This window comes from Pseudomonas fluorescens, from assembly GCF_900636825.1.
GTDB classification, from domain to species: domain Bacteria; phylum Pseudomonadota; class Gammaproteobacteria; order Pseudomonadales; family Pseudomonadaceae; genus Aquipseudomonas; species Aquipseudomonas fluorescens_BG.
The window spans coordinates 285939-747311 of the sequence record NZ_LR134318.1; the positions used below are offsets into that span (position 1 = coordinate 285939).

Genomic DNA, 461373 nt, shown 5'->3' on the forward strand with positions numbered 1-461373 from the left:
TTCCCAGCTTTTTCAGGCCAAAACCCTTAGGCGTAATAATTCCTACGTGATTGTCAGGCGATTCGCGATAAACCGCTGTATCGTGCGCGCCAGAATCTGTAGGGCGTTTCCAAACGTCTGACACGCGCTTAAAGGGAATTAGGTATGCACTGGCTAAGAATGGCCGCACTTTTACTGCTCGGGCTGAGCACTTGCCGTTTGGCCATGGCCTCTGATGTTGGCAATGCATGGGTGCTGGATCGTGTCGATCGCACTGATTGGCCGGAGGCGCTCATCAGCCAGGCGAATATGAACACCGCAGCGCGCGGTGAGGTGTTGATGTTCGCCAAAGTTCTGTTGGCCAGCGAAGCGCTGGATGAAGAGGGGCTTGAGCAGCGACTCGGTGTACCCCACGTGCAACTGAAGTCGATTCGCCACGTGCGTGACGGCCTCTGGGAGGGGCTGTTGAGCACCTATCGCAACGCCAGTCAGAACTGTGATAAACAAGCGTTCTGCCCGCGCGTGCGCAGCGTCGCTGACCTGCGTCAGTTGGCGGCAGCGTTCACTGGCGACATCAGCCCGGCCCATGCGCTGTGGGCGAGCAAGAGCCAAAATATCCATGAGCAGATGCTGAACGAGCAGTTGCGGGTGGCGGTTTTGCGTCCCTGAACTTCAGGATTTTGCGTTGTTCTGGCCGGCCTCTTCGCGAGCAGGCTCGCTCCCACAGGGACCGTGGCGCTCTAGTAATCGCTGTATCATTCCGAATCGATTTGGCCCCGACCTTTTCTCGACTCGCTGCGATCGCCCGCTAGGCTGTTGGCATGGCAGCAGTCAATGGAGTGACAGCGAATGCACAACACCCTGGAACAGGTTTTTGGTTTTCCACAGTTTCGACCCGGACAAGAAGCTGCGATCAGCGCGGTACTGGCGGGGCGCTCGGCGGCGGCGATTTTCCCCACCGGTTCCGGCAAGTCGATTTGTTATCAATTGCCGGCGCTGATGCTGCCGCACCTGACGTTGGTGGTGTCGCCATTATTGGCGCTGATGCAGGATCAACTGGCCTTTCTGCAGCGTCACGGGATCTCGGCAGGCAGCATCGATTCGGCGCAGAGCCGCGATGACGCCAATGACGTGATGGCCCGCGCCCGTTCCGGCGAGTTGAAGATTTTGATGATCTCGGTGGAGCGTTTGAAGAACGAGCGCTTCCGCAACTTTTTGCAGCAGGTGTCGATTTCGTTGCTGGTGGTGGACGAGGCGCATTGCATCTCGGAGTGGGGCCACAACTTCCGCCCCGATTACCTCAAGCTGCCGGATTACCAACGCCAGTTCAACATCCCGCAGACCTTGCTGCTGACGGCGACGGCAACACCGAAAGTCATCGCTGACATGCAGGCCAAATTCGCCATTGCCCCTGAGGATGTAGTGACTACCGGTTTCTATCGGCCCAACCTCAATCTCCTGGTAGAACCGGTACGTGGGCAGGACAAGCGCAGGCGTCTGGTGGAGTGGATGGCCGAGCGTGCGGGGCAGCCGAGCATCGTCTACGTGACGTTGCAGAAAACAGCTGAACAGGTCGCTGAACACCTTGAGCGCAACGGCATTCAGGCCGAGGCGTATCACGCAGGTTTAGCCCACGACAAACGCGAAGCGATCCAGAAGCGCTTCATGGCCGGGGAATCGAATTGCATCGTTGCGACCATCGCTTTCGGCATGGGCATCGACAAGAGTGACATCCGCAATGTGGTGCACTTCGACCTGCCCAAATCCATCGAAAACTACAGTCAGGAAATCGGCCGCGCCGGACGCGACGGGCAGCCATCGGACTGTCTGGTGTTGGCCAATCGCGACAGCCTCAACGTGCTGGAAAACTTCGTCTACGGCGACACTCCGGAACGTGAAGGCATTCGCTATGTGCTCGATGAGTTAAAAGCGTCGGTACCGGAGGGGCAATGGGAGTTTTTGCTTGGGCCGCTGGCGGATCAAAGCAATATTCGTTCTTTGCCGCTGAAGACGTTACTGGTGCAGCTAGAACTGCGCCGCCTGATCGCACCGCGCTATGCCTATTACGCTGAATACCGTTTCAAGTATCTGCTTGAGCCCGACGCACTGCTTCAGCGATTCGAGGGCGAGCGCAGGGATTTTGTGGCAGCGATCATCCAGACTTCAAGCCGTGCACGCACCTGGGCAACGGTGGATTTCGAATCCATGTACGCGAGCTATTCGGCTGAGCGTAACCGGGTGGTGACGGCGCTGGATTACTTTCAGGAGAAAGGCTGGATCGAGCTGGAAAGCAAGCAGATGACCGATGTCTACAGTGTGTTGCAAAGCGACTTTGACACTGAAGCGTTGACTGCTGAGTTACACGATTACTTCACCCGTCATGAGCAGACCGAAGTCGCGCGAATTCACGCAATGCTTGAGCTGTTCGCCACCGAGCGATGTTTGGGATACCGATTGGCGAAGTATTTCGGTGACCTCGCTGCGCCCGAGCGTTGCGGGCATTGTTCGGTGTGCCATGGGCACATTGCGAGGCTGCCCGCGCCACCGGAATTGCCGGCCCTTGTGGATAAGAATTTTGCGGCGCTCTGCGGTGAGTTTATCCACAGGCATGAGCAGCATACCGGTGGCCTCCCCACGGCAGAACGGGTAACGCGGTTTTTATGCGGGATCAGTGTGCCGCTCTTTACCAAGCTCAAGGCGCGGACGATTTCAGGGTATGCCGCGCTTGAGGAATACCCGTATGCCGAAGTTCGCCATTGGGCACAACAGCACCTTTAGCGTCGTTAGGAGCTGCCGAAGGCGCGGCCGTGGTCGGACGATTCGTTGACTTCAAGAAATCATGAGCCAGCCGTACCTGAATCCATCCGCTGAATGTCGATCATCACGGTAATAAACTTCAAAAAACACGGTTGGCTGACTATGGTTGAGTTCTGTCTTCGGATCGCCAACAAGAGAACAACATGAGCCAGACATCGTTCGATATTCAGCAGGCTGCCGTGATCGGCGCGGGGACCATGGGGCGTGGCATTGTCATGTGCCTGGCCAATGCCGGCGTGAAGGTGCAATGGGTGGATAACAATCCACAGATGCTTGAGCAGGCACTCACTGCGGTCGCTGACACCTACGCACACAACGTGCGACAGGGGCGCATTGATCAGGCCGAGGCCGATGCGCGCGTGGCCCGAGTCACGGCTGCGGCGGATTATCCCGCCATTCGCAATGTCGACTTGGTGATCGAAGCGGTATACGAGAACCTTGAGCTCAAGCAGAAGATCTTTCGCGAACTGGATGGATTGTTGAAGCCCGAAGCTTTGCTGGCAAGCAACACGTCGGCGCTGGACATTGATGCGATTGCTGCCGCGACACGGCGTCCGGAGCAGGTGCTTGGCCTGCATTTCTTCAGTCCGGCGCACATCATGAAACTGCTGGAAATCGTCCGGGGCGCGCAAACATCTCCGGCAGCGCTGCAAGCCGCCCTGGCGTTGGGCAAGCGTATGGGCAAAGTCAGCGTGGTGTCGGGCAACTGCCACGGCTTTATCGGCAACCGCATGCTGCATCCGTATGTGCTGGAGGCCCGCAAGATGTTGCTCGAGGGCGCTTATCCGCAGCAAGTCGATGCGGCGTTGCAGGGCTTCGGTTTTGCCATGGGGCCGTTTCGCATGTACGACGTGGTCGGCATCGATCTCGAATGGCGCGCCCGCGAATTGGCTGGCAAAGGTCAGGATGCGCCTGAAGTCCAAGTGGACAACCGCTTGTGTGAAATGGGTCGTTTCGGACAGAAGTCGGGCAACGGTTATTACCATTACGAGCCTGGCAGTCGCCAGGCGGAGCATGATCCTGAAGTGGATGCGCTGGTGCTGCAGGTCAGCGAAGGGCTGGGCTTCCAGCGCCGCGAAATCGGCCCGGAGGAAATTCTTGAGCGCTGTCTGCTGGCGTTGGTCAACGAAGGCGCGAAGATTCTGCAGGAAGGCATCGCCGAGTCGGCCCATGACATCGATCTGGTTTATCTGAACGGTTATGGCTTCCCGGCGGACAAAGGCGGGCCGATGGCCTGGGCGGATCAGCAGGGGCTTGCGGATATCCATCAGCGCTTGCTGGCGCTGGAAACACGGCAGGGCGATCAGTGGAAACCGGCGCGGTTGATTGGCGAGTTGGCGGCGCAGGGAAGGGGATTTGCGGATAGTTGATACTGGTCGGCCTTGCTGACGTCGTCGCGAGCAGGCTCGCTCCCACAGGTGATCGCATTCCGGTGTGAGAGCGAGCCTGCTCGCGAAGGCCTTGCCACGGTTTTTTTTGAATAAGACTCGCCGAAATATTTCAAGGAATCGCTCATCAATGTCCAACCCGATGCCACAACGCAGCGACTACCCGCACTTCCAGCCCATCACTACGCGCTGGCACGACAACGATGCCTACGGTCACGTCAACAACGTCACCTATTACAGCTTCTTCGACACGGCCGTGAATACGTACCTGATCCAGGTCGGGGGGCTGGATATCCATGACGGTGAGGTCGTGGGGTTCGTGGTCAGTTCGGCGTGCGATTACTTCGCGTCGATTGCATTTCCGGATCTGATCGAAATCGGTCTGCGCGTTGGCAAGTTGGGCAACAGTTCGGTGCAGTACGAACTGGCGGTGTTCAAGGTCGGCGAAAGCGAGGCGTGTGCGGCGGGGCGTTTCGTGCACGTGTTCGTCGATCGTGCAAGCAACCAGCCCGTGCCGATCCCGGCTCTGTTGCGTGACGCTTTGCAGCGGTTGGCGGTGTAATACAAAAAAAATCGCAGCCTGCGGTAGCGCCTACAGGATCGATGTAGGGGCCGTCGCAGGCTGCGATCTTTTGACCACGCAGCCGTCAATCAGCGATTAACGGTGACGATAGTATTTGTGATGCTTGCGATGGCCGTAGGCGTGGCCGCGACCTGGGTGGCCGTCGCGGTAGTAGCGGCGGTCGCGACCGCGATCGTAATCACGATCATCGTCGTCGCTTTTGTTGCCCATGTAGTTACCCAGTGCGCCACCGGCGCCGCCACCTGCTGCGGAGCCGATCAGGCTGCCGGTGGTGCCGCCCAGGCTGCGGCCGACTACGTTACCGCCCGCTGCGCCCAACGCACCACCGATGGCGGCTTCGCCACGGCTGCGTTTGTCTGCGCCAACTGCGCTACCACCCGCGCCGCCCAAGGCTGCGCCGATGGTGGAACCTGTGTTGCCGCCTAACGACTGACCGACGACCGAGCCAAGAACCCCGCCCAATGCGCCGCCCACACCCGCTTCGGTGGTGCCACCGGCAGAAGCAAAGCCACTGACCAGGCCAAGGGACAACAAGAGAATCGAGGAGAACTTCATAGAGGATGAGCCTCAAAGGGATGACGGCGCCGATCCTGAGGCTCTGAATTGGGTGTGACAATCAAAATCCGACGAATAACACGACTTGTATACAATATTGCAAGTTACTGTTTTTTCACCGGAACTTAACCGTTTTTCGCCGGTCTTTAGCTACTTCGGACAGGCCGCTTTTGTGAAAAAGCGGCCTTTTTTGTGGGCGGTCGAAAAGCAGAAGCTAAAAGATCGCAGCCTTCGGCAGCTCCTACAAGGATCGGTGTAGGAGCTGCCGAAGGCTGCGATCTTTTGATCTTTGCTTAAGCGGATTTAGCCATGATCAACCCCGTCTCACTCGCCGCCTCCAGCCGGATCGCGATGAACTTCGACGTCGGCGTATGGCTGCCGTCCCCGGTGCTTTCCAGCGGCACCAGCGGATTCACTTCCGGATAATAGGCCGCCGCCTGCCCCGCAGGAATATCGAACGCCAACAATGTAAAACCTTTCACGCGACGCTCGCGGCCATCGTCCCACAGCGACACGATGTCAGCCTTCTGCCCCGGGCGGAAGCCCAGGCGGATGATGTCAGCTTCATTGACGAACAACACGTCACGTTGCCCCTTCACCCCGCGATAGCGGTCGTCGAGGCCATAAATCGTCGTGTTGTACTGATCGTGAGAGCGCATCGATTGCAGGATCAGATCCGGCAGCTGTCCAGTAGCGCGAGTGCGCTCGTGTACCAAATCTTTCGGTAACTGATTGGCGCGGAAGTTGGCGCGCCCCGACGGCGTGTTCCACTTGCGCGCACCGGCGCTGTTGCCGAGGTAGAAGCCACCCGGGTTTTTGACCTTCTCGTTGAAGTCTCTGAAGTTCGGGATGGTGTCGGCAATCAGGTCGCGGATACGTCCGTAATCCGCCACCAGCCAGTTCCAGTCCACCGGTTGACTGCCCAGCGTGGCGGCGGCGATGCCGGCGATGATCGACGGCTCCGAGCGCATCAGATTCGACAGCGGCTGCAACTGGCCGTTGGAGGCGTGAACCATGCTGAACGAATCTTCAACGGTAACGGCCTGCGGGCCTTCGGTCTGGATATCGATGTCGGTACGACCCAGGCACGGCAGGATCAGCGCATCTTTGCCGTGAGCCAAGTGGCTGCGGTTGAGCTTGGTGCTGATCTGCACGGTCAGGTCGCAATTGCTCAGTGCTTTGAACGTGCGCGGGCTGTCCGGTGTGGCTTGGGCGAAGTTGCCACCCAGACCGATAAAGACTTTGGCCCGGCCTTCGGCCATCGCGTGGATCGCCTCGACCACGTTGTGGCCGTTGTGGCGTGGCACTTTGAACTGGAAGCGACGCTCCAGCGAATCGAGGAACGCTACCGGCGGCCGTTCGTTGATGCCCATCGTGCGGTCGCCCTGCACGTTGCTGTGGCCGCGCACAGGGCACAGACCGGCGCCCGGCTTGCCGATATTGCCGCGCAGCAGCATCAGGTTGGCGATTTCCTGGATGGTCGGCACCGAATGGCGATGCTGGGTGATGCCCATCGCCCAGCACATGATCACGTTCTTGCCTTTGGCGTACATGCGCGCCGCTTGCTCGATCTCGACCAGCGTCAGGCCGGACTGCTCGACGATCTGCTCCCACGAGGTGTCGTCGACCGTGGCGAGATACTCCAGCACGTTGACGCTGTGGGCATTGAGGAAGTCATGGTCGAACACCGCCGGCTCGCCAGCCTTCTGCGCATCGCGTTCCCATTGCAGGAGGAACTTGGCCATGCCGCGCAGCACCGCCATGTCACCGCCGAGTGCCGGGCGGAAATACGCGGTGTTGGTCGGCTTGTCGCCGTTGGTGAGCATTTCGATCGGATGCTGTGGATGCTGGAAGCGCTCCAGACCACGTTCTTTCAGCGGGTTGATGCACACCACCTGAGCGCCGCGTTTTACCGCTTCACGCAGTGGCTCGAGCATGCGCGGGTGGTTGGTGCCGGGGTTCTGGCCCCAAACGAAAATCGCGTCGGCGTGTTCGAAATCATCGAAGGTCACCGTGCCTTTGCCGACACCGACGCTCTGCGCCAGTGCAACGCCACTGGCCTCGTGGCACATGTTCGAGCAGTCAGGGAAATTGTTCGTGCCGTAAGCGCGCACGAACAGCTGATACAGATATGCCGCCTCGTTGCTGGCGCGGCCCGAGGTGTAGAACTCGGCCTGATCAGGGCTCGGCAGATTGCGCAGGTGCTTGCCGATCAGGGCGAAGGCATCTTCCCAACTGATCGGTTTGTAGCGGTCGGACTCGGCGTCGTAGACCATGGGTTCGGTCAGGCGACCCTGATATTCCAGCCAGTAATCGCTCTGCTCCAGCAGCGAAGTGACGCTGTGCTTGGCGAAGAATTTCGCATCGACGCGGCGCTTGGTCGCTTCCCAGTTCACCGCTTTGGCGCCGTTCTCGCAGAATTTGACCATGCCGCTTTCCGGCGAATCGCCCCAGGCGCAACCCGGGCAGTCGAAGCCGCCGTTCTGGTTGGTCTTGAGCATCATGCGCAGGTTTTTCAGCGCGTTGTCGCTGGTCAACCAGGCCTGGGCCACACTGATCAGGGCGCCCCAGCCGCCGGCGGCACCTTTGTAAGGCTTGTAACGCGGGACAGGTTTCTGGTCGGCTTGATGATGTTGGCTCACGCTTGATTCTCCATCGCGGGGCTGTACACCCGCGGCGCACTTTTCTGCGGCAGGTGGATGAGATTGAGGTTGTGGCGCCGCGCCCATTGCACGGCAAGGCCGGTGGGCGCGGACAGGCTGACCAGCGTCTGAATGCCGGCGCGCAGCACTTTCTGGATCAGTTCTAGGCTGCAACGGCTGGTGACAATCGCCAGTCCGCCGTCTGTAGATATCTTCTGGCGGATCAGACCGCCGATCAGTTTGTCGAGGGCGTTGTGCCGGCCGATGTCTTCACGGCCCAGCAACAATTCGCCGCTGGCGTTCATGAACACCGCCGCGTGCACCGCGCCGCAATGCTGGCCCAGTGGCTGAAAGGCACCGATGCGCTGGCGCAAGCCGTCGAGCCATTCGATGGGAGGCAGCGCTGCGCCAGGCAATACCTTGAGATCGGGTAGCGCTTGTTCGACGGCTTCAACGCCGCAAAGTCCACAACCGCTGGTGCCGGCCAACTGCCGACGCTGCTGTTTAAGATTCCAGAACGCGCGGTTGGCGATTGTCACTTGCGCATATTGCGCCGACCCTGCACCGGTCAGTTGCAGGTCATAAATGTCGCTGGCGTCTTCGATGATGCCGCTGCCGAGGCTGAAACCGACAATGAAGTCTTCCAGATCGGTCGGGGTCACCAGCATTACCGCCTGACTGATGCCGTTGTAGGCGATCGCCAACGCAACTTCCTCGGCCAGCGCGGTGCTGGCCGATGCCTCAAAGGGTAAATCGCTGTAGCTGTAGGTCTGGCTGGCGGCAGGCGCAGGCGTTTCAATTGCTGGCGTCGCGCAGGCTGGGCGCTTGGCGTTCATGGCATCACCGACGGTTTGATCTAGGTCAAGACTAGGCGCGGCAAGTTGTCGCGTCTAATCGCTATTACCGATCTACCGATAGATGCCGTCGATCAAGCCTCGGGTCGCGATTTTTGATACAGCGCGAAACAGGCTTCCGCCAACGCCGATCGCGGTGCGCCGCGACGCATGATCAACCCCAGCGGGGCGAGGGTGTGGGCGTTTTCGATCGGTTGCAGACGCAGGTGATCGGCGAGGGTTTCGGCGCCGCCATCGAGCGGCATGATCGCGCAGCAGAAACCGCCGTGTACCGCTTGCAGCAATTGATGCACAGCGTCGGTCTGCAGCAGCGGCTGCGGAGTCAGGCCACGGCTGTGGAAATTGTGATCGATGGACTGACGAAAATGCATGCCGCTGGTGAGCATGCACAGTGGCAATTCGATCAGCGATTCCCAGCTCAACGGTTCTTCGCCGAAGTTGAACGAGCGCTCGTCATAGAGCAGGCCCATGCGCGTCTCGTTGAAGGCCAGCGAATCGAAGCGCTCACTGTCCAGACGCTCAAGATAAGAGACGCCGATATCGATACGGTTGTTGGCCAAGTGTTCGAGCACCTGTTCGGAGCTGAGCGACGACAACTCGAAGCGCAGGTCCGGATGCGCCGCGTGCAACCGTTGCATCAACGGCAACGGATCAAAACTCGACAGCGGCACCACGCCCAAGCGCAGCGTACCGATCAGGTTGCCGCGACACGCCGCCGCTTCCGCCTGCAAGCCGTCATAGGCCGCCAGCACCGTGCGCGCCCAGGCTAGGACTCGCTCGCCCGGCGCGGTAAAGCCTTCGAAGCGCTGCCCACGATTGACCAGCGGCAGGTCGAGTTCTTCTTCAAGGCTGCGCAAACGCATCGACAGGGTTGGCTGGGTGATGTGGCAGCGCGCGGCGGCCTGGCCGAAATGGCGGGTTTCGTCGAGGGCGATGAGGAATTTGAGCTGCTTGATGTCCATCTTCGCTCCGGGCGGTTGGCAGGTGTCGCGATTCTAACGCCTGCGGCGCGGTAGCGTCATTGGTCGGACAGGAGCCGGGGTTGGTTGAGGTGGTCTAGTCTTGGACGACTGATCCTTTATTCCATGGAGTGAATGCAATGAGCCTTTTGAGTTTTGTCAAAGAAGCCGGTGAGAAACTGCTTGATCTGCTGACCCCGGGCAACGCCAATGCCAGCGAGCAGCTGAAGGAACACATCAGCAAAGTCGGGCTCGGCAATCCCAACGTGCAGGCGACAGTGGATGGCGACAAGGTGACGGTCACGGGCGAGGTGGCGAGCCAGGAAGAGAAGGAAAAGATTCTGCTCGCGGTCGGCAATATTGCTGGCGTGGGCAGTGTTGACGATCAGATCACCGTGACCGGACCAGTTGTCACTGCCGCGCAATTTGTTGTGGTCAAGTCGGGTGATACCCTCAGCGCGATTTCTCTGCGTGTGTACGGGGATGCCAACAAGTACCAGAAAATTTTCGATGCCAACAAACCGATGCTCAAGGATGTGAACAAAATCTATCCGGGGCAGACTCTGCGTATTCCTGAGTAATACAAAACCCCTGTAGGAGCTGCCGCAGGCTCGGGCCGCGTTCGGACGATCTTTTGATCTTGTTTGTAAAAAATCAAAAGATCGCAGCCTGCGGCAGCTCCTACAGGGATCACAGTCCGGCGATCAGGTTGCGGTAGTCCTCGACTGCTGCAAATTCGGCTGTGTCCTTGGGCCCTTTGCGGCTGTCCGGTTGTTTCACTGCGAGCAAATGCGCCACGCCAAAATCCCTTGCACTGCGCAGGATCGGCAAGGTGTCGTCGATAAACAGACTGCGCGCCGGATCAAAACCGATATCCGCCTGCAAGGCATCCCAGAACTGCGGGTTTTCCTTGGGAAAACCGTAATCGTGCGAGCTGATCAAGCGCTCGAAATACGGCGCCAGTTCGATCCGTTCCAGCTTCAATGACAGCGAATCACGATGGGCATTGGTGATCATGATCACCCGTTTGCCCGCGCGTTTAATCGCCTCGAGAAACGTATCGGCGTCCGGGCGCAGGGCGATCAAGTGCGCGGTTTCCTGTTTCAGCTCGCGCACCGACAGCTTCAACTCTGCACTCCAGAAATCCAGGCAATACCATTGCAACTGGCCGGCGTGGCGTTCGAACAGCGGCTGCAATTCCATCTCGGCCATTGCCCGGCTCACCCCGTGCAGCTCGGCGTAACGCTGCGGCAAGTGTTCCAGCCAGAAGTGATTGTCGAAGTGTAGGTCCAGCAGCGTGCCGTCCATGTCGAGCAGGACGGTATCGATGTCGGACCATGGTAATGAAGGCATGGCAACGTCTCGAAACGGTAGAAAGATATCCGACATAAACAATCGGGAAAGCCGCGTTATAGTAGCGCGTTCACGCCAAGGAGCTTTGCATGCGCCAGAAACCCACCGTACTCGCCCGCGAAATTGTCGCTACCAGTCGATTGTTCTGCGTCGAAGAACTCAAGTTGCGTTTCTCCAATGGCGTTGAGCGTACCTACGAACGTCTGGTCGGCAAAGGTGCGGGCTACGGCGCGGTGATGATCGTGGCGATGCTGGATGCCGAACACGCCGTGCTGGTCGAAGAGTATTGCGGCGGGACTGACGAGTATGAATTGTCGCTGCCCAAAGGCTTGATCGAGCCGGGCGAAGATGTGCTGGCGGCGGCTGAGCGTGAGCTCAAGGAGGAGGCCGGTTTTGGTGCGCGACAACTGGAACATCTGACCGAGCTGTCGCTGTCGCCCGGTTACATGAGCCAGAAAATCCAGGTAGTGCTGGCCACCGATTTGTACGAAGAGCGGCTGGAGGGTGACGAACCTGAGCCGATGCGGGTAGACAAGGTCAACCTGCGCGATCTGTCGGCGCTGGCGCAGAATCCGCAGTTCACCGAAGGGCGGGCGCTGGCGGCGCTGTATCTGACCCGCGACTTGCTGACGCAGCGGGGTTTCTTCCAGTCATGAGTGAGATGTCGATGAATTTTCCCCATCCGTTGATGGCGCCCGTGGTCGAGTTGGCCTTGCAGGCGGGCGAAGCGATTCTGCCGTTCTGGCGTGCGGGTGTTGAAGTCACGTCCAAGTCCGATGACTCGCCGGTGACGGCAGCGGATCTGGCGGCGCATCATCTGATCGTCGCCGGGCTGACGGCGCTGGATCCGAGTATTCCCGTGCTGTCCGAAGAGGACGCCGATATCCCGCAAGCGGTGCGCGCCGGGTGGCAGCGCTGGTGGCTGGTCGATCCGTTGGATGGCACCAAGGAATTCATCAGCGGCAGTGAAGAATTCACCGTGAATATCGCGCTGATCGAAAATGGTCAGGTTTTGTTCGGTGTGGTGACCATGCCGACCAACGGTCGTTTCTATGTCGGTGGCGCTGGTTTGGGCGCCTGGCGTTGCGATCCAGGCGGCACGCCGGCAGCCATTCGCGTGCGTGACGCTTTGAAGCCCGGCGAAGCGTTCACTGTGGTCGCCAGTCGTCGACATTCCAGTCCTGAGCAGGAGCGCTTGCTGGCGGGCTTAAGCGCGAGTCTCGGTGAGCTGCAACTGGCCAACATCGGCAGCTCGCTGAAGTTTTGTCTGCTGGCCGAGGGCGCCGCGGATTGCTATCCACGTCTGGCGCCGACTTCGCAGTGGGACACGGCGGCGGCGCAGGGCGTGCTGGAAGGGGCGGGCGGTGAGGTGCTGGATTTGCGCGGCGAAGCGTTCAGCTATCCGGCGCGGGAATCGCTGCTCAATGAGTTCTTTTTGGCGTTGCCGGCGAAGGCGGCTTGGCGGGGGAGGTTGTTGGAGTTGGCCCGAGGTTAATGTTCTGATCCGCAATTCCCCTCACCCCAGCCCTCTCCCCTTGGAGAGGGAGCCGACCGAGTGATAATGGAGAGCCACGTCGACCTGGTCCAGTTTTGCGGAGTCCGCAATCGCTGAGGTATTCAAGGTCGCTGTACAACGCAAGACACCTCGGTCAGTCCCCTCTCCCTCCGGGAGAGGGTTAGGGTGAGGGGCTTTTGATCTTCAGCGGTGCAAAACATACTGCCCGGTAAACTTCACCGCACTCTCATCACTGCCCGCATTGACGATCCGCGTATCCAGCGTCAACCGCGCTCGGCCATAGCGCCGATACATCGCCAAAAACTTCTTCCATACCGCCGCATCCGGCGCAGGGCAAATCGCCGTGGCATCCGCCGTCACCGGCAGTGGATAACTGATCTGCCCTTCCTGAATTACGATGTGGCCGTCGGTAATGCCTTCTTCCTTCAAGCGCAAATGCAGCCAGCCCCAACCGGCTAGCACCGCGCCGCAGTAGAGGCTGCCGCCGAACATCGTGCTCTTGTGATTGACGTTGGGCTCCAGTGGCAAGTGCAGGCGTAGCTGCTGATCACGCCAGTCGAGCACTTTCAGGCCCATCTCCCGGGTCAGCGGAATGTCGTGATGCAGCACCGATTCCAGATAGCCGCTGTCGCTGCTCATTCGTTCTCATCTCCATGGCTGCTGTCGGCGAAATTCAGACCGTGCTTGCGCAATTTGTCGTGCAGGGTCTTGCGCGGAATGCCCAGGGCTTCGGCGAGGCTGCGGACCGAGCTATGCGAGCGCGCCAGTTCGGCGGCGATCAGCGACTTTTCGAAGTGCTCCACTTGTTCGCTGAGGCCGCCATTGATCACTTCGACCGTGGCGCCGCCGCTGCCTTCGGCGCCGGTATTGTCCAGCGCCAGCTCAAGGCCGAGGGCGAAGCGCTCGGCGGCATTCTGCAATTCCCGCACATTGCCCGGCCAGGTGTGACGCAGCAACAGGGCGCGCTGGGCCGGTTGCAATTCGTGAGGCGGCAAGCCGTGGCGGGCGCTGGCTTCGTCGGCGTAATGCTGGAACAACATCAGCGCATCCTCGCCGCGTTCGCGCAGCGGTGGAATGCGCAGCGGTGCGACGTTGAGGCGGTAATACAAGTCGGCGCGGAACCGGCCCTGGTCTGCAGCCTGACGCAGGTCTTCCTTGGTGGCGGCAATCACGCGGATATCCAGTGGGATCAACTGATTGCCACCCAACCGCTCGACCACCCGTTCCTGCAGCATGCGCAGCAATTTCACCTGCACATCCATGCTCATGCTTTCGATTTCATCGAGGAACAGTGTGCCGCCGTTGGCGAACTCAAATTTACCGATCCGACGTTTCTGCGCGCCCGTGAAGGCGCCGGGCTCATGACCGAACAGTTCGCTTTCCACTACCGATTCGGCCAGCGCGCCCGCGTTGATCGCCACGAACGGGCCGTTGCGCCGGCTCGACAAGTCGTGCAGCGCGCGGGCGACCACTTCTTTGCCCGCGCCGGTTTCGCCGAGGATCAGGACGTCCGCCTTGGTCGCCGCCAATGCGCCGATCTGTTCACGCAGGCGCAGCATCGGTGCCGAGTGGCCGACCAGTCGTGCGCTCAGTTCGTTGCGGTCGCTCAAGGCCAGACGCAGGCTGCGGTTGTCCAGCACCAGTCGGCGCAGGGCCAGGGCGCGGCGGACGCTGTCGAGCAGTGCGTCACTGGCGAAAGGCTTTTCGAGAAAGTCATACGCCCCGGCGCGCATTGCCTGGACGGCCAGCGGCACGTCACCGTGGCCGGTAATCAGCAGCACCGGCAGTTCGGGATCTTGCGCATGCAACTGGCTCAACAGCTCGAGGCCGTCCATACCTGGCATGCGAATGTCGCTGACCACCACGCCGGGCCAGTCACGCTCCAGTTGCGCGGCCAGACCTTTGGCTTCGGACAGCGGCAGGATTTTCAGACCGGCCAGATCCAGTGTCTGCCCAAGGGCCTGACGCAGGTGCGGATCGTCGTCGATCAACACCACCTGAATGCGATTGTCGATGGTCATGCACTTCGATCCTCGGACGGTTGCAGGCTGACCCCGGGCGCACCGGCGCGCAGCCGCAGGGTGATCAAGGCGCCGCCTTGCTTGTGGTTGGCGAACGACAATTCGCCACCGAAGGCGCGCATCAGGGTTTCACAAATGGCCAGCCCCAGACCCAGACCCTGGGTGCGAGTCTTGGTGGTGTAGAACGGCTCGCTCGCCCGGCCAAGCGCCTCCATGCAGAAGCCCGGGCCGTTGTCGCGAATGTACAGGTTGACGCCATCGTCGGTGGCTTCGGCACTCAGCCACAGTTTGCGCGGCGGACCTTTTTCGGTAAGGGCATCCAGCGCATTGGCGAGCAGATTGCCGAGCACCTGACGCAGCCGGGTTTCCCCGGCTTCGACCCACAGCGTGGCGGCGGGCAGGTCGCGGATCAGCTCGACTTCCATGCTGCGTCGACGTTTGGCCAGCAACGCCAGGGCATCGTCCAGTGCCGGTTGCAGGGCGACGCTTTCCGGGGCGTGGCGATCGCGCCGGGCGAAAGCGCGCAAGTGGGCAATGATCGAAGCCATGCGCCCGGTCAGTTCGCTGATCAGCTTGAGGTTGCCACGCGCATCATCGGTGCGTTGATGATCAAGCAACACTTCGGCGTTTTCGGCATAGCTGCGAATTGCCGCCAGCGGTTGATTGAGTTCGTGGCTGATGCTCGCCGACATGGTGCCCAGCGCCGACAGTTTGCCGGCCTGGACCAGATCGTCCTGTGCGCGCACCAATTCCTGCTGAGCCTGCTCACGCTCGAGTACTTCCTCTCTCAAGCGGCGGTTGAGGCCTTCGAGATCGCTGGTACGTTCCGCGACCCGGCCTTCCAGCTCCCTGCGCGCCTTGGCTTCAAACGCAATGCGCTCCAGATAATGACGGCGACGCTGCATCATCAAACCCACCAGCAACATGACCACCAACAGCGTGGCGCCACCGATCGCCACCACCGTGCGCACTGGACGGTCGATCAGCGTACGCGGGGCGAGGATGCTGACGCTCCAACCGGTCTCGGCGATGTCGTGGGTCTGGATCAACCACGCGGTTTGGCTGAGGTGCAGTGGCCGCGGGTCTCGGGTTGGATAAGGCTGGATGGCAGTGATCGCGGAGCGTTCGCTCTCGCTCAATTCGCGGGTCGAGCGGAAGCGCCATTCCGGGCGGGAGGTGAGGATTACTACACCGTTGTGGTCGGTCACCAGCAGTTGTTCCGGGGTCTTGCCCCAAAGACTTTCGGTGTGGTCGAGGTCAACCTTGATCACCAGCACGCCGATGATCTTTTCGCCGCTGCGCACGGCCGCTGCGAAGAAATATCCGCGTTTGGCCGACGTCGTGCCGAGCCCGAAGAAACGTCCGAGGCGTCCGGCCATGGCTTCGCTGAAGTACGGGCGGAAAGAGAAATTACGGCCGACGAAGCTGTCGTGTTTGTCCCAGTTCGACGCGGCCAGTGTCTGGCCGCTGGTGTCCATCAGGTACATCACTTCGGCGCCGGTCTGCGCGGCGATGTTTTTCAACAGGCGATTGGCATTGCCTTGGGTGACGCCGTCGTCCGGCGCGCCGAGCACCGCACGCAGGGCCGGCAGGTCGCCGAGAATTTGCGGCAGTACTTCATAGCGGTGCAGGGTGCCGAGAAGGTTGGCGACGTAAAGGTCGAGAGTCTGGCGATTCTGCCCGGCCAGTTCGCTGCGGTAATAGCGCTCGGCGAGATGTTCCAGCGGCCACAGCAGCGGTGCCAGGCACAGGGCCAACAGGGCGAGGCTGCGCCAGCGAGGTCTGCGGGGAAGGGTGGGTTTCATAAGCCGGTTGCGCCTGAGGTGACAGGCGCATTATGCCCGGGCTCAAGCGAAGACGTCAGCGTCCTTGAGCAGCGCGGCCGCCTGGTCCTTGGCCGAAAGCTTCGGCGCTTCGTCCAGTTGCCAGTCGATGCCCAGCGCCGGGTCGTCCCAGCGAATGCTGCGCTCGGAAGATGGGTCGTAATAATTGGTGGTTTTGTAGAGGAATTCGGCGAACTCGCTCAACACTACGAAACCATGGGCGAAACCTTCCGGCACCCACAGTTGACGATGGTTTTCCGCCGACAGACGCACTGCCACCGACTTGCCGAAATGCGGCGAGCTGCGGCGGATGTCCACCGCCACGTCGAGTACTTCACCGGCCGTCACGCGCACCAGTTTGCCCTGAGTGTTTTGCAACTGGTAATGCAGGCCGCGCAGCACGCCTTTTTGCGAGCGCGAATGATTGTCCTGCACGAATTGCGTGTCCAGACCGGTCGCTTCCTGAAACGCCTTGGCGTTGAAACTCTCGTAGAAGAATCCGCGCTCGTCACCAAAAACCTTGGGTTCGATGATCAGAACACCGGGCAGCTCGGTGGTGATTACATTCATGAGGATTTCCATAGACAAGTGTGAATGGGCGACATTCTTGCGCAAAGTGCCTGAGGGCGCGAGTGGTCCAACGCAAATAGCCGCAAACCGGCGTGCGACGGTTAGGGGTTGCGCATCCGCTGCAGCAATGGCGATATAGGCGCCTAATAAAATTTCAGGGGTCGTTTCATGCCGCTCGCCACGTTGATTCATCGCGCCAGTTTGCCCAGCCCGCAGGTGTCCGAGGCGCAGGCGCTGCAATGGCTGGCCGAACATTACGGGCTCAGCGGCACGTTACAGGCGCTGGGCAGTCAGCAGGATCTCAACTACCGCGTCGATAGCGCACGCGGGCGATTCGTGCTGAAAATCTGCCGTGGCGATTATGCTCTGGTGGAATTGCAGGCCCAGCACGCCGGGCTCAAGTATCTGGCCGAACACTCCCATGTGGCTGTGCCACGGGTGATTTCCGCGATCAATGGAGAGGATCTGTTGACGCTGGAAACCGCGGGCGAGGCGGTCCACGTGCGCCTGCTGGATTACATCGAAGGCCAGCCCCTGACCGATCTCGATCATCTTGGCCGCGACGTAGTGGCCGGGTTCGGCCGGCTCTGCGGCGAGATGGACCTGGCACTGGCCGGTTTTGACCATCCCGGTCTCGAGCGCACTTTGCAATGGGATGCACGCCACGCCAGCGCGCTGATCACCCATTTGCTGCCGGTCATCAAGGACCCGCAGCAACGTGATCTGATCGCGGTAGTTGCCGCCAATGCCGAGCGTCGACTGCAGCCGCTGCTGGACACGCTGCCGGTGCAGGCCATTCACATGGACATCACCGATGACAACGCGGTGTGGGCGCGTGATGCTCAGCGCCGTTGGCAGTTGCAAGGCGTGATCGATTTCGGTGATCTGGTACGCACGTGGCGTATCACCGATCTTTCGGTTACTTGCGCCGCGTTGTTGCATCACGCCGCTGGCGATCCGTTTGTCATCCTGCCGGCCGTGCAGGCGTACCACGCGGTCAACCCGTTGCAAGCCGAAGAGTTGCAGGCATTGTGGCCATTGATCGTGACGCGGGCGGCCGTGCTGGTGCTGAGTGGCGAGCAACAGGTCAGCATCGATCCGGGCAACACCTACAGCCGCGACAATCTCACCCACGAGTGGGAAATCTTCCGCGTGGCGACGTCGGTGCCATTGGCATTGATGGAGGCGGCGATTCTCAGCGCTGTCGGTCAGACTTTGCCAGCGATCGATAGCCACGGTTTCGCGCCGCTGTTGCCCGGTCTGGTCGGGCGCGAATTTGCGCTTATCGACCTCGGCGTCTTGAGCCCGCATTTCGAGGCCGGGAACTGGGAGCAGGACGGCATTGATCAGCGCCTGTTGACCGAAGCCGCTGCGGCGCACGGCCTGGCCGCAAGCCGTTATGGTCAATACCGATTGTCGCGCACCCGCCCGGACAGCGCGGTTGAACCGGACACCTTCGCGCTGCACGTCGAACTGCGCGTACCCGACGGCACCACGGTGGCCGCACCGTTCGCTGGCGTGCTGCATGCCGCGGCAGACGGCGCGCTGTACCTCGACGGCGCGCAACTCAGTGTGCGTCTGTGGGGCGTAACACCGACGTTGCACGACGGCGCTGCCGTTAACCAGAGTCAGACACTGGGCGCGGTGGACGGCCCGTTGCGCGTGCAGTTATGCCGCGAGCCAGCCGTACAGGCGCCGTTGTTCTGCACGCCGACGCAGGCGCCAGCATGGCAGGCAGTGTGTCCATCACCGGCGGCGCTTCTTGGCCTGGCTTGCGATGCCGAGCCGGAACTGGATGCGCAAACCTTGCTCGAACGCCGGGACGCCAGTTTTGCCCGCACGCAAAAACACTATTACGTCGATCCGCCGCGCATCGAACGCGGCTGGCGCAATCATCTGATCGACATGCAAGGCCGTTCCTATCTCGACATGCTCAACAATGTTGCGGTGCTGGGCCACGGCCACCCGCGCATGGCCGCCGTTGCTGCGCGGCAGTGGTCGCTGCTCAACACCAACTCACGTTTCAACTACGCGGCGGTGGCGGAGTTTTCCGAGCGATTGCTGAAGCTGGCGCCGGAGGGGATGGATCGCGTGTTTCTGGTCAATAGCGGCAGCGAGGCCAATGACTTGGCGATTCGGCTGGCGTGGGCCTACAGCGGCGGGCGCGACATGATCAGCGTGCTCGAGGCCTACCATGGCTGGACGGTCGGCGCTGATGCGGTGTCGACCTCGATCGCCGACAACCCGAAAGCCCTGGAGAGCCGTCCGGACTGGGTGCATCCAGTGACGGCCCCGAATACCTATCGCGGCGAATTCCGTGGCCTCGATTCGGCGCCGGATTACATGCGCAGTGTGCAGCATCATTTGCAACGGCTCGCCGAGCAAAAGCGCCAACTCGCCGGGTTCATCTGCGAGCCGGTGTACGGCAACGCCGGCGGTATTTCATTGCCGCCGGGCTATCTGCAACAGGTTTATTCCCTCATCCGCGCGCAGGGCGGGGTCTGCATCGCAGACGAAGTGCAGGTCGGTTACGGCCGTATGGGGAAATTCTTCTGGGGTTTCGAAGATCAAGGCGTGGTGCCAGACATCATCACCATGGCCAAGGGCATGGGCAACGGCCAGCCGCTGGGCGCGGTGATTACTCGCCGGGAAATTGCCGAGGCGCTGGAAGCCGAGGGCTACTTCTTTTCCTCGGCGGGCGGCAGTCCGGTGAGCTGCCAGATCGGCATGGCGGTGCTGGATGTGATGGAGGAGGAAAAGCTCTGGGAAAACGCGCAAGTGGTCGGCGGCCACTTCAAGGCGCGCCTCGAAGGTTTGATCGATAAACATCCGCTGGTGGGCGCGGTGCATGGTTCAGGTTTCTATCTGGGGCTTGAATTGATCCGTAATCGCCAGACGCTGGAACCGGCGACCGAAGAGACTGCTTTGCTGTGCGATCGCTTGCGCGAACTGGGAATCTTCATGCAGCCGACAGGCGATGATCTCAACATTCTGAAGATCAAACCGCCGATGGTGACGTCGCGCGGCAGCGTGGATTTCTTCGTCGATATTCTTGATCGGGTGCTCGAAGAAGGGCTGTAGTCATCCGCATAGGTAAATGTGCGGCGTTAGTTCGATTTGTATCGGGTTTAATAAACAATATTTAGACAGAATGCATTTTTTCGGATTCTAAATACGATATTTATCGGTTATAAAGTCGCCATCGCTTTAAAAGCCTTCGACGGTTCCCAGGAGTCCTGATTTCATGACCACTTTGAAGAGTACACCGCGCGCTGACGGTTTCTACATGCCAGCCGAATGGGCGCCGCAGACGCAGATCTGGATGATCTGGCCAGAGCGTCCGGACAACTGGCGTCTGGGTGGCAAACCGGCGCAAGCCGCTCACGCCGCTGTGGCCAAAGCCATCGCCCGTTTCGAACCGGTGACCGTTGCGGTCTCCGCCGGCCAATACGAAAACGCCCGTGCACGTCTCGATGTGCCGAATATTCGTGTGGTGGAAATGTCCAGCGACGACGCTTGGGTTCGCGACAGTGGCCCGACGTTTGTCATCAACAACAACGGTGAACTACGCGGTGTGAATTGGGATTTCAATGCCTGGGGCGGCTTCGATGGCGGCTTGTACGCGCCTTGGAATCGCGACTCGCAGGTCGGTGGCAAGATCTTGGAGATCGAGCGCACCCCGCGTTACCGCACCGAAGGTTTTGTGCTCGAAGGTGGCTCGATTCACGTCGATGGCGAAGGCACGCTGATCACCACCGAAGAATGCCTGCTCAACCGCAATCGCAACCCGCATCTGAGCCGCGAGCAGATTGAAGCGGTACTCAGCGCCAATCTGTCTGTGGATAAGATCATCTGGCTGCCGGACGGTTTATTCAACGACGAGACCGACGGCCATGTGGATAACTTCTGCTGCTATGTGCGCCCGGGCGAAGTACTGCTGGCCTGGACTGACGATCCGCAGGATCCGAACTACCCACGCTGCCAGGCCGCGATGAACGTGGTGCAAAGCAGCACCGACGCCAAGGGTCGCCCGTTCACGGTGCATAAAATGCCGATTCCGGGGCCGCTGTACGCGACCGAAGAAGAATGTGCGGGTGTCGATCCGGTCGACGGCTCGCAGGAGCGCAATCCGTCTGTGCGTCTGGCCGGTTCTTACGTGAATTTCCTGATCGTCAACGGCGGCATCATCGCGCCAAGCTTCGACGATCCGATGGATGCTCCGGCCAAGGAAATCCTGCAGAAGCTGTTCCCGCAGCACGAAGTGGTGATGGTGCCGGGGCGCGAACTGTTACTGGGTGGCGGCAATATCCACTGCCTTACCCAACAGCAGCCAGCGCCGCACAAAGAGTGAGTTGAGTCGTAACAGACTGAACGGGTTGATAAATCCGCCAGGCAAATGATTTCTTCGCTCGACATTGCCAGAAGCCCGCAGCCCGTCAGGACTGCGGGCTTCTTTGTATCCACTTGTCGACAAACGCGGTGTATTGGCATAGCTCTTGTATTCATCACCCCGCACTAGGGACGGGAAAGAACCTCAACAGTTCTGTCATAAACCTTGGATAACGTAGCCGCTCACGAATGGGGAGAGAGCGCTGAGATGAACGCCGAAATGAACGTAGTCAGCGAGCGGACTTTGCATCCCATGGCCGTCAACGGCGAATCGCTCCATAGGGTTGCGCACTGGTTGAAATCCAATGGAACGCGTCAGATCAGGGAACCTGATCCGCGCCGGATGATGATCGAGCGCTACCCCGCTGGCCTGTTCAGCGAAGCCGAACTGGAAGCGTTGTGGGATGTGATGGAAGGATAAGAAGAACAACAGGGATTGGTAAAAGCGCTGCCGGGATGGCGGCGCTTTTTTTATGCACGGATAAACACACATCACCAGTCATTGTGGGAGCGAGCCTGCTCCCACAGGTTTTTGCAGATATAGAAGGCGTCTGCTGCCAATCAAGATAAAACTCCCTGCATAAGCGCTGCTTTCTGCAATCGCCCGGCAGAAAATTTAAGTTTCTTAGACGTTTTTTGCCTATTTAAAGACGATTCTTGAAATTGACACATTATTGAAGGCGCGGCTACGATTCGGCCCAACGCCTGTGGCTAACCGCCATGACTCAAAATAAGGAGCAGGCCCGCTGTGACATTAATGTCGGCGGGTCTTTTTGTTTCGGGGTGAAAAGAAGAGTGCAAAAGCGCCGTTTCAGCCGTTCGACACAGCGCGTTTCAACCCGTAATAAGGAAAACAAAATGTTGAACAAGCGTATCAGTCTGATCGCACTGGGGATGTTGAGTGCAACACAGGCCATGGCTAACGACCAGGCCGATTCCAAGGGTTTCGTTGAAGACAGCAGCCTGAAAGTGCTGTTGCGTAACGCCTACATCAATCGTGATTACAAAGACGGCAACGACGACAAGGCCGAGTGGGGCCAAGCGGCCATCGGCACGTTCTCGTCGGGCTTCACTCAAGGCACCGTAGGCGTGGGTGTGGACGCCTTCGGTCTGTACGCACTGCGTCTGGATGGCGGCCAAGGTCGCATCGGCGCTGGTGGCATCGACTTCTTCAAGCGGGAGAATGACGGTAGCGCGGCGCATGACCTGGCCAAGGGCGGCGCGGCGGTAAAATTCCGCGTCTCCAATACCGTGCTGACCTACGGTGATCAGATGCCGGCCCTGCCGGTGCTGAGCTACGACAACGTGCGTCTGCTGCCGGAAAGCTACACCGGCACTTTGATCACTTCCCGTGAGATCAAAGGTCTGGAACTGAACGCCGGTCGTTTCACTGCCGAATCGCGCAAAAGCGATGAAGGTCGTGACAGCGGCGGTCTGAAGTCGATCAACGTGTTGGGCGGCAGCTACCAGTTCACCGAAAACTTCAAAGGTGCGTTGTACGCGTCGGACGTCGAAGACGTGTTGAAGAAGCAATACGTGAACGCCAACTATGTATTGCCGTTCAACAAGGATCAGTCGCTGACCTTGGATTTCAACGGTTATCGCACCAAGCTGGACAATTCCTACGTCCGCGAAAACGGTGTCACTGGCGACGACAACAAGATCTGGAGCCTGGCCGCGACTTTCGCTACCGGCCCACACTCGTTCACCGTGGCGCATCAGCGTTCTACCGGCGACAGCAACCTGGGTTATGCCTACGGCGGCTATCAGAAAGATCAGGGTCGTGTCGGCGACGGTGGCAACTCCATCTACCTGGCTAACTCTTACTGGTCGGACTTCAACGCTGAAGACGAACGCAGCTGGCAGCTGGGCTACGGCCTGGACTTCGGCGCCTTTGGCGTGCCGGGTCTGAGCTACAACTTCGCTTACGTGCGTGGCGATAACATCACCACTTCCACCAGCGAAGGCGGGACCGAGCGCGAAATTTTCAACCAGGTCAAATACGTCGTGCAAAGTGGCCCGGCCAAAGACCTCAGCGTGAAACTGCGTAGCTCGATCCTGCGTGTATCGCAGAAGTCCAGCGAGTACAACGTCAGCGGTAACGAACTGCGCGTGTTCGTGGATTACCCGATCAACATCTTCTGATGCCTGATCGAGTGTAAGAAATGTGAGAAAAGCCCCGACTGGTTCGGGGTTTTTTTTCGACGGTTTTTTGCTCGAAACCAGAAAAAACCTGTGTTTTTGTAATGTAAAAGTTGTTTTCAGGGCGCTTCGAGTGTCGTTTCAAACAGGGCTTCAAATGCCTGAAATTCTTTCTCATGGACGCAAATTCTCCACCTAATAGATTAGGCCGCTCAATGCAGCGGAGAATCTGGTAATGATCGTTTTGAACAGAGAAGTGGGCGAATCGCTACGGCGCGACAAATATGTCAACGTCCAGGGTGGTGACTTCAATCTCTACGGTCATTTTGCCGACTTCGTCAGACTGACCAAGAGTTGGGAAAATATGGAACCTGACAGTTATTACGGTCAGGCCGAAGCTGGCATGCGCTACCGCCGCTACAGCGACTTCGAGTACAACCCGAAGACGCGTGAGTTAAAGCAACTCGAGCACCGCGCGTATGTGCAATCAAAAGAAAACAACGCCTATGTCGGTGGTCTGGTGCGGCACTTCCAGGACTTCTCTGAGGAAGTGATCAGTTCGCCAGTGATGCGCAGCCTGATCGACACCGATTTTGAAGTGTACAAAAGCGTGCTGCCGGAAGAGCTGCACGATGAAATCTGGCAATGCCAGATTCATCAGATCCGAATCGAGATCAAACCGGGCAAGCAACTTGAAATCACCCCTGAAGGCATTCACTGCGACGGCTATCCGTTCAGCGGCGTGCACTTCTGGGGGCGCAACAACGTCGCGGGTGCGGAGAGCCGTTTGTACGATATTCACAAGCACCAGCTGGCGGCGACTACGTACGAAGAAATTCTCGACACCACCTACTTCCTCGACCGCGACATGCGCCACTACGTGACCCCGGCGCGCAACACCCATACCCATGCGATGGCCTATCGGCAGATTCTGGCTATTTCCTTCTCGCGGCCCGGGACCGCTTTCGACATTGTTCGCTAATCAGATCACCCCAATCGATGGCGTCGAATGCTCGACGCCAGTGGTGCTGCGCCGCGCCACGGCCAAGGATGCGCAACGCATGGAGCGCTTCTTCCGCCAGTTCGACGAAGTGTCCTTCTGCGAATGGCAGGACGCCAAGTGCCTGCGCGGCGTGTTGATCCAGAAAACCACGACGGCCTATCTCGCCTTCGACGTCGCCGGCGAAATCGTCGGCGCGGTGCTGGGTGGCATGCTCGGCAGTCGCGGCACGATCAATCATCTGGCCGTCAGCCCGCGCTATCGCAGCCAAGGGGTCGGTCAACGTCTGGTTGAAGCGGCGTCATCCGACATGAAGCGCGTCGGTGTGTTGCGGATGTTTCTGTTCGTCGACGATGCTAACCTCGCGGGCCAGCGTTTTTGGACTGCCCAAGGTTTTTGCGAGCCCCATGGCGAACGGACATTTGAGAGGGATCTATGAATGAAAGGTCCGGCAGTGCGCCGCTGATGGTCACCCATCAGCCGTCGCGCACGTTTGCCGAAGCCAGCCCGGTGGTCGCCGGCTACTTCACGGTGTCATTCGTGTTCGGGCTGATGGCCGTCAACGCCGGGTTGCCGATGTGGCTGCCGGTGGCGATGTGCTTGTTCGTGTATGCCGGCGCATCGCAATTCGCCGCGCTGGCGCTGATCTCCAGCGGTGCCTCGTTGACCACCATTGTGCTGACCACGTTTCTGATCAACGCGCGGCACATGCTGATGTCGGTGTACATGGCCAAGGCCCTGCGCGCGCTGGGTTTGAGCCGCATGGAGCGTTGGGCGTACGCCGGTGGCCTGACCGATGAATCCTTTGCGTTCCACAGCGTCAAGCTCGGCACCGGCGCACCAGTCAACGTGCGCTATCTGATCGGTTTCAACCTGTTCTGCCACACCTCGTGGGTGCTCGGCGGTTTGCTTGGCGCGGTCTGCGCGCAGTACGCGGCGCACCTGATCAAATATCAGCTCGACTACGCACTGACGGCGATGATGCTCTACGTGCTGGTGTCGCTGTGCAACACGCGCAACAAACTCATCGCCGCCGGGGCCGCGGTGATTTGCATGGGCGCACTGAGCCTGGTCGGCAGCTCGCCATTCAACGTATTCATCGCCACGTTTGTGGGCTGCGGAGTGGGTGTATGCCTGACCAAACGTTCCTGATTCTGGTGGTCGCGCTGATGATGGCCGTGACCTTCCTGCCTCGCGCATTGCCGCTGCAGGTCAACACCGAACACTGGCCGCCGTTTATCGCGCGGGCGCTCGAATATCTGCCAGTGGCGATCGTTGCTGCCATCAGCCTGACACCCTTGTTAGTCAAGGACCGGCAGATACAGCTCGATCGCCCGGAATTCTATGCCGCGATTCCGACGCTGTTATGTGCGTATTTCAGCAAAAACCTCTTTCTCAGTGTGGCGGTTGGGACGGCTGCGTACATTGCGCTCGGCTCGTTCATGTAACGGCAGATCGACAACGTCGCTCAACGCCTGGCTCGACAAATCCGGATTGTTCACCGCCAGTCGCACTTCGAGGAAATCCTCGAAACCAGGGAAAATCGTCAGGCCGTTCTTTTGCGCGGCCTCACGGGACACCATGCCAACCGCGTCCATTTGCGTGATCAGCGACAGCGTCAACGTTTCACTGCACGAATAAACCATGCGCTGGCCGTTCTCGTGATTGCCCAGCCCCGCGTCGAGAAAACGCAAAAAGCTGTGGGAATACGGACAATCTTCCGCAGGACGCACCTGAAACTTGTTGCCCAGCAACGTCAGAGGATCGTTCTCCTGCCCGCAATGCGCGCCAACCACCTGCACCTGCACATCCGGCAGGACGATGCTCGGTAACCCCGGACGCTGCGGGCCGATGAGCACGGCGAGGTCGAAATCCTCGTTCTTCAGCTTACTGAGATTCTCCATCGACTCGGCGTAGCTGAATTCCATCTGATAATCGGGAAACACCTCGATCAGGCGTCCGATCATGCGTCGGTTGAAGTCAGGCGACAGCGTGTTGTTCAACGCGACTTTCAACGTCCGCTGACCGGGCACTTTGAGCGCCTCGACCTTGTCTTCCATCTGTCGCGTGGCGATTAGCACTCTATCGATGTAAGGCGTGAGCTCCGTGCCTTGCGGCGTCAGCGTCAGCCCCTTGTTGGAACGACGAAACAAGCGGAAACCGAACTGCTCTTCGACCTTGTTCAACTGCGCGGCCAACGCCTGCACGGTGAGGCACGAATGCTCGGCTGCGGCCGACAGCGAGCCGGTCTGCACGATGCGCATGAGGTTGCGTAAAGTTCTGCTATCCATGGGTAATGCCCTCTGAAGTGGGCTGGGTATTGTTGTTTACGAGACTGCCGGTCCGGCGCCATATGCTGGCTATATTCCTGTACCTGAGCATAGTTGTCGCGGGTTTAGTAGCGAATTGATTCCCCCGCCGATGGTTGGAGGCTGACATAGGATCGGGTTTTTTGGTGACGTGGGGGTGATGGAGGTCAAGAAAGCCGATGTGTCGAGTGCGACTGAACGAGTTTTTACGCGCAGGGATTACAGCATTTCGAGTTTTTTCCCACACTGATACGTCGCTGTTTTGTATCTCTGCCGGAAGCGTCCTATCGAAAAAAGCGAAGGGGCTGATTTACCGCCAAAGCAAAAGTCGCTGGAATATCAGGCAGTTATTTCGGGACTTTTAGTCCGAAGCGATGGATATCCAGGCAATGCCGGCATCCGCGAAGCTAGCGAGTCGATGCCATGGGTTTGGAGGTAAGCAGGGCGTTGCCCGATCAAAAAAACTGGAAAGACCTAGGGTTGCCGGACATTCGAGATATTGACCCAGAGCTACTGATTTCTTCGGTGAGTGAATTACCGAGCGCATCGTGCCTGAAGGCAGCGTGGGAGCAAGTTGCCAGAGGGTTTGGACTCGATCACGGTCGAGACGCTGTTCTGATCGAAACGCCCTATGCGCCGTGAAGATTTGCTTCATGCGGTGGAAAAACGCCCGAATGCGCGTGAGCGGTTCACCTTATTTGCGCGAGATACCCTGACGAAACCCTTTGAGATATGGAAGGTTCGCTACGACGACGCTTCGTTTCGACTTTCCTTCATCGGGGCTTACGAAACTAAATATCAGATGCTGGTAGTGATCCACATTGAGCGCGGTAACGTACTGTGGAATTTCATGAACTGCGACAGGAAAGGCTTGAACAAGCATCGCCGTGGTGAACTGCTATATCAGCGTTATGAATAGCAAAAAACGAAAAGGGCAGCCGCTTGAGGCTGCCCTTTTCATGTATGTCGCTTGATATTGTGCTCCCTCAAGCAGGGGAGAAGAGGTCTCACCCGAGCGTTGATTTTCAGGTCATCAACGGGGTTCCTAACGCCGACTATAGCCACCTGAAGGCAATCGGTTTCGCGCTCTTGGGCCCGATTTTGTGCTGGGACCACTGAGGTGTCAACCCGAGGTTTTTGAATAGTAAATCCGCATGCGAACCATTCAATTGAATCTCTACATATTTGTACTAAGCTGAATTTGCTGTTCAGCCACGAAGGATTAGACATGCCGACCTCTTCCACAGCCCTCACGCCCCATGAACAACTCGAAGCCCCCGAAGCCGGCCGCGTTGCGCTGAAGTTCTTCTTCAGCCTCATGGAGCACTGGGGCTGCAGCGCCGAGCAGCAACGCACCTTACTCGGCGGCGTCGGCAACACCACGTTCTACAAATACAAACACCTGCCGCCAAACATCCGTTTACCTCACGACACCCTTGAGCGCATTTCTTATCTCATGGGTATTCACAAGGCGTTGAGCATCATCTTCAGTAACAGCCGCGAACGCGCCTACACCTGGGTCAGCAGCCCGAACACGGCAGCACCGTTCAATGGCCAAACGGCGTTGGATTACATGCTTGCCGGGCGCGTGGTCGATATTGCTGACGTACGCCGCTATCTCGACGGAGTGCGCGGTTGAAAATCCCGGCGCTGGTCGACGTGCCATGGCCGCGGGCGTATCGCATCGTCAATAGCAGCTTCCCGCCGATTGCGCTGTTCGAAGACGTGCTCGACCCCGAAGACCTCGAAATCGCTTATGCCATCGAAGCGCTGACCAACGATCGCCTGATCGAACAGGCCGGCGTGCTCGCCCGCGTCCGCCCTGAAGATCGCCTGTCCGGCCCCGGCTCCAGCCCGGTAATGGCCGCCTTCACCCATATCGGCAAACGCAGCCGTTTCAGCGACGGTACCTTCGGCGTTTACTACGCCGCGAGCAGCCAGGCAGCGGCGATTGCCGAGACGTGTTTCCATCAAGAGCGTTTTCTTGCTGCGACGCAGCAAGCCGATCTCGAGTTGACCATGCGCACTTACGTCAATCGGGTGGTCAAGCCGCTGCATGACGTTCGCCAAGGCTTTGAAAGTCTGCATCAGCCTGACCCGCAAGCGTACGGCCCATCGCAGGCGTTTGCGCGGCAACTGCGCGAGGCTGATTCGTGGGGCTTGCTATATAACAGCGTGCGATTGGCTGGGCATGAATGTGTCGCGGCGCTTCGGCCTCCGGCGGTTTCGATTCCGAAGCAGGGGAAGCATTTGCGATATGTGTGGAGTGCGAGCGAGCGCAAAATTTCGATAGTGTTCGAGATCAATCAGGTTTGAGCGCAAAAAGCCCTCGCATTGACGAGAGGGCTTAATGTGGCGAGTTAGGTCCCATGAGAGGAAGCGTGATGTTCGAATACGCCTTGGATGTTCACGAAGAGCCGGGCAGCGTCTGGCTGACTTGTGCTGCTATTCCAGAGATGCACGCTGTCGGCGACACTCTGGGGGAGGCATTGGCTACCGCCATCGATGCGATTGAGACGGCATTTTCCATCTATGTGGATGATCGCCGGTTGATCCCAGCTGCTCACACAGGAGAGCAGGAAAACGATGTTGTGTTGCGCCTTCCTGCACTGACTGCCGCAAAAGTTGCGCTTTGGCATTCGCTATCGGAGTCAGGTGTCAGCAAAGCCGAACTGGCGCGTCGTCTTGGTGTGCAACGGCCCCAGGTCGATCGGCTAGTTGATTTCCTGCACCATTCCAAAATCGAGAATGTCGAGCGTGCATTACAGCAGTTAGGGCGGCGGATTTCTTTATCGGTGGAGGCGGCGTAGTTCGCATTGAACGTTAGAGAGATCACCGTATGAGGCGGTTCAGAGCGCAGCGTCCAAATATGACGCCGTCTCTGCATCGTTTTTGAGCGTTCACGACGGACAATCAGATAAAGTTCAGCGGCTCGGCGGCAACCTTCCCAAGCGACTTGTAAGAGGGAGAAGCGATGGACCGTGAGAAGGAACAATTTCAGCGGGATTTGCTGGACTTTGGCTGGCGCATGAAGGCGGGAAAAGCTGTGCTTGCGACAGGACAGTTAGCTTCCACTGAGTGGGCAGAACCTCATTCATAGAACGGGGCGTGCCAAATAATAAACACCCCAGAAACAACAAAGCCCCTGCATTTCTGCAGGGGCTTTGTTTTGTATGGTGCCGGCACCAGGAGTCGAACCCGGGACCTACTGATTACAAGTCAGTTGCTCTACCAACTGAGCTATACCGGCGTGTGGGCGACGATTATAGCGACTGGATAATTTCTGTAAACCCCTGAATTCAGACTATTTTTGCCTCCCTGAAAATTAAGCCCTGCGCAGCACATTTCGCAGCGTTTGTACCGCCCGTACGGTGCGGCTGTTTTGCAGGGCCGACAGTTGCGCTTCGGCCTGTTCGGCGCGTTGCAGAGCGCTGGCCAGCTGCTGGTCGACGTCGTGTATTGGATGAGCGAAGGCGTGGCCTTTGCACAGTTGAAAGTTGTCGAGGTTGCACGGCGGGATGTCGAATGCGGGTTTTAGCTTCATGTATTCGTCGGCGAGGAACCACGTGTTGAGGCCGTCGAAGAGGATCGCTTGATAACCGGCGTCGGTGACCAGCGGTTCCCAGGTGTGGTCGCGTTCCCATGGGGTTTCGATGACGATGATCCAAGGGCGGAAGCGAGTGAAATCCATGCCGCGCAGCACGCTTTCTTCGTGGCCTTCGACGTCGATTTTCAGAAAATGGATAGATCGATCGGCAGCATACTGTTCGCAGATCGAGGTCAGCGTGCGCGACTTGACGGTGAGGCTGCGCACGTCCATCCCTTGGTCTTTATGCTGCTGGGCGACGGCCGCGTCGGCTGTGGAGAGGCCGGTATCGGCGATGGCATAGAAAGTCATTTCACCGGGCTGATCGCTAGCGATGCATTGCACATTGGCATCGCGCGGGCGCTGCCGGGATAGCGCGTCGTAGTAGTCCTGCATGGGCTCGACGTTAACGCCATGCCAGCCATTGTCGTAGAAGGCTTTGGTGACCGAGTCGTGATTGGGGTCGTTGGCACCGACATCGATATAGAAGCCATTTTCGATCTGCTTGAGGGCTCGCCACAAGCGGACGTCTTCGAAATTCTGTGCGTAAGAAATGAACGTCACGGTCGCTTCCTGTCGGTCTGATTGTTCTTGTCGGGGCGTGTCGGTGTCATGCTGTGGCCTTGTATAGCAAGGCTGGCGAGGCGTCGCAATTGTTCGCTTCGAACGGGTGGATTTCGGCGGTTATGTCGTTTTGATTGGCGGCTTATGCACAACGGGATAGCGTGAAACGATGTTTAGAAGAGTATTTGTAGAAATATTCGCATTTTGCTCGCAAAGCCCTGTTTTATTGGTTTTTTATCCATGCGAACAAAAAATGACCAGTCCTGTTAAGGGCCTGAAACAGGCATGGATATTGGATCCACGAATATTTCATCAACAGAGTTATCCACAGGGTGCCGTGGTTTATTCGCGTTCGGCCAATAACAGCAAGTTACGCGGCGTGAGTGGGGTTGCGCAGAAGGTCCCAAGGCGTACGACGTAGCCTTGTTCGACGAGGTAAAGTGCCCGATCGAGATTCAGCCAAAGCTCCAGCGGCCGTCGGAATAGTCCGCGCAGCAGTTCCAGGTTGCGAACTTCGGCTAACCGCTGCCAACCGGCGGTTTCCAGCGACGGCCAATCTGGTGACCCGATTGTGGATAACTGCTTCAGCGCCGCCAGATCGCGGCAGTAATCGGCGAACGGTTTATCCAGCCAGGCGCTGGGCAGAGACGGCGTCGGCAGGTATTCATCGACGCCGCGCGATTGTCGTTGCAGCAAATCAAAGGCGAGTCTGCGAGCCATCGAGGCGTTGCGCTGGCGTCGGACTCGTGCACCGGCGGTGACGGTTTCGCTCATGGGCAAGGCCAGATCTTCCCGCGAGAGCTGTAGGACCGATGCCGATGCGGGCAAGGACAATGGTTGATATTCGCGGCGATCGATCCGGTTGTAGCAGCAAGGAGCGATAGCCATTCGTTGGCAACCGGCAGCACTGGCCAGTTGCATCAGGCGAACATGCAGATCGCCACACGCGTGAAGGGCGATGGGAGTATGGGCTGCGTTCAATACGGCAGAGGCGTCCGCCGCCAGTACATCCTGTTCCACGTGCAAAGCATGCAAATGATGACGCTGACTCAAGGCCTGACCACTGGCGACCAATGCAGGATCGTACTCAACGCAAGTCAGTTGCTGCCCCGAGGCCAATACGCGCCGCCCCAAATGTCCTTTGCCGGAACACCAATCCAGCCAATGCGTCGGCTGCGAGGCGAAGGCCAAGCGACTGGCAAACGCCTCGATCTGCTGCCATTTGCGCCCCGGCACATCGACATTCAACCGATGCCCCGCAGCGCACAGCGCATGCCCTGGCAGCTCGCCAACTGCGCTCAGCTCAGCCGACAACGCCGCCAATGAAGCAAACGGCTCTGGCGCATCAGCAAGATCGGCAGGTTGGTTGTGAGCGTTTTCTGCATCTTCCAGTGAGCGTCCGCGTAGCCACGAGGCCAACTCCGGGTAGGACGCTTCCCAATCAAGCGAAAGATGAGTGAACGGTCGGGGTTTCCACAGCGCCTGATGCTTAACCAAAAAGGCATCCAGCGCGGTGAAGCGGGCGAGTAGGTCCTCGCCCGTCAACACGTAGGAAGCATCAGCGCCCTTGGCAGGCATCGACGCGCAACCAGCGCTCCAGCAGCTTGAAGCCGCGTACCAGTATGTAAGCCATCACCAGATAGAACACACCAGCGGCGAAGAAGATTTCCACCGGCAGGTAGGTGCGGGCAATGATCGTGCGTGCCATACCGGTCAGCTCCAGCAGGGTCACCGTGCTGGCCAGCGCACTGGCCTTGAGCATCAGGATCACTTCGTTGCTATAGGCCGGCAGGCCGATGCGCGCAGCCCGGGGCAAGATGATGTAGAACATCGCCTTGGGCTTTGACATCCCCAGCGCACGCGCCGCTTCGATTTCGCCCGGAGGAATCGCCTGGATCGCCCCGCGCAGAATCTCGGCGATATATGCCGCCGTGTGCAAGGTCATCGTCACCGTGGCGCACCAGAACGGATCGCGCAAATACGGCCACAACGCGCTTTGACGTACTGCGTCGAACTGCGCCAAGCCGTAGTAGACCAGGAACAATTGAACCAGCAACGGCGTGCCACGGAAAAAGAAGATGTATGCGTAGGGCAGCGACCGCACGTACCACAGCTTCGAAGAGCGGGCGATGCCCAGCGGAATCGCCAGCAACAGGCCGGCGATCACGGCGATGGCGACCAGTTCCAGGGTCAGCGTCGCGCCCTGCGCCAGTTTCGGCAGCCATTTGATGATGACTTCCCAGTTCATGAGGCGCTCCTCGCAAAGCCGCGGGCGGCGCGTTTTTCCAGGAAGTGCATGCCGGTCATCGCCAGCACTGTCAGGCCCAGGTACATGACCGCGGCGACCATATAGAAGGTGAACGGCTGTTTCGACACGGTCACGCCGATTTGTGCGTGACGCATGATCTCTTCCAGGCCGATCACCGAGACCAGCGCGGTGTCTTTCATCAGGATCATGAACAGATTGCCCAGACCGGGCAGGGCGATGCGCCACATTTGCGGCATGATCAGCCGGGTGAATATCCGCCATTTCGACAGGCCCAAGGCCTGACCGGCTTCACGGTGGCCTTTGGGAATGGCGAGGATTGCACCACGGAACACTTCTGTGGCGTAGGCGCCGAAACACAAGCCGAGAGCGATTACACCGGCGGCGAAGGCGTTGAGTTGCAGATCGGGATTACCGAAAAACTCACCGAGTGCGCGCATCAGGTTGACCGTACCGAAGTAGATCAACAATACCCAGAGCAACTCCGGGACGCCGCGCACCAATGTCGAATACGTGCCGCCAAGCCACTGCAGCGGCTTGTATGGGGAAGTCTTGGCCAAGGCGCCGAGCAGGCCGAGCACCAGGCCCAGGCACAGGGCGGTGAGGGCCAGTTGAACGGTCATCAGCGCGCCGGCAGCGAGGGCCGGGCCGAATCCGTAGAGGTCGATAATCATGGGGTTCTGTTCAAATTGCGGCAGGCAAAGTCGGGAGCCGGCGCCGTTGCATCACGGCGCCAGTCCCACAGGTCAGGATCAGTAGATGCTGAACGGGAAGTACTTGTCGTTGATCTTCTTGTAAGTGCCGTCAGCGACGATTTCTTTCAGAGCAGCATTCAACTTCTCACGCAGCGGGTCACCTTTGCGTACAGCGATGCCGATCTTGTCACTTTCCACAACCGGGTCGCCTTTGAACTCGTAGTTCTTGCCAGCGTCGGTTTTCAGCCAATCGTAGTTCGCGTACTTGTCGGCGAGGATCGCGTCGACACGACCCGAAGTCAGGTCGAGATAGGCATTTTCCTGGGTGTCATAGAGACTGACCGAGATGTCATCGCCGTAGGTGTCTTCCAGCCAGGTACCGGCCAGGGTCGCACGCTGGGTACCGATCTTTTTGCCTTCGAGCGAGTCCTTGTCGGTTTTGAAGTCGACGTTTTTCGGCGCGATGAACTGCAGTTTGTTCGAGTAGTACGGGTCGGTGAAGTCGACCGCGCCTTTGCGCTCGTCAGTGATCGACAGCGACGAGATCAGGAAGTCGAACTTCTTCGCGTTCAGGGCCGGAATGATGCCGTCCCAGTCGGAGGTGACTACGCTGCATTCGACTTTCATCTTCGCGCAGAGGGCGTCGCCGATGTCTTTGTCGAAGCCGACGACGTTGCCGCTGGCGTCTTTATTGTTGAACGGCGGGTAGGCCGCTTCGATGCCCATCTTCAGAGTTTCAGCCATGGCACCGGCGCTGAACGCCAGGGTGACGGCTGCGGCCAGGAAGACCTTTTTATAGTTCTGCATGCATGTTGCTCCGTTAGCGGTTGCTGGACATGAATTGTTTGCAGCGCGCCGAAAGCGGGTTTTCGAACACCTGCTGTGGCGATCCTTGCTCTTCTATAAGGCCTTGGTGAAGGAACACCACTTCGCTGGAGACCTGACGGGCGAAGCCCATTTCATGAGTTACCAGCAGCATGGTGCGGCCTTCTTCGGCCAATGCGCGGATGACACTAAGTACTTCCTGAACCATTTCCGGGTCAAGCGCGGAGGTGGGTTCGTCGAACAGAATGACCTTTGGCTGCATTGCCAGCGTGCGGGCAATCGCCGCACGTTGTTGCTGACCACCGGACAATTGCGCCGGGTAGGCGTGGCGCTTGTCGGCGATGCCAACCTTGGCCAGCAGCGCTTCGGCGACTTCGATGGCTTCGGCCTTGCTCTGGCCGAGCACGCGACGCGGTGCCTCGATGATGTTGTCGAGGATGCTCATGTGTGGCCACAGATTAAAGTTTTGAAACACAAAACCGATCTCGGAACGCAGACGGTTTATCTGCTTGCCATCGGCGGCAACCAGTTCGCCATTCTTGGCGGCTTTGAGCTTGAGTTCTTCACCAGCCACCAGAATCTGGCCTTGATGCGGGTTTTCCAACAGATTGATGCAACGGAGGAACGTGGATTTGCCGGAACCGGAGGAACCGAGGATCGAGATCACGTCGCCGTCGCGGGCGGTCAGCGAGATGCCTTTGAGCACATCGAGCTGTCCGTAGCGTTTGTGCAGGTTGCGGATTTCAAGCGCGGGCGTGGCCTCAGCCATGTGCGTTCCTCATATATGTTGCGCTCCAGCTTTTGGATGGCCGTCCTGGCGAGGCGGCCAAGCTAGCATAGCGTTTCAATGGCAGCCAACAGCGCTGCGAGCGGTTAACGGGTGGCGTGTGGCAGGTTGTCGCATCGGCGCAGCAGACTGTCGCCCCATCAACAACCGAACGGGTGTTTGATGGTGAAAACCCGCAGGTGTCGCGTAAAAAAAGGCGCGATGTTGCCAGCTTTGGCGGGGTGTTGGAAGCGCTATCCGGCCGAACGTTCACGATTCGCCCTTTTATTGTGCATCGCCGACTTTTTCCGTGTGTTTCGAGTGCGCGGATTCGTCTTGAAAGTGAGTCGCAGGGTAACGATCTGGCGGATTGCCATTAATCTCAATGACTTGCGATGATCGTCCGGTCGCGCGTAAACCCGCGGCCCGGTAGAGTTTGAAACATTTTGGCGCATTTATTGCGTGCAGAATAAGGAACAGTCCGTTGGATTCTTTTTACGAGAAGGAATTTTCAGACGGGCCGGACGCAATCGCTTTTCTTGCAAAGGTAGTTTCGATGAGCAGTATTCCAAGCTCCAATGGTCTCGAACAGGGGCTCAAACCGCGTCATGTGACCATGTTGTCGATCGCCGGTGTGATCGGCGCCGGTCTGTTCGTCGGCTCCGGCCACGCCATCGCTGCCGCCGGCCCTGCCGTGCTGCTGGCCTACGCCGCTGCGGGTACCTTGGTGGTGCTGGTCATGCGCATGCTCGGCGAAATGGCCGTTGCTTCGCCAGACACCGGGTCATTCTCGACTTATGCCGACCGTGCCATCGGACATTGGGCCGGTTTCACCATCGGCTGGCTGTATTGGTGGTTCTGGGTCCTGGTGATTCCACTCGAAGCCAACGCCGCCGCGACCATTCTGCATGCATGGTTTCCGGGTGTGGATATCTGGGCCTTCGCGTTGGTCATCACCATGCTGCTGACCGTGACCAACCTGTTCAGTGTGAAGAACTACGGCGAATTCGAGTTCTGGTTCGCGCTGGTGAAGGTGTTGGCGATCATTGGCTTCATCGGCCTCGGCCTTGCGGCAATTTTTGGCTTCCTGCCAAACAGTCAGGTCAGCGGCGTTTCGCATCTGTTCGACAGCGGCGGTTTCCTGCCAAACGGCATGGGCGCCGTTCTTGGCGCAATCCTGACCACCATGTTCTCGTTCATGGGCACCGAAATCGTCACCATCGCGGCCGCGGAGTCGAAGGATCCGGGCAAGCAAATCTCCAAAGCCACCAACTCGGTGATCTGGCGAATCGGTTTGTTCTACCTCGTTTCGATCTTCATCGTCGTGGCGCTGGTGCCATGGAATGATCCGGTACTGGCCAATCTTGGTTCCTACCAGACCGTGCTGGAGCGCATGGGCATCCCGAACGCGAAAATGATCGTCGACATCGTTGTGCTGGTCGCGGTAACCAGCTGCCTGAACTCGGCGCTGTACACCTCGTCGCGCATGCTCTTCTCCCTCGGCAAGCGCGGGGATGCGCCGGCCATGTCGACCCGCACCAACAAAAGCGGCACGCCTTACTGGGCCGTAATGTTGTCGACCGGTGCAGCGTTCCTCTGCACCTTCGCCAACTACGTTGCCCCGGCCGCGGTGTTCGAATTCCTCCTGGCCAGCTCCGGTGCGATCGCACTGTTGGTGTACCTGGTGATCGCATTCTCGCAACTGCGTATGCGCAAACAGCGCATGGCCCGCGGTGAGGAAATCGCTTTCAGCATGTGGCTGTTCCCGGGCCTGACCTACGCGGTGATCGTCTTCATCGTCGTGGCCCTGACCATCATGGCGTTCCAGGAAGCGCACCGCGTGGAGATCCTCGCGACTGGCCTGCTGAGTCTGATGGTAGTGGCTGCCGGCCTGCTGGTTGCGCGCCGTCGCAAACTGGAAAAACGCGGCGCGGTGGTGTTGAACTGATCCGCAACGCGTAATGCAAAACGGCCGCTGTCAGTGATGACTCGCGGCCGTTTTTGTTTGAGTTGCCGGTGGCGAAATATTCTGCGCTTCAGATCCGAATCAGGTTTAGTCTCGCGAGAGCATGAAGTCTCGTCTGCTTTTCTCCTCGTCGTCGAACCATTCATCCCAAGTTGTCGGCTTGAGAGATTTAACACGGTCGCTCTCGAGGTTCGCTGCTGAGTCTTCTACTTTCGGGATTTGCCCGTCCTCGCGTGAATCTGCTGTCTTCATCTGACACCCTTTTCTTGACCATGCGTGAACCTGAAGCGCAAACATTACTCGGCCTTGGGTTCACCGGCTTCCACCGACTTGCCATAAGCATCCAGCGCCACCCCGAAATCGGTGATGAACTGCGGCTCGCTCAGCCAGGCCTGGGCTTCTTCGATCGTTACGCCTTCGGCCCACATGCGGTAGTCGATCAGCATGTCGGCGGCCAGGTGGGTAGCGGCCATGCCTTCGTCATCGGCGTTTTCCATGTCCAGCAGGTCTGGATGATCGACGATGATGAACGCCAGTTCGCGCAGCAAAGTCAGCAGCATTTCGTCGCGGCTGACGGCTTCGGCGTCACGCATTTTGCTGAACATTGCCAGGATGTATTCAGGGACTGGCTCGGCGAGGTGGTCCAGATCTTCGTCCTGCTCCAGCGGCTTGCGGCCGACCATGCGGATTTGCTTGGCTTTGGCCTTGGCGCGTTTGGCGCGTTTCTGTTGTTTGTTCAGGGATGCCATGGGAACTCAGTTCTTCTGTTGGGTTTGTGCAGCGATCGCGTCGGACGCCGCCACATAGTCAGCCTGGAAGGCCGCGGATTCGATCCATGCCAGCGCGCCGGCCTCGTCGGTTTCCTGCGACCACTGGCGGTACTCGATCAGCGCGGCAAGGATGAAGTCCATCGCGCCTTCCTCGCCTTCCTGTTCGTAAACCAGCTCCAGCAGCGGGTCTTCGAGGAAGGCGGTGCACAGGGCTTGCTGGCTGATCTTCTCGGCGTCGATCATTTTCTTGAACAATTCGGTGAGGTCCACCGATTCAAAGTCGATGCGATCATCGTTCGGGTCGAGTTCGACCGGCGCTTCGGCGCGTTTGCTGCGATTCTGCTTGGCCTTCGCTTTGGCCCGTGTGGCGCGTTTTTGCTGCTTGTTGGCGGAGGCCATGATGTGTTCCATCGTGCGTTGAAAAGGGCTCAGCTGCGCGGGACTTGCCGCCCTGGCGTATCGGGGGCCAGCGCACCGGTTTGCAGCCAGGTCAGAGCGATGGGCCATAGTGTGGCTTGGTATGCGCTACGAAAAAAGGCGAAATGTCCGACTTGTCGTTCGCCGATGTCCTGCGGCTCGATGCGCAGGTGAATTTTTGCCGCGTTGCTGAAGTAGCCGAGCAGGCGTTCGATCGCCGGGATCGTGCCGTAAGGGTCGTCGCTGAGGCTGATGGCCAGGGTCTGCGCGTGGACATTGGCGAAGGGCAGGGCCCCCGCCTTTTTCATCAGTGCGCGACCGCTTGGGCGGTGCTCGTAACGCGCGGTAGGCGTGCTCCAGTCGCGAACTACGCCGGTGGGCGTGTCCTCCAGCCAACCCAGCCGTTTGCCCGGGAAATAGCCGCAGAGCAGGGCCATTAATGGCATCGCCACATGCCACTTGCCGAACATTCGCCAGCGCTGTTCTGGGGCGTAATCGCGCCAGTAAGCGAACTGCGCACCGACGGTTACCAATCGTCGGATCACCTTGCCCGACTCCGCCAGGCCTGCCGCCCAACCGCCAAAACTATGGGCGACCACATCAATTGGCTGACCGGGAAACTCCCGCTGCGCCCGTTTGAGCATCGCTTCGAAATCCAGAGCGCCCCAGTCGGTCCATGAGGCGCGCAGCCCTTTGATGGTTCCGCTGCGTGATTCACCGATGCCACGGTAGTCGTAGGTCATCACGTCGAAGCCATGGTTGAACAGATAGGCCGCGAACCGCGAGTAATGCCGACAGCGCACGGAAGTGGCGGCGTTGATAATGACTATCGGGCGTTGCGGGTCGGGCGAGGTGTGGCGCCAGATGAAGCCGCCGAGGACGACGCCGTCGTCGGCGGTTTCGTTGAAGGTAATACCTTCGCTTGCAGTCAGAACCGGTTGGCTCAATTCGGCGTCTTCCAGTTCGGTTGTGTGCTGACTGCTCATGGCGCTCGACCTCGGCGGAGAGTTGCCAACGATAGTCTCAGCGCTGTCCGAGGACAATCCAGCCGGTTTATTCAGCGGATTGGGTGAGCATGCGTTCTTCAATCAACGCCTGTTCGCGGTTCAGCTCGGCGCGTAACTCTTCTTCGCTCGGCAGTATCGTCTTGTAACTGCTGGCGAACAGTTGCTCGTTGCCTTTGAGCATCGAATAGCGTGCAACCGAATCGTTGCTCTCGGCGCTCAGGATGATGCCGACAGTCGGCTTGTCGCCCTCGCTACGCTTTAGCTCGTCGTACATGCGCACGTACATGTCCATCTGCCCGACGTCGCGGGCGCTGAGCTTGCCGCGTTTGAGGTCGATGATCACGAAGCATTTGAGCAGGTAGTTGTAGAACACCAGATCGATATAGAGGTCAACGCCGTCAGTGCTGATGCGTTGTTGCCGGGCGACAAAGGAAAAGCCTTTGCCCAGCTCAAGCAGAAAGCTCTGCAGGTGATCGATGAGGGCTTGTTCGAGGCCGCTTTCCCTGACTTTGCCCGCCGAGGGCAGGCCGAGGAATTCGAGCATGACCGGATCGCGAATGAATTCCCGTGGATTGCACTTCATCGCGTTGATGTTGGTGGTCGCTTCCTCGACCACTTCGGTTTTGTCCTGACTCATGAGAAGGCGCTCGTAATAGAGCGTCAGGATCTGCCGATCAAGGGCGCGGCTCGACCAGTTGAGGTCGGCACATTCGTTCATGTACCACAGGCGCGCTTTCTCACTTTCGACGCGTAGCAGGCGACGGTAATGGGTCCAGCTCAATTCGGAACGCACTGCGTTCCAAATTGGAAAAGACTGATAAAAGCTGCGCATGTATCGCAGATTGCGTTCATCAAAGCCCTTTCCGAATTGCTCCGTTAGGTCCTTTGCCAGCAGCGCCAGCAGTTGCTGGCCATAACCCGCACGCTGAGCGCCTTTTTGCTCGAACTCGACAATGTGCCGGCCGATCTGCCAACAAGTCTGCACTTGAATCGTATCAACCGCTCGCAGCACTTTTTGCCGCGCCTGACGAATCAACTCGCCAAGCTCCCCCAGCAATGAATCGATTTTCGGGTCTTGCGTATCAGCAGGTTTTAGCTGGCTCATCGGGTCTTCCGCGTCAGGGTGAACAGACGCAAAAGCATGACAATTGTTGCTGCTTGAGTATGTCGGGGGAGACGCTGAAGTCCGCAGGAAGAGGGGATTGCCATTGCAGGACATTGCCGAGGGTCAGCACTTTGCGGGGCAAGCGTCTGTAGTCCGTTTCGTACGCTCGGCGACAACCGTTAGCGCGAACGCGATTTGCGTTTGGTTCTGGCTGCGGGGTAGCGCGGATCAAGGAGCGGGAAACCACCCTGAATAAATCGCAGGCATAAAAAAACCCTGAATCTTGCGATTCAGGGTTTTCGGTATTTGGTGCCCAGAGACGGAATCGAACCGCCGACACGGGGATTTTCAATCCCCTGCTCTACCGACTGAGCTATCTGGGCAACGGGGCGCATTAAAAGGGTTTTTCGGATTTACGTCAACGAATTTTTTAAAATTTCTTAAATTAATTCCGTCGCTTACGATCCGACCCCCGATTTTGCGGGGTTTACTCCGCGGGCGGAACGTAGCCTTCGGCTTGGGCGTATTCCTCGCCGGAGAAGTACTTGTCCATTTCGCCCTGCAGATATTTGCGGTCGTCAGCATTCATCATGTTCAGACGTTTTTCATTGATCAGCAAAGTCTGGTGCTTCTGCCAGTCAGCCCAAGCCTTGGCGGAGACGTGATCGAAAATGTCCTGACCCTTGGCGCCCGGGAAGGGGGCGCGTTCAAGGCCTGGGAGTTGTTCTTTGTACTTGCGGCACATTACGGTGCGGGTCATGGCGACTCTCCTGCATTCAAGACGGCGGCCGCGCGTTCGAGCAAGGTTTTGACCGGGGCGGCGAGGCCCAGGCGCGGCGGGGTGGCGAGGTTATACCAGAGCCAGTCGGCCTCGGCCACGTGATGGGCGGCCTCCTGAACCTGAACCAGCCAGGGTTCAATGGACAGCTGGAAATGGCTGAACGTGTGGACCAGGCTCGGCAACGCCTGTTGCTCGCCCATGGTCAGCGAGTGTTGCGCGGCGAGATGTTGCAGATCTTCAAAGTCGTCGAGTTCCGGCAGGCTCCAGAGACCGCCCCACAACCCGCTGGAAGGGCGACGGTAAAGCAAAATTGCGCCGTCGTCGTTGGCGAGCATCGGCATCAGCGTGCGCTTCTGCGGAATGGCTTTACGTGGTTTGGGAATCGGGTAGCGGGTTTCGAGGCCGAGCATGTGCGCCTCGCAACCGCGCTCCAGCGGGCACAGCAGACAGCTCGGCTTGCTGCGGGTGCACAGCGTTGCACCGAGATCCATCATCGCCTGGGTGTAGGCGTTGACCCGGTCGTGCGGCGTAAAGCGTTCAGCGTTGGCCCACAGCTGTTTGGCCACCTTCGGTTCGCCCGGATAACCCTCTTGCGCGGTAAAACGCGCCAGAACGCGTTTGACGTTGCCATCGAGGATCGGCGCGCGCAGCCCCATGCTGATGCTCGCGATGGCGCCAGCGGTGGACAGGCCGATGCCTGGCAGATCCGTCAGCTTCTCGACGTCACGTGGAAACTCGCCACCGTACTGGCCGACTACAATTTTTGCGGTCTTCTGCAAATTGCGTGCGCGAGTGTAGTAACCCAGCCCCGTCCACAGGTGCAGTACTTCGTCTTCCGGCGCTTCGGCCAGCGCTTCGACCGTCGGCAGCGCGGCCATGAAACGGTCGAAGTAATTGAGCACTGTGCTGACCTGGGTCTGCTGCAGCATGATTTCGGACACCCACACCCGATACGGGTTGATGTTCTGCTGCCATGGCAGGTCGTGGCGGCCGTGGCGGTCGAACCAGTCCAGCACCGCCGTGGAAAACTGCTCCGCTGTCATCGCTTGAACAGCCCCTTCAATGCGTTTTTCAATTCCGGGCTGACCTTGTCACCGAGTTTTTCGTCGATTTTGTCGCTGAGCTTGTTGCCAGCCATTTTGGCGGCAACCTGACCGAGTCGATCGTTGTCGACACGGCAGGCTTTGGCGCCCAACTCAAGCGGGCCGCGGCAGCGCAGCGGCCATTCGATGCCGACGAATTTTTCCCCGACCTGACAGGCCGGGTCCGGCATGGCGCTGGTGTCGCCTTCGACAATGATGCCGACGCGATAATCCATGCCGAGCACCCGCAGGTCGATATCGCCATCACCGTTGACGGTCATGCCCGGGATGCGCACCTTCAGATCGGGGTTGCTCGCCACGCCGTTGTGGAAGGTCAGGTTGCCTTTGAGTTCTTCGAAGGGCGTGTCCTTGCCGCGCGGTTCGCCGCTGAGGGTTTTGCGGTTGAGCGTGGCGATGCCTTTGCACAGCTGCTGTTCAAGGTTGGCGTTGAGCAGCACGCCGTTGTTGATAACGAAACTGGCGTTACCGTTGAGTGTGTCGATCAATGCCTGCTGGCTGTTGCCGCTGCCGGTGACATTGCTGGTCAGCGTCACCAGGCCTTTGACGGGCGGGTTCTTGCCTTGGCTTTCGATGATTTTTTCCGCCGGGACGCGATTGAGCCGGGTCTGCAGATTCAGCACCGGTGCGCTCGGACGCACGTCGAGTGTGCCGTTGGCGACGAAACCGCCGTTGTACAGGTCGCCGCTCAGGTTGGTCAGCGTCAGCAGCCCGCCTTGGCCCGTCGCCTTGAGGGCGGCGTTCTGGATTGGCAGTTTGTCGAGCGTCAGCTGGCCGAAAGTCAGCTCGGCATCGACATCAAGTTTCGCCAGGCGCTCAACCGGCAACAAGCGCTCGGTGCTCCATGCAGTTTTGCTCGGTTTGTCCGGGAGCGGTGTGGTGCCTGCTACAGCACCCGCCTCGGTGTTGGCCACCTCGGCCTGACGCGATTGCGTGGCGCTGTTGGCTGCGGCCGATTTCGGCGGCAGGTAGCGGTCAACATTGAACGTGTCGGCCTTGAGAATCGCCCGCAGCGACTGTTTGGCGAAATCCTCGACGGCGATGCGGCCGCTGAAACTGCTGTCGTCGAGCTTCAGATTGATGTTGTCGAAAGCCAGGCTGGTCGGCGTCGCCGCGACGCGGCTGACCAGTTCGACCTTGCCAAGGCTGCCCTCTGCCATGGCAGGGAGCTGTTGGCCGATGCTGTCGATGAACTTCGCCAAATCGAATTGGGCGATGGAGATGCCACCGGTGATCTGTGGCGTTTTATCGAGGTCGTTGGCCTTCAGTTCACCAAGTGCGCGCAATTGGTTGGCAGAGATTTTGATTCCGGTCCATTCGGCGACGTTCGCAGCTTTGTCCAGCAATAACTGGCCTTGGGCCGCAAAGGTCATGGTCTTGCCTTGCAGCGGATCGCCGGCCAATTCGCCGGTCAGCTTCATGTCTTCGAACTTGTAGCGTTGCAGCGCGCGCTCGAAGCGCAGTTCGCCGTTGAGCTCGGTCCGCACGCGCAGTACCGGCTGATTGGTGCCGAGAAACGCCGTGGCCTTCACCGGAATATTCGTCGAATCGTGCACCGGGCCGGTGCTCAGCTGAATACTTTCGGCGCTGAACTGCTTGCCGGTCAGCTCATCGGTGTATTCAACCCGAGCGTTGTTGACGGTCAGGCTGTCAATGTCGAGGCGGATCGGCTGGGCCGGTTTTTCTACTGCCACGGGCGTTTGGCTGGCGGGTTCGCCCGGCGTGGCTGGCGGAGTGCTTCCCGCAGCGACCGGGACCTTGCCGATGTCTTCCCAGTTGCCGTGACCGTTCTTGTCACGGTTCAGACGAAGGTTCAGGCCTTCGACGCGCACGTCGCTCATCTGCACTTCACGGCGCAGCAGCGGCAAAACACGCACGGACAGGCCGAGCATCTGCAGATCAGCGAAAGGTTCGGCAGGCTTGGCCAGAGTGGCGACGCTGGCTTCGTGCAATTCCAGGCCGAGCCACGGGAACAGGCTCCAGCCGATATCGCCATTGAGCGTCAGCTCGATATGGGCCTTGTCGCGGGCTATCTGGCGGATCTCGTCTTTGTAATCGTTGGGATCGAAGAGGTGGGTCAGGGCAAAGCCTGCCGCCACAATGATCAGCAACAGCCCGAGAAGTACCAGACCCAGGATTTTGCCGAACGCTTTCATGGGCGAGTCCTTTTAATTCAGTCGAATTCGTAATTTAGCCGGGGAGTATAGCGCTGCAAATGCCCGGTTCGGTGCGTAGTCATGTTGCCAGTAACTCCAGCAGCACATGCAAGTCCTGCTGATATTGGTAACCGGCGTCTTCAAGCGCCTCACCCATGACCGGCATGCTGACCCCGCTGGAAATGCCCGCGGTAGGAGCTGCCACAGGCTGCGATCTTTTGACCTTGCCTTTCAAAACCAGGATCAAAAGATCGCAGCGTTCCGCGGCTCCTACGGGGGCCGGGAACAGTTGACAGAAAAAAGGTGATATCAGTTTGGTTTTTCTGTCACCTGAGAATGGTAACCTTCGCCAGTTCGTCCGCCCGTCTGCGACTTAACGTCGCGCCTTCAAGGAGCTTCACCTCAAAAAACGGTCATGCCTGCGTGCATAAGGCCGAGGGTGAGCAGTGGCTGGCGAACCATACTAACAATTGGGGGATACACAATGAGCACGAGCATCACGGCGGACGGCCTCAAAGCCGACCAGCCTGCGTTCCTGTCCAAGGAACGCATCATCGCCAAGCCCGGTTTCAACCGCTGGCTGGTTCCACCGGCCGCTTTGGCCATTCACCTGTGCATCGGCATGGCCTACGGCTTCTCGGTGTTCTGGTTGCCGCTGTCCAAGGCACTCGGCGTTACCGCGCCGGTGGCTTGCGCGCCGGACATGAGCTTCATCGCACAGGTATTTTCGTCGAACTGCGACTGGCCGATCTCCATGCTCGGCTGGATCTACACGCTGTTCTTCATCTTCCTCGGCTGCTCGGCAGCGATCTGGGGTGGCTGGCTGGAACATGCCGGTCCTCGTAAAGCGGGCGTGGTCTCGGCCTTGTGCTGGTGCGGCGGTCTGCTGATTTCCGCGCTGGGTATCTATACCCACCAGATCTGGCTGATGTGGATCGGCTCCGGCGTGATCGGCGGTATCGGTCTGGGCCTGGGCTATATCTCGCCGGTTTCGACACTGATCAAGTGGTTCCCGGACAAGCGCGGCATGGCGACCGGCATGGCGATCATGGGCTTCGGTGGCGGCGCGATGGTCGGTGCACCGTTGGCGACGGCGCTGATGAGCCACTTCGCTTCGCCTGAAGGCGTGGGCGTATGGCAGAGCTTCGTGGCCATGGCGGCCATCTACTTCGTGTTCATGATTGGTGGCGCGCTGTCGTACCGCGTACCGCCAACCGGCTGGAAGCCTGAAGGCTGGACCGCACCGGCGAAGAAAGCCTCGAACGCGATGATCACCAACCGTCACGTCCACGTGAACGTAGCGTGGAAAACTCCGCAATTCCGTCTGGTCTGGCTGGTGCTGTGCCTGAACGTGTCGGCAGGTATCGGCATCCTCGGCATGGCTTCGCCACTGCTGCAGGAAGTGTTCGGCGGCAAACTGCTGGGTGTAGATGTGCCGTTCGGTCAACTCGACGCTGGCCAACTGGCCTCGATCGCGGCGATCGCAGCGGGCTTCACCGGTCTGCTGAGCCTGTTCAACATCGGTGGTCGCTTCTTCTGGGCCTCGTTCTCGGACTATCTGGGCCGCAAAAACACCTACTTCGTGTTCTTCGCACTGGGTTTTGCCTTGTACGCGTTGGTTCCGAACCTGGGTCACCTGGGCAACGTTGCGCTGTTCGTGGCGGCGTTCTGCATCATTCTGTCGATGTACGGCGGTGGTTTTGCCACGGTGCCGGCGTATCTGGCCGATCTGTTCGGTACGCAAATGGTCGGTGCGATCCACGGTCGTCTGTTGACCGCTTGGGCTGCGGCTGGCGTGCTTGGTCCGGTGCTGGTGAACTACTTGCGTGAATATCAGCTGAGCATCGGCGTTGAACGCGCTGCCGCTTACGACATCACCCTGTACATCCTCGCTGGCCTGTTGGTGCTGGGCTTCCTGTGCAACCTGATGGTGCGCCCGGTAGCCGACAAGTACTTCATGACTGACGCTGAACTGGCTGCCGAACAGGCGCTGGGCCACGACAAGGGCGCTGATGCCAACACCGTTCTGGAGTGGAAAGCCGCGCCAGGCACCAAGCCTTTGGCGATTGCTGCCTGGCTGGTGGTGGGTATTCCGTTGGCGTGGGGTGTGTGGGTGACCCTGCAGAAAACGGCGGTACTGTTTCACTAAAGCAGTGTGTGCCTGACACGTGTTGTGTCAGGCATTTTTGAGTCAAAACCAAAAGATCGCAGCCTTCGGCAGCTCCTACAGGTGTACACCGCACAATGTAGGAGCTGCCGAAGGCTGCGATCTTTTGCTTGTATGGACATGTCTACCCGCGACCGCCGGGCATTCTATCTGTCAGCCATCTCACCTCTCGTGTTTCTGTTTGCTTCCTGCGTGCCTATAATGGCTGCCTTTTTCGCCCAATGATTTTGCGGAGCTGGTGATGGCCGAACGTAAGGCGTCTGTCGAGCGCGACACTCTGGAAACCCAGATCAAAGCCTCGATCAACCTTGATGGCACCGGAAAGGCCCGATTCGATATCGGTGTTCCTTTTCTTGAGCACATGCTGGATCAGATCGCCCGTCACGGGTTGATCGACCTGGATATCGAATGCAAGGGCGATCTGCATATCGACGATCACCATACGGTGGAAGACGTCGGTATCACCCTCGGCCAGGCGTTTGCCAAAGCCATCGGCGATAAAAAAGGCATCCGTCGTTACGGTCACGCCTACGTGCCGCTCGATGAAGCGCTGTCGCGTGTCGTCATCGATTTCTCCGGCCGTCCAGGCCTGCAGATGCACGTGCCGTACACCCGCGCTACCGTCGGCGGCTTCGACGTTGACCTGTTCCAGGAATTCTTCCAGGGCTTCGTCAACCACGCGCTGGTCAGCATGCATATCGATAACCTGCGCGGCACCAACACGCACCACCAGATCGAAACCGTGTTCAAGGCTTTCGGCCGCGCGCTGCGCATGGCTGTCGAGCTGGACGAGCGCATGGCCGGGCAAATGCCATCGACCAAAGGCGTGCTGTAATGCAGACGGTTGCAGTTATCGATTACGGCATGGGCAACCTGCACTCGGTGGCCAAGGCGCTGGAACACGTCGGCGCCGGCAAGGTGCTGATCACCAGCGATGCGAATGTCATTCGCGAAGCCGACCGCGTGGTCTTCCCCGGTGTTGGTGCGATCCGCGATTGCATGGCGGAGATCCGTCGTCTCGGCTTCGACTCGCTGGTCCGTGAAGTCAGCCAGGATCGCCCGTTCCTCGGCATCTGCGTCGGCATGCAAGCCTTGCTCGACAGCAGCGAAGAGAATGGCGGGGTTGACTGCATCGGCCTGTTTCCGGGCGCGGTGAAGTTTTTCGGCAAGGATCTGCACGAAGATGGCGAGCACCTGAAAGTCCCGCACATGGGCTGGAACGAGGTGAAGCAGAAGATCAGTCACCCGCTCTGGCACGACATTCCGGACCTGGCGCGTTTCTACTTCGTGCACAGCTACTACATCGCCGCTGCCAACGCGCGGCAGGTGGTGGGCAGCGGTCATTACGGTGTCGATTTCGCTGCAGCGCTGGCCGATGGCTCGCGTTTCGCCGTGCAGTTCCACCCGGAGAAAAGCCATACCCATGGCCTGCAATTGCTGCAGAACTTCGCCGCGTGGGACGGTCGCTGGTAAATGGCTGCCAAGAAGTCCAAACCGCCGATTCTGACCCTCACTCCCGAGCAGGAGAGCGAGGCCAATCGCAAGATTCAGCGGTTCATGGAGGATCGCTTCGAGTTGGACCTCGGTTCGTTCGAAGCGGCGGAAATTCTTGAGCTGTTTACCCGCGAGATTGCTCCGCACTATTACAACAGGGCGATCTTCGATGTGCAGACCCATCTAAAAGAGCGGTTTGAAAGCATCGAAAGCGACCTGTGGGCGCTCGAAAAAAATTAGGAGCAGCGGCAAGCGTCAAGCTACCAGCTGCAAGAAACAGCCATACATGCGTGCTTGCAGCTTATAGCTTGCAGCTTGCAGCTCTTTGACGAAGGAAAAAGCATGCTGATTATTCCCGCTATCGATCTCAAGGACGGTGCCTGCGTACGTCTGCGCCAAGGCCGCATGGAAGATTCCACGGTGTTCTCCGATGACCCGGTGAGCATGGCTGCCAAGTGGGTGGAGGGCGGTTGCCGCCGTCTGCATCTGGTCGATCTGAACGGCGCTTTCGAAGGCCAGCCGGTCAACGGCGAAGTGGTCACCGCGATCGCCAAGCGCTACCCGAACCTGCCGATCCAGATCGGCGGCGGCATCCGTTCGCTGGAAACCATCGAGCATTACGTCAAAGCGGGCGTCAGCTACGTGATCATCGGCACCAAAGCGGTGAAAGATCCGGCCTTCGTCGCCGAAGCCTGCCGCGCCTTTCCGGGCAAGATCATCGTTGGTCTGGACGCCAAGGACGGTTTCGTCGCCACCGATGGCTGGGCTGAAATCAGCACCGTACAGGTGATCGATCTGGCCAAGCAGTTCGAAGCCGACGGCGTCTCGTCGATCGTTTATACCGACATCGCCAAAGACGGCATGATGCAGGGCTGCAACGTGCCGTTCACCGCTGCTCTGGCCGCTGCGACGAAGATTCCGGTGATCGCTTCCGGCGGCATCCACAATCTGGGTGACATCAAGTCGCTGCTCGACGCCAAGGCGCCGGGCATCATCGGCGCGATCACGGGTCGCGCGATTTATGAGGGCACGCTGGATGTGGCAGAAGCCCAGGCTTTCTGCGATAGCTACGCGACCAGCTCCAAGCTGTAAGCTGCGAGCTGCAAGTTAGAAGCGCGACCGCGTCCGCTCTTTCTTGCAGCTTGAAGCTTGAAGCTTGCAACTCTTAATCGGAGATTAAGCCCATGGCGTTAGCCAAGCGCATCATCCCTTGCCTGGACGTGGACAACGGCCGGGTCGTCAAGGGCGTGAAATTCGAGAACATCCGCGATGCCGGTGACCCGGTGGAAATCGCCCGTCGCTACGACGAACAGGGTGCCGACGAGATTACCTTTCTCGACATCACCGCCAGCGTCGATGGCCGCGACACCACGCTGCACACCGTTGAGCGCATGGCCAGCCAGGTGTTTATTCCGCTGACCGTCGGCGGTGGCGTGCGCACCGTGCAGGACATCCGCAATCTGCTGAATGCCGGTGCGGACAAGGTTTCGATCAACACCGCCGCCGTGTTCAACCCGGAATTCGTTGGCGAAGCCGCGCAGCATTTCGGCTCGCAGTGCATTGTCGTTGCCATCGACGCCAAGAAAGTCTCCGGCCCCGGCGAAACCCCGCGCTGGGAAATCTTCACCCACGGCGGGCGCAAGCCGACCGGTCTCGACGCAGTCGAGTGGGCGAAGAAAATGGAAGGTCTTGGCGCCGGTGAAATCCTCCTGACCAGCATGGACCAGGACGGCATGAAAAACGGCTTCGACCTCGGCGTAACCCGCGCGATCAGCGATGCGCTAGGCATTCCGGTGATCGCGTCCGGTGGCGTCGGCAATCTGCAGCACTTGGCCGACGGCATTCTCGAAGGCCATGCCAGCGCGGTGCTGGCGGCGAGTATTTTCCACTTCGGTGAATACACCGTGCAGGAAGCCAAGGCTTACATGTCGCATCGCGGCATCGTGATGCGCTAAAGCGTACAGGCCAGTGGACAGCATGGCGTGCCCAAGGCACTCTTGGGCACGCCATGGATTTCGGTAGCCCAACATGATCAAACGCCTGCTTCTTGTTCTTGCCAGCGCCTCGATGTTGTTCATCAACACGGCCCGCGCCGACACCAGTCCCGACACCGATCTGGTGCTGCTCACGGAAAACTTCCCGCCTTACAACATGGCGAAGAACGGCAAGAATTTCGCCCAGGGCGACAACATCAATGGCATTGCCACTGACATTGTTCGCGAAATGTTCCAGCGCGCCGGCCTCACTTACAGCCTGACCCTGCGTTTTCCTTGGGAGCGCGTCTACAAGCTCGCCCTGGAAAATCCTGGCTACGGTGCTTTCGTCATGGCACGCCTGCCGGATCGGGAAAGACTGTTCAAATGGGTCGGCCCGATCGGCCCGGATGACTGGATCCTCCTCGCCAAAGCTGACAGCAAGATCACTCTCGAAACCCTCAATGACGCGCTCAAATACAAGATTGGCGCCTACAAGGGCGATGCCATTGCCGAGACGTTGACGAAGCAGGGCTTGAAGCCGGTGGTGGTGCTGCGCGACCAGGACAACGCTAAGAAGCTGGTGAACGGCCAGATCGATTTGTGGGCCACGGGTGACCCGGCCGGGCGTTATCTGGCACGGCAAGATGGCGTGACGGGGCTGAAGACGGTGCTGCGTTTCAACAGCGCGGAGTTGTATCTGGCGTTGAACAGAGACGTGCCGGATGAGACAGTGAAGAAGCTACAGGCGGCGCTGGACCAGATGCGTAAGGATGGCGTGGTGGACGAGATCATGGGGCGGTATCTGTAGCGCTTGTTGAAAGATCGCAGCCTTCGGCAGCTCCTACAGTTGCAGGGTGTGCCCATGTAGGAGCTGCCGAAGGCTGCGATCTTTTCAGCGGTAAACGCCATCCTTGCCATGTGCCGCAGTCGCCGTGTTACTGCGCACACTGATCATCTGCCGAATATCAATCCACTCGATCCCCTGCGCTTTAAGCTTCGGCAATTCCTTTTCCAGCACCGCCAGCGTCTGCGGATACGGATGCCCGATCATCACCGCAGAGCCCTGCTTGTGCGCCAGATTGATCGCCGTCTGCAACTGCGTGAAGATCGCCGCCTCTGTGCGCTCGTCATCAAGGAACACATCCCGCGAAACGCTCGCCAGATCGATCTTCTGCGCCTGCTGCGCAGCGACAGTCTGGGCGCTGGTGCGGCTGTCGACGAAGAACTTGTGTCGGCGCTGCAACTCGCCCATCAACCAGGCCATCGCCAGCGGTTGCGCGGTCATGCGGCTGCCCATGTGGTTGTTGATGCCAGCGGTGTAGGGGACCATTTTGAACGCGGCGTCGAGGCGCTTTTCCAGCTCTTCGATCGGCAGTTCCGGGTGCCAGGCGTAGGGCCCGGTGGCCGGATCCATCGGCATATGCAGAATGACGATTTTGCCGGCGCGATGGGCTTCGCGAGCGAATTCGGTGGCGTGCGGGGTGTCGGGCATGATCGCCGTGGTCACCGGGCCGGGCAGGGCCAGCACGCGGCGATCCCGGGGCAGGTTCTGCCCCAGGTCATCGATGATCAGTGTCAGGTAGGCTTTGTGTGGTTTTGAGCTGGCGGGCTCCGCGTGAACAGCACCCGCCAGACAGCACATCAGAACGAAGACGAAACGCAAAGACATCCTCAGCGGCCGGATGTAATGCTCAGGCCTTTGAGCAGGCTCAGGGCCTGGGCCAATTGGTAGTCGTCATCCTGCGGCATTGCTTTGGCCTTGCTGGCAGAGCCGCTCGGTTTGTCCGCGCCACCGTTGCCATTGCCCAAGTGGCCTTGCAGATCGGCTTCCTTGAAGTACTCGCTGTCGGCTTCGTTGGTGATCTTGGCCCTGCGCACTTCGATGTCCGGAACGATGCCTTGGGCCTGAATCGAGCGGCCGTTCGGCGTGAAGTACAGCGCAGTGGTGATCTTCAGCGCGCGGTCGTTGTTCAGCGGCAGCACGGTTTGCACCGAGCCCTTGCCGAAACTGGTGGTGCCCATGACCACTGCGCGTTTCTGATCCTGCAGGGCGCCGGCGACAATTTCCGAAGCCGAGGCGCTGCCACCGTTGATCAGCACGACCATCGGCACGGCTTCGCTTTCGTCCTTGCCGGTCGCGGAGAAGCGCAACTCGGAATTGGCGATGCGGCCTTTGGTGTAGACGATCAGGCCTTTGGTGATGAAATGGTCGACCACTTCCACCGCTGATTGCAGCACGCCACCCGGGTTGTTGCGCAGATCGAGAATAATGCCGTTGAGCTTCTTGCCGTTGTCCTTGCGCAGTTTCGCCAGGGCCTTGGAGACCTCTTCGCCGGTCTTGACCTGGAACTGGGTGATGCGGATGTAGCCGTAACCGGATTCGAGCAATTGCGCCTTGACGCTCTTCACCTGAATCACTGCACGGGCCAAGGTCACGTCGAACGGCGTGCCGCCGTCGCGAACCAGCGTCAGGGTGATTTTCTGGCCGATCTTGCCGCGCATCTTGTCAACGGCTTCGGTCATGGTCTGGCCGCGGGTCGGCTGGCCGTTGATCTTGACGATGAAGTCGCCGGCCTGAATTCCGGCCTTGGATGCGGGGGTATCATCGATCGGCGAAACGACTTTGATGAAGCCGTCTTCGGCGCCGACTTCGATGCCCAAGCCGCCGAACTCACCGCTGGTGCTTTCCTGCAGCTCGGTGAAATCTTCCGGGCCGAGGTAGGCCGAGTGTGGATCGAGGTTGCTGAGCATGCCCTTGATCGCGTTTTCCAACAGGGTCTTGTCGTCCACGGGCTCGACATACGCGGCTTTGATCCGGTCCATGACCTCGGCGAAGGTGCGCAGCTCTTCCAGCGGCAACGGCGCCTTGGCGGTCGCGGCGGTGCCTGCTGGTGCCGGAGCGACAGTCGGGGCCGGTTGCGCGGCGAACGCCAGCGGCGCGCCGATCACCAGAGCGATCGTCAGGGCCAGCGAGGTGAGGCGGGACAAATGCAGCATGTCGAACGAACTCCTAATATTGGTGACTCAACGCCTATCCTTGCGCGCGGCACCATTGCGCTGGATCACTCGGGTGACCCTGCTGACGAATAGCGAAATACAGCGCTGGCGTGTCCTGACCGCCACTGTTACCGACAGTGGAAATCGACTCGCCCGCTTTGACCACATCACCCGCCGACTTCAGCAGCGTCTGGTTGTGGCCATAAAGACTGAGAAAACCGTTGCCGTGATCGAGGATCACCAGCAACCCTGCGCCGCGCAACCAATCGGCAAACACGACGCGACCGCCGTGCACGGCGTGAACCTGGCTGCCGGCGGAGGCGCTGATCATCACGCCGTCCCACTTGGTGCGGGCGTCGTCGCCACGGCTTTCACCGAAGCGTGCGAGTAATCGACCATCAACCGGCCAAGGAAGTTTTCCCCGGGTTGCAGCAAAAGGGCCACCGAAGGTCTCGCCGCTGCTCGATACCAGCGCGCCGGGGCTTGATCTGGCGGGTTTGCGTGGGGCGTCGCTGTTTTCAGCCTGCGCCTCACGCAAGCGCTTTTTTTCCGCTTCCTGCTGGGCGATCAGCGCTTTCTGCCGCGCTTCTTCTGCCTCACGAGCCTGGCGGGCCAAGGTTTCTTCAATGGTTTTAAGGACTTTAGACAGGTCTGCCTGATCCTGCTCGCGAGCGGCGAGTTTCTGATCGCGCGCTTTGACGTCGTCATTGAGCTTGGCGAGTACCTGCTGACGTTCCTTGCGGACTTTCTCGAGCGCTTCGCGCTGGGTATCGAGGTCGCTTTTCTGCACCAGCAACTGCGCCTGCTGCAGGCCGATGTCTTTTTCGACATTGGCCAGTTGGCGCAGGGTTTCGTTGAAGTTTTTCAGCTGCTCCAGGCGCGCCTGGCTCAGGTAATCGTAATAGGTCAGGGTGCGGGCGAATTTCTCGGGATTCTGCTGATTGAGCAGCAGCTTGAGATATTCCTGGCGGCCATTCTGATAGGCCGCACGGGCCTGAATCGCGATCAGTCGCTGCTGTTCAGTGCGCGCGCTCTGGAGTTTTTTTTTCTCTGCATCGAGCCGCTGCAGCTCGGATTCGCTTTTCTGCAGTTCTTTCTGCAGCGCGTCGACCTGCTTCTGCAGCTTGCCCATCTCGGTTTCAGTGCCCTTGAGCTCTTTCTGCACCCCGGATTTTTCTTCTTGCAGCTTGCCGAGGAGCTTTTTCAGCTCGGCAATATCCTGACGCGTGGCGTCCAACTGCTGTTGGGTTTGCGCGCGCTCGTCGGCAAAGGCCGGCTGGAGCAGACAGGTCAGAGCAAGGGCGATCAGGACGCGAAGCATAGGGGCGGGCGGCACCAGGGAAAGGGACGGCCTAGTATGCCCGCCCGAGGCTGCAAAAAAAACGCCCAATTGGGGCTGTGTGATAACCGGCTGGAGATACAGCTGAAAATAATCTTCGAAACCAGCACAAACCACTGTGGGAGCTGCGGTGCGACGATTCGACTTGCCAGCGATGGCGTCTGCACATTCAACATAGATGTTGGCTGTCAGATTGCTATCGCTGGCAAGTCGAATCGTCGCACCGCAGCTCCCACAGGGTTTTGCGGTGTTTTGGCGATTGGGATCAGACCAGAATCGAGGTGCCTGTCATCTCCGCCGGTTTTTCCAGGCCCAGCAGCATCAGCATGGTCGGCGCCACATCCGCCAGCACGCCGCCTTCACGCACTTTCAGGTCGCGCTTGCCGACGTAGATGAACGGCACCGGCTCGGTGGTGTGCGCGGTATGCGCCTGGTGGGTTTCTTCATCGGCCATTTTTTCGACGTTGCCGTGGTCGGCCGTGATCAGTGCTTCGCCGCCGACCTTCTCCAAGGCTTCAACGATGCGGCCCACGCAAGTGTCCAGACATTCAACAGCCTTCACGGCTGCATCGAACACGCCGCTATGGCCGACCATGTCGCCGTTGGCGTAGTTGACCACGATCACGTCGTAGCGCTGGTTTTCGATGGCGTCGACGATGCGGTCGGTCACCTCAGGCGCGCTCATTTCCGGCTGCAGGTCATACGTAGCGACTTTCGGCGACGGGATCAGAATGCGTTCTTCGCCCGGGAACGGTTCTTCGCGGCCGCCGGAAAAGAAGAAGGTCACGTGGGCGTACTTTTCGGTTTCAGCGATGCGCAGCTGGGTTTTGCCGTTTTTCGCCAGATAATCACCGAGAACGTTTTCCAGGCTGCCAGCGGCGAAGGCCGACGGCGCAGGAATACTGGCAGCGTATTGAGTGAGCATGACGAAGCCGGCCAGTTGCGGCTGGCGCGCGCGTTCGAATTCCTTGAAATCATCCTCGACGAATACTCGCGTCAGCTCGCGGGCGCGGTCGGCGCGGAAGTTCATGAACACGACGGCATCCCCGTCCTCGACTTTGACTGGCTCACCGATGGTGGTGGCTTTGACGAATTCGTCGCTTTCGCCACGGGCGTAGGCAGCTTCAAGGCCTTCCTGAGCGGTGGCGGCGTTGAACTCGCCGTGGCCATCGACGATCAGGTTGTAAGCCTGGGCCACGCGGTCCCAACGGTTGTCACGGTCCATGGCGAAGTAGCGGCCGATGATGCTGGCGATGCGGCCCTTGCCGAGCGCCTGGAATGTCGCGTCAAGCAATTCGATCGACGAGGCGGCGCTTTTTGGCGGCGTGTCGCGGCCATCGAGGAAGGCGTGCAGATAGATTTTTTCGGCGCCGCGCTTGAAGGCCAGTTCGGCCATGGCGATCAAGTGATCCTGATGGCTGTGCACGCCGCCATCGGACAGCAGGCCCATGAAGTGCACCGCTTTGCCGGCAGCCACCGCCTTGTCTACGGCAGCGCAAATGGTCGGGTTCTCGAAGAACTCGCCGTCGCGGATCGACTTGGTCACGCGGGTGAAATCCTGATACACGACGCGACCGGCGCCGAGGTTCATGTGACCGACCTCGGAGTTGCCCATCTGGCCGTCCGGCAGGCCGACGTCCATGCCGCTGCCCGAGATCAAGCCGTTCGGCACGGTGGCCCACAAGCGATCAAGAACAGGCTTCTTCGCCGCAAACACGGCGTTGGATTCGGGGCTGTCACTGTGACCGAAGCCGTCGAGAATCATCAGGACCAAAGGTTTAGGCGTCGTCGTCATGGAATCCACTCGTGGCTGATTGAAGAGGAGGGCGATGGAAAAGGGAGTTGGAGTTTAAAGCTAAGTTCCGACCGCGTCACCGCCGGACGGGGTTTGGCCGGCCATAGTGGCTGTGTATACTGGCCGACATTTTAACGCCCTGGAACCTCCTTCGATGGTTGCTCACCTGATTGAATTTGCCACTAACCACTACATTCTTGTCGGTATCTTCGTAGTACTGCTGGCTCTGTTGCTGGCGCATACGATGCAGGGCGGCGGTAAAAGCCTGAGCACTGGCGAGCTGACCGCACTGGTCAATAAAGATGCAGGCGTAGTGGTGGACATCCGCCCGGCCAAGGATTACGCCGCCGGCCACATCGTTGGCGCGGTGAACATCCCGCAAGACAAACTGGCCGCCCGTGTCGGCGAGCTGGAAAAACACAAGGCCAAGACCATCATTCTGGTCGACGCCCTGGGCCAGACTGCCGGCACCCACGCCCGCGAGCTGATGAAATCCGGCTTCACCGCCGCCAAGCTGTCCGGCGGGATTTCCAGCTGGAAAGGCGACAACCTGCCGCTGGTGAAATGATATGAGCCACGTCGTCGTCTACTCCAGCGATTACTGCCCTTACTGCTCGCGCGCCAAGCATCTGCTCGCCAGCAAAGGCGTGGCCTTCGAAGAGATCAAGGTCGATGGCAAGCCGCAGCTGCGTGCCGAAATGACCAAGAAGGCCGGACGCACGTCCGTGCCGCAGATCTGGATCGGCAGCCAGCACATTGGCGGTTGTGATGATTTATACGCCTTGGAGCGCGCGGGCAAACTCGACGCGCTGCTCAAGGCCTGAACGGCTGCACCTAAGTACAGCACTCCCTAAAAGACCCAAGATCGATAAGGATCTGAGATGACTGACCAACAGAACACTGCAGCCAGCGAAGAAGAAACCGCACCGCAATTCTCCTTGCAGCGCATCTACGTACGCGACTTGTCTTTCGAAGCCCCGAAAAGCCCGGCGATTTTCCGCCAGCAGTGGGACCCGGCAGTCGCGCTGGATCTGAACACCCGTCAGAAAGCGCTGGAAGGTGATTTCTACGAAGTCGTGCTGACCCTGTCCGTTACCGTGAAAAACGGCGAGGAAGTCGCCTTCATCGCTGAAGTGCAACAGGCCGGTATCTTCCTGATCAAGAATCTGGACGCGGCTTCGATGAGCCACACCCTGGGCGCGTTCTGCCCGAACATTCTGTTCCCGTACGCACGCGAAACCCTGGACAGCCTGGTAACTCGCGGTTCGTTCCCGGCGCTGATGCTGGCCCCGGTGAACTTCGACGCCTTGTACGCGCAGGAATTGCAGCGCATGCAGGAAAGCGGCGAGACGCCGACCGTTCAATAAACGGTTCAGGCTACAACGAAAAAAGCGCCGTAACAGGCGCTTTTTTCTTGGGCTGGAATACTCGTCTCATGTAGGAGCTGCCGCAGGCTGCGATCTTTTGATCTGGATCTTGAAAAGCAGGATCAACAGATCGCAGCCTTCGGCAGCTCCTGCAGTAGAGTCAGGAAGTGCGGATTTCCGATGTTATTTGAAGTCGTTCTGCCGCCAGGCTTCGTACACGGCGACTGCGACGGTGTTGGACAGGTTCAGGCTGCGGCAGCCTTCACGCATCGGCAGGCGCAGACGTTGTTCGGCGGGCAGGGCGTCGAGTACGTCGGCCGGCAGGCCGCGGCTTTCCGGGCCGAACAAAAACGCGTCGCCGGGCACGAACGCGGCATCGTGAAACGGTCGCGAGCCTTTGGTGGTGAACGCAAACAGCCGCGGGTTACCCAGACTCGCCAGGCAACTGGCCAGATCGGCGTGGCGTTGCAGCGTGGCGTATTCGTGGTAGTCGAGACCGGCACGGCGCAGGCGCTTGTCGTCCATCTCGAACCCCAGCGGCTCGATCAAATGCAGGTGGCAGCCACTGTTGGCGCACAGCCTGATAACGTTGCCGGTATTCGGCGGAATTTCTGGTTGAAAAAGGATGACGTGAAACATGCACGGCTCCGAAGGTAAAGATGACGCGCATTCTACGCCGCAAGCGGACTGGCGTTCGAAACTATTCCCGCGAGTGATCGGTTCCCTGGCGATTTTCGGTTTGATGGTCGGTTTGATGATCGGCCGTCTGACCACGCCTGATCCGAGTGTGCTGGAACAGGTCGAGGTCACTGAAGGCGGCCTGGTGTTGTGGTTCAACAACGAACCGAAATTGCACGGCGAAATTATCGATGGCACCGTCGCGCTGTTGTTCCAGGCCGAGGGCCGCGCGCAGAAAGGCCAGCTCAAGCTCAACGGCAAAGACGTGAACTGGCGTGTGCGCAAGAGTGATGGCGGGTTGTTGCTGACGGTGCTGGCAGCGCGACCGCTGCAAGAGGACTGGGCCGGCAGCGAGGTCGATGATCGCTGGCGGCTGAAGATCCATCTCCGGGAGCAATAAAAGCGGGAATCCCTGACCTGCCTGTATCAGGGTTCCCAAAACGGGCGGACTTCGCGTGTCGCGTCGGTCCGGTGTAAAGAGGGAACCCCCGGCCTGCCTGTACCAAGGATCCCAAAAGGGCGGCTGCATCGCTTGGCGGTGCTGCCCGGTGTAAAGAGGGGAATCCCCGGCCTGCCTGTACCAAGGTCCCCGAAACGGGTGGTGAAACGAATCACCTGTCAGAGATACTGCAGGGGGCGTGCCAGGTTTTAATCGTGACAAAAAAAATCTGATCATAAACGCGAAAGCCCCGGATTCCGGGGCCTTCGTGATTCTGCGATTCACATCTTCAGCCGGTTTTGACTGCGTTTCTGATTTCTTCGCCGTGCGCGATTGCGGGTCAAAGTGCCTTACGTTGGTGCATGAAAAAAGATCGCAGCCTGCGGCAGCTTCTACAGGGATCGGGGTAGGAGCTGCCGCAGGCTGCGATCTTTTAGCGGACAGTCAGGTGTTCAGGTCGAACTCAAGCCTCGTCGACCTCATCATCATCCCCACCATCAACCTTCATCCCCAATTCCTTGATCTTGCGCGTCAGGGTATTACGGCCCCAACCCAGCAGCACCGCCGCATCGCGGCGACGCCCCGCTGTGTGCTTGAGCGCGGTCTCGATCATGATCCGCTCAAATGCCGGCACCGCGCTGTCGAGCAAGCTCGATTGGCCGCGAGCCAGCGCCTGATCGGCCCACTGACGCAATGCCTGCTCCCAATTGGTCACCGGCGCAGAATCCTGCGGCAGGTTGAGCAGTTCCGGTGGCAGATCGCTGATATGCACTTCGCGCCCGGACGCCATCACCGTGATCCAGCGGCAGGTGTTCTCCAGCTGGCGCACGTTGCCGCCCCACGGCAGGTTTTTCAGGTATTCCTCGGTCTCGCTTTTCAGCAGCTTCGGCTCGACCGCCAGTTCCTGCGCGGCGCGGCTGAGGAAGTGCTTGGCCAGCGTCGGGATGTCTTCGCGACGATCCGACAAACGTGGAATGTGAATGCGGATGACGTTGAGGCGATGGAACAGGTCCTCACGGAATTTTCCGGCGTGCACCAGGGTTTCCAGATTCTGGTGAGTCGCGGCAATGATCCGCACATCGACTTTCACCGGCACGTGGCCGCCGACGCGGTAGAACTCGCCATCGGCCAGAACGCGCAGCAAACGGGTTTGCGTGTCTGCTGGCATGTCGCCGATTTCATCGAGGAACAGCGTGCCGCCGTCAGCCTGTTCGAAGCGCCCGCGACGCAGATTCGCTGCACCGGTGAACGCGCCTTTCTCGTGGCCGAACAGCTCGGATTCCATCAGGTCCTTGGGAATCGCCGCCATGTTCAGCGCAATGAACGGCGAGGCCGCGCGCGGGCTGTGGCGGTGCAGGGCGTGGGCGACCAGCTCTTTGCCGGTGCCGGACTCACCGTTGATCAGCACGGTGATGTTCGAATGGCTCAAGCGGCCGATGGCGCGAAACACTTCCTGCATCGCTGGCGCTTCACCGATGATTTCCGGGGTGCGGGTCAGCGCGGGGACGACTTCCAGGCCTTGTTGTTCCTGCGCGTGCTGATTGGCACGCTTGACCAGCGAGACGGCCTCATCGACGTCGAACGGCTTCGGCAGATACTCGAATGCACCGCCCTGATAAGAGGCGACCGCGCTGTCCAGATCGGAGTGAGCGGTCATGATGATGACCGGCAACCGCGGATGCTGTTCGCGAATCCGCGCGAGCAGATCCAGACCACTGGCGCCCGGCATGCGGATATCGGAAATGATCACGTCAGGTTGCTGACGGGCCAGGCGACTCATCACGCCATCGGCGCTGTCGAAGCTCTGGGTGGTCATGCCCTCTTGCTGCAAGGCCTTTTCCAGAACCCAACGGATAGAACGGTCGTCATCGACGATCCACACGGTTTCACTACGGCTCATGTCGATGTGGCTCCTTGTTCCAGTGGCAGAAAGATCGAGAACGTGGTGTGGCCTGGATGGCTGTCACACTCGATCAGGCCCTGGTGCTGGCTGATGATGTTCTGAGTGATGGCCAAGCCCAGCCCGGTACCGTCCGGGCGTCCGCTGACCATTGGGAAGAAAATGGTGTCCTGAAGTTCCGCCGGGATGCCGGGGCCGTTGTCGATGATTTCGATCTTGGTCACCAAGCGATGACGAACATGGCCAATGGTGAATTGGCGCATGGTCCGGGTGCGCAGGCTGATGCGGCCCAAGCGCAGTTCGTTCTGGCTGCTGATCGCTTGCATGGCGTTGCGCACGATATTCAACACCGCCTGAATCATTTGTTCGCGATCGATCAATACGTCGGGAATGCTCGGGTCGTAGTCGCGTACGAGCGTAATGCAGCCCTGGCTTTCAGCCTCAACCAGATGGCAAACGCGTTCGAGCACTTCATGGACGTTGCACATGGCCAGCGACGGCAGTTTGTTCGAGCCCAGCATGCGGTCGACCAGATTTCTCAGGCGGTCGGCCTCTTCAATGATCACGTTGGTGTAGTCGCGCAGACTTTCTTCCGGCAGCTCGCGGGCGAGCAGTTGCGCAGCGCCACGGATGCCACCCAGCGGATTCTTGATCTCGTGGGCGAGGCCGCGCACCAGCATCTTGCTGGTTTCCTGTTTGGACAACTGCGCCTCTTCCTTGGTGATGCGCAGCAAGCGATCTCGGGGGTGGACTTCGAGCAGCAGCAGGGTCGCGCCATTGCTGAGGATTGGCGTCACCGCATAATCCACGGTCAGGGTCTGGCCGGTCAGCGCGGTGAGCATCGCTTCGCGTTTGGTGAACGGGTGCGCCTGCTCCACCGCTTGGCGCAACGAATTGAGCGCCTCAGGGGATTCGGTGAACAGCTCGCTGATGAACTGGCCATGACTGCGCTGACCGCTGACGGCCAGCAGCATCTCCGCCGCCGGGTTCATGTACTCAAGGCGCAATTGGGCGTCGAGCAGGATCGTGGCGGTGGTCAGGTTGTCGAGCAGCAAACGGTGGATTGCGTCGCTTATGGTCATCTGGACCCCTTTTGGAGCAAGGCGTGCGCGAGAACTAAGCGCTGATACCGGGAAAATGCAAAAACCAAACCAAGGCTCCGAAAAGAAGCGTTCGACGCCTGAAACGGGCGTTTGACGCGCGTTTGTATGGCACGGAGCCAGCTCAAACGGGAAGTTTCGAACCAAAATGGGTTGGAATGTGAGTACGGTGCAGCCTGTTGCACCAATATAGTGCGCAAAGCTGAACGGCGTTAGAAGAAACGCAGGAAAGGGTTTTTCGACTCTTCGGGTTTGTCTTTGAGCGGACATTCCGGGCGAACCCCGTAATCGTCGGCAACGCACGGTTTGACCTGGCGTTTCTGCGCCAGCGAAATGCGCAACATGTGAAAGGGCTGATTGGCCGTGCGCTCGACCGTGTGCCCGTCGGCATCAAGGATTTCCACAGAAAGGTTGTGGCTGCCGCGATCAATGTTGTTCAGCGGGAACACCGGACTCAGGCCGGGCTCGCTGGTGGCTTTGCCGTCCAGCAGCAAACGATAGCGATGACCGCTTTGCAGGCCTGGTTCACTGGTGACGCTGACGATCAGCTCGCCGGCGCTGCTGCGAAGGGTCGCGTCGGGTTCAGGCACCAGGATGCGCAGCATGTCGTAACGGAAGGGCGGTGTTGCCGGTGAATCTTTTGCAGGGGTAATTGGCGCGGCGGCGCTGGGGTTGGCGGACATGCGATTGCTGGTTGCGATCGGCACGCGGTTGCCCTGAGCGTCGGTATAGGTGAAAACCTCTGCCGAAACCTGCAGCGACATCAGTGCCAGCAGGGCAATCAGGCCTGCGCGAATCAAGGCTTGTGCACTCGTTGCACGCTGAGGGCAACCGGCGCGCTCTGCTGGATGATTGTCTGACCGTCAATCACCTGCACTGCAAGTCGATGCTCGCCGCGATCAACGTTAACTAACTGCAGAATGGGCACGTTGCTCGGCTGGCCATAGGGCATGTCATCCAGGACCAGTCTCAATTGATGCGGCGGTTGCAGGCGCGGCTTGATCAGCACTTGGACGGTGAACGTGCCGTTATTGGCGCGCAAGGCCTCTTCGCTGGGCAGGCCTGCGAGTTCAAGAATGTCGTAGGCATTGCGCGCGGGTACACGGTTGTCGACTTGGGGCGCGGGTGGTGCGCTGGGCGCCTGAGGCTCGACACGGTTGAGCGGCGGCAGCTCCAATGGCTGTGCTTGCACGCCGTCTGGCGAGTGATCGCTGTACACCGTGTTGCCGTTGGCGTCGGTGTACTTGTAGATCTGCGCGGCGGCAGGCAGGGCGATCATCAGCAGAATGTATAAGAGCGTGCGACCCATGTAATCGACCGGGGTTGGAAGCGATGGATAGCAGCATAGGTCAGGTGCGACGGTTGGCCCAAGCCGTTAACAACTGGAATTACAAGCAAGGTCAAAAATCGCAGCCTTCGGCAGCTTCTGCACCGGTTGCCGCAGGGATCGATGTAGGAGCTGCCGAAGGCTGCGATCTTTTGATCGGCTGCAATAAAAAAGGCCTCCCGAAGGAGGCCTCTTTCTGTCACGCCGCATAACGCGGCGCTACCGGATCAGCAGCTGTAGTACAGCTCATATTCCAGTGGGTGCACGAAGGTGCGAACCTTGATTTCTTCTTCCGATTTCAGCGCGATGTAAGCGTCGATGAAGTCGTCGGAGAATACGCCGCCCTTGGTCAGGAACGCGCGGCCCTTGTCCAGCTCTTCCAGGGCTTCTTTCAGGCTGCCGCAAACTTGTGGGATCTCTTTCGCCTCTTCAGGCGGCAGGTCGTACAGGTTTTTGTCAGCAGCATCGCCTGGGTGGATCTTGTTCTGGATACCGTCCAGACCAGCCATCAGCAGTGCTGCGAAGGCCAGGTACGGGTTGGCAGCCGGATCCGGGAAGCGTGCTTCGATACGGCGGGCTTTCGGGCTCGACACGTATGGAATACGGATCGAAGCGGAGCGGTTGCGAGCCGAGTAGGCCAGCATCACTGGAGCTTCGAAGCCTGGCACCAGACGCTTGTAGGAGTTGGTAGCCGGGTTGGTGAAGCCGTTCAGGGCCTTACCGTGCTTGATGATGCCGCCGATGAAGTACAGGGCGGTATCGGACAGGCCGGCATAGCCTTCACCTGCGAAGGTGTTCTTGCCGTCTTTCCAGATCGACATGTGTACGTGCATGCCCGAACCGTTGTCGCCGTACAGTGGCTTCGGCATGAAGGTCGCGGTGCGGCCGTAAGCGTCAGCAACGTTGTGAACAACGTACTTCAGGGTTTGGGTTTCGTCGGCTTTCTTCACCAGGGTGTTGAACTTGACGCCGATTTCGTTCTGGCCGGCAGTCGCCACTTCGTGGTGGTGAACTTCGACGGTCAGGCCCATTTCTTCCAGTGCGTTGCACATGGAGGTACGGATTTCGTGGTCGTGGTCGAATGGCGGAACCGGGAAGTAGCCACCTTTGACGCCTGGACGGTGACCTTTGTTGCCGCCTTCGATGTCCTGGTCGGACATCCACGAACCTTGCTCGGAGTAGATCTTGAACATCGAGCCGGAGATGTCCGACTTGAATTTCACCGAGTCAAAGATGAAGAACTCTGGCTCTGGACCAGCGAACACGGTGTCACCGATACCGGTGGCTTTCAGGTGCTCTTCGGCGCGCTTGGCGATCGCACGTGGGTCGCGATCGTAGCCTTGCATGCTCGAAGGTTCGATGATGTCGCACACCAGGATCAGGGTGGCGTCTTCGGTGAACGGGTCGAGAACGGCAGTTTCGTCAACCGGCATCAGGATCATGTCGGAGGCTTCGATGCCTTTCCAGCCAGCAATGGAGGAACCGTCGAACATCTTGCCGACTTCGAAGAAGTCGTCGTCCAAAGCATCGCGAGCCGGCATGGTCACGTGGTGCTGAGTACCTTTGGTGTCCGTGAAGCGCAGATCAATCCATTTGACGTCATGATCTTTGATGAGTTGAACCGTCTTCGACATATGTCCTCCGGGTGGCTTCGGGCTTGGTAGTGGATGCCCTAGAATTTGGTTGATGCCGGCGCGAATACTCTGCCAAGGCAACCTGCCTCACAAGGGAGCAAATTGCATGCCAGTGCCCCAGCATGGGTTTTTTGCCCCAATTTCAGGCTTATTAAGCTGCGCAGCGTACTGAATCGACAAATCTCGCCCTGTAATGTTGCGTTCAAATTCAAAAATGACCCGTTTTGGTGCGTGCAAAACCTTCTGCACATTAACTGGTTAAACCTTGAGCAATTTCCGCTATAATCCGCGCCCCCTTTTTCGGCTGGCCGTTCGCGCGCTGTTTTCATGAAACTAATCGTAAAAGTCTTCCCCGAGATCACCATCAAAAGCCGACCTGTCCGGACGAAATTCATCCGCCAGTTGGCCAAGAACATCCGCACCGTGCTCCGAGACCTGGACCCGGCCGTGGTGGTGAACGGTGTGTGGGACAACCTCGAGCTGGAAACCCGCGTTACCGACCCCAAAGCCTTGAAAGAGATGGGCGAGCGCCTGACCTGCATGCCGGGCATCGCGCACTTTCTGCAGATCGACGAGTACCCGCTGGGCGACTTCGACGACATCACCGAAAAGTGCAAACAGCACTACGGCGATGCGCTGGCCGGGAAGATTTTCTCGGTGCGTTGCAAACGTGCCGGCAAGCACGCCTTCAGCTCGATGGACGTCGAGAAATACGTCGGCAGCAAGCTGCGTCGTGAGTGCGGTGCGGCCGGAATCGACCTCAAAGCCCCACAAATCGAAGTTCGTATCGAAGTTCGCGACAAACGGTTGTTTGTGATCCACAGCCAGCACAACGGCATCGGCGGTTACCCGCTCGGCGCCCTGGAGCAGACGCTGGTATTGATGTCCGGCGGCTTTGACTCGACCGTTGCGGCCTACCAGATCATTCGTCGCGGGCTGATGACGCATTTCTGCTTCTTCAATCTGGGCGGTCGCGCCCATGAATTGGGCGTGATGGAAGTCGCGCATTTCATCTGGAAGAAGTACGGCAGCTCGCAACGCGTGCTATTTGTCAGTGTTCCGTTCGAGGAAGTCCTCGGCGAAATTCTCGGCAAAGTCGATAACAGTCATATGGGCGTGGTTTTGAAGCGTATGATGTTGCGCGCAGCTTCCAACATCGCCGATCGCCTGCAGATCGAAGCGCTGGTTACCGGCGAAGCGATCTCCCAGGTATCGAGCCAGACGTTGCCCAACCTGTCGGTGATCGACTGCGTCACCGACAAGCTGGTTCTGCGTCCGCTGATCGTGGCGCACAAGCAGGACATCATCGACACGGCCAACGAGATCGGCACCGCCGATTTCGCCCGGCATATGCCGGAATACTGCGGGGTCATTTCGGTCAATCCGAAAACCGCCGCCAAACGCGGTCGCGTTGAGCACGAAGAGAAAGAATTCGACATGGCGGTCCTCGAGCGTGCCCTCGAAAACGCCAAACTGGTGCCGATCGATCGGGTGATCGACGAATTGGGCCAGGACGTACAGATTGAAGAAGTCAGCGAAGCACTGGCCGGTCAGATCGTGATCGACATCCGTCACCCGGATGCCGCCGAGGATGAGCCGCTGGAACTCGCTGGCGTAGAAGTACAGACGATGCCGTTCTATGCAGTGAACGCACGTTTCAAGGAACTGGACCCTACTCGCCAGTACCTGCTGTATTGCGACAAAGGCGTGATGAGTCGCCTGCATGCCCACCATTTGCTCAGTGAGGGGCATGCCAATGTGCGCGTTTATCGACCGAGCTAAGTGCCCGGGGCTGTTTGCCTGTGGCCTGCGTCACCGGCCCCCCGACACCGCCGTCAAGCTGTAACGGCCATGCCGGACACTACTGCTAATCGCTGCCAAGACTTGTCAGCAAACCGAATCCTCTGATCGAGATACACAAGTGATCGAAAATCTACGCAACATCGCCATCATTGCCCACGTTGACCATGGTAAGACCACCCTGGTAGACAAACTCCTGCGTCAATCCGGCACTCTGGAGCGCAACGAGCTCAACGACGAGCGCGTGATGGACTCCAACGACCAGGAAAAAGAGCGCGGTATTACCATTCTGGCGAAAAACACCGCCATCAACTGGAACGGCTACCACATCAACATCGTGGACACCCCGGGCCACGCCGACTTCGGCGGCGAAGTTGAACGCGTAATGTCGATGGTTGACTCCGTTCTGCTGCTGGTTGACGCTCAAGACGGCCCTATGCCGCAAACCCGTTTCGTGACCAAGAAGGCTTTCGAAGCCGGCCTGCGTCCAATCGTGGTGATCAACAAGGTTGACCGTCCAGGCGCGCGTCCAGACTGGGTTCTGGATCAGATCTTCGACCTGTTCGACAACCTCGGTGCGACCGAAGAACAACTGGACTTCCAGGTTGTTTACGCTTCGGCCCTGAACGGTATTGCCGGTCTGGACCACACCGCCATGGCGGAAGACATGACTCCGCTGTATCAGGCAGTAGTCGACCACGTTCCGCCTCCCGCCGTTGACCGTGACGGCGCGTTCCAGATGCAGATCTCCGCTCTGGACTACAACAGCTTCCTGGGTGTTATCGGCGTTGGCCGTATCGCTCGTGGCCGCGTCAAGCCGAACACCCCGGTTGTGGCAATCGGTGCTGACGGCAAGCGCCGTAACGGCCGTATCCTGAAGCTGATGGGTCACCACGGTCTGCACCGCATCGACGTTGAAGAGGCTGCAGCAGGCGATATCGTTTGCATCAGCGGTATGGACTCGCTGTTCATCTCCGACACCCTGTGCCACCCGGACACCGTCGAGGCGATGAAGCCGCTGACCGTTGACGAGCCAACCGTTTCGATGACCTTCCAGGTAAACGACTCGCCATTCTGCGGTAAAGAAGGCAAGTTCGTGACGTCCCGTAACATCAAGGACCGTCTGGACAAAGAGCTGCTGTACAACGTTGCCCTGCGCGTTGAAGAAGGCGACACCGCTGACAAGTTCAAGGTTTCCGGCCGTGGTGAGCTGCACCTCTCGGTACTGATCGAAACCATGCGTCGCGAAGGCTTCGAAATCGCTCTGGGTCGTCCGGAAGTGATCATTCGTGAAGTTGACGGCGTCAAGCAAGAGCCGTTCGAAAACGTGACTATCGACATCCCTGAAGAAGCTCAGGGCAAGGTCATGGAAGAGATGGGTCTGCGTAAAGGCGACCTGAGCAACATGGTGCCGGATGGCAAGGGCCGTGTTCGTCTGGAATACAACATCCCTGCTCGCGGTCTGATTGGTTTCCGTAACCAGTTCCTGACCCTGACCAACGGTGCTGGCATCCTGACCTCGATCTTCGATCGTTATGACACCGTCAAGTCGGGCCACATGTCCGGCCGTCAGAACGGCGTTCTGGTTTCGGTTGAAACCGGCAAGGCTCTGACCTACTCGCTGGAAACCCTGCAGGCTCGTGGCAAGCTGTTCGTAGAACACGGCCAGGAGATCTACAACGGTCAGATCGTTGGTCAGAACAGCCGCGACAACGACCTGGGTGTAAACCCAACCAAAGGCAAGAAGCTCGACAACATGCGTGCTTCGGGTAAAGACGAAACCATCGCTCTGGTTCCACCTGTTCGCTTCACTCTGGAACAGGCTCTGGAATACATCCAGGAAGACGAGCTGTGCGAAGTTACTCCTAAGTCGATCCGTCTTCGCAAGAAGATCCTCGACGAAAGCGAGCGTACCCGCGCTGCCAAGAAAGCCAAGGCGTAATTTAGCCCTGGAATAGAAAACGCCCCCGGTCGCGAGACCGGGGGCGTTTTTGTTTGTCTGGATTCAAGGCAAAAAAAAAGATCGCAGCCTTCGGCAGCTCCTACAGGGATATGCATTCCACTGTAGGAGCTGCCGAAGGCTGCGATCTTTTGATCTTCAGAATTTTTCGATCGCGCGGAAATTCTGCTCGCGCACCACTTCTTTCGGCTTATAAGCACAATACCCCGGACGCGGACCGATTTTCGGGTGATTGCGACAGGTGTCCGGGCGCTTGTCATAAATGGTGCACAGGCGGCTTTTACGATCGAGGTAATAGCAGTCGTTGTTGCTCATGCGCTGCAGGGTGAAAATCCCCGACTTCTGGTTGAAGCGCTCGACCAGGCCTTCCTTCTGCAGACGCTTGGCGATGTTCTTCGGCGGATCGCCCAGTTCGAACTCATCGACCACACCGATGCGCACCAGATCCTTGATCTTCACCTCAACCGGCAGCGTGCAGCAGCTGGATATGCAGGAACCGCACATCGGGGCTGAGTATTTTGCCCACGTATCGAGACGATCGATCTCGGCGGCGGCAATCAGGTTGGGCTTCATCATCGGAGTTACCAGGCGTGTGTGCATCAGGGCGCGCGATCATACCGGGACGGGTGGATTTTTGAACAACCTTTCGCCGGATATTTTATTCCAGGCCGCATTTTGCCCGGCGATACGGCACGGCCCCTGCATTCATTGGCTCATCCGCCAAGGTTATGTCGGACTGTCGCACAGTCCGCGCAAATACTGCCGAACCACAGCCATAACGGTCGGTCAGACCGTCTAGGCTCAGATAATTCCCGCTCGCTCGAGGTCCTATTGATGACTCAAGAACCACTAGTTCGCGAAGCAGAGGTGGCCGCATTTCGCGACGCCGTCCTGACCAAGCTCACCTATGCGGTCGGCAAAGACCCGGATCACGCCTTCGACCATGACTGGTTCGAAGCTATCGCGCTGGCGGCGCGTGATCACATGGTCGAGCACTGGATGGACCACACCCGGCAGATCTATCGCAAAGGCCAGAAACGCGTTTATTACCTCTCGCTGGAATTTCTCATCGGCCGCCTGCTGTATGACAGCCTGAGCAACCTTGGTCTGCTCGATGTCGCCCGTGAAGCGCTGACCGAGCTGGGGGTCGACCTGGAACGTATTCGTTTGCTCGAGCCGGACGCGGCGCTCGGCAATGGTGGCCTTGGTCGCCTGGCAGCGTGCTTCATGGAAAGCATGTCGACCCTCGGCATCGCCGGCCATGGTTATGGCATTCGGTATGAACACGGCTTGTTCCGTCAGGCGATTGTCGATGGCTGGCAACAGGAGCAGACCGAACACTGGCTGGATTTCGGTAACCCGTGGGAATTCGAGCGGCCGGAAGTGGTGTACCCGATCGGCTTTGGCGGCAGTGTCGAAACCGTCACCGATGCCAATGGCAAGAGCCGTCAGGTCTGGTCGCCGGCAGAAACCGTTCGCGCCATTGCCTACGACACGCCTGTGGTCGGCTGGCGCGGGGCGAGCGTCAACACCTTGCGCCTGTGGCGCGCGCGCGCCATGGAAGATTTGCATCTGGAGCGCTTCAACGCCGGTGACCACTTGGGCGCCGTCGCCGAAGTCGCCCGCGCCGAAAGTATTTCTCGCGTGCTCTATCCGGCTGACAGCACCGAAGCCGGGCAGGAGCTGCGCCTGCGTCAGGAATACTTCTTTGTCGCCGCCTCGCTCCAGGACCTTCTGCGCCGTCATCGCAACATGCACACCTCGGTGCTGACCCTGGGCGATCACGCGGCGATCCAGCTCAACGACACCCACCCTTCGATTGCTGTCGCCGAACTGATGCGCCAACTCGTCGATGTCTATGACGTCGCCTGGGATGCTGCGTGGCAAGTCACCGTCGATACGCTGTCGTACACCAACCACACGCTGCTGCCCGAAGCGCTGGAAACCTGGCCGGTCGGGCTGATGGAACGCATGCTGCCACGGCACATGCAGATCATTTACCTGATCAACGCCCAGCACATCGATTCGCTGCGGGCCAAAGGCATTCACGATTTCGACGTGCTCCGCGCGGTGTCGCTGATCGAAGAAGACAATGGTCGCCGTGTGCGCATGGGCAACCTCGCGTTCCTCGGTTCGCACAGCGTCAACGGCGTATCCGGCCTGCATACGCAACTGATGCGCAAAACCGTGTTCGCCGAACTGCACAAGCTGTACCCCGAGCGGATCAACAACAAAACCAACGGCATCACGTTCCGCCGCTGGCTGTATCAGGCCAACCCGGAATTGACCTCGATGCTGGTCGATGCCCTCGGCCCGGACTTGCTGGATAGCCCGGAAGAGCGCCTGCTCGATCTCGAGCCGTTCGCCGAGAAACCCGCCTTCCGCAGAGCCTTCGCCGAGCAGCGCTTGCACAGTAAGAAAGCCCTGGCTTACCTGATTCATGAACGGCTGGGGATTGCGGTCAATCCGGCGGCGATGTTCGACGTGCAGGTCAAACGGATCCATGAATACAAACGTCAGTTGCTCAATCTGATGCACACCGTGGCGTTGTATCAGGCGATCCGCGCCGAGCCGGAAGTCGACTGGGTGCCGCGCGTGAAGATCTTCGCCGGTAAAGCGGCGGCGAGTTATCACCAGGCCAAACTGATCATCAAACTGACCAATGACATCGCCCGGGTGGTCAACAACGACCCGACGGTGCGTGGTCTGCTGAAAGTAGTGTTTCTGCCCAATTACAACGTCAGTCTGGCCGAGAGCATCATTCCGGCGGCGGACTTGTCCGAGCAGATTTCCACCGCCGGTTTCGAGGCATCGGGCACCAGCAATATGAAATTCGGCCTCAACGGCGCGTTGACCATTGGCACCCTGGACGGCGCCAACGTGGAAATGGCTGAGCGCATCGGTGTTGAACATATGTTCATCTTCGGCCTCAGCGCCCAGCAGGTTGAAGCGCGCAAGCAGAATCACGAGTTCAGCGCCTTGCCGGACATCGCCGCCTCGCATCGCTTGAACGATGTACTGCAAGCGATTCGCGGCGGGGTGTTCTCGCCGGATGATACCTCGCGCTACACCGGGCTCATCGATTCGCTGGTGGATTACGACCGCTTCCTGGTCTGCGCCGACTTCGACTCCTACTGGGAAGCGCAGAAACGCGTCGAAGCGCACTGGCATGACTCGCAGAACTGGTGGCGCTCGGCGGTTCTCAATACTTCGCGGATGGGCTGGTTTTCCTCGGACCGGACGATTCGCGAGTACGCCACGGAAATCTGGAAAGCGCTGGAGTAACTTTCCACTCGGCTCGATATAATCGCGCGCCGGAAAAGATCGCAGCCTTCGGCAGCTCCTACACAGGTGTTCGCATACCCCTGTAGGAGCTGCCGCAGGCTGCGATCTTTTTGGGTCAGGCTGCGCTAATCTTCCCGGATTGGCCTTTGCGCTTAGGGATATCGACCATGCAATGGATGTTCATGTTGATCGGGCTGGTGCTCGGTGGACTGCTCGACGAGTCGTTCAGTGCCGCGCTGTTGGGCGCGCTGCTGGGGCTGGTCATCGGCCAGACCCTGCGCATCGTGCGGCTTGGTTCACAGGTGGCGGAGCAAAAGCACCAACTCGAGCAGGTGAAGGAAGCTTTGCAGGGCGTCGCGCAGCGTTTGTTTGTGCTGGAGGGCTCGCCCTCTCATGCACCGACCGCGGCCAGCGCAGAACCTGCGCCCGAGCCAAGCATTGAGCCGGTCGATGTCGCCGAACAGAGCCCAGGGCCAGAACTGATCTGGGAATTGCCCCCCGAACTCGAGCCGCTTTCCGCTGTGGCCCGGGAAACCAGCCAACCTCTGCCCGCCGATGTCTGGCGCCTCGACGCCGTCACGCCTGAACCGCAACACCCTGTCGAACCCCGTGGCCCGAATCTCATCGAGCGCGGCATCAGTGCTGCGCGCAACTGGCTGTTCGGTGGCAACACCTTGCTGCGCGTTGGCGTGGTGTTGTTGTTCTTCGGTCTGGCGTTCCTGCTGCGTTACGCCACCGAAGGCATGGTCGTGCCGATTGAATTGCGTTATGCCGGCGTAGCGGCGGCCGCGCTGGGCCTGCTCGCGCTGGGTTGGTGGCTGCGGCGACGCAACGCCAGTTATGCGTTGATGTTGCAAGGCACCGGGATCGCGGTGCTGTACCTGACGGTGTTTGCGGCGATGCGTCTGCATCCATTGCTCGATCCGTCCGCCGCACTGGGATTGCTGGTCGCGGTGACGATATTTTCGGCGATTCTGGCGATCACCCAGGATGCGCTGGGGCTGGCCACAGCGGCGGCTTTGGGCGGTTTCGCCGCGCCGATCCTGACTTCTACGGGCGAAGGCAATCACGTTGCGCTGTTCAGTTATTTCGCCCTGCTCAACGCCGGCATTTTCACCATCGCTTGGTTCAAGGCTTGGCGCCTGCTCAACCTGATCGGTTTCGTCGGCACCTTCGGCATCGGTTTCGCCTGGGGGTTGCGTTCCTATACCCCGGAACTGTTGTGGAGCACCGAACCGTTCCTGATTCTGTTCTTCCTGATGTATCTCGCCATCGGTCTGCTTTTCGCCCGGCGCAAGTTGCGCGATATGCCTGATGCGCCTGCGGATAGTGACCGCGAAGCACTGTTGCAGTGGTCAGCGCGCAAGGGCGATTACGTCGACGGGACGATGCTGTTTGGCCCGCCGATCATTGGCTTCGGCTTGCAGTTTGCGTTGGTACAGCATCTCGAATTCGCTGCGGCTTTCAGTGCGCTGGTATTGGGCATGATCTACATGGCGCTGGCCAAGGGGTTGATGAGGGGGCGCGCAGTGTTGCTTGGCGAAACCTGCCTGGCGCTCGGGGTGATTTTCACCAGCCTGGCGATTCCGCTGGGGCTCGATGCGCGCTGGACGTCGGCGGCTTGGGCGGTGGAAGGTGCGGGGATTTTCTGGCTCGGTTTGCGCCAGCAGCGACCGTTCGCCCGGGCCTTTGCCTTGCTGTTGCAACTGGGGTCGGCGCTGGCATTTCTCAGTCAATTGCGCGTCGGCGAGAGCAGTCTGCTCGACGGTGCGCCGCTGGGCGCGCTGATGCTCGGTGTCGCGTTGCTGTTCAGCTTCGATCAATTGCGCAAGGCGTCGCCGGAACAGGCCTCGTCATGGGAACGCCAAGGCCTGCCGGTGCTGGCCGGCCTGGGCCTGACCTTTCTTTACTTGCTGGCGCCGCTGTTCCTGTTTATCCAAGGCACGGCGATCAGCTGGGCGCTGGCCGGGTTGGCAACGTTGTGGCTCGGGCTGCGGATTCAGTCGCGCACGTTCCTGTTCTGCGCATTCGGCGTGCAGTTGCTCGGCGGCGTGTTGTTCCTGCTCCGTCTGCAAGGTGCAAGCGAACATTCGGCGGCGGTGTTCAGCGCCGGCTGGAGCGGTTTGCTCAGTGCTTCGCTGATCGGCCTGGCGCTGATCGCCGGCATGCTCCTGGCGGCTCGCGATGAAATGGTCCGCGCTGACGTGCGCCTGCTGCGCGGTATGTCGGTGGTGCTGCTGGCGGGGTTGGCATTGATCAATCTGGCGGTGCTGTTCGTTCTGCCGTGGCAGACCGCGAGTGCGGTGTGGGCGGCCAGCGGTTTGCTGATCATCTGGTTGAGCTTGTACCTCAAGCAGCGCGTGAGTTTCGTCTTTGGGCTACTGTTGCAGTTGATTGGTGGCGCGGCGTTTTTGCTCGCCGGCACCGAGTGGCTCGGGCCGCTCTCCGGCGAGGGGCTGAAGCCCTTGGCCCACGCTGGCTTCTGGACGCCGCTGGTGTTGGGGCTGGCAGCGATGATCGGGGCATGGCGCCTGCAATGGGGTAACCACGCCTCGGCGTTCGATGCCTTGAGTTTGCAGCGATTGTCCGAAGTGCTGCTGATCTGGGGTGGCGCTTGGTGGACGCTGGCGTGGGTCAGTGAAGTGCTGCGGTTTGCTTCGCCGGACCTGCAAGGCACATTGTTACTGTTGGTCGCGGCGATCAGTGTGGCGCTGTGGACGCTGTTGGCGCTGCGCTTGAAATGGCCGGCGCTGGGCTTGCTCTGCACCTTGCTGATTCCGGCGGCGGCGCTGGTTTTGCTCGGCGCGTGGCATTCGCGTTATCACCCGGCTGCCGATTTCGGCTGGCTGGCCTGGACCGCGTTGTTCGCCGTGCATTTCTTCAGTCTGCGGCGCTTGGCGGCAATGCTGCCGGCGCGCGCCTTGAGCACCGCGCATGTGCTCGGCTGCTGGCTGCTGATCGGCGTGCTGGCGCTGGAATTGCGTTTTGGCCTGCTGCTGTTGTCTGAGCAGTACAACGCCTGGCGCTGGCTGGGCTGGGCGATTCTGCCAAGCCTGTACCTGCTGTTGATGGCCGCGCCGCGAACCTGGCCGTGGCCGGTCGCCGCGTTTGCCCGAGAGTACCGCTTGTATGCCGCTGCGCCGCTGGCGGTGCTGATGCTGGCGTGGTTCTGGCTAGCCAACGGCCTCAGCGACGGCAATGCCGAACCGTTGCCTTACGTGCCGCTGCTCAACCCGCTGGAGTTGGGGCTGTTGTTTGCGCTGTTTGGCATCTATGTCTGGTCGCGCAGCGCGGTTGCACAACTGTCGATTCGTCAGGATTACGCCGACGCGGCTACGCAACTGATTGCCGGCGTTTCGCTGTTCGCCTTCTGCACCGCGCTGGTCACCCGCGCGGCGCATCACTGGGCCGCAATCCCGTTCGAACTTGATCAGCTGCTCGCATCGATGCTGGTGCAGGCTGGCTTGTCGATCGTCTGGACGCTGATGGCGCTGGGTCTGATGATCGGCGGCCATCTGCGCCATCGTCGTGAAGTGTGGCTGATCGGCGCGGCGTTGATCGCGCTGGTGGTGGCCAAACTGATTTTTGTCGAACTGAGCAACCGTGGCGGCCTCGCCCGGATCGTCTCGTTTATCGGTGTCGGCGTATTGCTGCTGGTGGTCGGTTACTTCGCGCCGCTGCCACCCAAACGTGTCGAGGCAGAACCGGTGGCGGACAAGCCCGCGCCGCAATCCGAAGGAGTTGCATCTTGAGTCGCATGCTGAATCTGGGGTGGTTGGCAATGGCCATGGTGGTGACGGCCGGTGCTCAGGAAAAACCGGCGGACTTCGCCACGCAAGTACCGCTGTCGGTGAGCGGCGATGGGCCGTGGTATCGCCTCGAGTTGCCGCTGGATGTGCAATTGCAGGCGCGCCAGACCGATCTCAGCGACTTGCGTGTGTTCAATGCCGCAGGCGAACCCCAGGCGTACGCCTTGGCTCGCGAATCAGCGCAGACCCGCGACGACGGCAAGCTGCACGAGGTCAAATGGTTCCCGCTGTACAACGCCGCCGATGCCAGCGAACGCGCGCCGAACGTGCGCGTGCAATCGACCACTAACGGCACGCTGGTCGAGGTGCAGCCGTCCTCGCAGCTGGAAGCGGGCGAGGAGGTTCTGCGCGGCTGGCTGCTCGATGCCAGCGCGATCAAAGCGCCGCTGCAGCGGTTGATCCTCGACTGGACCAGCGAACGCGACGGTTTTCAGCGTTTCAGCATTGAAGCCAGTGACGACCTGCAGCACTGGCAATCCTGGGGCGAAGGGCAAGTGGCGCGGCTGACCTTTTCCGATGAGCGCATCGAGCAGCGCGAAGTGACCCTGCCGGGGCAGACCGCACGATATGTGCGGCTGCTGTGGGAGTCGCCGGCGGCGGCGCCGATCCTCACATCTGCACAACTGAAAAGCAGCGACCCGCGTAACGTTCCGCTGCCGCTGGTATGGTCGCAAACCGTTGCGGGCAGCAGTGCCAAGGCCGGGGAATACACCTGGCAATTGCCGATGGGGCTGAATGTCGAGCGGGTGCAGGTCGAGCTGAAACAACCCAACAGCCTGGCGCCAGTGACGCTGGCCGGTCGCCGTGAAAACAATTTGCCGTGGCAGACCTTGAGCAGTGGCTTGCTCTATCGCCTCACACAAAATGGTCAGGACGTAGTGCAGAACGAGATTCCACTGTCCGGGCAGATCGTTCAGCAACTCAAGCTGACCGTGGATGAGCGCGGCGGCGGTCTGGGTGAGCAGGCGCCGGATCTGAAATATGCCGTGCGGGCGACGCAGGTGATTTTTCTTGCGCGGGGGGAGGGACCTTTCAGCCTGGCGTTAGGCAATCCCACTGTAAAAACGGCGAACTTGCCGCTGACGACGCTGATTCCGGATTTCAAACCGGAGAAACTGACGTCACTGGGCAAGGCGTCGGTGCAGGGCGCAGCGGTGGCCACCCAGACTTCGACGGCGACGACGGCTGCGGTGGCCGAGACCAATTGGAAGAAAATCGGCTTGTGGGCGGTACTGTTGCTCAGCGTGGTTTTTCTCGGCGCGATGGCGTTCAGCCTGTTGCGCAAGCCTCCCGCCAGTTACTGAGCATGGCGGCGCTGCGCGCCAATCGCTGGCAAGCCAGCTCCCACAGTGCTCTCGGTCGTTCACATTTTTGTGTACACCACACATCCTGTGGGAGCTGGCTTGCCAGCGATGGCGGCCGGTCAAACAACAAAAAAATCATCAAACTGCCGCTATCACTCAACCACCACCCGCCCCATTTCCAACTACGCTAAATCCGCTACCTGAACTCTCCACCGACAATCACGTCTCATACAGGCAAATACACCCAGGCGCACGTTAGCCGGCGTCTTCGCTCGCTACGGTTTCAGACTCCCTGTAAACTGCGCGGGTTTTCCGCCCCCCATTCCACCGGAGCCGTCCATGTCCCGCGTTACCTTGAGTCGCTATTTGATTGAGCAGACCCGCAGCAACAACACTCCTGCCGATCTGCGCTTCCTGATCGAAGTGGTGGCGCGTGCCTGCAAGGAGATCAACCACGCCGTGTCCAAAGGCGCCCTGGGTGGTGTTCTGGGCAGCATGGGCACCGAAAACGTGCAAGGCGAAGTGCAGAAAAAGCTCGACGTGATCTCCAACGAGATTCTGCTCGAAGCCAACGAATGGGGCGGTCACCTGGCCGGCATGGCGTCCGAAGAAATGGACAATGCCTACCAGATCCCGGGCAAGTACCCGAAAGGCGCATACCTACTGGTATTCGACCCGCTGGACGGTTCGTCGAACATCGACATCAACGCCCCGGTCGGCACCATCTTCTCGGTACTGCGTTGCCCGAATGAATACCTGAGCCAGAACGAGCCGCTGAACGAGAAAGCGTTCCTGCAGCCAGGCACCCAGCAAGTGGCCGCCGGTTACGCGATCTACGGCCCACAGACCATGCTGATCCTGACCCTGGGCGACGGCGTCAAAGGCTTCACCCTGGATCGTGAAATGGGCAGCTTCGTGCTGACCCATGAAAACATCACCATTCCGGAAACCACCCAGGAATTCGCCATCAACATGTCCAACCAGCGTCACTGGGAAGCCCCGGTCCAGCGCTATGTTGGCGAGCTGCTGGCCGGTGAAGAAGGTCCGCTGAAAAAGAACTACAACATGCGTTGGGTTGCGGCGATGGTTGCCGACGTCCACCGCATCCTGACTCGTGGCGGTCTGTTCATGTACCCGCGCGACAGCCGCGAGCCATCCAAGCCGGGCAAGCTGCGTCTGATGTACGAAGCCAACCCGATGTCGTTCCTCGTCGAACAAGCGGGCGGCGCGTCCACCGACGGTCATCAGCGCATCCTCGACATTCAGCCGGAAGGCCTGCACCAGCGCGTTGCGGTATTCCTCGGCTCGAAAGAAGAAGTCGCTCGCGCGACGGCCTACCACAAGGAATAAACCATGCACGCGCCCTGGCAGCCGGTGCTCGATTGGTGGTTCGGAAATGCCGAATCCCCGGACGAGATATCCGCTGACAAGGGCAAGTTGTGGTTCGGCAAGCGAGACAGCCAAGACCTCGAAGCGCGTGAGCGTTTCGGGGTCTTTGTCGATCAGGCCCTGGCCGGCGAATTGACCGAGTGGACGCAATGTCCTGAAGGTTGGCTGGCGCTGGTGCTGCTGCTCGATCAGCTGCCGCGGATGATCTCTCGCAACTCTCCCAAAGGTTATTCCGGTGATCTGCGCGCGCAGAAGCTCGTTGCGCAAGGCGTCGCGGCGGATTTCGATCGGCAGCTGAAGCCGATCCAGCGTGTGTTTATCTATCTGGTGTTCGAACACTGCGAAAACCTCGCGGTGCAGAACGAGGCGGTTTCCAGATTTATCGAACTGGTGGCTGAACAGCCGGAAACGGAGCGGGCGGTGTTTGCGGATAATCTGGACTATGCCGAGCGACATCAGAAAGTGATCGCGCGGTTTGGCCGGTTTCCGCATCGCAATGCGGTGTTGGGGCGGGAGTCTACGCCTGAGGAATTGGAGTTTCTTTCGAAGCCTGGGTCGCGGTTCTGACCGCAGAAAAGATCGCAGCCTTCGGCAGCTCCTACAGGGTGAATGCTTTACTCATGTAGGAGCTGCCGAAGGCTGCGATCTTTTGATCTTTATATACGGAAGCTGCCGACCAACTGCTTCAGCCGCGCCGCCTGCTGCTCAAGATCCGAACACGCGCGCAGCGTCGCCTGCAGGTTCTCCACCCCTTCCTGATTCAGCGTGTTGATCTCGTTGATATCCACGTTGATCGACTCGACCACAGCGGTCTGCTCTTCGGTCGCGGTGGCTACCGACTGGTTCATCCCGTCGATTTCGCCGATACGCTGAGTCACGCTGCCCAACCGCTCGCCGGCCTGGTTGGCGATGCCGACGCTGCTTTCGCTCTCGCGCTGGCTCTCGGTCATGATGTTGACCGCTTGGCGCGCGCCGACCTGCAGCTCTTCGATCATCTTCTGCACCTGCTGCGCCGAATCCTGGGTGCGGTGCGCCAGATTGCGTACTTCGTCAGCGACCACGGCGAAACCGCGCCCGGCTTCACCGGCACGCGCCGCTTCGATCGCCGCATTGAGGGCGAGCAGGTTGGTCTGCTGGGAAATGCTGGTGATCACTTCAAGAATCTGCCCGATGTTCACCGTGTTGCTGTTCAGGGTTTCGATGTTGCCGCAGGAATCGCTGATCTTTGCCGACAGTTGTTGCATGGCCTGAATGGTTTTATCCACAACCTGCTGGCCGTCAACCGCGAGGCCGCGCGCATCGCTGGAATGCTGCGAGGCGAGGGCGGCGTTCTGGGCGATTTCCTGCGCTGCGGCGCCGAGCTGATTGATCGCGGCGGCAACGCTGTTGGTGCGGCTGGCCTGCTGATCGGAGTTGTACATCGACGAGTTCGAAGCGGCGACGACGCGCAGGGCGACCTCGTTGACTTGGCCAGTGGCCGAAGACACTTCGCGGATCGAGGTGTGAATGCGTTCGACGAAACGGTTGAACGAAGTGCCCAGCGCGCCGAACTCATCGTTACCGTGAATCACCAAGCGTTTGGTCAGGTCGCCTTCGCCTTCAGCGATGTCGTGCATCGCACGGCCCATGGTCAGCAGCGGTTGCATCAGCACGCGAATCAACATGCCGAGCAGGCCGAGGATGATCAGCACGGCGATGACCATGGCGATCAGCGCCGAGGTGCGGAACTCGCTGAGCATGGCGAACGCGGTGTCTTTGTCGAGCACCAGCGCGACGTACCAGTCGGCCGACGGCACACCGTTGACGCGGGTGAAGGAGATCAACTGGGTCTTGCCGTCGAACTCGACCTCTTTCAGGCCCGGGCTGACTTGCGGTGCGCCGTTCGGATAAGCCTCGGCGAGGCTTTTGAGCACCAGTTTGCTGTCCGGGTGGATGAGGATCTTGCCTTCGGCACTGACGATGAATGCGTGTCCGTGGCCACCGAAATTCAGCGAGTTGATGATCGCGCTGACGCTGGTCAGATCGATGTCGGCACCGGCCACGCCGAGCATTTGACCCTGACGCTGCACTGGCGTGGCAACGGTTATCACCAGTTTGCCCGACGAAGCGGCGATGTACGGTTCGGTGACGATGGTCTGTTGCGCACTGTTCGCCGCTTTGTACCAGCCACGCGCGCGAGGATCATAGTCCGGCGCGCGATTACCGGCCGGCACCGAGAACATCACGCCGTCAGCACCGCCGAAGTAGCTGAGCTGGAAATTTCCTGTGTACGCCGGCAGGTCGATGATGCGCTTGAGGCTGGCCGGTGCATTGCCGTCGACGGCGACCTGTTGGGACAGCGATTGCAGCAACTGAATGCGGCTTTCCAGCCAGGTCTGGATGTTGCTGGTGGTCAGACTCCCCAGCTCCTGCATCGTCGCTTCGGTGCTGCTGGTCAGCGCCTGGCGTTGACGATAATCGTTGAACAAAATGAAACAGGCGAACGCAACGGCCACCACAAGGGCGGCAGCCAGCAGAATCTTGTGGCTGAATTTCATGTTTCTGGTCATCGAGTGAACTACCGCGAAGGGGCTGGTCAAGAAAGGGCGGCAATTTGCCATATTCGGCAGCGTTGCGCTGCTCTTTATTTCGACCGCGCCGCGCCAAAGATTAGGCGCTTGAGCCGAAAGTCGACGAAATGCGCAACAGCTTCCGAAAGTTTTTGATTTGCCGGCAAAAGCCGGACGAGCGGAGTAACAAATATCCGCGCAACCACGGAACCAGATGACACTTTGCTCTTCTAAGGTTCTGGTTGGCACCATGCCATCCCCCCTCGTTCCAGGAGTTACACCATGTCGCTGCGATCTCTCGCCCTTCTGACGTTTTGCGTGCTATTGGCCGCATGCAGCAAGGTCAATCAGGAAAACTACTCGAAGCTCTCGGCCGGCATGGCCAAGACCGAAGTGGAAAGCCTCCTCGGCAAGCCCACCGATTGCTCGGGCGCGCTCGGCATGTCCAGTTGCACCTGGGGCGACAAGAACAGCTTTATCAGCGTGCAGTACGCCGGTGACAAAGTGCTGATGTTTTCTGGCCAAGGCCTGAAGTAAACCGGGGCTTTGCGCCCGCGGAGATAAAAATGAAGCGGTTATTGCTGATCCTTTTCGCTGGCCTGGTACTGGCTGGCTGCGCCACTTCCGGCGTCGACCCGTTGGCGCCGAGAACCGTCAACAGCGTCAATCTCAAGCGTTATCAGGGCACGTGGTATGAACTGGCACGCTTGCCGATGTACTTCCAGCGCCACTGCGCCCAATCCGAAGCGCATTACAGCCTCAAGCCAGACGGCAATGTCGGCGTGCTCAACCGCTGCCTGACCCCCGAGTGGCAATGGGAAGAGGCCAAGGGCACCGCTTATCCCCAGGTGCCGGGCAAGACCGACAAGCTCTGGGTCGAATTCGATAACTGGTTCTCGCGTCTGGTGCCCGGTGTGGCGAAGGGCGAGTACTGGGTGTTGTACGTCAGCGACGATTACAAGACCGCCATCGTTGGCGATCCGAGTCGCAAGTATCTTTGGCTGCTGTCACGCACGCCCACCGTCAACGGCGTAGTGCGCGAAGAGTTGCTGAGCAAAGCGCGTCAGCAGGGTTATGACACTACGCGACTGATCTGGCGCGCGTCGGATCGGCAGATGGCCAAGACCTCTAATTGACAGCTAAAAGATCGCAGCCTTCGGCAGCTCCTACAGAAACGCATTGCGTGTAGGAGCTACCGAAGGCTGCGATCTTTTGCTTTTTTTTACCCTAAAAGGTCTCGCAAAACCAAGGTAAAGGCCCGAGCGCTTTCCTCTTCGCCGGCATGCCGGCCGTCGCGCACTACCCACTGACCATTGACCAGCACATCGCGCACCTGCCGATCCCCGCCAGCAAACAACCAGCGATTCAGAATTCCGTCACCCGATGCGGTCGCCAGATAGGGATCGTTGCCATCGAGCACTGTCCAGTCCGCACGCTTGCCCACTTCCAGCGCGCCAATCGGTTGCCCCAGCGCTTGTGCGCCGCCTTCCAGCGCTGCGTCATACAGTGTGCGGCCGACCATCGGCTGATCCGCGCCATACAGTCGATTGCGTCGCTGATCGCGCAGCCGCTGGCCATATTCCAGCCAACGCAATTCTTCCACGACGCTGAGCGAGACATGGCTGTCAGAGCCGATACCCATGCGCCCGCCCTGCGCGAGGAAATCCACCGCCGGGAAGATCCCGTCGCCCAGATTGGCTTCAGTGGTCAGGCATAAACCGGCAATGGCGCGACTCTTGGCCATCAGCGTGACTTCTTCTGTGTTGGCGTGGGTGGCGTGAACCAGGCACCAGCGCTGATCGACCTCGGCATTTTCGTATAGCCATTGCAGCGGACGACGGCCGCTCCAGCTCAGGCAGTCATCGACTTCTTTTTGCTGCTCGGCAATGTGGATGTGCACCGGGCAGCGCTTGTCGCTGGCGGCCAATACTTCGCTGATCTGTTGCGGCGTCACCGCACGCAGCGAATGGAAACACAGCCCCAGCGATTGCGCTTCTTGCTGCGCCAACAACGGCTGCAACCGCGCTTGCAGATTCAGGTAATTTTCGGTGCTGTTGATAAATCGACGCTGGCCGTCGTTCGGCGTCTGACCGCCAAAACCGGAATGGCTGTAGAGCACCGGCAGCAAGGTCAGACCAATGCCGCTTTCACTTGCCGCCTGGCTGATACGCAGGGCCAATTCGGCCGGATCCGCATAAGGCTGGCCATTACTGTCATGGTGCACGTAGTGAAACTCGGCCACCGACGTGTACCCAGCCTTGAGCATTTCGATGTAGAGCTGGCGGGCGATGATGCCGAGCTGATCCGGACTGATTTTCCCGACGAGCCGATACATCAGATCGCGCCAGGTCCAGAAACTGTCGTTGGGGTTGCCGGCGACTTCCGCCAGTCCGGCCATTGCCCGCTGAAACGCGTGAGAATGCAGATTAGGCATCCCCGGCAGCAGCGGACCGCTCAGCCGTTCGGCGCCGTCTGCGTTGGCATCGGCCTGAATATGAGTCAGCAGACCTTCGGCGCTGACTTCCAGACGTACATTGTTGGCCCATCCGTCAGGCAGCAGTGCGCGTTCGGCAAAGAAGGCGGACATCGTTCGGCACCCCATCGTGTGTTATTTGTATATACATATATAGACGTTTGCCTGCCCGGTAAACTCCGGCAAGCTAGTCACTTTCATCCAATGAACAGGGATCAACCGTGCCGACTCCGCCTCCAGTCTCTCCGTTGGCCGCGAACATGGGCGACAGTCCGGCGCCCTTGTACGCCCGCGTCAAACAGATGATCACCCAGCAGATCGACAGCGGAAACTGGCCGCCGCATTACCGCGTGCCGTCCGAGAGCGAGCTGGTCAATCAGCTCGGTTTCAGCCGCATGACCATCAACCGCGCCCTGCGTGAGATGACCGCCGACGGCCTGTTGGTGCGCATGCAAGGCGTCGGCACCTTTGTCGCCGAACCAAAGAGCCAGTCCGCGCTGTTCGAAGTGCACAACATCGCTGACGAAATTGCCTCGCGCGGCCATCGCCACACCTGCCAGGTCATCACCCTTGAGGAAGAGGCCGCCGGTTCCGAGCGCGCGCTGGCGCTGGACATGCGCGAAGGCCAGAAGGTATTTCACTCGCTGATCGTGCACTACGAAAACGACATTCCTGTGCAAATCGAAGACCGTTTCGTCAACGCGCTCGTCGCCCCCGAATACCTCAAGCAGGATTTCACCCTGCAAACGCCCTACGCCTATCTCAATCAGGTCGCGCCGCTGACCGAAGGCGAGCACGTGGTCGAAGCGATTCTTGCCGAGCCGTCCGAATGCAAACTACTGCAGATCGAAAAGGGCGAACCGTGTTTGCTGATCCGCCGCCGCACGTGGTCGGGGCGTCAGCCGGTGACGGCAGCTCGTTTGATTCACCCGGGTTCGCGTCATCGTCTGGAAGGGCGCTTTCATAAATGAAATATGAGTTGAAGGTTCTACGCGCTGAGGGCTACCCGCGCATGCCGTGGAAAAACGGCGGCGGCAGCACCGAGGAAATCACTCGTGATGCGGGCGCAGGTCTGGACGGTTTCGGCTGGCGCCTGTCGATTGCCGACATCGCTGAATCGGGTGGTTTCTCGACATTCGCCGGTTACCAGCGAGTCATCACTGTATTGCAGGGTGACGGCATGACTCTGTGCGTCGACGGTGACGATACCCGCCCATTGTTACCCTTGGACCCGTTTGCTTTCAGCGGCGAAAGTCAGGTGTCCTGCACCTTGCTCGGCGGTGCGATTCGCGATTTCAATCTGATCTATGCGCCGCAGCGCTACAGTGCGCGATTGCAGTGGCTGGATGGCGAGCAAAGATTTTTCAGCTCGGCGGGGACGCTGCTGGTTTTCAGCATCAGCGATTTGCTGGAAGTGCAGGTCGGTGACAGCGTTGCGCAACTAGGGCGACATGATTGTCTGCAACTGGACGGTAATTCGGGGCTTATCGAAGTCTGCGTTGATGCTGGTTGTTGTGTGATTGAACTGACTGCGCGCTGATTCAAGAACTCTAAAAAGATCGCAGCCTTCGGCAGCTCCTACACGGGACGTACATCAGCCCTGTAGGAGCTGCCGAAGGCTGCGATCTTTTGCTTTTACGATGTTTCCAACCCACGCACCAACTTGTTACCGAACGCCCCAGCGTGGCGCAAAACCACGCTCACTTGGCCCAGCCGGATCTCCTCAGAATCTCCTCCCGGAAAATTTCATCCCCGCCAGAACCCTCGATTCAGGCGCTCTCCAGCCTTGCCCGTGATTTTTCCTGAACGCCACTCCAGCAAGTTGGCCGCTTGATTGCATATGCTTGTATGTACAAGTAAAGACGTATGCGTATGAGTCGTTCGAGACTCTCGGCAGCGTCCACTGATTCGCTTGTCGCGCAGCGAAGCGCGCAGGCTGCTGCCCACTGCCAGGGTTGGTTTGAATTGATCGCTGAGGAGTCTTTTTCGTGACTGACAATACCCAGAACAGCAACAAGTTTCGTGACGTGCAGATTCGCGCCGCACGCGGTAACACGCTGACCGCCAAGAGTTGGCTGACCGAAGCGCCGCTGCGCATGTTGATGAACAACCTCGACCCTGAAGTCGCCGAAAACCCGAAAGAGCTGGTGGTCTACGGTGGTATCGGTCGCGCGGCGCGGAACTGGGAGTGCTACGACAAGATCGTCGAGAGTCTGACCAACTTGAATGACGACGAAACCCTGCTGGTGCAATCGGGCAAGCCGGTCGGCGTGTTCAAAACCCACGCCAACGCACCGCGCGTGCTGATCGCCAACTCCAACCTCGTGCCCCATTGGGCGAGCTGGGAACACTTCAACGAACTCGACGCTAAAGGCCTGGCCATGTACGGCCAGATGACCGCCGGCAGCTGGATCTACATCGGCAGTCAGGGCATCGTTCAAGGCACCTACGAAACCTTTGTCGAAGCCGGTCGCCAGCATTACAACGCTGATCTCAAAGGTCGCTGGGTGTTGACCGCTGGCCTCGGTGGCATGGGCGGCGCGCAACCGCTGGCCGCCACCCTGGCCGGCGCCTGTTCGCTGAACATTGAATGCCAACAAGTCAGCATCGATTTCCGCCTGAAAAGCCGTTACGTCGATGAGCAGGCCAAAGACCTCGACGACGCCTTGGCGCGCATCGACAAATACACCAAGGAAGGCAAGGCAATCTCTATCGCGCTGCTCGGCAACGCAGCCGAAATCCTGCCGGAACTGGTCAAGCGCGGCGTGCGCCCGGACATGGTCACCGACCAGACCAGCGCCCATGACCCGCTCAACGGTTACCTGCCAGCCGGCTGGAGCTGGGACGAATACCGCGCCCGCGCCAAGACCGAACCGGCCGCCGTGATCAAAGCCGCCAAGCAGTCGATGGCCGTGCACGTCAAAGCCATGCTGGAGTTCCAGAAGCAAGGCATCCCGACCTTCGACTATGGCAACAACATCCGTCAGATGGCTCAGGAAGAAGGTGTCGAAAACGCCTTCGATTTCCCAGGCTTCGTACCGGCCTACATCCGTCCGCTGTTCTGTCGTGGCATCGGCCCGTTCCGCTGGGCGGCGCTGTCGGGTGATCCGCAGGACATCTACAAAACCGACGCCAAGGTCAAAGAACTGATCCCCGACGACGCGCACCTGCACAACTGGCTGGACATGGCCCGCGAACGCATCAGCTTTCAGGGGCTGCCGGCGCGGATCTGCTGGGTTGGTCTGGGCCAGCGCGCCAAGCTCGGTCTGGCCTTCAACGAGATGGTGCGAAGCGGTGAGCTGTCGGCGCCAGTGGTAATCGGTCGCGATCACCTCGACTCCGGCTCGGTGGCAAGCCCCAACCGCGAAACCGAATCGATGCAGGATGGTTCCGACGCCGTCTCCGATTGGCCATTGCTCAATGCATTGCTGAACACCGCGAGCGGCGCGACCTGGGTGTCGCTGCACCACGGCGGCGGCGTTGGCATGGGGTTCTCGCAGCATTCGGGGATGGTGATCGTCTGCGACGGCACCGATGAGGCCGCCGAACGCATTGCCCGCGTGCTCCACAACGACCCGGCGACCGGCGTCATGCGCCATGCCGACGCCGGTTACCAAATCGCGATCGATTGCGCGAAAGAGCAGGGGCTGAACCTGCCGATGATCACCGGCAAATAAACGCATGACCCCTGTAGGAGCTGCCGCAGGCTGCGATCTTGTGATTGTAGGTTTTCAAGATCAAAAGATCGCAGCCTGCGGCAGCTCCTACAAAGAATCCAACAATCCACAGAGGTTGAATCATGGCGGTTAACAACGAGCGTGCAGGCAGTACACCGTTGATCGAAAGACGTTCGATCGACTACATCCCGGAAGCGGAAAGACACGGTCGTCTGTTCAGCCAGTTCACCCTGTGGATGGGCGCCAATCTGCAGATCACCGCAATCGTGACCGGGGCCTTGGCCGTGGTGCTCGGGGGCGATGTGTTCTGGTCGTTGATCGGTCTGTTGATCGGCCAATTGCTCGGCGGCGGGGTGATGGCGCTGCATGCCGCGCAAGGGCCGAAGCTGGGCCTGCCACAGATGATTTCCAGTCGCGTGCAATTCGGCGTCTACGGCGCGGCCATTCCGATCGTGCTGGTGTGCCTGATGTACCTCGGCTTCACCGCCACCGGTACGGTGCTGTCCGGGCAGGCGCTGGGTCAGTTGTTCAATGTCAGCGACAGTGTCGGCATCCTGATTTTCGCCAGTGTCATCGTGCTGGTCACAGTGCTGGGTTATCGGGTGATCCACTGGATCGGCCGCGTCGCCAGCATCATCGGCGTGTTCGCTTTTGTGTTCCTGTTCTGGCGCCTGATGAGCCAGACCGACGTCGGCGCACTCATGCAAATCCGTCACTTCAGCTGGAGCAGTTTTCTCCTGGCCGTGTCGTTGGCGGCTTCATGGCAAATCGCTTTCGGCCCGTATGTCGCCGACTATTCCCGTTACCTGCCGAGCAACACCTCGGCGGTAAAGACTTTCTTCGCCGCCGGTGCCGGTTCAGTGATCGGCGCGCAAGTGGCAATGATCCTCGGCGTGTTTGCCGCCGCTTCCGCCAACGGTCAATTCGCCGGGCATGAAGTCGCTTACATCGTCGGGCTGGGCGGCACCGGTGCCACCGCCGCGCTGCTGTACTTCAGCATCGCGTTCGGAAAAGTCACCATCTCGACGCTGAACTCCTACGGCAGCTTCATGTGCATCGCCACCATCATCAGCGGCTTTCGCGGCCATTTGCAGGTCTCGCGTCTGCAGCGCCTGGTGTTCGTACTGTTCATCGTCGGCGCCGCGACGCTGATCGCGCTGCTCGGACAGCACTCATTCCTCGGGGCGTTCAAGTCTTTCATCCTGTTTTTGCTCGCCTTCTTCACCCCGTGGAGCGCGATCAATCTGGTCGACTACTACTGCATCACCCGCGAGCGCTATGACGTGCCAGCACTGGCCGATCCGAACGGTCGCTATGGTCGCTGGAACCTGCTCGGCATCAGCGTCTATGTGTTCGGTGTGTTGGTGCAGCTGCCGTTCATCTCGACCAAGTTCTATACCGGCCCGCTGGTGGCGGCCCTCGGTGATGTGGATATTTCGTGGATCATCGGCCTGGTGCTGCCGGCCGCCGTCTACTTCGTCTGCGCAAAAAAATGGCACAGCGCAGTGCCCGATCGCCTGATTCTGCCGGCCGAGCAGAACAGCGTCGTACAAGCAAAAACGAGCGGGGCCGGTCGCGCTGCGGCGCAGGCCTGATCTGGACGAGGACAAGGCTGGATGCCTGTTGAACTGCCGTAAGCCCATTCATGATTAGGAGCGTCACGACAATGAAATCGAACAAGACCCTGCTGACCACATTGCTGTCCATGGGCCTGTTGGCCAGTGCTGGTGCGACGCAAGCCGCCGGCTGGTGCGAATCGGGCAAACCGGTGAAGTTCGCCGGCCTGAACTGGGAAAGCGGCATGCTCCTGACCGACATGCTGCAAGTGGTGCTGGAGAAAGGTTACGGCTGCAAGACCGACAGCCTGCCGGGCAATTCCATCACCATGGAAAACGCCCTGAGCAGCAACGATATTCAAGTGTTCGCCGAAGAGTGGGTCGGCCGCAGCGAGGTCTGGAACAAGGCCGAGAAGGCCGGCAAAGTCGTCGGCGTCGGCGCACCGGTGGTGGGCGCTGTCGAAGGCTGGTACGTGCCGCGTTACGTGATCGAAGGCGACGCCAAGCGCAAGCTCGAGGCGAAAGCCCCGGACCTGAAAAACATCGCTGACCTGGGCAAATACGCTGCCGTTTTCAAGGACGCCGAAGAGCCGTCCAAGGGCCGCTTCTACAACTGTCCGGCCGGCTGGACCTGCGAACTCGACAACAGCGAAATGCTCAAGAGCTACGGCCTCGAAAACAGCTACACCAACTTCCGCCCGGGCACAGGTCCTGCGCTGGATGCAGCGGTGCTGTCGAGCTACAAGCGTGGCGAGCCGATCCTCTTCTACTACTGGTCGCCGACGCCGCTGATGGGGCAGATCGATGCGGTCAGACTTGAAGACAAGGCGCAGGGCAACAAGAGCATCAGCATCAAGGTCGGCCTGTCGAAAACTTTCCACGACGAAGCTCCGGAGCTAGTCGCCGTGCTGGAAAAGGTTAACCTGCCGATCGACCTGCTGAATCAGAACCTCGGGCGCATGGCCAAGGAGCGTATCGAGTCGGCAAAACTGGCGAAAATCTTTCTCAAGGAACATCCTGAAGTCTGGCACGCATGGGTGAGCGACGACGCTGCCAAGAAAATCGACGCGGCCTTGTAGGTCAGGTCTCCCCGGCTGCCAGCCACGGCAGCCGGGCGCTTGATCGCAACCCCTTGATTGAGAGTCCCTTATGTTTCCCGAAAGCTTTACCTTTTCCATCGCCGACTGGGTCAACGGTTGGGTCGATTCGCTGGTGACCAATTATGGCGACGTGTTCCGGCATATCTCCGACACCCTGCTGTGGGCCATCGTCAGCCTTGAAGGCTTGCTGCGTGCGGCGCCGTGGTGGCTGATGCTGGCGATCGTCGGTGTCATCGCCTGGCACGCCACGCGCAAAGTGGTGACCACGGCAATCATCGTCGGCTTGCTGTTTCTGGTGGGCGCGGTCGGCCTCTGGGACAAACTCATGCAGACCCTGGCGCTGATGATGGTCGCGACGATCATTTCGGTGCTGATCGGCATTCCGCTGGGGATCCTTTCGGCGCGCAGCAATCGTCTGCGTTCGGTGCTGATGCCGCTGCTCGACATCATGCAGACCATGCCGAGTTTCGTGTACCTGATCCCGGTGCTCATGCTCTTCGGTCTGGGCAAAGTCCCGGCGATTTTCGCCACGGTGATCTACGCCGCACCGCCGCTGATTCGCCTGACCGACCTCGGCATTCGTCAGGTCGACGGCGAGGTGATGGAAGCGATCAACGCCTTCGGCGCCAACCGCTGGCAGCAACTGTTCGGCGTGCAACTGCCGCTGGCCCTGCCGAGCATCATGGCCGGGATCAACCAGACAACGATGATGGCGCTGTCGATGGTGGTCATCGCCTCGATGATCGGTGCACGTGGTCTGGGTGAGGATGTGCTGGTGGGCATTCAGACCCTCAACGTCGGTCGCGGCCTCGAGGCCGGTCTGGCGATCGTGATTCTCGCGGTGGTCATCGACCGCATCACTCAAGCGTATGGTCGGCCACGGCACGAGGTGAACAAATGAGCGACGCAACCGTGAGCAAGATCGAAGTGCGCAACGTCTTCAAGATTTTCGGCAGTCGCGCCAAGGATGCTTTGGCCATGGTCGGTCAGGGCAAAAGCAAGGATCAGGTGCTGAGCGAAACCGGTTGCGTGGTCGGCGTGAATGACTTGTCGCTGAGCATCGGCACCGGCGAAATCTTTGTGATCATGGGCCTGTCCGGCTCGGGCAAATCCACCCTGGTGCGCCACTTCAATCGCCTGATCGATCCCACCAGCGGGGCGATTCTGGTTGATGGCGAGGACATCCTGCAGTACGACATGGATGCCCTGCGCGAATTTCGCCGGCACAAGATCAGCATGGTGTTCCAGAGCTTCGGCCTGCTGCCGCACAAAACCGTGCTCGATAACGTCGCCTATGGCTTGAAGGTGCGTGGCGAGAGCAAGCAGATGTGCGCTGAACGCGCGCTGCACTGGATCAACACCGTGGGCCTGAAGGGCTACGAAAACAAATACCCGCACCAGCTCTCCGGCGGGATGCGTCAGCGCGTCGGCCTGGCCCGAGCGTTGGCGGCGGACACCGACATCATTTTGATGGACGAGGCGTTCAGTGCGCTGGATCCGCTGATCCGCGCCGAGATGCAGGACCAGTTGCTGGAGCTGCAAAAGACCTTGCACAAAACCATCGTATTCATCACCCACGACCTCGACGAAGCCGTGCGCATCGGCAATCGCATTGCGATTCTCAAGGATGGCCGGTTGATCCAGGTCGGCACGCCGCGCGAGATCCTGCATTCGCCGGCGGATGAATATGTTCACCGGTTCGTGCAGCGGCGGGCGGCGGTGGTTTGATCTGAATAATGCAGTGCACTGACTGGCCCCATCGCTGGCAAGCCAGCTCCCACAGGGGTTGTGTGAACAATGAGGGCTGGCAGGCCCAGTTCCTACAGAGATTGTGTGAACAATGAGGGCTGGCAGGCCCAGTTCCTCCAGAGATTGTGTGAACAATGAGGGCTGGCAGGCCCAGTTCCTCCAAAGATTGTGTGAACAATGAGGGCTGGCAGGCCCAGTTCCTACAGAGGTTGTGTAAACAATGAGGGCTGGCAGGCCCAGCTCCCACAGGGGTTGTGTGAACAATGAGGGCTGGCAGGCCCAGCTCCCACAGGGGTTGTGTGAACAATGAGGGCTGGCAGGCCCAGTTCCTACAGAGATTGTGTGAACACTGGAGATCCTGTGGGAGCTGGCTTGCCAGCGATAGGGCCGGTGAAGCTGCATCAATTTTACGGTTGAGGTTTTAGATGTCCCAGGCTGAAAAAATCGTTATCACCGGTGATCATCTGCGCTGGCAGGACGTGGTCGCCGTGGCTCGCCATGGCGCGCCGCTGGAGCTGTCCAGCGACACTTGGGCGCGCATTGACAACGCTCAGGCGATCGTCCAGCGCATCGTCGCCAGCGGCGAACGCGCCTATGGCGTCAACACCGGCCTGGGCGGTCTGTCCAACGTCTCGCTGCAAGACGAACAGCTCAGCCAGCTCTCGCGCAACACCTTGCTCAGCCATGCCTGCGGCGTCGGTCCGGTCCTCGCTGACGAACAGACCCGCGCCATCATCTGCGCCGCCATCCACAACTTCAGTCACGGCAGATCCGGTATTCATCGCGGCGTTGTCGAAGCGCTGCTGGCGCTGCTCAATCGCGGCATTACCCCGCAGGTGCCATCGCAAGGTTCGGTGGGTTATCTGACGCACATGGCGCACATCGGCATTACGTTGCTCGGCGTCGGTAATGTCAGCTATCGCGGGCAGATCATGTCGGCGCAACAGGCGTTGGCCGAAGAAGGTTTGCAACCGGTGCAGCTCGGCGCGAAGGATGGCTTGTGCCTGGTCAACGGCACGCCGTGCATGACCGGCCTCAGCTGCCTGGCGATTGCCGATGCCACGCGTCTTCTTCAATGGGCCGATGTCATCGGCGCAATGAGTTTTGAAGCCCAGCGCGGCCAGATCGATGCGTTCGACGCCGAGATCATCTCGCTCAAGCCGCATCCGGGCATGCAGCAGGTCGGCGCCAATCTGCGCGCATTACTTGATGGCAGCGAAGTGATTGCGTCGAGCAAAGGCATTCGCACCCAGGACGCGCTGAGCATCCGTTCGATTCCTCAGGTGCACGGCGCTGCGCGCGATCAACTCGAGCATGCGATCAGACAGGTCGAAGCCGAACTCAATGGCTGCACCGACAACCCGTTGCTGCTCGGTACACCGGACAATTTCCGGGTGATGTCGCAGGCCAATCCGCACGGCCAGTCAGTGGCGATGGCGGCGGATCTGCTGGCGATTGCCATGGCTGAAATCGGCTCGATTGCCGAGCGCCGTCTCGATCGCCTGGTCAACCCGCACGTCAGCGGACTACCGGCGTTTCTGGTGGCCAATCCGGGAGTCAACTCGGGGATGATGATCGTGCAATACGTCGCCGCCTCGCTCTGTGCGGAGAATCGTCAACTGGCGCAACCGGCGGTGCTCGACAACTACATCACCTCGGGCCTGCAGGAAGATCACCTGAGCATGGGCACCAACGCCGCGCTGAAGCTGCACCGCGCGCTGGAAAACTGCACGCAGATCCTCGCCATCGAGTACTTGCTGGCGGCGCAGGCGTTCGAATTTCTCAAGGAACAGCGCTTCGGCGCCGGCACTGACGCCGCTTGGCGCCTGCTGCGCGAAACGGTGCCGGCCTACGATCAGGATCGCTGGCTGGCGCCGGACATCGCCGCCGCCGCGAGCGTGCTGAAAAACCCGAACGTGCAGCACAGCGTTCTAGCCAATTTGCACTGAATAACTACCCTGCCAGCGTGCCAAGGCGCGAATCGTCCAAAAGGCGAGAAGCGACGGATAACGGAATGCTCCGGAGCGACTGGTAACCAATAACAATGTCCCACAAGGAGCATTTTGATGACTGCGCTGAACCTGATTCCCGGCCAATTGAGCCTGGCCCAACTGCGTGACGTCTATCTGAACCCGGTGCAACTGAGCCTCGACAGCAGCGCTTCGGCGCAGATCGAAGCCAGTGTTGCCTGTGTCGAGCAGATCCTCGCCGAGAACCGTACCGCCTACGGCATCAATACCGGGTTTGGCCTGCTGGCCTCGACGCGCATTGCCAGCGAAGATTTGGAAAATCTCCAGCGTTCGCTGGTGCTGTCCCACGCCGCCGGGGTTGGCCAGCCGATCAGCGATGAACTCGTGCGGCTGATCATAGTGCTCAAGGTCAACAGCCTCAGCCGGGGTTTTTCCGGGATTCGTCGGCAAGTGATCGATGCACTGATTGCGTTGATCAACGCCGAGGTCTATCCGCACATTCCGCTGAAAGGTTCGGTTGGTGCCTCGGGCGATCTGGCGCCGCTGGCGCACATGTCGCTGGTGCTGCTGGGCGAGGGCAGGGCGCGTTACAAAGGTGAGTGGCTGGAAGCCACTGAAGCGCTGAAAGTCGCCGGCCTGACGCCGCTGACATTGGCGGCGAAAGAAGGTCTGGCATTGCTTAACGGTACTCAGGTGTCCACGGCGTTTGCGTTGCGCGGTCTGTTCGAAGGCGAGGATCTGTTTGCCGGTGCGCTGGCGCTCGGCAGCCTCACCGTTGAAGCGGTGCTGGGTTCGCGCTCACCGTTCGATGCGCGGATTCACGCGGCCCGTGGCCAGAAAGGCCAGATTGACGCCGCCGCGGCTTATCGTGATCTGCTCGGTGAGCGCAGCGAAGTGTCGGCGTCGCACCAGAATTGCGACAAGGTTCAGGATCCGTATTCGTTGCGCTGCCAGCCGCAAGTCATGGGTGCCTGTCTGACCCAGTTCCGTCAGGCCGCGGAAGTGCTGGCGGTTGAAGCCAACGCCGTTTCCGACAACCCGTTGGTGTTTGCCGCTGAAGGCGACGTGATTTCCGGCGGTAACTTCCACGCCGAACCGGTGGCCATGGCCGCTGACAACATGGCCTTGGCCATCGCCGAAATCGGCTCGCTGAGCGAGCGGCGGATCTCGCTGATGATGGACAAGCACATGTCGCAGCTGCCGCCATTTCTGGTGGCCAATGGCGGGGTGAACTCCGGTTTCATGATCGCCCAAGTCACCGCAGCGGCGCTGGCCAGCGAGAACAAGGCGCTGGCGCATCCGCACTCGGTGGACAGCCTGCCGACTTCAGCCAACCAGGAAGACCACGTTTCGATGGCGCCGGCAGCGGGCAAACGCCTGTGGGAAATGGCCGAGAACACTCGCGGGATTCTCGCGGTGGAATGGCTGGCGGCCGCGCAGGGGCTGGATCTGCGCAACGGCCTGAAGACCTCGCCGAAACTGGAACAGGCTCGGGCGATCTTGCGCAAGGAAGTGCCGTTTTACGAGAAGGACCGCTTTTTTGCCCCGGACATCAATGCGGCGACTGAATTGCTGGCGTCGCGGTGCTTGACCGAGCTTGTTGCTGGGCAGTTGTTGCCTAGTTTGTAAGCGCTTTACGGGGAGATTTGTATTGTTAGTGAAATCGATCCCCTCACCCCAGCCCTCTCCCCCAAGGGGAGAGGGGGAAGGGAGCCGATCTTCATTGTTTTCGCAACGTGAGTTCGGCTGAGAAATTTCAGGTCGATGTAGCTCGACAGAACAACCCGGTCAGTCCCCTCTCCCTCCGGGAGAGGGCTAGGGTGAGGGGCTTTGCAGGCTACCCACCACATCTACCCAAACGGAGGCCAACAGTGAAAACCCTCTGGCAACACTGCCACGTCGCAACCATGGCCCAAGGCGCCTATTCGATCATCGAGGATGCCGCGATCGTGACGGCCGGTGCGCTCATCGAGTGGATCGGACCGCGCAATCAATTGCCGTCCGGCGAATACCCGGCGGTCAATGACCTGCAAGGCGCGTGGGTCACCCCCGGCCTGATCGACTGCCACACTCACACGGTATTCGGCGGCAATCGCAGCGGCGAATTCGAGAAACGACTGCAAGGCGTCAGTTACGCCGAGATCGCCGCGCAGGGCGGCGGCATCGCCAGCACCGTGCGCGCCACCCGCGAAGCCACTGAAGACGAGCTGTTCGCCAGCGCCGCCAAACGCCTGAAAAGCCTGATGCGCGACGGCGTGACCACGGTGGAAATGAAATCCGGCTACGGCCTCGATCTGCTCAACGAGCGGAAGATTTTGCGCGTTATTCGCCGCCTCGCCGACGAATTGCCGATCAGCGTGCGCAGCACCTGTCTGGCCGCACACGCATTGCCGCCGGAGTACAAGGATCGCGCCGACGAATACATTGATCTTGTCTGCGAGCAGATACTCCCGGCACTCGCCGCCGAAGGGCTGGTCGATGCCGTCGATGCGTTCTGCGAATACCTGGCGTTCTCGCCGGAGCAGGTCGAGCGGGTGTTCGTCGCCGCGCAACAACTGGGTCTGCCGGTAAAGCTGCACGCCGAGCAATTGTCGTCGCTGCACGGCTCCAGCCTCGCGGCACGCTATAAAGCCTTGTCCGCCGATCACCTGGAGTTCATGGACGAGGCCGATGCCATCGCCATGGCCGCCGCCGATACCGTCGCGGTTTTGCTGCCGGGGGCGTTCTACTTCCTGCGCGAAACCCAGCTGCCGCCGATGGACGCTCTGCGCAAGCACAAGGTGAAAATCGCTATCGCCAGCGACCTCAACCCCGGCACCTCGCCGGCGCTGTCGCTGCGCCTGATGCTGAACATGGCCTGCACGTGTTTCCGAATGACTCCCGAAGAAGCGCTCGCTGGCGCGACGATCCATGCCGCGCAAGCGCTGGGGATGGCCGATACCCACGGTTCGCTGGAAGTTGGCAAGGTTGCCGATTTCGTCGCCTGGGACATCGAGCGTCCGGCGGATCTGGCCTATTGGCTGGGCGGTGATCTGGACAAGCGCATCGTGCGCCACGGCGTCGAATTACATTGGTAGGAGAGCGGTTGTGGAAGAGGTTCTGAAGTTCAAACAAGGCCGCGTGCCGCTGCTGATCAGCATGCCCCACGCGGGTTTGCGTCTGACGCCGGCAGTCGAGGCTGGGCTGATCCCCGCCGCGAAAAGCCTGCCTGACACTGACTGGCATATCCCGCAGCTGTATGACTTTGCCCAGGAATTGGGCGCCAGTACCCTGGCTGCCGAGTATTCGCGTTTCGTCATCGACCTCAACCGGCCGTCCGACGACAAACCGTTGTATGCCGGAGCGACCACCGGGTTGTACCCGGCGACGCTATTCGATGGCATTCCGTTGTTTCAGGAAGGGCTGGAGCCGTCGCGCGAAGAGCGCGCAAGTTATCTGCAGCAGATCTGGACGCCGTATCACCGCACGCTTGCTGAAGAGCTGGCGCGGCTAAAAGCCGAGTTTGGCTATGCGCTGCTGTTCGATGCGCACTCGATCCGCTCGATCATCCCGCACTTGTTCGACGGCAAATTGCCGGACTTCAACCTTGGCACATTCAACGGCGCCAGTTGTGATCCGCTGCTGGCCAGTCAACTTGAGGCGATCTGCGCGCGTCATGCTCAGTTCAGCCATGTGCTGAACGGTCGCTTCAAGGGCGGGCACATCACCCGGCAATACGGCAACCCGGCAGAAAACATCCACGCCGTGCAGCTGGAACTGTGCCAGTCCACCTACATGGAAGAGTTCGAGCCGTTCCGCTACCGCGCCGATCTGGCCGAACCCACGCAAGTGGTGCTCAAAGAATTGCTGCAAGGCTATCTGGCTTGGGGCGAAAAACACTACAGCAAATAATCACGCACTCCCCTGTGGGAGCGAGCCTGCTCGCGAAGGCGTCTGTTCAGCCGACAACCAGGCCGAATGACACACCGCGTTCGCGAGCAGGCTCGCTCCCACAAGGTTTCGTATGCAGCAGAAAAACGGTGACAGCGGACAGGCATGCTCATTGACGCAAATCGGGTTTATGATGCCCAACGGCAGAATAATACGAGTCCCCCCAGGGATGACCTCGACCCCTTACGGAGCGCGCAATGCAGACTTTGTTTCCGCAGATCAAACCTCACGCCCGGCACGATCTGGCTGTCGATGACACCCATACGCTGTACGTTGATGAAAGCGGCTCGCCGGAAGGTTTGCCGGTGGTGTTCATCCACGGTGGCCCCGGCGCCGGTTGTGACGCGCAGAGCCGGCGTTATTTCGATCCCAATCTGTATCGCATTGTCACCTTCGACCAGCGCGGCTGCGGACGCTCCACGCCGCACGCCAGTCTGGAAAACAACACCACCTGGGATCTGGTCGAAGACCTCGAGCGCATCCGCAAACACCTCGGCATTGAAAAATGGGTGCTGTTCGGCGGCTCGTGGGGCTCGACGCTGGCGCTGGCCTACGCACAAACCCACCCGGAGCGTGTGCACGGTCTGATCCTGCGCGGCATCTTTCTCTGCCGTCCGCAGGAAATCGAATGGTTCTACCAGGCCGGCGCCAGCCGCCTGTTCCCCGACTACTGGCAAGACTACATCGCGCCGATTCCGCTGGACGAGCGCGATGACCTGCTCAGCGCCTTTCACAAGCGCCTGATCGGCAATGATCAGATCGCCCAGATGCACGCGGCCAAAGCCTGGTCGACCTGGGAAGGGCGCACCGCCACGCTGCGGCCTAACCCGCTGGTGGTCGATCGTTTCTCCGAGCCGCAACGCGCGCTGTCGATTGCGCGGATCGAATGCCACTACTTCACCAACAACGCCTTCCTTGAGCCGAACCAGTTGATCCGCGACATGGGCAAGATCGCTCATCTGCCCGGCGTGATCATTCATGGTCGCTACGATGTGATTTGCCCGCTCGACAATGCCTGGGAGTTGCACCAGGCCTGGCCGAACAGCGAACTGCAGGTGATCCGCGACGCCGGTCACGCCGCTTCCGAGCCGGGCATCACCGATGCACTGGTGCGCGCGGCCAGTAAAATGGCCCAGCGTTTGCTCGACTTGCCCCTCGAAGAAGCATGAAAGCGCTTTTACAGCGGGTACGCGGTGCGCGGGTTGAAGTCGCGGGCGAGGTGGTTGGCGCGGTCGATCAGGGTTTGCTCGTGCTGGTCGCGGTCGAACCTGACGACACGCGTATCAGCGCCGACAAACTTCTGCATAAGCTGCTTAACTATCGTGTATTCAGCGATGCGGAGGGCAAGATGAATTTGTCCCTGGCGGATGTCGGCGGTGGGTTGCTGCTGGTCTCTCAGTTCACCTTGGCAGCCGACACCAAAAGCGGGTTGCGACCGAGCTTTTCCACGGCCGCGCCCCCAGCCTTGGGCGAGGAATTGTTCGACTATTTATTGAACAGCGCGAAACAGGTGCATGGCACTGTGGCATCAGGTAGATTCGGCGCCGATATGCAGGTGCACTTGGTCAATGATGGCCCTGTTACCTTTTTGTTACAGACCTGAAAGCGCTTGAAACAGGTTTTTCAGAAAATTCGGCTGTTTTAAGGTGTTTACGCGATAAATACTTTGTTACCCCTGATGCGTTGTCATGCGGGCTACTAGATAATCGCGCGCACTGGGATCAGCGTTCGCTGGTCCATTTTTCACTTAGGTAGAGACTTGTCTGGATCCGATTGGGGAATCATTTTGCCCCGGCGGAGTCGGAACAATGCTCGCCAACTTGGCAAGGGTGCGCTGGAAGGTCGGCTTTTTACCGCCGAAAACCCTACAGGCACTTCATCTGGCCGTTGGTTTATTGATCTGTTTTCGGCGAGGGTTGCTCGTGATTGTTAGTCCCTGTAATGCAGCAAAAATGTCTGCCAAACGCGTGCGAAGTGCTCTGGTAGCGGGTTCGGCGCTCCTGTGCCTGCTCAGCGCCGGTCAGCTTTGGGCGTTCAATCTTGACGATGTGTCGGCCAAGGCTAAAGAGCTGGCCGGGCAGAAGTTCGAAGCCCCGCGCAGCAACCTGCCGAACGAATTCCGCGACATGAAATTCGCGGACTATCAGAAAATCCGCTTCCTCACCGAAAAGGCTGAGTGGGCTGATCAGAAAACGCCGTTCAAGCTCTCGTTCTACCACCAGGGTATGCACTTCGATACACCGGTGAAAATCAACGAAATCACCGCGAACACCGTCTCGGAAATCAAATACGATCCGACGCGTTTCGATTTCGGCGATTTGAAATTCGATCCAAAAGCCACTGAACAACTGGGCTACGCCGGTTTCCGTGTGCTGTATCCGATCAACAAGGCCGACAAGCAAGACGAAATCATGACCATGCTCGGCGCGAGTTACTTCCGCGTTGTTGGCAAGGGCCACACCTATGGCCTGTCGGCTCGTGGTCTGGCGATCGATACCGCGCTGCCGTCGGGTGAAGAATTCCCGCGTTTCCGCGAGTTCTGGATCCAGCAGCCAAAGCCGGGCGACAAGCACCTGGTGATCTTCGCCCTGCTCGATTCGCCGCGCGCCACTGGTGCTTACCGGCTGATCCTGCGTCCGGGCAGCGACACCATTGTCGACGTCAAGGCGCAGATGTTCCTGCGTGACAAGGTCGGCAAACTGGGCATCGCGCCGCTGACCAGCATGTTCCTGTTCGGCGCCAACCAGCCGTCGAAAGTCCTCAACTATCGTCGTGAACTGCACGACTCCAGCGGTCTGTCGATCCATGCCGGCAACGGCGAGTGGATCTGGCGTCCACTGAACAACCCGAAACACCTGGCCGTGAGCAACTTCAGCGTCGAGAACCCGCGCGGTTTCGGTCTGCTGCAGCGTGGCCGCGACTTCAGCCACTACGAAGATCTCGACGACCGCTACGACAAGCGCCCAAGCGCCTGGATCGAGCCGAAGGGCGAGTGGGGCAAGGGCACTGTCGATCTGGTAGAGATTCCGACCGCTGACGAAACCAACGACAACATCGTTGCGTTCTGGAGCCCGGAAAAAATGCCGGAGCCAGGCCAGCCTCTGGACTTCGCCTACCGCATGCACTGGACCATGGACGAAGCGGCGCTGCACGCGCCGGACAGCGCTTGGGTTGCGCAGACGCTGCGCTCCACCGGTGACGTCAAGCAGTCGAACCTGATCCGTCAGCCGGACGGCAGCGTGGCTTATCTGGTCGACTTCGAAGGCCCTTCGCTGGCCGCTCTGGCGCCCGATGCCGATGTGCGCAGTCAAGTCAGCGTTGGCGACAACGCCGAACTGGTCGAGAACAGCGTGCGCTACAACCCGGAAACCAAGGGCTGGCGTTTGACCCTGCGGATGAAGATCAAGGACGCCAGCAAGGCGACCGAAATGCGCGCCGCGCTGGTTCAGCCTGTCGTGACAGCTGATCTGGGCAAATCCGTGCCGGCCTCGAACTCGTCGGTCGCCAAGGCTGACAAGGTTGCCGCCAAGCAGCAGGAAAAAATCGACAAGGAAGCCAAGGCCGCTGAAGCCAAACAGGCCGAAGCCAAGCCTGCGGCCGATGCCAAGGACCAGGCCGACAAAGACGCCAAGCAGCCAGTCGCTGCCGACGCGGCCCCAGCCACACCGGAATCGGCGCCGACTGAAGAAGTCCTGACCGAGACCTGGAGCTATCAGTTGCCTGCCGATGAGTAATTCTCAAGTACAGCCGGAAACTCTGTCCGAGTATCTGGCGCATCTGCCGATGACCGACGAACAGCGCGCGGAGCTCGCGGGCTGCCAGTCGTTCAGCGAGTTGCATGAACGCCTGTCGTCCTCGACATTCGACGCTCCTGCCGAAGCCGCCCAGGCTTCGGTGGGCAAGCGCCTGGTCCTGAGCACTGCCGAACAGCTTGAAGAAGCGGAAATGCTAGTGCTCGACGCCAGCGGCCGCGTCAGCTTGAAGGCCACGCCGCCGATCCGCCGGACCAAAGTTGTGCCGGAGCCATGGCGCACCAATATTCTGGTGCGTGGCTGGCGCCGACTGACCGGCCGGACCAACCCTCCGCAACCGCCGAAGGACGCCAATGTCCTGCCGGCGGCGCGCTGGCGCACCGTCGGTTCGATCCGTCGCTACATTCTGTTGGTGTTGATGCTCGGCCAGACCATCGTTGCTGGCTGGTACATGAAAGGCATCATGCCGTACCAGGGCTGGTCGTTCGTCGATCTGGACGAAGTGCTGCATCAACCGCTGTTGCAGACCGCCACCCAAGTGCTGCCGTATGCGTTGCAAACCAGCATCCTGATTCTGTTCGGGATTCTGTTCTGCTGGGTGTCTGCCGGTTTCTGGACGGCGCTGATGGGCTTCCTCGAGTTGCTCACCGGCCATGACAAATACCGCATCTCCGGCAAAAGCGCCGGCAACGAGCCGATTGCCAAAGACGCGCGTACTGCGTTGGTGATGCCGATCTGCAACGAAGACGTGCCGCGTGTATTCGCTGGTCTGCGTGCGACGTTCGAATCGGTTGCCGCTACCGGTGATCTGGATCGCTTCGACTTCTTCGTCCTCAGCGACAGTAACGACACTGATATCTGCGTCGCCGAGCAACAGGCCTGGCTGGATGTCTGCCGCGAAGCCAAAGGCTTCGGCAAGATCTTCTATCGCCGCCGTCGCCGTCGTGTGAAGCGCAAGAGCGGCAACCTCGACGACTTCTGCCGTCGTTGGGGCGGTGACTACAAGTACATGGTCGTGCTCGACGCTGACTCGGTGATGAGCGGCGAGTGCCTGACCAGTCTGGTGCGCTTGATGGAAGCCACGCCGGACGCCGGGATCATCCAGACCGCGCCGCGTGCGTCGGGCATGGATACCCTGTATGCGCGCATGCAGCAGTTTGCCACCCGCGTGTACGGTCCGCTGTTCACCGCCGGTCTGCACTTCTGGCAGCTGGGTGAATCCCACTATTGGGGTCACAACGCGATCATCCGCATGAAGCCGTTCATCGACCACTGCGCCCTGGCGCCGTTGCCGGGCAAAGGGGCGTTCTCCGGTGCGATTCTGTCTCACGACTTCGTTGAAGCCGCACTGATGCGTCGTGCCGGGTGGGGCGTGTGGATTGCCTATGACTTGCCGGGCAGCTACGAAGAACTGCCACCAAACCTGCTCGATGAACTCAAGCGTGACCGTCGCTGGTGCCACGGCAACCTGATGAACTTCCGTCTGTTCCTCGTCAAGGGCATGCACCCGGTGCACCGTGCGGTGTTCCTGACGGGCGTGATGTCGTACCTGTCGGCGCCGTTGTGGTTCTTCTTCCTGGTGTTGTCGACCGCGCTACTGGCGGTGAATACGCTGATGGAACCGCAGTACTTCCTTGAACCGCGTCAGCTCTATCCGCTATGGCCACAATGGCACCCGGACAAAGCCATCGCGCTGTTCTCGACGACGATCGTGCTGCTGTTCCTGCCGAAGCTGTTGAGCATCATCCTGATCTGGGCCAAAGGCGCGAAAGAGTTCGGCGGCAAGTTCAAGGTGACGCTGTCGATGCTGCTGGAGATGTTGTTCTCCATGCTGCTGGCGCCGGTGCGGATGATCTTCCACACGCGTTTCGTTCTCGCCGCGTTCCTCGGCTGGGCCGCAACCTGGAACTCGCCGCAGCGTGACGACGACTCGACTCCCTGGAGCGAAGCGGTCAAACGCCACGGCCCGCAGACCCTGTTGGGCTTCTGCTGGGCGCTGCTGGTGATCTGGCTGAACCCGAGCTTCCTGTGGTGGCTGGTGCCGATCGTTGGTTCGTTGATGCTGTCGATTCCGGTGTCGGTGATATCCAGCCGTGTTGGCCTGGGCCTGAAGTCCCGTGACGAGAGCCTGTTTCTCATTCCTGAGGAATACAATCCGCCACAGGCGCTGTTGGCGACCGATCAGTACACCCACGAAAATCGTTACCACGCCCTCAACGACGGCTTCGTCCGTGCAGTGGTCGATCCGCAGCAGAACGCCTTGGCGTGCTCGCTGGCGACCTCGCGTCACGGCCAGGCCGAGCCGATTGAATGGCTGCGTCAGGAGCGGGTGCGTCACGCGATCAAGGTCGGCCCGGCCGGGCTGAACAACCATGATCGCCTGCAATTGCTCAGCGATCCTGTAGCCCTGTCACGCCTGCATGAGCAGGTGTGGGCCGAAGGTCACGCCGAGTGGCTGGACGCCTGGCGCGCTTCGGTGAAAGCCGATCCGCATGCGCCGCTGCTGCCGTTACAACCGGTGAGTCTGCAGGCTCAGCCGGCCTGATGAAGAAACCCCGCCTGAATTGGCGGGGTTTTTTATGGTCGCTGAAAAACCCCTCACCCCAGCCCTCTCCCGGAGGGAGAGGGGGCCGACCGAGCCGTCTGGCGCTATACATCGACCTGAAACATCGAGTCGATTGCGGATGCGGCTAATCCTATTCAGGTCGGCGTATCTCTGAAGCATCCCCCGATCGGCCCCCTCTCCCTCCGGGAGAGGGCTGGGGTGAGGGTGTGCTCTTGATGTTCAAACAAATCCCTGATTAAACCTTGTGCAAAAAAACGAGTGCGTTAGCATCCGTCCCCGAATTGGCGCGCCCGGGCTTTTTTGCCTGTCGGTTTCGAAGTCGACATCCTCAAAGCCATGCCCAAGGCCATGGGCGTCAAGCTGGAACTGGTTTCCACCGGTTACGACGGCATCATTCCGGCGCTGATGACCGACAAGTTCGACATGATCGGCAGCGGCATGACCCTGACTCAGGAGCGCAACCTGCTCCTGAATTTCAGCGATCCGTTCATCGTCGTCGGCCAGACTCTGCTGATCCGCAAGGAACTCGTGAACCTGTCCCGCGAGTTCGCCGGGATCGCGCGCTGTCGCTGTTCACTGGCGCCTATGTGGCAGAGATCATCCGCTCCGGCGTGCAGTCGATTGCCCGTGTCGCGATCTGGTAAAAGTCTTCGACACCCGTGGCCAAGTCGTGCGCGCGGTGGATAACGTCAGCACCCGCGTGGCCAAAGGCGAAGTGCTGGTGGTGATCGGCCGTCCGGTTCCGGCAAGTCGACCTTCCTGCGATGTCTCAATGGTCTGGAAGAATTCGACTCCGGCTCGGTGAGCATCGACGGCCTGCAGCTGGCCGACGCGAAAACCGACGTCAACTCCTACCGCCGCGAAGTCGGCATGGTCTTTCAGCACTTCAACCTGTTTCCACACATGACCGTGCTGGAGAACCTCTGCCTGGCGCAGAAAGTCGTGCGCAAGCGCGGCAAGAAAGAGCGCGAGGCCAAAGCCATGGCGTTGCTGGAAAAGGTCGGCATTGCGCAGAAGGCCCACGAGTTTCCGTCACGCCTGCCCGGTGGTCAGCAGCTACGTGTGGCGATTCCCGGGCGCTGGCGATGGAGCCAAAGGTCATGCTGTTCGACGAACCGACATCGGCGCTCGACCCGGAAATGGTCGGCGAAGTGCTGGACGTGATGAAGAACCTGGCGGTGGAAGGCATGACCATGGTTTGCGTGACCCATGAGATGGGCTTCGCCCGGGAAGTGGCGGATCGGGTGTTGTTCTTCGATCACGGCAGACTGTTGGAAGATGCCGCGCCAGCAGAATTTTTCGCGGCGCCGAAAGATCAGCGTGCTCAGGCTTTTCTGCGTCAGGTTCTTTAAACCGCAAAAAGATCGCAGCCTTCGGCAGCTCCTACAGGGTTATGTTTACACCTGTGAGGGCTGCCGAGGGCTGCGATCTTTTGCTTTTGGGCTGTTAAACCTTGAAGCGGCCCACCAGCGTTTGAAGATGCGTGCCCAAGCGCGCCAGTTCAACGCTGGACGCTGCGGTCTCTTCACTCGCCGCCGAGGTCTGATCAGACACGTCGCGCACATTCAGCACGCTGCGGTTGATCTCTTCGGCCACTGCGCTCTGCTGCTCGGCGGCGGCGGCAATCTGCTGGTTCATTGCCTGAATCGCCGACACGGTGCGGGTGATGCTCTCCAGCGAACCGCCGGCGCGACGGGTCAGCTCGACGCTGCTGTCGGTGAGGGTGCGGCTGTTGTCCATGATTGTCGCCACTTGCTGGGTGCCGTTTTGCAGGCCGACGATCAGCTCTTCGATCTCTTCGGTGGACTTCTGCGTGCGCTGGGCGAGGCTGCGCACTTCGTCGGCGACCACGGCGAAACCACGTCCGGCCTCACCTGCACGAGCCGCTTCGATCGCGGCGTTGAGCGCCAAAAGGTTGGTTTGCTGGGCAACCGACTTGATCACGTCGAGGACGCTGCCGATCTTGTCGCTTTCACGCTTGAGCTCGCCCATGGCTTCGGTGGAGTGTCCCACTTCGACCGCCAGGCGCTCGATCTGAGCGATGGCTTCACCGACGACCTTGTCGCCTTCGCGGGCCTGCTGGTCAGCGGCAACGGCAGCCTCGGATGCCTCTTCAGCGTTGCGCGCGACTTCCTGCACGGTGGCGGCCATTTCGTTCATGGCGGTAGCGACCTGGTCGGTCTCGATCTTCTGATTGTTAACACCCGCGCTGGTCTGCTCGGTCACGGCCGAGAGTTCTTCAGCGGCGCTGGCGATCTGCGTGACGCCGTCGCTGATACCACCGATGAGCTCGCGCAGGCCTTGGGTCATGCTCTGCATCGATCGCTGCAGCTGGCCGAGTTCGTCGCGGCGCAAGGAAACGAGGTTGTGGGTCAGGTCGCCCGCCGCCACGCGTTCAGCAACTTTCAGGGTCTGGTTCAGCGGAATGATGATCTGTCGGGTAATGGCCCAGGCAGCGATCAAACCGAAGACCAATGCCAGCGCGGTGGCGATCAACAGCATGTTCTTCGCGTGGGCGGCATCGGTGTCACGCACCACGGTTTGCGATTCGGTGAGCTTCTTGCTGACCGCGATCAGGATGTCGCCCTGCGCGGACATGCTGGCCAGGGCAGCAGCGTTTTTCGCCTGGGAGTCACGGAATTGGGCGACCGCTGCGCGATAGGCTTTGAGCGAATCGGTGGCTTGCTGCAGGTTGGCGATATGCTGCTCCGGCAAGCGGGTTGGCAGGCTTTCAAGATTCTTCAGGGCGTTGTCGATGGCGGTCAGCGCCGGTTGTTCGGCATCGGCCTTGCCGCTGTAGGTGTAGCCGCGCACTTGATAACGCGCCTGCTGCAGCAGTTTGCTCAGCTCGATCACCGCGTTGTACTGCGCAACGCTATCGCCTTGCAGCAGTGCGCTCTCGACTTCACCGACCTTGGCCACGGCATTGTCGGCGTTCGCACCGAGCTTGCTGCGCGCATCTTCACGCTGTGCGGTGGCCTGCGTCATTTCGCCGAACGCGCGTTTGTATTCAGCTACGGCAGCCAGTTGCTGATCGACCATCGCCACATCGGACGGCTGCTCGATCATGCCGCGTGCCGATTGCAGGCCGCTTTCCAGTTTGCCGATGAACTCATTCACCGCGCCCGGGCCTTGTTCGCCACGGCGCATGTCGTAGTCCATGCGGGCCAGGCGCAAGTCTTTGGTCAGCTCGTTGAGGCTGGAAATAAAGCCGAGCTTGTCGCCACGGCTGATGATGCCGCTCATGCCGGTCCAGCCGGTGAAGGTGATCAACAGCGTCAGCAACAGCACCAGACCGAAGCCGATGCCCAGCTTGCGTTTGACGCTGACGTTTCCAAGACTCTCGGCTAACCAACGGTACATGCGACCACTCCCTTCGGACCACTAAATTGGACTTATAGGGGCTGTATCGGCTGGATAAGGGCAATCTGTAACGCCACTTGTCCGGGATGGAAAAATGTGTAGGAGCTGCCGCAGGCTGCGATCTTTTGATCTTGTTTTTTTAGACACAAGATCAAAAGATCGCAGCCTTCGGCAGCTCCTACATTGAAGGGCGTCAGGCCGAGTGTGCGAGCGGGGGCGGTCTGCGTTAGAACAGGCGCGCGAGCAGGGCGGTGACGGCGGTTTCGACGCGCAGGATTCGCTCGCCCAGTTGCACCGGTTGCAGGCCGGACTTGGCCAGCAAATCGATTTCGTAGGGGATCCAGCCACCCTCCGGGCCGATCGCCAAAGTCACCGGTTCGTTCAGCGCGCGCGGGCAGGGCGGGAAATCGCCCGGATGGCCAACCAGGCCGAGGGTGCCTTGGCTGATCGCCGGCAGTCGGTCCTCTACGAAAGGCTTGAAGCGCTTCTCGATGATGATCTCTGGCAATACGGTATCGCGAGCTTGTTCGAGGCCGAGTATCAACTGCTCGCGAATCGCTTCCGGCTCCAGGAACGGCGTCTGCCAGAAGCTCTTCTCGACGCGGTAACTGTTGACCAGAATCACCTTGGAAACGCCCATGGTGGCGACGGTCTGAAATACGCGACGAAGCATTTTCGGCCGCGGCAGCGCGAGGACCAATGTCAGCGGCAACTTGGCCGGCGGCGGCTGATCGAGGCTGACGCGCAACTCGGCTTCGCCCGCTTCCAGACGCAGCAGCTCGGCCGCACCCATCAACCCGTTGATGCGCCCGATGCGCAGACTGTCACCAACTTCCGAACGATGGACTTCCTGCATATGGGTCAAGCGGCGATCGCGCAGCACCACACGGTCGGCCGCAATGAAATCGGCCTCTTCGAGCAGCAGCAGGTTCATGGCTGGGTCGCTGGCGGCTGATCGTTGTGATCGTCTGCCGGCGTTTCTTCCGGGCGTTCGCGCTTGCTGACCAGCGCGCCGAAGAGGATGCCGATCTCGAACAGCATCCACATCGGCACGGCCAGCAGGGTCTGCGAGAAGATGTCCGGCGGGGTGAGGATCATGCCGACCACGAAGCAGCCGATGATCACGTACGGGCGGATTTTCTTCAGGTATTTGACGTCGACCACGCCGATCCACACCAGCAACACCACGGCCACTGGGATTTCGAACGCCACGCCGAAGGCGAAGAACAGCGTCATGACGAAGTCGAGGTAGCTGGCGATGTCGGTCATCATTTCCACGCCGGCCGGGGTGGCGGCGGCGAAGAACTTGAAGATCAGCGGAAATACGAAGTAATAGGCGAACGCCATGCCGGTGTAGAAGAGCAGGATGCTGGAGACCAGCAGCGGTACCGCGACGCGTTTTTCATGTTTATACAGGCCCGGCGCGATAAAGCCCCAGATCTGATGCAGGATCACCGGGATCGCGAGGAACAGCGAGACCATCATGGTCAGCTTCAACGGCGTCAGGAACGGCGACGACACGTCGGTGGCGATCATCGTCGCACCGACCGGCAGGTACTGGCGCAGCGGCGTCGAGACGAAGGTGTAGATCTGCTGGGTAAACGCGAACAGCCCGGCAAAGATAATGAAAATCGCCGCCACGCAACGCAGCAGGCGGGTGCGCAACTCGGTGAGGTGCGAAACCAGCGGCATGTGCTGGTCGTTTTCGGGGAGATCGCTCATGGGGCTCGCGGCGGCAATGTTGGGTCGTGAGGCGCTGGTGCAGTCGGCGCGGCGGAGGGCGCTACGTGTTCAACTGATGTGTTCGCGGTAACCGGCGCCGGTCCTGGCGGTGTTACAGCAGGTGCAGGTGCAGTCGGAGCGGCAGCGCTGTGAATTGTTTGCTCGCCGACATGCTCAGGCGGCGTCGGCGCCTGCTGGCTCGGATTGAAAATCTTCCGCGCCTCCTGCTCCAGCGACAGAATATGTTCGTTGTGCAGTTGCCGACGGATCTCGTCGGCACCGATTTCACGTTCAACTTCCTGTTTGATCGCGTTGAAGCTGCGCTTCAGGCGGCCGACCCACAGACCGGCGGTGCGCGCAGCGCCCGGCAGACGCTCGGGGCCCAGCACCAGCAGGGCAACGAGGCCGACGAGCAGCAGTTCAGAGAAGCTGATACCAAACATTAGTCAGTGCTCACACGTCTTTGCGGATCGGCTCTTCGACTTTCTGCGCCTGCACGTCGATGGTGTGCGGCGGATTGGCCTGAGCGGTGGTTTGCGGCTGCACCGGTGGCACAGGCTGCGCCGGCGGAGTCACGCTCGGCTCGGCCGGTTTCTCGTCATCGTTCATGGCTTTGCGGAAGCCCTTGATCGACTCGCCGACATCGGTGCCGAGGTTTTTCAGTTTCTTGGTGCCGAACACCAGAACCACGACAACGAGGATGACGATCCAGTGTTTCCAGTCAAAAATGCCCATGTTGCTGTTCCTCTCTAAAAGTTGTTCAGGCGGACGGACGCGAGGCTTTCTCGACGTGTCCGGACAGGCCGAAGCGACGATCCAGCTCATCGAGTACAGCCTGCGGATGCTGCCCCAGCTGGGCAAGCATGACCATGCTGTGGAACCACAGGTCGGCGGTCTCGTAAATCACATCGCTGCAGTCGCCGCTGACCGCAGCGTCCTTGGCGGCGATAATGGTTTCGACCGACTCTTCGCCGACTTTCTCCAGAATCTTGTTCAGCCCCTTGTGGTACAGGCTGGCGACATACGAACTGTCGGCGGCTGCGCCTTTGCGCTCTTCGAGCACTTCGGCCAGACGGGTGAGTGTGTCACTCATGTTTGTGTCCTGCGGAGTAAATGGCGTGCGGGTCTTTCAGAACCGGGTCGACCGTTTTCCAGTCGCCGTTTTCGAAGACGCGGTAAAAGCAGCTTTGACGGCCGGTATGGCAAGCGATGTCGCCGATCTGTTCCACCATCAGGATGATCACGTCGGCATCACAGTCCAGACGCATCTCATGCAAGGTCTGCACATGGCCGGACTCTTCGCCCTTGCGCCACAGCTTGCCACGGGAACGTGACCAGTAGATTGCACGGTTCTCCGCAGCGGTCAGTTCGAGCGCTTCGCGGTTCATCCAGGCCATCATCAGCACGCGTCCGGTCTTGTGATCCTGGGCAATCGCCGGCACCAGGCCGTCAGCGTCCCACTTGATCTCGTCCAGCCAGTTTTTCATCTTCAGTTCCTGAAAAGCAGCTTCGAGTTTCAAGCTTCAAGCTGCAAGTAAAAGCAGGTTGCGGTGTTCATGTGTCGTCAAGCTTGCAGCGGGCAGCTTATAACTTGCAGCTCAAACCTGCTATCGGCGAACGACCAGATACAAGCCGACCGCCACCATGATCCCGGCGGGCCAGTGCGCCCAATCGGTCAACGGACCGCCGACGGCGAGGATCGCACCGCCGGCCAGATGCGCGCAGCCGAGCAGGCGCAGGAACCAATCATCCTTGCGCTTGTGCCACGGCGGCGGCGGGTCTTTGGCATGCGGTTGCGACATGCGTTCGAGCAGATCGCGGGCCATGTTCGACAGGTGCGGAATCTGCTCCAGCTGGCTCTGCACGTTGCCCAGCAAGGCTTTCGGGCTGACGCGCTCGCGCATCCAGCGTTCGAGGAACGGCTGCGCGGTATTCCACAGATCCAGATCCGGATAGAGCTGACGGCCGAGGCCTTCGATGTTCAGCAGGGTCTTTTGCAGCAGCACCAACTGCGGCTGCACTTCCATGTTGAAGCGCCGCGCGGTCTGGAACAGGCGCATCAGCACCTGGCCAAATGAAATATCTTTTAACGGTTTTTCGAAGATCGGTTCGCAAACAGTACGGATCGCCGCTTCGAATTCATTGAGCTTGGTCTCCGCCGGGACCCACCCTGAATCAATGTGCAACTGGGCCACGCGGCGATAGTCGCGTTTGAAGAACGCGAACAGGTTGCGCGCCAGATAATCCTGATCTTCCGGGGTCAGGCTGCCGACGATGCCGCAGTCGATCGCAATGTATTGCGGGCTCCACGGGTTGACGGTGCTGACGAAGATGTTGCCGGGGTGCATATCGGCATGGAAGAAACTGTCGCGAAAGACCTGGGTGAAGAAGATCTCCACACCGCGCTCGGCGAGCAATTTCATGTCGGTGCGCTGGTCGGCGAGGGTCACCAGATCGGTCACCTGAATGCCGTAGATGCGCTCCATCACCAGCACTTTAGGCCGGCACCAGTCCCAATAGACCTGCGGCACGTACAGCAGCTGCGAACCTTCGAAGTTGCGGCGCAACTGGCTGGCGTTCGCCGCCTCGCGCAGTAGATCGAGCTCGTCGTAAATGGTCTTTTCGTAGTCCTGCACCACATCGACCGGGTGCAGCAGGCGCGCGTCGGCGGAGAATTTCTCGGCAGCACGGGCGAGGATGAACAGCCACGCCAGATCCTGCGCGATGATCGGCTTGAGGCCCGGACGAATTACCTTGACCACGACTTCTTCGCCGCTCTTCAACTGCGCGGCATGCACCTGCGCCACCGAAGCCGAGGCCAGCGGTTCTACATCGAAACGACTGAACACGTCGCTGATCTTCTTGCCCAGCTGTTCCTCGATCAGCTTGATCGACAGCTGCGAATCGAACGGCGGCACGCGGTCCTGCAAGAGCATCAGTTCATCGGCGATGTCTTCCGGCAGCAGGTCGCGGCGGGTCGAGAGAATCTGCCCGAACTTGATGAAGATCGGCCCGAGATCCTGCAACGCCAGACGCAAGCGTGCGCCGCGGTTCAGCTCGAGCGTCTTGCGCGGGAACCAGCGCCACGGCAAGGCAAAACGCAGCGCCAGGAGAAACCATGGCAGCGGCAGAGCGAACAGCAGGTCATCGAGGCGGTAGCGGATCACGACGCGCTGGATGCGCAACAAACGGCGGACGGCGAGCAGCTTCATGCGTTATCGCTTGGGTCGAGGGATCGGGAAAGGCGCTCGAAACGCGCCTCGAGTCGTTCCAGATCAAGTTTGATCCGGTCCAGTTCGCTGAACCGCGCTTCGGCTTCGCGCTGCCCGACGAGGGTGCGCGATTCTTCGGCCAGGTATTCGGCGAGATTCTGGTTGAGGCTGGCAAATCCTTGTTGGTACCAGCGCGCGCGGCTGCGCAGATGGCCGCCGAGCAGTTGCGTAGCGACCGGGCCGAGCCAGCGCGAGAGTTCGTACTCCCAGTCGAGCTCGAGGTCTTGCAGCACACCGGCCAGCTCCAGCAAAACGCCGCTGTCGCCATCGAGCTCGACTTCCGGAGCGTGCAACACCGCCGTCTTGTCTTTGCTCACAGCCAGTTTGATCAGGCTGGAAGCGGGCGCGCGCAATGTGCAATCGACGTCCGCTGCCCACTGCGAAGCCAGCATCAGACCTTCGTCGCTGGGCAGTATGAACAGTTGCAGCGCCGGGCTGCGGCAATCGACGGCAATCACCTTGCCGGTCAAATGCGCCAGCCGCGGCAGCGCCGTGCTGTCGAGACGCAGCACCCGGTTGAGGCCGAGTTCGACGCTGGCGAGCAGCCCGGTGAGCAACATCAGGGCTTGATGCCGCGGTGCAGGGCGACGATGCCTGCGGTCATGTTGTGATAGGTCACGCGGTCGAAGCCGGCGTCGACCATCATCGACTTCAGGGTTTCCTGATTCGGGTGCATGCGGATCGATTCGGCCAGGTAGCGATAGCTTTCCGAATCGTTGGTGATCAGCTTGCCCATCAGCGGCATGAAGGCGAACGAGTAAGCGTCGTAGGCTTTGGACATCAGCGCGTTGGTCGGCTTGGAGAACTCCAGCACCAGCAAGCGTCCGCCCGGCTTGAGCACGCGCAGCATCGAACGCAGGGCGTCTTCTTTATGCGTCACGTTGCGCAGGCCGAACGCGATGGTCACGCAATCGAAATGGTTATCCGGGAACGGCAGTTTTTCTGCATCGGCCTGGACGAATTCGACGTTGCCGGCAACGCCCAGATCCAGCAGGCGATCACGGCCGACCTTGAGCATGGATTCGTTGATATCGGCGAGCACGACCTGGCCGGTCGGGCCGACGAGGTTCGAGAACTTGCGGGTCAGGTCGCCGGTGCCGCCAGCGATGTCGAGCACGCGGTTACCGCTGCGCACGCCGGAAAGTTCGATCGCGAAGCGCTTCCACAGACGGTGCATGCCGCCCGACAGAAGGTCGTTCATCAGGTCGTATTTAGCGGCTACGGAATGAAAAACCTCAGCGACTTTTTCCGCTTTCTGGCTTTCCGGAACGTTTTTGAAGCCGAAGTGAGTGGTGGGTTCGGCATCGCTGCCTTTGCGCTGATCAGTCATATCGCTGTCACCAAAAGAGAATGCGCGACATTCTAATCCCCAAGCCATGCTTTGTCTTGGAATGGCTAAAGGTAAGATGGGCAACCTTCGGGACGATTTGCCGCATACGCGGTCAAGATTTACCGAGACATCTACATCAATCAGGAGTCCTTCAATGGCCAAGATCACTGTTGAGCGTGCCCACAACCTGGGTAAGGAAGCCGCCCGCGAGAAGGCCGACAAGCTGGCCAAAAAGCTCAATGAGCAATACGGCCTGGAGCCGCAATGGTCGGGCGATACCCTGAACCTCAAGCGTTCCGGCGTGAAAGGGGCGGTGCATGTGGCGGACGATTCGATCAAGGTCGATGTCGAGTTGGGCCTGATGATGTCGGCCATGAGCGGCATGATCAAAGGCGAGATCGAGAAGGCCCTCGATAAAGCCTTGGCCTAAACATCAAAAGATCGCAGCCTTCGGCAGCTCCTACATGGGAATGCGTACCCCTGTAGGAGCTGCCGAAGGCTGCGATCTTTTCATTCAGGCACCACCCATTCATTGTCAGTTGTTAGGGTGCCGTTTCTAATTTTTCTGCCTACTTTGTGCCTGAGCCCGACACTTGTCCGGGCAGTTCCTCAAACCTTCTGCGCGTGAGGTGCACCATGGCCAAAGTTATTTTGAAGAAAAAAATCGACGCTCCGACTTCCACCCTGAGCGACGTCAAATCCTATGCCCGCAAGATCTGGCTGGCAGGCCTGGGTGCCTACGCCAAGGTCGGTCAAGAGGGCAGTGAGTACTTTCAAGAGTTGATCGCCGCAGGTCAAACCGTTGAAAAGAAAGGCAAAAAAGCCGTCACCGAAAAACTCGTCGCAGCCAATGCCGAGATCGATGAAGCCGCCACTCAGGTCAGCTCGTTCAAAGGTCGCGTTGAAGTTCAACTCGACAAGGTCGAGAAGGCGTTCGACTCCCGTGTAGCAAGCGCCTTGAATCGTATCGGCATTCCGTCTAAACATGACGTTGAGACACTCTCTGCTAAGCTCGATGAGCTGACGGCATTGCTCGAACGCGTCGCGCGAAAATCTTAAGGAGAACGGGATGGCTGGCAAAAAGACTACTGATAAAAAAGATAGCAGCTCGTGGGTCGGGAAGGTCGAGTCTTACTCCCGCAAAATCTGGCTGGCTGGTTTAGGCGTGTACTCGAAGATCGACACTGACGGCAGCAAGCTCTTCGATGCGTTGGTCAAAGACGGCGAGAAAGCCGAGAAGCTCACCAAAACCGCCGTCGGCAAAAAAGTCGAAGACTCCACCTCTTCGGCCAAGTCGCGCATCAGCGGCGTGAAAGATCGCGCAATGGGCAAGTGGGACGAACTGGAAGGCGCTTTCGACAAGCGCTTGAACAGCGCGATTTCGCGCCTGGGCGTACCGAGCCGCAATGAAGTCAAAGCGCTCAACGCCAAGGTTGATACGCTGACCAAACAGATCGAAAAACTCACCGGTCTGAAGGCCCAGCCCGCAGCAGCGAAAACCGCGGCGGCGAAACCGGCAGCCAAAACTGCAGCGGCAAAGCCTGCGGCTAAAACTGCTGCCAAGCCATTGGCCAAAGCGGCAGCCAAACCCGCAGCGAAAGCCGCGGCCAAGCCGGCTGCGAAAACCGCCGCCGCCAAGCCAGCCGCCAAAGCTGCAACCAAACCGGTCGCGGCTAAAGCCGCTGCCAAACCGGCCGCAAAACCTGCGGCTAAAACGGCAGCGAAATCCGCCGCCAAGCCTGCCGCGAAAACCGCCGCTGCCAAACCTGCTGCCAAGCCAGCCGCGAAACCGGCGGCAGCGAAAAAACCAGCAGCGAAAAAACCGGCCGCCGCGAAATCCGCAGCACCGAAACCTGCCGCACCCGCTGCAGCCAAACCTGCCACTCCGGCAGCACCGGTAAGCGCGTCGAACTCCGCCGCCGCACCGACTCCGGTGGCAACCCCGACTGCTGCTTCGACCCCGTCGACGCCAACCAGTCAGTCCTGATTTGCGGGACAAAACAAAACGCCCGGCCTGTGAAGGTCGGGCGTTTTTGTTTGTGCTTTTTAAGAGCTTACCCTCACCCGGAGGGAGAGGGGGCCGATTCGGGGATGCTTCAGCCTTACACCGACCTGAAAGTGTCGTATTGAATCCATAATCGACTGGATTTATCAGGTCGCCGTATAGCGCAAGACCATAAGGTCAGTCTCCTCTCCCTTTGGGAGAGGGCTAGGGTGAGGGGCTCTTGAATTCAGTCGTGATCCTCGAGGTATTGCAGGGCCATCCGCTCTGTCGCCACTTTCACCGGCGGCAATAAATGCGGCGCCACGAGCATCATGATCTGATAAACCACCAGTCGCACTTCCCTTTCGCGATCCAGAATCCGCTGATAATCCAGCGAGAACAGCAACGTCATGGTGATCTGTTCCACCAGTTGTCCTAACGCCTGGGTGTCACTGACCAGTTGCCCCGCCGCTTTCAACCGCGCCAGCAGTGACGCCAACGTGCGCTTCAGCGCAATGAGCAGGTTGCGAATCCCTTTCGCCAGTTTCGGCAAGCGCCCGGCGAGGTTCGACAGGTCCTGAAACAGAAACCGATACTGTGCCAGACGCTCGACGATCAAGTGCAGGAACAGCCAGTAATCCTCCGGCGCCAGTTCCACATCCGAGGGTGGATCGAGCAGTGGCGCCAGTTCATTCTGAAAGCGTTCGAACAACCCGAGAATCAAAGGCTCCTTGCCGTGGAAGTGGTAGTAGAGGTTGCCGGGGCTGATCCCCATTTCATTGGCGACCTCCATGGTAGAGACGTTCGGCTCGCCTTTTTCGTTGAACAGTTGCAAAGCACATTCGAGAATCCGGTCGCGGGTTTTCATCCAGTCTTCTTAGAAAAGTTCGGTTGAGCCTCAGCGCACGCGCACGTAAGTGCCGGGCGCGGCCTCCATTGGCGGATAGTTCGAATTGCCGAGGGTCATCGAGGTTTCGTGCAAGGCGCCTGCGCGTTGCTGAATCCATTCCAGCCACTGCGGCCACCAACTGCCGTCGACGTGTTTGGCGTCGTAATACCAGGCGCGTGGATCGCTGCTCATTTTGCCGTTCTCGACGTACGCAGCTTTCGGGTTGCTCGGCGGGTTGAGAATGCTCTGCACGTGACCGCTGTTGGACAGCACGAAACGCCGCTCGCCGCCGAGCAACAGCGTCGAGCGATACACCGCATCCCACGGCGTGATGTGGTCGTTCATGCCGGCGACGCTGAAACTGTCGACGGTGACTTTCTGCAGATCGATCGGCGTGCCGCACACTTCGAGCCCGCCGGCATGGGTCAACGGGTTGTGCTTGAAGAAGTCCAGCAAGTCGCCGTGAAACGCTGCAGGCAGACGGGTGTTGTCGTTGTTCCAATAGAGAATGTCGAAGGCCGGTGGCTCCTTGCCCAGCAGGTAGTTGTTGACGAAGTAGCTCCAGATCAAATCGTTGGGGCGCATCCACGCGAAGACTTTGGCCATGTCGCGACCGTCGAGTACGCCTTTCTGATAGGAGCGACGCTTGGCCGCTTCTAGGGTCTGTTCATCGGCGAACAGCGTCGCCGGTGTTTCGAGCTGACTGTCGAGCAGGCTGACCAGATAAGTCGCACTGGCGACCCGCCGCAATTGCCGCTTGGCCTGCAAATGCCCTTGCAGGGCAGCGATGGTCAGGCCGCCCGCGCAGGCGCCCATCAGGTTGACCTCGCGGGCGCCGGTGATCGCGCGACAGATGTTCATGGCTTCTTCGACCGCTTCGACGTAGGTCGACAGGCCCCACTCGCGATGGCGCACATCGGGGTTGCGCCAACTGATCATGAACGTCTGCAAGCCGTTTTTCAGGGCGTACTGGACGAAGCTGTTGTGCGGGCTGAGGTCGAAAATGTAGTACTTGTTGATCTGCGGCGGCACCACCAGCAGCGGCTTGGCGTACTGTTTTTCGCTCATCGGCCGGTACTGGATCAGCTCCAGCATCTCGTTGCGAAACACCACCGATCCGGTGGTGGTAGCGACAGTCTTGCCGACCTCGAAAGCCTGCCTGGTCACCTGGCGGGGCAGGCCGTCGTTGTGCAGCAGATCATCGAACAAATGGCTGAGGCCGCGCACCAGACTTTGGCCGCCCGAGTTGAACAGCTCTTTGACTGCCAGCGGGTTGAGCAAGGTATTGGACGGCGCGACGGCGTCATTGAGCAGGGTGAAGGCGAAGTGTGCACGAGCGCGGTCTTCGGGATTCATGTCGCTCTCGTCGATCCAGCTCTTGACCTGCTTCTGCCAGGCCAGATAAGCCTGCAGGCTGCGCCGGTAGAACGGATTGAGGCTCCACGCCGGATCGGCGAAGCGGCTGTCGTTCGGGTTGGTCGGGTGAAGGGTGTCACCGAGCAGCACGCGACCCAGTTGGCCACCGAGTTTCAAGGCGTGCCTGGCGCTGTGAATCGGATTGCGCAGGCCATGGGCGGCGACGCTGCGCAAGGTCGAAAGCAGATCCCGCCCACGCAGACCGGTGATCGCACTTTGTGCGTTGATGAACACGGCGGGGCTGGGCACCACGCCCGTCGCTGGTTTGTCGCGCATGACTCAACACTCCTTCGTCTTCAGGCCAAAAACACACTCACCGAACCAGAACACCATAGACGCTGAAACGGGTTACTGCCTGCACGGCGTCCTGCCGCGCAATCGTTGTAATACTCTGCATAAAGCCTGCCGCTGGCTTCAGCCGCCGAGCGGAGTCGGGTGCGGATGCATCACCGCACGCTGACGTTCTTCCTGGAGGAATTTCATGATGATCGGCGCCACCGCTTCGGCGCGGGTGATCAGGAACAAATGGCCGTCATCGATGATGTGCAATTGCGCATTGGGAATGCGCCAGGCGAGCATGCGCATGTTGATCAGCGGGATCAGCGGATCGTCATCGCCGGCCAGCACCAGCGTCGGCTGATGGATCTTGTGCAGCCAGTGGATGCTCGTCCAGCCGAGGCCGGCGAACAGTTGCCAGTAGTAACCAAGCTTGCCCGCCGAGCGCACTTTCGCCGCGTGGCTGGCCGCCAGTGTCGGGTCGCGTCGGAACGAGCCGCCGTAGATCATCGGTGCGATGCGAATCACGTGGGAGGGCTGGATGTAACGCCGTGGGCTGGCCATCATCCACAGCACTTTCGGTTTGCCCGGCACCATCACCGCGCCGGCGGCCGTCGCCGCCAGTACCAGTTTCTTGCAGCGTTCGGGATAGTCATAGGCGAATTGCTGCGCGAGGGCGCCGCCCCATGACACGCCGATCACGTTGACCTGACCGTAGTCGAGGTAATCAAGCATTCGCGAGGTCAGCTTGGCCAGACCGGGAAAGCGGTACGGCCGGTTCGGCGTCGAGGAACCGCCGACACCGGGCACGTCGAAAGCGATGACTTCCAGATCCGGGTCCAGCGCCGCGACAAACGGAAACACCAGCTCGAGGTTGGCGCCGATGCCATTGAAAATCAGCAGCGGCGTCAAATGAGGCTTGCCGGGGCGCACGGCCGTGCGGATGGTTTGACCATCCAGATCGACGGTACGGAATACGAACGGTTGCGGCATGCGTCTGGCCCTGTAAATTTAAATTCACCACAGCCCATGTAGGAGCTGCCGAAGGCTGCGATCTTTTGATCTTGTTTTTTGAAAATCAAAAGTCAAAAGATCGCAGCCTTCGGCAGCTCCTACAGGGGAGGGGTGATGTCAGTTACCGCTCGTGAACGTAAGTGCCCGGCGAGGCCTCGCCTGCCGGATACGCTTTGTTGCCCAGTTTCGCTGGGGCCTTTTTCAGATTGCCCGAGCGCTCGGCTTGCCACGCCTGCCAGTACAACCACCAGGAATCGGTGTGTTTGGTCGAGTTTTCCTGCCACTCGTCAGCGTTGGCGGCCATTTCTTCGCCGGTCATGTAACGGGATTTCGGGTTGCCCGGCGGGTTCAGGATGCTCTGGATATGCCCGCTGCTGGACAATACGAACTCGACTTTGCCACCAAACAGTTGCGCCGACTTGTAGCAGGATTTCCACGGTGTGATGTGGTCGTTGGTTCCGGCCAACGAGAAGATGTCGGCTGTGACCTGCTTGAGATCGATCGGCGTGCCGCACACTTCCAGTGCATTCGGGCGGATCAGTGGGTTGTTTTTGAACATCTCGATCAGATCGCCATGGAACGCCGCCGGCAGGCGCGTGGTGTCGTTGTTCCAGAACAGAATGTCGAACACCGGTGGCTCGTTACCGAGCAGGTAATTGTTGACCCAGTAATTCCAGATCAGGTCATTGGGGCGCATCCACGCGAACACCTTGGCCATGTCTTTGCCTTCGAGCACGCCAGCCTGGTACGAGTGGCGTTTGGCGGTCTCGAGGGTCTGTTCGTCGACGAACAGGGCGACGTCGCTGTCCAGTGTGGTGTCGAGCACGCTGACCAGCAATGTGAGGGCGTTGACCTTGTTCTCGCCGATCGCCGCGTAATGACCGAGCAGGGCGGTGCAGGTAATGCCGCCGGAGCAGGCGCCGAGCATGTTCACGTCCTTGCTGCCGGTGATCGCGGTGACCACATCGACGGCTTCTTTCAGCGCATCGATGTAAGTCGACAGGCCCCACTCGCGCTGCGCCTTGGTCGGATTGCGCCAGCTGATGATGAACGTCTGCACGTTATTGCGCAGGCAGAAGCGCGCCAGACTTTTGTCCGGGCTCAGGTCGAATACGTAGAACTTGTTGATTTGGGGCGGCACTACCAGCAGCGGCCGTTCATGAACTTGCTCGGTGATCGGCTTGTACTGGATCAACTCCAGCACGTCGTTGCGAAACACCACCGCGCCTTCGGTGACACCGAGGCTCTTGCCCACTTCGAAGGCGCCCATGTTGACCTGGCTCGGCATGCCGCCGTTGTGCACCAGATCTTTGGCCAGGTGTGAAAGACCGTCGAGCAGACTCTTGCCGCCGGTTTCGAAGAAGCGTTTGACCGCTGCCGGGTTCGCGGCGCTGTTGGTCGGCGCCATGGCTTCGGTCATCAGATTGATGACAAAGTGGCCGCGCGCAATATCCTTGGGCGACAGGCTGCTGTCGTCAATCCAGGCGTGAAGCTCCTTGCGCCAGGCCAGATACGTTTGCAGATAACGTTTGTAGAGCGGGTTCTGACTCCACGCGGGGTCAGCGAATCGACGGTCATCGCCAGCCGGTTGCAGTTCGGATTTGCCGAACAGGACGTTCTTCAGTTCAAGACCGAAGTGGGTCACGTGCTTGACGCTATGGATCGGTTGTCTGATGGCCTGTTTCAGCACCATGCGAGCAGAGGCCAGCAGATCCTTTCCGCGTAGCCCAACGACGGGATTAAGCCCCAGGGTGTTCTCAGAGGCTTGGTACTTCAGGTCATCGTTATTCTTGTTACTCATCTACGACGCTCCATTGTCCTGAGACGAGTACCCGGTTTCTGCTGTGCAGTTCCACAGCCAATGCCAGGTACTACTGCTCGGGTGACCGTTAATTCTGCATAGCTGCTTTACAGTCGTAGAGCATTGCAGGGAACTTGCCAGCTCCATTGGTTACCCGAGTTTAATTTTTTTCGCAAGCAGGCCGATCCTCGGCCATCCAGCGGAGCATTCAAACAGATGAATTTAGAAAATGCCTTCTAAAGAACCAGACCCACGGGCTAGAGCATCAGCTTGACGAACGACTCGTTCGGGTCGCGGGTTTTTCCGGCGGCGCGCAATTCGGCAAGATAATCGGCCCAGAGTTCGTTCTGGCGTTTGCCGAGTTCGTAAAGGTATTCCCAAGTGAACAGGCCGCTGTCGTGACCATCGTCGAAGGTCAGTTTCAGTGCATAGTTGCCGGCGGGTTCCAGCTTGCTCAAGCCAACGTTGAGCTTGCCGAATTGCAGGACAGGTTTGCCGTGGCCCTGGACCTCGGCGGAGGGGGAATGCACGCGCAGAAATTCTGCGGGCAGAGTGAATTCTTCACCGGACGCGTAGATTAGCGTCATGGTTTTCGAGGCTTTGTGCAGTTTGATGTCGGTGGGAATAGTGGTCATTTTGCAGGTCATCCGACTAGATGGAACACCTTGTAGGAGCTGCCGCAGGCTCGGGCCGCGGCAGCTCCTACAGGGACGGTGACCTACAGGATATAACGAGACAGATCTTCGTTCTGCGCCAATTCGCCCAGATGACTGTTGACGTATTCGGCGTCGATCAGGATCGCCTTGTCATCGTGGGCGCTGGCCAGATCGCCGGCACTGAACGATACCTCCTCGAGCAGGCGCTCAAGCAGCGTATGCAGGCGACGGGCACCGATGTTTTCGGTTTTCTCGTTGACCTGCCAGGCGATCTCCGCCAGACGCTTGATGCCTTCGGGCTGGAACTGGATGTTCAAGCCTTCGGTTTTCAGCAGCGCGCAATACTGCTCGGTGAGCGAGGCGTGCGGTTCGCTGAGGATACGCTCGAAGTCTTCCGGGCTCAGCGCCTTGAGTTCGACGCGAATCGGCAGACGGCCTTGCAGCTCCGGCACCAGATCGCTCGGCTTGCTCAGGTGGAACGCACCGGAAGCAATGAACAGGATGTGGTCGGTCTTGACCATGCCTAGTTTGGTATTGACGGTGCAGCCTTCGATCAGCGGCAGCAGGTCGCGCTGCACGCCTTCACGGGACACATCGGCGCCGCCGACGTTACCGCGCTTGGCCACTTTGTCGATCTCGTCGATGAACACAATGCCGTGCTGTTCGACCGCTTCCAGCGCCTTGGCCTTCAGCTCTTCTTCATTGACCAGACGTCCGGCTTCTTCATCGCGCACCAGTTTCAGCGCTTCCTTGACCTTGAGCTTGCGCGACTTCTTCTTGCCCTTGCCCATGTTGGCGAACAGCGATTGCAGCTGGTTGGTCATCTCTTCCATGCCGGGCGGCGTGGCGATCTCGATGCCGGATACTTCAGCGACTTCGATTTCGATTTCCTTGTCATCCAGCTGACCTTCGCGCAGGCGCTTGCGGAACAACTGACGGGTGTTGGAATCGGAGCCTGGCGCTTCTTCATTGCTGAAGCCCATGCGCGCCGGCGGCAGCAACGCGTCGAGGATGCGATCCTCGGCGGCGTCTTCGGCGCGATGGCGCACGCGGGTCATTTCCTGCTCGCGGAGCATCTTGATCGCAGCGTCGGCCAGGTCACGGATGATCGATTCGACGTCGCGGCCGACATAACCGACTTCGGTGAATTTGGTCGCTTCGACCTTGATGAACGGCGCATTGGCGAGTTTTGCCAGGCGGCGGGCGATTTCGGTTTTACCGACACCGGTCGGGCCGATCATCAGGATGTTTTTCGGGGTCACCTCAACGCGCAGCTCTTCAGGCAGCTGCATGCGGCGCCAGCGGTTGCGCAGGGCAATCGCGACGGCGCGCTTGGCATCGTCCTGGCCGATGATATGGCGGTTGAGTTCGTGGACGATTTCGCGGGGAGTCATGGACATAATAATTGACGGTCCTCAAGCAAAAACAAGCCGTGGCACAGGGCCGCGTCAGGCTTGTTCAGCGAGATCCTGCTCCTCAATGGTCTGGGTGTGGTTGGTGAATACACAAATGTCGCCAGCGATGCCGAGCGCGGTTTCAACGATCTCGCGGGCCGACAGGTCAGTCTTCTTCAGCAGGGCGCTGGCCGCGGCTTGGGCGAAAGCACCGCCGGAACCCATGGCGATCAGGCCATCTTCGGGTTCGACCACGTCACCATTGCCGGTGATGATCAGCGACGCGTCCTTGTTGGCGACTGCGAGCATGGCTTCGAGGCGGCTCAGGGAACGGTCGGTGCGCCATTCTTTGGCGAGTTCGACAGCGGCACGGATCAGGTGGCCCTGATGTTTTTCCAGCTGGCCTTCGAAACGTTCGAAGAGGGTAAAGGCATCGGCGGTGGCACCGGCAAAACCGGCGATGACCTGGCCGTGGTACAGGCGACGAACTTTTTTCGCGTTGCCTTTCATCACGGTATTGCCGAGCGAAACCTGGCCGTCGCCGCCCATGACGACTTTGCCGTGACGGCGGACTGAAACGATGGTGGTCAAGGGAAGAGTCTCCACACAGCGGGGCGAAAGTGCCTTATGCCTTTCATATGGGGGTGCTGGAGAGGATTTCAACCGCAGAGCAGGAGAGGGGACGAGCGGTGATCAACTGTAGGAGCTGCCGCAGGCTGCGATCTTTTGATCCTGCTTCAAGGGCAAGGTCAAAAGATCGCGGCCTGCGGCAGCTCCTACAGGGGTATAGCGTTGCCACGGATGGCTGGGTCAGCGGCTCTGGCGTTGTTGTAACAACAGGTTGCTGAAGCCGGCGCCCGCCAGTTGTTTCTGCGCGGTGGTCAGTTGCTCGCGATTGCTGAACGGGCCGACGAGCACGCGATACCAGGTTTCATCCTTGACCGTGCCGGACTCAACCGCCACCGCCTGGCCGAGCAGAATGATCTGCGCGCGGACTTTGTCGGCGTCGGTTTCCTTGCGGAACGAACCGGCCTGCAGGAAGAACTTGGTCACTGGCGCCGCTTTGCTCACCGGTGGCGCTGGCGGCGGGGTAATCCCCGCCAGTGCGGCCTGAGCCCGTGCCGTGTCGATCTTCGCCGCTTCCGCAGGTGTCACCGGCGTTGTCGGAACAGCCGGCACTTGCGGCGTCGGCAGGGTCTTCTCCGGCACCGCATCCGGCGGCACGATCACCTCCGATTCCGGCAGCAAGGTGTAGAAATCGTATTTCGGCTTCACTGGCTGGGTCGGGCTCGGCGGGGTCTTGTTGGCCTCGGCGATCTTCGACGCTTTCTGCTGTTGCGCCTGTTCGACTTTCTCACGCTTGACCGTGTCGCTGCCCTTGCCCGGCTCCAGCTTCATCAGAAACACAATGAACGCGCCGACCGTCAGGCCGATGGCCATCCACAGCCAGCCCGGGATCGGTTGCTTTGCAGGAGCTTGGTAACGGCTGGCGCCACGCTTGGGTGCAGGTTTTTTCTTGGCAGCCAACTTACATTTGCTCCAGGACTTTCAGGCCCAGCAACTCCAGGCCTTGTTTAAGGGTGCGACGCGTCAACTCGGTCAGGCGCAGGCGGCTGTGCATCTGTTCCGGGGTCTCTGCTTTCAGGATCGGGCAGTTATCGTAGAAGCTGGAAAACAGGCTGGCCAAGTCGTAGAGATACGTGCAGAGAATATGCGGAGTACCTTTTTGCGCCACGCCGTTCAGCACTTCGCCGAATTGCGCCAGTTTGGTGCCCAGTTCCTGCTCGAGTTCGGCTTGCAGCACGATCTGCCCGTCAACCGCGCTGAAATCTTTGCCCAGCTTGCGGAACACCCCGGCAGCACGGGTGTAGGCGTACAGCAGGTACGGCGCCGTGTTGCCTTCGAAATTCAACATCAGATCAAAGTTGAAGCTGTAGTCGCTGGTGCGGTGCTTCGACAGGTCGGCGTATTTCACCGAATCGATGCCCACCACTTTGGCGATTTCATTCAGCGTTTCGACCGGCATGTCCGGGTTCTTTTCGCGGACCAACTCGAAGGCGCGCTTCTCGGCTTCGATCAGCAGATCGACCAGTTTCACGGTGCCGCCATCACGGGTTTTGAACGGGCGGCCATCAGCGCCGTTCATGGTGCCGAAGCCCATGTGCTCCATTTCCATCGGATGGGTGACGAAACCGGCCTTGCGTGCCACGGCGAACACTTGCTGGAAGTGCAGGGCCTGACGCTGATCGACGAAGTACAGCGCGCGATCGGCTTTCAGTTTGCCGCTGCGATAACGCACAGCCGCAAGGTCGGTGGTGGCGTACAGGTAGCCCCCGTCAGCCTTGACGATGATCACCGGCAGCGGGTCGCCATCGGCGTTCTTGAACTCGTCGAGGAACACGCACTGGGCGCCGTTACTCTCGACCAGCATGCCTGCGGCCTTGAGGTCGTTGACCACGTTGATCAGGTCGTCGTTGTAGGCGCTTTCGCCCATCACGTCGGCCATGCTCAGTTTGACGTTGAGCAGTTCGTAGATCTTCTGGCAGTGCGACAGCGAAATGTCTTTGAACCGGGTCCACAGCGCCAGACATTCGGCATCGCCGGCCTGCAGCTTGACCACCAGGCCACGGGCGCGGTCGGCGAACTCTTCGGACTCGTCGAAACGCTGCTTGGCGGCGCGGTAGAAGTTTTCCAGATCGGACAGCTCGTCGCTGGTGATCGGGTTTTCCTGCAGATACGCCATCAGCATGCCGAACTGGGTGCCCCAGTCGCCGACGTGGTTCTGGCGGATCACTTCATCGCCGAGGAACTCCAGCACCCGCGCCACGCCGTCGCCGATGATGGTCGAGCGCAAGTGGCCGACGTGCATCTCTTTGGCCAGGTTCGGCGCCGACAGGTCGACCACGGTGCGTTGCGCCGGGCCGGTTTTGCGTACACCCAGATGCTCGTCGGCCAGGGCGGCTTCGAGGCGGTTGGCCAGCGCCTGAGTGTTCTGGAAGAAATTGATAAAGCCCGGGCCGGCGATTTCAGCCTTGGTGACGTTTTCGTCGGCGGGCAGCGCGGCAATGATTTTTTCCGCCAGATCGCGCGGCTTCATGCCTGCCGGTTTGGCCAGCATCATCGCAATGTTGCTGGCGAAGTCGCCATGGGTCTTGTCGCGTGCGTTCTCCACCTGAATCGCCGGCGACAGGCCTTCAGGCAACACACCTTCGTTGACGAGTTGGGTGATGGCTTGTTGGATCAGCTGGCGAATGGTGTCTTTCATGGTCTTCTCTTTCGACCGCAAGCGCGGCGGGCGCATCGATGCGCGGGTGGAAAAACTGGGCATTATCCGTTGCGAAGACGGGCTTGCCAACCTTAGCAGGCAGGATGTGGATATGTGGTGACATCAAAGTCAAAAGATCGCAGCGTGCCGCAGCTCCTACAGGAAAACCCAGATCCCCGTGTAGGAGCTGCGGCACGCTCGGGCCGCGTTCGGACGATCTTTTGATCTTCAATACAAATCCACAGGATCGACATCCAGCGACCAGCGCACCGCACGCCCGCTCGGCATCTGCTCCAGCACCAGCAACCAGCTGGCGAGTAACCGATGCAGTGGCGCCCGCGCCGTCGCCTGCAACAACAGCTGCGCCCGATAACGCCCGGCCCGGCGTTCCATCGGCGCCGGCACGGGGCCAAGCAATTCGATCCCGCTCAGATTCTGCTCGGCCAACAAACGTTCCGCCGCGCTGCACGCCTCATCCAGAAACGCTTCCGCCTGCCCCGGTTTGTGCGCTTCGGCGCGCAGCAGGGCCAGATGGGCGAACGGCGGCAGGCCGGCAGCGCGGCGCTCGCTCAAGGCCTGTTCGGCAAAGGCGAAGTAACCTTGCTCGGTCAGTTGCACCAATAAAGGATGGTCGGCGAGGTGAGTCTGGATGATCACTCTGCCTGGTTCTTCCGCCCGACCGGCACGTCCCGCCACCTGCACGATCAACTGCGCCATGCGCTCGCTGGCGCGGAAGTCGCCGGAAAACAAGCCGCCGTCGGCATCCAGAATCGATACCAGCGTCACCCGTGGGAAATGGTGCCCCTTGGCCAGCATTTGCGTGCCGACCAGAATGCACGGATGGCCTTTCTGAATCGTTGCAAACAGCTGATTCATCGCGTCCTTGCGTGAAGTGCTGTCGCGATCGACGCGCAGCACCGGGTAATCAGGGAACAGAATCGCCAGGCGTTCTTCCGCGCGCTCGGTCCCAGCGCCGACCGGGCGCAGATCGACTTTGTTGCACTTCGGGCACTGGCGCGGGGTGCGCTCGACATTGCCGCAATGGTGGCAGCGCAGTTCGCCGTAGCGCTGGTGCACGGTCATCCGCGCGTCGCAGCGGCTGCATTCGGACATCCAGCCGCAATCGTGGCACAGCAACGTCGGCGCAAATCCTCGACGGTTGAGGAATACCAGCACCTGCTGGCCGGCCGCGAGGGTCTGGCCGATGGCTTGCTGCATCGGCCCGGAAATCCCGCTGTCGAGTGGGCGACTTTTCACATCCAGGCGCAGGAAGCGTGGCTGCTTGGCACCGCCGGCGCGTTCGTTCAAGCGCAGCAGGCCGTAGCGTCCGGTGTAGGCGTTATGCAGGCTTTCCAGCGACGGCGTAGCGGAACCCAGCACAATCGGGATGTTTTCCTGGCGTGCGCGCACCAGTGCCAGATCGCGGGCGTGGTAGCGCAAGCCTTCCTGCTGCTTATAAGAGCCATCGTGCTCTTCGTCGATGATAATCAGCCCGGGATTTTTCATCGGGGTGAACAGCGCCGAGCGGGTGCCGATAATAATGTCGGCCTCGCCATCGCGGGCGGCTAGCCAGGCGTCGAGGCGTTCGCGATCATTGACCGCTGAATGCACCAGGGCTATGCGCGCGTTGAAGCGCTGTTCGAAACGCGCCAGTGTCTGCGGACCAAGGTTGATCTCGGGGATCAGCACCAGCGCTTGCTTGCCGGCTTCGAGGGTCTCGCGGATCAGCTGTAAATAGACTTCGGTCTTACCGCTGCCCGTGACGCCGGCCAGCAGGAAGGCGTGATAACTGTCGAATCCGGCGCGGATCGCTTCATACGCGGCGCGTTGCTCGCTGTTGAGCGGCAGCTCGGGCTGGGCGAGCCAGTGTTCATGGCGCGCGCCGGGGGCGTGGCGACGGATGTCGACTTGCACCAAACCCTTGGCCAGCAACAGGTCGAGGCTGTCTTTGCTCAGCATCAGTTTGCTCAGCAACTGATGGGCGACGCCGTGAGGATGCTGCGCCAGGGTTGTCAGCGCCTCGCGTTGGCGTGGCGCGCGCGCAACCCGTGGATCGTCGACGCTGGCTCCTGGCGTAATCGACCAGAACCGCTCCTGGCGAGCTTCGGCCAGTTCTCCCTGACGCAACAGCACCGGCAATGCCCAGCTCAACGTGTCGCCGAGGCTGTGCTGATAATACTGCGCGGTCCACAGGCACAGCTTGAACAGGGCTGGCGGCAGCGGCGGCGTGTCATCAAGCAGGGCCAGGGCCGGTTTGAGCTTTTCCGCCGGCACTTCGCTGGTGTCGGTCACCTCGACCAGAATGCCGATCATCTCGCGTCGCCCGAACGGCACCCGCAGGCGCATGCCCGGCTGCAATTGCTCGCGCCGAACCCCGGCCGGCGCTCGATAATCGAACAGGCGGCGCAGAGGCGAAGGCAGGGCGAGGCGCAGAATGGCGTCGGGCACGCGGGAGGATCTCGATACGCAGAATGATCGGATATGCATGACCTGTAGGAGCGAGCCTGCTCGCGAAGGCGGAGGGTCAGACAACACATGTGTCGACTGCCATGGCGCCTTCGCGAGCAGGCTCGCTCCTACAGGGAAGCTCGTTCAAGGCCGGGAGCCTAGCAGACGGTCGGTCTCGGTGACAGCTTGCGTGATTGAAAAGGTCTGGTAGAATCCGCGGCCTAATTACGTGCGGTATTCAACAATAGTGTTGGGTGGCGGCACGCTAGCTGAGGAAGACACCATGAAAGCTGATATCCACCCGAATTACCCAGTCATCGCTGTTACCTGCAGCTGTGGCAACAAGTTCGAAACCCGTTCGACTTTCGGCAAAGCTCTGCCAATCGACGTGTGCAATGAATGCCACCCGTTCTACACCGGTAAGCAGAAGACTCTGGACACCGGCGGCCGTGTTCAGCGCTTCGCAGACCGTTTCGGTGCTTTCGGCAAGAAACCTGCTCCAGCAGCAGAGTAAGGACGAAAGGCCCGGTGGGCTTTTCCTCGTTGCTGAAAAAGGCGTCCCTCGCGGGCGCCTTTTTTGTGTCTGCGATTTGGCTTTCCGGCGCGCAGGCCTTTTGCCCGGCGCCTGCGGGACTGAGCAGCGTCAGCGTACAGCGCGTGGTCGATGGCGACACGTTGCGCCTGAGCGATGGCCGCAGCGTACGCATGATCGGCCTGAACACCCCCGAACTCGGCAAGCAGGGACGTAGCGACGAGCCGTTCGCCATCGCGGCACGCGACCGTCTGCAAGCGCTGGTCAAGGCCAGCGGTGGCCGTGTCGGCCTGAGCCCCGGCAAGCAGGGCAAAGACCGTTACGGCCGCACACTTGCCCATGTCTACGATGCTGGCGGTGCCAATATCGAGGCGCAGATGCTGGCCGATGGGTTGGGTTTTCAAGTCGCGGTGGCGCCGAATGTCGATCTGGTCGCCTGCCACCAAGCTGCCGAACGCCGTGCGCGACAGGCCGGGCTCGGCGTCTGGCGGCAATCTCCGGTGCGCAAAGCGGCGCAGATCCAGCGCGCCGGGTTCGCGATAGTCAGTGGCCGTGTAAGCAATGTTCAGCGCAATCGCGGAGGAATCTGGATCGAGTTGCAGGATTCCCTTGTATTGCAGGTTGCACCCAATCTGGTCGGACAATTCGACAATGCCCGTTTGCAAGGGTTGAAAGGTGCGCAAGTCGAGGCGCGCGGCTGGGTGATTGATCGCTCGCGACGCGGTGGATTGCAATCAGGGCAGTCGCGCTGGTTGTTGCCGCTGACCGATCCATCAATGTTGCAACGCTCGCACTGAAGAAAAAATTGTAGACATTTTTTCTGCTGATTGTGAACAGTCCAGCCCTTGTGCGCCGTGGCTCTTGGCCCAAAGTCGTAGGGCAGGGCGCTTGACAGCGGTGACCGCTCAGTCTTGTGGGGACTTTGCGAGGCGCGTATCCTCGCTGACCAGTCTGTCCAACAGTAAAAAGCGGAATGCCAAAATGTCTGATCTGAAAACTGCCGCTCTCGAATATCATGCCAATCCTCGTCCAGGGAAGCTGAGTGTCGAGCTCACCAAGGCCACTGCTACTGCTCGCGACTTGTCGCTGGCTTACAGCCCCGGCGTAGCTGAACCAGTGCGCGAGATCGCTCGCGATCCCGAACTGGCCTACAAATACACCGGCAAGGGCAACCTGGTTGCAGTCATTTCCGATGGCACCGCGATTCTCGGTCTGGGCAACCTCGGCCCGTTGGCGTCCAAGCCAGTAATGGAAGGTAAAGGCGTGCTGTTCAAGCGCTTCGCCGGCATCGATGTGTTCGACATCGAAGTGGATTCCGAAAGCCCGCAAGCCTTCATCGACACGGTAAAGCGCATTTCGATCACCTTCGGTGGCATCAACCTGGAAGATATCAAGGCGCCTGAGTGCTTTGAGATCGAACGTGCTCTGATCGAGCAGTGCGACATTCCGGTTTTCCACGATGACCAGCACGGCACCGCGATCGTTACCGCTGCCGGCATGATCAACGCCCTGGAAATCGCTGGCAAAACCCTGCCTGACGCCAAGATCGTCTGCCTGGGCGCCGGCGCGGCGGCCATCTCCTGCATGAAATTGCTGGTGAGCATGGGCGCACGCATCGAAAACATCTTCATGGTTGACCGTACCGGCGTGATCCACTCCGGCCGTGACGACCTGAACCAGTACAAAGCAGTCTTCGCTCACGCCACCGAGAAGCGCACCCTCGCTGATGCTCTGGCAGGCGCTGACGTGTTCGTCGGTCTGTCCGGCCCGAACCTGCTGAGCCCTGAAGGCCTGCTGTCGATGGCGGCCAACCCGATCGTGTTCGCCTGCTCGAACCCGGATCCGGAAATCTCCCCGGAACTGGCGCACGCCACTCGCAGCGACGTGATCATGGCCACCGGCCGTTCGGACTACCCGAACCAGGTCAACAACGTGCTGGGCTTCCCGTTCATCTTCCGCGGTGCTCTGGACGTTCGCGCCAAGCGCATCAATGAAGAAATGAAAGTCGCCGCAGCCAATGCCCTGCGTGAACTGGCCAAACTGCCAGTGCCTCAGGACGTCTGCGACGCCTACGGCGGCGCACCTCTGGAATTCGGCCGTGAGTACATCATTCCGAAGCCAATGGACAAGCGCCTGATCACCCTGATCTCCGACGCTGTGGCCAAAGCGGCAATCGAGACCGGTGTGGCGACCCTGCCGTATCCGAAGAACTACCCGCTGAAAAGCGTGGATGACGTGTTCAACGGTTAAAAGCAGCCGCCCATAAAAAAACCCAGCCTGGTGCTGGGTTTTTTTATGGGCTACAAGCTACAAGCTACAAGTTTAAAGCTTCAAGCAGTGCGCATTCCTGCCTTTACTTGCAGCTCAGAGCTTGCCGCTTGTAGCTGCCCCTCTAGAACAAATCGATCGGCGCCTGCTCATCCGCTGGCAGCGGGCTGCCCGGCACTGCGCCGTTGCCCAGCTCATTCACCGAAGGCGGCGTGTCTTCAGCCTTGAACAGCTCGAAGTACGCGCCCGGCGTGCTCGGTGTCGCCGCGCGACCGCTGACCGGGTCCACTCGCAGGCTCAACAAGCCTTCCGGCTCCGGCTGAACATGGGGTGGCTTGTCCTTGAGCGCCGCCGACATGTAGTTCATCCAGATCGGCAGCGCCACGGTGCCGCCGAACTCACGGCGACCAAGGCTTTCCGGCTGGTCGAAACCGGTCCACACCGTGGTCACGTAATCGGCGTTGTAACCGGAGAACCACGCATCTTTCGATTCGTTGGTGGTACCGGTCTTGCCGGCGATGTCGCTGCGGCCCATGGCCAGTGCGCGACGGCCAGTGCCGAGTTTGATGACGTCCTGCAACATGCTGTTGAGAATATAGGTGGTGCGACCATCGACGATTCGCTCAGCCACGGCCGGCGCTTGCGGCACGGCCGGATTGCCGGCGGCTTCGGCGGGCACTGGTGCGGAATCGACCGTGAACGACTCGCTGGCAGGCGCCGCGATACCGTCGGTCGCCGAGCCACCTTGCGGCACCGTCGGCGGATTGGCGACGAACAGCGTGTCGCCGTTGCGGCTCTCGATCTTGTCGATGATGTATGGCGCGATCTTGTAGCCACCGTTGGCGAATGTCGCCCAACCGGTAGCGATCTCCATCGGCGTCAGTGTTGCAGTGCCCAATGCCAGCGACAGGTTTGGCGGCAGATCCTGCTTGTTGAAGCCAAAGCGCGTGATGTAGTCGATGGTCTTGCCCACCCCCATTGCTTGCAGCAAGCGGATCGACACCAGATTGCGCGACTTGTAGAGCGCTTCACGCAGGCGGATCGGACCGAGGAAAGTGTTGGTGTCGTTCTTCGGACGCCAGACTTTGTCCAGGTACTCGTCAACGAACACGATCGGCGCATCGTTGACCAGGCTGGCGGCGGTGTAACCGTTATCCAGCGCGGCGCTGTAGACGAATGGCTTGAAACTCGAGCCCGGCTGACGCTTGGCCTGCATGGCGCGGTTGTAATTGCTCTGCTCGAAGGCAAAACCACCGACCAGCGAACGAATCGCGCCGTTCTGCGGATCCAGCGAGACCAGCGCACCTTGTGCCTGCGGGATCTGGCTGAACTTCAGCGAATTGTCGGTCTGGCGCTGCACGCGAACCAGATCGCCGACCTGCGCGACATCCGACGGCTGGCGTGGATTGGCGCCCATGCTGTTGGTGTTGAGGAACGGTCGCGCCCATTTCATGGTGTCCCAGGCCACGTGCTCTTCGCCGGTGCGGGTCAGCACCTGCAGGCCGTTCTTGTCGACCTGAGTGACAATCGCCGGCTCAAGGCTGCTGATGGTGCGCTGCTTGGTCAGTTCTGTGGCCCAGGCTTCGCGGGTCTTGCCTGGCAGGCGCGACTCGGGTCCACGGTAGCCGTGGCGCTGGTCATAGGTCATCAAGCCTTCGTGCAGGGCGGTGTTGGCCATTTCCTGCAGATTGCTCGGCACCGTGGTGGTGACGCGGAAGCCTTCGGTATAGGCGTCGCTGCCGTAGCGGCCGACCATTTCGGCACGAGCCATTTCGGCGATGTACGGCGCGTTCACTTCCGGGGTCGGCACGTGATAGCTGGCGTTCAGCGGCTCATTGATGGCGGCGGTGTAATCGGCCTCGCTGATCTTGCCCAGTTTATACATGCGCCCGAGGATCCAGTCGCGGCGCTCTTTGCTGCGCGCCGGGTTGGCGAGCGGGTTGAAGCGCGACGGGGCTTTCGGCAGGCCGGCGATCATCGCCATCTGCGCGAGGCTGACGTCACGGATCGATTTGCCGTAATACACCTGCGCCGCCGCCTCGATGCCATAGGCGCGGTTGCCCAGATAGATCTTGTTGACGTAGAGCTCAAGGATTTCATCCTTGGTCAGCTGCCGCTCGATCTGCAGGGCCAAAAGGATCTCGGTGGTTTTGCGCGAGAAGCTGCGTTCGCTGGTCAGGAAAAAGTTCTTCGCCACCTGCATGGTGATCGTGCTACCGCCGGACTGGATGTGCCCGCTTTTCACCAATTGGGTCGCGGCGCGCATCAGGCTGCTCGGATCGACGCCATAGTGGTTGGCAAAATTGTCGTCTTCAGCACTTAGTAACGCATTAATGAAATTGGGGGGAATGTCGGCGAAACGGATCGGTGTACGGCGCATTTCGCCAAATTCTGCGATCAACTTGTCGTCGCTGCTGTAGACGCGCAGGGGAATCTGCAACTGAATGCTTCTCAGCGCCTCCACAGACGGCAAACCCGGACTAAGGTAAAGAAACGCGCCGCTGAGACTCAAAAGCAGTCCGCAGAAAACGGCGACGATGGACCAACCGAAAAATTTCAGCAGACGAATCAAGGCGTTTGAACATCCAGAGCAAAGAATGAATTGGGCGACGGCGTTCCGGCTACACACAGAACAGTCCGCGCTGGCAGTAAAAAGCGGAAAAAAACGCTGGGCATTATAAGCACTTTTCTGCCGGAGGCGTCATTTGCGCTTCTGTCAAGATGGGGTGAAGGAACGCAATGCGTATTACAGAGTCCGTAACTCACGGAAAGTCATAGGGAATTGGTAGTGCTGGGACTCTTCAATAAAAAGGCCAATACATTGCTGGGGATCGACATCAGCTCCACCTCGGTGAAGCTGTTGGAATTGAGCCGTCAGGGTGATCGCTACCGGGTCGAGGCGTATGCGGTAGAGCCGCTGCCGATCAATGCGGTGGTCGAAAAGAACATCGCCGAACTCGAAGGCGTCGGCCTCGCCCTCAGTCGGGTGCTGGTCAAGGCGCGCACCGGCTCGAAAGGCGTGGCGGTGGCCGTCGCCGGTTCGGCGGTGATCACCAAGATCATCGAAATGGACGCCTGGCTTTCCGACGACGAACTGGAAAACCAGCTCAAGATCGAGGCCGATCAATACATTCCCTATCCACTGGATGAAGTCGCCATCGACTTCGAAGTCCAGGGCGTGTCCGCGCGCAATCCGGAGCGGGTCAACGTCTTGCTGGCCGCCTGCCGCAAGGAAAACGTCGAAGTGCGCGAAGCGGCATTGGCGCTGGCCGGGCTGACAGCACGAGTGGTCGACGTAGAGGCCTACGCGCTGGAGCGCGCATTCAGTCTGCTGGCAACACAATTGGCCGCTTCGCAAGAGCGTCTGACCGTCGCAGTGGTCGACATCGGCGCGACCATGACCACCCTCAGTGTCCTGCACAACGGCAAAATCATTTATACGCGCGAGCAGCTGTTCGGCGGCCGGCAATTGACCGAGGAAATCCAGCGTCGCTACGGCCTGACCCTCGAGCAAGCGGGACTTGCGAAAAAACAGGGAGGGTTGCCCGATGATTATGTCGCCGAGGTCTTGCAGCCGTTCCGCGAAGCGCTGGTGCAGCAGGTTTCGCGCTCACTGCAGTTCTTCTTCGCCTCCGGGCAGTACAACGCCGTCGATCACATCCTGCTTGCCGGTGGCACGGCCTCGGTGCCGGGGCTGGATCGGTTGATCGAGCAGCGCTTGCACACGCCGACCCAAGTGGCCAATCCGTTTTCCAACATGGCCCTGAGCAGCAAAGTCAATGCGGGGGCGCTAGCCAGTGACGCGCCGGCGCTGATGATCGCTTGCGGGCTCGCGCTCAGGAGTTTCGACTGATGGCGCGGATCAACCTTTTACCTTGGCGCGAGGAGCGCCGCGAAGAACGGCGCAAGCGTTTTCTGCTGGCTCTGGTCGGCGTGGTGGTCGGCTCCATTGGCGCCGTACTGATTGCCGATCAGATCACCAGTGCCGCCATCGCCCGGCAAATGGCACGTAACAACTACATCGGCAAACAGATTGCCGTGGTCGATGAGCGGATCAAACAGATCAGCGATCTCAAGGCGCGTCGCCAGCAACTGGTCGAGCGCATGCGCATCATCCAGGACTTGCAAGGCAACCGGCAGATCAGTGGGCGAATCTTCGACCAACTGGCGCGCACGCTGCCCGACGGTGTGTATTTCACCGACGTGAAGATGAGCGGCAAAACCCTGTCGATCAGTGGCGCGGCCGAATCGAATAATCGCGTCTCCGAACTGATGCGCAATCTGGATGCCTCCGATTGGTTCGATGCGCCGAGTCTCAACGAAGTGAAGGCGACGACTGCCGGTCAGGTGGATCAGGCCAATACTTTCGAACTGACCGTTCGGCAGATGCAGCCCAAAATGCTGGAGGGCGACCAATGAAGCCGTCCGAGTGGCTGCAGGGGCTGCGCAACATTGACTTCAACGACCTCGATACCAACAACATCGGCTCCTGGCCGTCCGCGGTAAAAGCCATGGCCGGCGCACTATTGATGGTGCTGATATTGGGGCTGGGCTATAACTTTTTCATCAGCGACCTGGAAAGCCAGCTTCACGCCAAGCGCGAAGAGGAGGCGACACTCAAGGAACAGTTCGCCAGCAAGGCGCGTCTGTCGGCCAATCTGGAGCTGTACACCCAGCAAATGAAAGAGATGGAAAACTCTTTCGGCGTGCTCCTGCGGCAGTTGCCCAGCGACACCGAAGTCCCTGGCCTTCTGGAGGACATCACCCGCACGGGGTTAGGCAGCGGCCTGGAATTCGAAGAGATCAAATTGCTGCCGGAGGTAACCCAGCCGTTCTACATCGAACTGCCGATCCAGATCACCGTGACCGGCGCTTATCATGACCTCGCCACATTTGTCAGTGGCGTTGCCGGGCTGCCACGCATCGTGACCTTGCATGATTTTGACCTGGTGCCCGTGACTCCGGACGGCGGGCCAAAATTACGCATGAGCATACTCGCCAAGACTTACCGCTATAACGACAAGGGGCTGCAGAAATGAGCCCGATCGGTTATGTCGCGCTGTCGATTGCCTTGCTCACGTTGAGTGGGTGTGGAGGCAGCGACGACTTCAGCGACCTCGACGTCTACATGAACGAAGTGCGCCTGCGTCCGGCGGGCAAAATTGAACCAACCCCGACATTCCGGTCTTACCCAACATTCACTTACAGCGCCGCTAATCTGCGCAGCCCGTTTTCGCGGCAGGTGCGGGTCGATCTGGCGGGGCAGAAACACGGCTCGCGCAACGTCAAACCCGATCCCACCCGGATCAAGCAATACCTCGAAGGTTTCAACATCGAGCAGTTCGAAATGGTCGGCACGATTGCCAATGCTTCCGGCGCCTTTGCATTGTTGCGCGGCGCGGGCGGGGTGCATCGGCTGAAGGTCGGCGATTACCTGGGACGTAATGATGGCCGGATCGTCGCCATCAGCGCGACTCAGGTCGATGTGGTCGAAATCGTGCCGGACGGCCAGGGCGCCTGGCTGGAGCGCCCGCGCACCATTCCTTTGAAAGAGCACTCATAGTGGAAGTCGAATAATGAACAGGATTTTCTCCACCCTCGGTTTTTCGCTATGGATAGCGCTGATGTCGCCGATGGTACTCGCGGCCAACCTGAAGACGCTGGATGTCGCAGCGTTACCGGGGGATCGCATTGAATTGAAGCTGTCCTTTGACGGTCCGCCGCCGCAACCCAAGGGCTACACCACCGAGTCGCCGGCGCGAATTGCGCTCGATCTGCCTGGGGTTGCCAGTCAGCTGGCGAGCAAAAATGTCGATCTGGGCAGCGGCAATGCCCGCACGGCCACGGTGGTTGAAGCAAAGGATCGAACGCGCCTGATCGTCAGTCTGACGCAGCTGACGCCCTATACCACACGGGTTGAAGGCAGCACGCTGTTCGTGGTGGTCGGGCAGGGCGCGCCGGCTGCCGCACCGCGCCCGGCCGTCGTGCCGCGCGCCAAGCCAGTCGCCGCAGCGCCGGTCAAGGCCTACGTGCCGACCAGTCGGGCCATTCGGGGCGTCGACTTCCAGCGCGGCACCTCCGGCGAGGGCAACGTCGTCATCGACCTGTCCGACCCGACCATCGCCCCGGATATTCAGGAGCATGACGGCAAGATCATCCTCGCTTTCGCCCGCACGCAACTGCCGGAAAAGCTGCGGGTGCGTCTCGACGTCAAGGATTTCGCAACCCCGGTGCAATTCGTCAATGCTGCTGTGACAGCCGATCGCACGGTCATTACCGTTGAGCCAAGTGGCACCTACGAATATTCGACGTTTCAGACCGACAACAAACTGACCGTCAGCATCCGCCCGATGACACTCGACGACCTGCAAAAGCGCAATGCCGATCGGCAGGCTTACGTCGGCGAAAAGCTTTCGCTGAATTTTCAGGACATCGATGTGCGCTCGGTGCTGCAACTGATCGCCGACTTCACCAATCTCAATCTGGTAGCCAGCGATACCGTGCAGGGCGGCATCACCTTGCGCCTGCAGAACGTGCCGTGGGATCAGGCGCTGGATCTGGTGTTGAAAACCAAGGGGCTGGATAAACGCAAGGTCGGCAATGTCCTGTTGGTCGCGCCGGCCGACGAGATCGCCGCCCGCGAGCGTCAGGAACTGGAATCGCAGAAGCAGATCGCCGAACTGGCTCCGCTGCGTCGTGAGCTGTTGCAAGTGAACTACGCCAAGGCGGCAGACATCGCCAAGCTGTTCCAGTCTGTGACCAGTGCCGAGGCGAAAGTCGATGAGCGCGGCTCGATCACTGTCGACGAGCGGACCAACAACATCATTGCTTACCAGACTCAGGATCGTCTCGACGAACTGCGGCGGATCGTGGCGCAACTGGATATTCCGGTACGCCAGGTGATGATCGAAGCGCGCATCGTCGAAGCCAACGTCGATTACGACAAGAGTCTGGGCGTGCGCTGGGGTGGTTCGGTGCAGAACAAGGGCAACTGGAACACCTCGGGGGTGAGCAACGGTTCATCGACCACCATTGGCACGCCGGGCAGCACCAGTACCAACTCGCCGTTCGTCGACATGGGCACCGTCAACAACACCTCCGGCATCGGGATCGCCTTCATTACCGACAATGTGTTGCTCGACCTTGAGCTGACCGCCATGGAAAAAACCGGCAACGGCGAAATTGTCTCGCAGCCGAAAGTGGTCACCTCGGACAAAGAGACCGCAAAAATCCTCAAGGGCACGGAAATTCCTTATCAGGAGGCCAGTTCCAGCGGTGCGACGTCGGTGTCGTTCAAGGAGGCATCGCTGTCGCTGGAAGTGACACCGCAGATAACCCCGGACAACCGCATCATCATGGAGGTCAAGGTCACCAAAGACGAACCGGATTACCTGAACAAAGTGCAGGATGTGCCGCCGATCAAGAAAAACGAGGTCAACGCCAAAGTGCTGGTCAATGACGGCGAAACCATCGTGATTGGCGGTGTTTTCTCAAATACTCAAAGCAAGGTTGTAGATAAGGTGCCATTTCTTGGCGATGTGCCGTATCTTGGCCGCCTTTTCCGGCGTGATGTGGTTTCGGAGAAAAAATCCGAGCTGCTGGTGTTTCTCACTCCGCGTATCATGAACAATCAGGCGATTGCTGTGAGTCATTGATTCTGTGCGAAATTTGATTCTTGTTGGACCGATGGGGGCTGGAAAAAGCACCATCGGCCGGTTGCTGGCCAAAGAGCTGCGCCTGCCGTTCAAAGATTCCGACAAGGAAATTGAACTGCGCACGGGCGCCAATATCCCGTGGATCTTCGACAAGGAAGGCGAACCGGGCTTTCGTGACCGTGAGCAGGCGATGATCGCCGAACTCTGCGCCTTCGATGGCGTGGTTCTCGCAACCGGCGGCGGCGCGGTCATGCGCGATGCCAATCGCAAGGCCCTGCATGAAGGCGGACGCGTGGTGTACTTGCATGCTTCAGTCGAGCAGCAGGTCGGGCGCACGTCGCGTGACCGCAATCGGCCATTGCTGCGCACGGCCGACCCGGCGAAAACCCTGCGTGACCTGCTTGCCATTCGCGATCCGCTTTATCGGGAAATCGCCGATCTGGTGGTGGAAACCGACGAGCGGCCGCCACGCATGGTAGTGCTCGACATTCTCGATCGTCTGGCGCAGCTTCCACCCCGTTAAAGCATCGCTCGAAATGCGCTATCCTCGGCGTCCTGTCACAGCCCGCCGCGGTGTGGCGGACGGCGAGCGAGCGGTGTCATATCCGCCGGGCCGCAATAACCAATAATTCAGGGCAGGACGCCTGCTTTTCCATCTTCACTGTGGGGACACATGCAGACACTCAAGGTCGATCTAGGCGAGCGCAGCTACCCGATTCATATTGGCGAAGGTTTGTTGGATCAGCCTGAGCTGCTGGCGCCGCATATTCACGGGCGGCAGGTGGCAATCATTTCCAACGAGACCGTCGCGCCGCTCTATCTCGAACGTCTGACCCGCAGCCTCGCGCAGTTTTCGGTAATTTCCGTCGTGCTGCCTGACGGCGAAGCCTTCAAGAACTGGGAAACCCTGCAACTGATCTTCGACGGTTTGCTGACCGCTCGTCATGACCGCCGCACCACTGTGATCGCCTTGGGCGGCGGTGTGATTGGTGACATGGCCGGTTTCGCCGCTGCCTGCTATCAGCGCGGTGTCGACTTCATCCAGATTCCCACGACGTTGTTGTCTCAGGTCGATTCATCCGTGGGCGGCAAAACCGGAATCAACCATCCGTTGGGCAAAAACATGGTCGGTGCGTTCTACCAGCCGAACGTGGTGCTGATCGATACCGCATCCCTGAAAACCCTGCCGGAGCGCGAGCTGTCAGCCGGTCTGGCGGAAGTCATCAAATACGGTCTGATCTGCGACGAGCCGTTCCTGTCCTGGCTCGAAGACAATGTCGACGCCCTGCGTGCGCTGGATCAAACAGCCCTGACTTATGCCATCGAGCGCTCCTGCGCGGCCAAGGCTGCGGTGGTTGGCGCCGATGAGAAGGAAACCGGCGTGCGCGCCACCCTTAACCTCGGTCACACCTTCGGGCACGCCATCGAGACCCACATGGGCTATGGTGTCTGGCTGCATGGTGAAGCGGTGGCGGCTGGCACCGTGATGGCGCTGGAAATGTCCGCGCGTCTGGGCTGGATCAGCAACGAGGAGCGCGATCGCGGCATTCGTCTGTTTCAGCGCGCCGGTCTGCCGGTGGTGCCACCGACGGAAATGACCGAAGCCGATTTTCTGCAACACATGGCAATCGACAAAAAAGTGATCGACGGTCGTCTGCGCCTGGTGCTGCTGCGCCGGATGGGCGAAGCGGTCGTCACCGCCGATTATCCGAAAGAGATTTTACAGGCCACGCTGGGAGCGGATTACCGCGCTCTGGCTCAGCTTAAAGGTTAATAAGATTCGATGACTAGTTTGCATGCCGACGAGGCGTTCCTCGGCCATTTCCAGTTAAGCCACGATCCGTTCGCGCCGCGGGTGCCGGGCTTCAAGTTCTTCCCGGCCCAGCGCAAGCCCGTGCTGGGGCAACTGCATCATCTGGCGCGATACAGCCAGTTGCTGCTGGTGGTCACTGGCCCCCACGGCAGCGGCAAGACTTTGCTGCGTCAGGCGCTGGTGGCCAGCACCAACAAGCAGTCGGTGCAGAGCGTGGTGGTTTCCGCCCGTGGTGCCGGTGATGCGGCCGGTGTGTTGCGCCAAGTGGCGCAGGCATTGAACGTCGCTCAGGCTGAAGTCGGCGCGATTCTCGAACAAGTAGTGCAACTTGCCCTCACCGGGCAGGAAGTCTATTTGCTGGTGGATGACGCCGAACAGCTCGACGAGTCCGCGCTTGAAGCGCTGATGGCGCTGGGTGCGGGGACGCCGGAAGGTCGCCCGCACGTGTTCCTGTTCGGTGAGTCATCGCTGATCGCGCAACTCGAAGCGTTGCAGCTGGAAGAAGAACGTTTCCACGTCATCGAATTGCAGCCGTACACCGAAGAAGAGACCCGCGAGTATCTCGACCAACGGCTTGAAGGTGCGGGCCGCGGTGTCGAACTTTTCACCGCGGATCAGATCTCTGATATTCACGAAAGCTCCGAGGGTTGGCCGGGCAATATCAACCAGGTCGCTCGCGATGCTCTGATCGAAGTCATGATTGCCAGCCGCTCCGCGGTCAAGCGTCCAAGTATGGGGTTCAACATGCCGAAGAAACACGTATTGGCGATTTCCGCCGTCGTTGTGGTCGCGGTCGCCGCCGCCTGGTTGATGCCGGGTCGCACCAAGGCGCCAACCACCGGCGCACCAGCCAATGAACAGGCACAGTTGCCATTGGGGCAGGGCGCAGCGAACGGTGCCAATCCATCCGTCGAGTTCGCCGGTAACACCCAACCGATGCCACTGCCACTGGTCGGTAACTCTCAACCGGTCATGCGCGGTCCGCTGGCCGAAGAGGCTGGTGGCATCACCGAAGGCGACGATGGCGTGCCGGTCGAAGGCTCCAGCGCCACGCCGCCAACCGTAACGACCTCGGCGCCTCCTGCCGGTGTTCCGGCCGGTCCTGCGCCGACGCCAGTTCCGGTGCCAGCGGCCAAGCCGACTCCGGCGCCGACCCAGGTTGCAACCGCCAAGCCTGCTCCGGCAGCGCCGGCCGCGAAACCGGCGCCAGCGCCAGCCAAGCCGGCCGAGAAGCCAGTTACCGTCGCCAAAGCGGCCGGTGGCAGTTGGTACGCCGGACAGCCGACCAGTAACTACGTCGTGCAGATCCTCGGCACCAGCTCGGAAACCGCGGCGCAGAACTTCGTCAAAGAGCAGGGTGGCGAGTATCGTTACTTCAAGAAAGTCCTCAACGGCAAGCCGCTTTATGTAATCACCTACGGCAACTTTGCCAACCGTGATGCGGCCGTTTCTGCCATCAAGGCCTTGCCAGCGAAGGTTCAGGCTGGTAAACCTTGGCCTCGCACTGTCGCCAGCGTCCAACAAGAGCTGGCAACAACTCGCTGAAGATTCGGCGGCCTTACCCAGGCCGCCTCTCCAGGCACCTCAAAATCTCCACGAGTGCGCGCCGCCTGAAAAGGTCGCGTGCCTTGTGGTGTCTGCGTCACAGTAGTTTTTGAGTCGTTGCAGTCAGAATTTAAAAAAGTTTTGACTAGCACAGCAGATCGCTTTAAACCTTTCACAAATGCGACATGAATTTGCGACAGTTCGTCGTCAAATTTGTGAGCCTCTGTGTCGCTGTGTACAATGACCACCCTTTTGCCCCCGCGAAGCCGGCGTACGTTCGGCGCGGAACGCAAGTGGTTGAATTGAAAAGAAATTTGCCTCGAATAGAGGCAGCCTGGTGAGAAAGTGTCTATGAAAGCAGGTCTGTACCAACCAGATGAATTCAAGGATAACTGCGGTTTCGGCCTGATAGCACATATGCAGGGCGAGCCGAGTCATACCCTTTTGACAACGGCCATCGAGGCCCTGACCTGCATGACCCACCGCGGTGGGATTAATGCCGACGGCAAGACCGGTGACGGTTGCGGTCTGCTGATTCAGAAGCCTGACGCGTTCCTGCGTGCGATTGCCCAGGAAACCTTCAGCGTCGAGCTGCCCAAGCAATATGCCGTGGGCATGGTGTTCTTCAATCAGGATCCGGCCAAAGCCGAAGCCGCTCGCGAAAACATGAACCGCGAGATCCTCGCTGAAGGCCTGCAACTGATCGGTTGGCGCAAAGTGCCGATCGACACCAGCGTTCTCGGCCGTCTGGCCCTTGAGCGCCTGCCGCAAATCGAGCAGGTGTACATCGGCGGCGAAGGCCTGAGCGATCAGGACATGGCGGTAAAACTGTTCAGTGCGCGTCGCCGTTCGTCGGTCGCCAACGCCGCTGACACCGATCATTACATCTGCAGTTTTTCGCACAAGACCATCATCTATAAAGGCTTGATGATGCCGGCCGACCTGGCCGCGTTCTATCCGGACCTGAGTGACGAGCGCCTGCAAACCGCGATCTGCGTGTTCCACCAGCGCTTCTCCACCAATACCTTGCCGAAATGGCCGCTGGCTCAGCCATTCCGCTTCCTCGCCCACAACGGCGAAATCAACACCATCACCGGTAACCGCAACTGGGCGCAGGCGCGTCGGACCAAGTTCACCAACGATCTGATGGATCTGGAAGAACTCGGCCCGCTGGTCAACCGTGTCGGTTCCGACTCCTCGAGCATGGACAACATGCTCGAACTGATGGTTACCGGTGGCATCGACCTGTTCCGTGGCGTGCGGATGATCATTCCGCCTGCGTGGCAGAACGTTGAAACCATGGACCCGGATCTGCGTGCATTCTACGAGTACAACTCGATGCACATGGAACCGTGGGACGGCCCGGCCGGCGTAGTAATGACCGATGGTCGCTACGCGGTGTGCCTGCTCGACCGTAACGGTCTGCGCCCGGCGCGCTGGGTTACCACCAAGAACGGTTTCATCACCCTGGCGTCGGAAATCGGCGTGTGGAACTACCAGCCGGAAGACGTGCTCGCCAAGGGCCGTGTCGGCCCTGGTCAGATCTTCGCCGTGGACACCGAAACCGGGCAGATCCTCGACACCGATGCGATCGACAACCGTCTGAAGTCCCGCCATCCGTACAAGCAATGGCTGCGCAAGAATGCCCTGCGCATTCAGGCGACCATGGAAGACAACGATCACGGTTCGGCTTTCTACGACGTCGATCAGCTCAAGCAGTACATGAAGATGTATCAGGTCACGTTCGAAGAGCGTGATCAGGTACTGCGTCCGCTCGGCGAACAAGGCTACGAAGCCGTTGGCTCGATGGGCGACGATACGCCGATGGCCGTGCTGTCTCAGCGTGTGCGTACGCCGTACGACTATTTCCGCCAGCAATTCGCCCAGGTGACCAACCCGCCGATCGACCCGCTGCGTGAAGCGATCGTGATGTCGCTGGAAATCTGCCTTGGTGCCGAGCGCAACATCTTCCAGGAATCGCCTGAGCACGCCTCGCGCGTGATCCTCAGCTCGCCAGTGATTTCGCCGGCCAAGTGGCGCTCGCTGATGAACCTTGAACGTCCGGGTTTCGAACGGGCGGTCATCGACCTCAACTACGACGAAAGCCTCGGCCTCGAAGCGGCGATCCGCAACGTCGCCGATCAGGCTGAAGAAGCCGTGCGCGCCGGTCGGACCCAGATCGTCCTCAGCGACCGGCATATTGCGCCGGGCAAACTGCCGATTCACGCTTCGCTGGCGACCGGTGCGGTGCACCACCGCCTGACCGAGAAAGGCCTGCGTTGCGACTCCAACATTCTCGTTGAAACCGCGACCGCCCGTGACCCGCATCACTTCGCTGTGCTGATCGGTTTCGGCGCCTCGGCGGTGTATCCGTTCCTGGCCTACGAAGTATTGGGCGACCTGATCCGTACCGGTGAAGTGCTGGGCGACCTCTATGAGGTGTTCAAGAACTACCGCAAAGGCATCACCAAAGGTCTGTTGAAGATTCTTTCGAAGATGGGCATCTCGACCATCGCCTCTTACCGTGGCGCACAGCTGTTCGAAGCCATTGGTCTGTCCGAAGAAGTCTGCGAGCTGAGCTTCCGTGGCGTGCCGAGCCGGATCAAAGGCGCGCGTTTCGTCGATATCGAAGCCGAGCAGAAAGCGCTGGCCGTCGTAGCCTGGAGTCCGCGCAAGCCGATCCAGCAGGGCGGTCTGCTGAAGTTCGTCCACGGTGGCGAATATCACGCGTACAACCCGGACGTGGTCAACACCCTGCAAGCCGCTGTGCAGCAGGGCGACTACGCCAAGTTCAAGGAATACACCGCGCTGGTGGACAACCGTCCGGTGTCGATGATCCGCGACCTGTTCAAGGTCAAGACCCTCGAAACCCCGCTGGACATCAGTGAAATCGAACCGCTGGAATCGGTGCTCAAGCGCTTCGACTCCGCCGGTATCTCGCTGGGCGCTCTGTCGCCGGAAGCTCACGAAGCGCTGGCCGAAGCCATGAACCGCCTCGGCGCGCGTTCGAACTCCGGCGAAGGCGGTGAAGATCCGGCGCGTTACGGCACCATCAAGAGCTCGAAAATCAAGCAGGTTGCGACTGGCCGTTTCGGTGTTACCCCGGAATATCTGGTCAACGCCGAAGTGCTGCAGATCAAGGTCGCGCAAGGCGCCAAGCCGGGTGAGGGCGGGCAACTGCCGGGCGGTAAGGTCAACGGGCTGATCGCCAAACTGCGTTACGCAGTGCCGGGCGTCACGCTGATTTCGCCACCGCCGCACCACGACATCTATTCGATCGAAGATTTGTCGCAGCTGATTTTTGACCTGAAACAGGTCAACCCGCAGGCACTGGTTTCGGTGAAGCTGGTCGCTGAAGCGGGCGTCGGCACCATCGCCGCCGGTGTGGCCAAGGCCTATGCGGACTTGATCACCATTTCCGGCTACGACGGTGGCACCGGTGCTTCGCCGCTGACCTCGATCAAATATGCCGGCGCACCGTGGGAACTCGGCCTCGCCGAAACTCACCAGACCCTGCGCGGCAACGACCTGCGCGGCAAAGTCCGGGTGCAAACCGACGGCGGCCTGAAAACCGGCCTCGACGTGATCAAAGCGGCGATCCTCGGCGCCGAAAGCTTCGGCTTTGGCACCGCGCCAATGATCGCGCTGGGCTGCAAATACCTGCGCATCTGCCATCTGAACAACTGCGCCACTGGCGTCGCGACTCAGAACGAGAAGCTGCGCAAGGATCACTACATCGGTACTGTCGACATGGTGGTGAATTTCTTCACCTACGTCGCCGAAGAAACCCGCGAGTGGCTGGCCAAGCTCGGCGTGCGCTCCCTTGAAGAGCTGATCGGTCGTACTGATCTGCTGGACATCCTCGAAGGCCAGACCGCCAAGCAAAACCACCTGGACCTGACGCCGCTGTTGGGCAGCGATCACATCCCGGCGGACAAGCCACAATTCTGCGGCGTTGAGCGCAACCCGCCGTTCGACAAAGGTCTGCTGGCCGAGAAAATGGTCGAGATGGCGTCGTCGGCGATCAACGACATGAGCGGCGCCGAGTTCGATCTGGATATCTGCAACTGCGACCGTTCGATCGGCGCACGGATCTCCGGCGAAATCGCGCGCAAGCATGGCAACCAGGGAATGGCGAAAGCGCCGATCACCTTCCGCTTCAAGGGCACGGCTGGGCAGAGCTTCGGTGTGTGGAACGCCGGCGGTCTGAACATGTACCTGGAAGGCGACGCCAACGACTACGTCGGCAAAGGCATGACCGGTGGCAAGCTGACCATCGTGCCGCCGAAGGGCAGCGTCTACAAAACCCAGGAAAGCGCCATCATCGGCAACACCTGTCTGTATGGCGCCACGGGCGGCAAGCTGTTCGCCGCCGGCACCGCAGGCGAGCGTTTTGCCGTGCGCAACTCCGGTGCCCACACGGTCGTGGAAGGCACTGGCGATCACTGCTGCGAGTACATGACCGGTGGTTTCGTCTGCGTTCTGGGCAAGACCGGTTACAACTTCGGCTCAGGCATGACCGGCGGTTTCGCCTACGTGCTCGATCAGGACAACACCTTCGTTGACCGGGTCAACCACGAACTGGTGGAAATCCAGCGGATCAGCGGCGAGGCGATGGAAGCCTATCGCAGCCACCTGCAAAACGTGCTGAACGAGTACGTCGCGGAAACCGACAGCGAGTGGGGTCGTGAACTCGCCGAAAACCTCGATGATTACTTGCGTCGTTTCTGGCTGGTCAAGCCTAAGGCGGCGAGCTTGAAATCTCTGCTCTCAAGTACTCGTGCGAGTCCGCAATAACGACGCAGCTGCAAGCGGCAAGTTACAAGCCGCAAGTTAACAGCAGTGCGCGATGTGCCTGCAGAGTGATTTTCTTGCAGCTTGAAGCTCGTAGCTTGAAGCTGCTGTTATGAGGTTTTGAAGATGGCCGAACGTCTCAATAACGACTTCCAGTTCATCGATGTCGGGCGCAAAGATCCGAAGAAGAAACTGTTGCGTCAACGCAAGAAAGAGTTCGTGGAAATCTACGAACCATTCAAACCCCAGCAGTCGGCCGATCAGGCCCACCGCTGCCTGGGTTGCGGCAACCCGTATTGCGAATGGAAGTGCCCGGTGCACAACTTCATTCCCAACTGGCTGAAGCTGGTGGCCGAGGGCAATATCCTTCAGGCCGCCGAGCTGTCGCACCAGACCAACACCCTGCCGGAAGTCTGCGGCCGCGTGTGCCCGCAGGATCGTCTGTGCGAAGGTGCCTGCACTCTCAACGACGGTTTCGGTGCAGTAACCATCGGTTCGGTCGAGAAGTACATCACCGACACCGCCTTCGCCATGGGCTGGCGCCCGGACATGTCCAAGGTCAAACCGACCGGCAAACGTGTTGCGATCATCGGCGCAGGCCCGGCGGGTCTGGGTTGTGCCGACGTGCTGGTACGCGGTGGCGTAACCCCGGTGGTGTTCGACAAGAACCCGGAAATCGGTGGTCTGCTGACCTTCGGCATCCCCGAGTTCAAGCTGGAAAAGACCGTGCTGAGCAATCGTCGCGAAGTCTTCACCGGCATGGGCATCGAGTTCCGTCTCAACACCGAAGTCGGCAAAGACGTGACCATCGAGCAACTGCTCGCCGAATACGATGCCGTGTTCATGGGCATGGGCACCTACACCTACATGAAGGGCGGCTTTGCCGGTGAGGACCTGCCGGGCGTCTACGACGCACTGGACTTCCTGATTGCCAACGTCAATCGCAACCTGGGCTTTGAAAAGTCGCCGGAAGATTTCGTCGATATGAAAGGCAAGAAGGTGGTGGTTCTGGGTGGCGGCGACACCGCGATGGACTGCAATCGTACTTCGATCCGCCAAGGCGCCAAGTCGGTGACCTGTGCTTATCGTCGTGACGAAGCGAACATGCCCGGCTCGCGCAAAGAGGTAAAGAACGCCAAGGAAGAAGGCGTGAAATTCCTCTACAACCGCCAGCCGATCGCCATTGTCGGCGAAGACAAGGTTGAAGGCGTGAAGGTGGTCGAGACCCGTCTCGGCGAACCGGACGCCCGTGGCCGTCGCAGCCCTGAGCCGATCCCGGGTTCCGAAGAGATCATCCCGGCCGACGCCGTGGTCATCGCCTTCGGTTTCCGCCCGAGCCCGGCGCCGTGGTTCGAACAGTTCGAGATCCAGACCGACAGCCAGGGCCGCGTCGTTGCGCCTGAGCAAGGTCAGTACAAGCACCAGACCAGCAACCCGAAAATCTTTGCCGGTGGCGATATGGTGCGTGGTTCCGATCTGGTGGTGACAGCGATTTTCGAAGGACGTAATGCCGCCGAAGGGATCCTCGATTACCTGGGCGTCTAAACGCTGCTCGAAACTGCAATGCAATACCTGTGGGAGCTGGCTTGCCAGCGATAGCATCTCCTTGGTTTACCTGACAAACCGAGGTGTCTGCATCGCTGGCAAGCCAGCTCCCACAGTGTTTTGTGGTGTTGCAAAGTCAGCATTCCAACGCAATAAATTGACCCGATAGACAAAAGGCTGACCCACATCCGTGCCTTTTGCCTCGCGCTCTGAGAAAATGCCCGCACTTTTTTTCCGGATGCCGACATGACTGCCCTGAAGAACGACCGTTTCCTCCGCGCCCTGCTCAAGCAACCCGTTGACGTCACGCCTGTGTGGATGATGCGCCAGGCCGGTCGCTATCTGCCGGAATATCGCGCCAGCCGCGCCCACGCCGGGGACTTCATGAGCCTGTGCATGAATCCGGAATTCGCTTGCGAAGTCACCATGCAACCGCTCGACCGCTATCCACAGCTGGACGCGGCGATCCTGTTTTCCGACATCCTCACCATTCCTGATGCCATGGGCCAAGGCCTGTACTTCGAAACCGGTGAAGGTCCGCGCTTTAAGAAAGTCGTCAGCACCCTCGCCGATATCGAAGCCCTGCCGATCCCTGATCCGCACAAGGATCTTGGCTATGTGATGGACGCGGTCAGCACCATCCGTCGCGAACTCAACGGCCGCGTGCCGCTGATCGGCTTCTCCGGCAGCCCTTGGACGCTGGCGACTTACATGGTCGAAGGTGGCTCGTCGAAAGACTTCCGCAAGACCAAAGCGATGCTCTACGACAACCCGCAAGCCATGCACCTGCTGCTCGACAAGCTGGCGCAGTCGGTGACCGCGTACCTCAACGGCCAGATCATGGCCGGCGCGCAAGCGGTGCAGATCTTCGATACCTGGGGCGGCAATCTGTCGGCAGCGGCGTATCAGGAGTTCTCGCTGGCCTACATGAAGAAAATCGTCAGCGGCCTGATCCGCGAACACGACGGGCGCAAAGTGCCGGTGATTCTCTTCACCAAGAACGGCGGCCTGTGGCTGGAAAGCATCGCCGAAGCCGGTGCCGACGCGCTGGGCCTGGACTGGACCTGCGACATCGGCAACGCCCGCGCCCGTGTCGGCGACAAGGTCGCGCTGCAAGGCAACATGGACCCGACCGTGCTCTACGCCAAACCGGAAGCGATTCGCACTGAAGTCGGGCGCATCCTGGCCAGCTACGGCAAAGGCAGCGGCCATGTTTTCAACCTTGGCCACGGCATCACTCCGGAGGTGGATCCGGAGCATGCCGGCGCGTTCCTGCGCGCGGTGCATGAGTTGTCGGCGCAGTATCACGAGTGATCGCGTTGTAATAAAAAACGCCCGGCCAATGCCGGGCGTTTTTTCAAGATCAAAAGATCGCAGCCTGCGGCAGCTCCTACATGGGATTGATGTAGGAGCTGCCGAAGGCTGCGATCTTTTGCTTTTAAGCTTTGGCACCACCGAGAGGCGGCAACTTCGCGAGCTTCAGCGCCACCAGCAGCGCAATCAACAACAGCGAACCGATAAACAGGCCGATGCCGTTCCAGCCACCCAAATGCCAGAACACCCCGCCCGCCGTCCCGGCAATGCTCGAGCCGGCGTAATAACTGAACAGATACAGCGACGATGCCTGCCCCTTGGCCGTCAACGCACGCCGACCGATCCAGCTGCTCGCCACCGAATGCGCGGCAAAGAAGCCGAAGGTGAACACCAGCATGCCGACGATCACCAGCAGCAGCGGCGTGAACATCGTCAGCGCCAGCCCGGCGAACATTAGCGCAATGGTTGCCCACAACACTTTGCGCCGCCCCAGTTTATCCGCCAGCGAACCGATCTTCGCCGAGCTGTAGATGCCCGACAGGTAAACCACCGAAAGCAAGCCGACGAACACTTGATCGAGGTTGTACGGCGCCGCCAGCAAGCGATAGCCGATGTAGTTGAACAGCGTGACAAACGCGCCCATCAACACGAACGCTTCAAGAAACAGCAGCGGCAGGCCGGCGTCGCGAAAGTGCATGGTGAAGCCGTCGAGCAGGCTGCGCGGGTGCAGCGAGCGCGGGCGGAAATTGCGCGACTCCGGCAAAATCTTCCAGAACACCGCCGCAGCAATCATTGCCAGCGCACCAATTACCAGCATCGCCGTGTGCCAGCTGACGAAGTCGATCAAGACACCGGTGATCAAGCGTCCGCTCATCCCGCCAATAGCGTTACCGCCGATGTACAAGCCCATCGCCAGGCCGATGTGCTGTGGATGAATTTCTTCGCTGAGATAAGTCATCGCCACAGCGGCCAGACCGCTCAGCGACAATCCGATCAGCGCGCGCATGATCAGTACGCCTTCCCAGCTCGGCATCATTGAACTGGCGATGGTGCACAGCGCTGCCGCGAAGAGCGCGGCGACCATCACCGGTTTACGTCCGATGCGATCGGAAATCGGCCCGGTGATCAGCAGACCGAAGGCGAGCATGCCGGTTGCGACCGAGAGGATCAGGCTGCTCTGCGCCGCATTGATCCGGTATTCGTGGGACAGCAGCGGCATCATCGGTTGCACGCAATAGAGCAGGGCGAACGTCGCAAAGCCGCCGCAGAACAACGCCAACACCGTGCGCATGAACGCCGGTGTGCCTTTTTCGATGTAAATCTCCTGCAGCTCGGCGAAAGCATCGTCGCCGGCAGCGGGCGGGACTTCGTGGGCAAGGGGCGCGACAACAGTTTTCACTTCAGACCTCGGAAAGCACAGCCTGGCAGGCAATGAAAAAAGCATATAGCTGGCTAATGTTTCTATCCAATATATTGTTCGACCTGTTTGATAGCATTTACGACCTAACGGGGTTTTCATGGAATTGCGTCATCTGCGCTACTTCATCGCCGTTGCCGAAGAATTGCATTTCGGCCGCGCCGCGCTGGTGCTGGGCATTTCCCAGCCACCGCTGAGCCAGCAAATTCAGGCGCTGGAACAGGAAGTCGGCGCGCGCTTGTTTGAACGGACCAATCGTCGGGTCGAGCTGAGCGAGGCGGGCAGGTTGTTTCTGCAAGAGGCACGGCTGGTGCTGGCGCAGGTTGATAAAGCGGCGGATGTCGCCCGGCGTGCACAGCTCGGCGAGCTGGGTGAATTGAAAATCGGTTTCACCTCTTCGGCGCCATTCAATTCGACGATTCCACAGGCGATTTTTTCCTTTAGGCAGCGCTTCCCTGCGGTGCACCTGAACCTGCGCGAGATGAGCAGCACCATGGTCGCGGAAGCCTTGGTCGACGAATCAATCGAGGTCGGTATCATGCGCCCGCTGGGGTTGCCGGATTCGTTGAGCGTGGTGGAATTGATGCGCGAGCCATTGGTGGCGGTGCTCAGTTCCAAGCATCCGTTGGCGCAGGACAGTGACGAAGGCCTGTTTCTGTCGGCGCTGGCGCTGGAACCGTTCGTGTTTTTTCCGCGCAGCTATGGCAGTGGTCTCTATGCGCAACTGCTCAGCCTGGCTCGCGACGCCGGCTTCAGCCCGCATTTTGCGCAAGAGGCCGGCGAGGCAATGACCATCATCGGTCTTGTCGCAGCGGGCCTGGGTGTGTCGGTGTTGCCGGCGTCTTATCAACGCATGCGCATCGACGGCGTGGTCTACCGCCCGTTGCTCGACCCGGAAGCGATTTCAGCGGTATGGCTGGTGCAGCGCAAAGACCAGAAATCACCGATGGCCAAGGCGTTTGTCGAACTGCTTACGCGCAAAGTCGAACCTCTGAAAACCTGAAAACAAAAGATCGCAGCCTCCGGCAGCTCCTACACCGATCCCTGTAGGAGCTGCCGAAGGCTGCGATCTTTTGACTTTGCTCTTTAAGGCTGCGGTGAGCCTCTGACAATCTGCCGAACCAGCCATCGCAGAGCCAGGCAGGTGAGCGGCGATGACAAGCCAACCTGTCTGCGAAAGGGCGCCAAACGGCGCCCTGTGTCGTTTCTGGCGGTTACTGAACCTTCGCCAGATCACCTTTCAACGCAACGCCGGCCATGATCGCGCCTGCATGGCATTCATAGGTCTGCGCGTCCTTGCGCTCGTTGCTCTTGTAGAAGCTGACGATGTTGGTCACAGCGTTGGCGCCGGCGCTTTTGGCGGCCTGGTGCAGGCTGATGATTGCTGATTGGGCGACCCACTCGCAGGCGACTTCATCGGATTTGTTGAAGGCGTTGGTTTTTTTGTTGGTCACGGCGCCGGGGCTGACGACGGTGACTTTGCCAGCCGGGGTGTTGCCGGCCAGATAGAATTTCACGCTGCCGTCAATTTTGCCGGAGCGGGTCGCTTCGGCCACGGCTTTGTCGAACGGCAGGTAGACCGCCGTATCGCGGGCCTGGCTGACGGCTGGCAAGGCGCAGAGCAGCAGGGTGACGGCAGCGAGTTTCTTGAGGTGCATGAAGGTCTCCTTGACCTGGATTAATTCGGTTGCGGCCAGCGGCGAAAAATCAACGAAGTGTTGACGCCACCAAAAGCGAAATTGTTGTTCATCACGTATTCATGGTGCATCTGGCGGAATTCACCGCGCAGGTAATCGAGCTTGCCGCAGTGCGGGTCGACTTCGTCGAGGTTGAAGGTGTGCACATACTGATCGCTGTTGAGCATCTCGATGCTGAACCATGACTCCAGCGCACCGCAGGCGCCGAGGGTGTGACCGAGGAAACTCTTCTGCGAGCTGATCGGCATGTGCTCGCCGAACAGGCTGCTGGTGGCCAGCGTTTCGGCGATGTCGCCCTGTTCGGTCGCGGTGCCGTGGCCGTTTACGTAGCCGATGGCGTCCGGCGTCAGGCCGGCATCTTCCAGGGCCAGCTCCATTGCGCGGCGCATGGTCACTTGTTCGGGGCGAGTGGTGTGCTGACCATCGGCGTTGCTGCCGAAGCCGACGATTTCAGCGTGAATGTGCGCGCCACGGGCGAGGGCGTGTTCCAGTTCTTCAAGCACCAGCATGCCGCCACCTTCGCCGATCACCAAGCCATCGCGGCCCTTGTCGTAAGGGCGAGGGCTAGTCTGCGGTGCATCGTTTTTCAGGCTGGTGGCGTACAGCGCATCGAAAACCATGGCTTCGGTCGGGCACAGCTCTTCGGCGCCGCCGGCGAGCATCAGTGGCAGGCGGCCAAACTTGATCGCTTCGTAGGCATAGCCGATGCCCTGGCTGCCGCTGGTGCAGGCGCTGGACGTCGGGATCAGCCGACCGGTAAGGCCGAAGAAAATGCTGATGTTTGCGGCGGTGGTATGCGGCATCATCCGCACGTAGGAGTTGGCGTTGAGGCCCTCGGCCACCGAGTTGAGCAGCATATTGCCGAATGCTTTGATCTCGTCGGTGCTGCCGGTGGAAGAGCCACAGGCGACGCCCATGCGCCCGTCCTTGATCGATTCGTCGCCGAGCAGGCCGGCGTCGGCGAGGGCTTTTTCCGCCGCGCCGACCGCCAGTCGCGAGACCCGGCCCATGCTGCGCAATTGCTTGCGCGTCCAGTGCGCCGGCACGAGAAAATCATCGATGGGTCCGGCCAGACGTGTATTGAGTTCAGTGAAGCGATCCCACTCGTCCATCTGGCGAATGCCGCTGCGGTTGGCCGCGAAGTTGCCGGCAATGGTCTGCCAGTCGCTGCCCAGCGAGGTAATACCGGCCATGCCGGTGACGACGACGCGCTTCATCAGCACAAGCCTCCGTTGACCGCCAGCACCTGGCGGGTGATGTACGAAGCTTCCGCCGACATCAGGAAATTCACCGCAGCCGCTACTTCTTCAGGGGTGCCCATGCGTTGTGCGGGAATCATTTTCATCAGCTCTTCCACCGGCACGTTTTCGTCGAGCATGGCCGTGTCGATCAGACCCGGGGCGACGCAGTTAACGGTGATTTTGCGCTTGCCCAGCTCGATCGCCAATGCCTTTGCCGCACCGATCACGCCGGCCTTCGAAGCGCTGTAATTGACCTGGCCACGGTTGCCGATCAAACCCGAAACGGAAGTGATGCAGACGATGCGCCCGGCGGCACGACGACGGATCATCGGCATCATCACCGGGTGCAAAACGTTGTAAAAACCGTCGAGGTTGGTCCGCAGCACCACGTCCCAATCGTCGTCGCTCAGCGCCGGAAACGCGCCGTCGCGGGTCAACCCGGCGTTGAGCACCACGCCGTAATAGGCGCCGTGGCTTTCGACGTCGGCTTCGAGAATGCGTTTGCAGGTTTCGCGATCGGCGACGTCGAATTGCAGGACGCGCACACGGCGGCCCAACGCTTCGATTTCAGCCTGCACCGCCTGCGCTTCGCTCAAGCCGCTGCGGCAATGCAGGACGATGTCATGCCCGGCTTGCGCCAAACGCAAGGCAATGGCGCGGCCGATGCCACGGCTGGAGCCGGTGACCAGTACGGATTCAGTCATCGTTCGACTCCTTTGTCTGTTGCAGATATTGGTTGGCTTCGGGCGGACGGAATACGTTCAGCCGGGCGCTGGCGTGAATCCCGTCGCCATTGATGTGGCATTCGAATACACCCATGCCATTGTCGTCTTCCAGCGAGCGCAAACCGTGGATGGTCAACGCACTCCCCGCTGGAAAGGCTTCGACATTGCACTCGTATTTGCGCGTGCCGAGCAAAAAGCCCAGCTCTACCGGATTGCCTTTCTGCCGGGCATGGCAACCGGCGAAAGCGGCGACGCTTTGCGCCATCAGCTCGACGCCGACCCACGCCGGCAGGCTGCCGTCGGGCAGGTTGAACAGGCCGTCGGGCTTGACCGTGAGGCGGGTGAAAATCTGCTCATCGTCGAAGCGCTCGATCGCATCGATCAGAATCATGTCGCCGGCATGCGGCAGCAGTTCGGCGAGCGGCCAGTGGCTCATGGGGCGTCTCCGATAATCAGGCTGACGTTATTGCCGCCGAAGGCAAACGAGTTGCTCATCAGGTAGCGCGGTGCAATGGACGTCAGGCGCTCGCTCGCGGTCACCCATTTGAGCGGTGGCAAGGCCGGATCGGCCTGGCCGTCCCAGATATGCGGCGGCAATGCGTGCTGAGGATTCTCTGCACTCAGGCTCAGCCAGCAGAACGCCGCTTCCAGCGCGCCAGCGGCACCGAGGGTATGGCCAGTCAGTGGTTTGGTCGACGAGCAGGCCACGCCATCCGGAAACAGTGTCGCGACCGCGAGACTTTCCATGGCGTCGTTGTGCTGGGTGGCGGTGCCGTGCAGGTTCAGATAGTTGATCTGCGGCGCTCGCAGGTGTGCGCGGCTCAAGGCTTTCTGCATCGCTTGCAGGGCGCCGCGTCCAGTCGGCTCCGGTGCCGAAATATGATGCGCGTCGGAACTCGCGCCCGCACCAAGCAGGGCAATCGCCGGCCCGTCATCCTGCTGTCGGCTCATCATGAACAATACCGCCGCCTCGCCGATGTTGATGCCGTTGCGATTGACCGAGAACGGATTGCAGCGCTCATCGGACACCGCATCGAGCGCGGAAAAACCATTGAGCGTCAGTTTGCACAAACTGTCGACGCCGCCGCACAGCACCGCGTCGCACAGGCCCAGATCAAGCAGGCGTTGGGCGCTCATCAGCGCCCGTGCGCTGGAAGTGCACGCGGTGGAAATGACATAGGCCGGGCCGCTCAGTTGCAGCCATTCAGCAAGAAAATTTGCCGGGGCACCGAGCTCCTGTTGGCGGTAATCGTATTCAGTCGGGAATTGCTGCTCGCGAATGTAATGCGCCAGGCCCCGGCTGGCCTCGTCGATGCCCGAGGTGCTGGTGCCCAGGACCACGCCGATGCGCTCACGACCGTAGGCCTGGATCGCGCGGTCGATATCATCACGGATCTGCAACGCGGCTTCCAGCAGCAGTTGATTGTTGCGACTGCTTTGGTCGACCAGTTCCGCAGGAATCGCTGCCAGCTCGCCGTGCACGGCAGCCACCGGCAATTCACGCTCGGCCACCCAGCCGGCTGTGCGGCGCATGCCCGAACAGTCGCCGGCGAACAGATTGCGCGCGACTTCAGACTTGTCGCGACCCAAAGCGCAGATCACGCCGAGGGCATTGAGGTAAGCGGTCATGGCGTCGATTCACCGAGCTGGGATACGCGATATTGCGGGCCTTGGGGCAGGTTCAATTCGAAGCTCAACGGTTGTGCGTAGCGGACGTCCCAGCGCGCTGGCAGGGCGCGTTGCCCGGCCTGCTGCTGCGCGGTGGGGTAATTGCGCAGCAGCTCGCCCGACGGAGTCAGGGCGAACAGCAGCGCGGCGAACAGCTCCCGGGCTTCCGGGTTCGGCGGCAGCAGGCCATCGGCCTGCCAATGCCCATCGATCAATTGCTGACGCGCCTGGGGAATGCCCAGCGGGTCCATCATCGACCAGCGAATGCCCGGGCCTTCGCGCTGGATCACCAACAGCCAGTCCTGGCGTTGATCGGCTTGCAGGCGCTCAATGTGCAATTGCAGCGGCAGGGGCAGCGTCGGGTTGCCGGCGGGCAATGGCGACTGGCTGGCGCAGGCACTCAACAGAAGCACCAAGCTCACCACAAAAAGTCGCCAAACCGCGGACATTGTGGGAGCTGGCTTGCCAGCGATAGCGTCGGCAGCTCCAGTATTGAGCCTAACTGGTCCACCGCTATCGCTGGCAAGCCAGCTCCCACAGGACTCTATGTGTGCAGATGGAAAGTGGCGCATCAGATAGCACCTGCAAGCGGCTTGCGCGCGACGACATTCACCAGGGTCTCTTCGCGCTCACCGAATGGCTTCGGCTTGCTCAAGCCCAATCGCTCCAGCAGACCAAAATCCTTTGACCGACTCCACCACAGGTACGGGTAGGAAACGTTCTGCTCGGCAAACTCGAAACCCTGGCCACGAATCATTTCCAGATACCCGGCGGCGCTCTTCTGCACGTGCATCGGATGGCGGAACAGCCAGCGAATCACCCAGGTATCAATGTAAGCCTCGGTGGACTCGGCGAACAGCAGATAACCACCCGGTTTCAGCACCCGATAAAACTCGGCGAGTGCTTTTTCCTGCTCGACCAGGTGATGGAAAGTCTGATGGCAGAACAGCAGGTCGACACTGGCGTCCGCAACCTGGAGCGTTGCGCAATCGCTGCCGATCAGTTCGACGTCGAGGCCCAACCGCGCGGCCTCTTCGGCGCTGAGTTGCAGGCTGTGCGGGTCGGCATCGACGCCGATCAAGCGGTGGGGGGCGAACGTCTGGCGCAGATGTGCGAACGACTTGCCCTGACCGCAACCGGCGTCCAGCAGCACCGGGTTTTGCGGCAGCGCATGAGTAAACAATCCGCGTAGATCATTGATCGCCACTCGCAACACATGGTGCTGCCAAGTGTGGCTGCGCAGGAACCAGAAACCGAAGCGGGTTTCCTCGACGTAACTGTCGCTCAGGTAGTTCATGAGGCATCCTGTGCGCAGAGTTCAGAGATCATCTTCAGCCGTCGACGCGCTTCGCTGACAAACGGGTTGCGCTCATTCCAGGCGTAGCCGGCGAGGATCGAGCAGATCATCCGACGAATTTCCGCCTGACCATCCTCATAGAAAATCACGTCCTGAAAAGTGCCGGCGTACCAGCCCTCGACGTAGCAGCGGAAGGTGTCGACGCCACGCTTGAGCGGCTCGGCAAATTCGCTTTGCCAATCGACCGTTTCACCCTGCAACTGACGGTGCAAAACGGCTGCGGCCATGCTTGCCGAACGCATGGCAATGGTCACGCCGGAGGAGAACACCGGGTCGAGAAATTCTGCGGCGTTGCCAAGCAAGGCAAAACCCGGCCCGTGCAGGCTTTTCACGTTGGCCGCGTAACCTCCGAGGGTGCGCGCCGGGGTGTCCCACACGGCATTGTTCAAGACCCCGGCGAGGCTCGGCGTTTCGGCGATGAAGCTGCGCAGGCACGCATCAAGGTCGGCGTCGCGACCGGCGAAATGCGCGGCGGCGGCCACCACGCCGACTGAGCAGCGTCCATTGCTGAACGGGATCGTCCAGAACCACACATCACGGTGCTCTGGATGGGTGGTGACGAGGATTTTTTCGCGGTCGAAGGCCGGGTTGTCGATGTGATCCTCGACATGGGTGAACACCGCCTGACGCACCGGAAAATTCGACGGCGCCTCAAGGTCGAGCAAGCGCGACAGTACGCGGCCATAACCGCTGGCATCAAGGACGAAATCCGCTTCGACGCGGTACTCGCTGTCGTCCTCGCGACGCACATTCAGCTGTGGTTTTGCCCGGTCGAAATCGACGCTGACGATGGCGTCGCCATAACGAATTTCGACACCTTGCAGTGCCGCTTGATCGGCCAGCAGTTTGTCGAAATCGGCGCGCTGCACCTGGAACGTGGTTGGCTTGCCGTCGGTAAAGGTGTCGCTGAAATCGAAAGCGCTGTAGCGCTCGCCCCAGGCGAAAGCCGCGCCAGTCTTGCGCTGGAATCCGGCGGCGTTGACGGCATCAAGCATGCCGGCTTCTTCAACGAAATCCAGGCAATGACTGAGCAGACTCTCACCGATGGAAAAGCGGGGGAAATGCTGGCGTTCGAGCACCAGCACATCGTGGCCCTTGCGCTTGAGCAGGGCAGCAGCGATAGCGCCGGACGGGCCGGCACCGATGATCACGACCTGACGGGATTCCATTTCAACGATTGGCACGCGAGCTCCGGGGCAAAGGGCTATTCAAGTTCAAGGACGCGCTGTGCAGGCCGATCAGGGCGGGCAACAGCGTCGCAGTCAGGCCCATCAACATCAGCGCGAAATACAGCGCCGGAGTGATGAGTTGTTGTTGCAGCAGCAGATTGAGAAAGACGATTTCGCTCAGGCCGCGAATGTTCAGCAGCACGCTTTCGCGCCAGCGGCTGGCGCCTTCGAACGAGGCGCCGGCCCAGCCGAGGCCAAGCCAATTGCCGAGCAGTTTACTGGCAATCGGCAACAGCAACAGCGCGGCCCATTGCCCCCAACCGAGGCTGGCGAGGGCGCTGTGCACATCGATCTGCACGATGCCGAAGGTCAGAATCAGCGGAATCGCGATCCACGTCTGCAATCGGCTCATCCAGCGCGCCGGCAGTGGCAGCACCAGCGGCACCTTGAGCGCAGCCATGCACAGCAGATAGCCGATGCCGAAAATCAGCGCGTTGAGTTTGTAATGCTCGGCCATCACCAACAGTGCGAAGAAACCCAGGCTGTAGGTCAGTGGTCGGCGTACACCGAGCAGGCGCAGCAACAGCGGCGCACAGGCCAATCCCAGCGGCAGCAGCAAACCGCTCAGGTGCAGACTGCCTTGACCGAGGCCGAACAGCGTCCAGCAGGTCAGATCGATGAGGATTGCGGTTTGCACCAGACGCCGGGTGGCGGCGGGCGGATAATCGATGTGCCGCAGGTACAGGTACAGCACGGGAATCGCGGTGATCGCGAACACCAGACCGATGGCCAGCCAACTCAGCCAGGGTTGCGCCGGCAGCAGCCAATACGCGGCCGCCAAGCCACAGGTAAAGGGCACGGCGAAACTCGGGATGGCGATTTTCACGCTTTGGCGATCGAGCTTCAGATCGATGACATCGCTGAGAATATGCCCCAGCAGCAGGGCGAAACTCAGGCTGTAGAGATTTTTCAGCCAGGCGGGCGCAATCAGTGCAGCGCCGCTGAGTTGCCAGCCGGGTTCGATCCAGAAATAAATCAGCAGCGGCAGACCGAAACTCGCCAGCAATAACTGGCTGACAATCGGAATCAATCCAACGCAGCGACCGACGCGGGTGGCCATGGCGAACAGCGCCAAAGCCAACAGCCAGAAGACTGCGACCATCATGCGTTGGGCTCCGCAACGCTGGCGCTGTGGACGTGACGCCCGGCCCATGGCGCGAGGATGAAACTGAACGCCAGGCCGAGGCTCACCGACAGACCGAAGTTGCTCACCGCCGGTGTACTGGAAACCGCGAGCAAGCCGAACGACAGCCACGTTGTCAGCGCGGCGAGCAACGTGCCGAGCAGGCTCACCGCCGCACCTCCGACCTGCTCACGCATGAGGATCGCGTAGTCGACGCTGATCGCAGTCACCAGCAGCAGGCCGAACAGGCTGAACAGGGTCAGCGGCTGACCGAGCCAGCCGAGGCTGGCCAAGCTGCACAGCGCAGCCAGCAGCGGCAGGGCAACGATGCGCAAGGCGCCACCGAAGCCGAACGGCAGGATCAATATCAAGACGATCAAGACGCAGGAGGCGAGCTTCAATTCGGCGGCGCTGACCTGCGTAGCGGCAAACACTTCATTCAGCTCGCCGAGACGATCCACCAGCCGCACCCCCGGCAAATCCAGCGCCTGGATCCGTAACAGGGCGGGGTTGTTCAAGCCTTGCAGGCTGGTAATGGCCGCCACACCCTCTGCGCTCGGCCCCAGCCACAGCGTGCGATACGGCTCGCCAAGCGGCCCGGCCAGTGCGGCGTCGATGTCTTCGGCGGGCAACGTCTGCAGCTGCTGCAATTCGCTTTGCAACGCCGCCAACGGCACGCCGAGATCGAGCAACGGCTGCCACAATGCCGGCAGTTTGTTCAGTGCTTCGCGCACTTGCTGTTGCTGGCTCGGCGGGCTGACCAGTTGATCGAGGGCCAGATAGCCTTGCAGTTTGTCGAGGTTGACCAGTTGCTCAAGGCGCTCGCTCAGCGCGCCTTGGCGCTCCAGCAACTCCTGCTGGTTGGCGCCGCGCACCAGGAAAAACTGGCTGGTGGGCTGATACCCGGTGATCCGTGCGATGGTCTGCGCTTCATCGGTCAGATGTTGCGGGGCGCCGACCCATTGGCGGATGTCATTCTTGCTTTGCAGCTGCATCAGTCCGCCAATGCAGAAGGCGATCAGCAGCGCCAGCAGCACCGGGGTGTGCACGCGTTGGAGCAGTGCTTCGCGCACGCTGATCAAGCGCTCGGCAAGTTTCAGCGGCCATTGCGTCGGACGTAATTCAACGTTATTGAGCAGCGCCGGCAACAGGCACACCGCCGAAAGATAAGCGCCAAGCAAACCGGCGGCCGAGAACACGGCAATTTGCGTCAGCGCCGGGAACGGCGTCCAGGCCAGCGCCAGATAGCCGATGGCGCTGGTGATCAGGCTCAGGGTCAGCCCGGGCAACGTCAGTCGCAGCGCCGGCCAACTGCGCCATGGCCTCAGGCTCCAGCTCTTCGACAGATAGTGCAGCGGATAATCCACCGCGACGCCGATCAGGCTGGAGCCGAGCACCAGTGTCATCACATGCATGTGGCCGAACAGCGCCACGCATGCCACTGCGCCGAACAGCATGCCCACCAGCACCGGCACGAAGGCCAGCAACACACGCCAGCGCCGGAACGCCAATAGCAGCAGCAACAAAATGCCAACGGTGGCGCCGCCGCCGACCCAGGTCATCTCGCGGGTCGCTTGTTGTTGGCCGTTGGCGGCGTACAGCAAGCCACTGGCGGCGAGCAGTTGTACGTCGGATTTCGCCGCCTGCTCGCGACTGTGCTGCAGCAGATCGGCGACTTTCAGCGGCAGATTCATATCGAACGCATCGCCGGTGGTGCGCGCACGCAGCATCACCCAGCTTTTGCCATCAGCGTCGGCGACCAGCGCGCCGCTGCCGATGTCCAGCTGCACCGCGCGGTGTTTCGGCTGGCTGTTCTGGATACGCCCGGTCAGGCCGAGCCAGTCATCCTGACTCGGCACCAGGCTGAAACCGGTGAAAGGATCGAACAGCGCTTGCACCCGCTGCTGAATGAACACGTCGGGGTGTTCGCGGAGCAATTGCCGGTCGTCCGCCGAGAGCATCGCCAAGCGCCCTTGCAGCAATTGCGTGCGCAGCGCCGGCAGATCCGCTTGCAGGTTCCACTGCACCTTTTCGAACAGGCCGCTGGCCTGCCATTGCTCACCGAGTTGCTGCGCCATGGCGACTGCCTGCTGGCGATCGACGTGACCGACCAGCACAAGCATTTCGCGATTGAGCGGCTCCTGCATGCGCTGTTCCGCGCGCAGCTCGAGGGCGTCGGGATTGGTCCCGGGCACCAGCTCCATCAGGTTGGCCGACAGCGGCGAACCGTCGCGCCACTGCCAACCGCCCAGCGCAGCGACGGCCAGCAGCAGGATCAGAAACAGCCAGGGCAGCCTGCGTTCACTCGGCAAAATCATGTTGCTCCGCGTCGCTCAGTGGTTGCCCTGCCGTCCTGTCCTGCATGCGCAGTACCGTGCTGTCGCCCTGGGTTTCCAGCAACTCGATGGTCTGCACCAAGGCGCCGCCGTCAATATTGATCTGGTTGAAGACTTGCTTGAGCAGCATCGAACGCGGGGTCAACGTCAGTTTCCACTGCTGCGCATCGCCACTCAGGGCCAGATCGAAATCGCGCTGCAAGCCGCTGCTGTCGCCTTGCAGCACGGCGAGGAACAAGCGATTTTGCTCGGCCCCGGCGCTCTTGTTTGGCAGGACTTGCCAACCATTGGCGTCACGGCGCGCGATGCCTTTGGCGGTGATGCGATAGTCCTGTTGCAGCGGCGTTTTCAACATCCACAACAGGCCGTGATTTTTCGCCAGGACAAAGCGGCCCTTGCTGATCAGCGGCTGCGGCAGGGCGCGCAGGTGTTTTTCCTGAGTGAACTGGCCGTGAATCACTTCTGGTTTCGCCAGTTGTTCACTGAGTTGTTGCAGGTCGAAAGCGTTGGCCCATGACGACACGGCCAGCAGTACCAGTGCGCCAAGGCTTTTGAAAAACACATTCATCGCAGCATCCTTTCCACGGCATCGGTGAACACTTTTGGTGACGCCAGTTGCATCTCGCGGCTGCTGACTTCAACGGCGACCTGCACCGAGCTGGCGCGGGTCAGGCGTTCGTCGGTTTGCAGGTCGGTGATCAGATAGTTGATCTTCAGACGGTTTTCCCACTCGACCAGACTGGCGCGCACATTCAGCCGTTGGCCGAACACCGCGCCGCGTACATAACGCAGTTGCAAGTCGATGATCGGCCAGGCGTAACCTGACTCGACCATGTGCGTGTAGTTGTGGCCGATCTTGTCGAGCAGCGCGCACCGTGCCACTTCGAGGTATTTGACGTAATGGCCGTGCCAGACCACGTGCATGGTGTCGACGTCGAAAAACGGCACGAGGATTTCCGTATCGGCGTGAAGCACTCCGGCGCTACGCATGCAACCTCCAGTGCTGTGCGGCGATGCGTTGCAGGCACAAACGCAGCTCGCCTTCCAGCGCTCGGTCTTCGATGACCGGCGGGAAGTCTTTGCCGAGTTCTTCGTGCATCGCGGCCAGCGCCGGCGGCAGCGGCCGGGCGTCTTCGGCCTGCGCGCGCAGCCACACGCCTTGGTTGGCCGCGAGCAAGGTGGCGGCGGCGACCTGTTCGGTCAGCTCCAGCACACGGATCGCATCGCGGGCGGCGATGGTGCCCATGCTCACCTTGTCCTGGTTGTGGCACTCGGTGGAGCGCGAGAACACGCTGGCGGGCATGGTGTTTTTCAGCGCTTCGGCGGTCCAGGCGCTGGTGCCGATCTGCACAGCCTTGAAGCCGTGATTGATCATCGCCCGATCCGCCGGGGCGCCGGACAGGTTGCTCGGCAAACCGTGGTTGTAGCGCTCATCGACCAGCAAGGCGAGTTGCCGATCAAGCAGGTCGGCGATGTTGGCGACAAGGTTTTTCAGGCTGTCCATGGCGAACGCAATGTGCCCGCCGTAGAAGTGCCCGCCATGCAAAACGCGCTCGGCTTCGGCGTCGATGATCGGGTTGTCGTTGGCACTGTTCAGTTCGGTTTCGATGAAGCCGCGCAGCCAGTTCAGGCTGTCGGCCAGCACGCCGAGCACATGCGGGGCGCAGCGCAGGGAATAGCGATCCTGCAGACGATGCAGCGGCGCGGTGGGCGCGTCGATCGCCAGATCCTCGCGCAGCCACGCGGCCACCTGCATTTGTCCCGGATGCGGTTTGGCGGCGAACAAGCGCTCGTCGAAATGTTCCGGATTGCCTTGCAGCGCCACCACGTTGAGGGCGGTGATGCGCGTCGCCAGGTGCAGCAGGTAATCGGCGCGGGCGAAGGCTAGGCAGGCGAGGCCGGTCATCACCGCCGTGCCGTTCATCAGCGCCAACGCTTCTTTGGGGCGCAGCACCAGTGGCGTCCAGCCCAGTTCGCGATGCACATCGGCGGCCTGGCGGCGTTCGCCACGGAACATCACTTCACGCTCGCCGGACAGGGTCGCAGCGACGTAAGACAGCGGTGTCAGATCGCCGCTGGCACCGACCGAGCCCTCTTCGGGAATCAGCGGCAGGATGTCGTATTCGAGAAACGCGTGCAGACGTTCGAGCAGTTCCACGCGAACCCCGGAAACGCCGTGGCACAGCGACTGCAAACGCGCCGCCAGCACCGCCCGAGTGGCCTGCGCGTCAAGCAGTTTGCCCAGGCCGCAACCGTGGAATGTATAGAGATGACGCGGCAACGCTTCGACGTGATGCAGCGGCACCGCCACGACGCAGGAATCGCCGTAACCGGTGGTGACGCCGTAGATCACGCCTTCCTTGTCCAGCAACGAATCGAGAAACCGCGCGCCCTTGGCGATACGCTCGCGGTAGTCGGCGTCATCCTGCAATCGCACGAGTGCCTGACGGTTGGCCAGGGCCAGCACGTCTTCGATGCGCAAAGGGCGTTCGCCGAAGGTTACCGGCTCATGAGTTGGCGTCGTCATCGGTCTTCCAGAAAGGGTAAAAGTTGAACCATTGCTGTGGCGCTTCGAGGCAATAGTGACTCAGGCGCTGCGCGTAGCGGGTGGCCCACTGATGAATGACCTGCTCGCGCTCGCGGCGTGTCCAGGTCACGGCGTCGGCGAACGGTTCGAGGTTCAGGCGATAGTGGCCGTCGGGTTGTTTCAGGCACATCAGCAGATTGACCGGGCATTTCAGCAGCCCGGCGAGGAGCCATGGCCCTTGCGGGAACGCTGCCGGGTGGCCGAGAAAATCCACTGTCACACTGCGCCCACCGTGCAGCGGCACGCGGTCGCCGGCAATGGCCAGCCACTCGCCGCGCTCCAGTCGTTCGTGCAGTTGCAGCATGATCACCGGGTCGAGCTCGCTGACCTGAATCAGACGCAGATTGGTGGCACCGGCCTCGCCCAGCAAGCGGTTGAATTGCTCGGCGTGTTTGGTGTGCACCAGCACGTTCATGGTGACCTTTTCGCCGATTTCCGCCAGTGCTCGGCACACTTCAAGATTGCCCAGATGCGCGCCGACCAGCAATTGCCCGCGACTGCCACGCAACTGCTGGCGCAACAGCGCCGGGTCGATGATTTCGATCTGCTCGATGCTCAGTTTGCCGTTCCACACATCGAGCTTGTCCAGCAGCGAATCGGCAAACGTCATGAACTGGCTGAAAACCCGCCAGTGGCTCGGCCGCAAATCGTCACGTTGGCTCCACTCGGCCAGGCGCTGCTGGAATTGCCAGGCACTGCGCCGCGCGGTGCGGCCGAACAGAAAGAAATACAGGACGATGCCATACAGCAACGGGCTAAGCAGGCGTCTGCCCAAGACTTTGGCGGCGAGTGCGGTAAATTTCATCAGCATGAAACTGCCGCGCTCTTCACGGTCGGCCCAATGCTTCTTGTCGATTTCGCTGCTCATGTTCGCCACCGGCGCCAGAGAATGACGGGAAGACGCAGCAGCATGCCGAAGAACAGCCGGGTGTGCATGCTCGAGATCAGCGCGTTGTCGTGGAACAGGCGGAAGTGCGACACGCCATCGAGCGGATAATGCACGCTGGTCTGCAGCCAGCGCATCGGCTGATTGCGCCAGGCCAGACGCACGAGAATGTCCGAATCGAAATCCATGCGTTTGCCGATTTTCGCCGAGTCGATGACTGCCAGCGTCGGGGCCAGCGGATAAACGCGGAAACCGCACATCGAATCGCGAATCTGCAACGACAGCGTGTTGATCCACACCATTACGTGGGTCAGGTACCGCGCGTACAAACGACCCTTGGGCACGCTGTCGTCGAACAGCGGATAACCGCAGATCATCGCCTGTGGATGTGCGCGTGATTGCTCGACGAAACGGGCGACGTCGTGCAAATCGTGCTGGCCATCGGCGTCGACCTGGAGCGCGTGGGTGAACCCCAACCGCGCAGCTTCCCGCAGACCGGTCATGACCGCGCCGCCTTTGCCCTGATTGACGGCCAGGCGCACCAGAAAAACGTTGTCACGCCCGGCGAGGGAGTCGAGCACCCGAGCGCAGGACGGCGCGCTGGCGTCATCCACCAGAATGCACGGCAAGTTCTGGGCGAGCAGCGCATCGACTACGGTGCCGATAGCGGTTTCGTGGTTGTAGACCGGGATCACGGCGCAAGGGTTATGCATGGGCAGTCCCCAAAAGAATCCGGCCACTGGAGCACGTTGCCGTGTCATTGCGATAAGCAAAATACAGTTTGCCGCGCTCTGGATCGAAGCGCAGATGCAACTGGATCTGGTCGCCCGGACGCACCAATTGCTGAAATTTCAATACTTCCATTCCGGCGAACGCACCGGTCAGGTTCAGCAACTGCCGACCAAGATTCAACGCCCATTCCACCTGCACCACACCGGGCAACACCGGCGCCTTGGGAAAGTGGCCGCTGAAGTAGGCCAGATCTGGCGGCACGCTGAGTTGCAGGCTCCATTCGCCGCCGCTCTCGGTTTGCTCCAGCACTTCGGGAGCTTTCGGTCGCGCTGCCGTCAGCAACGCTTCGACGTCGGCTTGCGGCAATTTGCCCTGGCTGTTCAGCGGCAATTGCCGCAACAGACGCCAGCGTCGTGGCAGGGCGAGGGCTTCGCAATGCTGAGCGAGATGCTGGCGCAAGGTCGCGGTCAGGCTGCGCCGGCCATGCTCGCGCAGCGCAAACAGGCCCGCCTCGCTGAGTACCAGCAACACTCCGAGGGACGCACGGTTTTCCTGAACGACGCCCAGACGCGCTTCGGCGACCCAGTCATGCGCCATCAAGGCTTGTTCCAGCATGGGCAGGGAGATGCGTTTTTCTTCCAGTTTGACGATCCGGTCCAGCCGTCCCAGCAGTTCGAACCGACCGTCGGCAGCAATGCGTGCAGCGTCGGCGGTGTGTTCGATATGCCCGGCGGGCAGGTAAGGCGAAGCGATCAGCAGAGCGTCGTCGTTGTCCTGACTCAGTTCCACCCCGGCGAAGGGTTGCCACAGCAATTCGCCCTGACGCCAGGCGATGCCGCCGGTTTCCGAGCTGCCGAGAATTTCCGTCGGCCATTGCTGCAAGCGTTGCTGCAGAGCTTGCGCAGCCTCGGTCGGCAGCGCGCCTCCAGAAGAAAACACCCGGCGCACAGCGCTCAGGGCCGGCCAGTCGAGGTTGTCGCCCATGCGTTTGAGCAGTGCCGGGCTGGCGACCCAGGCGAACGCTGGATGTTCGCGGCTGGCGCGTTGCATATCCTCGGAAAAGGCCAATTGTTTGCGCACGAACGTCCGTCCGGCGCACAACGGCCACAGCACGCGAAACAGCAGACCGTAGATGTGCTGGGTGGCGACGCTGCCAATGATGCAGGCTTGCGCCAGATCGGCACCCCATAGTTGTTCGAGGGCTTCGACTTCATTGGCCAGTTGGCGCAAAGTCTTGTCGATCCGCTTGGGCTCGCCGCTGGAGCCGGAGGTACACAGGCTCAGCTGACATTGATCGAGATCCAGCTCGGCGCCCGACAGTGGCGCCTGCATGAAATCATCCAGATGCGCGTCATCGCGCTGATCGGTCAGCCACCGATCGACTTCGCTCGACCAGCGCTGGCGCGTCTGCGCTTGCAGATCCGAGGGCAGCAACACGCTGACGCCGGCGCGCCAGGCACCGAGCAGGGCGATGGCCAGATCGGCGGCGTCTTCCAGATGCACGGCCAGACGCTTCACGCCTTGGTTCTGCAATCCGGCGGCCACGCTCAACGCCTGCTCGCGCAGTTGCGCATGATCAAGTGCCGGCGCATGGCTGATCGCCCGCGCCGGCAGTGCCTTGAGCAATAGCTGCTCAAGTTTTATCCAATTCATGTACGGCCTCTTACCCGTTGTCGTATCAGCCATTCAATGGCAAACATCAGGCCGATCAATCCGTAGGAGATCAGGCCGGTGTACAACATCCACCAATTCAGCGGCGCCCACAGGGTCAGGAGGGCGGCGCACAAACCGTTGCAAAAGAAAAACACGCTCCAGGCCACCGTGACCTTGCGCGTGTAGCGAATCGCGATATCAGGCAGTTCCGGCTCGCGCAGACGTGCCAAGCGCTCGACCATCGGCGGGCCGAATTTCAGGCTCAGGCTGAACAGCGCGAGCATGAAGGCGCTGATCAGCACCGGGTACCAGCGCAGCAAAAGCGGACTGTCGAACACTGCCAGCAGCAGGCAGAACACGATCGCCACAACGGCCATGGACAAACTGCCGGGTTTGCGCTCGCCGGTCAGTGCCCGCGCCAGCCATAACCCGCCCAGCAGCAGCCCGAACTGCCACGGGGCGAAGTGCTCCATGCCGAAATACACCGCAAAGGGATACAGCAGACCGGCCAGCAGCAGGCCCAGGCCGATCAGTCGGCTCATGCGGCCGGTTGAACCAGACGGAATACCGCGTCGACCACGTCACCGACGGTACGCACCGATTTGAATTCTTCGGCGGCGATTTTCTTGCCGGTCTGGCGTTTGATGTGATCGATCAGGTCCACGGCATCGATGCTGTCGATTTCCAGATCCTGATACAGATTGGCGTCCATGCTTACACGGGCCGGATCCAGTTCGAACAGCTCGACCAGGGCATCGCGCAGGGTGTTGAAAATATCGTCACGAGTTTGCATGGTCCGGTCTCAAGCTGCCTGTTTTGCCGTGACGAACGCCGCAAGGCTCGCCACGTTGGTGAAATGGTTGCGTGTGTCTTTGGCGTCGGCGTCGATCTTGATGCCGTACTTTTTCTGGATCGCCAGCCCCAGCTCCAGCGCGTCGACCGAATCCAGTCCGAGGCCTTCGCCGAACAATGTCTGCTCGTCGCCGATGTCGTCGGGGCTGATGTCTTCGAGGCCGAGGGCGTCGATGATCAGCAGTTTGATGTCACGCATCAGGCTAGCGGTGTTCAGTTCGCTCATCTGCGGCGAGCTCCTTATTGAAATAGTCATGCAAATAATCGTTGAGCTTGCGCGAGGCCTGCGGTGCCGGCCCTTGCGCGGCGAAGGTCTGTGGGTCTATATCGGCCCCGACGCGAAAACTGAAGTGCACGCGGCGATTGGGGATGCGATACCACGGTTCGGCTTTGGTCAAAGTGGTCGGGCTGACCTTGATAATCACCGGTGTGACGATTTTCGCACCGCGCAGGGCAATCGCCGCCGCACCCCGATGAAAGGCCGGCGCCTGGCCGGGCTGGGTGCGGGTGCCTTCGGGAAAGATGATCAGCGTCTGGCCGTCTTGCAACGACTGCGCGGCGGCGTCGAGCATGTCCATGCTGCCGTCGTTGCTGATGTATTCGGTACGACGCAGCGGCCCGCGGGTGAAGGGGTTTTCCCACAGGCTCTGCTTCACCACACAATTGGCGTGGCGCACCAGGCCGATGAGGAACACCACATCAATCAGCGACGGGTGGTTGGCGATGATCATCTGACCCGGTCGGCCGAGGCGTTCGGCACCCTGAATGTCGTAGGTCAGCACGCCGCTGCGGGCCATGAAACGTACGAAAAACCAGAACAACCGACTGACGGTCAGGCGCGCACGCTGGCGATGTCTGAGTGCGTCACCGGGCAGGCAGCCGAGCAGTGGAAACACCAGCAGCCGCAGGCACAGGCCGCCGAGCCCGAACAACGCGAAGCTTGCGGCGGTGGCCAGCAGGCGCCAGTAATAGGCGTCGCGGTGTTTCCTGGTCACAGGCTGCGTTGCCAGGTCCATACGCGATTTTTCCAGGCATGTTGGCAAAGGGATTGCTGGCCAAGCAGGGTGCGCAACAGATTCAGCGCGTGTGGCCAGCGCGCGTTGGACAGTGCTTGCGACGTGCTGTTCAGGGTCAGCCGCCAGTCGGTACCGGAGGTGAGCAAAAGGCCCACGGCGTAGGGGAACGGCACGTCGTCGATCCACTTCGTATAGGCGGCGGGCGGCTGCTCTTCGGTGATGATCAGCAGCACCGCCGGCGCGCCTTCATGCAACAGCGCCGCGGCTTCGAGCATGCCGTGTTCAAGGCCGTCGCCGGCGGCGGCGAGGGCGGTCATTTCGCTGGTTTCACCGCGCATGATCGACCACAGGCCGATGATCGCGTTGTGCACGGAGAGGCTGAACTGGGTCGGCGAGAGCGGCTGCTCAGTCGCCAGATCGCTGAGGATTTCGTACGTGCGCGGCGTTTCGCCATGACGCGAGACAAACACCAGCGGCAGGTTTTCCCGTCCGTCGGCCAACGGCCAGCCGACGCTGAACGCCATCCGTGCCAGACGGCTGAGGCGGCGACGTTGCATGGCCGGTAAAAACGACACATCGGGCGCGGCATCACTGCTCTGGAGCACGACCGGTTGCCGGCTCCAGGCCTGCCAGGCGTCCGCGCTGTCGAGCCCCGGAGCCCACGCGCGCCATTGGGCGATGTTGAAGTTGATCACGAACATTCATCCCGCCCCTGCGGGCTTCCATTGACGCGTTGAATCACCAAAGCCGCGACTGCGTTGTTTATAGGCGTCGCATGGTGCCTGGCGCCGAGTGGCGCGCATTATCCCGGTGCGACGGGCGTGTAGCAAACGTTGGTTACATTTTGTGCAACGAAATGTACCGAGTGGTCCGCGCACTAACTGTCACTTGGCCATTATCCAGATTCTTCAGCGCTTGTCTGTCAGGCATCTCGGCGATCCTGGCTGGCTTTTGCCCTTGTTGTCTGTGGATTTTGCCGTCGAGCGCTGTAGTCCACGTCCGTTGAGGTAGCGAAGCGAGGCTGCACGCATCTACACTCGGTCATTCTTTGATACACGGAGGTTTGGTCATGCGGCGCGTGGTGTTCAATCAGAAAGGTGGCGTAGGTAAATCCAGCATTGCCTGCAATCTCGCGGCGGTCAGCGCCAGCGAGGGTTATCGCACGTTGTTGGTTGACCTCGATGCCCAGGCCAACTCCACTCAGTATCTGACGGGGCTCACCGGCGACGATATCCCGATGGGCATTGCGGATTTTTTCAAACAGACCCTGTCTTCCGGCCCGTTCTCGAAGAAGAATCAGGCGGATATCTACGAAACCCCGTTCGATAACCTGCACATTATTACTGCCACCGCCGAGTTGGCTGATCTACAGCCCAAGCTCGAGGCCAAGCACAAGATCAACAAGCTGCGTAAGTTGCTGGATGAATTGTCCGAAGATTACGACCGGATTTACCTGGATACTCCGCCGGCGCTTAATTTTTATGCGGTTTCGGCGTTGATTGCGGCGGATCGCGTGCTGATCCCCTTCGATTGCGACAGCTTTTCCCGTCAGGCCCTATACGGGCTGATCGCCGAGATCGAAGAACTTAAGGAAGACCACAATGAAGGCCTGGAAGTTGAGGGCATCGTGGTCAACCAGTTTCAGGCGCGGGCCAGTCTGCCGCAGCAGATCCTCGATGAGTTGATCGAGGAAGGCTTGCCGGTGTTGCCGGTGTATCTGAGCAGCTCCGTGCGCATGCGCGAATCGCACCAGGCCAGCATGCCGCTGATCCATCTCGATCCACGACACAAGCTCACCCAGCAGTTTGTCGAACTGCATAACTTGCTCGAAGGCCACTGATCCCTCGAAGAATTTACAATCCCTGTGGGAGCTGGCTAGCCAGCGATAAGGGCAGCAGACTCAGCATCTTTCGTGACTGATCGATCGCAATCGCTGGCAAGCCAGCTCCCACAGGTTTCTGTGCTGTTTCAGATCCCCTGGCTGCGCAGCCACGCCATCAATTGCGGCAACGGAAACGCGCCACTCTGCCGAGCCACTTCCTTGCCGTTCTTGAACAGAATCAGACTCGGAATCGAGCGAATCCCCAACTGCGCCGACAACTGCTGATTCGCCTCGCTGTCGAGCTTGGCCAACCGGCACTTGCCCGCCAACTGCGCCGCGGCCTGTTCGAACACCGGCGCAAACGACTTGCACGGCCCGCACCAGTCCGCCCACACATCCACTAACAGCGGCAGATCGCCTTTGATCTGACTGGCGTAATCGCCTTGCTTGAGCTCGAACGGTTTGCTCAACAACACCGCGGATTTGCAGCGCCCGCATTTGGGTTGGTCAGCCAAGCGCTCGGCTGGGATGCGGTTCAGGCCGTTGCAGGTGGGGCAGGGGATGAGCAGTGGAGTGGTCATGAGCGAAATCCGAAAGAGAGCTGTTAACACCTAGTTGGTGACGTTTGCTCATATTTTCAATCGTGCAGTCTTTTGCGCTGTGCCTAGGCTGAAAACGGCACAGGCGAAGCCGCTTGTCCGTCTACCAGTATCGCAACTTGCGATATCTTGGCGTTGTGATTAACTTCCCAATAGCAGAATGCGATAAGGATGTTGCATGCATGTGTTTAGTGAAAAGCCCATTCGTGAGGCCAAAGCGAATTGGCCTCACGCAGCGAACGCGCTAGCCCAGTGGTTTCGTCTGGCAAGCAGGAGTTATCCAAAGGATTTCGCGGCAATGAAATCGATATTTCCTGCAACCGATAAGGTGGGCGAATTCCACGTTTTCGATATCGGCGGCAATAAACTGAGGTTAATTGCTTTTGTCAGTTACCGGTCTCAGCGGCTCTACATAAAGCACGTAATGGAGCACCGCGAATATGATCGCGGCAAGTGGAAGGAGGGAGGGATATGAGTGTTTTGATCAAAACAGTCGCCGAGCATTGGGAGTTTGTTTCTCCCCTGGTTCGAAAACCCAAGAGCGAGGACGACTATGACTGCTTGGTACGGGCAGTTGATGAGCTACTTGAGATTACCGGTGATGATGAGTCCCATCCCTTGATGAGCCTTGTCGATATCATCGGTGACTGGATCGAAGAATGGGATCACACTCATCATCCCATGGCCCAAGCGAGTGGCGAGGAAGTTCTGGGGTACATGATGCGTGAGCACGGCCTGACCCAGAGCGATCTGCCAGGCGTGGGCACTCAATCCGTCGTTTCGGAAATTCTCAGTGGCAAGCGCAAGCTCAACTTACGCCAGATTCGTTGGTTAGCTGAGCGCTTCAATGTGCCCATCGACGTGTTTACCTGAATCCGCCTCAAGACGAACAACTGATCTCCAGATGCTTGCCCCACTCCGGAGGTCGTTCGGCATAACTTTCCATCCCCGGCTGTTCCTCGAAGGGTCTGCTCAGGACTTCCTGCAGCCGGCGCACTTCGGAATAGTCGCCTTGTTCAGCCGCATCAATAGCTTTTTGCGCGAGGTAATTGCGCAAAATGTACAGCGGATTGACCGCATGCATCCGCGTGCGACGCTGTTCCTGATCGGCATTGCCATCGCGCGCAACCCGCGCCACGTAGCGTTCTCCCCAGGCATCGAATCCCTTGATATCGACGAAGTCATCGCGCAGTCGGCCGATGGCCTGTTCGGCTGAAGCTTCGCCGAGGCGGCGGAAGAACAGCGTGTAATCGACGCCGCTGTTCTGCATCAGTTGCAGCAGGTTTTCCAGCAACTGCTGGTCATCCTCCTCGGCAGTGGTGAAGCCGAAGCGGCGGCGCATCAGGTCGAGGTAGTGCGCCTGAAACAGCGGCAGGTACAAACCCAGGGTTTCACGCAGCGCTTCGACGCTGATGAATGGCGTCAGTGCCTGCGCCAATGCGCTGAGGTTCCACTGGCCGACGGGTACCTGATTGCTGAACGAGTAGCGGCCCTGATCATCGGAGTGGTTACAGATGAAATTGGCGTCGAAGTCATCGAGGAAGGCAAACGGGCCGAAGTCGAAGGTGATGCCGAGAATCGACATATTGTCGGTGTTCATCACACCATGGCAGAAACCGTAGGCCTGCCACTTGGCGATCAGCTCGGCGTTACGCTCGACGATCTCGCGGAACATCGCCAGGTACGGCTCCGGCTGCTCGAGGCATTCAGCAAAGTGCATCGCCAGCACATGCTCGCCGAGCTGTTTCTGCTGCTCGGGGCGCTTGGTGTAATAGAAATACTCGAAATGGCCAAAGCGGATGTGGCTCGGCGCCAGACGCAGGACCATCGCCGCGCGTTCTTGCTTCTCGCGCCAGACCGGCGTGTCGGAGCCGATCACGCAGGCGGCGCGCGAAGAAGGAATGTTCAGCGCATAAAGCGCTTCGGAGGCGAGAAACTCACGGATCGAAGAGCGCAGCACCGCACGCCCATCGCCCATGCGCGAAAACGGCGTCTGCCCGGCGCCCTTGAGGTGCAAGTCCCAATGTTCGCCGGCGTTGTTGTAGACCTCGCCCAGCAGCAAGCCCCGGCCATCGCCGAGTTGTGGCGTGTAGCCGCCGAACTGATGCCCGGAATAGACCATGGCCCGTGGCTCGGCGTCGGCCCACAGCTTGTGACCGCCGAACAGTTGCGCGAATTCTTCGGTCTCGGCGCTGGCCGGATCAAGATCCAGCAAGGCCAAAGCGGCCGGGCTGGCGACGACCAGACGCGGGTTGTCGATCAGCTCGGGCAGTACGTGCGCGGAGAACGCGTCGCCAAGACGGGCGAAGCGGTTGTCGAAGGTCAGTTCGTCGAGGGCTTTCACAGGCCGGCTCCAGCAGAATGTCCGAGCATTCTGCTGGGATCATGTCCGTTAGTCGAGTTTGGCCGGCGGCGGTTCCGGCGAGGGTTTCTGCCCGTCGACGATCGGCATGATGGTTTTGTTCTCGGGTTCGACGGGGACCATCTTGTATTCCTGGCCGTGGAGGTTCTTCAGATAAACCTCCATCTGCCGGAACGAGATATTGATGTGCTGCTTCTTGAACTCGCGGTTGATGAAGCGGTTGACCTCATCGAGCACCGGATTACGGTCGCCGAGATCGCGCACGTGCATGCGCAGTTCGTGGTCGAGGGTGCTTTCGCCGAAGTTGAGGAAGTACACGTGCGGCTCCGGTTCTTTCAGCACGCGCGGGTTCTCGCGGGCAGCCTTGAGCAGCAGTTCCTTGACCAGATCCAGATCCGAGCCGTAATCGACACCGAGTTTCAGAGTCACTCGAGTGATGGTGTCAGTCAGCGACCAGTTGATCAGTTGCCCGGTGATGAACGTCTTGTTCGGGACAATGATGTCCTTGCGGTCGAAGTCGGTGATGGTAGTCGCGCGGATGCGAATCTTGCTCACCGTGCCCGACAGGTTGCCGATGGTGATGGTGTCGCCGATCCGCACCGGGCGCTCGAAGAGAATCATGATGCCGGAGATGAAGTTCGCGAAGATCTCCTGCATGCCGAAACCCAGGCCAACCGAAAGCGCCGCCACCAGCCATTGCAACTTGTCCCAGCTGACGCCGAGTGTCGACAGGGTGGTGACGAAACCGACGCCGGCAATCACGTACGAAAGCAGCGTCGTCGTTGCGTAAGCACTGCCCTGCGCCAGATTAAGCTTCGACAACACGAACACTTCAAGCAGGCCGGGCAAGTTGCGCGCCAGCGCAAAGGTGATGCCGATGATGATCACCGCGCCGAGCATGTCGCCGATGCTGATCGGCACCATGCTCATGTTGGCGCCGGTGCCGCTGGTGTATTCGTAGAGGGTGATGTTGTCCAGATACGAGAACACCGAAATCAGGTCCGACCAGACCCAATACAGCGCAGCGATGAAACCGCCAAGCAGGGCCAGACGGATCAGGCGCAGGGATTGTTCGTTGACCTTTTCGATGTCCAGCGTCGGCTCTTCGATCACCGCTTCGCCATCGCCGGCCTCTTTTGCCGCCTGCCGTTTGGCCAGGGCACGCTGGTAGGCCAGACGGCGTGCGGCAACACTCAGACCGCGCACGAAAGTGGCTTCGATCACCAGCCAGAACATCAGCAGATACAGAGTGTTGATCAAACGGTCGCTGAGTTTCAGCGCGGTGTAGTAATAGCCGAAACACACCGCGACGAAGAGGGCGATCGGCAGCAGAGTGAACATCACACCCACGGCTTTGCGGAACAGCGAGGCATTCTGATGCGTCGGGCTGCTGATCAGCAGGCGACTGAGCAGCCAGGCCATCAAGGCGTAGCAGGTCAGCACCACCGGCATGCCCAGAACATCGTCGGCCAGCGCGGCTGGTTGCAGTTCGGCGACCGCCACCACGGCGACCAGCGCCATCACCACCAGCCCGAGTCGGCGCACCCAGCCTTGCAGGAATTCAACCTGCGGTTTCTCCCAGCGGAAGTGCAGTTCCGCCACGCCGCCCGGCGCCAGAATCCGGTATGCGGTATAGAACACCAGCCACGCCTGACCCATCTGCAGCAGTGCGGCGCCCATGTTGGCGTTCTGACCGCGGGCGTCGATCTGCAGCGCCAGACCGCACAATCCCAGACCGAGCGCCACCGGCATCGCCAACAGAATATTGATCAGGATGGCCTGAGGCGTGTGCCATTGGCTGTCGCGTTTGAAGTGGCCGATGTCCTGATGGACCTTGTTCAGTCTTCCGTAGAGGGCCTTGCGTCGCCACAGCAGCGCGCCGATCAATAGCGCCAGAGGCAGAAACAGCAATGGTCGCTGGATCAGGCCGTCAGTCAGCTCACTCAGGCTCGACGCCCAAGGCAGGGTGTTGACCTGGCGCTCCAGGCGCTCCGGCACACCGCGCATCCATTCCAGATCCAGGGGCTTGTTGCTTGGAATCCAGAACATCTGTTCGTCGAGGGTCGCGCGCAGGCTTTGTGCGGTGCTCAGCAATTGTTTCTGGTTGAGCTGCAAGGTGATCGATTCATTGAGCATCGCGCTCAGTTCGCGATTGAGTCGTTCGAGCAGATCAGTGCGGGTGTTGGCCAGATCCAACAGGCTCTTGCGCAGTTGCGGGGTGACCTGTTCCGGCGGCTGCGTGGCCAGCAAATTGTCGACATAGGTCGACGGGTTGCTCAGCAGCTCGCGTTGCTGGCTGACATCGAACTGATAAAGGCGAATATCGGCAATCTGGTCGGCGAGGTCGCGATCAACCTTCAAGTGCGGCAGCGCCTGCTTCTGTTTGTAGAGAATTTTCGACAGCAACAGGCTGCCCTTGAGCACGTTGATCTGCTCATCCAGCGCCGAGTCGCTTTGAGTCAGCGTGTCGAGTTGCTGCTTGGTCTGCAGGTTCTGCTGGGTGACCTCGTTGAGACGATCGGTACTCTTGAGCAAATAGTCGGAAAGCTTGAGGTTGGTGGCGCTCTCACTCGCCAGCAAACTGCTGCCGCCGGCCTTCTGCGCTTCGATCGATTGCTGGGTAACGGTTTCCTGCGACTGCGCCAGACGCTTCTGGTTGATCAGGGTTTGCAGTTCCTGAATTTCGCGGTCGAGGCGCTCGGATTTTTCCGAAAGCAAATCGTGCTGCGCGTTACCCAGATCCTGCAATTGGGTATTGCCGGCCAATTCCTGACGGCGCAGCGGAATCAGCGCATTGAGGGCGGCAAGCTCGGCATTCAACTGGTCACGCTGTTCGGCGGTGACCGTTTTGCCGGTGTCCTTGCCGGATTTGAGGATGTTGTTGATCTGCTGAATACGCGTCTGGCTGGCAGAAATTTCCGCCTGCGCGCGTTCCGGGCGGGTTTGCGCAGTGATGATCAGGCTGTTGGCTTCGGCCAGCGCTTTTTGCAGATCGCTCTGCTGGGTGGAGCGATCGGTGAGGATCTGTTCCAGCTGCTGGATCGACTCTCGCGGGAAACGCTGCGCCACCGGCACCACCGGGGTGGCCTTGAGGCGTGTCAGTTCGCGGGTGTTTTCAATGGTCTGCCGGGGCGCGGTCGCCACTTGCTGCTTGAGATCGACCAGCTTCTGCTCGTAATCATGCCGGTTGTTCAGCTGAGTCAGCGTGCTTTGCAGGACGGTTTGCAGGGCCTTTTTGTCGGCGTCCGGCAGCTTGCTGTCGGCAAGCTTGTCGAGGCTCGCCTGTACGGTTTCGGTGGACGGCGGTTCGGCGGCATAAAGCGGGCCGACAGTCAGACTCAGGCCCAGCAGGGCCGCGGCGAAAAAGGAGCGCAGGGTAGGCATAGAGACCGGTCAAGCAAGTGAGAGTGGACGCAGTTTAGAGGAAGAGTCCGGGGCCCGGGCGACTTCCTTCGGGGAATCTGACGCCCACTTTGCCGATCTTGTTCCCGTCCATGACCGCAACCGTCCAGTGGGTGTTGTTCCATTCCACCTGGTCACCGACGATGGGTGCACCGCCGACTTTCTGGGCGATAAACGTGCCTAGGGTCATGCCCGGATCAATGCCTTCGGCCGGCAAGCCATAGAGGGCCGCAACCGCTTTAAGCTGGGCGTCTCCTTCGAGGACAAAGTCGCCGAAGAAACGCAGATCGAGGCCGCGCTGCGGTGCCTGGCTGAACAGTTTGCCGAGGGCTGGCAAGTTGTGTTCGTGGCCGATAACACACAGCAAATCATCGACTTCCAGAACCGTACTACCCGACGGATGGAGCAGTTGCTGGCCGCGAAACAGCGCCGCGATACGTGTGCCTTCGGGCATTTTCAGCTCGCGCAGCGGCGAACCGATGCACCATTTTTCGGCGCCGAGCTTGTAAACGAACAGCTCCCACTCGCTGGTCACGTGCACTTCCAGCGCCGCCCGGGAAATCGGTGCGGGCTCTGGCGGTACCGTCACTTTCAATAGTTTGGCGACCCAAGGCAGGCTCGTGCCCTGCACCAGCAGCGACACCAGCACGATAAAGAATGCCAGATTGAAATACAGCTGCGCTTGCGGCAGGCCGGCCATCAGCGGGAACACCGCAAGAATGATCGGTACCGCGCCGCGCAGGCCGACCCAGGAGATAAAGGCTTTTTCGCGGCCGTGAAACGCTTTGAAGGGCAGCAGGCCGACCATCACCGACAGCGGCCGCGCTAAGAGGATCATCCACAGCGCCAGACCGAGGGCAGGCAGGGCGATGGGCAACAGATCGTGCGGCGTGACCAGCAGGCCCAGCACCAGAAACATGCCGATCTGCGCCAGCCAGGCCATGCCGTCGAGCATGTGCAGAATTCCGTGGCGGCTGCGCACCGGGCGGTTGCCAATCACCAGACCGCACAGGTAGACAGCCAGGAAGCCGCTGCCGTGCAGGGCGTTGGTCAGTGCGAAGACCACCAGGCCGCCAGCGATGATCAGGATCGGATACAGCCCGGCCGCGAGATTGATGCGGTTGACCAATTGCAGCATCACCCAGCCGCCGCCCAGCCCGATCACACCACCGATGCCGAACTCGCGGATCAGGTGGGTCAGCAGGCTCCAGTGCAGACCGGTCTCGCCGCTGGCGAGCATGTCGATCAGGGTCACGGTGAGAAACACCGCCATCGGGTCGTTGCTGCCGGATTCGATTTCCAGACTGGCGCTGACCCGTTCGTTCAGGCCCTTGCCGCCGAGCAGCGAGAACACCGCAGCGGCGTCCGTTGAGCCGACGATGGCGCCAATCAGCAGGCCCTGAATCAGGTTCAGATCGAACAGCCAGGCAGCGGCCATGCCGGTCAGGCCGGTGGTGATCAGCACGCCGACCGTTGCCAGCGACAGCGCCGGCCATAGCGCCACGCGGAAACTCGACACCCGCGTGCGCAAACCGCCGTCGAGCAGAATCACAGCCAGGGCGAGGTTGCCGACCAGATAGGCCGTCGGGTAGTTATCGAAAATGATCCCGCCGCCATCGACCCCGGCCGCCATGCCGACGGCGAGAATGATGACCAGAATCGGAATGCCGAGGCGTGAAGAAAGCGAGCTGACCAGAATACTTGCGCCTACCAGCAACGCGCCGATCAAGAACAGGCTGTTGATGGTCGTCGCATTCAAAGGCAGTACTCCAGAAGCGTAAAGACGAGGGCGCAAGCTGACCATGCAGTCTGCGTGCCAGCGATTCTAACCTGTTGAAATGTGATGCTGTCAAAAAGCTTTTGCGGTCACTGATCGTTCCCACGCAGAGCGTGGGAACGATCAGAATCAAAAGATCGCAGCCTGCGGCAGCTCCTACGGGGACGACATCGTTCTTTTTGGAGGAGCTGCCGCAGGCTGCGATCTTTTTCGCTTTTAAAGGTTAAAGGCTAAAGCGCCCAACCATATTGTTCAGATCCAGCGCCAACCGCGACAGTTCGTTGCTCGCCGCGCTGGTCTGATTGGCGCCGGTCGCCGATTGCACCGACAGATCGCGAATGTTCACCAGGTTGCGATCAACCTCCCGCGCCACTTGCGCCTGTTCCTCGGCGGCGCTGGCGATGACCAGGTTGCGCTCGTTGATTTCGACGATGGCGGTGTTGATGGTGTCCAGCGACATCCCGGCGCCACGGGCGATGTTCAATGTCGATTCGGCGCGCTCGGTACTATTGCGCATCGAGTCCACGGCATGCTCGGTGCCGCTCTGAATGCTGCCGATCATGCGCTCGATCTCGCTGGTCGACTGCTGGGTGCGATGCGCCAGTGCGCGCACTTCATCAGCAACCACCGCGAAACCGCGACCCGCCTCGCCGGCACGTGCGGCTTCAATCGCCGCGTTGAGCGCCAGCAGGTTGGTTTGATCCGCCAAGCCGCGAATCACGTCCAGGACCTTGCCGATGTCACGGGATTCGTTGGCCAGATCGCCGATCAATGAAGCGGTGCTCTGCACATCGGCGCTCATGCGTTCGATGGCGCTGACGGTTTCCTGTACCAGATCGCGACCGTCACCGGCCGACGTCGTTGCGTTCTTCGAGGCTTCCGAGGTGCTCACCGCATTGCGCGCGACTTCTTCGACGGCGCTGGTCATCTCGTTGACGGCAGTGGCCGCCTGTTCGATTTCGTTGTTCTGCTGGGTCAGGCCCCGTGCACTTTCGTCGGTGACGCTGTTCAGTTCTTCCGCTGCAGACGCAAGCTGCGTGGCCGAGCCGGAAATTCGCTGCAGGGTGTCGCGCAATTTGTCCTGCATCTTGGCCATCGCCGCCAACAAACGGCCCGCTTCATCTTCGCCGTCGACGTGAATCGGCTGGGTCAGATTGCCTTCGGCGATGGTTTCCGCCGCCTCGAGTGCCTTGGAAATCGGCTTGGTAATGCTCACGGTCAGCAGCCATGCGAACAGCAGGGTCAGGCCGCTGGCGATCACCAGCAACGTCACCACCAGATCGAAGGACATCGAATACTGATCCTTGGCGCCCTGATCGGTCTCGGCGATTTGCTGGGTGTTGATTTCCAGCAAGCGCGCGAGTGCGGTATTCACCGCTTCCGAGTTACTCAGCAGATCGCTGTTGAGCATCTGTCGCAACTCGTCGATCTGGTTATTGCGCGACAGGGTTTTCATGCGTTCTTCGAGTTGCCGGTATTGCGTCAGCAACTGCACGTATTGGTCGTAGGCCGCACGTTCCTCGGCGCTGGAAATCAGCGGCTCATAGGCACGTTGAGCGTCGGCGATCTGGCGGTTGCGCATGTCGAACAGTTCGATGGTCTTTTGCTGAACGTCCGCTTCGCGGTTGATCAGCAGGCGATAGGACAACACGCGCAGGCGCAGGGTGAGTTGGGTGAACTCGTCGAGGGCCTTGATCGAAGGCACGCTGGCGGTGGCGATGTCTTCGCCGGCCGCGCGGATCTTGCTCATCTGGTTCAGGGCGAAGATGCCGAGAATCAGCATCAGACCGCCGATCAGGGCGAAGCCGGTGAATGCCCGTGGGGCGATGTTCATATTACGAAGGGACATGGAGGGGTACCGGAAAAAGGGCCGCTTCCATGCGGGCTGAGACTGCAATTGCATGACTTATCGGTCAGCCCGATCAACTCTTGAGGTCCTGTGCTTATTTGTCGCACCGGGTATTGATCGACGAAGTGCAGGAACCAGATCGGCCAATCACAGTCTTTTAAACTCGCAAGAAGCTTCGCCACCCAGGAAAATCAAGGCCTTGCGCCGGTTTAACCCTGGCATCCGTGGTGACTTTTCTTTATCGTACGCGCCCTTTGAAAATGCCTGGAAGATCAAAATGTTGGAAGCATCCCTCAGCCAATTGGAACAGCTCGTCAGCGATCTGGTGCAACAGAACCAGACCCTCGCGCAAACCAACCAGACTCTGTCCACCGAACTGGCTCAGGCCAGGGATGAAAACGAAAGCCTGCAACTGAACCTGATGGAGCAGGAAGAAAAACACGGCGCCACGGCTGCCCGCATCCAAGCCCTGGTTGATCGCGTCAACGCCGGTCCGGTCAGCGCATGAACCACGGCACAGCAGGGGTAAAAGTCATCTCCATTCTCGGGGAGGACTATTCGATCAAGGCACCGGCCGGGGAAGAACAGACCCTGCTGGACGCGGCATTGATGCTCAAGGCCGCTTTGGCCGACACCAAGCGCAAATACCCGACGCTGATCGGTGACCGCTTGCTGGTGCTTGCCGCGATGAACCTGTGTTCGCAGCAGATCGAGATGAAGAAGCAACATCAGGAAGAACTCGACCGTTATCAAGAGCAAGTCAGCGCCACGGTCGATACCATCGCCAAGACCATCAATCAGGGCTGATGGCGGTGCGCACAACCAAAGAATAGATTGTCGATTGGGTTGTATACAATCGGCACGGCTGTTGCATTGTTTCGGCCACTTATTCTTTGGGGGTGCTCCATGCAATTGTGGCGACGCAGTATTCAATGGCAGCTGATTCTCAGCATGGGCACCGCCCTGCTGGTCAGCATCCTGATCGTGGTTGGCATTTATACCCTGGTGGTCAACCGCCTCGCCCAGAGCTATCTGGTCGAACAAGCCTTGCCGTCGAGCATCGAAGCGACGCGTAACGATATCGAGCGCATCCTCGTCCAGCCGCTCACCGCTGCCAAAGACATTGCCAGCAACACCATGGTCCGTGACTGGCTCGCTTCAGGGGAAGACAGCGGCAAAACCGCTGGCTTCGCACAGTATCTTGAAGGCATCCGCGCCGAACACAAGGCGTTCACAGCGCTGATCATTGGTGCTGAATCCAATCATTACATCACCGAAAAAGGCCTGGATCGCACCCTCAGTCGCGCCACACCGGCCGATGCCTGGTTCTACTCCTTCCTCGACAGCAATCACCCGCGCACCTTGAATATCGATAACGATACCGCCACCGGAGAGTTGGCCTTGTTCATCGACTTGAAAGTCGAGCAGGCTGGAAAAGTCGTGGGCGTTGCCGGGCTTGGCTTGAGCATGAAAGAGCTGTCCGAGCTGATTCACAATTTCAGCTTTGGCGAGCGCGGCAAAGTCTATCTCGTGCGTTCCGACGGTCTGATTCAGGTGCATCCGGAGGCGCAATTCAGCGGCAAGCGCACCTTGAGCGAGCAGATCGGCGCCAATGCGGCGCAATCGGTCATGGGGCAGAAAGACGCGGTCAGCAGCAGCTTTCAAAGGGATGGCGAAGACTTCCTCGCCTTCAGCCTGCCGCTGCGCGATCTGGGCTGGACCCTGGTGGCCGAAGTGCCGCAATCGCAGATCTACGCCGAAGCGCGCAAGGCGATGTGGATAAGTGGCGGCATCGGTCTGGCCGTGGCGCTGGTGTGTCTCGCCCTGGTGGTGTGGCTGGCGCAAGGCTTGGTGCGACCGATTCGGCAAGTAACAGCGGCGCTGGTAGCAATCGGTAGCGGTGGTGGAGATTTGACCCACCGGTTAGATTCCAGTCGTGCCGATGAGCTGGGCGACCTTGCCCGTGGCTTCAACCGTTTCCTCGACAGCCAGCGCGGCATGATCGGCGAAGTGCTGACCACCAGCGAGCGTCTGCGTGTAGCCGTGGGGCAAGTGGCGAAGGTCGTCGAAAACACGGCCGAGCGTTCCGGACGCCAGCAGGAAATGACCGATATGGTTGCAACGGCCGTTCACGAAATGGGCCTGACCGTGCAGGAAATTGCGCAAAACGCTGGCAATGCCGCGTTGGCCTCGCAAACCGCCCGGGATGAAGCGCTGCAGGCACGTGAAGTGGTCGGCGGTTCGATTCGGCATATCGAAAGCATGTCGGATGAGGTCGGCGTGGCCGCTGGCGCGGTCGGTGAATTGGCCCAACAGGTGGCGTCGATCGACTCGGTGCTGGCGGTGATTCGCGGGGTCTCCGAGCAGACCAATCTATTGGCCCTGAACGCTGCCATCGAAGCCGCGCGGGCCGGAGATATGGGCCGGGGCTTTGCGGTGGTTGCTGACGAAGTCCGCACCTTGGCCCGCAGAACCCAAGCCTCCACCGACGAAATCCAGCTGATGATTGGCAGCCTCAAGCAAGGGGCGGAAAACGCCGTTTCGTCGATGCGCACGGGTCAGGCTGCGACCGGCACTGGAGTTGAGTCGAGCCAGCGCACCGGCGCATCACTGACCGCAATCACCGGCCAGGTCGAGCGCATCAGCGACATGAACCATCAGGTGGCGACGGCAACTGAAGAGCAGTCGGCAGTGACCGAAGAGATCAACCGCAATGTGCAAGGGATCTCCGATCTGGCGCGGGCGACGGCGGGGGAGGTCAGGGCGTGTCGTGAGGATTGTCAGATGTTGCAGAAACTGGCGGATGACCTGGCGCGGCAGATGGGTGGGTTCAAGTTGAGTTGAGTGTTGAGCCAGAAAAGCCCCTCACCCTAACCCTCCCGAAACGTCGGACCGCCCGGAGGGAGAGGGGACTTACCGAGGTGTCTTTGGCTATACATCGACCTGAATGCCAGTTGATTATGGATTCGGTGAACCTCTTTCAGGTCGGTGGAGTATTCAAGCATCCCCCGTTCGGCCCCCTCTCCCTCTGGGCGGTCCGACGTTTCGGGAGGGCTGGGGTGAGGGTAGGCTTTCAGAACCACGCATCCTGCATCGCCAGACACGTATCATCCCGCGCCTCCAGCAAATCCAGCTCATGCTGACAGCCCGGCACTTCCCACGTCAGGAAGTACCGTGCCGCCTGCAACTTGCCCTGATAAAAGTCAGCATCCGCGGCGTTGCCTTTGGCCAAGCCTTCCTCGGCACGAATCGCTTGCTCCAGCCAGCGCCAGCCGATCACCGTATGCCCGAATACCTTCAAGTACAGTGCCGAGTTTGCCAGGCTGCTGTTGACCTTGCCTTGAGCCAGATCGGTCAGCAAACCGATGGTCACCGTTTGCAGGCGCGCCACCAGTTTTTCCAATGGTTCGCGCAACGCAATCAGCGTTTCGTGGGCTGATGCGCGCTCAGCGGTGTTGGCGATCAGCCGAACCAACTGCTTCAACCCCGCGCCGCCGTTCTGTGCCAGTTTGCGCCCGAGCAAATCCAGCGACTGGATGCCGTGGGTGCCTTCGTGGATCGGGTTCAAACGGTTGTCGCGGTAATACTGCTCCACCGGATATTCGCGGGTGTAGCCGTGGCCGCCAAGAATCTGGATCGCCAGTTCGTTGGCCTTGAGGCAGAACTCCGACGGCCAGGATTTGACGATCGGGGTGAGCAGATCCAGCAACTCATGGGCTTGCTTGCGCTCAGCCTCGGTTTCCAGCGTCGTGGTGTCATCGAACAGGCGCGCGGCATACAGGCCGAGGTCAAAGGCACCTTCGACGTAGGATTTCTGCGTCAACAGCATGCGTCTGACATCGGCGTGCTGAATGATCGCTACCGGCGCGGTCGACGGGTCCTTGCTGTCCGGCACCCGCCCTTGCGGGCGTTCCCGGGCGTATTCCAGCGAATACAGGTAACCGGCATAGCCGAGCATTACCGCGCCCATGCCGACGCCAATGCGCGCTTCGTTCATCATCTGGAACATGTAGCTCAGCCCGTGATGCGCCTTGCCCACCAGATAGCCAACGCACTCGCCGTTGTCGCCGAAATTCAGTGCGGTCGATGTTGTGCCGCGCCAGCCCATCTTGTGAAAGAGCCCGGCCAGCAACACGTCGTTGCGCTGACCGAGGCTGCCGTCATCGTTAACCAGAAATTTCGGCACGATGAACAGCGAAATGCCTTTGACCCCCGGCGGCGCGTCCGGGAGTTTCGCCAGCACCATGTGCACGATGTTCTCCGAAAGCGGGTGGTCGCCGCCGGAGATGAAAATCTTGTTGCCCTTGAGACGATAGGTGCCGTCGGACGCAGGCTCCGCGCGGGTGCGAATATCCGACAGCGATGATCCAGCGTGCGGTTCGGTCAGGGCCATGGTGCCGAAGAATCGGCCATCGATCATCGGTTGCAGGAAGCGTTGTTTCTGTTCGTCGCTGCCGAAACTTTCAATCAGGTTCGCTGCGCCCATGGTCAGAAACGGGTAGGACGTCGAAGCGGCGTTGGCTGACTGGAAATGCGCGAAACAGGCTTGCGAGAGCAACGTAGGAAGTTGCATGCCGCCGGCGTCGAAACTTCGCGCGGCGTTGAGGAATCCGGCTTCGAGGAAGGCATCCACCGCAGGTTTTACCTCGGGAATCAGAATTGCCTGGCCATCTTCATAGCGCGGCTCGTTTTCGTCGCCCTTGCGGTTGTGTGGGGCGAAATACTTCTCGGCGATGTTGCGCGCAGTGCCGATGGCGGCGTCGAAGGTCTCACGATTGTGCTCGGCAAAACGCTCACGCCGGGTCAGGCCCTCGGCATCGAGGACTTCATACAGCTCGAAAGCCAGATTGCGGGAACTGAGCAGCGTCTCGGACATGGCGGCCTACCTGGAAATTGGGATTGGGCCGAGTCTAGGCGTGCTGATAAAGGCTGAACAGGATGATTGATGTGCGTGATACAGAAGCAAAAGATCGCAGCCTTCGGCAGCTCCTACACCGTTCTCTGTAGGAGCTGCCGAAGGCTGCGATCTTTTGATCTTCTGTAGGCGTAATTCCAGGCGACCATTGCGGTCGCCGGGCTTACAGCGGTTTAGCCGATGGTCATCAAGCTGGCATTACCACCCGCAGCAGCAGTGTTGACGCTCAACGCCCGCTCAATCACCAGACGCTCCAGCGCAATGTTGGTCTCGCCCTGGGACAAGCCCTGAACCCCAACAATCGCGCCGGCACGCTTGGCAATCTGCTGGCAAACGCCGCGCAACTGGTCGGAATGGCCGTGATGCAGTACCGCGTCAAACACCACGTCGTCCTTGGCCCAGTCGGAAACCAGTTTGATCCGCGCCTGAATGTCCTTCGGCAGGCGTGCGAACAATGCCTTGCTGATGTCGGACTCCGGCCACACTGCCGAACCGCCGACGGCCAATACCGCAGCCAGTTGCGTCAGCAGATCACCTTCAACTTCCGCCAGGCACAGCACGTGTTCACGCGGCAGGATCGCGTAGCTGTTTTTCTCGCCGGTCGGGCCGGCCAGCACACGGGTGATGCCGCTCTGCGATTGCGCAGCGTACTGCACGCACAGGCTGCTGAGGTCCGCGTATTTGTTGCTCTCGGCCCAGGCTTTCAGCGCATGCAGCGGTTTGCTCATTGCATCGCGCAGTCGAACGTCCGGGGCGATAACGGCATCGCCGCGAGCGAAGGATTGTTCGATGGCGTCGGTAGGACGTGTCGCCAACAAGCGGTACAGGTACAGCGGGCCACCGGCCTTCGGGCCAGTACCCGAGAGGCCTTCGCCGCCGAATGGCTGCACACCGACCACGGCACCGACGATGTTGCGGTTGACGTAGACGTTACCGGCGTTGACGTTGTCGATCACCTTGGCAATGGTCTCGTCGATGCGCGTGTGCACACCCAGCGTCAGGCCATAACCGGAAGCGTTGATCTGGCCGATCAGCTGATCCAGCTCTTTGCGCTTGTAGCGCACCACGTGCAGCACCGGGCCGAAAATCTCACGTTGCAACTCGTCGAAGCTTTCCAGCTCGATCAGCGTCGGCATGACGAAGGTGCCGCGTTTGACCTCTTCACTGTCGGCAATCGCTACCTGGTACACGTTGCGACCTTTATCGCGCATGCCCTGGATGTGCTTGTCGATGCCAGCCTTGGCTTCGGCGTCGATCACCGGGCCGATGTCCACGGACAGGCGCTCAGGGTTGCCGAGACGGCTTTCGGCCATCGCACCTTTGAGCATTTCGATGACGCGATCGGCGGAATCTTCCTGCAGACACAGTACCCGCAGCGCCGAGCAGCGCTGACCGGCGCTATCGAACGCCGACGACACCACGTCGATCACGACTTGTTCGGTCAGTGCCGAGGAGTCGACGATCATTGCGTTCTGGCCACCGGTTTCGGCGATCAGCGGAATCGGACGGCCCTGGCTGTCGAGACGGCCAGCGATGTTGCGTTGCAGCAGACGCGCAACTTCGGTGGAGCCAGTGAACATCACGCCTTTGACGCGCTCGTCGCCTACCAGACCAGCGCCGACGGTTTCACCGCGACCCGGCAGCAGTTGCAGAACGCCTTCCGGGATCCCGGCTTCGAGCATCAGGCGCACGGCCTGAGCGGCGACCAGCGGGGTTTGCTCAGCGGGTTTGGCCAGTACCGGGTTACCGGCAGCCAACGCTGCAGCCACTTGACCACTGAAGATCGCCAGCGGGAAGTTCCACGGGCTGATGCACACCACCGGACCCAGTGGGCGGTGGGCGTCGTTGCTGAAATCGTTGCGCGCTTGCACCGCGTAATAGCGCAGGAAGTCGACGGCTTCGCGGACTTCAGCGATGGCGTTGGCGTAGGTCTTGCCGGCTTCACGAGCCAACAGGCCCATCAGCGGCTGGATCTCGCCTTCCATCAAGTCAGCGGCACGTTCCAGAATTGCCGCACGTTCGGCCGGCGGGGTGGCCTGCCAGATCGGCGCGGCGTTCAGCGCGCATTGAATGGCGTTGTCGACGTCTTCGACGGTGGCTTCCTGAACATGACCGACCACATCGCGGTGGTCCGACGGGTTCAGAACGGCAACCGGTGTTTCGTTGCTGGAGGCGCAACCGAGCATCGGCGCGGCTTTCCAGTCGTTGTGTGCAGTCGCCAGCAGGGCGCAAGACAACGACGCCAGACGATGCTCGTTGGCCATGTCGATGCCGCTGGAATTGGCGCGCTCGGTACCGTACAGGTCACGCGGCAGCGGAATGCGCGGGTGCGGCAGGCCGAAACCACCTTCCACGGTCGCCATTTGCTCGATCTGCGCCACGGGATCGGCGACCAGTTCCTGAATCGATATCGACTGGTCGGCGATGCGGTTGACGAACGAGGTGTTCGCGCCGTTTTCCAGCAAGCGACGGACGAGGTAGGCGAGCAAGGTTTCGTGAGTGCCAACCGGAGCGTACACGCGGCACGGACGGTTCAGCTTGCCTTCGGAAACTTTGCCTACAACTTGTTCGTAGAGCGGTTCGCCCATGCCGTGCAGGCACTGGAATTCGTACTGGCCCGGGTAATAGTTCTGACCGGCGATGTGGTAAATCGCCGACAGGGTATGGGCGTTGTGCGTGGCGAATTGCGGGTAAATGACTTCCGGCACCGACAGCAGTTTGCGTGCGCAAGCGATGTAGGAAACGTCGGTGTACACCTTGCGGGTGTAGACCGGATAGCCTTCCAGACCTTCGACCTGGGCGCGCTTGATTTCGCTGTCCCAGTACGCGCCTTTTACCAGGCGGATCATCAGACGGTGACGGCTGCGGCGCGCCAGATCGATCACGTAGTCGATCACGTACGGGCAACGCTTCTGGTAAGCCTGAATAACAAAACCGATACCGTTCCAGCCGGTCAGTTGCGGTTCGAAGCACAGACGCTCGAGCAGATCCAGCGACAGTTCCAGACGGTCGGCTTCTTCGGCGTCAATGTTCAGGCCGATGTCGTATTGCTTGGCCAGCAAGGTCAGCGACAGCAGACGCGGATACAACTCATCCATCACCCGCTCGTACTGCGCACGGCTGTAACGCGGGTGCAGTGCCGAAAGCTTGATGGAAATGCCCGGGCCTTCATAAATCCCACGACCGTGGGAGGCTTTGCCGATCGAGTGGATCGCTTGTTCGTACGAGGCCAGGTATTTTTGCGCGTCGACTTCGGTGAGTGCCGCTTCACCGAGCATGTCGTAGGAATAACGGAAGCCTTTGGCTTCGAACTTGCTCGCGTTGGCCAACGCTTCGGCGATGGTTTCGCCGGTGACGAACTGCTCGCCCATCAGGCGCATGGCCATGTCGACGCCCTTGCGGATCATCGGCTCGCCACTCTTGCCAATGATGCGGCTGAGCGAGGAGGTCAGGCCGGCTTCGTTGTGCGTCGACACCAGTTTGCCGGTCAGCAGCAGGCCCCAGGTCGCAGCGTTAACGAACAGCGATGGGCTGTTGCCCAAATGCGGATGCCAGTTGCCAGTGCTGATCTTGTCGCGGATCAGTGCGTCGCGAGTGCCCTTGTCCGGGATACGCAGCAGCGCTTCAGCCAGGCACATCAGCGCCACGCCTTCCTGCGACGACAGGGAAAATTCCTGCAGCAGCCCCTGAACAATGCCCGCACGACCGCCGGCACTTTTCTGGTTACGCAGTTTTTCCGCGATAGTCGCGGCGAGTTTATTGGTGGCTTCGGCCATTGGTGCCGGTAGACGTGCCTGCTCGATCAGCATCGGCACGACTTCTGGCTCAGGGCGACGGTAAGCGGCGGTGATCGAAGCGCGCAAAACGGATTGCGGCAGGATGCTTTCAGCGAATTCGAGGAAGCACTGGTGAGCGTGATCGGTGTGGACTTCGCCCGCCTCATCGGCGTCCTTGGCGGTCAAACCGTTCAGCTCGGTCAGGGTTGCACCACCCTCGAGTTTTTCCAGGTAATTGAAAATTGCCTGCTTGATCAGCCAGTGCGGCGTGCGATCAATCGAGGTTGCGGCAGCCTTCAGGCGCTCGCGGGTCGGGTCATCGAGTTTGACCCCAAGGGTGGTGGTAGCCATATTTTTATCCTCATGGTTGCCACAGTTGCGTGGCATCAGCTGGCGGCAAGATTAGCTGCGCACTGAATGAGGTGCAACCGGGTGCAACCCTTTTTTGTCGGAAAAAAGCGCAACTCGTCAGGAAATAAATTCCTCGGCGAAAGTGCCGCCCCCGCTTGGTGCTTTTGCTTCTAGCAAAGGGCCATGACTGCGATAAAAGGGAGCAAAAACGGGGTGATTATCGATAAATCCGACTAGGTGCAACTTAATCTCATGAAATTGGTTGCACCTTATTTGATTTGTTGCATAGCATTCGCGCCCAAGGTGCAACCGGAATTAATCCGGCGCACCGGCTGATGGCTTTCCTGGGGAAACATCAGACCTAAATGCGCGGGATCCCGGATCGTCTGCCAAACGTCGTCGTTTGCGAGCGGTTCACCACCGCCGCTACATAAAAACAAAGCCAGGGCGTAACTCAATGAGCGTAAGCAATCCAACCCTGATCACATTCGTGATCTACATCGCAGCAATGGTGCTGATCGGCTTGATGGCCTATCGCTCCACCAATAACCTTTCTGACTATATTCTCGGCGGTCGCAGCCTCGGCAGTGTCGTTACCGCGCTGTCTGCCGGTGCCTCCGACATGAGCGGCTGGTTGCTGATGGGCCTGCCAGGCGCCATCTACATGTCCGGTCTTTCCGAAAGCTGGATCGCCATCGGTCTGGTCATCGGTGCCTACCTGAACTGGCTGTTTGTTGCCGGCCGTCTGCGCGTCCAGACCGAGCACAACGGCGACGCCCTGACCCTGCCGGACTACTTCGCCAGCCGTTTTGAAGACAAGAGCGGCCTGCTGCGGATTATCTCGGCGATCGTGATTCTGGTGTTCTTCACCATCTATTGCGCTTCCGGCATCGTGGCCGGTGCCCGCCTGTTCGAAAGCACCTTCGGCATGTCCTACGAAACGGCACTTTGGGCCGGTGCGGCGGCGACGATTGCCTACACCTTCATCGGCGGTTTCCTCGCGGTGAGCTGGACCGACACTGTGCAAGCCACGCTGATGATCTTCGCGCTGATCCTGACGCCGATCATCGTTCTGTTGGCCACCGGCGGCGTCGATACCACGTTCCTGGCCATCGAAGCCAAGGACCCGAGCAACTTCGACATGCTCAAGGGCACCACTTTCATCGGCATCATCTCGCTGATGGGCTGGGGTCTGGGCTACTTCGGTCAGCCGCACATCCTCGCGCGTTTCATGGCCGCGGACTCGGTGAAATCGATCGCCAAGGCGCGTCGCATTTCCATGACCTGGATGATCCTGTGCCTGGGCGGCACCGTGGCGGTGGGCTTCTTCGGTATCGCTTACTTCTCGGCGCACCCGGAAGTGGCGGGCGCGGTCACCGAAAACCCTGAGCGTGTGTTCATCGAACTGGCCAAGATCCTCTTCAACCCATGGGTTGCCGGTGTCTTGCTGTCGGCCATTCTGGCTGCCGTGATGAGCACTTTGAGCTGCCAGTTGCTGGTGTGCTCGAGCGCTTTGACCGAAGACTTCTACAAAACCTTCCTGCGCAAATCCGCTTCCCAGGTTGAACTGGTTTGGGTTGGCCGTGCGATGGTGTTGCTGGTTGCCCTGATCGCTATCGGCCTGGCCGCCAACCCGGAAAACCGCGTACTGGGCCTGGTGTCCTACGCCTGGGCTGGTTTCGGTGCGGCGTTCGGTCCGGTTGTACTGATTTCCGTGATCTGGAAAGACATGACCCGCAACGGCGCACTGGCCGGCATCATCGTTGGTGCGGTGACCGTGGTGGTGTGGAAGCATTTCGAACTGCTGGGTCTGTACGAAATCATCCCGGGCTTCATCTTTGCCAGTTTGGCGATCTACTTTGTCAGCAAGGCGGGCGAACCGACTCGCGGCATGGTTGAGCGCTTCCAGGCAGCGGAAAAAGATTTCAATCTGAACAAGTAATGCGCTGAGCTTCGGCTCACACGAAAACGGCCCGTTTCCTACAGGAAGCGGGCCGTTTTTTGTTGCCTGTGATTTCTTGCGGACACTGGAGAAACCTGTGGGAGCTGGCTTGCCAGCGATGGCGGTGCGTCAGTCAATGAATAAGTCGAATGTGCTGACCTCATCGCTGGCAAGCCAGCTCCCACAGGGTTTTGTGGTGTTTGTTCGGATTTGTCTGTAGTCGGATGTGCCAATTTTCAGATGGTTTTTCGACAATAGAAGTAGGGCAAATCTGATTTTCCCGTCACCCATTCATCACCCCTTGCCCCTCATGCAGAATCGCCCGCCCTCACACCGCAGAGAGACATCGGATGTTCGCGCCTGCCAATCAACCGCGTTTCACGTTGACCCTTGAAGGCGCCCAGCATGACCTCAAAGTCCTTGAGTTCACGGGCAAGGAAGCCATCAGCCAACCTTTTCGTTTCGAGCTGGAACTGGTCAGTGAACGACCGGATCTGGACCTGGAGAGCTTGCTGCACTGTGAGGCGTTTCTGAGTTTCGACGCCAACGGTTCCGGCGTTCACGGTCAGATTTATCAAGTGGGCCAGGGCGACTCCGGGAAACGTCTGACGCGTTATCACCTCAGCCTTGTCCCGCGTCTGACGTACCTGGGGCATCGCATCAATCAGCGGATTTTCCAGCACCTGAGCGTGCCGCAGATTGTCGAGCAGGTACTCAAGGATCATTCAATCCTGCGTGACGCTTTCGCATTTCGCCTCGGCAGCGACTATCCGCCCCGCGAATATTGCGTGCAGTACGCCGAGAGCGACCTGGCGTTCATCCAGCGGTTGTGCGCAGAGGTCGGTATCCATTACCACTTTCAACACAGCGCCGAAGGCCATCTGCTGGTATTCGGTGACGATCAAACCGTGTTCCCACGCCTCGCCAGACCGACGCTGTACCTGCCGGGCAGCGGGATGTCTGCGGGTGCGCCGGCGATCCAGCGGTTCAATGTACGGGTGGAAACCCGCACCAGCGTGGTCACTCGACGCGATTACAACTTCCTCAAACCGCGACTGCAATTGGAAGGGCGCTACGACGGCGAACAACGGCCGGTTCTGGAGGATTATCACTTTCCCGGCCAGTTCAATGATCGTGAAACCGGCAAGCATGTGGCGCAGCGAGCGCTTGAACGTCAGGCTGCGGATTACCGTCAGGCCGAAGGTGTCAGCGACGAATCCGCACTGGTGTGCGGACATTTCCTTCAACTGATCGACCACCCGCGTAACGACTGGAACGATTTGTGGTTGCTGACCACAGTCGAGCACCATGGCCGACAGCCGCAAGTGCTGGAGGAGTCGGTAACCAGCGATGGGGAAGGATTCCAGGGTTACCGTAATACGTTTCGCGCCACGCCGTGGGCCGTGTTCTTTCGCCCGGCCCTGGGGCCGGAAAAGCCGCGCATGCTCGGTTACCAACCGGCGGTGGTGACTGGGCCGCAGGACACGGAAATCCATTGCGACGAATACGGCCGGGTGAAGGTGCAACTGGCCTGGGATCGCGAAGGTGAAATGAACGAGCATTCCAGTTGCTGGCTGCGGGTCGCCACGGGGTGGGCCCATGATCGTTACGGCAGTGTGCTGATTCCCCGCGTCGGCATGGAGGTGCTGGTCGGTTTCATTGATGCCGATGCCGACAAACCGTTGGTGGTCGGCTGCCTGCCCAACGCCGCGACGCCAGTGCCGCTGGATCTGCCGGCCGAAAAGACCCGCAGCATCTTCCGCAGTCAGAGCAGCCCCGGCGGTGGTGGCTACAACGAGTTACGCATCGAGGACAAGAAAGGCGCCGAGGAGATCTACCTGCGCGCCCAGCGCAACTGGACGCAGCATGTGCTGAATGACCAACAGGTGCAGGTCGGCAACCAGCGCAGCATTGTCGTCACCGGCACTGCCCGGCATGAGTTGAAGGCCGATGAGCAACGCATCACCCACGGCCAGCGCCAGGCCGAAGTGAAGCAGGATGATCACCTGACCGTCGCAGGCGACCGGCATATTCGCGTGAACAACCAAACCCTCAGTGCCGCAGCGCAACTCCATGTCAGCGCCGGCCAGCACGTGGTGATCGATGGCGGCGCGAGTGCAACGATTCAGGCCGGCGGGCAGTGGATCAACATCGGTCCGGGCGGGATTTTCAGCAGCGTACCGATTGTCGTCGGTGGTGCGCCGATGGCGGCGATGAGTGCGGCGCCGGTTGTACCGGGGTTGCCGGGAAAATTGCTCGCAGCGCCGGCTGCCATGCTCACCGCCGCACAAATCATGAGTTTCAAAAGCGATGCGCCATTCTGCGAAGAATGTGAGCGTTGCAAGGACGGTGTCTGTGCAGCCTGAGGTGTTTTCGCCTGCCGAATGGTTGGCCAGTGAGCCGTTGACTGCTTCCGAGCGATTGTTCGCGGTGTTCAGCAACGCCAGCGAGGCAAACCCGCGCAAGGCCTGGCGAGAACCGGCGAGCCCTATCTGGGCTGAGACGATCTACGCCGAGTGGGAAGCAGTGATGCCTTATGTGGGAATCGTCGCCGCCGACAGTAAGTTTCTGCATTGGGTGGCTACTACCGAGTCGCAGGATTGGGGTTGGCTGGCGGTGTCTTCGGCGAATCTCGAACAAGTGGTGGCGCACTTTCGCAGCCTGACGCAGGTACTGATGCCGGATGGCAAAAAGGTATTTTTCCGTTTCTGGGATGGCCGGTTTCTGTTGCCCATTTTGCAGGCGAACGAGGTCGATCCGGCGCAACTGTTGCCAATGATCGGGCGTGCTCTGGTCAATGGCCGTGCCCTGAAAATTGGCGGCAGGGCGCTGATTTCAGACCATGCTTTCCCGTGGTGGCAGGTGCCGGATTCAGTGCTGGCGCAGCAGGGTGAGGATGTTCGCACCGCCAACGCATTGCAGTGGTTGAGCGAAGAACATCCGGCAGTTTTCGAGGCATTCCCCGAGGCTGTTTTGCGCTGCAAGGTCAGGCAGTTTTTTCAGGTCTCGATGTCGGAAGATTCCTCGAAATCGGCATTATTGGCGTTTTTGCTGGCAGAGTCAGCGTGACGTTTCGGGGCGAAGCTCTCGGACGATTCCTTCGAGTTGCGGCGGATTGCATGAAATGGTGGGCGATGGGTTGCAGGGATAGTCTTTTCGTTGTCACTGCGAGAGTGGTGGCGGGTGTAGGAACCGCCATCCCCCTGCGCGACGGCTGTGACGTGCTCGATGTCATCGGCAAACGCCTGAGCGCTATGCCTGCCTGAAGAATCAAAAGATCGCAGCCTGCGGCAGCTCCTACACGTTCACCCTGTAGGAGCTGCCGCAGGCTGCGATCTTTTGATGTTGAGGGCCGCTCGGCTGCGAACCCCTGACTTGCCGCGCGGTAAAAGGTAAACTTTGCGCCCTTCGCAGGAGCAGCCATGAATTATCGTCACGCCTTCCATGCCGGCAATCACGCCGATGTGTTCAAACACCTGACCTTGACCCGCCTCATCGCCCTGATGTCGCGCAAGGAGCAGCCGTTTGCCTATCTCGACACGCACGCCGGCATCGGTTTGTATGACTTGCAGGGCGATCAGGCCAATCGCACGGGCGAGTACCTGGAAGGCATCGCGCGCTTGTGGGATCAGCCGGATCTGCCGACGCTGACTGCCGACTACATGAAGGTGCTGCACGAGATGAACCCGGATGGCCAGTTGCGCTACTACCCCGGTTCGCCGGAGCTGGCGCGGCGTCTGACCCGGCCGCAGGATCGCGTGATGCTCAACGAGAAGCACCCGGAAGACGGCGTGTTGCTCAAGGACAACATGGCTGGTGATCGTCGGGTCAAGGTTCATCTCGGCGAGGGCTGGCACGTTGCGCGGGCGATGTTGCCGGTGCAGGAAAAACGCGCGGTGATGTTGATCGACCCGCCGTTCGAAGAGCTCGACGAGATGCAGCGTTGCGCGGCGTCGTTGAAAGAAGCGATTGGCCGCATGCGCCAGACGGTAGCGGCGATCTGGTATCCGGTGAAGGAGCAGCGTGCACTGCGGCGCTTCTATCAGGATCTGGCTGGCACGGGCGCACCGAAGTTGCTGCGCGTGGAGTTGTTGGTGCATCCCCTGGATACGCCGAACAGCCTTAACGGTTCGGGCATGGCCATTGCCAATCCGCCGTGGGGGCTGGAGGAAGAGTTGCGCGAGCTGCTGCCGTGGTTGTCTAAGAAGCTGGGGCAGACTCAGGGTGGCTGGCAGATGGATTGGCTGATCGCGGAGAGCTGATCAACGGCAAGATCAAAAGATCGCAGCCTGCGGCAGCTCCTACACGGTTCGGTGTCGTTCACAAATGTGCGGACGAACACTGATCTCCTGTAGGAGCTGCCGCAGGCTGCGATCTTTTGCTTTCAGGCTTTAATTACCCGCCAGACTCGGCGGCATGCAAACGCCGGTGCCGCCGATGCCGCAATAACCCTCAGGATTTTTCGCCAGATATTGCTGGTGATACGTCTCGGCGAAATACACGGTCGGGGCCTGTTCAATCTCGGTGCTGATTTCACCAAGGCCGGCTTTCGACAGTTCGGCCTGGTAAACATCTTTGCTTTTCAGCGCGGCATCCAGTTGCTCCGGTGTGGTCGCGTAGATCACTGAGCGGTACTGCGTGCCGATGTCATTGCCCTGGCGCATGCCCTGAGTCGGGTTGTGCAATTCCCAGAACATCGCCAGCAGTTCTTCGTAGCTGAGCTGTGCCTTGTCGTACACCACCAACACCACTTCGGCGTGGCCGGTCAGGCCCGAGCAGACTTCTTCGTAGGTCGGGTTCGGCGTGAAACCGCCGGCATAACCGACAACCGTGCTGACGACACCTTCGCGCTGCCAGAAGCGACGCTCGGCGCCCCAGAAACAGCCCAGGCCGAAGATCGCAAAGTCGACATCCTGAAAAAACGGGCCGAGCAATGGGGTGTCTTCGAAGACAAAGTGTTTTTCAGGCAGGGTCATCGCGGTTTCGCGGCCGGGCAGAGCTTGTTCTTTGGTTGGAAGCACGTTTTTGTTCACCAGAATTTCCGAGCGCAGAACCATGAGCGTTCCTCTCAGTCAGGTTGGATTTGAAAAGTCAGACCGCCAGTGTGCCGAATGATGCCGGAATTCGCACTATCCAATGTAGGAGCTGCCGCAGGCTCGGGCCGCGATCGGACGATCTTTTGATCTTGTCTCAAAAAACAGGATCAAAAGATCGTCCGATCGCGGCCCGAGCCTTCGGCAGCTCCTACATGAGAGGGCGGCGGGGGCTAGAGGCAGAGCGGGCCGCGTGGGTAGCGTTTGAGTGCCTGAATCAGTTCGCTGCCGGGGATCGGTCGGTCGAACAGATAGCCTTGGCCAACGTCGCAACGGTGGCGGCGCAGGAACGCCAGTTGCTCGGCGGTCTCGATACCTTCGGCGACGACCTTGAGTTTCAGGTTGTGCGCCATGGCGATCACGGCGGAGGTGATTTCCATGTCGTCCTGGTTGTCCGGGATTTCATGGATGAAGCTGCGATCGATCTTGATGATGTCGATCGGGAATTTCTTCAGATAGCTCAGCGACGAATAACCGGTGCCGAAATCGTCCATGGCCAGGGTCAGGCCGAGACGCTTGAGCTGGTCGAGCTGCAAGTGGGTGTCTTCGGTGGCTTCCAGCAGCAGGCCTTCGGTCAGCTCCAGTTCGAGCAGATTGGCCGGCAGCGCTTCTTCCTTGAGGATGTTGGCGATTGAGGCGACCAGATCCGGGTCCGAGAACTGCTTCGGCGACAGGTTGATGGCCACCTGCAGATTGCCCAGGCCGGCGGCGGTGAGGGCTTTGCTCATGCGGCAAGCCTGTCGCGCAATCCATTTTCCGATCGGAATGATCAGGCCGGTTTCTTCGGCAACGCTGATGAATTGATCTGGGCGGATCATCCCGCGTTCCGGGTGATTCCAGCGCAGCAGCGCTTCCATGCCCAGCAAGCGACCGCTGCGCAGGCACAGTTTCGGCTGGTAGAACACATCGAGTTCGTTCTGGGTGAGGGCGCGGCGCAGGTTGTTCTCGACGAACAGCTTGTAGCTGGCCTCGGCGTTCAACGCTTCGGTGAACACCTGCACCTGATGTTTACCGTTGGCCTTGGCCTTGTGCAGCGCCAGGCCGGCGTTGCGCATCAGCGTCTGCGGATCGCGACCGTGCAGCGGCGCGCAGGCCAGACCCACTGAACCGGTAACGCTGATCAGCTGGTTGTCGACGAACATCGGTTTGTCCAGCGTCGCCAGCAATTGGTTGGCGATCTGCTGGCCGGTCGGAAGGTCGGTGTCATCCAGCAGCACGGCGAATTCGTTACTGGCAAAACGCGCCAGACTGCCGCTCGGGCTGAGGCTGTTGCGCAGGCGTCGGGCGAGGCTGATCAGCAGTTTGTCGCCGGTCTGGTGGCCCAAGCTGTCGTTGATTCGCTTGAAGTTGTCGATGTCCACCAGCAGCAGACTGATCGGCGTATCGCTGTCGCGAGCGAAGCGTTCGTCGAGGTTGCGAATAAACGCCGGACGATTGCCAAGGTTGGTCAGGTTGTCGGTGTAGGCCAGACGCTCGATGCGCTGCTGCGCCAGTTTGGTCTGCGTGATGTCTTCGTAGATGCCGATGTAATGCGTCAGCTCGCGGTTGTCACCGTAGACCTTGGAAATCGACAACTGGCCCCAGTACGGTTCGAGGTTCTTGCGGCGGCTCTTGAATTCACCTTGCCAGCTGTTGCTCTGGGCCAGTGCCGAGGGCGCGTCGAACAGCAATTCGCTGAGGTTTTCCAGGGCCGGCAGCTCGGACAAGCGCTGGCCGTGGACTTCTTCGGTGGTGTATTGCGTGATCGCGGTGAAGCTCGGGTTGACGTACTCGACTACGCCCTCGCAGTTGACCAGCAGAAACGCGTTGGCACTTTGCTCGACTGCACGCTGAAACAAATGCAGGGCACTGGTGGCGGTGCGGCGGTTATGGTTGTTGATGACCTGGGCGAACTGATCGGCCAGCTCACCGGCAAAGGCGATTTCATCGGACTGCCAGGCGCGGGTCGCACCGGTTTGTTCAAGACACAGCACACCGACGACCTGGCCGTCGACGCGAATGCTGGCGTCGAGCATCGCGTTGACATCGCGCGGGCGCAGCGCCTCGGCCATTTCCCGTGTGCGCGGGTCGCGCATTGCGTTGTGGGCGTCGATGGCGCGGCTGCTGTGCAACGCTTCCATGTAGTCCGGGAAGGTGCTGATGTCGATCGGGGCCTGCAGGATGTATTCTTGAGTCGCGCGGTGGTACGCCGAAATCGGCACCAGTTGCTGGTCTTCGAGATTCCACAGGCTGGCGCAGTCGATTTCATAGATTTCGCAGGCACAGCGAGTGATCAGCTCGGCGGCCTCTTGCAATGAGTTATGCGAGCTGTAGCGCTGACGGGCGAGCAGCAGAATCAGATCCTGCTGGGCGCGGACGCGTTCCAGATGCAGCAGTTGCTCCTGCTGCGCGCGTTGATTCAGTTCGAGAGCGATCTGCAGCCGTGAGTTCTGGGTTTCCAGATCGACCGAAGGCGTCAGCGTCGCTTCGTCGAACAGATTATCGACCGCCAGCAGATAGCCGCGCAGCAGATGCCGGTTGTGCTGTTTGTAGGCTTCGCCGAGTTCAAGAATGTTTAGCGCACCGGCCGGTGTGTGCAAGGTGTAGCGCACCAGATAATGCGGGCTCGCGGTCAGTTGTTGCTGGATCGCGTCGTGCAGTTGATAGCGCGCTTCGGGCTCCATCAGGCTGGCGTAGGGCGAACCGACCAGCGCGCAAAGCTCGACGGCCGGTTGGCCAAACTGGCGTTCGCAGTTGGGATCGAGAAACAGCATCGCCCAACTGGCTTCATTCAAGCGCTCGAAACGCAGCATGCCGAGCCGCGAGGGCACAGGCAACTGCGTCACTACCTCGGCCGCCATACGGCTGGCAGCATCGGGTTGGCTCTTCATGAAGGGAACTCGCTTGGAATATGCTGAATGCGCCGGGCTCTCGCCCTCTTGATTGTTGGCTGCGGCAAGGTTGCATCATTGCGGCACCGACTGACAAGAGAGATGAAGGCCAAGTGCTATAAGAATATGTCGGCTGCAGTGAACATTTCTCCAGCGCGGGATTGAAATGAGCGAAAGATCGCAGCCTTCGGCAGCTTCTACATGGGACCTGTAGGAGCTGCCGAAGGCTGCGATCTTTGAAGGGTTCAACGCAATTTGATGCTGATCGATTGCAGCTTCCTGCCATCCCGATCATGGTAATTCACCAAAATCTGCTCAGCCTCGACGACCAAATGGGCAAAGTTGTCCTGGCTCACCACAGCGCTGGTCAGTTCATGCCGATAATCGCCAGCCACCGTGCGAATCAGCGGTTGATCGAGAATGAACGTCGAGGCCTTGGCATACGGCAGCAGTTTGCTGTTGTGCAGCGGCGAGGAGACGATGGTGTGGACTTCGAAATCAGCGTCATCGCTGTGGGTCAGGCGACTGGTCAGTGAGCCATGCACATCGCCAGAGACGAATATCACGTTCCTGATCCGCTGGGTGCGAATGGTTTCCAGCAGGCGCAGACGCTGTTCGGGAAATGCTTTCCAGGCGTCGTCACCGTGTAATTTGCGATCGGGATAGAACATGACACTGGTCACCACGAATTTGACCCGCGCCGGACTGCTGATCAACCAATCGAGCAGCGCTTCCTCTTGCTCGACGTCGAGGATGCGCCGGTCTTCTCTGGACAAGTTGCGCCGGGTGCGACTGTCGGTCACAAACCAGGCGATATCGCTGTCGCCGAATTGATACCAGTAATGCTTCAAGGTATCGCGATCTATCTGACCATCGTTGTTACAGGCATAAACCGGGCTGTGGCTGGCTTGATAAAGTTCATAAGCGGCCATGGCGTTGCGATATAAGTCCTTGTCATCTTTGCTGGCATTGGCGGGCCAGTTATCTTCGATTTCATGATCGTCGAGGATCATGTAAGTCGACGTGCTGGACATCAAGCGTTGAATATTGGGTTGCGAAAACGCCGTTCGATACTTCTTCAGAATGTCTTTGGCTTCGCGATCCGGCGCAATGATATTCAGATCATCTACGTACACTTGATCCCCGGTCATGATCATCGCGCTCACCGCGGGCTGACTGTTTTCAATAAGTTTGTTGATGGAGCCAAAGATGCGATCGCCCAATTGCGGCAACGAGGCGATGCCTGCCGTGATACGCAGATAACGGCACGAACCGACGATAAACGCCCGAGGCTGCCGGGCTTGCTCGGTGCGGGTGCGAAAGCGATAGAGTTGACGCGGCCATTGCAGTGGAAACTCCACTACCGTGTCGATGGTATGCACCGGATTCATCGGGCTTAACCAGCCGGCTTGATATTCATATTCACAATCAGCTTCCAGATCCTGCAATACCAGCACTCCCGACATGTCATTGGCCGGGTTCAAGAGTGTGAATACGCTGTTGGACCATTTTTCCGCGCCGGCTTTACGTGCGCGAATGCCTGCAAATACCCGTTTTCTATCCTGCTGCTCGCCGCGAACAAAGATGCGTACTTGGTTAGTTGTGGTGTGGCCCACGATCGGGCCAATAACAGGTTTGAACATGATCGATTCCGTTCGACTGTGTTTGATTAATGATAAATAAATAAGCGCAGCGCGTTTATTCAACTTCCATGAGTAGAGGTTAGTTGGCCGGCGGCGGAAAATATTGGCGTTAAGTGGACCAGAGCTGTGGCCGATATCAGCGCAAGTTGTGGGAAAAAACCCGGCCAGGTTTATTTCAGGCAAAAAAAAGCCCCGTCAAACTGACGGGGTTGAGGTACGAGCGTGTGGCGCTCGAAAACGTGAAACACCAGCGGCCCTCCGTTACCAGAGGGCCGCCGGGGATTACAGCAGGATGGTCCGGATGTCCGCCAGCAGGCTGCCCAGACGCTGGGTGAAGCGTGCGGCAGCGGCGCCGTTGATCACACGGTGATCGTAGGACAGCGACAGCGGCAGCATCAGTTTCGGCTGGAAGGCTTTGCCGTCCCAGACTGGCTGGATGGTTGCCTTGGAAACACCGAGGATCGCCACTTCCGGCGCGTTGACGATCGGCGTGAAGCCGGTGCCGCCAATGTGGCCGAGGCTGGAAATAGTGAAGCAGGCGCCTTGCATGTCGTCAGCGGTGAGCTTCTTGTCGCGGGCTTTGGCGGCCAGCGCAGCCGCCTCAGCCGCAAGCTGCAGAAGGCTTTTCTGGTCGACGTTCTTGATGACCGGTACCAACAGACCATCCGGCGTATCGACGGCGAAGCCGATGTTGACGTACTTCTTGCGGATGATCGCTTTGCCGCTTGGCGCCAGCGAACTGTTGAAGTCCGGCAGCTCCTTGAGCATGTGCGCGCACGACTTGAGCAGCAGCGGCAGGATGGTCAGCTTGACGCCAGCCTTCTCTGCAACGGCTTTCTGCGCTACGCGGAACGCTTCCAGCTCGGTGATATCAGCCGAGTCGAACTGAGTCACGTGCGGGATGTTCAACCAGCTGCGGTGCAGGCTCGACGCGCCGATCTGCATCAGGCGAGTCATCGGCACTTCTTCGATTTCGCCGAAACGGCTGAAGTCGACGACCGGAATCGGCGGGATGCCCGCGCCACCGGTTGCGCCCGCTGCAGCGGCCGGTGCTTCCTTGGCCTTCTGCATCATCGCTTTGACGTAAACCTGCACGTCTTCTTTCAGAATCCGACCGTGCGGGCCGCTGGCGCCGACAGCGTTCAGCTCAACGCCGAATTCGCGGGCCAGTTGACGCACGGCTGGGCCGGCGTGAACTTTGGCGCCCGGTTTCGCTGGCGTAGCAGCCGGTGCGGAGGCTGGAGCGGCAGCAGGTGCAGGTGCAGGTGCAGCCGGAGCCGCAGCGGCTGGAGCACTTGGAGCAGCGGCAGCAGCCGGGGCAGCAGCAGGCGCCGCGCCTTTGACTTTCAGCTTGAGAATCAGGTCGCCGGTACCGACTTCGTCGTCCAGCTTGATCGAAACGCTTTCGACCACGCCAGCGGCAGGCGATGGGATTTCCATGCTCGCCTTGTCGGATTCCAGAGTGATCAGTGACTGATCGGCTTCAACGGTATCGCCAGCCTTGACCAGCACTTCGATGATCTTGGCTTTGCCAGCCGAGCCGATGTCCGGAACGTGGATGTCCTGAACGCTGTCGGCAACCGGTGCTGCTGGCGCGGCTGCCGGAGCAGGCGCAGCGGCAGCGGCCGGGGCAGCAGCCTGAGCCGGAGCGGCTGCAGCAGGGGCCGCAGCACCCGCCACTTCCAGATCCAGAATCAGATCGCCAGTGCCGACTTCGTCGTTGAGCTTGACGCTGATGGCCTTGACCACGCCAGCGGCAGGCGACGGGATTTCCATGCTCGCCTTGTCGGATTCCAGGGTGATCAGCGATTGATCAGCTTCGACGGTGTCGCCGACCTTGACTTGGATCTCGATGATCTGCGCCTTGCCCGACGAGCCGATGTCCGGCACGTGCACTTGCTGCACCGAAGCGGCAGCAGGAGCAGCGGCGGGTGCGGCAGCAGCAGGAGCGGCCGCCGGTTTTTCTTCAGCCTTTTTAGCCGGTGCAGCAGCCGGAGCAGGGGCCGCTTCAGCGGCGCCCTCGACTTCCAGCTCAAGCAGTTCGTCGCCTTCTTTCAGACGGTCGCCCAGCTTCACTTTCAGGCTTTTGATGACGCCGGCTTTCGGGGCCGGCACTTCCATGCTGGCCTTGTCCGATTCCAGGGTCAGGATGCTCTGGTCGGCTTCGATACGGTCGCCGACCTTCACAAACAGTTCAATTACTTCACCTTCACCGCTGCCGATGTCAGGTACGCGAATGAGTTCGCTCACAAAATGTCTCCTCAGCAGTCCAGTGGGTTGCGTTTTTCCGGGTCGATGCCGAACTTGGTGATGGCTTCAGCCACAACCTTAGGTTCGATATCACCACGGTCAGCCAGTGCTTCCAGGGCTGCCAACACCACGAAATGACGGTCGACTTCGAAGAAATGACGCAGTTTCTTGCGGCTGTCGCTGCGGCCGAAACCGTCGGTGCCGAGGACTTTGAATTCCTTGGACGGTACCCACTGACGGATCTGCTCGGCGAACAGCTTCATGTAGTCGGTAGAAGCAATCACCGGACCTTTACGGCCGTTCAGGCACTCTTCGACGTAGCTCAGCTGAGGCTTCTGGCCCGGCTTCAGACGGTTGCTGCGCTCTACAGCCAGACCATCGCGACGCAGTTCGTTGAAGCTGGTAACGCTCCACACGTCAGCGCCAACGTTGAACTCTTCACGCAGGATCTTCGCCGCTTCACGCACTTCACGCAGGATGGTGCCGGAGCCCATCAGCTGAACGTGGTGCGCCGCATCGCGGGTGTCTTCTTCGAGCAGGTACATGCCTTTCTTGATGCCTTCTTCGGCACCGGCCGGCATGGCTGGCTGCTGGTACGACTCGTTCATCACGGTGATGTAATAGAAGATGTCCTGTTGCTCTTCGGTCATCTTCTTCATGCCGTCCTGAATGATCACCGCCAGCTCGTAGCCGTAGGTCGGATCGTAGGTACGGCAGTTCGGGATGGTCGCGGCCAGCAAGTGGCTGTGACCGTCTTCGTGCTGCAGACCTTCACCGTTCAGGGTGGTACGGCCGGCGGTGCCGCCGATCAGGAAGCCACGGGTACGGCTGTCGCCGGCAGCCCAGGCCAGGTCGCCAATACGCTGGAAGCCGAACATCGAATAGAAGATGTAGAACGGCAGCATTGGCTGGTTGTGGCTGGAGTACGAAGTACCGGCAGCGATGAAGGAACTCATGGCGCCCGCTTCGTTGATGCCTTCTTCAAGGATCTGACCTTTCTGGTCTTCCTTGTAGAACATCACCTGGTCTTTATCGACTGGCTCGTAAAGCTGGCCGACGGACGAGTAGATGCCCAACTGACGGAACATGCCTTCCATACCGAAGGTACGGGCTTCGTCCGGGATGATCGGAACGATGCGCGGGCCGATTTCCTTGTCCTTGACCAGTTGCGCGAGGATCCGCACGAACGCCATGGTGGTGGAAATTTCACGATCACCCGAGCCATCGAGAATGGCCTTGAGGGTGTCAAGATCCGGAGTCGGCACGCTGAAGCTCTGCGCGCGGCGCTGTGGCACGAAACCGCCCAGTGCAGCACGACGCTCGGCGAGGTAGCGGCCTTCGGCGCTGTTCGGCTCTGGCTTGAAGAACGGCAGGTTCTCCAGCTCTTCGTCTTTGACCGGGATATCGAAGCGGTCGCGGAACAACTTCAGGCTGTCGACGTCGACTTTCTTGGTGTTGTGCGCAGTGTTTTTCGCTTCGCCGGCACCGGTGCCATAACCCTTGATGGTCTTGGCAAGGATGACGGTCGGTTGTTCTTTGTGGTTGACCGCTTCGTGGTACGCCGCGTAGACCTTGTACGGGTCATGGCCGCCACGGTTGAGCTTCCAGATCTCGTCGTCGGACAAGTCTGCAACCATCGCTTTGAGTTCAGGCGTGTTGAAGAAGTGCTCACGCACGAACGCGCCGTCTTTGGCTTTGTAGTTCTGGTACTCGCCGTCGATGACTTCGTCCATGCGACGCTGCAGGATGCCGTCGACGTCCTTGGCCAGCAGAGGGTCCCAGAAACGGCCCCAGATGACTTTGGTCACGTTCCACTGTGCACCGCGGAACACGCCTTCGAGTTCCTGGATGATTTTGCCGTTGCCGCGAACCGGGCCGTCGAGGCGCTGCAGGTTGCAGTTGATGACGAAGATCAGGTTGTCCAGCTTCTCGCGGCCGGCCAGGGAGATCGCGCCCAGGGATTCCGGCTCGTCGCACTCGCCGTCACCCAGGAAGCACCAGACTTTCTGTTTGCCCGGCTGGATGAAACCGCGGTGTTCCAGGTACTTCATGAAGCGCGCCTGGTAGATCGCCTGGATCGGACCCAGACCCATCGATACGGTCGGGAACTGCCAGAAATCTGGCATCAGCCAAGGGTGCGGATAGGACGACAGGCCTTGACCATCGACTTCCTGACGGAAGTTGTTCATCTGGTCTTCGGTGATGCGGCCTTCCATGAATGCGCGGGCGTAAACGCCTGGCGAGGTGTGGCCCTGGAAATAGATCAGGTCGCCGCCGTGTTCGTCGGTCGGGGCCTGGAAGAAATAGTTGAAGCCGATGTCATACAGGGTCGCACTGGAAGCGAAGCTGGAGATGTGACCACCCAGGTCCGAATCTCGCAGGTTCGTACGCATTACCATGGCCATCGCGTTCCAGCGTACCAGCGAGCGAATGCGGCGTTCCATGAACAGGTCGCCAGGCATGCGTGCTTCGTGGGTAACGGGGATCGTGTTGCGGTAAGGCGTGGTGATGGCGTAAGGGAGCTGCGAACCGCTGCGGGTTGCGAGTTCACCCATACGGGTCATCAGATAGTGAGCACGGTCTTCGCCTTCTTTGTCGAGAACCGATTCCAGGGCGTCCAGCCATTCCTGGGTTTCGACGGGATCGAGGTCTTGCATGGCTTGCTCCAGGGCGGAAAGGCTTCCAGAATCGGTTGCCTGAGTTTGCGACTGGCCTTGTGGGCAGACGATTTAAAATTCTTGGATTGCCGACAGGTTGTTCCGGCGGCGTGTAGTTTTACTACAAATCTTCCGGCATTTCAGCCTTTCGAATGTATAGACGAGTAGTAAAACTACAGATGAAAGGCTTGTGGCCTCCGACTGCGTTGTGAGAATAATCGTTAAGGCGGGTCGATTTCCATCCGAATAAGGTGAAAGTTTGATGCTGGATGCCAAAGAAGAAGAGATTTCAGCTATTTCTAACTTTTGTTCGACAGTCCTTCACGTAGCGGGTTTTCATCATTCACTACAAGTGGCCCTTTACACGCCGATCAAGGATAGACCATGACCCTGCCCGTGCTTGCCGAACTGCCCGCCATTCTCCTGCCGTTGGTCAGCCGATCGGAGCAGTCGTTCCGTACGGCCGTCGCCGAGCTGGAAGACGATCACGGCCTCTCGACCTGGACGCCGGAGCGTTGGGCGCAGTTCGCCCGCGTCACCGCCGCCAGCGAGTTTGTCATTGAACAGAGCGTTCGTGACCCTTTGATGTTGCTGTCGCTGGTGCAGTCAGGCGAACTCGACCGGGCCTTCGCGCCGGGCGAGCTGTGCGCGCAGATCGCCGCCGCGGTCGACGCCGCGCAGACCGAGGAAGAGCTGGGTCGCGCCCTGCGTCGCCAGCGCGCCCGCCATCAGGTGCGAATCATCTGGCGTGACCTGACCCGCCAGGCCGATCTGGTACAAACCTGCCGCGATCTCTCGGACATGGCCGACGCCAGCATCGACCAGGCGTATCAATGGCTGTACCGCCGCCATTGCGAACAATTCGGTACGCCGACCGGTCGCCGCAGTGCCCTGCCGCAGCAAATGGTCATTCTCGGCATGGGCAAGCTCGGCGCGGTCGAATTGAACCTGTCTTCGGACATCGATCTGATCTTCGCCTACCCCGAGGGCGGCGAAACGGTGGGCGTGAAGCGCTCGCTGGATAATCAGGAATTCTTCATCCGTCTCGGCCAGCGTCTGATCAAGTCGCTCGATCCGATGACCGTCGATGGTTTCGTGTTTCGCGTCGACATGCGCCTGCGCCCCTACGGTTCGTCCGGCGCGCTGGTGCTCAGCTTCAATGCGCTGGAGCAGTATTACCAGGATCAGGGCCGCGACTGGGAACGCTACGCGATGATCAAGGCGCGGGTGGTGGCCGGCGATCAGGTGGCCGGCGCGCAGTTGCTCGACATGCTGCGCCCGTTCGTTTATCGGCGTTATCTGGACTTCTCTGCCATCGAAGCGCTGCGCACCATGAAGCAGTTGATTCAGCAGGAAGTGCGGCGCAAGGGCATGGCCGACAACATCAAGCTCGGCTCGGGCGGCATCCGTGAAGTCGAATTTATCGCCCAGGCCTTTCAATTGATCCACGGGGGCCGCGACCTGAGCTTGCAGCAGCGTCCTCTATTAAAGGTCTTGAGCACACTGGAAGGGCAGGGTTATCTGCCGCCGGCGGTGATCAGCGAGTTGCGCGAGGGCTACGAATTTCTGCGATACACGGAACACGCGATTCAGGCGATTGCCGACCGCCAGACGCAGATGTTGCCGGACGGCGCACAGGATCAGGCGCGCATCGCCTTCATGCTCGGCTTTTCCGATTGGGCGACGTTCCACGAAAAGCTGATGTTCTGGCGCGGCCGCGTCGCTTGGCATTTTGCCCAGGTGATCGCTGACCCTGACGAAGAAGAGGGCGCCGAAAGCGAAGTAGTGGTGGGTGGCGAGTGGCTGCCGCTGTGGGAAGAAGCGCAGGATGAAGAGGCGGCCTGCCGGCAGTTGCAAGAGGGTGGTTTTGCCGATGCGAGCAAGGCCCTGAAGGCGCTGGCGGGATTGCGCGGCAGCCCGCAATTGCGCGCAATGCAGCGGCTCGGGCGTGAGCGTCTTGATGCCTTTATTCCACGCCTGTTGGCGCAGGCGGTTGAGCATGCCAATCCGGATCTGGTGCTGGAAAGGGTGTTGCCGCTGGTTGAAGCTGTCGCGCGACGTTCGGCTTATCTCGTCCTGCTGACGGAAAACCCCAGCGCCCTGCGCCGCTTGCTGACGCTGTGCGCGGCGAGCCCGTGGATCGCTGAGCAGATCACCCGTTTCCCTTTGCTGCTGGATGAATTGCTTAACGAAGGGCGTTTGTTCAAGCCACCGCTGGCGCCGGAGCTGGCCGCCGAGCTGCGCGAGCGTTTAACGCGGATCCCCGAGGACGATCTCGAGCAACAAATGGAGGCCCTGCGCCATTTCAAACTGGCGCACCGTTTACGCGTCGCCGCCTCGGAGATCGCCGGCAGCCTGCCGTTGATGAAAGTCAGCGATTACCTGACCTGGCTGGCCGAGGCGATTCTCGAGCAAGTACTCGCGCTGGCCTGGCGCCAGACCGTGGCCAAACACGGTACGCCGCTACGCACCGACGGCACCTTGTGCGATCCCGGCTTCATCATTGTCGGTTACGGGAAAGTCGGCGGTCTGGAACTCGGGCATGGTTCGGACCTGGATCTGGTGTTTATCCACGACGGCGATCCCCAGGCGGAAACCGATGGGGCGAAACCAATTGATGGCGCGCAGTTCTTCACCCGTCTGGGGCAGCGGATCATTCACTTGCTGACGGCGCAGACCAACTCGGGCCAGTTGTACGAGGTGGACATGCGTCTGCGGCCGTCCGGTGCTTCGGGGCTGCTGGTCAGTTCGCTCGGCGCCTTCGCCCGCTATCAGGAAAATGAAGCCTGGACGTGGGAGCATCAGGCACTGGTGCGCGCCCGCGTGCTGGTGGGCAGTCAGGATGTTGGTCAGGCGTTCGAGAAAGTACGCGCGCAGGTGCTGGGCAAAGCTCGCGATCTGACGAAGTTGCAACAGGAAGTGAGCGAGATGCGCGCGAAGATGCGCGACAACCTTGGCACCAAGAGCACTGCGGCCGGTATGGCAGCAAATGCTTTCGACGCCGCGTCGCCGTTCGACCTCAAGCAGGACGCCGGAGGTATCGTCGATATTGAATTTATGGTGCAATACGCGGCCCTGGCGTGGTCGCAAAGTCACCCGCCACTGCTGCGCTGGACCGATAACATCCGCATTCTGGAAGAGCTGGAACACGAAGGGCTGATGCCTGCCGAAGACGCCAGCCTGTTGCGCGAGGCCTACAAAGCCTACCGCTCCGCCGCTCACCGGCAGGCCTTGCAAAAGGATCCCGGTGTCATATCGGGCGACCAGTTTGCCGAAGAACGCCGGCAGGTGTTGCGGATCTGGAAAGAGATGGGGCTAAGCTGATACACGGACTTGTGGGTAATGCAAAACCCTGTAGGAGTGAGCCTGCCGTGTTCAAGGTTTTGCGGCAAAACGAATAACCCTGTGGGAGCTGGCTTGCCAGCGATAGCGGAGTATCAGACGACAATAATGTTGAATGTGAAGACCCCATCGCGAGCAGGCTCGCTCCCACAGTAGATCTACAGTGTTTGTAGAATTCTCGAGGCGGGGAGGCGTAAATGCCTCCCCGGTTCGTTTTTGGAAACCACATGAATATTCTGATCGTTGGGCCCAGTTGGGTCGGTGACATGGTGATGGCGCAGACACTGTTTCAGTGTCTCAAACAGCGCCACCCGCAATGCGAAATCGACGTGCTGGCCCCCGAGTGGAGCCGGCCGATCCTTGAGCGCATGCCCGAAGTGCGCAAGGCCTTGAGCTTCCCGCTCGGCCATGGCGCGCTGGAGTTGGCAACGCGCCGGCGCATCGGCAAATCCCTGCGCGGTCAGTACGATCAGGCGATCCTGCTGCCCAACTCGCTGAAGTCGGCGCTGGTGCCGTTTTTCGCCGGCATTCCGAAACGCACCGGTTGGCGCGGCGAATTCCGCTACGGCCTGCTCAACGATGTGCGCACCCTCGATAAAGAACGCTATCCGCTGATGATCGAGCGCTTCATGGCGCTGGCCTATCAAGCCAATGCGGAGCTGCCAAAACCGTATCCGCGCCCGAGTCTGCAAATCGATCCGGTGACCCGCGAAGCGGCGCTCGCCAAGTTCGGCTTGAGCCTCGACCGTCCGGTGTTGGCCCTGTGCCCCGGCGCCGAGTTCGGCGAATCCAAGCGCTGGCCATCCGAGCACTACGCCAAAGTCGCCGAATCGCGCATCCGCGAAGGCTGGCAGGTGTGGCTGTTCGGCTCGAAAAACGATCACGCGGTCGGCGAAGACATTCGCGCCCGGCTGATTCCCGGCCTGCGCGAAGAATCGGTCAACCTCAGCGGTGGCACCTCGCTGGCCGAGGCCATTGATCTGTTGTCCTGCGCCGACTCGGTGGTATCCAATGACTCTGGCCTGATGCACGTGGCCGCTGCGTTGAACCGCCCGCTCGTCGCCGTCTACGGCTCGACCTCGCCGGGCTTCACGCCGCCGTTGGCCGAGCAGGTCGAGATCGTTCGCCTGGGTATCGAATGCAGTCCTTGCTTCGACCGAACCTGCCGTTTCGGCCATTACAATTGCCTGCGCCAGCTGATGCCGGACGCGGTCGACGATGCCCTGCAGAAGTTGCAGGGCTCTGTGATCGAGGTTCATTAACTTGCGGGTATTGCTGATCAAGACCTCATCGCTGGGTGACGTGATTCATGCGTTGCCAGCGCTGACCGACGCCGCCCGGGCCATTCCCGGGATCAAGTTCGACTGGGTCGTAGAGGAAGGCTTCGCCGAAATCCCGACGTGGCACCCCGCCGTCGGCAAAGTGATCCCGGTGGCCATCCGCCGCTGGCGCAAAAACCTCTGGAAGACCCTCACCAGCGGCGAATGGAAGCGCTTCAAGCAAAGCGTGCGGGCGAACAAATACGATTTGGTAATTGACGCTCAAGGTTTGCTGAAAAGCGCTTGGCTGACCCGCTGCGTCAAAGCCCCGGTCGCCGGCCTCGACAAAGGTTCGGCTCGCGAACCGATGGCTGCGCGTTTCTACGACCGCAAACTGGCCGTGGCGCGCGGACAGCACGCTGTCGAACGTGTACGTCAGTTGTTCGCCATCGCCCTCGGTTATGACCTGCCCAAAGGCTTGGGCGATTACGGCCTCAACGTTGAGCGACTGGTCGAGCTGCCGCGCAAGAATCCGTTCGTGGTGTTCTTGCATGGCACCACCTGGGACACCAAGCATTGGCCGGAAATCTACTGGCGTGAACTGACCGAACGGGTCGGCTACCTTGGGGTTGGCGTCAAGTTGCCGTGGGGCAATCCGCAGGAAAAGGCCCGCGCCGAGCGCATCGCCGCCGGCTTCAAGCACGCCGAAGTGCTGCCGAAACTCAATCTGGCCGGCGTCGGCAAAGTCCTTGCCGGGGCGCAAGCCTGCGTTGCGGTGGACACAGGCCTCGGTCACCTGGCCGCCGCACTCGACGTGCCGACCATCTCGCTGTTCGGCCCGACCAACCCGGGCCTGACCGGCGCCTACGGCAAATTGCAGATTCATCTGGCCAGCGACTTTCCGTGCGCGCCGTGCATGCAAAAGAAATGTACTTATCAACCGACCGAGCAGGATGCCCGTCAGTTTGACCTCAAGCGCGAGCAGCCTTTGTGCTTCACGCGTGTGAACCCCGAGCGTGTCGCCAGCCGACTGAGCACGTTGTTAATGGCTGAGGAGCTGCGCTGATGCAATTGGCATTCGTCCTGTACAAATATTTCCCGTTCGGCGGCTTGCAGCGCGATTTCATGCGCATCGCCCTTGAATGCCAGAAGCGCGGTCATCAGATCCGTGTCTACACGTTGATCTGGGAAGGTGATGTGCCGCCGGGGTTCGAAGTGCTGGTGGCGCCGGTCAAGGCATTCTTCAACCATCGTCGCAATGAAAAACTCAGCGCGTGGATGGAAGCGGATCTGGCCAAGCGCCCGGTCGATCGCCTGATTGGTTTCAACAAGATGCCGGGGCTCGACGTGTATTACGCCGCCGACGGCTGTTTCGAAGACAAGGCGCAGAACCTGCGCCATTCGCTGTACCGCCGCTGGGGCCGTTATCGCCACTTCGCCGAGTACGAGCGCGCGGTGTTCGCCAAAGACGCGAAAACCGAAGTGCTGATGATTTCCGAAGTGCAGCAGCCGCTGTTCATCAAGCATTACGACACGCCGCTGGAGCGCTTTCACTTGCTGCCGCCGGGTATCGCTCAGGATCGTCGGCGTCCAGCGGATGCCGACGAGATTCGTGCCGGTTTCCGTGCCGAATTCAATTTGAAGGACGACGAACTGCTGCTGGTGCAGATCGGTTCGGGGTTCAAGACCAAAGGCGTCGATCGCAGCCTCAAAGCATTGGCCGCATTGCCTGCGGAACTGAAAAAACGCACCCGGCTGTTTGTAATCGGCCAGGATGACCCCAAATTGTTCCAGATGCAGAGTGCGACATTGGGCCTGGGTGACAACGTGACGTTCCTCAAGGGCCGCAGCGATATCCCGCGCTTCCTGCTCGGTGCCGATCTGTTGATCCACCCGGCGTACAACGAAAACACCGGCACGGTGTTGCTCGAGGCACTGGTGGCCGGTCTGCCGGTGCTGGTCAGCGCGGTCTGCGGTTACGCCCATTACATCGCCGAGGCCGACGCCGGGCGTGTGCTGGACGAGCCGTTCGATCAGGCGCAACTGACCCAATACCTGACCGAAATGTTGAGCGACGACGCTGCACGCGCGGCCTGGAGCCGCAACGGTCTGGCCTTCGCCGAGACGGCCGACCTCTACAGCATGCCGCAGCACGCGGCCGATGTGATTCTGGCGGAGCACGCTTAATGAAGTTGATGCTGGCTGAACCGTTCAAAAGCCTTTGGGCCGGACGCGACCCGTTCGCCGAAGTCGAAGGCTTGCAGGGCGAGGTATACCGCGAGCTGGAAGCACGTCGGACATTGCGCACGGAAGTCGACGGGAACGGATTTTTCGTGAAAATCCACCGTGGCATCGGCTGGGGCGAAATCTTCAAGAACCTGCTCACCGCCAAGCTGCCGGTGCTCGGCGCGGGTCAGGAGTGGAAGGCCATCCAGCGTCTGCAGGAAGTCGGCGTGCCGACCATGACAGCCGTCGCGTATGGCGAAAAGGGCAGCAACCCGGCAGATCAGCATTCGTTCATCGTCACCGAAGAACTGGCGCCGACCATCAGCCTCGAAGACTTCAGCATCGACTGGATCAAACAGCCGCCCGAGCCAAAACTCAAGCGCGCGCTGATTGCCGAAGTCGCACGCATGACCGGCATGATGCACCGCGCCGGGGTCAACCATCGCGACTGCTACATCTGCCACTTCCTGCTGCACACCGACAAACCGGTCACGCCGCAAGATTTCAAACTCTCGGTGATCGACCTGCACCGCGCCCAGACCCGCGCCAAGATCACCCAGCGCTGGCGCAACAAGGATCTGGCGGCGCTGTACTTTTCCGCGCTGGACATCGGCCTGACCCGCCGCGACAAGTTGCGCTTCCTCAAGGGTTATTTCCAGCAGCCGCTACGGCAGATTCTCGCTGAAGAGGCGGCGCTGTTGAGCTGGCTCGAAGGCAAAGCCAACAAGCTCTACGCGCGCAAACAGCGTTACGGAGATGCGCTCTGATGGCGGGTTGGATTCTTGAGCCTGAATACAGCGATCTCGCCGCCGACTTTGGCAGCCTCGAAGCGGTATTTGCCCTGCAGGGCGAGCGGCTGACCCGCGATCCGTTGTCCGAAGTCATTCGCGTCGAGCGCAACGGCGTCAACTATTACGTCAAACGCTACGTCGGCGCCGGTAAGGGCTTGCGCCGCTACCTCGGCAAGCCACGGGTGAAGATGGAATGGCAGAACCTCAAGCGCTTCGCCAAGTGGGGCATCCCCACTGCGGAGGTGGTGGCCTGGGGCCTGGAGCGTCGGGGCGCGGCGTACGACCGTGGCGCGATGATCACTCGCGAGTTGCCGCGCACCGAGGATCTCTCGGCGCTGGCCGAGCGCAAGGATCCCAAGCTCGACGACCGCGCCTGGGTCGATGGCGTCAGTCGGCAATTGGCCGGTTACACCCGCACCATGCACGACCATCGCTTCACCCATAACGATCTGAAGTGGCGCAATCTGCTGATCGACGATCAGGCGCGGCTGTTTCTGATCGACTGCCCGAACGGCGATTTCTGGCGCGGTTTCTGGCTCAAATACCGCATCACCAAAGATCTGGCGTGTCTCGACAAGGTCGCCAAATATCACCTGTCGAACACCCAGCGCCTGCGCTTTTATCTGCAATACCGTGGCCGCGATCGCCTGAATGCCGCTGACAAAAAGCGCATTCGCCACGTGGTGAGATTTTTCGAGGGACGTGAATGACTGATTTTCTGGCCGCTGCAGACCGAGCGCTGCTTGAACGCAATGGTCTCGGCACCTTCGAGGCCTTGTGGGCCAAACAGCTTGAAGCGGTGGACGAGCCCAACACTGACGGCGGCGGCTGGAGCAGCGTGTTCCGTCTGGAGCTGGAAGGGCACGCGTATTACCTCAAGCGCCAGAGTAATTACCTGACGCGTACGTTGCATGCACCGTTCGGCGAGCCGAGTTTCGCCCGCGAATTTCGCAACATCAGCCGCTACAACATGCTGGGGATTCCAGCCTTGCAAGCGGTGTTTTTTGGCGAGCGCAAGGTCAAGGGTGAGGTTCGGGCAATTCTGCTGACTCGCGCCCTCGATGGCTGGGACGACCTCGATTCGCTGCTGCAGCGCTGGTCTGAGCTGCCGGCGGTACAACAGTCGGCGATTCTCAAGGCGTGCGGATTGCTCGCACGACGCCTGCACGGTTTGCGTCAGGTGCATGGTTGTTTTTACCCCAAACATATCTTTATGCAGGCTGACGGCAGCGGCTATCAGGCGCAGTTGATCGACCTGGAAAAGACCCGGCCGTTGCTGTTCGGCATGCGTGATCGCGTCAAGGATCTCGAGCCGTTGCGGCGCCGCGCTCCGCAGTGGAGCGAGGCGCAATTGCGCGAGTTGCTCGCGGCGTATCTGGATCAGCCGACGAGCAGCTCGTTGGTTGACAGTTGGGTCAAGCGGTTGACCGCCCGGCGCAGTCGCAAGGAGACGCGCTGATGCAGTTAGCCGATCTGAAAAACGCCGGGCGCACCCCGAGCCTGCCATTGACCATTACGCTCGCCGACGCCGCGGGCCCGGCCGATTTGCAATTGCTGAGCCTGTTGCGAGTGTTGCCGGGCCAGCGCTATGTCGGCGTCGGCGTGTGGCGCGGTCGGCCAGTACTGGCGAAATTGCTGGTCGGCAGCAAGGCTGCGCGGCATTTTCAGCGTGAACTCAACGGCGTGAAACTGCTGGCGGCGCAGAGCATGACCACGCCGCTGCTATTGGCCGATGGCTTGAAGGAAGGCGAGGGTGGCTGGCTGCTGTTCGAATTTCTCGAAGGCTCCGAGAGCTTGGGTGACGTTTGGCATGAGGTCGAATCCTTGCCCGTGCTGGCCGATGAGCAATCGGCGGTGCTGGCCGAAGCGCTCAGTGCTATCGCGCAATTGCACAGCAAAGGTCTGTGGCAGGAAGACCTGCACCTCGATAATTTGCTGCGCCACAACGGCGAGCTGTACCTGATCGATGGCGCCGGCATCTGCGTGGAGACCGCCGGTCAACCGTTGTCGCGACAGAAGGTGCTGGAAAACCTCGGCGTCTTTTTCGCCCAGCTACCCAAATCGCTGGAACCGTTCACCGAAGAATTGCTGGTGTATTACCTGTTGAGTAATGCCGAGCACGCGCTACCGCTGGAAGCGCTGCAAAAGCAGATCGACAAGGTGCGCGCCTGGCGGCTGCGCGATTACCTGATCAAGGTCGGTCGCGAGTGCACACTGTTTGCGGTGCAGCGTGGCGCGTTCGCTTTGCGCGCTATTCGTCGCGAAGAAGAAACGGCGATGCTGCCGGTGCTGGAGCAGGCCGATGCCCTGCTCGATCGGGGCCATCTGTATAAAACCGGCGGCGCGGCGAGCGTCGGCAAGGTTGAGGTCGCCGGGCGAGCGCTGGTCATCAAACGCTACAACATCAAGAATTTCGCCCATTGGCTCAAGCGCTTCTGGCGCCCGAGCCGTGCGTGGCATTCGTGGCATGAAGGTAATCGGCTGGCGTTTCTCGGCATCGCCACGCCGAAACCACTGGCGGTGCTGGAAAAGCGTTTCCTGTGGCTACGCCGTCGAGCCTATCTGATCACCGAGTACTTGCCCGGGCCTGACATCATCGAACGCTTTGCGCCATATGTGGAAAGTGGCGCGGCACCGGAAACCGAGCTGCAAGCGCTGGATCAACTGTTTGCGCGATTGATCGCCGAGCGCATCAGTCATGGCGATTTCAAAGGGCATAACCTGTTCTGGCAGGAGGATCGCTGGGCGCTGATCGATCTTGATTCGATGTGTCAGCATGCCTCACTCGGCAGTTTCGCCCCGGCCTATGCCCGAGATCGCGCCCGGTTCATGCGCAACTGGCCCGAGAGCAGCGCATTGCATCAAGTCATTGATCAGCGTTTGCCCAAAGACATCTCCAGCGCAGTCTGAATCCCTTCGCCAGCAGGGCTGGCTCCCACATTGAAATGCATTGCAATGTGGGAGCGAATTCGCTCGCGAAAAGGCCAGTCCGAACATTGCACTTCCTCCGGGAGAAAGGGTGGACAAGCGCCACTGACTTCTCCTACAGCTTCTACAGAAGCCATGAACTGTGCCGCGCCAAGCCCCGATGCTAGTTTGCCTGACGACTACTGAGGGCAACGCTTGATGATCAGAAAGGCTGTAATGCTGTGTGCTGTTTCCGCGGTTTTATCCGGCTGCGGCAGTGTGCTGACCGTCCTGCAGGACGACGCCGACGTCGCCCGCGACATGAGAAAACAGAAAACCTACTGCCAGTCCATACCACGTATCTACAGCGGTCTGGCCTATGACTTCTGTGTCCTGAATGCACCGCCCGACCCCACCGGTTTTCTGGTGCCGTTCGTATTGCTCGATCTGCCGCTATCGGGCGTATTCGACACTGTGTCCTTGCCGTACACGATCTACCGGCAGATTGAGGATGGAAATGTCGGTATTTACTGGCGACCAAGCGGCAGGTGACTTTCGTGCAGTTTCCTCTTTTTGAGAGCCGCGAAGAGGTTGAGGCCATTGATAGGGTAGAACCGCTGCATGCTTTGGCGAGATACAGTGACTTCGTCATATACGTTGATGAAAGCGGCGATCACGGAATGCAAAAGCTGGATCCCTACTACCCGATATTCGTACTCGCGTTCTGTGTCTTTCATAAGAGGCATTACTGCGAAAAGGTCATTCCGGCGGTTCAGAAGTAAGTTCAATCATATGGGGCATGATTTGATCGGCTTGCATGAGCTGGAGATTCGAAAAGAAAAGGGCGCGTTCTCCAACCTGTTTACCTCCAGAGAGCACAAGCATGCTTTTCTTGCTGAATTGACCGGCATCATCGAAGCCAGCAATTTCGTTCTGATCAGCTGTCTCATCGACAAGGCTTCGCTTCGTGAAGCACAGGGTATGCTCGATAATCCCTATCATCTGGCGCTGGGCTTTTGTCTGGAAACGCTCTACGAATTTTTACAGGAGAAAAATCAGCAGAATGCGTCGACGCATGTGATTTTCGAGCGCCGAGGGAAGCGGGAAGATAACGAGCTGGAATTAGAGTTCCGCAGAATGTGCGGCGGTGCATATCGAATGAGTATTCAACTACCGTTCGACATCGTCTTTGCTACAAAACAAGCCAACTCCGTTTACAGCTGGCTGATCTTGTCGCGAGACCTATTGGCATGAGTGTCTGAGAGCGAGTCAGGAAAATCGCGCTTTCGAGGTGCTCAAACGCAAGTTTTATTGCAGCGGTGGGCGCAGTAAGGCCGGAAAGGGTTTCGAGAACTGGGGCCTGAAAATTTTCCCGCCTTCAGAAAGCGAAAAGCCCCGGTGATCTCACCGAGGCATTAGCGCCGACCGGGATCCCCCAGTCCATTTGAGCTGAAGTCTATGGCGACGTTTAAAGCCTGTCAACGTAGCTACTGCCAGTTCCTTCTAGAGGCTTGCGGACGCTTTTACGCTATAATCCCGCCCTTTAGCTGTCTCTCGCCCGGTGCGAGGGCACATAAATTTTCAAGGCGCATCGCGCCTGCATGCAGACTAAAGAGGCTAGACCCCTGTGGCATTGACGATTCTTGGCCTGTCCGGCGCCCTTAGCCATGATCCTTCAGCAGCCTTGTACATTGACGGCAAGCTGGTGGCGGCGGCTGAAGAAGAGCGCTTCGTACGCGATAAACATGCAAAGAACCGCATGCCCTACGAATCGGCAAAGTTCTGCCTTGAGCAGGCCGGTATCAAGCCGTCCGACGTTGACGTGGTAGCGATTCCGTTCGCGCCGATCAGCCTGTTCGGCAAGGCCCGCTGGCATTACGCCAAGCGTTACTGGTACGCGCCGGATCGCGCCCTCGATGCGATCCTGATGGGCAACCGTCGCTACAAGCGCTATCGCAACAAGATCGTCTGGTGCCTGGAGCAACTGGGCTTCGATCCGAAAAAAATCAAGATCGAGCCGGTCGAGCACCACTTGGCTCACGCCTCGAGCGCCTATCACTGCTCGGGTTTCAAAGAGAAGACCGCGATTCTCGGCATTGACGGCAAGGGTGAATACGCCACGACCTTCTTCGGTTATGGCGAGAACGGCAAGATCCACAAGATCAAGGAATTCTTCGATCCTGATTCGCTTGGTGGCCTGTACGGCGCGATTACCGAGTTCCTCGGTTTCGAGATGCTCGACGGCGAGTTCAAGGTCATGGGCATGGCGCCTTACGGCGACGCCAGCAAATACGACTTCTCCCGTCTGGCCTCGTTCGAGAACGGCGAGTTGGTGATCAACACCGATTACGCCAACGTGATCGGCCTGCGTCGCTATAAAGAGAAGGGCAAAGGCTTTTACTTTTCGCCGAAGCTGATCGAATGGCTGGGCCCGAAACGCGAAGGCGATATCGCTGACGAACCGTACATCCACTACGCCGCGAGCATGCAAGCGCTGTTCGAAAAACTGGCGTTGCAGATGATCGACCACTATCTGGGCGACGTGCTCAAGGAAACCGGCAAGCTCGCGTTCGCCGGTGGCTGTGCGTTGAACGTCAAACTCAACCAGAAAATCATCGCTCGCGATGACATCAAAGAGCTGTTCGTCCAACCGGCATCCGGCGATGCCGGTACCGCTGTCGGCGCCGCTGCTTACGTATCCCACGCCCGTGGCGTGCCGGTCGAGAAGATGGAACACGTCTACCTCGGCCCGTCGTACAGCAACGAAGACGTGATTGCCGCGTGCGCCCGTCACGAGAACAAGCCGACCTGGCGCAAGCTCGATAACATGCCGGAGCAGATCGCCAAAATCATGGTCGACGGTAATCCGGTGGCCTGGTTCCAGGGGCGCATGGAATTCGGCCCGCGCGCACTGGGCGGTCGTTCGATCATCGGTTGCCCGAGCGTGCCTGGCGTGGCTGACCGGATCAACCATCAGATCAAGTTCCGCGAGCGCTGGAGGCCTTTCTGCCCGTCGATGCTCGACACCGTCGCGCCGCAGATGATCAAGATCGACCACCCGGCTCCCTTCATGACGTTCACCTTTGAAGTGGCGGAAGAGTGGAAGACCCGCGTGCCGGAAGTCGTCCACGAAGACGGTACGTCCCGTGCCCAGGTGCTCAAGCGCGAATACAACCCGCGCTACTACGACATGATGAAGGCGCTGGAAGTCCTGACTGGCAATGGCGTGTCGCTCAACACCTCGCTCAACCGCCGTGGCGAACCGATGATCTGCTCGCCGACCGATGCGCTGAACATGTTCTTCGGCTCCGATTTGCAATACCTGATCATGGAAGACATTCTGGTGGTCAAAGAGGGCGCTAACGCTTATGACTCGCTCGGCTGAACGCCATGTGCTGCAGTTTTGTCACGGCTATGACGGGCCGTTCCTCGACTGCGCACGGCAGTACGCCAGCCTGTTCGCGGGCACTGGTTATAGGGTGACCACGGTCTTTCTGACCGGGGCCGCCGATAGCGAGGTGGCCGCCGCGTGTGCTTCCGACGAAGTGTTGTTCATGGAGTACAGCTCCAGGGCCATCCGTGGCCTGAAGCTGGGCGCCATCAGCGATTTGCGCAAGATCGTCGCCTCACGCAATTTCAGTTTCTGCATCGCCCATCGTTTCAAGCCGATTTACATCGCCTTGCTCGGCACCTCGTTGCCAGTGATTGGCGTGCATCACGCGTTTGACGATTACAAACGCGCCACGCGCAAACTGTTTGCGCATATTTTCCGCAAGCGTCTGAGCCTGCTCGGCGTGTCCGATGCCGTGCGCGACGACATGCGGCATTGCCTGCCGAAGTGGCCGCAGGAGCGTATTCAGACGCTGTATAACCGCATCGATGTAGCTTCGCTGCAGCTCAGTCAGGTGTCCGCCCGCGAAGCCCGCGAGACGCTCGGTCTGGCGCCGGATGCGTGGATCGTCGGCAACGTCGGTCGGCTGCATCCGGACAAGGACCAGGCAACATTGCTGCAGGGTTTTGCTGCTGCGCTGCCCGGTTTGCCGGGCAACAGCCAGCTGGCGATCCTCGGCCAGGGACGACTGGAGCAGGACCTCAAAGCGCTTGCCCGCGAACTGGGTATCGGCGAGCGCGTGTTGTTTCTCGGCCAGGTGCCGGACGCGCGCAATTACTTCCGTGCGTTTGATGTGTTCGCCCTGAGTTCCGATCAAGAGCCGTTTGGCATGGTGCTGCTGGAGGCCATGGCTGCTGGCGTACCTTTGTTGGCAACGGCCTGTGGTGGGGCGAAGGAAGTGGTCGAAGGCGTGGGCATTCTGTTCCCGCTGGGCGACGCCGAACACCTTGCACGAGGCCTGCAGCATCTGGCCGGCATGGACGATCAGCAGCGCCAGCAGTGCGCGCAAATGATGCTTGATCGTCTGCGTGAGCGTTTCTCCGACCGTGCGGTGCGCGACACCTTCTGGCGTCTGCCGCAAGTAACCGATCTGGCACCGAGGGGCTGATGCTCAACCGATTTCAAGGCTGGCGCGAACGTGGCTGGTCGCCGGTCGACGCCTCGACCTATGCAACTGTCTGGCAGCGTTACGGCGGCAGCGTCGCGACCCATCCGTTGGTGGTCGAACGTCTGGCGCAGCTTGCCGGCATCCCCGTGCGTTACCTGGCCTGGGAGCAGCAGGGCGAGATCAAAGCGGCGATTGCGACTTGGGGGCGCGACTTGGCGCTGTCCAAGGACGTGCTCAAGCGCAACGGTAAAAAAGGCCTGTTCGACCTCGGCAACGCCGAGCTGATCCTGCCCGCTGCCGTCGATGCCCAAGCGCCGTTGCGCCATCGTGCGCGCTATTTGTCGGCGATCAACGAGAGCCGTTTCAGCGGCATGAAGTTGCAGGCCGAACAACTGGCCATGGCCCGCACCCCGGAAGAACTGTCGAAGAAGTTTCGCTACAACCAGCGCCGTGAATTGCGTTTGCTGGAAGAAGCAGGCGGCGTCGTGCGCCCGGTCAGCGAGTTTTCCAGCGCGGAGCTGGCGGCGATCTACTGCGATCTGTTTCAGCGTCGCTGGGGTTTCCCGGCAACGGGTGCAGAACGCATGGCCGAGGTGATCGAGCTGCTCCGCGAGCTGTTGATCGGCTCGGTGATCTTTCTCAATGATGCGCCGATCGCAATTCAACTGGTGTACCGCGTAGAAGCGCCGCAGTGGATCAGCGTCGAATACATCAACGGCGGTGTCGACCCGCAAACCCGTGAATTCAGCCCCGGCAGCGTGTTGAGCTTCCTCAATACGCAAAGCGCCTGGGAACACGCGCGGGCACTGGACAAGCCGCTGCGCTTTTCTTTCGGTCGCGCCGATCGTGAATACAAGGATCGCTGGTGCAATCCCGTGCCAGTCTTCACCGTATGAGCCAGCCCATGAGCCGCAAACAGCAACTGCTCAAGCGCCACCGCCGTAATAAACGCATGACTCTGTTGCTCGCGTTGATCGTGTTGATCGCGGTCGGTGTGCTGGTGGCGTGGTGGTTGCCGCTGCTGCTCGCGGTCATCGGCTGGGTCGCCCACGAGGCGTGGTTTGCCGATCATCTGTTCTATTCGCCGAAGGACGACTATCAGTACAGCTTCCCGCCATTCACTCCGCAGCCTAAGGTGCATCTGAGCGGCGAGCACTTGCGGCTGGACGAAGGCGTGATGGTCATGGAGGAGGCCACGCTGATACTCGCGGTGCAGGTGAAGAGCACGTGGCTGGGGCGTTTTTTTGATCCGCGGGTCGAGCTGGCGGGTGGCGCTGATCCCGATGCGCAAACCTTCGAACGCGGCGTCAACGGTGTGCGCTACCTGAACCTCAGCGGCCAGGCGCAAACCTTGTCGCAAGGCCTGCTGCGTTTGCGCGGGCGCTTCTGCCGGGTCTCTGGCGAACCGCTGCTGTGGGCGCTGGAGCAAGCGGATTACCGTCGCTCGCGGGTGATGGTCATCGCGCCGCACGCCGACGACGCCGAATTGGCAGCCTTCGGTCTCTACAGCCAGGCCGACGAAGCCTGGATCGTCACTTTGACCGCCGGCGAAATCGAAGCCGAGCATTATCAGCAGATGGGTTTGAACCCAGTCGAAGCCGCGCGGCTCAAAGGTCGCTTGCGTGCCTGGGACAGCCTCGCCGTGCCGCGCTGGGCCGGTGTGCCGCAGGAAAATTGCGTACAACTGGGTTATTTCTGTCTGCAACTGGCGGCGATGCAGGCTGCACCAAATCAGGCGATCGCTTCCCGCGAAGCAGATTTGACCGATACCCGTCTGTTTCGCCAGTTGAATCCGTTCGCTTTGCCGAGCGATGTCGACGGCGCACCGACCTGGAACAATCTGCTGGCCGACTTGCGCGAAGTGCTGTTGCGCGCTCGCCCGGATGTGATCGTCCTGCCGCATCCGACGCTCGATCCACACCCCGACCATGTATGCAGCCAGCAGGCGGTATTGCAAGTGTTGGGCAGCCTTGACTGGCAGCCGACCTTGCTCGGTTACGCCAACCATCTGCATGACAACGATCGCTGGCCGATGGGCAATGCCGGTGAAGGCATTGCGTTGCCGCCAGCGTTCGATGCCAGCGTACCGATGCAGCCCCTGTCGTTGCCGCTGACATTGGATCTGCAACGCGACAAGGCCATGGCGCTGGGCATGATGCATGACTTGCAGCCGCCAGCGCCGTTCAAACGCCATTTACGCCGCCTGATCCAGCGCGCGCTGGCGGGGCGTGCCCCGTCGGTGTATGGCGAGAACGAGTTTTTTCGAAAAGCGGTCAGACGCCAGGAATTGCTCTGGCTGCTCAAGCCGGGTGAATCAGGCGCGAACCGGGGAGAGTTATGAGTCAACGGTCGAAGGTTCTGCAGCTGCAACCTGATTACAACGTCAAAGCCCATGATTTCGCTGACCTTGCCGAGCAGATCGTCAAGGCATTGCCTTCGGATCGTTACGAGGTGACCGCTGCGTTCCTGCGTGGCAAACCCGCGCCCGGTGAGCCGGTGAGTCGCGCCGACCGTTCGGTGTATTTCGAGTTTTCCGACAAGTCGCTCAAGGGCATGCGCCTGCGCGCGATGTGGCAGTTGTATAAATTCTGCCGCCAGGAAAAATTTGACGTGGTGATCTGCAACCGCTTCAAACCGGTGAACATGATGCTCACGCTCAACCGCTGGTTGAAGGTGCCGCTGTGCATCGGCATCTCCCACGGGTTCGGCGAGTACGACCGTTTTTACCGGCGTCGGCAGACTCAACGTCTGATCGATCGGCATTGGCGTTTTGTCGGCGTGTCACCAGCGGTCAAACAGTACCTGCTCGATTGCCAGTGCGGTTTCACCGATCAGAACACCTATGCCATCACCAACGCCATCGACATCGAACAGGCCGAAGCCTTGCAACACAGCCGCGAAAAGGCGCGTGAAATGCTCGGCATTGACCCGAATGTGCGGCTGATCGGCGCATTGGGGCGACTGGTCTCGGTCAAGGGCCATACCTATCTGTTGCAAGCTTTCGCGGCGCTCAAGGACAAGTACCCGAACGCGCAATTGGCGATCATCGGCGCCGGGCGCCTGCAAGCGCCTTTAGCTGCGGAAATCGAACAGTTGGGCCTCGGCGGTCGTGCGCACCTGCTGGGCTTCAAGGAGAACGCGCTGCAATACGTGCGCGCCTTTGATATCTGGAGCATGCCGTCGCTGGCCGAAGGGCTCGGCCTGGCCCTGCTCGAAGGCATGAGCGGGCACCTGCCGGTGATCGCTTCGAATGTGCCAGCCATGTTGCCGCTCATCGAGGGTGCCGGTGGCCTGACCATCACACCCAAGGACGTACCGAGTCTGATCGCGGCGCTGGATAACTATCTCGGGCTGTCCGATGAGGATCTCAGGGCCAAGGGCGAGCAAGCCTATCGGTATCTGCAGCAGCAACATGACATCGAGGTGTTCCGTCAGGAATATCTGGACCTGATCGACTCGGGTCTGGAACAGGCACGCAAGGAGCAGCCATGAGCGAACAAGCCACGAGCGAAGCGAACGCCCTCGTTACCGTCATCATCGCCTCGTACAATCACGGTCCGTACATCGAGGAAAGCATCCTCAGCGTCCTCAACCAGACGTACAAGAACATCGAGCTGCTGGTGGTCGACGATGGTTCGATAGACGATAGCCCCGAGCGCATCAAGGCTTTGCAGGTGCAGTACGGTTTCGATTTCCGCATCCAGCAGAATCAGGGCCTGACCAATACGCTCAACGGCGCCATCGCCCGTGCCAAGGGCAGCCTGATCGTGCCGTTCGGTTCCGATGACATCATGTACCCGGAGCGCATCGCCACTCAGGTCGCACACATGGATGGCAAGCCCGAGGTCGGAATCTGCGCCGGCAATATCGAGCTCATCGATGCGGACGGCAACCTTTACCCGGAAAAACGCCAGCGCCGCGATGTGCCGTTCCGTCGCATCGATTTCGATGACATGTTTCTTGAGCGCAAGCCCTATCCCCCGGCGCCAACCTTGATGATTCGCCGCGAAGCGCTGGACCAGGTCGGTGGCTTCGATCCGACCATTCGCCTCGAAGACCTGTACATCGAACTGAAAGTGACGCGAGCCGGTTATTTCATCGATGGCTTGAATGTGGTGATGGCGCGCTATCGCAAGCACGCGACCAACTCGTACAAGAACCACCGTTTCATGATCGAAAGCATTTTGCGCACCTACGCGTTGTTCAGCGATCATCCGCTGTACGACGAGGTGCGCTACAAGTTTCTCAGTTCAATGTTTCTCAAAGCCTCCAACCGCGATCGCAAGCTGGCGCGCGAGCTGCTGGCGCAGATCCCGTTCAAGACGTGGAACAAGAAAACCTGGCGCGGTCTGGCGCGCATGTATCTTTCGCCGCTGGAAAAAGACTGATCCAAGGGCCGCTTGCGCTTGGCAAGCGGCGCCCTTTACCCGCGGATCTTCAGTTTGCGCGAACCGGAGAACTGGCGGCGAGTACTTGCCTGTGCAGCTTGGCGACTGCCGATGGCGACGCCATGCTGGCATACCCCTGGAGCAGCGCATCGAGGTGATCCTCGAATAACCAGCGCTTGTCGACGGTGTAGCGTTGCATATGGCGCAAATTGCGCTGGCGCAGAGAATTGCTCAGGGCTGAAGGATAGATATTCAAGTCTGCCAAATCGATCAGCCCGAACTCACCGTCTTCCAGTACCAGTACATTGCCCAGGTGTAGCGAGCGGAAATACACACCTTTCTCATGCAGCAGTGCCATGAACTTGCCAAAGCGTTCTACCAGGGCCTGGCGCACGGCTGGCGCGGTAATGCTTTGCAGTACCTGACGCAAGGTCTGTCCTGGCAGAGGCGTGTAATGCACGGCGCTACTGCGGTCGTCGAGGCGATACAGCGCAAGCACTTGCGGCGTAGGTATGCCCATCTGGCGCAGTTGTTCGCTGTTGACAGCGAAACGTTCAGAGTAGGGATTGAAGCTGCCGGAGGTGTACCAGCGCCGGCGACGGAACAATTTGAGGAAGGTGCCGTCGTGCAGGCGCAGGACTTTAGGTCCGAGGCCGTCTTCTTCAATTACCTGAGCATCAGCGCTCATGTGTTGCAGTTGCGTCGAGGACAGTTGTTTTACCGGCAATGTCAGCAGGCGTCGCGCGCGCAGGTTTATGCTCAGCGCCGCAATCAGTGCCAGCGGGATCCACACCAGGAACCAGTGCTCCTTGGGCCGCGAGATGATTCCGCCACCTTCGGTCAGTCCTGCACCGATGCCAAACACCAGCCAGGTTGATGCGATGATCAACAGCGGAGTCATGCGCTGGCGCCAGCTGCTCAGCAGGCCCCAGAAAAGGAAGAACAGCCACGGCAGCAAGCCAAGGATGCCAACGTAATAGAGAACACCCAGCGCAAAGCTGTGTGGCTCCTGAAAGGTAATGCCAATCCCGGGATCGACGGCCAGTTCGGCGTTATAGCCATGGCCGATCCACGGGTGCTCGGCAATCATGTGCAGGACTTTCTGCCAGATCTCCAAGCGATATGAACTTCCACGCTCAATGATCATTTGCGAAAAAAACATCGACACGCCGCCAGCGCTGAGCGCAAGTGCCAGCAGCAGCCCCAGCGAGCGACGGTTCCAGCAAATGAGGAAGAGCCACAATGAGGCCATGGTCAAGGCTACCAGCGGGGTTCTGGAGCCGGTACCGATCACCGCTGTGAACATGATCGCCATTGCTGGGACGCTGAGCCACATCATCTGGCGCCGTTTGCAGGTCATGGTCACGCTCAGCCAGTAAGCGCAGAAAAACCCGAACAGGTGCGAGCTGAGCAGGGGATTGTCGAATGCACCGCCACCGATCAGGCGCATGCCCGGCGAATATACCCGCGCGAAATCGAACATAAACCAGCTCGTGGCAATCAATGCGGTCACGGCTGCGGCAAACAGCAAGGGTTGCAGGATGTCGCTGCGATAACGCACCAGCAGATAGCAGCCGGCAAACAGCATCAGCGTATGCAGCGGCGCTTTCAGCATGCTGCCAACAGACTCGCCATCGGGCCCCCACAAGACACTGAGCAGAGCCCATGCCACGAACACCAGAATGGCGATGAATATCGGTTCACCCAGCAACTCTTTCAAAACCCGTGGTCGCAGGCACAATGCAATCAGGGCTGGAATACTGAACAGCCCGTAATAAAGCTTGTGGTGCTCACTTCGGCCAGGCAGAAAAAACAATGCACACAGGAGCAAAAAATAGCCGGCGGGAAGCATCCACAGGCAAATAAAATCGAAGGTTCGATTGGACGTACTGCTGAAGCCGCGAAGTTGCATGCTGAGAAATTCAATCCTGAAGTTGATCGGCCATCCGTGATGGCTATTTGATGCTGAAAAAGATGCCTAACAATAACAGCCTTTCGCCGATTGCCAGAACCCTGAAGAAGCTGTGCTAAAGTCAGCGTCCTTTTTATCGACTCTCGCGTGATATGACCGACTCCAGTCCTGCCGCAAGCCCTTCGAGCTTGAAAATCTACTTCCGCCTGCTCGGCTATGTCCGGCCGTACATCAGTCTGTTCCTGATCAGCATCGTCGGTTTTCTGATTTTTGCCTCGACCCAGCCGATGCTTGGTTACATTCTCAAGTATTTCGTCGACGGGCTGTCGAACCCTGAAGCCGTGCTGTTCCCGTCTGTGCCGTACCTGCGCGACTTGCAATTATTGCAGGCCGTACCGTTGCTGATCGTCCTGATCGCGGCGTGGCAAGGGCTGGGATCTTATCTGGGCAACTATTTCCTGGCCAAGGTTTCTCTCGGCCTGGTGCACGACCTGCGAGTGCAATTGTTCAATAACCTGCTGGTGCTGCCGAACCGCTACTTCGACAAGCATAACTCCGGACATCTGATTTCCCGTATCACCTTTAACGTGACCATGGTCACCGGGGCGGCAACAGATGCGATCAAGGTCGTAATCCGTGAAGGCATGACAGTGATCTTCCTGTTTGCGTCGCTGTTGTTCATGAACTGGAAACTGACGCTGGTGATGGTGGCGATTCTGCCGTTGATTGCTGTGATGGTGCGTACCGCGAGCAAGAAATTCCGCAAACAGAGCAAGAAAATCCAGTTGGCGATGGGCGATGTCACTCACGTCGCCTCGGAAACCATCCAGGGCTACCGCGTGGTGCGCAGCTTCGGTGGTGAAATCTACGAGGAGAAGCGCTTCCTCAAGGCCAGCCAGAGCAATACCGACAAACAACTGCGCATGACCCGTACCGGCGCTATCTATACGCCGATGCTGCAACTGGTGATTTACAGCGCCATGGCCGTGCTGATGTTCCTCGTGCTGTACTTGCGCGGTGATGCCTCTGCCGGTGACATGGTCGCCTACATCACGTTGGCCGGCCTGTTGCCCAAACCCATTCGCCAATTGTCCGAAGTCAGCTCGACCATCCAGAAAGGCGTGGCCGGAGCGGAAAGCATTTTCGAACAGCTGGACGTCACCCCGGAAGTCGACACCGGCACAGTGGAGCGCGACGCGGTTACCGGGCGCCTGGATGTGCGCAACCTCAGCTTCACCTATCCGGGTACCGATCGTCAGGTGCTCGACAACATCAGCTTCTCGGTTGAGCCGGGGCAGATGGTCGCACTGGTCGGGCGGTCCGGCAGCGGCAAGTCGACGCTGGCCAACCTGATCCCGCGTTTCTATCACCACAACAACGGCGAGATCCTTATCGACGGTGTTGAGGTCGAACAATACAAGCTGCTCAACCTGCGTCGTCATATCGCGCAGGTGACTCAACACGTCACCCTGTTCAGCGATACCGTGGCCAATAACATTGCTTACGGCGATCTGGCTGGCGCGCCGCGTGAAGACATCGAAAAGGCCGCGCGTGACGCCTACGCGATGGACTTCATTTCGCAACTGCCCGAAGGTCTCGACACCCAGGTAGGCGAAAACGGTGTGTTGCTCTCGGGCGGCCAGCGTCAGCGCCTGGCGATTGCCCGTGCCTTGCTCAAGAACGCGCCGTTGCTGATTCTCGACGAGGCGACTTCGGCCCTCGACACCGAATCCGAGCGGCACATTCAGGCGGCCCTGGATCAAGTGATGAAGGGCCGCACCACTCTGGTGATCGCCCACCGTCTTTCGACCATCGAGAAGGCAGACCTTATTCTGGTCATGGATCAGGGGCGGATCGTCGAGCGAGGCACTCACGATCAGTTGTTGGCGCAAAACGGTTACTACGCGCGCCTGAACGCCATGGGTCTGGATGCCCCGGCTGAGGACATCGCCTGATCCCGAAGCCGGCCACGGCCGCGAGCCTCTTGGTCATGACCGGGCTTGCCGCTGTCGGCCGGCTTTTTTGCGCAAAACATGCGCAAAAAAGCCGACTGTTTCATCCTCTTGCCACGGGTGCGCTAGCCTGCGCCAACCCTGTGTTAATATCGCGCCCCTGTTCATTTTGTATGTGGGTTGCTCCATGAAGTTGTCCATGCCGCGATTCGATCAAGCTCCTGTCTTGGTGGTCGGCGATGTCATGCTCGACCGTTACTGGCATGGTGGTACCTCACGGATCTCTCCTGAGGCACCGGTGCCGGTGGTTAAAGTCGAGCAAATAGAAGATCGTCCGGGCGGCGCTGCCAACGTTGCCTTGAACATTGCTGCGCTGGGTGCGCCGGCGTCGCTGGTCGGTGTGACCGGTGACGACGAAGCCGCCGACAGCCTGAGCAATAGTCTCAAGGGTGCGGGTGTTCGAGCCTTGTTTCAGCGCATCGCGCATCAACCGACCATCGTCAAGCTGCGGGTGATGAGCCGGCACCAGCAATTGCTGCGTATCGACTTTGAAGAGCCGTTTGCCACCGACGCCCTGGCACTTGGCGCGCAGGTCGACGACCTGCTGGAAGGCATCAAGGTGCTGGTGCTGTCCGACTACGGTAAAGGTGCACTGAAAAACCATCAGGCACTGATTCAGGCAGCCCGTGCCAAAGGCATTCCGGTGCTGGCTGACCCGAAGGGCAAGGATTTCTCCATCTACCGTGGCGCGAGCCTGATTACGCCTAATCTGAGCGAGTTCGAGGCGATCGTCGGCGGTTGCGCCGACGAACATGAACTGGTCAGCAAGGGCGCGACGCTGATGCACGACCTCGAACTGGGCGCGCTGCTGGTAACCCGTGGCGAACATGGCATGACGTTGTTGCGTCCGGATCATCCGGCGCTGCACTTGCCGGCGCGTGCCCGTGAAGTCTTTGACGTGACCGGTGCTGGCGATACAGTGATTTCCACGTTGGCCGCAGCCATTGCGGCTGGCGAGGAACTGCCACACGCGGTGGCGTTGGCCAACCTGGCGGCGGGCATCGTCGTCGGCAAGCTGGGGACGGCCGCGATCAGCGCACCGGAACTTCGCCGCGCGATTCAGCGTGAAGAAGGTTCCGAGCGCGGTGTGCTGGGCCTGGAGCAACTGCTGCTGGCGGTTGCCGATGCCCGTGCGCACAACGAGCGGATTGTCTTCACCAACGGCTGCTTCGACATTCTGCACGCCGGGCATGTGACCTATCTGGAACAGGCGCGCGCCCAAGGCGATCGACTGATCGTTGCGGTCAATGATGATGCTTCAGTCAGTCGCCTGAAAGGGCCTGGCCGGCCGATCAACAGCGTCGATCGGCGCATGGCCGTTCTGGCGGGTCTTGGAGCGGTAGACTGGGTAATCAGCTTCCCTGAGGGCACTCCGGAAAACCTCTTGCGCGAGGTCGCGCCGGATGTGTTGGTCAAGGGTGGCGATTACGGTATTGATCAGGTTGTCGGTGCGGATATCGTGACGGCCTATGGCGGCACCGTTAAGGTGCTTGGACTGGTGGAAAACAGCTCGACGACTGCGATTGTCGAGAAAATCCGTAGTCGATGATCAGATGAAATTTTACCGTTGTGCGTTGCGAGCGAACGGATTTTGCCTCGGGGGTCCTGTAGTCGGCAGGTTTGAATTCCGTGCGCCTGCACGCCTACGTTGCATGGACCTTACCTTATGAAAGTCATGCTCTTGGTGATGAACGAGCAGCGGGTCATTCTGGACCGGCTCTACGCCATCGTGCAGCAGAACTGCGACGAGTGCGTCATCTATCGGTTGAGCAAGCAGCAACAGTTGAACCTCGGGAGCTTTCTGGCGTCGGTTGATTACCAGGGGTTTGACCGTGTGGTGATTTTCTCCCGGGTCAAGCGCCTGGTTCCGCAATTGCGGGTGCTCAAGTGTATTCCCGGGCTGATCTTTCTCGAGCACGACGCCTACCAGAACTACATGCCCGACAGTAAATATCGCTCCGTCTACTCGCGCCTCTACAAGCGCCTGCCCAGCAGTCGTGCTTTGATTTCCGGCGCGGTCGTCGCGCGGCGCATGCGCGACGAGGGCATCGATGCGGTGTTTGTCTCCAAGGGCTATGACGAGCAGATGCTGCACAACACTGGCGTCGAGCGAGACATCCCCCTCGGTTTTCTTGGCAGCCTGAAAAGCACCGAGTACGCGCAGCGCAAGGCGTTACTGGAAGCGCTCGCGCGGCGTACCGACTTGCTGGTGACGCGCACGCGTTCGGGGTCCGAGTATCTGGAAACGCTCAATCGCATCAAGATCTTTGTCAGCGCCGACATCGGCATGAACGAGTTCATGATCAAGAATTTCGAAGCCATGGCCTGCGGCTGCGTATTGTTGGCCTGGAGTCAGGGCGAAGAAGATCAACTGCTCGGCTTCGAAGACATGCATAACACCGTGTTTTATCGCAGCGAAGACGAGGCAGTGGAAAAGATCAAGTTGCTGCAGAGCGATCCCGAACTGGCGCAGCGTATTGCCAGCAACGGTCAGGCCTTTGCACAGAGTCGCTATTGTTTCTCCCGCGTCGGTCAGGATCTTGCCACGGAAATTCAGCGCGAGATGCGCCCTTGGCAGCCGCCGTCGGCGTTCACCCGGTTCTGGGTAAAGTTGCGCTACGGGATGCAGGTGCCGGGGTCTGAATGAAACAGCATGACGCGCAGCCCCCGGCCGAGTACATGGCGCTGGATGCGCTGCCTGGCGGTGATCAGTCCGTTTTGCAGGCGCTTCCCGAAGTTCTGCGCGAATGCCTGAATCGCGCGGCGCGGGTGGTGCTGGTGGCGAATAATCCAGCGATCAGCGCAGCGGACTTCCAAGCGCTGAACATTGGCGCCGACGACGTCGTCGTCAGCTTCAATCATTGCATCAAGGCAGCGCTGCTCAATCCGGCGAGCGTCAATCTGTTCGTGCACGGCTACAACGCGCCGGATGCCTATTTCTTTGGTCTGCCCTACGATTCGTCGGTACAGCGGTTGTTCGCTCAAGCGCAGGGGCGCTGCTTCAGCATGCTGGTGGGGTGCGCGGCGCCGATGTGTCCTTTGCCGCAGGTGGCCATGTACTGGGATCGCATCCCGTTGCCAGCACTGTGGAATTATCCGGTCGAGCGGCCGGGTGGCAAACGTTACGTTGGACCCTCCACCGGGTTCAACACGCTGGTGCTGTTCGATTGGCTACGCGATCACCAAGGTTATAACTACCAGTTGATGACGCTCGGTTTCTCCAACGAGGCCGGGAAGCTGTGGGGTGGACACGCCTGGGACTACGAGCGCGAATGGCTGCAGAAATCCGCGGTCATCGTCGTGCCTCTGCAGCCGCAGCACTGGTGGCAAAAGCTGTTTCGCCGCAAATGAACGATGCTGTGCTGCCGCCTGCCGGCGGTGCCGAACGACTTGTAAAAGGTGCTGGTGCGTGTTGAAAATTGCCGTGGCTTTTTTCGGAATTCCGAGAAACTCACCGATCTGTTTCCCTTCCATCGAGCAAAACGTCCTCGCGCAGTTGCCTGCGGGCAGCGAGGTGAAGTGCTTTTACCACCTGTATCAGGTCGAGGAAGTACAGAATTCGCGCTCCGGTGAAAAAGGCGAGCTCAAGGCGGATAACTATCAGCCCTTTGAATCCATGACCGGCACATTGACGTCTACCCACGGGGTTCTGGAGCGTTGGGATTTCGAAAGGGTCAAGGAGCAGGGGGATACCTGGGGCGATGGCCATGCTTCGCTGCGTAACCTGATTTATCAGCTCAACTCGCTATACACCGTGACGACGATGATCGAATCCTTCAAACCGGATTTCGTGGTTTTCGTGCGACCGGACAACTTCTTCCACTCCGCGCTGCCAGGCTACGTGTTCCAGCACGCCGAGGCGCGTCGTCAGCAGGTCTATATCCCGGACTGGCAGTGGTGGGGCGGTTTGAATGACCGGTTTGCCGTATGTGGTCGTGATACCTATGTCGCCTACGGCAAGCGCATCGAGCGCATGTTCGACTTCTGCATGGCGACAGGGCGCAAACTGCATTCCGAGCGCCTGCTCAAGTACGCTCTGCAGCAGGCCGATGCAAAGATCTGCACGCTACCGACCCAGGCGTCGCGCGTGCGCATCGGTGGTGAGTTCGCCGAAGAGTCGTTCTCGCCCAAGCGTGGCATGGGCAAACGCGAAAACCGCTATTTTCACCTCTTTGCAACGTTGCGCACCTGGTTCGATCGTCGGCGCTGACCGGCTATTTGCTGGCTCGGCGTTTGCCCAGGCCGACCAGCCGCAACGCCTTGATACTCAACTGCTTGAGCCCCGAACGCGGGGCTTTCGCCGGTTGCAGTCCTTGCTGCGTCACCCAGTCTTTCCAGCGAATACGTTCTTCGCGCACGATCCAGCCCGTCTGAGTGGCAAAGCTTTCAGCCAGAAACAGGCCTCGCGTGCTGGCCGGCAGCAGCTTGTCACGCTTGAGCGTATAGAGCTCGGCGAGAGGCGCGCCGTCCTTGAGCGGCATCAAATACAGATCCGGGCGTTTGCGATCCAGGCGTGCCACCAGTTGATCGCCTTCCAGACGTTCATCGACATGAAACAGGCTCAGGGATTTGGCTTCCTTGGGCACATCGAGTCGCAGGTCGTAGATCAATTGCAGCGAGGCGGTGGGCAGGTGCACATAGGCGCGCGGCCGTTCCAGCAGTTGCAGATTGGCGCTGCGCACCGGGCGCGCCGAGCCTGACAGCGGCGTCAGGCGAAACGGCAAAGCTTCGCGATAATGCAACGCAGCTGCATAGGGCGCCGGCAGCCAGGTGTCATTGAAGCGCCCGCCGAGCCAGCCTTCCGGGGTTTCGAGCAAACACTCTTCGGCAATTTCCTGGATGGCAGTGTGCAGCGGGATGTTCAGCTCATGGGCTGGCACGTAGCCGGATATCAATTTGAGTACCACGTCGCCGCGATCCTGGCGGCGCTGACGCACCAGCACCCAATAGTCGCGATTCTGCCAATGCAGGGTCAGGCGCACCGAAACCCCGAGGTTGGCCAATTCCAGTGCAAAGCGTTCAGGGTCGGCGACGCTGACCGGTTTGCGCCGTTGCAAGGTCTGGGTGAAATTCATTGGCATGCCGACGCTCTGATAGGTCAGGCCTTCAGGCGTGGCTTCGACGAACAATGGCAGGGTCTTGAAGTTGCTCGGGTTCTTTCTGATGAGCGTGCGCGGCATATCGGCTCCTGCTTAAGGCCGCGGGGCGGCGTCAGTGACCACGAAGGACTTGGGCAACGGTCGCAACGTTGTGGGCGAGGTGCAGCGGATTGATCGTGCCGACAATAGCACTGGCGACTCCGGGCTGTGCGAACAGCAATTCGAAGCTGGCGCGTACCGGATCCACTCCCGGGCTCAGGCAGGCGTGCCCGCTGGCCAGGGCCTTCTTCACCAGAATCGCTTTGCCGTGGGCAGCAGCATAGTCAATGACAGCTTTCTCGTTTCGTTCGTTCAGATTGTAGGTGACCATCGCACAGTCGCCTTGCTCCAGCGCTTTCAGACCACCTTCGACGGTTTTGCCGGAGAAGCCGAAACCGCGAATCTTGCCTTCGGCCTTGAGGGTGGCGAGGGTGGCGTACACCTCTTCATGCTCAAGGATGGCTAGGTCGTTGCCGTCAGAATGCACCAGCACCAGGTCGATGAAATCGGTTTCCAGGCGTTGCAGGCTGCGCTCCACCGACATCCGCGTATGGGCGGCGCTGAAGTCGTGACGCGATTGGCCGTTGGCAAACTCTTCGCCCACCTTGCTGACGATCACCCAATCCTGACGCTGGCCGCGCAGGAGCGGGCCGAGGCGCTCTTCGCTGCGACCGTAGGCTGGGGCAGTGTCGATCAGGTTGATGCCCAGCTCGCGCGCTTGTCTGAGCAGCATCCCCGCTTCTTCATCGCCGGGAATCTGAAAACCGTTGGGGTATTTCACGCCCTGATCGCGGCCCAGTTTGACTGTGCCCAGACCCAGTGGCGAAACCATCAGGCCGGTGCTGCCCAATGGACGACGCAGGTCGTGCAGGTTGGCGATGCTCATGGCAATAGTTGCTCCCAGGCCGGAATACCCATCGGCGGCTTCGGCAGCGCCGGCAAAGGTTCAGTGGCTTGCGGCTGAATGCCATCTCGCTGCAAGGCGGCGATCACGCGATCAGCGAAGTCAGGCGCCAGTGCCAGTTTGGTCGGCCAGCCCACCAGCAGGCGACCGTCTTCGGCGAGGAAGGCGTTGTCCGGACGTGTCAGCCCGGTTTGCAGTGGCTCGGCACGGTCCACGCGCAGGGTCGTCCATTGCGTGGTGCTGAGGTCGATCCACGGCAGTAGCTGGGCGATTTCCTTTTGCGCCGTGGCAATCTGCTCGGCCGGCTCGCGGTTCACGCCTTCGCTTTCCGCGATGTCGCCACCCAGGTACCAGACCCAATTGCCGTCGGCGGCCGGGTGAGTGGTCACGGTGATGCGCGGTTTGGTCCCGCTGCCCAGGCAATGCGCGTACAGCGGTTTGAGGCCGGGGCCTTTGGCGATGATCATGTGCAGCGGGCGGCGCTGCATGGCCGGGTGCGTCAGGCCCAGTTGCTCGAGTAGTTGCGCGGTACCGGCGCCGGCGCTGAGGACGATGCGCTGTGCACGAATCTCGCGACCGTCGACCCTCAGGCCGACCAGCACACCGGCCTCCAACAGTGGCTCGATGGTTTGCCCGGCCAGCAGGCCATCACCGGCCAGATCCGCCAGACGCAGAACCAGGCTTGGCACATCGACCACCAGTTCCGCGAGGCGGTAGACCTTGCCTTTGAAGCGTTTGTCTTGGAGGGCCGGCGGCAATTGCTCGCCCTTGACCTGATCGACGCGGCCGCGCACGGCTTTACTGGCGAAGAAACTGGTGAGGTTGCCGGCCAGCGTGCCGGGCGACCACAAGTAATGCGCTTCGGACAGCAGGCGCACTCCGGACAGATCCAGTTCACCGCTGCCTGCCAGCGCTTCGCGCCAGCGGCGGGGCATGTCGGCGATGGCTTCCGAGGCCCCGGTCAAGGCGCCGTGCAGCGCATATTTTGCGCCGCCGTGGATGATCCCCTGGGACTTCACCGTCTGCCCGCCACCGAGGCTGGCGCTTTCCACCAGCACGGTCGAAAAACCCTGACGGCGCAGACGTGCATTCAGCCAGAGGCCGGCGACACCAGCGCCGACAATCAGAACGTCGGTGGAAATAACGGATGGCATGCAACGACCTCAGGTGTTCAAGACGAGGGCGCAGTATACAGACTCGGGAAAGACGCGGATTTGTCGATGATCAACAGGGCGAACACAGAACCCAATGTGGGAGCGAGCCTGCTCGCGATAGCGGTGTACCAGACGACATAAATGTTGAATGGCAGACCGCTTTCGCGAGCAGGCTCACTCCTACAGGGGAATGTGTTTGGCTTTAATGACCGGCGGTTTTCGAAAACAGCTGAATGACGACAACCCCCAGCACGATCAACGCCATCCCCAGCATCGCCGGCACGTCGAGTTTCTGTCCGTAGATGAACAGCGCCGCCACGCTGACCATCACAATGCCCATTCCGGCCCAGACCGCATAGGCAACGCCGACCGGCACCGTGCGCACCACCAGGGTCAGCATCCAGAACGCAATGGCGTAGCCGACGATGACCAGCACCAATGGCAGCGGCGTGCTGAAGCCTTTGACCGCTTTCATCGAGACGGTGGCGATCACTTCGGCGCAGATGGCAATGGCCAAGTAGGCATAGGCGTTCATGGTTCGTACCCTCAAATAAAACGTGACTGGCTGAGGCGGCATTCTAGTGAATCGTCAGATGGGGTAAAGTCATTACCTATCTGATTCAGAGATGGGTTGACTGCGCTATGCAATGGGATCTGCAACAACTTCGCCTATTCATCGGCGTAGCCGAACAGCGTTCGTTCTCGGCGGTGGCGCGTCAGCAGCGCAAGGCACAATCGGCCATCAGCACTGCGATTGCACAGCTCGAAGATGACCTGGGTGTCAGCCTGTTCGAGCGTAGCAGCGGGCGCCAGCCGAGCCTCACCGAAGCGGGGGAGGCGCTGCTCGAAGAGGCGCGAGAAGTGTTGCGCCAATGCGAGCGCCTCAACGGCCGCGCGATGGCCATGATGCGCGGGCAGGAAGCCCAGTTGCGCGTGGCTCAGGATGAGGCGATGCCCTATCAGGCGCTGGTGGAAAGTTTCAGTGCGCTGGCCGAGCAGTTTCCCAGTCTCGAAGTGCAATTGACCAGCGCCGCGCAAGGTGAGGTCGCGCGAAAACTGGTGGAGCGCCGCGCTGATCTCGGTCTGCTGTTCTATCACGACGAAATCCCCGAAGCGTTGGAACGCAGGGTGCTCGGCAGTGTGGAAATGGTCACGGTGTGCGGCATCCATCACCCGTTGGCGAAACAGGCCTACGTCACCTGTGAGCAACTGGCGCAGCATCGGCAATTGTTGATGTCCACGCAAACCAGCGTCTATCCCGGCAATGAGCCAGCCAGCCCGCAAGTCTGGCGCGCCGACAGTTTCTATGTGATGGCCGAATGGCTGGTGCGCGACCTCGGCTGGGCCTGGTTGCCGCGGCATGTGGTGCAGTATTCGGCGTATCAAGGCTCGATGGTCGAACTCGACAGCGAATGGACGCCGCCGGCCCTGGTGGTCGAGCTGGTCTGGCGCCGCGACGAGCCCCTCGGCCCGGCCGCGCGGTGGCTGGCCGAACGATTTGCCGTGCACTTGCGCGCGATCGGCGACAAAAGCCGATAAACTCCGCCGCCATGAATAGAACTCTCTACACCGCGCTGTTTTACCTGGGGCTGCCATTGGTGGCGATTCGGCTATGGCTGCGAGCGCGCAAAGCGCCGGCGTATGCCAAGCGGATTGGCGAACGGTTTTCCTGCGGGATGCCGACGCTGCAGCCCGGCGGCATCTGGGTTCACGCGGTGTCGGTGGGCGAAAGCATCGCCGCGGCACCGATGATTCGCGGGTTGCTGCAGCGTTATCCACAGTTGCCGATCACGGTGACCTGCATGACTCCGACCGGCTCGGAGCGCATTCAAGCGTTGTTTGCCGACGAGCCGCGCATCCAGCACTGCTATCTGCCGTACGACTTGCCATGTGCGGCCGCGCGGTTTCTCGATCGCGCCCGGCCGAAGCTTGCAGTGATCATGGAAACCGAGCTGTGGCCCAACCACATTCATCAGTGCGCCAAACGCGGTATTCCGGTGGCGCTGGCCAATGGACGTTTGTCCGAACGTTCGGCGCGCGGTTATGGCCGCTTCAAAAAACTGACTGCGCCGATGCTCGCAGAAATGAGTTTTTTTGCCGTGCAGACTGAAGCAGAAGCCCAGCGCTTCCGCGATTTGGGCGCGCGTCCGGAAACGGTTGAGGTCACCGGTTCGATCAAATTCGACCTGACCATCGACCCACGACTGTTGCAGCGCGCCGCCCAATTACGTAGCCAATGGCAGGCGCTGCAGCGGCCAGTGTGGATCGCGGCCAGCACTCATGAGGGTGAAGACGAAGTGGTGCTCGCGGCCCATCGTCGCTTGTTGGCCAATCATCCCGATGCGCTGTTGATTCTGGTGCCGCGCCATCCGGAGCGCTTCAGCTCGGTTTTCGAGCTGTGTCAGCGCGAAGGCTTCGCCACGGTGCGTCGCTCGACAGGCGTGGATGTCGATGCGCAAACCTCGGTATTACTCGGCGACACCATGGGCGAGTTGCTGTTCCTGTATGCCTTGGCGGACAGCGCTTTTGTCGGCGGCAGTCTGGTGCCAAACGGCGGCCACAATCTGCTCGAACCGGCTGCGCTGGCGAAACCGGTGATCAGCGGCCCGCACCTGTTCAACTTCCTCGATATCGCCGCGCAGATGCGGGACGGCGGGGCCTTGGTGGAAGTGGACGACGCCGAGGGGCTGGCGATTGAAGTGCAGCGCTTGTTCGAATTGCCGCGTGACGCCCAGCGCATGGCCGAGGCCGGGCTGGCGGTGATGCGCCGCAATCAGGGGGCGTTGCAGCGTTTGCTGGATGGCTTGGGACGGCTTATCAAGTAAGTCCGGAACAAAACGAAAAGATCGCAGCGTGCCGCAGCTCCTACAGGAAGTATTCCAACTGCAGGAGCTGCGGCACGCTGCGATCTTTTGCTTTTGAGGCTTGAGGCCGGGCATTCAACGGCGCCACGCCCGCCGTCGCAGTGACCCAAAAAAGCCGACAGTGATGTCGGCTTTTTTGTGCCTGTCGCCCAGCCGATTTTCGTACGGGAAGTTTCCTTCCGACTTTCAGGAAGCACCCTACATAAATCGGTTTTTCACCTTGATAGCGTGCCCGGCAGTCCTCGCGAGCACAGACCAGGGACGGTTTTCACATCGCGCTCTTTTCCTCTTTGCTTAAGGATAAGCGTATGTTTCCGTCCGCCAATGCAGCGCATTTTGCGTTACAGATTCCTGGGATACGTCACGATTTCAAAGTGCTGGCCTTCAACGGAACCGAAGCGATCAGCACCCTCTACCGCATCGACATCGAACTGGTCAGCGAGCACCCGGATTTCGATCTGGAGAGTTTGCTCAGCCAACCGGCGTTTCTGCAATTTGGCCTCAACGGCGAAGGCATTCACGGGCGCATTGAAGACGTGTTGGTCGGCGAGGCCGGCAAACGCCTGACCCGCTATCACCTGACGCTGGTGCCGGCGCTGTATTACTTGCAGTTCAGCCACGATCAGCGGATTTTCCAGCAGCGCACAGTGCCGCAGATCATCGCGCAGGTGCTAAGCAAACATGGCATCCAAGCTGACGCATTCACCTTTCACGTCAATGCCAACGCGCCTCGTGACTACTGCACTCAGTACGCCGAATCGGATTTTGAGTTCATCCAGAGGTTATGCGCCGAGGACGGCATCGCTTGGCATCACCAGCATTCGGCGGACGGCCATCTGCTGGTCTTCACCGACGATCAGGTGTTTCTGCCCAAACTCGGCGCCACTCGGTATCAGCAGGATTCCGGCATGGTCGCCGAGCATTCGGTGGTCAGTCGTTTCAGCGTGCGAACCAGCACCCGCACGAGCACCGTTACCCGTCGCGACTATGATTTGAAGCGCCCAAGTCTGCTGCTCGAAAGCCACTTCACCGCCGAGTTCACCCCGTCGCTGGAGGACTATCGCTACCCGCTGTTGATCGACAACGAAAAGTCCGGCAAGCGAATGGCTCGGCAGGCCCTGGAGCGCCATCGCACCGACTATGAATTGGGCGAAGGACAAAGCGATCAGGCAAATCTGCGCTGTGGTCATCTCTTCGAAATCACCGAACACCCGCGCAAAAGCTGCAACGAGCTGTGGTTATTGCGCAGCGTTTCGCACACCGGCCGACAGCCACAAGTGCTCGAAGAGTCAGTCACAAGCGACACCCAAGCCGCTGATGGCTTCACCCAAGGTTATCGCAACACCTTCAGCGTGATCCCCGCCGAAGTGGTGTTTCGCCCACCGTTGCCAGCGCCACGTCGCCCGCTGGTGTGTCAGACCGCACGGGTCACCGGGCCGGCTCATGAAGAAACGCATTGCGATGAATTCGGCCGCGTCAAATGCGAGTTCAATTGGGACCGCGCCGAACTCAACAGCGAACGCAGCAGTTGCTGGATCCGGGTGGCGTCGAGCTGGGCCGGTGATAGCTTCGGCTCCGTGACCATCCCGCGCATCGGCATGGAAGTCGTGGTGACCTTTCTTGAAGGTGACCCGGACAAGCCGCTAATCACCGGTTGCGTGCCAAACAAAGTCAAATCTGCGCCCTACACCTTGCCCGAACACAAGACCAGAACCGTGCTGCGCAGCCACAGTTCACCGCACACCGGCGGCTACAACGAACTGATGATCGAAGACCGCGCCGGCCAGGAAAAAATCTACCTGCGCGCCGAGCGTGATTACGAGCAACTGATCCTCAATGACAGCCGGAGCCTGATTCGCCACGACCGTTTCCAGCAGGTCGACAACCACAGCAGCAGCCTGATCAAGGCTGACGAACGACATACAACCGACGGTACGCGCAACACGGTGATCGGCAGCGACGATCTGCTCACGATCAGCGGCAACAGCAGCACCACGGCGGACGGCACGCTGGTGATTGCGGCCGGCCCGCATGCACGGGTTACCGCCAGCCAAGTGGTCATTGATGCCAGTGCGAGCCTGACGCTGGCCGCTGGCGGCCATCATATTGTGGTCAACGCGGCCGGGATCTTCAGCAGTGTCCCCATCGTCGAGGGCGGCGCGCCGATGGCGGGTGTGGCGGCGCAGTTGGCGTTGGGGGCACTGCCCCATGATTTTCAGGCTTCGCTTGCGCTGTCCATTCCCGCGCACTAACGGCGCTGGCTCAGGCAGCAGGCCAAGCAAATTCGGTCTGTGCCGTGTGCGAAAAACTGACGCAGGTGAACGCATGAGCCAGGCGTATCTATTGCTGGATCGCATCCAGATTGAAAACCTTGCCGATCGCCTGTTCGAACTGACGGGCGGCGCGACGGTTCACTCGCTTTATCAACGCACCGCCTACAGCGCCGTGGACAAGGCTGGGCCATTGCTGGTGGTTGTTAACCCCGACAGCCCGCTGGCGAAGGTGTTCTGGCAGGAGTGGAGCATGACGGCGGGCATTTGGCTGGAGTCGCCGGACGACGAGGATCAAGTGCTGGAACATTTGCGTGGTCTGATTCACGTCCGCGTGCCGGGTGAAGCTACGGTTCTGTTTCGTTTTTACGACCCACGTATCACCGCGTTGTGGCTAAGGGATTTGCCCGCTCTGGAGCGGGATCGATTGATGGGGCCGGTACGGCTGATACAGCTACCGGATTCGCCGATCCACCAGCAAACCGAGCAACCGGCGATCCCGTATGCGAACAGGCCGTGGCTGTCGTTAACCGCGGAACACCTCGTTCACCTGAGCACTGCCAAGCGCCAGTCCTTCACCCGCCAGTTGATCGAACACGCTCAACGCTATTACCCCCAATACCTGCAATCACTGGATTCGGCTGCTTTGCAGCAATGGGCCGTGGACTGTCAGGCCAGCGCTGCCCGCAGCGGCTTCAGTGCCGTCGATGAAGTCTTGCTCTGGGCGCGATTCTTCGCAGTGCTGGGCGCGGGCTTCCCCGAGGGTCCGGAGCTCAGCGCGTACCGGCAGTTGCTGGCCGAACCCGGAGTTTTGCCACGTCAGCGTCTGGACAACCTCAACGATGCATTGACGCACCAGTTGCTGATCGACAAGGAATCCGCCCTATGAGCGCCGAAAAACTGGCCATGGTCGACGAGGCCGCGCAGGCTGAACGCGCCGCCAAATCCCAGCCAACTGTAGACATCAACAGCATGGTGCAACCGTGTCCGGCCAGTCAGCCCGAACTGTTTGTGGTGCCGGTGCGCTACGCGCTGGCGCATGAAAAAGCTGAGCATGCTTGTTGCCTTCCGGGTGTCACGCCCCAAAGGCGCCCGATGGCGGTACGTCGTTTGCGCGCGGGGTTTGTGTATGTCTGGCAGCATCAGGGTCCACTCAGGCGTTTTGTCGTCTCGCCGCAAGGGCTGTTGCAGGAACAGATGTTGGACGCCGAGCCTGTGTTGGTGCCTGACGCAACGCTCATGGGCCTGGCACTGCAAAAAATCCACGACGCCTGGATGCTTTTCAGCGAATTCCCCTTGAGCCTCGAACACTGCCAGTCGTTGAGCGACAGCAGCACCCAACGCACTCAGCACATGCGCCGCATCGCCCTGCGCACGGTAGCCGATGAGTTGCAGGCCCCGCATTGTCCGCCATTGGACAAAGCCGATGAGGTCATGGCCGAACTCATCCCCGACACCTACGCCCGTTCGATGAAAGCCGATCAACAGAACAACCCTGACGACACCGATGCCCTTGGCGCGACGCTGTTAAAGGATCCGACGCCGGCCAACATCAAAGCCTACACCGACGCGATGCACCGTGCCCGAGCGCGCGAGGTGTTTCTCGCTCAACATCCCGCCGCCAGCGATCTACCGCCGGGCGAGTGGAGCGCCGAGCCATGGGACGGGCAGGGCACGCGAAACTGGCTCGACAACGCCAAGACGCAAAGTGAGGGGCGGTATGCCGTTTTCGCCTGCCTGGACGACGATCTGGGTGTGTTGCGCGATATCAATCGTGAGCAGGAGCAGATAGAAACGGGCCACGAAAAATGGCTTGGCGAGAACAGTCTGCGTCTGAGCATCGGCGGCTTTGTGTGCAGCTTGATCACTGAAGATGGCGCCGAGCTGGCGGGCAACCTGAGTTATCGCTACAAGGATCGCGACATCAGCCTCACGCCCGAGCAGGGGCAGGTCATGCTCGATACCCAGCATCGTCTCGATGAACAACTCCGGGCTGAAACCCAGGATCGTCAATACGGCGGTCGACCGACCCAGGCCGAAGCTGCCGCCCGGGATGCGCGTATTGCGGCGATCATCGATCCGGTGCGGGCGTTTATACCGGCGGATCTGTACTACGAGGCAGAGTTCGTAGTCCGTGAATACCGCGCGCAAAAACAATCCAATCTCAACAATCACGCATTCGGCGCCAAGGTCGGCCAGTACATCGACCTCGATGCGATGAATGCATGGTTCACCGACACCGCCGCCGGCCACTTCCAACTACTCGAACAGCGCCACACCGCGCTGTTCGCCGACCGTGGCGTGTATCTGCAACGCTCGGTCAGCGGCACCTGGTTTGTTGATTACGACGATCTCGAAACCCGCCATTGGCTGACCGAACTCGCCATCGGCTGCCTGACTGCGCAATGCCTCCGCGCCCAAGGCGCCGAGCAATACGCCGACTACGTGCGCGCTGCCGATGGCGGCGCGCTCAGCCAACTGTTCAACGCCTGGACGCCGTCGCTTGAGGCTGCCGTCAACAACGCATCACGCCTGAGCGAGCTGATGGCCGCGCTGTCCGTCGACAACATCACCGCCACGCATCAAGCCTTGGCGCCGTTGAGCGTGGTGGTGCTGGACCACATCGCAACGATGGCCCGTGACGCGGCCAGCCCATGGAACATGCTGGTCAATCGGCTGGGCGCGGCGTTGTTGTTGCTCAAGGGCGAGAAGGGCTTCAGCACCTCGTGGATGAGCATTTTCATCGCCGCGAGGCTGGGTGGCGAGAGCCGTTTGCAATCGGTCACCGAGGGCGCGCGGCCAGTGTGGCGGCTGTCGGGCCAGCGGGCCGAGGCGTTGGGGGAATGGGTGAACAAGACGGGCAAAGCCATTGGTGTCGGGCGGGCGGAGCGGATACGGAATGCGCCCGCAGTGGTGAACAGCGGCGGAGTGGTGCCGTTGGCAGCGCTGCTGCTGAACGTGGTGAATGTGCAGAACTATTTGAGCGACGCCGGGGTGCTGGAGGGGATGGAGGCGCGAAGGGTGAATGACACGGTTTCGGCGAGTTTGTATGGGGCGGCGGCTTTGGTGGCGGTGGTGGATAGTCAGGTGCGGTTGGGGTTGGGGGTTAAGGAGTTTGGTAAGGGGCGGTCTATGGTTCCGACGCTTACTTTGTTTGGTGGGGTGATTGGTGCACTTTCTACTGGTGCTGCGATAAACGAATTTCAGGCTTTGAGATCTCAACTGGAAAATGCCCAGAACCAAGTCGATCCATGGATGCAAATCCGTCAGATCGCTGTCGGAGGACAGGTAGCGGCCTTCGGTGCTCAAGCGATGTTAGGGTTTGGCTACACCGCCCGAGCCTTGGCAGGATCAATAACAGCGGAAGTCGCCATCTTGCGTTACACGCTTTATATGGGCCCGTTGAACTGGATTATTGCCGCATTAGGTCTGCTGTACCTGACAGCATGGTTCTTCGAAAAAACGCCGCTGCAAAATTTCCTGAACAACTGCTGTTGGTCCAAGACGCGGGCCATCGATCTGGGACCCATAGCGCCCAAAGCACAGCAGGACGAACTCGACCGTTTGTACCTCATTCTTTATACGCCTCGCGTCAGCATGGAAAGCAGCTCCAGGCCGGCGCCTGATAATGGCCGTTCCGGTCTGGCTTTCGTCAGCGCCATCGACTCTCTGATCATCGACTTGCCAGGCGCTGAGCCAAACAGTGCCTACCTGGAACTGAGCATGGTCGGAGACCCGGTGGATACTCAGGGGTACCGATATCTGATCAAAAACAGCCCCTCCAATGGCTATAAAGCACCGCGACCATGGCGAGACATGGCCCCGCACTGGCTGTCCAGCAGCCGTTGTGAGTGGATTCCGGTCAAGGAAGGACAAGGCCTTAGACTCAGCGGCCCATTCAAGGAACTTGCAAACTTTCTGGGGACGCCACCCAGCACGGTTTCGCTTCGGTTGCGTTATCGCACGCCGTTGACCGGGATATTGGGCGCTCGCAGTTTTATTGGTGGAGAGCGCGGCTTGGCTTTCACCTTGAACAACTCAACCGGTGTCATAGCGCTGAGAAACGACCCGACGCCCGAACTGGATCGTGTGCCGAATTACCCACTGGGTGACGATCGCCCCGGCGCCATTTACCTGCAACCCAAGGACAAACGATGAGTACGCCAGCGGCAGGCTCCACGAAGAAAGGGATATTTTCGCGTAATGATTATCTGGCCCCATTGCCCGTCCCAACAGGTGAAAAGCCTTGTGATGTACTCAACACCATTTGGCGCAAAAACGATGTGTTTCTCGATATAGGTAACTACAGCATCGGTTCGGCAGTGATGGTGATGTGGCCGTCGCTGATGGTATTCGTCTTTATGGGTTACATCACCCCTGAACCCGGACTGATCTGGATTGGGGCGTTATTTATCATCGGTATCCCTTCACTATTTGTTGTTCAGGGGCTCTTTCGCGAAGTCCCCTTACCCATACGCTTCAACCGCCAACGCCGCGAAGTCTGCGTCCCCCGCGACAAGGGCGAGTACTGGATCGTCCCGTGGGAAACCGTAACCGCCGCCGCCACTCAGCATTCATCAGTCAGTCAGGCCGGCAAAAACACGATGGGTCTGCTGGTCATCGGTTTCGATAACCCCGACCCGGACGCCACGGAAGACAACAAACACTTTTCACTAGGGTTCAACTGTGGCGGCGGCACGACTGCAATGGCTCTGTGGGAATGCATGCGCAGTTACATGGAGATCGGGCCGGAGGCAGTACCCGAAAGTCGAGTGGGTGTCGCGCCTTACGAAGAAACCCAAATTGGATCGCTCATCGTTGACCTGCGTAAAGGGGAAATGCTGAGGGTCTTGTGGGGAGTGTTCTGCATAATTTTTTTGGGCACTTATCTGGCGGAAAAGCTTCAAGACTTGAAGCTTTCCCACCCGCCGGAATTACTTTTTCCCGACATCATCGAATGGTCAAAACCACTCCCGCCGGAACATTGGGCCAAACGTTCTCCAGAGTTGGAAGTCGCCATCGCCAAACGCGAAGCCGAGTTGGCCGGGCGAGTTGGGGCGCGAGTATGAGTGCGCCAGCGGCAGGCTCCACGAAGAAAGGGGTGTTTTCGCGCAATGACTATTTAGCGCCGCTGCCCCTTCCTACGGGTAGAAAACCTTCTGATGTGCTCAACATCATTTGGCGCAAAAACGGGGTATTTCTCGATGTTGGTAACTACAGTATTGGCTCGGCAGTAATGGTGCTGTGGCCAGGAGTGATGCTGTTCTTATCTATGGCATATGGATTTAGAAACATTGCACCGGATCTCAGTGTTTTTGCGCTAATTGGTGGAGGGATAATCACTGGTATCCCAGCACTGTTTTTGGTCCAAGGCCTCTTCCGCGAAGTGCCCTTACCCATACGCTTCAACCGCCAACGCCGCGAAGTCTGCGTTCCCCGAGAAAACGGCGAGTACTGGATCGTCCCTTGGGAATCCGTAACCGCCGCCGCCACGCAGCATTCATCGGTCAGTCAGGCCGGCACGATGGGGCTGCTGGTTATTGGTTTCGATAACCCCGACCCGGACGCCACGGAAGACAACAAACACTTTTTACTAGGGTTCAACTGTGGCGGTGGTACTACGGCGATGGCGCTGTGGGAATGCATGCGCAGTTACATGGAGATCGGGCCAGAAGCCGTTGAGGATGCAACTGCTCGTTTCGACAGATCAAAGGGAATCTGGGCAACTTATCTCGACGATCTAATCAAGGCTGCGAAGTTGAGAGGCTGGTTCGTGACCATTCTTTGGGAAGGGTTTTGCGGGATTTTCATATTCAATACGCTGCTGATAGATGTACTTGAGCGATGGAAATTAAATCCGCCACCTGATTTGCTCCATCCAGAGATCATCGAATGGTCCAAACCACTCCCGCCGGAACAATGGGCCAAACGTCCCCTGAGTTGGAAGCCGCCATCGCCAAACGCGAAGCCGAGTTGGCCGGGCGAGTTGAGTCGCAAGCATGAGTACGCCAGTGGCAGGCTCCACGAAGAAAGGGATATTTTCGCGTAATGATTATCTGGCCCCATTGCCCGTCCCAACAGGTGAAAAGCCTTGTGATGTACTCAACACCATTTGGCGCAAAAACGAGGTATTTCTCGATATCGGCAACTACAGCGTCGGTTCGGCGATCATGGTGATTTGGGTTGGAGTAATGTTGTTTTTGGGGCTGGCATACGCCTTCGAAGATCCTGGCGCCTTGATCCTGGGGGCGTGCATCATGGCTCTTCCCATTTTTTGGTTGATTCAGGGGCTCCTCCGCGAAGTCCCCTTACCCATACGCTTCAACCGCCAACGGCGCGAAGTCTACGTCCCCCGCGAAAACGGCGAGTACTGGATTGTCTCCTGGGAATCCGTAACAGCCGCTGCCACTCAGCATTCATCAGTCAGTCAGGCCGGCAAAAACACGATGGGGCTGCTGGTCATTGGTTTCGATAACCCCGACCCGGACGCCACGGAAGACAACAAACATTTTTCATGGGGGTTCAATTGCGGCGGCGGTACGACTGCGATGGCTCTGTGGGAATGCATGCGAAGTTACATGGAGATCGGGCCAGAAGCTGTGCCTGAAAGTCGAGTGGGTGTCGCGCCTTACGAAGAAACCCAAATTGGATCGCTCATCGTTGACCTGCGTAAAGGGGAAATGCTGAGGGTCATGTGGGGAGTGTTCTGCATAATTTTTTTGGGCACTTATCTGGCGGAAAAGCTTCAAGACTTGAAGCTTTCCCACCCGCCGGAATTACTTTTTCCCGACATCATCGAATGGTCCAAACCACTCCCCCGGAACAATGGGCCAAACGTTCCCCTGAACTGGAAGCCGCTATCGCGTTGCGCGAGGCGGAACTCGCCAATCAAGCCGAGCGAGTGTTGCTCTCGAATCGGTCTCGAGCATCGTGAGTCAACGTGCGAGTCTGCCTATCCCGGGACACGACGAACTACCCGACTGCAACGTCCGTGTTCCGGCGCACCTGCGGCCCGATGCCAGTCGGCTCATCCGTTATCTCCTTGAGTTGCCGCATCGGCGGGCGAAGTTCTTGTTGCTGATCGAGGCGTCGGGACATACCGAGTTATTGGGATGGATTACCTGGATGCGCAGCCGGCGCAATAATGAAGCGGTCACGTTTGTGCGTCACGGCGGCCATCTGGACAAGGCTTCGCGCTCAATCTACTCGCAAGGATCGCGCAAGGGCAGGTTTGGCTCCGGGCAATGATCAGGTAACAAAAACCCGCATTTCTGCGGGTTTATATTTTAAGGTCGGGCTTTGAGCTGCGCTTCGGCCGCGGACGCCAGATCCGGCGGCAGGAAATCCTTGTCCGGGTTGTAGTCGGCTTTCAGATACCGCCGCAGATCCTCCAGATCTCCCGGGTTCAACGTCCCCGCCGCCTGCTTCAGGCGCAAATTGTCGAGAATGTAGTCGTAACGCGTGTTGTTGTAATTGCGCACCGAGGTGTACAGCTGACGCTGCGCATCAAGTACGTCAACGATGTTGCGCGTGCCGACCTGATAACCGATTTCCGTGGCTTCCACCGCGCTCTGGTTGGAGATGATCGATTGCCGGCGCGCCTGCACCTGCTCGACGTCGGTGTTAACCGCGCGGTGCAGATTGCGGGTGTTTTCGACGACCTGCCGACGCAGGGATTCGCGTTGCTGCTCGCTCTGGTCCAGTTGCGCATAAGACTGGCGCACTTGCGAACTGGTCAGCCCGCCGCTGTAGATCGGAATGCTCAATTGCAGGCCGAGCGTGCTCTGTTCGACATTGCCACCATAAGGCGCGCCGAACGAGTTCGGGTTACCGAAACCGAGGGCATCGTTGTCACCTTTTTCATATCTGGCCACAGCGTCGAGGGTCGGCAAGTGGCCGGCCTTGCGCTGTTTCAGGGTCTGTTCGGCGGAGCTGACCGCATAGTTGCTGGCGAGCAGGTTGAGGTTCTGTCGCGCCGCCGTATCGACCCAGGATTTTGCATCGTTCGGTGCCGGCGGCAGGATCGGCAGCGTGTGAACGATGCCCTGAATCGCGTTGTATTGACGGTTGGTCAGGGTGATCAGCGCTTCGAACGCGTCATCGACCTGACGCTGCGCGACGATGCGGTTGGCTCGCGCGGTGTCGTAGCTCGCTTGCGATTGCAGCACGTCGGTCTTGTCCGACAGGCCGACGTCGAAGCGTTCGTTAGACTGGTCGAGCTGGCGCTTGAACGCGGCTTCTTCAGCCTTGGTCGAGGCGAGGTTGTCCTGGCTGCGCAGCACATTGAAATAGCTTTCAGCGGATTGCAGGATCAGATTCTGCTCGGTCGCCGAGAGTTGCAGCGCGGCTTGTTCGTTGACGTCCTTGGCGGCCTGGTACTGGAACCAACGATCGGCGCGGAACAATGGCTGCGCCAGCGTCGCCTGATAGGAGTGCGCGCTGCGATTGGCGGTGGCCGATGGCTGATCGATCGAGGTGCGCACGTCGGCGGTTTCGGCGCCGCCGGACAGGTTCGGCAGCAAACCGGCGCGGGCCTGCGGCACGACTTCTTTCTGCGCGCCGTACTGCGCGCGAGCCGCCGCCAGATCAGCGTTGTTGTCGACCGCTTCCTGATAGACGCTGACCAGATCGGTTTTGGTCGACAAGGGCGCTTCGGCTGCCCAGGCCATTGCGTTGGACGCACAAGACACGGCAACAGCCAGTGAAAGTTTGCGCAGCATGAGGCGATCCCTAGCATTGAATATTATGGAAGTAATCCGGGCGCCAAAGGTAAGGCGCAGCCCGCGCAGCGTCAAGGCGTGGCGGGGCAAAGCGAGTGTAGTTGTGCAATCGGATCACAACAATCGGCCAAGCCGGTGTATTTACGCCATTCATCATGGCGTTCGCTGCGGTGTTGGCGTTCCTTGCCGGTTGTGTCTAGACTGGCCGGGTTCTTGTCGGGGTGCCTTGCTATGAGGCTGAGATCGAATAATTTCGGATCCCGTTGAACCTGATCAGGTTAGCGCCTGCGTAGGGAACAAGATTTCTCGTCACCCGGCGAGTCCTCTTGTGCTTCGTCCGGGATATTGTTCGACAATCGAACGCTCGACGACGATGCACAGCACCAGTCCTGGTGCGTCCGTGCCTTTCAGGTTCTGCTCCGACAATCCACTGCCTGGATGCTGTCTGGAGAGCCCGTGATGACAACAAAAGAAAATAACGCGATCAACCTGAGTGACTCGGCCAAGGTCGACGAGCAGTCGGTCAAACCGTTCACCCGTTCGCAGAAAGTCTACGTTCAGGGCTCGCGCCCGGACATCCGTGTGCCGATGCGCGAAATCACTCTTGATGTGACCCCGACCGACTTCGGCGGCGAGATCAATGCACCGGTGACCGTCTACGACACTTCCGGCCCATACACCGATCCGAATGTCATCATCGATGTGCGTAAAGGTCTGGCCGATGTGCGTTCGGCGTGGATCGACGACCGTGGCGACACCGAGCGCCTCGCCGGTCTGAGTTCCAACTTCGGGCGCGAACGCCTCGCCGATCCCGAGCTGACCAAGCTGCGTTTCGCTCACGTCAACAACCCGCGCCGCGCCAAGGCCGGGCACAACGTCACGCAGATGCATTACGCGCGTCAGGGCATCATCACGCCCGAGATGGAATTCGTCGCCATCCGCGAAAACATGAAGCTGGAAGTTGCCCGTGCCGCTGGCTTGCTCGATCAGCAACACCCCGGCCACAGCTTCGGCGCCAGCGTGCCAAAAATCATTACCCCCGAATTCGTCCGCGAGGAAATTGCCCGCGGTCGCGCGATCATCCCGGCCAACATCAACCACACCGAACTGGAACCGATGATCATCGGCCGTAACTTCCTGGTGAAGATCAACGGCAACATCGGCAACAGCGCACTGGGTTCGTCCATCGAAGAAGAAGTGGCGAAACTGACTTGGGGCATCCGCTGGGGCGCGGACAACATCATGGACTTGTCCACCGGCAAGCACATTCACGAAACCCGCGAGTGGATCATCCGCAACTCGCCAGTGCCGATCGGCACCGTGCCGATTTATCAGGCGCTGGAAAAGGTCGGCGGCGCAGCCGAAGACCTGACCTGGGAATTGTTCCGCGACACGCTGATCGAGCAGGCCGAGCAGGGCGTCGACTACTTCACCATCCACGCCGGCGTGTTGCTGCGCTACGTGCCGCTGACCGCCAAACGCGTGACCGGCATCGTGTCGCGTGGCGGTTCGATCATGGCCAAGTGGTGCCTGGCGCATCACAAGGAAAACTTCGCCTACACGCACTTCGAAGAGATCTGCGAAATCATGAAGGCCTACGACGTCAGCTTCTCGCTGGGCGATGGTCTGCGTCCGGGATCGATTGCCGATGCCAACGATGCTGCCCAGTTCGGTGAGCTGGAAACCCTCGGCGAATTGACCAAGATCGCCTGGAAGCACGACGTGCAAACCATGATCGAAGGCCCTGGCCACGTGCCGATGCAACTGATCAAAGAGAACATGGACAAGCAACTCGAGTGCTGCGACGAGGCGCCGTTCTACACCCTCGGCCCGCTGACCACCGATATTGCGCCGGGCTACGACCACATCACTTCAGGCATCGGCGCGGCAATGATCGGCTGGTTCGGTTGCGCGATGCTCTGCTACGTGACGCCGAAGGAACACTTGGGCCTGCCGAACAAGGATGATGTGAAGACCGGGATCATCACTTACAAGATCGCCGCGCATGCCGCGGACCTGGCCAAAGGGCATCCGGGCGCGCAGATTCGCGACAATGCCCTGAGCAAGGCGCGTTTTGAATTCCGCTGGGAAGATCAATTCAACCTCGGCCTGGATCCCGACACCGCGCGTTCGTACCACGACGAAACCCTGCCGAAGGATTCGGCAAAAGTGGCGCACTTCTGTTCCATGTGCGGGCCGAAGTTCTGCTCGATGAAGATCACCCAGGAAGTCCGCGAATACGCGGCCAACCAGCGCATCGAAGCGGTCGACGTGGACATCGCCCAAGGTCTGGCGGAACAGGCCGAGCGATTCAAGAAGGAAGGCAGTCAGCTGTACAAAAAGGTTTGATCTGACGCCATCGCCAACAGGCTGGCTCTAACCGCAAGCACTCCCTTGTAGGAGCTGCCGCAGGCTGCGATCTTTTGATTTTGTTTTTAAAGATCAAAAGATCGCAGCCTGCGGCAGCTCCTACAGAGAGATGTTCAGCCATCGGGTGCAGAATCAAGCCTGCTGGCGATAACGGTAAACACAACAACAAATGTCCCTCTGAGATAACACCCTTGAGCATTCAACCCAGCACCTATTCTCCCGACCTCGCCGTGCCCGCCGACAAGCGTGTATTCGGCGGTCGTGATCTGTTTTCCCTGTGGTTCTCCCTCGGCATCGGCCTGATGGTTCTGCAGACCGGCGCATTGCTCGCGCCCGGTCTGGGCCTGTCCGGTTCGCTGCTGGCGATTTTCCTCGGCACGCTGGTGGGCGTGCTGTTGCTGGCCGCCGTTGGCGTGATCGGCAGTGACACCGGCCTGTCATCGATGGCCGCGCTGAAACTCAGTCTCGGCAATAAAGGCGCGAGCCTGCCGGCGTTGCTCAACCTGTTGCAACTGATCGGTTGGGGCTCGTTCGAAATCATCGTCATGCGCGATGCCGCCAGCCTGCTCGGCACCCGTGCGTTCAGCGAAGGTTCGCTGTGGTCGAGTCCGATGTTGTGGACGCTGTTTTTCGGCGCGTTGGCGACGTTGCTTGCGGTCAGTGGGCCACTGACCTTCGTGCGGCAGATTCTGCGCAAGTGGGGTATCTGGCTGTTGCTGGCGGCATGCCTGTGGCTGACCTGGAATCTGTTCGCCAAAGCTGATCTCGCCGCGCTGTGGGCGCGTGCCGGTGACGGTTCGATGCCGTTCGCCGTGGGCTTCGACATCGCTATCGCCATGCCGCTGTCATGGCTACCGCTGATCGCCGACTATTCGCGTTTCGGCAAACGCGCGAAGAACGTATTTGGCGGTACGGCGGTGGGTTTCTTTATCGGTAACTTTTGGCTGATGAGCCTCGGCGTTGCCTACACCCTGGCGTTTGCACCAAGCGGCGAAGTTAACGCGCTGCTGCTGGCTCTGGCTGGCGCCGGTCTGGGCATTCCGCTGTTGCTGATTCTGTTGGATGAGTCGGAAAACGCCTTCGCCGACATTCACTCGGCTGCGGTTTCGAGCGGGATTCTGTTGCGCCTGAAAGTCGAGCATCTGGCCTTGGCCATCGGCGTGATCTGCACGCTGATCGCCCTGCTGGCGCCGTTGGCGCAGTACCAGAATTTCCTTTTGCTCATCGGCTCGGTATTTGCGCCGCTGTTCGGCGTGGTGCTGGTGGATCACTTCATTCTGCGCAAGCGCCGTGCCCAGGTCGCGTCAGCCGCTTTGCGTTGGCCGGCATTGCTGGCATGGCTGGGTGGCGTGAGTACTTACCATCTGCTGGCGAATCTGTATCCGGAGATTGGCGCCACCCTGCCGGCGCTGGTGCTGGCAGGGCTGCTGCAGCTAGTGCTGGGTCGGGCCTTCAGTTACGGCCGGGAAACAGCTCAGGCTTGAGGATGCCGTTCAGGCGCGGGTAAGGAATCTTCAGTTCGACGTGGCCCAGCGCGTAAGGCGCGATGGTGCTCACGTCGTACTTGAGGATCACGCCGCCATAGGTCAGTGCCACGTTCGGAGTTTTCACGAACGGCCAGTTCGCCACGAACTCAGGCTCCTGATCGAGCTTGGTGCTGATCAACCAACTGTTATGCGCCACTTGCGCGGCTTTCCAGAACGCCTCTTCCTGACCTGGCAGCAACATGTCGGACAGGTTCAGCACTTTATGCTGCTGGCGCGAATAGTTGATGAAACCGCGACCCGGGGTGCCATGGGCGCCGCCGGTATCGAGGTAGCTCGAAACTTCGATGATCACCAGGCCGTCATGCTGCTCGCGTACTTTCGCTTGCAGGTAAGTGCTGTTGCGCGGGCCGGCGCTGGCCAGAAACTGCTCGCGATACGCCGCCAGGGTCGGCGCAACCGAGGCGTTCTTCTCGGTGCGGGTCATTTGCAGCAGACGTTTTTCAATGATGCCGTCCAGTGCTGGCTCGTCCGGGAAGCGCAAGGTGTCGATGTTCACCAGCGGGCAGTCCGGATTGGAACAGCCTGGCTTGAGCTGTTCGGAGGCGTCGCGGGTGGTTTCCAGCGGGGTGCGATAGTTGGGCTGGAACAGGCTGGCACAAGCCCCCAGGGTCAGGGCGATAGCGGCCACGGAGGCAATTTTGAAAAGCGACATGGGCGTCCTTTCGAAAGCAGGGGAAGGCAAAAAGTTACCGCTTCGACTCTCAACAAAGCAGTCAGTTCGCCACTAAGCTAATTAGAGTGGGTTTCGCCTTCACCGTCCATCCCGCTGACGGTAAAGGGGCTGCATCAAACGGTGCGGGCGCGTTAGGATGGCGCGAAGTCGAGGTTGCCGGTCACAGCGGCCGGCCTCGTAACGGATTTGCAGTAAAGAGGATGCTCATGACTGATTTTGCCAACGCCATTCCGACCGCTGTCGATATCGTGCGGCGCGAAAACTGCTACGAAGGCTTTTACAAGCTCGACCGTGTGCACCTGCGCCATGAACTGTTCGCCGGTGGCATGAGCCGTGAGATCAACCGTGAAGTGTTCGTGCGCCACGACGCCGTGTGCGTATTGCCCTACGATCCGCAGCGCGACGAAGTGGTGCTGATCGAGCAGTTCCGGGTCGGCGCCATGGGCAAGACCGATAATCCGTGGCTGGTCGAACTGGTCGCCGGTCTGATCGACAAGGATGAACAACCGGAAGAAGTTGCTCACCGCGAAGCGCAGGAGGAAGCTGGGCTGGACATCAAGGCGTTGTGGCCGATGACCAAATATTTTCCGTCGCCGGGCGGCAGCAACGAGTTCGTGCATTTGTATCTGGGGCGTTGCAGCACGGACGGTGTGGGTGGCCTGCATGGGCTGGAAGAAGAGGCAGAAGACATTCGCGTGACGGTCTGGGCATTCGAAGATGCCTTGCAGGCGGTCCGCGACGGACGTATTGCCAACGCGGCGAGCATCATCGCCTTGCAGTGGCTGGCGCTCAATCGCGCCGAAGTGAGGGGGCTATGGTCGTAAACAAGCTGCGCGATCGTTATCGGGTTGATCTCGTCGGGCTGCAAGCCGCCTGCGAGGCCAATTATGCGCGCCTGATGCGACTGGTGCCGGACATGCGCAACGAGCCCGAGGCCCGGCGCATCGCCGTGACCCAGGGTGAGCAGATGCTCGGCGTGCTCGCCCTCGAAGTGCTGCTAACCTGTCCGTACACCACGACGCTGCAAGTGCGTCAGGAACACAGCCTGCCATGGCTGCCGGTGCCGCAGCTGGAAGTGCAGGTCTATCACGACGCGCGCATGGCCGAAGTGATCAGCGCTGAACATGCGCGACGCTTTCGCGGCATCTATCCTTATCCGAACGCCGCGATGCACCAACCCGATGAAAAGGCTCAGCTCAACCTGTTCCTCGGCGAATGGCTGAGTCATTGCCTGGCGTTGGGGCACGAGTACGAAGTCGTTCGCTAGTTGTGAACTGCGTCCGGTTCGGCGGTTTCCCCTTGACCTGATCCCCAGCATAATTGCCGCACCCATCGATTGCGTGGCTTAGCCCCGGGAGAGCGCCTTGCCGAGCGTATCCACATTGACCACCGCCGACCCGGCGCTGCTGGTGCAGTTGTCCGACAGCCACCTGTTCGCCGAAGCGGACGGAAAACTGCTGGGCATGCAGACCCGCGAAAGCCTGCAGAAAGTTATCGATCTGGTGCTGGCGCAACAGCCGCAGATCGATCTGCTGTTGGCCACCGGCGATATTTCCCAGGACGGCACGCTGGAGTCCTACCAGCAGTTTCGCCAGCTGAGCGCGCAAATCGATGCGCCGGCGCGCTGGATTCCCGGTAATCACGACGAGCCGCAGATCATGGCCATCGCCGCCGTGCAAAGCGCCTTGCTGGAACCGGTGGTGGACATCGGCAACTGGCGGGTGACGCTGCTCGATTCGGCAGTGCCGGGTTCGGTGCCGGGCTATTTGCAGGACGATCAGCTGCAATTGCTCGCTCGCTCATTGAGCGAAGCGCCGGAGCGCCATCATCTGGTGTGTTTCCATCATCATCCGGTGTCGATCGGTTGCGCGTGGATGGAACCGATCGGTTTGCGCAATCCCGAGGCGTTTTTCGAAGTGCTGGATCGTTTTCCCCAGGTTCGCGCGGTGTTGTGGGGACATGTGCATCAGGAGATTGATCGCATGCGTAATGGCGTGCGCTTGATGGCTTCGCCTTCGACGTGCATCCAGTTCGAGCCGGGGAGCGCTGATTTCAAGGTCGGCGATCAGGCGCCGGGGTATCGCTGGTTGCGGCTGTTGCCGGACGGAGGGCTGGAAACCGGGGTGGAGCGAGTCACCGGTTTCCAATTCACCGTCGACTACGGTTCCAACGGCTATTGATAATCCCTGTAGGAGCTGCCGAAGGCTCGGGCCGCGTTCGGACGATCTTTTGAGCTTAAAAACAGAATCAAAAGATCGCAGCCTTCGGCAGCTCCTACAGGATGCAGGCAGGCATCATTTGTATGGCCCCTCCGGCCCTGACTCCCTGTAAACTCCGCTATCTTTCGCCGACGCCCAGGGAGCTCAAATGTCCGGTTCGATCCTCTATATCCACGGTTTCAACAGCGCTCCGGCTTCCAAAAAGGCCTGTCAGCTGGTCGCGGTCATGGAGCGGCTGGGATTGAGCGAGCAATTGCGCGTGCCGGCGCTGCATCATCATCCGCGCGAAGCCATCGGTCAGCTCGAACAGGCAATCGCCGAGCTGGGCTGCCCGCTGCTGGTGGGAAGCTCCCTCGGCGGCTACTATGCGACTCACCTGGCTGAGCGCCATGGCCTGAAAGCACTGCTGGTCAATCCGGCGGTCAGCCCGCACCGGATGTTCGACGGCTATCTGGGCCCGCAGAAAAATCTGTATACCGACGAAACCTGGGACTTGACCCACGACCATGTCACGGCGCTGGCCTCACTGGAGGTGCCGCCGCCGCAGGATCCGCAGCGTTATCAGGTCTGGTTGCAAACCGGCGATGAAACACTGGATTATCGCCTCGCCCAACAGTATTACCGCGCCTGTGCCTTGCGCATTCAGGCCGGCGGCGACCACAGTTTCCAGGGTTTCGCCGGGCAATTGCCGGCGCTGTTGAGTTTCGCCGGCATTGGCGCCGATTTGTATCAGGCAGTCGATTTCACCGCGCTGTGAAGTCCTGCCCCTATTTCATGAATGACTGACGACGAGACCCTATGGCCACTCCCAGCGCTAGCTCTTATAACGCCGACGCCATCGAAGTCCTCTCGGGCCTCGACCCGGTGCGCAAACGCCCCGGCATGTACACCGACACCAGTCGGCCGAACCACCTCGCCCAGGAAGTTATCGACAACAGCGTCGACGAAGCTCTGGCCGGCCACGCCAAATCGGTGCAAGTCATCCTGCACGCCGACCATTCGCTGGAAGTCAGCGACGACGGCCGTGGCATGCCGGTCGACATCCACCCGGAAGAGGGCGTGTCGGGTGTCGAACTGATCCTCACCAAGCTCCATGCGGGCGGCAAGTTTTCCAACAAGAACTACCAGTTCTCCGGCGGTCTGCACGGTGTGGGTATTTCCGTGGTCAACGCGCTGTCGACCGAAGTGCGCGTGCGCGTAAAGCGTGACGGCAACGAATACCAGATGACCTTCAAGGACGGCTACAAGGCCACCGAGCTGGAAGTCGTCGGCACCGTCGGCAAGCGCAACACCGGCACCAGCGTGTACTTCGCGCCGGATCCGAAATATTTCGATTCGCCGAAATTTTCCATCAGCCGCCTCAAGCACGTGCTCAAGGCCAAGGCTGTGTTGTGCCCGGGCCTGCTGGTCAGCTTCGAAGACAAAGGCACCGGCGAGAAAGTCGAGTGGCATTACGAAGACGGCCTGCGCTCGTACCTGGTCGATGCGGTCAGCGAATTCGAGCGCCTGCCGAACGAGCCGTTCTGCGGCGCCTTCGCCGGGAATAAAGAGGCGGTCGATTGGGCTCTGCTGTGGCTGCCGGAAGGTGGCGACGCGGTGCAGGAAAGCTACGTCAACCTGATCCCGACGGCGCAGGGTGGCACCCACGTCAACGGTTTGCGTCAGGGCCTGCTTGATGCCATGCGCGAGTTCTGCGAATTCCGCAGCCTGCTGCCGCGCGGCGTGAAGCTGGCACCGGAAGACGTCTGGGAGCGCATCGCTTTCGTCCTGTCGATGAAAATGCAGGAACCGCAATTCTCCGGCCAGACCAAAGAGCGTCTGTCATCGCGTGAAGCGGCGGCGTTCGTTTCCGGTGTGGTCAAGGATGCGTTCAGCCTGTGGCTCAATGCCAACCCGGAAACTGGGCTGGCCCTGGCCGAACTGGCGATTAACAACGCCGGTCGTCGTCTGAAGGCGAGCAAGAAGGTCGAGCGCAAACGCGTCACCCAGGGGCCGGCGTTGCCCGGCAAACTGGCTGACTGCGCCGGGCAGGACCCGATGCGTTCCGAGCTGTTCCTGGTCGAAGGTGATTCCGCCGGCGGTTCGGCCAAGCAGGCGCGGGACAAGGAATTCCAGGCAATCCTGCCGTTGCGCGGCAAAATCCTCAACACTTGGGAAGTCGACGGCAGCGAAGTGCTCGCCAGCCAGGAAGTGCACAACATCGCCGTGGCCATCGGCGTCGATCCGGGCGCGGCGGACATGAGCCAGCTGCGCTACGGCAAGATCTGCATTCTCGCCGACGCCGACTCCGACGGTCTGCACATTGCTACGCTGCTGTGCGCGTTGTTCGTCCAGCATTTCCGCCCGCTGGTGGATGCCGGTCACGTCTACGTCGCCATGCCGCCGCTGTACCGCATCGACTTGGGCAAGGAAATTTACTACGCCCTCGACGAAGCCGAGCGCGATGGCATTCTCGACCGTCTGGTGGCCGAAAAGAAACGCGGCAAACCACAAGTCACCCGATTCAAAGGCTTGGGCGAAATGAACCCGCCGCAATTGCGCGAAACCACCATGGACCCGAACACCCGGCGTCTGGTGCAACTGACGCTGGGCGACAGCTACGCCGAAACTTCGGAAATGATGGACATGCTGCTGGCGAAGAAACGCGCTGGCGACCGCAAGAGCTGGCTCGAATCCAAAGGCAACCTCGCCGAGGTGCTGGCCTGATGCGGTTTGGCTGGGCCTTGGCGGGTGCGTTACTCCTCAGCTGCGGTTCGGCGCTGGCCGAAGCGCCGCAGGAACTGCGCGTGCTTTCCGAGCATCCCGTCGAGGGCATGCGCGGCGGCAACCTGTCGGGGCTGGCCATGTGCGGCAGCGAGTTATGGACCGTATCGGACCGCGACGACGATCAGATCTACCAGCTCAATACCTCCGATCAGGTCTGGCAGGCCGAAGCCGTGCACCTCGACGTCCCCCCGGTGCCCGAGACCGGTTTGCCGTGGGGCTTGCGTTCGCGCAACTGGGCCGCGTCGTTCGTGCGCGGAGGCGATCTGGATTTCGAGGGCATCAGCTGTGACAGCGCTGGCAATCGCTACATCGTCAGCGAGGGCCATGCGGCGGTATTGCAGGTGCCCGTCATCGGCCCGGTCAACTGGCTGAAGATTTCCCCGATGATGGTTCGCGAAGCTCGGGCCAGCGGCATGCTCCAACATTTCAATGCGATATTCGAGGGCCTGGCGATCAATCCGGCGGGCGACCGGATGTGGCTTGCGGCCGAACGGCAGAGCCGCGGCTTGCTGCAGATCAAGCGCCTGCAGACGGTGTGGGACTGCGACGGTCGCTGCGTGCTGGTCACTGAAGGCGGCAAAGAGATGCAACCGCCGCAGTTTCCCCGCGCGAAAGCGGTCGATCGCGACTTTTCCGATATTTCATTGTTCAAAGGCAAGCTGTTTACGCTGGAACGCAATGCTTTTCGGATTTGCCGCCGCGACGCGCAGACAGCCGCGGTCGAGCATTGCTGGTCGTACGCCGCCGAACTGCTGCAGGCCAACCGCCGTTACTCGCAGAACTACGGTCTGGAAGAAGCCCTGATCATCGACGCTGAAGGCGCGTGGGTCGGCGTCGACAACAATTTTGGCCCGCGTGCCGATGGCGAGTCGCGCCCGGTAGTCTGGCGCTTCGCCGCGCCTGACGGTGGCTGGAGCGCCAAGCCGTGAGCCAGCAACCACCGGGCAAGCGCGCCGGTCGAGTGCTGATGATTCTGGCTTGGTGCGCGGCGTTGTTTCTGGCCACACGGTTCTTCGGCCAGTGGGAACAGCGCCAGCAGAACCCGAACATTGTCGTGACGTCGGAGCAGGGCGAAGGCTTTATCGAAGTGAAACTGGCGAGCAATGCCCAAGGGCATTTTGTCGCCAGCGGTCAGATCAACGGTGAGCCGGTGGAGTTCATGCTCGACACCGGCGCCACCGACGTGGCAATCCCGGCGGATCTGGCCAAGCGTTTGAAACTTGAAGAAGGCTTCGGCGTGACCCTGAGCACGGCCAACGGCCTGAGCCAGGGCTATCGAACGAAAATTGCCCGCCTGCAACTGGGCGACATCGTGCTGCGGGACGTCCGCGCATTGGTGGCGCCGGGGTTGCATGGCGATCAGGTGCTGCTCGGCATGAGCGCCCTGAACAAACTTGAATTTACTCAGCGCGGCGGCACCATGCTGCTGCGCCAGACAACGAACCGATGAGGCCCGCATGAGCGACATCCTTGCAGACAGCTTAGACGGCGTAGAACGCCGCTCGCTGGCTGACTTCACCGAAAGTGCCTACCTCAATTATTCCATGTACGTGATCATGGACCGTGCCTTGCCGCATATCGGCGACGGCTTGAAACCGGTACAGCGTCGTATCATTTACGCGATGAGCGAGTTGGGGCTGGACGCCGACTCCAAGCACAAGAAATCGGCGCGTACCGTCGGCGACGTGCTCGGCAAGTTCCACCCGCACGGCGACTCGGCGTGTTACGAAGCGATGGTGCTGATGGCCCAGCCGTTCAGCTACCGCTACACGCTGGTCGACGGTCAGGGCAACTGGGGTGCGCCGGACGATCCGAAGTCCTTCGCCGCCATGCGTTACACCGAAGCGCGGCTGTCGCGTTATTCCGAAGTGCTGCTCAGCGAACTCGGTCAGGGCACTGCCGATTGGGGGCCGAACTTCGACGGCACTCTGCAGGAGCCGCTGGTATTGCCGGCGCGCCTGCCGAACATTCTGCTCAACGGCACCACCGGTATCGCCGTAGGCATGGCAACCGACGTACCGCCGCACAACCTGCGCGAAGTCGCCACCGCCTGCGTGCGTTTGCTCGATGAGCCGAAAGCCACGGTCGAACAGCTTTGTGAGCATATTCAGGGCCCGGATTACCCGACCGAAGCGGAAATCATCACGCCGCGTGCCGACCTGCTGAAAATGTATGAAACCGGCAAGGGCTCGGTGCGCATGCGTGCGGTGTACCACGTCGAGGACGGCGATATCGTCGTCACCGCGCTGCCGCACCAGGTGTCCGGCGCCAAGGTGCTGGAGCAGATCGCCGCGCTGATGCAGGCGAAACCGTCGAAAGCCCCGCAAATTGCCGATCTGCGTGACGAATCCGATCACGAAAACCCGTGCCGCATCGTGATCATCCCGGTCAACAGCCGTGTCGATCACGAAGCGTTGATGCAGCATCTGTTCGCCAGTACCGAGCTGGAGTCGACCTATCGGGTCAACGTCAACATCATCGGTCTGGACGGCAAGCCGCAGCTGAAAAACCTGCGTGCGCTGCTGGTCGAATGGCTGGAATTCCGCGTGCTGACCGTGCGTCGCCGCCTGCAATTCCGCCTCGACAAGGTCGAGCGTCGCCTGCACCTGTTGGACGGTTTGCTGATCGCCTACCTCAACCTGGATGAAGTGATCCACATCATCCGTACCGAGGAACACCCGAAAGCCAAGCTGATCGAGCGTTTCGCCCTCAGCGAGATTCAGGCCGACTACATTCTCGACACCCGTCTGCGTCAGTTGGCGCGGCTGGAAGAGATGAAGCTGCGCGACGAGCAGGATGAATTGCTCAAGGAGCAAGCCAAGCTGCAAGCGCTGCTGGGCAGCGAAGCCAAACTGAAAAAACTGGTGCGTACCGAGCTGATCAAAGACGCCGAAACCTATGGCGATGACCGCCGTTCGCCAATCGTCGAACGTGCCGAAGCCAAAGCGCTGACCGAACACGATCTGCTGCCGAACGAGAAAGTGACCGTCGTATTGTCGGAAAAGGGCTGGATTCGCTCGGCCAAAGGTCACGATATCGACGCCACGGGCCTGTCTTACAAGGCCGGTGATGGCTTCAAGACCTCGGCGGCGGGGCGCTCCAATCAATCTGCCGTGGTGATCGATTCCACGGGCCGCAGCTATTCGGTGCCCGCGCATACGTTGCCATCGGCTCGTGGCCAGGGCGAGCCGTTGACCGGCCGTCTGACACCGCCGCCAGGGGCTTCGTTCGAATGCGTGCTGATGCCCGAAGACGATGCGCTGTACGTCATTGCCTCCGATGCCGGTTACGGTTTCGTGGTCAAAGGCGAAGACTTGCAAGCCAAGAACAAGGCCGGCAAGGCGTTGTTGAGCCTGCCGAACAACGCCAAGGTTATCGCGCCGCGCCCAGTGACTGATCGCGATAAGGATTTGCTTGCCGCGGTGACCAGCGAGGGGCGTATGCTGGTGTTCAATATCAGCGATCTGCCGCAATTGGCGAAGGGCAAGGGCAACAAGATCATCGGTGTTCCGGGTGATCGTGTCGCCAGCCGGGAAGAGTTTGTCACCGATATCGCTGTGATTCCTGCGGGTGCCACGTTGATCCTGCAAGCGGGTAAACGTCCATACAAACTGAAGGCCGAAGACCTCGAACACTACAAAGGTGAACGTGGACGCCGCGGGAATAAACTCCCAAGGGGCTTTCAGCGGGTCGATGCGCTGCTCGTCGAAAACCTCAATTAGGCGTCCTAGAGCGTCCGATCTACGATTTAACGCGTAGATCGACGCTTTGGCGCTGGAGTCGGAACGCATATTCACGGATGATATGGCCTTTCAAGCGCCGGCGTGGCCGAGCGTTCTTCATATTTATTGAGTATTTTCACTGTGGTCAGCCTTGTGGCGGCCACTTGGACGGGACGATGACTGCTCTGCGCCTTCCTCTTATTTTGTTGCTCGCCGGTGTTCTTGGTCTGGCGGGTTGCAGCGTTCACCAACCGGTGTCGCTGTATCAGCTGGACAGCGGAAGTCCGGTTCAGCCTGCGCAAAGCGCGGGTATGGCGGTTTTGCTGGGGCCGGTGGTCGTGGCGGATTACCTGCAACGCGAAACACTGCTGCAACGTCAACCGGACGGCAGCCTGCAAGCGGCGACCGATGGTCGTTGGGCGGGCAGCCTTTCGTCGGATATCGATCAGCTGCTGATGCGTCAGGTAGCCGGTCATCTGGACAGTCAGCGAGTGGTGCTGGCGCCTGCCACGACCGGGTTCACCCCGGATGTGCAGGTATTGCTGACGATCACTCGGCTGGACTCCGGTGCCAAGCAGCCAGCGATCCTCGACGCGCAGTGGCGCTTGATCGATCGCCGGGGCAAGGTGCGCGACAACCGCATCATTCATCTGCAGGAATTGCACGCCGGTAGCACAGCTTCGCAGGTGCAGGCGCAGGGAATCCTGTTGCAGCGACTGGCCGAGCAACTCTCGGTCGCGCTCAAGCCGCTGGCCAATCAGCCGCCGGTCGCTGACGCACCGCGTAAAGCCGCACCGAAACCGGCAGCACCGGCGGCGGAGGCCGAGAAACAGCCGAAGATTCCCATGGCCTCGCCGATTCGTACGGACATGGAAGTGTTCCGCTTCTAAGCCTGATTCGAGTCAGGACAGAGCCCGCCTTGTGTGGGCTTTGTTGTATCTGGAGACGGTGTAGAAGATCAAAAGCCCCTCACCCCAGCCCTCTCCCGTAGCGAGAGGGAGCTGACCGAGGTGTCTGGCGTCTTACATCGACCTGAGAGATCTTGGCGATTATGGATTCACAGCCAAACGTTCATGTCGGTGCAACGCTGGAATATCCCCCGATCAGTCCCCTCTCCCTCAGGCAGAGGGCTAGGGTGAGGGCTTTTTCAGGATTAACACGGTTCCAATAACGCCGCGCACAAAAAAGCCCGCAGACAATCACTTGTCTGCGGGCCTATCCTTAGCCGCGAAAGGATCGCAGCCTTCGGCAGCTTCTACACTTTAAGCCCGGCGCTCATGCATCCGTGCCAGTTGCCGTTCCAGCATCGACGGATAAGGCTCCATCAACCGCTCGACGCAGCAAGCGCCCTCAGGGCTGGCGATCGGCCTGATCCGCGCACGCTGGCGGATGAGCGCGTCATCACTGATCTTGCGCTCGACCAGCAGCAGATTGCGGCTGTGTTGCGACAAGGCCAACGCATCCTGCGCAGAATCGGTCAGCAACAGATCAATCTGGCTCAGGCCAAACAATTCATCGCCCAAAGTCAGGCCCAGCTGCAATTGCAGGGTGATGCCACTGTCCGCCACTTCAATCTGCAACTGATGGCCCAGTGCCCGCAGCAGCTCGCCGCAGCAGATGGCATTGGTCAGGTAGTCGTCGCCGCAGTCTTCGGTGTGGAACAGCAGCAACGTGCTGCCGTCATTCAGCGTTTCGATTTCACCCTGATACAGCGAAGCGGCCTGCTCGAGGCAGTCGCGATAGCGGTCCTGCAATTCTTCCAGGCGCGCACGTGGCAAGCGGCGCAATTGCTCCTGCGAACCGAGTTGAACGGCCAGCACGGCAGTGTGCTGCGGCACGCTTGGGGTCGGTTTGCGAACCAGCGGCTGTACTGCACCGTCGAGCGATTCATCGCGCAGGTCGGCAAAGGCGTCATCGTCGTCGTCATCTTCGACGGTGCTGACCAGGTGGCGCGGTGCAGGTTTCTGCGCGGCCATCGGGCGGGTTTCGTCGAAGCTCGGGTCGCGCAGATTACGCACCTCGAATTCCCGCTCGTCTTCGTCTTCGAACTCAGGTTCCAGCTCTGGCTCCGGCTCTGGCGCAGGTTCCGGGGCGTAATTGGCGTGCAGCTGCCGCGCCAGATCGCCGATCTCATCCTGACGATCGATGCCCGGTGTGTGCTCGTCGATCCGCCGCAGCCACACGCGCAATTGCAGCAACGGCGTCGACAGATGACGGCCGATGCGCAGGCTCAGGGCCAGCGACAGCGCCAGCAGAATCCCGCTGAGAATGCCCATGCTTTGCAGGCTGATGGTCATCGGTTGCTGGAACTGATCCATGTCCAGGCTGATGCGCAGTTGCCCGGCGGTCACGTCCTGGAAGGTGATCTTGCTCTCGTACATGCCTTCGGCTTCGCCCAACAGGCTGTGCTTGGGCCGCTGACCGGACTCGGCGAGGATGCGGTTATCCACGCTGTAGATCGCCGCATGGGCGACCAGTTTGTTCTTGGTCAGGTTGTTGAGCAGCACGTTAAGGCTGAGGATGTCGTTGGACACCAACAGCTCGGTGGCCGAGGTTGCGGTCTGCGTGGTCAGGCTTTCGCCCAGCGCATCGGCCTGCTGGTGCATGGCCTGCTTGAATTGCAAACCCATCACGCCGGCATAGATCACCAGGGCCAGGGCGACCAGGATCACGTTATGGCTGGCAATGCGCAATGCAATCGGTACACGGCGGTGACGCAGTGCACGGAAGATCAGCAGGAAGAAGTTATCGGTTTTAACTGGCGTGGGCCGGTTCACTTGAGCTCGGCTCTTTGTCCGTGAAGTTGACGCGCAGTATAGCGACAGGCCCAAGAGGGGCAAAGCGCTGGCGGTGCCCGATGGTCACTGAAAGTGGGTAGAATGCGGTTTTTTTCCAGTTGCGGGGGTGCGCGTTGCGCGAAATCGTCCTGATTAACATCACGGGAGTCGACCGTCCGGGTCTGACGGCGGCCATCACCGGGGTTCTGGCACAAGGTGGTGTGAACATTCTCGACATCGGTCAGGCGGTGATCCACGACACCCTGTCGTTCGGCATCCTGGTTGAAATTCCCGATTCCGAACAGGGCAAGTCTGTGCTCAAGGACATCCTGTTCAAAGGCTATGAGCTGGATCAGCAAGTGCGCTTCACGCCGGTGTCCGAAGAGGATTACCAGCAATGGGTGGGCAATCAGGGCAAAAAACGTCACATCGTCACGCTGCTGACACGCAAAGTCACCGCCGGCCAATTGCAGGCCGTCAGTTCGATCACTGCCAAATATGGCCTGAACATCGACCACATTGATCGTCTGTCGGGGCGTATGCCGCTCGACACGCCGGCCGACAAGGGCAAGGGCTGCATCGAGTTTTCCGTGCGTGGCGAAGCGGCCGATCCGCAGGCGTTGCGGGCCGAATTCCTGAGCGTTGCGCAGGAACTGAACGTCGATATCGCCTTCCAGGAAGATTCGCTGTTCCGCCGCAATCGGCGTCTCGCGGTATTTGACATGGACTCGACGCTGATCGAAGCGGAAGTCATTGATGAACTGGCGAAAGCGGCCGGGGTTGGCGAGCTGGTTTCGGCAATCACCGAGCGAGCGATGTCTGGCGAGCTGGATTTCCGCGCCAGTTTCAAGGAACGCCTGGCGCTGCTCAAAGGCCTCGACGTCAGCGTGCTGGATTCGATCGGCGCCTCGCTGCGTCTGACCGAGGGTGCGGAAACCTTGTTCGCCGAACTCAAGCGTCTGGGCTACAAAACCGCGATTCTCTCCGGCGGTTTCACCTATTTCGCCAAGCAATTGCAGGCCAGACTCGGCATCGACTACGTGTTCGCCAACGAACTGGAAGTGGTCGACGGCAAGTGCACCGGTGTGGCCGTCGAGCCGATAGTCGATGCGCAGCGCAAGGCTGACTTGCTCAGGGAGCTGGCGCACAAGGAAGGCTTGCGTCTGGAGCAGACCATCGCGGTCGGCGATGGCGCGAACGATTTGCCGATGCTGGCCATTGCCGGTCTGGGCGTGGCATTCCGCGCCAAGCCGCTGGTCAAGCAATCGGCGAAGCAGGCGATCTCCACTCTAGGGCTGGATGGTGTGTTGTATCTGCTGGGTTTCCGGGATCGCGACGGGCAGTTGTAACCAAAAATCAAAAGATCGCAGCCTGCGGCAGCTCCTACATTGGGATATGCATTCCCCGTAGGAGCTGCCGCAGGCTGCGATCTTTTGCTTTAAAGCGATTTCCACAACGAATCAAAATCCTCTTCACCGCCGCCATTCCGTGCGGAGTCCAGCGAGCGATAGGCGAACTGGTTGAAGCTGTGCGTACTTGCCACCCGCCGATCCAGACCGGCGCGGTGCTCTTCGCCTTGAGTATTGATCAGCACCTTGCTGCCCTCCTGAAACGGCAGGCGCGGGGCAAGCACGGTGGCCGGCAAGTCGATCGCGCTGATTTCGGGCAACAGTAATCCACGCAAATACTGGCTGTGATCATCCCCTGAGCGCACCAGTTGCAAGCCGCACGGTTGGGCGTGGGGCGCGACCAGTTCGATGCCCATCTGCGTGCCGCTGCCGCGCACCTGACGAATCCAGCGAATCACCGCAATGCTCCAGCCGTTGCTCTCGCTGTCCTGAATGCCGAGCATCTCCCCGGCCTGCAATTCGGCCGGCACCTCGCTTGGCCAAGCCAGGCAATAACCGCCGGGGCTGTGGTTAATGACGGGCAAGGCATAGGTGGGATAGTTCGGTGGATTGTCAGCGCTTTCGTCTTCGCTCAATTGGTCGTACTGAATTTCCTCGTATGGCAGACGCTCATCGTTACTTTGCGGGGCGGCGTCGAATGCCTGGCTCCAGCTGTCGTTTTCCCCCTTGGCGACGATGCTGCTGAAATTCGCCGCACGCCCGCCCGGATATTTCAGCAGTTCGCTGAACGTGCGCCCACCGCCGAGGTAAAAGTGCAGGGCGCTCATGCCGACGCACACGGTCAACGTGCCCTGACCGGCATTGCGCTGAAAGCTGCGCTCGGCCGCTTGCCCCCAGGTCGCGTGCAGGTGTTGCAGAGTGTCGAGGCTGAGGCCCGCGGAGACTGGCAATGGCGTGGAGCCCGGCTGTTGCAGCAGGTGTGTTTCGAGCTGCTTGACCAGCGGTTGCGGGTCGAAACTCAGCAGGCCCCGTTGTTGCTCACTGCGAAACATCTTGCGGTAGCGCGGGCCGACATCAAGTTCCGGGCTGATCGCAAACAACCCCTCATCGCCATGGGACGGATGCAGGGTGAGCAGCGCGCTCCACGGCTCGATGACTTCGGCCAGCCGGGCGATCTGGCTCTGGCGCAATTGATTACAGCGGGAGCTGCCCAGCAGCAATGCGGCGATGTAAGTCTGTTCGATGCTCAGTTCACTGGTCAGAAACGCCAGGTCATCGCGGATCCGCCGCTGTTGCAACTGCAAGTCACAGGCGCTGCGATACAGCTGATGCAGTTCCAACCACAGGTGTTCGGGCGGTGAACTGTACAGCTGCGTGGCGCGCACCAGTTGCGCCTTGAGTGCATGAGCGGCACGCTGCAACGCCGTGCTGACCAGCGCGGCGCGATCCTTGCTGTATTTGGGGGTAATGCGCAGGACGATTTGCTTGTAGCCGACCGCCAGATGTCCCTGCAACGCTTGGCACAGATTGCTGACTTTGCGTGAGCGCTCATCGAGCATGATCGCCTGATGCAGAAAGTGCCGCTGCAAATGCTGGCAGACGAAATACACCTCGGGCCGCAACAGTTCAAGCAGTTGCAGGCGATTGTCGCTGGGCGTGAGCAAAAGATTCAGCTCGCCGAGGCCTTGATAGAGCAGGCGGGCGGTCTCGCCGATATTGGCCTTGGGCAGGCCGGCGATCCAGCGCTTGAGGTCGCGCGGGTTGGCGTCGCAAAACGACAGGCGCGGTTGCGTGGGAGTCGGAGCATGTAGCCTGGGAGAAAAGATGGTCTGGCTCATGCCAAAAACCATAGCAGCAAATAAACATGTTGGCATTCAACCTGTAGGAGCTGCCGCAGGCTGCGATCTTTTGATTTTTTTTATAAACAACATCAAAGATCGCAGCCTTCGGCAGCTCCTGCACGGTAGTTGCCGGCAGGGATCAGGCTTTCGGCAGAGCCAGGCCTTGGCCCATCTGCACTGGCGAGCCGGCTACCAACTCTTCGGCCCACTTCACTTGATCCGGGCCAAATAGCACGATCGCCGTCGAACCCAGCTTGAAGCGACCCAGTTCGGCGCCTTTTTCCAGATGGATCGGCGCGCGCGCAGCTTCGTCGTAGCGGAAGGTTTTCAGCTCGCGCTTCGGCGGCGTGACCAGCCCGGCCCAGACGGTTTCGATCGAGGCGACGATCATTGCGCCAACCAGCACCACGGCCATCGGCCCGCGTTCGGTATCGAAAATGCACGCCACGCGCTCGTTGCGGGCGAACAGTTCCGGAACGTTTTCAGCGGTGGTCTGATTCACCGAGAAAATCCGGCCAGGAATGTAGACCATTTCGCGCAGGGTGCCGGCCAGCGGCATGTGCACGCGATGGTAATCCTTCGGCGACAGGTAAATTGTGGCGAAATCGCCGCCCATGAACGGCGCGGCGTTGGCCGCATCACCACCGAGCAGTTCCAGCACGCTGAAACTGTGGCCCTTGGCCTGGAACACGCGACCGTGTTCGATCGGGCCGAGCTGGCTGACCGCACCGTCCGCCGGGCTGAGGATCGCGCCCGGGGTCTGGTCCAGCGGGCGCGCGCCGTCTTTCAGGGCGCGGGTGAAGAATGCATTGAAGTGCTCATAAGCGGTCAGGTCTTCGACCAATGCTTGCGACATGTCCACTTGATAACGCTTGGCGAACCACTGGGTGAAAGCATTCTTGAACCAACGCACGCGGCATTCGGCAACGCAGCCGGCCAGGCGCGACAGCAAGTGGTGCGGCAGCAGGTATTGGCTGAGGATAAACAGACGCTCTTTCATTAGTTGTCCTTAGAACCTTGAATCTCGACAGGCGTGTCGGGGTGGTTGCCCCATTCGCCCCAGGAACCGGCGTAGCCCTTGACCCGCGGATAACCGAGGGATTTGGCCACCAGATAAGTGAAGCCCGACCGGTGATGGGTCTGGCAGTGGGTAATGATTTCTTTGTCCTTGGTGATCCCGAGGTCTTCGAGGATCTGCGGCATGTCCGTGCGAATCCGCAAGTGACGCGCCTTGTCCATGCCGGCAGTCCATTCGAAATTGACCGCACCGGGAATGTGTCCGGCCTTGGCGGCAAGGACTTTTTCGCCGGAGTATTCCAGCGGCCCGCGCGCATCCCAGATCGCCAGATCGGCCGCACCGAGACGGCTTTGCAGATATTCGCGGGTCGCGGTCGGCTCGTCGTGCAGGGTCAACGCCACCGGGCCACCGACCATCGGTGGCACCTGGATCGACATCGGCATGCCCGCCGCCAGCCACGCCGGCAACCCGCCATCGACGTAGTGATACTTATCGTGCCCGATCACGTCGAGCAGCCAGATGAAGCGCCCGGCCCAGCCGCCGCCTTCGTCGTCATAAACCACGTAAACGGCATCCTTGCGATGGCCCAGCTCCCCGAACAGAGCTTCCAGATCAGCTTTTGCCGGCATCAGGCCCGGCGCCGGCGGCTGGCCGAGCTGGGTGCGTTTCGGGTCGACAAAACGTGCGCCGGGGAAGTGACCTTCGGCATACCGGGCAGAGCTGGTCAGGTCCACCAGAATCAGTTCCGGGGACTCGAGACGCGGGAGCAGGTCGCTCGGTTCGATGACGAGCGGCAAGCCAGAGAAGTCAGACATGCGAGGTCTCCAGAGCACAAAGGGGAGGATTGTAGCGCAGGCTCATTGGCCACGGCTGCTAAAGCTGTGCAGGGCTTTTTCGATGCACTGCGCGGTTTTGCCGAAGGCTTGCACGGTGATGTCGGCGAACGGCCCGCCGCCCTGATCAGCCACGACGATCATGATCACCCGGCCATTGTTGACCAGAGAGCGCAGGAACAGATGCTCACCACGAAACAGTGCGCGCAGGCCCGGCGGCAGCAGCGCGGAAAACTGCGCGTTGTTCTCCGGTGTGATCCGCACCTGTGCCTGCTGCGCAAGCAGACGCTGCAGGACTTTGCTTTGGCTGACGACAAAGCTCAGTGCGGTGGCGTCTTTCGCCAGGCCGGCGGTTTGATGCACGCGCAAAGTCGAATGGGTGCGGTCGGCCATCAGGATCATCACCCGGCGCATGCCGCTGGCGACCAAGGCATCGCGGGCGGCGACGGTCAGGCTCATGGCGTTGGTGAAGCGACTCGGCTCGGCGAGCAGTTCGGCACATTGCCGACGCCACTGGCCGAGGTCCTCGGCATTCGGTGCGGCGGCGGGCAGGGTCCTGGGGTGGGGGCGGCGGGTGCCCGACGGCCATAATAATGCAACGGCCGGGTGCCAGAGATCCGGCATTGCGTGATGGCGGGCGCTGTTGGCCGCCTGCTGGTGCAACTGCTGTTGCACCTCATCCATCGAGATTTGCAGATAAAGGCTGGTCAGGTATTGCCAGCGTTGGCTGTGCGGACTGTCCCATGCCTGCTGCGCCGACAGTGCCAGACCGTTAGCCAGCAACACGGTGTTGGCCGGCTGATTGAGCCAGCGGCGTAAGGTCGGGTCCTCATCGAGGCGGTTTTGCTGGCGCAGCGGGTGTTCGCTGTCGCGGGCGATGCGCAGCACTTGCACCAGTTCGCGCTGTTCGCTGAGCAGCAACTTGTAACCTTGCTTGACCCAGATCGGCAGGTGCCAGGCGTCGACCAGCGCTTCAGCGATTTTCAGCAGGCGCACGCCGAACAATTGTTTCTCGACGGTGCGCGCCGATTCGCCCTTGTGGATAACCCGCAATTCCCACTCTTCGAGCAAGGCCGGAAAGGTCAGCGCCAGCGGCCACAGCGGCGAAAGAAACAGCAGGCTGCCCCAATGGATGTCCTGCCACAGCCGCGCGAGGCGACTGGCGAAAAAGCCATTGGCCTGTTGCGTCGCGTGCTGGCTGATCATCTGCAACTGGCGCAGGGCCTTGGGGATTTGCATCAGCAGCTCGGCAGGCAGCCGGGCGAGCAATTCTTCGGTGCGCGCAAGGCCCAGACGATTGATCGCCACTTCTAGATTTTCCGCTGGCGCGGCCATCGTGCCGTGGGTGTGACGATTGGCCTCACGGATGATGCTCAAGGCCAGCGCCGGGCTGTCCTGCATCAGCTCGGCGATGTCGCGCAGCGAGCTGCGATTGTCGCGGATCGCCCGGCAGACTTTGTCGTGTGCCTCTTGCGGAACGGGCAATCGCACGCCATCGAGCAGCTTTACCCAGCCGTCGAGTGTGGTCGGTTTCGCGTGTGGGACGTTCGTTTCATTAGCCATGTCTGGAGGGGATCTTCACTGACTGTAGACGCGCCCGGCATGGGCTAAATTGGCTTTTCGCCTGAACTGGCTATAGTCTGGCGCAGTTTTGCCGATAAGTAGAAGAAGAGATTTTTTAACTTCCGAATATGACCTTGAACCCGACTCAGTAAGTACCTTCTACCTATGGCTAAAATTATCGGCATCATCGTCGTATTCGCGAGCGTGCTCGGCGGATACGTGCTCTCCCACGGCAAGATTGCCGCCCTGATCCAGCCCTTCGAGGTGATGATCATCGGCGGTGCGGCCCTTGGCGCATTCCTGCAGGCCAACCCTGGCTACATGACCATGCACGTGCTCAAGAAATCCCTGAGCATGTTCGGTTCGCGCTTCACCCACACCTTCTATCTGGAAGTGCTTGGGCTGATTTACGAGATTCTCAACAAAAGCCGTCGCGAAGGCATGATGGCGATTGAAGGCGATATCGAAGACGCTGCTGCGAGCCCGATCTTCGCCAAGTACCCGGCGGTACTCAAAGACGAGCGCATGACCGCGTTCGTCTGCGATTACCTGCGCATCATGTCGTCCGGCAACATGGCGCCGCACGAACTCGAAGGCCTGTTCGACATGGAGCTGTACAGCCTCAAGGAAGACCTCGAGCATCCGTCGCACGCCGTTAACGGCATTGCTGACGGCATGCCCGGTTTCGGTATCGTCGCGGCGGTACTCGGTATTGTTGTGACCATGGCCTCGCTGGGCGAAGGCGACCAGGCATCGATCGGTCTGCACGTCGGTGCGGCACTGGTGGGTACCTTCTTCGGTATTCTCGCGGCGTACGGCTTCTTCGGTCCGCTGGCGCATTCCCTGGCTCACGATGCCAAGGAAGAGCTGAACGTCTACGAAGCCATCAAGGCCTCGCTGGTTGCCTCTGCTTCCGGCATGCCGCCGTCGCTGGCGGTCGAGTTCGGTCGCAAGGTTCTGTATCCGGCCCACCGTCCAAGCTTTGCCGAGCTGGAACAAGCCGTTCGCGGTCGTTAAGTCATGGAAAATAATCAGCCGATTATCGTCAAGCGCGTCAAGCGCATTGCCGCCGGGCACCACGGCGGGGCGTGGAAAATCGCCTTCGCCGACTTCGCCACGGCAATGATGGCGTTCTTTCTGGTGCTGTGGCTGCTGTCCACCGCCACGCCGGAACAGAAGATCGCCATCGCCGGTTATTTCAAAGACCCGGTCGGCTTCTCCGAAAGCGGCACGCCGTACATCATCGACCTGGGCGGCACGCCGACCCTGGCGCCGGAGAACACCCTCAATCCGGAAGTGAAGTCGCAGCCGCAACCGGACAAGGTCACGGTTGACACCGAACAGGTTGAAGGCATGGCCGAGCAGGTCGAGAAAGAACGTCTCGAGTTGCTGCTGCAAGAATTGCAGAACAAGGTCGACGAGAACCCGCAGCTGCAGAAATTCAAGGATCAGATTCTCTTCGAAATCACGCCAAACGGCTTGCGCATCCAGATCATGGACGCCGAGAACCGGCCGATGTTCGACTCGGGCTCCGCGCGCCTGAAACCGTATTTCGAAGACATCCTGCTCGCCATGGCCGACACCATCAAAGCGGTGCCGAACAAGATCAGCATCAGCGGTCACACCGACGCCAAACCGTACATCGGCACGGGCGATTACGGTAACTGGGAGCTTTCGGCCAACCGCGCCAACGCTGCTCGGCGCGCGCTGGTCGCTGGCAGCTATCCGGACACGCAGGTCGCACGGGTGGTCGGTTACGCCTCTTCGGCTCTGTTCGATCGGGAAAAACCGTTCAACCCAGTCAACCGGCGGATCGACATCGTTGTGCTGACCAAGAAGGCCCAGGCCGCCATCGAAGGTGCGCAAGGTGCCGACGCGGCGAAACCGGCAGATCAGACGCAGGACGGCAGCGCTCCAGCCGCGCCGGTTGATCCGAACGCGCTGCCGGCGGACAAGCAACCGGTGCCGGCCCATGAGTTGCGTGAACGCTTGAATCTGTTTGAGGATGCGCCACCGAAGCCGGCCGAGCCGGGGAGTGCGGCGCCAGCTACTCCACCCGCCACGGCCCCGGCCCCCGCGCCGAAGCAGTGACCCACAAAAAAGCCGACAGTGATGTCGGCTTTTTTGTGCCTGTCGTCCAGCCGATTTTCGTACGGGAAGTTTCCTTCCGACTTTGAGGAAGGACCCTACATCAATCCGTTTTCTACCTTGTTAGCGTGCCCGGCAGTCCTCGCGAGCACAGACCAGGGACGGTTTTACACATCGCGCTCTTTTCCTCCTGCTTAAGGATAAGCGTATGTTTCCGTCCGCCAATGCAGCGCATTTTGCGTTACAGATTCCTGGGATACGTCACGATTTCAAAGTGCTGGCCTTCAACGGAACCGAAGCGATCAGCACCCTCTACCGCATCGACATCGAACTGGTCAGCGAGCACCCGGATTTCGATCTGGAAAGTTTGCTCAGCCAACCGGCGTTTCTGCAATTGGGCCTCAGCGGCGAAGGCATTCACGGGCGCATTGAAGACGTGTTGGCCGGCGAGGCCGGCAAGCGTCTGACCCGCTATCACCTGACGCTGGTGCCGGCGCTGTATTACTTGCAGTTCAGCCACGATCAGCGGATTTTCCAGCAGCGCACAGTGCCGCAGATCATCGCGCAGGTGCTAAGCAAACATGGCATCCAAGCTGACGCATTCACCTTTCACGTCAATGCCAACGCGCCTCGTGACTACTGCACTCAGTACGCCGAATCGGATTTTGAGTTCATTCAGAGGCTATGCGCCGAGGACGGCATCGCTTGGCATCACCAGCATTCGGTGGACGGGCATTTGCTGGTCTTCACCGACGATCAGGTGTTCCTGCCCAAACTCGGCGCCACTCGGTATCAGCAGGATTCCGGCATGGTCGCCGAGCATTCGGTGGTCAGTCGTTTCAGCGTGCGAACCAGCACCCGCACCAGCACCGTTACCCGTCGCGACTATGATTTGAAGCGCCCAAGTCTGCTGCTCGAAACCCACTTCACCGCCGAGTTCGCCCCGACGCTGGAAGACTACCGCTACCCGCTGCTGCTCGAGAACGAAAAGTCCGGCAAGCGAATGGCTCGGCAGGCCCTGGAGCGCCATCGCACCGACTATGAATTGGGCGAAGGACAAAGCGATCAGGCAAATCTGCGCTGTGGTCATCTCTTCGAAATCACCGAACACCCGCGCAAAAGCTGCAACGAGCTGTGGTTATTGCGCAGCGTTTCGCACACCGGCCGACAGCCACAAGTGCTCGAAGAGTCAGTCACCAGCGACACCCAAGCCGCTGATGGCTTCACCCAAGGTTATCGCAACACCTTCAGCGTGATCCCCGCCGAAGTGGTGTTTCGCCCACCGTTGCCAGCGCCACGTCGCCCGCTGGTGTGTCAGACCGCACGGGTCACCGGGCCGGCCCATGAAGAAACGCATTGCGATGAATTCGGCCGCGTCAAATGCGAGTTCAATTGGGACCGCGCCGAACTCAACAGCGAACGCAGCAGTTGCTGGATTCGGGTGTCGTCGAGTTGGGCGGGGGAAAGCTTCGGCTCCGTGACCATTCCGCGCATCGGCATGGAAGTCGTGGTGACCTTTCTTGAAGGTGACCCGGACAAGCCGCTAATCACCGGTTGCGTGCCAAACAAAGTCAAATCTGCGCCCTACACCTTGCCCGAACACAAGACCAGAACCGTGCTGCGCAGCCACAGTTCACCGCACACCGGCGGCTACAACGAACTGATGATCGAAGACCGCGCCGGCCAGGAAAAAATCTACCTGCGCGCCGAGCGTGATTACGAGCAACTGATCCTCAATGACAGCCACAGCCTGATCCGTCACGACCGTTTCCAGCAGGTCGACAACCACAGCAGCAGCCTGATCAAGGCTGACGAACGACATACAACCGACGGTACGCGCAGCACGGTCATTGGCACCAACGACCTGCTGACGATCAGCGGCAACAGCAGCACCACGGCTGGCGGCACGCTGGTGATCGCGGCCGGTCCGCATGCACGGGTTACTGCCAGCCAAGTGGTCATTGATGCCGGTACGAGCCTGACGCTGACCGCTGGTGGCCAGCACATCGTGATCAATGCGGGCGGGATCTTCAGCAGTGTCCCCATCGTCGAGGGCGGCGCGCCGATGGCGGGTGTGGCGGCGATATCCGCTATCCCATCAGTCGCAGTTCCTCTTCAAGTCCCCGTGTTACCACACTCGCAGCGCCTCGCCTTGATGGCTAAAAAACCGATCTGCGCTGTTTGCGAAGCCACCGATAAACAGAGTGGAAAAGCCGATGCTTGAATTACCTTCCTTACCCCATGATCTGCCATGGGCTGTGCCAGCTTACTTGCTGCTGGACGGTGTAAGTGTCCCCAACTTGCCGCAATGCCTGCGCCGCTGGGACAACCCGGCTTACTGCCTCTATCAAGGTACACGCTGGCAGGAATTGGCGGACATATCGCCATACCTGATCACCCTCAAAGGCGAAGGCGATCCGCTGCTGGCTTACTTTCACGAAAACGCCGCGCTGGAATGGGGTTTTTTGCTGTTCAGCGATGCCGATGCGCCAACGCTCTGCAAACACTGGCGTCGCTTTCTGACCGTCAAGCATCCGAGTTCGGTGGAAGTCATGCTGCGCATCGCCGATCCAGCGGTCATGCATCAATTGCTCAAGCTTGCGCAACAGAGCCACGGCTCACGCTGGTTTGGCCCTGTCCAGCGCCTGTGTCTACCTGATGGACTTCAGGCTGTCTGGGTACAACATCAACGCGCGGAACATGCCGCGCAAGACACCGCCGATACCTACCAATTGACCGAACAAGAGCTCAGCGCCCTGGGAGAGGCGCAGTTTCATCACTCGGTGCTTAGCCTCAACGATCACTTGCAGCGATATTTCCCCGAATTCATGGCGTCCTGTTCAACCCGGGAACGCCTTGGGTTTGCCGAAAAAACAGCACAGGAAGCCTATCAACACGGCTTTACCTCAGAACAGGAAATCACCCTCTACGCCAATGTATTTGGCTACCTGGCGGGCCAGCCCGTCGAGAATCACCCGGACATTGTCGAGCTGCTGACCGTGCCGTCACAGCAATCCCCGATGAACCGCGTGCAACGCGCCGCCGAACTGGCCCATGGACGCTCGGTTCAACAGCCGGGAGACTTGCCATGACCGCCGCCGCCAATATCGCTGCCCTGACCAAAAGCGCCCAAGACATCCGCTCACCTATGGGCCAGTGTGCCTTGATGAGCGCAAACGTGCAGTTGCTGCCGCTGCGCTACGGTCTGGTGGAAAACCTTGATCCCTCAGCCGAACTGAGCATTCCGCTCAAGCTGAACAGTCAGCCTTTGGGCATACGACTGCTGCGTGACGGTTACCTTTACATCATCGATAGCAGCAGCGGCTTTCTGCACGAATATCGCGTTGAACAAGGCCAGATCAGCAAACTGGTGTGGAAAGGCCGGGAAGTAGCCAGCGATACCCGCACAGCATCGGTCGGTGAGCCGCAATTGGTTTTCCCCCGGCAACACACGTTGTTCGCCAGTTATTCGGAAATCCAGTGGACGGCCTTCAAATGCTCACAAGTGCTCACGCACGCCACCGAGCGTGAGCACTGGATGCAGCGCATCGAGCTGGCGAGTGCCTGTCCGGACCAGGGCGGCATGAACCTGCTGAGCCAACGTCAGGCGAATACCTGGCTGGCGGAGGTCGCCGAAACATTCGCGCCAATCGATCTGCCCGAAGGCGCCAACCCGCAACAACGTCAGTCTTACGCCTGGGAAGACGCATCATTGTTCCAGAACACGTCGATAGAAACCCTCACCAGCCAGGTGCTGGGGGCGTATCAGAACGATTACCTGTTTCTGGTCTTGCGCGACGATTTCGGCGTGATGCGCGATCTGGCCAGCGCTCAACTCAACGTAGCGCACTGGCTCGATCAATGGAGCAACGATGATGTCGCCCAGCGCAAATACCTCACTGGCGCCTACATTCAGTCTTTGTATGAAGTAACTGCGGCACGTCTGGATGTATTAGCTACTACCGAACCTGATGTCAAAGCCCTGAAGGATGAAACCAGTGCCGAGCAACAGGCAGCCGTTCAGGATTACTTGCGCGCCAAACGCAATCACTCCGGGCCGCCGATCTTTGGCGACGAGGCTCATTGGCGAGAGGCGGCGTTGAGCGATCCGTATGCCCGCGCCGCCGTCAATTTGCAGGACGCATTGGGCGATATGCTTTGGCAAAAACACCGGAACACTGTCAATGCACTTCACTTGCAAACCTGGGAGGCGTTATTCGGAAAGGAAATCGGCCAGCGCGGAATCGATCACTTGGTCAACCGCAACGCCATGCAGGCATTCGTCGCCCAACAGCAAACACTGCTAAGCCACTGGCATAAACGCCTGCAGGCCATTCGCGAAGATCGCTTGCACATGATCGTCGCCGGCCATTTTCACCGGGCAGCCTGGTATTACGACTTTCGCAATGACCAACAGATCCGCCATCGCCTCGAAACCGAATTCCTCTGCGTGGCCGCCCTGTGCGGGAATCGCGAAGCCACGGAAAAACTGGCGACCTATCTGGACAGCAACCTGCTCACAGTCGTACCGGGGCTGGACACGTTGTCCCTGGCCGATCAGATTGACGTGAGTAAAAAACTCATGGACCTGAGCAACTTCTCGATCAAGGTGGCGGCGGCGCCGGAAAGCCTTGACGCGGTGAACATGCTGAGCAACCAGTTCAGACGTTTGATGAATGAGCGGCTGCCGAACTTTGCGGATTTGAATGCGCGGTTCAGTGGGCTGCAGAGTTTGTTGGATGGGGCGTACATGCCAGCTCATCAGTTGATTGCAGCTGATCAGTTGGATCGCGCATACGGTGAATTCAAGCGGCAACAACCCGTCGATCCCAACAGTTTCATTCGTAGCCTTGGCGTCTCAACTCGCCTGCAACTGCTGCGCGAATTTTCCCGCAGTGGCCTTGCCCTGCGGGCAGCGTCGGCGTCCGAATTTCAGGCGTTCAACCAGACCAGAGATGCCGCGCTCGAACTGCGTCGCAAGCTCAAGGACACCTACAAACTGCGTCATCGCGAATTGTCGCGGCAGATCTACGGCCTCGCCACGCCCGGTAGCGAACTGATGCACAACCAGCGAATCAATCAACTCAAGGCTGCACTGGTGCCGCTGGAAGACAACCTCAGCCGTGCCCTCACCGTCGGCGCAAGCGGCCCCGGGCAGATCGGCACCGTGATCGATGGCATGGCCCCGGCGCTGCGGGAGGAAATGCAGCGCACCGTGCGTGATTTCCGCGCGACAGGGACGTTTGGCAAGCCGATGACGAGTGCACTTAAATCCAAGGGCGATGGGATTGCGTTGTTGCTGTTTGTTTATCAGGGGCAGAAGTTTTTGGAGGTATTGAGTGCGTTTAATAAAAAAACTGATCGCCCTTTTTCACAGACATGGACTCTCATTGAGACTTTCCTAGGGATGTCAGCTGCTGGTTTTGGGGCAGTGCAAGGTCTGTCTGTGACAATACTTCAAGCTCATATCGAACAAATGGACAGCGCTGCTGGCAAACTCAACACCATGAGCCGATTGGGACGCTGGAGCGGTATTGCCGGAAGTGCTGCATTCGGATTCGGGGCACTGGTTGCTGCGATCGATGTGGGTGAACACTCCGTGCAATGGACTAAAGCGTTGGCCGAAGGCAATCATCAAGCCTTGGCCGGCAAAAGTCTGGAAATTGCTGGCGACAGTATTCTTGTTGGCACGACCACTTGGGGCGCCATACACACGTCGTCAATCATCAGCCAAGTTCTCAAACAACCCGCTGAACTGCGTGCAGTAGCTTGGGCCGAAGCCAGTCCCCGGCTACTAAGCATCGCCGCTAGGGCGAACCTCGTAGGGTTGATCGGCACAGCCCTGCAATTGCTAGGTGAAGGCTTTTACAACTTCTTCAGCCTGGACGCTTTGCAAAAATGGCTGCAGGCCAGTGCATGGGGCAGGGCTGACCTGCAGCGCAGCCTGCCAGAGGACTGGAGCGCGCTGGCAATGGTTGTGCAACAACCAAGCTGTGAACTCATTCGCGAAGGTCAACGCACGTATTTGCAACTGAGATTGCCCGGTGTGCGCACAAGGGAGATGGACAGTCGCCAATTGCAGTTGCTGGCCCATCAGCAAACCCGAGCCGCACCGATTCCCAGTCCCTATAACAACCAGTTACCAGCCCGGCGCTGGCAGGAATGCAGCGCCGCGTGGGCCGCAGTGGCCGTGGTCGTGAGTCAGGAAAATGAAGCACTAACCCTGCGATTGCCCATCGCCGAGGCGTTGCAAACCACAGATTTCACCCTGGCGCTGAACATTGGTTACCAACTGGAAGCCGAGCGCGATTTGATCCATCGCACCTGTTTTGTCCTGCGCGATCTGCGCATCGCCACGGAACGTGGTGTACGGTTGCCGGCCCAAGGCCGGTTTACACTCGATCCTGTCGAAACCTTGCCCACCGGATTGAGCAAGGCTCCGTGCTGGTTGTTCACCCGAGACGAAATGGCGACTGTCGATGTTTAGCAAACTGTTCAAGCGCAAAAACAAGCCAGAAGCCACAGAACCGGCACCGGACATTCGCAGCCAGCGACCCCGTGCCGGGGAGCTGCGAATGAAGGGTTTGAATGAAACCTTGTTCCTAGCGCCACTGCCGGTTTACACCGGGCAGGCGCAAATTTCTCGGCGTAACTTTTCGGAGATGAATGAGGTTTATCTGGAGCTGGGGGGGAGCAACTACGGGATGGTCGAATTGGGAAAAAGGCTGACGATATATATCTGGATACCTTTTTTTGTAGCTTTCGTCTTTCCGGGGCTTGTCATCACGTATGGGGTGTTTTTCTATCCCGAAAACTTCCCAACACCAATGCATGATTTGCTGATGCTTTCCAAGGGCGCAATGCTGGCTTCTCTAGGTGGGATTTTTCCCCTTGGCGGCTTCGTCTATGGCATGCTCTCCAACGTCCGCACCCTCGCCAAAAGCTACCCCGTACGCTTCAACCGTCAACGCCGCGAGGTCTGCTACATCGACGACACCACCCATCGCGTCCTCATGGTTCCGTGGGAAAACGTGGTGGCTTGGGTCGCCCGCAGTCAGGGCGTTACGAGCTACGGCGCCATGCGCGATTACACCTTCGGGATGGGGCTTGAGGACGAAGAACACGACACCGTGCAATTCATCCTGTCGGCCCAACCCAGTGATGCGCACGCGCTGGGTATGTGGGCGTCGATTCGCAATTACATGGAAGAAGGGGAATTGGTGGATGCACCCAGTCCCATGCTCGTTCTATTGGGGCTAACGCCAACCGAAGATGAACTCAAACCCTATGAAGGTCTTCACACGTTTGATATTGAGCGTAAAGGCGCGCGCTTCTTGGGTTCGTTGGACGATGGCGCCGAGCACCTGACCACAGAACAGCGCCACCGTTACGGCTACGGCAAGCGCTCCCCATGGCCCCTGCGCTGGTGGTACGTGCGCCGCGTTCTGACCTTCTGGAAAATGCCCTATCTGATCGCCGAATGGGCCCACCGCAAAGGCCGCCCGACCCTGCCGGAAAACGTCCTGGCCTGGTCGCAACCATTGCCGCCCGAGCAGTGGGCCAAACCCAGCCCTGCCCTGCAAAAAGCCAATGCACAGGTCAAATCCGCCATGGATAAAAAAGGGGTGAACTTCGTCGATGCCTGCAAAGCGGCGGGGCTGCATTGAGGGCACTTTTGCAGACCTTGCCCATCAACTTGAGCAAGGCCTGCACTGGTTATTGATCCAGGACGAAATGGCGACTGTCATCGGCTCGCCTCAGTTGTCTGTGCGTGACCGATGATGAAGGTTACGACCTGGAACATTTCGCCAGTGCCGCGCATCTTGGCTCAGGACAGCTGTGACGCGCGGGATGCGTTGGACTGAAAACTGGATAGAGCCGGCCGCACTTCGAAAGTAAAAAGCCGCGATTGTGTCGCGGCTTTTTTGTCTCAGTCAGAACCCGCGCTTGATGCGGTTCTTGAGTTGCTCGTGGAATACCTCAGCATTGTGTTTGTAGGTACTTTTTACCGACTCACTGATCGACCCCAGCGTCACTGATCGCTTGTTCGACACCTCCTCGCGATACGCATCAATAAAGAAATCCAGATCGCTCGCCGTACTCAGCTTCGGCCATTTATCCAGATACAACGGCAAGTCCGCCGGCCCGGTTTTGAACGAGCAGATCCGTCGGTTGCTGATGGTCGCCTCGCCAATTTCGAACGGCACCCACCACGACGACGCAGTCCGCTCCGAAACCACCGCCAGCAAGTGCGTGCATTCGGTAATGTTACGGGTGATGACGCCGGTGATGTCCTCGGTGGTCTGCGATTCGGGATCCAGCACATCAAGGTAGGTTTTGATGTTGGCCTGAATCAGGCGGCTGTTGATGGCGATCGCGTGGGCGCGATCCATGTGGCGGTAGCTGATGAAGACGGGCATCAGAAATGTCCTTTGAGCGCGAGTTCGCGGTAGTAGGCGCCGAGTGCGGTCAGGCGGCAGCCGGTGGAGTGGATCGCGGCGTAGTACATATGCTCGGCGTCCATCGGTTCGATCAGGCTGTGGCGGTTGCACTTCTGCAATTGAGCAAATATTTCGCCGTGCTCCGCGACGAAGGTCGCTTCCGTCGGTTCGTAGCTGGGATCGAGCGGGAAAACCGACTCGGCTTCGGTAAACCATTCGGGAAGCTTGCGCAGGATTTCCTTGGGGATCAGCGGCGAGACTTCGCGCAGGGAAATGAATTGCGAGACGTTGGTCTTGAATACCGGGCGCTGTTCCCAGGCGTCGAGTGCGTTGTCGACAAAGGAATAGAGACTGCCGGGAGTGATTTTACCGAGGATGTTGGCGGCGCCACCGTGCAGCGCCTGTAACAGCAGCCCGGTGAACACGCCGTGTTGCGCGCCCTCCATGGCCGGCTCTTCTTTTTTGCACGCGGTCAGAATCGTCATGCCCTCGCCAACTACGCTGCTCTCGCTGCGCAAGGCGCGCACTTCGCCGGCGGAGCCGCTTTGACAGCAGTCGAGAATGATCACTTTGTTTTTGATGCGCGTGGCTTTGGTCGCCCAGTTGAGGATATCGCTGATGCGAATGCCGTCCTTCGGGTTGCGAAAGTCCTGCGGTAGCAGCATGCCTTCATCATTGTCGTTATCGAAGCCACCGTGCCCGGCGAAGTACAGGAGGGCGACGTTGCAGTCGCCGGAAAACAACTCGCGGATCTGGTCTTCAAGTTTCTCCCGACTGAGATAATCCTCGGCAGAGGTCAACACGATGTTCTTGAAGTTCGGGTCGCCGTTGGCGTCGGTTTTCAGCACCGAAGCCATGGCCATCGCGTCGTTGCTGCAACCGCTCAAGCGGGAAATATGTTTGTAGTCGTTGATGCCGATAAACAGTCCCTTGCGCATGGTCAGGCCGCCGTGTGCAGACGGATCGCACCGACGATGCTGTTGGTGTTCCATGCGCATTCGGCGTGTGCGGCATTGCGCACTATGGTGGAAATCCGCTCGGCGCCGAAAGGCTTCACCGCAATGATCACCTTGCCCATGCGCTTTGCGATTTCGATCTCCTTGTTGATCCACTTACTGTAGGTCGAATACATGCCGGCCATGATCAGCACCGCCGAGCATGGGCGAATCTTGTTTTCGATTGCTTCTTCAAGCTGCCTGTCGGTCAGCGCGCCCATGATCGGGTTGTGCGGCGGCACCGAGAAATTCTTGTAGGTGAAGGTCGGATGGGCGCTGAGCAGGCGCACCAGATTGTCGTGGGCGTGGGAGTAATTCCACGAGTGGCTGATGAACAAATGGTAGGTTTGCATGGCGGTTCCTCAAGGACGCGAAGGTGCGACGAGGAACTCAATGTAGGCCCATGAAACGAGTCGACAAGGGCTGGGCGGAGAAAGAGAAATGTCCTGCGAAGAGGTGGGATGAGGTCCTACAGAAGAGGTCGATGTTTAAAAAACACAGAGGTATGTCAGGTAAAGCCCGACATCCGGCAGCCCTTGGGGAAAGGGCCGCCGGTGCGACTGTTTAATAGCCGTTTTCGGGCAGACTGGCGATGATCGAGCGGTAGCTGTTCATCCGTTGCTGTTGCACGCGGCCATCTTCCAGCGCCTTGAGCAACGCACAACCCGGCTCGCGATCGTGTTTGCAGTCGCGGAAGCGGCAGGTGCCGAGCAGATCGTTGAATTCGATGAAACCGGCTTCGACATCGGCGCGGCTGACGTGGCCGAGCCCGAATTCGCGGATACCGGGTGAGTCGATCAACTCGCCACCGCCGGGGAAGTGGAACAGGCGCGCGGTGGTCGTGGTGTGGGTGCCCTGACCGGACAGCTCCGACAATGGCCCGACGCGGGTTTCGACTTCTGGCAGCAGGCTGTTGACCAGCGAGGACTTGCCGACCCCGGATTGGCCGACGAATACACTGATGCGTCCGTCGAGCTGCTGTTGCAGCTGCTCCATGCCGTTGCCATGGTGCGCGGACACTTCCAGCACCGGATAACCCAGCGTGCGATACACCGCCAGCAGCGCGTTGAGCGCCGGGGCGTTCTGCTCGTCGATCAGGTCGAATTTGTTCAACAACAGCAACGGACGGATGCCCGCATGTTCGGCGGCCACCAGATAGCGGTCGATGAGGTTGGCGTGGGGCTCGGGCAGCGGGGCGAAAACGATGACGATCATGTCAACGTTCGCCGCAACCGGCTTGAGCTGGCCACGGCTGTCCGGGCGGCACAGTTCGGTGGTGCGCGGCAACTGCGCGACGATCACACCGATGCCCTGGTTGCCGGCACGCCAGACGACTTTATCGCCTGTCACCAATGCTGGCAGGTTGGCGCGCAAATGACAGCGAAACACCTGGCCGGCCTGATCACCGTCTACGGCCTCAACCTCGACCTGCACACCGAAGTGAGCGATTACCAGGCCGTGTTGTTCAGGGCCGAGGTCGCCGCCCTCGAGGGCTTCGACAGCCGAGGACTCGCGTTTGGCGGCGCGTGCGGCACGTTCGCCCTGAATTTTTTCGATGCGCCAGTTTTGACGACGATTGAGTTGGCGTTTGGCCATGGGTGTTCCGTCTGAAGAATGCAGCGATTAGGTAAAACGGCCGCGAGTTTAGCACGCCCGGCCACCCGCCTAGGCTAAACTGCGCAGCATTGCCTAGGAGCCCGAATATGCAGAACCCGCAGAACCTGATCTGGATCGACCTGGAAATGACCGGTCTGGACCCGGACAACGATGTGATCATCGAAATGGCCACCATCGTCACTGATAGCGAGCTGAACACGCTGGCCGAAGGCCCGGTGATCGCTATCCACCACAGCGACGAAGTCCTCGCGCGGATGGACGAGTGGAACACCCGCACCCACGGCAACTCCGGCCTGACCCAGCGCGTTCGCGACAGCCGCATCAGCATGGCTGAGGCCGAGGCTGAAACCATCGCCTTCCTCGAGAAGTGGGTGCCGAAAGGCAAATCGCCGATCTGCGGCAACAGCATCTGCCAGGATCGCCGCTTCCTTTATACGCACATGAAAGCGCTGGAAAGCTACTTCCATTACCGAAACCTCGACGTCTCGACGCTCAAGGAACTCGCCGCGCGCTGGGCGCCTGATGTGCGTGACAGCTTCAAGAAGGGCAGCACTCACCTGGCGCTGGATGACATCCGCGAGTCGATTGCCGAGTTGCAGCACTACCGCAAGCACTTCATCAAGTTCTGACGCGATCCCTGTGTAGGAGCTGCCGAAGGCTCGGGCCGCGTTCGGACGATCTTTTGATCTTGTTTTTAACCTGAAAAGGCACAATCAGAAGATCGTTCGAAGGCGGCCCGAGCCTTCGGCAGCTCCTACGTAAAGCAACGCCGTTAGCGCCCTCTTTTGGTGCCACCGCGAAATGGCTAGACTGCGCGCCTTCCTGCCTGGACTGCCACCATGTTGCTGATGCTCTATCTGATTGCCATCACCGCTGAAGCCATGACCGGCGCGCTCTCTGCCGGGCGGCGCGGCATGGACTGGTTTGGCGTGGTGCTGATCGCTTGCATCACCGCGCTCGGCGGCGGTTCGGTGCGCGACGTGCTGCTTGGGCACTATCCTCTGACCTGGGTCAAACACCCGGAATATCTTGTGCTGACCTCGGTGGCGGCGATGTTCACCGTGTTCACCGCCCGCTGGATGCGCCATTTGCGTTCACTGTTTTTGGTGCTCGACGCGGTGGGCCTGGTCGCCTTCACCCTGATCGGCTGCATGACTGCATTGGAAATGGGCCACGGTATGTTGGTGGCATCGGTCAGCGGCGTGATCACCGGCGTGTTCGGCGGCATCCTCCGTGACATCTTCTGCAACGACATCCCGCTGATCTTCCGTCGCGAACTGTACGCCAGCGTCTCGTTCGCCGCCGCCTGGTGCTACATGCTCTGCCTGTATCTGAACGTCGCAAGCGAGCAAGCCATTCTGATCACGCTGTTCGGTGGCTTCCTGTTGCGACTCTTGGCAATCCGCTTCCACTGGGAAATGCCCAAGTTTGTTTACAACGATCAGCCTTAGCGCGATCCCTGTGTAGGAGCTGCCGCAGGCTGCGATCTTTTGACGTTTAAGATCAAAAGATCGTCCGAACGCGGCCCGAGCCTTCGGCAGCTCCTACATGACTTCGTGTTGTTTCAGGGCCCATTCGACGTGTTCCTGCACCAACTCCGACGGATAGTCGCGGCGGGCTTTCAAGGCTTCCAGCACCGGAATGCTCGACGGCGCGTTGCCGAGGCCGACGGCCAGGTTGCGCAACCAGCGCTCATACCCGGCGCGGCGTAGCGGTGAGCCTTCGGTGCTGCTGAGGAATTTTTCTTCATCCCACATGAACAGCTCGGCCAGCCCGGCATTGTCGAGATTGTGCCGAGGCTTGAAATCGCTTTCAGCCGAAGGCCGTGCGAAGCGGTTCCACGGGCAGACGATCTGGCAGTCATCGCAGCCGAACACGCGATTGCCGATCAACGGGCGCAGGTCCTCGGGGATGGCGGTCTTCAGTTCGATGGTCAGATAGGAAATGCAGCGCCGCGCGTCCAGCACATACGGGCCGACGAAGGCATTGGTCGGGCAGATATCCAGACATGCTGTGCAGCGCCCGCAATGTTCAGTGCTGTGCGGCTCATCCACCGGTAACGGCAAGTCGACGAACAGTTCGCTGAGGAAGAAATAACTGCCGGCCTTGCGATTGAGCACCAAGGTGTTTTTGCCGATCCAGCCCAGCCCCGCTTGTTCCGCGATGGCTTTTTCCAGCACCGGCGCACTGTCGACAAAAGCACGAAAACCGAAGGGTCCGATCTGCGCCTGGATCCTGTCTGCCAATTGTTGAACACGTTTACGGATCAATTTGTGGTAATCGCGGCCCAAGGCATAACGCGACACGTACGCTTTTTCCGGTTGCGCCAGCATTTGCGCCATCTGCGTATCGCCCGGCAGGTAGTCCATGCGCAGGGAAATCACGCGCAACGTGCCCGGCACCAGTTCTTCCGGGTGCGAGCGCTTGCTGCCATGGGCGCCCATGTAATCCATGTCGCCGTGGTAGCCGGCCTCGAGCCAGCGTTGCAGATGCTGCTCGTGTTCGGCCAGGTCCAGACCGCTGATGCCGACTTGCTGGAAGCCCAGCTCGCGGCCCCAATCCTTGATCGATTGGGCGAGGGCGGGCAGGTCTGTGGTGATGGCGGACATGAGGCGAGAGAAACCGGAGCTGAGGTGCGTATAATTCTGCCAGACATCGGAGCCCGAAGACGCATGCCGCAGACGAAAGATGAATTACCCGACGCGCTGTACCGCGCCGCACAGGTGCGCGAACTCGATGCGCGGCTGATCGCCGCCGGCACGCCAGGCTTCGAGCTGATGCAGCGGGCCGCCCGCGCTACGTGGCGCGCGCTGGTGCGCAAATGGCCGACGGCGAACCAGCTGACAGTGCTGACGGGGCACGGCAACAACGCCGGCGACGGTTATCTGGTCGCCGTACTGGCGCAGCGGGCCGGGTGGTCGGTGCAGGTCTTTGCCGTCGGCGATCCGCAGCATTTGCAGGGTGACGCAGCGTTGGCCCATGCCGAGGCGCTGGCCGAAGGCGTTGCGGTGCAGAGCTGGCAGGCGCAAAGCGAATTGCGCGGTGTCGTGGTGGATGCGTTGCTCGGTATTGGCTTGAGCGGCGAGGTCCGTGAACCGTATGCCGCTGCCATTGCCGCGATCAATGCCAGCGATTTGCCGGTGACGGCGGTGGATATCCCGTCGGGATTGTGCGCTGACACGGGTCGAGAACTGGGCATTGCGGTCTGCGCCGATCTCACGGTCACGTTCATTGGGCTGAAGATCGGGCTGCTGACCGGTGACGCAGCGGATCATGTCGGCGAATTGGCTTTCAACGATTTGCAGGCCACCGACGAAATCTTCCGTGACATTACCGTCAGCGCCCGACGCCTCGGCACCGCTAATCTTCCAACACTTGCCCCGCGTGCGCCGACTTCGCACAAGGGGCGCTTCGGCCATGTATTGCTGATTGGCGGCGATCAGGGTTTCGGCGGCGCGATTCTGCTCAGTAGTGAGATGGCCTTGCGTGGCGGGGCCGGCATGGTATCGCTGGCGACCCGTGCGGAACATGTGCCGGCGGCGCTGACGCGGATTCCCGAAGCGATGGCGCTGGGCATATCGTCAGCCAATCAACTGATGGGGCTGCTGCAGAAAGTCTCGGTGCTGGTAGTCGGTCCGGGTCTGGGCCAGGCAAGTTGGGGCCGTGCATTATTGTCGGCCGCCGCCGATGCAAAATTGCCGCAGGTGTGGGATGCCGACGCGCTGAATCTGCTGGCCAGCGATTTTGTGCAGTTGCCCAAGGATTGCGTGATCACCCCGCATCCAGGCGAAGCGGCGCGATTGCTCGGCATCAGCACCGCTGATGTCCAGGCAGATCGCCCGGCCGCTGCATTGGCCCTGAGCAAAAAATACTCGTCCGTGGTGGTATTGAAAGGCGCCGGCAGTCTCATCACTCACCCGGACGGGCGTCTGGCACTGTGTCACCAGGGCCATCCGGCAATGGCCACGGGCGGTCTTGGCGATGTGCTGGCCGGCTTGATCGGCGCATTGCTGGCGCAAGGCATGCAAGCGTTCGACGCCACGTGCCTCGCGGTCTGGCTGCATGCCAATGCCGGCATGCAACAGGGTAAATTCGGCCGTGGGCTGGCGGCCAGTGATCTGATTCCAGCCATTCGTCAGTTGTTGGAGGAGCAAGCACCGTGTCTGAAGTAACCCTGTACCTGGCCGATGAACAGGCCATGAGCGACTTTGGCGCACGGATCGCTCGGGTGACCCAGGGCCATGGCCTGATTTTTCTCGAAGGCAACCTGGGCATGGGTAAAACCACGCTGTCGCGAGGCATCATTCGTGGCTTGGGTCACGTCGGCGCGGTAAAAAGTCCGACCTTCACTTTGGTCGAGCCCTACGAGATCGGCGACATCCGCGCCTTCCACTTCGACCTGTATCGACTGGTCGATCCGGAAGAGCTGGAGTTTCTCGGTATCCGCGACTACTTCGAAGACGATGCGCTGTGCCTGATCGAATGGCCCGATAAAGGTGCAGGCTTTTTGCCAAAGCCTGACCTGACCATTACCATTAGCCCGCAAGACAGCGGGCGTTCGCTGAAAATTTTATCCCAGGGCTCGCGCGGCGAGGCCTGGTGTGCCGCTTTGGCATTGGAAATCAATTAAATGATGGGGTTTGGTATGCGCTTTCGCGCGTTGGTGGCTGCCGCTGGACTGATGTTGATGGCAGTAACCGTCAACGCTGTGGCCGATTCAAAGGTCAACAGCGTGCGCCTGTGGCGGGCGCCGGACAACACGCGACTGGTCTTCGACCTGAGCGGTCCGGTGCAGCACAGCGTTTTCACCCTGACCGCGCCGGATCGGCTGGTCATCGATATCAACGGCGCCACCCTCGGTGCGCCTTTGAACGTGCAGACCGCCAACACGCCAATTACCGCGATGCGCTCGGCCCAACGAACGCCGACCGACCTGCGGGTAGTCATCGATCTGAAAAAAGCCGTCACCCCGAAAAGCTTCTCGCTGGCGCCGAACGCCCAATATGGCAACCGTCTGGTGGTCGATCTGTTCGACAATCCGGCCGACGCCGCGCCGCCGCCTGCGCCGACACCATCGGTTGCGACCGTGCCTGCCGTGCCTGTGACACCGACGGAACCTGCGATCAAGTTGCCGCCAGCCCCGGCCGGCAAACGCGACATTATCGTGGTGATTGATGCCGGTCACGGTGGCGAAGACCCGGGCGCATCCGGCTCGCGCGGCCAGCGTGAGAAAGACGTGGTGTTGCAGATTGCCCGTGAGCTTCAGCGTCAGGTCAACGGCATGAAAGGCTTCCGCGCCGAACTGACCCGTACCGGCGACTATTTCATTCCGTTGCGTGGCCGTACCGAAATCGCCCGCAAGAAGGGCGCAGATCTGTTCGTTTCGATCCACGCCGATGCCGCGCCGTCCGCTGCAGCCTTTGGCGCCTCCGTGTTTGCCCTCTCGGATCGCGGCGCAACTTCGGAGACTGCCCGTTGGCTGGCCGACAGCGAAAACCGTTCTGACCTGATCGGCGGTGCTGGCAACGTCAGCCTCGATGACAAGGACCGCATGCTCGCGGGCGTATTGCTCGACCTGTCGATGACCGCCTCGCTGACCTCCAGCCTTAACGTCGGCCAGAAAGTCCTGACCAACATTGGTCGCGTGACGCCGCTGCACAAACAGCGCGTGGAACAGGCCGGGTTCATGGTGCTGAAGTCGCCGGACATCCCGTCGATCCTGGTGGAAACCGGGTTTATCTCGAACGCCAACGAAGCCAACAAGCTTTCGGCATCGAGTCACCAGCAAGCGCTGGCACGTTCGATCAGCAGCGGCGTGCGCCAGTTCTTCCAGCAGAACCCGCCACCGGGTACCTACATTGCCTGGCTGCGTGATTCGGGCAAGATCGCCCAGGGCCCGCGCGACCATCGCGTTGGCCCGGGTGAGACACTGGCGATGATCGGCGTGCGCTATCAAGTCTCGCCGGCCACCTTGCGCAGCGCGAACAACCTAAAGAGTGATGAGCTCAAAGTCGGCCAGCACTTGACCATTCCCGGCACCGAACTGGCGTCCAAAGAATGAACGAAGTGCTGAACACTGCCCGCATCGAGCTGCTCAGCCCGCGGCTGGCGAACCAGATTGCCGCCGGTGAAGTGGTTGAGCGCCCGGCTTCGGTGATCAAGGAGTTGCTGGAAAACAGCCTCGATTCCGGCGCCCGACGCATCGATGTCGACGTTGAGCAGGGCGGCGTCAAGTTGCTGCGCGTGCGTGACGATGGCAGCGGGATCTCCGCCGATGACCTGCCACTGGCTCTGGCGCGTCACGCTACCAGCAAGATTCGCAACCTCGAAGACCTCGAACAGGTGATGAGCCTGGGTTTTCGTGGTGAGGCGCTGGCGTCAATCAGCTCCGTGGCACGCCTGACCCTGACCTCGCGCACCCGCGATGCCGATCAGGCCTGGCAAGTTGAGACCGAAGGGCGCGACATGGCGCCCCGGGTTCAGCCGGCGGCGCATCCCGTCGGCACCTCTGTGGAAGTTCGTGACCTGTTCTTCAATACCCCGGCACGCCGCAAATTTCTCAAGACTGAAAAAACCGAATTCGATCACCTGCAAGAAGTGATCAAGCGTCTGGCGTTGGCGCGTTTCGACGTGGCGTTCCATTTGCGGCATAACGGCAAAACCATCCTCAGTCTGCACGAAGCCCATGATGATGCGGCCCGCGCCCGGCGTGTGGCGGCGATCTGCGGCTCGGGTTTCCTCGAACAGGCGCTGCCGATCGAGATCGAGCGCAACGGCTTGCACCTTTGGGGCTGGGTAGGTCTGCCCACCTTCAACCGCAGCCAGGCTGATTTGCAGTATTTCTTCGTGAACGGCCGGGCGGTGCGCGACAAGCTGGTCGCTCACGCGGTACGTCAGGCATACCGCGATGTGCTGTTCAACGGCCGCCACCCGACATTCGCCCTGTTTTTCGAAGTCGATCCGGCCGCGGTGGACGTCAACGTGCACCCGACCAAGCACGAAGTGCGCTTCCGTGACGGGCGCATGGTCCACGATTTCCTTTATGGCACCTTGCATCGCGCGCTCGGCGATGTGCGTCCCGAAGATCAGTTGGCCGGCTCGGTGACCACGGCGATCGTGCGGCCCACCGGCATCGAAGCCGGCGAATTCGGCCCGCAGGGCGAAATGCGTCTGGCCGCCAATGCGCTGCTCGAGCAACCGCAAGCGCAACCGGTGTTCAATACTGCTTCCGGTGCCAGCGCTGGCGGCGCTTATCAGTATCAATACACGCCGCGTCCGCAATCGGCGGTGCCTGCTGCCGAGGCGCAAGCCGCTTATAAAGAGTTTTTCGCGCCGCTGCCCGAGGCCAATGCCAACGCGCTGCCAGCCGGGCAGGAAGACATCCCGCCGCTGGGCTATGCGCTGGCGCAGCTCAAGGGCATCTATATTTTGTCCGAGAACGCCCAAGGTCTGGTGCTGGTCGACATGCACGCGGCCCACGAACGAATCATGTATGAGCGCCTGAAAATCGCCATGGCCAGCGAAGGTCTCAGCGGTCAGCCATTGCTGGTGCCGGAGTCGCTGGCGGTCAGTCAGCGCGAAGCCGATTGCGCTGAAGAGAACGCGGCATGGTTCCAGCGCCTGGGCTTCGAACTGCAGCGGCTGGGACCGGAAACCCTGGCGATCCGCCAGATTCCTGCGTTGCTCAAGCAGGCTGAAGCCAACCGCCTGGTCGGTGATGTTCTGTCGGATCTGATGGAGTACGGCACCAGCGACCGGATTCAGGCACATTTGAACGAACTGCTCGGGACCATGGCCTGTCACGGCGCGATCCGCGCCAATCGGCGCCTGGCATTGCCGGAAATGAACGGCCTGTTGCGTGATATGGAAAACACCGAACGCAGCGGCCAATGCAACCACGGCCGACCGACCTGGACCCAACTGGGCCTGGACGACCTCGACAAACTGTTTCTGCGCGGCCGTTGATGAACCAGCTCCCTCCAGCGATTTTTCTGATGGGCCCGACCGCTGCGGGCAAGACCGATCTGGCCATCGAGCTGACCAAAGTGCTGCCCTGCGAGCTGATCAGTGTCGATTCCGCACTGGTCTATCGCGGCATGGATATCGGCACCGCCAAACCTTCGAAAGAACTGTTGGCCGAGCATCCGCACCGTTTGATCGATATTCTCGATCCGGCGGAGGCTTATTCCGCTGCCGATTTCCGTCGCGACGCGCTACAGGCCATGGCGGAGATCACCGCGCGCGGAAAAATCCCGTTGCTGGTGGGCGGCACCATGCTCTATTACAAGGCCTTGGTGGACGGTCTGGCCGACATGCCGGCGGCGGATCCTGAGGTTCGCGCGCAGATCGAAGCAGAGGCTGCACGCCTTGGCTGGCAAGCGCTGCACGATCAGTTGGCGATCATCGATCCGGTGTCGGCGGCGCGTATCCATCCGAACGATCCGCAGCGCCTCAGTCGGGCGCTGGAAGTTTACCGGGTCAGTGGTCAGAGCATGACCGAGCTGCGCCAGCAACAATCTGCGCAAAGTACTGAAGCAGCCGCTTCGGGACTGCAACAATTGCCCTATACTGTCGCGAACTTGGCCATTGCCCCGGCAAACCGCCAGGTACTGCACCAGCGCATTAAACAAAGATTCACAAATATGTTGGAACAGGGGTTTATCGACGAGGTCGTAGCCCTGCGTAAAAGAAGTGACCTGCACTCAGGGTTGCCGTCTATACGTGCGGTAGGCTACCGCCAAGTCTGGGACTATCTGGACGGCAAGCTGACATTGGCCGAAATGCAGGAGCGCGGCATCATTGCCACGCGCCAATTGGCCAAACGCCAGTTCACCTGGCTGCGCAGCTGGGAAGATATACACTGGCTGGACAGTCTTGATTGCGACAATCTGCCACGCGCCTTGAAATACCTTGGGACCATCTCCATATTGAGCTGAGTCCTTGCAATTGCCGTCTATCCTTGGGGGTGTGACGGCTGAAGCCATCTGAATTATCTATTTTTTATTATTGAATCCTTAAAGGAGTGCGGCACATGTCAAAAGGGCATTCGCTACAAGACCCTTACCTGAATACTTTACGTAAAGAGAAAGTTGGGGTTTCCATCTACCTGGTCAACGGTATCAAACTGCAAGGCACGATCGAGTCGTTCGACCAGTTCGTGATCCTGCTGAAAAACACCGTAAGCCAGATGGTTTACAAACACGCTATCTCGACAGTAGTGCCGGTTCGTCCAATTCGTCTGCCTAGCGCAACCGAATCCGAAGCGGGCGACGCTGAGCCAGGTAACGCCTGATAGGAGTCTCCTTTGTTCTTTGAGCGCCACGGTGGTGGTGAACGAGTCATCCTCGTTCACTTGGATGGACAGGACCCTGAGGCGCGCGAAGACCCGCAGGAGTTTCAGGAACTGGCTAATTCGGCAGGCGCCGAGACCGTCGCGTTTTTTAACGTGCCGCGTCATCGGCCAACTGCCAAATTCCTGATTGGCAGCGGCAAGGTCGAGGAATTGCGCGACCTGGTCAAAGCTGAAGAAGCCGATCTGGTGATCTTCAATCACATCCTCACGCCCAGTCAGGAGCGTAACCTCGAACGTGTTTTCGAGTGTCGCGTGATCGACCGTACCGGTCTGATTCTCGATATTTTCGCCCAGCGCGCCCGTACCCATGAAGGCAAGCTCCAGGTCGAACTGGCCCAGCTTGACCACATGAGCACGCGCCTGGTCCGCGGCTGGACTCACCTTGAACGTCAGGGTGGCGGTATCGGCATGCGCGGTCCGGGCGAAACCCAGCTCGAAACCGACCGCCGTCTGCTGCGGGTCCGCCTGCGGCAGATCAAGGGTCGGCTGGAGAAGGTGCGCAGCCAGCGTGAACAATCGCGGCGCGGCCGTTCGCGTGCCGATATCCCCACCGTTTCGCTGGTGGGGTATACCAACGCTGGCAAATCCACACTCTTCAACAACGTGACGAAATCCGACGTGTACGCGGCCGATCAATTGTTCGCCACGCTGGACCCGACCCTGCGCCGTCTGGAACTGGACGACCTGGGGCCGATTGTCCTTGCCGACACGGTGGGTTTCATTCGTCACTTGCCGCACAAGCTGGTCGAGGCATTTCGGTCTACGCTCGAAGAGTCGAGCAATTCCGACCTGCTGTTGCACGTGATTGACGCGGCGGAGCCGGATCGCATGTTGCAGATCGAACAGGTGATGGTGGTGCTGGGCGAGATTGGTGCCCAGGACTTGCCGATCCTCGAGGTCTATAACAAACTCGATTTGCTTGAAGGTGTGGAGCCGCAAATCCAGCGCGACGAAAACGGCAAGCCCCAGCGGGTCTGGCTGTCGGCGCGTGATGGCACCGGTCTGGAACTGCTTGAGCAAGCCATTGCCGAATTGTTGGGCAGTGATTTGTTCATCGGTACCCTGCGCTTGCCGCAACAGTTCGCTCGACTGCGTGCGCAGTTCTTCGAACTCGGTGCGGTGCAGAAAGAAGAGCACGACGAAGAAGGCATCAGCTTGCTGGCCGTTCGTTTGCCCCGTGTCGAGTTGAATCGACTGGTAAGCCGCGAAGGATTGCAGCCGATGGAATTCATCGAGCAACACACTTTGCAATAAAAGCCTGAAAAAGCGGTTGTGCCGTAACGGCAGGCATTCTGTAGCATTGGTCGGCGCGCCGTGGGTGCGTCTTTGCTTTATCAGATGGAGAGCGCTATGGCTTGGAATGAGCCGGGTGGCAACTCGAATAATCAGGATCCTTGGGGTGGCAAGCGCCGCAATAACGGCGACCGCAAGGGGCCACCAGATCTCGACGAGGCCTTCCGAAAGCTGCAGGAAAGCCTGAACGGGTTGTTCGGTGGTGGTAAAAAACGTGGTGATGACGGCGGCGGTTCCGGCAAGAGCAGTGGCGGCTTCGGCGGTCTGCTCGGCATCGGTCTGGTGGTGCTGGCGGCAATCTGGCTGTACAGCGCGGTCTACGTGGTCGACGAGCAGGAGCAGGCCGTGGTGCTGCGCTTCGGCAAGTACTATGAGACTGTCGGTCCAGGCCTGAACATCTACTTCCCGCCGATCGACAAGAAGTACATGGAAAACGTCACGCGTGAGCGGGCGTACACCAAGCAGGGCCAGATGCTGACCGAAGACGAGAACATCGTCGAAGTGCCGCTGACCGTGCAGTACAAGATCAGCAACCTGCAGGATTTCGTGCTGAACGTCGATCAGCCGGAAATCAGCCTGCAGCATGCAACCGACAGCGCCCTGCGCCACGTGGTGGGTTCCACCGCCATGGACCAGGTGTTGACTGAAGGTCGTGAATTGATGGCCAGCGAAATCAAGGAGCGTCTGCAACGCTTCCTCGATACCTATCGCACCGGGATCACCGTAACGCAGGTCAACGTACAGAGCGCAGCGGCACCGCGCGAAGTGCAGGAAGCCTTCGATGACGTGATCCGCGCCCGTGAAGACGAGCAGCGTTCGCGCAACCAGGCGGAAACCTACGCCAACGGCGTCGTGCCGGAAGCTCGTGGTCAGGCCCAGCGCATCCTCGAAGATGCCAATGGTTACCGTGACGAGACCGTCTCGCGCGCCAAGGGTGAGGCCGATCGCTTTACCAAACTGGTTGCCGAGTACCGCAAGGCACCTGAAGTCACCCGCCAGCGTCTGTACCTGGACACCATGCAGGAAGTCTTCAGCAATACCAGCAAGGTACTCGTGACCGGCAACAAGAACGGCCAGAGCAACCTGCTCTACCTGCCGTTGGATAAAATGATCCAGAACAGTTCGGGCAGCAACGCACCGGTTACCGGTTCGGCCGCCAGCAACAACACGGACGTCACGCCGCATGTCACTGACGTGCCGCAGTCGCGTACAAGGGAGACCCGCTGATGAGCAATAAATCGCTGATCGCCCTGATTGTTGGCGTCGTCGTGGTACTGGTGGGCTGGAACTGCTTCTACATCGTGGCTCAGACCGAGCGCGCGGTGCTGCTGCAATTCGGTCGCGTGGTTCAGGCTGACGTTCAGCCGGGTCTGCATGTGCGGGTGCCTTTCGTTAACCAGGTGCGCAAGTTCGATGCGCGTCTGATGACGCTGGATGCACCAACGCAGCGTTTCCTGACCCTGGAAAAGAAAGCCGTGATGGTCGACGCCTACGCCAAGTGGCGCGTGAAAGATGCCGAGCGCTTCTACACCGCGACTTCCGGCCTCAAGCAAATCGCCGACGAGCGTTTGTCCCGTCGTCTCGAATCGGGTCTGCGTGACCAGTTCGGTAAGCGCACCCTGCACGAAGTGGTATCGGGTGAGCGTGATGCGCTGATGGCTGACATCACCGCGTCGCTGAACAAAATGGCGGAAAAAGAGCTGGGTATCGAAGTTGTCGATGTCCGGGTCAAGGCCATCGACCTGCCGAAAGAAGTAAACCGCAGCGTGTTCGAACGTATGAGCACCGAGCGTGAGCGTGAAGCTCGCGAGCACCGCGCCAAGGGTAACGAGCTGGCCGAAGGCATCCGTGCCGACGCCGATCGTCAACGCCGCGTGCTGCTGGCTGAAGCCTATCGTGAATCCGAAGAGGTTCGCGGTGATGGTGATGCCCAGGCCGCTGCGATCTATTCCAAGGCGTACGGTCAGGATCAGGAGTTCTACGGTTTCTACCGCAGCCTGCGTGCCTACCGTGAAAGCTTCGCGAACAAATCCGACGTCATGGTCCTCGACCCAAGCAGCGACTTCTTCCACTACCTGGAAAAAGCCAAGCCTTGATACGGCGTTGACCTGAATCATTCCGCCCGGCGGCTAAAACCTCGGGCGGGGTGATCCTTTGGGAAAACGTGTGTATGATGCGGCAGCCGGGAAATTCCCGGCTTTTTTGCGTCTGCACGTTTGATTGCTGTTTTTTGCTGCAGAGTATCGGGACGAAAGCCCTGACAGTTTTCGAGGAAAGTGATTGGCGAAGCCGGTAACAGGCTTTTCGCTCCGTTGTTCATGCGCGGAACAATCGTTTTCTGCTTCAATCAAGGCTCAGCCTGCAGGCTGGCCGCCCGGATCAAAGGGGAATGGCGTAATGGCAACGGTAGACCGCTGGCTGCTGCCAGATGGCATCGAAGAAGTACTGCCACCGGAAGCGGCGCGCATTGAAGTTGCGCGTCGTCAGGTGTTGGATCTGTTCCAGAGCTGGGGTTACGAGTTTGTCGTGACTCCTCATATCGAGTACCTGGAATCCCTGCTGACCGGCGCAGGCCAGGACCTGGATCTGCGTACCTTCAAGGTGATCGACCCACAGTCGGGTCGGCAGATGGGTTTCCGTGCCGACATCACGCCGCAGGTGGCGCGCATCGATGCGCACACTCTGCGTCGCGAAGGCCCAAGCCGTCTGTGCTACGCGGGCAGCGTGCTGCACGCCCAACCGCGTGCTCTGTCCTCCTCGCGCAGCCCGATCCAGTTGGGTGCCGAGTTGTACGGCGACGCCAGCCCGAGCAGCGACGTCGAAGTGATCAGCCTGATGCTGGCCATGCTGCAACTGGCCGACGTGCCGGACGTTCACATGGACCTCGGTCATGTTGGCATCTACCGCGGGCTGGCGCGTGCCGCCGGTCTGTCCGGTGAAGTCGAGCAACAGTTGTTCGATGCCTTGCAACGCAAGGCCATCGACGAGGTCATTAGCCTGACCGAAGGCCTGCCCGCCGATTTGTCCGGCATGCTGCGCGCACTGGTTGATCTATGCGGCGGCCGTGAAGTGTTGAGCGCTGCTCGCGAGCGTCTGGCCAATGCGCCGGCCCCGGTGCTGGCGGCACTGGAAGATCTGCTGGCGATCGCCGAGCGTCTTTCGGCGCGCTTCCCCGAGCTGCCGCTGTACTTCGACCTCGGTGAGCTGCGTGGCTACCACTACCACACCGGTGTGGTGTTCGCAGTGTTTGTACCGGGTGTCGGCCAGTCCATCGCTCAGGGCGGTCGTTACGACGACATCGGCGCCGACTTCGGTCGCGCCCGCCCGGCGACTGGTTTTTCCACCGATTTGAAAACCCTGGTGACCCTGGGGCGTGCTGAGATCGAGTTACCGTCTGGCGGTATCTGGATGCCTGACAGTACGGATGCGGCACTCTGGCAGCAGGTTTGCCAGTTGCGCAGTGAGGGTCAGCGTGTCGTTCAGGCATTGCCTGGACAACCTTTGGCCGCCGCCCGTGATGCGGACTGCGACCGGCAATTGATTCAGCAGAACGGGCTTTGGCAAGTATCGCCACTGGCTTCTTGAGTTTTCCTGCCGGCCATCGCCGGCACCAAGTTTGCGCGAATGAGGACAAGTGTTATGGGTAAGAATGTCGTAGTCCTGGGCACCCAATGGGGTGATGAGGGCAAAGGCAAGATCGTTGATCTGCTGACCGAACATGCTGCCGCCGTAGTGCGTTATCAGGGTGGCCACAACGCGGGTCACACTCTGGTGATCGACGGCGAAAAAACTGTCTTGCACCTGATTCCGTCGGGCGTGCTGCGCGAAGGCGTGCAATGCCTGATCGGCAACGGCGTGGTGGTTGCACCTGACGCCCTGCTGCGCGAGATCACCAAGCTGGAAGAGAAAGGCGTACCGGTGCGCGAGCGTCTGCGTATCAGCCCGTCCTGCCCGCTGATCCTGTCCTTCCACGTGGCGCTGGATCAGGCCCGTGAAAAGGCCCGTGGCGAGCTGAAGATCGGCACCACCGGTCGCGGCATCGGCCCGGCGTACGAAGACAAGGTTGCCCGTCGCGGCCTGCGTGTTGGCGACCTGCTGAACATGCCGCGCTTCGAAGACAAGCTGCGTGAACTGGTGGATTACCACAACTTCATGCTGGTCGGTTACTACAAAGAGCCAGCCATCGAGTTCGAAAAGACCTTGGCCGAGTGCAAGGAATACGCTGAGCTGCTCAAGCCGCTGATGCTCGACGTGACTGCCGAGCTGCACGACCTGCGTCGCGCCGGCAAAGACATCATGTTCGAAGGTGCCCAGGGTTCGTTGCTCGACATCGACCACGGCACCTACCCGTACGTGACCAGCTCCAACACCACCGCCGGTGGCGTGGCGACCGGTTCGGGCGTTGGCCCGATGTTCCTCGATTACATCCTGGGCATCACCAAGGCTTACACCACGCGCGTCGGTTCGGGCCCGTTCCCGACCGAGCTGTTCGATGACGTCGGTGCGCACCTGGCCAAGCAAGGTCACGAGTTCGGCGCGACTACCGGCCGCGCCCGTCGTTGCGGCTGGTTCGACGCCGTCATCCTGCGTCGCGCTATCGATGTGAACAGCATTTCGGGCATCTGCCTGACCAAGCTGGACGTACTCGACGGTCTGGAAACCATCAACATTTGCGTCGGCTACAAAGACGCGCAAGGCAACGCCGTTGCGCCGACCGACGCTGACAGCTACGTTGGCCTGCAGCCAGTGTACGAAGAAGTGCCGGGCTGGACCGAATCGACCGTGGGCGCCAAGACCCTGGAAGAGCTGCCGGCGAACGCTCGCGCCTACATCAAGCGCGTTGAAGAGTTGATCGGCGCGCCGATTGACATTATTTCGACGGGCCCGGATCGCAACGAAACCATCGTTCTGCGTCATCCGTTTGCTTGATAAGTCGTTGATGTAAAAAACAAAGGCCCCTTAATCGGGGCCTTTGTCGTTTATGCCTGTTGGACGGCATGACCTTTGCTGTGAATCTGTCTACAAGAGTGCCATCAAATTAATGGCGTCAGAAGTCGAGGTGTTCACAGTGTCGGCCGTTCTCTCACTGTTACAAAGCCGGTTGTTGCGGCCCGTATTCGTTACCCTTGGTATCGCCCTTTTGGTGCAAGTGCTGGTAGCCGTCGCCCTGACTCGGAGCACGGTCACGGCGCTGGAAGCTGATCTGGCGGTGGGCCTCGGTGCCGACAGCCAAAAGCTCTCCGGCGAACTGGAGCAGGCCGGCCGAGAAGTCACCTCAAGTCTGGATAATCTGTCCGCCAGCACCCGTCAGCGCTTGACCGCGGGTTTGTCTGCGCGTCTCAAGGACGAGCAGGCGCAGCTGCGGGCGACGCTGGAAAAGGATCTCAAGGATTCGGCCAACGACATGGCTCAGCTGCTCGCTTCGGTAGCGCCGCGCGCCATGTGGGACAGCGACGTGCCGACCCTGTCGGAATTCGCCCGCCGGGCCCAGCGCAATCCCAATGTGCTGTTTGTGGTGTACGACGACGCCACCGGCCAGCACCTGACCCGCTATCTCAATCGTGAAAACCCGATCAACAAGGCTCTGCTGGAGAAGGGGCAAGGCGAGCGTGCGCTGGATAAAGTGCTGGATGCGGCGAAGAACGATCCATCGGTCTACTACCTCGAAGCTTCGATCAATCCCAATGGCGTGGAAATCGGCAAGGTTTTGATGGGGGTTTCCACAGCTTCGGTTGAAACCGATCTGGCCGCGCTGGACAAGCGCTTTCTGGCGCTGATCGCCAGCAGCGATCAACTGGTCGGCGACAGTCTTGAAGGTGCTGCGGCGGACAGCGCCAAAGCCATGCAGGCGCGCTTGCAGTCCGCGCAGTCGACAGCGGTCGAGATGAAAGCGAATACCGCCCGTACCGTGCAGGACGCGGCGGCGACCTTGCGCTGGCGCATCGGCATGGGTCTGGCGCTGGTTGGCTGCGGTGTGTTGCTGCTGTTGGCCGTGGTGCTGGGCCATCGTGTGGTCAATCGCCTGAAAATGCTCAATGCCGCCATGGATGACCTGGCGGCGGGCGAGGGTGATCTGACCAAGCGCGTGCAGATCAACAGCAAGGACGAAATCGGCGACATGGCCTCGGCGGTCAATCGCTTTGTGGATAAGTTGCAGCCCATCGTTCGTGAGGCGGGCGACGTTGCCCAGCGTACGGGTGTGGAGATCGGTGCGATGACCCTGCGTAACGCCGGCGCCGATGCGGCGGCGGGGATGCAGCGTGATGAGGTCGCCGAAAGTCTGCGCGCGCTGTCGCAAATGGCTGACGAGGCGCAGTCGGAAAGCCATGCGATGCAGGCGGCGCTGAAACAAGTGGTGGATATTCGTCAGGCCACGGACGAAAACACGCGCACATCAGCCAAAGTTGGCAGCCTGATCGAAGCGCTGGCGGGGCAGGTCGATACCGGGGCGAAAGTCATCGAACGCCTGGCACAGCAAAGTGAGCAGATCGAAGTGGTGCTGACGGTGATTCATGGGATTGCGGAACAGACCAACTTGCTCGCGCTGAACGCAGCGATCGAGGCAGCGCGGGCCGGGGAGACCGGGCGCGGATTTGCAGTGGTGGCGGACGAGGTCCGAGCGCTGGCGAGCAAGACGCAAAGCTCCACCGGCGATATTCAGGCGCACATCGTTGCGTTGCAGCAAGGCGCGCGCGAGGCGGTTGAAGCGATCGGCCAGGCCGGACGCCAGGCCAGCGAAGGTTTGCTGGTATTGCGTGATAGCGCGCGGTTGCAGCAATCGGTGCAGACGTCCGTCGAGCAGGTGCATGCGGCGATTGGTCTGGCAACGCAGGCCGCAGCACATCAGGCCCAAGGCGCGCAGGCAGTACGGGGACGGGTCGAGACGATTCATGCGCAGGCCGAAAAAGCGGCGCAGGCAGTGGTGGAAACCACGGCCAGTGGCAAGGTTCTGGATGGTTTGGCTGCACAGCTGAAAGCCAGTCTGGGGCAGTTCAGGGCTTAAGATCAAAAGATCGCAGCCTGCGGCAGCTCCTACATGGGAATTTGCATTTCCCTGTAGGAGCTGTCGCAGGCTGCGATCTTTTTAGCGGCTCAAATACATCCGTGTAGTGAGCAAATACACCGGCAACCCAGAGACAACAATCAACAGCGCCGCATAAGGCGCCGCCGCCGCAAACTCGACATTCGCCGTGTGCGCCCAGACTTCTGTCGCCAAAGTGTTGAGCCCGGTCGGGCTGAGCAATAGCGTCGCGGTCAATTCCTTCATCGCATCCAGAAACACCAGCGCAAACGCCGCGCCCAAAGCCGGGAAGATGATCGGCAATGTCACCCGACAAAATGCCGTGAATGACGATGCACCCAGGGTACGCGCAGCCTCTTCAAGCTGTGGCGCAGCCTTGTTCAGCGCAGTGCGGATGGGTGCCTGCGCCAGCGGCAGAAACAGCAGCGCATAAGCAATCAGCAGCAGGCCCGACGTCTGGTACAGCACCGGCACGTAATGCAGGGCGAAATACACCAGCGTCAGGGCGATCACCAGCCCCGGCAATGCATGCAGCAAATACGGCAGGCGCTCGGCCCAGATCGCCAACTGGCCTTTGTAACGCACCACCAGCAGTCCGACGGGCACCGCCAGCACCAGGCACAACGCTGCGCCGCCGAGCGACAATGCCAGCGACGACAACAGCGCTTCGCTGATCGCCGCCACCGGGAAAGCTGCTGATGAGCCCACCGCCAGCCAGTACGCCAACATCCCCAGAGGAATGCCGCTGCCGACGATCGCCAGTGTCAGGCAATACAACTGACCGACCGCTGCCCATGGCCCCAGCCGAACCTGTTCGGCCCGGCGCGCGGCGCCTTGCCCGGTGCGCACATGCCGACCTTTGCCGCGCACACGCAGCTCCAGCCACAACAGCAACAGACACAGCGCCAGCAACACCGCCGACAGCATTGCCGCATTCGCGTTGCTGAATTCCAGTTCGAATTGCTGATAAATAGCCGTGGTAAAGGTTTGCAGGCCAATGATCGACAATGCCCCGAACTCCACCAGCATGTGCAAGGCAATCAGCAAGGAACCCGCCAACAATGAGGGCCACAGCAGCGGCAGGGTGACGCGGAAAAACACGCCCCAGCGATTCTGCCCAAGCGTGCGGGCGGACTCCTCAAGCGACGGGTCGAGATTGCGCAAGGTTGCTGCCACCGGCAGAAAGATCAGCGGGTATTTCGACAGGCTCATCACCAGAATCGCGCCGCCCAGTCCTTCGAACTGCGCGCTCAGCGACACCCAGGTGAAACTGCTGACAAACGCCGGTACCGCGAACGGCAGGCACAAAATCACGCCCCAAAGCCGACGCCCCGGCAGATTACTGCGTTCCAGCAGCCAGGCCAGCGACAGACCGATCACGCCACACGTCACCGTTACGCCAACCATTAGCGCGAGGGTATTGCGCAGCAGGCCAAACACATACGGGCGCCACAGCAGATGCAGCGCCTCGGCCCAGCCGGCCTGCCAGGCTTTCAAGCCGACATAGGCCAGCGGCAGCAGGCTCAGCACCACCAAGAGCAAAACCGGCAGCACCAGCCAGATCGACGGCCGCTTGCGCCTGGGTATGTAGCCCCCGCGCGAGGCGGGGGCGGATAACGATGCGGTCATCAGTTCAAGCCAACTTCACGTTCCAGCTCCAGCGCCTCTTCGGCATTGCCCAGATCGGCAGGTGTCACGTTCGGCGCTTCCAGTTCGCTGAACGGCTTGAGCCCGCGATCCGATTCCATGCCTTTGTGCAGCGGATATTCGGCGGTGGTCTGAGTGATCACGCGCTGACCTTCTTCGCTGGCCATGAAGGCGAGGAATTGCTGGGCTTCTTTCGGATGTTTGCTGGATTTCAATACGGCCGCGCTGGACACGGTGATCAGGCCGCCAGCGTCGCCGCCGGTGAAGTAATGGAGTTTGGAATCGAGCTTGCCTTTCTCGCGTTGAAGGGCGAACCAGTAGTAGTTGTTCACCAGCACGGTAGCGACTTCGCCGTTTTCCACAGCTTTGAGCGCGACCATGTTGTTGCTGTAGGTCTTGCCGAACGCGCGCAGACCGGTAAGCCATTCTTCGGCGGCGTCACGACCGTGCAGCTTGATGATCGCGACGGCCTGTTCCTGAAACGCGCCACTGGTGGGCACGAAACCGACCTTGCCTTGCCATTGCGGGTCGGAAAATTCCATCACCGACTTCGGCAGGTCTTTTTCATCGATCAGTTTCGGGTTGAACGCGACCACGCGCACGCGCGCAGTAACACCGATCCAGGTGCCGTTGGCGGCGACGTATTTTTCCGGGAGAACCGCCAGTGTGGCGTCATCGGTCTTGGCCAGCAGACCTTGTTCGCCGAGGTTGTTCAGCGGTGGCGACTCTTCGGTGTAGATCACGTCCGCGGGGGAGCGGTCGCCTTCTTCGATGATCTGGCTGGCCAGCTGGTTACTGCTGCCCTTGCGCACGTTGACGTGAATGCCGGTCTTGGCTTCGAAGGCTTTGGCAATCGCGTCGCCGACTTCCTTGTGCTGGCCGTTATAAAGAGTCAGGGAGACCGCATCGGCAGCCTGGGTGAGGGGAGTGGCGAGCGCCAGGCCAAGGAGGGTAAAGGTCAGGCCTCGGCGCAGGGTATTTCGAAACATCATTCGCAGGGTTCCTCACTGTCGCATTGCAAAAACTTGCAACAATGATAAACGATATTGTTTCTCAAGTGCGCCTTGTGCGGCAACCGGCGATCTTGTAGGAGCTGCCGAAGGCTGCGATCTTTTGATCTTGTTCTCTAAAAAACAAGATCAAAAGATCGCAGCCTCGTTGCACTCGTCAGCTCCTACAAGCTCATACAAGACCTGCGGAAATTCAGGAAGCCAGAAACGCAAAAACCCGCTTTCGCGGGTTTTCGTGAAATCCAAGGCCTTAACCTTGGGTTTGAATTGGTGCCCAGAAGAAGACTCGAACTTCCACGACCGTAAGGTCACCAGCACCTGAAGCTGGCGTGTCTACCAATTTCACCATCTGGGCAATCATCGCAAGCGTTGCCGCTGTTGATGTGGCGCACTATACGGAGCGCTTTTTGATCTGTAAACCCCTGATTTAATTTTAATAAATCGGTTTTAACAAAAGCATTTCTTAGAATGCAAAAAACCCGCTTTCGCGGGTTTTTGTGTGAGTCTTGAAACTGATCTAGTCTCAATCTCGAAATTGGTGCCCAGAAGAAGACTCGAACTTCCACGACCGTAAGGTCACCAGCACCTGAAGCTGGCGTGTCTACCAATTTCACCATCTGGGCAGTATCGGTAACGCTTGTGCGTCGTCGATGGCGCGCACTATACGGAGCGTCTTTTTAACTGTAAACCCCTGGCAGAAAAAAATATGATTTTTTTTACCGGCGGCGTTCAAAACGGCTTTGCGATGTCGATAGAAGGCCCCAGCAGCGCCTTATATAGTCGGAAATTTCCCGTTTCATGGCGCCTATGCCAAACTAACCCGCATATAGACAAGGTGAAAACTCTCTAATGGCCGATTGGCAGTCCCTCGATCCCGAGGCCGCTCGTGAAGCGGAAAAATACGAAAACCCTATTCCTAGCCGCGAACTGATCCTGGCGCACCTCGCCGATCGGGGTTCGCCTGCTGCCCGCGAGCAACTGGTCGAAGAGTTTGGTCTGACCACAGAAGACCAGATCGAAGCCCTGCGCCGCCGCTTGCGCGCCATGGAGCGCGACGCTCAACTGATCTACACCCGTCGCGGTACCTACGCGCCGGTCGACAAGCTCGACCTGATCCTCGGTCGCATCAGTGGTCACCGTGACGGCTTCGGCTTCCTGGTGCCGGACGACGGCAGCGACGACCTGTTCATGAGCCCGGCGCAAATGCGTCTGGTATTCGACGGTGACCGTGCGCTGGCTCGCGTCTCCGGTCTCGACCGTCGCGGTCGCCGCGAAGGCGTGATCGTCGAAGTGGTTTCCCGGGCTCACGAAACCATCGTCGGTCGCTATTTTGAAGAAGGCGGTATCGGCTTTGTCGTCGCTGACAATCCGAAGATCCAGCAAGAAGTGCTGGTCACGCCGGGCCGCAACGCCAACGCGCAGATCGGTCAGTTCGTCGAGGTGAAAATCACCCACTGGCCGACGCCGCGCTTCCAGCCACAAGGCGACGTGGTCGAAGTGGTCGGCAACTACATGGCGCCGGGGATGGAAATCGATGTTGCCCTGCGCACTTACGACATTCCGCACGTCTGGCCTGAAGCTGTTCTGAAAGAAGCGGCCAAGCTAAAGCCGGAAGTCGAAGAAAAAGACAAAGAGAAGCGCATCGACCTGCGTCATCTGCCGTTCGTGACCATCGACGGCGAAGATGCTCGCGACTTTGACGATGCGGTCTACTGCGAAGCCAAACCTGGCAAGCTGCGCCTGTTTTCCGGTGGGTGGAAGTTGTACGTGGCGATTGCCGACGTTTCCAGCTACGTGAAAATCGGTTCGGCGCTTGATAACGAAGCGCAGGTTCGCGGCAACTCGGTGTACTTCCCCGAGCGCGTGATTCCGATGCTGCCTGAGCAGTTGTCCAACGGCTTGTGCTCGCTGAATCCGCAGGTTGATCGTCTGGCCATGGTTTGCGAGATGACCATCTCCAAGTCCGGCGAAATGACCGACTACTGCTTCTACGAAGCGGTGATTCATTCCCACGCTCGCCTGACCTACAACAAAGTCAGCGCGATGCTGGAAACGCCGAAGGTCGCCGAAGCGCGCAAATTGCGTGGCGAATACACCGACGTCGTGCCGCACCTCAAGCAGCTCTACGCGTTGTACAAAGTATTGCTGGCGGCCCGTCACGTGCGTGGCGCGATTGATTTCGAAACGCAGGAAACCCGGATCATCTTCGGCTCCGAGCGCAAGATTGCTGAAATCCGCCCGACCGTACGCAACGATGCGCACAAGCTCATCGAGGAATGCATGCTGGCGGCCAACGTGGCCACCGCCGAATTCCTGAAGAAGCACGAAATCCCTGCGCTGTACCGCGTTCACGCCGGTCCGCCGCCGGAGCGTCTGGAAAAACTGCGCGCGTTCCTGGGTGAGCTCGGCCTGTCCCTGCACAAAGGCAAGGACGGTCCGTCGCCGAAGGATTATCAGGCCCTGCTCGCCAGCATCAAGGACCGTCCGGATTTCCATCTGATCCAGACCGTCATGCTGCGGTCGTTGAGCCAAGCGGTGTACAGCGCGGAAAACGATGGTCACTTCGGCCTGAATTACGAAGCCTATACCCACTTCACTTCGCCGATCCGCCGTTATCCGGACCTGCTCACGCACCGTGCGATCCGCAGCGTGATCCATTCGAAACAGGACACTCCGCACGTTCGTCGTGCCGGTGCGATGACCATTCCGAAGGCGCGCATTTATCCGTACGACGAGCCGGCGCTGGAACAACTCGGTGAGCAATGCTCAATGAGCGAACGCCGTGCCGACGAAGCAACCCGCGACGTAGTGAACTGGCTCAAGTGCGAGTTCATGAAGGATCGCGTCGGCGAATCGTTCCCGGGCGTGATCACCGCAGTGACCGGTTTCGGTCTGTTCGTCGAACTGACCGACATTTATGTCGAAGGTCTGGTGCACGTCACCGCGCTGCCTGGTGATTACTATCACTTTGATCCAGTGCATCACCGCCTGGCTGGCGAACGCACAGGTCGTAGCTTCCGCCTCGGCGATACCGTTGAAGTGCGCGTCATGCGCGTCGACCTCGACGAGCGCAAGATCGACTTCGAGATGGCCGAAAAAACCATCAGCGCGCCGATCGGTCGCAAGAAACGTGGCGCCGAAACCGCTGCGCCGGCTGCCAAGGCTGCGGAAGAAAAAGCCCCAGCGAAAACCGCCGGCCGTCGTCCAGCCAAAGAGAAGGCTGTCGAGGCTTATCGTCCGAGCGATGCCGTGGCGAAAAACGCCGAGCTGCGGAAAAGCCGTGAAATGAAGAAAGCGTTGCTTTCCGATGCCAAAAACGGTGGTAAAGCGGCGTCCGGGGGAAAGACCGGACGGTCGGCGCCTGAACAGGCTTCCGGCGGCAAGTCAGGCAAACCGAGCAAACATCGTAAAGGCCCGCCAAAAGCGGGTTCGGCTCCAGCCAAAAGTGGCGGGGCGCGTAAACCGAAGGCGAAGTCATGAGTCAGTTGGAAAAAATCTACGGCGTTCACGCGGTAGAAGCGTTGCTGCGTCATCATCCCAAGCGCGTCAAGCAGATCTGGCTGGCGGAAAGCCGCAACGATCCGCGGGTGCAGACGCTGGTCGAACTGGCTAACGAAAACCGTGTCCAGGTCGGCCAGGCCGAGCGTCGCGAAATGGACGCCTGGGTTGAGGGCGTGCATCAGGGCGTCGTCGCGGAAGTCAGCCCTAGCCAGGTCTGGGGCGAGGCGATGCTCGACGAGTTGCTCGATCGCACCGAAGGCGCGCCGCTGTTGCTGGTGCTCGACGGCGTGACCGATCCGCACAACCTCGGCGCCTGCCTGCGTTCGGCCGATGCGGCCGGTGCGATGGCAGTGATCGTGCCGAAAGACAAGTCGGCCACCCTGACTCCGGTTGTGCGTAAAGTCGCTTGCGGCGCGGCGGAAGTGATTCCGCTGGTGGCCGTGACCAACCTCGCCCGTACGCTGGAAAAGCTCCAGCAGCGCGGTCTGTGGGTAGTCGGTACGGCCGGTGAGGCCGAGGTCAGCATTTATGACCAGGATCTGACCGGCCCGACGATTCTGATCATGGGTGCCGAAGGCAAAGGCATGCGCCGCCTGACCCGCGAGCATTGCGACTATCTGGTGAAACTGCCGATGGCTGGCAGCGTCAGCAGCCTGAACGTCTCGGTGGCGACCGGCGTCTGCCTGTTCGAAGCCCAGCGCCAGCGCGGCGTGAAAGCCAAACCTGCTGCCAAGAAATAACCACGTAGGAGCTGCCGCAGGCTGCGATCTTTTGACCTTGATGTAAAAAAATCAAAAGATCGCAGCCTTCGGCAGCTCCTACAGTGTTTATGGGTGGTTGTTCAAATAATCACCAATTGCCTTGCGCCCCCGCAGTCCCTTCTCTACAATTGCGCCCCTTGCTGTGACGGCAGGCACGCATGTGCCCCGCGCCGGCAAGTCCATAAGTGTCATTCACTCCTTGTCTGACCGTTTTTGAGCGGCAGGCTACAACCCGTAAGGAGCATTCATGCGTCATTACGAAATCATCTTTCTGGTCCACCCGGATCAGAGCGAGCAAGTCGGCGGCATGGTTGAGCGTTACACCAAGCTGATCGAAGAAGACGGCGGCAAAATCCACCGTCTGGAAGATTGGGGCCGTCGTCAACTGGCCTACGCAATCAACAATGTTCACAAGGCTCACTACGTGATGCTGAACGTTGAGTGCACTGGCAAGGCCCTGGCCGAGCTGGAAGACAACTTCCGCTACAACGATGCAGTGATCCGTAACCTGGTCATCCGTCGCGACGAAGCCGTTACCGGCCAGTCCGAGATGCTCAAGGCTGAAGAAAACCGCAGTGAGCGCCGTGAGCGTCGCGACCGTCCTGAGCACGAAGGCGCCGAAGGCACCGACAGTGATGACAGCGACAACAGCGATAACGCTGACGAGTAATCCACGGACCTTATTAAGGAGCCTATCAAATGGCACGTTTCTTCCGTCGTCGTAAATTCTGCCGCTTCACCGCTGAAGACGTGAAGGAGATCGATTACAAAGATCTCAACACTCTGAAAGCTTACGTATCCGAGACCGGCAAAATCGTTCCAAGCCGCATCACCGGTACCAAAGCTCGTTATCAGCGTCAGCTGGCCACCGCTATCAAGCGCGCCCGCTTCCTGGCCCTGCTGGCCTACACCGACAGCCACGGCCGCTGAGACCGGGCAGTCGACAAGTAGCAAAGGATTGAATGCATGCGTGCCTTAGCTGAGTTCATCATGCGCGGCCGCATGCAGGCCACTCTTGTAGTGGCCGGATGTGCAACATTGCCGTTGTTGTATTGGTTGGGTGCTGCCGCGGGAAGCCTTGTGCTGCTGCGGCGCGGATTGACGGACGCCCTTGGCGTTCTGTCTCTGGGACTGCTGCCGGCGTTGATCTGGTGGCTGTATGCCGATGACCCACGGGCGCTTCTGGTGCTGCTGGGGTCTTCGGGGCTTGCGTTGGTTTTGCGCGCAAGTGAGTCCTGGGTCCGTACGCTGCTGGTCAGCGTAGCGATCGGGGTGGTGTTTTCGGTGGTGCTCGGGGTGGCGTTTGCGGCCCAGATCGAGATGCTCGCGCAGGCCTTGATAAAGGTCATGCCGTCGCTCCTCGGTGAGACTTACAAGCAATTGTCGGTCGAAGAGCAAGCGCGTTTCGCGTCCCTGATTGCACCGGTCCTGACCGGACTGATTGCGGCTTTGTTGCAGATCGTCAGCGTGCTGAGCCTGATTGTCGGGCGGCATTGGCAGGCGTTGTTGTACAACCCGGGTGGTTTTGGTCGCGAGTTTCGCGCCATCCGGATCCCGCTGGGGCCGGCGATGGTACTGCTGGCGTTGATGCTTCTGGGCCCGAATCTCGGTGCACAGATGGCCATGTTGACGCCGTTGTGCAGTGTACCGCTGGTGTTCGCCGGACTTGCCCTGATTCACGGGCTGGTCGGGCAGAAGCGACTGGCCGGTTTCTGGCTGGTGGGGTTGTACGTCACGCTGCTGCTGTTCATGCAGCTGATCTATCCGTTGCTCGTGGTTGTGGCCATTGTCGACAGCCTGATTGATTTTCGCGGTCGTCACGTGTCGAAAGACACTGACAGCGCGAACGGTGAAGGTTAAAAGTTAGAGGATTTTCACATGCAACTGATCCTTCTGGAAAAAATCGCCAACCTGGGCAACCTGGGCGACAAAGTAAACGTTAAGGCCGGTTACGGCCGTAACTACCTGCTGCCTTTCGGCAAGGCTACCGCTGCGACCGCTGCCAACCTGGCTGCGTTCGAAGAGCGTCGCGCCGAGCTGGAAAAAGCTGCCGCAGACCGTAAAGCATCGGCTGAAAGCCGTGCTGCCCAACTGGCCGAGCTGGAAGTGACCATCACTGCCACCGCTGGCGACGAAGGCAAGCTGTTCGGTTCGATCGGTACTCACGACATCGCTGACGCACTGACCGCCTCCGGCGTTGAAGTGCAGAAGAGCGAAGTTCGTCTGCCGAACGGCACCATCCGCAACGTGGGTGAATTCGACGTGGCTGTGCACCTGCACGCCGAAGTTGAAGCCACCGTACGCGTTGTCGTGGTAGCAGCTTAAGCAACACCGGATCGGCTGGCGGCTTGTCCGTCAGACGGTTAACATCGGGCACGATCCTGTTCACAGGTCGTGCCCTTTGTCTTTCTGAATTCCCTGCTTTTCACTAATACTCAAGTGGCCATGAACGATATTTCCGCTCCCGAGCAATACGATCTGCAAACCGCTGCCCTGAAGGTGCCGCCGCATTCCATCGAGGCCGAACAGGCTGTACTCGGTGGTCTGATGCTGGACAACAACGCCTGGGAACGCGTGCTTGATCAAGTCTCCGACGGCGATTTCTATCGACATGACCACCGACTGATCTTCCGCGCGATCGCAAAACTGGCCGATCAGAACTCGCCGATCGACGTCGTGACCCTTGCCGAGCAACTGGACAAGGAAGGTCAGACCTCGCAGGTCGGCGGCCTCGGTTACCTGGGTGAATTGGCGAAAAACACGCCGTCTGTCGCCAACATCAAGGCGTATGCGCAAATCGTTCGTGAACGAGCGACGTTGCGCCAGTTGATCGGCATCAGCACTGAGATCGCTGACAGCGCCTTCAATCCCGAAGGCCGTACCGCTGCGGCAATCCTCGATGAGGCTGAGCGGCAGATCTTCCAGATTGCCGAGGCCCGACCTAAAACCGGCGGGCCGGTGGGGGTCAACGACCTGCTGACCAAGGCCATCGACCGCATCGACACCCTGTTCAACACCGCCGACGCCATCACCGGTCTGTCCACTGGCTATACCGACCTCGACGAGAAGACCAGCGGCTTGCAGCCGTCCGACCTGATCATCGTTGCCGGCCGTCCGTCGATGGGCAAAACCACCTTCGCGATGAACCTGGTGGAAAACGCCGTGTTGCGCAGCGAGAAGGCTGTTCTCGTGTACTCCCTCGAGATGCCAGGCGAATCGCTGATCATGCGTATGCTGTCTTCGCTCGGTCGCATCGACCAGACCAAAGTGCGTTCCGGCCAACTGGAAGATGATGACTGGCCGCGCCTGACCTCTGCGGTCAACCTGCTCAACGATCGCAAATTGTTCATCGATGACACCGCCGGCATCAGTCCGTCGGAAATGCGCGCACGTACCCGGCGTCTGGTGCGTGAGCACGGCGAAGTCGGTTTGATCATGATCGACTATTTGCAGCTGATGCAGATTCCAGGTTCGAGCGGCGACAACCGCACCAACGAGATTTCCGAAATCTCGCGATCCCTGAAAGCGCTGGCCAAAGAATTCAATTGCCCGGTGGTGGCCCTGTCGCAGCTCAACCGTTCCCTGGAACAGCGTCCCAACAAGCGTCCGGTGAACTCCGACTTGCGGGAATCCGGAGCGATCGAGCAGGACGCCGACGTGATCATGTTCGTTTACCGCGACGAGGTGTATCACCCCGAAACCGAGCACAAAGGCATCGCCGAAATCATTATCGGCAAGCAGCGTAACGGCCCGATCGGTTTCATTCGCTTGGCGTTCATCGGCAAATACACGCGTTTCGAAAACCTTGCACCGGGCAGTTACAACTTCGACGATGACGAATGACAGCCGGCCGAACCTGCTCGGTCAGTGATTCGAACCGCGCTACCAGCCGGCAATGTCACGCCGCCAGATCGAAAATCTTTCGTGCGGTTTTGCCGTCGAAGGTTTCTCGCCAGATGGCAACATGGGGCAAGCCGGCCTGTTCATCCCGGCGCTGAGAGGCAGCGCCTCGTCCGGCCTGGTCGAGCGTTTTCAGATGACCACCGCGTACCGTGAAATTCAACGCAGGGCTGTCCTTTTGGTCGTAGTGGAAGTGCGCCTCCCACAACCCATTAGCGCTGACCCGATCCGCGATCGCATACACATCCAGGAACGATTTCTTCTGGCCTTTGCCCATGGGCTTGCGCTCAACAGAGCGGGTCACGGTCAGTTCGCCGTGATCGAGCAGATAGTTCAGGCGCAGGATGTCCAATACGTCGCGATTCTTGTACATACGCACAAGGATGCTCTGTCCTTCGCTCGTCAAACGCGCGCTGGCCGTATTTAAACGGGCGATCAGCGCCGTGTCGTCTGCGTCCGATTCTGCGCCTTGAATGGTATTCAACTGTCTGGCCAACTCATCGAGCCTGTCGGCTTTGGCGGCAAGAAACTCGGTAATGTTCGTCGGATTGTCTTTTTGGGCTTCTTGCAGGCGTGCCGTTTGCACGTGCTCATCGATCTGGCCGAGGAACAGCGTTGCGTCGCTGACCAGTTGAACCTTTGAAACGGTGGGAACGCTCCGTGGAACCTGGCGCCATTCTCCTTCACGCTTTTCATAGCGCTGTGGCGGTTCGCCGGACTTATAAGCGTTGCGCACCATCAGTGTGACGCTGCCGTCCTCCGCTGTCTGCTTCTCCCCTACCAGTACTGCGTAAGCGCCATGTTCGCGAGTGCGGAATACTTTGTGCGGTGTAACCGGCGCTGAGTCCTTGGGCTGCTCGGGGAGAAATTCGAAATCAATGTCCTGATCGAAACCGGGTAGCTGCGTATTGTTCTCGAACGTTCGGTAAAACTCGGTCAGTTGCCTTTCCAGGGAAGCTTCGAACGAATCGAGCAGGGGCAGGATCCCCTTGATGTAGTGCAGCCTCTCCGGGGACTCGGTCGCCAACAATGATTTGAACCGTTGTTTATCCATGCCGATCCGCTCCAGGAAAAAGCGCAGTGCTATCGGGTTGATCAGCCCTGGCGCGCTTTTCAAATCCTGCATGGAGCGCAACGCCATCATGGTCGGCATGCCGATTATCGGCAATTCGTCCATGTTGCCGGTCAGCAAGTGCAGATAGCAGTGAAACTTGTTGATGTTGATCATTTCGGCGTCAGGCACGCCTTTGGTCAGCGTCGCAATATCCTCGTCAGCATCGCGAAAGGTTTTTTTGATCTGATCGAGAACCTCCTGACGGTCCTGCAGGATGTCGAGTTTCCTGTTCAACAGCGCCAGTTTCTTCTTGCTGGATTCGAGGGTCGGCTGGTCGATATCAGAGCTCGCTCGGCTGTCCATGATTGCCATGAGTTTGTCCCGATAATCGACTCTGAGCATTTGCTGTTCGAACAGCTCTTTTTTTGTATAGCCCGCCGGCTTTCAGGTAAATCAGCCAATCCTTGTGCTCGACGTACATTTTGACGAAATCGTTCTGCATCCTGATGTGTCGACGAACGTGAACCTCAAGGGCCACCCACGCCGCTGTTTCGGCTGCACTGCCTGCAGGCTGCAGGTAGGCATGATCGCGAAGTTGATTGAAACGCTCATTGGACGCAACCAGCGCATCGTTGGCTTGCTTCACTGGTTCGTAGCGTTGCATTAGCAGCGTCACGTTGTCTTGTTTCGCGGTATTGCGTGGCATGCCGCCCAAGAGCCCGAAAACCGAGGCAACCCAGGAATCGCCTTCGCCAGCCGTGATGGCTAGGGTCTCGCCTGCTCGGCTGGCGTGGTAAATGTTGTCGCTGTCAGACGCGACAGGGTCCTTGGCGTTGACGATGCGCCAGACTTTGCGAGCGGGCGACGAAGCATCGAGATCCAGCAGCGCTTGATAGGCATGCCCTTCGATCACGGCGTAGCGTTTGCCTGCAAATCCATATAATCCGTCGCTATCACGCGACGCCCCGGTAAAATCCAGTTCGCTGCGAAATGGACGCAGACTTGTGGCGCTTAGCCGGACAATCGGGGCGGCATCGTGATCGAGCGCAAACCAGTGTTTGCTGTCGGGGTCCTGCAGCAGAACCGGTCCTGAGGGATCTTGTTCGCCGGTCAATTTGGCCCGGTAAACACCGTCACGCCGGTGGAGTCCAATATGCAGCGTGCCGTCGGGCGTGTCGACGAACAAACGCCCCTTTAACATGCGCAGTCCGTTTGCATCCGCAGCAGGAAGCTGGGCGCCCGCGGTCTTGTAGGCCTTCAGCGGGCGGTGTGTGGGACTGGAAAGTTGCGTCACGGGCTGAACCGCCGAGCCTGCGCTGATTGTGACAGCCGGAGCTACGGAAATGGCATCAAGGTCATGCTGCCCCGGCGTTTCACTTGGCCGCTGCGGATGACTGGGCGGTAGTGGCAATCTCGTTACGTCGATATGTGGGGTTTGATCTGCCCTCAATACCGTCCCGTCGGCTGAATCAGGTCGAGCGTGCACCTCGACTGTTGTGGTGCCTTTTGTAACTTTTACTACCATGAATGTTCATCCTTGAACGTTGTTCTTGCCGGCCCGATCAGAATTCAGAGCCGACGGGTCCTGCGCCTGTTCATCGACAGTGCGCACAGAGTTGCGACGGTGCTGGTGAACGCTGGCGGGGCTGCCGCAAAAACCGACCACCGCCGTCGGAATTGGTCAAAATTTGTGCTATATTCCGCGCCCGCGATTTTTCACTTCAACACCGGTCGTCGACATGCAAGCAGCCAAGCCGTTATTTGACTATCCAAAATATTGGGCCGAATGTTTCGGGCCAGCGCCATTCCTGCCGATGAGCAGGGAGGAGATGGATCAGCTTGGCTGGGATTCGTGTGACATCATTATTGTTACCGGAGATGCCTACGTCGATCATCCGTCGTTTGGCATGGCGATCATCGGCCGGCTGCTGGAGTCGCAAGGCTTCCGCGTCGGGATCATCGCCCAGCCAAACTGGCAGTCCAAAGACGATTTCATGAAGCTCGGCGAGCCGAACCTGTTCTTCGGTGTCGCGGCCGGCAACATGGACTCGATGATCAACCGCTACACCGCCGACAAGAAAATCCGCTCCGATGACGCCTATACGCCAGGCGGCATGGCCGGCAAGCGTCCGGACCGCGCGAGCCTGGTTTACAGCCAGCGCTGCAAAGAGGCGTACAAGCATGTGCCGATCGTGCTCGGCGGTATCGAAGCCTCGCTGCGCCGCATCGCACACTATGACTATTGGCAGGATCGCGTACGTAACTCGATCCTGATCGACGCCAGCGCCGACATTCTGTTGTACGGCAACGCCGAGCGGGCGATTGTCGAAGTCGCCCAGCGTCTGTCCTACGGTCACAAGATCGAAGACATCACCGATGTGCGCGGCACGGCGTTCATTCGTCGTGACACGCCGCAAGGCTGGTACGAAGTCGACTCCACGCGCATCGATCGTCCGGGCAAGGTCGACAAGATCATCAACCCGTACGTCAACACGCAAGACACCCAGGCTTGCGCAATCGAGCAGGAAAAGGGCCCGGTCGAAGATCCGCAGGAAGCCAAGGTCGTGCAGATCCTGGCCAGCCCGCGCATGACCCGCGACAAGACCGTGATTCGCCTCCCGTCGATGGAAAAGGTGCGTAACGACCCGGTTCTCTATGCTCACGCCAATCGCGTGCTTCACTTGGAAACCAATCCGGGCAACGCCCGCGCGCTGGTGCAGAAGCATGGCGAAGTCGATGTCTGGTTCAACCCGCCGCCGATTCCGATGACCACTGAAGAAATGGACTACGTGTTCGGCATGCCTTACGCCCGGGTTCCGCATCCGGCGTATGGCAAGGAGAAGATCCCGGCCTACGACATGATCCGTTTCTCGGTGAACATCATGCGCGGCTGCTTCGGCGGCTGCACCTTCTGCTCGATCACCGAGCACGAAGGCCGGATCATCCAGAACCGGTCCGAAGAGTCGATCATTCGTGAAATCGAAGAGATCCGCGACAAGGTCCCAGGCTTCACCGGCGTCATTTCCGACCTCGGCGGCCCGACCGCGAACATGTACCGTATCGCGTGCAAGACGCCGGAAATCGAATCCGCCTGCCGCAAACCATCCTGCGTGTTCCCGGGTATCTGCCCGAACCTGAACACCGACCACTCGTCGTTGATTCAGCTGTACCGCAGCGCCCGTGCGTTGCCGGGTGTGAAGAAGATTCTGATTGCCTCCGGTCTGCGTTACGACCTCGCCGTCGAGTCGCCGGAATATGTCAAGGAATTGGTGACCCACCACGTTGGCGGCTACCTGAAGATCGCCCCGGAACACACCGAGGAAGGTCCGCTCAACCAGATGATGAAACCGGGCATTGGCAGCTATGACAAGTTCAAGCGCATGTTCGAGAAGTACACCAAGGAAGCAGGAAAAGAACAGTACCTGATTCCATACTTCATCGCGGCTCACCCGGGCACCACCGACGAAGACATGATGAACCTGGCCCTGTGGCTCAAGGGCAACGGCTTCCGCGCCGACCAGGTGCAGGCGTTCTACCCGTCGCCGATGGCCACCGCCACCGCGATGTACCATTCGGGCAAGAACCCGCTGCGCAAAGTCACTTACAAGAGCGACGGCGTGACCATCGTCAAGAGCGAAGAGCAGCGTCGTCTGCACAAGGCGTTCTTGCGTTATCACGACGCGAAAGGCTGGCCGATGCTGCGTGAAGCGCTGATCCGCATGGGCCGCGCCGACCTGATCGGGCCGGGCAAGGATCAATTGATCCCGGCGCATCAGCCGGCGACCGACAGCTATCAGAGCGCTCGTCGCAAGAACTCGACGCCAGCCGGCAGCCATAAAGTGGCGAAAGAGGGCAAAGAGAAGACCACGAAGATTCTCACCCAGCACACCGGCCTGCCACCGCGTGCCAGTGATGGCGGTAATCCGTGGGACAAGCGTGAACAGGCCAAAGCGGCGGCATTCGCCCGCAATCAGCAGGCAGCCAAAGAACGCAAGGATGCCGCTAAAGGCAAAGGGCCGAAGCCGACCCGCAAGCCGGTCGTACCGCGCTAAAAGAAAACGCCAACCTTCGGGTTGGCGTTTTGCATTTCAGGCCTCAGGAAATGCGGTGAGCCTACTGGCCCCATCGCTGGCAAGCCAGCTCCCACAGGGAGCTTCAGGGGCCACCGTCCTGTGAGCGACAGAGAAACCTGTGGGAGCTGGCTTGCCAGCGATGGGGCCCGCTCAGACACTCCCACGATCAATGCCTGCCACAAATAGAAGCAAACTCCCCAAAGCATTTCCTCACGTCGCCCGATTTTGGTGCTGTACTGCGCTTAGCATTTCGCGAAAGCGTCCAAGGCTGTGCATGGCATAAGTCTTGCGCGCGTTCGCATACGCCCAGGCTCGCAGGAGGCACGCCGTGTCGATTCATGTCGCATTGCATCACGTCACGCATTACCGCTATGACCGCGCTGTCGAACTCGGCCCGCAGATCGTACGCCTGCGCCCGGCTGCTCACAGCCGCACGCGGATTCTGTCGTATGCGCTGAAAGTCTCGCCCGAGCAGCATTTCATCAATTGGCAGCAAGACCCGCAGGGCAACTACCTCGCGCGCCTGGTGTTTCCCGAGAAAACCACGGAGCTGCGCATAGAAGTTGATCTGCTCGCCGAGATGGCTGTGTTCAACCCCTTCGACTTTTTCCTCGAGCCCTACGCGGAAAAAATCCCTTTCGCCTACGCTGCCGACGAACGCAAAGAGCTGGCGCCGTACCTTGAAACGTTACCGCTGACGCCGAAGTTCAAGGCTTATCTCGACGGTATCGATCGCACGCCATTGCCCGCCGTGGATTTTCTGGTAGCGCTCAATCAGCGTCTCAGCGAAGACATCGGCTACCTGATCCGCATGGAGCCGGGCGTGCAGACCCCGGAACACACCCTCGAACACGCCTCCGGCTCATGCCGTGATTCGGCGTGGCTGCTGGTGCAACTGCTGCGCAATCTCGGTCTGGCCGCGCGTTTCGTTTCCGGCTATCTGATCCAGCTGACGGCCGATGTGAAGAGTCTCGACGGTCCGTCCGGCACCGACGTCGATTTCACCGATCTGCATGCCTGGTGCGAAGTGTATCTACCGGGCGCTGGCTGGATCGGGCTCGACGCGACGTCCGGCTTGTTTGCCGGTGAAGGGCATATCCCGCTGGCCTGCAGCCCCGATCCATCGTCAGCCGCACCCATCAGCGGGTTGGTGGAACCGTGCGAGTGCGAGTTCAGCCATGAAATGTCGGTGGAGCGAATCTGGGAGGCGCCGCGGGTCACCAAGCCTTACAGCGACGAGCAGTGGCTGGCGATTCAAACGCTGGGCCGGCAAATCGATGCCGACCTGCTGGCGGACGACGTGCGCCTGACCATGGGCGGTGAACCGACCTTCGTCTCCATCGATGATCCGGATGGCGCCGAGTGGAACACCGCCGCATTGGGCGCCGACAAACGCCGGCTCTCCGCTGAACTGTTCCAACGCATGCGCAAACATTACGCGCCGCAAGGGCTGGTGCATTTCGGGCAAGGCAAGTGGTATCCCGGCGAGCAATTGCCGCGCTGGTCGCTCAACTGCTATTGGCGCCGCGACGGCGCACCGATCTGGCACAACGCCGCATTGATCGCCGACGAACAACAGGATTACGGCGCCAATGGCGAACTGGCCGGACGCTTTCTCGCCAGCGTCGCCGAGCGCCTGAAGCTACCTGCACGCTTTGTGTTCCCGGCCTACGAAGACAATTTCTATCACCTCTGGCGCGAGGGCACGTTGCCAAGCAACGTCAGCGCTGAAGATTCGCGTCTCGAAGAGCCGCTGGAGCGCGCGCGATTGCGCAAGGTTTTCAGCCAGGGCCTCGACAAAGTCATCGGGCAGGTGCTGCCGCTGGCGCGCACCGCCAAAGGTGATCAATGGCAGAGCGGACGCTGGTATCTGCGCGATGAGCATTGTCGTTTGGTGCCGGGGGATTCGCCGCTGGGCTATCGCTTGCCGTTGGGTTCGCAACCATGGGTAAAGGCCGCTGAGTATCCGTTTATCCATCCCAACGACCCCAATCAGGACTTTCCCGAACTGCCGGATGCCGCGCAGCTCAACCGTCATGCTGAACCGGCCCTGGCCGACGAGCGCGCACCGGATATCGACGAGTCCGCTGACTGGCTGACCCGCACCGCGTTTTGCGCCGAAGCGCGCGAGGGCCGTCTGTACCTGTTCATGCCGCCGTTGGAACGGGTCGAAGACTATCTGGAATTGGTGGCGGCCATCGAAGCCACCGCCGAAGAGCTGCATTGTCCGGTGCTGCTGGAGGGCTACGAGCCGCCGAGTGATCCGCGCCTGAGCAATTTCCGCATCACCCCGGATCCGGGTGTGATCGAAGTCAACGTGCAGCCATCGGCGACGTGGGACGAATTGGTCGAACGCACCGAGTTTCTTTATGAAGAGGCGCGCCAGACCCGTCTGACCACCGAGAAATTCATGATCGACGGCCGCCACACCGGCACCGGCGGTGGTAACCATTTCGTTCTCGGCGGGGCGACTCCGGCAGACTCACCGTTCTTGCGTCGGCCGGATCTGCTGCGCAGTCTGATCAGTTACTGGCACAATCACCCGTCGTTGTCGTATCTGTTTTCCGGCCTGTTCATCGGCCCGACCTCACAGGCACCGCGTGTCGACGAGGCACGCAATGACGCGCTGTATGAGCTGGAAATCGCTTTTGCACAAATGCCCGAGCCGGACGAGGAGTGTCCGCCCTGGCGGGTGGATCGACTGCTGCGCAACCTGCTGATCGACGTCACCGGCAACACCCACCGTGCCGAATTCTGCATCGACAAACTTTATTCGCCGGATGGCGCCACCGGGCGGCTTGGCCTGCTGGAACTGCGCGCCTTTGAAATGCCGCCCCATGCGCGCATGAGCCTGGCTCAGCAGTTGTTGCTGCGGGCATTGGTGGCGCGGTTCTGGCGCGAGCCTTATGCGCCGCCGAAGCTGGCCCGTTGGGGCACCGAGTTGCACGATCGATTCCTGCTGCCGCACTTTATCGAACAGGACTTCGCCGACGTTATCGTCGAACTCAACAACGCTGGCTATGCATTGCGCGCGGAATGGTTCGCCGCCCATCTGGAGTTTCGTTTTCCCAAGGTCGGCGACTACGCCGTCAACGGCATTGAACTCGAACTGCGCCAAGCACTGGAGCCCTGGCATGTATTGGGCGAGGAGGGCGCGGCGGGCGGAACGGTGCGTTACGTGGACTCATCGCTGGAGCGCCTGCAGGTCACCCTCAAAGGGTTGCCGCCGCAGCGTTATTTACTGACGTGCAACGGCGTTGCGGTGCCTTTGCACCCTACCGGGCGAGTGGGCGAGTTCGTTGCGGGGGTGCGTTATCGCGCCTGGCAACCGGCCAACTGCCTGCACCCGACCATCGCGGTGCATGCGCCGCTGGTGTTCGACTTGCTCGACACCTGGATGGGGCGCTCGCTGGGCGGCTGCCAATATCATGTGGCGCATCCCGGAGGGCGTAATTACCAAACGCTACCGGTCAACGCCAACGAAGCGGAGAGCCGGCGCATGGCGCGATTCTTCCGCGTCGGACACACACCGGGAAAACTTGCGGTGCCACAGGTTGAAATCAATGACGAGTTGCCGATGACCCTCGATTTACGACGTTTCTAGTTCGTACGCTACGCGCGGATTTTTCGTATATCCGCGCGTCATGTGCCTGCGTTAGTCTGACCGTTCCTTGCTGTCTGCCGAGCTTTCCATGCCTGACCTGCTAGACCGCTACCCGCACACGGCGGGCACTTATCACGAACTGCTCGACGGCAGTGGTGCGGTGCGCCCGCATTGGCAACGGCTGTTCGATCAGTTGCAGCGCAGCAGCCCCGCGCAATTGGTGCAACGCCAGGCCTTGCTGGCGCGGCAGATTCAGGAAAACGGCGTCACCTATAACGTCTATGCCGATCCCAAGGGGGCGGATCGGCCCTGGGAACTGGATCTGTTGCCCCATGTGATCGCGGCGGATGAGTGGCAACAGCTGTCGGCCGGGATCGCTCAGCGTGCGCGCTTGCTCAACGCGGTGCTGGCGGATCTGTACGGCCCGCAACGGCTGATCAGCGAAGGCCTGCTGCCCGCCGAACTGGTATTCGGACACAACAATTTTCTCTGGCCCTGTCAGGGCATTTCTCCGCCCGAGTCAGCTTTTCTGCATTTGTATGCCGTGGATCTTGCACGCACGCCGGATGGTCGCTGGTGGGTCACCGCCGATCGCACCCAGGCGCCGTCCGGTGCTGGCTATGCGCTGGAAAACCGCACCATCGTCTCCCGCGCTTTCCCTGATCTGTACCGCGATCTGAAGGTGCAGCATCTGGCCGGATTCTTCCGCACCTTGCAGGAAACCTTGGCCCGTCAAGCACCGCAGGGGGAGGACGCACCGCTGGTGGTGCTGCTGACACCGGGGCGTTTCAACGAAAGCTATTTCGAGCATCTTTATCTGGCGCGTCAGCTCGGTTATCCGTTGGTCGAGGGCGGCGATCTGACCGTGCGCAATGCCACGGTGTACCTGAAAACCCTCAGCGGTCTGCGCCGGGTGCACGCGATCATGCGCCGCCTCGACGATGATTTCTGCGACCCGCTGGAATTGCGTACCGACTCGGCGCTTGGCGTGCCCGGTCTCCTGGAAGCTGTGCGTCAGGGGCGGGTGCTGGTAGCCAATGCGCTGGGCAGCGGCGTGCTGGAATCGCCGGGCCTGTTGGGGTTTCTGCCGAAGATCAATCAATACCTGTTCGGCGAAGAACTGATTCTGCCGTCGATCGCTACCTGGTGGTGCGGTGAAACGCCGGTGCTGGCGCAAGCGCTGGAAAAACTTCCGGAGCTGTTGATCAAACCGGCGTTCCCGTCGCAAAGCTTCGCGCCGTTGTTCGGCCGTGATCTGAATGAAAGCCAACGTCTGGAACTGGCGCAGCGCATGCAGGCGCGGCCTTATGCCTACGTCGCGCAAGAACTCGCGCAACTCTCGCAGGCACCGGTCTGGCAAGCCGAAGACGGACATCTGCAGCCACGGGCAATCGGCATGCGCATGTATGCGGTGGCCAGTCACGACGGCTACCGCGTGCTGCCGGGCGGTCTGACCCGCGTGGCGGCCGACGCCGATGCGGAAGTGGTGTCTATGCAGCGCGGCGGCGCGAGCAAGGACACCTGGGTGCTCAGCGACCGTGCGCCGAGTGGTGAGCAGTGGAAGGCGCAGCGTAATGTGGGCGTGCATGATCTGGTCCGGCGCGATCCGTACCTGCCGTCACGGGTAGTGGAAAATCTGTTCTGGTTCGGCCGCTACTGCGAGCGCTGCGACGACAGCGCGCGGCTGCTGCGCATCATGCTCACGCGCTATGTCGACGGCGATGATCCGCAGGCGCTGCAAGCAGCGGTCGATCTCGGTGAGCGCCTGGCCCTGTTACCGGATGAAGGCGAACTGCCGCAGCGGCTGCTCGCCGCGCTGCTGGGCGAGGACTGGTCGTTCAGCCTGCGCTCCAACCTGCAACGCCTCCAGTGGGCTGCATCGCAGGTGCGCGGCAAGCTGTCCCGTGAGAACTGGCAGGCACTGGTTGAATTGCAGCGCGAGGCGCTGGAGCTGGAAGTCGACGAGCCGGACTTCGGCGAACTGCTGGACTTTCTCAATCGACTGGTGATGTCGCTGGCGGCGCTGTCGGGTTTTGCGCTGGATGACATGACCCGTGACGAAGGCTGGCGCTTTCTGATGATTGGCCGGCGCATCGAACGCCTGCAGTTTCTCAGCAGCAGTCTGGCGGCGTTTCTGCGCGGTGCGGGTGTGTTCGATCAGGCGGGGCTTGAGTGGTTGCTGGAGCTGGGCAACAGCAGCATCACCTATCGCTCGCGCTATCTGGCGGTGGCGCAATTGATTCCGGTGCTTGATTTGCTGCTGCTGGATGAGCAGAACCCCCACGCGGTGTTGTTTCAGTTGAAACTGGTGACCCGCACCCTGAAGCGCCTTAACGACGATTTCGCCGCGCCTCGCGAAACCGTACTGCCGCAACTGGTCGAACGCCTGTCGCGGTTTGATCTCGGTTGTCTGGAAAATCCGCTCTTCGGCAAATCCAGCGTACGTGCCGCGCTGGATGGTCTGGCCGATGTGTTGCAGGACATCGCCGAAGCCAGCGGCCAAGTCTCGGATCGTTTGGCGCTGCGCCATTTTGCCCATGTCGATGATGTCAGCCAGCGAACGGTGTCGGTGTGATGAGCGCTCAGTATCAGATCTTCCACGACACCTGTTATCACTACGACAGCCCGGTTTCCCTCGCGCAGCAACTGGCGCACTTGTGGCCGCGCGCATGCAGCTGGCAGCGCTGCACCGAGCAGCAACTATTGATCAGTCCCGAGCCGACCATGCGCCGTGACGAGCTGGACGTGTTCGGCAATCCGCTGACCCGGTTGGCTTTCGAACGCCCCCATGACGAGTTGCAGGTCAACGCCCGGCTGACGGTTGAGGTGCTGGCGCGACCGGCGCTGGATTTCGATCAGTCGCCGCCGTGGGAGCAGACCCGCGATGCGCTGACTTACAGCGGTCAGCCGTTGTCTGCCGACTTGCTCGAAGCCTGTCGCTACCGGTTCCAGTCACCCTATGTGCATTTGAAGCGCAGCTTCGTCGAGTTTTCGCAAAGCTGCTTTCCAATGGGACGACCGTTATTGCTCGGCGTGCAGGCACTGATGCAGAAGATTTTCAGCGAGTTCACGTTCGATGCCGAAGCCACCCAAGTGGCGACGCCGCTGGTCGAGGTGCTGGAGCGTCGGCGCGGGGTCTGCCAGGACTTTGCTCATCTGATGCTGGCGTGTCTGCGCTCGCGTGGGCTAGCTGCGCGTTATGTCAGCGGCTACCTGTTGACCCAGCCGCCGCCTGGCCAGCCCCGCCTGATCGGCGCCGACGCCTCGCATGCCTGGGTTGCGGTGTTTTGCCCGGTATCGGGATGGGTGGATTTCGATCCGACCAACAATGTCCAGCCGGCGCTGGAACACATCACGTTGGCGTGGGGCCGGGACTTTTCCGATGTGTCGCCGTTGCGCGGGGTGATATTGGGTGGCGGCAATCACGACCCGGAAGTGCGGGTCACGGTAATGCCATTGAATGAATAGAATGCATAGGGTGGGAGCGAGCCTGCTCGCGAAAGCGTCAGGTCAGCCAATTCATTTCTAACAGATGCACCGCTTTCGCGAGCAGGCTCGCTCCCACAGGGAGGGTCGATGTGTCAGGGGAAACGATGGCAGTGAGGGCCGGCAGCAAAACCGCCAGCCTCGTCACAAATCCGCAGGGTCTGATTCGATCATCAAACCCGGTGGGGCTCAGGCGTCAGGCGCCGGATCTTTCGGTGCATCGGTTGCATCAACATCGTCATCCGTCGCCACTTCACCGTCAGGGTTCAGTGCCGCTTCTTCAGCGGTTTGCTTCTTGCGCTGAAGCTTTTCCTCTTTCTTCTGTTCCTTTGCCAAGTCTCGTTGACGTTTGGCGAAGGAGTAATTGGGTTTGGCCATGGGCGTTCCTCTGGGGTCGAAGGTGAGGTTGAGCGGCGCATATTCTGCCCTGTATCGGTGCCCGGTGGTTAGCCGGGTTTCTGGTCGACCCACTTTGGCGTGACGGTCGGCTCCCAGCGATCGAGGGCTTCGAGCAGCGTTTGCGGCGATTCGCTCACTTGCAGCATGTCACGGTGTGGCGCGCGAACGAAGCCTTCGCCGACGATATGATCGAGAAATGCGGTGAGTTTGCTGTAGAAACCGTTCACTTCGAGCAGGCCCAGCGGTTTGCCGTGATAGCCGAGCTGGCCCCAGGTCCAGACTTCAAACAGCTCTTCCAGCGTGCCGAGGCCGCCCGGCAGCGCAATGAACGCATCGCTGAGTTCAGCCATCCCCGCCTTGCGTGCATGCATGCCGTCGACCACTTCCAGGCGCGTCAGGCTTTTGTGACCGATCTCCTTGTTCATAAGACTCTGCGGGATGATGCCGATCACCTCACCGCCCGCGGCCAGCGCGGCGTCGGCGACAATGCCCATTAAGCCCACAGCGCCACCGCCGTAGACCAGCGTCAGCTTGCGTTCGGCCAGCGCCCGGCCAAGGGCGACGGCAGCTTCGGTATAGGCCGGAACAGTGCCCGCGTTGGCACCACAAAATACACACACGGATTTCAGAGACATGCCTTTCTCCTGGGTCAATCCGACACAGGGTAATGGCACAGACGCGTCGATCCAAGGGTTAAACGTCGCGCTCCGGTGTTTCGCAAGTACCGCTGGCGCCACAGGCATAGGCGGCGAGCAAACTGCACAACAGACCGTTAAAGAACATGACCGACACTCCGTTTCGTTGGGATGGGGCGATCATAGGGCTGACGGGCAAATCCGGCCCTTAGATTGTCTTCATGACGGTCATAGCCTGAAAGTTGTATACAATTTTTGACACAAGTCATAGGAACTTGCGAAGATTTCAGGCAGTCTTTCCCTCACTAGTGTTTTGTTAACCCTGCCTTGGAGATTCACCATGTTTTCCAAAGTTGTTGCGGTATCCCTGCTGGCGCTGGCCAGCAGCCAATTGATGGCTGCCGAGTGCAAAACCACCGTTGACTCCACTGATCAGATGTCCTTCAACACCAAGGAAATCGTGATCGACAAGAGCTGCAAGACTTTCACCGTCGAACTGACCCACTCGGGCAGCCTGCCAAAAAATGTCATGGGCCATAACCTGGTGATCAGCAAAGAAGCTGACATGCAGCCAATCGCTACCGATGGTCTGGCTGCCGGTATCGACAAGAACTATCTGAAGGATGGCGATGCGCGCATCGTTGCCCACACCAAGATCATCGGCGCCAAGGAAACCGATTCGGTGACTTTCGATGTGGCCAAGGTAGCGGATGGCGGCTACGGTTTTTTCTGCTCGTTCCCGGGGCACATCTCGATGATGAAAGGCACCGTCGTCGTCAAGTAATCCAGGCAGAAAAAAGCGTCCCTCGGGACGCTTTTTTGTTTCTGTAGGAGCTGCCGAAGGCTGCGATCTTTTGATCTTGCTTTAAGAACAAGATCAAAAGATCGCAGCCTCGTTGCACTCGTCAGCTCCTACAGGCTCCTACAGGCTCCTGCAGGGTTCTGCGGTCGGCTTCTTACGGGGCGAACGGCATCACGCGTTTGTGATGGGTCTTGTTGTACGTCTCGACAATGATCTTTGCTGCCTCATCTCGCACCGGTTCGCCGTGGAGAAACGCATCAATTTCGGCATATGTGACACCGTGCGCGGCTTCGTCCGGTTTGCCCGGTGACAGGTCTTCCAGATCCGCCGTCGGCACTTTCTCGACCAGTGATTCCGGCGCGCCCAGGCTGCGCGCGATTGCCCGCACCTGATTCTTCACCAGACCGCTGAGCGGTGCCAGATCGCAGGCGCCATCGCCGAACTTGGTGAAAAACCCCATCACCGCTTCCGCCGCATGGTCGGTGCCGATCACCAAACCGCCTGCCGCGCCTGCAATGGTGTATTGGGCGACCATGCGCATGCGTGCCTTGGTATTGCCAAGCACAAAATCCACCGACGCCGCCGGTTTGCCTTCGAAAGCGTGCACCTGAGCAGCCAGCGCCTTCACGGCCGGACCGATGTTCACGGTCTGGATCTCATCCGGCGCGATGCATTCGAGGGAGGCCTGGGCGTCGTGCTCGTCAAACTGGGTTTCATACGGCAGGCGCACGGCGATGAACTTGTAACTGTTGTCGCCGCTTTGTTCGCGCAGTTCACGCATCGCCCTCTGGGCCAACAGGCCGGCGGTCAGCGAGTCGACGCCACCGCTGATCCCCAGCACCAAGGTCTTGAGGCCGGAATTGACCAGGCAATCCTGGATAAAGGTAATCCGCCGTGCGACTTCTGCTTGCAGGGCATTATGGTCGGCGAACGGCGGTTGCACCTTGAGCTGTTCAGCAATCTCACGCTGTACGGCTTGCATGAATTCACTCCTTGCTAGATGGACTGGAATCGGCAGGAACCTGGAATACGTGTCGCAAATACGCGACGAAATTCGGGTCTTTGCATTGTGACTTGCCTGGCTCATCGGAGATCTTCGCCACCGGCTGGCCGTTGCAGGCGGTCATTTTAAGCACGATGCTCATCGGTTCGACACCCGGAATGTCACAGGTCAGATTGGTACCAATGCCGAAGCTCACATTGATCCGACCGTGCAACGCGCGGAATATCTCCAACGATTTGGGCAGGTTCAGACTGTCGGAAAACACCAGGGTTTTGCTCAGCGGATCGATGCCGAGCTTGTGATAGTGGGCGATGCATTTTTCGCCCCACACCACCGGATCCCCGGAATCATGGCGCAGGCCGTCGAAAAGCTTGGCGAAGAACAGGTCGAAATCGCCGAGGAAAGCGTCAGTGGTGATGCAGTCGGTGAGGGCGATCCCGAGCAAGCCTCGGTACTCGCGAACCCAGCAATCAAGGGCGGCTATCTGGCTATCGATCAGGCGCGGGCCGAGTTGCTGGTGGGCCATGATCCATTCATGGGCCATGGTGCCCAACGGTTTCATATCCAGCTCACGCGACAGGTGCACGTTGCTGGTGCCGACGAAACGCCCAGGGAAATCGTGCTTGAGCACATTCACCACTTCTTCCTGCACGCCGTAGGAAAACCGCCGGCGGGTGCCGAAATCGGCGACCTGCAGTTGCGCCAGCTCGTCGGCAGAGGCGTTGGCGGTGAGCCAGTCGAACTTGCGATAGAGCTGCTCGCGCGCTTGAGCGAGTACGGTTTCGCGATAGCGATAGCGGTTGCGCACTTCGCTGACGATCGCCAACAGCGGCACTTCATAAAGGATCACATGCAGCCACGGCCCGCGCAGGCGGATGAACAATTCACCGTTCTCGATGCCCGTGTGCACATAGCGCAGGTTGAAGCGAAACAGCCCGAGAAAACGCAGGAAGTCGGGTTTGAGAAAAGTGATGCGCTCGAGAAAACTCAGCTGATCGGCACTCAGGCTCAGCTCGGCCAAGCGCTCGATCTGATAGCGGATCTCGGCCAGATACGGGCGCAGATCCTCGGCGTTGCGACAACGGAACTCCCATTCGACTTCGACGTTGGGGTAGTTGTGCAGCACCGCCTGCATCATCGTCAGCTTGTAGAAGTCGGTGTCGAGCAGGTTCTGCACGATGCGATCGGCAAACACACTCTCGCTCATAAAAAGGGCTCTCCAGATGCGCCGCGGCTTGCGCGGTCTATTTCAATGACACTAGTGGCGCATATCAGTGGTGGGGATTGCCAGTAATTTCTGCTGTGCTTCTGTAGGAGCTGCCGCAGGCTGCGATCTTTTGATGTTGGTTTTGAAGATCAAAAGATCGCAGCCTGCGGCAGCTCCTACAGGGGATTGTCGATCTGTTCAAGCATCCATTTGACGAAGTCGCGCACTTTCGGCACTTCCGCCGCATGCTCCGGATACGCGAGGTAATAGGCGTCGCCGCTGGGCATGGCATGCTCCCAGGGAATCACCAGTTTGCCGTCGGCCAATTCTTCTTCCACCAGAAATCGTGGCAACAGCGCCACACCGCAGCCGACCTGGGCGGCGCGAGTGCACATATAGAAGGTTTCGAAGCGTGGCCCGTGGTAGCTGTGTTCGGTCTGGTAGCCCTGACTGGCGAACCAGTCGTGCCATGCCTGCGGTCGCGAAGCATTTTGCAGCAGAACCAGATCGGTGAGTTGCGTCGGATCGGTGAATGGTTTTTCCGGCAGGCTGCCCGGTGCACAGACCGGCACCAGCTCTTCGCCGAACAGTTTCAGGCACTCCGTTCCCGGCCGCGAACCCTGGCCGAAATAGAACGCCAGATCGCTGCGCCCTTGCAGCAGATCGTCCGCTTCCTGCTCATTGCACAAATCCAGATGAATCGATGGATGGCGCAGGCGCCAGCCCTTGAGACGCGGCACGAGCCACCTTGCGCCGAAGGTCGATGGAGTCGAAACGCGCAGGACTTCCGTCTCGCCGCCGTAGGAACGCAGGTAATGCGTCGACATCTCCACTTGGGTGAGGATTTTTCGTACCTCGACCAGATACAAATCCCCGGCCGGGGTCATCTGCAAGCGGCGGCGGACACGACGAAACAATAAATGCTGCAACAATTCTTCGAGCTGCGCGACCTGCTTGCTGACCGCGCTCTGGGTCAGGTTCAGTTCCTCGGCGGCGCGGGTGAAGCTCAGGTGGCGGGTCACGGCCTCGAAGCATTGCAACGCGGTAATCGAGGGCAAGTGGCGTTTGTTCAGCATGGCCGATCCTTTATCTTGTGTTTCTGTGCGCAGCATGAATAAACGGAATGATATCTCGCGTAAAGGTCGTTTGTTGCCTCAGCAAAGGAACGCTACAACTAAAGGTCTGCCCGGTCGCGAAAAAGCGCCCGCACACATTCAGTTTTTGCTTGAGGAGTGACTCATGGTTGCCGCATTGCTTGATCGTCTGGGCGTGAACCCGGCCCTTTATCAGAACGGCAAAGTGCCGGTGCATTCGCCTATCGATGGCAGCCGCATTGCTGCGGTGAATTGGGAAGGTGCAGCCGAAGTCGAGCAGCACATCAGTCGCGCAGATCATGCGTTCGAGCTGTGGCGCAAGGTGCCGGCGCCGCGGCGCGGCGAACTGGTGCGTCAGTTCGGCGAAGTGTTGCGCGAGTACAAGGCCGATCTCGGCGAACTGGTTTCCTGGGAGGCGGGCAAGATTACCCAGGAAGGCTTGGGTGAAGTGCAGGAGATGATCGACATCTGCGATTTCGCCGTCGGCCTGTCTCGTCAGCTGTACGGCTTGACCATCGCCTCCGAGCGTCCGGGCCACCATATGCGCGAAACCTGGCATCCGCTGGGCGTGGTCGGGGTGATCAGCGCGTTCAATTTTCCGGTCGCCGTGTGGGCGTGGAACACCACGTTGGCGCTGGTCTGCGGTAACCCGGTGGTGTGGAAACCGTCGGAAAAAACGCCGCTGACCGCGCTGGCTTGCCAGGCGCTGTTCGACCGCGTGGTGAAGAATTTCAGCGATGCCCCGGCGAGCCTTTGCCAGGTGATCATTGGCGGTCGCGATGCCGGTGAAGCATTGGTCGACGACCCGCGTGTCGCGCTGATCAGCGCCACCGGCAGCACGCGCATGGGCCGCGAAGTGGCGCCGAAGGTTGCCGCGCGGTTTGCCCGCAGCATTCTCGAACTGGGCGGTAACAACGCGATGATCCTCGGCCCGAGCGCCGATCTCGACATGGCTGTGCGCGCGATTCTGTTCAGCGCCGTTGGCACGGCCGGCCAGCGTTGCACCACCTTGCGCCGGCTGATCGCCCATGAATCGGTGAAGGAAGAAATCGTCACCCGCCTCAAGGCTGCTTATTCGAAAGTGCGCATCGGTCATCCGTTGGAAGGCAATCTGGTCGGCCCGCTGATCGACAAGCACAGCTTCGAAAACATGCAGGACGCGCTGGAGCAGGCGCTGAGCGAAGGTGGGCGGGTATTCGGCGGCAAGCGTCAGCTCGAGGATCAATTCCCCAACGCCTACTACGTCTCGCCCGCCATCGTTGAAATGCCCGAGCAGAGTGATGTGGTCTGCAGCGAAACCTTCGCGCCGATTCTCTACGTGGTCGGCTACAGCGATTTCGAGGAAGCGCTGCGCTTGAACAATGCCGTGCCACAGGGCTTGTCGTCGTGCATCTTTACCACCGACGTGCGCGAAGCCGAGCGGTTCATGTCGGCGGTCGGCAGCGACTGCGGCATCGCCAACGTCAACATCGGCCCGAGTGGTGCGGAAATCGGCGGCGCCTTCGGTGGCGAGAAAGAGACCGGTGGCGGGCGCGAATCGGGCTCCGATGCCTGGCGCGCGTATATGCGTCGGCAGACCAACACGGTTAACTATTCGCTGGAGCTGCCGTTGGCGCAGGGCATCACGTTCGACTGAAATTGAGAAAAAGCTGAAAAGATCGCAGCCTTCGGCAGCTCCTACAGGGCTGCGGTTGGCTGCGGTTTTGTAGGAGCTGCCGAAGGCTGCGATCTTTTTAGCGCCCACAACGCAATTGGTTAGGTTTCTGTTGGAGTCTGGCAATGCCGTTACGCGAAGAATGTCTGTGGGAAGCCCTTACGCCGCAAAGGCCCGATCATTCGGCGCTCAATGGTGAGGTCAAGGTTGATGTCTGCGTGGTCGGCGCCGGATTCACCGGGCTGTCGGCGGCGCTGCATCTGTTGGAAAAAGGCAAAAGCGTCTGCGTGCTGGAAGCGCATCGCGCGGGGAATGGTGGCTCCGGGCGCAACGTCGGGCTGGTCAACGCCGGCATGTGGATTCCACCGGACGAGATCGAAGCCGGTTTCGGTGAGGCGGTCGGCAGTCAGCTCAATCGCATGCTCGGCGCGGCCCCGGCGCTGGTGTTCAGCGTTGTGGACAAATACCGGATCGATTGCCAATTGCGCCGCGAAGGCACTTTGCACATGGCGCACAACGCCAAGGGCGAGGCGGATCTGCGCAGTCGTGAACAGCAATGGCAGCGCCGGGGTGCGCCGGTCGAGTTACTGACCGGCAAAGCCTGCGAGCAAGCCACCGGCACGCAGAAAATCGCCGCCGCGCTGCTCGACCGGCGCGCCGGTACGCTCAATCCGATGGCCTATGTCAGCGGGCTGGCCAACGCCGTGCGCGGGCTTGGCGGGCAGCTGTTCGATCATTCTCCGGTGACACGCCTCGAACGCGTCGGGCAGCAATGGTCGGTGCAGACCGCTCAGGGTTCGGTGCTGGCCGAGCAAGTGGTCATCGCCTCCAATGCTTACACCGAGGGCGACTGGACGGAACTCAAACGTAATTTTTTCCCCGGTTATTACTATCAAGTGGCGTCAGTGCCCCTGACCGAGGACGCTGCCCAGGAAATTCTTCCTGGCGGGCAGGGTTCGTGGGACACCCGTCAGGTGCTGAGCAGCATTCGCCGCGACAAGGACGGCCGTCTGTTGCTCGGCAGCCTGGGCAATGGCAATCAGAAACCGACGTGGTTTCTCAAAGCATGGGCCGACCGGGTGCAGCAACATTACTTTCCCAACCTGAAGCCGGTCGAATGGGAATGCACCTGGACCGGGCGCATCGCCTTTACGCCAGACCATCTGATGCGCCTGTTCGAACCGGCGCCGGGGCTGGTGGCTGTCACCGGTTATAACGGCCGCGGCGTCACCACCGGCACCGTCGTCGGCAAAGCTTTCGCCGATTACCTGTGCGATGGCGATCCGCAGGCTCTGCCGATTCCCTTTGCACCGATGCAGCCCTTGGCGGGCGTGGGGTTGCGCAGTTGCCTGTACGAGGCCGGCTTCTCGCTGTATCACGCGGGCCAGTGCCTGCGCATCGTTATTTGAGTGTTGAAATTTGTTGCCGGAAGCGGCGCTTTTGAATCGAGCGACTAGCCTGTAATGGTGCGGGTTGTAGCAGTCCCGCACCAGCAGTGTGCAGTTCGGTGACGCGGGCTGTTACAGGCTGGTTGCACGTGGTTTGCCGCTGCGGTTGCAATGATGGCGCGTGAGGGTTGCGCCTGAAAAAAAATATGGTTTCACCTTCCGCGGTTTAGACGGTTGCACGCCCAATGAAAATGGGACCGAAACAGTCGAAATAACAACAAAGCAGCGACTTTTTGAAGAATAAAAAACCGATGGCACGGGCCTTGCTCTGAGCTTTGAGTGAAGTGAAGTCGCAGTGCCAACTAAAAAAAACCTTGGAGCACCACCTCATGTCCCAGACGTTTTACAAGAAAGGCTTTCTGGCCCTCGCAGTAGCTGCTGCGCTGGGTGTTTCTGCGTTTGCTCAAGCTGATATCAAGATCGGTGTAGCGGGTCCAATGACGGGCGCCAACGCAGCATTTGGCGAACAGTACATGAAGGGTGCACAGGCGGCGGCTGACGCGGTCAACGCGGCCGGCGGCGTCAACGGCGAGAAAATCGTTCTGGTCAAGGGCGATGATGCCTGCGAGCCGAAACAGGCGGTGACGGTCGCCAAGGACCTCACCAACCAGAAAGTGGCCGGCGTGGTCGGTCACTTCTGCTCTTCCTCGACCATTCCAGCGTCGGAAATCTACGACGAAGCCGGGATCATCGCGATCACTCCAGGTTCGACCAACCCGCAAGTCACCGAGCGCGGCCTGAGCGCCATGTTCCGTATGTGCGGGCGTGACGACCAGCAAGGCATCGTGGCTGGCGACTACATCGTCGACATGCTCAAGGGCAAAAAAGTCGTCGTGCTGCACGACAAGGACACCTACGGCCAGGGCCTGGCGGATGCGACCAAAGCGCAACTGGAAAAACGCGGCGTGAAGCCGGTGCTCTATGAAGGTCTGACCCGTGGTGAAAAAGACTTCAGCACCATTGTCACCAAGATCCGTGGCGCCGGTGCCGATGTTGTCTACTTCGGCGGCCTGCACCCGGAAGCCGGTCCGCTGGTTCGTCAGTTGCGTGAACAAGGCCTCAAAGACGTCAAGTTCATGTCCGATGACGGCATCGTGACCGATGAGCTGGTTACCACCGCTGGCGGCCCGCAATTCACCGATGGCGTGCTGATGACCTTCGGCGCCGACCCGCGTCTGCTGCCGGAAAGCAAAACCGTTGTGGACGCATTCCGCAAGGCCGGCACCGAGCCTGAGGGCTACACCCTGTACGCCTACGCTTCGGTACAGACCCTGGCGGCAGCATTCAACGGTGCGAAGAAAAACGACGGCGAAGCCGCTGCCAAGTGGCTGAAAGCCAACCCGGTGAAAACCGTCATGGGCGAGAAGACCTGGGATGCCAAAGGCGACCTGAAAGTCTCCGACTACGTGGTTTACCAGTGGGACAAGGACGGCAAATACCACCAGCTGGAAAAGCAGAAGTAAGGGCTGACGCGATCAGTCGGCTCACTTGAAACCCTGTGGGAGCGGGCTTGCCCGCGATGGCGTCAGGTCAATCGACACACAAGTTGGCTGATCCACCGCTATCGCTGGCAAGCCAGCTCCCACAGGATTCAGTGGCGATCGGGCTGATCACACTCCGACATTGCTCCGACGTACATCTGTATTTTTCCTAGAAGAACCGCGCACCCCGGTGCGCAGGTTCTCACTGCGTGAGATTGCGTTATGGATGGTATTTTCCTGCAGCAACTGGTCAACGGCCTGACCCTCGGGTCGGTCTATGGCCTGATCGCCATCGGCTACACAATGGTCTACGGCATCATCGGCATGATCAACTTCGCCCACGGCGAGGTTTACATGATTTCCGCTTACCTGGCGGCAATCAGTCTGGCTCTGCTGGCTTACTTCGGTATCGAATCCTTCCCGCTGCTGATGCTCGGCACGCTGATCTTCACCATCGTCGTCACGGCGGTGTATGGCTGGGTCATCGAGCGTGTTGCCTACAAACCCCTGCGTAACTCGACCCGCTTGGCGCCGCTGATCAGCGCCATCGGTATCTCGCTGATTCTGCAGAACTACGCACAGATCGCTCAGGGCGCCAAACAACAGGGCGTGCCTACGCTGCTGACCGGTGCCTGGCGTGTCGAAGTCGGTACCGGCTTCGTGCAACTGACCTACACCAAAGTCTTCATCCTGATCGCCGCGTTTGTCGGCATGGGGCTGCTGACCTACATCATCAAATACACCAAGCTCGGCCGTATGTGCCGCGCGACCCAGCAAGACCGCAAGATGGCCTCGATTCTGGGCATCAACACCGACCGGGTGATTTCCTACGTGTTCATCATCGGTGCAGCCATGGCCGCATTGGCCGGTGTGCTGATCACCATGAACTACGGCACGTTCGACTTTTATGCCGGCTTCATCATCGGCATCAAGGCGTTCACCGCGGCGGTACTTGGCGGGATCGGTTCATTGCCCGGCGCGATGCTCGGCGGCATCATCCTCGGCATCTCCGAATCGCTGTTCTCCGGTCTGGTCAACTCCGACTACAAAGACGTGTTCAGTTTCTCGCTGCTCGTCCTCGTTCTGGTCTTCCGGCCACAGGGCCTGCTGGGCCGTCCTCTTGTGTCGAAGGTGTAAGCGATGTCTGCAACCACTGAAAAATCCATCGATATCAAAAAAAGTCTGGTTGAGGCGATTCTTGCCGGCCTGATTGCGCTGATCGTATTCGGGCCGATTGTCGGCGTGGTTCTCGACGGCTACAGCTTCAACCTCGAATCGACCCGCGTGGCGTGGATCATCGCCATTGTCATGGCTGGTCGCTTTGCCCTGAGCCTGTTCCTGCAGACGCCCAAAGGCCTGAAGATTCTCGATAGCTTCGAAAGCACCGGCAGCGGCGTGCATGTGCTGCCACCGGATTACAAGTCGCGGCTGCGCTGGATCATTCCGCTGATGATTGTGCTGGCCATCATCGTGCCGTTTGTTTCCAACTCGTATCTGCTCGGCGTGGTCATTCTCGGCCTGATCTACGTGCTGCTGGGGCTGGGGCTGAACATCGTGGTCGGTCTGGCCGGGCTGCTCGATCTGGGTTACGTGGCGTTTTACGCCATCGGTGCCTACGGTCTGGCGCTGGGTTACCAGTATCTCGGTCTGGGCTTCTGGACGGTGCTGCCGCTGGCGGCGATTACTGCAGGCCTGGCCGGTTGCATCCTCGGGTTTCCGGTGCTGCGTTTGCACGGTGACTATCTGGCGATCGTGACCCTGGGCTTCGGTGAAATCATTCGGCTGGTGCTGAACAACTGGCTGTCCCTGACGGGCGGCCCGAACGGCATGCCGGCGCCACTGCCAACGTTCTTCGGTCTGGAGTTCGGCAAGCGGGCGAAGGATGGCGGGGTGCCGTTTCACGAGTTCTTCGGCCTGACCTATAACCCGGACGTGAAGTATTACTTTATCTACGCGGTGTTGTTTCTGGTGGTGCTGGCGGTGCTGTACGTCAAACATCGGCTGGTGAAAATGCCGGTCGGTCGCGCCTGGGAAGCCTTGCGTGAAGATGAAATCGCTTGCCGCTCGATGGGCCTCAACCACGTATTGGTCAAGCTCTCGGCGTTCACCATCGGTGCGTCGACGGCGGGTCTGGCCGGGGTTTTCTTCGCCACCTATCAAGGCTTCGTCAACCCGACCTCGTTCACCTTCTTCGAATCGGCGCTGATTCTCGCCATCGTTGTGCTTGGCGGCATGGGTTCGACCATCGGCGTCGTGATTGCCGCTTTCGTGCTCACCGTTGCCCCGGAACTGCTGCGCGGCTTCGCCGAATATCGCGTGCTGCTGTTCGGCATTCTGATGGTGTTGATGATGATCTGGCGACCACGCGGGCTGATCCGCATCAGCCGCACCGGGGTCAAACCACGCAAAGGTGCCATTCACTATGAGAGGACTGCGCCATGAGTGAAGTCGTACTCTCTGTTGAAAAACTGATGATGCATTTCGGTGGCATCAAGGCCTTGAGCGATGTCAGCCTGAAGGTCAAGCGCAATTCGATCTTCGCCCTGATCGGCCCCAATGGCGCGGGCAAGACCACGGTGTTCAACTGCCTGACCGGGTTCTACAAGGCCTCCGGCGGCAAAATCGAACTCAACGTGCGTGGCCAGCAGACCAACGTCATCCAACTGTTGGGCGAGTCGTTCAAACCGACCGATTTCGTTTCGCCGAAGTCCTTCTTCAGCCGTATGTATTACAAGATGTTCGGCGGAACCCATCTGGTAAACCGTGCGGGTCTGGCGCGGACCTTCCAGAACATTCGCCTGTTCAAGGAAATGTCGGTGCTGGAAAACCTGCTGGTGGCGCAACACATGTGGGTCAACCGCAACATGCTCGCCGGGATTCTCAACACCAAGGGTTATCGCAAGGCCGAAAGCGACGCACTCGACTGCGCGTTTTATTGGCTGGAAGTGGTTGATCTGGTGGACTGCGCCAACCGTCTCGCTGGTGAACTTTCCTACGGCCAGCAACGCCGGCTGGAAATTGCCCGGGCCATGTGCACGCGGCCGCAGATCATCTGCCTCGACGAACCGGCCGCTGGCCTCAACCCTCAGGAAACCGAAGCGCTGAGCGCGATGATCCGGCTGCTGCGCGACGAGCACGATCTGACCGTGGTGCTGATCGAACACGACATGGGCATGGTCATGAGCATTTCCGATCACATTGTGGTTCTCGACCACGGCATTGTCATTGCCGAGGGCGGGCCGGAAGCGATCCGTAACGATCCGAAAGTGATTGCAGCCTACCTGGGCGCCGACGAGGAGGAGCTGGTATGAGCCAACCGATCCTCGAACTGAGAAATCTGGACGTGTTCTACGGCCCGATCCAGGCGCTCAAAGGTGTTTCGCTGCAGATCAACGAAGGCGAAACCGTCAGCCTCATCGGCTCCAACGGCGCCGGCAAGTCGACCTTGTTGATGTCGATCTTCGGTCAGCCACGAGCGGCGGGCGGGCAGATTCTTTATCAGGGCGTCGACATCACGCAGAAGTCATCGCACTACATCGCCTCCAACGGCATCGCGCAGTCACCGGAAGGGCGGCGGGTGTTCCCCGACATGACGGTCGAAGAAAACCTGCTCATGGGCACCATCCCGATTGGCGACAAGTACGCCAAAGAGGACATGCAGCGCATGTTCGAGTTGTTTCCGCGGCTTGAAGAGCGGCGCACGCAGCGGGCGATGACCATGTCCGGTGGCGAACAGCAGATGCTCGCGATTGCCCGTGCCTTGATGAGCCGACCGAAGTTGTTGTTGCTCGATGAGCCGAGCCTTGGTCTCGCGCCGATTGTGGTGAAGCAGATTTTCACGACGCTGCGCGAGCTGGCGAAGACCGGCATGACGATTTTTCTCGTCGAGCAAAACGCCAACCATGCGCTGAAGCTGTCGGATCGCGCGTATGTGATGGTCAATGGCGAGATTCGCCTGACGGGCACGGGTAAAGAGTTGTTGGTGAACGAGGAGGTGCGTAACGCTTATTTGGGCGGGCACTGATACTTGTTGCGCTGATACACAGCCCCGGCGACGAAAGTCCTCGGGGCTTTTTTATACCCCAATCCCCTGCCACCCCTGTAGGAGCTGCCGAAGGCTGCGATCTTTTGATCTTTAAACAAACTCAAAACATCGCAGCCTTCGGCAGCTCCTACATGGAATTGATCGGTGATTTCAAGTCTCGTGTGGAATTGTGGAAAACAAATTCCCTATCTGCCAAAGCGCGACATATAGACGCTGCAAATAGCTGTTTTTCCACAGTTTTGACTTGTCCCCGTTTACTGTGGAGCTGGCTGTGAATAACGTGGGTGTATCTGGCTGCACACCACGTACAACGTGGCTTGCAAGGGTGTGGTTGTTTTTTGATCAGGCATTTTTACTGGTCTTTAAGTAGTCGTTGTCAACCTTTTTATAGAGGCGTTCAGCGAGGCATTGAGCGGTGAACAAGCCTGTGGATAAGTCTGTGACTAAACTCTGGAAAGACCCCGCTAAGGGCCGTGGTTACTGGCCTCGCGCAATCACCGAACGATGGCATCGTCGTGCAAAATGCCATATCCCGCACATCCGCATCTTCAGGGTCAAGCAAAAAACTTTCGATTTGTCCCGCAAAGCCTTGTGTGGCGCGGGTTTGCGCGTTTGCACTTGCCCCCGGAAACTGTGGAAGGGATTGTGGATAACATGCGTGCACATGGCTGCAGGCCACGTTGTCCGTGGCATAGCGGCGGCTGATCATTTTTTGCACAGAAGCGCGGCGCTGTAGGATCTGTTGAATGCAACGAGGCTGCGATCTTCTGATCGTATAAAACAAAATCAGAAGATCGCAGCCTTCGGCAGCTCCTGCGAAGTCAGGTAGTTGCCCGATGTTCATGGGCCGGGCATGCTGCCTGCTGATTTTCTATTCCAAGGGCTGCCGCGGTAGCCGAAGCAAGGAGAACACGATGTCCAACACCCTGTTTATCACCGGCGCAACGTCCGGATTTGGTGAAGCCTGTGCCCGTCGTTTCGCCGACGCTGGCTGGAAACTGGTGCTGACCGGTCGTCGTGAAGAACGCCTCAATGCTCTGTGCGCCGAACTCTCAAACCAGACCGAAGTGCATGGCCTGGTGCTCGACGTGCGTGATCGCAAAGCGATGGAGGAGGCGATTGCCAACCTGCCGCCGTCGTTCGCCAAGCTTCGTGGTCTGATCAACAATGCTGGTCTGGCGCTGGGGGTGGACCCGGCGCCGAAATGCGATCTGGACGATTGGGACACCATGGTCGACACCAACGTCAAAGGCCTGATGTACGCGACGCGCTTGCTGCTGCCGCGTCTGATCGCCCACGGTCGTGGCGCCGGCATCGTCAACCTCGGCTCCATCGCCGGCAACTACCCGTATCCGGGCAGCCACGTGTATGGCGCGACCAAGGCGTTCGTTAAACAATTTTCGTTAAATCTGCGCTGCGATCTGCAGGGCACCGGCGTGCGTGTCAGCAACATCGAACCCGGCCTGTGCGAAAGCGAGTTCTCGCTGGTGCGTTTTGCCGGCGATCAGGAGCGCTACAACGCGACCTACGCCGGTGCCGAGCCGATCCAGCCGCAGGACATCGCCGAGACGATCTTCTGGGTGATGAATGCGCCGGCGCACATCAACATCAACAGTCTGGAGCTGATGCCGGTGAGCCAGACCTGGGCCGGGTTTGCGATTGAGCGTAACAGGGCTTGAGATTTGTCCTGTGGCGAGGGAGCTTGCTCCCGCTGGACTGCGCAGCAGGCCCTCGCTTTTCCTGAAAGAGCGAGGGGCGCTGCGCGCCCCAACGGGAGCAAGCTCCCTCGCCACAGTTCAAGGTTTCAAGTAGTCGGCCAATCCGAGATAGCAGGTCGCGAGGTGATAAGGCGTAGTCGACGGCATGTCCTTGCGGCTGACCTCGCCGTTTTCATCGCGGCACTCATGCCAGCCGCCAGCATGCAGGAACCGCTGCTGCAACGCCCGCAATTGGCGCAGCACCGCCGCTTCGCTGTCCGCGCGCAAGGTCAGCGCGCGCAGGTATTCGGCTTGCGCCCAGATCCGCTGGGTCGAATCCCTTGGCCGTCCATTGCTTTCCAGGTCGAGCATCGCTCGCACTGCGCCGCATGTTTCCAGCACGCCGTATTGCTCGGTAAAGGCAAACGCCTTGGCCAGTGCCCGATGCAGTCTCGAATCGCGTAGCAGCGGGGAGGATTGCAGCAGGAAATACCATTCGAACTGGTGCCCCGGCTCGTACCAGTTATCCACAGCGCCCAGCGGCTTCTCCATCAACACGCCATATTGCGGGTCGACAAAATGCTTGTGCATGGCTGTGCATAACTCGAGCAACGCTGTTTGCGTCGGTACGTCCTTGCGCGCGGCGAGGGTAGCGAGGAAGGCTTCGGCCAAGTGCATCAGCGGGTTTTGCAGGGGCCCGGTCTGCAGAGTGATCCAGTCGCGCTCAAGGCACGCCTCGTACAACCCGTCGCCCGTGGCAAAGCGACGGCCGATGATTTCCAGCGCAGCGTTCAGCGTCGATTCGACTAGCGGATCGGCGGACTTTGCCCAGTAATGCGCGCAAGCAAACAGGATGAAGGCGTGGGTATACAGATCCTTGCGCTGATCCAGCGGCTGGCCTTGCGCATCGATGCTGTAGAACCAGCCGCCATGCTCGGCGTCGTGAAAGTGCTGTCGCAGCGAACGGAACAGCGCCGCCGCGCGGTCTGCCGCGTTATCCACAACCCCGATCAAACTGGCGAACAGATACAGCTGTCGCGCGCAGGCCATCGCCCGGTAACGTTGCACTCGCAGCGGTTGGTGCGTGGCGTCCAGCGCCTCATAGGGCAACGCCATGTCGGCATTCCAGCCCGGCCCTTGCCACAGCGGCACGATCACGTCGAGGAAGTGCTGCTGCACTTCGCCAAACAGGGCGGTCAATTCAGGCAGGGCGGTGGAGCGGGAAGCGTGGGGCATGGGCGGACGTCGTCACGGGCAGGGGCGATTGCGCCACATGGTAGCAGAGAGCATCGGTTGGGTGACGAACCCTGTAGGAGCTGCCGCAGGCTGCGATCTTTAAAGTCAAAAGATCGCAGCCTGCGGCAGCTCCTACAGGAGATCAGGCGTTTAGCCGGCCAGCAGCCAGGCGCCGGTGATTGCTGAACCCGCACCTGCAAGGCGCACCAATGGTGCAGCAGCCTGAGGCAGGAAGCGCACCGCCGCATAACCCGCCGCATGCAGTGCTGCCGTAGCCATCACGAAACCGGCCGCATACGCCCAAGGGCTGCTCATTTCCGGCAACTCCAACCCATGCGCCACGCCATGGAACAGCGCGAACAGCGCCGTCGCCACCATCGCCATCACCAACGGCGGACGCACCGCCAGCGCTACTGCCAGGCCCAGCGCCAGCACCGACGCGGCAATGCCGCTTTCCAGCGCCGGCAATTCCAGCCCTTCAAAGCCGAGCACACCGCCCAGCAACATGGTGCCGACAAACGTGCACGGCAGCGCCCAGCGCGCGGCGCCTTGCTGCTGTGCGGCCCACAAGCCCACGGCGACCATCGCCAGCAAATGATCGAGGCCGCTGATCGGGTGGCCGATACCCGCGATCAAACCGCTGTCGCCATGGCCCGGATGTGCGAAGGCCAGCGCCGGGGTCAACAGCAGCGCTACCGCGCCAAGAATACGTGTGAGTGTCATGGATGAGCTTCCTTGTGGATAACTGGGTCAGGCGGCGGTCAGCAGGCCCTGGCGTTCGATGAAAGCGATGATCTGCTCAAGGCCCTGACCGGTTTTCTGGTTGCTGAAGACGAACGGTTTGCCGTTGCGCATGCGCTTGGTGTCGCTGTCCATCATCTCCAGCGAGGCGCCCACCAGAGGCGCGAGGTCGATCTTGTTGATTACCAGCAGATCGGATTTGCAGATGCCCGGCCCGCCCTTGCGCGGCAGCTTGTCGCCGGCGGAAACGTCGATCACATAGATGGTCAGGTCAGACAGTTCGGGGCTGAAGGTCGCCGAAAGGTTGTCGCCACCGGATTCGACCAGAATCAGGTCCAGCCCCGGAAAGCGGCGGTTCAGCTGATCGACCGCTTCGAGGTTGATCGAGGCGTCTTCGCGAATCGCGGTATGTGGGCAGCCGCCGGTTTCCACGCCGATGATCCGCTCCGGCGCGAGGGCTTCGTTGCGCACAAGAAAGTCGGCGTCTTCGCGGGTGTAGATATCGTTGGTGACCACGGCGAGGTTGTAGCGCTCGCGCAACGCCAGGCACAGGGCCAGGGTCAGTGCGGTTTTACCGGAACCGACCGGGCCGCCGATGCCGACGCGCAGAGGTTGTGTGTTCATCTGATTCTCCAAATAGAAGGCCTAAGAGCGGAAGAGGCGGCTGTACTGGCGCTCATGGGCCATGCACGCCAAGGACAGGCCAAACGCGGCGCTGCCCATGTGTTCGGGGTTGATCCGGCTGGCATCCTGCTGCGCCTGTTGCAGCAGTGGCAGCAATTCGCTGGTCAGGCGCTGGGCGGCTTGCTGGCCCAGCGGCAGGGTTTTCATCAACACGGCGAGCTGGTTTTCCAGCCAGCTCCACAGCCAGGCGGCGAGGGCGTCCGGCGGGCTGATCTGCCACGCGCGGGCAGCCAGCGCCCAGCACAGCGCCAGGTGCGGCTCGCTGCAGTGTTCGAGGAAGTCGCGGGCGGGTGCGTCGAGTTCCGGCAGACCGTTGAGCAGCTGCTGCAACGAATAGCCCATCTGGCGACTCTCCAGATGCAACTCGCGTGTTTCGCGGCTGGCGCGGTGGCTTTCGCAGAGCTGGCGCAGTTCGCACCAGTTTTCAGCGGCCGCCGCCTGGCAATGCGCCAATAGCAGCGGCGCCTCGAAGCGAGCCAGATTGAGCAACAATTGATCGCTGATCCAGCGGCGCGCCTCGTCCGGGTTGCTGACGCGACCGTTATCCACGGCCATTTCCAGACCTTGCGAATAGCTGTAGCCGCCAATCGGCAATTGCGGACTGGCCAGGCGCAGCAGCGCCCAGGCCGGATTCACAGGCGGACGCCGAACTGATGGAGTTTGGGCGCGTAGTTGAAATCTTCGTCGCCGAGCCGCGAATGATGATGGCCGCCGCCGTAAGCGCCGTGTTCCGGTTGGAACGGTGCTTCGATGGCTTCGACCTGCGCGCCCAATTGTTCGAGCATCGCTTTGAGCACGTAATCGTCGAGCAGGCGCAGCCAGCCATCGCCGACTTGCAGGGCGACGTGGCGATTGCCGAGGTGGTACGCGGCGCGGGTCAGTTCAAAAGCGTTGGCGCAGGTGACGTGCAGCAGTTGCTCGGGACGAGCACAGACGCGGACAACGCGGCCGTCCTCGGCTTGCAGGCATTCGCCGTCGTACAGCGGCGGCTGGCCGCGCTCCAAAAACAAACCGACGTCTTCGCCCTCGGCACTGAAACAGCGCAAGCGGCTTTTGCTGCGCGCCTCGAAGGTCAAGAGCAACTCGGCGGCCCAGACGGGTTGGGGGTCGATTCTGCGGTGAATCACCAGCATCGGAAAGCTTCCAGCAGTGGGCAATACTCAGGCTAGAGCAAGGGCCTTGCCAATCGGACGAGATGTAGGAAATAGCTGTCGGAACGCGGTGGATTTTTCAACAGGCGGGGAGATTGTGGAAGGTTTTGGTGCGTGAAGAATTTGTCATGCACCAATTTACGGCGGGTAAAAAAAGATCGTCCGATCGCGGCCCGAGCCTGCGGCAGCTCCTACACCATCCGATGTAGGAGCTGCCGCAGGCTGCGATCTTTTTGATCTTTATTCGGTACTGCCCAGCCCTTGCCAGTGCTTGAGGCCGATAAAGATGAAGCGCAATTGCTGGGTGATCTTCGCCTGCGGGGTGAGATGCTCCGGCAGGGCTTCGGCCGGTGGGTCGATGATGTCGGGGAGGGTGGCGAACACTGATTTGACGATCAGATCGGCCATCACACTGAGGCCGGCGAGATCCAGATGTTGCAGCTTGGGCATCAATGCCAGGTCCGTCGCCAGGTCAGCACTGATGTTTTCGCGCAGGCGACCAATCGCCTGACGTACCGGCTGCGAACCGCCATATTGTTCACGCGCGAGAAACAGGAATTGCGAACGGTTGGCGCTGACCACATCGAGAAAAATCCGCACCGACGCATCGATGATGCCGCCCATGACGAATTCGTTGTGTCGCACCAGGCGGATGGTCTCGCGGAATGTCTGACCGACCTCGCTGACCAGCACCAACCCCAATTCGTCCATGTCGGTGAAGTGGCGGTAAAAACCCGTGGGCACGATGCCGGCGGTTTTGGTCACCTCGCGCAGGCTCAGGCTGCCGAATCCTCGGCCGCTTTCCATCAGGTGGCGGGCAGCGTCCATCAGGGCGTTGCGGGTCTGTTGTTTCTGTTCGGCGCGGGGCAGCATCGCAGAGTATGTTCTTCGGCGGGACAAGCGCCGCACTCTAGCAAATCGGCTTTGTCGGCGTCGAACGGGAGGATATGCAGCGAAGGTTTTACACAGGCTGAAAAGTCAAAAGCCCAATCTGCGGATTGGGCTTTTTTGCCGGGCCATCATGGGCTCAGCTCAATTTGCTGTTGCGTTCGATCACACGGTCACCACCGCCTTCGGCGATTGCCTGACCCAGTGGGGTTTTATCGAAGCCGTCATCAGCCAGGGTCTGACCCTGTGGAGTGCGGTCGCTGCCGTCAGAAGCAAGGGTCTGGCCTTGTGGAGTGCGGTCGGAACCGTCGGATGCCAGAGTCTGGCCTTGTGGCGTGCGATCCGAGCCGTCTTGAACCAGACCTTTCTCTTCGAGGCGATTGCGACCGTTTTCTGCCAGGGTCTGGCCCTGTGGGGTGCGGTCGGAGCCGTCGGCGGCAACAGTCTGGCTGAAGACCGAGTGGCTGGCTTTGACTTGCGGAGTTGCTTGATCAGCGGCCGGCAGGGCGAAAGCGGTGCTGGCTAGCATGGACAGGGTAAGGCTGAGCAGTAATTGGCGTTTCATGATGGGTTGCTCCTTGGGAGGGCGATAAAGTGGGTACGAGGGCAATGCTACTCTCGATAAGTCGATATAAAAGTTCATAAACGCAATGGTAATAATCAACAGAATTGATTGTTCTGCGCGAAGGCTCTAGATCAAGCCTTTCCGGGCGGTGCTTTTGCACCGAGGTGGGTATTTTCGACTCACGCCCGCCTCGCAAATGTGCGGATGGCGGTAACACTGTTCGACTGACCGGTCAGATTCGCCGCGGCTTTTTGCCGGTAATCGCCGTTTCGATTAAACCTGCGGCGCGTTTGCCAGTCGTAGCAATCATGAGGGCCGTTTCGGTCCGCCGTTTCAACCGTACGCTGCAGTGTTTGCGTGCGGCCGTGATCAGGAGCTTTGTGCATGACGCGCACTGGAAAAATCTTCAGCTGGACCTTCGCCATCCTCGTGCTGCTACTCGCCGTGTTGGTGTTGATCATCGTGTTCTTCGACTGGAACCGGGTTAAACCGCAGATCAACGCCAAGGTCTCTGATGAACTGCACCGACCCTTCGCCATCAATGGCAACCTTGCGGTGATCTGGCAGCGCGAGCTGGAAGAGGGTGGCTGGCGTGCGTGGGTACCTTGGCCGCATTTGGTCGCCGAGGACTTGAGCCTGGGCAATCCGGACTGGTCGAAGGCGCCGCAGATGGTCACGCTCAAGCGGGTCGAGTTGCGTATCTCGCCGCTGGCCTTGTTGGCGCAGCGCGTGGTCATTCCGCGCATTGACCTGACCGAGCCGAATGCTGACCTGCAGCGCCTTGCCGATGGCCGCGCCAACTGGACATTCAAGTTCGATCCGAAAGATCCGAATGCCGAGCCGTCGAACTGGGTGGTCGACATTGGCGCCATCGGCTTCGACAAGGGCCACGTCACGCTCGACGACCAGACGCTGAAAACCAACCTTGATGTATTGATCGACCCGCTGGGCAAGCCGATTCCATACAGCGACATCGTCGGTGACAAAGCGGCGAAAACCGCTCAGGACAAGGGCGACGCACCGCAGGATTACGCGTTTGCGCTCAAGGTCAAAGGCCAGTATCACGCGCAGAATCTCAGCGGCCAGGGCAAAATCGGCGGCTTGCTGGCGTTGCAGGACGCGCGCAAGCCATTTCCGTTACAGGCCCAGGCGAAGATCGGCGACACGCGTATCGAACTGGCGGGCACCCTGACCGACCCGCTCAACCTTGGCGCGCTTGATCTGCGCCTGAAGCTTGCCGGCGACAGTCTGGGCAATCTCTATCCGCTGACTGGCGTGACCTTGCCAGATACTCCGCCGTATTCCACCGACGGTCACCTCATCGCCAAGTTGCATGATGCGGGCGGGGCAAAGTTCACCTACGAAAAATTCAACGGCAAGATCGGCGATAGCGACATTCATGGCGACCTGACTTACGTGGCCAGCCAGCCTCGGCCAAAACTCAGCGGCGCGCTGCTTTCCAATCAACTGCTGTTCGCCGATCTCGCGCCGTTGATTGGCGCCGATTCCAACGCCGAGCAAAAGGCCCGTGGCGGCGCGAGCAAGCAACCGACAGATAAAGTGCTGCCGGTCGAGGAGTTCAAGACCGACCGTTGGCGCGCCATGGACGCCGACGTCGAGTTCACCGGCAAGCGCATCGTCCACAGTGAGAAGCTGCCGTTCAACGATCTCTATACCCATTTGAAACTCAACGATGGCGAACTCAGTCTCGAACCGCTGCGTTTTGGCGTGGCGGGCGGCACGCTGGATGCGCAGATTCGCCTCAATGGCCGCACCGAACCGCTGGAAGGCCGGGCCAAACTGACCGCGCGACGGTTCAAACTCAAGGAACTGTTCCCGACTTTTGAGCCGATGAAGACCAGTTTCGGTGAGCTCAATGGCGATGCCGACATCAGCGGCCGCGGCAACTCGGTGGCCAAGCTGCTGGGTGGCGCCAATGGCAAGTTGAAGATGTTGATCAACGACGGTGCGATCAGTCGCGAACTGATGGAGCTGGCTGGGCTTAACGTCGGTAATTATGTGGTCGGGAAGATCTTTGGCGACAAGGAAGTGAAGATCAATTGCGCGGCGGCCGACTTCGACATCAAGACCGGCCTTGCGACCACGCAGCTATTTGTTTTCGATACCGAGAACGCGATTATCTATATCGATGGCACAGCCAACATGGCAACCGAGCAGCTCGATCTGACGGTGACCCCGGAATCCAAGGGCTGGCGTTTGATTTCGCTGCGTTCGCCGCTGTATGTACGTGGCAAATTCATCAAACCGGACGCCGGCGTCAAAGCCGTACCGTTGATGCTGCGTGGAGCGGGGATGGTTGCGCTCGGCGTGATTGCCGCGCCGGCGGCGGGGTTGCTGGCGTTGGTGGCGCCGAGTGGCGGCGAGCCGAACCAGTGCGCGCCGTTGCTTGAACAGATGAAGCAGGGCAAGGCGCCGGTGACCGTCAAACCAACCAAGTAAGCAGGGCAGATCAAAAGATCGCAGCCTTCTGCAGCTCCTACAGAATGCGTTTCCCCTGTAGGAGCTGCAGAAGGCTGCGATCTTTTGCTGTCAAGGATTACAGATCGTTGAGAATGTCAGCCATGTCATCCGCGTGCTCTTCTTCCTGCGCGAGGATGTCTTCGAAGATGCGCCGGGTGGTCGGGTCCTTGTCGCCGATGTACTGGATGATTTCGCGATAGCTGTCGATTGCGATGCGCTCGGCCACAAGATCTTCGTAGACCATTTCCTTGAGTGAGTTGCCGGCCACGTATTGCGCGTGGGACAGCTTGCTCAGCAGGTCGGGGTTGAATTCCGGCTCGCCGCCCAGTTGCACGATGCGTTCGGCAAGGCGGTCGGCGTGCTCCGCTTCCTGGTTGGCATGTTCAAGGAACTCATCGGCGGCGACGTTGGCTTTCAGGCCGTTGGCCATAAAGTAATGGCGCTTGTAACGCAAGGTGCACACCAGCTCGGTGGCCAGCGACTCGTTGAGCAAACGCAGTATTTCTTCACGGTTCGCGTTGTAACCCTCGGTGACCGCGCCGTTTTCCACGTGTTGCCGTGCGCGCTCGCGCAGGGTTTGAACATCAGACAAATGCAGGTCACTCATTTCATTCTCCTGGAGGCTAATCCGATTGACGCCACGTTCTGAAGACGCGGTCGCTACCCAGGTTGTGAGTCTTGAGCGAAGCGAAAAGTTTTATCGGTTTTAGCCCGGGCTCCCTGCAGGCGGTGCCGAAGGCCGAGTCAGGTTATGGCGCGGGAGACGGGGCTGAAGTAGTCTGCGGTTGTGTTGTCATCATCATGGAGGATGCTTGGCGAGCGATTTGCACGACTTGCATCCACTCACCGACCACAAGGATGTTTGCCCATGTCGACACGTTATCCGCTGGTGCTGGTACCGGGCATGCTCGGATTTGTCCGGCTGGTTTTCTATCCGTATTGGTACGGGATCATCAAAGCGTTGCGCCGCGATGGTGCGACAGTGCTGGCGGTGCAGGTCTCGCCGCTCAATTCCACCGAGGTGCGTGGCGAGCAGTTGCTGGCGCGGATCGAAGAGATTTTGCGCGAGACCGGCGCGCCCCGGGTCAATCTGTTCGGGCATAGCCAAGGTGCGCTGACAGCGCGGTATGCAGCGGCGAAGCGGCCAGATCTGGTCGCCTCCGTGACGTCGGTGGCCGGGCCCAATCACGGCTCGGAACTGGCCGATCACCTGGAAAAACACTATCCCGCCGACAGTGCCAAAGGGCGTCTGCTCGAAGCGCTGCTGCGCTTGCTCGGTTGGGTCATGGCGTTGCTCGACACCGGTTATCACGGGCCGAAACTGCCGGTCGATATCCATGCTTCACATCAATCGCTGACCACCGCCGGGGTGGCGCTGTTCAATCAGCGTTATCCACAAGGCTTGCCTGAGGAGTGGGGCGGGCATGGGCCGGAAGAGGTCAACGGCGTGCGTTACTATTCCTGGTCAGGGACGTTGCAACCGGGCAAGACCGATCGTGGCGGCAATCTGTTCGACGGGACCAATCGCAGTTGTCGATTGTTTGCGAAAACCTTCGTCCGCGAGCCGGGGCAGTGCGACGGCATGGTCGGTCGCTACAGCTCGCATCTGGGCACGGTGATCGGTGATGACTACCCGCTGGATCACTTCGACATCGTCAACCAGTCGCTGGGGCTGGTCGGCGAAGGGGCAGATCCGGTGCGGTTGTTTGTCGAGCATGCGGCGCGGCTGGAGGCGGTGGGGTTATAGACGCGAGCAGCAAGATCAAAAGATCGCAGCCCTCGGCAGCTCCTGCCAAGATCAGGCAACGCCGATCCGGCGGCCCAGAACGGTCGTCCAGCGCTCCGACAAAACCACGCCGGCCAACGTCAACAACCCGCCCACCAGGTGATACATCGCCAGTTGCTCCTGCAACACCAGCGCGGCAATCAGCGCGGTGATCAACGGCAGCAGATTGAAAAACAATGTCGTCCGGCTCGGTCCCAGCCGCTGCACCGCCTGCATCCACGCCAGCGGCGCGACCATCGACGCGAGCAGGCAGGCATACAGCACCAGTGGAATATTTTGCAGGGTCAAACCGGTTTTCGGCGACATCGCATACAGTGGAAACAACACCACAATTGCCACCAGCACCTGCAAATACAGCAACACCAGCGGCGGCAAGCGCAGCTGCCATTTCTTCAGCAAGGTGCTGTAAACCGCGTAGGCCAGGGTGGCAATGAGCATCATTGCGTCACCCACATTGATCCCGTGTTGCAACAGCGCGCCAAGGCTGCCGGACGAGACCACCACCAGCACGCCGGCAAACGACAACACTGCACCGACCAGAGCGCCGGCGGTCAGGCGCTGGCCGAGGCTGATGATCGCCATGGCCAGCGACATCAATGGCATCAGCGACAGGATGATGCCCATGTTGGTCGCCGTGGTCAGCGTCGCGGCGAAGTAGGCGAGGCTCTGATACACCGCCATGCCCAATACGCCGAGGATGAAAATCCGCCACAGGTTCGGGCGGATCTGCGGCCAGTGCGCGATAACATGTTTCAGCATGAACGGCGTGAACAGCAGGCCGGCGAGCAGCCAGCGGTAAAAACCGATTTCGGCGGGGAAGATCGCCCCCACCGCGAGTTTGTTGATCACCGTGTTGCCGGCCCAGATGAAGATTGCCAGCAGCGGAAAAGCGTATTGCATGGGTTTGAAACCAGGACATTGATGGAGCGCAATTATCCCTTGTCTGGATGCACGCCTATACTTCGAAACAGACAACCTGCCTCTGAAACCGGACAGCATGAACAGTAAACACATCGATCTGCTGGATTTCAGCGAACTGCCGTCGGCGGTGTATTTCCGCTATGCCGATTTCAGCGCTCATGAATTCGCTGCGCCACACCGCCATCCATGGGGCACGCTGGAATACGCCGCGCACGGCGTGTTGCATATGGAGATCAATGGCAGTCGCTTCATGTCGCCGCCGCAATACGCGGTGTGGGTGCCGCCGCAGGTCGAGCACAGCTTCTACAGCCATCAACCGGTCAACTATCGCGCGGTGTGTCTTGACCCGCAGGTGTGCGCGCAATTGCCTGCGCGCGCCTGCACCTTGGCGATCAGCGACATTCTCAAGGCAATTCTCAAAGACTTCGCCGCCCGCGACGTGAAGATCCCCGAGCTCGATGCCGACCAGCGACTCGCGCAAGTGCTGGTCGATCAACTGCAACAGGCCCCGGTCCACGAATGTTATCTGCCGTACGCCAGCAGCCCCGGCTTGCTGGCGATTCTCGAAAGCCTGCAGGCTGAGCCGGGCAACAATCAGCCGCTGGCGCATTGGGCGCTGCAAGTGCACGTGAGCGAGCGCACGCTGGCCCGACAGTTTGTCCGCGAGCTGGGCATGAGTTTTGGCGAGTGGCGTCAGCGTCTGCGCTATCTCGCCGCGATCGAAGCGCTGGAGACCACGCGCAGCGTGCAGGAGATTGCCTTCGATCTCGGCTACAGCAGTGGCTCGGCGTTTATCGCCATGTTCGCCCGGCAATCCGGATGTACGCCGGAGCAATATCGGCGGCACAGTATTTTCTGACGGCTTTTGTTGTCGTTGGTCGTCCGCAAGTTTGCTTTGGAAGCTTTCCGCAAAGTGTTTTGGATGGACGCGTGCCAGCCTTCACAGTTAAAACGCCCAGCGCATTTCACTGGAAGTGCCAGCCATCGAGACGACGTTAGTTGATGTCGCGTCGATGAACACATGAATCCCTCTTTGGCATTGAAGCCGAGGATTACTCGACAAGGATGAACAATCATGCCCGTGCGGCCACCTGTTACCAGCACGCCTCGCCCCGATGGATCGACGACCGGCACCCGTCCGGTGGACGGTCCCGACATTCGCCCCGGGGATGGCGCCACCCCGCGCCCGGATGTCGATCCGCCCCGTATCGACGTTGACCCGCCGTCCGGCACAGGCCGGCCACTAACGCCGGAAATCGATGCCGGTGCGCCCGTTATCGAACCCGGCGCGATCGTGCCCGGGTCGCAAGTGACGATCACCGATACGCAACCAAGACCCACGGCGGGCCAGGGCACCGTGACTCCTGCGCCGTCGTCAGCAGCGGGACATTCATTGCACGATTATCTGATCAAGGTGCCCCGACTCCCTGCCGCTGATGCCAACGGGTTACGCACCTTGGGCGCGCGGCACTATGTCGACGTGGTGGGAGGGGTGGTGGCGGTCAGCAGGAATCCGGATACGGGTCTCTATTACGCCCGACGGTTGCGCGAAGCGTCTGCCACCGGCCCCTTGATGATGCGCGATGCGCAGCACAAACGCTGGGTCGAACAACAACCCTACGACTGGGATGAACCCACGCTGATCAGGCATTTGGGCGAGCAAGCGCAAGGTCTCGAGAGCTTCGCACGCACCATTCTCGCGGTCAGCGGCGTCGACGCCAACGCGGTGCGCCGGATGTATGCCAACAACGAACGCATCATTCCGTTGCTGCAGGACACCGTGGCGCGGTGGCGCCTCGACCGTGAAATCGCTGATCTTTCGGATCGGCCGGATGCGCATTCGAAAGAACCAGCCGACCCGCTAGCTCTGTTCGCCGAACGCTATCGCATTGCCACGCAGGCCCGGTCGGCACAGGCGCAAGTCATCCAGACGCGGCTGGCAGGGTTGCCAGACATCGTTGCGCAAGAACTGGCGGCGATTGCCACGCCCGCGGAATTACAACAGATCCAGTCTGGAACGGTTCCTGCGCGACTGGAGACGCTGGGGCAATGGGCGCTTCAAGACATTCGTCTGAGTCGCGCCTACGAAGGTTTGTATCTGAACTCGGTCAGCTCTGCCGATACGGCCAGGCTGATGCTGCACACACTGGACAGTCACTACGTTCTGGACTTCGCCGCCTGGATCGACATCCATGACGGTCGTTACGGCGGCAAGGTGCTGATTTCACTTGGCAGCCCTGATGCGATGATCCGCCATACGCTGGTGAAGACTGCAGCCGGCACCTATCAGGCCTTCGATGGCGAAGGAAAGCCGCTCAATCATGCCGAAGATTTCTACAACGCGATCATGTACACCCTCGGCGATGATGTCCGGCACGAGTTGAGCATCCCGGATGATGCGGGCGATGTCGGCGCAGACAAGCTGAGCAAATGGGTGCGCGAGAGGCCGATCCCGCGTTACCGCTTGCTCGACGTACTGCCTGAGCTGCCCGCAATCGATCTCGCCACTTTTGATCCGACAGTAATGCGGCTTCGCGCAGCGGCGCCCGATGTCGACGGTGAGCTGGTGCGGTTGCGGGCGATTGCCGATCAGTATTCCGAATTGATGGCAGTGGCGTTTCATCCAGACGTTCCCGAATCGCAGACTTATCACTTTTTGCGCGGCGTGAAGTTGCTGCACGAACACTTTGCCGATCAATGTGTTTTATCGGTGTACAAGGCGCTGATTGATGCCAACGTTAAAAGTTACGACGACAATCAACTTGTTGTGAACAGCATCGAGGCGCTTCCCGAGTTGCAGCAATTGCTGCCCGAGCGGTTCCGTCAATTGAGCGCGGAGCTGTTTTCCACTGAAGACATGGTCAGCCTGCCGGAACATGAGAGGCTGTTGGCAGCCAACGCCCGTAATTTGCGAGAAACCGGTCGGCACGAGGACTACGCTGCTTTGCAGCTTGCCGCCAGAGAAGGACGCGCAGCTCCCGATAAACTGTCCGAGCTTTACGATGAGTTCACCGATAACCGGGTGAAGGTGCGCAAACCAACGCTGGTCTCTGCGCAAGTCATGGACAATCTGCGAATGGCGCAACGGGCGGTACACCGGGCGAAGGAGTTGATACCGCTTTCGGGAAATCAGCTGGCCAGCATCATGGACAAGGGCGGTGCCGGTATTGCCAAGATCAAAGGGTTGCGAGGATTCAGTCTGCTAGACAGTGCAGCGGCAGCGCCGCTGAGCATCGCCGAAGCCGCCAAGGGGGCAATCGCAATCAAGGCCGGAAATTGTTCGGAAAACTCCAAAGTAGTGTTTTCCATTCTGGCCAGCGAGCCGCGTGTTTCAGCGATACATATTGTGCAGGCAACCCGTCTTGGGTCTCAGAGCGCTACTCAGGATCACCAGTTTGTGTTGATCGGCGATTTGAACGGCAAGCGATCGGAATTGGTGGTCGCCGATTCCTGGCCGGAGTTCCCCGTGGCGCACCTGGCAGATAACGGCATCTTCGATTTCAAGCTGCCGCCGATCATCTCTCTCAAGCCTGACGAAATCGATGCCGACTACGCTTTTATCCGCAACGTCCCGCCTGGACCTGCGCAATTACCCGAGGTCGACGAGGCCGCGACGGTGCAGCAGATCAAACGTAATCATCTGGATCGGACGGGTTATGCAGTGTTTGTGTCGGTGTTGGAGGTGGGGTCGACCTACATGACTCATGAGGAGGTACCTGTATCGTTTGAAAAATATGCCGACCCGGTCACCGAGCGCCGGCTCAGTGCCCTGGAGCGGCTCCGATCTGCTCTGGGCCCAAACTATCAGGCGCGCCGAGTGGTCATTTCGCTTGCGGGCTAGTAAAGGCTCGGGTAATAGCGGTCTGCTGCTAAGAGGAAGGTGTAACAGCTGTTGTCTACACTTTGCAGCGAGGCCGCATCGATCGGTGCGGCGACCAGGAGAACACTCCATGAAGATGTTGCGTGTGCCGTTGATGATGATGAGTCTACTGCTGTGTTCCCAAGGTTTCGCTGCCACGGCGCAACAGAACAAGATGACCACCTGCAATGCCGATGCGACCGCCAAAAGCCTCAAGGGCGATGAGCGCAAAACCTTCATGAGCACCTGCCTCAAGGCAACCCCTGCGGCCAACGACGGCAAGGCTCTGACCCCTCAGCAGCAGAAAATGACGACCTGCAACGCCGATGCGAAGACCCAGACGCTGACTGGCGATGCGCGCAAGGCGTTCATGAGTGAGTGCCTGAAGAAAAAATAAGATCAAGAGATCGCAGCCTTCGACAGCTCCTGCATAAGACCGCGATCCTGTAGGAGCTGCCGCAGGCTGCGATCTTTCGGCCCGACGCCGACCCGGGGTCTGCGCTCGCTTCGGCGCCGGATCGCTGGCAGACTGCCCATCCTTTTACGCCGTTCGTTTTGAGGCTGTATGCCAACGTTTTCTGAGCGTCATGTTGTGTTCTGGGTCAGTTGCATCATCATTTTCGGCGGATTGCTCCTGGTGCTGCCGCTGCGCTTGCTTCCGAGCCTGCTGGCCGGGTTGTTGGTGTTCGAGCTGGTCAACATGCTCACCCCGCAACTGCAACGGCTGATCGAGGGCCGTCGCGCGCGGTGGCTGGCGGTGGCGTTGCTGGGCACGCTGGTAGTCAGTGTGCTGGCGTTGCTTTTCGCCGGTGCCATCAGCTTTCTCCTGCATGAAGCGGAAAATCCCGGGGCTTCGCTCGATAAATTCATGGGCGTGGTCGATCGCGCGCGCGGGCAACTGCCGCCGTTCATCGATGCTTATTTACCGGCCAGTGCGGCGGAATTTCGCGTGGCAATCGGCGAGTGGATGAGCAAACACTTGTCGGACCTGCAACTGGTCGGCAAGGACGCAGCGCACATGTTCGTGACGCTGCTGATCGGCATGGTGCTCGGCGCGATCATCGCCTTGCAGCGCATTCCTGACGTCACCAAGCGCAAGCCGTTGGCCGCAGCGTTGTTCGACCGCTTGCATCTGCTGGTGCAGGCGTTCCGTAACATCGTGTTCGCGCAAATCAAGATTTCGCTGCTCAATACCTTCTTCACCGGGATCTTCCTCGCGGTGATCCTGCCGATGTTCGGCATCAAGCTGCCGCTGACCAAAACCCTGATCGTGCTGACCTTCCTGCTCGGCCTGCTGCCAGTGATCGGCAACCTGATGTCGAACACGCTGATCACCATCGTAGGTTTGTCGCTCTCGATCTGGGTGGCGATCGCGGCGCTCGGTTACCTGATCTTCATCCACAAGCTCGAATACTTCCTCAACGCGCGGATTGTTGGCGGGCAGATCAGTGCCAAGTCGTGGGAGTTGCTGTTGGCGATGCTGGTGTTCGAAGCCGCGTTCGGCCTGCCGGGGGTGGTGGCGGGGCCGATTTATTACGCGTATCTGAAGAGCGAGTTGAAGCTGGGCGGGATGGTTTAGAAGCAGCTTCGAGCTGCAAGCTTCAAGCTGCAAGTAAAAAGCAGAAGCAAGAGCCGCAGTGGCTTTCGCTTTTGCTCTTACTTGCAGCTTGCAGCTTAAAACTTGCAGCTGCTAATAAACGCCATAGCGCTTCATCGCTTCAATCGCCAAACCGCTACCAATGCTGCCAAAGATATTGCCTTCGACATGCCGCGCCTTCGGCAGCATCGCCGAGACGCTGTTGCGCAGCGCCGGGATCCCGCTCGAGCCGCCGGTGAAAAACACTGTATCGACCTGATCCACTGCCACGCCGGCATCGTTCAACAACTGCGTGACGCTGCCGCGTACCCGTTCCAGCAGTGCATCGATGGCCGATTCAAACAGCGCACGGGTCAGTTCCACGCTCAGCCCGGCCTCGATGCGATCGAGCGGCACATGGCGGCTGTCGGTATGGGTCAGCTGAATCTTGGTTTCTTCGACTTCCATCGCCAGCCAGTGCCCGGCGCGTTGTTCGATCAATTTGAACAGGCGATCGATACCGCCGGTGTCCTCGATGTCGTAACGCATACTGGCCAGCGCCAGGCTGGTTTTCTGCGAGTACACCGAGTTGATGGTGTGCCAGGTCGCCAGATTCATGTGGTGACTGGTCGGCATGTACGCGCCGCTTTTCATGCGGCTGCCGTAACCGAACAGCGGCATCAGGCCTTGCAGGCTGAGCTGTTTGTCGAAGTCAGTCCCGCCGATGTGCACGCCGCCGGTGGCGAGGATATCGTCGTGACGGTTATCGAAGCCGCGCCGCTCAGGCGACAGGCGCACCAGCGAGAAGTCCGAAGTACCACCGCCAATGTCGACGATCAGCACCAGCTCTTCTTTCTCGATTGTCGACTCATAGTCGAATGCCGCCGCGATCGGTTCGTACTGGAAAGACACCTCTTTGAAGCCGATCTTGCGCGCGACCTCGACCAGAGTGTCTTCAGCTTCCTGGTCCGCCAACGGATCGTCATCGACGAAAAACACCGGGCGCCCGAGTACCACTTGCTCGAATTCCCGACCAGCGGCGGTTTCGGCGCGGCTTTTCAATTGGCCGATGAACAAGCCGAGCAGATCCTTGAACGGCATCGCCGTGCCAAGAACGCTGGTGTCGTGCTTGATCAGCTTGGAACCGAGCAGGCTTTTCAGCGAGCGCATCAGCCGGCCTTCGTAGCCTTCCAGATACTCGTGCAGCGCCAGACGTCCGTACACCGGGCGACGTTCCTCGATGTTGAAGAAGACCACCGACGGCAGGGTGATCTTGTCGTCTTCCAGCGCGATCATGGTGTCCATGCCGGGGCGCAGCCAGCCGACGGTGGAGTTGGACGTGCCGAAGTCGATGCCGCAGGCACGGGCTGGAGAGGCGTCTTTCATGTCTTTCGGTTCCGGTCAAAAAAACGGCCGCGCAGTGTATGTCAGTGCGCGCCAGATTCGAAGGCCGGTCATCTGCTATTTCACGGCTAAACTGCCTTGAAACCTCAAGCTTTGCCCCAAACTTGCTGGCATGGGCCGGCAGAACCACCGGCGGTCGCAAGAACCGCCGTCCACTGCCGATAAACTTCTGCAGCGCCACCCGGTCACAACCTTGAGATCGGTCAACCCGGCACGCGCGAATCAGCGCATGCTGGCATCGGCGCGAAATCGATAACGGATGGTGATTCCTTCGATGGACTTCAAAGACTATTACAAGATACTCGGCGTGGAGCCGACAGCGGACGACAAGGCAATCAAGGCTGCCTATCGCAAGCTGGCGCGCAAATACCACCCCGATGTCAGCAAGGAAAAAGACGCCGAGGCCAAATTCAAAGATGCTTCGGAAGCCTATGAAGCGCTGAAAAGCGCCGACAAACGCGCCGAGTACGACGACTTGCGTCGTTATGGCCAGCACGGTCAGCCGTTCCAGGGCCCACCGGGCTGGCAGAGCCGTGGCGGCTTTGGCGGCGGCGGTGGCGACACTGGCGACTTCTCGGACTTTTTCAGTTCGATCTTCGGCAATCGCGGCCCCGGTTTCGGTGGCGCGGAAGGCCGGCAATCACGCGGACGTCGAGGGCAAGACGTGGAAATGGAACTACCGGTCTTCCTCGAAGAAACGCTGGCGAACGAGTCGAAAAAGGTCACCTTCCAGGTGCCGCAATACAACGCCAACGGCCAGCATGTCAGCAACACCAGCAAGAGCCTGAACGTGAAGATTCCGGCCGGTGTGGCCGACGGCGAGCGCATTCGCCTCAAAGGCCAGGGCGCGCCGGGTGTCGGTGGCGGCGCGAATGGCGATCTGTACCTGACCATTCGTTTCGCGCCGCACCCGAAATTCGATGTAGAGGGCGAAAACCTGATCATCACCTTGCCTCTGGCCCCGTGGGAATTGGCGCTGGGTGCTGAAGTGGCGGTGCCGACCCTGACCGGCAAGATCAATCTCAAGGTGCCTGCCGGTAGCCAGAACGGCCAGCGCATGCGCGCCAAAGGCCACGGCCTGAAGAACAAGGCCGGTGAGCGCGGGTATCTGTTTGTGCAGCTCAAAGCGGTGATGCCGAAAGCGTCCGACGATGAGGTCAAGGCGCTGTGGCAGGAACTGGCGAAGAAGGCCGCCTTCAACCCGCGCGAAAACTTCTGAATCTGACGACGGAGTAGCCGATCATGAGCAGCCCCCTGATCGTTCAACTGGACCTGGCAGAATTCTGTGAGGCGGCCGATTTGTCGGACGTCTACGTGATCGAAATCGTCGAGCACGGCATCCTCGAACCTCAGGGCGCGCAGCCCCGGGAATGGCGCTTCACCGATTACGAACTGGCCCTGGCCAAACGCGCCGCCAAGCTGCGGCGCGATCTTGAGCTGGAGTGGGAAGGCGTCGCCCTGGCGCTTGACCTGCTCGAAGAAGTTCAAGCGTTGCGCGCGGAAAACCGCATGCTTCGCCAGCGTCTGGGTCGCCTGCTGGACTGATTGCGCCGAGACACAATGGCCGAAGTTGCGGGCGGTACATAGTTGTTTTCGGCAACGTGATAATCGCCCGATCAACGCCGGTTTTCTGCGCTTTTACAGCGGGATTTTGGTTTTTTGTTTGTTGCCCGAATCAGTAGCCTTAAGGCTGGTTTGCTGACAAGGAGTGACAGACCTCATGGCTTTGATTTCCACATTAACGTCGACCCCCAAAGGGGTTCACTACGAGCGGATCAAAACGTTGATCCCCGACGCCATCAAAGACGCGCCGCCGCAGCGGCTCAAGTCTCTGAAAGATTCGCTGACCATCCCCTACACGTTCCAGACATTGCCCGCGACGGATCATCGGCAACTCAAGGCATCGATTCGCGAGCATTGGCAGTTGCAGCAAACGCTGGATACAACGCTCAACGCGCTGCAACAGGACATCGAGGCATTCGCCCGGCCAGTGTTGGTCCAGGCGCTGAAAGACCGCTTTGCCGTGGATCTGGATGTCGACGCCGCAGTGCTCACCCTGTATGCGCCCGAAACGCTCATATTCGGCATTGATCGCAACGCATCCCGCGTCCGCCATGCGACATTGCTAGCGGCAGCCTTGCATAACTTCGAAGAAGCGGAGACCCGTGAAAACGCCTTCCGCAGCGGCTCCGGGATTTTCACCACGGATTTGAACGGCACCCCCCGCCGGCATGCAATCACCGTCGAGCAGTTCACCGCACTGTGCCGCTCGCTGGATCTCGGCGCGCAATACCAGACGCATCTCAAAGCGCTGCTCACACCTGCCGATCCCGCTCAAGGCAAAGCCCTGCAGTCACAGTCGGTCGCTGTCGAGAAGTCCGGCCTGCAAGTGGCGGCGCTGATTGCCCGGGCTACCGCCGACATCAGCCAGCACGGCCAATCGGTCATCAACAGCCTGCTCAATGGCGAAAAAAACGTCAGGTTGCACGGCCTGCCAGTGGCAGCGCATCGCTTGAGGTTATTCGGTCTGAAGCTGTCGGGGATTGTGCTGTTCAGTGCAGTTGCGCAGAAGACCCTGATCCAGCGGTTGCTCGCCACGTTTCTCCCCAAAGAGCTTCAATTCCTGCATGAGTGGTCGCGGCGCATCCCTGGCATGAACGACAGCCTCTACGAGAAATACAAACTGGTCAGCGATGTCTTCGCCAATGGCCCGAGCGCTGTCACCGAAGAACAATCGCGGCGCAATGATTTCTACGACCAAAGCCGTTTGGTGGGGCCGGTGATCGTATACATCCCGGACGATCCGCAGCATCCGCTCAAGGAATATGCCTCGCTGACCGCCTTTATGAAAGTGTTGATCAGCCAGCTTCGGGAGACGTCCTACCAACAGTTTTTCAGCCGCTTCGTCGCACAAAAAGACCGGCCGCTGTTCTTTCGACGCGTCAATGAACGCTTGCGGGAAATTACCTGGCAGCAGCGCGAGCCGTTGAGCATGGGGCCGTGGTGGCGGGAAACCGCAGTGGAAAACCCCAACGCGGAACCTGTCACCGTGCCGATCAGCGGCAACGTGTGGGAACAGCTCTATCGGCAAAAACGTGACAAGGCGATCAGCGACGCGCGTTTGATCGCAGTGCCCACCGGCGACGAAGATGCCAAAGCGCGCTGGAAGCGTCTGGTCAGTTATCTGGACATCGGCTGGAACATCTTCAACTTCGCGGTAATGCTGGTGCCTGGCATGGGTGAGGTGATGCTCGGCGTCATGGTGGCGCAGTTGGTGGCGGATGCCCTTGAGGGCATTGAGGACTGGAGCAAAGGCGACAGGGATGAGGCGTCGGCGCACTTCAACAGCGTCATTCTCAACTTCGCCCAACTGGCATTGATGAGTGTAGGGCATGTGCTGCCCAAGGGCGCGGTGCCGGTCAAGCCGTCGCCGTTTGTCGACGGTTTGCAACCGGTCACGATGGCGGATGGCGCGACCAAATTGTGGAACCCCGATCTCGCCCCCTACGAGCACGACGTTTCATTGTCCACAGGCTCGAAACCTGACGCCCTCGGCCTGCATCAGCATGGCGGCAAGCAAGTATTGCGCGTGGAAGACAAGCACTATGTCGTTGAACAGAATGCACAAAATGGTCGTCATCAGATTCAGCATCCCACCCGGGCCGGAGCCTATGCGCCGACCGTCGAACACAACGGCGCCGGCGCCTGGAAAACCGAACTTGACCGGCCGATGGGGTGGGACAAGACGCGACTGATGCGGCGCCTCAATCCACAGTCAGCAGCGCTCAGTGATACCTGCATCGAGCAGGTCATGACCGTCAGTGGCGTCGATGAAAACGCTTTGCGCCGGCTGCACGTCGAACATGAAATGCCGCCGCCGATGTTGCTCGACACCCTCAAGCGCTTCGAAATTCATGCCCGCATCGGACAGCTGGAGCAACAGATTCTGGACGGTGCAATTGACGAGGGATTGGCCGGGTATTTGCCCTCACTGATGACCGAGCTGCCACGCTGGCCGGAGTCTCGGGCAATCGAACTGGCCGATCCGCTGCCCGGCGGGCGGCAGTCGGTCAAATACGGTTTTGCCGAGGCCACGCCTGAACACACGCTGACCGTGACCCCGAATCAGCTGCAAAGCGGCAAGCTGGAAAGCCTGTTGCTCGATGCGCTGGATGACAAGGAAATCGAGGAGCTGCTGGGCAAGTCAATGTCCAGCGACAAGAACATCCGTCATGCAGCGTTGCGTGACGCGCTGGCGAAACAGGCGCGCAAGAGCCGGAAAAAGCTGTTCGAATCGCAATACACAGGTGTGCAAAGGCATGCCGATGCGCGGGTGGGCAGGCTGCAAAGTGACTTCCCCGACCTGCCGACCGGTGTCATCGAAGACCTGCTGAAGAACGCCGACCCTGAGGATTTGCGTTTCCTCAAGGAAAAGGACCGGTTGCCCTTGCGCCTGCGCGAGCAGGTCAAAGCGGCCCGCCGACGAGTGCGGGTCAGCCGTGCGTACGAAGGCCTTTATCTTGAACAAATGGAAAATGCCGACACCCGCCGTCTGGCATTGTCATCGTGCAGCGAGTTGCCAGGCTGGTCATCCTCGGTGCGGATCGAAATCCGTGAGTTGGGTTTCAATGGCGACTTGAACGCGAGCATCGGTGCGCAGGATGCGCCGATTCGCAAGGTCCTGGTGCTCGACGAAGACGGTCGCTACAACGCCCGGGATGCACAGGGCCTGCATTTGCACGGTGCGGATGATTTTTACAACTCGCTGCTGCGGGCCTTGCCTGATGCCCAGCGCCAGGCGTTGGGGTACGACATTTTCGAAGGCGAGCGTTTACGCCGCGCGATTTTGCACAAGCCCATGGCCCGCGAGTCGTTCGCGCCAGTGTTGCTGGATTACCCGCTGCGCAAACCCGCCTACGATCCCTACGCAATGAAGCTGCGCGGCGGCATGCAAGGCTATATTCAACCGTCGACGCACTCGAGTGAGCTGAAGCTGCGTGTGCAATGGCTTTACCCCACCATCGACGATGCTCAGATCGAGACGTTGCTCGACGGGTTCGGCGCGCCGAATGCAGCCACGCGGGTGCAGGAACTGGAGCAGGAGTTCGAGCACCTCGACCGCTCGCTGCGCAACTGGCTCAACCAGCCGACTCGCGCGCTGAGCTTCAGCCCGGAAGGCGCTGCCGAACTGGCCAACCGCAACAAGGTTTACGAGGCCATTCGACAATGCTGGCGTCGTACCGGCCCGGAAGGCATCGACGTGCCTGGTATCACCCGGCCGCAGGCGTTGGTCCTGGATAACCTGCCCATGGCCGAGCTGTTGCCCGGCATGCCACCGCTGGTGGCCAACTTCGACCACGTGACGATGCTGAGTCTGGGCAACTGCGGTCTGCGCCTCGATCAGCAATATTTTCTCACGGCGTTTTCAAACCTGCGGCGCTTGAGCCTGTTCGGTAACCGCTTGAGCGCATTTCCACCGCTGATCAGCGACATGAAACATCTCGCAGAATTGCTGCTGTACGACAACCAGATCGTGCTGGATGACGCAGCGGTTGCGCGTCTGCGCACCATGAAGCACCTGCGCGGCTTGAAGATGGATCGCAACCCCCTGGGCCAGGTGCCGGACGTCAGCCAGATGCCTGATTTGCTGATCCTTACGCTCAACGATGCCGGGATCGATCGCTGGCCGGTGGGCACGTTTGCCACTTCGCGCCCGCGCAATTTTTACCTGGACCTGCGCAACAACCGTATCCGGCAACTTCCCACCGTAGCGCCGGGTACCGCGAGCGCCGAAGTGATTGCCCGCACCAACATCAGTCGCACGCCGCCGTGGCTGTCCTCGGCGAATCTGGAACGGTTGCAGCAATACATCGAGTCGGTCGGGCTCGATCCTGAACGCAGTTATCCACCCCAGGGCATGGCCGACAATGTGGTCTGGGCGGAGGGTCTGGACCAGGCTGAGTGGAATGCGCGCCAATCGATCTGGAATGCTGTGGAGGACGAATTCAATTCCGAAGGCTTCTTCAATGAAATAAGAAAACTCACCGAATCCGCTGACTTCAGGTCGAACGTGCCGGCGTATCGAGTGGACCTGACCGCCAAGGTCTGGCGCATGCTCAGTGCGATGGAAGAGAACAGTGCGCTACGTGAGGAAATCTTTGCCGAAGCGCAGGTGCCGACGTCCTGTGGCGATGCCGGCGCGCAGTTTTTCAATGCGATGGGGGTGAAAGTTCTGCTTCACGAGGTACGTTCTCTGGCACGACTGGATCTGGTCGAGGCGGAGCTGGCAGCCTTGGCGCGCGGCAAGTCGCGGCTCGATGAACTCGGCAACATTGCGCGTCGGCGCGTCGCCGAGCGACTGGCGGCGGGGGAGACGTTTCGTCGCGTGGTGGATGGGAGGGTTGTCGGCACTATTGATGAAGTCGAGGTGCATCTGGCCTACATGACCGATCTTGCCGAACGGCTGGATCTGCCTTGGCAGTCGCGGGGCATGCTGTTCAGGAAACTGGCCGGTGTCACCGAACAAATGATCGAAGAGGCGTATCAGCGGGTGATCGCTCTGGAGGAGGGCGAGTTGCTGGCGCCGTTGCTGCTGGAGCAGCCATTCTGGCGAACCTTTGTGGAGAAAACCTACAGCGATGAACTGGGCGTGCTGCTCGAAGGCCTTGCTGGCGCGGACGATGTCACGCAGTTCGAGGCGTACCGCAAACGTCTGCAAGAGCTGACTCAACAGGCCATCGACCGGGCGAAACTGCAACGGGTCGATTTGCCGTTTGAAGTTGAGACTGATGCCACGACCTGACTAATGAAAAGGGCCCTGCGAAGGGCCCTTTTCGGTTAGAACAGAAAATAGCGCTGCGCCATCGGCAGCGTTTCCGCCGGCTCGCACCACAGCAACACGCCGTCGGCCTTGACCTGATAGGTCTGCGGGTCGACGTCAATGTTCGGCAGATAATCGTTGTGAATCAGATCGGTTTTCTGCACATCGCGGCAGCCTTTGACGACGCCGATTTTTTTCTTCAAACCCAACGCCTCCGGCAACCCGGCGTCCTGCGCCGCCTGACTGATGAAGGTCAGGCTGGTGGCATGCAGCGAGCCGCCGTAGCTGGCGAACATCGGGCGGTAATGCACCGGTTGTGGCGTCGGAATCGAAGCGTTGGCATCGCCCATCAGGCTCGCCGCAATCGCGCCGCCCTTGAGAATCAGTGTCGGTTTCACGCCGAAAAACGCTGGGCGCCAGAGCACCAGATCGGCCCATTTGCCGACCTCCACCGAACCGACTTCATGGCTGATGCCGTGAGTGATCGCCGGGTTGATCGTGTACTTGGCGATGTAGCGTTTGGCGCGGAAGTTGTCGTTGCCTTCGCCATCCTGGGGCAGCGGGCCGCGCTGTTTTTTCATCTTGTCGGCGGTTTGCCAGGTGCGCGTAATGACTTCGCCGACGCGGCCCATGGCCTGGCTGTCGGAGCTGATCATCGAGAACGCGCCGAGGTCATGGAGAATGTCTTCGGCGGCAATCGTTTCGCGGCGGATGCGGCTTTCGGCGAACGCGACGTCTTCGGCAATGCTCGGGTCGAGGTGGTGGCAGACCATGAGCATGTCGAGGTGTTCGTCGATGGTGTTGCGAGTGAACGGCCGGGTCGGGTTGGTCGAACTCGGCAGCACGTTGGGGAAGCCGCAAGCCTTGATGATGTCCGGCGCGTGGCCGCCACCGGCACCTTCGGTGTGATAGGTGTGGATGGTGCGGCCCTTGAATGCGCCGAGGGTGGTTTCGACGAATCCGGATTCGTTGAGGGTGTCGGTGTGGATCGCCACCTGCACGTCGAACTGATCGGCGACGCTCAGGCAGTTATCGATGCTTGCCGGGGTGGTGCCCCAGTCTTCGTGCAACTTGAGGCCGATGGCGCCGGCCTTGACCTGCTCGATCAGCGGCTCCGGAAGGCTGGCGTTGCCCTTGCCGGTCAGACCGATGTTCATCGGGAAGGCATCGGCGGCCTGGAGCATGCGCGCCAGATGCCATGGCCCGGAGGTGCAAGTGGTGGCGTTGGTACCGGTGGCCGGGCCGGTGCCGCCGCCGATCATGGTGGTGACACCGCTCATCAGTGCTTCTTCGATCTGCTGCGGGCAAATGAAATGGATGTGCGTGTCGATGCCGCCGGCGGTGAGGATCATGCCTTCGCCGGCGATCACTTCAGTGCCAGCGCCGATGGCGATGGTGACGTTGGGCTGCACGTCCGGATTGCCGGCCTTGCCAATCGCGGCGATGCGCCCGTCCTTGAGGCCGACGTCGGCTTTGACGATGCCCCAATGATCGATGATCAGCGCGTTGGTGATCAGTGTGTCGACGACTTCGGCGGCCAATAGTTGGCTTTGGCCCTGGCCATCGCGGATGACTTTGCCGCCACCGAACTTCACTTCTTCGCCGTAAGTGGTGAAGTCTCTTTCGACTTCGATCCACAACTCGGTGTCGGCCAGGCGCACCTTGTCGCCGACGGTGGGGCCGAACATATCGGCGTAGGCGCTTCTGGAAATTTTCATGTGCTTGCCTTGAGATTCAATTGGTTTTGAGACCGCTCGCATTACTCGCTATCGCAGCCTCGCTGCGCTCGACAGCTCCTACAGTCAGTGATCGGCTCAAGACCGCATGGCATTGGTAGGAGCTGCCGAAGGCTGCGATCTTTTCGGGGCTTGCCGATATCAGTCGAGTTCGCCCATGACTCTGCCGGCAAAGCCGAACACCCGGCGATGTCCGGCGTAATCCACCAGTTCGACCTCACGACTCTGCCCCGGCTCAAAGCGCACTGCCGTGCCGGCGGGGATGTTCAGACGCATGCCACGGCTGGCCGCGCGATCAAAGGTCAGCGCATCGTTGGTCTCGAAAAAGTGATAGTGCGAACCCACCTGAATCGGTCGATCGCCGCTGTTGGCGACTTTCACGCTGATGGTGCGGCGACCGACATTGAGTTCAATGTCGCCGGGCTGGATCTGATACTCGCCAGGAATCATCACTGGGCTCCTTGCAGGACTTTGTAATAGAGAGCGGTCGGGCGATAGATGCCGTTCGGGTCGCAGGCGTAATCGGGAATTTCCCCGGCTCGGACGTAGCCCAGAGCCTTGTAGAAATCTTCGGCGGGCGAGCCGGCCTCGGTGTCGAGGTAGAGCATGCCGCGCTTGTGTTTGGGCGCTTCGAGTTCCAGCGCCTGCATGAGCTGCTGACCGAGGCCGCGCCGCCGGGCGTTTTCGCGCACCAACAGCTTCTGCACTTCGGCGCGGTTCAGACCGTTGGCCTTTTGACACAGGCCGAGTTGCACACTGGCCAGCACTTGCTCGTCCTTCACAACCACCCAAAGCAATGTGCTGCCCGCGTTGACGTTGTGCTGGACTTCGTCGAAATAAGCGCGCGCCTGCGTTGCATCGAGGTTGGCCATGAAGCCGACGCTGGCGCCGTAACCCACGGCGTCCAGCAACAGATCGATCAGGCCCTGACGATAGTGCGCAAAACTTTCAGCATTGACGCGGCGCAGTTGGGCGGCGTTCATCGGTTCACTCCTTGGGGGCGTCCGGTGGCGGGGCGCCAGGATTGAGGGTCAGTTGCATGAAGGTCAGGTCGAGCCAGCGGCCGAACTTGGTGCCGACCTGGGGCATCTGCCCGGTGATGCTGAAACCGGCGCGTTCATGCAGGCGGATCGAGGCGGCGTTGCCACTTTCGATGGCGGCGACCATGACGTGTTTGCCACAGGTTTTCGCTCGCTCGATCAGCGCGTTCATCAATTGCGGGCCGAGGCCGTTGCCGCGCTGGTCACTGCGTACGTACACCGAATGCTCGACGGTGTGACGGAAACCGTCGAAGGGCCGCCAGTCACCGAACGAAGCGTAGCCGAGAACATCGTTGGTGCCGTCGACGATCACCAGAATCGGATACGCCTGAGCCTGACGCGCGCTGAACCACGCCTGACGGTTGCCCAGGTCGACGGCTTGTTCGTTCCAGATCGCGGTGGTGTTGAGCACGGCGTCGTTGTAAATGTCGCGGATCGCCGGCAGATCGGTCTGGCTTGCATCGCGAATGCTGTAAGTCATGGCGCGGCCTCAGACGATCGGCTGGTGAACAGTGACCAGTTTGGTGCCGTCGGGGAACGTCGCCTCGACCTGGATTTCCGGAATCATTTCCGGAATGCCTTCCATCACTTGCTCGCGACTGAGCAGGGTGGTGCCGAAGTGCATCAGCTCGGCCACGGTCTGGCCGTCGCGCGCGCCTTCGAGCAGCGCCGCAGAGATATAAGCCATGGCTTCCGGGTAATTGAGCTTCACGCCGCGGGCCAAGCGCCGCTCGGCAACGAGGCCGGCGGTGAAGATCAGCAGCTTGTCTTTTTCGCGTGGGGTCAGGTCCATTGTTGCAATCCAAATCGGCAGTTGAGAATTAAGTCGTACACCCTGTAGGAGCTGCCGCAGGCTGCGATCTTTTGATCTTGCTTGAAAAAATCAACATCAAAAGATCGCAGCCTGCGGCAGCTCCTACAGGGGATCGCATTCAGGTGTTCCAGATTCGCGGTGGCTGGGCTTCGCGGTCTAGCAGAGCCGGGCGTAACAAACGCCATAGTTCGATGAGCCAGGCGCGCGCCTGCAACGCTTCGCTGGCCAGACAACGGGCCACCACCAGCCCCGGCAACTGGGTCAGATCCCCGCGCACTTCATGCCCCAGCGAGCGGCAGCGCTCGAGCAACTCGGCGTCAATCTCGCCGCTCACCAGCAATGTCGCAAACACCGGATTGCCATCCAGGCCGATCGGCGAATCGAGCAGACCATCGTTACCGACAATGCGCTGGCGTTCATGCCAGAGCAATCGCCCGTCGCGACGAATGTCCAGTTGCGCCTGAAAATGCCCAAGGTCGAAACGTTCACCGCTGGCCGGGCGACCCAGCGCGACCACGTCCCAGTAGAACAGCCGTGCATCGCCTTCAAGCTCGATCGTCGTGGTCAGTTCAGCCTGCGCGGCGCTGTAGACGATGGTCTCCTGCGGCAGCCATTCCAGCGTCGCGCCGGCAGCGACTTTCAAGTCGAGCTTTTGATAAGCCGGGCCACCCGCGCGATACCACTTGGCCGCGCCGGGGCTGGTGATCTGCGCCCAGGCGTTCTGTTCGACGCGCACGCTGATGTCCAGCCGATCGCCGCCGGCAATCCCGCCCGGCGGATGGACGATGATGTGTTGGCAGACCTCGGGGCCTTCGGCATACAGATGTTTTTGTACCCGCAGCGGGCCGAGATGACGGCGCATGACCGGCCGCGTGCAATCGCCGAAACGCGCGTAAGCGAGTTCCAGCGCGGCGTGCCAGCTCGGGGTAAACAGGGCAGGTGCAACAATCGAATTCATGGTTTGTGATTATCGTTAGGAAGCTACAGATTAGACCGTCGCGTTAGATCGTGACCAGCCCGCGCACACCTTCGGCCTCCATATTTTCACCGCGACCTTGCTGGACGATCTCGCCGCGGGACATCACCAGGTATTGATCGGCCAGTTCGGCGGCGAAATCGTAGAACTGCTCGACCAGCAGAATCGCCATATCGCCGCGCGCCGCGAGTTTTTTGATCACCGCGCCGATTTCCTTGATCACCGACGGTTGAATGCCTTCGGTAGGCTCATCAAGAATCAGCAAACGCGGACGACTGGCCAATGCGCGACCAATCGCCAACTGCTGTTGCTGACCGCCGGAGAGATCGCCGCCGCGACGCTGCTTCATTTGTAGCAGCACCGGGAACAATTCATAAATGAAACCTGGGACTTCTTTGGCTTCACTGCCAGGAAACCGCGACAGGCCCATCAACAGATTTTCCTCAACGGTCAGGCGGCCGAAGATTTCCCGTCCCTGCGGCACGTAGGCGATGCCGGCATGCACACGCTGGTGCGGCTTGAACGTGGTGATCGGTTTGCCTTCCCAGTTCACTGCGCCTTCTTTGGCCGGCAGCAGGCCCATCAGGCATTTGAGCAGGGTGGTTTTGCCGACGCCGTTACGGCCAAGCAGACAGGTGACTTCGCCGACTTTCACGTCGAACGAGAGGCCGCGCAGGATGTGGCTACCGCCGTAGTACTGGTGCAGCTTGTCGACTTGCAGCATTTTTCAAAATCTCCTGAAATTCCTGTAGGAGCTGCCGAAGGCTGCGATCTTTTGATCTTTTATTTGAAGGGCAAGATCAAAGGATCGCAGCCTTCGGCAGCTCCTACACAGGGCAAAATCCTCAGCGGCCGAGGTAGACCTCGATCACCCGCTCGTTTTCCTGCACTTGCTCAAGCGAGCCTTCCGCCAAAACGCTGCCCTGATGCAACACGGTCACATGGTCGGCAATCGAGCCGACGAAGCCCATGTCATGCTCCACCACCATCAGCGAATGCTTGCCCGCCAGGCTCTTGAACAGTTCAGCGGTGAACTCGGTTTCCGCATCGGTCATCCCCGCCACCGGCTCATCGAGCAGCAGCAATTGCGGGTCCTGCATCAACAGCATGCCGATCTCGAGGAATTGCTTCTGCCCGTGGGACAACAACCCCGCCGGGCGATTGACCGAGGTGGTCAGGCGGATCGTCTCCAGCACTTCGCTGATGCGGTCCTTCTGTTCGCCACTCAGGCGCGCACGCAAACTGGCCCACACGGACTTGTCGGTCTTCTGCGCCAGCTCGAGGTTTTCAGATACGCTCAGCGCCTCGAACACCGTCGGCTTCTGAAACTTGCGGCCGATGCCGGACTGGGCAATCTGCACTTCGCTCATCTGCGTCAAGTCGAGGGTTTCGCCGAACCAGGCCTTGCCATGACTCGGGCGCGTCTTGCCGGTGATCACGTCCATCAGCGTGGTTTTACCGGCGCCGTTGGGGCCGATGATGCAGCGCAGTTCGCCGACGCCGATGTACAGGTTGAGATTGTTCAACGCACGAAAGCCATCGAAGCTGACGCTGATATCTTCCAGCGTGAGGATGGTGCCGTGACGGGTGTCGAGACCCGGGCCGACGCGTTGGCCGAGGCCGATCGAGTCGCGGCTGGTGCCGGCGTCCTTGTTCGGCTCGACTGGAAAAAAGGCCGGTTCCAACATGAATTCAGCACTTGCCGTGACTCTCATTGTTCACCTCGTTTTTTCAGCAGACCGATCACGCCTTTGGGCAAGTACAGCGTCACGACGATGAACAGCGCGCCGAGGAAGAACAGCCAGTATTCCGGGAAGGCCACGGTGAACCAGCTCTTCATGCCGTTGACCACGCCGGCGCCGAGCAACGGGCCGATCAAGGTTCCGCGACCGCCGAGGGCGACCCACACAGCCGCTTCGATGGAATTGGTTGGCGACATTTCGCTCGGATTGATGATCCCGACTTGCGGCACATAAAGCGCCCCGGCGAGGCCGCACAGCACTGCGCTCAAAACCCATACAAACAGCTTGAAACCGCGCGGGTCGTAGCCGCAGAACATCAAACGATTTTCCGCATCGCGCAACGCCGTCAGCACGCGACCAAACTTGCTCTGCGCCAGGCGCCAGCCGATGAACAGACTCGTCACCAGCAACAACACCGTGGCCAGGAACAGCACCGCGCGGGTACCCGGTTCAGTAATGCCGAAACCGAGAATCGTGCGGAAGTTGGTGAAGCCGTTGTTGCCGCCAAACCCGGTCTCGTTGCGGAAGAACAGGAGCATGCCGGCGAACGTCAGGGCCTGGGTCATGATCGAGAAATACACGCCTTTTATCCGCGAACGGAAGGCGAAGAAACCGAACACCAGCGCCAGCAACCCCGGCGCCAACACCACCAGACACATCGCCCAGAGGAAACTGCTGGTGCCGGTCCAGTACCACGGCAATTCACTCCACGACAGGAAGGTCATGAATGCCGGCAGACCATCGCCGGCTGCCTGACGCATCAGGTACATGCCCATCGCATAACCGCCGAGGGCGAAGAACAGACCGTGGCCCAGCGACAGCAGACCGGCGTAACCCCAGACCAGGTCCAGCGCCAACGCAACGATGGCGTAGCAGAGAATTTTGCCGACCAGCGTCAGGGTGTACGCCGAGATGTGCAGCGCGTTGTCCGGCGCCAACAACGACAGCAGCGGCAGGGCGATCAGCAACGCGAGGATCACCGCGCCGACAGCCATCGAGACTTTCGGTCCGGCCTTTTGTGTAGCGGTCACGAGCAGAGGCTGGTTCATCAGTCGATCACCCGTCCTTTCAGTGCGAAGAGGCCTTGCGGACGTTTCTGAATGAACAGAATGATCAGCGCGAGGATCAGGATTTTGCCGAGCACCGCACCGATCTGCGGTTCGAGAATCTTGTTGGCGATGCCAAGGCCGAACGCGGCGAGCACGCTGCCGGCCAATTGACCGACGCCGCCGAGCACCACCACCAGGAACGAGTCGATGATGTAGCTTTGGCCCAGATCCGGGCCGACGTTGCCAATCTGGCTCAGCGCCACGCCGCCCAGCCCGGCGATGCCCGAGCCGAGGCCGAAGGCGAGCATGTCGACGCGCCCGGTGGGCACGCCGCAGCAGGCGGCCATGTTGCGGTTCTGGGTGACAGCGCGGACGTTGAGGCCCAGACGAGTCTTGTTCAGCAGCAACCAGGTCAGCACCACGACGAACAGTGCAAACGCAATGATGACGATGCGGTTGTACGGCAGCACGAGATTGGGCAGCACTTGAATGCCGCCGGACAGCCACGCCGGGTTGGCCACTTCAACGTTCTGCGCGCCGAATACCAGGCGCACCAGTTGAATCAGCATCAGGCTGATACCCCATGTCGCGAGCAGGGTTTCCAGCGGCCGACCGTAGAGATGACGGATTACCGTGCGCTCCAGCGCCATGCCGATTGCTGCGGTGACGAAGAACGCCACCGGCAGCGCGATCAGCGGATAGAACTCGATGGCTTGCGGTGCGTAGCGCTGGAACATCAACTGCACTACGTAGGTCGAGTAGGCGCCAAGCATCAGCATCTCGCCGTGGGCCATGTTGATCACGCCGAGCAGGCCGAAGGTGATCGCCAGACCGAGCGCAGCCAACAGCAGAATCGAGCCCAGCGACATGCCGCTGAACGCCTGGCCAAGGACTTCGCCGATCAGCAGTTTGCGCTTGACCTGAGCGAGGCTGGTTTCCGCGGCCGTGCGCACGTTGGCATCGGCTTCGACGCCGGGGTCGAGTAAACCTTCGAGACGCGTGCGAGCCAGCGGGTCGCCGGTTTCGCCGAGCAGACGCACCGCCGCAAGTCGCACCGCGGGATCGGTGTCGACCAATTGAAGATTGGCCAGCGCCAGGCTCAGAGCGGCGTGAACGCTTTCGTCTTTTTCGCCAGCGAGCTGCTGATCGAGGAATTTCAGCTGCGCGGGTTTCGCGCTTTTCTGCAATTGCTGCGCAGCGCTCAGACGGATTTTGGCGTCAGCGGCGAGCAATTGATGGCTGGCCATCGCGGTGTCGATCAGACCCCGCAGGCGATTGTTCAGGCGCAGGGTTTTCGCTTGGCCGTCGATGGTCAGTTCGCCTTGTTGCAGGGCGTTGAGCAATTCGATACGCGCCGGATCGGGCTGCGCGGCCCAGGTTTCAAGGAGCTTGGCTTGCTGCGTGGGATTGGCCGCGACGAAGTCTTCGGCATCGCCGGCGTGGGCCAGCATTGGCAGCAACAGTGCGATGGCTATGAGAAAGCGGTGTATGGCAGTGGTCATTAATGGTGTCCTGTTCAACCGCCCCTCACCCTAACCCTCTCCCGGAGGGAGAGGGGACTGACCGAGGTGTCTGGACGATGTTTTGCGGCCTGCGAATTCGAGCCGAACTCAAGTTTTGAAAAGCATGAAGATCAGCTCCCTTTCCCCCTCTCCCTCTTGAAATCGAGGGGACTGACCGAGGTGTTTGGACGATGTGCTGCGACCTGCGAATTCGAGTCGAACTCAGGCTTTGAAAAGCATGAAGATCGGCTCCCTTTCCCCCTCTACCCCTTGGGGGAGAGGGCTGGGGTGAGGGGGAAAAGATCTCCTCCCCACCACAAAACCCAAGTCAGACTCAGTTGCTCTTCACCGCATAATCCGGCTTCTTGTCGTTGCCCTGAATGAACGGGCTCCAAGGCTGGGCACGGATCGGCCCTTCGGTCTGCCACACGACGTTGAACTGACCGTCGCTTTGAATCTCGCCGATCATCACTGGCTTGTGCAGGTGATGATTGGTCTTGTCCATGGTCAGGGTGTAGCCGGACGGTGCGGCAAAAGTCTGTCCGCCCAGCGCTTCGCGGACCTTGTCGACATCAGTGGACTTGGCTTTCTCGACGGCCTGCGCCCACATGTGAATGCCAACGTAAGTGGCTTCCATCGGGTCGTTGGTCACTGCTTTATCGGCGCCCGGCAGGTTGTGTTTCTTCGCGTAGGCTTTCCAGTCAGCGACGAATTTCTTGTTCGCAGGGTTCTCCACCGACTCGAAGTAGTTCCACGCTGCGAGGTTGCCCACCAGCGGTTTGGTGTCGATGCCGCGCAGTTCTTCTTCGCCGACCGAGAACGCTACAACCGGTACGTCGGTGGCTTTCAGGCCCTGGTTGGCCAGCTCTTTGTAGAACGGCACGTTGGAGTCGCCGTTAACGGTCGAGATAACGGCAGTCTTGCCGCCCGCCGAGAATTTTTTGATGTTGGCAACGATGGTTTGGTAATCGCTGTGACCGAAGGGCGTGTAGACCTCTTCGATGTCCTTGTCGGCAACACCTTTGGAGTGCAGGAACGAGCGCAGGATCTTGTTGGTGGTGCGCGGATAGACGTAGTCGGTGCCGAGCAGGAAATAGCGCTTGGCGCTGCCGCCTTCTTCGCTCATCAGATACTCAACGGCTGGAATCGCTTGCTGGTTCGGCGCGGCACCGGTGTAGAAGACGTTCGGCGACATCTCTTCACCTTCGTACTGCACCGGGTAGAACAGCAGACCGTTGAGCTCTTCGAACACCGGCAGCACCGATTTGCGCGACACCGAAGTCCAGCAGCCGAACACCACCGCAACCTTGTCCTGGGTCAGCAACTGGCGGCCCTTTTCGGCGAACAGCGGCCAGTTCGACGCCGGGTCGACCACCACCGGTTCAAGCATCTTGCCGTTGACGCCGCCCTTGGCGTTGATCTCGTCGATGGTCATCAGCGCCATGTCTTTGAGCGACGTTTCGGAGATCGCCATGGTGCCGGACAACGAATGCAGAATCCCGACCTTGATGGTCTCGGCGGCCTGGACAGTCCAGGTCATGCCCATCGCGGCAATGGATGCCGTGAGTGTGAAAGCCTTGATCAAACTGCGACGCTTCATTGTGCGATCTCCATGAACATTTGAAGTTTTTCTGGTTGGCAGATGCGAACGACTGAAAGGGCTTTAGCAAGGGCTGTGCCTAAGACGCTGAGCGCCGTTGTTGAGCGGTTCCTGAGAGATCGCAGCGGCTCGACGCACCAGTGCTGGGCGCTCGGCAGACACCGGGGCGCGCCCGTGCACTCATGTGGGGCCGGGTGAATGAAAAAGAGCAGATGCGATAACTATGTAGTGCCACGCCGGGGGATGAAGTGAGCAGACTTGCCGCTGTTCTCATACTGAAACTGGAGTGGCTTCATGGATGATCTTTCTCTAAACCCTCGGGCGGCCGTGGCGCCACCTTTGAGTCGGGTATTCATTTCTGCCGACGATGCGGCTGTTTATGCTCATGAAACAGTCGGTAAAAAACGCGACAGTCGTTATGCCAGCTGCGTGTTCAAACGCGATGATGGCCGCTTTGTGGTCAGCGAGCCGGTCAGAGCCGATGAAATGGTGGATGTGCGTTTGCTGTACCCGGTTGGCCTGCGCGGTCAGCATCTGTTTCCGGCGAAGCACACTCTTTGCGGGATTTTCTATTCCCATGTGGCCCTGTCGATGCTCGATCTGCAGCAGGTGGCCGAGCGCGGGTGGACGCTGGCCGATGCCACTGAAAGTCTGTTGATGTTCAGCGTGCAGGAGCTGCGCTTTGTGCTCGGTCAGACAGTGCCCGCGTACCTGTCGGGCAACGAATACAACCTGATCAAGCTTGAGCCCGGTAGCGCGAAGTTGAAGTCGATACAGACAGAACTGGGCACGTCGAAACGGCCGGGGCCATTGGCCGTGGGACTTGAATCCGGTGCGTCGAAACCCGCTGAACTGCGCCGGGAGCTGGAACTGCAAGACGTGCTGCAGACTTTGCTCGATGAACAACTCGACAAGGGCCGTCAGGTGTTGCCGCAAGCGTGTTTCGGGGCGATTTACGGCAGTGCGCAAGACGCTGCCCAGGACCGTTACCTGCGTCCCCTCGAATCCCATGACCGGGACCATGTCTGGTTCGGCTTCATTCTCAAAAGACGCGGCAAGGAAGAGTACATCGCCAGTGAACTGGTGCGGGTAAATCTGGTGCGCGACGATTTGTTCAAACTGCGCAGTCTGTTTCCTGCGTCAGGCATTGCCGGCGGTTATCGCTTGCCCGATTCCTTCGAAATGCATTCGTATTTTTACTCGAGGCCCCGCGTGCGGCATGTCAAAGGCACCTCGAAAAACTGGCTGGCTGAACACTTCATCGTGCCCAAAGACCTGTTTGTCGCGGTGTATTACGCAGGCAAATATCCACAGGCTGAGACGAAGCAGCCGACCAGCGTCTTCATCTCGACTCACGACGGCGCGTTGCTCAAATACACGCCCGATAGAAATACCCGACTGTTCAATAACGACTGGCCGCTCATGGGGCTCGACACCATTCAGACCTATCTGGCTTCCGGCAAAATGACGTCAGTCGATTTCGTCCGGGTGGTGGCCGCACACGGCGAGCTGGAAGTGTTGCGTACCAGCCTTTACTGGGATCGCGAAGGCCGGGTCGACAAACAGTGGTGGATGCCCAGCGCCAACCTTCAGCGTCTGAGTCTGGGTCCGGTGTTTCTCACCGCCGATGATGCTGCGATCCATGCCCGTGCGGAAATCCCCGCCGGTGCATCCGGTTCCTATGGTGGCCTGATTCTCAAACGGGCCGATGGCTGCTTCGTGGCAACACGACCGATCGCGGTATTTCAGGAAGACTTCGATCTCGACTTTGTCTTTCCGGATGCCAGCGTCACTCAGGGGCTGTTTCCGGCCGGCTGCACTATCGTCGGCCGTTATCGCTCGCGGGTGGCTCGGGAGTTGCCGATCCTCATGACACGGGTGAACAAGGAGATATACAGCAACATGCTGTCGACCCAAGTCACCTACACCGCCGTGACGCGACGCCTGGAGCGTCCCGAGCGTCTGGAGGAATACCTGTTCTGTCCGGATGGCGCGATGATTCGCTACCTTGTCGGCATTGGCGACAGTATCTGGGCGGAGCTGGTGGCTGCGCTCGACGCCAGCTCGCCCCATGAGCTGGACGGCCAGTGGGTACGCCAGCAAATCCATGAAGGCAAGTTGACGCCGCTTGAATGGGTAAGACAACTGCTCAAACGCGGCTATCTGACAGTGGTGATCGGCAGCAAACTGTGGGGCGCGCCGCGCGTGCTGAGCAGTTTTGACCCTCACCCGGAAGTCGATCCCGCGCAGCTCGGCAGGTCGTCGGCGCTCAGTGAACCTGCCCTCAGTCCACTGTTCACCGACTCACAAGGCGCTGCTCGATTCGCTCATGAACGTCTCGACCGCAGCGACTCACTCAAATGCGGCGTCATTCTGTTCAATGCGCGGACCCGGACGTACTTGTCGAGTCAGCCCCGCAAGGTTGTGAACAGTGCGTTATCGCTTGAACAATTGTTTCCATCTGGCAACTTGCCTTACCGGCATACGTTTGATGCGGTTTTTTTGAGCGCGCCGAGCGTGACTGACACACTCGATGATCAGGATTATCGACACTTTCTTTCACCGATGGATGTGCATTACGCCTGGAAACTGGCGAAGACCCCCCAAGGTGTCAGGCCTATCTATTTTTCCTGTAACGACGGCGCGTTGCTGCGTCTGAAACTGGCGCCATTCGACCCCGACGCGCCGGTCGACAAGTTCGGACAGATCCAGCTCAAGCCTAATAGCTTTGCTTCATCGAGCGAGGCGCGAGCTGAACTGAAGGCCATCAATGAAGGGCGGTTCAAACTGCAGTCCTATGTTCGCTCCATGTCCAGGTACGGTGATCTGCAGGTGCTGGTCCCCGGTACTTTCTGGTCGCGCCGGGGCAAGGTCGGTGACGACTGGCAGCCGCGCATGGCCAATGTGTCGCTTGAAGCGCTGTGGAAAGATAATCAGCAATTGGCTCTGGGCCCGATTTTCCACCATGCCGATGACGCCGCGCGTTACGCGCAGCTGCGCGCAGGTTTGCTTCATGCACAATCCTCGGTTTATGAAAGCGCGATTCTGGGCGATGCGAACAACAACGCTTACGTGGCCATTGAGCCGCTGGCTGAAGATGCCGACTCACAAACGTTCAAACGCATCTTTCGCACTCATAAAAAGGCTGTCGGCAACCCAAGGGACAAGCCGCCGAAATATCCTGACGACTACAAAATTGTTGGCGCACAGCAGGTGTATTCCTGGCCGGACGAGTTGGGATTGCTCGATCCGGAGCAGGTCGAAGAAAATTTCGCTTCGAAGGGCAGCGTGCATGCCCACACCTTCGGACTCAAGGCGAAAGGCTTCGAGATCCAGGCTTATTACTATTCGACGCCTCAAGGCGCACTGCTCAAATACATCCCGGGATATTCGGAAGCCGAGCGAAATCTGTTCAGGGCCAAGGAAGCGGAGGTCGTCGATGGCCAGTGGGTGACGCAGATCACGCCGGGGTCGTTCATCACTCAGTTGGCCAAACTGGCTGAATTGCGTGTGCTGAAAGCGGCCGGATACTGGCGCCGCGAGGGGCGCATCGGGGGTGACTGGCGAACCGCGCGGCAGCAGCCACGGCTCAAGGCTCAGAAAACCGTGCGGGACGAGTTGTAATGCCGCAGGCTTGCCTCGGTGTCGAGACAAGCCCACTCGTTTCATCAAACCGACGCGCGAGCCTCGACCCAGCGCGACACCAACAGCTTGTCGAGCAGCCACACCACCACCAAGGAAGCGCCCACCAAGGGGAATATCACCGCTAGCGCCAGCATGATCATCACTCCGGTTTTCCATTTCGGCAGGTCATGGCGCAGTGGCGGTACGCCGAACCGGCCCTGCGGACGACGCTTCCACCAGATCACCACGCCACTGACGGCACTGAGCAAAATCATCAAGCAGATCAGCAGCACGACGATCTGGTTGAAGGTCCCAAACATCTTGCCTTCATGGAGCATCACGCCGATCTCAGTGGCACGGGCGACCGTGCCATATTGTTCGAAACGCACATCGGCGAGCACGTTGCCGGTGTACTGATCGATATGCAAAGTAGCGTCGTTGCGCGGGTCATCGGCAAACACGGCGATGGTGAACACACCGGTGGCCGTGGTCGGCAGGGTGATGCTGTAGCCCGGTTCGACCGTGCGCTCGGTGGCGATGTTCTGCACCTGTTGCAGGCTGATGACGGGTGCTGCGGGGCCGGCATTGGCGTCGCCGTGCGCCATGTGTTCGGCATGGTCACCGGACATCGGCATCGGCGTGTTTTCCATGGCCCATGGTACGGTCTGGCGTGTCGCCGTATTCAGTGTGCGGGCCTCGATGTCGGAGGTCGGCACGTTGTCCCACATCGCCGCCGGGAATACATTCCACACTTGCGCGTATTGCTTGCCCCAGAAACCGGTCCAGGTCATGCCGCTGAGCAACATCACCAGCAGCAATGTCGCGCCCCAGAAACCGGTAACGGCGTGCAGATCGCGCCACAATACCCGGCCGCGACTGTTCAGCCGTGGCCACAGAATGCCTGCGGCCTGACCGCGCGGCCACCAGAGAAAGAGCCCTGACACCACCAGCACCACGCCCCAGCCGGCGGCTATTTCGATGAGGCGGTCGCCGACCGTGCCGATCATCAACTCGCCATGAATCGCGCGGGCGATGGCTTGCAGATTCTGCTTGGCATCCTGCTCGCCGAGGATCTCGCCGCGGTATGGATCGACAAATACGTTGAGTTCGTGATCGGGGCTTTTCACCACCAACTGCGCGCTGCGTTCGGCGTTCACTGGGGGCAGGTATTGAGTGACCTGGCCCTGTGGATAGGCGTTTTTCACCCGTTGCAGCAAGTCGTCGGCCGGCAACGTGTGATGACCTGCCGGGACGTTGAGCAGGCTGCTGTACATCAGCGAATCGAGTTGCGGTTTGAACAGATAAATCATGCCGGTCACGGCCAGCATCACCATGAAAGGGGCGACGAACAGACCGGCGTAAAAATGCCAGCGCCAGGCCAGGTTGTAGAAATTCGGTTGAGGCTTTTGCATCACGTTTGCTCCGCTGGGCGAATTTTTAGATCAAGACATCGCAGCCTTCGGCAGCTCCTACAGAGGTACATGCGGGCTGCGATCTTTTGACTTTTCTTGTTAGAAACTCATATCCACTTTGGTCCAGAGCGTGCGCCCCGGTTCGTTGATGGCTTGCGGGTCATTGGCCGGGTAGCCGAACCCGGCGTTGCCCGCCAGGTTCAGGTGTTCGGCGTAAGCCTTGCCGAACAGGTTGTCGACGCCGCTGCTGACCTTCCAGTGTTTGTTGATCCGGTAGGCACCGTTGAGCGAGAACACGCCGAAGCCCGAACTCTGGTCGTAATCCTTACCGACGACGTTGCCCTTGTTCTGATCGATACGGTGCTGCGCGGCGACCACCCTCCACAGTGCGCCTGCGCTCCAGTTGTCTTCGGTATAGGTCAGACCCAAGCGTGCATCCAGCGGCGGCATTTGCGGCAGGGCCTTGCCGTCGCTGCTGTTTTTGCCCCAGGCGTAGGCCAGGGTCGCGTCGGTTTTCCAGTTGTCGCTGAGTTTGTAAGCGGCTCCGAGTTCACCGCCCATGATTCGCGCATCAATGTTTTCCGCGCGTGAGGTGCTCATGCCCAGCATGCCCGGCGTGTAGTCGAACAGGATGTAATCGCGCACCACGCCAACATAGCCCGAGGCCCAGGCTTCGAGTTCGGCGCTCTTGTAGTTCACGCCGAAATCGAACTGCGTGGTCTTTTCCGGTTTGATCGAATCGAATGCGTTCAACGAGCCCACCGGGCCGCTGCTGGCGGAGAACAGCTCCCAGTAATCCGGGAAGCGCTGCGCATGGCCGACGCCGGCGTATAGCGTTGTCGGCCTGTCGGCCAGATCATGCTCATAGCGAATGAAGCCACTTGGCAACGTGTCGGCGCGTGTATCGTCGGCGGTCGGGTTGGGTTGACTCATCATTCCCGAGCCAGTGTTTTGGCGGTAATCCTTTGCAGAGGCACGATCGACTCGCGCGCCAGTGATCAGGCGATCACGCTCGGCGGCGTACCAGGTCATTTCGCTGAACACGCCGTAATTGTGAAAGTCGGCGTCCTTGGTGTAGGGCAAGGCTTTGTAGGTGTCGACCCCCATCGCGCTGCGCTCGCGGTGCTCATTGGTCTGCGCATCCAGGCCGGTGATCAATTGGATGTCCGCCCAGCGCCAGGTCGCCTTGATCCGCGCACCAAGTGTGCGCCGGTCGACATTGGAAGCCATCGGTCCTGCCATCATGCCGGTGCCGGATGGGGTGCGCAGGGTGTAGTTGTCCATCACGTGGTCGGCGTAGTTGTAGTAGACCTGTGCCTCCAGCTTCTCCAGCACATCGTTGATATTGGATTTCTCGAAGCGCAGACCGAGGCTTTCGCGCAGAAACTGCGACCCGTCCATGCCGCGTCCGGCGTAACGCGCTTCGCCGTCACCCCTGCCGGCGGTGAATTCGATCAGCGTGTCGGCGTCCGGCGTCCAGCCGAGCGCCACATCGCCGTTCCACTTGTCGTAGCGCGAGGCAACGATGTCGTTGTTGCCGTCGCGATAGTCGTCGGAATGCGCGGTGTTGCCGATCACCCGCACATAGCCCAACGGGCCACCGGCAGCGGCGTCGACGACCTTGTCGAAACGTCCGCGAGATCCTGCGAGCACGCTGGCGTTTACCCGTGTGCCGAGTTCGCCGAAGCTTTCCGGTTCACGGTCGAACAACACCGTGCCCGCCGACGCGCCCGGGCCCCAAAGCACTGTTTGCGGGCCCTTGATCACGGTGAGCTGGTCGTAGGTTTCCGGCGAGATATATGAGGTCGGCGCGTCCATTCGGCCGGGGCAGGCACCGAGCATCATGCTGCCGTTGGTGAGGATGTTCAGGCGCGAGCCGAACATGCCGCGCAGCACCGGATCGCCATTGGTGCCGCCATTGCGTACCAAAGCGAAGCCGGGAATGGTTTTCAGATAATCGCCGCCATCACTGGCGGGCACCGGTTGGCGCGGATCCTTGGGATTGGTGACGACGGTCAGCGGTGAACTGGGGGCGATAGCGGTGATTACCGTCGGACTCAATTCTTCGTTATGACCTGCGTGATCGTCGGCCACCGCCAGCGGTGACAGCAGTACGCCGCAAAGAACGGCTGTGGCATGCCTGAAACGAATCCGCGATTCGTTCAAAGCGAAGTACGTCGGGGCACAACCCGAGCGTGGAACAGCAGCAAACCTGGGCATGACAATTTCCATCGAACAGTCGTAAACGACACGGCCGGCAGCCTGAAGCTGCTTTCTCAACCGTGTGCAATCTCAGATGAGTGTTTACGCGGCGATGGGCGGGGCGCGGGTGCGGGCACCGGGGAAGAAGGTTTGCCGGGCATGGCCCAGATGCGGGGAGGGTGCGGTGAAGGTGGTCGGAGGAGAGATGTTCAAAGCGACGAAATCGCCGCCGCCGGTCAGCGCCGGGCAATTGAACAACAGGCTGCAGTAGCCGCACTTTTCCCACAGCACGTGGTGCGAGGATTGTGGCGGGCAATGTTCGGCGGAAGACTTGGCGTCATGGCCCGAGTGATCCATGCCCGGCATCGCCATCGACATGTCCATGCCCATCGGCATCGTAGTCGAGGCGTGCTGATCCATCGGCATCGACTGAGAAATCAGTGGGCCGATGAAGATCATCAACATGGCGAACAGGGCGAACCAGCTGCCGCGAGTCAGGTGTTCAATCTGACGGCGTTGCCGGAAGCGTCTGCCGCGCAGCGGGCGCATAGGCGGAGTCTGCCGCAAGGCTTATTGGGCGTGCGCGTGGGCCTGTGTGGTTTGCGGCGGTTTCTTCTGCACCGAGACGTCGACGGTGACGTCTCCGGCCTTCTCGAAATGCAGGGTCAGCGGGAAACGTTTGCCGTCGCTGAGCAGGCTGCGGTCGGTCGGGTTGAGCAGCATCACGTGATAGGCCATAGGCGCAAATGTCACGTTGCGGCCAGCCGGAATCTCCACGCTCGGCACTTGCTGCATCTTCATCAGATCGCCCTGCATCACGTGTTCGTGCAACTGCGCTTCGGGAGCGATGGACGAATCGACGCTGAGCAGTCGGTCGGCAGTTTTACCGGTGTTGTGAATGATGAAATAAGCAGCGACGGTCGGCGCATTCGGCGGCAACTCTTGCGACCACGGATGGGCGATTTCCAACGCCCCCACCTTGTATTCATGTGCATGGGTAAAGCACGCCGGCAGCATCAGCGCAGCAACGACGATGAATTTCTTGAACATGGCAGTTCTCCAGAACGATTTGAAACGCGGGTTATTGCGCGAACAAATCAGACCAGAGGGGACGCACGAGGATTGAGGCTCGGCCATTGCTGGCGCGGAGTGGGTGTTTGCAGCAAGGCGGGCGCGACACTGCGATTGCTCTCGAAACGCGCGAAATAGAGCTGCGGAGAATGTCCCGGCAACGCTACCAACGGCGCAGAGCCCGAGCAACACCAGCAATGTTGCATGTTCGAATGGGGATCGTTTTGCGGGGCCTTCTGATCCGTGGCGCCAATATCGACGGCCACCATCTTCATCCCGCTGCCGGTGCAGAAACTGCTCCAGATGATTTGCTCGGCCGGTGAACTGGCCGCCTGCGCCATCGTCCCGGACATCGGCATGGCGAGCATGTTGAACAGCACTGCAAAGCAGGCGATCCAGGCAATTGCCAGCCGGTGTCGGTTCATGGGACAGATCCATTGGGTGGGCGATCAGGCGCGGCTATTTAGCCTGATCAGGGCCGATAAGTAAAAAAGCGTCGTGCGGTTTGGTGTCGCAGCGACCTCTTCATTTACTCACTCAATTCATGGGTACGGCATGAACTTGCATATCTACACCAAGCGTAGCGCGGATTACCGAAAATATTTTGGCCAGGTTATCCATGCTCGGATTGCCTTTGGCCGAAAGCATTCGATGCAAGCTTTTACTCGGCTTTTCCGTCTCCCTTGCGAGCTCTTCGAAGCCGACAGTCGCATTGACGAGATCGCGAAGAATTATCCTGGCCATTTCTGGTTCGCCATTCAGGAACAGAGTCGCGGCCTCGTCCAGTAATGCTTGGGCAAACTCCGGGTCACGTTGGGCGCGTTCCGCGATTGAATATTTGTAGCTTCGAGTGAGAACCATCAATTACCTCCGGTTCTGTTCAGCTTTTTTCCGAATTCGGAATTCGGCTATCAAGGCTTTCGCCTGTTTGATGTCTTTCTTTTGAGTCGATTTGTCGCCGCCACCAAACAAAATGATCAGACGTTTTCCTTCTTGTATGAGGTAGATCCTGTATCCAGGCCCCCAATTGATTTTGTATTCACCCAAGCCATCGAACCATTTGATATTGGAAGTATTGCCCAATTCCAACCTGACCATGGCATTTGAGACCTTCAGTGCCGCCTGCACGCTCAGAGTGGAGATCCACCGGCCAAATGGGCTTGATTCGTCTTCTTGTAGATATTCTTCGAGTGTGATCACGGCGAGCCCTGAAGGTAACAAATAGGTTACTTATCATGCAAGCCGTGGATCTTGCCCTACGAGATGAACTCCGCCAACGCAGCAAGTGTTTCTGGAAGCGACAGTAGCTCCCGATCAACCCCCGGCAACCCCGGACGCTTCAACACAATCACCGGCACCCCACGCTCGCGCGCGACTTCCAGCTTGGGCTCGGTGGCGGTGCTGCCGCTGTTCTTGCTGACCAGCACATCGATCTGCCGTCGTTCGAACAGTGCTCGCTCGTCCTCCAGCAAAAACGGCCCGCGTGCGCCGATCACTTCGCAGCGTTCGTTGCCGGGATAGACGTCGAGCGCGCGCAGGGTCCAGAACTGGCCGGCTGGGATTTCGTCGAGGTGTTGCAGCGGTTCGCGTCCGAGGGTGAACAAGGGGCGTCGGAAAGGTTTCAGTGCGGTGATCAGTTCGGCCCAATCGCTGACTTCGCGCCAGTCATCGCCTGCTTGCGGTTGCCATGCCGGACGGCGCAAGGCCCAGCAGGGGATGCCGGCAAGCTCTGCCGCGCGGGCCGCATTGGCACTGATTTGCGCGGCATATGGGTGCGTGGCGTCGAACAGCAGGTCAAAGCGTTCGTCACGAATGTATTGCGCCAGACCTTCGGCGCCGCCAAAACCACCGACCCGCACCTGACAGGTCAGATCCGTCGGCACCCGACCGACGCCCGCCAGGCTGTACACGTGCTGCGAGCCCAATGTGCGAGCAATCGCCAGGGCTTCCGTCACCCCGCCCAAGAGCAAAATGCGCTTCATGGGAAACCTCCGGCATGCCCGACGATCCCGCCCTGACGATCAATCGCAAACACTTCGATCTGCACTTGCGCCGGCACCACGCTGCGGGCGAATTCCAAGGCATGGCGACAGACTTCATCACCCAGTGCGATCCCCGCGTCACTGGCCATCGCCAATGCCTGCTGACTGGTATTGGCCTCACGGATGCTCTGCTGCAATGCCGGGTCTGCACCGATCGCCGCCGCCCAAGCGGCCAGCTGCGGCAGATCGATACTCGAATGTCGCGAGTGCAAATCCATGTGCCCGGCCGCCAGTTTGCTGATCTTGCCGAAACCACCGCACAGGCTGAGTTTATCCACAGGCACTTTACGCAAATGCTTGAGCACCGCGCCGACGAAGTCGCCCATTTCGATCAGGGCAATTTCCGGCAGGTCGTAGACCCGGCGCATGGTGTCTTCGCTGGCGTTGCCGGTGCAGGCGGCGATGTGCAGATAGCCGTTGGTCTTGGCGACGTCGATGCCTTGGTGAATCGAGGCGATATACGCGGCGCAGGAGAACGGCCGAACGATGCCGCTGGTGCCGAGGATTGACAGCCCGCCGAGAATGCCCAGACGTGGATTCATGGTTTTCAACGCCAGGGCTTCGCCGCCTTCGACGTTGACCGTCACGTCGAAGCCGCCGCCATAGCCGGTTTCGGCGGCGAGCAGCGTCAGGTGATCGCTGATCATTTTGCGCGGCACCGGGTTGATTGCCGGCTCACCGACGCCCAGCACCAGTCCCGGTCGTGTCACGGTGCCAACCCCAGCCCCGGCATTGAAACGAATGCCTGGTTCGGCCACCAGCCGGACTCGCGAATAGAGCAGGGCACCGTGGGTGACGTCGGGATCGTCGCCCGCATCCTTGATCGTTCCTGCTTCGGCGCCGTCGTCGGTCAAGCGACAGAACTCCAGGCGCATCTGCACCTGTTTGCCTTTGGGCAAGACGATATGCACCGCGTCGGCCGCGATTCCCTCCAGTAACAGACGTGCCGCGGCGAGGCTGGTGGCCGTTGCGCAGCTGCCGGTGGTCAGGCCGCTGCGCAACGGCGCGGGCTGTTCAGCGGTTTCGTCACGCATTGAAGGGTTTGACCAGATCGAGCAGGGTGATCGGCAGTGCCTGGCGCCAGGTATCGAATTCACCGAGCGGCTGTGCCTGCGCCACATGGATGCGCGTCAGCTCGCCGCCGTATTGTTCGCGCCAATGCATCAAAGTGAGTTCGCTTTGCAGGGTGACTGCGTTGGCCACCAGTCGACCGCCGGGTTTGAGCTGCTCCCAACACGTTGCGAAGACACCCTCACGGGTGACGCCGCCGCCGATGAAAATCGCATCGGGGCGCTCCAGTCCGGCCAGCGCCATTGGCGCCTTGCCGCGAATCAGTTGCAGGCCGGGCACGCCCAAGGCATCACGGTTGTGTTCGATCAACTGCTGACGGCCTTCATCGGCTTCGATTGCCAAGGCGCGGCAGCTCGGATGGGCACGCATCCATTCGATGCCGATCGAGCCGCTGCCGGCGCCGACGTCCCAGAGCAGTTCGCGGGGCGTCGGGGCGAGGCGGGCGAGGGTGATCGCGCGCACGTCGCGTTTGGTCAACTGGCCGTCATGGCGGAAGGCCGAATCGGGCAGGCCGGCAAGGCGCGACAGGCCGCGAATGCCGGCGTCGGCCAGGCATTCGATGGCGATGACGTTGAGGTCGGCGGTCAGCGGGGTATTCCAGTCGCAGGCAATGGCGTCGATGCGACGCTCGGCAGCGCCACCCAAATGTTCCAGCACCGTCATGCGGCTCGAACCAAATCCGCGCTCGCGCAGTAAGTGCGCCACCGCCGCCGGGCTGCCGCCATCATTGCTCAACAGCAACAGTCGCATCCCGCTGAACAATTGAGCATTTAGCGCCGCCAGCGGCCGCGCGACGAGCGACAGCGTCACCACGTCCTGCAGCGGCCAGCCCAGCCGGGCTGCGGCCAGCGAGCAGGAAGAGGGCGCGGGCAGAATCAGCATGTCTTCGCTCGGCAACTGCCGCGCCAGACTGGCGCCGACGCCGTAGAACATCGGATCGCCGCTGGCCAACACGCATACTCTTTCGCCGCGATGTTCCAATACCGGCGTCAAGGAAAACGGGCTCGGCCATAATTGGCGTTCGCCGCCAATGCACGGCGGCAGCAGATCCAGTTGACGCTGGCCACCGACGATCCGCGAGGCGCTCATCAGGGCATGCCGGGCATTTTTGCCCAGGCCTCGAAAGCCCTCTTCACCAATTCCCACAATTGTCAGCCAGGCTGTCATGCCGTTTCTCTGTCCGCGCCCATTCTCAAGGCCGGCATGATAACGCGATGACGGTGCTGTGGTGCCGATCTGGCGGGCTGAAATTTGCAGTTGCCAAAGAATGATTTCTTATTGGAGTGGGTTTGTTAGTTTTGCGCAAGTTAGTCTGGAAGTACTAATAACGTCCGAAGTTATAACTCAGCTCATCTCGATAGGCAGAAATCAATATGGATATTAAAGAACGCAAGGATGGTGTACGCGACGCTGCGGTCATCATGAACACTACATTGTTGGCCGGCCGTGAAACGGTCATGCACGCTGACCGGGAATTTATCAACAATTGCCTTTATCTGGCAGAGTACGCGGCGAACAAACGCTTTGACGGTAACGTTCAAGTACGCGAATGGCACGAACACTATGTCGGTGTATTCTGGCGTCACGGCTGGACTTTCGAGCAAGACCCTGTCGGTATGGTCCAGCGACAATTTTCAGGGAGCGTGCAACAGGCCTGGATGAACTCCGTGGGGCGTCTGGTCACACTCGCGCAACGCTCCCACGTCGAAGCCGCACTGGCGGGACTGGAAGCAAATGCACAACTACTGAAAAAATTCACCGCCCTTGAGGGCAACATTCATAAGTCGCACATTGTGCCCATGCGTTATGACGCCCGGGGTGATCTCTCTGTGGTGCTGAGTTCCGTCACGCTGCGCAAGTTAGTGCTGACGACGACCTACTTGTTCTGGAAAGTACATCAGCCGCTGTCTCAACTTGATATTCACGCCAGGAAGTTAATGATCAGCCGTCGAAACATGGACGCACACCGCGCCAGCGTGGAAGAAGCCATTCTTCAAATTCCCTATCCATTGGATGAAGTCGCGATATGAGGGGCATGGGTCTCGCAGGTTTTTAGCAGCGGCCATGGTTTCCGACCGGCAGGCATTTTCATGCGCTTGGGCAAAGCAGGCATAATGGCGACCTTTCGCCGATCCCAGCATGCTGCCAGCCGGTCATATCTTGAACACACCTGTGACGTCCAACGCCATCCGCCCCTCGGCCTGCCCGGGGTTGCTGCGTATTGTCCAGGCGCTGGATGGCGGCATTTGCCGGATCAAACTCAATGGCGGTGCGATCAGCGCCGCGCAGGCAGACGCGGTGGCCGATGCCGCCGCGCAGTTCGCTGGCGGGGTAATCGAAGCCACCAACCGCGCCAACCTGCAGATTCGCGGGATCGGCCAGCAATCCACCGAGTTGATCGACCGTTTGCTTGCCGCCGGTCTCGGTCCGCGCACCGCAGCCGGTGACGACGTGCGCAATCTGATGCTCAGTCCCGCCGCCGGGATCGACCGGGATATGCATCTGGACACCCGAGCTCTCGCCGAAAGCATGCTCGATTCATTGCAGCACCGTTCACGTTTTTCCGAATTGAGTGCCAAGTTCGCCGTGCAACTCGATGGCGGTGAGGCGTTGGCAATGCTCGAACATCACCATGATCTGTGGTTGTCCGCCTTCGAGCGTGAGGGCGAGACATTACTGGCGTTCGGTCTGGCCGGATGCCCGACGGATCGAGCTGTCGGTGCCGTGCCGGTGGAAAGCGGCCAGGCGTTGGTCATTGCTGTTCTGGAGTTGTTTCTTGATCTGGCGCGCCCGGAACAGACAAGAATGCGCCATGTGCTCGACGAAATACCGATGCTGGCCTTTCTTGAGCAACTCAGAACGCGTCTGCCGATCAAAGCGCTCCGAGCCTGGCGACGCGGGCCGGCAGCGGCGGATCTGCACATCGGTGTTCATCGACAAAATACATCCGGCCAGGTCTATGTCGGCGCAGTCCCGGCACTGGGTCGTCTCGACCCGTCGATGTTGCGCGGCGCCGCTGAACTCGCTCGCCACTTCGGCGACGCGACGTTGCGCTTCACGCCCTGGCAAAGTCTGCTGCTGCCGAACATCCGAGAGGCCGACGCCGACGCTGTTGTCGACGGCCTCGCACAACTGGGCCTGCTGAGCCGATCCAGCGAACACCTCGCGCACCTGATCGCTTGCACCGGTTCGACCGGTTGCGGCAAAAGTCTGGCCGACACCAAACGGGATGCGCGCCATCTGGCGGCGTTGCTGCCGTCGGCGCTCAAAGTGCATCTTTCCGGCTGCCAGCGTTCCTGCGCCGCTGCGCACTGTGCCCCGGTGACTTTGCTGGCCGTCAGCCCCGGTCATTACGACCTCTATTTTCGCGATGCGACGCTGCCCGGTTTCGGCGCGTTGCACGCACGCAACCTTACTATTGAAGCGGCCGCGACTTTGCTCGCCGGCCACGCTCGGAGCCCCCTTGATGCTTGATTACATCCGCGACGGTCAGGAGATCTATCGCAACTCCTTCGCGATCATTCGCCGCGAGGCCAATCTGGCGCGCATTCCGGCCGATCTGGAAAAACTCGCGGTGCGGGTGATTCACGCTTGCGGCATGGTCGAAGCCGTCGACGGCCTGCAATTTTCCGCCGGCGCGGGCGAGGCCGGGCGCGCTGCGCTGGCCGCTGGAGCAGCGATTCTGTGTGATGCACGAATGGTCTCCGAAGGCGTGACCCGCGCGCGTTTGCCAGCCAACAACCCAGTGATCTGCACCCTGCGGGATGACAGCGTGCCGGAACTGGCCCGTGAGCTGGGCAATACGCGCTCCGCCGCCGCGCTGGAACTGTGGCGCCCGCATCTGGAAGGCAGTGTCGTGGTGATCGGCAATGCGCCGACCGCATTGTTTTACCTGCTGGAAATGCTCGACGCTGGCGCACCGAAACCGGCGCTGATTCTCGGCTTCCCGGTGGGCTTCGTCGGCGCCGCCGAATCGAAAGCTGCCCTGGCTGCCGACAGCCGTGGCGTGCCGTTCGTGATCATGCAGGGACGGTTGGGCGGCAGCGCCATGGCCGCCGCCGCCGTCAATGCCCTCGCCACGGAGATCGAATGATGCAGGCCAAAGGTCGTTTGCTTGGTCTGGGCGTCGGCCCCGGTGATCCCGAACTTATTACCGTCAAGGCCCTGCGTTTGCTGCGCGAGTCGCCAGTGGTGGCGTACTTTGTCGCCAAAGGCAAAAAGGGCAATGCCTTCGGCATCATCGAAGCGCACCTGCAAGACGCGCAGAACCTGTTGCCCCTGGTGTACCCGGTGACCACCGAAGCGCTGCCGGCGCCGCTGTCCTATGAACAGGTGATCAGCGATTTCTATGACGAAGCCGCCGAAACCGTGGCCGCGCATCTGGATGCCGGGCGCGATGTCGCGGTGATCTGTGAAGGCGATCCGTTTTTCTACGGCTCCTATATGTATCTGCATGATCGCCTGGCAACGCGTTACGACGCCCACGTAGTGCCGGGCGTTTGCTCGATGCTTGGCGGCGCGTCGGTGTTGGGTGCGCCGCTGGTGTATCGCAATCAGAGCCTGTCGGTGTTGTCCGGCGTGCTACCTCACGAAGAGCTGAAACGGCGACTGGCCGATGCCGATGCGGCGGTGATCATGAAGCTGGGGCGCAACTTTCCCAAAGTGCGTCAGGTGCTGGAAGAACTCGGCCTGGCCGAGCGCGCGTTGTACGTCGAACGCGCGACCATGGCCAATCAGAAGATCGTGCCGATGGATCAGGTCGAACCGATGTCTTCGCCGTACTTCTCGCTGATTATCGTGCCGGGCGAACGGTGGCAAGGCTGATGACTCAATCGACACCTGCCATCGTCATTCTCGGTCAGAGCGCACTGGCCACGGCTCGGATTATTCAGCAGATCTATCCTGAGGCTCAGGTCCACGGGCTCGCCGGGCGCGTCGACGGGGCCGACCGGTCTTATCAGGAGTTCGGCGTAACCTTGCGTGAGTTGTATCAGCAGGGAACGCCGATCATTGCCCTGTGCGCGGCGGGCATCGTCATTCGCACCCTGGCGCCGCTGTTGCTGGAGAAAGGCGCCGAACCGGCGGTACTCGCGGTGGCTGAAGACGGCAGCGCCGTGGTGCCGCTGTTGGGTGGCCTCGGCGGGGTGAACGTTATGGCGCGGGAAATCGCGGCGGGCTTGCAGGTTTCTGCGGCGATCACCACCAGCGGCGAATTGCGGTTCGGCACCTGCCTGCTCAATCCGCCCAGCGGTTATGCATTGGCGGATCTGGAGCAGGGCAAGCGCTTTGTTTCGGACTTGCTGGCCGGACACAGCGTGCGCATCGAGGGAGCGGCGCCGTGGCTGAATCAGGCGCAGTTACCGGAAGATCCGCAGGCGCAGCGGTCGATTCACGTCGGCAGCGTCGAGCGTGTGGCGAATGCCAATGAACTGCTGATCTATCCGCGCAGCGTTGCGGTAGTTGTCAGCGCCGACGTTGCAGGTTTGTCGAATGCTGTTCGCTCAGCACTGCGCGAGGCGAACGTAGCGGCGCAGTCGATGGCCTGTCTGGTGGCGCCGGACAGCTTGATGGCGTGCGCGCGTTTGCGTGAGACGGCGCTTGAGCTGCGCGTGCCGTTGCGATTTGTCGCGTCCACTGGCGATGCGCAGGCATTGGCGCTGCTGGCTGTGCCCCACGCAACGATTAGCGTGGTGAATAACCTGGCGCTCGCCGTGGCCGATCAGCCGCTGGACGTGGCGCGGGTTGGCCGTCCGCGCGGGCGCCTCGCCGTGATCGGCCTCGGCCCCGGTGCGGCGGAGCTGATGGTGCCCGCCGTCAAAGCCGAACTGGCGCGTGCGACCGACGTGCTCGGTTACGAAACTTATGTGCGCATGGCCGGGCCGTTTCGCGACGATCAAGTCCAGCATTGCACCGATAACCGCGAAGAAATGCAGCGCGCCCGGCATGCTTTCAGATTGGCCGCCGAAGGCCGCTCGGTGATCGTCGTGTCTTCGGGCGACCCCGGCGTGTTCGCCATGGCGGCCGCGGTACTCGAAGCGCTGCACGAATCAATTGATCCGGCCTGGCACAGCGTCGATCTGGAAATCTTGCCAGGCGTCTCGGCCTCACTGGCGACCGCCGCCCAAGCCGGCGCGCCGCTGGGGCATGATTTCTGTGTGATGTCGCTGTCGGACAACCTCAAACCGTGGGCGATCATCGAGAAGCGTCTTGATCTGGCTGCCGAAGCGGATCTGGCGCTGGCGTTCTATAACCCGATCTCCAAGGCACGTCCCTGGCAGTTGGGCCGCGCGCTGGAAATCGTCGGCCAGCATCGCACACCGCAAACCCCGGTGGTGCTGGGGCGCGACATCGGCCGGCCCGGGCAGACTCTACGCACCACCACATTAGGCGCATTGACTGTGGATCAGGTCGACATGCGCACGATGGTGTTGATCGGGTCGTCGACCACTTGCGTCTTCCCTCGGGCCAGTGGCGGTGATTGGGTTTACACGCCGCGCTGGTATGGCGAGAAGCCGAAAGGCTGACGAAAAAGCGGCGCCTCGGCGCCGCTTTTTCATTGTGAATTTTTCCGGATAACCCTCAGGACACCAGATATCCCTTGATACCCGTGAAGATGATCTGTGCCGCCAGGGCGCAGACGAAAAGCCCCATCAAGCGGCTGACAATCTGCAGTCCCTGATCGCCCAGGATCCGTTCGATACGGTTCGACAGATAAAGCACGACGCCGACGGTGAAGCTGGCCAGCGCAATGCTCATGATGGCGGTGATCTTGTCATCCCAATGCGGTTGGCTTACGCCCATTACCAGCAGCGCACCGATGGTGCCGGGACCGACGGTCAGCGGGATCGTCAGCGGCACGATGGTCACGTCCTGCTGCACGTTGTCAGCCTGCACCGCCGGTTTGCCCTGTGCCATCCCCAGCGCCGAAATGAACAGCACGCTGCCTGCACCAATACGAAACGCGTCTACCGTGATGCCAAAGACATCGAAGATCACGCGCCCGAACAGGTAAAGCAACACGCTGGAGACCAGCGTGGCGGTTGCCACTTTCCAGGCCAGGCGCCGCTGCTCCTTGCGTGAATAACCGCGTGTCAGGCTGATGAAGCACGACAGCACGAAAAACGGGCTGTAGAGCACAAGCATTTTCAGGTAAACGCTGAACAACACATGGAGCATGGTTTCGACTCGCCGCTGTGGAGTGGACGAGGTGGAGTCTATCAGTGGTTTAGTTGTTTGTGTTTAGGGAGTGCCGTTAGTCGAACTTGAATTGTTAAGCATTGATGTGCATAAGCGGCTCGTCAGTAAAGATATCAAGTTACATGTTTCGCTTTGTTGTTTTAATAGTGTTTGGTTATTGTTATTTGGCAAGTTCATGAGGAGCTTGTAATTGTAAATAAGGAAATCTTCACATGTACAATCAGGCTGTTCGTGAAAGTTATGTAAGTGCCTGCCTGAAGGCGCTGGATGAATGCGATCTTGGTGACGCGCTGGTTATCAAGCCACGTAGTTTACAGATGCAGAGCGATGATGTTGAAGCGCCGTCGCGCGCTAGCATCGTTGGTGAAGGGGTGCTGAGTTTCTCCGGTAAACTCAGCAGCGAAAACAAGTCCGATGCGCAAAATGCCTTTTTGTTCGCAACACGTGCCGCGAACGTTAAATACCCTCTGGAGTCCCAAGGTGCAGAATGGTACCTGTATTTTCGGGAGATCATGACCATGGCCGGCTGGACCCCGATCAGTCGCTACTACAAAGATCTGGAAGTAGGCGGTACCAGCGTTCGGATGGACGAACTGGTCCTGAAAATTCTGGGCTCCGTGGTAGCCGGTGCTGCCTTGCCTGGCCCAACCTCTACGCTGATGCTGAAAGTAGCCGGCGATGCCATCGCCGCGCTGCAAAAGCGTGATACCGCAGCACTGACCGTGTATGAGCGCAACCTGCTCGAACATGGTGTCGGTGGTGTTTCCGCCGCCGCCTGTGTGGAAACCGATGGTGAAGCGCTCATGGCGGTAGGTGCAGTGCGCTTCCTGCGGCGGAACACCTCGACCAAAGTCATGTTTGTGGATGTTGATATTCGTAATGTGAAACTTTATCGCGGTGAAACCGTGTTTGCCAAGAATACCCTGGTAGCCAATGCTGTCCGTCAAAAGATAGCGGAAAAGTTGGTAGCCCATGCAGACAAAATTGAAGATATCGATATCGGATAATTAAAAAGGTGGCCGTAACAGGCCACCTTTTTTATTGGGGAGAACGACATGAATCATGAGTATTCTGTGGTAGTTGTCGGCGCTTGTTTGATGTTGCTGCCGCCAGCAGATAACACTGCTGATTACAGTGATCTGATCAACTCGGTGTTGTTGTCGCAATTGGCCGCCAGCCAGAAAGTCAAGAAATCGCCAAATACAGACTGGTACGACGCCTATATGCAGTTGTTGGACGGTTATTGGTTGCGCTATGCACGGATGCGACAGGATTGGGCCGTCACAGAGGGGAATGTCGAATCCATCGACGAATGGATCAAGGATGCGATTTCCCACAATGACACGGAAATCGCCGATTCCGCGTTGGCGACACTGCAGCAATTGGCTCAGTTGTCAGGTGCCGAGCCGGGTATGGTACTGCTGCGGGCGCACATGCCAACGACGGCGACCCTGCCCGGTGAGTCGCTTGTCGCTGACGAAACAGTTCGATTGCTAGTGATCGTGGCTTCTTCGCCAACGTGTATTTCCAGTGTATTCGTCGAATTCAAAACGCATGTGCCCCTCGAACCCAATCCGTTGCCCCAGCGTTTCGAGGCCCAGAATGTGCAGGGATCGGTTTGCTTGCGCTACGCCAAAGCCAGTTTGTCGGAAACTCTTTACAAGCCTGTTCGTGAGGCCATCGCCTCGAAAGTCGCGGCCAGGCATGGGGCACATGTCTTGAAGATGACGCAGGACTTGTGAGGCGGCGCTCGATCCAACGTCTTTCAGAACGTTGAAGCGGTACGGTTCTGCTGATCGCGCTGCGTTACCCAATGCTCGATCAGCTCGCGCAGTTGCGACAATTCCACCGGTTTGGCCATGTGTCCGTCCATTCCTGCCTGACGCGCGCGCTCTTTGTGTTCGGCAAGTATGTGCGCGGTCAGCGCAACGATCGGCGTGCGGATGCGCTGGTTGCTGACTTCCCAGGCTCGCAATTGCTGGGTCGCCGAGAAGCCATCGAGGATCGGCATTTCGCAGTCCATCAACACCAGGTCGTAACGCTGAGCCTTCATTGCTTGCAGCGCTTCTTCGCCATTGCTTGCCGTATCCGGCTGCAGGTTGAGCTTGCCGAGCATGCCGCGAATCACTTTGGTCGAAATCGTGTTGTCTTCGGCGACAAGGATGCGGAAATCGCTCGGCACTTTCGCCGCCGTGGCTGCGGTCACGACTTGCGGCTGGAACACCACCTGGCCTTTGTTGCGCTGGTTGAGTTCGTCCGCCAGCGTAGTCTTGAGCGTGTAACCGGCGACTGGTTTGGCCAGAATCCGTTTGACCCCCGAGTTGCGCGCGATGATCTTGCTCGGTGCGTTGCTGATGCCGGTGAGCATGATCAGCAGGATGTCGTGGTTCAGGCTCGGGTCTTCCTTGATTTTCGCGGCGAGCTGCATGCCGGTCATGCCGGGCATGTTCTGGTCGAGCAGCACCACATCGAAGTAATCGCGCAGATGCGCCTTGGTGCGCAGCAATGCCAGCGCTTCCTTGCCTGAAGGCACGGCGCTGACATTCAAGCCCCACGCGCTGCATTGTTGCACCAGCACTTTACGGCAGGTGTCATTGTCATCGACCACCAGGACCCGTGCGCCCTGCAGTGGACCGTCGAGATCGGAGGTGGGATGTTCCAGACGATCCGGATCCAGCGGCAACGTCAGCCACAAGGTACTGCCCTGACTGGCACCGCTCTTGATGCCGAATTCGCCTTGCATCAGGCGGATCAGTTGACGTGCGATGACCAGCCCGAGATTACCGCCCAAGCGGTTGGCCGAGAGGAAATGCTTGCTGTGCAGCTCGGAGTGCATCAACGCATCACGCTCCTCCGGCTCCATCGGCGCGCCGCTGTCCTGCACGGCGATGCGCAGGCGCGGTTTATTGCTGCGCTCGTCGAGGGCGACGACGATCAGCACTTCGCCTTCGTCGGTTTTCTTCAGGGCGTTTTCCAGCAGACTCAGCAGAGTCTGGCGCAGGCGTGTCGGATCACCGCTGATGACCCGAGGCACTTGCGGCTGGATGAAACTGATCAGTTCAACGTTCTGTTGTTCGGCTTTGGCGCGGTAGATGCTCAGGCAGTCGTCGATCAGCGCGTTGAGGTCGAACTGCACGTCGTCCAGTTCGATCTGTCCGGACTCGAGCTTGGAGATGTCGAGAATCTCGTTGATCAAGGTCAGCAGTTCGTTGCCTGCACTGTGAATGGTCTGCACGTAGTCGCGTTGCTTGACCGACAGGGGTGTGCCCAGCAGCAGTTCGGTCATGCCCAGTACACCGTTCATCGGCGTGCGGATTTCGTGGCTGATCTTGGCGAGGAATTCGGCTTTGGCGTTGATCTCGGCGTTGCTTGCGGCGAGATCGCGGCTGACGCTGAAATTGCTTTCGGTGATGCTGCGCTGGCGCTCGCCCAGCGCAATGCTCATCAGCAGGCCACTGATGCAAATGAATGCCATCAGAGTCATGATCAGACCTTGTGGCGAGACCAGGGTCAGGCCCAGCAGCGCGGGGAGGATGATCAGCGTGCCGACGTTGAATACCACCATCGCGGCCACGAACAGCCGCGCCGGGCGGTAGCCTTTCTGCCAGTGATAGAACGCGACAAACAGCATGCTCAGGCCGGCCAGTCCGACCAGCGCATAAGTGATGATGTTCAACGGCAGGGTGTTGACGAAGAGCAGCAAAAGACTGGACGTGACGATCACCAGGATGTCGCCCAGTAGCAGCTTGTTCAGCGGATGCGGGCCGAGCGGGGCGAAAAAGCGGTAGGCGAACATCAGCCCGGCCGGAGCGGTCAGCAACAGCGCCAGATACGCACCGGGCGTCTGGATCGCATGCCAGTTCGGTAGCCAGGGGCCGGCCAGATTGAGCAATAACAACAGACTCAATCCCAGCAGGCCCTCGCACACCGCCAACCACAGACTGCTGCGCGACCGGGAATAGGCATAGCGCACCAGATTGTGCAGCAACAACATGCCGAGGCAGCCGAACAGCAGGCCGAAGAGCAACGTCTGATTATGGTTGGCGGCGCTCATCACCGCCGATTCCAGAGTGACGTGCGGGCGCAGTTGGTGGTCGGAGACCATGCGCAGATAAACATCCAGAGGCTTGTCGCTGAGCGGCAGCGGCAGCATGAAATCGCTGCTTGGCAACGGACGTTCGGCCTGCGGTTGGTCGGTGCCGGTGTGGCGTTGCTCGATCAGCCTGTCGCCGTCCATCACGTAGAGATCGAGGTTCGACAGGTCGGGGGCGAAGATCCGCAGCACCTGTTCGTGCCTGCCCGGCGCCAGCCTGAAGCGCAGCCACAACGCGCCATCGGGCTCGGCCGCCGTGAGGCGCTCAAGGTCGATGGGGCTGAATTGGTTGATGTAGCGGGTCGAGCGGATGTCGCTGAGTTGCAGGCTGCCCTGATCGTCAAGCAATACCGACCAGCCACTGCCTTGCACGGCCTGGGCCGGCATGCAGAGCAAGGTCAGCAGCGTGACGGTGAAGCTTATGGCAATCCTGAGCCAGCGCACGGCGAAATCCCTTCGTAGGTTGATGCCAGAATATAACGACGCGCGGCGGCGGAACAGCCCGGCGAGGACAGGTATCCCGCGCCGGACTTGATGCACCGCTTATTCCTGAGTTTCGCCACGTTCGCGGGCAATGGCGCGGTAGCCAATGTCCTTGCGATAGAAGCAGCCGTTCCAGTCGATGGCGGCAGCCAGCTTGTACGCTTGCTGCTGAGCTTCGCCGACGGTGGCGCCCATCGCCGTGGCGCAGAGTACGCGACCACCGGCGGTGACGACCTGGCCGTTGTTCAGCGCAGTACCCGCGTGGAAGACTTTGCCTTCCAGACCTGCGGCGGCATCGAGACCGTTGATCGCTGCGCCCTTGGCGTAGTCGCCCGGGTAGCCGCCAGCTGCCAGCACAATGCCGACGCTCGGACGTGGATCCCACTGGGCTTCGACCTTGTCCAGCGCTTGCGCCAGCGCTGCTTCGACCAGCAGCACCAGGCTCGATTGCAGACGCAGCATGACCGGTTGTGTTTCCGGATCGCCGAAGCGGCAGTTGAACTCGATGACCTTCGGATTACCGGCCTTGTCGATCATCAGACCGGCATAAAGGAAGCCAGTGTAGACGTTGCCTTCGTCGGCCATGCCGCGCACGGTCGGCCAGATCACCTGGTCCATCACGCGCTGGTGCACGTCGGCGGTGACTACCGGAGCAGGGGAGTAGGCGCCCATGCCGCCAGTGTTTGGGCCGCTGTCGCCGTCGCCGACGCGTTTGTGGTCCTGGCTGGTGGCCATCGGCAGCACGTTTTTGCCGTCGACCATGACGATGAACGAAGCTTCTTCGCCATCGAGGAACTCTTCGATCACCACGCGCGAACCGGCGTCGCCAAACGCGTTGCCGGCGAGCATGTCACGCACGGCGTCTTCGGCTTCGGCCAGCGTCATGGCGACGATCACGCCTTTACCGGCCGCAAGACCGTCGGCCTTGATTACGATCGGCGCGCCTTTTTCACGCAGATAAGCCAGGGCCGGCTCGATCTCGGTGAAGTTCTGGTAATCGGCGGTCGGAATCTTGTGGCGCGCAAGGAAATCCTTGGTGAAGGCTTTCGAGCCTTCCAGCTGCGCGGCGCCAGCGGTCGGACCAAAGCAGTCCAGGCCACGGGTGCGGAACAGATCGACAACGCCGGCGACCAGCGGCACTTCCGGACCGACGATAGTCAGGGAAACGTTTTTCTCGGCGAAATCGGCCAACTGCTCAAGGGCCAGTACATCGATGGCGACGTTCTCGCACTTGGCTTCAATGGCCGTACCGGCGTTGCCAGGCGCGACGAAAACTTTCTGCACGCGCGGATCCTGAGCCACTTTCCAGGCCAGGGCGTGTTCGCGGCCACCGCTGCCAATGATCAAAACATTCATTTCAAAAACCTCAAAATTCTGTGGGGCGCTACCAAACCTCTGCGTCCGGTCCCTGTAGGAGCTGCCGAAGGCTGCGATCTTTTGATCTTGACCTTCAAGAGCAAGATCAAAAGATCGCAGCCTGCGGCAGCTCCTACATAGAGGGAGCGGTGTATCAGTGGCGGAAGTGGCGCATGCCGGTGAAGACCATGGCGATGCCGGCTTCGTCGGCAGCAGCAATCACTTCAGCATCACGCATCGAACCGCCCGGTTGGATCACCGCCGTGATGCCAACCTTGGCCGCATTGTCCAGGCCGTCGCGGAACGGGAAGAACGCGTCCGAGGCCATCACCGAACCGGCGACCTGCAGACCGGCATGCTCAGCCTTGATCGCGGCGATACGCGCCGAGTTTACGCGGCTCATCTGGCCCGCGCCGACACCGATGGTCTGGCGGTTCTTGGCGTAGACGATGGCATTGGATTTGACATACTTGGCAACTTTCCAGGCGAAGATCAGGTCGTGGATTTCCTGTTCGGTCGGTGCGCGTTTGGTCACGACTTTCAGGTCATCAGCGCTGATCATGCCGATATCGCGGCTTTGCACCAGCAGGCCACCATTGACGCGCTTGTAGTCCCACGCCGCAGCACGGTCAGCCGACCACTCGCCGCAGGCCAGGAGGCGCACGTTGGCTTTTGCTGCAACGATGGCGCGGGCTTCTTCGCTGACCGATGGGGCGATGATCACTTCAACGAACTGACGCTCGACGATCGCTTTGGCGGTCTCGGCATCCAGTTCACGGTTGAAGGCGATGATGCCGCCGAACGCCGATTCGGTGTCGGTGGCGTAGGCCAGCTCGTAAGCCTGACGGATACCGCCTTCAGCGTCCGGGCTCACCGCCACGCCGCACGGGTTGGCGTGCTTGACGATCACACAGGCTGGCTTGACGAAGCTCTTCACGCATTCCAGCGCCGCGTCAGTATCGGCGACGTTGTTGTACGACAGCTCCTTGCCTTGCAGCTGGGTCGCGGTGGCGATGCCGACTTCGGCAGGCTTGGCCTCAACGTAGAACGCCGCGCTCTGGTGCGGGTTCTCGCCGTAGCGCATTTCCTGGGCCTTGATGAACTGGCTGTTGAAGGTGCGCGGAAATTCGCTGCGGCCTTCGGTGCTCAAGGTTTCAACGGCCTGATTCACGGTGCCCATGTAGTTGGCGATCATGCCGTCGTAGGCAGCGGTGTGCTCGAATGCCTTGAGCATCAGATCGAAACGTTGCGCGTAGGTCAGGCCGCCGGCTTTCAGGCCTTCGAGAACGCTGGCGTAATCGCTGGCATTCACAACGATCGCTACGTCTTTATGGTTTTTCGCCGCCGAACGGACCATGGTCGGGCCGCCGATGTCGATGTTTTCGATGGCGGTCGGCAGGTCGCAGCCTGGCTTGTTGATGGTGGCTTCGAACGGGTAGAGGTTGACCGCAACCAGATCGATCGGCTTGATGCCGTGCTCGCTCATGATCGCGTCGTCAGTCCCGCGACGACCGAGGATGCCGCCGTGGATTTTCGGGTGCAGGGTTTTTACCCGACCGTCCATCATTTCGGCAAAACCGGTGTAATCCGCGACTTCCACTGCGGCAACACCGTTGTCGCGCAGCAGCTTGAACGTCCCGCCGGTGGAGAGGATCTCGACGCCCAGAGCTTCAAGCTCCTTGGCGAATTCGAGGATCCCGGTCTTGTCGGAAACGCTGATCAAGGCGCGGCGGATCGGCAGGCGGGTAGTCTGGTCGGTCATCTCAATTTCCATCAAAAGCAAAGGAAGTCAGCAAAAAAGGCGACCGTTTTTTACGCGGGCGCCTTTCTGGTTTGATTGAATGCTTACAGCAGATCGTACTGCTTGAGTTTCTTGCGCAGCGTGCCGCGGTTGAGTCCCAGCAGCTCGCTGGCTTTGGTCTGGTTGCCCTTGACGTAGTTCATCACGCTTTCGAGCAGGGGCGCCTCGACTTCGGAGAGCACCAGGTTGTACACATCCGTGACGGACGCGCCCTCAAGGTGGGCGAAATAATTGTGCAGCGCCTTCTCGACACTCCCGCGAAGGGTCTGGCCTTCTTCGCTCGGGGTATTGAGGTGCTGTTTCAAATTCACGTTGTCGCTCACGGGTGTTGTTCCACTCACTAAAGTCTCGGTCATCATCGTCATGCGGCCACCCCTTCTTCGTCCCCTGTCAGGCTCTTGTAACGCTCGGCGAAGAACTCCCGAACGTTGGCGCATTGTGTTTCCGTGCCATCCAAACGATTGAAGTGGGCGCGAAACTCCTTGGCGCCCGGCAAGGTTGCGAGATACCAGCCCACATGCTTGCGTGCAATTCGCACGCCCATCACGTCGCCATAGAAAGCGTGAAGTGCGGCCAGATGCTCCAGCAGAATGTGTTCCACCTCGAGCAGCTCCGGCGCCGGCAATTTCTCGCCCGTGCGCAGGAAGTGTTCGATCTCGCGAAAAATCCATGGCCGCCCTTGGGCGGCACGACCTACCAGCAGGCCATCGGCACCGGTCGCATCAAGCACGTAACGGGCCTTTTCCGGTGAATCGATATCGCCATTGGCAAACACCGGAATCGACACCGCCTGCTTGATCGCGGCAATCGTGTCGTACTCCGCTTCGCCCTTGTACAGATCGGCGCGCGTGCGGCCATGCACGGCCAGCGCGGTGATCCCGGCCTGCTCGGCGATCTTCGCCACGGTCAGGCCGTTCCTGTTGTCGCGATCCCAGCCGGTGCGGATCTTCAGGGTGACCGGCACATCAACCGCCGCCACCACGGCATGCAGGATCTCGGTCACCAGTGCTTCATCTTTCAACAACGCGGACCCGGCAGCCTTGTTGCAGACCTTTTTTGCCGGGCAACCCATGTTGATATCAATAATCTGTGCGCCCAGCTCGACGTTGGCCCGGGCTGCATCCGCCAGCATCTGCGCATCGCCACCGGCAATCTGTACCGAGCGGGGCTCGGGATCGCCTTCGTGGATCATGCGCATGCGCGACTTGCGGGTGTTCCACAAGCTCATGTCGCTGGTGACCATTTCCGAGACAACCAGCCCTGCGCCCAGACGCTTGCACAGCTGACGAAAGGGCTGATCGGTGACGCCTGCCATCGGGGCAAGAATCAAGCCGTTCTGCAATGTGTATGGGCCGATGCGTACCGCCGACATAGGACTTCCCTGAAGTGGGGCCGGATCATGAGAGTTCGAAAAAGGGTTGGCATGATACCCGCTCTCGATGACTGGATAAAGGCTGAATTGAACAAATTCTGAACAGTTATTCTGTTATCGCCAGCGGTTTGGATGTACCCGCCGAAGTCAGAAATCTGCCGTCAATCGGGAGGCGATGGGGCGGTTCACTCGGGTGAGTGAAAACTCAGGCTGTAATTCACCGCTTTCGGGCCTGGATCGAGAATATCCAGCGCGATGTGGATCGGCGTTTGCGGCGGCATTTCCGCCATGCCTTCGAGGTCGCCGTTGAGGTATTCGCCAGGCTTGAAGCGACGACTGGCGATCAAATGGCCATTCAGGTCGGCAAAGCGCAGCTCCAGCAATGGAAACGGCTGAGAAAACGTCGCGCGGTTATAAATGATCGCATCGACCACCAGCGCACCGCTGAATTCCGGATGGCTGCGCACCACCAGGTTGCTGCTCTTGATGCGTGCAATATCGACTTTGGAAGGCACGGTGCAACCGATTTGCGGACAGAGCTGCTGAAACCACGGCCGGTACTGATCCTGGCGTGCCAGCTCTTCGAAATGGTAGGCAACATATTGGCCGGCAAGGCCGCCCGCCGCGATGAGTACCAACAGCAGCCAGAGCAGGCGCCGGCCCCACGGTGAACGGCGCTTCTGCCAATCGAGCTGCAGCGGATCGTCGGTCAGGTCTTGCAGCACATCGGCGCGTACGCCGGTTTCTGCGCGCTCGCGCTTTTTCCGTGGCGGAGCAACGGGCGGCAGATCGTCATCATCGCTGTCGTCGCTGGCGGAAAAACGGTCGCGGCGCGCATTCGGGTCGATCGGATCGTGCAGGCGCAGTTGCGGAATGGCCGGCTCGTCATCCAGATCCACCGGTTCCAGCGACAACGAGGGTTCGGTGCGCTCGGGTTTGACCGGTTCGATGTCGCTGATCTGCGGCTCGTCGCCCGGTTCTGGCGCTCGTTGGTCGGCGGGTTCGCTGAACAGGCTGTCCGGCCATGCGCCGTCATCCGGCTCGGCACTGTCGCGACGGGCACTCAGGGCGTCTTCGCGCCCGCGGCCGAGTTCGCTGACCGGTTGAATTTCCCGTTGTTCGAGGCGGGCGAGCTCTTCGTCCAGATCCAGGCTGTCGAGATCCAGTTCGGACGCGCTCCATTGCTTCTGGCTGATGGCGCGCGGCGCTGGGGTTTCGAGCATGACCGGCCGTTGTGGCTCGGCGGGAGTTGCTTCAACCGGAGCGGAAGCAACCGGCGTCACCGCATCCTTGCCGGCGTGTTGTTCCAGCAGCTGTTTGGCCGCATTGAACACTTGCAGGCATGAGCCGCAGCGAACCACTCCGCGGGCCACGCTCAATTGAGCGTGGCTGACACGGAAGCTGGTTTGGCAATGCGGGCACTGGGTGACGAAGCTGTCGGTCATGCGGCGATCCGAATTATGCAGGCGGTCATTCTAGCGCCGACGGCCAGTGATGCGCACCCAGCCATCGCGATTGGCAATCGGATCAAGGTCGAAGTCCTGAGCATAAGCGGCGGCGACTTCATCACCTTGTTCGGCGAGGATGCCCGACAGCGCCAGACGACCGCCGGTCTTGACCAGGCTGGACAGCTGCGGCGCCAGCGACACCAACGGGCCGGCGAGAATATTGGCGACCAGCACGTCGGCCTGCACCTGCGGCAAATCTTCCGGCAGATACAGCGGGAACAGATCGTCGGCGATGTTGTTGCGCCCGGCGTTATCGCGCGAGGCCTCCAGCGCCTGCACATCGATGTCGGTGCCGACCGCTTCCCTGGCGCCGAGCAGCAGGGCGGCAATCGCCAGGATCCCCGAGCCGCAGCCGAAATCGAGCACATTGCAGTCTTTCAAATCCTGGCCGTCGAGCCATTCCAGGCACAGCGCCGTCGTCGGGTGGGTGCCGGTGCCGAAAGCCAGGCCCGGATCGAGCAGCAGGTTGACTGCGTCAGGTTCCGGCGCGGCGTGCCAGCTCGGCACGATCCACAGGCGCTGGCCGAAACGCATCGGCTCAAAGCCGTCCATCCAGCTGCGTTCCCAGTCCTGGTCTTCAATGACTTCGCTGTGATGCTCCGGCAGTGGGCTGCCGGTCAGCAGCTCGAGATGGGCCAGAACCGGTTCCGGTTCGGTGCCACCCTCGAACAGGGCGAGCAAATGGGTGTGCGCCCACAGCGGTGTGGTGTTGAGTTCCGGCTCGAAGATCGGCTGATCTTCGGCGTCCATGAAGGTCACCGACACGGCGCCCACTTCAAGGAAAGCGTCTTCGTAGGTTTCGGCTTGTTCCGGGCTGATGGCCAGACGTACTTGCAGCCAAGGCATGGCGGGCACCTTTGAAAAAATATGATTGCAGCCTAGCGGCCAGCGAGAAGCGCGCAAGTTTACGCGAGCGCGGCGCAGAAGACGAACATGGTTGAAGATCAAAAGATCGCAGGCTTCGGCAGCTCCTACGCTGACAGGCGATCCCCTGTAGAAGCTGCTGCAGGCTGCGATCTTTTGTTTTTCTTTCGAGCAGAAACAACAAAGCCGCCCGAAGGCGGCTTTGTCTGGTGCGGGCTGAAGCTTAGTGCTTCTCGCCAGCCAGCTTGTGCTCGAGGTAGTGAATGTTCACGCCCCCTTTGCAGAAGCCTTCGTCACGAACCAGATCACGGTGCAGCGGGATGTTGGTCTTGATCCCGTCAACCACGATTTCGTCCAGGGCATTGCGCATGCGGGCCATGGCTTCGTCGCGGGTAGTGCCGTAAGTGATCAGCTTGCCGATCAGCGAATCGTAGTTCGGTGGTACGGCATAACCGCTGTACAGGTGCGAATCGACGCGAACGCCGTTGCCGCCTGGAGCATGGAAATGCTTGACCGTACCCGGGCTCGGCATGAAGGTTTTCGGGTCTTCAGCGTTGATCCGGCATTCCAGCGAGTGACCGCGGATAACCACGTCATCCTGCGTGAACGACAGCTTGTTGCCAGCGGCGATGCTGAGCATCTCCTTGACGATGTCGATACCGGTGACCATTTCCGAAACCGGGTGCTCCACCTGAACACGGGTGTTCATTTCGATGAAGTAAAAACGACCGTTCTCGTACAGGAACTCGAAAGTGCCGGCGCCGCGGTAACCGATGTCGATGCAGGCCTTGACGCAGCGGGCCAGAACTTCCTGGCGTGCCTTCTCGTCGATGCCCGGTGCCGGCGCTTCTTCGAGAACCTTCTGGTGACGACGTTGCAGCGAGCAATCGCGGTCGCCCAGATGGATGGCCTGGCCCTGGCCGTCGGACAGAACCTGAACTTCGACGTGACGCGGGTTGGTGAGGAATTTTTCCAGATAGACCATCGGGTTGCCAAACGCCGCGCCTGCTTCGGAGCGGGTCAGTTTCGCCGAGGCGATCAGGTCTTCTTCCTTGTGCACAACGCGCATGCCGCGACCACCGCCGCCGCCAGCGGCTTTGATGATCACCGGGTAGCCGACTTCGCGACCGATGCGCAGCGCCGTTTCTTCGTCTTCCGGCAGTGGGCCGTCAGAACCTGGAACGGTTGGCACGCCGGCTTCGATCATCGCGTGCTTGGCCGATACCTTGTCACCCATCAGGCGGATGGTCTCGGCTTTCGGGCCGATGAAGGCAAAGCCGGAGTTCTCGACCTGTTCGGCAAAATCGGCGTTTTCCGCAAGGAAACCGTAGCCTGGGTGAATGGCGGTAGCGCCAGTCACTTCAGCGGCAGCGATGATGGCCGGAATGTGCAGGTAAGACTGAGCGGCGGACGCCGGGCCGATGCAGACGGATTCGTCTGCCAGACCCAGGTGCATCAGCTCTTTGTCGGCCTTGGAGTAAACGGCGACGGTCTTGATGCCCATCTCTTTGCAGGCACGCAGAATCCGCAGGGCGATCTCACCGCGGTTAGCGATCAGAACTTTTTCCAACTTCGCAGTCATCAAAGGCTCTCCGCGGTTCAAACGATGGTGAACAGCGGTTGGTCGTACTCAACCGGCTGGCCGTCTTCGACGAGGATGGATTCGATCACACCGCTGGTTTCAGCTTCGATGTGGTTCATCATCTTCATGGCTTCGACGATGCACAGGGTGTCGCCTTTCTTCACGGTCTGGCCGACTTCAACGAAGGACGGCGAGGTTGGCGAAGATTTGCGGTAGAACGTACCCACCATCGGCGAACGGGCAACAGTGCCGTTCAGCGCTGGGGCAGCAGCGGCAGCCGGGGCGGCGGCAGCGACCGGAGCGGCGGCGACTGGCGCAGCGGCCGGGGCCTGCATCGGCGCCGGCGCGTAGTACTGCTGAGCCGGAGTCTTGCTGTGACGGCTGATGCGTACGGACTCTTCGCCTTCCTTGATCTCGAGCTCGTCGATGCCGGACTCTTCCAGCAATTCGATCAATTTCTTAACTTTACGGATATCCATGAATCATCAACTCCCAAGGGTCGGTCAGGGGCGTTTAACGCTTGTAGTTCAAGTCGTTGCCTGTGTTTCAAGCTGTTCTAGCGCAGCCTCCAGGGCCAGTCGGTAACCGCTGGCGCCAAGGCCGCAGATCACTCCCACCGCTACATCGGAGAAGTAAGAGTGATGGCGGAAAGGTTCGCGTTTGTGCACGTTGGACAAATGCACTTCGATGAATGGGATGCTCACTCCCAGCAGCGCGTCACGTAATGCGACACTTGTGTGTGTAAAAGCTGCTGGATTGATCAGAATGAAATCGACGCCTTCGCCGCGTGCGGCGTGGATGCGGTCGATCAATTCGTACTCGGCATTGCTTTGCAGATACAGCAGATGATGGCCGGCTTCCCGGGCGCGACGCTCCAGATCCTGATTGATCTGCGCCAGGGTCGTTGAACCGTAAGTGCCGGGTTCGCGGGTGCCGAGCAGGTTCAGGTTGGGGCCGTGCAGCACCAATAGGGTTGCCATCTGCGAGTCCTTGTCATGGGTGAGCAAAGTTCAGAACCCGGCGACTATGCCGCAAAGACTTTATGACTGTCCAGTTCTATGCAATAGCCAGCACGATGGCCGATGTTTGCGCGAAATTTATGACTGAGGGATCTGATCCGGTCACTTGAGGTAATCCCTGTAGGAGCTGCCGAAGGCTGCGATCTTTTTTATGTTTGGAAGCAAGATCAAAAGATCGCGGCCTTCGGCAGCTCCAGGGCTTTTCGTCAGACGCGAAAGGCTTGAACGGCGGTATGCAGTTGCCCGCCCAATGCCAGCAGATTCTCACCTTGTTCACGCCCTCGGCCGATACGCAACAGATTATCCCCGCCAAGTTGATGAATCCGCTCGCTGTGATCGCGTATTTCGCTGACCGCGCCACTTTGCTGCGCCGTGACATCGGCGATGCGCACGGCGGTGTCGGCAATGGTCTGGATAGCGCCGACTATCTTGTCCAGCGCGCCGTCCGCCGCCTGCGCCTGATTGGCGGTGGCTTCGGCGTGTTCGACTTGCGCGCGCATGCCCTCGACCGATTGACGGGCGGCGGTTTGCAAGCCTGCGATCAGCGTTTGAATTTCCGCCGTTGCCCCGGCAGTGCGTTGCGCCAGCGAGCGCACTTCTTCGGCGACCACGGCAAAACCGCGGCCCATCTCTCCGGCGCGTGCCGCTTCGATTGCCGCGTTCAGAGCCAACAGATTGGTCTGGTCGGCAATCGAGCGAATCACGGTCAACACGCCGCCGATGGTGGCCGACTCCTCAGCCAGATGTTCAATCATCTGTGCGTTGCCTTGCACTTCGCCAACCAACGCATGCAGGCCGGTCAGGCTCTGGCCGATCACCGTCTGACCATGCTCGACGGCCAGACCGGCGTGACGGCTGGCATCTGCCGCCTGTCGCGCGTCACCGGCAACCTGTTGGATGGTGGCCTCCAGTTCGCCAAGCGAGTCGCGGATCAGCGCCGTATCTCCAGCCTGGTGTTCGGCGCCGCTGTGCAAGTCGTTGCTCAGTTCGGCGAGGGTGCGACTGCTGCCGGCCACTTGCTCGGCATTGCCGCGAATCGTCCCGACCAGATCCACCAGATACGCGCGCAGACGATTGAGCGAGGCTTCGATATCTTGCAGTTCGCGGTTGGTTTTACCCAGATGAATGTCGTGGCTGAAGTCGCCCTCGGCCCACGTTGAAAGCGCCGGCGCCAAGTTCGTCAGGGTGCGCGAGAGGCGTCGCTGTAACGTATCGATCAGCAGCGCGATCAGCAAAATCAGGCCGATCATTGCGCCCTGCATCAAGCGCACTTCACCTTGAATTTGCCCGTGCTGAGCACGCACTACAGGTTCCAGCGCAGCGATGGCTTGCTGCACCGCGGCAATTTTCTGATGGGTGGCGGCACTGAGATCGGTGCGTTTCTGGATCTGCTCGCGTGTACGCGCCAGCTCGGCAGGATAGCGACCGAGCAGGCTGTTGAGTTCGCGTTTGAGCCCGATTCCCGCATCCTCGGCAATGGTTTGTTCGGTATTTTCGATGCCCATCATTGCCGCGAAATCGTCGCTGCCGGATGCGCTTTTCGCGACAACGCCGCGCAAAGGCAGGGCATCGATGGCCTGCGCTTGCGTGCGCAGTTGCGCCACTTCGCGCTCAACGTCTGCCGCCAGCTCGCTGCGCCCACTGCTGACCAGTTTGTCCCGTGCCAGCGACAGTTTGCCCACATGTTGTGACGCGGCGAGCAGCGGCGTCAGATAGCTTGCATCGCCGTCGGCATAGGTGCTGAGCTGATCGAGGCTGGCGCTCAGTTCACGCTCGGCCTGCAACAGCAACGCTTGCGGATCGCCGGCCAGTTTGCCGGCTGCGAGCAGGTCGGTTTTACTGAATTCTGCCAGGCCGGACAGGCTCGGGCGCAGCGTGTCGGCCAGCGTCGGCGGTAGTTCGTCGAGTTCCATGCCAACATTGTCGATGGCTTGGGCGGCACTGCTCAAACGCAGTGCGTCGCCGCTGGCGAGGTAGTCCTCGACGTTGCGCGCCACTTCATTCTGAAATTGTTGCGACAGCCCCAGGTATCGCTCCATCAGCAAATACGGACGTTCAAGGGCTTTTTGCGACCACCACAGCGTGGCGCCGAGTGCGACGCACACGGCAACCAGCAGTAGGGTATTGAGATTGGTGAGCAACTTCAGGCGCATGACGTCTACCAATGGCAGAAATGGTAAGCGCCTGAATTTATTGCGGTTCTGTTACAGGATCATGACCGAATCAGTGGATTTCGATGAAAAAGTGGCACTTTGCTTTGATTCGCGCGCGGCCTGCACTCGATTGCGTCCCGCACCCTTGGCACGGTAAAGCGCCTCATCCGCTTGGCTGGCCATCATCAGGCTGTCGCAGTCGTCGTGCATCTCTACGACGCCGGCGCTGAAAGTGCACCACAAGTCCTGCGGCTGCGCCGGATAATGAATCTCGGCAAAGCGCTGACGGATCTCGTCGAGAACCTGATACGCCGCTTCGATATCGGTGTCGGGCATGACAATCGCGAACTCTTCGCCGCCGTATCGGCCGATGAAGTCGGTCTTGCGCAAACGCTGCTTGAGGAACAGCGCCAGGCTCTTGATCACCCGATCGCCCATCGGGTGGCCATGACTGTCGTTGACCCGTTTGAAGTGGTCGATGTCGAGCATGGCAAAGCTCAGCGGCTTGCTCTCGCGGCGGGCGCGGAAGGAGCAGTCTTCGAGCAGTTGCAGAATGTGCGTGTGGTTGTACAGACCGGTGAGGCTGTCGCGGACCATCCGCGCTTTCAGATTGCGCGCGCGGGCGGCGCGGTTGCGCACGGTGGTGATCAGATGCCGCGGTTTGATCGGCTTGGTCAGGAAGTCATCACCGCCCTCGCTCATGGCGTCAAGCTGCTTGTCCAGATCGTCTTCGGCTGACAGATAAATGATCGGCACGCTGACGTAGCGGTCGTTATGCCGAATCACTTTGGCCAATTCGGTGCCGGTGCAGGCCGGCATGTACATGTCGAGGATGATCAGGTCCGGCTGGAAATCCGCCAATTCGGCCATTGCCTGAATCGGTTCGATCAGCGTGCGCGTGACGATCCCGGCGCTATTGAGCAGGCGCTCGGTGTGCAGGGCCTGCGCACGCGAGTCGTCGATGATCAGCACTTTGTAAGGTTCGTACTGAGCAACGCACGTGAGGACTTCGATTTTCTCCAGCAGGCTCGACGCTTCGAGGGTGCCGGTGAGAAATTCCTGGCCACCGGCGCGCACCGCAGCGAGACGCGTCGGCGTGTCGGTTTCGTGCAGGCTGAAGAACAGCAGCGGTAACGGCTCGTCCAGGCCGACCTGGGCTTCGGCGGCGAGTTTCAGACCGATGCCGGGGCCGCTGAAATCCACATCCATCACGATCGCCGCGGGCAAGCGTTCGACCATCGACGAACGAAAGGCTGCGACGCTGTCAAGCGCCTGGGCGCTCAAGCCGAAGAATTCCAGTTGTTTGGCCAGCCGCTCGGCGCGGTCGTGATCCTGCAACATCACATAGATAGGTTTGCGCAGCGGCGGCAGGAACGTTTGTTCGAGCTGATCGCCATGGCGCAGGCCGGTGCGCGACAAACGCTGCATCAAGCGATTGAGATCAGTGATCAGGCCGCTGCTGAGGCGCCCGCGATTGGCGTCCACCGCTTGCAGCGACTGGCTGATGTGATGCGCCAATTGCGTGTGTTCCGGCTGTTCGAAACGCTCGGCAAAACGCAGCAGGCGCAGATTCGCCTCACTCAGTTCGGCGAGATCGACGGTGGACCACTCACTGCGTTGCAGGCGCTGCCATATCTCAAGAATCTGACGTGCCTGATGAATTACCCGCTGGGCAAAGTGGTGCTTGAGACGCTCACGGCTGGGGTCTTCTGGCTCGGTCATATCCTGACTACTAGTTAGGGTGCATGCTGAGATCGACTGGTGGCTCTATGCTAGCACCTCTTTTCCCTTAGACCAGTGTCGTAAGTCAATAATCTGTAGAGCAAGACCATTCAGTTTGTGACTGGGTGGTTTTGTTTTTTCAGCGTATGCCGTACAGACGCCCGTTCTACGGGCGTTTAAGACCTTTCCTGCGAATGCTGACTGGATTTCGCTAGCCTTGATGGGCGACGTCCTACAGCGGTTTCTGATTTTTCCGCGACCCGGTTTCACGAGATGAGTTGACTGGTACGGTTCAGGGATTCCCCTAGCTGCCGTCTCTCCAACATGAGCCAATGTTTCAACGAACACGCCAGTGATAGCCAGCGCCTGAATCATGCCATCACGCCGATTGACGAGTGTGCTTGCAGCGACGAGGTGCTGTATGGCGAGCGGATGCGGGTGACGCAAGTGCCGGTGCTGACCTGCCAATGCCTTTGGCGCACCTATCAGAGTCAGGCCGAGGAAATCGTTGCGCCCAAGGGCGTCTTTATCACCGATCCGGTCAAACGCAACCGAGCGATCAACGCGGCTTATGCCCGGCTCTGGCAGCACGACAAGCGGTTTCAGTGGGCCGGTCTGGCAGCATTCGCGTCCAAGCAGGTGGGCTGCGGATTGCTGCATGCGGCTGAAAGTATCGAACGCATCCGCGGGGAATACGAAGCGCGGCAGCGAGTGCGTGCCGGGCGCAGTGAGTCGGGGTTGCTCACACCGGAGAAGATGCCGGAACAGGCCGATGACTTGCGGGAATATCAACTGGCCCAGGCGCGCAATCCGGTGTCCGCCATGGACGTTCGGGTACCGGGCGAAAAGCTGTCGGTGGTGGAGCAACAGTTCCGGCATGTTTACGAAATGATGGCGATGGGCAATACCACGCTGTTTCTGGATGTGTACCCGTTGCATCAGTTTTATGCGTTGCGGGGGTTGGGGGAGTTGAAGAAGTGTCTTGAGGAACGGCAGAACATCTATGGGCACGTGAAGTTTTCAGTGCTTTGGCCGGTGGGGCAGAAACAACTTCGCTTCGGTTTGAGGTTTCCAGAAGTCCTAAAAGCTTTTGAGGCCGTAGAAAGAGGGAATATCGCGGAAAGCGTTGAACATCTGGCGCGACACGAACAGCGAAACATCCTCCAGCCCACTATTTACGAAGACGGCCATCTGGTGACTTTGTTACGTGGCAATCATCTTTCCTACGTAACAGGTTTTCCTTCCGGCGTTGCACAGGCCATCGAGCTGACGCTGACCAGTCAATGCCGGGGCGTTGACGATGGCCGTACGATCAGCTTCAGCAATCATCCGTTTGCAGATTTGTCCGATGTTGATCAGCGAATGGAGTTCGTGCTTCGGGCAGCTGCTCGTTTTGACCAAATGCTCAATGACGAAAATAAAGATTCATTGGCGCAATCCATAGGTGAGATCGCTGCAATGGAGGGCACTTGATGATCTCATGCAACGTTCTATTCAGTTGGCGCAGTTGGGCATGGTTGGTGTTTTTTGCCGTTTTGGCAATCGCTGCCGAGCATCAGTTGACGCAATCATTATGGGACGAGCCCGTGATCGTGCTCGAAATCGGCGGTACCTATGAAAGCATGCTCGAGCAATCTACCGCCTCATTCAGTCCGTTGATTCGGGGTCATATCTGGGCCGGGATTCCGAAGACGGATGCGCGTCTGCGCTTTGTCGATTCGCAGTATGGTTTCGATACGCCTCTGGCGCGGTTTTTGTCAGTAGGTTTTAACGACAACTTGGTTGACGACATCCGTATGTCTCCGCAAATAGAGCCGTTGCTGATCGACGATGCCATGAAAGTCGTTCTCGACCTGCAAGCCCAATGGTGCGCAAAAGGCTGGAGGCCGATAGGCACACGGCGCAATCCGACCATATCGGATACTCCCGAGTGGCGCGCTTATCTCAGGAACGGAGAACTCGCTGGATACTCCTACTGGCAGGCTGGTGACAAGTATCAGGCAATGCTGATTCTAGGGAGATTCAACGACTACAGGTATCCCGACCAGGAACGCTATCTCATTACCCTCGCTATCGCGGCGCCGTGGCTCCAATTCGAAGAAGACGAAAGTCGGTTCGAGCCTCATCACTCCCCGCCGCCCCAACCTAAAGAAGGAACTCAGTCATGCCAGGCGTTTGCGGTGTCGGCGCAGTTCATTGCTGAAGATTCTGTCATGGAGGGCGGTGGATGAGCCTGCGCTTCTCTCATTTCAACCGGCGCCATTGGGCGTTGCTGCTATGTATTGTTTTGGTGCTGGCCGCGTTACGGCAATTGGTGCAGCCGCTCTGGGATGATCCAGTGATTACCTTGGGGATCGGAGAAACCTATGAGTTTCTTTTTCCTTAGACCAGTGTCGTAAATCAATAATCTGTAGAGCAAGACTAATCAGTTTGTGACTGGGTGGTTTTGTTTTTTGAGCGTATGCCGTACAGACGCCCGTTCTACGGGCGTTTGAGACCTTTCCTGCGAATGCTGACTGGATTTCGCTGGCGTTGATGGGCGACGTCCTACAGCGGTTTCTGATTTTTCCGCGACCCGGTTTCACGTGATGAGTTGACTGGTACGGTTCAGGGATTCCCCTAGCTGCTGTCTCTTCAACATGAGCCAATGTTTCAACGAACACGCCAGTGATACCCAGCGCCTGAATCATGCCATCACGCCGATTGATGAGTGTGCTTGCAGCGAAGAGTTGCTGTACGGCGAGCGGGTGCGGGTGACGCAAGTGCCGGTGCTGACGTGCGCTGGTCTCTGGCGTATCTATCAGCGTGAAGCCGAAAATATCGTTGCGCCGGCCGGCGTTCTGATTGCCGATCCTGTGGAGCGTAACCAGGCAATCAATGCGGCCTATGCCCGGTTGTGGTTGCAGGATTCTCGTTTTCAATGGGCAGGCCTGGCGGCGTTTGCCTCGAAGCAGGTCGGCTGTGGATTGCTGCATGCTTCAACCAGTGTCGATCTGATTGGTCAGCAGCGAGAAGCCAGATCCCGCTTGCGTGACATTCGTCGAGAGGCTGGATTGCTGACGTCGGGGCGGCGTGAAGAACAGGCGAAAGCATTGGATGATTACAAGGCAGCGAGTGCGAGTAATCCGGCCTCCGGATTGGATCTGCACCTGGGCGGCGATGAGTTGACGGTCATACAGCGGCAGTTTCGCCACGTGCATGAAATGATGGCTTTGGGGAATACCACGCTGTTTTTGGATATCTTTCCGCTTCATGCGTTTTACGCCAATCGGGGTCTGAAAGAATTCAGTACTTGCCTAAAGGCAAGGGGGGGGATTTACGGCCATCCTGGGTTTCCAGTGCTGTGGCCCGTTGGGCAGGAGCAACTGAAGTTTGGGCAATACTTCGAGGTTTTATTGCGGGCATTTCAAGCTATAGAAGCGGGGGATATTGCGCGAAGTGTGAAGCTTCTAGCGGAACATGAGCAGCGTCACATACTTCAACCGAGCATTTATGAAGATATGCGCCTTATCGCTTTGCTTCGAAGCAATCACGCGTCCTTCGTCACAGGTTTTCCCTCCGGAGCTGCCCAGGCCATCGAGCTCACGTTGGCCAATCAGTGCCGTTCGCTTGAAGACGGACGCACTATCGGTTTTGACGACAATCCATTCGCCAACCTCGCTGACGTCGAACAGCGTATGGAGTTTGTGCTTCGGGCTGCGGAGCGTTTCGATGATTTGCTAAATGGCGTTCATAGTTCCGCTCTTGAACAGTCAATAAGAGATATTGCGTCCGGAACGGCGGCCCAATGAAGCTGCGTAAATGGATAGATGGCTGGCGGTTTGTTTTGCTCGCGGTGATAGCGGTCGCGTTACTGCGCTGGTCAATTGAATGCATGCAAGACGATTTCGAAATCGCCCTGACGATCAATGAGCCTTGGGAGCAGATGAGTCAACGCTCATTTGCCGCGGTCGGGCCCGCGCCTGCCAATGCTGTCTGGACAAGCAAATCCAGATCGGGTGTGCGTTTGCGTTTCATCGATCCGGAATTCGGTTTTGTGACTCCCTTAGCCCGCGATTTCAGGATTATTGCCAAATCGAATGATCTGGTGGGGCGTGTTCGTCTCTCACCGCAAATGACGCCGCTTTCACTTGATGAGGCACTCATTGTCGTCTCGGATCTGCGTGATCAGTTGCGCAACAAATGCTGGGTGGAAGCAAAAGTGATGGATGACCCTCCGATAGCGGACACCTTGCAATGGCGCACGTGGTTTCACTCCCGTACGGAACACGCGATGTCTTTTTGGCTGGCGGCTGACAAGTACCAGTTACAGCTCGATATAGAGCCATGGCGGATGAGGACTCACAAAACAGACCCGCGTTATCGAGTTGTGTTGATGGTTGATGAGCCTTTTTTGCCGTTTGCCAATGCAGCATCTGCGAATGGCTGCGTTCGCAGCGACAGTAAAACCTCATAAAATCAAGGAGCAACCCCATGCCCATCCCAGCCTTCATGACCATACACGGCAGCCGTCAAGGCCTGATCAGTGCCGGCGCGTTCACCGAGGCTTCGGTGGGTAACAGTTATCAGACGGGGCGTGAAGACCAGATCATGGTGCAGGCATTCAGCCACGGGCTTTTTGTGCCGAAGGGGCAGGGGGCGGGGCGCAGGATGCACAAGCCGCTGATCATCACCAAAACCCTCGACAAGGCCTCGCCGCTGATCAATACCGCGTTGTGTTCCGGTGAGCTGCTGAGTCAGTGCCGTCTGGAGTGGTATCGCACGTCGGCGCAAGGGGTGCAGGAGCACTTCTACACAATTGAGCTGGAGGATGCATTGATCGTCGGGGCCGAGATGTTGATGCCGCATTGTCTCGATGCCAGGACGTCGCACCTGACGCAACTGGAGAAGGTCCACTTCAGCTATCGGCGCATCTATTGGCGCCACGAAATCAGCCGAACCATGGGCTCCGACGACTGGCAAGGCGAGGGCCAGGGATGAGGCTCGTTCGTGAATCAAGCCTGACGGATAACGAGCGTCAGCATGCCTATCCGGCGAAGCAGGCGCTGGCGCAGGTCGCCCGCGTATTGAAGACGCGCCAACCGCTCGAAGGGCTGGACCAGCTACGCGCAGGCTTGATGATCAATCTCGACAGCGAAGTGCTGGCGCAGATCAAGCAGGGAGAATGGTGCTTGATCAAGGCCGAGGCCGACTATGGCCACTGGCAGGTTGCCGAGGCGGTTTTCGAGCAAACCGTGCTGGATCTGCTGAGCAATCCGCCCGCGCAGCCGACGCGTACGCCGCGAATCTTTCGCCTGGTCGACAGCGTGACCGGTCAACCCTTGCCTGAGCAGGCGTACATCGCCACGGTCGACGGGACCCCCAACCAGCGCCGAACCGATGCCCAGGGCATTGCACATCTGTTTATGGCCGAAGAAGTGCGGCAGCTTTCATTGCGGATTTTCAACGTCTGATTTGCAGCGACTATCCTTTGGTTCGCGACACCCTCCGCTTGTTTTGCGTCAGCCTCCCGATAGCGGGTGCCCGGCCAAGGCACGTTGTTGTATGGTTGTGGTCGAACCGTTGAACCCAAGTGATTGAAAGGATATCGCCATGCTGGACTGGAAAAACCGCGCGGGCAGCGCGCCTGAACGTGCCGCCGAGCCCAAGTCGGCCACCCGCAGCTATGTCGGCGGGCTGCTGTTCAGCCGTGCGCTGGCTACGCTGCTTGGCATTTATCTGCTCGTGACCGGCGCTCTCGGCTGGTACTGGAGTCAGGAGCCGGCGCTGTTTCCGGTGGCGCAAAACGCGCAGGTCGCGGCCGAGAAGGAAGGCAAGCAAATGGTGGTCGGCTACACCACCGTCGAAACCCTGAAATCGGTTGCCGGTACGCTGCTCGACAAGCCGGGCGGTTACATTTCCAACGACCGTTTTCCGCCTGGCCTGTGGATGGACAACACGCCAAGCTGGGAATACGGCGTGCTGGTTCAGGTTCGCGATCTGACGCGTGCCTTGCGCAAAGACTTTGCCCGTTCGCAATCGCAGTCGGCGGAAGATGCCGATCTCGCGAAAGCCGAACCGCGTTTCAACTTCGACAACAAGAGCTGGGTCCTCCCGTCCAGTGAGTCGGAGTATCAGGAAGGCATCAACTCTCTGAGCCGCTATCAGGCTCGCCTGTCGGACCCGACTCAGAAAAACGCGCTGTTTTATGCGCGCGCCGACAACCTGAACAACTGGCTCGGCGATGTCGGCACCCGTCTCGGTTCGCTGTCGCAGCGGCTGTCGGCCAGTGTCGGCCGGGTCAAACTCAACACCGCGCTGAAAACCGAAGTCCCCGCTATTGGCGAAGTGCCGCAGGTTGACGAAGAAGTCGTGGAAACCCCATGGATGCAAATCGACAACGTGTTCTACGAAGCGCGCGGTCAGGCGTGGGCGCTCTCGCATTTGCTGCGCGCAATTGAAGTCGACTTCGCCGATGTCCTGGCGAAGAAGAACGCCACGGTCAGCGTGCGTCAGATCATCCGTGAGCTGGAGGCTTCGCAGGAGCCGGTGTGGAGCCCGATGATTCTCAACGGCAGCGGTTTTGGCGTTTTGGCTAACCATTCATTGGTCATGGCCAATTACATTTCCCGGGCCAACGCTGCAGTGATCGATTTGCGTCAATTGCTCAATCAGGGCTGATTCATGAGTGAGAACGCCAGAGAAGCGGCGCATCGCGCCGCTTCGGACGCCGAACAGATCGCCTGGGTCGACGAGCAGGACAACCTGCTCGGTGCTCTGGTGCGCGCCGACTTGCGCGAGCGCGGGCTGATCGGGCGCGGCACTTACATCATGTTGTTCAATTCCGCCGGTGAGCTTTGCGTGCATCGGCGCACCTTGAGCAAGGCGATCTATCCCGGTTATTGGGACGTGGCGGCAGGCGGCATGGTGCAGGCGGATGAGACATACGCTGAATCGGCTGCCCGCGAGCTGGAAGAGGAATTGGGTGTCAGCGGCGTCGAGTTGACCGCCCACGACCATTTCTACTTCGAGGACACCGGCAATCGCCTTTGGTGTTCCGCGTTTTCCGCCGTGTGGGACGGGCCGTTGATTCTGCAACCGGAAGAGGTTCTTGAAGCGCGGTTCATTCCGGTTGAACAGGTCATGCGCGAAATCCAGCAGAAGCCTTATTGCCCGGACTCTCTGGCGGCACTGAAGCGTTATCTAAAGGCGCAGCAAAGCGACGTCGCAAACAACACATAAATTGGCGCCGATTGGCACTTAGCAATCCGGATTTTTGCCGTTACACTGCGCGACCTTTTCAAGCTGCACCGAATAGTTTGAGGTGGGCCTGCTGACCCACTGTAGAAGCTGCCGAAGGCTGCGATCTTTTGATCTTGTTTTAAAGAGCAGGATCAAAAGATCGCAGCCTTCGGCAGCTCCTGCAGTTCAGCAGTCTCGTCGCCAAATTCCGATGCAGTAGCGCTGCCCCTGCCTGAGTGGGGCTTCGCGGTCGCTGACCTTGCCCAAGGTTGCGATCAGTCTTTGTCCTCCCGAGAGGATTGCCGGTGGCCAAAAAAGCCGCATCCTTCGCCGCCCTGGGCGGCCTGGTATTTTCCACCGACGCAGGTCGTCATTGCCCGGAATGCAGTAAGCCGGTGGACGCCTGTATCTGCAAACAAACCGTGATCCCGGCCGGCGACGGCATTGCCCGCGTGCGTCGCGAAAGCAAGGGCCGCGGCGGCAAGACGGTGACCACCATCACCGGCGTGCCGCTGGCCGAAGACGCGCTCAAAGAGTTGGCGACGACGTTGAAAAAACGTTGTGGCACCGGCGGGGCGTTGAAGGACGGCATCATCGAAATCCAGGGCGATCACGTCGAGCTACTCTTGGCTGAGCTGGTCAAGCACGGTTTCAAAGCGAAGAAGTCCGGCGGCTAGCAGCCTCTGTGAAACCCACCTGCGGCTTGATCCGGTTCTGAAATACTTGAGATCCGGCGTCGTCTCCATGGTTTTCACAGAGCCTGTTCATGACCGGTTTCTAAACTCCACGCGGTCAGTGCGGTCTACCGCCGCACTGACGAACCGTCATTTTCATTCTTTAGACTGCGCCGGCCTGAACCCCAGGCGACGCACTATGACTTCTTTATAGGGGACTTCGATGTCCGTACGACGCACACGTAAAGACGATGGCAGCCAATGGACAGTTGCGGACAGCCGCAGCGTTTACGGGATTCGCCATTGGGGGGCCGGGTATTTCGCGATCAATGAAGCCGGTCGCGTCGAAGTTCGTCCGAACGGCCCGAGCAGCTCGCCCATCGACCTGTTCGAGCAAGTCGACCAACTGCGCAAAAGCGGTTTGTCCTTGCCGTTGTTGGTGCGCTTCCCCGACATCCTGCAGGATCGTGTTCGCCAGTTGACCGGCGCCTTCGATGCGAACATCGAGCGCCTGGAATACCAGAGCAAATACACCGCGCTGTACCCGATCAAGGTGAACCAGCAAGAAGCGGTGATCGAGAACATCATCGCCACTCAAAACGTTTCCATCGGTCTGGAAGCCGGTTCCAAGCCCGAGCTGCTGGCCGTGCTTGCGCTCGCGCCGAAGGGCGGCACCATCGTTTGCAACGGCTACAAGGATCGCGAGTTCATTCGTCTGGCCCTGATGGGACAGAAGCTTGGCCACAACGTGTTCATCGTCATCGAGAAAGAGTCCGAAGTCGCTCTGGTGATCGAGGAAGCCGCCTCGCTCAAGGTCAAGCCACAGGTGGGTCTGCGCGTGCGTCTGTCGTCGCTGGCCTCGTCGAAGTGGGCGGACACCGGTGGTGAGAAGTCCAAATTCGGCCTGTCTGCGGCGCAGTTGCTGTCGGTGGTCGAGCGCTTCCGTGGCGCCGGCCTGGATCAGGGCATCCGTCTGCTGCACTTCCACATGGGCTCGCAGATCGCCAACCTCGCCGACTACCAGCACGGCTTCAAGGAAGCGATCCGTTATTACGGCGAGTTGCGCAACCTCGGCTTGCCGGTTGATCACATCGACGTGGGCGGTGGCCTGGGTGTCGACTACGACGGTACGCACTCGCGCAACGCCAGTTCGATCAACTACGACATGGACGATTACGCCGGTGTCGTGGTCGGCATGCTCAAGGAATTCTGCGATGCGCAGAGCCTGCCGCATCCGCACATTTTCTCCGAAAGCGGCCGCTCGCTGACCGCCCACCACGCGATGCTGGTGGTGCAGGTCACTGACGTCGAGAAACACAACGACGAAATCCCGCTGATCGAAAACAAGGAAAACCTGCCGGAAACCGTGCAGTGGCTGGTGGATCTGCTTGGGCCGACCGACATCGAAATGGTCACCGAAACCTACTGGCGCGCCACGCACTACATGAGCGATGTGGCTGCACAGTACGCTGACGGCAAACTGACCCTGGCGGAAAAAGCCCTGGCCGAGCAGTGCTACTTCGCCGTCTGCCGTCGCTTGCACAACTCGCTGAAAGCGCGGCAGCGTTCGCACCGCCAAGTGCTCGACGAGCTCAACGACAAGCTGGCCGACAAGTACATCTGCAATTTCTCGGTGTTCCAGAGCCTGCCGGACACCTGGGCGATCGACCAGGTACTGCCGATCATTCCGCTGCACCGTCTCGACGAGGAGCCGTTGCGCCGTGCAGTGCTGCAGGATCTGACCTGCGACTCCGATGGCAAGATCAACCAGTACGTCGACGAGCAGAGCATCGAAACCAGCCTGCCGGTACACGGTTTGAATGAAGGCGAAGATTATCTGCTTGGCGTGTTCCTGGTCGGCGCCTACCAGGAAATCCTCGGCGACATGCACAACCTGTTCGGTGACACCGACTCGGTGAACATCTACCAGAACGCCGATGGCAGCGTCTACCACGCCGGCATCGAGACCCACGACACCATCGAAGACATGTTGCGTTACGTGCATTTGTCGCCGGAAGAGCTGATGACCCACTACCGCGACAAGTGCGCCAGTGCCCGCATCAGTGCCAGCGAGCGCACGCAGTTCCTCGATGCATTGCGTCTGGGGCTGACCCGTTCTTCTTACCTGTCTTCCTGAGGTCAGGTTGCCTGCCCGCCGGGTTGTCTGAAATTTTCCCGATAGTTGCGGAAATTTCAGATGACTCGGTGGGACACTTCCCAAAATCTCCGCGAAATATAGGCTCATCCCGGCCAGCAAAGTCATTCGGTCTGCTTTTCGCGTAGGTCATTTCCTAAGTTGTAGTTGCGCTCTCTACTCAGCCATGGCTCTCGGCGAGAATCCCCGGCCGCCCCTCCTGTAGAGATCCGCCAATGTTCGATCCCACCAACGAGTCGTCGTTTCGTCTCGATGTAGCGGGTCTGTCCGCTCCCTTCGAAGTCCTGGCCTTTACCGGTAACGAGGCCCTCAGCGAGCCCTTCGCGTTTGAAATCGATGTGTTGGTCGAAGATGCGCATCTGGACCTTGCCAGTTTGTTGCACCGATCGGCATTTCTGTGTTTTGGCGCCGCGCATGAGGGCGTGCACGGCCAGTTGCAGAGTCTGCTCCAGCACGAGCACGGCAGTAGCTCGCGGTTATGTCGGGTTCAGCTCGGGCCGAAATTGAGTTGCCTGGCGCTACGGTTCAGCCAGCGCATCTTCAGCGGTAAATCCGTGGTGCAGATGCTTGATCAAGTGCTCAAGGAACACGGAATCACAGGCGCTCAGCGCCGCTTCGACTGCTGCGCCAAATATTCCCCCGGCACGTTTTGCACTCAATACTGCGAATCGGATCTGCAGTTTCTCCAGCGCTTGTGCGCCCAGGCGCGTCTTCATTATTACTTCGAACACCGGCGCGATGGGCATTGCCTGGTATTCGGCGACGATCCTGCCGGCCTGCCGACAACCGCTGTGGCACGGTTTGCCGTTGCGGGCGAAGAGGCCGTCCCCGCTGTTCGGCAGTGGCAGTTGCAGGACAAGGTGCAGCACGTCCCGGCAACGGCGCCGCTGCGCACAGCGCAAGGCCAGACCCATCTGGCCGGGCTGCGCAGTGGTCAATGGTTGCCGCTGACCGGTCATCCTCTAGCCGAATGCAATCGTCGCTGGTTATTGACCCGGGTGGAGCATCACGCCGATCAACTCATGGAACCGGTCTACAGCAACCAGATTTTTGCCCTTGAGCAAGCGTCAGCATTGGCGCCGACGGCCGCGTCCTCGAGGCGACGCATGCACAGCCTGCAACGGGCCTGGGTGGTGGAAGTCGACGAGCCGCGCCCCGATCACTCGCGCCCGGTCGCGGTGCAATTCGATTGGCTGTATCAAGGCGAAGGTGCCGCCCCCAGCCATTGCTGGCTACCGTTGGCTCCGTCGCTGCAGCAGGCACCGAGCGCCATACTGGGCGAGGGTGTCGAAGTGGTGGTGAGTTTTCTCGAGGGTGACCCGGATCAGCCAATCATCAGTGGCATCTTGCAAAACCCTGTCGCCAGCGTCGACCACGAAGACCAGCCGCCATCGCCTGTCTTGCCAATGAGCCTGAGCGACAGCACGCTACGCCTGCTGCAATCGGCTGAGCCGTTGCTGTTGTTGTGTCTGATTCCCGGGGGCGGCAGTTTCAATCACTGTGCGCATTCGGTGTGCACCTGCCGATTGGTCGCCACCCTCGAACAGAGTGGCGGGCAATGAGTGGCGCAAGGCTCGATATGGATGCGCAGTGGTTATTACTTGACCGGGTGGATAGCCCGAGGGCGGTGCAGACGCTGCGTCAGGGGTTTGCCGGTGTGCAAAGCTTCTGGCTGTTTGACGACACCGAATTTCAGTCGGCGCGTGAGCTCGGGCCGCAATTGATCAGTTTGCAAGGTTGCCCGGCCTTGAATTCGCTATGTCAGCGCGATCCGCAGACCTGGCGCGGCTTGTTGCTGCACAGCTCAAGGCCCGGCGAAGAACTGCTTGCGCATTTGCGCCGGATGCTCACGGTTTCCCTGGGCCTCAGTCACCGCGCGCTGCTGGGTTTCTACAACCGTCAGACCGCCAGCTACTTTTTCGATGCCTGTGATGCCCGCGAATTGAGCCGTTGGCTCGGGCCTGTCCAGCACGTGACCTGGTTCGGGGGCACCTGGGCGGACCGCGCAGTTGGCAGTGAAGGCTGGCAGCAACTGCACAATCCAGGCTTGGCAGTCGCGCGCCTCGGCGTTGAGGAATCACTCAGCCCGCGCCAGCGCGAACGCCTGCAAACCTGTTTGCTGGAACAACATGCCTACCGCTGGAGTCAATCGATGGGTGTCGCTTATCCACAGTTATGGAGCCATGCCCAACAGGGGCTGATGCTGGGATTCACTGATCGCAGCGTACTCGATGAATGGCTATGGCTACGCTTGCAACACCCGCGAAAGGTTCTGCCGCTGCTGCCGGAAGGGCTGCCGCAGCAGGACCGACTCGACGACCTGCGCAGCCAATGGCAGAACGACCACCCCTGAGGCAAACCGTTTATGGCAGGTACACTCCGACCCTGGTTCGGCGCATTGATCGGCGGGCTGTTGTTGCTTGGCCTTGGCGGTTGCTCGCCGGTCGGGCTGCTCAATGCGCTGACCCCGCAGGCGTCCTTCACCCGCACCGCCGGGATTGCCTATGGTGAGGATCCGCGGCAGAAGCTCGACGTTTATGTCCCCCGGCATCCGCTCGATGACGCGCCGGTAGTGCTGTTTTTTTACGGTGGCAGCTGGAACAGTGGCGTGCGCGAGGATTACACCTTCGTCGGCGAGGCATTGGCCTCGCAGGGGATTGTCGCGGTCATCGCTGACTATCGGCTGTATCCGCAAGTGCGCTATCCATTGTTTCTTGAGGACGGCGCACTTGCTGTGGCGTGGGCCCGCACCCACATCTCCACGTTTTCCGGCAACCCGCAGCGCTTGTATCTGATGGGCCACAGCTCTGGCGCCTACAACGCGGCGATGCTGGCGCTGGACCCGCGGCTGCTGGCAGCGGTGGGCATGTCGACGAGGGATCTCAGTGGCTGGATCGGTCTGGCCGGGCCGTACGATTTTCTGCCGATCGAGAACCCCGACGTGCGCCCGGTGTTTTTCTGGCCGGACTCACCGGCGCAATCGCAGCCAATCAATCAGGTCCGTCGGGGTGCGCCGCCAGCCTTGCTGATCGCCGCGACCGAGGATGAATTGGTCAACCCGACACGCAACACCGGCGGCCTCGCGAAAAAACTGCGCGAGGCGCAGGTGCCGGTGCAGGACCTGTATTACTCGCGCCCCGGCCACGTGACGCTGGTGGCGGCATTGTCGCGGCCGTTGCGGCACCTGGCGCCTGTGCTGGAGCAAATCGTCGGTTTCATCAAGCACACGCCGGGTCAGTGAGCGGCGCCGCTGAACCAGCCATCGCTTCGTTTGAGATACCAGGCGATTGCGCCCAGTGTCAGGCTGCGCAACACCATGAACAACAGGAACGACAGCCACAACCCGTGATTGCCCAGAGCTTGCAGCGCCCAGGCGAACGGCAGGAGCAGGGCAACGGTCAGCAGCATGCCGTTGCGCATTTCCCGCGCACGGGTAGCACCGATGAACAGGCCGTCGAGCAGATAACTCCACACAGCGATCAAAGGCAGCACGGCGAGGTAGGGCAAGTAGATGAAGGCTGTTTCGCGCACACTTTGGATATCTGTCTGCATTTCGATGAACAAATGCCCGGCCAGCATAAACAGGGCGGCAAAGCCCAGACTGGCAATCAGTGACCAGCCACCGGCAATCACCAGAGAGCGGCGCAAGGCCAGGCGGTCCCGGGCGCCGATGGCATGGCCGCATAACGCTTCAACCGCATGAGCCAGACCGTCCAGTGCGTGTGCGGTGAGCAGCAAGCCGTTGAGCAGCAGCGCATTGGCAGCGACCGTCGCATCGCCGAGCCGCGCGCCCTGAACGGTGATCATGAAAAACACCGATTGCAGCGCCAGGCTGCGGATGAAGATGTCGCGATTGACCGCCAGCAACGGACGCCAGCTCTGCCAACGCTGTAACGCCGCCCAGACGATGTGCCCCGGATATGCGCGCAAGGCCTTGCGCGTCAGCAGCAAGCCGAGCAGGGCGCCGCTCCACTCGGCAATCACCGAGGCGCGCGCCGAACCGACCACACCCCAATCCAGACCGATGACGAACCACAGATTGAGCGCGATGTTGATCAGATTGGTGGTCAGCAGAATCGCCAGCGGCGCCCGGGCGTTTTGCGTACCGAGAAACCAGCCGACCAATGCGTAACTGGCGAGCGCTGCCGGCAGGCCAAACAACCGCGTATGGAAGAAGTCGCGAGTCAGTTGATCGAGCTCCGCAGACGGTTGCATGAAGTGCAGCGCAACGCCGCTGAGCGGTACGCCGAGCGTGCCCAAGACCAGCGCCAGGCCCATCGCCAGCAGTAAACCCTGCAAGAGAATCTGGCGCAGCGCCGCACCGTCGCTACGTCCGGCGGCTTGCGCGGCGAATCCGGTGGTGCCCATGCGCAGGAAGCCCATGGCCCAGGCAAGAAACGTGTACAGGCTGGCGCCGACCGCTACGGCGCCCAATTGATGGGCATGGGGCAAATGGCCGACAACGGTACTGTCGACAAGCGCCACCAGCGGTACGGAAATATTCGACAGGATCATCGGCGCGGCGAGCGCCCAGACCTTGCGATGGGTCGAGCGATCGCGCCAGTCGGTAATCAGGTTGGACATGCAGGCTCCTTGGGGGAGCGGGGATTGTAACGATTAACGCGATCCCTTGTAGGAGTGAGCCTGCTCGCGATAGGTCGGCCCAGTGACAACAGCGTCGAATGACCCACCACTATCGCGAGCAGGCTCACTCCTACAGGGTTTTATGGTGTCAGTGGATAATCCAGCTCAACAACCACAACCCCAACAGCAGCCAGATGATCCCGGCGATGATTGACGCGTTCATGAACGCGCGGATCGCCGACCACAACAGCATCAGCCCGACGATCAGCGCGATGATGCTGATGATCGATGTGTCCATTCCCAGCGTCTTCGCCAGACCGTCGACGAAGTTGCCGCCGGCATTGCTCAGCATATTGAAAAGCCCGCTGAGGCCATCGACGATAAAGCGGATGACCGACCCGAGCGCCTGGCCGAGCCATTCGAAAAAGCTTTCTACCTGCATGTGTGCATCCTGATGAAAGAGCTGATCCTTGGGCAGCCATTGACGTGGCCGAGTTCCGTGCCCGAAGTATGGCTCAACGCCGCGCCGAACGGAAAACCTGTAGGAGCTGCCGCAGGCTGCGATCTTTTGATGTTGTTTTTGCAGATCAAGATCAAAAGATCGCAGCCTTCGGCAGCTCCTACAGGTTGTTTGCTGGCGGTCAATCCGGGTAACAATTCAGCCCCGCGCCCCACTGTCTATTCTGACGCTCTCGATACGTTCAACCGCAGGACCCGCAGCATCAGTTTCAGCTACGAACTCTGATTCCGTATAGGAGCTGCCGCAGGCTGCGATCTTTTGATGTTGTTTTTTTGAGCTCAAGATCAAAAGATCGCAGTCTGCGGCAGCTCCTACATGGGCCTTGCCTTCAGCTGGCATCCGCTTGAAGCTATACGCCTTCAGGAGAACCCGATGAACCTTGTTGAACTGACCGAACGCCTGCACGCCATTCGCGATCGCAATGACTGGCGGCAATTTCACAGCCCGAAAAACCTCGCCATGGCCGCCAGCGTCGAGATGTCCGAACTGGTGGAAATCTTCCAGTGGCTGACGGAAGACCAGTCGCGCCAGTTGTCCGCCGACCAACTCGCCCACGCCGGCCAGGAAGTCGGCGATATCGTGCTGTACCTGTTGCTGCTGTGCAGCGAGCTGGGCCTGGACATGAATGAAGTGGTACGGGCCAAGCTCGCCGACAGCGAACGGCGGTTCAGCTGATGAGCGACCGGCATTTCGATCAGTTGGCGACGCGTTTCGCCGAAAAAATCTATGGCGGCGCCAAAGGTGCGATTCGCCTCGCGGTGTTGCAGGCCGACCTCGCTGAAGCGTTGCCGGATCGCCCGCTGCGGGTGCTCGATATCGGCGGTGGTCTCGGTCACATGTCGCTGTGGCTCGCCGAGCGCGGCCATCAAGTGACCTTCACCGAACCGGCCGAACCGATGCTCGAAGGTGCGCGCCAGCGTTTCGCCGAAGCCGGACAAACCGCAACGTTCATCCAGGCGCCGTGGCAAGAACTGCCCGGCCAGCTCCCCGAACCGTATGACCTGGTGATCTGCCACGCCGTGCTCGAATGGCTGGCCGAACCCCACGCGATTCTGCCGGTGCTGCATCGACTGACCAAGCCCGGCGGCTGGTTGTCGCTGGCGTTCTACAACCGCGACGCGCTGATCTACCGCAATCTGCTCAAAGGCCATTTCAAGAAAATGCGCAAAAACACCATGGCCGGCGAAAAGCAGAGCCTGACCCCGCAGCAACCGCTCGATCCGCGGGAACTGGCAACGCAACTCGAAGGCCTGTGGCAGGTCGAAACCCAGAGCGGGATCCGGGTTTTCCACGACTACATGCCGGTGGAGTTCCAGGCCCGCGCCGAACTTGTGGATTTGCTCGAGATGGAGCTCGCTCACCGTCGCCACCCAAGCTTCGCCGGGCTTGGGCGTTATCTGCACTGGATCTGTCGGCCGGTCTGAACGGAGTGCGAAATGAAAGCTCACTGCGGATTAATGCTGATCTGTCTGGGGTTGGCTGCCTGCCAGGGCAGCAACCCGTACGTGGCGCAGTCGCGGCCTTTGCCGCCAGCGCCGCCGCATGCTGCCAACACCTTTGACCGCAGCGCATATCCGGCAGCGCCGCGCGATTACGGGCGCTATCGCAGCTGGGCTTGGCTCAATGGCCAATTGCCGCCCGGCACGGCGTGGGCGGATTCGGCGCAGGTAGCCGAAGCCGTGAGCAATGCGCTGGATCAGCGTGGCCTGCGGCCGTTGCATGACAACCGTCCGGCTGATTTGTTGGTCAGCGCTCAATTGAGCCTGCAAACCCGCTTGCGCCAGGAGCGGGACGATTACGGCTACTACGGTGGATACGGCGGGTACAGCGGCTACGATCGTTACGGGCGCGGTTATGGCATGTATAACAGCGTGCCGATCGTGCGCACCTATTCGGAACAGGTCGTGGTTGTGCAGGTCGATCTGTTCGATGCCGGCACCGGCCAGCCAGTGTGGAGTGCCAGCGCTGAAACCGGGGCCCGAGGTGGTCAGATCGAACGCACCGATTCGATTCGCGAGGCTGTGGAAAAAGCCCTGTCGGCGTATCCTCCGAGTTAGCTTCCTGCCTATGAGTGGAGAAAGATCATGTTGCGCCGTCTCGCTTTACTGGCCATGGCCGCGCTGCTTAGCGCCTGCGCTTCCAACCAGGTCAATCATGACTTCGATGCCAGCCGCGACTTCGCGGCTTATCGCAGTTGGAGCTGGAAAGATCCCGCCCTGCAATATCGCCCCGATGACCCGCGCATCAAGAGTGATCTGACCGAGCAACGCATCCGCCAGTCGGTCGCCGACCAGCTCGATCAACGTGGCTTGCGTCCTGCTGCGGCTGGTGCCAAGGCCGATTTGAGTGTGCAGACTTACCTGATCGTCGAGGATCGTCAGCAGCAAGTGACTACCAACTACGGCGGCGGGTGGGGTGGCCCGTGGAATGGCTATTGGGGCGCACCGATGTACAACGAAACGCGCAACATCACCTACAAGGTCGCGACCATTCAGATCGACTTGCTCGACGGCAAGGACGGCAAACTGGTCTGGCGTGGCAGCGATGAGCAGATGCTTGCCAGCCGCCCGAACCCGGACGATCGCAGCAATGCGATTCGCGAGACCGTCGCCCGGATCCTCGCCAACTATCCACCACGCTAAGCCCCACACACAAATCCCCGTGTAGGAGCTGCCGAAGGCTGCGATCTTTTGATCTCGTTTTTCAAAACCGAGATCAAGATCAGGATCAAAAGATCGCAGCCTTCGGCAGCTCCTACACAGGGCTGGGCATGAGCCCCTTGTCTTCGATTGCTAGCCAGGCAGTTGCCAACAGTCCGTCTACACTCAATTCCACCAATGGAGGTAGCGCTCGGTAGTGCGCCGGCAAAGGAGTGCGCGATGTCGCCTCGTCCGCAATTGAACGGCCCGACGCGACAGCGAGGGGCGATTGGCTTGATGGCTGCGCTGACCTTGGGTCTGGCGCTGACGTGCATGGTGCTGGTGGTCGACAGTGGTCGGTTGTACATGGAACAGCGCCGCTTGCAGCGGGTGGTCGACGTCGCCGCACTAGAGTCGATTTCCCGTGGTGGCGATTGCCTGACGGGCGCCAGCGCCAGCGCATACGCTGCCGCCAGTGCGGCGCGCAACAGCTTCGACGTCACGCAAGGATCAACCCTCGCCGTAACCTGCGGCACCGTGCAAACCGCACCGAACAACCTGCGCACTTTTGGCGCTGATGCCAGCAAAAAAGAAGCGATCAGAGTGGTCGCCACCCACGTCGTGCCGACCAGTGTCGCCGCCGCGCTGTACGGCTTGTTTTCTCCAGGAAGTGTTGCTGCGACAACCCGGCTAAGCGCCACCGCGGTTGGCGCCGCCGCCATTCTGCCGCCGCAAGCCCAGCTGACGCTCGGCAGTACGCTGGTCAGCGTAGACGCGAGCAAATCGGCCGCGCTCAATGCGTTGTTCGGGCAAATGCTTGGCGGCAATCTCAACCTCAGCGTCGCCGGTTGGCAAGGCCTGGTGAACTCGCAGATCAATCTCCTAAGTTATCTCAATCAGTTGGCCATCGACGTGAATGTCCAGGCCGGCAATTACAGTCAACTGTTGAGCCAGAACATTCAGGTCACTCAACTGATTGACACCGCCATCACCGTGTTGACCAAGGGCGGCACCACCACCAGTGTGGCGGTCGACGGCCTGCTCGGACTGAAAGCGGCGGTCAGCGGCACGGCAGTGACGCTCGGCCAATTGCTGCAGATGCAGACTGGTGCCACATCGGCGGCGCTCAATGCCAACCTGCAGGTGTTCCAGTTGCTCGAAGCGGTGGTGCAAGTTGCCAACAGCCAGAACGCTGCAACAGCGACAGTGCCATTGAGCATTCCGGGGCTGGTCAATGGCTCGGTGAAGGTCAAAGTCATTCAGCCCCCGCAGCTCACAGCCGTCGGCAACCCGATGCTGGCCAAGGCCGATCCCATGGGCGCCAATCGCATCTACGTGAAAACTGCGCAGGTGCGCACATTGATCTCGCTCAACCTGCCGGTGCTGTCCAACGTGGCCGGGCTTGCCAGCGCTATTACCAGTACGCCGCTGGTGGGCGGGCTGACAGATACGCTGAACAATCTGTTGCACCTGAATATCGCCGGTACGCTGAACTCGTTGTTCTGCACGTTGGGGGGCACCTGTCAGCGCACCCATTTGCAGATACTGCCCACGTCCACCATCGATGTCTTGCTGGAGGTCGCGGCCGCCGACAGCCATGTCACCGATTTCAACTGTTCGAGCGACGCGACACGGAGCCTGACCACGCAGACCAACTCCTCGCTGGTGAAACTCAAGGTGGGCAGAATCGACCCGGCCAATGCGTTCTCTGCGGTGGCGGATGTTCCCGTGCTCCCCTTGGCCCTGATTGACGTCGGGGTCATCACCTGCACCATCCCCCTGCTCGGTCTGGGCCAGCCCAGCTGTGATGCGAACTCGCGCAAAGCGTTCTACGGCGGAGGTCTGGGCGTGAAAGTCGACACCTCGGTGGCCAGCACGCAGAACGTCCACACCTATAGTCAGCCTCCGGAAATCAAGCAGCCGCCGCTCAACTACAGTTTCGGCACGCAAGGTTTGGTCAATAGCCTCAAAGGCACCTTGAGCGGGGTTCAGGTTCAGGCCTACAAACCCACCGGTTCGAGCCTGCTCGGCGGTTTGCTGGCGACCACCGCTGACGTGCTGGCGGGCGTCAACAGTACGCTTGGCGTGGCCATCGACAACTTGCTCAGTCCGGTACTCGACCCGATCCTTGACGGCTTGCTCGCCAACCTCGGCATCACCTTGAACAAGGTCGACGTCGGCGCCAACCTGAGCTGCCGCCCACCCGGCCAACCGACGCTGGTGATCTAATCGTTCGACACAATCGGCAATTCGATGCAGAACCGTGCGCCTTCCTCGCCATTGCGTACGGTCAGGCGCCCGCCCATGTTTTCGATGATGCCGTAGCTCACCGACAAGCCCAGGCCGGTGCCGACGCCCACCGGTTTGGTGGTGAAAAACGGTTCGAAAATACGTTCCAGCAACCGCGGGTCGATGCCGCCGCCGTTGTCCTCGACCCACAGCCGCACGACATGCTCATCGCGCTCGGCATGCAGGGCGATCCACGGCTGCAAGTCGCGGTTGGCCTCACGTTTGCTCAACAGTGCGTCGCGGGCATTGACCATCAGGTTGATCAGCACTTGCTCGAGCTGATCGACATAACCGCGCACCTCAGTCTGGAACTCGGCTTCTTTGATCCGCAACTCAACGCCTTTGCCACGCAGGCCCTCGGCCAATAGCGAGAGCGTGCCGTCGATGGCATCGAGGGGGTTGAAGGGGTGCTGTTCGATTTCCGAGCGGCGGCCGAACACGCGCATGTGATCGACCACGCGCGCCGCCCGTTGCACCTGCGCGTCGATGCGCTTGAGTTTGTCGGTCAGATAGTCAATCTGCGCATCACCGTTGCTCAAGCGCTTGAGCACATTGACGATCGCCATGCGCATCACGTTCAGCGGCTGATTGATCTCGTGAGCCAGGCCGGTGGCCATTTCACCGAGGGTGGCCATCTTCGCGCTTTGCGTCAGTTGCTGCTGCGCGCGGCGCACTTCGGTGTTGTCGCGGCCCACCGCTTGCACTTCAAGCAGGCGCCCGTGCTCGTCAAACACGCCGCGATCCGACCAGACCCACCATGCATGCTCGCGCCCGGGCAGGCGCAGGTTGATTTCGGCGGTACTCACTGGCAGTTCCGGCGTCAGTTGCGCCAGGCGCTGGACGAACGCTTCGCGTTGTTCGGCAGACATCCAGTTGCCCAGATCGACGCCGGGCAATTGCTCCGGCCCGCACTCCAGATAGGTCGCCAGCGGCCGGTTGCCAAAGGTCAGCGTCAGGTCTGGGCGGTAGCGGCAAATCATCGCCGGGGAATCTTCGACGAGCATCCGGTAACGCTCTTCGCTGGCCTTGACCTGTTCGGCAGCGAGCGTCGCGTCAGTAACGTCGAGCCACAGGCCCACCGCTTCGACGGGCAGGCCAAGATCGTCGCGCAACAGCTTGGCTTCGTCGAGCAGCCAGTGCGCCTGGCCCTGACGGTCGATAACGCGATAACGAGCGCTCACCGAACCCTCGCGCAACAACTGACGCGTGCGCTCGAAATAGCGCGGACGGTCTTCGGGATGCACGTGTTCCACCAGTCGGCCATCGGCACAATCGGCAAGACTCCAGCCGAGCAATGGTTGCAGACTGGCGCTGAAGAAGGTGGGCTGCAGCGCCCCTTGATCGTAGCGCTGGACATAAATCACCGCAGGCGAGCTGGCGATCAGGTTGTCCAGCCGCGCATGGGCGGCGGCGGCCTGCTGCTGTTGGTTCTTGATGTCGCTGATGTCGAGCATGAATCCCGCCAGTCGGCGTTCGGCGCCAGTGCCCAGCGCCCGGCCTTGCAGGCGATACCACAGCGGTATCGGTTGCTCCGCGGTTTGCAGGCGCACGCACAACTCCAGCGGTGTGCCGTCATCCTCCAAGGCTTGCAAATGGCTGCGCAGTTCCGCGCGGTCGGCACGATGCACGAGGCTGAACCAGTCCTCGAGCGGAATCCGCTCTTGCGGCAAACCCAGACTTTGCGCCAGTGTCGGCGCCAGTTGCACCGCGGCGCTGGCACTGTCGACTTCCCACCAACCGGTGCCGAGCAACGCTTGCAAGGTTTCCAGACGTTCCTGTTGCAGCTGATGTCGATGCTCGCGCAGACGCTCGAGCAACGGCGCGACTGCCGCAGCGGCCAATAGCAGCCAGTCGGAATCGCCGACGTCAGGCGCCTGTTTCGCGGCGTTGTAACCTGCGCAGAGCAACCACGCCGCCACGCCTTGGGCATCGCGGTAAGGCACGGCAAACGCCTCATTCGGACCGATCAGCGCACTCAGGCGCGGCTGCTCATGCGCCAGCAAACGTTGTGGCAGCGCACCATTCAGGCTGTCGAGCGCAGTGCCCAGAAATTGCTGATCGCGCCACAGCTGCACTGCGCCCGGCGCCGCATAATGCTGATGAACCTGCCAGCCTTGGCTTTGCTCGTCGAGCAACACCAGCGCCAGGCTGGGGATATGCAAATACTGGCTCAGCCGCTGCAACTGTTCGTGCAGAACCTCCGGCAAGCGGGCGACGCTGCCGAGGCGCAACTGATCGCGGATCTGTGTGGCCAGCCGCTGACATTGTTCACGGCTGCGCGCGTGCTGGCGTTCGCTGAGCAGGTCACCGATGTCCAGCAACTGCAAAATCCAGCCGTCAGCTCGCGCCTGTACCCAGCCGCGCACCTGCAACGGTGGGCCCGCGAGGCTGACGAAATCGAGGTCGAGCAGCTGCCCTTGCCAGTCGGCTGGTCGACCTTCCACCGTCAAGCGACTGTGCGGCAATAAATATTCCGAAAGCGGCGCCGCAGCTTTGCTGGAGACGGGCTGCGCGAGCGAGTGGCGCAACGGCCCGTCGAAATGACTGACGTAGCCATCGCTGTCCAGATACACCTGCAGACCGACGCCGGATACTGCCGCGACGCCCGGGGTCTGTGGTGTGTCCGAAGGTCGATTGAGCAGGCGAGCGAGCAACTTGTCGGCGGAATTCAAAACTGCAGGCTCGACGAGGCGCGCAAAGTGGCGGGCAGGCGCGGCACCGAACCAATCCCCGGCAACACCAGAAACGGCAGCGCCTGATTCAACTTGCTGGTGGGATAGTTGATGGTCACGGTGAGCACGCCACCGACATAGGTGACGGTACTGTCCGCGGCGGCATTGAAGTTCAAGGCGCCGGGAAGCCAGGCCAATTGCCGGGTCAGCTCGGTTCTGGCGGTGGCTGTGACGGCGGCGGGGTAGTTGGCAGTGGCCGGATCAAGCGCGACACTGCGGCGCACCGCTTCAGCCGTCGATTCGTTGAATGACTGCATCAGCAACAGCGGCAAGCTGTAGCTGACCAGGCCATAGAACACGGCAAAAAAGATCACGAAGACCAATGCGAATTCAATCGCGACAGCGCCTTTTTGCTTGCGGGGGAGGGCGGTTTTCATCAGTGCGTCTACCCTGACATTCACTATGTAACATCAGCATAGAATCAATCGGCCAAAACGGACGTTTTTTACCGCATGCATGGCTTTGTCTTACTGGTCTGGCTGACACTTTGCGCGGCGCAGGATGCCCGCCAACGGCACATCAGCAACGCGCTGACGTTGGGCGGTGGCGGTTTGGCGTTGGGGTATCTGCTGTGGACCGGCAACACCTGGCTTGGCGCCGAAGCCACACAGGCTGCCTGGGCGTTTTTGCTGGCGCTCGCGCTAACCCTTCCCGGATATGTGCTCAAACGTTTTGGCGCAGGCGATGTGAAATTAATGACAGCTCTGGCGCTTGCGACGGACGGCACGCATTTGCTCGGCGCATTTATCGGTGCCGCGCTCTCCAGTGTTTTGTGGATAGTGCTGGTGCCAAAAATCTGGCCGCATATGAGTCAAGGGCTTAGAGAACATCTTCGATATCTGGCGCCTGCAATGTCAAAAAAGCTGCCATTTGCGGCCTTCGTGCTGGCGGGAACAGCGCTGACGTTGATTTGGATCCACTAGTCGCCGACCGCTTCCAATCCTATGTACATAGTCAAAAAGTGAGTCTACTTTCAATGTGACGCGTTACGGCATTGCGCTGTGAGTATCGGAACGGTCAGCCTTTTGACCTGGGCATGGAGTCGCATGTGAACAAGCTTACGTCTGCAACGAAAGTTCTGGTGGTCGACGATCAACCACTGATTGTTGAAGAACTCTGCGAGTTTCTCGAGAGCAGCGGCTACCGTTGCGTGCCTTGCGAATCGAGCCGGCAGGCGATCGAACAATTCATCGAAGACCCGGCCATTGGCCTGGTGCTGTGTGACTTGCACATGCCGGACATGGACGGCATTGAGCTGGTGCAGGAACTGCAGCGGTTATCGGGCAAGCATCGGGCGTTCGAAGCGATCATGCTCACCGGGCGCGCCGACAAGCAGGACGTGATCAAGGCATTACGTGCCGGGATCGCCGACTACTACCAGAAACCGATTGATCTCGAAGAATTGCTCGAAGGTCTGCAACGCCAGGAAACGGCTTTGCAGGAACGGCAGAAAACCCTGCAATTGGGCCATCTGAACCAGAAGCTGCAATTTCTCTCCGAGTCGATCAACGACCTTTACCAGGACCTCGATAAAGTACGCCGCAACCCGGCGCCGGCCAGTGACGACTCAGCAGCCACTGTCGAGGGACTGGAAATGCCGGCGATCTTCAACCAGCTGTCGCCACGTCAGCTGGATGTTGCGCGGTTGGTCGGCAAAGGCCAGACCAACTATCAGATTGCCTGTGAGCTGGGCATTACCGAAAACACCGTCAAACTCTATGTCTCGCAAGTGCTGCGTCTGACGCATATGCACAACCGCACGCAATTGGCGCTGGCGTTGTCACCGAGCAATTCCGGGCGCCACCACGTGACCGCGCACTGATCGCTGCCAGCCGCCATTCTGCTGGGCTCATGCCTCAGCCGCATGCCTGTCAGCCGAGGGACGCTTTCGATTTGGGAAACAGGTTGTCGAGGGTTTCCAGCAGGCGTACGTGATAGATCGGTTTGCGGAACAGATCCAGCACCTGCAGACGCAGCATGTCGCTGACATCCTCCATATCTGCGTGCCCCGACATGACGATCACGGGTAGATGCTCACGGGAAGTATGTTCGCGCAGGCGTCTTATCAGCGACATGCCACTTTCTTCGGGCATGCGCAGATCAGTGATCACCAGGGCGATATCGGGATGGCGGGTGAGGAGGTGCAGCGCGAGTTTCACTGACGTCGCGGTATGACAGGCGAAGCCTTCGCCCTCCAGCAACTCCGCAAGTTCCAGCAGTGCGTCCTCTTCATCATCGACGAGGAGCAACTGCTGGCGCGGAGTGTGTGAGGAGGTCATAGGCAACACCTGCAATGGACTGAGTGTTGACGTTAGAACTCAATGGCCGCGTTGACAAGTCATCCACCAAGTGCCTCCAGGATTTGCTGAAGGATAGCGGTGACCCGAGTGCCGATTCCGGCGCCGAATGCCGCGATGACCAAAGCCACTAACCCCACTACCAAGGCATATTCGATTGCTGACGCACCATCGGTGTCTTTCGCCAAGCCTTTGAAAAAGGCAATTTGCGATTTGATTTTTTTCTGCGCAACGCGGACATACGACATATGAATTCTCCTTAAAGCATTTCAGGCGTTGCGCGTTCGCAACATGATCTCCCTGTGCCAGCATCCTCAGCATTGTCGGCATTGCCTGACTCAACAACTGTAAGAACGAATTAACGCGAAAGTAGTAGTGGCATAGCTGGCCGTGAAAAAACCATGTTTGGCGCTTTAGCCTCCTACTTTCGTTGGATATTTCGCCACCGTTAATGGCGTTTTGTTCGCGCTGGACTACCGTTAAATAGCGAAATAGTTACTTGTTCATAGCTGCCTGATTGCGCATATGTCTCGATGGAATTCACGGGTCATTGCAAACGAAACAACGCAGCAGGAAAGGGAGAGCCGTCATGAACAGTCGCGTCACCCTGGGCCTTGCCGGATTGTTTCTGCTGGGTGCCATTGTCGCTGGATATTGGGGGCTGACCTTGAGCCGCCAAGCGCCCGGCGAGCCGGCCGCAGCGCCCGTTGTCGGCGCTGTCATCGCGCCAAGCGCCGAGCCCGCGCCAGCGGTTGAAGACCCGACCCGCCAACCGGTCGTGGTGCTGCTGCGCGATATCGCGCCATTCGTGAAAATCACCGCTGCCGATGTCACCGTGGAAAAACTGCGCACTGCTCCCGCCGGCAGCCTTAACGCCGTCGAACAAGTCATTGGTCGCACGCCATGGCGTGCCCTGAGTGCCGGCAGTTGGCTGACAGAAGAGAGCTTCCAGGCAGGCGGCCAATTGGCGCAGATGATTCGTCCCGGCGAAGGCGCACTGGCCGTGGCGGTGGATGAAGTGATCAGTGCGGGCGGCCAATTGGCGCCCGGCGATTACGTTGATGTGCTGCTGTTTCTGCGCAGGGACGAAAACACTGCCCAGGCCTCGGCACAACTGGTAGTGCCCGCGGTGCGCGTGCTTAGCGTTGGTGGTCACCAGGGCCTGACCAACGACGGGCAACCGGCCAGTCCGGCGCGCACTGACGAAGAACGTCTGAAACAGGAACAACAACGCATGGCCGCGCGCAGCGTGGTGCTTGCCGTGCCGCAACCGTTGCTCAGCCGTTTGATGCTCGCCTCTAACGCCGGCGTACTGCGCCTCGCGGTGCGCAGCGCCGAGGAACAACAACTGGCGAAATACTGGGCGGGCGAAAACGATGCGGCGACTCGCCTCGATACACCGCGCCGCGATTTGCTGCAATTCAGTCAATTGTCGCTGACCCCCGCGCCAAGCCCCGTCGCGGCGGCTGGCCAATCGGTGGCGCGCAAACCTGGCGTGGAAATCATCCGCGGCGCGCAAACCATTCAATCCACTCCCTGATCCGAGCAAGGACGCCTTTTCATGCGCAAATGCTTTACGCCCCTGTTCAACGGCTTGTGCCGCGCCTCGCTGCTGAGCGTTGCCTCGATCGGCACTGCCGTCGCTGCTGCCAGCAACTGCGCGGCGCTCGGTCCGTTGCCAGCGACACTGGAAGTCGGCGAAGGCTTGCAGCAGGCGCTGCAATCACCCGTGCCGATCACCCGAGTGGCGGTGGGCGATCCGAAGATTGCCGATGTGCTTGTGACCGGTGATCAAGGCCTGTTGCTCACCGGCGTCGCGCCCGGCGCCACCACTTTGATGATCTGGAGCGCCTGCGCCAGCGCGCCCCGCCAGAGCATGGTGTTTGTGCAGGGCAAGGCCAGCGCGGCGATGACCGCCGTCGCGCTGCCGGCAACTGGCGACTTGAACCTGCCGTCGCAAGTGCAGACCGACATCCGTTTTGTCGAAGTCAGCCGTACCAAACTGAAAGAGGCGGGCACGTCGATCTACGGCAAAGGCTCCAACAATTTCCTGTTCGGCGGGCCGGGCACGGTGCCAGGCACCGGCGTCAGGCCGGGTTCGGTGCCGATCATTGCGCCAGGCATTCCGTTGGCCAATGACATGTTCAATATTGTCTGGGGCGGTGGCAGCAGCAAATTCCTCGGCATCGTCAACGCGCTGGAAGGCAGCGGGTTTGCCTACACGCTGGCGCGGCCAAGCCTGGTGGCGCTGAGCGGGCAGAGCGCGAGCTTTCTTGCCGGCGGGGAAATTCCCATCCCGGTGCCGAGCGCCAACAGCAATAGCTATTCCATCGAATACAAGGAATTCGGCATCCGCCTGACCCTGACCCCGACGGTGGTCAGCAACGACCGTATCGCCCTCAAAGTCGCTCCGGAAGTCAGTGAGCTGGACTACAACAACGGCGTGACCATCGGCGGCACCACGGTGCCGGCGCTGACCATCCGCCGCACCGATACCAGCATCTCCCTGGCGGACGGTGAGAGCTTTGTCATCAGCGGTCTGATCAGCACTCGCAACGCGTCTGAAGTGAACAAGTTTCCCGGCCTCGGCGACATCCCGATCCTTGGCGCTTTTTTCCGCAACTCGTCGATCAATCGCGAAGAGCGCGAGTTGCTGATGATCGTCACGCCTCATCTGGTGCAGCCGCTGGCTGCCAATGCGCCGCTGCCTTCGCTGCCGGGAGAAAAACTGCGTAACTACGACCCGAACTGGTATCGCCTGTATTTCCTCGAAAACGGCAACTTCGATAAACGCAGCGGGTTATCGCAATGAGCCAGAGCCAAAGCCTGAGTCAGACCTTTCTCGCCATTACCCGCAACGACACGGATCTTGAGTGGCTGCAAGGTGCGCTCGCGCCGCTCGGTCAGGTCGTCAGCGCCGGCGGCAGTCTCGACGAGTTGCTCGCACTGGTCGACGTGACGTTCGCCAGCCTGGTGTTCGTCGGGCTTGATCGCGATCATCTGGTCGCACAAAGCGCGCTGATCGAAGGGGTGCTGGAAGCCAAGCCGATGCTCGCCATCGTCGCCCTCGGTGACGGCATGGATAATCAGTTGGTGCTCAATGCGATGCGTGCCGGTGCGCGGGACTTCGTTGCCTACGGTTCGCGTTCCAGCGAAGTCGCCGGCCTGGTGCGACGCCTCAGCAAGCGTCTGCCACCCGTGCCGGCCAACACTCAGCTCGGCGGGTTGACCGTGCTCTACGGCGTGCAAAGCAACGCGGACGGCGCACTGCTCGCCAATCACATGGCGCTGGTGGTGCAGAAGAGCGGCCAGCAAACGCTGTTACTCGATCTGGGCCTGCCGCGTGGTGACAGTCTGGCGCTGCTGGGGCTCGAGAGTTCGTTCCATTTCGGCGATGCGTTGCGGCACATGCGCCGTCTCGATGCGACGCTGATCGACAGTGCGTTCACCAGTGCCGAAGCCGGTCTGCGCATTCTCGCTTACGCCAGCGCCGACGAGCCGCTGGAGCGCACCAGTGCGGCCGAGTTGTATATGTTGCTCAGCGCTTTGCGCCAGCACTTCCAGCACATCGTGGTCAACCTGACCGGCCAGCCCGACAGCGAAGCGCTGCGCACTTTCGTCAGTCATTGCGACAAGTTGCTGTGGTACACCGATCAAAACGTCCTCGACTGCCGACGCAACCTTGCGGTGCTTAATTTGTGGCGCGAAAAAGGCATGAAACTCGACCATTGCCGGTTGCTGGTGGATCGCTATCTGCGCAGCGTCGCTCCAGATGCCGACACCCTTGGCAAGACCTTCGGGCTGGAAGTGATCGCGGTCCTCGCCTACAGCCCGGAGATCCGTCTCAATGCGAAAAACCAGGGCGTGAGCCTGTTTGAACTGGCCCCGCGTGAAGCCGTCAGCCAGAGCCTGCGCACCCTCGGCGAACGGCTGGCGAAACGCTCCGAAGGCCTGAGTAAACCCAAGGTCAGTTGGTTCGACCGTTTGCGAGGTGCGCCATGACGGGCGAGCAACTGTTCGGCGGATCGCAGCGCCCCGTCGCTGGCAACACTGACCACGATGGCCTGAAACTGGTGCTGCACCGCTACATCATCGACGCCATCGAGGAATCGGGGAAAAACCTGCTGGAGGGTTCGCGGCAGGTGCTATCGCAGTTCGTCATCGACAAGGTCGCCGAATACATCGCACGCCTGCACCTGGCGATTTCCCGTTACGAGATGGAGCGCCTGGCCGAAGAAATCGTCGACGAGCTGACCGGTTTCGGCCCGCTGGAAGTGCTGCTGCGCGACAGCGCCATCACCGAAATTCTGGTCAACGGCCCGCACCGCGTATTCATTGAACGCGACGGCGTGCTGCACCTCAGCGACCTGCGTTTCATCGACGCCCATCACGTTGAGCGGGTAATGCAGCGCATTCTCGCGCCACTCGGGCGGCGTCTCGATGAATCGTCGCCGATGGTCGACGCGCGCCTCCCCGATGGCAGCCGCGTCAACGCGATTATCCCGCCGATCGCCCTCGACGGGCCGTGTCTGTCAATCCGCAAATTTCGCAAAGACATGCTCAAGAGCACCGATCTGATGGCGATGCAAACCATCGATCAGGCGATCTACGACTTCATCGAAGAGGCGGTCGGCAAGCGCTGCAACATTCTTATCAGCGGCGGCACCGGCACGGGTAAAACCACCTTGCTGCACATCCTCAGCCAGTTGATCAATCCCCACGAACGGCTGGTGACCATCGAAGACGTAGCCGAATTGCAGCTCGGCCATCCGCACGTGGTGCGTCTGGAAACCCGCCCGCCGAATGCCGAGGGCCATGGCGAAGTGAAAGCCAGCGATCTGATCCGCAACGCCCTGCGCATGCGCCCGGACCGAATCATCCTCGGCGAGATTCGCGGCGTCGAAGTGGTCGACGTGCTCACGGCGATGAACACCGGGCACGACGGTTCGATGAGCACCGTGCATGCCAACAATGCCCAGGACGCCTTGCTGCGTCTGGAAACCCTGGTGGGCCTGACCGGGCGTGCCATCGCCGAGCGCACCCTGCGGCAGATGATTTGCGCCGCGCTCGATGTGATCGTTCAACTGACTCGCATGCCGGACGGCCGGCGCTGCGTCAGCGAAGTGGTGGAAGTGGTCGGCGTGCGCGATGACGTCTATGTCACCAACACGCTGTTCCGTCTCGATCGTCGCACCGGTGTGGGCTTCGTGCGCGAGGCGGTCAACCCGGCTGGCGACAAGTTGCGCCGCGAATCGACGCTGGCGTACTGAGGGCCGACGGCATGCTCAAACCGGCGTTGCTGATCATGCTTAGCCTGGCGTTACTGGGGCTGTCGTTGCGTCTGTTCTACAGCGGCTGGCGTCAGGGTGGCAACGCGCGGGTACTGGATCGGTTGAATCAGGGGCAACCGCAAATGACCGCGCAGACACTGCGCTGGGCGGGGCTCGAACGCGCGTTTCTGCGTGCCGGACTGGGCCGCCCGACGGAGCGCATCGGCCTGTGGTTGCTGGCGTGGGTCTTCGCGATGTTCATCGGTTTCGCCGTCGCCGGGTGGCTCGGTTTGCTGGTGTTGTGCGTGGTGCCACCGCTGGCCCTGCGCGGGTATGTCAGCTGGCGCTATCAACGTCGGCTGCGGCGCATGATCGAACAACTGCCGCAGTTGCTTGATCACACCGTGCGCAGCCTCAAATCCGGGCGCACGCTGGCCGATGCCGTGCTCGGTGGGATCGAGGCCAGTGATTATCCGCTCAAGGACGCCATGGGCCGGGTCCAGCGCAATGTGCAACTGGGCGTAAGTCTGCCCGATGCGGTATCGGACATGGCTGAGCTTTACGAGCGCGAAGAGTTTCGCCTGTTCGCCCTCGGCCTCAAGGTCAATCATCGTTACGGCGGTAATGCCAGCGAGCTGCTGGAGAACCTGATCAGGATGATCCGCGAGCGCGATCAGGGCGCACGCCAGTTGCGCGCGATGACCGGCGAAACCCGCCTCACTGCGTGGGTGCTGGGCCTGCTGCCGATCACCATGGCCGGGTATTTCCTCATAGCCAATCCGATTTATCTGGTCGCCATGTGGCACGACCCCTCCGGGCAGCGAATGCTCGCCACCGCGTTCGCCATGCAAGCGATCGGCAGTCTTTTACTCTGGCGGATGTTGCGCAGCCTATGACGACGCCATTGATGATCAGTGCCTTGCTGCTGCTCGGCGCGAGCCTGTTGTTGCTGCTCAGCCTTGCGCAACAGCGCCGTCGCGTCCGGCAGATCAGCCGCCGACTGGAAGGCGACCTGCTGCGGCAGAATCGCTTCGGCAATCTGCTGCAAGTGCTCGGCGACAGCCGCATCGGCCAGCGCAGCGTCAAACTCGACAACGAGACCCAGACCTTGCTCAACCGTCTCGGCTGGCGCAGCGTCCGTCAGCGTTCACTTTTCGCGGCCTGTCAGATCGGCTCGCCGTTATTGCTGCTGGCGCTGACCGTGCTGCTGCAATCGGTATTTTTCCCTGGTGTGGAAAAACCATGGATCGCGCCGCTGTTCGCCCTAGGCGTCGGCTATTTGTTGCCCAAGCGGCTGCTGGTGATCGCCGTCACTCGTCGTCGAAAACAATTGGCCAATGAGATCGGAACCTTCATTCCGCTGCTGCGCATCCTCTTCGAATCCGGCATGGCCGTGGAGCAGGCGCTGCGCGTGCTGAGCCATGAGGGCCGGGCTCTGCTGCCGGTGCTGACGCAGGAACTGCGGCTGGTATTGGGCCGTGTTGATTCCGGCCTTGAACTGGGTGAAGAACTGAACAAAGCCACGCAATTACTGGCGGTCGACGAATTCACCGACACCTGTGTGATCCTGCAGCAACTGCTCTATCAGGGCGGCGGCGCGATGAAGTCGCTGCTGGCGCTCAAGCAACTGCTCGACGACCGGCGCCTGACCCGCCTGCAGGAATACATCTCGAAAATGTCTGCAAAAATGTCCGTCGTGATGATGCTGTTTCTCTTCCCGGCGTTGTTGATTGTCTTGGCCGGCCCGGGTTTCACTGCCCTGGCGAAGGCCTTGGGTGCTTGAAGGAGTGGTGATGAAAGCAATGATTGCAGGCGTGTGTTTGTTGATGCTTGGTGGTTGCGCCAACACCGGGCAAAACCCCTGGCAAGCGCTGACCAGTAACGCCAGTTGCGCGAAGCTGAGTTCCGACCAACAGCTGTCCCTGAACCTGGCCGATGACATGGCCAACGATGGCAAGCTGCACGCCAGCCTGGCCAATCTGCAAAGCCTGCCGGACAACATAGCCGACGTGCGTTTGCGTAAAGCCAAGGTGTATCGCCTGCTCGGTCGCAGCGAGGCGGAGCCGCTGTATCGCAGTCTGCTCGGTTCCTGCCTGGCGGCCGAGGCCGAACATGGTTTGGGACAATTGGCTGCGGCCAGATCCGACTTCGGCCAGGCGCAGGCACATCTGCAACGTGCCGCACGCCTGGCGCCGACTGACGAAAAAATCCGCAATGACCTTGGCGTGGTTTACCTCAATCAACTGCGCCTCGAAGACGCCCGGTTCGAGTTTCTGACCGCGATGGAGCTCAAGCAGAACGACCAATTGGCGGCGCAAAATCTGGTGACATTGCTGTTGTATCAGGACGACTGGAACCGTGCTGCCGAACTGGTCAGTCGCCTGGGCCTGAGTCCGGCGCAATTCAGCGAAGCGCAAGGCCGCGCGGAAAAACTCAAGCTGCCAAACCGCTCCACTGTCGCCGTCACGGCATTGCTCAAATAAAGGAGACCTGCGATGAAAGCCGCGATTTTTTGCCTTGGCCTGCTGGCCTTGCCGCTGAGCAGCCACGCCATCGACGCCGGCCCGGCCTCTGCCCAGCAACAGGAAACCGAAGGCTGGCTGCTGCTGCAAAGCCGCAACAAGGTGGCTTCGCCGACCGTGCAGACTCAAACCCCGGCCGAACGCGAACTGACCATGCAGCGCTGGCTGAAAAGCTACGAGCATGAGATTCCGCAATTCTTCGACCAGGACGAAGGCGGGGAAATAGACAGTGGATCCGGGGGCTGATGTGAACATCGCCAGCAAATAAAATCCGCCCCTGTAGGAGCTGCCGAAGGCTGCGATCTTTTGATGTTGTTTTTCAAAAGCAAAATCAAAAGATCGCAGCCTGCGGCAGCTCCTACAGGGGATTAGAGTTGGTAGCTGAAACTGATGCTGTAGCGGGACCGGCGGTTGAAGATATTGAGGGCTTCAGAATAGACAGTGGATCGCGGGGCTGATTTATTCCCGATTGACCGCGCAACATCGCCCGCAAACGACCCTGTAGGAGCTGCCGAAGGCTGCGATCTTTTGATCTTGATTTTAAAAAACAACATCAAAAGATCGCAGCCTGCGGCAGCTCCTACAGTGGGATTAGAGTTGGTAGCTGAAACTGATGCTGTAGCGAGTCCGGGGGTTGAAGGTATTGAGGGCTTCAAAATAGACAGTGGGTCGCGGGGTTGATTTATTCCCGATTGATCACGTAAAAATCGATCCTGTAGGAGCTGCCGAAGGCTGCGATCTTTTGATCTTGTTTTTTAAAAGCAAAATCAAAAGATCGCAGCCTGCGGCAGCTCCTACAGGGGATTAGGGTTGGTAGCTGAAGCTGATGCTGTGGCGAGTCCGGAGGTTGAAGGTATTGAGGGCTTCAGAATAGGCGGTGAGTCGCGGGGCTGATTTATTCCCTGATTGACCGCGTAAATATCGCGAGCAAACGCCCCTGTAGGAGCTGCCGAAGGCTGCGATCTTTTGATCTTGATCTTAAAAAATAACATCAAAAGATCGCGGCCTTCGGCAGCTCCTACAGGGGATTAGAGTTGGTAGCTGAAACTGATGCTGTAGCGAGTCCGGCGGTTGAAGGTATCGAGGGCTTCATCGGACATTGCCTTGGCCGCCTCCAGCGCGATGTTGTAGTACCTGGCATCGCCAAAGCGTAGGCCGATCGCGGCTGATGACAGGTTGTTGGCCTGCACCGGCAGTTGATTGAACCAGCTGCGCGAACGGTCCAGTACGAAGTACGGTTGCAGGATGCGCACCCAATTGCCATCGCGGTTGTAGCTATAGTTGAATTCGTACGCCACGCCCCAGCCCTTGTCGCCGGATGCTTGATCGTCGGGATAACCGCGACCGAAATTCTGCCCGCCAAACACCGCGCGTTCACTATCGGGCAGGCTGTCGTCGCTCCAGTAGAGCGCGGCGGACAACACGCCTTGCCAGTTATCGAGGAACTTGTTGCTCTGCACGCCGGACAGGCGCGCGCGGAAGAAGTCCAGATCGATGGCGCTGTTGTTGGATTCCGCGCCCATGCTGTCCATGCCCTGGTACACGCCACCGCTGATGATGCGCAGCTGTCGGGCATCCGCTTTGCGCCAGTCGCTTTCGAAGGCCAGGGCGCGGATGTCGGTGCGCTCTTCGACGCTCAAGGGATAGCCAACGACTTTGTAGCGAGTCTTGTCATTGACCGCGTACAGGCGAGAGCCGGCGGTGAGCAATTCATTGGAAGCAGCAATCAGTGGCAGGGTGAAGCCGATCGAATAGCGGTCGTTCTCGCGATGGGGTTTCAGTTCCAGGCCATTGTCGAGCACGATGCTGGTGCCCGGGTCGGCGCGATAGCGCGAAGCCGACAGCGCCAGTTGTGCGCCTTCAGCGTTGAGAAACTGGTTGTAGTCGAGGCGATAGTAATGCTCGTGGTCATCGCCCGGCGGGAACAGCCCGCTGAGCGAAAGTTGCTCGCCCATTGCCGTTTGCGAATTGCTGCTGACCCCGAGCAGCGCCTGCGGGCCGTTGCGGTTGTCTTCGGTGGTGCTCAGCGTGCTGGTGAACGGTTTGCGGCTGGCCTGGGCCACCAGCGTCGTTGCGCCGTCGGTAGTGCCCGGCGGCGGCACCTGGGCCTGAATGGTCACGCCGGGAATCCGGCTCATCAAGGTGGTGTAGCGTTCGAAGGTCTTGCGCGTCAACGGACGCTCCGCCTGGATCTTCGCGGCCATTTCATCAATCAGCTTTTTGACGCGGCCGATATCGCCCTGCATTTGCACGTCGCGCACGTAACCTTCCACCAGCACCACTCGCGCCACGCCGTCTTCAAAGTTCTGCTGCGGCAGGAACGCGTAGGACAGCAGATAACCGTCCTGCTGATAGCGACGGGTGATGTTGCGCGTGGCTTCGATCAGGTCGGCGAGACTGGTTTCACGGCCAATCAACGGTTTGAAATTGTCGGCCAGTTCGTTGAGCGGATAGATCGTGCCGCCTTCGATCTGCACGGTTTTCAGGTTGACTCTGGTGCTCATCATCAACGGCTGCGCAGCAGTCGCGCCGGCCTCAGGGACCTGCACCGGCGCCGCACTCGGACGATAGGCATCGGCCGGCAGGTTTGGCACGGGCAGGTTGCGGATGGTTTCGTTGCTGTTGAGAAAACTGGGCAGGGTGTCGGCGAGGGCAGTGGAACTGAGACTGAGGAACAGCAAAGACGCCAGAACGCGCATAGGACACTCCATGGTCAGATGACAGCCGATGGCCGTTTTTCCTAAGAAAAAAGCGGAAGACTCGTAGGAATCTTCCGCCTCAACCAAGCGTAGGCGCTGTAGGTAAGGCCGTCGAATCGGCCAGGTGCAATTTAGCGTCTGTTGCCACCGAGCGCGCCGGTCAGGCCACCGAGTACCCCGCCCAAACCACCGGTTGCTGTGCCACCGCTGGTGGTGCCGCCATTGACCAGCCCGCCGACCGCCGCCACGGTGCCGCCGACGTTAGTCACCAGCCCACCGACCGCCGTGGTCACCGGATTGTTGGTCGCGGCGATGGCGCCACCGAGGCTGCCAACCGCCGCACCGACTTGACCGGTGAGCCCGGCGACAGGAGTGCCGAGACCAGTGGCTGCGCCGACTTGTTGAGTCACTTGGGTGACGCCGCTGGTGATCGGGTTCAGACCGCCACCGACAGCGGCGCCGAGGTTAGCCAATGCAGACGTAGGGCCAGTGATCGGTGCGCCAGAGCCACCCAGTACAGTGTTGAGCGAAGCGATGGTACCGCCCAGCCCGCCAGCGGTAACACCACCGGCACTGACTACGCCGTTGCTGCTGCCAGCGTTCAAGCCTGCGCCGACATTGACCACTGCGCCGCCCACCGTTTGCAGTAGACCCGTGCCACCGAGGCCACCACCAATGCCGCCTCCGATGCCACCGCCAACTCCGGAACCAGTGCCGTTGGACACCAGGCCCCCTGCCTTGCCGACTGCCGTGCCGGTATTGCTCAGAGCACCACCGAGAGTGTTGGTCAGCGCATTGCCGTTACCAGCGTCGGTTACTTTTCCGCCGACGCTGTTCACAGTGGTGCCGACTTTTGCGATCACGCCTTTGAGCGGATCGCCCAGGCCGGTGGCTTCGCCGATTTTGTCGGTGGTGCTTTCAACCATGGCGATGACTGGCACCAGACTGCTGCCGACTTTGTTGGTCAACTGACTGGTCGGCCCGTTGCTGAGAGAGGTGTTGAGGGTGTCGCCGAGCATGGTGACTTTTTCGCCGACACCATCGAGCAGTGGCGCGACTCTGGTGACCACGCCGCCGACCACGGGAACGCTGCTGGTCGCTGTATTCAGTTTTACGCTGAGGTCAGAAACGCCATCGCCGACATCCGAGACCACGCCGCCGACCGAGGCCACAGTGGTGGTCAGGCCTTTAGGGTCGGTGGCCAGTTTGCCGATACCGTCAGCGACACCATCACCCAAAGTGCTGACGACGTTCCCGGTGGTGTTGGCCACGCTTTGCACAATGCCGCCGGCGACCGGAACACTGCTCAGCGAGTCGCCAACCTGCCCCACGCCATCGCCCACGCCGCTGACGGTGTTGCCGACATCCTGTACCAGTGTGGTGGTGACGAGCGAAGGCGCAGCCGGGTTCGTTGGATTGGCTGGATCGGTTGGATTCGTCGGATTCGCCGGATCGGTGCCACCACCGGTGCCGCCAGTGCCGCCAGTACCACCGGTTCCGGTTCCACCGGTGCCCGCAGTATCGCCGCTGCCAGTGCTGCCAGTGCCGCCCGCACTGGTAGTGTCGCTGGTCGGTGCCGAACTGGCGGAGCTGCTTTTATGGCCGCCACCGCCGCTGCTGCAACCAGCGAGGCCGAGGGAGAGGATCAATGCCACAGCGATTGCTGATTTGGACCACATCACTTGAGTTTTCATGATTGAGATTCCTGCACCTGTCACAACGTTACGTTGCCTTCGATGGCCCGCCGATCTGTCGTCAGCGGTGCCTCGTCCGTGGCTGTAATCTCAATCGACGGTCGCTTTTGCACCATTCTCAAGTTGGTATTAACCCCTTTATACAGAGGCTCGCGCGCAGTGCCTAAGGACTAATACCGAGGGCATAAACGCACAGAAAAAAGCCTTGAAATTCAAGGCTCGGTATTTTTCCAGGGCGGGGGCAGGGCAAGAAAAAACTTAAGTTATATATACACAATTGAAGCGTTTTCCCGCCCGCGCAATCAGGCGATCGGCTGCCATTGGCCGATCATATGTTCAAGGTCTGTCCCGCCCTGCAGACGCAGCTCGCCGCTGGAACCCGCTGCACTGGCCAGCAGCGTAACGTCGCTGGGCAGACGCACCGGTTTGCGAAAATGCACGGCCACTTCCAGATTGGCTTTGGGCAGATGATCAGAAAGCGCTGCCAGGGTCCGTGCCTTGTTCCACAATCCGTGCGCGATGGCGGTAGGAAAGCCGAACAGCTTCGCGCTCGCGGTACTCAGGTGAATCGGGTTGTAATCGCCGGAAACTTTCGCATATTGGCGGCCAATGTCTGCGGGCGCGGTCCAGCGGGCGACTTCGATCAGGTCTTGGGACGGCGCCCATTCTTCGATCACCGGCTCGCCTTCGAGCTTGACCCCGCGACAGAGCATCTGACTTTCTGCTTCCCACAGCGGCCCGAGCTGATCGTCCAGCGTGGTCAGCAAATCGAACGTCGCGCCCTTTGGATGCGGCTGCAAATTATGTACGCGCACGCTAACGTGCGCGCGACTGATCCCGCCCATCGGTCGCAGGACACGGATGCGGTTGCTCAGATGAATCAGTCCCAGCAGCGGAAATGGAAAATCCCTGGCGGTGAGCAGTTGCATCTGCAAGGCGAAGGCGAGGATGTGTGGATAGGTCGGCGGCAGCAGGCCGTCCTCGGCGAATCCGCAGACCTTGCGATAAGCCGCCAGGCGTTTGCCATCGACATCCACCCAACAACGTAAACCGCTGTCAGGCAATTGCGTGCCGGTAATTTTGCGTCGCGTTGCCGCCCGAGTGTAGAGACCGGGCAGACTCGGTTCGCGGTCCAGCGTGTGCCATTCGATGCTCATGCCTTAAGCCCCCAGAACACTTTGGCCACAGACCCGCAGCGCTTGCCCGGTGAACGCGCCGGTGCCCGGTTGCGCCAGCCATGCCACGGCTTCGGCGACGTCTTGCGGCAAACCGCCCTGGCCCAGCGAACTCATGCGCCGGCCAGCCTCACGCAGGCCGAACGGAATGTGCGCGGTCATCTGGGTTTCGATGAACCCTGGCGCCACGGCATTGATGCTGATCCCGCGTTCGAGCAGCGTAGGCGCCCAGGCCTGCGCGAGACCGATCAACCCGGCCTTGCTCGCGGCATAGTTGGTTTGCCCGCGATTACCGGCGATGCCGCTGATCGATGCCAGCAGAACCACCCGTGCGTTGTCCCGCAGCGTGCCGCTGTCGAGCAGCGCTTTGGTCAGCACTTGCGGGGCATTGAGGTTGACCGCGAGCACCGCATCCCAGAATTCCGGGGTCATGTTGGCGAGTGTTTTGTCGCGGGTGATGCCGGCGTTGTGCACCAGAATGTCGAGGCCATCGGGCAACTGTTCGATCAGTTGGCGGGCGGCGTCTTCGGCGCAAATGTCGAGCGTGATGCTACGTCCGCCGAGGCGCGCTGCGAGCGCCTCGAGGTCGGTTTTTGCGGGCGGCACGTCGAGCAGAATCACCTCGGCACCATCGCGGGCCAACGTTTCGGCGATGGAAGCGCCTATACCGCGAGCGGCCCCCGTGACCAATGCTTTGCGCCCGGCCAGTGGCCGCGTCCAGTCGGTCACCGGGGTGGCGCAGGCCGTCAGCCGAATGACCTGCCCGGAGACGAAAGCACTTTTCGGTGAGAGGAAAAACCGCAGCGGACCTTCGAGTTGGTCTTCGGCGCCGTCACCCACGTAGATCAGTTGCAGCGTGCCGCCGCCGCGCAGTTCCTTGGCCAGCGAACGGGAGAAACCTTCCAGTGCCCGTTGGGCACTGGCGGCGAACGGCTCGCGCAAGGTTTCCGGGGCGCGGCCGAGAATCACCAGATGCGCGCTGTGCTCGAGGTTTTTCATCAGCGGCTGGAAAAATTCGCGCAACTGTTTGAGCTGGTCGGTGTGCTGCAAATCACTGGCGTCAAACACCACGGCTTTGAGTTTCGGGCCATGGCCGGGAATCCACTCGGTGGCCGCGGCCGGCTGTTCGCCGTAGCGGTAAATGCCCTCGGTCAAGCGATTGGCGAAGCTGGCGATGCGTGCGGCCAACGGCCCGCCGCCGATCAGCAACGCACCCTCCACCGGGCGCAGACGCCCGGCCTGCCAGCGTTCCAGCCGCACCGGCGACGGCAGGCCCAGAGCCCCGACCAGACGATGGCCGATGGTCGAGTTGGCGAAGTCGATATAGCGGTCAGACATGGAACGCTCTCCAGAAGTTGGGGTTCAAAGTGTGGACTATCGACCGCAATCAATCGTTCGATCCACGCAATACGGCCTACGCTAGAACAGCAGAGTAGACCATCGACCCTGTGGGAGCTGGCTTGCCAGCGATGGCGGAGTGTCAGCCACTGCGGAGGCTGGATGTGCCGGCCCTATCGCTGGCAAGCCAGCTCCCACAGGGATCTCAATGAATCCGGATCACAAGGAGTTATGCATGAGTCAGCTGCGCCGCGTCGCGATCATTGGCGGTAACCGGATCCCTTTCGCCCGCTCCAACGGGCCGTACGCCATGGCCAGCAATCAGGCGATGCTTACCGCCGCTCTTGAAGGCCTGATCGAACGCTACAACCTGCACGGCCAGCGCATCGGCGAGGTCGTAGCAGGTGCGGTGTTGAAATTGTCACGGGATATGAGCCTGACCCGCGAATGTGTGCTCGGCTCGCGGCTGTCGCCTGCTACCCCCGCTTACGATATTCAGCAGGCCTGCGGCACTGGCTTGGAGGCGGCGATACTGGTAGCGAACAAAATCGCCCTCGGCCAGATTGATTGCGGCATTGCCGGTGGGGTCGATACCACTTCGGATGCACCCATCAGCGTGAGCGAAGGCCTGCGCAAAATCCTCCTGCAAGCTAACCGTGGGAAAACCACAGCCGACAAATTGAAAACCCTGCTGCAGTTGCGACCTAAACATTTGGTCCCGGAATTTCCGCGCAACGGCGAGCCGCGCACGGGCCTGTCGATGGGGCAACACTGCGAGCTGATGGCGCAGACATGGAACATTCCTCGCGAAGAGCAGGATCAACTGGCGCTGGAAAGTCATCACAAACTGGCGGCGTCCTATGCCGAAGGCTGGCACAACGACCTGATGACGCCGTTTCTTGGCCTCACGCGCGACAACAACCTTCGCGCCGAACTGAGCCTGGACAAACTCGCCGCGCTGAAACCGGCGTTCGAAAAAAGCGCCAAGGGCACGCTGACCGCGGGCAACTCCACGCCACTGACTGACGGCGCCTCCGTGGTGTTGCTGGGCAGCGAAGAGTGGGCCAGAGCGCGCGGCCTGCCGATCCTCGCGTATTTGCGCGATGGCGAAACGGCGGCAGTGGATTTCGTCAACGGTGCCGAGGGCCTGCTGATGGCGCCCGTGTACGCCGTGCCGCGCTTGCTGGCACGCAACGGGTTGACCTTGCAGGATTTCGATTTTTACGAAATCCACGAAGCGTTCGCGGCGCAGGTGCTGTGCACGCTCAAGGCCTGGGAAGATCCGCAATACTGCAAGACCCGCTTGGGCCTGGATGCCCCACTTGGTTCGATCGACCGCAGCCGGCTCAATGTCAAAGGCAGCTCGTTGGCGGCAGGGCATCCGTTTGCCGCGACCGGAGGACGCATCGTTGCCAACCTGGCCAAACTGCTCGATGCCGCTGGCAAGGGCCGAGGCCTGATTTCGATCTGCGCGGCGGGCGGGCAGGGCGTCACCGCCATCATTGAACGGTGAAAAGGTCCTGACCCTAACCCTCTCCCAAAGGGAGAGGGGACTGATTGGCGATGCTAAAGAGCTCCACCGATGGGGAATATCTGCAGCGTATCCATAATTCAACTCGGTTCTTCAGGCGATGTATAGCAACAGACAACTCGGTCGGTTCCCTCTCCTTTGGGAGAGGGCTGGGGTGAGGGCAACAGCTTTATACCGAGCGTGTCAGATTCTGTCGCAAATGCCCTCCACCGCCGGTACATCCAATCGTGACCGGCTCGGCTATGATTCTCAGCGGTCGATTTTTTCGGCACAGTGTGTGCATTCATAGGGTTCACAGGTCGGTAACCCCTCCCCGTAGTGCGAGGATTGCCGTATAACGAGTGACATTCGCGTGTTTGGTAATAAAGGACCCACAATAAAAGCTGATGAAGACTCCAAAACGCATTGAACCCCTGATCGAGGACGGTCTGGTCGACGAAGTGCTGCGCCCACTGATGAGTGGCAAAGAAGCAGCTGTTTATGTAGTGCGCTGCGGTAATCAGTTACGTTGCGCGAAGGTCTACAAGGAGGCGAATAAACGCAGTTTCCGCCAGGCGGCCGAATATCAGGAAGGTCGCAAGGTTCGTAACAGCCGTCAGGCGCGCGCGATGGCCAAAGGCTCCAAATTCGGTCGCAAAGAGACCGAAGATGCCTGGCAGAACGCCGAAGTGGCGGCGCTGTTCCGCTTGGCCGGTGCCGGTGTGCGGGTGCCCAAACCGTATGACTTCCTCGACGGCGTATTGTTGATGGAGCTGGTAGCCGACGAGTTCGGCGACGCTGCGCCGCGGTTGAACGATGTGGTGCTGGAGCCCGATCAGGCGCGTGAATATCATGCGTTCCTGATTTCGCAAATCGTGCTGATGTTGTGTACCGGTCTGGTGCACGGTGACCTCTCGGAGTTCAACGTGCTGCTGACCCCGACCGGCCCGGTGATCATCGACCTGCCACAAGCGGTCGATGCCGCAGGCAACAACCACGCGTTCAGCATGCTGGAGCGTGATGTTGGCAACATGGCTTCATACTTCGGTCGCTTTGCCCCGGAGTTGAAGAAGACCAAGTATGCGAAAGAAATGTGGGCGTTGTACGAAGCCGGCATCCTGCACCCGAACAGTGTGCTGACCGGTGAGTTCGATGATCCGGAAGACCTTGCCGATGTCGGCGGCGTGTTGCGCGAGATCGAAGCGGCGCGCCTCGACGAGGAACGCAAACAGGCGATCCGTGCGGCAGACGACGAGCCCAAAGGCAAGTCCGAAGAACCACCGCCACCGCCGTGGATGCAGTGAACGCTTGATGAAAAACCCGGCTCCGGCCGGGTTTTTTTGTCTGCGCTATTTGCGCGACAGCGAGCATGCCCTTGTAGGAGCTGCCGAAGGCTGCGATCTTTGCGCCTTTGCTTTTAAAGGCAAAGATCGCAGCCTGCGGCAGCTCCTACAAGGATCGTATGTGAGTACCCTACGCAACACCCACCTGATCGTCAGCGCCCGGCTGATTTCCGATTTCGGCGCGTTTCTCAACATGGTTGCGCTGGCCACCTACGTCTACCTGCTGACTGACAGCGCCATGAGCGTTGGTATTTTCCTCGCCAGCCGCGTGGGCGGGGGCATGCTTGCCAGTCTCATCGGCACGCCGTTTTACCGCCGCTGGGGCGGACGCCTACCGTTGATTGCTTTCGATTTGCTGCGTGCAAGCCTGCTCGGTTTGCTGCTGGTCGTGCCTGTCGCGCAGCAGGCGATTTTCCTGCCTGTGGTTGCCTTCGGTCTGGGCCTCGGCAATTCGATGTTCGCCATCGGCCTCAACAGCCAATTGCCGCGCCTGATTCCCAACGATCAATTGCTCAAAGCCAATGCCTGGATCACCTCGGCGTCTTCCGCTGCCATGGTCGGCGGCAGTCTGGTCTCCGGTTTGCTGGTGGCCGGTTTCGGTTTCGAAACGGTTTTTGCATTCAATGCGCTGACCTATCTGCTGGCGGCCATGTTGATCGTGCCGCTGCGTTTTGAAAAATCCACCGTTGCGGAAAAATCCCAGCGCAGTGACTGCTCCGCGCTGATGCACTGCCTGCGCAGTGCTCCGGTGATTGCCGCAATGTTGGCGGTGAGCCTGGGTGATACCTTGGGCAGCGCGGCGCACAACGTCGGTTTTCCCATCATTTCGAAGCTGCTGAGTCCGGATTCCGCCAGCACCACGCTGGGCCTGATGCTCGCGGTGTGGGCCAGCGGCAAATTGCTTGGCGCGTGGATCGCCAGTCGTCTGAAGGGCTCGGACAACATTCATCTGGAACGACGGTTTTTCTTCGGCGTGGCATTGATGTCTTGCGGGTTCATTCTGATGTTTCAGCAGCACAGCCTTTTCGGATTGCTGTTGTTTTCGCTGCCGGCAGGACTGGGTGACGGCTTCTCCGAGGTCGGGCTGATGTCACGCCTGCAACGCGAACCGGAGTCTTTGCGCCTGCCGATCTTCAGCTTTCTGACGTTGCTGCAAATGACCGGCCTGGGCATCGGCATGCTGATCGCTGCGCCGTTTTATGCGTGGTGGACACCCGGTGCGGTGGTCATGCTGTTCCACGGTATTCCGCTGGGCACATTGCTCGCGGTGAAGTTGCTGGCAGTCAGGCGCGAGCGGGTTGTGCGCAGCAGCCCGACGCCAGTTCCTTGAGGATCGGGCAATCGGGACGGTGATCGCCGCTACAGTGCTCGACCAGATCCTGCAGGGTGTCGCGCAACTCGCCGAGTTCGCGGATCTTCTGATTCAACTCATCAATATGCTGACGCGCCAAGGTTTTTACGTCGGCACTGGCGCGTTGGCGATCCTGCCAGAGGGTCAGCAGTTTGCCGACTTCCTCCAGCGAAAAGCCCAGATCGCGTGAGCGCTTTATGAATGCCAGTGTGTGCAGGTCGTCGTCACCGTAGATCCGATAGCCACTGTCGGTGCGATGGGCCGCTTTGAGCAAGCCTATCGATTCGTAGTAACGGATCATTTTTGCGCTCAGGCCACTGTGCCTGGCTGCTTGGCCGATGTTCATCGGTGTTCCTCCAGATCCTCGGGTTTCCAGGTTTTCAACAGTAGCGCATTGCTCACCACGCTGACGCTCGACAGCGCCATTGCCGCACCGGCCAGGACCGGATTGAGGAAGCCGAACGCCGCCAGCGGAATGCCGATCAGGTTATAGACGAAAGCCCAGAACAGGTTTTGGCGGATCTTCGCGTATGTCTTGCGGCTGATTTCCAGCGCGGCCGGCACCAGCCGAGGGTCGCCGCGCATCAGTGTGATCCCGGCTGCGTGCATGGCGACATCAGTGCCACCGCCCATGGCAATGCCGATGTCGGCGGCAGCCAGAGCCGGAGCATCGTTGATGCCGTCGCCGACCATGGCAACCACGCCGGTTTTTTTCAGCTCGGTAACGGTGGCCGCTTTGTCGGCGGGCAAGACTTCGGCGTGGACGTTGCGGATGCCCAGCGCCTCGGCGACCACGCGAGCGCTGCCGCGGTTGTCACCGGTCAGCAGATGGCTGTGGATATCCCGCGCGGCGAGTTGCTCCACCGCTTGCAGTGCACCGGATTTCAAAGTGTCGCCGAACGCGAAAAGGCCGAGCACGCGCGGTTCCGGGCTCTGTTCGATCAGCCACGATAACGTGCGGCCTTCGGCCTCCCAGGCAGTGGCTGACGCGCTGAGATTGCCGGCATCCAGGCCGCTTTCTTCCAGCAAACGCCGATTGCCCAACGCCAGACGGCGGCCATCAAGCGTGCCGGCGATGCCGCGACCGGTCAGGGATTGGCTGTCGCTGACATCCGCGACGGTCAGCCCACGTTCGGCGGCTGCATCCATTACGGCTTTGGCCAACGGATGTTCACTGCCGCGTTGCAGTGCCCCGGCGAGTCGCAGCACGGTGTTTTCATCGCCATCGACCGCATTCAAATGGGCGATGCGTGGCGTGCCCGACGTCAGCGTGCCGGTCTTGTCGAACACAACGCTGCTGACTTCATGGGCACGTTCCAGCGCTTCGGCGTCCTTGATCAGAATGCCGTGGCGCGCCGCGACGCCAGTGCCGGCCATGATCGCGGTCGGGGTCGCCAGGCCTAACGCGCATGGGCAGGCGATCACCAATACCGCGACGGCGTTGATCAGCGCCGTCTCCAGAGGGGCGCCATACAGCCACCAACCGATCAATGTGGCCAACGCGATCAGCAAAACAGTCGGGACGAAGACCTGGCTGACTTTATCCACCAGTTTCTGGATCGGAGCCTTGGCGGCTTGAGCGTCTTCGACCAATCGAATGATCCGCGCCAATACCGTTTCCGCGCCGAGCGCTTGAGTGCGCACCAACAGCCGCCCCTCGCCGTTGATCGCGCCGCCGGTGACTTTGTCCCCCGGTTGTTTCGGCACCGGCAGACTTTCGCCGCTGATCAGCGCTT

393 protein-coding genes, 4 tRNA genes, 4 pseudogenes and 1 riboswitch (1 of these 402 cut by a window edge) are annotated in these 461373 nt (G+C 59.9%); of the genes and pseudogenes, 220 read left to right on the forward strand and 181 right to left on the reverse strand.

Features of this window, described 5'->3' with window-relative positions; all coding sequences use genetic code 11:
• The first annotated feature begins 144 nt into the window (after positions 1–144).
• From EL257_RS01285 to EL257_RS01300, 4 genes are all read left to right on the forward strand, one after another.
• Positions 145–648, forward strand: coding sequence for a polysaccharide deacetylase (locus EL257_RS01285; RefSeq protein ID WP_126359116.1), 504 nt, complete (start codon positions 145–147; stop codon positions 646–648).
• A gap of 180 nt (positions 649–828) precedes the next feature.
• Positions 829–2757: a RecQ family ATP-dependent DNA helicase gene (locus EL257_RS01290; protein WP_126359118.1), complete on the forward strand. Its 1929-nt coding sequence runs from the start codon at positions 829–831 to the stop codon at positions 2755–2757.
• A 182-nt stretch (positions 2758–2939) separates the two neighbouring features.
• Positions 2940–4166, forward strand: a complete 1227-nt coding sequence (locus tag EL257_RS01295) for a 3-hydroxyacyl-CoA dehydrogenase (protein ID WP_126359120.1) — start codon at positions 2940–2942, stop codon at positions 4164–4166.
• A 148-nt stretch (positions 4167–4314) separates the two neighbouring features.
• Complete coding sequence (locus tag EL257_RS01300) at positions 4315–4746, forward strand: acyl-CoA thioesterase (RefSeq protein WP_126359122.1); 432 nt, start codon at positions 4315–4317, stop codon at positions 4744–4746.
• Positions 4747–4842: 96 nt separating this feature from the next.
• Here EL257_RS01300 and EL257_RS01305 read toward each other — a convergent pair whose 3' ends face one another.
• The 4 genes from EL257_RS01305 to EL257_RS01320 form a co-directional block, all read right to left on the reverse strand.
• Positions 4843–5322 (reverse strand): glycine zipper domain-containing protein, encoded by a 480-nt coding sequence (locus EL257_RS01305; protein WP_126359124.1) that lies wholly within the window; start codon positions 5320–5322, stop codon positions 4843–4845.
• Positions 5323–5615: 293 nt separating this feature from the next.
• The gene (locus EL257_RS01310) at positions 5616–7964 is read right to left on the reverse strand and encodes an FdhF/YdeP family oxidoreductase (protein WP_126359126.1); all 2349 of its coding nucleotides are present in this window, start codon (positions 7962–7964) and stop codon (positions 5616–5618) included.
• A complete protein-coding gene (gene fdhD / locus EL257_RS01315; protein WP_126359128.1) occupies positions 7961–8800 on the reverse strand; it encodes a formate dehydrogenase accessory sulfurtransferase FdhD in 840 nt (279 codons plus the stop codon). The genes EL257_RS01310 and fdhD overlap by 4 nt, the downstream gene beginning before the upstream one ends.
• A gap of 92 nt (positions 8801–8892) precedes the next feature.
• On the reverse strand, positions 8893–9780 hold the full coding sequence (locus tag EL257_RS01320; RefSeq protein WP_126359130.1) for a LysR family transcriptional regulator: 888 nt from the start codon (positions 9778–9780) through the stop codon (positions 8893–8895).
• Positions 9781–9917: 137 nt separating this feature from the next.
• On the opposite strand from EL257_RS01320, the gene lysM reads away from it, so the two are divergent.
• On the forward strand, positions 9918–10358 hold the full coding sequence (gene lysM / locus EL257_RS01325; RefSeq protein WP_102899582.1) for a peptidoglycan-binding protein LysM: 441 nt from the start codon (positions 9918–9920) through the stop codon (positions 10356–10358).
• Between the two features lie 109 nt (positions 10359–10467).
• On the opposite strand, the gene yrfG is transcribed toward lysM, so the two are convergent.
• Positions 10468–11130 carry a GMP/IMP nucleotidase gene (gene yrfG, locus EL257_RS01330; protein ID WP_126359132.1) on the reverse strand — a complete coding sequence of 221 codons (663 nt, stop codon included), beginning with the start codon at positions 11128–11130 and terminating at the stop codon, positions 10468–10470.
• Positions 11131–11219: 89 nt separating this feature from the next.
• Here yrfG and nudE point away from each other — a divergent pair, with 89 nt between their 5' ends.
• Together nudE and cysQ are read left to right on the forward strand one after the other, a co-directional pair.
• A complete protein-coding gene (gene nudE / locus EL257_RS01335) occupies positions 11220–11786 on the forward strand; it encodes an ADP compounds hydrolase NudE (protein WP_126359134.1) in 567 nt (188 codons plus the stop codon).
• A gap of 11 nt (positions 11787–11797) precedes the next feature.
• Positions 11798–12625 (forward strand): 3'(2'),5'-bisphosphate nucleotidase CysQ, encoded by an 828-nt coding sequence (cysQ, locus tag EL257_RS01340; protein ID WP_126359136.1) that lies wholly within the window; start codon positions 11798–11800, stop codon positions 12623–12625.
• Positions 12626–12829: 204 nt separating this feature from the next.
• On the opposite strand, the gene EL257_RS01345 is transcribed toward cysQ, so the two are convergent.
• Genes EL257_RS01345 through rfbC form a run of 4 tightly spaced genes read right to left on the reverse strand, consistent with a single transcriptional unit; the run spans position 12830 to position 17060 of the window.
• Positions 12830–13285 (reverse strand): YiiD C-terminal domain-containing protein, encoded by a 456-nt coding sequence (locus EL257_RS01345; RefSeq protein WP_126359138.1) that lies wholly within the window; start codon positions 13283–13285, stop codon positions 12830–12832.
• Positions 13282–14667: a sigma-54-dependent transcriptional regulator gene (locus EL257_RS01350; protein WP_126359140.1), complete on the reverse strand. Its 1386-nt coding sequence runs from the start codon at positions 14665–14667 to the stop codon at positions 13282–13284. Before EL257_RS01350 ends, EL257_RS01345 begins: the two co-directional genes overlap by 4 nt.
• Positions 14664–16472: a sensor histidine kinase gene (locus EL257_RS01355; RefSeq protein ID WP_126359141.1), complete on the reverse strand. Its 1809-nt coding sequence runs from the start codon at positions 16470–16472 to the stop codon at positions 14664–14666. The genes EL257_RS01350 and EL257_RS01355 overlap by 4 nt, the downstream gene beginning before the upstream one ends.
• Positions 16473–16514: 42 nt before the next feature.
• Entirely contained in the window at positions 16515–17060 is a 546-nt protein-coding gene (gene rfbC, locus EL257_RS01360; RefSeq protein WP_126359144.1) for a dTDP-4-dehydrorhamnose 3,5-epimerase, read from the reverse strand.
• Positions 17061–17228: 168 nt separating this feature from the next.
• Between rfbC and EL257_RS01365 the strand changes: the two genes are divergently transcribed.
• The 8 genes from EL257_RS01365 (at position 17229) to EL257_RS01400 (ending at position 26039) form a co-directional block, all read left to right on the forward strand.
• Positions 17229–20141, forward strand: coding sequence for an aminotransferase (locus tag EL257_RS01365; protein WP_126359146.1), 2913 nt, complete (start codon positions 17229–17231; stop codon positions 20139–20141).
• A gap of 163 nt (positions 20142–20304) precedes the next feature.
• Positions 20305–21411 carry an agmatine deiminase gene (aguA, locus tag EL257_RS01370; protein WP_126359148.1) on the forward strand — a complete coding sequence of 369 codons (1107 nt, stop codon included), beginning with the start codon at positions 20305–20307 and terminating at the stop codon, positions 21409–21411.
• Positions 21412–21657: 246 nt separating this feature from the next.
• Positions 21658–21870 (forward strand): hypothetical protein, encoded by a 213-nt coding sequence (locus EL257_RS01375; RefSeq protein WP_126359150.1) that lies wholly within the window; start codon positions 21658–21660, stop codon positions 21868–21870.
• A gap of 437 nt (positions 21871–22307) precedes the next feature.
• Positions 22308–23594: an OprD family porin gene (locus EL257_RS01380; RefSeq protein WP_126359152.1), complete on the forward strand. Its 1287-nt coding sequence runs from the start codon at positions 22308–22310 to the stop codon at positions 23592–23594.
• Positions 23595–23826: 232 nt separating this feature from the next.
• Positions 23827–24573: a 2OG-Fe dioxygenase family protein gene (locus tag EL257_RS01385; protein WP_126359154.1), complete on the forward strand. Its 747-nt coding sequence runs from the start codon at positions 23827–23829 to the stop codon at positions 24571–24573.
• A 79-nt stretch (positions 24574–24652) separates the two neighbouring features.
• Positions 24653–25030, forward strand: a complete 378-nt coding sequence (locus EL257_RS01390) for a GNAT family N-acetyltransferase (protein ID WP_126367963.1) — start codon at positions 24653–24655, stop codon at positions 25028–25030.
• Entirely contained in the window at positions 25027–25743 is a 717-nt protein-coding gene (locus tag EL257_RS01395; RefSeq protein ID WP_008080518.1) for an AzlC family ABC transporter permease, read from the forward strand. The genes EL257_RS01390 and EL257_RS01395 overlap by 4 nt, the downstream gene beginning before the upstream one ends.
• Positions 25722–26039, forward strand: a complete 318-nt coding sequence (locus tag EL257_RS01400) for an AzlD domain-containing protein (protein ID WP_126359156.1) — start codon at positions 25722–25724, stop codon at positions 26037–26039. The genes EL257_RS01395 and EL257_RS01400 overlap by 22 nt, the downstream gene beginning before the upstream one ends.
• Here EL257_RS01400 and EL257_RS01405 read toward each other — a convergent pair.
• Entirely contained in the window at positions 25956–26882 is a 927-nt protein-coding gene (locus EL257_RS01405) for a LysR family transcriptional regulator (RefSeq protein ID WP_126359158.1), read from the reverse strand. The two genes, EL257_RS01400 and EL257_RS01405, sit on opposite strands and share 84 nt — an antisense overlap.
• A 649-nt stretch (positions 26883–27531) precedes the next feature.
• On the opposite strand from EL257_RS01405, the gene EL257_RS01410 reads away from it, so the two are divergent.
• The 4 genes from EL257_RS01410 to EL257_RS01425 all read left to right on the forward strand — a co-directional run bounded on the left by EL257_RS01410 (position 27532) and on the right by EL257_RS01425 (position 29710).
• Positions 27532–27819 carry a PBECR2 nuclease fold domain-containing protein gene (locus tag EL257_RS01410; RefSeq protein WP_126359160.1) on the forward strand — a complete coding sequence of 96 codons (288 nt, stop codon included), beginning with the start codon at positions 27532–27534 and terminating at the stop codon, positions 27817–27819.
• A 309-nt stretch (positions 27820–28128) separates the two neighbouring features.
• Positions 28129–28539 (forward strand): MbcA/ParS/Xre antitoxin family protein, encoded by a 411-nt coding sequence (locus EL257_RS01415; protein WP_126359162.1) that lies wholly within the window; start codon positions 28129–28131, stop codon positions 28537–28539.
• Positions 28540–28550: 11 nt separating this feature from the next.
• Positions 28551–29216 (forward strand): RES family NAD+ phosphorylase, encoded by a 666-nt coding sequence (locus EL257_RS01420; protein ID WP_172604529.1) that lies wholly within the window; start codon positions 28551–28553, stop codon positions 29214–29216.
• Positions 29217–29284: 68 nt separating this feature from the next.
• Entirely contained in the window at positions 29285–29710 is a 426-nt protein-coding gene (locus EL257_RS01425) for a type II toxin-antitoxin system HicB family antitoxin (RefSeq protein WP_126359166.1), read from the forward strand.
• Between the two features lie 364 nt (positions 29711–30074).
• Here the strand turns inward: EL257_RS01425 and EL257_RS01430 are convergent.
• The 7 genes from EL257_RS01430 to EL257_RS01460 form a co-directional block, all read right to left on the reverse strand.
• Positions 30075–30150, reverse strand: a tRNA-Thr gene (locus tag EL257_RS01430).
• A 75-nt stretch (positions 30151–30225) separates the two neighbouring features.
• Positions 30226–31050, reverse strand: coding sequence for an FkbM family methyltransferase (locus EL257_RS01435; protein ID WP_126359168.1), 825 nt, complete (start codon positions 31048–31050; stop codon positions 30226–30228).
• Between the two features lie 342 nt (positions 31051–31392).
• Positions 31393–32628: a methyltransferase gene (locus EL257_RS01440; protein WP_126359171.1), complete on the reverse strand. Its 1236-nt coding sequence runs from the start codon at positions 32626–32628 to the stop codon at positions 31393–31395.
• Positions 32609–33298, reverse strand: a complete 690-nt coding sequence (locus EL257_RS01445; protein ID WP_126359173.1) for an ABC transporter permease — start codon at positions 33296–33298, stop codon at positions 32609–32611. Before EL257_RS01445 ends, EL257_RS01440 begins: the two co-directional genes overlap by 20 nt.
• Positions 33295–33990, reverse strand: coding sequence for an ABC transporter permease (locus EL257_RS01450; protein WP_126359175.1), 696 nt, complete (start codon positions 33988–33990; stop codon positions 33295–33297). The genes EL257_RS01445 and EL257_RS01450 overlap by 4 nt, the downstream gene beginning before the upstream one ends.
• Positions 33991–34068: 78 nt before the next feature.
• Complete coding sequence (locus tag EL257_RS01455; RefSeq protein ID WP_126359177.1) at positions 34069–34818, reverse strand: ABC transporter substrate-binding protein; 750 nt, start codon at positions 34816–34818, stop codon at positions 34069–34071.
• Positions 34819–34831: 13 nt separating this feature from the next.
• Positions 34832–35605: an ABC transporter ATP-binding protein gene (locus EL257_RS01460; RefSeq protein ID WP_126359179.1), complete on the reverse strand. Its 774-nt coding sequence runs from the start codon at positions 35603–35605 to the stop codon at positions 34832–34834.
• A 553-nt stretch (positions 35606–36158) separates the two neighbouring features.
• On the opposite strand from EL257_RS01460, the gene gabP reads away from it, so the two are divergent.
• On the forward strand, positions 36159–37550 hold the full coding sequence (gene gabP, locus EL257_RS01465; RefSeq protein WP_126359181.1) for a GABA permease: 1392 nt from the start codon (positions 36159–36161) through the stop codon (positions 37548–37550).
• Positions 37551–37864: 314 nt separating this feature from the next.
• Here gabP and EL257_RS01470 read toward each other — a convergent pair whose 3' ends face one another.
• The 9 genes from EL257_RS01470 to EL257_RS28175 form a co-directional block, all read right to left on the reverse strand.
• Positions 37865–38317 (reverse strand): hypothetical protein, encoded by a 453-nt coding sequence (locus tag EL257_RS01470; RefSeq protein WP_126359183.1) that lies wholly within the window; start codon positions 38315–38317, stop codon positions 37865–37867.
• Between the two features lie 6 nt (positions 38318–38323).
• On the reverse strand, positions 38324–38737 hold the full coding sequence (locus EL257_RS01475) for a hypothetical protein (protein ID WP_126359185.1): 414 nt from the start codon (positions 38735–38737) through the stop codon (positions 38324–38326).
• A 29-nt stretch (positions 38738–38766) separates the two neighbouring features.
• Positions 38767–39741 (reverse strand): alpha/beta fold hydrolase, encoded by a 975-nt coding sequence (locus tag EL257_RS01480; RefSeq protein WP_126359187.1) that lies wholly within the window; start codon positions 39739–39741, stop codon positions 38767–38769.
• A 67-nt stretch (positions 39742–39808) separates the two neighbouring features.
• A complete protein-coding gene (locus EL257_RS01485; RefSeq protein ID WP_126359189.1) occupies positions 39809–40867 on the reverse strand; it encodes a PDDEXK nuclease domain-containing protein in 1059 nt (352 codons plus the stop codon).
• 307 nt (positions 40868–41174) lie between these two features.
• Positions 41175–41250, reverse strand: a tRNA-Phe gene (locus EL257_RS01490).
• A gap of 104 nt (positions 41251–41354) precedes the next feature.
• A complete protein-coding gene (locus tag EL257_RS01495; protein ID WP_126359191.1) occupies positions 41355–41627 on the reverse strand; it encodes an oxidative damage protection protein in 273 nt (90 codons plus the stop codon).
• Complete coding sequence (mutY, locus tag EL257_RS01500) at positions 41624–42691, reverse strand: A/G-specific adenine glycosylase (protein ID WP_126359193.1); 1068 nt, start codon at positions 42689–42691, stop codon at positions 41624–41626. Before mutY ends, EL257_RS01495 begins: the two co-directional genes overlap by 4 nt.
• The gene (locus EL257_RS01505; RefSeq protein ID WP_126359195.1) at positions 42688–44904 is read right to left on the reverse strand and encodes an AsmA family protein; all 2217 of its coding nucleotides are present in this window, start codon (positions 44902–44904) and stop codon (positions 42688–42690) included. Before EL257_RS01505 ends, mutY begins: the two co-directional genes overlap by 4 nt.
• Positions 44905–44983: 79 nt before the next feature.
• Positions 44984–45109, reverse strand: a complete 126-nt coding sequence (locus EL257_RS28175) for a hypothetical protein (RefSeq protein ID WP_269471991.1) — start codon at positions 45107–45109, stop codon at positions 44984–44986.
• Between the two features lie 279 nt (positions 45110–45388).
• Between EL257_RS28175 and EL257_RS01510 the strand changes: the two genes are divergently transcribed.
• From EL257_RS01510 to EL257_RS01540, 7 genes are all read left to right on the forward strand, one after another.
• Entirely contained in the window at positions 45389–47053 is a 1665-nt protein-coding gene (locus tag EL257_RS01510; RefSeq protein ID WP_126359197.1) for an OFA family MFS transporter, read from the forward strand.
• 259 nt (positions 47054–47312) lie between these two features.
• On the forward strand, positions 47313–47906 hold the full coding sequence (gene hisB / locus EL257_RS01515) for an imidazoleglycerol-phosphate dehydratase HisB (protein WP_042557195.1): 594 nt from the start codon (positions 47313–47315) through the stop codon (positions 47904–47906).
• Entirely contained in the window at positions 47906–48544 is a 639-nt protein-coding gene (hisH, locus tag EL257_RS01520; protein ID WP_126359199.1) for an imidazole glycerol phosphate synthase subunit HisH, read from the forward strand. The genes hisB and hisH overlap by 1 nt, the downstream gene beginning before the upstream one ends.
• Positions 48545–48805, forward strand: coding sequence for a DUF2164 domain-containing protein (locus tag EL257_RS01525; RefSeq protein ID WP_007952545.1), 261 nt, complete (start codon positions 48545–48547; stop codon positions 48803–48805).
• A gap of 102 nt (positions 48806–48907) precedes the next feature.
• A complete protein-coding gene (gene hisA / locus EL257_RS01530; RefSeq protein ID WP_090280206.1) occupies positions 48908–49657 on the forward strand; it encodes a 1-(5-phosphoribosyl)-5-[(5-phosphoribosylamino)methylideneamino]imidazole-4-carboxamide isomerase in 750 nt (249 codons plus the stop codon).
• A 92-nt stretch (positions 49658–49749) separates the two neighbouring features.
• On the forward strand, positions 49750–50520 hold the full coding sequence (gene hisF / locus EL257_RS01535) for an imidazole glycerol phosphate synthase subunit HisF (protein ID WP_016772122.1): 771 nt from the start codon (positions 49750–49752) through the stop codon (positions 50518–50520).
• 73 nt (positions 50521–50593) lie between these two features.
• Positions 50594–51349, forward strand: a complete 756-nt coding sequence (locus EL257_RS01540; RefSeq protein ID WP_126359201.1) for a substrate-binding periplasmic protein — start codon at positions 50594–50596, stop codon at positions 51347–51349.
• Positions 51350–51433: 84 nt separating this feature from the next.
• Here EL257_RS01540 and EL257_RS01545 read toward each other — a convergent pair whose 3' ends face one another.
• The 4 genes from EL257_RS01545 to gpmI form a co-directional block, all read right to left on the reverse strand.
• Positions 51434–52210 carry a divergent polysaccharide deacetylase family protein gene (locus EL257_RS01545; RefSeq protein WP_126359203.1) on the reverse strand — a complete coding sequence of 259 codons (777 nt, stop codon included), beginning with the start codon at positions 52208–52210 and terminating at the stop codon, positions 51434–51436.
• Between the two features lie 2 nt (positions 52211–52212).
• Positions 52213–53538, reverse strand: coding sequence for a S41 family peptidase (locus tag EL257_RS01550; RefSeq protein WP_126359205.1), 1326 nt, complete (start codon positions 53536–53538; stop codon positions 52213–52215).
• Between the two features lie 34 nt (positions 53539–53572).
• Positions 53573–54859 carry a murein hydrolase activator EnvC family protein gene (locus tag EL257_RS01555; RefSeq protein WP_126359207.1) on the reverse strand — a complete coding sequence of 429 codons (1287 nt, stop codon included), beginning with the start codon at positions 54857–54859 and terminating at the stop codon, positions 53573–53575.
• A gap of 283 nt (positions 54860–55142) precedes the next feature.
• Positions 55143–56672 carry a 2,3-bisphosphoglycerate-independent phosphoglycerate mutase gene (gene gpmI, locus EL257_RS01560; RefSeq protein WP_126359209.1) on the reverse strand — a complete coding sequence of 510 codons (1530 nt, stop codon included), beginning with the start codon at positions 56670–56672 and terminating at the stop codon, positions 55143–55145.
• A gap of 154 nt (positions 56673–56826) precedes the next feature.
• On the opposite strand from gpmI, the gene EL257_RS01565 reads away from it, so the two are divergent.
• Genes EL257_RS01565 through secB form a run of 3 tightly spaced genes read left to right on the forward strand, consistent with a single transcriptional unit; the run spans position 56827 to position 58039 of the window.
• Entirely contained in the window at positions 56827–57240 is a 414-nt protein-coding gene (locus EL257_RS01565) for a rhodanese-like domain-containing protein (RefSeq protein WP_016772116.1), read from the forward strand.
• A 1-nt stretch (position 57241) separates the two neighbouring features.
• Positions 57242–57496: a glutaredoxin 3 gene (gene grxC, locus EL257_RS01570; protein WP_126359210.1), complete on the forward strand. Its 255-nt coding sequence runs from the start codon at positions 57242–57244 to the stop codon at positions 57494–57496.
• A 57-nt stretch (positions 57497–57553) separates the two neighbouring features.
• A complete protein-coding gene (gene secB / locus EL257_RS01575; protein WP_007909233.1) occupies positions 57554–58039 on the forward strand; it encodes a protein-export chaperone SecB in 486 nt (161 codons plus the stop codon).
• 183 nt (positions 58040–58222) lie between these two features.
• On the opposite strand, the gene EL257_RS01585 is transcribed toward secB, so the two are convergent.
• The gene (locus tag EL257_RS01585) at positions 58223–58678 is read right to left on the reverse strand and encodes a tRNA (cytidine(34)-2'-O)-methyltransferase (protein ID WP_126359212.1); all 456 of its coding nucleotides are present in this window, start codon (positions 58676–58678) and stop codon (positions 58223–58225) included.
• On the opposite strand from EL257_RS01585, the gene EL257_RS01590 reads away from it, so the two are divergent.
• Positions 58677–59117, forward strand: coding sequence for a hypothetical protein (locus EL257_RS01590; protein WP_126359214.1), 441 nt, complete (start codon positions 58677–58679; stop codon positions 59115–59117). The two genes, EL257_RS01585 and EL257_RS01590, sit on opposite strands and share 2 nt — an antisense overlap.
• Before the next feature lie 502 nt (positions 59118–59619).
• Here the strand turns inward: EL257_RS01590 and ntrC are convergent.
• The 4 genes from ntrC to EL257_RS01610 form a co-directional block, all read right to left on the reverse strand.
• Positions 59620–61056: a nitrogen regulation protein NR(I) gene (ntrC, locus tag EL257_RS01595; protein ID WP_126359216.1), complete on the reverse strand. Its 1437-nt coding sequence runs from the start codon at positions 61054–61056 to the stop codon at positions 59620–59622.
• Positions 61053–62138: a nitrogen regulation protein NR(II) gene (gene glnL / locus EL257_RS01600; protein WP_126359218.1), complete on the reverse strand. Its 1086-nt coding sequence runs from the start codon at positions 62136–62138 to the stop codon at positions 61053–61055. The genes ntrC and glnL overlap by 4 nt, the downstream gene beginning before the upstream one ends.
• A 230-nt stretch (positions 62139–62368) precedes the next feature.
• Positions 62369–62920: a penicillin-binding protein gene (locus tag EL257_RS01605; protein WP_419866604.1), complete on the reverse strand. Its 552-nt coding sequence runs from the start codon at positions 62918–62920 to the stop codon at positions 62369–62371.
• A gap of 32 nt (positions 62921–62952) precedes the next feature.
• Positions 62953–63465, reverse strand: coding sequence for a DUF4124 domain-containing protein (locus tag EL257_RS01610; protein WP_126359222.1), 513 nt, complete (start codon positions 63463–63465; stop codon positions 62953–62955).
• Between the two features lie 53 nt (positions 63466–63518).
• Between EL257_RS01610 and EL257_RS27650 the strand changes: the two genes are divergently transcribed.
• Complete coding sequence (locus EL257_RS27650; protein WP_172604439.1) at positions 63519–63695, forward strand: hypothetical protein; 177 nt, start codon at positions 63519–63521, stop codon at positions 63693–63695.
• A gap of 15 nt (positions 63696–63710) precedes the next feature.
• On the opposite strand, the gene glnA is transcribed toward EL257_RS27650, so the two are convergent.
• Positions 63711–65117 carry a type I glutamate--ammonia ligase gene (gene glnA / locus EL257_RS01615; RefSeq protein ID WP_008080570.1) on the reverse strand — a complete coding sequence of 469 codons (1407 nt, stop codon included), beginning with the start codon at positions 65115–65117 and terminating at the stop codon, positions 63711–63713.
• Positions 65118–65444: 327 nt separating this feature from the next.
• Here glnA and thiI point away from each other — a divergent pair, with 327 nt between their 5' ends.
• On the forward strand, positions 65445–66899 hold the full coding sequence (gene thiI, locus EL257_RS01625; protein WP_126359225.1) for a tRNA uracil 4-sulfurtransferase ThiI: 1455 nt from the start codon (positions 65445–65447) through the stop codon (positions 66897–66899).
• A 139-nt stretch (positions 66900–67038) separates the two neighbouring features.
• The gene (gene typA, locus EL257_RS01630) at positions 67039–68859 is read left to right on the forward strand and encodes a translational GTPase TypA (protein ID WP_077570343.1); all 1821 of its coding nucleotides are present in this window, start codon (positions 67039–67041) and stop codon (positions 68857–68859) included.
• Between the two features lie 156 nt (positions 68860–69015).
• Here typA and EL257_RS01635 read toward each other — a convergent pair whose 3' ends face one another.
• Positions 69016–69453 carry a YkgJ family cysteine cluster protein gene (locus EL257_RS01635; protein WP_008080573.1) on the reverse strand — a complete coding sequence of 146 codons (438 nt, stop codon included), beginning with the start codon at positions 69451–69453 and terminating at the stop codon, positions 69016–69018.
• Positions 69454–69711: 258 nt separating this feature from the next.
• Here EL257_RS01635 and EL257_RS01640 point away from each other — a divergent pair, with 258 nt between their 5' ends.
• From EL257_RS01640 to EL257_RS01660, 5 genes are all read left to right on the forward strand, one after another.
• Positions 69712–72162, forward strand: coding sequence for a glycogen/starch/alpha-glucan phosphorylase (locus EL257_RS01640; RefSeq protein WP_126359227.1), 2451 nt, complete (start codon positions 69712–69714; stop codon positions 72160–72162).
• Between the two features lie 167 nt (positions 72163–72329).
• Positions 72330–75914, forward strand: a complete 3585-nt coding sequence (locus EL257_RS01645) for a DUF2339 domain-containing protein (protein ID WP_126359229.1) — start codon at positions 72330–72332, stop codon at positions 75912–75914.
• Positions 75911–77275, forward strand: a complete 1365-nt coding sequence (locus tag EL257_RS01650; protein WP_126359231.1) for a DUF3999 domain-containing protein — start codon at positions 75911–75913, stop codon at positions 77273–77275. Before EL257_RS01645 ends, EL257_RS01650 begins: the two co-directional genes overlap by 4 nt.
• Before the next feature lie 339 nt (positions 77276–77614).
• Positions 77615–78625 carry a class 1 fructose-bisphosphatase gene (locus tag EL257_RS01655; protein ID WP_126359233.1) on the forward strand — a complete coding sequence of 337 codons (1011 nt, stop codon included), beginning with the start codon at positions 77615–77617 and terminating at the stop codon, positions 78623–78625.
• 3 nt (positions 78626–78628) lie between these two features.
• On the forward strand, positions 78629–79231 hold the full coding sequence (locus EL257_RS01660; RefSeq protein WP_126359235.1) for a DUF924 family protein: 603 nt from the start codon (positions 78629–78631) through the stop codon (positions 79229–79231).
• Between the two features lie 89 nt (positions 79232–79320).
• Here EL257_RS01660 and EL257_RS01665 read toward each other — a convergent pair whose 3' ends face one another.
• On the reverse strand, positions 79321–81213 hold the full coding sequence (locus EL257_RS01665) for a methyl-accepting chemotaxis protein (protein WP_197722576.1): 1893 nt from the start codon (positions 81211–81213) through the stop codon (positions 79321–79323).
• Between the two features lie 282 nt (positions 81214–81495).
• On the opposite strand from EL257_RS01665, the gene EL257_RS01670 reads away from it, so the two are divergent.
• Both EL257_RS01670 and EL257_RS01675 read left to right on the forward strand, forming a co-directional pair.
• The gene (locus EL257_RS01670) at positions 81496–81750 is read left to right on the forward strand and encodes a hypothetical protein (protein WP_126359239.1); all 255 of its coding nucleotides are present in this window, start codon (positions 81496–81498) and stop codon (positions 81748–81750) included.
• Positions 81751–81779: 29 nt separating this feature from the next.
• Positions 81780–82349 (forward strand): lipocalin family protein, encoded by a 570-nt coding sequence (locus EL257_RS01675; RefSeq protein WP_123419809.1) that lies wholly within the window; start codon positions 81780–81782, stop codon positions 82347–82349.
• A gap of 86 nt (positions 82350–82435) precedes the next feature.
• On the opposite strand, the gene EL257_RS01680 is transcribed toward EL257_RS01675, so the two are convergent.
• On the reverse strand, positions 82436–83800 hold the full coding sequence (locus EL257_RS01680) for a formimidoylglutamate deiminase (protein ID WP_126359241.1): 1365 nt from the start codon (positions 83798–83800) through the stop codon (positions 82436–82438).
• 146 nt (positions 83801–83946) lie between these two features.
• Here EL257_RS01680 and hutC point away from each other — a divergent pair, with 146 nt between their 5' ends.
• The 17 genes and pseudogenes from hutC (at position 83947) to EL257_RS01765 (ending at position 105338) form a co-directional block, all read left to right on the forward strand.
• A complete protein-coding gene (hutC, locus tag EL257_RS01685) occupies positions 83947–84657 on the forward strand; it encodes a histidine utilization repressor (RefSeq protein ID WP_163013658.1) in 711 nt (236 codons plus the stop codon).
• On the forward strand, positions 84654–85226 hold the full coding sequence (locus tag EL257_RS01690; RefSeq protein WP_126359243.1) for a HutD family protein: 573 nt from the start codon (positions 84654–84656) through the stop codon (positions 85224–85226). The genes hutC and EL257_RS01690 overlap by 4 nt, the downstream gene beginning before the upstream one ends.
• A gap of 448 nt (positions 85227–85674) precedes the next feature.
• Positions 85675–87363, forward strand: coding sequence for a urocanate hydratase (gene hutU / locus EL257_RS01695; RefSeq protein WP_126359245.1), 1689 nt, complete (start codon positions 85675–85677; stop codon positions 87361–87363).
• Positions 87364–87485: 122 nt separating this feature from the next.
• Entirely contained in the window at positions 87486–88958 is a 1473-nt protein-coding gene (locus EL257_RS01700; protein WP_126359247.1) for a purine-cytosine permease family protein, read from the forward strand.
• 71 nt (positions 88959–89029) lie between these two features.
• Positions 89030–89998, forward strand: coding sequence for an ABC transporter substrate-binding protein (locus tag EL257_RS01705; protein ID WP_126359249.1), 969 nt, complete (start codon positions 89030–89032; stop codon positions 89996–89998).
• Positions 89999–90068: 70 nt separating this feature from the next.
• Positions 90069–90920 (forward strand): ABC transporter permease, encoded by an 852-nt coding sequence (locus EL257_RS01710; protein ID WP_126359252.1) that lies wholly within the window; start codon positions 90069–90071, stop codon positions 90918–90920.
• Positions 90917–91747 carry a quaternary amine ABC transporter ATP-binding protein gene (locus tag EL257_RS01715; RefSeq protein ID WP_126359254.1) on the forward strand — a complete coding sequence of 277 codons (831 nt, stop codon included), beginning with the start codon at positions 90917–90919 and terminating at the stop codon, positions 91745–91747. The genes EL257_RS01710 and EL257_RS01715 overlap by 4 nt, the downstream gene beginning before the upstream one ends.
• A gap of 446 nt (positions 91748–92193) precedes the next feature.
• The gene (hutH, locus tag EL257_RS01720) at positions 92194–93717 is read left to right on the forward strand and encodes a histidine ammonia-lyase (RefSeq protein WP_126359256.1); all 1524 of its coding nucleotides are present in this window, start codon (positions 92194–92196) and stop codon (positions 93715–93717) included.
• A 117-nt stretch (positions 93718–93834) separates the two neighbouring features.
• Positions 93835–95367 carry a histidine ammonia-lyase gene (gene hutH / locus EL257_RS01725; protein ID WP_126359258.1) on the forward strand — a complete coding sequence of 511 codons (1533 nt, stop codon included), beginning with the start codon at positions 93835–93837 and terminating at the stop codon, positions 95365–95367.
• A gap of 242 nt (positions 95368–95609) precedes the next feature.
• Positions 95610–96815, forward strand: a complete 1206-nt coding sequence (gene hutI, locus EL257_RS01730) for an imidazolonepropionase (RefSeq protein WP_126359260.1) — start codon at positions 95610–95612, stop codon at positions 96813–96815.
• A 10-nt stretch (positions 96816–96825) separates the two neighbouring features.
• Positions 96826–97629, forward strand: a complete 804-nt coding sequence (gene hutG, locus EL257_RS01735) for an N-formylglutamate deformylase (protein WP_126359263.1) — start codon at positions 96826–96828, stop codon at positions 97627–97629.
• A 236-nt stretch (positions 97630–97865) separates the two neighbouring features.
• Positions 97866–98837 (forward strand): prolyl aminopeptidase, encoded by a 972-nt coding sequence (gene pip, locus EL257_RS01740; RefSeq protein WP_126359265.1) that lies wholly within the window; start codon positions 97866–97868, stop codon positions 98835–98837.
• Positions 98834–99271, forward strand: coding sequence for a D-aminoacyl-tRNA deacylase (dtd, locus tag EL257_RS01745; protein ID WP_126359268.1), 438 nt, complete (start codon positions 98834–98836; stop codon positions 99269–99271). The genes pip and dtd overlap by 4 nt, the downstream gene beginning before the upstream one ends.
• A 349-nt stretch (positions 99272–99620) precedes the next feature.
• Complete coding sequence (locus tag EL257_RS01750; protein ID WP_172604440.1) at positions 99621–101402, forward strand: glucan biosynthesis protein G; 1782 nt, start codon at positions 99621–99623, stop codon at positions 101400–101402.
• Positions 101395–103965, forward strand: coding sequence for a glucans biosynthesis glucosyltransferase MdoH (gene mdoH, locus EL257_RS01755; RefSeq protein ID WP_126359272.1), 2571 nt, complete (start codon positions 101395–101397; stop codon positions 103963–103965). Before EL257_RS01750 ends, mdoH begins: the two co-directional genes overlap by 8 nt.
• A 327-nt stretch (positions 103966–104292) precedes the next feature.
• Positions 104293–104615 (forward strand): annotated as a pseudogene (locus tag EL257_RS01760) (transporter substrate-binding domain-containing protein); the annotation flags it as partial.
• An 8-nt stretch (positions 104616–104623) separates the two neighbouring features.
• Positions 104624–105338, forward strand: a pseudogene (locus EL257_RS01765) (amino acid ABC transporter ATP-binding protein).
• A gap of 94 nt (positions 105339–105432) precedes the next feature.
• Here EL257_RS01765 and EL257_RS28295 read toward each other — a convergent pair.
• From EL257_RS28295 to ubiE, 11 genes and pseudogenes are all read right to left on the reverse strand, one after another.
• Positions 105433–106305, reverse strand: coding sequence for a methyl-accepting chemotaxis protein (locus tag EL257_RS28295; protein WP_370872646.1), 873 nt, complete (start codon positions 106303–106305; stop codon positions 105433–105435).
• A 30-nt stretch (positions 106306–106335) separates the two neighbouring features.
• Positions 106336–107349, reverse strand: a pseudogene (locus tag EL257_RS28300) (methyl-accepting chemotaxis protein); the annotation flags it as partial.
• Between the two features lie 226 nt (positions 107350–107575).
• Positions 107576–108283 carry a 16S rRNA (uracil(1498)-N(3))-methyltransferase gene (locus EL257_RS01775; protein ID WP_126359276.1) on the reverse strand — a complete coding sequence of 236 codons (708 nt, stop codon included), beginning with the start codon at positions 108281–108283 and terminating at the stop codon, positions 107576–107578.
• Positions 108280–109071: a twin-arginine translocase subunit TatC gene (tatC, locus tag EL257_RS01780; protein ID WP_126359278.1), complete on the reverse strand. Its 792-nt coding sequence runs from the start codon at positions 109069–109071 to the stop codon at positions 108280–108282. Before tatC ends, EL257_RS01775 begins: the two co-directional genes overlap by 4 nt.
• Positions 109068–109514: a Sec-independent protein translocase protein TatB gene (tatB, locus tag EL257_RS01785; protein ID WP_126359280.1), complete on the reverse strand. Its 447-nt coding sequence runs from the start codon at positions 109512–109514 to the stop codon at positions 109068–109070. The genes tatC and tatB overlap by 4 nt, the downstream gene beginning before the upstream one ends.
• 10 nt (positions 109515–109524) lie before the next feature.
• Positions 109525–109806 (reverse strand): twin-arginine translocase TatA/TatE family subunit, encoded by a 282-nt coding sequence (locus EL257_RS01790; protein WP_090280346.1) that lies wholly within the window; start codon positions 109804–109806, stop codon positions 109525–109527.
• 25 nt (positions 109807–109831) lie between these two features.
• Positions 109832–110164 carry a phosphoribosyl-ATP diphosphatase gene (locus tag EL257_RS01795; protein WP_126359282.1) on the reverse strand — a complete coding sequence of 111 codons (333 nt, stop codon included), beginning with the start codon at positions 110162–110164 and terminating at the stop codon, positions 109832–109834.
• Positions 110157–110558 (reverse strand): phosphoribosyl-AMP cyclohydrolase, encoded by a 402-nt coding sequence (hisI, locus tag EL257_RS01800; RefSeq protein ID WP_007909357.1) that lies wholly within the window; start codon positions 110556–110558, stop codon positions 110157–110159. The genes EL257_RS01795 and hisI overlap by 8 nt, the downstream gene beginning before the upstream one ends.
• A 120-nt stretch (positions 110559–110678) precedes the next feature.
• The gene (gene ubiB, locus EL257_RS01805; RefSeq protein WP_126359284.1) at positions 110679–112283 is read right to left on the reverse strand and encodes a ubiquinone biosynthesis regulatory protein kinase UbiB; all 1605 of its coding nucleotides are present in this window, start codon (positions 112281–112283) and stop codon (positions 110679–110681) included.
• Positions 112280–112903, reverse strand: coding sequence for a ubiquinone biosynthesis accessory factor UbiJ (locus EL257_RS01810; protein WP_126359286.1), 624 nt, complete (start codon positions 112901–112903; stop codon positions 112280–112282). Before EL257_RS01810 ends, ubiB begins: the two co-directional genes overlap by 4 nt.
• Positions 112903–113673 (reverse strand): bifunctional demethylmenaquinone methyltransferase/2-methoxy-6-polyprenyl-1,4-benzoquinol methylase UbiE, encoded by a 771-nt coding sequence (gene ubiE, locus EL257_RS01815; RefSeq protein ID WP_126359288.1) that lies wholly within the window; start codon positions 113671–113673, stop codon positions 112903–112905. The genes EL257_RS01810 and ubiE overlap by 1 nt, the downstream gene beginning before the upstream one ends.
• Positions 113674–113827: 154 nt before the next feature.
• Here ubiE and EL257_RS01820 point away from each other — a divergent pair, with 154 nt between their 5' ends.
• The 3 genes from EL257_RS01820 (at position 113828) to EL257_RS01830 (ending at position 115660) form a co-directional block, all read left to right on the forward strand.
• Positions 113828–114103, forward strand: coding sequence for a polyhydroxyalkanoic acid system family protein (locus EL257_RS01820; RefSeq protein WP_126359289.1), 276 nt, complete (start codon positions 113828–113830; stop codon positions 114101–114103).
• 206 nt (positions 114104–114309) lie between these two features.
• A complete protein-coding gene (locus EL257_RS01825) occupies positions 114310–114732 on the forward strand; it encodes a phasin family protein (RefSeq protein WP_126359291.1) in 423 nt (140 codons plus the stop codon).
• 10 nt (positions 114733–114742) lie between these two features.
• The gene (locus EL257_RS01830) at positions 114743–115660 is read left to right on the forward strand and encodes a phasin family protein (protein WP_126359293.1); all 918 of its coding nucleotides are present in this window, start codon (positions 114743–114745) and stop codon (positions 115658–115660) included.
• A 244-nt stretch (positions 115661–115904) separates the two neighbouring features.
• Here the strand turns inward: EL257_RS01830 and EL257_RS01835 are convergent, their stop codons facing one another.
• The 9 genes from EL257_RS01835 to argS all read right to left on the reverse strand — a co-directional run bounded on the left by EL257_RS01835 (position 115905) and on the right by argS (position 126368).
• The gene (locus tag EL257_RS01835) at positions 115905–116525 is read right to left on the reverse strand and encodes a TetR/AcrR family transcriptional regulator (RefSeq protein WP_126359295.1); all 621 of its coding nucleotides are present in this window, start codon (positions 116523–116525) and stop codon (positions 115905–115907) included.
• A gap of 30 nt (positions 116526–116555) precedes the next feature.
• Positions 116556–118238, reverse strand: a complete 1683-nt coding sequence (phaC, locus tag EL257_RS01840; protein ID WP_126359297.1) for a class II poly(R)-hydroxyalkanoic acid synthase — start codon at positions 118236–118238, stop codon at positions 116556–116558.
• Between the two features lie 138 nt (positions 118239–118376).
• The gene (phaZ, locus tag EL257_RS01845; RefSeq protein ID WP_126359298.1) at positions 118377–119231 is read right to left on the reverse strand and encodes a poly(3-hydroxyalkanoate) depolymerase; all 855 of its coding nucleotides are present in this window, start codon (positions 119229–119231) and stop codon (positions 118377–118379) included.
• A 142-nt stretch (positions 119232–119373) separates the two neighbouring features.
• Positions 119374–121053, reverse strand: a complete 1680-nt coding sequence (gene phaC, locus EL257_RS01850) for a class II poly(R)-hydroxyalkanoic acid synthase (RefSeq protein WP_126359300.1) — start codon at positions 121051–121053, stop codon at positions 119374–119376.
• Positions 121054–121310: 257 nt separating this feature from the next.
• Entirely contained in the window at positions 121311–121688 is a 378-nt protein-coding gene (locus tag EL257_RS01855) for a gamma-butyrobetaine hydroxylase-like domain-containing protein (protein WP_126359302.1), read from the reverse strand.
• A gap of 83 nt (positions 121689–121771) precedes the next feature.
• Positions 121772–123109, reverse strand: a complete 1338-nt coding sequence (gene hslU, locus EL257_RS01860; protein WP_126359304.1) for an ATP-dependent protease ATPase subunit HslU — start codon at positions 123107–123109, stop codon at positions 121772–121774.
• A gap of 48 nt (positions 123110–123157) precedes the next feature.
• Entirely contained in the window at positions 123158–123694 is a 537-nt protein-coding gene (gene hslV, locus EL257_RS01865; protein ID WP_126359306.1) for an ATP-dependent protease subunit HslV, read from the reverse strand.
• 219 nt (positions 123695–123913) lie between these two features.
• Positions 123914–124630 (reverse strand): SPOR domain-containing protein, encoded by a 717-nt coding sequence (locus EL257_RS01870; protein ID WP_122593939.1) that lies wholly within the window; start codon positions 124628–124630, stop codon positions 123914–123916.
• A 1-nt stretch (position 124631) separates the two neighbouring features.
• Entirely contained in the window at positions 124632–126368 is a 1737-nt protein-coding gene (argS, locus tag EL257_RS01875) for an arginine--tRNA ligase (RefSeq protein ID WP_126359308.1), read from the reverse strand.
• Between argS and EL257_RS28180 the strand changes: the two genes are divergently transcribed.
• Positions 126367–126489, forward strand: coding sequence for a hypothetical protein (locus EL257_RS28180; protein WP_016772057.1), 123 nt, complete (start codon positions 126367–126369; stop codon positions 126487–126489). The two genes, argS and EL257_RS28180, sit on opposite strands and share 2 nt — an antisense overlap.
• 107 nt (positions 126490–126596) lie before the next feature.
• Here the strand turns inward: EL257_RS28180 and EL257_RS01880 are convergent, their stop codons facing one another.
• Entirely contained in the window at positions 126597–128816 is a 2220-nt protein-coding gene (locus EL257_RS01880) for a primosomal protein N' (protein WP_126359310.1), read from the reverse strand.
• Positions 128817–129099: 283 nt separating this feature from the next.
• On the opposite strand from EL257_RS01880, the gene rpmE reads away from it, so the two are divergent.
• The 3 genes from rpmE to EL257_RS01895 all read left to right on the forward strand — a co-directional run bounded on the left by rpmE (position 129100) and on the right by EL257_RS01895 (position 131598).
• Positions 129100–129330 carry a 50S ribosomal protein L31 gene (gene rpmE / locus EL257_RS01885; RefSeq protein WP_126359313.1) on the forward strand — a complete coding sequence of 77 codons (231 nt, stop codon included), beginning with the start codon at positions 129100–129102 and terminating at the stop codon, positions 129328–129330.
• A 14-nt stretch (positions 129331–129344) separates the two neighbouring features.
• Positions 129345–130145, forward strand: coding sequence for a thermonuclease family protein (locus EL257_RS01890; protein ID WP_126359315.1), 801 nt, complete (start codon positions 129345–129347; stop codon positions 130143–130145).
• A gap of 184 nt (positions 130146–130329) precedes the next feature.
• A complete protein-coding gene (locus EL257_RS01895; protein ID WP_126359317.1) occupies positions 130330–131598 on the forward strand; it encodes a malic enzyme-like NAD(P)-binding protein in 1269 nt (422 codons plus the stop codon).
• Positions 131599–131740: 142 nt separating this feature from the next.
• Here the strand turns inward: EL257_RS01895 and EL257_RS01900 are convergent, their stop codons facing one another.
• Positions 131741–134185 (reverse strand): penicillin-binding protein 1A, encoded by a 2445-nt coding sequence (locus EL257_RS01900; RefSeq protein WP_419866605.1) that lies wholly within the window; start codon positions 134183–134185, stop codon positions 131741–131743.
• A 219-nt stretch (positions 134186–134404) separates the two neighbouring features.
• On the opposite strand from EL257_RS01900, the gene EL257_RS01905 reads away from it, so the two are divergent.
• From EL257_RS01905 to hemE, 11 genes are all read left to right on the forward strand, one after another.
• The gene (locus EL257_RS01905) at positions 134405–135469 is read left to right on the forward strand and encodes a pilus assembly protein PilM (protein ID WP_126359321.1); all 1065 of its coding nucleotides are present in this window, start codon (positions 134405–134407) and stop codon (positions 135467–135469) included.
• Positions 135469–136035 carry a PilN domain-containing protein gene (locus tag EL257_RS01910; RefSeq protein WP_126359323.1) on the forward strand — a complete coding sequence of 189 codons (567 nt, stop codon included), beginning with the start codon at positions 135469–135471 and terminating at the stop codon, positions 136033–136035. The genes EL257_RS01905 and EL257_RS01910 overlap by 1 nt, the downstream gene beginning before the upstream one ends.
• Entirely contained in the window at positions 136032–136655 is a 624-nt protein-coding gene (pilO, locus tag EL257_RS01915) for a type 4a pilus biogenesis protein PilO (protein WP_126359325.1), read from the forward strand. The genes EL257_RS01910 and pilO overlap by 4 nt, the downstream gene beginning before the upstream one ends.
• Complete coding sequence (locus EL257_RS01920) at positions 136652–137179, forward strand: pilus assembly protein PilP (RefSeq protein ID WP_126359326.1); 528 nt, start codon at positions 136652–136654, stop codon at positions 137177–137179. The genes pilO and EL257_RS01920 overlap by 4 nt, the downstream gene beginning before the upstream one ends.
• A 13-nt stretch (positions 137180–137192) precedes the next feature.
• The gene (pilQ, locus tag EL257_RS01925; RefSeq protein WP_126359328.1) at positions 137193–139271 is read left to right on the forward strand and encodes a type IV pilus secretin PilQ; all 2079 of its coding nucleotides are present in this window, start codon (positions 137193–137195) and stop codon (positions 139269–139271) included.
• Positions 139272–139275: 4 nt separating this feature from the next.
• The gene (gene aroK / locus EL257_RS01930) at positions 139276–139794 is read left to right on the forward strand and encodes a shikimate kinase AroK (RefSeq protein ID WP_045122260.1); all 519 of its coding nucleotides are present in this window, start codon (positions 139276–139278) and stop codon (positions 139792–139794) included.
• Positions 139795–139944: 150 nt separating this feature from the next.
• The gene (aroB, locus tag EL257_RS01935) at positions 139945–141045 is read left to right on the forward strand and encodes a 3-dehydroquinate synthase (protein WP_126359330.1); all 1101 of its coding nucleotides are present in this window, start codon (positions 139945–139947) and stop codon (positions 141043–141045) included.
• 9 nt (positions 141046–141054) lie between these two features.
• On the forward strand, positions 141055–142629 hold the full coding sequence (locus EL257_RS01940; RefSeq protein WP_126359332.1) for an AAA family ATPase: 1575 nt from the start codon (positions 141055–141057) through the stop codon (positions 142627–142629).
• Between the two features lie 351 nt (positions 142630–142980).
• The gene (gene gltB, locus EL257_RS01950; protein WP_126359333.1) at positions 142981–147426 is read left to right on the forward strand and encodes a glutamate synthase large subunit; all 4446 of its coding nucleotides are present in this window, start codon (positions 142981–142983) and stop codon (positions 147424–147426) included.
• 123 nt (positions 147427–147549) lie between these two features.
• Positions 147550–148968: an FAD-dependent oxidoreductase gene (locus tag EL257_RS01955; protein WP_126359335.1), complete on the forward strand. Its 1419-nt coding sequence runs from the start codon at positions 147550–147552 to the stop codon at positions 148966–148968.
• Between the two features lie 246 nt (positions 148969–149214).
• The gene (gene hemE, locus EL257_RS01960; protein WP_126359337.1) at positions 149215–150282 is read left to right on the forward strand and encodes a uroporphyrinogen decarboxylase; all 1068 of its coding nucleotides are present in this window, start codon (positions 149215–149217) and stop codon (positions 150280–150282) included.
• Positions 150283–150406: 124 nt separating this feature from the next.
• Here the strand turns inward: hemE and EL257_RS01965 are convergent, their stop codons facing one another.
• Positions 150407–151681, reverse strand: a complete 1275-nt coding sequence (locus EL257_RS01965; RefSeq protein ID WP_126359339.1) for an MFS transporter — start codon at positions 151679–151681, stop codon at positions 150407–150409.
• 118 nt (positions 151682–151799) lie between these two features.
• Between EL257_RS01965 and EL257_RS01970 the strand changes: the two genes are divergently transcribed.
• A complete protein-coding gene (locus EL257_RS01970) occupies positions 151800–152702 on the forward strand; it encodes a LysR family transcriptional regulator (protein WP_126359341.1) in 903 nt (300 codons plus the stop codon).
• Between the two features lie 211 nt (positions 152703–152913).
• Here EL257_RS01970 and EL257_RS01975 read toward each other — a convergent pair whose 3' ends face one another.
• The 21 genes from EL257_RS01975 to EL257_RS02075 form a co-directional block, all read right to left on the reverse strand.
• Entirely contained in the window at positions 152914–153357 is a 444-nt protein-coding gene (locus tag EL257_RS01975) for an excinuclease (protein ID WP_126359343.1), read from the reverse strand.
• Between the two features lie 20 nt (positions 153358–153377).
• Entirely contained in the window at positions 153378–154613 is a 1236-nt protein-coding gene (locus EL257_RS01980; RefSeq protein WP_126359345.1) for a beta-ketoacyl-ACP synthase, read from the reverse strand.
• On the reverse strand, positions 154613–155341 hold the full coding sequence (fabG, locus tag EL257_RS01985; RefSeq protein ID WP_126359347.1) for a 3-oxoacyl-ACP reductase FabG: 729 nt from the start codon (positions 155339–155341) through the stop codon (positions 154613–154615). The genes EL257_RS01980 and fabG overlap by 1 nt, the downstream gene beginning before the upstream one ends.
• Positions 155334–155798 (reverse strand): hotdog family protein, encoded by a 465-nt coding sequence (locus tag EL257_RS01990; protein ID WP_126359349.1) that lies wholly within the window; start codon positions 155796–155798, stop codon positions 155334–155336. Before EL257_RS01990 ends, fabG begins: the two co-directional genes overlap by 8 nt.
• Positions 155795–156991, reverse strand: a complete 1197-nt coding sequence (locus EL257_RS01995) for a beta-ketoacyl-[acyl-carrier-protein] synthase family protein (protein ID WP_126359351.1) — start codon at positions 156989–156991, stop codon at positions 155795–155797. The genes EL257_RS01990 and EL257_RS01995 overlap by 4 nt, the downstream gene beginning before the upstream one ends.
• Positions 156988–157479, reverse strand: a complete 492-nt coding sequence (locus tag EL257_RS02000) for a hypothetical protein (protein ID WP_126359353.1) — start codon at positions 157477–157479, stop codon at positions 156988–156990. The genes EL257_RS01995 and EL257_RS02000 overlap by 4 nt, the downstream gene beginning before the upstream one ends.
• A 122-nt stretch (positions 157480–157601) precedes the next feature.
• Complete coding sequence (locus EL257_RS02005; RefSeq protein WP_126359355.1) at positions 157602–158327, reverse strand: class I SAM-dependent methyltransferase; 726 nt, start codon at positions 158325–158327, stop codon at positions 157602–157604.
• On the reverse strand, positions 158324–159571 hold the full coding sequence (locus EL257_RS02010; protein WP_126359357.1) for an NAD(P)/FAD-dependent oxidoreductase: 1248 nt from the start codon (positions 159569–159571) through the stop codon (positions 158324–158326). Before EL257_RS02010 ends, EL257_RS02005 begins: the two co-directional genes overlap by 4 nt.
• The gene (locus tag EL257_RS02015) at positions 159558–160721 is read right to left on the reverse strand and encodes a sodium:proton antiporter (protein WP_126359359.1); all 1164 of its coding nucleotides are present in this window, start codon (positions 160719–160721) and stop codon (positions 159558–159560) included. The genes EL257_RS02010 and EL257_RS02015 overlap by 14 nt, the downstream gene beginning before the upstream one ends.
• Positions 160718–163057, reverse strand: a complete 2340-nt coding sequence (locus EL257_RS02020; protein ID WP_126359361.1) for an MMPL family transporter — start codon at positions 163055–163057, stop codon at positions 160718–160720. Before EL257_RS02020 ends, EL257_RS02015 begins: the two co-directional genes overlap by 4 nt.
• Positions 163041–163643 carry an outer membrane lipoprotein carrier protein LolA gene (locus EL257_RS02025; RefSeq protein WP_126359363.1) on the reverse strand — a complete coding sequence of 201 codons (603 nt, stop codon included), beginning with the start codon at positions 163641–163643 and terminating at the stop codon, positions 163041–163043. The genes EL257_RS02020 and EL257_RS02025 overlap by 17 nt, the downstream gene beginning before the upstream one ends.
• Positions 163640–164065 (reverse strand): acyl-CoA thioesterase, encoded by a 426-nt coding sequence (locus EL257_RS02030; protein ID WP_126359365.1) that lies wholly within the window; start codon positions 164063–164065, stop codon positions 163640–163642. The genes EL257_RS02025 and EL257_RS02030 overlap by 4 nt, the downstream gene beginning before the upstream one ends.
• The gene (locus EL257_RS02035) at positions 164058–165602 is read right to left on the reverse strand and encodes an HAL/PAL/TAL family ammonia-lyase (protein WP_126359367.1); all 1545 of its coding nucleotides are present in this window, start codon (positions 165600–165602) and stop codon (positions 164058–164060) included. Before EL257_RS02035 ends, EL257_RS02030 begins: the two co-directional genes overlap by 8 nt.
• Complete coding sequence (locus EL257_RS02040) at positions 165583–166530, reverse strand: glycosyl transferase (RefSeq protein WP_126359369.1); 948 nt, start codon at positions 166528–166530, stop codon at positions 165583–165585. Before EL257_RS02040 ends, EL257_RS02035 begins: the two co-directional genes overlap by 20 nt.
• The gene (locus EL257_RS02045) at positions 166527–167261 is read right to left on the reverse strand and encodes a glycosyltransferase family 2 protein (protein WP_126359371.1); all 735 of its coding nucleotides are present in this window, start codon (positions 167259–167261) and stop codon (positions 166527–166529) included. The genes EL257_RS02040 and EL257_RS02045 overlap by 4 nt, the downstream gene beginning before the upstream one ends.
• Positions 167254–168933: an acyl-CoA synthetase family protein gene (locus tag EL257_RS02050; protein ID WP_126359373.1), complete on the reverse strand. Its 1680-nt coding sequence runs from the start codon at positions 168931–168933 to the stop codon at positions 167254–167256. Before EL257_RS02050 ends, EL257_RS02045 begins: the two co-directional genes overlap by 8 nt.
• Positions 168930–169475, reverse strand: coding sequence for a hypothetical protein (locus EL257_RS02055; protein ID WP_126359376.1), 546 nt, complete (start codon positions 169473–169475; stop codon positions 168930–168932). Before EL257_RS02055 ends, EL257_RS02050 begins: the two co-directional genes overlap by 4 nt.
• Entirely contained in the window at positions 169472–169726 is a 255-nt protein-coding gene (locus EL257_RS02060; RefSeq protein WP_126359378.1) for an acyl carrier protein, read from the reverse strand. Before EL257_RS02060 ends, EL257_RS02055 begins: the two co-directional genes overlap by 4 nt.
• A gap of 9 nt (positions 169727–169735) precedes the next feature.
• Positions 169736–170011, reverse strand: a complete 276-nt coding sequence (locus EL257_RS02065; RefSeq protein ID WP_126359380.1) for a phosphopantetheine-binding protein — start codon at positions 170009–170011, stop codon at positions 169736–169738.
• Positions 169989–170801 carry a lysophospholipid acyltransferase family protein gene (locus EL257_RS02070; protein ID WP_126359382.1) on the reverse strand — a complete coding sequence of 271 codons (813 nt, stop codon included), beginning with the start codon at positions 170799–170801 and terminating at the stop codon, positions 169989–169991. Before EL257_RS02070 ends, EL257_RS02065 begins: the two co-directional genes overlap by 23 nt.
• Complete coding sequence (locus EL257_RS02075; RefSeq protein WP_126359384.1) at positions 170777–171502, reverse strand: beta-ketoacyl synthase chain length factor; 726 nt, start codon at positions 171500–171502, stop codon at positions 170777–170779. The genes EL257_RS02070 and EL257_RS02075 overlap by 25 nt, the downstream gene beginning before the upstream one ends.
• Before the next feature lie 368 nt (positions 171503–171870).
• Here EL257_RS02075 and EL257_RS02080 point away from each other — a divergent pair, with 368 nt between their 5' ends.
• Positions 171871–172641: a ParA family protein gene (locus tag EL257_RS02080; RefSeq protein WP_126359386.1), complete on the forward strand. Its 771-nt coding sequence runs from the start codon at positions 171871–171873 to the stop codon at positions 172639–172641.
• Between the two features lie 128 nt (positions 172642–172769).
• Here the strand turns inward: EL257_RS02080 and trxC are convergent, their stop codons facing one another.
• On the reverse strand, positions 172770–173204 hold the full coding sequence (gene trxC / locus EL257_RS02085) for a thioredoxin TrxC (RefSeq protein WP_126359388.1): 435 nt from the start codon (positions 173202–173204) through the stop codon (positions 172770–172772).
• A 196-nt stretch (positions 173205–173400) separates the two neighbouring features.
• Here trxC and EL257_RS02090 point away from each other — a divergent pair, with 196 nt between their 5' ends.
• Both EL257_RS02090 and EL257_RS02095 read left to right on the forward strand, forming a co-directional pair.
• Entirely contained in the window at positions 173401–173697 is a 297-nt protein-coding gene (locus EL257_RS02090) for a type II toxin-antitoxin system HigB family toxin (protein ID WP_126359390.1), read from the forward strand.
• The gene (locus EL257_RS02095; protein WP_126359392.1) at positions 173694–174095 is read left to right on the forward strand and encodes a helix-turn-helix domain-containing protein; all 402 of its coding nucleotides are present in this window, start codon (positions 173694–173696) and stop codon (positions 174093–174095) included. Before EL257_RS02090 ends, EL257_RS02095 begins: the two co-directional genes overlap by 4 nt.
• Before the next feature lie 7 nt (positions 174096–174102).
• Here EL257_RS02095 and selO read toward each other — a convergent pair whose 3' ends face one another.
• The 5 genes and pseudogenes from selO to EL257_RS28310 form a co-directional block, all read right to left on the reverse strand.
• A complete protein-coding gene (gene selO, locus EL257_RS02100; protein WP_126359394.1) occupies positions 174103–175566 on the reverse strand; it encodes a protein adenylyltransferase SelO in 1464 nt (487 codons plus the stop codon).
• 48 nt (positions 175567–175614) lie between these two features.
• The gene (gene mscK / locus EL257_RS02105) at positions 175615–178968 is read right to left on the reverse strand and encodes a mechanosensitive channel MscK (protein WP_126359396.1); all 3354 of its coding nucleotides are present in this window, start codon (positions 178966–178968) and stop codon (positions 175615–175617) included.
• A gap of 34 nt (positions 178969–179002) precedes the next feature.
• Positions 179003–180745 (reverse strand): potassium/proton antiporter, encoded by a 1743-nt coding sequence (locus EL257_RS02110; protein ID WP_126359397.1) that lies wholly within the window; start codon positions 180743–180745, stop codon positions 179003–179005.
• A gap of 241 nt (positions 180746–180986) precedes the next feature.
• Positions 180987–181859 carry a methyl-accepting chemotaxis protein gene (locus tag EL257_RS28305; RefSeq protein ID WP_419866606.1) on the reverse strand — a complete coding sequence of 291 codons (873 nt, stop codon included), beginning with the start codon at positions 181857–181859 and terminating at the stop codon, positions 180987–180989.
• A 30-nt stretch (positions 181860–181889) separates the two neighbouring features.
• A pseudogene (locus tag EL257_RS28310) lies at positions 181890–182666 on the reverse strand (MCP four helix bundle domain-containing protein); the annotation flags it as partial.
• 223 nt (positions 182667–182889) lie between these two features.
• Between EL257_RS28310 and EL257_RS02120 the strand changes: the two are divergent.
• The 3 genes from EL257_RS02120 to EL257_RS02130 all read left to right on the forward strand — a co-directional run bounded on the left by EL257_RS02120 (position 182890) and on the right by EL257_RS02130 (position 185456).
• Positions 182890–183120, forward strand: coding sequence for a hypothetical protein (locus EL257_RS02120; protein ID WP_126359401.1), 231 nt, complete (start codon positions 182890–182892; stop codon positions 183118–183120).
• Positions 183117–183419, forward strand: a complete 303-nt coding sequence (locus EL257_RS02125) for a cell division protein ZapA (protein ID WP_095138056.1) — start codon at positions 183117–183119, stop codon at positions 183417–183419. Before EL257_RS02120 ends, EL257_RS02125 begins: the two co-directional genes overlap by 4 nt.
• Positions 183420–183518: 99 nt before the next feature.
• A complete protein-coding gene (locus EL257_RS02130; RefSeq protein ID WP_126359403.1) occupies positions 183519–185456 on the forward strand; it encodes a methyl-accepting chemotaxis protein in 1938 nt (645 codons plus the stop codon).
• Positions 185457–185685: 229 nt separating this feature from the next.
• Here the strand turns inward: EL257_RS02130 and EL257_RS02135 are convergent, their stop codons facing one another.
• Together EL257_RS02135 and putA are read right to left on the reverse strand one after the other, a co-directional pair.
• Complete coding sequence (locus EL257_RS02135; RefSeq protein ID WP_126359405.1) at positions 185686–187488, reverse strand: acyl-CoA dehydrogenase; 1803 nt, start codon at positions 187486–187488, stop codon at positions 185686–185688.
• A 212-nt stretch (positions 187489–187700) separates the two neighbouring features.
• Entirely contained in the window at positions 187701–191654 is a 3954-nt protein-coding gene (putA, locus tag EL257_RS02140; protein ID WP_126359407.1) for a trifunctional transcriptional regulator/proline dehydrogenase/L-glutamate gamma-semialdehyde dehydrogenase, read from the reverse strand.
• Positions 191655–192111: 457 nt separating this feature from the next.
• Between putA and putP the strand changes: the two genes are divergently transcribed.
• The 4 genes from putP (at position 192112) to EL257_RS02160 (ending at position 197858) form a co-directional block, all read left to right on the forward strand.
• The gene (gene putP, locus EL257_RS02145; protein ID WP_126359409.1) at positions 192112–193596 is read left to right on the forward strand and encodes a sodium/proline symporter PutP; all 1485 of its coding nucleotides are present in this window, start codon (positions 192112–192114) and stop codon (positions 193594–193596) included.
• A gap of 350 nt (positions 193597–193946) precedes the next feature.
• On the forward strand, positions 193947–195962 hold the full coding sequence (locus EL257_RS02150) for a type VI secretion system tip protein VgrG (protein ID WP_126359411.1): 2016 nt from the start codon (positions 193947–193949) through the stop codon (positions 195960–195962).
• Positions 195907–196665 (forward strand): DUF4123 domain-containing protein, encoded by a 759-nt coding sequence (locus tag EL257_RS02155; RefSeq protein WP_419866589.1) that lies wholly within the window; start codon positions 195907–195909, stop codon positions 196663–196665. The genes EL257_RS02150 and EL257_RS02155 overlap by 56 nt, the downstream gene beginning before the upstream one ends.
• Before the next feature lie 353 nt (positions 196666–197018).
• Positions 197019–197858, forward strand: coding sequence for a 23S rRNA (adenine(2030)-N(6))-methyltransferase RlmJ (locus tag EL257_RS02160; RefSeq protein WP_126359415.1), 840 nt, complete (start codon positions 197019–197021; stop codon positions 197856–197858).
• 129 nt (positions 197859–197987) lie between these two features.
• On the opposite strand, the gene msrA is transcribed toward EL257_RS02160, so the two are convergent.
• The 5 genes from msrA to aceE all read right to left on the reverse strand — a co-directional run bounded on the left by msrA (position 197988) and on the right by aceE (position 208109).
• Entirely contained in the window at positions 197988–198653 is a 666-nt protein-coding gene (gene msrA, locus EL257_RS02165) for a peptide-methionine (S)-S-oxide reductase MsrA (RefSeq protein ID WP_126359417.1), read from the reverse strand.
• Between the two features lie 209 nt (positions 198654–198862).
• On the reverse strand, positions 198863–201559 hold the full coding sequence (locus EL257_RS02170) for a putative bifunctional diguanylate cyclase/phosphodiesterase (RefSeq protein WP_126359419.1): 2697 nt from the start codon (positions 201557–201559) through the stop codon (positions 198863–198865).
• 245 nt (positions 201560–201804) lie between these two features.
• Positions 201805–203202 (reverse strand): alkaline phosphatase D family protein, encoded by a 1398-nt coding sequence (locus EL257_RS02175; RefSeq protein ID WP_126367965.1) that lies wholly within the window; start codon positions 203200–203202, stop codon positions 201805–201807.
• A 282-nt stretch (positions 203203–203484) separates the two neighbouring features.
• Positions 203485–205452 (reverse strand): dihydrolipoyllysine-residue acetyltransferase, encoded by a 1968-nt coding sequence (aceF, locus tag EL257_RS02180; protein ID WP_126359421.1) that lies wholly within the window; start codon positions 205450–205452, stop codon positions 203485–203487.
• An 11-nt stretch (positions 205453–205463) separates the two neighbouring features.
• Positions 205464–208109, reverse strand: coding sequence for a pyruvate dehydrogenase (acetyl-transferring), homodimeric type (gene aceE, locus EL257_RS02185; protein WP_126359423.1), 2646 nt, complete (start codon positions 208107–208109; stop codon positions 205464–205466).
• A gap of 262 nt (positions 208110–208371) precedes the next feature.
• Between aceE and EL257_RS28185 the strand changes: the two genes are divergently transcribed.
• From EL257_RS28185 to EL257_RS02270, 18 genes are all read left to right on the forward strand, one after another.
• Positions 208372–208497 carry a hypothetical protein gene (locus tag EL257_RS28185; RefSeq protein WP_269471992.1) on the forward strand — a complete coding sequence of 42 codons (126 nt, stop codon included), beginning with the start codon at positions 208372–208374 and terminating at the stop codon, positions 208495–208497.
• A complete protein-coding gene (gene glnE, locus EL257_RS02190) occupies positions 208494–211433 on the forward strand; it encodes a bifunctional [glutamate--ammonia ligase]-adenylyl-L-tyrosine phosphorylase/[glutamate--ammonia-ligase] adenylyltransferase (protein WP_126359425.1) in 2940 nt (979 codons plus the stop codon). Before EL257_RS28185 ends, glnE begins: the two co-directional genes overlap by 4 nt.
• 245 nt (positions 211434–211678) lie before the next feature.
• Positions 211679–212713, forward strand: a complete 1035-nt coding sequence (gene waaF, locus EL257_RS02200; RefSeq protein WP_126359429.1) for a lipopolysaccharide heptosyltransferase II — start codon at positions 211679–211681, stop codon at positions 212711–212713.
• Position 212714: 1 nt separating this feature from the next.
• Positions 212715–213776 carry a lipopolysaccharide heptosyltransferase I gene (gene waaC / locus EL257_RS02205; protein ID WP_126359431.1) on the forward strand — a complete coding sequence of 354 codons (1062 nt, stop codon included), beginning with the start codon at positions 212715–212717 and terminating at the stop codon, positions 213774–213776.
• Positions 213776–214897: a glycosyltransferase family 4 protein gene (locus EL257_RS02210; protein WP_126359433.1), complete on the forward strand. Its 1122-nt coding sequence runs from the start codon at positions 213776–213778 to the stop codon at positions 214895–214897. Before waaC ends, EL257_RS02210 begins: the two co-directional genes overlap by 1 nt.
• Positions 214897–215703, forward strand: coding sequence for a lipopolysaccharide core heptose(I) kinase RfaP (gene rfaP, locus EL257_RS02215; protein ID WP_126359434.1), 807 nt, complete (start codon positions 214897–214899; stop codon positions 215701–215703). Before EL257_RS02210 ends, rfaP begins: the two co-directional genes overlap by 1 nt.
• Positions 215703–216437 carry a lipopolysaccharide kinase InaA family protein gene (locus EL257_RS02220; RefSeq protein ID WP_126359436.1) on the forward strand — a complete coding sequence of 245 codons (735 nt, stop codon included), beginning with the start codon at positions 215703–215705 and terminating at the stop codon, positions 216435–216437. Before rfaP ends, EL257_RS02220 begins: the two co-directional genes overlap by 1 nt.
• Entirely contained in the window at positions 216434–217186 is a 753-nt protein-coding gene (locus tag EL257_RS02225) for a lipopolysaccharide kinase InaA family protein (protein WP_126359438.1), read from the forward strand. Before EL257_RS02220 ends, EL257_RS02225 begins: the two co-directional genes overlap by 4 nt.
• Complete coding sequence (locus tag EL257_RS02230) at positions 217186–218637, forward strand: lipopolysaccharide kinase InaA family protein (protein WP_126359440.1); 1452 nt, start codon at positions 217186–217188, stop codon at positions 218635–218637. Before EL257_RS02225 ends, EL257_RS02230 begins: the two co-directional genes overlap by 1 nt.
• A gap of 216 nt (positions 218638–218853) precedes the next feature.
• Positions 218854–219186 carry a YceK/YidQ family lipoprotein gene (locus EL257_RS02235; RefSeq protein WP_126359442.1) on the forward strand — a complete coding sequence of 111 codons (333 nt, stop codon included), beginning with the start codon at positions 218854–218856 and terminating at the stop codon, positions 219184–219186.
• A gap of 128 nt (positions 219187–219314) precedes the next feature.
• Positions 219315–219416, forward strand: coding sequence for a hypothetical protein (locus EL257_RS28315; protein ID WP_419866607.1), 102 nt, complete (start codon positions 219315–219317; stop codon positions 219414–219416).
• Between the two features lie 10 nt (positions 219417–219426).
• Positions 219427–219888 carry a hypothetical protein gene (locus EL257_RS28320; protein ID WP_419866590.1) on the forward strand — a complete coding sequence of 154 codons (462 nt, stop codon included), beginning with the start codon at positions 219427–219429 and terminating at the stop codon, positions 219886–219888.
• Positions 219889–220261: 373 nt separating this feature from the next.
• Positions 220262–222019 (forward strand): carbamoyltransferase, encoded by a 1758-nt coding sequence (locus tag EL257_RS02245; RefSeq protein WP_126359444.1) that lies wholly within the window; start codon positions 220262–220264, stop codon positions 222017–222019.
• Positions 222003–223133, forward strand: coding sequence for a glycosyltransferase (locus EL257_RS02250; RefSeq protein WP_126359446.1), 1131 nt, complete (start codon positions 222003–222005; stop codon positions 223131–223133). Before EL257_RS02245 ends, EL257_RS02250 begins: the two co-directional genes overlap by 17 nt.
• Positions 223133–224029: an antimicrobial resistance protein Mig-14 gene (locus tag EL257_RS02255; protein ID WP_126359448.1), complete on the forward strand. Its 897-nt coding sequence runs from the start codon at positions 223133–223135 to the stop codon at positions 224027–224029. Before EL257_RS02250 ends, EL257_RS02255 begins: the two co-directional genes overlap by 1 nt.
• 8 nt (positions 224030–224037) lie before the next feature.
• The gene (locus tag EL257_RS02260; protein WP_126359450.1) at positions 224038–225474 is read left to right on the forward strand and encodes a PIG-L family deacetylase; all 1437 of its coding nucleotides are present in this window, start codon (positions 224038–224040) and stop codon (positions 225472–225474) included.
• Complete coding sequence (locus tag EL257_RS02265) at positions 225471–226625, forward strand: glycosyltransferase family 4 protein (protein ID WP_126359452.1); 1155 nt, start codon at positions 225471–225473, stop codon at positions 226623–226625. Before EL257_RS02260 ends, EL257_RS02265 begins: the two co-directional genes overlap by 4 nt.
• Positions 226622–227521, forward strand: a complete 900-nt coding sequence (locus tag EL257_RS02270) for a glycosyltransferase (RefSeq protein ID WP_126359454.1) — start codon at positions 226622–226624, stop codon at positions 227519–227521. Before EL257_RS02265 ends, EL257_RS02270 begins: the two co-directional genes overlap by 4 nt.
• A 49-nt stretch (positions 227522–227570) precedes the next feature.
• On the opposite strand, the gene EL257_RS02275 is transcribed toward EL257_RS02270, so the two are convergent.
• Positions 227571–229433, reverse strand: a complete 1863-nt coding sequence (locus EL257_RS02275; RefSeq protein WP_126359456.1) for a bifunctional O-antigen ligase/aminoglycoside phosphotransferase family protein — start codon at positions 229431–229433, stop codon at positions 227571–227573.
• A 152-nt stretch (positions 229434–229585) separates the two neighbouring features.
• Between EL257_RS02275 and msbA the strand changes: the two genes are divergently transcribed.
• The 5 genes from msbA to EL257_RS02300 all read left to right on the forward strand — a co-directional run bounded on the left by msbA (position 229586) and on the right by EL257_RS02300 (position 235655).
• The gene (gene msbA, locus EL257_RS02280) at positions 229586–231388 is read left to right on the forward strand and encodes a lipid A export permease/ATP-binding protein MsbA (RefSeq protein WP_126359458.1); all 1803 of its coding nucleotides are present in this window, start codon (positions 229586–229588) and stop codon (positions 231386–231388) included.
• Positions 231389–231572: 184 nt separating this feature from the next.
• Positions 231573–232994: a bifunctional D-glycero-beta-D-manno-heptose-7-phosphate kinase/D-glycero-beta-D-manno-heptose 1-phosphate adenylyltransferase HldE gene (gene hldE, locus EL257_RS02285; RefSeq protein ID WP_126359460.1), complete on the forward strand. Its 1422-nt coding sequence runs from the start codon at positions 231573–231575 to the stop codon at positions 232992–232994.
• Between the two features lie 117 nt (positions 232995–233111).
• Complete coding sequence (locus EL257_RS02290) at positions 233112–234092, forward strand: glycosyltransferase (RefSeq protein ID WP_126359462.1); 981 nt, start codon at positions 233112–233114, stop codon at positions 234090–234092.
• Positions 234089–234796 carry a hypothetical protein gene (locus tag EL257_RS02295; protein ID WP_126359464.1) on the forward strand — a complete coding sequence of 236 codons (708 nt, stop codon included), beginning with the start codon at positions 234089–234091 and terminating at the stop codon, positions 234794–234796. The genes EL257_RS02290 and EL257_RS02295 overlap by 4 nt, the downstream gene beginning before the upstream one ends.
• Before the next feature lie 58 nt (positions 234797–234854).
• Entirely contained in the window at positions 234855–235655 is an 801-nt protein-coding gene (locus tag EL257_RS02300) for a hypothetical protein (protein ID WP_126359466.1), read from the forward strand.
• A gap of 4 nt (positions 235656–235659) precedes the next feature.
• Here EL257_RS02300 and EL257_RS02305 read toward each other — a convergent pair whose 3' ends face one another.
• The 4 genes from EL257_RS02305 to EL257_RS02320 form a co-directional block, all read right to left on the reverse strand.
• The gene (locus tag EL257_RS02305) at positions 235660–236625 is read right to left on the reverse strand and encodes a metal ABC transporter ATPase (RefSeq protein ID WP_126359468.1); all 966 of its coding nucleotides are present in this window, start codon (positions 236623–236625) and stop codon (positions 235660–235662) included.
• A gap of 31 nt (positions 236626–236656) precedes the next feature.
• Positions 236657–237469: an aldo/keto reductase gene (locus tag EL257_RS02310; RefSeq protein WP_126359470.1), complete on the reverse strand. Its 813-nt coding sequence runs from the start codon at positions 237467–237469 to the stop codon at positions 236657–236659.
• Entirely contained in the window at positions 237466–238641 is a 1176-nt protein-coding gene (locus EL257_RS02315) for an NAD(P)/FAD-dependent oxidoreductase (RefSeq protein ID WP_126359472.1), read from the reverse strand. Before EL257_RS02315 ends, EL257_RS02310 begins: the two co-directional genes overlap by 4 nt.
• 202 nt (positions 238642–238843) lie before the next feature.
• On the reverse strand, positions 238844–239176 hold the full coding sequence (locus EL257_RS02320; RefSeq protein ID WP_064585673.1) for a DMT family transporter: 333 nt from the start codon (positions 239174–239176) through the stop codon (positions 238844–238846).
• Positions 239177–239283: 107 nt separating this feature from the next.
• On the opposite strand from EL257_RS02320, the gene EL257_RS02325 reads away from it, so the two are divergent.
• The 8 genes from EL257_RS02325 (at position 239284) to EL257_RS02365 (ending at position 250821) form a co-directional block, all read left to right on the forward strand.
• A complete protein-coding gene (locus EL257_RS02325) occupies positions 239284–240180 on the forward strand; it encodes a LysR family transcriptional regulator (protein ID WP_126359474.1) in 897 nt (298 codons plus the stop codon).
• Positions 240181–240191: 11 nt separating this feature from the next.
• Positions 240192–241466, forward strand: a complete 1275-nt coding sequence (waaA, locus tag EL257_RS02330) for a lipid IV(A) 3-deoxy-D-manno-octulosonic acid transferase (RefSeq protein ID WP_126359477.1) — start codon at positions 240192–240194, stop codon at positions 241464–241466.
• A 347-nt stretch (positions 241467–241813) separates the two neighbouring features.
• Complete coding sequence (tssI, locus tag EL257_RS02335; RefSeq protein ID WP_126359479.1) at positions 241814–243757, forward strand: type VI secretion system tip protein TssI/VgrG; 1944 nt, start codon at positions 241814–241816, stop codon at positions 243755–243757.
• Between the two features lie 73 nt (positions 243758–243830).
• Positions 243831–244664: a DUF4123 domain-containing protein gene (locus EL257_RS02340; protein ID WP_172604442.1), complete on the forward strand. Its 834-nt coding sequence runs from the start codon at positions 243831–243833 to the stop codon at positions 244662–244664.
• Complete coding sequence (locus EL257_RS02345) at positions 244661–247933, forward strand: toxin VasX (protein WP_232013058.1); 3273 nt, start codon at positions 244661–244663, stop codon at positions 247931–247933. Before EL257_RS02340 ends, EL257_RS02345 begins: the two co-directional genes overlap by 4 nt.
• Positions 247930–248844: a DUF6708 domain-containing protein gene (locus EL257_RS02355; protein ID WP_126359483.1), complete on the forward strand. Its 915-nt coding sequence runs from the start codon at positions 247930–247932 to the stop codon at positions 248842–248844. Before EL257_RS02345 ends, EL257_RS02355 begins: the two co-directional genes overlap by 4 nt.
• Positions 248841–249824 carry a hypothetical protein gene (locus EL257_RS02360; protein ID WP_419866591.1) on the forward strand — a complete coding sequence of 328 codons (984 nt, stop codon included), beginning with the start codon at positions 248841–248843 and terminating at the stop codon, positions 249822–249824. The genes EL257_RS02355 and EL257_RS02360 overlap by 4 nt, the downstream gene beginning before the upstream one ends.
• Positions 249775–250821, forward strand: a complete 1047-nt coding sequence (locus tag EL257_RS02365; protein WP_419866592.1) for a DUF6708 domain-containing protein — start codon at positions 249775–249777, stop codon at positions 250819–250821. The genes EL257_RS02360 and EL257_RS02365 overlap by 50 nt, the downstream gene beginning before the upstream one ends.
• A gap of 240 nt (positions 250822–251061) precedes the next feature.
• Here the strand turns inward: EL257_RS02365 and EL257_RS02375 are convergent, their stop codons facing one another.
• Complete coding sequence (locus EL257_RS02375) at positions 251062–252495, reverse strand: TolC family outer membrane protein (protein WP_126359488.1); 1434 nt, start codon at positions 252493–252495, stop codon at positions 251062–251064.
• A gap of 207 nt (positions 252496–252702) precedes the next feature.
• Positions 252703–252808, forward strand: a riboswitch (TPP riboswitch).
• Positions 252809–252954: 146 nt separating this feature from the next.
• Here EL257_RS02375 and thiC point away from each other — a divergent pair.
• Together thiC and cytX are read left to right on the forward strand one after the other, a co-directional pair.
• Positions 252955–254844, forward strand: coding sequence for a phosphomethylpyrimidine synthase ThiC (thiC, locus tag EL257_RS02380; RefSeq protein WP_126359490.1), 1890 nt, complete (start codon positions 252955–252957; stop codon positions 254842–254844).
• 212 nt (positions 254845–255056) lie between these two features.
• Positions 255057–256349 carry a putative hydroxymethylpyrimidine transporter CytX gene (cytX, locus tag EL257_RS02385; protein WP_126359492.1) on the forward strand — a complete coding sequence of 431 codons (1293 nt, stop codon included), beginning with the start codon at positions 255057–255059 and terminating at the stop codon, positions 256347–256349.
• Here the strand turns inward: cytX and EL257_RS02390 are convergent.
• Complete coding sequence (locus tag EL257_RS02390; protein ID WP_126359494.1) at positions 256318–257064, reverse strand: RsiV family protein; 747 nt, start codon at positions 257062–257064, stop codon at positions 256318–256320. The genes cytX and EL257_RS02390 overlap by 32 nt on opposite strands.
• Before the next feature lie 227 nt (positions 257065–257291).
• Between EL257_RS02390 and EL257_RS02395 the strand changes: the two genes are divergently transcribed.
• The 9 genes from EL257_RS02395 (at position 257292) to EL257_RS02435 (ending at position 266682) form a co-directional block, all read left to right on the forward strand.
• Complete coding sequence (locus tag EL257_RS02395) at positions 257292–257909, forward strand: NUDIX domain-containing protein (protein ID WP_126359496.1); 618 nt, start codon at positions 257292–257294, stop codon at positions 257907–257909.
• A complete protein-coding gene (locus EL257_RS02400; protein ID WP_126359498.1) occupies positions 257900–258352 on the forward strand; it encodes a DUF1249 domain-containing protein in 453 nt (150 codons plus the stop codon). The genes EL257_RS02395 and EL257_RS02400 overlap by 10 nt, the downstream gene beginning before the upstream one ends.
• Before the next feature lie 97 nt (positions 258353–258449).
• Positions 258450–259265, forward strand: a complete 816-nt coding sequence (cpdA, locus tag EL257_RS02405; RefSeq protein ID WP_126359500.1) for a 3',5'-cyclic-AMP phosphodiesterase — start codon at positions 258450–258452, stop codon at positions 259263–259265.
• Positions 259266–259452: 187 nt separating this feature from the next.
• Complete coding sequence (locus EL257_RS02410) at positions 259453–260061, forward strand: YqiA/YcfP family alpha/beta fold hydrolase (protein ID WP_126359502.1); 609 nt, start codon at positions 259453–259455, stop codon at positions 260059–260061.
• 41 nt (positions 260062–260102) lie between these two features.
• Positions 260103–262010 carry a DNA topoisomerase IV subunit B gene (gene parE / locus EL257_RS02415; RefSeq protein WP_126359504.1) on the forward strand — a complete coding sequence of 636 codons (1908 nt, stop codon included), beginning with the start codon at positions 260103–260105 and terminating at the stop codon, positions 262008–262010.
• Positions 262010–262999 carry an esterase-like activity of phytase family protein gene (locus EL257_RS02420; RefSeq protein WP_126359506.1) on the forward strand — a complete coding sequence of 330 codons (990 nt, stop codon included), beginning with the start codon at positions 262010–262012 and terminating at the stop codon, positions 262997–262999. The genes parE and EL257_RS02420 overlap by 1 nt, the downstream gene beginning before the upstream one ends.
• Positions 262996–263520, forward strand: coding sequence for a retropepsin-like aspartic protease family protein (locus tag EL257_RS02425; RefSeq protein ID WP_126359508.1), 525 nt, complete (start codon positions 262996–262998; stop codon positions 263518–263520). Before EL257_RS02420 ends, EL257_RS02425 begins: the two co-directional genes overlap by 4 nt.
• A 7-nt stretch (positions 263521–263527) precedes the next feature.
• Positions 263528–265792, forward strand: coding sequence for a DNA topoisomerase IV subunit A (gene parC, locus EL257_RS02430; protein WP_126359510.1), 2265 nt, complete (start codon positions 263528–263530; stop codon positions 265790–265792).
• A 176-nt stretch (positions 265793–265968) separates the two neighbouring features.
• Positions 265969–266682, forward strand: a complete 714-nt coding sequence (locus EL257_RS02435; RefSeq protein WP_126359512.1) for a PqiC family protein — start codon at positions 265969–265971, stop codon at positions 266680–266682.
• A gap of 372 nt (positions 266683–267054) precedes the next feature.
• Here the strand turns inward: EL257_RS02435 and EL257_RS02440 are convergent, their stop codons facing one another.
• Entirely contained in the window at positions 267055–268569 is a 1515-nt protein-coding gene (locus tag EL257_RS02440) for an AhpA/YtjB family protein (RefSeq protein WP_126359514.1), read from the reverse strand.
• A gap of 134 nt (positions 268570–268703) precedes the next feature.
• On the opposite strand from EL257_RS02440, the gene serB reads away from it, so the two are divergent.
• Positions 268704–269918 carry a phosphoserine phosphatase SerB gene (serB, locus tag EL257_RS02445; protein ID WP_126359516.1) on the forward strand — a complete coding sequence of 405 codons (1215 nt, stop codon included), beginning with the start codon at positions 268704–268706 and terminating at the stop codon, positions 269916–269918.
• Between the two features lie 89 nt (positions 269919–270007).
• Here the strand turns inward: serB and EL257_RS02450 are convergent, their stop codons facing one another.
• The 4 genes from EL257_RS02450 to EL257_RS02465 form a co-directional block, all read right to left on the reverse strand.
• Entirely contained in the window at positions 270008–271756 is a 1749-nt protein-coding gene (locus EL257_RS02450) for a molecular chaperone (protein WP_126359518.1), read from the reverse strand.
• A gap of 142 nt (positions 271757–271898) precedes the next feature.
• Positions 271899–272759, reverse strand: coding sequence for an archaetidylserine decarboxylase (asd, locus tag EL257_RS02455; RefSeq protein WP_122661074.1), 861 nt, complete (start codon positions 272757–272759; stop codon positions 271899–271901).
• Complete coding sequence (gene rhdA, locus EL257_RS02460; protein WP_126359520.1) at positions 272759–273592, reverse strand: thiosulfate sulfurtransferase; 834 nt, start codon at positions 273590–273592, stop codon at positions 272759–272761. The genes asd and rhdA overlap by 1 nt, the downstream gene beginning before the upstream one ends.
• Before the next feature lie 42 nt (positions 273593–273634).
• Complete coding sequence (locus EL257_RS02465; protein ID WP_126359522.1) at positions 273635–275173, reverse strand: HDOD domain-containing protein; 1539 nt, start codon at positions 275171–275173, stop codon at positions 273635–273637.
• 165 nt (positions 275174–275338) lie between these two features.
• Between EL257_RS02465 and motA the strand changes: the two genes are divergently transcribed.
• The 6 genes from motA (at position 275339) to EL257_RS02495 (ending at position 284928) form a co-directional block, all read left to right on the forward strand.
• Positions 275339–276190: a flagellar motor stator protein MotA gene (motA, locus tag EL257_RS02470; RefSeq protein ID WP_024011357.1), complete on the forward strand. Its 852-nt coding sequence runs from the start codon at positions 275339–275341 to the stop codon at positions 276188–276190.
• A gap of 3 nt (positions 276191–276193) precedes the next feature.
• Positions 276194–277264 carry a flagellar motor protein MotB gene (gene motB, locus EL257_RS02475; RefSeq protein ID WP_126359524.1) on the forward strand — a complete coding sequence of 357 codons (1071 nt, stop codon included), beginning with the start codon at positions 276194–276196 and terminating at the stop codon, positions 277262–277264.
• A 205-nt stretch (positions 277265–277469) separates the two neighbouring features.
• A complete protein-coding gene (gene tssI, locus EL257_RS02480) occupies positions 277470–279485 on the forward strand; it encodes a type VI secretion system tip protein TssI/VgrG (protein WP_126359526.1) in 2016 nt (671 codons plus the stop codon).
• Complete coding sequence (locus EL257_RS02485; RefSeq protein ID WP_126359528.1) at positions 279478–280353, forward strand: DUF4123 domain-containing protein; 876 nt, start codon at positions 279478–279480, stop codon at positions 280351–280353. The genes tssI (EL257_RS02480) and EL257_RS02485 overlap by 8 nt, the downstream gene beginning before the upstream one ends.
• Complete coding sequence (locus EL257_RS02490) at positions 280350–283748, forward strand: toxin VasX (protein WP_126359530.1); 3399 nt, start codon at positions 280350–280352, stop codon at positions 283746–283748. Before EL257_RS02485 ends, EL257_RS02490 begins: the two co-directional genes overlap by 4 nt.
• Positions 283741–284928 carry a DUF6708 domain-containing protein gene (locus tag EL257_RS02495; RefSeq protein ID WP_172604443.1) on the forward strand — a complete coding sequence of 396 codons (1188 nt, stop codon included), beginning with the start codon at positions 283741–283743 and terminating at the stop codon, positions 284926–284928. Before EL257_RS02490 ends, EL257_RS02495 begins: the two co-directional genes overlap by 8 nt.
• Positions 284929–285195: 267 nt before the next feature.
• Here the strand turns inward: EL257_RS02495 and EL257_RS02500 are convergent, their stop codons facing one another.
• From EL257_RS02500 to rsgA, 4 genes are all read right to left on the reverse strand, one after another.
• Positions 285196–285681 (reverse strand): toll/interleukin-1 receptor domain-containing protein, encoded by a 486-nt coding sequence (locus EL257_RS02500; RefSeq protein ID WP_126359532.1) that lies wholly within the window; start codon positions 285679–285681, stop codon positions 285196–285198.
• Entirely contained in the window at positions 285681–286640 is a 960-nt protein-coding gene (locus tag EL257_RS02505) for a caspase family protein (RefSeq protein WP_126359534.1), read from the reverse strand. The genes EL257_RS02500 and EL257_RS02505 overlap by 1 nt, the downstream gene beginning before the upstream one ends.
• 2 nt (positions 286641–286642) lie before the next feature.
• Positions 286643–287050 carry a TIR domain-containing protein gene (locus tag EL257_RS02510; protein ID WP_126359536.1) on the reverse strand — a complete coding sequence of 136 codons (408 nt, stop codon included), beginning with the start codon at positions 287048–287050 and terminating at the stop codon, positions 286643–286645.
• A gap of 211 nt (positions 287051–287261) precedes the next feature.
• Positions 287262–288293: a small ribosomal subunit biogenesis GTPase RsgA gene (rsgA, locus tag EL257_RS02515; protein ID WP_126359538.1), complete on the reverse strand. Its 1032-nt coding sequence runs from the start codon at positions 288291–288293 to the stop codon at positions 287262–287264.
• A 107-nt stretch (positions 288294–288400) separates the two neighbouring features.
• On the opposite strand from rsgA, the gene orn reads away from it, so the two are divergent.
• Positions 288401–288943, forward strand: coding sequence for an oligoribonuclease (orn, locus tag EL257_RS02520; RefSeq protein ID WP_016771957.1), 543 nt, complete (start codon positions 288401–288403; stop codon positions 288941–288943).
• 210 nt (positions 288944–289153) lie between these two features.
• Positions 289154–289765 carry a trimeric intracellular cation channel family protein gene (locus EL257_RS02525; protein ID WP_126359540.1) on the forward strand — a complete coding sequence of 204 codons (612 nt, stop codon included), beginning with the start codon at positions 289154–289156 and terminating at the stop codon, positions 289763–289765.
• A 93-nt stretch (positions 289766–289858) separates the two neighbouring features.
• Here the strand turns inward: EL257_RS02525 and queG are convergent, their stop codons facing one another.
• Complete coding sequence (gene queG / locus EL257_RS02530; protein WP_126359542.1) at positions 289859–290923, reverse strand: tRNA epoxyqueuosine(34) reductase QueG; 1065 nt, start codon at positions 290921–290923, stop codon at positions 289859–289861.
• Between the two features lie 63 nt (positions 290924–290986).
• On the opposite strand from queG, the gene EL257_RS02535 reads away from it, so the two are divergent.
• From EL257_RS02535 to hflC, 9 genes are all read left to right on the forward strand, one after another.
• The gene (locus EL257_RS02535; protein WP_126359544.1) at positions 290987–292486 is read left to right on the forward strand and encodes an NAD(P)H-hydrate dehydratase; all 1500 of its coding nucleotides are present in this window, start codon (positions 290987–290989) and stop codon (positions 292484–292486) included.
• A complete protein-coding gene (gene tsaE, locus EL257_RS02540) occupies positions 292474–292944 on the forward strand; it encodes a tRNA (adenosine(37)-N6)-threonylcarbamoyltransferase complex ATPase subunit type 1 TsaE (RefSeq protein ID WP_126359546.1) in 471 nt (156 codons plus the stop codon). The genes EL257_RS02535 and tsaE overlap by 13 nt, the downstream gene beginning before the upstream one ends.
• Positions 292945–292995: 51 nt before the next feature.
• The gene (locus EL257_RS02545; protein WP_419866608.1) at positions 292996–294375 is read left to right on the forward strand and encodes an N-acetylmuramoyl-L-alanine amidase; all 1380 of its coding nucleotides are present in this window, start codon (positions 292996–292998) and stop codon (positions 294373–294375) included.
• On the forward strand, positions 294372–296279 hold the full coding sequence (gene mutL, locus EL257_RS02550) for a DNA mismatch repair endonuclease MutL (RefSeq protein ID WP_126359550.1): 1908 nt from the start codon (positions 294372–294374) through the stop codon (positions 296277–296279). The genes EL257_RS02545 and mutL overlap by 4 nt, the downstream gene beginning before the upstream one ends.
• The gene (gene miaA / locus EL257_RS02555; protein ID WP_126359552.1) at positions 296279–297250 is read left to right on the forward strand and encodes a tRNA (adenosine(37)-N6)-dimethylallyltransferase MiaA; all 972 of its coding nucleotides are present in this window, start codon (positions 296279–296281) and stop codon (positions 297248–297250) included. The genes mutL and miaA overlap by 1 nt, the downstream gene beginning before the upstream one ends.
• Positions 297251–297345: 95 nt before the next feature.
• On the forward strand, positions 297346–297606 hold the full coding sequence (gene hfq / locus EL257_RS02560; RefSeq protein ID WP_007902656.1) for an RNA chaperone Hfq: 261 nt from the start codon (positions 297346–297348) through the stop codon (positions 297604–297606).
• Positions 297607–297618: 12 nt separating this feature from the next.
• Complete coding sequence (gene hflX, locus EL257_RS02565; protein WP_126359554.1) at positions 297619–298920, forward strand: ribosome rescue GTPase HflX; 1302 nt, start codon at positions 297619–297621, stop codon at positions 298918–298920.
• 96 nt (positions 298921–299016) lie between these two features.
• On the forward strand, positions 299017–300186 hold the full coding sequence (gene hflK, locus EL257_RS02570; RefSeq protein WP_126359557.1) for an FtsH protease activity modulator HflK: 1170 nt from the start codon (positions 299017–299019) through the stop codon (positions 300184–300186).
• A complete protein-coding gene (gene hflC / locus EL257_RS02575) occupies positions 300186–301055 on the forward strand; it encodes a protease modulator HflC (protein WP_122593810.1) in 870 nt (289 codons plus the stop codon). Before hflK ends, hflC begins: the two co-directional genes overlap by 1 nt.
• Positions 301056–301072: 17 nt before the next feature.
• Here the strand turns inward: hflC and EL257_RS02580 are convergent, their stop codons facing one another.
• Positions 301073–301306, reverse strand: a complete 234-nt coding sequence (locus tag EL257_RS02580; RefSeq protein ID WP_126359559.1) for a hypothetical protein — start codon at positions 301304–301306, stop codon at positions 301073–301075.
• A gap of 50 nt (positions 301307–301356) precedes the next feature.
• On the opposite strand from EL257_RS02580, the gene EL257_RS02585 reads away from it, so the two are divergent.
• From EL257_RS02585 to EL257_RS02595, 3 genes are all read left to right on the forward strand, one after another.
• Positions 301357–302544 carry an ATP phosphoribosyltransferase regulatory subunit gene (locus EL257_RS02585; RefSeq protein WP_126359561.1) on the forward strand — a complete coding sequence of 396 codons (1188 nt, stop codon included), beginning with the start codon at positions 301357–301359 and terminating at the stop codon, positions 302542–302544.
• Between the two features lie 54 nt (positions 302545–302598).
• Positions 302599–303888 (forward strand): adenylosuccinate synthase, encoded by a 1290-nt coding sequence (locus tag EL257_RS02590; RefSeq protein WP_008078328.1) that lies wholly within the window; start codon positions 302599–302601, stop codon positions 303886–303888.
• 139 nt (positions 303889–304027) lie between these two features.
• The gene (locus tag EL257_RS02595; RefSeq protein WP_126359563.1) at positions 304028–305962 is read left to right on the forward strand and encodes a methyl-accepting chemotaxis protein; all 1935 of its coding nucleotides are present in this window, start codon (positions 304028–304030) and stop codon (positions 305960–305962) included.
• Between the two features lie 81 nt (positions 305963–306043).
• Here EL257_RS02595 and EL257_RS02600 read toward each other — a convergent pair whose 3' ends face one another.
• The 4 genes from EL257_RS02600 to EL257_RS02615 form a co-directional block, all read right to left on the reverse strand.
• Positions 306044–307609, reverse strand: coding sequence for an ABC transporter permease (locus EL257_RS02600; RefSeq protein ID WP_126359565.1), 1566 nt, complete (start codon positions 307607–307609; stop codon positions 306044–306046).
• Positions 307609–308619 (reverse strand): extracellular solute-binding protein, encoded by a 1011-nt coding sequence (locus EL257_RS02605; protein ID WP_126359567.1) that lies wholly within the window; start codon positions 308617–308619, stop codon positions 307609–307611. Before EL257_RS02605 ends, EL257_RS02600 begins: the two co-directional genes overlap by 1 nt.
• A gap of 286 nt (positions 308620–308905) precedes the next feature.
• Positions 308906–308992: transfer RNA gene (locus EL257_RS02610), tRNA-Leu, on the reverse strand.
• A gap of 181 nt (positions 308993–309173) precedes the next feature.
• Positions 309174–309260, reverse strand: a tRNA-Leu gene (locus EL257_RS02615).
• Between the two features lie 226 nt (positions 309261–309486).
• On the opposite strand from EL257_RS02615, the gene rnr reads away from it, so the two are divergent.
• The 7 genes from rnr to dnaB all read left to right on the forward strand — a co-directional run bounded on the left by rnr (position 309487) and on the right by dnaB (position 316742).
• Complete coding sequence (gene rnr, locus EL257_RS02620) at positions 309487–312117, forward strand: ribonuclease R (protein WP_126359569.1); 2631 nt, start codon at positions 309487–309489, stop codon at positions 312115–312117.
• Complete coding sequence (rlmB, locus tag EL257_RS02625) at positions 312114–312878, forward strand: 23S rRNA (guanosine(2251)-2'-O)-methyltransferase RlmB (protein WP_126359571.1); 765 nt, start codon at positions 312114–312116, stop codon at positions 312876–312878. The genes rnr and rlmB overlap by 4 nt, the downstream gene beginning before the upstream one ends.
• A gap of 268 nt (positions 312879–313146) precedes the next feature.
• On the forward strand, positions 313147–313569 hold the full coding sequence (rpsF, locus tag EL257_RS02630; protein ID WP_016771938.1) for a 30S ribosomal protein S6: 423 nt from the start codon (positions 313147–313149) through the stop codon (positions 313567–313569).
• 29 nt (positions 313570–313598) lie between these two features.
• The gene (gene rpsR, locus EL257_RS02635) at positions 313599–313829 is read left to right on the forward strand and encodes a 30S ribosomal protein S18 (RefSeq protein WP_002551829.1); all 231 of its coding nucleotides are present in this window, start codon (positions 313599–313601) and stop codon (positions 313827–313829) included.
• A gap of 36 nt (positions 313830–313865) precedes the next feature.
• Positions 313866–314759, forward strand: coding sequence for a hypothetical protein (locus EL257_RS02640; RefSeq protein WP_126359573.1), 894 nt, complete (start codon positions 313866–313868; stop codon positions 314757–314759).
• An 18-nt stretch (positions 314760–314777) separates the two neighbouring features.
• The gene (gene rplI, locus EL257_RS02645) at positions 314778–315224 is read left to right on the forward strand and encodes a 50S ribosomal protein L9 (protein ID WP_003221136.1); all 447 of its coding nucleotides are present in this window, start codon (positions 314778–314780) and stop codon (positions 315222–315224) included.
• A gap of 120 nt (positions 315225–315344) precedes the next feature.
• Positions 315345–316742: a replicative DNA helicase gene (dnaB, locus tag EL257_RS02650; RefSeq protein ID WP_126359575.1), complete on the forward strand. Its 1398-nt coding sequence runs from the start codon at positions 315345–315347 to the stop codon at positions 316740–316742.
• Between the two features lie 55 nt (positions 316743–316797).
• Here dnaB and EL257_RS02655 read toward each other — a convergent pair whose 3' ends face one another.
• Positions 316798–318027, reverse strand: coding sequence for a hypothetical protein (locus EL257_RS02655; protein WP_126359577.1), 1230 nt, complete (start codon positions 318025–318027; stop codon positions 316798–316800).
• Positions 318028–318193: 166 nt separating this feature from the next.
• Positions 318194–319378: a hypothetical protein gene (locus EL257_RS02660; protein ID WP_126359579.1), complete on the reverse strand. Its 1185-nt coding sequence runs from the start codon at positions 319376–319378 to the stop codon at positions 318194–318196.
• 214 nt (positions 319379–319592) lie between these two features.
• Here EL257_RS02660 and EL257_RS02665 point away from each other — a divergent pair, with 214 nt between their 5' ends.
• The 4 genes from EL257_RS02665 (at position 319593) to EL257_RS02680 (ending at position 328998) form a co-directional block, all read left to right on the forward strand.
• A complete protein-coding gene (locus EL257_RS02665; RefSeq protein WP_126359580.1) occupies positions 319593–321905 on the forward strand; it encodes a YgiQ family radical SAM protein in 2313 nt (770 codons plus the stop codon).
• Positions 321906–322254: 349 nt separating this feature from the next.
• A complete protein-coding gene (locus EL257_RS02670; protein WP_126359582.1) occupies positions 322255–325530 on the forward strand; it encodes a DUF2126 domain-containing protein in 3276 nt (1091 codons plus the stop codon).
• Positions 325531–325618: 88 nt separating this feature from the next.
• The gene (locus EL257_RS02675; protein WP_126359584.1) at positions 325619–328105 is read left to right on the forward strand and encodes a circularly permuted type 2 ATP-grasp protein; all 2487 of its coding nucleotides are present in this window, start codon (positions 325619–325621) and stop codon (positions 328103–328105) included.
• Complete coding sequence (locus EL257_RS02680) at positions 328105–328998, forward strand: transglutaminase family protein (RefSeq protein WP_126359586.1); 894 nt, start codon at positions 328105–328107, stop codon at positions 328996–328998. Before EL257_RS02675 ends, EL257_RS02680 begins: the two co-directional genes overlap by 1 nt.
• Positions 328999–329205: 207 nt before the next feature.
• Here the strand turns inward: EL257_RS02680 and EL257_RS02685 are convergent, their stop codons facing one another.
• Both EL257_RS02685 and EL257_RS02690 read right to left on the reverse strand, forming a co-directional pair.
• Complete coding sequence (locus tag EL257_RS02685) at positions 329206–329394, reverse strand: hypothetical protein (protein WP_126359589.1); 189 nt, start codon at positions 329392–329394, stop codon at positions 329206–329208.
• A gap of 68 nt (positions 329395–329462) precedes the next feature.
• On the reverse strand, positions 329463–330050 hold the full coding sequence (locus EL257_RS02690) for a TIGR00730 family Rossman fold protein (RefSeq protein WP_126359591.1): 588 nt from the start codon (positions 330048–330050) through the stop codon (positions 329463–329465).
• A gap of 340 nt (positions 330051–330390) precedes the next feature.
• Here EL257_RS02690 and azu point away from each other — a divergent pair, with 340 nt between their 5' ends.
• Positions 330391–330834, forward strand: a complete 444-nt coding sequence (gene azu / locus EL257_RS02695) for an azurin (protein ID WP_126359593.1) — start codon at positions 330391–330393, stop codon at positions 330832–330834.
• A 172-nt stretch (positions 330835–331006) separates the two neighbouring features.
• Here azu and nadE read toward each other — a convergent pair whose 3' ends face one another.
• The 3 genes from nadE to EL257_RS02710 form a co-directional block, all read right to left on the reverse strand.
• Positions 331007–331834, reverse strand: coding sequence for an ammonia-dependent NAD(+) synthetase (gene nadE / locus EL257_RS02700; RefSeq protein WP_126359595.1), 828 nt, complete (start codon positions 331832–331834; stop codon positions 331007–331009).
• 4 nt (positions 331835–331838) lie between these two features.
• Complete coding sequence (gene pncB, locus EL257_RS02705; protein ID WP_126359596.1) at positions 331839–333062, reverse strand: nicotinate phosphoribosyltransferase; 1224 nt, start codon at positions 333060–333062, stop codon at positions 331839–331841.
• Positions 333063–333238: 176 nt separating this feature from the next.
• On the reverse strand, positions 333239–334138 hold the full coding sequence (locus tag EL257_RS02710) for a LysR family transcriptional regulator (protein WP_126359598.1): 900 nt from the start codon (positions 334136–334138) through the stop codon (positions 333239–333241).
• A gap of 163 nt (positions 334139–334301) precedes the next feature.
• Here EL257_RS02710 and EL257_RS02715 point away from each other — a divergent pair, with 163 nt between their 5' ends.
• The 8 genes from EL257_RS02715 (at position 334302) to EL257_RS02755 (ending at position 344463) form a co-directional block, all read left to right on the forward strand.
• Positions 334302–335792, forward strand: a complete 1491-nt coding sequence (locus tag EL257_RS02715; protein WP_126359600.1) for an aldehyde dehydrogenase family protein — start codon at positions 334302–334304, stop codon at positions 335790–335792.
• A gap of 143 nt (positions 335793–335935) precedes the next feature.
• Positions 335936–337219 (forward strand): NAD(P)/FAD-dependent oxidoreductase, encoded by a 1284-nt coding sequence (locus EL257_RS02720; protein ID WP_126359602.1) that lies wholly within the window; start codon positions 335936–335938, stop codon positions 337217–337219.
• Positions 337220–337587: 368 nt separating this feature from the next.
• Positions 337588–338721: a branched-chain amino acid ABC transporter substrate-binding protein gene (locus EL257_RS02725; RefSeq protein WP_126359604.1), complete on the forward strand. Its 1134-nt coding sequence runs from the start codon at positions 337588–337590 to the stop codon at positions 338719–338721.
• A 240-nt stretch (positions 338722–338961) separates the two neighbouring features.
• Positions 338962–339876, forward strand: coding sequence for an ABC transporter permease subunit (locus tag EL257_RS02730; RefSeq protein WP_041480712.1), 915 nt, complete (start codon positions 338962–338964; stop codon positions 339874–339876).
• Positions 339877–339879: 3 nt separating this feature from the next.
• Entirely contained in the window at positions 339880–341181 is a 1302-nt protein-coding gene (gene livM / locus EL257_RS02735) for a high-affinity branched-chain amino acid ABC transporter permease LivM (protein ID WP_126359606.1), read from the forward strand.
• Positions 341178–342050 carry an ATP-binding cassette domain-containing protein gene (locus EL257_RS02740; RefSeq protein ID WP_126359608.1) on the forward strand — a complete coding sequence of 291 codons (873 nt, stop codon included), beginning with the start codon at positions 341178–341180 and terminating at the stop codon, positions 342048–342050. The genes livM and EL257_RS02740 overlap by 4 nt, the downstream gene beginning before the upstream one ends.
• Positions 342047–342763: an ABC transporter ATP-binding protein gene (locus EL257_RS02745; RefSeq protein ID WP_126359610.1), complete on the forward strand. Its 717-nt coding sequence runs from the start codon at positions 342047–342049 to the stop codon at positions 342761–342763. Before EL257_RS02740 ends, EL257_RS02745 begins: the two co-directional genes overlap by 4 nt.
• Before the next feature lie 935 nt (positions 342764–343698).
• Positions 343699–344463: an SDR family oxidoreductase gene (locus EL257_RS02755; RefSeq protein WP_126359612.1), complete on the forward strand. Its 765-nt coding sequence runs from the start codon at positions 343699–343701 to the stop codon at positions 344461–344463.
• A gap of 117 nt (positions 344464–344580) precedes the next feature.
• Here EL257_RS02755 and EL257_RS02760 read toward each other — a convergent pair whose 3' ends face one another.
• The 7 genes from EL257_RS02760 to EL257_RS02790 all read right to left on the reverse strand — a co-directional run bounded on the left by EL257_RS02760 (position 344581) and on the right by EL257_RS02790 (position 349746).
• Positions 344581–345717 (reverse strand): AGE family epimerase/isomerase, encoded by a 1137-nt coding sequence (locus EL257_RS02760; RefSeq protein ID WP_126359614.1) that lies wholly within the window; start codon positions 345715–345717, stop codon positions 344581–344583.
• 150 nt (positions 345718–345867) lie between these two features.
• On the reverse strand, positions 345868–346440 hold the full coding sequence (locus EL257_RS02765; RefSeq protein WP_126359616.1) for a HupE/UreJ family protein: 573 nt from the start codon (positions 346438–346440) through the stop codon (positions 345868–345870).
• Positions 346441–346467: 27 nt separating this feature from the next.
• Positions 346468–347082, reverse strand: coding sequence for an urease accessory protein UreG (gene ureG, locus EL257_RS02770; protein WP_007915910.1), 615 nt, complete (start codon positions 347080–347082; stop codon positions 346468–346470).
• 21 nt (positions 347083–347103) lie between these two features.
• Positions 347104–347778, reverse strand: coding sequence for an urease accessory protein UreF (locus EL257_RS02775; protein WP_126359618.1), 675 nt, complete (start codon positions 347776–347778; stop codon positions 347104–347106).
• Positions 347775–348275, reverse strand: a complete 501-nt coding sequence (gene ureE / locus EL257_RS02780; RefSeq protein ID WP_126359620.1) for an urease accessory protein UreE — start codon at positions 348273–348275, stop codon at positions 347775–347777. The genes EL257_RS02775 and ureE overlap by 4 nt, the downstream gene beginning before the upstream one ends.
• Positions 348276–348533: 258 nt before the next feature.
• Positions 348534–349166, reverse strand: coding sequence for a TetR family transcriptional regulator (locus EL257_RS02785; RefSeq protein ID WP_126359622.1), 633 nt, complete (start codon positions 349164–349166; stop codon positions 348534–348536).
• A gap of 154 nt (positions 349167–349320) precedes the next feature.
• A complete protein-coding gene (locus tag EL257_RS02790; RefSeq protein WP_126359624.1) occupies positions 349321–349746 on the reverse strand; it encodes a hypothetical protein in 426 nt (141 codons plus the stop codon).
• A gap of 384 nt (positions 349747–350130) precedes the next feature.
• Between EL257_RS02790 and EL257_RS02795 the strand changes: the two genes are divergently transcribed.
• On the forward strand, positions 350131–352206 hold the full coding sequence (locus EL257_RS02795; protein ID WP_126359626.1) for an AsmA family protein: 2076 nt from the start codon (positions 350131–350133) through the stop codon (positions 352204–352206).
• A 97-nt stretch (positions 352207–352303) separates the two neighbouring features.
• Here EL257_RS02795 and EL257_RS02800 read toward each other — a convergent pair whose 3' ends face one another.
• Positions 352304–352834 carry a ferritin-like domain-containing protein gene (locus EL257_RS02800; RefSeq protein ID WP_039756965.1) on the reverse strand — a complete coding sequence of 177 codons (531 nt, stop codon included), beginning with the start codon at positions 352832–352834 and terminating at the stop codon, positions 352304–352306.
• A 261-nt stretch (positions 352835–353095) separates the two neighbouring features.
• On the opposite strand from EL257_RS02800, the gene EL257_RS02805 reads away from it, so the two are divergent.
• On the forward strand, positions 353096–353974 hold the full coding sequence (locus EL257_RS02805; protein WP_126359628.1) for an esterase/lipase family protein: 879 nt from the start codon (positions 353096–353098) through the stop codon (positions 353972–353974).
• A gap of 51 nt (positions 353975–354025) precedes the next feature.
• On the opposite strand, the gene EL257_RS02810 is transcribed toward EL257_RS02805, so the two are convergent.
• On the reverse strand, positions 354026–354913 hold the full coding sequence (locus tag EL257_RS02810; protein WP_126359630.1) for a DMT family transporter: 888 nt from the start codon (positions 354911–354913) through the stop codon (positions 354026–354028).
• A 97-nt stretch (positions 354914–355010) separates the two neighbouring features.
• Here EL257_RS02810 and EL257_RS02815 point away from each other — a divergent pair, with 97 nt between their 5' ends.
• From EL257_RS02815 to EL257_RS02830, 4 genes are all read left to right on the forward strand, one after another.
• Positions 355011–355793 carry an AraC family transcriptional regulator gene (locus tag EL257_RS02815; protein ID WP_126359632.1) on the forward strand — a complete coding sequence of 261 codons (783 nt, stop codon included), beginning with the start codon at positions 355011–355013 and terminating at the stop codon, positions 355791–355793.
• Positions 355794–356009: 216 nt separating this feature from the next.
• Positions 356010–358775, forward strand: a complete 2766-nt coding sequence (locus EL257_RS02820) for a DUF6543 domain-containing protein (RefSeq protein WP_126359634.1) — start codon at positions 356010–356012, stop codon at positions 358773–358775.
• Positions 358776–358884: 109 nt separating this feature from the next.
• Positions 358885–359190 carry a PsiF family protein gene (locus EL257_RS02825; protein WP_126359636.1) on the forward strand — a complete coding sequence of 102 codons (306 nt, stop codon included), beginning with the start codon at positions 358885–358887 and terminating at the stop codon, positions 359188–359190.
• 168 nt (positions 359191–359358) lie between these two features.
• A complete protein-coding gene (locus tag EL257_RS02830; RefSeq protein WP_122599276.1) occupies positions 359359–360372 on the forward strand; it encodes an AI-2E family transporter in 1014 nt (337 codons plus the stop codon).
• 111 nt (positions 360373–360483) lie between these two features.
• Here EL257_RS02830 and EL257_RS02835 read toward each other — a convergent pair whose 3' ends face one another.
• Positions 360484–361755 (reverse strand): Hsp70 family protein, encoded by a 1272-nt coding sequence (locus EL257_RS02835; protein ID WP_126359638.1) that lies wholly within the window; start codon positions 361753–361755, stop codon positions 360484–360486.
• Between the two features lie 292 nt (positions 361756–362047).
• Between EL257_RS02835 and EL257_RS02840 the strand changes: the two genes are divergently transcribed.
• The 3 genes from EL257_RS02840 to EL257_RS02850 all read left to right on the forward strand — a co-directional run bounded on the left by EL257_RS02840 (position 362048) and on the right by EL257_RS02850 (position 368575).
• Positions 362048–362992, forward strand: coding sequence for a DnaJ C-terminal domain-containing protein (locus EL257_RS02840; RefSeq protein ID WP_126359640.1), 945 nt, complete (start codon positions 362048–362050; stop codon positions 362990–362992).
• A 23-nt stretch (positions 362993–363015) separates the two neighbouring features.
• Complete coding sequence (locus EL257_RS02845) at positions 363016–363318, forward strand: chaperone modulator CbpM (protein WP_126359642.1); 303 nt, start codon at positions 363016–363018, stop codon at positions 363316–363318.
• Between the two features lie 175 nt (positions 363319–363493).
• On the forward strand, positions 363494–368575 hold the full coding sequence (locus EL257_RS02850; RefSeq protein ID WP_126359644.1) for an NEL-type E3 ubiquitin ligase domain-containing protein: 5082 nt from the start codon (positions 363494–363496) through the stop codon (positions 368573–368575).
• 35 nt (positions 368576–368610) lie between these two features.
• Here the strand turns inward: EL257_RS02850 and ureC are convergent, their stop codons facing one another.
• The 11 genes from ureC to urtA all read right to left on the reverse strand — a co-directional run bounded on the left by ureC (position 368611) and on the right by urtA (position 379052).
• The gene (ureC, locus tag EL257_RS02855) at positions 368611–370311 is read right to left on the reverse strand and encodes an urease subunit alpha (RefSeq protein ID WP_126359646.1); all 1701 of its coding nucleotides are present in this window, start codon (positions 370309–370311) and stop codon (positions 368611–368613) included.
• 159 nt (positions 370312–370470) lie between these two features.
• The gene (locus EL257_RS02860) at positions 370471–370779 is read right to left on the reverse strand and encodes an urease subunit beta (protein WP_126359648.1); all 309 of its coding nucleotides are present in this window, start codon (positions 370777–370779) and stop codon (positions 370471–370473) included.
• Positions 370779–371312: a GNAT family N-acetyltransferase gene (locus EL257_RS02865; protein ID WP_126359650.1), complete on the reverse strand. Its 534-nt coding sequence runs from the start codon at positions 371310–371312 to the stop codon at positions 370779–370781. The genes EL257_RS02860 and EL257_RS02865 overlap by 1 nt, the downstream gene beginning before the upstream one ends.
• Positions 371313–371316: 4 nt before the next feature.
• Positions 371317–371850, reverse strand: coding sequence for a GNAT family N-acetyltransferase (locus EL257_RS02870; RefSeq protein WP_126359652.1), 534 nt, complete (start codon positions 371848–371850; stop codon positions 371317–371319).
• 9 nt (positions 371851–371859) lie between these two features.
• Entirely contained in the window at positions 371860–372162 is a 303-nt protein-coding gene (ureA, locus tag EL257_RS02875) for an urease subunit gamma (protein WP_007915951.1), read from the reverse strand.
• Between the two features lie 139 nt (positions 372163–372301).
• Positions 372302–373141 carry an urease accessory protein UreD gene (locus EL257_RS02885; RefSeq protein WP_126359654.1) on the reverse strand — a complete coding sequence of 280 codons (840 nt, stop codon included), beginning with the start codon at positions 373139–373141 and terminating at the stop codon, positions 372302–372304.
• A 43-nt stretch (positions 373142–373184) separates the two neighbouring features.
• On the reverse strand, positions 373185–373883 hold the full coding sequence (urtE, locus tag EL257_RS02890; protein ID WP_103306101.1) for an urea ABC transporter ATP-binding subunit UrtE: 699 nt from the start codon (positions 373881–373883) through the stop codon (positions 373185–373187).
• A gap of 121 nt (positions 373884–374004) precedes the next feature.
• Positions 374005–374874: an urea ABC transporter ATP-binding protein UrtD gene (urtD, locus tag EL257_RS02900; protein ID WP_126359656.1), complete on the reverse strand. Its 870-nt coding sequence runs from the start codon at positions 374872–374874 to the stop codon at positions 374005–374007.
• Positions 374871–375950 carry an urea ABC transporter permease subunit UrtC gene (gene urtC, locus EL257_RS02905; RefSeq protein ID WP_126359658.1) on the reverse strand — a complete coding sequence of 360 codons (1080 nt, stop codon included), beginning with the start codon at positions 375948–375950 and terminating at the stop codon, positions 374871–374873. Before urtC ends, urtD begins: the two co-directional genes overlap by 4 nt.
• Entirely contained in the window at positions 375950–377452 is a 1503-nt protein-coding gene (gene urtB, locus EL257_RS02910; RefSeq protein WP_126359661.1) for an urea ABC transporter permease subunit UrtB, read from the reverse strand. Before urtB ends, urtC begins: the two co-directional genes overlap by 1 nt.
• 334 nt (positions 377453–377786) lie before the next feature.
• Positions 377787–379052 carry an urea ABC transporter substrate-binding protein gene (urtA, locus tag EL257_RS02915; protein ID WP_126359663.1) on the reverse strand — a complete coding sequence of 422 codons (1266 nt, stop codon included), beginning with the start codon at positions 379050–379052 and terminating at the stop codon, positions 377787–377789.
• Between the two features lie 294 nt (positions 379053–379346).
• Between urtA and EL257_RS02920 the strand changes: the two genes are divergently transcribed.
• The gene (locus tag EL257_RS02920; protein WP_126359665.1) at positions 379347–382676 is read left to right on the forward strand and encodes a hypothetical protein; all 3330 of its coding nucleotides are present in this window, start codon (positions 379347–379349) and stop codon (positions 382674–382676) included.
• A gap of 44 nt (positions 382677–382720) precedes the next feature.
• Here EL257_RS02920 and EL257_RS02925 read toward each other — a convergent pair whose 3' ends face one another.
• The 10 genes from EL257_RS02925 to cbiE form a co-directional block, all read right to left on the reverse strand.
• Positions 382721–384088, reverse strand: coding sequence for a PepSY-associated TM helix domain-containing protein (locus tag EL257_RS02925; RefSeq protein ID WP_126359667.1), 1368 nt, complete (start codon positions 384086–384088; stop codon positions 382721–382723).
• A gap of 99 nt (positions 384089–384187) precedes the next feature.
• Positions 384188–386308 carry a TonB-dependent copper receptor gene (locus tag EL257_RS02930; RefSeq protein WP_126359669.1) on the reverse strand — a complete coding sequence of 707 codons (2121 nt, stop codon included), beginning with the start codon at positions 386306–386308 and terminating at the stop codon, positions 384188–384190.
• Positions 386309–386392: 84 nt separating this feature from the next.
• The gene (locus EL257_RS02935) at positions 386393–386839 is read right to left on the reverse strand and encodes a DUF2946 domain-containing protein (protein ID WP_126359671.1); all 447 of its coding nucleotides are present in this window, start codon (positions 386837–386839) and stop codon (positions 386393–386395) included.
• Between the two features lie 21 nt (positions 386840–386860).
• The gene (locus EL257_RS02940) at positions 386861–387340 is read right to left on the reverse strand and encodes a copper chaperone PCu(A)C (RefSeq protein ID WP_126359673.1); all 480 of its coding nucleotides are present in this window, start codon (positions 387338–387340) and stop codon (positions 386861–386863) included.
• Between the two features lie 47 nt (positions 387341–387387).
• Complete coding sequence (locus EL257_RS02945) at positions 387388–387786, reverse strand: DUF2946 domain-containing protein (RefSeq protein ID WP_126359675.1); 399 nt, start codon at positions 387784–387786, stop codon at positions 387388–387390.
• Positions 387787–387898: 112 nt separating this feature from the next.
• Entirely contained in the window at positions 387899–388222 is a 324-nt protein-coding gene (locus tag EL257_RS02950; RefSeq protein ID WP_126359677.1) for a DNA-binding protein, read from the reverse strand.
• A 3-nt stretch (positions 388223–388225) separates the two neighbouring features.
• Complete coding sequence (locus tag EL257_RS02955) at positions 388226–388561, reverse strand: type II toxin-antitoxin system RelE/ParE family toxin (protein WP_008078140.1); 336 nt, start codon at positions 388559–388561, stop codon at positions 388226–388228.
• Positions 388562–388617: 56 nt separating this feature from the next.
• Positions 388618–389343, reverse strand: coding sequence for a cobalt-precorrin-6A reductase (locus tag EL257_RS02960; protein WP_126359679.1), 726 nt, complete (start codon positions 389341–389343; stop codon positions 388618–388620).
• Positions 389340–390437 (reverse strand): cobalt-precorrin-5B (C(1))-methyltransferase, encoded by a 1098-nt coding sequence (locus tag EL257_RS02965; protein ID WP_126359681.1) that lies wholly within the window; start codon positions 390435–390437, stop codon positions 389340–389342. The genes EL257_RS02960 and EL257_RS02965 overlap by 4 nt, the downstream gene beginning before the upstream one ends.
• Positions 390430–391641, reverse strand: a complete 1212-nt coding sequence (gene cbiE, locus EL257_RS02970; RefSeq protein ID WP_126359683.1) for a precorrin-6y C5,15-methyltransferase (decarboxylating) subunit CbiE — start codon at positions 391639–391641, stop codon at positions 390430–390432. The genes EL257_RS02965 and cbiE overlap by 8 nt, the downstream gene beginning before the upstream one ends.
• Positions 391642–391847: 206 nt before the next feature.
• Here cbiE and EL257_RS02975 point away from each other — a divergent pair, with 206 nt between their 5' ends.
• The 5 genes from EL257_RS02975 to cobJ all read left to right on the forward strand — a co-directional run bounded on the left by EL257_RS02975 (position 391848) and on the right by cobJ (position 396998).
• Positions 391848–392504: a hypothetical protein gene (locus tag EL257_RS02975; RefSeq protein ID WP_126359685.1), complete on the forward strand. Its 657-nt coding sequence runs from the start codon at positions 391848–391850 to the stop codon at positions 392502–392504.
• 109 nt (positions 392505–392613) lie between these two features.
• The gene (cobG, locus tag EL257_RS02980) at positions 392614–393948 is read left to right on the forward strand and encodes a precorrin-3B synthase (protein WP_126359687.1); all 1335 of its coding nucleotides are present in this window, start codon (positions 392614–392616) and stop codon (positions 393946–393948) included.
• Positions 393941–394567 (forward strand): precorrin-8X methylmutase, encoded by a 627-nt coding sequence (locus EL257_RS02985; protein WP_126359689.1) that lies wholly within the window; start codon positions 393941–393943, stop codon positions 394565–394567. The genes cobG and EL257_RS02985 overlap by 8 nt, the downstream gene beginning before the upstream one ends.
• Positions 394564–395298 carry a precorrin-2 C(20)-methyltransferase gene (locus EL257_RS02990; RefSeq protein WP_126359691.1) on the forward strand — a complete coding sequence of 245 codons (735 nt, stop codon included), beginning with the start codon at positions 394564–394566 and terminating at the stop codon, positions 395296–395298. Before EL257_RS02985 ends, EL257_RS02990 begins: the two co-directional genes overlap by 4 nt.
• Positions 395298–396998 (forward strand): precorrin-3B C(17)-methyltransferase, encoded by a 1701-nt coding sequence (gene cobJ, locus EL257_RS02995; protein WP_126359693.1) that lies wholly within the window; start codon positions 395298–395300, stop codon positions 396996–396998. The genes EL257_RS02990 and cobJ overlap by 1 nt, the downstream gene beginning before the upstream one ends.
• Before the next feature lie 55 nt (positions 396999–397053).
• On the opposite strand, the gene EL257_RS03000 is transcribed toward cobJ, so the two are convergent.
• Entirely contained in the window at positions 397054–397650 is a 597-nt protein-coding gene (locus EL257_RS03000; RefSeq protein ID WP_126359695.1) for a MarC family protein, read from the reverse strand.
• Positions 397651–397883: 233 nt separating this feature from the next.
• Between EL257_RS03000 and EL257_RS03005 the strand changes: the two genes are divergently transcribed.
• A complete protein-coding gene (locus tag EL257_RS03005; protein ID WP_126359697.1) occupies positions 397884–398678 on the forward strand; it encodes a hypothetical protein in 795 nt (264 codons plus the stop codon).
• Between the two features lie 48 nt (positions 398679–398726).
• Entirely contained in the window at positions 398727–399413 is a 687-nt protein-coding gene (locus EL257_RS03010) for a hypothetical protein (RefSeq protein WP_126359699.1), read from the forward strand.
• A gap of 23 nt (positions 399414–399436) precedes the next feature.
• Here EL257_RS03010 and EL257_RS03015 read toward each other — a convergent pair whose 3' ends face one another.
• From EL257_RS03015 to gcbA, 12 genes are all read right to left on the reverse strand, one after another.
• Entirely contained in the window at positions 399437–402208 is a 2772-nt protein-coding gene (locus tag EL257_RS03015; protein WP_126359701.1) for a hybrid sensor histidine kinase/response regulator, read from the reverse strand.
• Positions 402209–402307: 99 nt separating this feature from the next.
• Positions 402308–403603: a phosphoribosylamine--glycine ligase gene (purD, locus tag EL257_RS03020; protein WP_126359703.1), complete on the reverse strand. Its 1296-nt coding sequence runs from the start codon at positions 403601–403603 to the stop codon at positions 402308–402310.
• A gap of 154 nt (positions 403604–403757) precedes the next feature.
• Complete coding sequence (gene purH, locus EL257_RS03025; RefSeq protein ID WP_126359705.1) at positions 403758–405365, reverse strand: bifunctional phosphoribosylaminoimidazolecarboxamide formyltransferase/IMP cyclohydrolase; 1608 nt, start codon at positions 405363–405365, stop codon at positions 403758–403760.
• Positions 405366–405448: 83 nt separating this feature from the next.
• Complete coding sequence (fis, locus tag EL257_RS03030; protein WP_002555375.1) at positions 405449–405769, reverse strand: DNA-binding transcriptional regulator Fis; 321 nt, start codon at positions 405767–405769, stop codon at positions 405449–405451.
• Complete coding sequence (gene dusB / locus EL257_RS03035; protein ID WP_126359707.1) at positions 405766–406776, reverse strand: tRNA dihydrouridine synthase DusB; 1011 nt, start codon at positions 406774–406776, stop codon at positions 405766–405768. Before dusB ends, fis begins: the two co-directional genes overlap by 4 nt.
• 185 nt (positions 406777–406961) lie before the next feature.
• The gene (locus EL257_RS03040) at positions 406962–408221 is read right to left on the reverse strand and encodes a DUF3426 domain-containing protein (protein WP_126359709.1); all 1260 of its coding nucleotides are present in this window, start codon (positions 408219–408221) and stop codon (positions 406962–406964) included.
• A 30-nt stretch (positions 408222–408251) separates the two neighbouring features.
• Positions 408252–409130, reverse strand: a complete 879-nt coding sequence (gene prmA / locus EL257_RS03045) for a 50S ribosomal protein L11 methyltransferase (protein ID WP_126359711.1) — start codon at positions 409128–409130, stop codon at positions 408252–408254.
• 241 nt (positions 409131–409371) lie between these two features.
• The gene (gene accC / locus EL257_RS03050) at positions 409372–410730 is read right to left on the reverse strand and encodes an acetyl-CoA carboxylase biotin carboxylase subunit (RefSeq protein WP_126359713.1); all 1359 of its coding nucleotides are present in this window, start codon (positions 410728–410730) and stop codon (positions 409372–409374) included.
• 17 nt (positions 410731–410747) lie between these two features.
• A complete protein-coding gene (gene accB, locus EL257_RS03055) occupies positions 410748–411209 on the reverse strand; it encodes an acetyl-CoA carboxylase biotin carboxyl carrier protein (protein WP_007914603.1) in 462 nt (153 codons plus the stop codon).
• Between the two features lie 48 nt (positions 411210–411257).
• Positions 411258–411710 carry a type II 3-dehydroquinate dehydratase gene (gene aroQ / locus EL257_RS03060; RefSeq protein ID WP_007914604.1) on the reverse strand — a complete coding sequence of 151 codons (453 nt, stop codon included), beginning with the start codon at positions 411708–411710 and terminating at the stop codon, positions 411258–411260.
• Positions 411711–411955: 245 nt separating this feature from the next.
• Positions 411956–413902: a methyl-accepting chemotaxis protein gene (locus tag EL257_RS03065; protein WP_126359715.1), complete on the reverse strand. Its 1947-nt coding sequence runs from the start codon at positions 413900–413902 to the stop codon at positions 411956–411958.
• Positions 413903–413953: 51 nt separating this feature from the next.
• A complete protein-coding gene (gcbA, locus tag EL257_RS03070; protein WP_126359717.1) occupies positions 413954–415624 on the reverse strand; it encodes a diguanylate cyclase GcbA in 1671 nt (556 codons plus the stop codon).
• A gap of 324 nt (positions 415625–415948) precedes the next feature.
• Between gcbA and EL257_RS03075 the strand changes: the two genes are divergently transcribed.
• From EL257_RS03075 to EL257_RS03135, 14 genes are all read left to right on the forward strand, one after another.
• Positions 415949–417097: a DUF2515 family protein gene (locus EL257_RS03075; protein WP_126359719.1), complete on the forward strand. Its 1149-nt coding sequence runs from the start codon at positions 415949–415951 to the stop codon at positions 417095–417097.
• The gene (locus EL257_RS03080; protein WP_232013060.1) at positions 417097–417855 is read left to right on the forward strand and encodes a hypothetical protein; all 759 of its coding nucleotides are present in this window, start codon (positions 417097–417099) and stop codon (positions 417853–417855) included. The genes EL257_RS03075 and EL257_RS03080 overlap by 1 nt, the downstream gene beginning before the upstream one ends.
• The gene (locus tag EL257_RS27655) at positions 417852–418010 is read left to right on the forward strand and encodes a hypothetical protein (protein ID WP_172604444.1); all 159 of its coding nucleotides are present in this window, start codon (positions 417852–417854) and stop codon (positions 418008–418010) included. The genes EL257_RS03080 and EL257_RS27655 overlap by 4 nt, the downstream gene beginning before the upstream one ends.
• Positions 418011–418263: 253 nt before the next feature.
• Complete coding sequence (locus tag EL257_RS03085; protein WP_126359721.1) at positions 418264–419415, forward strand: DUF2515 family protein; 1152 nt, start codon at positions 418264–418266, stop codon at positions 419413–419415.
• Positions 419412–420080 (forward strand): hypothetical protein, encoded by a 669-nt coding sequence (locus tag EL257_RS03090; RefSeq protein ID WP_126359723.1) that lies wholly within the window; start codon positions 419412–419414, stop codon positions 420078–420080. The genes EL257_RS03085 and EL257_RS03090 overlap by 4 nt, the downstream gene beginning before the upstream one ends.
• A gap of 17 nt (positions 420081–420097) precedes the next feature.
• Entirely contained in the window at positions 420098–420604 is a 507-nt protein-coding gene (locus tag EL257_RS03095) for an Hcp family type VI secretion system effector (protein WP_126359725.1), read from the forward strand.
• Complete coding sequence (locus tag EL257_RS03100; protein ID WP_126359727.1) at positions 420601–421077, forward strand: hypothetical protein; 477 nt, start codon at positions 420601–420603, stop codon at positions 421075–421077. Before EL257_RS03095 ends, EL257_RS03100 begins: the two co-directional genes overlap by 4 nt.
• 139 nt (positions 421078–421216) lie before the next feature.
• A complete protein-coding gene (locus EL257_RS03105; protein WP_126359729.1) occupies positions 421217–422284 on the forward strand; it encodes a DUF2333 family protein in 1068 nt (355 codons plus the stop codon).
• A 3-nt stretch (positions 422285–422287) separates the two neighbouring features.
• The gene (locus EL257_RS03110) at positions 422288–422845 is read left to right on the forward strand and encodes an NUDIX hydrolase (protein ID WP_126359732.1); all 558 of its coding nucleotides are present in this window, start codon (positions 422288–422290) and stop codon (positions 422843–422845) included.
• A 305-nt stretch (positions 422846–423150) separates the two neighbouring features.
• The gene (locus EL257_RS03115; protein WP_007951016.1) at positions 423151–423522 is read left to right on the forward strand and encodes a translation initiation factor Sui1; all 372 of its coding nucleotides are present in this window, start codon (positions 423151–423153) and stop codon (positions 423520–423522) included.
• 220 nt (positions 423523–423742) lie between these two features.
• A complete protein-coding gene (speA, locus tag EL257_RS03120) occupies positions 423743–425656 on the forward strand; it encodes an arginine decarboxylase (protein WP_126359734.1) in 1914 nt (637 codons plus the stop codon).
• Between the two features lie 233 nt (positions 425657–425889).
• Positions 425890–427236: a type VI secretion system Vgr family protein gene (locus tag EL257_RS03125; protein ID WP_126359736.1), complete on the forward strand. Its 1347-nt coding sequence runs from the start codon at positions 425890–425892 to the stop codon at positions 427234–427236.
• Positions 427233–428027, forward strand: coding sequence for a DUF4123 domain-containing protein (locus EL257_RS03130; protein ID WP_126359738.1), 795 nt, complete (start codon positions 427233–427235; stop codon positions 428025–428027). The genes EL257_RS03125 and EL257_RS03130 overlap by 4 nt, the downstream gene beginning before the upstream one ends.
• A gap of 12 nt (positions 428028–428039) precedes the next feature.
• On the forward strand, positions 428040–428915 hold the full coding sequence (locus EL257_RS03135) for an alpha/beta hydrolase (RefSeq protein WP_126359740.1): 876 nt from the start codon (positions 428040–428042) through the stop codon (positions 428913–428915).
• Here the strand turns inward: EL257_RS03135 and EL257_RS03140 are convergent.
• Entirely contained in the window at positions 428909–430258 is a 1350-nt protein-coding gene (locus tag EL257_RS03140; protein WP_126359742.1) for an MATE family efflux transporter, read from the reverse strand. The genes EL257_RS03135 and EL257_RS03140 overlap by 7 nt on opposite strands.
• 148 nt (positions 430259–430406) lie before the next feature.
• The gene (locus EL257_RS03145; protein WP_126359744.1) at positions 430407–430700 is read right to left on the reverse strand and encodes a hypothetical protein; all 294 of its coding nucleotides are present in this window, start codon (positions 430698–430700) and stop codon (positions 430407–430409) included.
• A 12-nt stretch (positions 430701–430712) separates the two neighbouring features.
• Between EL257_RS03145 and EL257_RS03150 the strand changes: the two genes are divergently transcribed.
• From EL257_RS03150 to EL257_RS03175, 6 genes are all read left to right on the forward strand, one after another.
• Positions 430713–431003, forward strand: coding sequence for a hypothetical protein (locus tag EL257_RS03150; protein ID WP_126359746.1), 291 nt, complete (start codon positions 430713–430715; stop codon positions 431001–431003).
• Between the two features lie 147 nt (positions 431004–431150).
• Complete coding sequence (locus EL257_RS03155) at positions 431151–431453, forward strand: MazG-like family protein (protein WP_126359748.1); 303 nt, start codon at positions 431151–431153, stop codon at positions 431451–431453.
• Positions 431453–432202, forward strand: a complete 750-nt coding sequence (locus EL257_RS03160) for a methyltransferase (protein ID WP_126359750.1) — start codon at positions 431453–431455, stop codon at positions 432200–432202. The genes EL257_RS03155 and EL257_RS03160 overlap by 1 nt, the downstream gene beginning before the upstream one ends.
• 12 nt (positions 432203–432214) lie before the next feature.
• The gene (locus EL257_RS03165) at positions 432215–432835 is read left to right on the forward strand and encodes a DUF4136 domain-containing protein (RefSeq protein ID WP_126359752.1); all 621 of its coding nucleotides are present in this window, start codon (positions 432215–432217) and stop codon (positions 432833–432835) included.
• A 27-nt stretch (positions 432836–432862) separates the two neighbouring features.
• Positions 432863–433420, forward strand: coding sequence for a DUF4136 domain-containing protein (locus EL257_RS03170; RefSeq protein WP_126359754.1), 558 nt, complete (start codon positions 432863–432865; stop codon positions 433418–433420).
• Between the two features lie 237 nt (positions 433421–433657).
• Complete coding sequence (locus tag EL257_RS03175; protein ID WP_126359756.1) at positions 433658–435646, forward strand: TadG family pilus assembly protein; 1989 nt, start codon at positions 433658–433660, stop codon at positions 435644–435646.
• Here EL257_RS03175 and EL257_RS03180 read toward each other — a convergent pair.
• Complete coding sequence (locus EL257_RS03180) at positions 435643–438378, reverse strand: ATP-binding protein (protein ID WP_126359758.1); 2736 nt, start codon at positions 438376–438378, stop codon at positions 435643–435645. The genes EL257_RS03175 and EL257_RS03180 overlap by 4 nt on opposite strands.
• On the reverse strand, positions 438375–438815 hold the full coding sequence (locus EL257_RS03185; RefSeq protein ID WP_126359760.1) for a TadE/TadG family type IV pilus assembly protein: 441 nt from the start codon (positions 438813–438815) through the stop codon (positions 438375–438377). The genes EL257_RS03180 and EL257_RS03185 overlap by 4 nt, the downstream gene beginning before the upstream one ends.
• Before the next feature lie 75 nt (positions 438816–438890).
• Between EL257_RS03185 and EL257_RS03190 the strand changes: the two genes are divergently transcribed.
• On the forward strand, positions 438891–439361 hold the full coding sequence (locus tag EL257_RS03190) for a prepilin peptidase (protein WP_126359762.1): 471 nt from the start codon (positions 438891–438893) through the stop codon (positions 439359–439361).
• Positions 439362–439486: 125 nt separating this feature from the next.
• Positions 439487–440260 carry a response regulator transcription factor gene (locus tag EL257_RS03195; RefSeq protein ID WP_126359764.1) on the forward strand — a complete coding sequence of 258 codons (774 nt, stop codon included), beginning with the start codon at positions 439487–439489 and terminating at the stop codon, positions 440258–440260.
• A 49-nt stretch (positions 440261–440309) separates the two neighbouring features.
• On the opposite strand, the gene EL257_RS03200 is transcribed toward EL257_RS03195, so the two are convergent.
• Entirely contained in the window at positions 440310–440717 is a 408-nt protein-coding gene (locus EL257_RS03200; protein WP_126359765.1) for a response regulator, read from the reverse strand.
• Between the two features lie 59 nt (positions 440718–440776).
• Complete coding sequence (locus EL257_RS03205) at positions 440777–440983, reverse strand: Flp family type IVb pilin (protein WP_126359767.1); 207 nt, start codon at positions 440981–440983, stop codon at positions 440777–440779.
• Between the two features lie 341 nt (positions 440984–441324).
• On the opposite strand from EL257_RS03205, the gene cpaB reads away from it, so the two are divergent.
• From cpaB to EL257_RS03245, 8 genes are read left to right on the forward strand one after another with little or no spacing between them, the layout of a single operon-like run.
• On the forward strand, positions 441325–442275 hold the full coding sequence (cpaB, locus tag EL257_RS03210; RefSeq protein WP_126359769.1) for a Flp pilus assembly protein CpaB: 951 nt from the start codon (positions 441325–441327) through the stop codon (positions 442273–442275).
• 21 nt (positions 442276–442296) lie between these two features.
• Positions 442297–443547, forward strand: a complete 1251-nt coding sequence (locus EL257_RS03215) for a type II and III secretion system protein family protein (protein WP_126359770.1) — start codon at positions 442297–442299, stop codon at positions 443545–443547.
• Positions 443544–444737 carry an AAA family ATPase gene (locus EL257_RS03220; protein ID WP_126359772.1) on the forward strand — a complete coding sequence of 398 codons (1194 nt, stop codon included), beginning with the start codon at positions 443544–443546 and terminating at the stop codon, positions 444735–444737. Before EL257_RS03215 ends, EL257_RS03220 begins: the two co-directional genes overlap by 4 nt.
• Positions 444734–446005, forward strand: a complete 1272-nt coding sequence (locus tag EL257_RS03225; protein ID WP_126359774.1) for a CpaF family protein — start codon at positions 444734–444736, stop codon at positions 446003–446005. Before EL257_RS03220 ends, EL257_RS03225 begins: the two co-directional genes overlap by 4 nt.
• 11 nt (positions 446006–446016) lie before the next feature.
• Positions 446017–446901, forward strand: a complete 885-nt coding sequence (locus EL257_RS03230) for a type II secretion system F family protein (protein ID WP_126359775.1) — start codon at positions 446017–446019, stop codon at positions 446899–446901.
• Positions 446898–447788: a type II secretion system F family protein gene (locus EL257_RS03235; protein WP_126359777.1), complete on the forward strand. Its 891-nt coding sequence runs from the start codon at positions 446898–446900 to the stop codon at positions 447786–447788. Before EL257_RS03230 ends, EL257_RS03235 begins: the two co-directional genes overlap by 4 nt.
• Before the next feature lie 10 nt (positions 447789–447798).
• Positions 447799–448488 carry a tetratricopeptide repeat protein gene (locus EL257_RS03240; RefSeq protein WP_126359779.1) on the forward strand — a complete coding sequence of 230 codons (690 nt, stop codon included), beginning with the start codon at positions 447799–447801 and terminating at the stop codon, positions 448486–448488.
• Positions 448489–448500: 12 nt separating this feature from the next.
• Positions 448501–448773, forward strand: coding sequence for a DUF3613 domain-containing protein (locus tag EL257_RS03245; protein ID WP_126359781.1), 273 nt, complete (start codon positions 448501–448503; stop codon positions 448771–448773).
• 782 nt (positions 448774–449555) lie between these two features.
• Here the strand turns inward: EL257_RS03245 and EL257_RS03260 are convergent.
• The 4 genes from EL257_RS03260 to EL257_RS03275 form a co-directional block, all read right to left on the reverse strand.
• Positions 449556–451226 (reverse strand): ShlB/FhaC/HecB family hemolysin secretion/activation protein, encoded by a 1671-nt coding sequence (locus EL257_RS03260; RefSeq protein WP_126359783.1) that lies wholly within the window; start codon positions 451224–451226, stop codon positions 449556–449558.
• A gap of 131 nt (positions 451227–451357) precedes the next feature.
• Positions 451358–452920 (reverse strand): collagen-like triple helix repeat-containing protein, encoded by a 1563-nt coding sequence (locus tag EL257_RS03265; protein WP_126359785.1) that lies wholly within the window; start codon positions 452918–452920, stop codon positions 451358–451360.
• 302 nt (positions 452921–453222) lie between these two features.
• Positions 453223–454077, reverse strand: a complete 855-nt coding sequence (locus tag EL257_RS03270; RefSeq protein ID WP_126359787.1) for a MaoC family dehydratase — start codon at positions 454075–454077, stop codon at positions 453223–453225.
• A gap of 3 nt (positions 454078–454080) precedes the next feature.
• The gene (locus tag EL257_RS03275) at positions 454081–455433 is read right to left on the reverse strand and encodes a 3-oxoacyl-ACP reductase (RefSeq protein WP_126359789.1); all 1353 of its coding nucleotides are present in this window, start codon (positions 455431–455433) and stop codon (positions 454081–454083) included.
• Positions 455434–455668: 235 nt separating this feature from the next.
• Here EL257_RS03275 and EL257_RS03280 point away from each other — a divergent pair, with 235 nt between their 5' ends.
• The 3 genes from EL257_RS03280 (at position 455669) to EL257_RS03290 (ending at position 459616) form a co-directional block, all read left to right on the forward strand.
• Positions 455669–456946: an acetyl-CoA C-acetyltransferase gene (locus EL257_RS03280; protein WP_126359791.1), complete on the forward strand. Its 1278-nt coding sequence runs from the start codon at positions 455669–455671 to the stop codon at positions 456944–456946.
• A 404-nt stretch (positions 456947–457350) separates the two neighbouring features.
• Positions 457351–458247, forward strand: a complete 897-nt coding sequence (locus EL257_RS03285; RefSeq protein ID WP_126359793.1) for a PA4780 family RIO1-like protein kinase — start codon at positions 457351–457353, stop codon at positions 458245–458247.
• A gap of 160 nt (positions 458248–458407) precedes the next feature.
• Complete coding sequence (locus EL257_RS03290; RefSeq protein WP_126359795.1) at positions 458408–459616, forward strand: MFS transporter; 1209 nt, start codon at positions 458408–458410, stop codon at positions 459614–459616.
• Here EL257_RS03290 and cueR read toward each other — a convergent pair.
• Both cueR and EL257_RS03300 read right to left on the reverse strand, forming a co-directional pair.
• Positions 459570–459983 (reverse strand): Cu(I)-responsive transcriptional regulator, encoded by a 414-nt coding sequence (gene cueR / locus EL257_RS03295; protein ID WP_126359797.1) that lies wholly within the window; start codon positions 459981–459983, stop codon positions 459570–459572. The two genes, EL257_RS03290 and cueR, sit on opposite strands and share 47 nt — an antisense overlap.
• Positions 459980–461373: the 3' portion of a heavy metal translocating P-type ATPase gene (locus tag EL257_RS03300; protein WP_126359799.1), read on the reverse strand. It continues 1000 nt past the right edge of the window; the window shows 1394 of its 2394 coding nt (coding positions 1001–2394); its start codon lies beyond the right edge, outside the window — the gene reads right to left on this strand; its stop codon occupies positions 459980–459982. Before EL257_RS03300 ends, cueR begins: the two co-directional genes overlap by 4 nt.

Bases quoted from the DNA above. Each gene is read 5' to 3' on its own strand.
- EL257_RS01285 (WP_126359116.1), top strand. From the start codon at position 145: ATGCACTGGCTAAGAATGGCCGCACTTTTACTGCTCGGGCTGAGCACT.
- EL257_RS01290 (WP_126359118.1), top strand. From the start codon at position 829: ATGCACAACACCCTGGAACAGGTTTTTGGTTTTCCACAGTTTCGACCC.
- EL257_RS01295 (WP_126359120.1), top strand. From the start codon at position 2,940: ATGAGCCAGACATCGTTCGATATTCAGCAGGCTGCCGTGATCGGCGCG.
- EL257_RS01300 (WP_126359122.1), top strand. From the start codon at position 4,315: ATGTCCAACCCGATGCCACAACGCAGCGACTACCCGCACTTCCAGCCC.
- EL257_RS01305 (WP_126359124.1), bottom strand. From the start codon at position 5,322: ATGAAGTTCTCCTCGATTCTCTTGTTGTCCCTTGGCCTGGTCAGTGGC.
- fdhD (WP_126359128.1), bottom strand. From the start codon at position 8,800: ATGAACGCCAAGCGCCCAGCCTGCGCGACGCCAGCAATTGAAACGCCT.
- EL257_RS01320 (WP_126359130.1), bottom strand. From the start codon at position 9,780: ATGGACATCAAGCAGCTCAAATTCCTCATCGCCCTCGACGAAACCCGC.
- lysM (WP_102899582.1), top strand. From the start codon at position 9,918: ATGAGCCTTTTGAGTTTTGTCAAAGAAGCCGGTGAGAAACTGCTTGAT.
- yrfG (WP_126359132.1), bottom strand. From the start codon at position 11,130: ATGCCTTCATTACCATGGTCCGACATCGATACCGTCCTGCTCGACATG.
- nudE (WP_126359134.1), top strand. From the start codon at position 11,220: ATGCGCCAGAAACCCACCGTACTCGCCCGCGAAATTGTCGCTACCAGT.
- cysQ (WP_126359136.1), top strand. From the start codon at position 11,798: ATGAATTTTCCCCATCCGTTGATGGCGCCCGTGGTCGAGTTGGCCTTG.
- EL257_RS01345 (WP_126359138.1), bottom strand. From the start codon at position 13,285: ATGAGCAGCGACAGCGGCTATCTGGAATCGGTGCTGCATCACGACATT.
- EL257_RS01350 (WP_126359140.1), bottom strand. From the start codon at position 14,667: ATGACCATCGACAATCGCATTCAGGTGGTGTTGATCGACGACGATCCG.
- EL257_RS01355 (WP_126359141.1), bottom strand. From the start codon at position 16,472: ATGAAACCCACCCTTCCCCGCAGACCTCGCTGGCGCAGCCTCGCCCTG.
- rfbC (WP_126359144.1), bottom strand. From the start codon at position 17,060: ATGAATGTAATCACCACCGAGCTGCCCGGTGTTCTGATCATCGAACCC.
- EL257_RS01365 (WP_126359146.1), top strand. From the start codon at position 17,229: ATGCCGCTCGCCACGTTGATTCATCGCGCCAGTTTGCCCAGCCCGCAG.
- aguA (WP_126359148.1), top strand. From the start codon at position 20,305: ATGACCACTTTGAAGAGTACACCGCGCGCTGACGGTTTCTACATGCCA.
- EL257_RS01375 (WP_126359150.1), top strand. From the start codon at position 21,658: ATGAACGCCGAAATGAACGTAGTCAGCGAGCGGACTTTGCATCCCATG.
- EL257_RS01380 (WP_126359152.1), top strand. From the start codon at position 22,308: ATGTTGAACAAGCGTATCAGTCTGATCGCACTGGGGATGTTGAGTGCA.
- EL257_RS01385 (WP_126359154.1), top strand. From the start codon at position 23,827: ATGATCGTTTTGAACAGAGAAGTGGGCGAATCGCTACGGCGCGACAAA.
- EL257_RS01390 (WP_126367963.1), top strand. From the start codon at position 24,653: ATGGAGCGCTTCTTCCGCCAGTTCGACGAAGTGTCCTTCTGCGAATGG.
- EL257_RS01395 (WP_008080518.1), top strand. From the start codon at position 25,027: ATGAATGAAAGGTCCGGCAGTGCGCCGCTGATGGTCACCCATCAGCCG.
- EL257_RS01400 (WP_126359156.1), top strand. From the start codon at position 25,722: ATGCCTGACCAAACGTTCCTGATTCTGGTGGTCGCGCTGATGATGGCC.
- EL257_RS01405 (WP_126359158.1), bottom strand. From the start codon at position 26,882: ATGGATAGCAGAACTTTACGCAACCTCATGCGCATCGTGCAGACCGGC.
- EL257_RS01410 (WP_126359160.1), top strand. From the start codon at position 27,532: ATGCGCCGTGAAGATTTGCTTCATGCGGTGGAAAAACGCCCGAATGCG.
- EL257_RS01415 (WP_126359162.1), top strand. From the start codon at position 28,129: ATGCCGACCTCTTCCACAGCCCTCACGCCCCATGAACAACTCGAAGCC.
- EL257_RS01425 (WP_126359166.1), top strand. From the start codon at position 29,285: ATGTTCGAATACGCCTTGGATGTTCACGAAGAGCCGGGCAGCGTCTGG.
- EL257_RS01440 (WP_126359171.1), bottom strand. From the start codon at position 32,628: ATGCCTGCCAAGGGCGCTGATGCTTCCTACGTGTTGACGGGCGAGGAC.
- EL257_RS01445 (WP_126359173.1), bottom strand. From the start codon at position 33,298: ATGAACTGGGAAGTCATCATCAAATGGCTGCCGAAACTGGCGCAGGGC.
- EL257_RS01450 (WP_126359175.1), bottom strand. From the start codon at position 33,990: ATGATTATCGACCTCTACGGATTCGGCCCGGCCCTCGCTGCCGGCGCG.
- EL257_RS01455 (WP_126359177.1), bottom strand. From the start codon at position 34,818: ATGCAGAACTATAAAAAGGTCTTCCTGGCCGCAGCCGTCACCCTGGCG.
- EL257_RS01460 (WP_126359179.1), bottom strand. From the start codon at position 35,605: ATGGCTGAGGCCACGCCCGCGCTTGAAATCCGCAACCTGCACAAACGC.
- gabP (WP_126359181.1), top strand. From the start codon at position 36,159: ATGAGCAGTATTCCAAGCTCCAATGGTCTCGAACAGGGGCTCAAACCG.
- EL257_RS01470 (WP_126359183.1), bottom strand. From the start codon at position 38,317: ATGGCATCCCTGAACAAACAACAGAAACGCGCCAAACGCGCCAAGGCC.
- EL257_RS01475 (WP_126359185.1), bottom strand. From the start codon at position 38,737: ATGGCCTCCGCCAACAAGCAGCAAAAACGCGCCACACGGGCCAAAGCG.
- EL257_RS01480 (WP_126359187.1), bottom strand. From the start codon at position 39,741: ATGAGCAGTCAGCACACAACCGAACTGGAAGACGCCGAATTGAGCCAA.
- EL257_RS01485 (WP_126359189.1), bottom strand. From the start codon at position 40,867: ATGAGCCAGCTAAAACCTGCTGATACGCAAGACCCGAAAATCGATTCA.
- EL257_RS01495 (WP_126359191.1), bottom strand. From the start codon at position 41,627: ATGACCCGCACCGTAATGTGCCGCAAGTACAAAGAACAACTCCCAGGC.
- mutY (WP_126359193.1), bottom strand. From the start codon at position 42,691: ATGACAGCGGAGCAGTTTTCCACGGCGGTGCTGGACTGGTTCGACCGC.
- EL257_RS01505 (WP_126359195.1), bottom strand. From the start codon at position 44,904: ATGAAAGCGTTCGGCAAAATCCTGGGTCTGGTACTTCTCGGGCTGTTG.
- EL257_RS01510 (WP_126359197.1), top strand. From the start codon at position 45,389: ATGAGCACGAGCATCACGGCGGACGGCCTCAAAGCCGACCAGCCTGCG.
- hisB (WP_042557195.1), top strand. From the start codon at position 47,313: ATGGCCGAACGTAAGGCGTCTGTCGAGCGCGACACTCTGGAAACCCAG.
- hisH (WP_126359199.1), top strand. From the start codon at position 47,906: ATGCAGACGGTTGCAGTTATCGATTACGGCATGGGCAACCTGCACTCG.
- EL257_RS01525 (WP_007952545.1), top strand. From the start codon at position 48,545: ATGGCTGCCAAGAAGTCCAAACCGCCGATTCTGACCCTCACTCCCGAG.
- hisA (WP_090280206.1), top strand. From the start codon at position 48,908: ATGCTGATTATTCCCGCTATCGATCTCAAGGACGGTGCCTGCGTACGT.
- hisF (WP_016772122.1), top strand. From the start codon at position 49,750: ATGGCGTTAGCCAAGCGCATCATCCCTTGCCTGGACGTGGACAACGGC.
- EL257_RS01540 (WP_126359201.1), top strand. From the start codon at position 50,594: ATGATCAAACGCCTGCTTCTTGTTCTTGCCAGCGCCTCGATGTTGTTC.
- EL257_RS01545 (WP_126359203.1), bottom strand. From the start codon at position 52,210: ATGTCTTTGCGTTTCGTCTTCGTTCTGATGTGCTGTCTGGCGGGTGCT.
- EL257_RS01550 (WP_126359205.1), bottom strand. From the start codon at position 53,538: ATGCTGCATTTGTCCCGCCTCACCTCGCTGGCCCTGACGATCGCTCTG.
- EL257_RS01555 (WP_126359207.1), bottom strand. From the start codon at position 54,859: ATGCTTCGCGTCCTGATCGCCCTTGCTCTGACCTGTCTGCTCCAGCCG.
- gpmI (WP_126359209.1), bottom strand. From the start codon at position 56,672: ATGACGACGACGCCTAAACCTTTGGTCCTGATGATTCTCGACGGCTTC.
- EL257_RS01565 (WP_016772116.1), top strand. From the start codon at position 56,827: ATGGTTGCTCACCTGATTGAATTTGCCACTAACCACTACATTCTTGTC.
- grxC (WP_126359210.1), top strand. From the start codon at position 57,242: ATGAGCCACGTCGTCGTCTACTCCAGCGATTACTGCCCTTACTGCTCG.
- secB (WP_007909233.1), top strand. From the start codon at position 57,554: ATGACTGACCAACAGAACACTGCAGCCAGCGAAGAAGAAACCGCACCG.
- EL257_RS01590 (WP_126359214.1), top strand. From the start codon at position 58,677: ATGCACGGCTCCGAAGGTAAAGATGACGCGCATTCTACGCCGCAAGCG.
- EL257_RS01585 (WP_126359212.1), bottom strand. From the start codon at position 58,678: ATGTTTCACGTCATCCTTTTTCAACCAGAAATTCCGCCGAATACCGGC.
- ntrC (WP_126359216.1), bottom strand. From the start codon at position 61,056: ATGAGCCGTAGTGAAACCGTGTGGATCGTCGATGACGACCGTTCTATC.
- glnL (WP_126359218.1), bottom strand. From the start codon at position 62,138: ATGACCATAAGCGACGCAATCCACCGTTTGCTGCTCGACAACCTGACC.
- EL257_RS01605 (WP_419866604.1), bottom strand. From the start codon at position 62,920: ATGTCGCTGCAGGTTTCGGCAGAGGTTTTCACCTATACCGACGCTCAG.
- EL257_RS01610 (WP_126359222.1), bottom strand. From the start codon at position 63,465: ATGGGTCGCACGCTCTTATACATTCTGCTGATGATCGCCCTGCCTGCC.
- glnA (WP_008080570.1), bottom strand. From the start codon at position 65,117: ATGTCGAAGACGGTTCAACTCATCAAAGATCATGACGTCAAATGGATT.
- thiI (WP_126359225.1), top strand. From the start codon at position 65,445: ATGAAACTAATCGTAAAAGTCTTCCCCGAGATCACCATCAAAAGCCGA.
- EL257_RS01635 (WP_008080573.1), bottom strand. From the start codon at position 69,453: ATGATGAAGCCCAACCTGATTGCCGCCGCCGAGATCGATCGTCTCGAT.
- EL257_RS01640 (WP_126359227.1), top strand. From the start codon at position 69,712: ATGACTCAAGAACCACTAGTTCGCGAAGCAGAGGTGGCCGCATTTCGC.
- EL257_RS01645 (WP_126359229.1), top strand. From the start codon at position 72,330: ATGCAATGGATGTTCATGTTGATCGGGCTGGTGCTCGGTGGACTGCTC.
- EL257_RS01655 (WP_126359233.1), top strand. From the start codon at position 77,615: ATGTCCCGCGTTACCTTGAGTCGCTATTTGATTGAGCAGACCCGCAGC.
- EL257_RS01660 (WP_126359235.1), top strand. From the start codon at position 78,629: ATGCACGCGCCCTGGCAGCCGGTGCTCGATTGGTGGTTCGGAAATGCC.
- EL257_RS01665 (WP_197722576.1), bottom strand. From the start codon at position 81,213: ATGACCAGAAACATGAAATTCAGCCACAAGATTCTGCTGGCTGCCGCC.
- EL257_RS01670 (WP_126359239.1), top strand. From the start codon at position 81,496: ATGTCGCTGCGATCTCTCGCCCTTCTGACGTTTTGCGTGCTATTGGCC.
- EL257_RS01675 (WP_123419809.1), top strand. From the start codon at position 81,780: ATGAAGCGGTTATTGCTGATCCTTTTCGCTGGCCTGGTACTGGCTGGC.
- EL257_RS01680 (WP_126359241.1), bottom strand. From the start codon at position 83,800: ATGTCCGCCTTCTTTGCCGAACGCGCACTGCTGCCTGACGGATGGGCC.
- hutC (WP_163013658.1), top strand. From the start codon at position 83,947: ATGGGCGACAGTCCGGCGCCCTTGTACGCCCGCGTCAAACAGATGATC.
- EL257_RS01690 (WP_126359243.1), top strand. From the start codon at position 84,654: ATGAAATATGAGTTGAAGGTTCTACGCGCTGAGGGCTACCCGCGCATG.
- EL257_RS01700 (WP_126359247.1), top strand. From the start codon at position 87,486: ATGGCGGTTAACAACGAGCGTGCAGGCAGTACACCGTTGATCGAAAGA.
- EL257_RS01705 (WP_126359249.1), top strand. From the start codon at position 89,030: ATGAAATCGAACAAGACCCTGCTGACCACATTGCTGTCCATGGGCCTG.
- EL257_RS01710 (WP_126359252.1), top strand. From the start codon at position 90,069: ATGTTTCCCGAAAGCTTTACCTTTTCCATCGCCGACTGGGTCAACGGT.
- EL257_RS01715 (WP_126359254.1), top strand. From the start codon at position 90,917: ATGAGCGACGCAACCGTGAGCAAGATCGAAGTGCGCAACGTCTTCAAG.
- hutH (WP_126359256.1), top strand. From the start codon at position 92,194: ATGTCCCAGGCTGAAAAAATCGTTATCACCGGTGATCATCTGCGCTGG.
- hutH (WP_126359258.1), top strand. From the start codon at position 93,835: ATGACTGCGCTGAACCTGATTCCCGGCCAATTGAGCCTGGCCCAACTG.
- pip (WP_126359265.1), top strand. From the start codon at position 97,866: ATGCAGACTTTGTTTCCGCAGATCAAACCTCACGCCCGGCACGATCTG.
- dtd (WP_126359268.1), top strand. From the start codon at position 98,834: ATGAAAGCGCTTTTACAGCGGGTACGCGGTGCGCGGGTTGAAGTCGCG.
- EL257_RS01750 (WP_172604440.1), top strand. From the start codon at position 99,621: ATGTCTGCCAAACGCGTGCGAAGTGCTCTGGTAGCGGGTTCGGCGCTC.
- mdoH (WP_126359272.1), top strand. From the start codon at position 101,395: ATGAGTAATTCTCAAGTACAGCCGGAAACTCTGTCCGAGTATCTGGCG.
- EL257_RS28295 (WP_370872646.1), bottom strand. From the start codon at position 106,305: ATGCAGAGCATGACCCAAGGCCTGCGCGAGCTCATCGGTGGTATCAGC.
- EL257_RS01775 (WP_126359276.1), bottom strand. From the start codon at position 108,283: ATGAACCTGCTGCTGCTCGAAGAGGCCGATTTCATTGCGGCCGACCGT.
- tatC (WP_126359278.1), bottom strand. From the start codon at position 109,071: ATGAGCGATCTCCCCGAAAACGACCAGCACATGCCGCTGGTTTCGCAC.
- tatB (WP_126359280.1), bottom strand. From the start codon at position 109,514: ATGTTTGGTATCAGCTTCTCTGAACTGCTGCTCGTCGGCCTCGTTGCC.
- EL257_RS01790 (WP_090280346.1), bottom strand. From the start codon at position 109,806: ATGGGCATTTTTGACTGGAAACACTGGATCGTCATCCTCGTTGTCGTG.
- EL257_RS01795 (WP_126359282.1), bottom strand. From the start codon at position 110,164: ATGAGTGACACACTCACCCGTCTGGCCGAAGTGCTCGAAGAGCGCAAA.
- hisI (WP_007909357.1), bottom strand. From the start codon at position 110,558: ATGAAAAACTGGCTGGACGAGATCAAGTGGGACGCTGACGGCCTGGTG.
- ubiB (WP_126359284.1), bottom strand. From the start codon at position 112,283: ATGAAGCTGCTCGCCGTCCGCCGTTTGTTGCGCATCCAGCGCGTCGTG.
- EL257_RS01810 (WP_126359286.1), bottom strand. From the start codon at position 112,903: ATGTTGCTCACCGGGCTGCTCGCCAGCGTCGAACTCGGCCTCAACCGG.
- ubiE (WP_126359288.1), bottom strand. From the start codon at position 113,673: ATGACTGATCAGCGCAAAGGCAGCGATGCCGAACCCACCACTCACTTC.
- EL257_RS01820 (WP_126359289.1), top strand. From the start codon at position 113,828: ATGGCCAAGATCACTGTTGAGCGTGCCCACAACCTGGGTAAGGAAGCC.
- EL257_RS01825 (WP_126359291.1), top strand. From the start codon at position 114,310: ATGGCCAAAGTTATTTTGAAGAAAAAAATCGACGCTCCGACTTCCACC.
- EL257_RS01830 (WP_126359293.1), top strand. From the start codon at position 114,743: ATGGCTGGCAAAAAGACTACTGATAAAAAAGATAGCAGCTCGTGGGTC.
- EL257_RS01835 (WP_126359295.1), bottom strand. From the start codon at position 116,525: ATGAAAACCCGCGACCGGATTCTCGAATGTGCTTTGCAACTGTTCAAC.
- phaC (WP_126359297.1), bottom strand. From the start codon at position 118,238: ATGCGCGACAAACCAGCGACGGGCGTGGTGCCCAGCCCCGCCGTGTTC.
- phaZ (WP_126359298.1), bottom strand. From the start codon at position 119,231: ATGCCGCAACCGTTCGTATTCCGTACCGTCGATCTGGATGGTCAAACC.
- phaC (WP_126359300.1), bottom strand. From the start codon at position 121,053: ATGAGTAACAAGAATAACGATGACCTGAAGTACCAAGCCTCTGAGAAC.
- EL257_RS01855 (WP_126359302.1), bottom strand. From the start codon at position 121,688: ATGACCACTATTCCCACCGACATCAAACTGCACAAAGCCTCGAAAACC.
- hslU (WP_126359304.1), bottom strand. From the start codon at position 123,109: ATGTCCATGACTCCCCGCGAAATCGTCCACGAACTCAACCGCCATATC.
- EL257_RS28180 (WP_016772057.1), top strand. From the start codon at position 126,367: ATGGTCTTCTCTTTCGACCGCAAGCGCGGCGGGCGCATCGATGCGCGG.
- argS (WP_126359308.1), bottom strand. From the start codon at position 126,368: ATGAAAGACACCATTCGCCAGCTGATCCAACAAGCCATCACCCAACTC.
- rpmE (WP_126359313.1), top strand. From the start codon at position 129,100: ATGAAAGCTGATATCCACCCGAATTACCCAGTCATCGCTGTTACCTGC.
- EL257_RS01895 (WP_126359317.1), top strand. From the start codon at position 130,330: ATGTCTGATCTGAAAACTGCCGCTCTCGAATATCATGCCAATCCTCGT.
- EL257_RS01910 (WP_126359323.1), top strand. From the start codon at position 135,469: ATGGCGCGGATCAACCTTTTACCTTGGCGCGAGGAGCGCCGCGAAGAA.
- pilO (WP_126359325.1), top strand. From the start codon at position 136,032: ATGAAGCCGTCCGAGTGGCTGCAGGGGCTGCGCAACATTGACTTCAAC.
- EL257_RS01920 (WP_126359326.1), top strand. From the start codon at position 136,652: ATGAGCCCGATCGGTTATGTCGCGCTGTCGATTGCCTTGCTCACGTTG.
- pilQ (WP_126359328.1), top strand. From the start codon at position 137,193: ATGAACAGGATTTTCTCCACCCTCGGTTTTTCGCTATGGATAGCGCTG.
- aroB (WP_126359330.1), top strand. From the start codon at position 139,945: ATGCAGACACTCAAGGTCGATCTAGGCGAGCGCAGCTACCCGATTCAT.
- EL257_RS01940 (WP_126359332.1), top strand. From the start codon at position 141,055: ATGACTAGTTTGCATGCCGACGAGGCGTTCCTCGGCCATTTCCAGTTA.
- gltB (WP_126359333.1), top strand. From the start codon at position 142,981: ATGAAAGCAGGTCTGTACCAACCAGATGAATTCAAGGATAACTGCGGT.
- EL257_RS01955 (WP_126359335.1), top strand. From the start codon at position 147,550: ATGGCCGAACGTCTCAATAACGACTTCCAGTTCATCGATGTCGGGCGC.
- hemE (WP_126359337.1), top strand. From the start codon at position 149,215: ATGACTGCCCTGAAGAACGACCGTTTCCTCCGCGCCCTGCTCAAGCAA.
- EL257_RS01970 (WP_126359341.1), top strand. From the start codon at position 151,800: ATGGAATTGCGTCATCTGCGCTACTTCATCGCCGTTGCCGAAGAATTG.
- EL257_RS01975 (WP_126359343.1), bottom strand. From the start codon at position 153,357: ATGCACCTCAAGAAACTCGCTGCCGTCACCCTGCTGCTCTGCGCCTTG.
- EL257_RS01980 (WP_126359345.1), bottom strand. From the start codon at position 154,613: ATGAAGCGCGTCGTCGTCACCGGCATGGCCGGTATTACCTCGCTGGGC.
- fabG (WP_126359347.1), bottom strand. From the start codon at position 155,341: ATGACTGAATCCGTACTGGTCACCGGCTCCAGCCGTGGCATCGGCCGC.
- EL257_RS01990 (WP_126359349.1), bottom strand. From the start codon at position 155,798: ATGAGCCACTGGCCGCTCGCCGAACTGCTGCCGCATGCCGGCGACATG.
- EL257_RS01995 (WP_126359351.1), bottom strand. From the start codon at position 156,991: ATGACCGCTTACCTCAATGCCCTCGGCGTGATCTGCGCTTTGGGTCGC.
- EL257_RS02000 (WP_126359353.1), bottom strand. From the start codon at position 157,479: ATGTCCGCGGTTTGGCGACTTTTTGTGGTGAGCTTGGTGCTTCTGTTG.
- EL257_RS02005 (WP_126359355.1), bottom strand. From the start codon at position 158,327: ATGAACTACCTGAGCGACAGTTACGTCGAGGAAACCCGCTTCGGTTTC.
- EL257_RS02015 (WP_126359359.1), bottom strand. From the start codon at position 160,721: ATGATGGTCGCAGTCTTCTGGCTGTTGGCTTTGGCGCTGTTCGCCATG.
- EL257_RS02020 (WP_126359361.1), bottom strand. From the start codon at position 163,057: ATGATTTTGCCGAGTGAACGCAGGCTGCCCTGGCTGTTTCTGATCCTG.
- EL257_RS02025 (WP_126359363.1), bottom strand. From the start codon at position 163,643: ATGAATGTGTTTTTCAAAAGCCTTGGCGCACTGGTACTGCTGGCCGTG.
- EL257_RS02030 (WP_126359365.1), bottom strand. From the start codon at position 164,065: ATGCGTAGCGCCGGAGTGCTTCACGCCGATACGGAAATCCTCGTGCCG.
- EL257_RS02035 (WP_126359367.1), bottom strand. From the start codon at position 165,602: ATGACGACGCCAACTCATGAGCCGGTAACCTTCGGCGAACGCCCTTTG.
- EL257_RS02040 (WP_126359369.1), bottom strand. From the start codon at position 166,530: ATGAGCAGCGAAATCGACAAGAAGCATTGGGCCGACCGTGAAGAGCGC.
- EL257_RS02045 (WP_126359371.1), bottom strand. From the start codon at position 167,261: ATGCATAACCCTTGCGCCGTGATCCCGGTCTACAACCACGAAACCGCT.
- EL257_RS02050 (WP_126359373.1), bottom strand. From the start codon at position 168,933: ATGAATTGGATAAAACTTGAGCAGCTATTGCTCAAGGCACTGCCGGCG.
- EL257_RS02055 (WP_126359376.1), bottom strand. From the start codon at position 169,475: ATGAGCCGACTGATCGGCCTGGGCCTGCTGCTGGCCGGTCTGCTGTAT.
- EL257_RS02060 (WP_126359378.1), bottom strand. From the start codon at position 169,726: ATGCAAACTCGTGACGATATTTTCAACACCCTGCGCGATGCCCTGGTC.
- EL257_RS02065 (WP_126359380.1), bottom strand. From the start codon at position 170,011: ATGAGCGAACTGAACACCGCTAGCCTGATGCGTGACATCAAACTGCTG.
- EL257_RS02070 (WP_126359382.1), bottom strand. From the start codon at position 170,801: ATGGACCTGGCAACGCAGCCTGTGACCAGGAAACACCGCGACGCCTAT.
- EL257_RS02075 (WP_126359384.1), bottom strand. From the start codon at position 171,502: ATGTTCGTGATCAACTTCAACATCGCCCAATGGCGCGCGTGGGCTCCG.
- EL257_RS02080 (WP_126359386.1), top strand. From the start codon at position 171,871: ATGCGGCGCGTGGTGTTCAATCAGAAAGGTGGCGTAGGTAAATCCAGC.
- trxC (WP_126359388.1), bottom strand. From the start codon at position 173,204: ATGACCACTCCACTGCTCATCCCCTGCCCCACCTGCAACGGCCTGAAC.
- EL257_RS02090 (WP_126359390.1), top strand. From the start codon at position 173,401: ATGCATGTGTTTAGTGAAAAGCCCATTCGTGAGGCCAAAGCGAATTGG.
- EL257_RS02095 (WP_126359392.1), top strand. From the start codon at position 173,694: ATGAGTGTTTTGATCAAAACAGTCGCCGAGCATTGGGAGTTTGTTTCT.
- mscK (WP_126359396.1), bottom strand. From the start codon at position 178,968: ATGCCTACCCTGCGCTCCTTTTTCGCCGCGGCCCTGCTGGGCCTGAGT.
- EL257_RS28305 (WP_419866606.1), bottom strand. From the start codon at position 181,859: ATGGCCAAGATGCAGGACAAATTGCGCGACACCCTGCAGCGAATTTCC.
- EL257_RS02120 (WP_126359401.1), top strand. From the start codon at position 182,890: ATGTTGGAAGCATCCCTCAGCCAATTGGAACAGCTCGTCAGCGATCTG.
- EL257_RS02125 (WP_095138056.1), top strand. From the start codon at position 183,117: ATGAACCACGGCACAGCAGGGGTAAAAGTCATCTCCATTCTCGGGGAG.
- EL257_RS02130 (WP_126359403.1), top strand. From the start codon at position 183,519: ATGCAATTGTGGCGACGCAGTATTCAATGGCAGCTGATTCTCAGCATG.
- EL257_RS02135 (WP_126359405.1), bottom strand. From the start codon at position 187,488: ATGTCCGAGACGCTGCTCAGTTCCCGCAATCTGGCTTTCGAGCTGTAT.
- putA (WP_126359407.1), bottom strand. From the start codon at position 191,654: ATGGCTACCACCACCCTTGGGGTCAAACTCGATGACCCGACCCGCGAG.
- putP (WP_126359409.1), top strand. From the start codon at position 192,112: ATGAGCGTAAGCAATCCAACCCTGATCACATTCGTGATCTACATCGCA.
- EL257_RS02150 (WP_126359411.1), top strand. From the start codon at position 193,947: ATGTTCGCGCCTGCCAATCAACCGCGTTTCACGTTGACCCTTGAAGGC.
- EL257_RS02155 (WP_419866589.1), top strand. From the start codon at position 195,907: ATGCGCCATTCTGCGAAGAATGTGAGCGTTGCAAGGACGGTGTCTGTG.
- EL257_RS02160 (WP_126359415.1), top strand. From the start codon at position 197,019: ATGAATTATCGTCACGCCTTCCATGCCGGCAATCACGCCGATGTGTTC.
- msrA (WP_126359417.1), bottom strand. From the start codon at position 198,653: ATGGTTCTGCGCTCGGAAATTCTGGTGAACAAAAACGTGCTTCCAACC.
- EL257_RS02170 (WP_126359419.1), bottom strand. From the start codon at position 201,559: ATGAAGAGCCAACCCGATGCTGCCAGCCGTATGGCGGCCGAGGTAGTG.
- EL257_RS02175 (WP_126367965.1), bottom strand. From the start codon at position 203,202: ATGTTCAAACCTGTTATTGGCCCGATCGTGGGCCACACCACAACTAAC.
- aceE (WP_126359423.1), bottom strand. From the start codon at position 208,109: ATGCAAGACCTCGATCCCGTCGAAACCCAGGAATGGCTGGACGCCCTG.
- EL257_RS28185 (WP_269471992.1), top strand. From the start codon at position 208,372: ATGCTGGATGCCAAAGAAGAAGAGATTTCAGCTATTTCTAACTTTTGT.
- glnE (WP_126359425.1), top strand. From the start codon at position 208,494: ATGACCCTGCCCGTGCTTGCCGAACTGCCCGCCATTCTCCTGCCGTTG.
- waaF (WP_126359429.1), top strand. From the start codon at position 211,679: ATGAATATTCTGATCGTTGGGCCCAGTTGGGTCGGTGACATGGTGATG.
- EL257_RS02210 (WP_126359433.1), top strand. From the start codon at position 213,776: ATGCAATTGGCATTCGTCCTGTACAAATATTTCCCGTTCGGCGGCTTG.
- rfaP (WP_126359434.1), top strand. From the start codon at position 214,897: ATGAAGTTGATGCTGGCTGAACCGTTCAAAAGCCTTTGGGCCGGACGC.
- EL257_RS02220 (WP_126359436.1), top strand. From the start codon at position 215,703: ATGGCGGGTTGGATTCTTGAGCCTGAATACAGCGATCTCGCCGCCGAC.
- EL257_RS02225 (WP_126359438.1), top strand. From the start codon at position 216,434: ATGACTGATTTTCTGGCCGCTGCAGACCGAGCGCTGCTTGAACGCAAT.
- EL257_RS02230 (WP_126359440.1), top strand. From the start codon at position 217,186: ATGCAGTTAGCCGATCTGAAAAACGCCGGGCGCACCCCGAGCCTGCCA.
- EL257_RS02235 (WP_126359442.1), top strand. From the start codon at position 218,854: ATGATCAGAAAGGCTGTAATGCTGTGTGCTGTTTCCGCGGTTTTATCC.
- EL257_RS28315 (WP_419866607.1), top strand. From the start codon at position 219,315: ATGCAAAAGCTGGATCCCTACTACCCGATATTCGTACTCGCGTTCTGT.
- EL257_RS28320 (WP_419866590.1), top strand. From the start codon at position 219,427: ATGGGGCATGATTTGATCGGCTTGCATGAGCTGGAGATTCGAAAAGAA.
- EL257_RS02250 (WP_126359446.1), top strand. From the start codon at position 222,003: ATGACTCGCTCGGCTGAACGCCATGTGCTGCAGTTTTGTCACGGCTAT.
- EL257_RS02255 (WP_126359448.1), top strand. From the start codon at position 223,133: ATGCTCAACCGATTTCAAGGCTGGCGCGAACGTGGCTGGTCGCCGGTC.
- EL257_RS02260 (WP_126359450.1), top strand. From the start codon at position 224,038: ATGAGCCGCAAACAGCAACTGCTCAAGCGCCACCGCCGTAATAAACGC.
- EL257_RS02265 (WP_126359452.1), top strand. From the start codon at position 225,471: ATGAGTCAACGGTCGAAGGTTCTGCAGCTGCAACCTGATTACAACGTC.
- EL257_RS02270 (WP_126359454.1), top strand. From the start codon at position 226,622: ATGAGCGAACAAGCCACGAGCGAAGCGAACGCCCTCGTTACCGTCATC.
- EL257_RS02275 (WP_126359456.1), bottom strand. From the start codon at position 229,433: ATGCAACTTCGCGGCTTCAGCAGTACGTCCAATCGAACCTTCGATTTT.
- msbA (WP_126359458.1), top strand. From the start codon at position 229,586: ATGACCGACTCCAGTCCTGCCGCAAGCCCTTCGAGCTTGAAAATCTAC.
- hldE (WP_126359460.1), top strand. From the start codon at position 231,573: ATGAAGTTGTCCATGCCGCGATTCGATCAAGCTCCTGTCTTGGTGGTC.
- EL257_RS02290 (WP_126359462.1), top strand. From the start codon at position 233,112: ATGAAAGTCATGCTCTTGGTGATGAACGAGCAGCGGGTCATTCTGGAC.
- EL257_RS02295 (WP_126359464.1), top strand. From the start codon at position 234,089: ATGAAACAGCATGACGCGCAGCCCCCGGCCGAGTACATGGCGCTGGAT.
- EL257_RS02305 (WP_126359468.1), bottom strand. From the start codon at position 236,625: ATGCCGCGCACGCTCATCAGAAAGAACCCGAGCAACTTCAAGACCCTG.
- EL257_RS02310 (WP_126359470.1), bottom strand. From the start codon at position 237,469: ATGAGCATCGCCAACCTGCACGACCTGCGTCGTCCATTGGGCAGCACC.
- EL257_RS02315 (WP_126359472.1), bottom strand. From the start codon at position 238,641: ATGCCATCCGTTATTTCCACCGACGTTCTGATTGTCGGCGCTGGTGTC.
- EL257_RS02320 (WP_064585673.1), bottom strand. From the start codon at position 239,176: ATGAACGCCTATGCCTACTTGGCCATTGCCATCTGCGCCGAAGTGATC.
- EL257_RS02325 (WP_126359474.1), top strand. From the start codon at position 239,284: ATGCAATGGGATCTGCAACAACTTCGCCTATTCATCGGCGTAGCCGAA.
- waaA (WP_126359477.1), top strand. From the start codon at position 240,192: ATGAATAGAACTCTCTACACCGCGCTGTTTTACCTGGGGCTGCCATTG.
- tssI (WP_126359479.1), top strand. From the start codon at position 241,814: ATGTTTCCGTCCGCCAATGCAGCGCATTTTGCGTTACAGATTCCTGGG.
- EL257_RS02340 (WP_172604442.1), top strand. From the start codon at position 243,831: ATGAGCCAGGCGTATCTATTGCTGGATCGCATCCAGATTGAAAACCTT.
- EL257_RS02345 (WP_232013058.1), top strand. From the start codon at position 244,661: ATGAGCGCCGAAAAACTGGCCATGGTCGACGAGGCCGCGCAGGCTGAA.
- EL257_RS02355 (WP_126359483.1), top strand. From the start codon at position 247,930: ATGAGTACGCCAGCGGCAGGCTCCACGAAGAAAGGGATATTTTCGCGT.
- EL257_RS02360 (WP_419866591.1), top strand. From the start codon at position 248,841: ATGAGTGCGCCAGCGGCAGGCTCCACGAAGAAAGGGGTGTTTTCGCGC.
- EL257_RS02365 (WP_419866592.1), top strand. From the start codon at position 249,775: ATGAGTACGCCAGTGGCAGGCTCCACGAAGAAAGGGATATTTTCGCGT.
- EL257_RS02375 (WP_126359488.1), bottom strand. From the start codon at position 252,495: ATGCTGCGCAAACTTTCACTGGCTGTTGCCGTGTCTTGTGCGTCCAAC.
- thiC (WP_126359490.1), top strand. From the start codon at position 252,955: ATGACAACAAAAGAAAATAACGCGATCAACCTGAGTGACTCGGCCAAG.
- EL257_RS02390 (WP_126359494.1), bottom strand. From the start codon at position 257,064: ATGTCGCTTTTCAAAATTGCCTCCGTGGCCGCTATCGCCCTGACCCTG.
- EL257_RS02395 (WP_126359496.1), top strand. From the start codon at position 257,292: ATGACTGATTTTGCCAACGCCATTCCGACCGCTGTCGATATCGTGCGG.
- EL257_RS02400 (WP_126359498.1), top strand. From the start codon at position 257,900: ATGGTCGTAAACAAGCTGCGCGATCGTTATCGGGTTGATCTCGTCGGG.
- EL257_RS02410 (WP_126359502.1), top strand. From the start codon at position 259,453: ATGTCCGGTTCGATCCTCTATATCCACGGTTTCAACAGCGCTCCGGCT.
- parE (WP_126359504.1), top strand. From the start codon at position 260,103: ATGGCCACTCCCAGCGCTAGCTCTTATAACGCCGACGCCATCGAAGTC.
- EL257_RS02420 (WP_126359506.1), top strand. From the start codon at position 262,010: ATGCGGTTTGGCTGGGCCTTGGCGGGTGCGTTACTCCTCAGCTGCGGT.
- parC (WP_126359510.1), top strand. From the start codon at position 263,528: ATGAGCGACATCCTTGCAGACAGCTTAGACGGCGTAGAACGCCGCTCG.
- EL257_RS02435 (WP_126359512.1), top strand. From the start codon at position 265,969: ATGACTGCTCTGCGCCTTCCTCTTATTTTGTTGCTCGCCGGTGTTCTT.
- EL257_RS02450 (WP_126359518.1), bottom strand. From the start codon at position 271,756: ATGAGCCAGACCATCTTTTCTCCCAGGCTACATGCTCCGACTCCCACG.
- asd (WP_122661074.1), bottom strand. From the start codon at position 272,759: ATGAAAGAGCGTCTGTTTATCCTCAGCCAATACCTGCTGCCGCACCAC.
- rhdA (WP_126359520.1), bottom strand. From the start codon at position 273,592: ATGTCTGACTTCTCTGGCTTGCCGCTCGTCATCGAACCGAGCGACCTG.
- EL257_RS02465 (WP_126359522.1), bottom strand. From the start codon at position 275,173: ATGGCTAATGAAACGAACGTCCCACACGCGAAACCGACCACACTCGAC.
- motA (WP_024011357.1), top strand. From the start codon at position 275,339: ATGGCTAAAATTATCGGCATCATCGTCGTATTCGCGAGCGTGCTCGGC.
- motB (WP_126359524.1), top strand. From the start codon at position 276,194: ATGGAAAATAATCAGCCGATTATCGTCAAGCGCGTCAAGCGCATTGCC.
- tssI (WP_126359526.1), top strand. From the start codon at position 277,470: ATGTTTCCGTCCGCCAATGCAGCGCATTTTGCGTTACAGATTCCTGGG.
- EL257_RS02485 (WP_126359528.1), top strand. From the start codon at position 279,478: ATGCTTGAATTACCTTCCTTACCCCATGATCTGCCATGGGCTGTGCCA.
- EL257_RS02490 (WP_126359530.1), top strand. From the start codon at position 280,350: ATGACCGCCGCCGCCAATATCGCTGCCCTGACCAAAAGCGCCCAAGAC.
- EL257_RS02495 (WP_172604443.1), top strand. From the start codon at position 283,741: ATGTTTAGCAAACTGTTCAAGCGCAAAAACAAGCCAGAAGCCACAGAA.
- EL257_RS02500 (WP_126359532.1), bottom strand. From the start codon at position 285,681: ATGCCCGTCTTCATCAGCTACCGCCACATGGATCGCGCCCACGCGATC.
- EL257_RS02505 (WP_126359534.1), bottom strand. From the start codon at position 286,640: ATGCGCAAGGGACTGTTTATCGGCATCAACGACTACAAACATATTTCC.
- EL257_RS02510 (WP_126359536.1), bottom strand. From the start codon at position 287,050: ATGCAAACCTACCATTTGTTCATCAGCCACTCGTGGAATTACTCCCAC.
- rsgA (WP_126359538.1), bottom strand. From the start codon at position 288,293: ATGGCCAAACGCCAACTCAATCGTCGTCAAAACTGGCGCATCGAAAAA.
- orn (WP_016771957.1), top strand. From the start codon at position 288,401: ATGCAGAACCCGCAGAACCTGATCTGGATCGACCTGGAAATGACCGGT.
- EL257_RS02525 (WP_126359540.1), top strand. From the start codon at position 289,154: ATGTTGCTGATGCTCTATCTGATTGCCATCACCGCTGAAGCCATGACC.
- queG (WP_126359542.1), bottom strand. From the start codon at position 290,923: ATGTCCGCCATCACCACAGACCTGCCCGCCCTCGCCCAATCGATCAAG.
- EL257_RS02535 (WP_126359544.1), top strand. From the start codon at position 290,987: ATGCCGCAGACGAAAGATGAATTACCCGACGCGCTGTACCGCGCCGCA.
- EL257_RS02545 (WP_419866608.1), top strand. From the start codon at position 292,996: ATGTTGATGGCAGTAACCGTCAACGCTGTGGCCGATTCAAAGGTCAAC.
- mutL (WP_126359550.1), top strand. From the start codon at position 294,372: ATGAACGAAGTGCTGAACACTGCCCGCATCGAGCTGCTCAGCCCGCGG.
- miaA (WP_126359552.1), top strand. From the start codon at position 296,279: ATGAACCAGCTCCCTCCAGCGATTTTTCTGATGGGCCCGACCGCTGCG.
- hfq (WP_007902656.1), top strand. From the start codon at position 297,346: ATGTCAAAAGGGCATTCGCTACAAGACCCTTACCTGAATACTTTACGT.
- hflK (WP_126359557.1), top strand. From the start codon at position 299,017: ATGGCTTGGAATGAGCCGGGTGGCAACTCGAATAATCAGGATCCTTGG.
- hflC (WP_122593810.1), top strand. From the start codon at position 300,186: ATGAGCAATAAATCGCTGATCGCCCTGATTGTTGGCGTCGTCGTGGTA.
- EL257_RS02585 (WP_126359561.1), top strand. From the start codon at position 301,357: ATGGCAACGGTAGACCGCTGGCTGCTGCCAGATGGCATCGAAGAAGTA.
- EL257_RS02590 (WP_008078328.1), top strand. From the start codon at position 302,599: ATGGGTAAGAATGTCGTAGTCCTGGGCACCCAATGGGGTGATGAGGGC.
- EL257_RS02600 (WP_126359565.1), bottom strand. From the start codon at position 307,609: ATGACCGCATCGTTATCCGCCCCCGCCTCGCGCGGGGGCTACATACCC.
- EL257_RS02605 (WP_126359567.1), bottom strand. From the start codon at position 308,619: ATGATGTTTCGAAATACCCTGCGCCGAGGCCTGACCTTTACCCTCCTT.
- rnr (WP_126359569.1), top strand. From the start codon at position 309,487: ATGGCCGATTGGCAGTCCCTCGATCCCGAGGCCGCTCGTGAAGCGGAA.
- rlmB (WP_126359571.1), top strand. From the start codon at position 312,114: ATGAGTCAGTTGGAAAAAATCTACGGCGTTCACGCGGTAGAAGCGTTG.
- rpsF (WP_016771938.1), top strand. From the start codon at position 313,147: ATGCGTCATTACGAAATCATCTTTCTGGTCCACCCGGATCAGAGCGAG.
- rpsR (WP_002551829.1), top strand. From the start codon at position 313,599: ATGGCACGTTTCTTCCGTCGTCGTAAATTCTGCCGCTTCACCGCTGAA.
- EL257_RS02640 (WP_126359573.1), top strand. From the start codon at position 313,866: ATGCGTGCCTTAGCTGAGTTCATCATGCGCGGCCGCATGCAGGCCACT.
- rplI (WP_003221136.1), top strand. From the start codon at position 314,778: ATGCAACTGATCCTTCTGGAAAAAATCGCCAACCTGGGCAACCTGGGC.
- dnaB (WP_126359575.1), top strand. From the start codon at position 315,345: ATGAACGATATTTCCGCTCCCGAGCAATACGATCTGCAAACCGCTGCC.
- EL257_RS02655 (WP_126359577.1), bottom strand. From the start codon at position 318,027: ATGATCAACATCAACAAGTTTCACTGCTATCTGCACTTGCTGACCGGC.
- EL257_RS02660 (WP_126359579.1), bottom strand. From the start codon at position 319,378: ATGGTAGTAAAAGTTACAAAAGGCACCACAACAGTCGAGGTGCACGCT.
- EL257_RS02665 (WP_126359580.1), top strand. From the start codon at position 319,593: ATGCAAGCAGCCAAGCCGTTATTTGACTATCCAAAATATTGGGCCGAA.
- EL257_RS02675 (WP_126359584.1), top strand. From the start codon at position 325,619: ATGCCTGACCTGCTAGACCGCTACCCGCACACGGCGGGCACTTATCAC.
- EL257_RS02680 (WP_126359586.1), top strand. From the start codon at position 328,105: ATGAGCGCTCAGTATCAGATCTTCCACGACACCTGTTATCACTACGAC.
- EL257_RS02685 (WP_126359589.1), bottom strand. From the start codon at position 329,394: ATGGCCAAACCCAATTACTCCTTCGCCAAACGTCAACGAGACTTGGCA.
- EL257_RS02690 (WP_126359591.1), bottom strand. From the start codon at position 330,050: ATGTCTCTGAAATCCGTGTGTGTATTTTGTGGTGCCAACGCGGGCACT.
- azu (WP_126359593.1), top strand. From the start codon at position 330,391: ATGTTTTCCAAAGTTGTTGCGGTATCCCTGCTGGCGCTGGCCAGCAGC.
- nadE (WP_126359595.1), bottom strand. From the start codon at position 331,834: ATGCAAGCCGTACAGCGTGAGATTGCTGAACAGCTCAAGGTGCAACCG.
- pncB (WP_126359596.1), bottom strand. From the start codon at position 333,062: ATGAGCGAGAGTGTGTTTGCCGATCGCATCGTGCAGAACCTGCTCGAC.
- EL257_RS02710 (WP_126359598.1), bottom strand. From the start codon at position 334,138: ATGCTGAACAAACGCCACTTGCCCTCGATTACCGCGTTGCAATGCTTC.
- EL257_RS02715 (WP_126359600.1), top strand. From the start codon at position 334,302: ATGGTTGCCGCATTGCTTGATCGTCTGGGCGTGAACCCGGCCCTTTAT.
- EL257_RS02720 (WP_126359602.1), top strand. From the start codon at position 335,936: ATGCCGTTACGCGAAGAATGTCTGTGGGAAGCCCTTACGCCGCAAAGG.
- EL257_RS02725 (WP_126359604.1), top strand. From the start codon at position 337,588: ATGTCCCAGACGTTTTACAAGAAAGGCTTTCTGGCCCTCGCAGTAGCT.
- EL257_RS02730 (WP_041480712.1), top strand. From the start codon at position 338,962: ATGGATGGTATTTTCCTGCAGCAACTGGTCAACGGCCTGACCCTCGGG.
- livM (WP_126359606.1), top strand. From the start codon at position 339,880: ATGTCTGCAACCACTGAAAAATCCATCGATATCAAAAAAAGTCTGGTT.
- EL257_RS02740 (WP_126359608.1), top strand. From the start codon at position 341,178: ATGAGTGAAGTCGTACTCTCTGTTGAAAAACTGATGATGCATTTCGGT.
- EL257_RS02745 (WP_126359610.1), top strand. From the start codon at position 342,047: ATGAGCCAACCGATCCTCGAACTGAGAAATCTGGACGTGTTCTACGGC.
- EL257_RS02755 (WP_126359612.1), top strand. From the start codon at position 343,699: ATGTCCAACACCCTGTTTATCACCGGCGCAACGTCCGGATTTGGTGAA.
- EL257_RS02760 (WP_126359614.1), bottom strand. From the start codon at position 345,717: ATGCCCCACGCTTCCCGCTCCACCGCCCTGCCTGAATTGACCGCCCTG.
- EL257_RS02765 (WP_126359616.1), bottom strand. From the start codon at position 346,440: ATGACACTCACACGTATTCTTGGCGCGGTAGCGCTGCTGTTGACCCCG.
- ureG (WP_007915910.1), bottom strand. From the start codon at position 347,082: ATGAACACACAACCTCTGCGCGTCGGCATCGGCGGCCCGGTCGGTTCC.
- ureE (WP_126359620.1), bottom strand. From the start codon at position 348,275: ATGCTGGTGATTCACCGCAGAATCGACCCCCAACCCGTCTGGGCCGCC.
- EL257_RS02785 (WP_126359622.1), bottom strand. From the start codon at position 349,166: ATGCTGCCCCGCGCCGAACAGAAACAACAGACCCGCAACGCCCTGATG.
- EL257_RS02790 (WP_126359624.1), bottom strand. From the start codon at position 349,746: ATGAAACGCCAATTACTGCTCAGCCTTACCCTGTCCATGCTAGCCAGC.
- EL257_RS02795 (WP_126359626.1), top strand. From the start codon at position 350,131: ATGACGCGCACTGGAAAAATCTTCAGCTGGACCTTCGCCATCCTCGTG.
- EL257_RS02800 (WP_039756965.1), bottom strand. From the start codon at position 352,834: ATGAGTGACCTGCATTTGTCTGATGTTCAAACCCTGCGCGAGCGCGCA.
- EL257_RS02805 (WP_126359628.1), top strand. From the start codon at position 353,096: ATGTCGACACGTTATCCGCTGGTGCTGGTACCGGGCATGCTCGGATTT.
- EL257_RS02810 (WP_126359630.1), bottom strand. From the start codon at position 354,913: ATGCAATACGCTTTTCCGCTGCTGGCAATCTTCATCTGGGCCGGCAAC.
- EL257_RS02815 (WP_126359632.1), top strand. From the start codon at position 355,011: ATGAACAGTAAACACATCGATCTGCTGGATTTCAGCGAACTGCCGTCG.
- EL257_RS02820 (WP_126359634.1), top strand. From the start codon at position 356,010: ATGCCCGTGCGGCCACCTGTTACCAGCACGCCTCGCCCCGATGGATCG.
- EL257_RS02825 (WP_126359636.1), top strand. From the start codon at position 358,885: ATGAAGATGTTGCGTGTGCCGTTGATGATGATGAGTCTACTGCTGTGT.
- EL257_RS02830 (WP_122599276.1), top strand. From the start codon at position 359,359: ATGCCAACGTTTTCTGAGCGTCATGTTGTGTTCTGGGTCAGTTGCATC.
- EL257_RS02835 (WP_126359638.1), bottom strand. From the start codon at position 361,755: ATGAAAGACGCCTCTCCAGCCCGTGCCTGCGGCATCGACTTCGGCACG.
- EL257_RS02840 (WP_126359640.1), top strand. From the start codon at position 362,048: ATGGACTTCAAAGACTATTACAAGATACTCGGCGTGGAGCCGACAGCG.
- EL257_RS02845 (WP_126359642.1), top strand. From the start codon at position 363,016: ATGAGCAGCCCCCTGATCGTTCAACTGGACCTGGCAGAATTCTGTGAG.
- EL257_RS02850 (WP_126359644.1), top strand. From the start codon at position 363,494: ATGGCTTTGATTTCCACATTAACGTCGACCCCCAAAGGGGTTCACTAC.
- ureC (WP_126359646.1), bottom strand. From the start codon at position 370,311: ATGAAAATTTCCAGAAGCGCCTACGCCGATATGTTCGGCCCCACCGTC.
- EL257_RS02860 (WP_126359648.1), bottom strand. From the start codon at position 370,779: ATGATTCCTGGCGAGTATCAGATCCAGCCCGGCGACATTGAACTCAAT.
- EL257_RS02865 (WP_126359650.1), bottom strand. From the start codon at position 371,312: ATGAACGCCGCCCAACTGCGCCGCGTCAATGCTGAAAGTTTTGCGCAC.
- EL257_RS02870 (WP_126359652.1), bottom strand. From the start codon at position 371,850: ATGACTTACAGCATTCGCGATGCAAGCCAGACCGATCTGCCGGCGATC.
- ureA (WP_007915951.1), bottom strand. From the start codon at position 372,162: ATGGACCTGACCCCACGCGAAAAAGACAAGCTGCTGATCTTCACCGCC.
- EL257_RS02885 (WP_126359654.1), bottom strand. From the start codon at position 373,141: ATGAATTCGATTGTTGCACCTGCCCTGTTTACCCCGAGCTGGCACGCC.
- urtE (WP_103306101.1), bottom strand. From the start codon at position 373,883: ATGCTGCAAGTCGACAAGCTGCACCAGTACTACGGCGGTAGCCACATC.
- urtD (WP_126359656.1), bottom strand. From the start codon at position 374,874: ATGAGAGTCACGGCAAGTGCTGAATTCATGTTGGAACCGGCCTTTTTT.
- urtC (WP_126359658.1), bottom strand. From the start codon at position 375,950: ATGAACCAGCCTCTGCTCGTGACCGCTACACAAAAGGCCGGACCGAAA.
- urtB (WP_126359661.1), bottom strand. From the start codon at position 377,452: ATGACCACTGCCATACACCGCTTTCTCATAGCCATCGCACTGTTGCTG.
- urtA (WP_126359663.1), bottom strand. From the start codon at position 379,052: ATGAAGCGTCGCAGTTTGATCAAGGCTTTCACACTCACGGCATCCATT.
- EL257_RS02920 (WP_126359665.1), top strand. From the start codon at position 379,347: ATGGATGATCTTTCTCTAAACCCTCGGGCGGCCGTGGCGCCACCTTTG.
- EL257_RS02925 (WP_126359667.1), bottom strand. From the start codon at position 384,088: ATGCAAAAGCCTCAACCGAATTTCTACAACCTGGCCTGGCGCTGGCAT.
- EL257_RS02930 (WP_126359669.1), bottom strand. From the start codon at position 386,308: ATGCCCAGGTTTGCTGCTGTTCCACGCTCGGGTTGTGCCCCGACGTAC.
- EL257_RS02935 (WP_126359671.1), bottom strand. From the start codon at position 386,839: ATGCGCCCGCTGCGCGGCAGACGCTTCCGGCAACGCCGTCAGATTGAA.
- EL257_RS02940 (WP_126359673.1), bottom strand. From the start codon at position 387,340: ATGTTCAAGAAATTCATCGTCGTTGCTGCGCTGATGCTGCCGGCGTGC.
- EL257_RS02945 (WP_126359675.1), bottom strand. From the start codon at position 387,786: ATGAACCGACACCGGCTGGCAATTGCCTGGATCGCCTGCTTTGCAGTG.
- EL257_RS02950 (WP_126359677.1), bottom strand. From the start codon at position 388,222: ATGGTTCTCACTCGAAGCTACAAATATTCAATCGCGGAACGCGCCCAA.
- EL257_RS02960 (WP_126359679.1), bottom strand. From the start codon at position 389,343: ATGAAGCGCATTTTGCTCTTGGGCGGGGTGACGGAAGCCCTGGCGATT.
- EL257_RS02965 (WP_126359681.1), bottom strand. From the start codon at position 390,437: ATGCGTGACGAAACCGCTGAACAGCCCGCGCCGTTGCGCAGCGGCCTG.
- cbiE (WP_126359683.1), bottom strand. From the start codon at position 391,641: ATGACAGCCTGGCTGACAATTGTGGGAATTGGTGAAGAGGGCTTTCGA.
- EL257_RS02975 (WP_126359685.1), top strand. From the start codon at position 391,848: ATGGATATTAAAGAACGCAAGGATGGTGTACGCGACGCTGCGGTCATC.
- cobG (WP_126359687.1), top strand. From the start codon at position 392,614: ATGCTGCCAGCCGGTCATATCTTGAACACACCTGTGACGTCCAACGCC.
- EL257_RS02985 (WP_126359689.1), top strand. From the start codon at position 393,941: ATGCTTGATTACATCCGCGACGGTCAGGAGATCTATCGCAACTCCTTC.
- EL257_RS02990 (WP_126359691.1), top strand. From the start codon at position 394,564: ATGATGCAGGCCAAAGGTCGTTTGCTTGGTCTGGGCGTCGGCCCCGGT.
- cobJ (WP_126359693.1), top strand. From the start codon at position 395,298: ATGACTCAATCGACACCTGCCATCGTCATTCTCGGTCAGAGCGCACTG.
- EL257_RS03000 (WP_126359695.1), bottom strand. From the start codon at position 397,650: ATGCTCCATGTGTTGTTCAGCGTTTACCTGAAAATGCTTGTGCTCTAC.
- EL257_RS03005 (WP_126359697.1), top strand. From the start codon at position 397,884: ATGTACAATCAGGCTGTTCGTGAAAGTTATGTAAGTGCCTGCCTGAAG.
- EL257_RS03010 (WP_126359699.1), top strand. From the start codon at position 398,727: ATGAATCATGAGTATTCTGTGGTAGTTGTCGGCGCTTGTTTGATGTTG.
- purD (WP_126359703.1), bottom strand. From the start codon at position 403,603: ATGAATGTTTTGATCATTGGCAGCGGTGGCCGCGAACACGCCCTGGCC.
- purH (WP_126359705.1), bottom strand. From the start codon at position 405,365: ATGACCGACCAGACTACCCGCCTGCCGATCCGCCGCGCCTTGATCAGC.
- fis (WP_002555375.1), bottom strand. From the start codon at position 405,769: ATGACGATGATGACCGAGACTTTAGTGAGTGGAACAACACCCGTGAGC.
- dusB (WP_126359707.1), bottom strand. From the start codon at position 406,776: ATGTCGGCGGTACGCATCGGCCCATACACATTGCAGAACGGCTTGATT.
- EL257_RS03040 (WP_126359709.1), bottom strand. From the start codon at position 408,221: ATGACCGACAGCTTCGTCACCCAGTGCCCGCATTGCCAAACCAGCTTC.
- prmA (WP_126359711.1), bottom strand. From the start codon at position 409,130: ATGCCTTGGCTGCAAGTACGTCTGGCCATCAGCCCGGAACAAGCCGAA.
- accC (WP_126359713.1), bottom strand. From the start codon at position 410,730: ATGACTGCGAAGTTGGAAAAAGTTCTGATCGCTAACCGCGGTGAGATC.
- accB (WP_007914603.1), bottom strand. From the start codon at position 411,209: ATGGATATCCGTAAAGTTAAGAAATTGATCGAATTGCTGGAAGAGTCC.
- aroQ (WP_007914604.1), bottom strand. From the start codon at position 411,710: ATGGCAACCCTATTGGTGCTGCACGGCCCCAACCTGAACCTGCTCGGC.
- EL257_RS03065 (WP_126359715.1), bottom strand. From the start codon at position 413,902: ATGCGCCTGAAGTTGCTCACCAATCTCAATACCCTACTGCTGGTTGCC.
- gcbA (WP_126359717.1), bottom strand. From the start codon at position 415,624: ATGACCGAGCCAGAAGACCCCAGCCGTGAGCGTCTCAAGCACCACTTT.
- EL257_RS03075 (WP_126359719.1), top strand. From the start codon at position 415,949: ATGAGCCAATGTTTCAACGAACACGCCAGTGATAGCCAGCGCCTGAAT.
- EL257_RS03080 (WP_232013060.1), top strand. From the start codon at position 417,097: ATGATCTCATGCAACGTTCTATTCAGTTGGCGCAGTTGGGCATGGTTG.
- EL257_RS27655 (WP_172604444.1), top strand. From the start codon at position 417,852: ATGAGCCTGCGCTTCTCTCATTTCAACCGGCGCCATTGGGCGTTGCTG.
- EL257_RS03085 (WP_126359721.1), top strand. From the start codon at position 418,264: ATGAGCCAATGTTTCAACGAACACGCCAGTGATACCCAGCGCCTGAAT.
- EL257_RS03090 (WP_126359723.1), top strand. From the start codon at position 419,412: ATGAAGCTGCGTAAATGGATAGATGGCTGGCGGTTTGTTTTGCTCGCG.
- EL257_RS03095 (WP_126359725.1), top strand. From the start codon at position 420,098: ATGCCCATCCCAGCCTTCATGACCATACACGGCAGCCGTCAAGGCCTG.
- EL257_RS03100 (WP_126359727.1), top strand. From the start codon at position 420,601: ATGAGGCTCGTTCGTGAATCAAGCCTGACGGATAACGAGCGTCAGCAT.
- EL257_RS03105 (WP_126359729.1), top strand. From the start codon at position 421,217: ATGCTGGACTGGAAAAACCGCGCGGGCAGCGCGCCTGAACGTGCCGCC.
- EL257_RS03110 (WP_126359732.1), top strand. From the start codon at position 422,288: ATGAGTGAGAACGCCAGAGAAGCGGCGCATCGCGCCGCTTCGGACGCC.
- speA (WP_126359734.1), top strand. From the start codon at position 423,743: ATGTCCGTACGACGCACACGTAAAGACGATGGCAGCCAATGGACAGTT.
- EL257_RS03125 (WP_126359736.1), top strand. From the start codon at position 425,890: ATGTTCGATCCCACCAACGAGTCGTCGTTTCGTCTCGATGTAGCGGGT.
- EL257_RS03130 (WP_126359738.1), top strand. From the start codon at position 427,233: ATGAGTGGCGCAAGGCTCGATATGGATGCGCAGTGGTTATTACTTGAC.
- EL257_RS03135 (WP_126359740.1), top strand. From the start codon at position 428,040: ATGGCAGGTACACTCCGACCCTGGTTCGGCGCATTGATCGGCGGGCTG.
- EL257_RS03140 (WP_126359742.1), bottom strand. From the start codon at position 430,258: ATGTCCAACCTGATTACCGACTGGCGCGATCGCTCGACCCATCGCAAG.
- EL257_RS03145 (WP_126359744.1), bottom strand. From the start codon at position 430,700: ATGCAGGTAGAAAGCTTTTTCGAATGGCTCGGCCAGGCGCTCGGGTCG.
- EL257_RS03150 (WP_126359746.1), top strand. From the start codon at position 430,713: ATGAAAGAGCTGATCCTTGGGCAGCCATTGACGTGGCCGAGTTCCGTG.
- EL257_RS03155 (WP_126359748.1), top strand. From the start codon at position 431,151: ATGAACCTTGTTGAACTGACCGAACGCCTGCACGCCATTCGCGATCGC.
- EL257_RS03160 (WP_126359750.1), top strand. From the start codon at position 431,453: ATGAGCGACCGGCATTTCGATCAGTTGGCGACGCGTTTCGCCGAAAAA.
- EL257_RS03165 (WP_126359752.1), top strand. From the start codon at position 432,215: ATGAAAGCTCACTGCGGATTAATGCTGATCTGTCTGGGGTTGGCTGCC.
- EL257_RS03170 (WP_126359754.1), top strand. From the start codon at position 432,863: ATGTTGCGCCGTCTCGCTTTACTGGCCATGGCCGCGCTGCTTAGCGCC.
- EL257_RS03175 (WP_126359756.1), top strand. From the start codon at position 433,658: ATGTCGCCTCGTCCGCAATTGAACGGCCCGACGCGACAGCGAGGGGCG.
- EL257_RS03185 (WP_126359760.1), bottom strand. From the start codon at position 438,815: ATGAAAACCGCCCTCCCCCGCAAGCAAAAAGGCGCTGTCGCGATTGAA.
- EL257_RS03190 (WP_126359762.1), top strand. From the start codon at position 438,891: ATGCATGGCTTTGTCTTACTGGTCTGGCTGACACTTTGCGCGGCGCAG.
- EL257_RS03200 (WP_126359765.1), bottom strand. From the start codon at position 440,717: ATGACCTCCTCACACACTCCGCGCCAGCAGTTGCTCCTCGTCGATGAT.
- EL257_RS03205 (WP_126359767.1), bottom strand. From the start codon at position 440,983: ATGTCGTATGTCCGCGTTGCGCAGAAAAAAATCAAATCGCAAATTGCC.
- cpaB (WP_126359769.1), top strand. From the start codon at position 441,325: ATGAACAGTCGCGTCACCCTGGGCCTTGCCGGATTGTTTCTGCTGGGT.
- EL257_RS03215 (WP_126359770.1), top strand. From the start codon at position 442,297: ATGCGCAAATGCTTTACGCCCCTGTTCAACGGCTTGTGCCGCGCCTCG.
- EL257_RS03220 (WP_126359772.1), top strand. From the start codon at position 443,544: ATGAGCCAGAGCCAAAGCCTGAGTCAGACCTTTCTCGCCATTACCCGC.
- EL257_RS03225 (WP_126359774.1), top strand. From the start codon at position 444,734: ATGACGGGCGAGCAACTGTTCGGCGGATCGCAGCGCCCCGTCGCTGGC.
- EL257_RS03230 (WP_126359775.1), top strand. From the start codon at position 446,017: ATGCTCAAACCGGCGTTGCTGATCATGCTTAGCCTGGCGTTACTGGGG.
- EL257_RS03235 (WP_126359777.1), top strand. From the start codon at position 446,898: ATGACGACGCCATTGATGATCAGTGCCTTGCTGCTGCTCGGCGCGAGC.
- EL257_RS03240 (WP_126359779.1), top strand. From the start codon at position 447,799: ATGAAAGCAATGATTGCAGGCGTGTGTTTGTTGATGCTTGGTGGTTGC.
- EL257_RS03245 (WP_126359781.1), top strand. From the start codon at position 448,501: ATGAAAGCCGCGATTTTTTGCCTTGGCCTGCTGGCCTTGCCGCTGAGC.
- EL257_RS03260 (WP_126359783.1), bottom strand. From the start codon at position 451,226: ATGCGCGTTCTGGCGTCTTTGCTGTTCCTCAGTCTCAGTTCCACTGCC.
- EL257_RS03265 (WP_126359785.1), bottom strand. From the start codon at position 452,920: ATGAAAACTCAAGTGATGTGGTCCAAATCAGCAATCGCTGTGGCATTG.
- EL257_RS03270 (WP_126359787.1), bottom strand. From the start codon at position 454,077: ATGAGCATCGAATGGCACACGCTGGACCGCGAACCGAGTCTGCCCGGT.
- EL257_RS03275 (WP_126359789.1), bottom strand. From the start codon at position 455,433: ATGTCTGACCGCTATATCGACTTCGCCAACTCGACCATCGGCCATCGT.
- EL257_RS03280 (WP_126359791.1), top strand. From the start codon at position 455,669: ATGAGTCAGCTGCGCCGCGTCGCGATCATTGGCGGTAACCGGATCCCT.
- EL257_RS03285 (WP_126359793.1), top strand. From the start codon at position 457,351: ATGAAGACTCCAAAACGCATTGAACCCCTGATCGAGGACGGTCTGGTC.
- cueR (WP_126359797.1), bottom strand. From the start codon at position 459,983: ATGAACATCGGCCAAGCAGCCAGGCACAGTGGCCTGAGCGCAAAAATG.